Below are 451,989 nucleotides of genomic sequence, written 5' to 3' on the forward strand. Positions count from 1 at the left end.
CGGGGCCCCGCCCGCACCCGCGCCCCGGAGGCGGCGGACCAGACGCTGGGCATGGCACTGATGTCGGCGAACGTTTCCTATGGATGCAACCACGGTTACGGCTCAGGTCTCCTCGGCCTAAACTCACTGGGGGCTGGCGCGTGCGTGGTGACTTTCGACAGGGACATTCGCCGCTGCACAGCCGTGGCCAGCCTGGGACTATCGTTGATGGCATCTACGGCGCCGGAATCGATCCTGGCCTATGTCAGTGCTGATCACGGGGATGCCGTGATTGTGGAAACCCGGGACGTCGATGGCGACTATGCCGATTACGCTTTTTCAGTCCTCGTCTTCTGCGCGCAGTAGTCACATGGCGGAACCGGGCGCGGCGACGTATCCGCCGCGCCAACGAGGACTCGCCCAGACCTTTCGTCGACAAGATTACGGCCTGCCGAAGATCGGCTGACTGCCGAGGCCGCCGCGCAAGTTGTTATGCGGACCTTCCAGGCAGCTCGATGCCGCGAATAAGGACGGTTTCGCCCGACATGAGTCGGCACAGTCTGTTCTCGTCTCGGTCGCGGCCTGCTATGAGGTCGCATGGCTTCCCCCTTCGAACCGCCCTGGCCTGTCGTCGAACGCGCCGAGTGCTATACAGTCGAGAGCGCGACGGGTCAGATTCTCGTCTACATTTATTTCGAAGATGAGCCCGGCCGGCGCGGCGCCACGGGGCGGCTGACGAAGGACGAGGCGCGTCGGCTTGCCGCGAACGTCGCGAAGCTGCCGGACCTGCTCGGCGCCTCCGCACCGGACGGCCGCCTCCGCGCTCCGCTCGAGGCAGCGCTGGCCGCCGTCGACGTCACGGCGCCGGCGACGGTCGTGTACCCGCTCAAGCTGGCGCTCGATGCGCTGGACGCCGAGCCCCCCACAAATGACAAAACCGCCGCCGACGACCGGAAGTGACCCCGGCCGCCGGCGGCGGCAATCGTCCTCGCCACGGAGGCCGGCAGGGAAATCAGTAAGGGGCGCCCCTCGCGGCGCAGGTATTCCAGCAGCTTTTCGACGGCGTCCATGCGCCGGTCCTGCTCGGCGTTGCGCTGCGTGGCGAAGGCCTGGATGCCGCCGACGCAAGTGCCGGCACCAGCTACCAAGGCACGCCACGGTGCGCCGACAACGTCTCCCCGCAGATCCCTGCAGTCGATTCTACCGAGGAGTCAGCGCCAGAGCGGCCATTGATATGGAAATCGTGGCGATCCAGGCTGCAATGATTCTCACCGCAATCAGCGACCATTCATGGTCGAACCGATCCCGAAACCAGCAGATCCCTCCGACCACCGCCAGAAGTATGTAGTTTGCGCCGACAAGGCCTCCGCAGGCCGTGATGATCATGTCGCGAACCGGTCCGGGGTCAGGGGCCGAAGAGACGCCCACCAGGGCTCCTGCCAGTGCGGACAGCAGGATTTGGATTGTCTGAACGCCGGATGGGCGAAGAGCAGCCAATCCCGCCGCCACGAAGCCGATCGCCATAAGCGCCGGACTGACTCTTGCGTCCTGATAGCCCAGCAGGCCGAAGCAAATGCCGACAATCGCGACTGTCGCGAAGACGAGCCATGATCGGCCGAACCATGGTTTCGGGGCCAGCCCGCACATGACACTCAAGGCGAGAAGCGCCAGGAGCTGGTCAAATGATATCAGCGGATGCAGGAAGCCGCTGTAGAATCCCATGATGCCGGGCACGGCACCATGGGCAAGTGCAGACTGAGGAAGAAGAGCGGACGCGACAACGAGCCCGGCTACCGAGAGTCTCTCACGCAAAGCCGAACAGGAAGCCAAGGCCGAAAAGGGAGATGAGTCCGCCCGCCGTCCGTACTGCGTATTTGCCCGCTGGCCAGCGGAGTAGCAGACCGAATGCGATGCCGATCAGGTGGAGCATACCCGTCGCCAAGACAAATCCGATGATGAAGGCGAGCGGGTTGGCAGATTGCGGCAGCTCGGTCCCATGAGCGTATCCGTGAAAAATCGCAAACCCGCCGACGATAATGCAGGCGATCCAAAGGGGCAGCCGAATCGCAAGCAGAATGAGCAGGCCGAGTACAATCGCCGACGCCGCGATGCCGGTCTCGATGCCGGGAATGGGCACTCCGGCGATACCCATAACGGTGCCGATTGCCATGACGAGCGGAAAGACGATCGGCAAGAGCCAGATCGCCGGCGCACCCAGGAACGCGCCCCACATTCCCACGGCAACCATTGCGACAACATGGTCCCATCCCAAAATCGGATGCGCGAAGCCGCTGACGAAACCACCCGACATCCCGGTTCCGGTGTGCGCGTTTGCGACTTCCGGCGCCAAACTGATCGCGATTACGAAAAATGATAGCAGTAGAGTACGAACAATGCGGACCAAGAACCCCTCCCCCGACGGAGACGCCACGCCAACTGATATCACAGGCGAGTCGTGGGCCCAACATGACGTTGGTCGTGATCTTTAGGGGTGATAGGTCAATGCCGGCACGTGTGGCCGACTTCTTCCTCGATCCGAAAACGCAATGCGAACAAATATTTGCGTCTTTAATCAATTGTCCGACAAACCGTGAACAACGCCGGAACATCCGCGGGAGCCCCGATATAGGAGATGCGCCGCCCGACTTTGCAGATCGGGCAGCGCAATTTTGCTCAGACGCCTTGACCTAGGGAACGGTCACAACGAAGGCGACATCGTCCGAGAGTTCCGGCACCCCGCCGGGGAACTTGTAGGTCCGCACTTCGATGAAACGCTTGGCTTTCGGGCAATGGCCCGCGCCTGCATAGTAGAACGCGAGAAGGTCGAAACCCGACGAGGCGCCCACTCGACGGTCACGTTGGCAATCAGCCTTTGGGCATTGATGTTCTTGCCATCCAGCGTCTTGGGAATCTTGACGCAATAGACGCCGGTGCTGGGATGCGTGACCGTGTTGATGTTCTTCGCACGAACGATCCCGCCGCCGTAGTACACCGCAAATCGTGCATCGACGACATTCGAGAAGGAAGAGGCGGGCCCGGAAAGTTCAGCACCGTCGGAGCCGGCATTCGTGCCGTCCGCTTGCGCGGCGGGCACTCCAAAAACGGCGAACATGGTCGCCAGGGCAAGTGCCGCACAGAATGAACGGCGGGCGTTGCCGAAAATGGTTCTGCAGACAGATAGCATTTCGAGTCCCTCAAGGTTGAGATTGGTCCCGAGGCGAATTAGCTCGTGATTTTGTTTCAATGCCATGTCTGGGCAGTCGCTGAAGTGTTTCAATTCGGCAGTCGTCGTCTCGATGGACTGAAGGCTGGCACGGAGGCGACGGTGACGTTCCGTTCGGTCGCCACGAACAAGACTTCGGCGCAACGTCCTCACCAAAGATTCGTCTGCGGGTCGGTTCCTTGTCGCCGTTGCCATGATCTGACCCGAATCGGCTGGCGGACTGACGTCGCGCGCTTGGCCAACTGGCGTGCCGCCCCTGCGGTCGAGTGAGGCCCCTCTGGTCGGCCGCAGGGGCCGTTCCAACGGGCCTCGGCCTCGATATAGCGATGGCGGCGTTGCACGTTTCCGCACCATAGATGCTGGAAAAACAGCTGGCGATCCGATGAGACGGACCGTCATTTCTCCTGAGCGGCCCGGGCTTCAGGTTTTCACGGCCTGCCGAAGATAGGGTGGTCGCCAAGCCCACCGCGCAAGTTGATTTGCGGGCCTTCGGGGCAGCTCGACATGAATTCCGGGACGGATTGACGCGCGAAGGGCAGATTATTCCATCGGCGATCACCCGGTTTCGCCTGAACCATGTAGGCCCAATGGCTGAGGGTGTCACCCCCCTGGGTCACGTTGGTCATCTCGTTCACCATCGTCCATTCGCCGCGCTTCCTGACCATGGTGCCGATTGGATAGTTGACGACCGATCCGTCGTCGGCGTCGTACATGGTCATGAAGACGCGCCCTTCCGGCGTGACCTGGCCGAGCACGAACTGGCAGCTCGGCACAAGGGCCCGCGTGATCTTCACCACGACGGCGCCGGTCCAGTAGCCATTGAAGTAATCGGTGATATGGAACACCGTCTGGCCTTTGATCACCCCGAACGTGTTGTCATCGAGAAGATGCGCAACCGAATAGATGCCGCGCTGCGGCACGATCCAGTAGGTGTCCTTGAACCACTCCCAGCGATTGTAGGTGGATACCGCCTTGCCTGCCGCAGACGTGTCCGGCTCAGCCCGGCCGGATCCGGTCACCGCAACCGATGCGAGGCCTGCGATCCCGATCGCGGCGGCGATGCCTATCCATCGTCGTACCTGCATGGCGTTTCCTCCAAAGCGATTGCTTGAAACGAGTGGAGGCCGCAGAGCTGCGGTTCGCTCCTGACGCTACGGCATCTCTGGATAGCGGTAGTTCGACCGGAAGAGCCTGTCAACGGCGCGGGAGTCGCCGCGCCACCCACTTCGCACAACTGGTTGCCTGGCTCGAGGAGCGGGAGACGGCTCATCCATTCGTGACGATAATCGACAGTTCTATCGGGCGGCGCCATTAGATGCCGCGCATATGGAATGCGAGAAGCCCGCCATCGATTTCCCGGTGGGAAAGCGACAACGGGCTCCTGGCGGGGCAACTCCGGGACTTGGCGGGGATAAGTCCTGCGTCGTAAACGTAGCAGGCGGCGATTGGTTCCGAGCTGCGAATCGGCGCCGAGCGGGAGGCGGGGCGACTTGGCTGAACGGCTGCGAATTGCCGGGCGAACCTCAGAGCGGGCGCTGCCGCTATCGGAGATCGTCAACATCTTGTCGGGCACCTATGGCCTACGCGGAAGCAGCTGGGCGATCAACTCGCTCAGGTTGGCCAATGTATAGGGTTTGACGATCCGGGGCCGGTCGCGCCACATGCCGGGGTCGGCATCACCATCCACTCCCGTTGCAAAGCCGAAGGGTACGCCAAGGCTGTCCAGCAGTTCGCAAAGCGGGTCGGCGCGCTCCCCGTTCAAGACAAGGTTGAGCAGGGCGGCATCGGGACGGGTGTCGCGAACCAGCAACAGTGCTTCCTGAAGCGTTGCAACGGGGCCTAGCGGACGATAGCCGTGATCGGAGACGACGTCCGAAATTGCATCGGCGATCAAGAACTCGTCTTCGACGATAAGGATCGTGCCACCGGTCACATCGCGACTCCCACTACCCGGACAGACGGGAACGAATGATCGGTGAACCCGGCCGTAGGCGCCTGAAGTGGTACCTGCCCAGTCGCAAGGTAAGCCAGGGAGGGCCAGCGTCAATCAACTTCGTGCATTCCTTGCACACTCCTGCGCCGGCTACCTTCCTCCACCGTGTTTGCGTCCGCAGCCGGTCTCTTCACGCAACTGCTCGGTCGCCTCCTGAACGGCACCGCGATTAGGGGTCCCGGGCGCGCTTGACTTCGTCATCGCGTTGGCCCAACTCTTAAGCATGTTCGAGACCAAGCGCCGCCAGTTCATGGTATTCAGGGTGTGCCCCATCGCGGGCACTTGACCCCCGGCCAGGTCGCGTCGCGCCCCGGCCGCGGGGCATAGGCTGGTCCTCCGCCTGAGGCGGGACCCAAGCCGGACAGGCGACACCAACCCCAGACATCACCTGCCCCGCACGACGCCACTGATGCGTCTGCGACCGGCCAAGACAAGGAAGCTGCGAGATGGCTTCTGCCACTACGAAGAATCGCAAGCCGGCGATATCGTTGACGCGTTCCGACAGCGAACGGCTGTGGCGACTTGCCGAGTCCTGCGCGACCCGCAATCCAGACGTCGCGGAAGTCCTCTTTGCCGAACTGGAGCGGGCGCGCGTCGTCGACGACGCCAGGGTTTCCGGGGGCGTGGTGCGGATGGGCTCGACCCTGCGGTACACGAGCGATCTCGGCGAGGATCGACGTGTAACGCTCGTATTCCCGGGGGAGGCGGATATTGCCGCGGGCAAGGTCTCGATCCTGACGCCGATCGGGGCCGCGCTGATCGGACTGTCGGCAGGCCAGTCGATCGACTGGACGGGACGCGACGGACGCACCCATCGTCTCACGGTGCAATCGGTAGAGGCTCCTGCCCCGGAGGCCTCGACACCATCATCTGAAAATCTGCGGACGGCATCGTGATCGTTCCCTGGTGCCGCCTGTCGCTGTTCGGAGGTTGCCTCCTCGCAGGATCCTAGCCCCTGAGCCGTTCGCGGCCAGGGGAGATTCCAGTGCGCTTCACTGCAACCGCTCCGGACGGAGCGACGGGAGATCTGCGATGTCAAACGATACCTGCATGCTCAGCACCAAGGACTACACCATCCTCACGGTCATGCGTGACCGCTGCCGGGAGCGCGAAGCTCCGCTTGCCCGGATTCTCAGGAGGAAGGTCCAGTCCGCGGTCGTCTTGCTCCAGGAAGACCTTCCCCCCAACGTGTCCACGCTCAACAGCCGGGTAACGTTCAGCGTCGATGGTGGAAAGCGCGAAATGCGCATCCTGTCCCGCGACAGGATGGCTTCGCCGATCGGCATGATCTTGCCGATCACCACGCTTCGCGGACTGGCGCTGCTCGGGCTCGTCGAGGGCCAGGAGTTCGTCGTGACGAAATCCGACGGCAGCGAGGAACGGGTCACGCTGCACCACGTGTGCTACCAGCCGGAGACTGCACGGCGAAAGAGGAAGGCGATTGAACGGGTTGCCGCTTTGTCACAGCCGACACTGAGCCTTGTCGACAGTGTATGTCGCGACAGGCGGCCTGGCCCCACCGTCCCGGATGGGTACGACGACCCGGGGCCGTCGGCAGCATAGGGCTCCCGGCGCTGATGTGGGGCGCCGCATTGCCTGCCGGCCATGGCCGGGGTGTGCTGCTCCCCGGCCCCCGGCATCCGACGTGATGAAGCCGACGAACCGCCGGTATCGCAGGGGAACGGGGGATCCGGGCACCGGCCTCAGCGCTGGAGCAGCCGGGTTGTGGCCAGGCCCCTGCTTTACTATAGGGAACCAATTCGACGATCCCGAACTTGGTTGGGAGAAAATTTTGCCAAACCTCAATGTACATGCCAGTCGCGCCGCGGCAGTTCTCATTGCTCTGGTGTGCGTTGCCGGCCCTGCATTCGCCGATGCCCTGAAACCTGAATTCAGGGTGGACAGCTACACGACCGATGATCCGGCCGCGCGTTTGCAGGAACACCCCTCGACCGCGCCTCTCGCCGGCGGCGGCTTTGTCACGGCCTGGGGATCCTGGGGGCAGGCCTGCCCTGACGAGCCCACGACTTGCGGCTTCGATATATTTGCACAGCGGTTTGACGATCGCGGCCGAAAGGTCGGCCCGGAATTCCAGGTCAACACGGACATCGAGGACACTCAGATCCAGCCGTCTGTCGCAGGGCTTGCGGATGGCGGCTTCGTCATCCTCTGGTGGTCGCGTGGTGGAGACTGGATTCTGGGACAGCGTTACGATTCCAGAGGCAGAATGCTTGGCGGCGAGTTCGAGGTCGTTCGCGGCGTGCAACAGCGTCCTGCGGTTGCCGCGCTCACCGGCGGCGGCTTCGTGGTCGCCTGGACTGGAGAAGATCGGTCCCTCTACGGTGTTTTCGGTCAGCGCTATAACTGGCGTGGCAAGAGGGCCGGCCGGCAATTCCGCATCAATGCACACCAGACCCTGACCCAGTCTGGTCCGGCCCTGGCGGCACGAGCAGACGGCGGTTTCGTCGCGACATGGTCATCATACGGCCAGGCGGATCCTCTCGATCCGTTCAGCGCCGATGTCTATGCACGGCTCTTCGACCGGAAGGGCAAGAGAGCGTCGAGAGAACTCCGGGTCAATCGCACGATCGTCGGTCACCAGACTTCAATCGGCCTTGCCGCGATGAAGAACGACGAGATCATCGTGGCCTGGAACGCCCGTTCGGAAGACCAGACGGAAATTGTTGCATTGGCTCAGCGGCTCGACCGCCGAGGCCGGCGCGCCGGAAAGGAACGGTTGCTGAACGGACAGGGCATCGGAAGCCTTGCATCGCTCGATGGCACAGGGTTTGTCGCGGCCTGGCATCGGAATGACAAGGACGGATACCCCAAGGACGTCATGGTCCGCCGATATACGCGCAAGGGGCGGCCGGTGAGCCCCGCCGTCCGGATCAACGACTATGCTCTCAAGGGCGGGTGGAGTCTGTCGATTGCCGGGCTGGGAAAGCGCTCGTATGTGGGAATCTGGGCCTCGGAACATCCCAGGCATAAAGGCATCTTTGGCCGACGCCTGGTAAAGAGGTGAAGAGCCGGTAAGACGAACTCAGGGTGCGAAGCCGTCACGCCGGCACGGGAGGACAGAACGTGCCGAATCCTTCTCGGTCGAGAGCGCGACCGGGCAGGTGCTGACCTATGTCTGTTTCGAGGACGAGCTCGGACGTCGCAGCGCGACCGGCCGGCTAACTAAGGACCAGGCGCGGCGGCTTGCGGCGAATGATGCGGAGCTGCTCGGCGCCGATCGGTGGAGTTAGCGCTCCATTAAATCTTGTCCATGTTTGGAACATATCACGAACGCGCCATTTCAATGAGGCGATTCGCTTCTGTAAAACGTACCGATGCGGTGAGCCGGATCGCCAATAGGCAATTCGGCTCACCGTAAACCCGCCGCATGGGCTGGGCGGCTTTCGGTAGTTCGCAATCCGACATTGTGTCGGAACCCGTCGCCGGTCAAGCCCTTGCGGCCAGTCACATGAAAGGAAACATCATGACTGGACCTCGATTTTTGCCCGGGCTGTTCTCGAAATCGGAGCGGCGGCATCTCGTTTGGGAAAAGGGGGTCGTGGATCCCCGCCGAGATCGGAATATCTGGCGCCGCGATCACACAGGCGCGCTGATCATGTATAGCGAGTACGGAAATCGGGCCTCTCGATACGGCTGGGAGATCGACCACATCATCCCGGTCGCTGTCGGCGGCACTGATTATCTCTATAATCTCCGGCCGCTGAATTGCTTCAGCAATGCAAGCGCCGGCGGACTTCTGGGAACGGTACTGACCGGTCGGCGGCACTAAGCCCCCATAGAATCGACAAAGCCGCCGCCAGCGACCAGGGTTGCCCCCGGCCGCCGGCGGCGGCAATCGTCTATGGCCTTCAGGACCGCCAGGGAAATCAGTAAGGCGGGCGCCCCTCGCGGCGCAGGTACTCCAGCAGCTTCTCGACGGCGTCCATGCGCCGGTCCTGCTCGGCGTTGCGCTGCGTGGCGAAAGCCTGGATGCCGCCGACGCGCTCCTCCATCCGGTCGACCGATCCCTTGATCTCCACGGTGTCGAGCTTCACCGCGTTGAGGTCCGTCTTCACCGTGTCGATCGAGCTGGTCAGCCACCACATGAACGCCAGCATGACGGGGAACCCCAGCCCGGAGATGATCAGGGTAAGGATCTGCACCACGCCGCGCAGATAGGTGTTCTCGGTGACGGTCGAGGCGATGCGCTGTGCGTTCATGTCATTGCCCTTGCCTTCAGCCCGGTCGGTCCCAGCCGCAGCTGCGGATTCCGATTTCCTGCGTACGGGAAATCCAGCGCTGGTCGCGCGGTTCCGCGCCGCGCACTGCAAAGCCCGGATCGGTGAACAGCCGGCATTCGGCCTCGACGGTCGCCGGAGCGTTCGACACGCAGCCGGTCAGGGTCAGCGCGCTACAGATCGCAAGTGCCAGTTTCCACATTCCAGCGTCCCCCTTGGTCAAAGCAGGTGTCGACGTCGCCGATCGCACGCCGGGCGACATCCGCCGCCCGCGCGTTCTGCGCGGCCACGGCCGACATCGCGGTGTCGAAGCCGCGGCGATAGGCGCGATGGTCGAGATAGAAGCCGGCGACGGCCAGGAGCAGGATCACGCCCCCGATCCGGCCGACCGGCCCCAGCAGGATGGACACTGCGCCCATCACAGGTCTTCCGCGCGGAAGCGCCGGGCGAGGTTCGTCAGGATCCCCCAGGCAAACAGGAAGGCTGGGAACCACGGCTTATCGCCAAGGTAGGGCGCGAGGATCCCCGGATCGAAGTGCTGCACCGCTGCCAGCACGGGGGCGGCGATGATCTGCAGCCAACCGAGGCCGAGCGTCTCGCTGTCGAGCAGCCACCTGCGCAGCGGCGTGATGGTGTAAAAGGCGATCGCCGCCACCGCCAGGACGACGGCGACCGCGATCAGGACCGGCAGAGCGGCCAGAAGCGTCTGTAGCATGATGGTTCTCCTGTATGGGGATCAGGTCGGCACGCGTCGACCGGTGAACCGGCCCCGGTAGCGCCAGATCAGAAAGACGACGAGGATGAGGACGGCGACGCCGGCGCCCACCATCAGCGCCGTCCACAGCGCGTCCAGCGAGCCGGGATCGGCGGAGGTGGCGATGTCGGTGCCGCCGCCCGCCACGGCGCCGCCGCCGGCGCCCGTGGTGGTCGTGGTGCCCTGCGCCTTGCGGTCGAGCGCCCGGATCAGCGCGGCGCGCGTGGCCGGCCCGACGATGCCGTCCGGGGTCAGCCCCTCGGCCCGCTGGAAGGCGATCATCGCCGCCCGCGTCTTCGGCCCCGCCAGGCCGTCGATGCCGCCCGAGTAGTGCCCGAGCTTTGCCAGCTGCTGCTGGTACTCGCGCACCTCGACACGCCCCTGCGAGACCGAGGCGGGCACCGACGTAACGACGCCATAGTCGCCGGTCTCGATCAGCCGGGCCTCGTCGGCGCGGCGGCGCACCAGCCCGGCCAGCCTGCGGCCGTTCGCCGTCGTGCCGGTGACGCGCAGCAGCCGGGCGCATTCGGCGACGTTCCCCTGCGCCAGCGCCTTCGCCCAGCGCCAGTCCAGCGCGCCGGTGCCGCAGTTCATCGTCATCGACGACGAGCCATCGAACTGGTGCTGCAGCTCCGGCTTCACCTTGCCGGCGACCGCAGCGCCGTACTCCTCGTTGATGATCTTCTCGAGCAGCATCGCCGAGTCGGCCGCGGTGATCGTGTCGCCGAGGCGCAGGTCCCGGCCGTGCTTCCCCCGCCACCACGAGGCGAACACCTTCGATCGCATCGTGAAGCCATCACCGATGGTGATGACGCCGGCGGGGCAGCGGTAGGCGCGGAGCACCCTGCCCTCGCGCTGCGAAATGAAGGCGACGCCCCGGGGGGACGCCGTGCGGATAACGGTCATGTCGTGGCCTCCAATGAAAAAGCCGCCCCCACGGTCGTGGGCTGGCGGCTTGCGAGATGTTGGTACGTTTCGAGAACCGATCAGTCAGGAACGATGACTGACCGTCGCTGGATATATACGTAAGGTTGTATTACGCTACAGAAGCTACCTGATCGGGGAGAAAGGCCATTGACCTGCCAGGACGACACGGAAATCCTCAATGTGCTCGAACTGATGTTGGATTTCGTCGAAGCAGGACACTACGGAATTGGCGTCGGTGCTCAGGAAGAGCGCGCCGCCTCCATCCATTTGAAACTGAAGCGATATATCGAGGACAGCGTCAGGGAGGCGATCACAGCGGCCATGGCACAACCTCGCGACGCCCACGACCCGGTGGATATGACACCCGATTTGGTCGAACGTGTTTTCGGGAAGCCTGACCGACAGACCGATGGCGATATCGCCGCCCTTCAGGCGAAACCGGCCTCTTGAACTATCCGGCCTTCTTCGCTCCACCGCTCTCCAGTAGTGCAGCCCGGGCCATTTTCAGGAACCACGCAGCAAGAACTTCGCCGGTGCGGTCCGCCTCCTGCGCCAGGTATTCGATCATCGAGATCATGGCCGCCCTGCTCGTGATCTCCCGGATTTTACCTTTCGGCATTGCCCCCTCCTCACGCGCCCTTGTTGAATGCACGTGAAGATTGTACCTGATAACAGGATTCGCGGCATTCTCCTTTCGGCGAAGGCGGTCAGCAGAGCGGCCATCCGGATTGGCGGCACCCCCGCGAACCCGCCTTCAGGGTTTGGGGACCTGTCGCCGCATCAGATGTTCGGCGGCCGTCAGGTAGTGCGCGTGCAGCGCATCGAGCGCACTGAGATCGTCGGCCGGCATGGCTGCTTCGATGGCCTTGCGGACCGTCCGCATGCCGCGCTTCATCTTCGCGATCGCCGCGACCCGCTCCGGCCCGAGGATTTCCTCATCGGTCGGGGCCGGCTCAAGCCCGAGCCAGACCGGATCCGGCATGCCGAGTCTCTCGGCCGTCCAGCCCGACATCGAGCGCACGAAGGGCCGCAGTTCCGGCAGCTTCGACCGCCAGACGATTCGGTACAGTTCGGCGCGATCCGCCCCCCGGCCGGCCCAGGGTTCGACGCCGGTGTAATGCTGCATCTCCGGATCGATCGGAACACCCGCGAGCACGATCCGCTCGAAACCGAGTTCCCGCGCGACCTTGACAGCGTACAGGCCGACGGTGCCGCCGATCTCGGCCGTCGTCTTGTGGGCATAGCGGATCGGCTTGTGGACCCGCCGGAAGTGCACCCAGAGCTCCGGCGGCGTGTCGGGCTGCCGCTCCAGCCGCTGCGCGTACCAGGCCTCGATCTTGTCGGGATGCAGGGTGACGGCGTAGTCGATCGGCTCCGGCCAGTCGGCGATGATCGTGTTGCAGGCCATCACGGCGTCGAACTCGCACAGCGCCCGGGCGGCCGCGGCGTCGGCATGCACGCAGGCCGCGCCGCCGAGGATCAGGATCCGGCGGGGTTGCGCCGGCTTCTTTCGCTTGCCCATCAGTTCGGCCTGGCCGGCTTCGCCGCCTTGTCGTTCTTCGGCGGGATCACCTCGCCGTCCTTCGGCTGGAGGGACGCCCGCAGTTCGGCGAGTTCCTGCCGGTGCTGCTCGAGCTCCGCGCCGAGTTGGCCGATCGTCTCCTTGTGCTGCGCCTCCAGGCTCTTGTAGGAATCGATCAGGGCATAGGCGGAGGCCAGTTCGACCTCCTTGACGGCCATCCGCTCCGACATCTTCTTGACGATCGGATTGCTCAGCAGGTTCACGGGCTTGCTGTCGTCGCTCACAGGTTTCTCCTTTCGAGGGCGGCCTTGTAGGCGTCCAGTTTCTCAAGCCGCACCGGGGTCATCCGGGCGCGGGTGAAGGCGGGCTCCATGCCGTCGCGCGCCATCGACGCGGTAATGGTCTCGCGCCAGGCGTCGTCCAGCGTGGTCTCGTCTGTGACGACGCCGGCGCACGCCCGGCAGAGCTTGAGGTCGGGGATCGCCGTCTTGGTGCTGCGGGGCGCGAACTGGTGCCCCTTCGCCGGCACCTGCACGGCAATGGCGAATTCGGCCGCGTTGTTGCAGCCGTCGCGGTCACAGGTCATGGGGAACCTCAGCTATCCAGATACCACTTCGACACGCCGTCGCTGACCAGCAGCAGCGACGTGCCGGCGACCGTCAGGTCCTTCGATGTCGTTCCGTCCCAGAACGTATCGGCCCCAGAACACGCGGTTGCCACCTTCGCCGTCGACGTCGATGGCAGCAGGATGCGCTGGCGGAAGCCGTTGTAGACCGAAGAGCAGGCCGGCAGCGTGTGCGTTCGGTCGGTCGTGGTCAGTTCATAGGCGAAGCGCTTGTCGTGGTCGTCGATGTCGGCGGTGTAGTTGGCGGTCTTCACCTCGATCGGCCGGGCGAGATGCGCGGTCACCTCCTGCCACGCGCCGGACTTCTTGACGTAGAGCTTGTGCGGTGGGCCGGCGAGAATCGCGCCGTCTTCGTCGTCGCCGTCGCCCGATTCCGGCGCCGCCTCTGTGGCGACCAGCATGCCCTTGGCATCCATCCGGTTGACGAGCTCTAGCGTCGAGATAGCCAACGCAGCGTTGTCGAGCCAGTTCAGGCCCCGGACGATCATGTAGGCAAGGCCGGTGTCGGTCGAACCCTCCCAGGGGCGGTCCAGCGTGAAGCCGGCATTGCCTGCCGCCACCGCCAGGATCGAATAGGCCACCGCCGTCCCGTCGACCATGACGAGGCTGTCGCCGCGCTTGACGCTGGTCGTCGGCGAGGAGTCGTTGGCGACCACCTCTGCGGAGGCGGCTTCCACGTCGATCGTGCCCTCGGTGTAGATGAAGTTCGGCAGCGTGGTCATTTCTTCCAGCCTTGCACGATCATGTAGCCGCCCTCGACCGAGCTGGTCGGGCCGGCGATGCCTCCCTGATGGGAGACGCGAATGTCATAGTCCGGGGTAGCGCCCGGGCTTCCGTCGACGGCGCCAACCATGACGATCGTCCGTATCGAGCCCGTTCCGCCCGAGTAGACGTACTGCTCGAACGACGCGAGCACCGTGGTGCCCTTGCGAACCTGGATGGTCCAGATCGCGATCCCCGCACCGCTTGCGGCGGTGTGCAGGTCCACCATGCCGCGCACTTCCGCGAGCTGAGAATCGCCGTTGTGCGGCACGTCGTCGACGCTGGCCGCGACCTCGAACGTGAAGCCGGTCGGCACCGAGACAGGCGAGGAAATGGTGTCGCTGGCCCACGCCGCCGTGGCGAAGTCGGCCATGTTGCCGGCATTGAGGAGGCGAATGTTGACTTCGTCGAACCAGAACTGACCGCCCGAGTAATACATCGGCACGGTCGGGTTGTTCCCCGAGTTGTCGCGGAACTCCAGGCTCTCGGCCGTGATCAGGACGCCGCCGCCGACGCCCGTCTCCGTCGCCAGCGTGAACGCCGCTTCCTCGAAGCTGTCTCCGAGCCCGGCGCGGGAGACGAGCGAGATCGTCGAGTCCCAATCGTCCGGTCCGCTGCCGCTCACCTCGAAGGCGAGATAGGCCGACGCGAAGTTGCCGAATTCGTCCTGTATCAGGACGCCCTGCATTGCCGTCGCAAGCGCTGAAATCCCGTCCTTTGTCTGCCTCACCTGGGCGGAGTTGGTCTCCATCCACGAGGCCATAATTGCCGGCGTGTTGTTGCCCCACTGGACGGAGGCGACCTCGAAGTGGCCGTCGACATCGCTGGTCGGGCGGAGCTGGAGCCCGGTTATCGTGCTGCTGGTCCAGTCGGCGATGCCCGAGCAGTCGAACTCCAGCACGATGTACTTGCCGGTTTCGATGTCGGTCCCGCCGGGATCGACCGGGTTGGGAGCATCCACATAATGGCCCGCTTCGAAGCCGTGCCCGCCCCCGCCCCCCGTCGAGTAGAACAGCCGCCCGACGAAGGGCTGGTCGCCCGGGCTGCGGAATTGGCCGACGATGCGCACGGCGCGGTTCTGGCCGCCGTTGAACTCATGGTCTCCATCCAGCGTCCACCGGATGCCAGGGTTCGCCGACGAGCCATTGCCCTGCATGCGCAGGTTGTCATTGGTGCCGGCCGACAGGGTGGCTCCGTTGATGCCGGTCGCGAATTCACGGACCTGGTTGTAGCCTTCGAACCCTCCCTTCGAGAGGAACTGCGTGATTTCCGCGTTCAGCAGCTGGTCGAGGAAGGCGTTGACCTCGGTCTCGTTGTCGGTGTGTACGACGCTGCCGTCCAGCGCGGTGTAGAGCGTGAACAGGGCCGCCGTGTCGTGATCGAGCCCGGTGATCTGCCCCTGGATCGCCGTAACCGCCGAGCCAAGCACGCCGATCTCGTGCTGGTTGGCATAGACGGTGCCTTCGAGCGCCGACACGATCGACAGCGCCGCGCTCGCGTCGTGCTCGATGCCCGGCAGCGCCAGTTGAATGCCCTCGACCGACGAGGCCGTCAGCGCGAGATTGTCCTTGGTCTGGACGATCTCGGCCGAGTTGATCTCGAACCAGGTTGCGGTCAGCGCCGGCGTCTCGTTGCCCCAGGCGATCGACACCAGCTCGAAATCGGCGCTGACATCGGATGACGGAACGAATTCCAGCCCTGTGATCGTGCTGCTGGTCCAGTCGGCGATGCCCGACATGTCGAAGGTGAAGGTGATGTAGGTGTTCAGCGCCACCCCGCTGCCGCCCGGATCGACCGGGTTGGGAGCGAACTGCTGAAAGCTCGACGAATAGCCGTGGCCGCCGTCGACCGAATAGCGCAGCCGCCCGAGGAACGGCTGGTCCCCCTTCGTCCGGAACTGGCCGACGACCCGGACCGCCTTGTTCGTGTTGCCGGAGAACCGGTCGGCGACGGGAAGTGTCCACCGGACGCCGGGATTTCCAGATGATCCGTTGCCCTGGATGCGCAGGTTGCGGCCGGCCGCCGCGGTCGAAAGGGTGGCGCCGTTGAAGCCGGTCGCGTTGGCGCTCAGGACCGCATACTCGGTCCATGCAGCGTTCGGGATGAACTGCGACAGCGTCGCGTTGAGGATCCTCGCCATCATGGCGGAGATCTCGAGCGCGTCCTCGTTCTGGCTGACCCGCGCCTCGATAAGGTCGACGGCATCGGCCAGCGCCGATGTCCCCGTCTCCAGGTCCTCGATCTCCGCGCCGATGCTGACAAGCGCCGTGAAGATCGCGTCGATGTCGTGTTCGGTGATCTCGACCCGGCCGATCAGCGCCGCGAGCCCGCTGGTATTTGCATCGACGAGGCCTTCCAGGTCGGTGAGCGACGCGTCGACCTGCGTGATCTGGGCAGCCAGCGCCAGGTTCGCCTCGGCGATGACGACCTGCAGCGTGCTGACGCTGGCGCGGGCGCTCTTGTTCGACTTGTCGAGGTAGCCGAGGACCTTCGCTTCCGAGTTCTTGGTCAGCGCCAGCGCCTCGGCGACGGCCGCCGCGATCCGGTCCTGCACCTCGCTCAGCTGCTGGATCTTGTCGGCCAGGAACGCCTGCGCGTCCGCCTTGAGCTGCAGTTGCAGTTTCCGAAGATCGGCGTCGAGATGCTCGATGTCGATCGAGCCCGGCGGCGGCTCGACCGGCGGCACGTTCTCCGGTCCGATCGTGAAGTATGCCGGTGGACCGCGGAACTTGCCGATCGCCCGGACGCGCAGCTTCAGCGCCTGCGCCTTGACGACGGTCGAGAAGCGGTTGTCGTCGCCGCTATAGACCCGCTCCCAGGTCACCTCGCCATCGAACGAGACATGCGCCACATAGCGCTTCGCTCCCGGCGCGGGCTGCCAGCCGGCATGCAGCATGATGCTGAAATCGGTGCGTTCGAGATGCGCGGTCAGTCCCAGCACGACCGGCCGATCCGGCACCTTGGGCGGCCTCGGCTTCGGCAGGTAGGGCGGGATCGTCTCCGTGCCGTCTGCGGTATAGACCTCCGGCGCGTCGCGCACGGCCAGGACCTCGACCCGGTTCTTGCCCGCGGGACGAGCAGCGATGACGAGGCCATCGAACGGCGGTGCCCCGTCCTGAAGCAGAATCAGATGAGCAGGCTCTTCCCGATCGTCGGGGAGTTGGTCTCCAAGAGCACCGTGAACTCCCTCAGTCGCCGAGAAATCGGCTGCATCGAGTTCGATGGTGAAATCGTCGGGGATGGCGGCGACCAGGCACGGCCCCCACTCCTGGCCGGTCTTCGAGCGAAGGTAGACCGAGTCCTCAAGGCCCCAGACAATGCGGGTTCGGACCTGCTGCACGCGCACCTGTGCGCCACCGGCTCCGGCATTCACGTTGATGCCGAACCGCAGCGCTTTGGCGGCGGACTCCCACGCCGAGATACCCGTGTCCGCAGCGGCCGCGAAATAGAATTTCGAGGTGATGACGCCGTCGCTCGAGTCGTGCAGGTCAGTATAGTCTCCCGCAGTCGAACCGATCTGCCCGTAGTTGCCGTCGAGCGAGATACAGCGCGCCCGGATGCGCCCCTCCCCCGACCCGGAGACGCGCCAGCGGACCTGCAACTCGACAATTTCGCCATCCTGCGGCGCGTCGATCAGGTTCTTGAGCCGGATTGCATTGGTACCCGTGCCCGACTTGAGGAGCGCAAGGCCACCCAGTTCCGGGTCGTCTACGACCGCGCCCGAGAGGGTGCCAACCGTCCCGGCGCTGCCGGCGTTGGAAGATGTCCAGTCGATCAGGTTCTGCGTGAAGTATTGTGGGGTTGGCGACTGCACGACATCGCTATCGAGCAGAAGAACCCCCTCATCCTCCTCGACAAGCGCCGCACCGGCGACGCCCATCAAGGGGTGCGCCACGTTGACAGGATCGAGGCGAGCGAGGTCTAGTCCCTCGGCCTCCGTCATGAAGCCGATCACCTCGCGCCTATAGGCGTTCTCGGCCGCCTTGCGGATTCCCCAGCGCCAGGCATGGTCGCGGTCGGTGATCCCGAAGGCGTTCTGGTCCACAGGCGCTTGCGAGCCGTAGGACGCGATTGCCGCCTTCACCTCGTCGGGTTGCCAGGTGGCTTCATTGATGAACTGGACCCAGAGGCAGTCCGGGCTCTCATCGTCGGCGAAGATGAATTCGTGCCAGAATGTGCCCTTGACGATGTTCCGCGGCGTGAACGTGGCCCTACGCAGGTCTCGAGCCTCGTCTCGCACGAAGCCGAGCTTGCCACCCAGCCGAACGGTTTGGGCATTCCCGGTGTCGAGGATCGCATTCACCGCGTCGCCGAGGATCCAGGCGCGATCGAAGACACCGTTGAAGGTGTCCCCCCGGCCTTCCCAGAACGGGGCATAGGCGGCAAGCCAGTCGAGATCGAAGACGGTGTCGGCGAGTCCCGCGCCATAGTCTGTATTGCGCAACAGGTCGGCAGCCGCCCACGCGATCGAACGTGTCGCCGTCGGTTCCGACCAGGTCTGCGTCTCCGGGTCGTAGATCGGCAGCATCCGCGTGCCGGTCACGAAGATCTCGTTGGCCGAAAGCTGGCTGAAATCCTCGTTGGCGCGGATCTTCACCGCGATCAGGCTTACGCCGTCCGGCGTGGTGAAGTCGGCGAGATAGCCCTTCAGGCCCGACCATATCGTCTTGTTGTGGCCATTCTCGCCCGGAGGCTGGAAGGGAAAGGTGGCGTAGAGCTTGACCTCGTAGCGTCCCTTGGGGACCGCCACCTTCTCCGTGACACGCTGCGGTTCCTTGGTGGCGTTCTGATAGACCTTCCCACCATTTATGCCGTTGATCGTTTCATCGCCGATCAGGACTTTCCAAGATCCAACTGGATCCCCGTCATCGTCGATCTCACGGTATTCCGCCTTGATGGCTGCGCCGAACTGCGTGATCGAGCCGTCGTCACCCTCGAAGTACAAACCCTCCGGGAACAACAGGTCGACGGCGATCTTGTCGATGCGGTTGTCTTCGCCCGCTGCATTGACCACGAACGGCCCGAGCTCGTCGGGCGGGTCCTGGACATCCAGTCCCGAACCGATCTCCGACGCAGTCACGACGCCGGCCGGGAACAGCGTGATCTGGCCGCCCGGTTCGATGAACTCGAACTCGATCCCGTCGATGTTGCCGGTGTAGCCGTCGTCGGCATTCCAGACTTCGGTGTCGCCGAACTCGATCTTCTCGCGTTCCAGCTTGCCGCACGTCGTCAGCAACACTTGGTAGAGGAGCTGGTCGTTGCCCTCGAACTCTGCGTAGGACCTCGTCGCGAAGGGCGGGGGCAGCCGGTTTCGGCCATACCAGACGGGGATGACGCCGAGCGGCGAGATGCGATTGTTCGCCGCGGCGGCCGTATAGACCTGGAAGTCTTCGGTCGGCGGGGTTTCCGGCTTCGGGGCGAGGAGGCTCAGCAGCGCCCCGCCGCCGACGGTCAGGGCAGATGCTGCGAGGCGGCCGGCAAAGGTGAGGGTCGCGGCCGTCGTGCCCAAGGCGCTGAAGCCGAGCCCCGCGATGAGATACGGGGCGGCGATCGTGAGCGCGAGCAGGGCCACCACGCTGATGACCTGCTTGCCGGCCTGCGACTTGCTGCCGCCGCCGCGCGGCATCGCCACGAGGGCCAGCGTTTCGCCCTCGCCCACCGTGCGCGTGTGCCAGGTCGACTGCCGAACGTAGCCGATGTCGCCGTCATCCATGCAGCCGATGACGGCGGTCGGCACCCGGAACCGCTTGCCCTGCGGGAAGACCGGCAGCGGCTTTTCGGGATCCTGCTCCGTGAAGAACTGAGGATAGTCGCGCGCGACCTGCGCCAGCGCCTCATGGACCGTCATGCCCGGGCGATCGAGCACGATCTCCCGCTCCGCTTCCTCGTAGAAGCGGTCGATCACCACGGCGCGGCACATATGTTCAGTCTCTCGGGATGTAGTATTTGAAGGCCGTCCAGCACTTGGGCGGCACTTTCATGCGGAACACGTTGTCGACAACGACGCCCATCGAAGTGTCTGGCTTGTCGCCCGCCTCCCCGCCGCCGACCGTATGCAGGATCACGCCCCCGTCCTCGCGCAACCAAGTCCCCACGTGATGGCCGATGTTCTGCTTGAACATGGAGACGATCGCGCCATCGACCGGCTTGGAGACGGGGCGCCAATTGCGCCGCTCTGGGTGAACCTGCAGGAACCCGGCGATCGCCTGCAGGCCGATGTGCTCGGGCGCCTGGAACAACGGCATATCTCGGCCGAACAAGTTCCGCTGCACGTACCGGGTCAGCCCGTAGCAGTCGAACTCGTCTGGTCCCTGCCCCCCCAGCCTGTACGGCTTTCCTACCACCGACTTGATGAAGGCAGCGCGATCCGGGCGGTCGCGCATCAGAACAGCCCCGGAAAACCGTCCCGCGTGAAGATGCGCCGGGGGACTGAAGTGTTCAGGATGTCGACGAAGCGCGCCGTGGAAGTGAGCCGGAGAGTCGTGCCGCGAACCCTCTTGATGGAAAGCTGGTCAATTTTCTCGACGGGGCCGTCGGTGCTCGCCAGGGTGTAGTCTCCGGTGTCGGTATCGTGATGCAGGATATACTTGCGGCAGATGACGCTGGCGGGGCTCCGCACGGTCACCGCTCTCCGAAGTCGGTTCATGTACTGCTGGGGCACGTTGTCGATTGCAATTTCCATCTCGCCGAGCGAGCCCTCCTCCTGCGCGGGCATCGTCACGTCGAGCGCCAGCGCCTCAAAGGTCTTCGTCTGCCCCCCGAACAGCGGAGCATTGTCCTCGATGGGGAGGTCCCAATCCTGGTCGTCGAGGGCGATCCTGATCGAATCGGGGCCTCCGCCCGGCGCCTCGAATGTCGCGTGGATGAGTTCCAGCGTGATCAGTTCGTATTCGTCGACTGGCGCCGAGGCGTAAATCTCCCGCAGATCCTCGTCGGTGAACTGCGGCACGGTTCAATAATCCTCAACGTCGAGGGTCAGCGAGACGATGTGATCGAATCCGTCACGCGGGTTGTCCTGCGGATCCTCGGCGAACTTGCAGGTTCGCGTCGCGTAGGCAGCTCCGGTCCAGATGGGCATGGTGAACGGCAGGGTGCCGTCGACGAGCGTTCGCCATACGAAGGCGTCGAAAACCAGGAACTCCGCATTCGACAGCTTCAGGTCGAACTTGATCGTCGAAATGCGCTTGGTCGCGCTGCGCCGACCTCGGACGTTGCCGGCTTCCATGTCCGTCCGGTTCGGGGTTCGGAACGGCTTCGCGCGCGTCATCGAACCCGAAACCGGCCTATACGAAAGACCGTTCGGCCAGGTTTCCGTCATGCGGACCTCCGGCGGCGAATACCGCGAACCCGGCTGCCCCCGGGATAGGTGCTTTCAAGCGCCCGCCCCGCCGCGCCCCTGTTGTGGATCGACTCCGCGACCGTGTCGTCGACCATGCGCCTCATGTTGATGATGACGGATCCGTCGTCACCCTCGCTGACCTCCGCCTTGTCACCGCCCGGGGCCTCGTTGATGACGACCATCGTCCCTTTCTGCCCGCCGAACGCAGCCGCCATCTGCGCGGGCCAACCGATCACCTCGCCTTTCTTGGCGATCACCGGGACCTCGTCGCCGGCGATGCCGCCGCCGTGCATCCTGGGTGCATTCGCGAAGACCGCAGGATGGACGATCTTCGACGGCGTCGCCGACTGCCCGACGATGGCGCCTTGATGTGCGATCTTCGTCGCGAAGCCGGGTCCCGGGGTGATGTTCAACGGGGTGCCGGTGGCAGCGCTGAGTACACCGCTCGCGCTCTGGAGCAGGATGAACTGCTTGATCAGTTCGACAACGATAGGGATCAGGCGCGTCGCCGCCGCCTCCCATGTCGTCGTTCTGTCGAGCAACCCCGCCAGCGCGTCGATGCCGGCGCTTCCAAGGTTCTCGACGGCCGACTCGAGGCCCTGCTGTGCCGCCGCAGCAGCGCTGGCGGCTTCGCGCTGGTCATAGAGCCGTCCGGCCAGATCGGAGATGGACTGACCGTAAGCAGTGTTCCTCTCTACCCCGGCCTCCTTGAGGGCGTTGTAGATCTCCTGCTCGCGAGATGTACGGCCAAGCTGGTCGAGTTCGAATTGCAGCGAAGCGATAACGTCGTCGACTGCAGCCTTCGCTTTGGTCGCCGCTTCGTCCATCACCTCGAAAGGCGTGACGACGATCGGAGCCACTGAAGCAGCCGCGCTGCCGAGTAGTCCGAGCGAGGCCTCCAGATCGGCAATCCGCTGGCGCTGCAGATCGACATTCTCGCTGAACAGGGAGAGCGAAGTCCCCAACTGCTTGTCGATGATGCCCTGGGCGACCTCGGGGTCCCGAACGCGGCCGCGGATCTGGCCTTCTACGATCGCCCGCGCCTTCTCCCGCTCGGCCTCGGCGACCTCAAGCGCGATCTTCGCCTTGGCGATGTCGACGCGGATCGAGCGCTCCAGTTCGGCGCGTGCTTCGGCCGATGCGCCAGTGACGGCGGAGATGCGCTGCTGGAGCGTCGCCATGGCCGTTGCGTGGGCCTGGGCCGCTTCCTGCGCCTGCGTCTGCCGCGTGGCGAGCGTGTAGATCCCGTAGGCGGCGATCAGGGCGATCCCGACCGGCCCACCGAGGAGCGCCATCGCGCCACCGAGCGCCCGGGTAGCAACGGTCGCAGCGGTCGCGGTCGCCGTCGTGCGGGCGAGCGCGGCATCGGCCGCCGTCATGGCGGTACGTGCTGCGAGCAGTTCGCGGCTCACCGCCGCATAGCTCGCGCCCAGCGCGGCGTTCGCGCGCGCGGCGGCGAAGGCAGCCTCGGCATGGCGCAGACGGCTGGCAGCCGCTGCCTGCTCGGCAATCGCCGCCTCGCGGGCGCCCTTGGCCGCCGAGACGACGCCGGCAACGTAGGTAGCGGTGGCCCTCGAGACGGTGGCGAGCGATCGGCCGAGAAGCGCGAGCCCGCCGACCGAAGCGAGCGTCGTGATCGAATTGGCCAGAAGCGCCGTCGCCTGCTCGGCTTCGCCGAGGGTATCGCCGTAGCCGGCCCAATAGCGGACCAGGTTGGTGGCGGTCTGGATGCCAATCCGGGCGACCCCGCTTTCCGCGCGGCCGATCCCCACGAGCGCCGCCTGGACGGCGCTGCTCAGCCCGTCCAGGTCGCCTTGAAGGGTATCGAGTTGCTTGCTGGCGGTCTGCGCGGCCTGTCCAGTCGACTGGATGTCGCCTTCCATCTGGCGCAACGCGCCAGAGCCTTGCTTGAGGAGCGCCGCAAGCGCCGGTCCGGCCTCGGCGCCGAACAGACGGACGGCCGCGGCGCCGTCGATGCCGCGCTCCTCCATCTGCTCGATGATGTCGACGAGCGGCTGCAACTGACCGCTGGCGTTGTAGATCGAGACGCCGAGGTCGGAAGCCCGCTGCGGCAATTCGTTGAACAGCGCCCGAAGCCCCGTGCCGGCCCGCTCGCCGTTGCCGAACGCGGAGGTCAACAGGCCGACGGCTGCGGTCGTACCTTCGAGCGTCTGGTTGAGCGCGGCAGCGGTCGGCCCCACGTTTCGGAAGGCGACCTGGAGCCTGTTCACGTTCAGTGCCGATGCACCGATCGACGCGACGAAGACGTCGGCAACGCGCGTCGACTCGCCGGCCGACAGCCCGAACTGATTGAGCGTCGACGTCAGCAGTTCCGTGCTCTGCGCAAGGTCGGCCTGCCCCGCCTCCGCGAGGTTCAGGACGTTCGGCAGCGTGGCGATCTGCTCGTTGGCCGCCTGCCCGGACGAGGCAAGGGCGTACAGCGCCTCGGTCGTCTGGCCCGGATCGAAACGGGTCGAGGCGGCAGCGCTCAGAGCCGCATTGTCGAGCCTTCGCAGTTCCTCGGCCGTCGCGCCCGAGACGGCGCCGACGTTCTTCATCCCCTGTTCGAACGCGGCGAACTCCCGCAGCCCTCGGGTCGCGAGATCCCCGATCAGGATGCCGGTCGCCGCGCCGGCGGCGGCCGCCATCGCCCGCAGCGCCAAGGTCGTGGCGCCGAACTGGCGCTGCATGCGGCCAGTTGCGGTTTCCGCACCGACAGCGGTACGTTCGAACGACCTCAAATCGCCGGACGCAGTGCGAACCGAACGGGAGTCGACGACAATGCCGAGCCGCGCCAGATCGGTTGTCATACCGGTCGTGCTCCTGATAGCCGTCTTGGCGATTTCGGGGGAAGGAAAGGCAAACGATCTGACGCCGCAGGCGGCGGCCTGCGAGTACCTCGCCGGCAAGCTCGCCGAGCAACCGGCAACTTGCGAGCGCGTCGACGTGATCGACTTCACTGAAGTCGGAAAGCCGCGCGTGACGCTGAAGTACAGTACCGACGACATCGGCATCGGCCGATCTGGCAAGACGATGGACTGCTACTTCGCGGCCCTCGACGATCTGCGGCTCGTCCGTCTCGATCGGTTGGGCTACGAGATGCCGGAGGACGTCATCGAGGAGGCAAACGACATCCTGACGATCGGGGAGTTCATTCCCCGTCGTTGACTTGCCACTGCTTCATCCGCTCGGCATCCATCCGAAACAGGCAAACAACCTCCCAAGGCTGAATGTCCCGCTGCATCAGGTCCGACCAGGTCTTGACATCACCGAGCGACAGCGGCCCCGGCCCCTTGACCCCGAGCAACTCCCAGAACCAGACCCAGATGTGCTGCCCCGCCGGCGGAATGTCGGGCTCCAGAAGCTCGCCCGGCTTGTCGCCCGTCTGCCGCCAGTAGGAGACCAGGTGATCGCGCAGCGTGGTTCCGTCATCACGGGGTCGGTCGAGCCTGATCCGCGCCTCCAAGGCGGCGCAAAGTATCCGGATCAGGCCTTCATGAAATTTGCGCGCCGCCCGGCGAAGTGATCGACCTGCTCCCGGATGAAGGGAAAGCGCAGGTAGAGGCTCTTCGCCGCCTCGGTAGAGAAGCCGATCTTCTGCCCGTCGATCACGACGTTGCGCCAGGTGACGGTCATCCTGGCGAGCATCTCCGCGCTCTCCTCGTCAAGTTCCTTGTCCGTCATCGGCCGGTTGAGGCCGCGGTCCGACCGGCTGTCGACGACCCAGCGACGAGCCTGCTTCTGCAACTCGGAGTCCGGACCGGCCATCCGGATGTGGACGTCGAGCTTGTTGCCCGTGGCCGGGTGCCGGATCTCGATCTCCTCGCCCGCCTCCTGGTTGGACGCGAGTATGTCGAACGTTGAGAGGTCGGGCGGCGCTTTCGGCGGCGCTTTCGGCGGCGCCTCCACTGGCGCAGCCGGCTTCTTGGTCTTCTGCGTCATCAGGCAGGGGTCCTCGTGATCTTGAAGTTGGTGGATTCCGACTCGTCCCTCAGCCCCTGCCACGGCAGGGTCAGGGTCAGCGACTGCTCGGTGTCGTGGGGAATTTCGCCGCCCGTGTACTTGATGCGGGGAATGTCGAACTGGAGCTGGTTGCCCGCAGGGTCCTGCAGCGCGAAGGAAAGTTCCGACTCCGTCTCGTCCAGGAACTTGTCGAGGAGATCGAAGTTCGGGAACCGCGCCGTCACGTTGCCGGTGAGGTTGGATCGACCGGCGTCGATCGTCGGCGCCGTGGCCGAGCCGATGACGAAGTCCGGCGCCAGGTTGTTGTTCAGGTTGAGGTCGACGCCGGTGACGATCGCGCTCGGCGAGCCGCCCTCGCTGATCGCGCCGGAGATCGCGTCGAACGGCGCGTTGGTCGCGACGTCGGAAGGCGTGCCGAGCGATGCCAGCCCCTTCGCCACGTCCGCGGCGAGCACGTCGAACGACCCGGTGATCATGCCGTTGGGCCGGGCCTGCAGGCTAAAAGTGTTCACCATCACACCGGCGAAGACGAGGTACTTGTTGATGTCGGTGAAACGGCGCTCGACGGAGAACGATTTCGGCGTGGTCCCGACCTTGAGAACGTTCGTCGACCATGCGCCGAACAGCGCGCCCTCGAGCCAGTCATCGAAGGCGCCGTAGCTGAGCTCGAAGGCCATATTCCCGGCCGGTCGCTTTGCGCCGTGGCGGGCATCGACGATCTGCCGATCCTCGCGGACCTCCTGGGACACGAAGCTGTCCTTGGCCGCGTTCAGCGTCGTGCCCGTGTAGCGGAAGCGCAGCATCGAGGGCGCGGGCGACGGGCCGGGCGTCGTGCCGAACACGGACTCGGCGACATAGGAGAGCCCATGCCGGGCTCCGGTGGCGTTGGTCATGACGGGTCTCCTAGGACGGGTTTGGAATGTCCGCGAAGTAGCGGATGCGCACCGGCACCCCGTACCAAGGGGGCTGCTTGTAACCGGTGAGCACGGATGGCGGGGTGACGACGCGCACGGTCACTCCGTCAGAGGTGAAGTCCGATCCGCGCTTGAACGCGCGGGCGATCGCGCCGGCGTATTCCGTCGGCACGATGTGTCCGATTTCGAGAGGAACGAAGACATCGACCTGAAAGAGGCCGCTGTGCCGGTTCTCTCCCCCTTCCCCCAGCGTCGCCGGCGCGGTCTCGGCCGGCAGCCAGGTGGCGCGCAACCAAGTTGCTTCGCTCGGCGGATCGAAGTCGACGTTCGGCCACGCGATCGGCAGCGCTGGCGAGAACGAAACGGTCTTGAGCCAGGCGACAAGCGCCCTCAGCACCTTCGTCTCGTCGTAGGTCGCCATTACCGCCGCTCGCGCTGGGCCTCGTTTGCCGCCTTCTCGACGACCTGCTGAAACTCGACGAGCGTGACGCCGACCATACCCGCCGGCGCCTGCCGCGAGTGACCTCGCTCCAGGGCCGGGCCGTAAGGCAGGTTGTTCACGAAGAACACTTCCTCGCCGGCGCGAACACCGATAGCCTCTGCCGTCGTCCGCGAGATCGTCGCGCTGCCGGATGGATCGGTGAGATCCAGGACGCCGTCGGGTACATCACCGATGGAGATCTGCCAGTTTCCGCGGAACCGGCCGGTGTCGACCGGGCTGCGAAGGATGACGCGCGTGAACAGGTCGAGGCAGATCTTGCGGACGACGAGGTCCATCCTTGCTTCGGTCCCGTCGACCCAGCGGGAGACGTCGAGGGAAAAGGAACCGGCCATCATGCACCCTCTATCAGCGCCCGGGTGTAGCGCGCCTGCAGGATCGAGATGCCGGCAGCAAGCGGATCGCGCGTTCCAGCCACCCCCGACCAGCCTGTCGCCTTTGTTCCGTCGAGGTGGATCGCCGCATAGGCAAAACCGGTGAGGCTTCCCCGGCGGGCCTGCGCCAACAGGCGCTCCAGATCTTCGATGACGTCGGCATCCGGCTCACCGGGGACGGTGCCGCCGTGGATGGTGGAGATGTCGGCCATCCTACTTCCTGAGCCGCAGGATCCAGACGACGTTGGTGCCGGCCGGACTGATCGTCTCGGCACTCTCGACGCGCCAGGTCTCACCGGCACGATCGACCTGCTGCCCCTTCGCCGGCGCCCACGCCAGCCCGCCCGCCTTGACGAGCGCCCACATGTCGCCGGCAAGGATCACCGTGCCGTCGATGTCCTGCGATCGATAGTCGAAGACGGCCGCCGTGATGGTCTGGATCTCGGGCGTCCGGACGGGATTGTCGGACTCGCCCGATGTCACATAGCGCCGCAGGGAGAGCGGGGCGCCGAACCGGGTGATGAGTCGGTCCGCCGTAGCCCGCACCGAGGCATAGTCGAAGGCCATCGCGTTTCCTTTGATTCACATGAATCAGTCAGGCGCGCTGCAGGAAGATAGCGCCGCCTCCGGTGCCGGACGTGAGAAGCCCGGACAGCTTCTGTTCGATCCTGGTAACCACCGGCTTCGTCGGCGCCCCGCTGGAGTAGCTGCGGCTCTCCTCGATGGGCCCAACCTTGACCTCCTCCTGCGTCGCGAAGTTTTCGCGGGTAAGGGTCGGCGACAGGTCTGTGCCGGAGAGGATCAGCAGAGCAGCTTCGCACGTCGCGGCAACGACGGCGTTGGGCACCGTAGTGGAGCTGACGGAGTATCCGTCTTCGTCGACGACCCGGGCGCGCGGCCAGGCCAAGGCCTGCGCCTTCGAGCCTCGGACGCCCTTCCACCGGCCCCGATAGCGTCCGTCGAGGTATTCGGCTGCCTTTCGGAGCGCCTCCTCCTTCTCGTCTTCCGAGCCGATCCAGGCCGAATTGCCTCGGGCCGAGTGATAGGTGTCGGCGTCGGATGCGCTGACATAGCTTTCGGCGCCCGCGAGACCGGTGCCATCCTCGACCGTGAGCGCCATGACTGTCTTCCCTTACCCATCGGAACGCGGATGGTCGCGATAGTCGTTTCGGGTCGCGATCCGACCGTCGCGGCCGTGGAGATACGCGGGCACTCGCCGCCCGCGGGCTCGACGCCGGGCCTCTCGCCAGGCCTCGGCCTCAGTCAGCCCGGTCACGGTCGCCCGCGAGTTGCCGGCCCGATGGACCTTCCAGCCGTTCCGGGCCGGCAGGGCGTGGTATCCGCTCAATTCGCGCCGTCGGTCGTTGCCGAGGCCTCACGGCGAGCGAGCTCCGCCTTGATCGCCTTCTCGACGTCGTCGGCGTTGTGGATGGCGGCGGCACTCACGCTGGCGGCGAGCTTGAGGCGCTTCGGCCACGGGAGCGTTGCCCAATCGGAGGGGATCTCGATCTTGGCGCGCTCTGCCAGCTTCTCGGCTTCGGGATCTGCGCCGCCGGCGCCCGGATCGACCGCGTTGGGGTCCGTCTCGGGCGGTACGGTCTTGGCATTGCCTTCGCCCCCGGCGTCCGGCTTTCCCGACCCGCCGTGTCCAGTTCCGGCACCGCCTGCCGCTGTGCTGTCGGACTGCGGCGTGCCACTTCCACCCGACGGCTCGCTCTGCTGGACCTCGCCCTCGACACGACCGTTGGCGATCTCCGCCGCACGGTCGGCCGGACAACCCTGCGCGAGCAGGTCATAGTAGCGCTTGCGGGTCGCCGAAACGCGATCACGCGCCGCAACCTGCTCCTGAGTGATGCGAGCCATGTAGACCTCCGTTGGTGGAACTGGCTTTGGTAGGGAGAATGCGGGGCGGCGACCGCCGCCCCGCCGAGAGATCGGCTATCAGCCGAGCTTGTGGCGCATCCGCACGATGCGGATGTTCTTCGTCTGGTAGGCCCGGGTCCAGTTGCCCGCGATCTCCAGCTCGGCGTCGGTCGGGGTGAGCTTCGCCGGGTCGCCGGACTGAGGCGTCCAGCGAATGCCGCGCGGATGCAGAACGAAATGGCGGCGGCTGACGATGTAGTCCTGACCGCCACCGATCAGCGGGTCGCGACCTTCCTCGAAGGGGACCTTCGGTGCGCCGTCGTCGTAACCGATGGCGCCGGGACCGAACAGGTAGGTCTCGTAGATACCATTCGACGGGGCCAGAGCGTCGTCGACGATGACCCGCTTCTGCTGGAAGGTGTTGTAGAGCCACACCCCGTCGCTGTCGCGGACTTCGGCGATGAGGTCGTTCTTCTGCAGGTAGGCCTCGGTGGCGGAGTGCATGGCGCAAGCCACGATCCTCGACTTGGCGTCCCCCATCGTCTGGCCGGCGTCGATGAACGCCTCGCCGTCGATGTAGGCTGCCGCTCCGGAGAGTCCGGAGATGTCGAGGGTGTTGGCGGCCGGGGATTCCGCGGCCAGCGCGTTCATGGCGCCCTTGATCGTCGAGATCAGCACCATGTTGAACTCGTAGGACCAGTTCTCGCCGACGCCGTTGGCGATTGCGAGCATGGGGTCCCTGCTGTTGAGCGCGGACGACAGATCCGAAGCGCCGTAGACGAGCGCCCGAGCGTGCAGCACTGCGGTGTCCTGGCCCATCTCGATCTTCTTGATCTCGAGATCCTGGGTGTCGTCCAGGAGCTGAGCGCGCTCGCCGAGCGCCTTGAAGAAGGGCATCTCGACCAGCTTGCCGCCCTGGTCCGGGAAGGTCAGGTCATCGACCGTCTGCACCACGCCGGACTGGAAGAACGCGTTCGAGCGGGTGGTGGCTTCCTGCATCGCAGGGAGGTAGATCTCGGGAACGATGATATCCGAGACCTTGGTGGGGGTATCAACCATAGCTGTCTCTCCAAGTGACTAGCTGTTTGACGAAAACAGCCGGCCATTGGCCCGGCTGGGCTGAGACGCTCGTTGAGCGCAAAACGTTCTAGCGGGTGGGGACCAGTTCCTTACCCGCCTCGCGGGCGAGACGGTCGGCTTTCTGCCGGTCTTCCTTGATGATCCGGCCCTGCTCAGTGAGGTTCCACTGGTCGTCTTTCCAGGGGTTCTTGGCGCTGCCGCCGCCCCGGCGGTCGTTGCCATTGGCACCGCCGCCGACGGGCTTCCCGACGTAGATCTTGCCTTCATCCGAATCCCCCCACTCGGCCACATACGCGGCGAGGGGCTGCTCCGGATCGAGGTCGGTTTCGACGACCGCGAAGGGGTCTCCATCCTTGTCGATCACCTTCACCTGGTCGCGCAGGATCGCACGCACTGCCTTGCGGAACTTCGGGTCGATGTTCGCCTGCTCCATCGCCTCGTTGAGACTGGTGCTGATCGTCGAATTCCGAAGCTGCTCGCGCAGCGCGGCGTTCTCCTCGTCCTTCTGCCGGTCGGACTCCTCCCTGTCGCGTTTCGCGCGTTCGAGCTTCTGCTCGTACTTCTCGCGAACGCGGTTGACGGCCTCCTCCTTGTCCCTGTCCTTGTCCTTGCCGTCGTTGTCGTCCGCTTCGAGCTCCTCGATGCGCTGCTTGAGTTGGTCGTACTCCTGCGGATCGAAATCGTCCGGCAGCCCTTCGACCTTCCGCTCCAGGTCGGCGATCTTCGCCTTGAGATCCCGGTTCTCGGTTTTCTGGCGCTCGAACGCGTTCTGCAGAGCCGCGACCGACGGATGCTCGCGGATGTCGTTTTCGAGTTTGAGGACGAACTTGCCGTCTTTCTCCTCGTACAAGTCCTGATACTCGGCCGGGACGTCGTCGAGGTTCTCGACGATTGCCTTGAGTTTCATTGGTTACCTCTCAGTTGGCCCGGTTCGGGCGAGTTGAGCCAGGCGCGGTCCGGCTGGCCTAGCAGGCCGGCCGTCCAGCCGGACATGGAGCGTGTGTGTGCAGAGATTTCCGGCGCCCGTTCGATCCAGGCGGCCTGAAAGTGGCTCGCAGCCGACCACGGATTGTGGTCGAAGAAGTGCCCCGCCGCCGGCAGCATTGGGACGCCGGCAAGTACGATGCGCTCGAAGCCCTCGAGTATCCCGACCTTTACGGCGAACAACCCGGACGAACCGGCCCAATCGCTTGTGACGCGGTCCGGTCGTCTACCGACCCGCCCGTTCGGCCCCTGGGTGGAGTGCGCCCAGACTTGCGGCAGGGCCGACTGCATCCGCTCGCGGGCAACCATCCACCGGTGCAGATGCTCGGGATGGAGCGTCACCGCATAGTCAATCAGATCGGGCCACACCCCGATCATGTCGTTGACGGCCATCACCGCGTCGAAGTCGCAGAGCTGCATCGCCGCGGCGGCATCGCGGAACACCGTGTTCGCGCCACCGAGCACCAGGAGCCGGGGCATTAGGGCGCGGTGATCTTTCGGAAAGCCTCGCGGAGCCGGTCCTTGAGCCAGGTCATCCGATCGGCAGTTTCGAAACCGTCGGCGTCGTAGGCAACGCCAACTGTACCTGACCGCGTGATGACGATCTCCACGGTGATGTCCTGCTCCGGATCCGGATCGAGATGAGCCGCCTGGTCCCGAAGCATGCGCGCGGCACTTTCGAGATCCGTCGCCATGCCCCGTACCGCAGCCGCCGTGTCGGCCTTCGGATAGGTGGCGAACAGGAGCCTTCCCTCAGCGTCGCAGTGCAGTCCGATCTCGTAGCTGTGCGCGACGTCGGAGTAGCTTCTGGCCCGGTTGTCATTTGCCGAGGGCCGGAGACTGACGACGTTGTCGGCGTTACCCATGCCAGACACCCCTGTCGACCGCCGCCTCCACCGAGGCGGACTTGAACTCGAGGCCGCAGTGTTCCGCCACCGGCCGGAAGGCCTCTGGATCGCGGATGTAATCGGCGGGCCAGGTCTCAATCAGGTCTAGGCCGGTCGCCTTCATGCGATCGAAGCGACGTTCATGCTCGAAGACCCATCGCGCCCAGGCTCGCCTGTCGCTGCCATGCGCGGCCATGAACGGCGTTCGGACGCACGAGTCGATGATCTTCTCCGCCACCCGGCGAACGAGAACCCATTTCGCTTCCGGGTATGCGAATGCGAAGGCCTGCCAGACCAGCGCGATCTTGGCGTCCTTGTAGGCGTGCGGTTCGGGCTTTCCGGCGAACACCTCGGCAATCGCTTCCTGAAAGCCGGGCTTCAAGGGCAGAAGGTCGGTGTCGGGCAAGACGCCCTGCCCCAGCGGATCGGCTCCAACCCATCGCAGATAGGGCTTGAGGATGCCGTCACGGACGACGACGTTCTCGTAGAGCACGTTGACTTCGGCGGGCTCGCCGAGCCAGCAGCCGTGGGCTCGCAGGATCTTCGCCGTCAACGAAGTCCCCGACCGGGCGCACCCCGTGATGAAGATCATTCAGCCGCCGGCACCGCGCCGGTGATCTCGACCAGGTGCATGTGGGTAAATTTGCCCGCCTGGCTGTTGTAGAACCGCCGATCCTCCTCGGTCACCGGGCGACGGCGTTTCGCCTCATCCCATGATTTCAGAACCTGAAACGACCGATCGCCGACCGCAAGAACATGGTCCTTAGGCACTGTTCCGATTCCGGTGCAAACCGCTTGGTGGGTTGCAGGATGGTGCAAGGCGCGCGCGGAGTTGCCCATCGCCTTAACGACGATCCAGCCCGCTCGGTCACCGACGCGAATGGGGTGCCGACTCATAGCCGCTTGATCCTGAGCATGATCGATCGGTTGTGGATGCGCGGGTACTCGGTCACGATCCGGTGCTGGAGCCGGAACAGCGTTCCTTCGCCATCGAACAGTTCGCTCTCCCGGTCTGCCTCATTAACCTGAAGCACGACCACACCAACGCTGGTCTCCGCATCGCCGTACTGATCGACGATCTCCAGTCCCGCCACCTCTGCATCGGCCGGCAGGATGAACTCCTGCGACTTCATCACGTCGTCGCCCTCTGACGCCAGCACTGAGGCGTAGCTGTGCACGAACTCTTTGAGCTCATGGGGGTCCAGAGCCCATTCCCAGATCTCTGGAATCGGCATCGCTTTATTCCTGATCCGCCAGTTCGGGATCGCTGACGACGGTTCGGTTTTCGGGATCTGCCACGATCGTTCGGCCCGACGGGGTCGTCGGCGAAGTCCCGCTTCGGTCGATGTCGTTGACGAAGTCGAGATAGAGCCACTGGATCATCAGACGGCCCTCACCGGTTCAACGACCGTCTCGCCGAGCACGGCGAGCGGATTTGCCACGTCCCAGTCGATCACGATCGCCCCCGGCATCCCGGCCAATGCGGCATTCGCCTCGCGGCAGAAGATCGAGATCCGGTAACCGGCCAGGACCTCGCGCTGCTCCGGGTCCTCATCGGTCGCCGGCGACAGGACCTTATACGCTCGGACATCCGGGATGCAGTCCGGCAGCCAGTTGCCGTCTTCATCCAGCCAGTCGGGAAGCGCTCCGACGGCGTCCGCCTCGGAGTCGAAGGTCAGCAGATAGTCGATCATGTCAGGCCCCCGCCGATACGGTCAGCACGCCACTGTCCGCCCAGATCTGTCCGGCGACGCCAGGGTCCGACGTCGGGATGTCCCGGGGGATCACCGGCGCCGTCAGGTCGAGCATGTCGATCAGGCCAGCGATGCACGCGACGCCGACGGAGGACGGGTGGCTGAATGCATTGCCTCCCGTAGGTCCGTCTTCCGCGTCTTCGCCATACCACTGCGCTTCGGTCACCCCCGGCAGCGCCGCGCTGACGTCGCGCGCGACCCCCTGGTAGAACAGGTCCACGCTCATCGTCGGGGTGGACGAGAAGGTCGTTCCGACGACCTTGACGTATGGCTCGAAACTCGATGCGTACCGCGCCTTCTTGGTCTTCAGTTTCGTCTCGCCGTTGATGTCGACGCGCACGTTCTCGTTCCGGCAGGCAATCCGGAGCACCACGTCGCCCGCGGCGGGAACCACCTTGGTGCCCGTTACCCTGTCACTGCTCGTGTTGGACTGCGCGGCCGGTGTCCAGCCGCCGTCATCGCTCAGTTCGATCCGGACGTAATTGCCTTCGCCCTGAACATACCCGCCAATCAGCGCGACGATCTCGCGCGCGCCGAGCGCGTACAGGGCGCCATTCCCGGCGTCGTCGAAGGTCAGTTCCTCCATGAAGTCGCCGTCTTCGGGGGACGGCAGGAGATACGGTGCGTCGTCCGCCATCTCGATCCCGGTGGGACCGGCCGAATTCGGTCCGTAGACCTCGAGGTAGCTCTGGAGCGCCAGGTCCTTGCCGCGCGTCAGCGCGTGGAACCAGCGGCCGACGTCGATCAGGCCGATGTGCGGGATGTTGGGCCATGCCGTGAAGCCGTTGCCGTTGGACCGGCACAGCGTCCGGAGATAGGCGATCATCCCCTTGAAGTATTCGTAGGCGCTTGCGCTGGTGATCGGCGGCGCCGGCGTGACGAACACGACAGGCGACGGCTTCGGCCAGCTGCTGACCTCCGTCAGCACCGCCGTGATGTCGTCGATCTGGCTGTAGACAGGGTTCGACAGACCGAGGCCGATCACCAGCAGGTCTGGCTCGTCGGCTTCGATATAGGAAGCCCATGTGTTGCCCGCAGTGGCGAACCACGACGGCAGCGCGAACGTGCCGGCCGCGAGAATCTGCGTCCCCGTCTTCAGGAACGAATCCCAAAGCGCGCCGCCGATCGAGCGGTTGATGTGATCGAAGCCGCGACCCGGATTTGCCTCGTCGATGGCATCGCTCAACTGCGGCTGGAACATCTGGCTCGCGTCGACGCCGTTGGTGGAACTCCCCGTCCCGCTCATCTGGCTTTCGCCGACATAGACGATCTTGCGGCTGCCCGTCCCTGCCAGCGATGCCAGGTGCAGCGACGGCACCAGGTCGCGGCGCGAGAACCCGGCCAGCGGCTTGACGCCGGCCTCGACCAGTTCCGTGACAGCCGCGATTGCGGCCGCGTGGGCCTCCGTCAGAGCCAGCCATTCCGCGCCCAAGCGGGGAATGGCTCCGCCGGCCGCCGTGAACGGCAGCGCCCCGAGCTTCTGCCCGAGCAGCGTCGCATAGGCGGGATCGCTGATGTCGACCGTCGCCATCAGACGCCGCTCATCATGAGGTAGCTGTCACCAAGCTTCAGGGCGAGGTCGCCCATGGTGAGGATTCCGAGCGCCACGCCGGCCGCCAGCGACGCCCCGGACCATGCGACCAGCTCGGCGTCGGAAAGGCGCCGCGACCGGTATCCGATATTCCGCAACGAGGCGTTCAGTACGCTGAGCGTCGTGCTACTACCACCGATCCGGCACCGATCAATGCCGGTGGGGACCGCCGCGGATGTGTCCAGTATCGACAATGTGCCGTTCACAGCGGCACGCATGTTGTTTTCGGCGAAAGCCAACGCGATTCGACAGGTATCGCCAGCCGCCAACGCAGGCCCTGCCAGGAGGGAAGCCTGCCCGAGTGCTCCGTCCACCACGAAGCCCCAGCCCTGACCCGTTGCGCCCCAAATCCCCACCTGGATACGGTTGTTGGTCGTCCCATCGTTGAAGTAAACCGCGGTCAAATTCTCGCTCGGATCGCCCACCACGAACTCGGCGAAGATCGTGCCGGGCTGCCCGTCCTTGAAGAAGGCGAGATCCGACAGGGTGATGTCGTCCGCCGCCCGGGTTGCCGCCGTTCCCGTCGTGCGGATCGGGGACGAAGCCTTCGCTCCGAGCTCCTCCTGCGGCGCGGCAATCCAGAGCGTCACGTCGATCTCGACGCCAGAGGAGTAAGCCAGGACAACGCGCGGAATCGCGAACGTCGTGGACGCCGGCATAGTCCGGGTGGCGATTCTCCGCGACAGCGTCGTGTCTGGGGTAAAGACGGTTTGCGTCGATCCCGCCCCGCCCGCCTGCGAAAGTTCATGACGGACGGCCGAGATATTCGAAAGCGAGCCGCCCCCCAATTCATAGAAGGTTGCGTGCGTTCGCACCTGGCCTTCTGACGCTGCAATTGCGCTGGCGGTTTCGAACGAAATGAGCGCGAAGGTGCTGCCAGTTGTTCCCGACAACCTGATTGCGATCGCGTCGAGGCCTTTTCTGACTGCTATTTCGACAACCTCGACAGTCAGCCCCGTTCCGCCCGCAATTCCCCAATTGGTCGGCAGCGCACCGCCCGACCCGATGACACCGACCGCGGCGCCCTGCATCGAGCTGTTGCGGATCGAGTTCGTCCGCGCCGCCTCGATCAGCAGGCCGTCGTCGGTGAACGCCGGCGTGTCGATCGGGAACGACGTCCAGACGCCCGAAACCAGGCCCCGCTTCACCGAGGCGCGGGTGACGCTGAGATAGTCCGCGACGGCCATCGTTTGCCTAGATCCAGTGGGTCTCGAGCCAGGGCTCCGCTATCTGGTGCGGTTTCTCCTGGCCATGGAAGAAGACGATCCGAGCATCGCCGAGCCCGTTTGCCTTGACGTGCCCTTTGTAGGAGACGACGTGGCCGGGCCAGATTTCGTCGAGCACGACGTGCGGCTGCAGGCGCATCCAGTCCATGTCGTTTTGACCGCGCCAGTCGTCGTAGACACGGCGATGGCCGGCAGGCACGAGCGCGACTCCGTTGCAGACCGTGTCCGGCACGTACACTGCCTTGGGCAACGCGATAGCGCCGCCGACGAGGCAGTGCCCGGCCAGATGGTCGATGTTGCCGGTGATCACCGTGTCGAGCCCGACCAGGATCATCGGCACGTCCAGCCGATACGGCTCGATGCATGCGCCATAGCCGATCGGACGGGACTCGATCCGCTCCTGCTCGATAGGCGCGTGGAACCACCTGTCCCGCTCGGTGAAGCAGACGAACCTGAACGGCACCGTCAGGTTGCGCGCGAAGCCCCGGTAGAGCTTCTCGACCCAGGTTTCATCGTAGCATCGCGAGAAGCTGAGGGACGCATCGTTGGCATCCCAGAGCAGCGTCACGACGTGAAGCATCAGGCCCCGGCCAACCTCATCCGCTCGCACCGCTCTGACATCGGAATGTCGAGGAGTTCGCCGGTGCGCAGCAGCACCTTCTCATCGGGCACGTTCCTGCTCGCCACTGCGCCGGCGCCGACCAGCGCGTTGCGGCCGATCACGACACCCGGCAGCACCACGGCGTTCGCTCCGATGGATGCCCCGTCGCGCAGAACAACGGCGTAGCCGCCGGCGCGCAGCGCCTCCATGTCGAACCCGTCCTTGTCGACACGCGGCCACCGGTCATTGCACAGGACGACATTCGGCCCGATGAAGCAGTCGTTGCCGATCAGGAAGCCCGGGCCGATGTGGACGCCGGGGCAGATGATGCAGCGGTCGCCGAAGATCGGACCATCCAAGGTGGCGCAGCTCGCCACGTTGCAGTCGGCACCGAGCTCCGTTCCGCGGATGACCGTAGCAAACTGCCAGATCCGGGTGCGCTTCCCGACCGAGCACTCGGGATCGACATGAGCCTTCGAATGGACGAAGGCGCTCGGATCAATCACGCGAGCGCCTCGCCCAGCGTATCGAAGCGCCAGGCACCGAGAATGCGGCCGCTGCCGGGCGGATCCTGGATCACGCGCTCGGGCTCCGGGAACGAAAACGGGGACTCGAGCAGGTTGAGCCGCCGGAAGTCTCCCGGTCGGTCGATGTCGGTGTTCTCCCCCACCTCGTGAGAGGTGGCGATCAGCCAGGTGACGTCGTGGCTGGCGAAGTTCCTCAGCACCGCCAGGACCGTCTCCGCCGGCAGATGCTGGAGGAAATCGCGGCACAGGACGGCATCGGCCGACGGCACCGGCTCCGACACGAGATCGACGAGAGCGAACTCGTAGAGCTTCGGCGAGAACTCCTCCGGCTCGAACTCGCGATTGGCGCCGTGCTCCAGCATCTCCTCGGAGACGTCGATGCCAACGTACTCCTCGAGTCCGGACAGGTCGGTGCGCGTGATCCAGTTCAGATCTCCGCACGGCGCATCCAGCAGCCGTTTGATCTCGAGATCCTGGAGTAGCTTCGGCAGCTCCGCGCGCAGATGCTCGGTGACTTCGAGCGTGGAGCCGCGCCCGCAGCGCGTCTCCGGCAGTCCGCTGACAAAGCGCATTGGGGTCTCCGCTTGTGCGACGATCGATGAAAGTTCTGACGAATGCCGGGCGCGACCCCGGTTCTGCCGGTCGGCTCTTGCTGTCTGCCTCCGGTTACTCGGGAATTCGTTTATCCGGACCGAAGCCCGAACCCCGCCAGTGACCGCAAGCCGGTATGCCCGTGGCTAGCCTGGGGCATGTCCCTGGTGCGCGATTTCGGGCCATCGACCTGCCCCAGCCCGGTTCGCAATCTCGCGCCATTCGTCAGAGGGCAATCGACGCGGCCCGGGCGCTTCCCCGGGGAGCGGGCTGGCGTGCCGGCGTCTTCACTCACCGGCGGCTGGCCCACACGGCGGGGCGCTACTCGCTCGCCACCGCGTCGAAACTGATACGCCGGCAGCGCGGTCGGCGGCCACGCGGCGCCTGGGATGGAGGGGTAAGACCGGCGGGCTTCGCCGATCCGCGCTGCCTACACCGCGAGCGGCTGGGGGTGCTCGCGATGATTTCGAATACGTTAGCGACACGGGCTCCTTTGGCCTCGTTGTCCCGTGCCGCCGTCAGGGGCCTCCCGAATGCTCCCCGGTACTGGCCCCTGGGCCCCTTCCGGATCATCGCGCTGGTGATGGTTGCGGGGGGCGGATTGGAACCGCCGACCTCGTGGTTATGAGCCACGCGAGCTACCAGGCTGCTCTACCCCGACTGAAAGTAAATCGACGCCGAGCCCGCATCCGGACTCGAACCGGAAAGCCCCGGCGGTGGGGCAGTCGGTCCGCTCGCGATCTGCGGCGGGCGCGAGCGGATCGGCCGCGTCTGCCAATTCCGCCATGCGGGAACGACGTCGAACTGTGAAACTGGCGGAGGGTGGAGGGCTCTAACCCCGCACCTTGCGGTGCCCCCGGTTTTCAGGACCGGTTGCCGGCCTCCCCAGCAGCACCCTCCAATAATCAGACGCAGGCGCCGGTGTAGGTCGCCTGGTAGACCTGACCGGTGAGGCTCCCGTGCGTGGCTACGAAGGTCCGATCAAGGATCTCATAGCCGCCTGGGCACATGGAGTTCTGGACCAGCCATTCGTTGAGCCAGCGCTCGCGACCGATCGGAACTTCCTCGGGGCGCTTGCCGGCTGGCACCGTGAGATCGGTGGTGTAGACGAAACGCCCGTCGGGCAGCACGTCGAAATCGGTGATGTCGACACGGTCCTGGGCGTCGACTGTCGCGCACCCGGCGCACAGGCTCAGAGCGATCAACGAAGCAGCAAGTCGCATGGCGTTCCCCCATCCGCGAAGGCGCTCGCCAGCATAATGAGCGGACGAAAGAACGCGAGTCTGACTCTTGGGAGTTGCTTCGGACGCGAGAGGCCGAATCATAGCTTCCGAAGGTCTGCGATTTGCGCGAGATGCGCAAGAGCGATTTGACGGGACAGCCGCATTTGTCTGGCCATACTTGACATTTGTAAGGCTACGCTTTACATTATCCCTACCGACAACCAATTGATCTTACGGGGAATTCGGTGATTAGAAACTTCAAGCACAAGGGCCTGAAAGAGCTGCGCTCTAAGGGCCGCACCGCGAAGATCGGAGCGAAATTCCACGGCAGGGTCATAGAGATCCTCGACGCTCTCGATCAGGTCGAGGTCCTCGCGGACCTCGAAATCCCCGGTCTCGACCTCCACCGCCACAAGGGCAAGCGGTCGACGACCTGGGCAGTGTCGGTAAACGGGCCGTGGCGTATCACCTTCGAATTCGACGCATCCACGAAGGAGGTATTCGACGTCGATTTCGAGCAGTATCATTGATTGCTGGTCGGGGTGCGGTGGTGCTCCGACCATATTGACCGACGCACAGCACCAAAGGGCTCAAACCATGCACGTCAACAACATCACGCAGCAGCGGCCGCCGACGCATCCCGGCGCCCTGCTCAAGAGCACGGTTCTGCCGGCGCTCGACATGACCATCGCTGATGCCGCAAAGGCGATGAAGGTATCGCGTCAGCAGTTGAACGCGGTCATCAACGGATCTGCCGCCATGACGCCGGCGATGGCGCTTCGCGTCGGCAAGTTCTGCGGCAATGGCCCGGGGCTGTGGCTGCGCATGCAGCAGGCCCTGGACCTGTGGAAGGCCGAGCAGGCCCTCGCCACGGAGATCAACGAAATCCCGACGGTGAAGGCGGCATAAGGGCGTCGAAGCACTGAAGTTCGAAGGGCGCGGAGTCGAAGCCGCGCCCTTTTTTCATTTGGGATCCTTGAACGATTTGCTTTGAGCGCCGACAAGGCGAAAGATTACAAGTACTAGTTGCGAGAAAAGCTGCGCAACCAAATCCGATGATATCCGAGCTTTGTCAACCGGGCATGAATTCGAGGCAACGATGGACTTCCTACTGAATCCTTTGGCTGGGGTGATTTTAGCATTAGTCCTTGGCGCTATCGGCTCCAGTGGCCGGACTAGTACCGTGATCTCGCGAATTCTGTTCGCGGTAGCGTGGCTTGCGGGGTTTGTGCCCATCGCTCAGGAAAGCCTACTGGCGGCCCTGGTATTTACCCTCGCCATTGGCGGCCTCGCTCTTTGGGCAAGGCCAGAAATCGTCCCGAGGTACTTCGGAAAGATCACGCCCCGGAGGCGCCTGCTATTTTCGAGAGCGGTGCAGCCCATCATCGAAATCGGTGACTCGGGGACGAAAATAGCCTGGAATGGTCCCCAAGGAGAATCGATGATGACGCTTGTAGATCGTTCTGAATTGACGATCGAGACGATCAAGGGCCGGGTGATGGTGTCGACAGAAATATTTGACACCGATGGCAAACTCGTTGCCGAGATTGAGCGAAACGAATGGCGTGCCCCCCCACCTCGCGCATGGGATCGGAACTATTCTGTCGATGCGTTCGAAGTGAAGAACGACGAAGGACAAATCGTGCTGCAGGCTAAAGCGCTGCACGATCGCATCCAAATCCAAGGCGAGTGGTGGAATGAAGCCGGGCAGGGTGTGCGGCTTGTCAGTCGCGGACCGGGCGCCGGCGCCGAGATAGTAATGTTCCGAGTGAAAGAGACACCCCCTCAACCACCCTTCATCAGGCCAATGTTCAGGTACCCAAGTGAAACTCACCTGGGCGAATTGGCGCCGTAGCAGCGCCTCTACGCGAGTTCGACGACCTCGCCATCCGTAGCCAGGCAGATCGCGCAGGCCCAGATCTTCCTGCCGCCGACTTTCTTGCCCGCCGGGCTGCGGCGCGGGCCGAGCGTCACAGGGACGACCGCGCTCGACGCCACGCCCCTCACTTTTTCGCAGCGCGCACAGGTGATCTGCTCGGTCTCGTCTAGTGCGCGTCGGCGCCACGGCTTCGGGCCAGTTCCGTCGCCGTGGAGCAGGTTCAACGAGGCGCCCCGACGCGGAGCGTCGCTCAAGTTGCCGCGCCTGGTGTCTCGCAATATTTCTTCTCTACTGGCTCCTCGATACCTTCGAGGCGATAACCCCATACGGGACGGGCACCGCTAAGTTCCTCCCGCCCGACGTGGATAACCTCGAGCACTCGCGCGGTTCGATCCAGATGGGGCACGAATACAGATTCGCCGACGTTGAAAGCCTTCATCATTACCTCCAAGCGAAGGCAAGCCTACGCCGCGATCCCCGCTTTCGCAAAGGCATTTGCCTCCCGCCGGCGCAGTTCGTCGAGCGTGTACGCATGCCCGGTTGGGTCCACGAAACGGTCGATCGGCAGCTTGCCGTCCAGAAACAACTTGGCCTTGGTGGGACCGAGCGCCTCCTCGACGACTTCCCGGGGCTGGTTCCGCAGCCAGGCGGGATAGGTCGTCTGCTGGGCGACCTGGCCGTTCATGCTGGCGCGCGTCCCTGGCGGCACCTCGTCGATATCGATCCCCAGCTCGCGAAACGACTTCGTGACCGGGACGATGGTCGACCTGCAGTTGATGTGCGCCGGCGGCCGCGGCCCGCTGCCCAGCTTGTAGACCTTCCCGTCCCTCGCCATGCAGATCTCAGTCGTGCGGCTGTCGAGCGTCGAGACCCACTGCACGCCCTTGATCAGGTCGCTGTTCTGCTCGAACAACTCGTTGCGCGCGGCCGTCGCTGTGTGGTTGACGGCGGTCCGCACCATCGCCTCGCCGCTGCGGCGGCTGATGTCGAGCACACCGTCCCGGTACTTCGCCGCTCGCGTCCCTCGGATCCTGCGCACGATCTGATCGATCGACTCGCCCTCGGTGAAGCCGATCCGGATTGCATCGCGCAGGCGGATGTAGCGCCCGGTTTCCATCTCCGAGACCCACTCCCTCAGCAGCTTGCCCTGGAAAGGCCGCGCCGTGACGGCCGCCTTGAGCTGCTCGGCCGACGGCTGGACGATATCCCACTTGAAGCCCAGGCTCGAGCCGATCAGCCGGCCTTGGAACGCAGCCTCGTACTTCGCGAGATCGGTGAGGTCGCCGGTAAGGCGCCTCTGCAGGAGCCTGTAGGCCTCGCGGTTGGTCTCGCGAATGGCCTCGAGCATCCTCTCCAGCCGCTTCCGCGACCAGGCGCCGGAGACCTCCGTGAAGTCGTACTTCCGGATGCGATCGACCATATCGGCGTCGATGGTGTTGAGGAGCGCGATGATGTCGCGGACCGTCGCGGTACCGAGCCGCCACAGGCCGACCTGGTGCCGGATCTCCAGGTCGTAGATCGTCTCGTTGACTCTAGCCATCTCAATACCGGCTCTGCAGCTTTTCCCAGACCATGTCGACGCTGCCGGCCGCGTGAGCGTCCGGGCACTTCGTTACCTTGCCCTCGGCAATCGCCTGGTCGATCAGCGCGCGGGTTTCGGCGTCGACCTTCTTGCTTGTCGGCGCCGCGCGCCGGCGGCTTCGGGACGCTGCGAAATCCGAGTTCCCCCAGCGCGGTTTCGGCTTGGGCTCAGGCCTGATTTCCTCCGGCGGCTGAACCGGTGTCTTCGCCTTGGCGGTGCTGGGCTTCGAGGTGAGTCCCTCTGCGGGCTTCCTCGCGCGCGCGGGTGCGGGTGCGCGAGAAGGACGGGCAGCTTTCGGCTCCGGTTCGGGCTTGTCGGCCTCGCGCGGATTTTCCGGCATATTCTGCGCCTGTTTTGGCGCGGCGATCGCCTCGATCACCTGCCGGAGCTCGACCTCGGAGAACCATTTCGAGCGTTGGCGAATGAGCAGGTTGGAGTTGCTGGCATACCCCTTGCCGGAGCGAGCCGCCCCCAGACAGCGCGCCAGCACCTCGCGCCGGGCGTCCGGGAATGTGTCCTTCAACGCTTGGAACGCATAGTGGCGGGTGCGGGTCGCCGCGGCCGGGTCGCCGATGTTGAGCGGATCTTCCCCCGTAAGTCGGGAGGCCGCGACGACCGCGCGGCCAATCTGCTCGGCCGACGGAAACATCACGCCGCCTGGTCCCCGGTCTCGTCCTCCTCGCCCCCGCCGGTCGCGTCGTCGATTTCGTCGTCGTCCTCCTCGCCCCCGGGCGGCGGTACGGACAGGTCCGGGGCTTCCTGGCTGATCAGTTCCTCCTCGTCGGCGAACGTGCGTTCTTCGGGGATGATCCCGCCGGTCTGGAGGTTTTCGAACAGGGTGAGCTTGGAGTAGCCGCCGTCGAGCCAGCCCTTGACGAGCTTCGTGACGTCGTCCGGCGTGAGCTTCGCTTCGACGAAGTCGGTATTCGGTGTCACGACGGCCTGCTTGCCGTCGCCGCCGGTCATCATCTCCGCGTAGCGGAGCACCCGCTCCAGCGCCTCCCCCGATTCGACGCCACCCTGGCGGTCCGTGACGATCAGGCGCGCGCCGGCGGCGACCGCCCGCTCGAAGTCGTCATCGATCGCCTGCTTGATCGCGGCGACGCCGTTGCCGGAGAACTCCAGCATCTTCGCATCACCGCCCTGCGGCAGGTTCCAGACGACGGACGAGCCGAAGTACTTCGGGACCTTGTCCTCGTCGTCGACGCCGATGCAGACCGGAGTCGGCTGGCTGGTCAGGTACAGGGAGTGCCGACGGTCGGCATCGAGCCGGAAGATGGAGAGCTGCGCCTTGGCGACGCCCTCGAGAGGGGCTTCATCGGGGTCGATGCCGATCTCGTTGGCGCCGACGCAGACGAACGGGATCTCGGAAAGCGCCGCGCCCTTGCTGTCCGCCGGCGTGATAGGGGCATCGACGGTAATAGGTTCGCTTGCGCCCTGCGCCTGCTCGTAGATCGTCTGGGTGTAGATCCCTTCGATCAGCTCCAGCACTCGCCAGCGCCCCACGTCCTCCCATTCGCCCTTCTCCGGATTGCGCCGCTGCGCTGACTCGTCGAGGACCAGATAGTTCAGGTTGCCGTCTTCGTCCTCATCCCAGTCGATGATCGATTCCGCGGTGTAGTTGGTCAGGTAGACCTCGCCGCCATCTTTCGGGGCGTCGGCGAGGATGCCGACGCGGCCGACCTTGAAGACCTCTCGGGTAATTCGAGCGTGGAAGCCGGCTAGTGTCTGCCGATCCTTCGTTGCCTTCTCCTCGAGCCCCTTGATGCCGCTGGGCAGCTTGTACTGGCTCGGCTTGCGGTGGATGACGCCGGTCATCCCCCGAACCGCGGGCTCCATCAGCTCGGGGATCTGGGCGCGCGTCTGATAGGCCAGGTAGAACCGGTCGGGATCGGGCGCCGCCATCATCCCCGACGGCATCGGCAGATAGTCGGTCTTCTTCTCGCGAATGGCGTCGTCGCCATCGTAGCAGTCCCGCATCTTCTGCCATGTCGGCAACCACTTCACGTAGGTCGGGTGCCGGGAATCCGGTTTAAAGGTGATGGGCATCAGTAGCCGCCTCTGATTGGAGTTGTGCCCCCCGAAACGGGAGCGTCGAGCAACACCGTGAACGCGCCGGACAGCGCGTCGACCTGGTCGTCATGGGCGCCGAACGGAAAGTTGGAGATTTCGTCGAGGAAGGCCTCGATCCAGCGATCGCCTTCCTTGTCCTGGATGAGCTTGATGTTGCCGGCCTCTGCTTGCGAGGCGACCGGCTCGGCGCGCCGCACTTTCGAGCCGCTCTCGCGCAACGCCGATACGATGTAGCCGCGAAGCTGGCGGACAATGTATTTGGCCTGCCCCTTGCCCGCCTGCCCGGGATCCTGCGGCAGCCCGATGCGAACTCGCTTGCCGTCCTGGCTGGCGGTAGACTTCATCGCCTTCTCGACTTCGGGCGCTTCCTCGCGGAGCCGGCGGACGTGCTCGATGTAGTAGAAGCCGTCTTCGTCGAGCGACAGGCGGAGACCTGCGGTCCAGTCCGGGTCGGTCCCCTGCTTGTCGACGGTCCCGGCGAGATCCCAATACCTGACGCGCTTCGCCTTCGCCGGCGCTGCCGGCAGCACCTCGAACCAGTGGCGCTTGAACATGCCGCCTTCGCGCGGCGTCGGGCGCTGCTGGAGTTGGCCGGCGGTCGCGTAGGTCCCCAGGCTGAGCGACAGCTTGTCGAACTCGGCCTGGCCAAAGCGCTCCGGCCAGAGCAACTCGCCGTCCTTGCGCGGATCCTTGAAGCCGATCGACGAGATCACCGGCGTCGGGTGGTCGCTCTCGAAGCGCGCCGGCAGGCAGAGATGGTCCCAGCCGAGTTCCTTGGCGAGGATGTAACCGGTCAGGTCGCGCTCGTGGACGCGCTGCATGACGACGATGAAGACACCCGTCTTCTGGTCGTTAAGGCGGGTCGGCAGGCTCTCCGACCACCACTCTAGAACGTCCTCGCGAACGGCCTCGGAATCGGCGTCACGGACATTGATCGGGTCGTCGATGATGATGATGTCGCCGCCCTCGCCGGTCACGCCGGCCTTGGACGACGTGGCGAACCGGGCGCCGCCTTGCCGGTTCTCGTAGTAGGACTTCGTGTTCTGGTCGGCCGCGAAGGTCACCCGCTCCGGCCAGTTCTTCTTGAACCATGGCGACTCGAGCACGCGGCGGCATTTGACGTTGTCGCGGGTCGCCAGCCGGATGTCGTAGGAGGCGGACAGGAACCTGACGCCGGGCCCCATCCAGGTCCCCGGTCGAACGTTGCGGCCGTGTCCCTCGTTGAGGGGGTCGGGGTCCTGCGCCCAGATCCACGCCGGCATCATCACGTTGATGCCGATCGACTTCATGTGCCTGGGCGGGATGTTGACGATCAGGCGCAGTATCTGCCGGCGGACGACCGCCTCGAGGTGCTCGCCGATCGCGTCGACATGCCAGCCGTCGACATAGACCGCCGGGTCGACGTACTTCCAGCCCTGCCGCGTGAACTCGGACAGCTTGCGCTCAGCGAGCTCGCGGAGTCGGTGATCGCGTTGCAGTTCGATCTGGGCTCGCAGGGCGGCACGGTCGGCGGCCGCGCCACGTCCGAGACCAGGAATTGCCATCAATCAACCGCCGGTTGGTATCCGCCCCGGGAATTGCCGCACTCGAAGGGAGGCGACACAACCGAGGGTGGGCTCATGCGTCGGCGAGCGCCTCGGCGGCCCGGGTCAACTCCTCCACCTGCTTGCGCAGCTCGTCGGTGGTCGCCGAGGAGAGGTCGGGCAGGTTCGTGTGTTCGTGCTGCTGAGGTCCGCCGTCCGGACCGGTATTCTCGACGCGCTGCACGTAGCCGCGATGCTTTCCCCTCGTTTTCAGGAAGAAGATGATCGCGGTGAGGTTCTGGCTCTTGATCTCGTTGAGCAGCCCCAATTCTGCCAGATCTAACGTCTCCTCCCCGATATCCGGCAACCGTTCGGCGATCTCGGGATATCGGTGCAGGTAGTCGGTAACGGTTGATCGGCTGCACTTGAGCAGCTGTGCGGCGCCAGCCTGAATACCTCCCGACTGCCGCAAGGCCTCAACCACCTGTTCCGGGGTGAAGCGTTCCTTGCGGCCGCCACCGTTATTGCCGCGACTTCCCGCCTGGGCTTCGGCCTTTTGATTGGCCGTTCGGTTTGTTCGGCTCTGACGCGGTTTCCGCGCCTTCCGGCTCGTCCGCTTTGCGGTCGTCGCCTTCTTCGTCGTCTTGCTCATCTTCCCACTGGTCCAAGCGCTCCGAGGCGAGTTCCGCCATCACGAGGACAGAGAGCGCAGAGTTGTCGATATCGAGTTTGAGATAATTCTGGACGCGGTGACGCGTATTGGAGACGCGTCCGCCAATTTGGATTCCAGCTTGGGCAGGCTGGAGCGAATTCAACCCGCAGCCGGGACTATGCCAGCGGCGGGGCGAGATCTTCGCATCATGCTCAGCAAATATGCGCAAATCGCGCGATTCACGCAATCAGGTCATTTGGGAAAACATCCGGGTATCTCCCTAACAACCCGCGCGCGATCGCCGCAGTTTGCAGTTCTCGCCGATCGTAAACCGTCCGCTTGGAGCAATGGGAGATCCGCGCCACCGATCCGGCGGGCGTTCCGTTAGCCGACATGCACAGTATCCGCCAATCCCGGCGCCGGTACTTGCTCACGACATACGCGTTCCAGCCGAAGACTAGTTCCATGCGAGAGACAGCCTTCGGCGAAACGGGCGGTCGGCGGGGGGCCAGCGCCTCGACCGGGAGTTCCCCGATCTTCACCCGTTCGAGCATTGTTGCGTAAGCTTCGACCTTGTCTTCGTGGTCATGAGCGAACTCAGGCCACAGCGAGCGCTGGCAATACAACCATCCCGCTTCACGGTCCGGCAGGCGACGAAGCGTCTCCATCGCCTCGCGCAACGCGTACCAGACGGCATCAGAGCGGCGTACGCCGAGCATACCTTTGTCGGCCCGCGCCACTTCAGCTGCCAACTCGATCGCCTCAATCGTGCGTTCATGGTCGGCGTCAAACATAATCGGATCGGCAAAGATTGACGCTGCAGATCTCATTCGACGTCGCTCCCTTCCAGCACCGTGCATCCGACTACAATGCGCCTGCTGCCCCGGCGAATGGTGTTCTGCGTCCGCATCATCGCCGGCTCGGAAGTGTGTATTTTTTTGCGCAGCAACGATTGACGGCCTCATCCTTTGTGTGTATATTTATACACAACAACGGGACAGGGACATGCCGACGTTCGAGACCAACAAAGCCAAGATTTCCCGGAAGCTGGAGCGGGAAGGCTGGATCAACCGGGGCGGCGGCAACCATGATGTCTATACCCACCCGGACCGGCCGGGCCGCATCGTCCTCCCCCGGCACAAAACTGTGTCGGTCGGCGTCGCCCGGCAAATCGCCAAAGTCGCCGGCTGGCTCTGACCAGCCGGTGTGAACAGGAGCAAAGTGATGAGATACGTGGTCGTTGTTGACGGAGATCCGGGCAGCTTCGGCGTCTGGGTTCCGGATATGCCCGGCTGCACGAGCGGCGGCGATACTCCGGAGGAGGCGCTCGCCAACGCGCAGGAGGCGTTGCGCCTTTGGGCGGAAACCGCGGAAGCCGACGGGGAAACCGTTCCCCTGCCCCGCAGCATCGACAAGGTGCGGGCGGACCAGGAGGTGCGCGAGGCGCTGGCGGAGGGCGCTTTCCTGGCGAGCGTTCCGCTGGTCCGTTCGACCGGGCGGCCGACCCGGATCAATGTATCGCTGGACAGCGGCGTGGTCGACGCGATCGACGCGGCAGCGCGCATTGCCGGCACCACCAGGTCCGGCTATCTCGCCACCGCAGCCCGGGAGAAGATCGCGCGGGAGGGATAGGCAGATCGTCCAAACGCCCGTCACGCCGCCTGCTCCAACTTCGCCTGCAGCACGTCGTTCCAGTCGCCCGGTTGCGGCGGTATCGCCACCGATACTCTCCACCCCTTCGCCGCCAGCCGGTGCCCAAGCGCATATGCCGCTGACTGGCCCGCGTAGCTCTCGTCATTGTCCCCGAACACGATGACCTCCTTCACTTCCTCCGGCGGCTCCCATGCCATCAGCATGCCGGCGTTGATCGCGGCCCAGACCGGGATGCTCCACATCTGCGCCGCCGACAGTGCCGTCTCGATTCCCTCGGCAACGCCGAGCACGTCGCCCGCCGGCCCCAACCGGATCGCGCATCCTTTCACGATCTTGCCGGGCATCAGCCGCCGCGGCGCCTCGACGGCCGCCTTCTTGCCGTTCATGTCGAGATAGGTTCGATGGAGGGTGACCGGCTTGCCGTCCGGCGCCAGCACCTTCGCGATCATCGCCGGGTGCCAGGTCGGCGGCTCCTCCTGGTACCGGCATCTCTCCACGAAGCGCAGCGCCGGCGGAAAGCTGCTGAGGTCGAGGCCACGGCACTCGAGATAGAACGCCACGGGATCGCCACGCTCGATCGGCTTGCCGTTTGACCAGAGGCGGTTCATCGCGTCCCGCAGAGATCGCTCGTCCCGGGTTCGCCTGGTCTGCGTCGTCTCGGCCTTGCCGACGATGGCTTCGATCTCGCGGGCGCATTCCGCGAAGTCCCAGCCCTTTATGCGCATGAGCAGCGCGAAGCCGTCGCCTGCCCCACAGACCGAGCAGATCCAGCTGCCGACGCCGTCCTTGTCGTCGAACCGGAACCGGTCCCTGCCGCCCTCGCAGATCGGACAGGGCCCGTGCCGACCATTTAAGAAGCGCCGGTCAATCCCCAGCATTCCGAGAAGGGATGGCCACCGGCCCTTGGCGAGGTCGCGAAGCGCCGTCACGCCGCCCTACCCCGTGCCTTGGCGTACCGGATATCCTTCGCCCGAATCCAGCTCCGCACCACTTCGCCGACCCCTGCGGCCGGTTCCGCGTCCTTCAGGCGCCGATCGTTCGGCCAGCACCCGTAATATTCCCGGTAGGCATGGGCAACCCAGCCCGGGGACCGACCCTTGTCCTGCGCATACCGTTTGAGCTGCTGGATGAAGCTCACCTTGACCGACCAGTCATCGGTCCGGTTCCGACGCTCCGCAGCGCTCAGCTTCGAGCCGCGCTTGCCGATCTCCACCAGCTCACCGTCGCCGGTCGCGACCTCCGTTCGCCTCTCCGGCGCAAAGCCGCACGAGGGGCACGTATGGAGCCCGGGCGGCTTGAGGAACGTGCAGGACGGGCATTCCTTCGGCAACGGCACGGACCGCTCGCGCTCGCATTTGGACGATCCCTTGCGGCCTTCGTTGAGCCTGTCGTGTTGAATGTCCGTGGGCAGCCCGAGCCTCAGCGCGGTGTCCGAATGATCCAGTACGATCAGATCGGCCTTGCCTGGCGCCGTGCGAAGTCCCCTGCCGATCGCCTGGACCCACAGCATTTCGGACTTCGTCGGCCGGGCGAAGACGATGCAGCGCACGTCCCAGTCGACGCCGAAGATCATCGTCGCGATGTTCACGACAACCTGGACGTCGCCGGCGTGGAACCGCCTGCGGATCGTCTCGCGTTCCTCGCTATCGGTGAACGCATCGACGTAGGCCGTGGCCACGCCCGTTTCCGAGAACCGCTCCGCAAGGTGGCGGGCATGCGCCCTGTCCACGGCGAAGACCAGCGTCGGCCTGTCCTCCCCGAGCTTGCGCCAGGTCTCGACGATGTCCGCCGTCAAGTCCGGCTTGTCGATCGCGTCGGACAGGTCGCCTTCGTGGTAGTCTCCGGCCACGGTGCGAACACCGGTCAGATCCGGATGCGCCGGGGCGAAGACGCGGAACGGCGAGAGATACCCGGCGTCGATGAGTTTCGCGGTGGTCGCCGCCACGATCAGATCATCGAAATACCGCCCCAGACCCTTCGTCCACGGCGTCGCCGAAAGCCCGACGAACGGCACGGCAGACCACTCCGGCCGGGCCATCCAGTCGGCATAGAACTGGTACCACCGGTGCGCCTCGTCGATCACCACCACGTCGGCTTCGGGCAGTTCCCGGCGCTGAAGGGTCTGCACGCTCGCGACCTGAACAGGCCGGCTCGCGTTGGTCATCTCGTGGTTCGCCTGGATCACGCCGACGTCGCGGATTCCTTCGGCCCAGAACGACTGCACGGTCTGGTCGATCAGCGAAAGCGCCGGCACCACGAACGTAACCCGGTTCCCCTTGCGAAGCGCGCCGTCTACGATCGCCGCGGCGAGGATCGTCTTTCCGAAGCCGGTCGGCGCCTGGATCATCGGCCGACGCCTTCCCCCGACCAGGGATTGACGGAGGCGGCTCATTGCCTCGATCTGGTGAGGGCGGAGCTCGCTGTTCACGACGCCCCTCCCCGGCTGAGCGGGACGCCGGCCTGCCCTACGTCCCTCTCCCCCTCAGCAGGAGTTTCATCAACCTGGATAGGAGTTCTTGGTGTAGGTGATGGTGTAGGTGCATTCGATTGCTTTGCGCTTGCCGTGCGATTGCTACTGCGTTTGCTATAGCGAGCGGATGCGCCTGCCCTTCCGGCCGCACTGCGTTTAGCCATGGTTTCGCATGCGGTTGCCAATTCGCCTGCAATGCGCTTGTGCTGCCAATCGCATTCGAAAAGGTCAGCAAGCGTTTCCCGTATTTCGGACCATTCCTTCACCGGCATGCGGCAGATTCGAGCGAGCTTCCGGTCGTCGTCCGGCAGCCCGCCGTTCTGCCAATAGTGCATGATCAGCAGCAGGTACGCGCCGTGTTCGACGGTGCTCAGATGTCCTGTGTCGGCGAGATAGTCGGCGACGTAGAGTGGCATCCATGGAGGGGCTGACACCTAGGCACCCCCCTTCCTGTAGTGCGCCCATTCGGCCAGCTCAGCGGCCTTCTCAAGCGACCCAATGATCCTCTCCTCGGTCGGATCGGCGCGGCGGTGGCCCGCGGCAACGAGGATCTCGTAGGTGGCGCGGCGGTGCTGCATGACGCTCATCACGTCCTGCATCACGGTGAAGTAATCCGTGCGCTCGCGCGGCTGGGCTGTGGCGGTCGTGGCGGTCATTCAGCGGCTTCCGCCACGAACAGATCCGATTGCCGGTCCTCCGCATCGAGGTACCGACAGGCCTGGCGCCAGTAGGATTCCTTCAGCTCGACGCCGATGAACTTCCGGCCGAGCCTCAGCGCGACGTAGCCTTCTGATCCGATCCCCATAAAGGGAGACAGCACGACGTCGCCGGGGTTGCTCCACAGCGAGACCACCCGCTCGGTGATATCGAGCGGCATCGGACAGATGTGCTTTTCGTCGCCGGGTGCTTTGGCTGCCTTTGCGTTGAGGACGTCCGTTTCGCGGGTGTTCATCCAGACTGGCGAGGCATATTCCTGCCACTGCTGCAGCGGGAACGTCTCCGGGGTGTGGGTGATCGGACGCGGCTCGTCGCCGTCCTTCGCCCATTTGCGGAAGACGACGAAGTACTCGGGGAGACCCTGCCTGGAGAACGAACTATCCGCGCGAAGCTGCTTGTACAGAAGGCCGTGAGCCTTGGTCTTCGTCATCTCGCGGACCGGGCACCGCCAAATCGTGACCCGAGAATGGAAGTCGAAGCCGGCGGCGGTGTGCGCTCGAATGAGGTCGCCGGGAAAATCGCGCAACCCGGCGGTTCCTCGCTGAGTCTTGTAGTAGACGAGGTCCTTGCAGTGCACCGCGACCAGGCGCCCCGGGATGGTCACCCGGTAGAGCTGATCGATCAGGAACCGGTAGTGCTGGATGAACTCCCCATCATCCGCACAGTTGCCCATGTCGGCTTCAGAGTCGTTGTAGATGTAGAGGCCTGCGAAGGGCGGCGAATACACCGACAACCCGATGCTGTTGTCCGGCAGCTGCGCTACTACATCGACGCAGTCGCCGAGATATGCAGAGAAATTCGCGCCGTCGTGCGCGTTCAGGCAACGGACTTCAGCCATGCCGGCACTCCTGCGATGTGAGAGGGGTCATAGGCGACGCGGAGATTTGCGGAACGCGCCATGGATCGGCGCATTGCTTCGCGCATGGCGCGCTTCATATCCGCGTGGCCGTCGGCCTTCCGGTCGATCACGCGGCCGATGGCGTCCTCGCCTTCCGCGACGATCAGATCGACGATGAGAGTTCTCGTTTGCCCGAAGCGCCAGCACCTGCGGACAGCCTGGTACCAAGCCTCGTAGGAGTAGGAGCGACCGACGAACGCCATTCGCGCGCAATGCGACCAGTCCAGGCCGAAGCCGCACATCGACGGCTTGGCAATCAGCCATTTGATGTCGCCGGACGCGAACGCCTCGAGGATGTCTTCCTTCTGGTCGATCGACATCGATCCGCGGACCTCCTGTGCGTCCGGCAGCGCGGCCTTCAGCGCATCGGCCTCGTAGTTTGTATCGACCCAGATCAGCCGCGTTTCGTCCGGCTCGGCATGCACGATCTCGGCTGCCTTTTCGGCACGCGCGTTGCTCGTCTGGCGCTTGACGTCATGCATCGATGTCGCTGACATCGTTGGCGAACCGAACAACTCTGCGAAGTCGCGATCGATGCGGCTGTCGGCGGCGCGGTGCGATCGGACCTCGAAGGGAGGCAATTCGTACCCGGCATCGCTATCACCGAGATCGGACGGCTTTTCTGCCATGCGCGCCCAGGAGGCCATCCAGTCCCAAAAGGACCGGTAGGCGTGGCCCTTGAGCCGGTAACGGCCCATCTCGGTCTGGTCGGCCGTGAACCAACGCATCAGCATCTCGTTCGACGGCATGATGCCGAGGAACTCGCAGTACTGGCCGAGCTCCATATGGTCGTTCGGCGCCGGCGTGGCGGTCGCCGCGAGCTTGAACCGGAAGTCGCGAAATGCCTCGATAAGCGCCCGCGTCGTCTTGCCCGTGAAGCTCTTGAGAATGGAGGCTTCGTCCAGGGACACGACACCGAACGCACCCGGGTCCAGCTTCTCGAGCCGATCGTAGTTGCAGATGTTGATGCCCTGCCCTGCCTCCGATTGGTCGCGGATGACGCGGGCCTCGTAACCCCACCGATCGGCGCGCCGCTTCGTCTGTCCGGCCACGGCCAACGGCGTCAGGATGAGCGCGGATGCATTCGTGGCTTCGATCGCCCGCTGGCAGAACTCAAGCTGCACCTCGGTCTTTCCCAGTCCCGTGTCGAGGAAGCAGCCGGCGGCCCCGGCTCGAAGGTGATGCTCGACGCAGGCGCGCTGAAACGGAAACAGATGCCCAGCCAGATCGGGGATCCTGGTCAAGCCGCGCTGCGGAGCTGACACCGCCTTTCCGGCAAGGAACTCGCGATAGTTCATGCCGCCGCCCTCTCCGCTTCCAAGGCCCTGACCCTGGCGCGGTGCTCAGGCGAGATTCGGTAGCCCTCGCCCCTAATCGTTTCGATCTCAATGCCGTGGGGGCGAAGTTTCTTGCGGACCTTGCAGATGAAAACGTGAGGCAACTTCGGGTTTTCCGGGATCTTGTCCGGATATCCGTAGCAATGGTGGTTCAGCCGTTCGTGAGTGAGCTCGCCGTGATCCACCAGGAGCCGCAGAACGCCCCCCTCGGATGGTGTCAGGCCCAGGACGTGCCGCGGTGGCCAATCCCTCACCGCCGGCAGTTCCTCGTAGTACCGCAGGCACTCGCGGAGATATTCGGTCTCCGCCAGCAGGTCCTCTCGGGTGCGCGTGTCGGCCACCTGTCAGGCTCCCTTGCGCTGCAAGAGCCGGCGCCGCTCGCCGTCGTCCCAGCAGAAGGGAGGAAGGTCGACGACGAGGATCTTCCGCTTGCCCTCGGCCTCGACCGTCCATCGGACCTCCATCGGCGAGAACGGGACATCCGGGAACCGCTCGACGACCGGCATGTTGATGGAGAACGTTCCGCCGCCCTTCGACTTGCCGAGCTCCTGGAGCTCGAAGCGGCCCTGCTCGTCGGGGATGATCGCGATCTGGTGCTGCCGCGCCCCCTTGCCGAGGCGGACGTTCACGCGCCATGTCTTCATCCCAAGCTGGGAGACGACGTCGCGCAGGATCAGGACGCGACCGCGGGACCGGGCTTTGCGCATCTTCATCAGGCCGAACCGGACCGGTGCCTTCGGTGCGCCCGCCGGCTTCCGGTCCGGCTCGAGCTCGGTCCATTCGCTCATGAGCCCATCCCCGTCACGTAAAGGCAGATCGTGCCGTCCGTGGCCCCCGGCGCGGCGAAGGCATGAGAGCAGCGATGGAACTGGCTGTCCGGGCTCCGGCGCTCCTTGTGGGAGCCGTAGGGGATCACCTCACCGGTGGCGCGGACCAGCCAACCGTCGGCGGTCATCCTGATCGCGTCATCGGCGACCAGCCGGCAGTCGCGCGTCGAGCAGCAATCGGCCTCGTATGCCCAGCCCAAAGGGGCGTCGTGCGCCCGGGCCGGGCGAGTGGCAATCGCGACCATGCCGGCGATCGCCAGCAGTGCAATGAATGCTAGGCAGCCCAGGATGCGCCAGTCTTCCCGCGAGAGCATCTTCATCGCGTCACTCCGCAGCAGCTTGTGAGAAGAGCGAAGGCCCGCGCCCGGTCAGGATGCCGACCGGCAACCGGCCAGTCTGGGCAGCGAGCCAGATCGCGACGCCGAGGCTGTCGGCCGCGTCGTGGTTCGGGACGTCGAAGCCGTAGCGCAGCGCCAGGGAGGCCGCGCGCTTCTGCATTTCCCGCTTGAACCAGCGGCTGTCTTCGCCGCGCGGCGCCCTGCCGACACCGAGGACCGTCTTGCGCCAGGTCGCCGAAGCCACCGAAACCGGATGCGCGTTGAAGGCCAGCAGGATCGCGCGGGCGGCGGCGTACATGCGGTTCTGCATGACCAGCGTCGCCGGGTTGCCGTCGAGGACGCTCCGCTTCCGGCCGAACTTGTCGATGATGGTCTTCGTCGGGACAGTCTCCATCGGTCGCTCGATCGCCGAGGCTTTGACCGACCTGCCCCGCCGCCGGCAGTCCCGGAGGAACTCGGTCAGGTGCCGGGACAGCTTGTCGGCCTTCTCGTCCGCGTCGCGGCCGTCGAACGACCAGGACCCGCACTCAATCTCGGGCGGATCCTGGGTGCCATCGTGGGTGAACAGCGTCCACCCGGCGCGCGTAGCGAGGTCGAGGCCCAAGAGCGACATCGGTCAGTGCACCGCCTCATCGGCGTCCTGGCCGCGCTTGAAGCGAGGCCGCAGGTCGTTGGTGTCTTCTTCTTCGTCGAACGGATCGGTCTCGACGGCCTCTTCCTCGTCCGCCTGCATGTCGGCGGCCTTGATGAGCTTGGCCTCGTCTTGCTTCGCCTTGCGAGCGTTGTTCTTCTCGAGCGCCGCCTGCAGGTCGTCGCGCATGGTCTTTTGGCCGCGATCCCAGCCGCGCTCGTAGACCTCCGCTTCGGTCGAACCCTTCGCGTAGTCGTGGCTGTCGACGTTCCTGCCCGCGAGGCCGGCGGCCTCGCCTTCCTTTTCGATGCGGTCATGTGCATCGGAGAAGCCGGTGAACAGGTCTGCCTGGTACTGGACCGGCAGCGCGAACCACGCCGCGATCTCGGTCCGGCGCCGCAGCTCGTCGGTGACGATGGAGTCGTCCTGGATCTCGGCGCACTTGAGCATGAAGTCGACGTCGGCGAGGATCAGCCCATCCGCCTTCGCTTCCTTGCGCAGCGTCTTGTATTCCTCGCGGATCGCGTCGAGCTCGTCCTTCTTCGCTGCGATCCTGCGGTAGTGATGGAAATGGAGGCTCTTGCGCTCTTCTGCGGTCAGTTCGGTCGGCCGATTGTCGCCGGCGTCCGCGGGCGCCGCCGTCGTCTCGTCGGCCGCGGCCTTCTTCGCTTTAGCCATCATGGCCTCCTGTGGTTGCCGCGCCCCTGCGCCCCGTCGGGTCCCGCTCCGGCTCACGGCCGTATCCGTCCGTCGTCCGTCGATCGGCGCGTTCGGCACGGGCCTTCCAGCGCTTGAACAGTGTCCAGTGCCGCTCGGCGCGGTCGGCGCAGAAGTCGAACCACCATGCCCAGATCAGCCAGCGCATCCGGACAGCTCCCGTATCTCGCGTTCGATCTCCGCCTGCTTCGCCCCGAGGTCGGCGAGCCGTTCGCGGCGCACTGCGTCGTCCAGCCAGTCGGGGGCGTTCGGAAAGATCGCCTTCATCACCGAGGGCCCGTAGATCGCGACCAGCGGTCCGAAGTGGCGCAGCTGCGGCAGCGCCTTTTCCGCCAGCCACTTCTCGACCGTCGCGGGGTTCACGCCGGTCCTGCTGCACACCCAGTAGACCGTGTCGCGCGGGTGCTTGTTTCGGAGGAACGCCGAAAAACTTGCGGCGCACGGCGTAACTTTTTCCGGTCGGTCCCGGAAAAACTTCCGGTTGGTTTCAGAAGACATTCTTTCCCTCGCGTCAGATACTTCGACACGGTGGAAAGAACCGGAGAGGACTTGAACATGACTTGTCACGGCGAAACCCCGAATGCTTGGCGGCTGGCCGGGGACGTCGAGGAGAAGGGGGTGTGGACCGACCGGAAGCGGCGCACGATCGGCCCCCGTGCCACCGCAATCGCAAGCGAGGCGGCGGATCTGAAAAGGGACAAAGACGCGGACGCCGAAGCGCCCGCGCAAGTTACGCACCAGCGGAGGGAGGTCCTCCCGGCGCCGCAAACGGAAGGCGACGCCGGAAGTTCGGACCGGCAGAACGCCGGAAACAATTGAGCGGAGGGAGAAGCATCCCCCTCCGCGCTCGCAATCGGGTCAGGCTCATGGTGCCGACTGCGAGATTTGGTAGCGGGGGGCGGAATTGAACCGCCGACCTCCTGGTTATGAGCCAGGCGAGCTGCCGCTGCTCTACCCCGCAAAAATTGATGAGAGTGGCCCTGCATCGCGCCTACTCCGCCGCCTCGACGGTTGGGGCGGGCTCAGCGGAGGGCAGATAGTCATTCGGAGTGACGAGCCCGCCGGTACCCTCTCGGATGCGCAACATCAACGCGAGGGTCGGCGATCTAGTGCCATTGAGGATCCTAGTGATCGTCGACGCAGGAACACCAATCTCGGCAGCGAAAGCCGAGGGCTTCTTTTCGTGCGCAGTGAGATACTCCTGGAGCGTCATGCCGGATTGTTGCCATGTGGCAATATATTTGTCAATCGGCAATTTGCCAGCTGGCGGTGGTGAAAATTTGCCAATTGGCGAATAACACCCAAATGGCGAACCGCATCCGAGAAAGACGGAAGGCGAAAGGGATCACGCTCGAGGAATTGGCCGATCGAAGCGGCCTCTCCACGAGCTACCTCTCCCGCATCGAAACGAATAATCGCGAGCTTAGCCTTGAGTCACTAATCCGCATCGCGCGCGGGCTTGGCGAGGACCCAGAGGATCTCTCCGACGAGTTCGGAATCGACGATATTGAGTACGCGAAACGCCTGCCTGTCGGCGAGCAGCCCCAAAAGGGCGACGTCGGCAACCTGCTGATTCGGGCCGGCCTTGGGCTCGGCAGCCCGGAAGGGGTGGTGCCTAGCGACGAAGGCGCCCTGTACGCTGATCAGGTCAACGGCTACTGGTCCTTTCCCGAAGCCGTGAAGGCAGGATGGCGCAATCTCTCGCAGATCTACGCCCTGCCAGTGGTCGGCGACAGCATGGAGCCTACGCTAAAGTCCGGATCGTATGTGTTTGTCGACATGACGCACACCGTGCCGCAGCCCGAAGACATCTATGCGTGTGACTATGGCGACGGACTCTCCATCAAGCGGCTGCAACTCATTCCCCGAACAGCAAAAATCAAGGTGATCTCGGACAACGATCGCTATGAGGATCACGTTCTGCGGCGCGATGAGGTGCGCGTCTATGGCCGCGTAGTGGCATGGTTCCAGTGGCGCGGCTGAGCGTCGCTTGTGGCTCATTGATTCTGCCCTCCCCTTGGGTAAACTTGACGCGGGCATAGGTGCCGCGATGAAACCGCGAGTTGGGAGGGGTGAATGCATCGGGTGCCCGGCCACCGCTTCGGCGGAACGCACACCGACGAGAAACTTGCCATCCTCTCGAACTATATGCGGGCGTACACCACCGCTTTGAAAAACCAGGGCTTCGCTCTCGCTTACGTAGACGCCTTCGCCGGCTCCGGGGACAGGGTGGAAACGAAGCCAGCTCTCCCGCTGTTCGATGGAGATGACGAACCGAAGATAATTACCGTCCCGGGCTCGGCGCGACTGGCGCTCGCCACGCAACCCCCATTCGAAGTCCTAGTGCTGGTAGAGACCGACGCGACGCGACGCAAAGAGCTCGATCGCTTGAAAACCGAATGGCCCGACCGCAAGATCGTCGTTCATCCACAGGACGCAAACGCCACTGTCCGCCAGCTTTGCACCGGGCTTCCCTGGCGAGGGTCTTCGACGCTTCCAGGGGGGATGCGGTGCCTGATGTTCCTCGACCCCTATGGAATGGAAGTGGATTGGCCGACGGTACAAGCGATCGCCGACACAGATGCAATCGATCTTTGGTATTTCTTTCCGCTGATGGGCCTGTATCGACAAGCTTCACTCGAAATGCCTCGAATCGATGCAGTGAAGCAGCGGCGCCTGGATGCCGTATTGGGCACGAACGACTGGCGAAACCAGTGGTATGGCACTCCTTATGGGCCAACCACCTTATTTGCGGATCCGGCGACCTCGGTGAGGACGGCCGACGTCAACGCGATCGAGAAATACGTCGGCGATCGCCTCAGGAGCACCTTTAAGGGCCCTGTGTTGCCGCCGAGGCGCATTCACAATGCGCGAGGTTCGCCGCTCGCTTCGTTGTTTTTCGCCGTGGCAAACCCGAACCCGAAAGCGGGTGCCCTCGCCAAGCGGATGGCTGGTCACATCCTCAATTCCGGAAGTTCGTCCCATACTCTTTCGCGGTAGGTTCTGCCCGCGCGCTTCTTCTGCACACCACCCCACTGCTTGAAAAAGAACGCGGCTCCGCTGCGGCGGCACATCGCTTCGATTTCATCGACCCAATCCACGTGCATCGGCCGCGCCTTTGGACCACTTTCGCCGCCGACGATGGCCCAATGAACATCGGTCAGATCCGCATCACGGACACTACCAATCAGAGGCTCGAAGGAAACGAAGCGCACTACGGCCGGGACCCGGCGAATCTCGTCGATCCGACCAAGTACACGATGATCTTCGACACTCGTTCCCAACCAGACATTCGGAAGTTTCGGCAGACGCGGTAGGATCTCAAGCATCCGATCCGGCCGTTTGGTGAGTATCTGGTACGTGTGTCGCGGCGTGTCCGCCATCACCCGCCACACCTCGGCGATGAATTCTGCCGGGACGTTGGTGTGAAACAGATCCGACATCGAATTCACGAAGACACGCCGGGGCTTTGACCACGTCGCCGGAACGCCGAGCGACTTTCGATCAAGGTAGATTTTCCCCGTCCATTTCGCCCGGCCGCCCGATTTTCGTGTCAGACCCTGATACTTCTCGGTCCCCATGGACTCGAGACGCGCAGCCATTCTCATCGCGTAACAATTGGTGCACCCCGCCGTGAGGATGGTGCACCCCGCCACTGGGTTCCAGGTCGCATCCGTCCATTCGATCGTTGTGTCGGCCATTGAAAATCCTCCGTCGAGGGAAAGTGGTGCCATTTCCGGCGAAAGGAAAGTCCCCGCACCACGCGGGAGGACGGATGTAGCAGTTAATTTGCCATTTGGCATTTTTCTAGTTGTCAATTTATTTGCCATATGGCAATATCTCTCCATCAACCGACGCATCGCCGAAAGATGGAGATGGAAGTGACCCCTCACCCGAACCCCGCGCTGGAAGCGGCCTTCCGAGCGATGGAGGCCCGCGCCACCGAGATCAGCGTGGAGACGGTCAAGCGGGCTCCGGCCATGGAAGCGTGGCGGCTCGCGTACCTGATCGGCTGGTCCGATGACAGAATTGCCGCCGCCGGTCGCGCGGACCTGATCGCCCGCATTCGCACGCTCAAGGAGAGCGAGCGCAAGCGCTGCCGCGCCGGTCACTGGTCCGCCGACCTCAACCGCCTGACTGCGCTCAAGCAGGCCTACGTCCAGGTTCGCCTCGAGGCGCTTCGGGCGCGCCCCCGGAGGGCCGCGGCGTGATCGAACCGACCCCCACCCTTCGCTCCCTCGACGCGGCGCTTATGCGCGCCTGCATCCTGATCGATCTCGCCGTGATCCGGCTCAACCTCGCGTCGCTGCTTGATCAGCTGGACGCCAAGGCCGAGGAACTGAGGAGCCTTTCCCAATGATCAGCGTGACCCTCCATGACGTGACCAGCGTCGAACTGTGCCGGGAGTTCGTGACCAATCGCGGTTCGCGGACGTTGCGGATCACCTGCGCCGACGGCGCCACGTTGGAGATCCACTGCTTCGGCGAGACCGTCGACCTGACCGCCCTCCGCCGCAGCGCGGATTTCCGAGACATCGGGACGGCGCGCCACGGTGCGGACGAGGCGGCGTGATGACCGCTGCGTCGCCGATCACGGACCAGACCGAGGCCGAGACCTTCGCCGACTATCAGGTCGCCCGCGAGCGATTCCTGAAAGCGCCGACCGACGCCAACCGCACGAAGGTTCTGATCGCCCTTCGCCGGTACCTGTTCACGACGGGAATGCCAGCCACCGACGTCTCCAATGATGCATCGCGGGCCGATGCCGACATGCGCGCGTTCTTGGCCGGCGGTGATCGCCCGAGCCTCGCGATCGGTCAGAGGGTCGCGGACCTGGAGAACGAACATACCCGGACCGCCGTCGGCGCGCTCGGCGACCGTATCGCGAAGTTGGGGGACAGATCGTGAACCGCATCCTCCGCATTCTCGCGGAGATCGCGGTGCTGTTCGTGATCATGCCGGCCCTCGTCATCGCCATCAGCGCAGCAATCAACCCGTAGGAGCACGATATGGCCGACGCCTATGAATGGTGGCGCAACGCCCTCGCCGGCAAGCCCGGGCCGATCCACGACGGAGACCCTCAGCTCGGATTCTATCGCAAGCGGAAGTTCAAGGGCGGACCGTTCGTCGGGGCAGCGATATTCCCCGACCCCGAGACCGGGGAGATCATCGCCACCGTCGACGGCAAGGCAACCGATCCGGACACGCTTTGGACCTGGGTTGCGAGCAACCCGGTCACCGAGGAAGCCTATCGGGCATGGGAGAGCACCGGCCGCTGGCCGGACGCAGATCCGTCGATCGGCGACAACATGCCGCCCGCCGATGATGACATCGAGGCGCTGCGCGACCAGATCGAAAGCGCAAAGGCAGGCGCCGGCGCATATGCCGAGATCAAGGACGACGAGACGGCAAAGAAGGCTCAATCCCTTCGGTCTCGGCTGAACGAACTGGCGCGCGCGGCGGACAAGAAACGGGCCGCGCTGAAGCAACCCCACCTCGATGCCGGCAAGTCGATCGACGGCGAATGGATGCCGCTGGTCAAGGCGGCGAAGACCGCCGCCGACGTTATCGCCGGCGCCCTCAGCGCCCACGAGACACGCAAGGCCCGCGCGGCCGACGAAGCCCGTCGCAAGGCTGAAGAGGAACTGCGGAAGCGCGAGGAGGAAGCCGCCAAGGCCACGGCGGAAGGTCAGCCGGCCCCCGCACCGGCGCCCACACCGGAACCGGAGCCGGCACCGACCACGCAGATTCGTGGCGGCTACGGCAAGGCCGCATCGGTGCGGGTCGTGAAAGTGGCGACCGTGACCGACCAGGATGCCGCCTACCGCTTCCTCAAGTCCCACAAAGAACTGGTGGAGCTCATCGGCAAGCTCGCCCAGCGCGCCGTCGATGCCGGCTACGAGGTGCCCGGCGTCTCCGTGGAAGAACAGCGAAAGGTCGCCTGACATGACAGATGCATCGCCCAGGGTTGCCGCCGTCAAGTTCAAGTGGAGCGACAAGACCTACGACTACTTCGCACCCTTTCCGGTTGAAGTCGGTCAGAAGGTCATCGTCGAGACCAGACGCGGCGAGACCACCGTTGAGATCGTCGAGATCAAGAACGGGTCCGATCGCGCCGAAAAATTCCTGCTGCGCATCGCCGAACCGGAGCCGAGCGAGGAAACGTGATGGCAGCGCGCATCGTCATCCTCATCGTCGCGCCAATTGCCATTGCCTGGACGATTGTTGCTCGCGTGTGGCGCGAAGTGAAGCGCATCCCCCTCTACGTCCACTGCGACATCCTCGAGGAATTGGAACAGATCCGCCGCGCATGGCGCGCGAAGTCGATCCATCCGGAGCATTGGTAATGAACCAAGCCGCCACCATCGAGAAGCCGACCAAGTTGGAAGCCTTCCGCATGGAAGTCCTCCCGCCGGAGCGGGCGCGGGATCTCTACACGTCGCTGCCCGTGCACGTCCGGCCGGAGGTATTCGAGCGCAATCTCGTCAATGCGCTCATGGCCAATCCGGAACTGATGGACCTGGATCCGCGCCTCGTCTTTCGGGAGGTCTCCAAGGCTGCGGCGCTGGGCCTCTACCTCGATCCGCAGCTTGGCGAGGCGTACCTGATAGCGGGCTGGAACGGCAAGGCCAGGCGCAAGGAGCCGCAACTCCGTATCGGCTATCGCGGGCTGGTAAAGCTCGGCCGCCAGTCAGGCGAGATCAAGATGATCTACGCCCACGAGGTCTACGACGGCGACCGTTTCCGCTGCGTCCTCGGCGACCACAAGGCGCTGGAGCACGAGCCGGACATCTTCGGCCAGCGCGGATCGATCGTCGGCTACTACGCCGTGGTCAAGTACACGGACGGTGAAACGGACTTCGAACCGATGACGGTCGTGCAGGTGCACGGCATCCGCGACCGCTCGGACGGCTGGAAGGCGTTTCAAGCCGGAAAGATCAAGTCGACGCCATGGGGCACCGACGAGGTCGAAATGGCGAAGAAGACTGTCATTCGTCGCCTCTGCAAGCGCGTACCGCAATCGCCTGAACTGGCCGAAGCAATCCGGATCGAGGACGCGGCTGAGCACAGCGAATTGCGCGCGATCGCTACCGCGCCGACGGGCCGACTATCGCCACCGTCGCCCCCTTCCCCACCGAGCCCGCCCCCGGTGGATGCAAAGCAACAGGATCCGGCCCCGACCGGCGAGGCGGCCGGCCAGGCGGCGGAACCAGAGGACGAGGCGCCGCCCCCCAGCGCTCCCGCCACGTCCGAAAGTTCCGCCGCCGACCAACCCGACGCCGGGGATCGGGAGCCGGTCAACCCGGACCAGTTCTACGAGGATGTCGAGGCCCAATACCTGGCGCAGACCGACAGGGACGGCGTCAACGAGGTCTGGGCCTGCACGGTCGAGCCCGCGATCGAGAGCGGTGAAATCTACTTCCCGGCCGACAAGGACAGGCTGAACAAGCAATACAAAAATCACCTGCAGCGGGTAGAATAGTGACAAAAGCTGCATTCATAAAACATGGCGGCACCCTAATCCCCCGCGACGACGACGGCCGCGATATTTTGTCGGCGTTGCAGGACGGCAAACAGGTGATGGTGCACGTTCACGCCGCGCGGAACGTTCGCCATCACCGCATGCTGTTCGTCCTCTACAAGAAGCTCGCCGAGGCGGGCGTCTGGGAAGGCGACGTCGACAGCTTCCTGACCTGGGCAAAGCTCGGGACCGGCCACGTCGACCAGGTCGTCGGACCGAACGGGCGCGTCTACTACGTGCCCCGGTCGATCAACTTCGAATCCATGCCTCAGGACGCATTCGCCCGCTGGTGGGACCGCGTCATCTATCTCGTTTTCGACCGACTGATCGACGGCGACGAGTTGCAGCTGCGCAACGAGATTGCCGCGCTTGTCGACGGGGATCTCGGTCAGCGCGCGCGCGAGCATGCGGACCGCTTCGGAGCGGCGGCATGACAGAAGTCCGCGACATCAACCACGGTCACCTGTTCTGCGGCCTCGGCGGCGGGGCGAAGGGCTTCAACAAAGGCGAAGCCCGGGTCGGCTCGATGGTCGCCCGCTTCGTCTGCAAAGGCGGGATCGACAATGATTCCGCCGCCTGCCGGGATTTCGAACGCGCGGCCCGGGCGCCGGCGGCATGCCTGGACCTGTTCTCGCGTGAGCAGTACGTGGCCTTCCACGGGAAAGAGCCGCCGGCGGGCTGGCGCGAGCAGACGCCGGACGACATCCGCGCGTTCTTCGCCGATCACCTCCACATCCTGTTTCTGTCCGCGCCGTGCAAGGGCTTCTCCGGTCTCTTGCCCGAGGCGCAGTCGAGGACGTCGAAGTACGCGGCCCTGAACGGGCTCACGCTGCGCGGCATCTGGCTGGCGCTCGAAGCGTTCAAGGACGACCCGATCGAGCTCGTCATCTTCGAGAACGTCCCGCGCATCATGTCGCGCGGCCGGCACTTGCTCGACCAGATCGTCGCCCTGCTGCGCCACTACGGCTACGCGGTGGCGGAGACCAAGCACGACTGCGGCGAGATCGGCGGGCTCGGGCAGAGCCGCAAGCGGTTCCTCCTGGTCGCCCGCCACGAGGAGCGCATCCCGCCCTTCCTGCACGAGCCCGAGAAGCGCTCGATGAAGGGCGTCGGCGACGTCATCGGCAAGCTCCCGGTGCCCGGACCGGAGCCGATCCTGCCCATGCACAGGATGCCGAGCCTACAGTGGAAGACCTGGGTGCGGCTCGCCTTCGTCGAAGCCGGGTCGGACTGGCGGTCTCTCAATCGGCTCGCGGTCGAGGACGGTTTCCTGAGCGACTTCGGCATCGTGCCAGACGCATCCCCGCACAACGGCGGATATGGCGTCCGACGCTGGGAGGACGTGGCCGGCACGGTCACCAGCAACGGTTGGCCCGCTTCCGGCGCATTCTCCGTCGCCGATCCCCGCGCACCCGAAGCCTCGGGCGACCGCGGCGGGTGCGGAGTGACGGGTTGGCCGCAGACCGCGCCCACGATCACATCGCAGCGCTCGCCAGGACAGGGACGGTTCGCGGTCGCGGATCCCCGTGTCGACGGGCACGCGAAATCGGTCCAGATCGGCGTCCGGTCTTGGGACCGGCCTTCCGGCGTGGTGACGGGCAAGATGTTCGTCGGCGGCGGGCCCAATGCCGTGGCCGACCCTCGAGTCGCCGGCGCCCGCTTCAACAACCTGTTTCGGATCGTCCGGTTCGGCGAGACCTCGCCGGCGATTGCCGGGCCGGGCGGGTCCGGCGGCGGGTTGGCGGTGAGCGATCCCCGCCCGGCCCCGCGCGAAGACTACAAGCAGAACAAGTACCGCATCACCAGGTTCGACGAGCCGGCCGGAACGGTCATTGCTGCTTCGACCACCGGCAACGGCGCCTTCGCGCTCGCCGATCCGCGCACCGGCTATCCCGCCAGCGCGCACCGGAACCTTCTGGCGGTGACTGATTGGCGCCGGCACACGAAGACGGCGACCGGCGCGCGCCATGTCGCCGGCGGCGCCCTCAGCATTGCAGATCCCCGCCCCTTCGGCGCGGTAGCTGAGCGCGAGCACTACAAGACCGGTGGTCACTACGGCGTCCTGTCGTGGCAGGAGACCGCCGGCGCGGTGCCTGCCTATGCGAAGTACGATCGCGGCCGCTGGTCGGTCGCCGATCCGCGGTTCCCTGAAACCTCCGCAGAAACTCAATCTGACCCGGATGCTTGTCAGCTCCCGGCGCCGGCGGATCGCCTCCTTGCGGTCATCCGCGCGCTGGACGGGACCTGGCATCGCCCCTTCACGACGCTGGAGCTGGCCGCACTGCAAGGCCTCGTCGATGCCGACGAGACGCTGGAGCTCGAAGGCCAATCCGATTCCGCGTGGCGCGAGCGCATCGGCAACGCCGTGCCGCCGCCGGCAGCGCAGGCGATCGCCGGCGTCATGGGACGCACGCTCCTGCAGGCGTGGGCGGGCGAGACGTTCATGCTCTCCAGCACCCCGATCTGGGTTAGGGATGTCGCGGTGGCCCTGTCGGTTGATCAGGCGGGTGCGGCATGACCAGGAACAGCGCTCGCCGGCTTCGCCGCGCGGCCGAGGTCCAGGCGAACATTGCCTGCCGCCGGCACACCAAGCCGTGGGTTCATTTCCAGGTCGAGGTCTTCTTCCGATTCCGGGCGGGGATGGACACCCCGGACATCGCGCTCGAGCTCGGCGAACACGAGGCAGTCGTCGCGGCCGCGCTGGCCGATGCCCGTGAAGTCGTTCGGGCGATCGAGGGAGCTGCGGCGTGATGGCTGAAGTCTCGAGCATCGAGTGGACCGACGCGACCTGGAACCCGGTGACGGGGTGCTCGGTCGTCTCGCCGGGCTGCAAGAAGTGCTACGCGATGACGCTAGCCGGGACGCGGCTGCGGGAGCACCCGAGCCGGGCCGGCCTGACGCGCCCCTCGAAGGCGGGGCCGGTGTGGACCGGCGAGGTGCGGCTCAACGAGGAATGGCTGACGCAGCCGCTGCGCTGGCGCCGGCCGCGCATGATCTTCGTCTGCGCGCATGGCGATCTGTTCCACGAAGCCGTGCCCGACGAGTGGATCGATCGGATCTTCGCCGTCATGACCATGACGCCGCAGCATACCTACCAGGTGCTGACGAAGCGCTCGGCCAGGATGCGCTCCTACTTCACCTTTGACGATGGCTTCGGCCGCTGGGGACATATCGAGCATCGCGCAAAGCAGATGTTTGACATCCCCGCGGGAAAGACGCTGGCCAACTACGGAGGATCGAACCTCCCCAACGTCTGGCTCGGCGTGTCTGTCGAGGACCAGCAGCGGGCCGGCGAGCGGATCCCGGACCTGCTCGCCACGCCGGCAACGGTCCGCTTCGTCAGCGCCGAGCCGCTGCTCGGGCCGGTGGATCTGACGCGCTACCTAAGTCCAATCGGCGCGGCGGGGAGGTGCATCTCGATCGACGGCGATTGGTGGCACAAACCCGGGGAATGCGGGGCATGCAGGCCTAGCGTCGACTGGGTGATCGTCGGCGGCGAGTCCGGTCGCGGCGCGCGGCCGATGCATCCGGACTGGGCGCGGTCTCTGCGGGACCAGTGTGTCGCCGCACAGGTGCCGTTCTTCTTCAAGCAGTGGGGGGAGTGGTGCACCGCAAAAGGCCAGCCCGGCCATCTCCCAATAAGTCACGTCTTTGCCGACGGATACCAGATGATCCGCCTCGGCAAGAAGGCCGCCGGCGCGCTGCTGGACGGGCGGGACTGGCGGGAGATGCCGTCGTGACCCGCATCGTCCCCATCGAGCGCACCGCGCCTCAGAAGCGACCGCGGATCAAGCAGGAGCCCTATCTCGACTTCATCCGGTCCCTGCCCTCGCTCGTCCCCGGCCGGCGCCCCGTAGAGGCCGCCCACGTCCGCTATGCGGCGCTCCATCTCGGCAAGCGCGAGACGGGCATGGGCGAGAAGCCGCACGACCGTTGGACGGTCCCACTCGCTGGTGACGTCCACCAGGACCAGCACCGGCACAACGAGCGCGAATGGTGGGAGCGACGCGGCATCGACCCGCTGCTGGTCTGCCTGGCTCTGTTCGGCGCCTACCACGACGGCGACCGGGTCGCTGCCGAGTTCATCGTTCGAACCGCAGGAAGGGTATGGTGATGACCGAAGCATATCCGCTGCAATGGCCCGTAGGATGGCCGCGCACACCAGCGCATCAGCGCCAGGCGTCGCGCTTCGATCCGGGAGGCCTTGCCCGAGAGAGCAGACTCATCGTTGAGGAACTGCGCCGCCTTGGTGCCCGCCATGCGGTGGTATCGACCAACGTCGAGTTGCGCCTGGACGGCCTCCCCTACAGCAATCGCCGTGCGCCCGATGACCCTGGCGTCGCGGTGTACTTCGAACTCGAGGGTCGGCCGCAGTGCATCCCCTGCGATCGGTGGGCGAAGGTCGAGGAGAACGCGCGAGCGATTTGGAAGAGCATCGAGTCCCTTCGTGGTCTTGAACGCTGGGGCGCGAAGTCATTCGTAGACGCAGCCTTCCGCGGCTTCGAGGCGCTGCCGGCGCCGTCGGCGGACAACGCGGCGCATTGGACGACTGTTCTCGGCGTGGGACGCGCTGCTGACGCCGACGAGATCAACGCCGCCTATCGGAAAAAGGCACGCGAAGCGCATCCGGACGCTGGGGGAACGGTCGAAGCCATGTCCGCCCTCAATGCTGCCCGGACTGCCGCGCTGGCGGAGCGAGGTGCAACATGACCACGACCGAGGATGCGCGCGCCAAGATCATAGCCAACATCACGGACCTTCGCGGCAAGAACCTCGCCTGCTGGTGCCCGCTCGATCAGCCCTGCCACGCGGACGTCCTGCTGGAACTGGCGAACGAGGATCCCCGGTGACTATCGCAGCCAGACCGCCGGCCTATCTCAGCCGCTCGTCCCTGGCGAGCGAGCTGGATATGGCCGAAAGCACCGTCGACGAGATGGTTCGGCGCGGAGTTCTCCCCAGGCCGCGCAAGTTATCCAACGGTTGCGTGCGGTGGAGATGGCAGGAAGTCGATGACGCGCTTGCATCGCTCGGCGACGGGCCGAATGATGCCTCGTCAGATCCGATAATGGCGGGGGTGCGCGATGCGATCAAAGCGCAGAAGGAGCGGCGTCGTGGCGCTGCCTAGCGGCGTCCATCGGGTGGTGTCCCGCGGCCGCGAGTACTTCTACTGGCACCCCGGAAGGAACACAGCCGCCGCCGGCAAGCGGATCAGGCTGCCCAACGATCCGACCACGCCGGAGTTCTGGATCGCCCTCAGGGAAGCGCAGGGCAATGACGAGCGCGTCACGACGTTCGGCGACGTGGCCGATCTTTACGAGACTTCGCCGCACTTCATGTCGCTCCGGAAGGGCACGCGAGACCAATATCGCCGCGGCCTCCGGCTCGCGGCCGAGGTGCTCGGCAACGTTCCGGCCGACGGAATCCGGCCAGCACATGTCAGGGAGCTGATGGAGGGATTGTCCGACGTGCCCGGGACGGCTAACACCGTTTTGGGAACAGTGCGCGCGCTGTCCTCCTGGGGACGGGCGCGCGACCACTTCCTTTCCTCGATCACGGAAGGTGTGAAGCCGTATCCGAAGACTGGAGGGCACAAGCCGTGGACCGCGGCGCAGCTCACAGCGGCCGAGAAACACCTCACCGGCATGGTGCGCCGCGGGTTCTTCCTGCTGCGCTACACCGGGCAGCGCGGGTCAGACGTAGTGCGTCTCGGGGAGACGTTCATCGACGAAGGGGGATTCCGGCTCAGCCAGGAAAAGACCGGTCGGGAGATATGGTGCCCGATCGACGATGCATTGGCATCGGAAATGGCGAGTTGGGAACGGGCGCCGGGGCCGTATCTGAGGCAGGGGAGCGGGAAGCCCTACTCTCGCAAGCGGCTGGACGTGCACTTCGCAGAGCAGCGCGACGCGATACCGGAGCTGAAGGGCGCGACCTTGCACGGACTCCGGGCAACACGCGTGATCGAACTGCGCATGGCGGGGCTTACCACGGCGCAGATTCAGGACCAGATCGGAATGTCGCTGGGCATGATTGAGAGGTACTGCAGGTTCGCCGACAAGAAGGCGAGCGGCAAGGCGGCGGTCATTGCGTTGGCGGAACGCCGCAAGAACGCGAATTGAAAAACCGTTGACAAACGGGGGCGCTGGAACGCCCGGTTTTCCTCAATACGGCCGAAATCGCACATCTCGTCCTCCAGCTCCGGCAGCGTCCCGACATGGCGGACGCGGCCCTGCTCGTAGAGGGCGGCGACCGGTTCGGCGCGCAGCCATTTTCCCCGCCGCGCGTGCACCAGCTTGACCGGCACCCCGGCGTCGACCTCGCCAATCACGGCGGCCACCATGTCGCCGCCCTGGTTGGCCTCGGCGATCAGCCGGTCCGCCGCCAGCCGGTGATACAGCGCGACGGCGCGGTGCGCCCAGCCGGCAGGCTTGGCGCCGGACACGGTGGAATCCGCCAGCACGTAGAGCGTCCCCGACGCTGTCCCCGACGCTGCCCCTGGGGCAGGGCCCGTCCCCACGGCGACGATGCCGCAGGCCGCCCCGCCTCCCGAGCCCCCGGCTCTCGATCCGCCGGCTTTCGATCCCGCCGGCGGATCGACCGCCACCACGATGCGCTGAAGCTCCGGCGCCGCCGCAACACGACCGTGTTCGATCATGTCGCGGCGGAACAGCGCGTCGGGCCGGTCGGCGATCAGCTCGGCGTCCAGTTCCTGGCGGCCGAGCCTTGTGCCGCGATAGCGCCCGACGATCGCCTCCAGGAAGGACGGCGCCAGGTTGGCGCGGTTCTCCCCGGTCCGGATCCGCGTCACCACGGTGCCGGGCGTGCCCGGCGTCAGCAGCCGCTTGACCAGCGGGATCGGCCGCGGCGTCGTTGTGACCAGCTGGCGCGGCCGCTCGCCCAGCCTGAGGCCGAACTGCAGCATGTCCCAGGTCGCGTCGGGATAGCGCCACTTGGCCAGTTCGTCTGCCCAGGCGGCGGCGAACTGCGGGCCGCGCAGGCTGTCGGGGTCCTCGGCGGAGAACACCTGCGCCACCGCCCCGTTGGGCCATTCCAGCCGGCGCCGCGACGGCGACCAGTCGGGCCTGTCGATCGATTTCCTGCCGTGCCGGTGCACCGACAGGATGCCCGACACGCCCTCAACCATCACCTCGCGGGCGTCCTGGAAGGTCTCGCCGACCAGCGCGATCGGGCTGACCGGCGCGGCCGCGAACGGCGTCTCGCCGAGCGCCAGCCCGCGCACCCATTCCGCGCCCGCCCGGGTCTTGCCGGCGCCGCGGCCGCCGAGCAGCAGCCAGACCGCCCAGTCGTCGCCGCCAGGCCCCCCAGCTTCCGCCACCCCAGCTTCGGGCCCCCCAGCTTCGGCCACCCCGGCTTCGGGCCCGCCACCCCCGGATCTCGTATCGTCCGGCGGCAGCTGCGCGTCGTGCGCCCAGGCGGCGAAGTCAGCGTCCAGCGCGATCAGGTCATCCGGCGCCATCAGGTGCAGCAGCGCCTGCCGCCGCGCCGTCGTCGTCCCCGGCAATCTCGCAAAGCGCCTCAAGCCGGCGCGCAATCCGGGCACGGACCTCATCGATATCCTCCCGCGGTTCGTCGCGTGCCGCGCTCGCCGCCGCGCCGCGCTCCAGCTCCGTCAGCTTCTCGATGGTGCGGGTGACCGTCATCAGGGCGGTGGCCGACTGTCCGCCGGCGCGCGCCCGGCCCGCGCCCGGGCCAGTGTCTGCTGCCGTGTCGCCTGCCCCGCCCCCTGCCGGATCCGCGGCCGCCGCCCCCTTCAGGTCGACCACCTGCTGCGCCACCGCCCGCCACAGCGCGTCGATCAGCGCCGCGCGGCTCTGGCGCTGGGCCGGGGGCGGGCCCGAGGACGGGCCCGAGGACGGGGCCGATGGCACTCCAGACGGCGCAACCGATGGCCCAACCGGCGGCGCGATCTCCGCCGCCGCATCCGTCTGCGGCGCGTCGGCGCCGCGCCGCGCCTTCGCCCAGCGGCCCTCGCGGGCCAGCCGGTTGACCGAGCTCGCCGAGATCCCGACGGCCGCGGCGATCGCCGCGATCGTCATGTCCGCATTGCCCTCGTAGGCGTCCCGCACCAGGGCGCGCTGCAGGGACGTGATCAGCCGTCGCTCGCCCATCCGCGGCTCCGTGTGTTGGATCTAACTGTCAGTGATGGCGGTCCAGGCCGGAGGGCCTGTGGACCGGAAGCGTGTGCCTCAGGGAGGCTGTGCCGGAAAATGTCGTGGACGCGAAATCGGCATGGCCCGGAAGGCCCGGGTCCGAAGACTTGGGCCCAAAGGCCCTGCTACTGTATGCCCCGCCGCAGCCTTCCGGTCCCGCTCCGTCCGCCCGCCCTAAGACTTACCGGGCGGCACCGCCGCCCCGGCCGTCTCGGGCGCAATTGTCGAGCATGGCCAAACCATACAGGACCAGCGTCACGCTGTCAAGGACTATTTTCCTAATTGTACATGTAAGAAGGCGTGGCCGCTTCGAGACTGGGGCCGGGACTGGCCGGCGGTCATAGCGTACTGGGGTATTGGAACTTACGTTGCGCAACTTGTAGTGTTGCTACATGCCAACTGTTAGCCGTGCAGCAAGCGTTGCCGAGGTGGACGCCTTCTTTAAGGACCAGAAGCGGCTCATCGGGCCGCCTCCAATTTGGATTCCTTCCTCACGGGACGGCGAATTCCAAGCAATATGGAATATCGAGGACAGCTTGGGTATTTCCAATGCCCATCTGCGATTTCGGTTCGTGCCGAATGCTCGGGCCTACCCAAGCGTCTCGGTAATCTTCCGCAGGCAGAAGGTATGGCGCGCGGATCTGGCTCCACCAACCTTGTGCAAGAGCAATCCGTTGGGGGCCGCCAGTCTCGGATTGCCGGCCACAGTGTGCGGGTCACATGTCCATGCGTGGCCAGACAATCGGTGCCACATTCTCGCTCAGGATTTATGGGACATACCTTACCGGCGGCCGATCCAGGCACAGATACGCAGATTGCCGCAGGCTCTTGCGGCTCTGGCGGATGAAATTAATCTCTCGTTGGAGACTGATCAGCGACTGTTTGATGTACCACCGCAGGGATCGCTTTTTGAAGGTGCTGAATAATGTCGTGCGAAGACGTTCAGGCAGCATTTGGACCGGGCCACCAATGCGTGGAAACGGGCGATGGGGCTCGCGTCACGACGCATTGCTTGTATCCATCCTTTGATCCGGTGGATGTCTTTGTTGTTCGCAATGGCAACGGATTTCGTGTGCATGACGGTGGTGGCGCCGAACGTTCGGCCTGGGCCCATGGCAGGGACGAGAAAATGATTCGCCGCATGCTCAATCGGCATGCGGCTCGCCACCACATCAAGGTGGTAAACGACGTTCTCGTCGCAGATGCTCCGAGTATTGATTGGCTAAGAGCTGCTATACTGGCGGTAGCCAATGCTTCTGCGAATGCGGCGACGGCGGTTGTCGAACGCGTCGTCGCCGCGGCCGAGCACGACTTGTCGGATCGTGTTTTTCGGGTTCTTAGTCGCGCATTTATGCCTGCAACCATCGGCCGTGCCAGTATCTTCATCGGTATGAGCGGGAAGCAGCATGAGTTTGATTTTGTTGTTCGCCCCTCGAAAGACAAGACCTTACTTATCGATACTGTTGCGCCGCATCACGTGTCCATCGCATCAAAGTATGTAGCTTTCGCAGACACGCGGTTTGAAGACGGCAGTGGCATTGATCGCTTTGCGGTTTACGATCGTCCGCTTGAATCTAGCGATGTTTCGTTGCTCCAGCAGGTAGCTGACCTGGTTCCGTATACCTCGCTAGAGGCGGGGCTTAAGCGAGCGCTGATTTAGAATTCGAATACGGCCACGTAGCGGAACAGGTTCGGTTCCCCGCAGTTCAGGGGGAGGCCGCGCATGCCACGCCTTCAGGCTGAAAATACATTCTCGATGATTTTAGTGTGGACGATGCCGCGAACGTATTCGCCAGCCACCCCGTAGCCCGGATGAAGCACAGCGCAATCCGGGGCAGACCCTGCCCCCTTAAGTCCCCGCCTTGTACTCCGCGAGCCCCCGCCTCAGCCTCTCCTTCACTTCCACATCGCCGCACTCTATCGCCTCGTTGGCCTGCCGCACGGCTTCGGCCTCGCGCGCCTGGTCGGCGTCGAGCTTGCCGGTCCGGCACAGCCAGCGCGCGACGGTCGACCAGTCCCAGAGCGGGCTGTCCGAGGTGACCTTCGCCTTCGGCGGCGGAAAGCCCTTGCCGCGCTGGCCCTTCGAGAACTGGGTCATCGCCGCCCGGCTCATGCCGGTGCGCGCGGCCATGTCGGCCGGGCTGACGAGCGGGTCGGGCTCGACCCGGTCGACCGTCGCGCCAGCCGCGATGACGTTGTCGATCGCCGACGAGATTGCGTTCTCGACCGACGCCGCCTCCCTCGCGAAATCCACGATGACGTGCCCCTTCTGGAACGAGATCGTCGCGTCGTCGCAGCCGGCGTCGTAGAATCGGGTCTCGAAGTCGTCGGCGCCGGGATCGAGCCCCGAGGCGACGATGCTGAATTCAAACGTCTTCATCGCCGGATACCTCTTCGCGATGCGGACACCTGTCGACGGCCCGGACGATCTGCCGTGCATGGTTTCCGGCGTTCCGGGGCGTTTCCGAGCGTTCTGGTCACGCCGATCTGGCATCCGTCGCGGTCGGCGCGGGCGCAGAACAGGCGGCCCCAATGGCCCATCTTCCGCCAGCTCCAGCCAAGCGCCTCCGCCTACCGGACGGCCGCTTCCACATCCTTGTCGGGATGCCGCGGCCGGCTCATCGGCCAGTCCCGAAGATGGGCGCTATGTTAACATATGTCAACACGAAAGGCTCCAACCGGTTCCGATCCGACCTGCCGACCGGTCCCGAGCGAAAAAATTTTGCAGCTTTCGCGTGTGGAGTCGAGCACCCCCTACTCTGGCCCCCGGCCGGATCCCCCTTCCCCCGGCGGCATTCGCCGGTTGTCATGGCCTCCCTGCCGCGGCTAACCTGACGTCGCGTCCGGCGGGCCGATTGTCGCCGGGTACCTGAACATTCACCGTCCGGCCACTGCCGCATTTGACCGACCCGATTTCCATCCCGACGCATCCGGAGCGCCCATGACCATACGACCCGTTCTCCTCGCAGCCGCCACGATCGCCCTCATGGCCGCCGCCGCGCCGGCGCAGGCGTTTTCCATCGCCTTCGACTGGTCCGGCCTGAAGTCGTGCACCAGCGGCCGGCCCAACACCGTCGACAGCCCGCCGTTCAGGATCAGCGGCCTGCCGGCCGGCACCAAGTCGGTGGTCTTCAAGCTCGTCGACGTCAACGTGCCGACCTACAACCACGGCGGCGGCACGGTGGCGGTGAGCCAGTCGGGCCAGCTGCCGCGCGGCGCGTTCAAATACAAGAGCCCCTGCCCGCCGAACGGCCGCCACACCTACGAGTGGACGGCGACCGCCAAGGACGGGGCCCGCGGCTCCGGCAAGACGCTCGGCGTCGCCAAGGCGAGGCTTGCCTATCCGTAGGGCCCGGCGCTAGCGGTTGATCTCGACCAGCAGCACCCAGGCGTCGAGCACCGCCTTGCAGAAGGACAGGACGATCGCCGCGGCGACGAGGTAGAGGCCGGCCATGCTGCCGCCGGCCAGCACCGCGCCGCCGGCCAGGTAAGGCAGGACGGCGAGCGCATAGAGCGCGGCGTTGGCCAGGTGGCGGCGCCGCGACCGGGCGCGGCCGGCGGCGCCCGTCCCCTCGGCTGCCGGGTCGGCTGCCCGGTCGGTTGCCCGGTCGGCTGCCGGGCCCGCTTGCGTGTCCGCAGACCGGTCGAGGGCCGTCCCGCCGGCCGGACCGGACGCCGGCGCCGCGGTCCAGCCGGCGCGGATGCCGCGTTCCAGCCTGAGGCCGAGGCCGGCCAGCAACAGGCCGGCGGCCAGCGCCTCGGCGCCGATCAGCCGCAGCGGCTGGCCCGGCACCAGCATCAGCGAGGAGACGACGAGGATGCCGAGCAGCAGCGCCAGCGCCGCCAGCGCGCGCTCGGGCAGGCCGGGATACTGCAGGATGCGCGGCAGGTTGAGCGAGGCAGCGACGAACAGGAGCCCGCCCAGCGCCGCCGAGGCGCCGACCTGGCCGAGGAAGAAGTTCGCCCACTGATCCATCGCACCCGCCCCGCCGCCTGCGCCCGCGCCATTGGCGCATGCCGTGGCCCGGCGTTCAAGGCCCGGCACGTCGAGGGTCGGGAACGTACAGGGCGCCATCCGGCCATGCTCCCGGCGGCGCAACGCGGTTCTTACTTTTTTTAGTGAACCGACGTAGTTTAACGGGGCCCCCGGCAGCACCCTGCCGCATGGTCACGACGTCAAAGAAAGGAAAGGGACGGAAAATGTCCAGACTGTCTGCGATCATCGCCACCCTGTGCGTCAGCATCGCCTTCGCGGCGCCCCTGCAGGCCAAGGAAGTGTTCAAGGCCAGACTCAGCGGCGCCAGAGAGGTGCCGCCGGTGCAGACCCCGACATCGGGCCGGGCCTGGCTGCAGGTCGACAGGAAGGAGACGAAGGTCGCGATCAGGCTGCGCGTCAAACGCGGCAAGGACATCGTCGCCGCCCACGTCCATTGCGCGCCGGAGGGCATGGAGGGACCGGTCGTCGTGTTCCTCGCCGGGCCCGTCCCGACCGGGCTCGACGTCAACGGCGGCTGGATCGACAAGGCCAGCTTCGACGAAGGCGATATCGTCGATCCCGCCTGCGGCGCCACGATCGCCGACCTGGCCGACGCGATCCGCGACGGCGACGCCTACGTCAACGTCCATTCCGTCGGGAACCCCGGCGGCGTGATTCGCGGCCAGCTGAAGTAGGGCCACCCGCATGGGAGGGCGCAGCCGCTGCGTTGCCGCCCTCCGCGATCCGGATACGGAGGTGCGGGACCGGAGTCCCGCGCCCGAGCAGACGCATCGATGGGGAGTTGCGGTGAACAAGGCTGAACGACTGAGACGGATTGTGAGCGACATCGAGGACTTGCGCAGCGAAGCGGAGGAACTGGGCGAGCATCTGCTGGCCCACCTGCTCAAGACGGCCCTCGCCATCGCGAAGAGGGCAACGGGACCCTCTCTGGTCACGCGCTCCCGCCACTGTCGCTGAGTGATCGTCGGGGCACGGACTTTCGTGCCGGTCATGCGAACTGCAAGGGTCCTGCCCGGAATGGTTCGGCCCGGAAGGGTTGGGCCCGGAAGGGTTGGGCCCGGAAGGGTTGGGCCCGCCGCGCCGGTCACGCCCGGTTCGCGGGGCGCGGGTGCTCGGAGTCTCGAAGCCTGAGCCCCGCGCCTGCGCGGCGGACACCGGCACCCGGGTCAGCCGCAAGGACCGCCGCCTCAGGCGGTCCCGACCATCGCCACGATCGCGGCGTAGTGGCAGCCGGCGGCGGCCAGCACGAAGCCGTGCCAGATGGCGTTCTGGAAGCTCAGCGAGGTCCACAGGTGGAAAACGACGCCGGCGGTGTAGAGCACGCCGCCGACGGCCAGCAGCACCACCGCCGCCGGCGGCAGCGCCGCCAGGATCGCGCCGCCGGCAAGCAGGCCGATCCAGCCCATGGTCAGGTAGAGGACCAGCGACAGCGCCCGGAAGCGCCGCGGCCACACCAGCTTCAGCACGATGCCGACCAGCGCCACCAGCCAGACCAGCGCCAAGAGCCAGTGCAGCAGCGCCACGCCGAACAGCCGGCCGCCATGGCCGTCGAGGCCGATCAGCGTGAACGGCGTGTAGGTGCCGGCGATCATCAGGTAGATCGCCGCGTGGTCGAGCCGGCGCAGCACCATCGTCGCGCGCTCGCCGCCGAGGCCGTTGTCGCCGACGATGTTGTAGGCGGCCGAGAGGGAGAAGGTCGCCAGCATGCCGGCGCCGTAGATCGCGGTCGCCGCGATCAGCCGGGTCTCGCCGGTCGGCAGCGCCATCACCAGAAGCACCGCCACGGCGACCAGCGAGGCGGTGACGCCGAGCCCGTGGATCACGCCGTCGGCGACCCGCTCGGCCCGGCTGTAGCGGCGCAGTTCGAAGCGCGCCGCCCGCATCCGCTCGCGCAGGCCCCGGCCCGGCGGCGCGGTCGGCTCGGTTGAGTGTTCGTCGGCATCCATCGTCTCGTCTCCGGCGGCAAGCGCGGCAAGGCAGGGCCGCTAGGCGGCCGGGCGGCATCGTCGGTCCTGACAGCGCCCCCCTTCACAACGCAGCTAGGGGCCCCACGTTCGCTGCCAAGGGGCGGCGCCCGATGCCGGGCGCGGTCACGCTTGACGGAATCATAACCCTTGGGTTATCGATACGGCCTCTGTTCCACGGCTGATCGATATGACCCCCGAGCCGCACCACCTCCTGTTCGCCGCCCTCGCCGATCCGACCCGGCGGGCGATCTTCGAGCGGCTGTGCCGCGACGGCGACCTCACCGTCGGCTCGCTGACCGCCGGCGCCGGGGTGTCGCAGCCGGCCGTCTCCAAGCACCTCGCCGTGCTGAAGCGCGCTGGCCTGGTCGGCGACCGACCCGACGGCCGCCGCACCCATTACAGCGCCCGGGTCGAGGCGCTGGCGCCGCTCGCCGACTGGACGGAGCGGATGTCCGGCTTCTGGCGCGACCGGTTCGACGCCCTGGAGGACGTGCTGCGGAGGATGGACCAGTGAACGAAACCGACGCCGATACCCGCACCGTCGTCGTCGAGCGCGACCTGCCGCATCCCCCCGACCGGGTGTGGCGGGCGCTGACCCGGCCGGAGCTGATCGCCGACTGGCTGGGCAAGACCGATTTCGCCCCGGTCGCCGGCCACCGCTTCGCGCTCGGCTTCGACTGGGGCGCCGTCGACTGCGAGGTGGTCGCCGTCGAGACCGGCCGCAGGCTCACCTATACCTGGCGCTCCGGCGACCTCGACAGCACCGTCACCTGGACCCTGACGCCGATCGCCCCGCAGACCGACACGCCGGCCGGCGCGGCGCCGGGCGCCACCCGCCTGCGCATGGAGCAGGCCGGCTTCCCGCCCGGCCAGCCGCGCTACTACGGCGGCGCCCGCGCCGGCTGGCCTCGCTTCTTCGCGGCGCTCGAAGGCGTCCTGGCGCGCACCGCTTGACTTCCGCCCCATCGCCCCGCCGCGCCATCCACGCAACGCGTACCGAAAGGAGATTTCCCGTGACCCGGCCCGACACCTGGCCCAACACCTGGAGCACATGGATCCGCCAGATTCACCGCTGGCTGTCGATCGCCTTCACGCTGGTCGTCGCCGCCCTGTTCGCACTCCAGGGCGTCGGCCATGAACCCGCCCAGTGGGTCTACTTCGTGCCGCTGCTGCCGCTCGCGCTGCTGCTCGCGAGCGGCCTCTACCTGTTCGCACTGCCCTACGCGGCCGGGCGGCGCTCATGAGACCCGAGGATGACGGCCCGATGGCCGACGCCGCGCCTGCGGCCCTGGTCGACGCCCGCATCGCCGGCCTGGACGACTGGCGCGGCGCAACGCTTGCCGCGATGCGCGCGCTGATCCGCGAGGCCCTGCCCAGCGTCGTCGAGGCGGTGAAGTGGCGCAAGCCCTCCAACCCGTTCGGCGTCCCGGTCTGGGAGCACGACGGCATCGTCTGCACCGGCGAGACCTACCGCGACAAGGTCAAGCTGACCTTCGCACGCGGCGCCGCCCTCGACGACCCCGCCGGCCTGTTCAACGCCAGCCTCGCCGGCAACGTCCGCCGCGCCATCGACCTCGCCGAGGCCGACACCGTCGATGCGGACGCCTTCAAGACACTGGTCCGCGCCGCCGCGGAACTCAACGCCTCCGAAGCCGCCAGGCGCCGCAGCCGGCGCTAGGCCCCACCCGATCCACGACGCCGCGCCAGGCCGCGGATCAGATCCTGGTCGCAGGCGCTGTCGTGGGTGTACAGGTCCTGCCAATTCCCCTGACTACATCCCGGCCCCCGCGCCGGGATCCAGCGCAACGCCCCGGCGCAGCCGCCGCTTCCGGGCGCCCGGCGCCCGTCCAACGATCCCCGCAGCCGCCGCGCTGGGCCCCGGATCGGGGTCCGGGGCGTAAGCAACGTAGTGAGATGAGGTGGTGCCAATTGCCCCGAATACATCCCGGACTTGACGCGCAATCCGGGCCGGCGCCTGCTGTCCCCATGGGCAGCGGCTACTGGGTCTACATCCTGGCGAGCAAGCGCAACGGCACGCTGTATGTCGGCATGACCGACAATCTCGGCCGCCGGCTCTGGCAGCACCGGGAGGGGACGGCGCAAGCCTTCACCCGGCGCCACGGCGTCAAGCGGCTGGTACACGCGGAGCGCTTCGAGCAGCTTGATGATGCGCGGCTGCGCGAACGCCAACTGAAGCGCTGGCGCCGCGCCTGGAAGCTCGAACTGATCGAGGCGACGAACCCCGGTTGGGACGACCTGTCCGACCGGCTCAACGCCTGACACCGCCGCAGCCGCCGCGCTGGGCCCCGGATCGGGGTCCGGGGCGTATAACTGTCGTATGGCAAAGCCCCCACCAAAACCCGCAGCCTACATCCCGGCCCCCGCGCCGGGATCCAGCGCAAAGACCCGGCGCAGCCGCCGCTTCCGGGCGCCCGGCGCCCGTCCAACGATCCCCGCAGCCGCCGCGCTGGGCCCCGGATCGGGGTCCGGGGCGTAAGCTTCCCGTATGGCAAAGCTCCCGCCCCCAGCACAGAGTACATCCCGGCCCCCGCGCCGGGATCCAGCGCAAAGACCCGGCGCAGCCGCCGCTTTCGCGCGCCCGCGCCCGCCCCGCCCGCGGCCTCCCCCGTTGTCCCCCGCCGCAAAGCCATCTAGCCTGACCGCGTGGCGCGGACGGTCCAGGCCGCTCGCTGCGCGCCATCGGTGCAAACCCGGAACCGGAGGATTGTCATGGCCCGGCCTGCCTGCCTGCTTGCGGTGCTCACGCTGCTGCTGCCTGCCGCCGCCGCGGCCCAGACTCCGCCGGGCGACACCGGCGACGACGCGGGCTACTGGGAGGACATCACCACCATCCAGTGCTGGCTGCCGGACGCGACCGACGGCACCGCCCTGGTCCTCGACATGACCTCGTCGACGCGCCGGCCGCGGCAGCTGTTCAAGCCCGACGATCCCGACGTGGTGGAGCGGCCGGTGTTCATCTACGACGACGCCAATCTCGGCATCACCACGGAGTTGCGCGTCTACTCGATCAGCGTCGGCCGCGGCAACTCGATCGACATCGTCTGCACGGTCGGCCTGCCGCGCTGAGGGCCGCCCCCCGGCAGCCACCTCGCAATCGGGGGCCCCGCAACCAGGCGCCCCCCAACCAGGCGCCCCGACCAGAACACCCAGAGACCAGAGCACCCGGGACCGTAGCACCCGGGACGAGAGCACACCGCGACCCCCAGCGATCGGAACGATGATGGCCAATATCTTCAGGATGGAAGACGGTGTCTTCGTCGGCTCCCAGCTCACCGAAGCCGACATCGACGCCCTGCCCGCAAAGGGATTCCGCACCCTCGTCGTCAACCGCCCCGACGGCGAGGCCGACGACCAGATGTCCCACGATGCCGCCCGCGCCGCCGCGCAGCGCAACGGACTGGCGTTCCACTACCAGCCGGTCGAGAGCGTCGACGCCACCGAGGACTGGGCGGTCGCCGGGTTCCGGGACCTTCTCGACAGCGTCGAGCGGCCGGCTCTGTTCTGCTGCCGGACCGGAAACCGCTCGACGCTGATGTGGGCCCAGGCCGCCGTCTCCCGCCTGGGGGTCGACGCGGTGATCGACGCCGCCGCGAAGGCCGGCTGCGACTTCGAGCCGATCCGCGACATCTTCGAGGACCTCGCCAGGGACGGCGGGAAGTAGCAGCGCCGCGTGTCGGCGCGGCCCCGCGCACCGGTCCTGGTCGTCCGCCGACGCGCCGCCGATGGCCGGCCGAGGCCACATGCGACGGCGACCTGCGCCGGCGACCTGGGGCGGCGACCGAAGCGGTGACCGGCGACGTGGAATCCCTTAGACTGACCGCCGGTCCTCGACACCGTCGCGAGCGCTGTGACGTGAGCCCCCTCTACGATACGATCGGCCTCGACTACGCCAATCTCCGGCGGGCCGACCCGCGCATCGCGGCTGCGATCGCAAGCGCGCTGGGCGCGGCGGGAACGGTCCTGAACGTCGGTGCGGGAAGCGGATCCTACGAGCCGGCCGGCCGGCAGGTCGCAGCCGTGGAGCCGTCCGCCGAAATGATCCGCCAGCGCCCCGCCTCCGGTGCCCTGGTCGTCCGCGGCATCGCCGAATCGCTGCCCTTCGAAGACGCATCGTTCGATGCCTCGATGGCCGTCCTGACCATCCACCACTGGTCGGACCCGGCAGCCGGCGCGGCCGAGATGCGCCGCGTCACGCGCGGCCGCGTCGTCTTCCTGACGTTCGACCCGTCGTTCCGCGACTTCTGGCTGTTCGACTACTTTCCGGGACTGGTGGCCCTGGACGAGGAAAAGATGCCGCCGCTGGAGCGTTACGGGCAGTGGCTCGGCCCCGTGGAGATTTCGCCGGTGCGAATCCCGCACGACTGCACGGACGGGTTTCTGGCCGCCTACTGGCGGCGCCCCGCCGCCTATCTGGACGACCGGGTGCGCGCCGCCATGTCCTCCTTCTGGGCGCTGGGCGACGTGTCGGACGGGCTGCAACGGCTCGCAGCCGACCTCGACAGCGGCGCCTGGGCCGACCGTCACGCCCGCCTGCTCGGGCTCGACAGCTGCGATTGCGGCTACCGCCTCGTCGCGACCAGGTGACGGCGGGCGCCGGAGCGACGTGCCTCGCGGGCCGCGACATGCCCGCCCGGGCCCGCTTGACTTCCCGGTCAGCTTGACTTGCAGCCGCGCCTCGCGCATATCGCCGCCATGATCGAGTTGCGCGCCCGCTTCCAGTCCTATTACCGCCGGCTTCCATAGGCGCGGCGCGATCGATCCTGTCTTTTCGAAACACGTGCCGCCGCCGGGCGGCACTTTCGTTTCCGGGCTCTTTCCGGAACGACCTCCTCCCGCGGCGGCCCGCCGGGAGGGTACCCCATGCTGCAACGACCTGAACCTGATTCCGACACCGAAGCCTCTTCAGGGGAAGACCGCACGGCCGCTCCGCCGGCGGCGCGAAGGCCGGGCCTCGGCCTGATCGGCGCCGGCGCCTTCGGAACCTTCTGCGTTCCGCATCTGCGCGACCGCTTCGAGATCCGGCTCGCCGATCCGCGCCCGGACCTCGGCGATGTCGCCGCCCGCCTCGGCGTCGCGGCCGCCGATACCGAAGCCGCGGCCGCGCAGGACATCGTGGTGCTCGCCGTGCCGTGGCGGTCGCTGGCGCCGCTCGCCAGCCGGATCGGGCCGCTGCTGAAGCCCGGGACGCTGGTCGTCGAGGTCTGCTCGATCAAGATGAAGCCGCTTGCGGTTCTCGCCGGCTGTCTGCCCGGCAGCGTCGATATCGTCGGCACCCATCCGCTGTTCGGGCCGCAGAGCGGGCGCCACGGCATCGCCGGCCTGAACGTCGTGGTGTGCACCCCGCCGGGCCGCCCGGGTCCGCGCGCCGAGCGCGCCGCGCGGCGGGTGGCCGGCCTGCTGCGGTCGCTCGGCCTGTCGGTGATCCGCACCGGCGCCGACGAGCACGACCGGCAGATGGCGTATGTCCAGGGCCTGACCCACGCGATCGCCCGCGCCATTGCCGCCCTCGAGGTGCCGCCGTTGGACATGACCACGGCGACCTGGCGGCACCTGATGCGGATGGCCGACATGGTCGGCGGCGATTCCGACGACCTGTTCCGCACCATCACCCGGGACAATCCCCACGCGGCGGCCGTCCGCGAGCGGTTTGCCGCGGCGCTGGCCGGACGATGCGCGCCCGGCGGCGGCCTGCACGCCGCCTCCGGCCGATCCGCCGCCGCCGAGCGGCAGCCGCCGCCGGCGGCGACGGCCGGGAAGGAGACCGCGGCAGACGCGGCGGGCGGGCGTCACCCGGCGCAGTAGACCAGCAGGTTGAACAGGTAGGGAAGCTGGTTCCCGTTCTCGTCCCGGATCTGCACCAGCACACCGTTTTCCGTTCCCGCACGGGGGGCGGCGGTCGCTATATGCGTTTCGCCGAGGCTGACGGACGGGGTGACGGAATAGAAACAGTGGTGCACCGGCCGGTTGAACAGCACCTCGTAGGACGCCTCGCCGAGCGCCGGCACGTTGGCGGAGGAGACGGCGCCCGCTCCCCTTTCGAGCGGGCCGCCTGCGGAGACGGTCGCCGCCAGGATCGCCATGCCGTAGGTCTTGTCGGCGGCCTCGGGATTTGGCGCCGGGCGGGCTTTGCCGGCGGCGGCGGGGACGACGGGAGTTGCCGCGGCGACGGCGGCGGCGAGCGCAAATGCGAGCAAGTGCTTGGTGTGCACGGGTGGACTCCTCTTGGCGTGGCCGGTTTGCGAACGGCTCACATCGCACGATCTGGTTGGGTGGGTACGGCGCCGCGGCGCGGACGCCTCAAATGGCAGGACGAGGCGGAAGACGATGCCAGGATCTCTTGCCTCAGACGCAGCTTGCCAGCAGCGAGAAGCTTCGGTCCGCCTTCACGCCTGACTTGTTGAAGGTGGTGACGGCGACCTGCTTGCCGTTGTCGGCAACAGGGGCGACCGAGATCTGGCCGGCCGCGGTGCCGCGCACGGTGGCGAAGGGCGTGCAGGCCTTCACGCTGCGCATGAAGGTGACGATGTATTCGCCGGTGCCGGCACGGGTCGATTTCTTCACGCCCGAGCCGCGCGTCGTGGTGCCGTTACCGGTGACGGTGGCGGTGAAGGTGGCGAAGCCGAAGCCTTCGGCACTGGCGGGGCTGGGGCCGGTCAGGGATGCCACAGCCAGGCAGCACGCGATCGCATAGCCGGCGAGCCGGCGGGCCCGGCCACTGGATTGACTGGACAATTTAGGTCTCCGTTGGGTTGGATCAGTCGACGCGAGATCTGATGCTCCCGTTCCATTTCTGCTGCATTTCGGCCCCAAGAAACGTGTGTTTCAAAAATTATCTGACGGCTGCGCGGCCGCCCCGCCCTGTCCGGAGCGTCTTCCGGACGCGGGGGCCGCCGCGCTGGCAGGGCGATGCGCGCCGGCGGCGGTCCGGGGTTGAAGATTCTGTTGCAATGCACAAGAGCCGGTGCCACGCTTCGGCAACCGGGGGACAAACATGGCCGGACACATCCTTACACTGGCCCAGCAGAAGGGCGGTTCGGGCAAGACGACCCTCGCTGCCCATCTTGCCGTCGCGTTTCTGCAGGGACGCAAGTCGGTCGCCGTCCTCGACGTCGATCCGCAGGGCAGCCTCGGCGAGTGGTTCGAGGCGCGCGAGCAGTTTCTCGGCGAGGACGATGTCGGGCTGAGCTTCCGCACCGCGTCGGGCTGGGGCGCCCGGCGCGAGGCGCGCAGCCTCGCCCGCGACTACGATTACGTGGTCGTCGACACGCCGCCGAAGTCCGACCTCGAATCGCGGCCGGCGATCGAGAGCGCCGACCTGGTGCTGGTGCCGATCCAGCCGACCCCGGTCGACCTGTGGGCGACGGAGCCGACGCTGGAACTGGTGGCCAAGGAGAAGGCGGCGGCGATCCTCGTCGTCAACCGCGCCGTCCAGCGGGCGACCCTGACCGGCGAGATGCGCGCGGCCATCGGCCAGCTGGGCTGCCGGGTCGCCGAGTCATCGCTGGGCAGCCGCGTCGCGTTCGCCGCGGCGATGGGCCAGGGACGCACCGTCACCGAGACGGCGCCGTCCGGTCCGGCGGCCAGGGAGGTCGCCGACCTCGCCGCCGAAATCCGCAAGCACCTGAAGTCGCTCGGCGGCTAGAACCGGATCGCCGCCGGTCGGACCTCAGCGGCGCGCCACGTCCTCGGAAGGGTCGCCGGACACGGTCAGGAGGAATCCGCCGAAGAAGATCGCCAGGGCGACGAGCCCGAATACGCACAGGAACACGACACCCACGACACCACCCCAGCAACGGCGCTCGTCCGTCCCCCCGGGACCCGCCGCGGGAGCCGGTCGGACGATCCTCTCGGGGCAGGATCGCCCGATTGGGTTAACCGGCGATTACCGGCACGGCGTCGGCAGTGCGATGGCACGACGTCGGCACAGCGAAGACACACCGACGGCAGACCGGCGGCATGGCGATGCCGCGGGTCTGTCATACGGTCGTCCCTCAGCGGGCGGGCGTGTCGATATCGATGTGGTAGGAATATCCGGGATAGGCGGCGCTGCGATAGACCGCGTTGCCGGCGGCTTCGCCGACCGGTTCGATCGCCAGCTCGCCGGCCTCGTCGTCGAGGCTGCCGATCCGGAAGACCTCCGAGCGGGCATTGACCTTCCGCGCCAGCGCCGAGGGCCAGCTGTCGGCTGCGCCGGACCTGCGGTCGACCGTGATGGTATGGGTCTCGACGTCGCCGCCGCTCTTGTCGAAGACGCGGAAACTGACCGTCGACCCGGTTTCCAGCGCGTTGTGCGCGATCACGTCGCCTTCCTCGGACCAGCTGGCCGCCGCGACGGGCGACGCCCCCGATGACGCCGGCACGACCTTCACGTCGGAGCACGAATAGAAGGCCTCCCGGCTATCCGAGCGCTGCCAGATCGCATAGACGACATGCCGCCCCTGCGTCCCGCTCGGCAGCTTGAAGCGCATGGTGTAGCGGTTGTTTTTCGCCGTCTGGTTCCGCTTGGTCGCGACCCTGCGGATGTTCGACCATGACAGCCGGTCGCCCCGCTTCCAGCTGTCCCTGGTGATGTAGAACTTGAAGTACCTCGTGGCGTGCGGCGTCGAGGCGTGGAACACGAACGTGTACTTGCCCTTCGAATTCGGGGTGATGGTGCTCTTGCGCCAGTCCTTCCTGGGCAGGTCGAGCCCGACATATTTCTCCCGGCCGCCGGCGCACAGGGTGCCGTCGGGAACGATGGATTTGTGGGCCCCGTTGGCCTCGAACTGATTGACTTCCATCCAGTCGTAGAGCGGCTGGGTGCCGCCCGCATCGACCAGCGCCTGGCAGGCGTCGGTCTTCGGCGCTTCCGGCCCCTCCAGGAAGCAGCGGTAGATGCGGCTGATGGGTTTCTCCATCGAGCCGTGGGCCAGGCTTTCGGTGGCGGCAACGCCCACGCCGCAACCGACAGCCAGGCAGGCAAGCGCGAATCTTGTCGTGATGTCCACAGAGACACTCCCCTCGTTCGACACGGTTCGGCCCCGCGCAGAACGAGTCTGCGTCCCCTCGATTCGTGATCATGAGGTCAAATGGGGCGTGAAAGTGACGAAACGGAAGCAGGGACGTCTCGCCCCGGCGGAGACGTGATCGCCGGGGGTCCGTCACGGGCGACTGACCGCCGCCCCCGAAAACAGTTCGGCCCGCGCGAGGCGGGCCGAACGGACAGCTTGGTTCTGGGCGCAACCGGTGTCAGGCGGCGCGGTCGTATTCGGCGGCAACCCGGGTCGCGTCGGTGTCCCTGGCAGGCGCCTTCGCCTGCAGGACGACCACCTCACCGGCGGTTTCGTCGGCACGGGAATAGGTGCCAGCGGCAACGGCATAGATGTCGCTGCGGGAAACGCCGATATCGGCGAGGTCCCGGTCGCTCATCCGCGCAAGCTCGGAGTAGATCCGGTCGGTTTCGCGGCGACGCGCCAGCGCATCGGAGACGCGCCTGACGACGCGCGTGGCCGGTGAAACCGCACGGCCGACGAGCCGTCCGAGTTCGATGACCGAGTCGACGATCGCCTCGGCGCGGCGCATCCGTGCGTCCATCTCGAGGCGGCGGGCTTCCCCGAATACGTCGTGATTGCGGGGTTCGTAAGTCTGCATGTGTATCTCCTGCTGCTGCAATGCAGCATCTCTAATATTCAATTCGCAGGAGGTATTTAGCGATTGACGCGCCATGCACCAGTCGCCGTTGTGCAACGCAGCAATGCGCGCCTGGCAGAGCTCGCGGGGACCTGCCGAAAGGTCATTTCCGGCGCTTCAGCGTAACGGCGAAGGGCGTGGCAGCGGCGGTCCGACGGCCTCGGGAACAGGCGGCGGAGGAGTGAAATTCTCGCACACGGTGGCCGCCATGGCGGCCTCCACGCGGGGCCGCTCGCTGGGAGCCGAGACCAGGCCGCGCATCAGTGCGAAGCCGACATCCGACGGCGCCTCGATGGTCAGTATCTCCTCGTCCGGATCGGGATACTCGAGACGGAACTGACGCATCTGCCGGGCATTGCGGATCTCGATGTCGAACCGGTCCGACGTGGCCGCCTCGTCGTTCACCGCGTAAAAAATGGCGCCTCCCCGTGTGTGAAACGCGATCGACCAGTAGTCGCCGGGCATCGCCGCCACGATCGCGAACGGCGCTTCCGACAGGTCATAGGTGCACACGCCGTAGACCACCGCCGGATCGAGTCCCGGCAACACCTCATCGCCGGGCACCGCGCGCGGCAGCAGGGTGACGCCGACCGGCTGGGCGAGTTCGGTAATTCGCGACCACGCGTCGCGGGTGGCGAAATGCGGAATCGCCAGGATGGTCGCAATGTGCACGATCGCCGACAGGACGACGACGAGAACCGCAAGCAGCACCAGTCTGGCGAAACCGATATCGCCGAACAGGCGGCGCCGGCGCGTGCGCAACTCCCCGGTCAGGCTCGGCTCGGACCGGCGCAGGCCCCGAAACGGCATCCTCAGCGCGTCCCTCATCTGCAGCGCCCACGCTCGATCACCGGCATCTCGATATCCGCGACACTGCCGCCGGTCGCAATCGGCGTATCGTAGAGCCGGAAAACCAGCCGCAATTTGCCTGCGTGCTCGTCGCTCGGCAGCCAGTTGCCCGGCCGGGCCCTCGGGCTGATCACGATCTCGAAGCTGCCGTCGGGCTTGCGCAGGATCCCAGTGGAGTTGAAGCCGTTGCGCCGGCTCGGATTGGAGATCAGCGACAGATCCTCGTCACGATACAGCGTCATCGTCCACCACTGGGCCGCCGGCGTGCGGCCGCGCACCAGATAGTCGCAGTTTCCAACCAGCTCGGCGCCCAGCGAATCCGTCCTGGCCTCGAAGGTGGTGCCCTCCGCAGCCGAAATCGGTAGTTCGCCGCTGCGGGCGAAGCGCGCGCGAACATAGGGGTCCGAGCCGTCGGCAGCGGCCGTCGGCCAGGCGGTCCATGCCCCCGCACGGATCGATTCGAAACCGACCCCGTTGACGACCGCCAGCCACGCCGATCCAACGCCGAGAATGGCTGAAATCAGGATTACGGCAACGGTCTGGATGGGCGGCATGGAAAATCGCCAGCGATCGGCGGGAACATGATGGACCTACTCTACTGCGAGCTTATAGCCGGGAATGCGAGTATCCGCCAATTGGCGATCCGCAGCACAGATCCAAGTTGGGAGCTCAGGTCTCTCCCACCCCACGCAGCCGTGATTGGTCGGCATTTGCCCGCCGCCCTAGTGTTCCGGTTCCGACAACGGACCGGACGATGGACGGTCCAGCAGGGAGGCCTTCGAACATGAAACGAGTAGCGACGATATTCGGCTGCACGATTCTTGCCGCAGCGTTGGCGACCGGCGCATCCGCCCAGGACACGTCGATGAGCTTCTTCATTACAAGTACCGGCCCGGGCAACGGCGCCGACCTTGGCGGGCTCGAAGGAGCGGATGCGTACTGCCTGCAACTTGCGGAAGCGGCCGGTGCGGGCGCAAAGACCTGGCGGGCCTACCTGTCGACGAGCGATACGGACGCGCGCGACCGGATCGGATCCGGTCCGTGGTACAACGCCAAGGGCGACCTGATCGCAGAAGACGGCGCCAGTCTCCATGCCAACCCCAACATCACCAAGCAGACGGCGCTGACGGAAACGGGAGAGCCGGTGAACGGGCGCGGTGATACTCCGAACAGGCACGACATCCTGACCGGAAGCAGCGCCGACGGCACCAGGACGGAACAGACCTGCGAGAACTGGACGAGCAGCAGCGACGGCAGCGCGATCGTCGGCCATCACGACCGCATGGGGCTGCGCGACGACGCCCCGTCAAAGTCGTGGAATTCCTCGCATCCCACGCGCGGATGCAGCCAGGAAGCGCTGCAGGGCACCGGCGGAGACGGATTGTTCTACTGCTTTGCAGCAAACTGAGTGAATCCGCGCGAGATTGCGGTCAGCTTCCGAGGTCGGCGGCGCGATTTCTTCGGGCTCTGCAGCCGCGGAGATTGATTTTTGTGTCGAAATGGCCCACATGAGGGCCATTCGAGTTTTCGCTCTGCCTTGCTGCGCCACTCGTTTGGCGCCGCCCAAGCCGTCGTGACATTCGGATCGGGGTTCGCGGACAGGTGCTTTTCCGCGACAGGCAGGTATTCGAACCAACGTCGAGAGGAGAAGTCCCCTGCAAGTTCTCGTGCGCGACAACAATGTCGATCAGGCCCTGAGGGCCCTCAAGAAGAAACTCCAGCGCGAAGGCCTGTTTCGCGAGATGAAGCGCCGGCGCTCGTACGAAAAGCCGTCGGAAAAGCGCGCCCGCGAAAAAGGCGAGGCGATCCGCCGCGCCCGCAAGGCGGCCCGCAAGCTGGCCCAACGCGAAGGCCTGGCGCCGAAGCCGAAGAAGCGCGTCGCCGCCGCCGGCGCCCGCCGCTGAGGCATCGCTTCAGAAGTCCGCCTCGATACCGTAGGGCGGACTTTTCCGCCTTGGTGGTGACATCCGGTTCCAGCCCACCGGAGTGATCGATGTCCGGCAGAGGACAGAAGGCGGGACCGTTTCATCTTCGAGCCCATGGGTTCGACCGACGAACAGCACGTTCGGCGGCATTTGCGCTTGCCGCGCTCGCGGCCTGCCTTCTGCAGCCACCCTCGTCGGCCAGTGCGGCGACACTCGACGCTCGAGCCTGGATCTCCGAACATTTCCGGACTCATCCGCTCGCGGGCACGGTCTGGCGCGGTGACGGAACACGCTCCGATCTCGACACGCTCCTGACGGCCGCCCGCGCCGCCGACCACGTGCTGGTCGGCGAGACCCACCCCAATCCCGACCACCACCGCATTCAGGCGGACATCATCCGCGACCTGACCGACAGCGGGCGGAAGCCGGCCGTGGTTCTGGAAATGGTGCCTGCCTCCTATCAGGACAGGCTCGACGCCTTCTCGCGTGCTAAATCCGCCGACGCGTCCGATCTCGGCGCGATGCTGGACTGGGAGGATCGCGGCTGGCCAGCCTGGACGATCTACCAGCCGATCGCCGAATCCGCCCTCGCATCGGGATTGTCCCTCAGGGCCGGGGATCTGGACCGTGAGCAGATGATGCAGATCGGATCGTCGGGAGCGGCTGCCTTGAGCGCGGACCGCGTCCGCGCGCTCGGACTCGACCTGCCGCTGGACGACGACCTGGAGGCGGGCCTTCTCGAAGTACTGAAAGCCGCCCACTGCAACCTGCTGCCGGAAGCGGCGCTGGCGCCGATGGTGACCGTTCAGCGTGCCCGCGACGGCGCTCTGGCGGCCGCCATGTTGGAGGCGGGGACGGCGGACGGTGCCGTGCTTGTCGCCGGCGCGGGTCACGCGCGAAACGACTGGGCCGTGCCGCACGTGTTGCGGCAACTCGCGCCCGAAGCAACCGTCATGTCCGTCGGTCTGATAGAAGTAACCGATTCACTGCCGGATTTTTCCGACTATGCCGAGGGCGGCACGGCCATGCCCTATGACTTCGTCATCTTCACGCCGAAGTCGGAGATCAAGGATCACTGCGCGGAACTTGGTGAACGGTTTGCTAACCCGGCCAGGTCAGACTGACCGACAGAGCCGGGGAATCGCGGGCGCGAACAGCCGTTCACGGCACTGCCGCCGCCCCGGAAACCGACATTCGCCAAGAGGATTCGCCCCATGTCATTGTCATCCTGGAAATCGCGGACATTTCTGCCGCTTCTCGTCCTCGCCGCACCTGCGCTGTGGGCCGGATCGGTAAACGCGCAGGGATTCGCGTCCTGCGTCGCCAACCTGAAGGCCGCGGCGGTGCGGGCCGGCGTCAGCCAGGCCGTTGCGAACCAGGCGCTGAACTTCACGCAGCCCGACGAGAAGGTGCTGCGCCTGTCGCAGGTGCAGCCCGAGTTCAAGACGCCGATCTGGGACTATCTCGGCTTTCTCGTCGACGAACAGCGGGTGCGAGACGGCCAGGCGATGATGCGCAAGTATGACGGCGTGCTTCGCGCCGCCGAGCAGAAGTTTGGCGTCAATCGCTATGTCATCGCCGCCGTCTGGGGCGTGGAAACCGATTTCGGCCGGGAAACCGGCGACAGCTTCCTGCCGCACGCGCTGGCCACCCTGACCTGTCAGGGGGGCAGGCGCGAGGATTTCTGGCGGGGCGAACTGATCGCCGCACTGAAGCTCGTCACGACCGGAGATCTTCAGCTCAACGAACTCTACGGCTCCTGGGCCGGCGCCTTCGGTCAGACCCAGTTCATTCCCTCGACCTACCAGAGCCTCGCCGTGGATTTCGACGGCGACGGACGCCGCGATCTGGTCAAGTCGGTGGCAGACGCGCTCGGCTCGACGGCCAACTACCTGCGCCGCGGCGGGTGGCAGCCGGGGCAGTCCTGGATGATCGAAGTGCGCGCTCCCGCCGGCTACAACGGTCCGACGGGCCGCACGAACCGGGCGTCGCTCTCGAGTTGGGCGCAACGCGGCGTGGTGCGCGCCGACGGCACCGCCCTGTCGGGGGGCGCACAGGCCGGACTGCTGCTGCCGGCCGGGCCGAACGGACCGGGCTTCCTGGTGTTCCCGAACTTCGACGCGATCTATTCCTACAATCGGGCCGAATCCTACGCGCTGGCGATTTCCTATCTCGCCGACCGCATGGCCGGCCATCCGCCGCTGCGCACCCCGTGGCCGACCGACGATCCCGGCCTGTCGCGCGCGGAGCGGCTGCACCTGCAGAAGCTGCTGCTGGCCAACGGCTACGACATCGGCGAGGCCGACGGGAAGATCGGGCCGGTAACACGGGCAGCGATCGCGGATGCCGAAAAGCGGTTCGGGATGCCCGAGACGGGACGGGCCGGCCAAAAGATCTACCGGGCGCTGGGTGGCAGCCCTTCCGGTGCGCCAATCACGACCGGCAGCACCGGCGCCGGCGAGACGACCGGCAGCGTGCCGACGCCGCAGCAACGGCCGCTGCGATAGGCTCGGCCGCGGGCAGCAAAGGGGCAGCCGATACGGCGGCGGCAAGGCGTGTTATGCTTCTCGGAAGCCCTCCGGGCAACCCGAGACGAGGCACGCGGGAGTGGTTCGACCCTCAGCCATCGAGACCCCGGCCGCCGGCGACGCCGATGCCAGCCTCTTTCCGCTGAGCGTGGAAGAGGCGGAGCGTGACGCCGAGCGCATCGCGTCGGCGGCGCGCGGTGCCGCCGGGCTCATCATCGCGACCGGCCTCATTGCCGCGCTGGCCTTCGTCACGGACACCAATGCACAGACGGTCGTGCCGCGCGTCCTGACGGCGCTTGCGATCATGGCCGGCTTCGTCGCCCTCGCCGTCATATCGTTCGCGGCCAGCCGCGCATCGACCTTCCGGCCGCAGGTCGCATACCTGTTCGTCCTCGGCGACGCGCTGCTCATCCTGATAGCGCTGCACGAGGGCATGTATTTCTCCAGCCATCCGGGTGTGCTGGTCTTCGCCCAGCCGCCGGCGTGGCTCATACCGATCGCCATCGCCATCCAGTCGGTCCGGTTCCGCACCGGACCCCTCATACTGGCGGCGGCGCTGTACATCATCCTGCTCGCCGCGCTCGTCGCATTCGCCGGGACGCTCACCTATGCGGCCCTGCCGGCAGCCGACATGGGAACGCTCTACTCGGTGCCGGCGGACGCCATCCGCGGCCTGATGATCGCCATTACCGCGACGGTCCTCGTGGTGTCGGTGCGCAGCAAGCGCGACATCCTGATCCGGGGTCTGCAGACGGCCCGGCGCGAAGCGGAACTGAAGCTGTTCCTGCCGGAACCGGTGTCGCGCCGGGTCAGCGCGGCAGCCGGCAAGCCGCTCGCCGAGCAGATGACCCTCGCCATCCTGTTCATCGACCTGCAGGGCTTCACCCGGGAGAGCGAAAAGGTGGTGCCCGCCGAGATCGCCGGATGGCTCGCCGAATTTCGCGATCGGGTCAACGCGCTGGTGCTGGCAAGCGGCGGCTTCGTCGACAAGTTCATCGGCGACGGCATCATGGCGATCTTCGGATACGAGAGCGACCCCGACGCGGCGGCCCGTCAGGTGTTCGTGGTGCTGGACGGCCTGCCCGCCGCGATGCGCGACTGGCAGGCGGCCAATCCCGCCGCCCCCAGGTTCAACATTGCGGTCGGCGGTGCGCTGGGGCCGGTCTTCGTCGGCGTGGTGGGATCGGGCGACAGGCGCGAGTTTACGGTCATCGGCGACACAGTTAACGTCGCCGCGCGGCTCGAGGCCTTCGCCAAGGAACGCAGCACGCTGGCCGCGATCACCTTCGAGACCGCCCGGCACGCCGGCGTCGCCGACAGGTTCGAGGCGGACGCCGAACAGTTGGAAGTGCGCGGCCGCCGGGAGCCGCTCCTGGTCTGCCTCGTGCCGCGACCCTGAGGCTGCCGGCGCCTTCGCGGCGTCCCGTTCCGGGAGGAGAACCTCGACCTAACTCTTGTTGCCGCGAATGGTGATCTCGATTACCTCCTCGGGCTCGGGCTCCTGCACGGCAGCCGATACGTCGGCGGGTGCAGGCATTTCCGAGGCAGGTGCCGGAACGCTCTGCCACGCGTCCATGCCGCTTTCCCGGGCCCGCAACATGGCCGAGGGCCCCTGCGATACTGCCGGCTGCAGCGCCGGGGCCTGACGCATCAGGCGTTCGATCTCGTAGAGCAGGTTCTCGGACTGTTTGGACAGGATCAGCGATTCTGCAGGCACCGTCGCGCCCTCACCGGCGGCCCTGGCGGCTGCCTCCGCATCCGCCACCAGGACGGGCTCGTCGGGAACGCCGCCCACGCCCGGGATCGGCTTGATCTCGATTCCATTGTGAGCGTAGCTCATCAGCTTGTTCCAGGTCATCGCCGGCAGGCTGCCGCCCGTCATCCGCCGGGTCGACGTAAAGTCGTCATTCCCCACCCAGATCGCGGCGACGTAGTTCCCGGTAAAACCGCAGAACCAGCCGTCGCGATATGCGTTCGTGGTCCCTGTCTTGCCGGCGATCGGCGCGGTCGGGAACAGGGCGCGGCGACCGGTTCCATTGTTCGCGGCCTGGTAGAGCATCGCATTGAGTTCTGCGACCTTTTCCGGCGGCACGGCCATCGGGCGCGGCGGCTCGTCGGTCGAATGGCGGTAGATCACATTGCCTTCGCCGTCGCGAATGTCGACGATCCCGTAAGGTGTCATCTTGAGTCCGCCGGAGGCCAGGGTCCCGAATCCGGCAAGCTGGTCCATGACGGTGACTTCGGAGGCGCCCAGCGGCAGCGACTTGGAGATCACGAGCGGTGTGTTGACACCCATGTTCTTCGCGGTCTCGACGATCTTGTCCCGTCCGACCGCCTGCGCGAGCCGGACGGCGACGGTGTTGACGGAATACTGCAGCGCCGTCGTCAGGGTGATGTTGCCGCGGAAGCGGCGGCCGTAATTCTGCGGCGACCATCCGCCTATGGTGATCGGGGCGTCGGCGACGATCGACTGGGGCGAATAGCCGTTGGCCAGCGCCGTCATGTAGACGTAGGGCTTGAAGGACGAGCCGGGCTGCCGGAGTGCCGAGGTCGCGCGGTTGAACTGGCTTTCGCCGTAGTCGCGCCCTCCGACCATCGCGCGCACCGCGCCGTCGAGATCCGCCATCGCCATTGCCGCCTGGCTGGCGCCGTACTGCTTGCCATACTGGCGCAGGTTGGATTCCACCGCCTCTTCGGCGACCTGCTGCAGCGTCATGTCGACCGTCGTCTTCGCGGTCAGCACGAAGGCTTTGCCGCCGGTGATCCGCCGCACCTCCTCAAAGGCCCAGTCGAGGAAGTAGTCGGGTGCGGTGTGGCCGGAGCGGTCGACCGGCGTGGCAGGGCTGCGGCGGGCGGCGAAGACCTGACCTTCAGTCATGAAGCCGGCCTCGACCATGTTCTGCAACACCGTGTTGGCCCGGCCGCGGGCCGCCGGAAGGTCGATATGCGGCGCATAGCGGCCCGGCGCCTTGAACAGGCCGGCGATCATCGCCGCTTCCGCAAGGTTGATGTCCCTAACGGACTTGCCGAAGTAGAACTCCGCCGCCGCATCGACGCCGAAGGTGCCGCCGCCGAGATAGGCGCGGTCGAGATAGAGCTTGAGGATTTCGTTCTTGGTCAGATGCGTCTCGAGCCAAAGCGCCAGGAAGGCTTCCTTGATCTTTCGCTCGATCGTGCGCTCGTTGGTTAGAAACAGGTTCTTTGCGAGCTGCTGGGTGAGCGACGAGCCGCCCTGCACCACCGTCTTGTGGCGCATGTTCTCGATCAGCGCCCGGAACGTGCCCATCACGTCGATGCCGAAGTGCTCGTAGAAACGCCGGTCCTCGGTGGCCAGCGTCGCCTTGATCATGTGGTCGGGGATCTCGTCGAGCGGCACCGAGTCGTTGTGCAGGATGCCGCGCTTGCCGATCTCGTTGCCGTAGCGGTCGAGGAACACGACCGAATACTGCGCCTGGCCCCTCCAGTCGTCGTGGGTCTCGTCGAAAGCGGGGATCGCCAGGGCCAGCATCAGCACGGCGCCACCGGCACCCATGGTCAGGCCGTCGGAGAAGAGCTCCACCAGTACCCGGCGCCAGCCCTTGACGTTGAACCGTTCAAGCCGGGCGGAATAGCCTTCCAGTCCCCTCTTGACCCCGTCGAGAAGCGAATAGAAGAAGGCGTCGATGAAGGAGTCGGCTTCCAGCATCCGGCGGCGGATGCGCGTCCAGATCCCGGTCCTCGGACCACTGGCAAACGGGTCGCTCACTTGACCTCAACTCCGTGCGAACTCAACTACCACCGATGCGCTCGCGCCCCGCTTTTGTAATGACCAAGTCTGACAGGAAAATGCAAGTGGTTCGCCGCTGCTCACGCGAGCGTGAAATTGCCGGGCGGCCGGGCAGCCGCACAGGCCCGGAGGAAACGCACGCGCGCGACCGGGCATCGGGGACAGGGCGGCGAACGGACGTCAGGATCGCATCATGACCGAAACTTCCGGCGGCGCGCCGGACAGGCCCTTCTGGAGGACCAAGTCGCTCGGCGAGATGACGCCGGCCGAATGGGAATCGCTGTGCGACGGATGCGGCCGATGCTGCCTGATCAAGCTGGAAGACGAAGACACCGGCGAAATCTGGTTCACAGACGTCGCCTGCACATTGCTCGACCGTGACGCCTGCCGCTGCTCGGACTATCGGAACAGGGGCCAACGGATTCCCGACTGCGTGGCGTTGACGCCGGAGCGGATCGGCGAACTCGCATGGCTGCCGCCGACATGCGCCTACCGGCTCATCGACGAAGGTGCGGACCTCTACTGGTGGCATCCACTGGTATCAGGGGATGAGGATACGGTGCACAGCGCTGGAATATCCGTGCGCGGACGCACCGTCGCCGAAAGCGACGTGCCGCAAGACGAACTGGAAGACCGGATCATCGACTGGCCGATGGAGACGCCCTAGCTTCGTCCGGCGCCGCAGCGCACGGCTCAGGTCTCCAGCCGATAACGGCTCAGTTTTCGACAGGTCGGACAGGCCCGCCTTCGCTGGCGTAGCGCATGAGCCGGTGCGAAGGGTCCGGATCCTTCCGCTCCCGGCGCACTCCGGGAAAAATGATCACCTGGCCCATCGGTTCGCCATCGCCGGACGATCCGTCGACGCCGGACTTCCTGACGGTCCGACGCACGTCGCTCTGGAATTGCAGCACAGCTGCCATTGGTCGTCTCCTCGATCGGAGATGCGGCACGGCACCAGCCCTTGCGGCACCGTTCGGCCGAACACCAGCATTAACCATTCATCAGGGTTAACAGTCCGCTAACGCTCGATCCGATAACGAGCCTGTGATTTCCGCTTCGCAAGTCGCCTCGCCGGCCAATCCACGGCGGATTTTCCAGGCTACTCGACCACCTGCTCAAGCAGATGGCGGCCGTGCCGCTCCTCGACTTCCACGACCCACAGATCGGGATCGAATCCGAACTGGCGCGAGAGAAATTCTTCGGCCTTTTCGTCCGTGACGGGTCCGGTCCCCGTTGCCCTTATCCACTGCCGTTCTACCGGACGCTCGTCGTCGAAAGACGTCTGGGGGGCGGGCCCGTATACGTCGGACGTGCCGTCCAGCCGGTTGATGCGGATGAAGATTGCGCCCGCCTCCTCGGCCCCGCGGCGCACGATCGCCACGGGAATGCCCTCCATCGACAGACGCCGAAGATAGGCCGATATCCAGATCGCGGACTTCAGGCGCAATCTGCGCACTCCTCCTGCCGGTATAACAGATAACTTGTCAGCCGAGCGGCACGCCGCTGACGGCGGAGAGTTCTTCGAGCAGTCGCTTAGAGATCCTGCCAGTCATGGGCAGGCCGCGATCGACCTCGAAATCCTCGATTGCGCGCTTGGTGGAGGGCCCGATCTGGCCGTCGATGGAGCCCGGAGCATAACCGAGGTCCGCCAGGATGGTCTGGACCGCTTCTATCGTGGGATCGGGTGCGTCGGCCGCGGTGACCGGAACGCTCGTCGAGGGCTCCGGCGCGGTGGCCGACGGCTGAACCGGCGGAAGCGGCACGATTGCAGCGGGATCTTCGCCGGCGAGCAGGGCGGCCACCGGATCGTCGTTGTCGCTCCGCTGCGGACTGGGCGACGGCACTGGTGGCGCATTCAGTGTCGACAGCCTGACATGGGCAAGCAGTGCCTCGGTCGGCCGACCGGTCTGGGCAAGGCCGGCGGCGGCTTCGTAGGACAATATGGCCGACTCGGTCTGCGGTCCGAACTGGCCATCCAGCGGTCCATTGTAGAAGTTGCGGCGGCCGAGTTCCGACTGCAGATCGCGGGTCAGTGCCTCCTGACGCTCTGCGGCGCGTTGCTGGTCGGCATCCAGCGCTTGGGTGGGCGCGATCTCGACGCGGCGCCCGGGTTTCGGCTGGGGCTGGACGGATGGAATTCCGGAAAGTCCGTCCCGGCCGAGAAACGGCGCGGGATGGGGGCCGTCCTGCATCCACAGCGCGTTCACCGAGATCGCCCCCCAGGCGGAGAATACCACGCCGGCGGCGAGCACGCCGAGCGGGTTTCGAACGACGATACCGAGCAGTCTGCCTATCATTGTCTCGTCGCCCGTACGGTCACGCGATCAGCTTGTAGGGCATCTCGGTCACGCCCGGCCGGTCCGCCACCGTTGCGGTGGCCGCGATTTCCGGCAGCCGGATCAATATGCGCGTGCCCACGCCGAGTTCGCTGTCTATCTCCATCGTTCCGCCATGCAGCGCAACCAGCCCCTTCACGACGGAAAGGCCCAGTCCGGTGCCCTGGTGGCGCCGCTCGTAGCCGCTATCGAGCTGGCAGAAGGGTTCTCCGAGCCGCGGGACATCGCAGCGTGCAATACCGACCCCCTCGTCCGCCACATACAGGACGACAGACCGGTCTTCCCGGTAGGCGCCGACCACGATTCGCCCGCCGCGCCTGGAGAACTTCACCGCATTGGTGAGCAGGTTGAGCACGATCTGCTTGCTTGCTCGCGGATCCGCGCTGATCTTCGAAACCGAGTGCGGCAGGTCGGTCTCGATCCGTAGCCCCGCCTGCGCGACCTGATCGGCGACCATGCGGCGGCAGGTCTCGACCAGTTCGACGACGTCGAGCGACTCCGGAAAAATCTCGAAGTGGCCGCTGTCGATCTTCGACATGTCGAGGATGTCGTTGACGACCTCGAGCAGATGAACTCCGCTTTCGTGGATCAGGCTTGCATACTCCCGACGCTTTTCGTCGTCGAGCACGGGAATGGCCGGCCCAGACACTCCATCGGTGCCCCGCCCCTCGTCCGCACCGGTGCGCAGGATATCGGAGAACCCGAGAATCGCGTTCAGCGGCGTCCGCAGTTCATGGCTCATGCTGGCAAGGAACCGCCCCTTCGCCAGATTCGCACGCTCGGCCTCCTCCTGGGCCAGCCTCAGTTCGCCTTCAGCCTGCTTGCGGCTCCCGATCCTGCTGATCACCGCAACGATGTCCGGGGAGCCGCCCTCCCCGACCACCAATGGCCGGCATCGCATTTCGACCCACACGTAGTCGGCGGCGACACCGGACGGTGCCGCGTCTATCCGCAACTCGGTCGATGCAGCACCTCCCGCTGCGGCGACGTCCAACGTCGTCAGATAGCCGGGCCGATCCGCGACATGGACGCGTGCGAACAGCCCGTCACCGCACAGTGCAGCCCCGGGGACGGAGAAGATGGCCTCCGCGGCATCGGTGGCGAAGGTCACATTGCCGTTGCGACGCAACGTGAGGATCGCGTCGCTTGCGGCATTGGCTATCCGACGCAGCCGGTCGTGGCCGGCACGCTCGACGGCCGCGGCTCTGCGCGCCAGGGACCACGCGCGACCGGTCATCAGACCGACGAAGGCCAGTATCGGCAGGACGCCGATCAATCCCAGGGCCGAGGTCGCGCCGGGATCCGCCGTCGCCGCCGGGATCGCCCCCACAGCTTCGGCGGCCGTCATGCCAATCAGCGCACCTCCCGAGACTGCGATGGACAGGAGGACGATCATGCCGGACCCGGACAAGGCGGCTTCCGCAGGAACGGCGGCCAGCCAGGGCAGGAACGGCGACGCCATGCCGCCCGTCCACGTGGCCAGGACCAGGATCAGCAGCGCCATCGAGGCTGCGGACATAACGTGCGCAACCCAGAGCCTTCCGGTGCGAGACAGGTAGAAGGCCACCGCCATCGGTGCGGCAAGCCATGCAAAGCAGATTGCCGCCAGCGCGTCCGGTGCACCCCAGACCGCCAGATAGACTGGGAGGGATATCGCGGCGACAGCCACGGCGATCAGCCGCGTGGCGATGAAGGTCGCGTGCAATGCCGCCTGAAGCGGGTCGCGGCGGGCGCACGGATGCACCATCGCCTGGACGACCCTCGAAAACGGCAGGAAATACCTGGTTACGCGCACACGACACTCCGGCAATCGGTACGGGCAGCGTCCCGATTGCGTAGGATCACCTGGCCTGACCGAACAGGCAGCGATCATTCCAAACGGCCATTAAGGGAACGCTAAATCGACCTGCCTCGGCAGCTTCGGCACCGCGGCGATCTGATCAGGGTTAACAGCGGCATAACCGGCGGGAATCCTGAAAGATTGCGACCGTTCTCAACTCCTTGGGCAGGTAACTGACGGGGTGAACGGAAACGATCAAATTTTCACTTTCCGGAAAATCCGGTAGCAAGTCTTGCGAGGTATCGTTTGCCGCAAATGGACGCGAAAAGCGTTTGAGGCAGAGGGCAGAGCCATGTTTCTCATTCGAACCGCATTCTGGCTGTTCCTGGTCGTCATGCTGATCCCTACCGGGCAGTCCGGGCAAGACGGAGAACCGGCCGAGACGGACCTGTCGCCCATGGAGGCGCTGTCCGCCGCACAGCACACGGTCTCCGACCTGGCCGGTTTCTGCGACCGCAATCCGGCCACCTGCGAAACCGGCACGGCAGTCGCGAAGACGTTCGGCCAGAAGGCGCAAGCCGGTGCCAAGATGCTGTACGACTACCTCTCGAAGACGGACTTCGGCAGCGGCGCGGGCACTGCGGCGACGGCCGGCTCCGATGGGGCCGATACCCTGAGCACGACCGACCGGGACATCCCCTGGCAAGGTCCCGACGCGCAGGGTTAGGCGACCTGCGATTTGGCAGCGCGGCCCGCCAACGCTATATCCCGGGCATGACCGATAAATCGCAGACCAGTTCGATCGACACGATCGTCGATGATTTCTCCTTCCTGGACGAGTGGGAAGATCGCTACCGCTACGTGATCGAACTCGGCCGGACCCTCGAACCCCTCACCGAGGCAGAACACTGTCCCGCGAACAAGGTGGAGGGATGTGCCAGCCAGGTGTGGCTCGTCACCAGTTCCTCCGGCGGCGAGGATCCGGTGCTGACCTTTCGCGGCGACAGCGACGCCCATATCGTTCGCGGGCTGATCGCCATTCTCCTGGCGCTTTATTCCGGCCGGAAGGCGAGCGAGATCGTATCCACCGATCCCGCCGACACCTTCGATCGGCTTGGCCTGCGCGAGCACCTCACCCGGCAGCGTTCGAACGGACTCACGGCAATGGTCGAACGGGTCCGGCAGGAGGCAGCGTCGGCGAAAGGAAGCCAACCCGCCCTCAACTGACGGCATCGTCGTCGGCTGGAAGATCGCCGGCGGTGGGTCGGTAATCGTCGGCGCCCCAGTGCAATACCCGGCGCGGCCGGTCGAAGCCTTTCGCCACGTCCGAATATCCATAGTGGTCGGCGAGCCGGTCCAGCGCGATCCGCAACACCACCTTGGCCGAGCGCCGCGGCCAGCCCCGGCACCGCTCGGCATCCTCCAGTCCGGTGAGGAAGCAGCACACATCCAGAAGCAGCGAACCCAGTTCCGGACCGAGTGCGGCAAGGGCGGTCTCGACGCGCCGGCGGGCCGAGATCGTGCTGTCGAGGAGTTCGCCGACACTGCCGGCGGATGCCCGGCGGCCGCGCCCGGACGCAGGCCGGGTCCAGTCCGCGGTGACACGGGGTCCGAGACGTCCCCTCTCGAAATCTGCACGAAGCCGCTCGCCGGCCCTGTACTGCGCGTCGCTCACCAGCGGCTCTCCGTCACTCCCCTTTCTGCGCCGCAACCACGTCAGCGGACTTTCGTTGACGACGATTTCCGCCGCAGCCCTTCGACCGTCTTCTGTTTCGACGTCCGCGGCGACACGGGCGAGATGCTGCCCTCGCCAACGGTCGGTGCCAGCGCGCCGGCGGCGGAGCCACGCAAGGCCTGCCTCGGATACGACGATCTCACCGCCGCCGGCATGCCTCAGCAGATCGTGAGCCAGCATGAGTTCGACCAGGCCGGCGGATAAGACACGACCGGCGCCGCCGCCGGGGTGCTGCAGGCAAAAGGTGTCGGGGCCTGCCGCCAGGAGCCGGAAGTCCTCGACGACCATGGCTGCAACGACGCGCTCCGCCTCGAGCGCCTCGGCAGAATCGACTGGAGCCGCCATCACGCGTCTTCCAACTCGGCCAGCGAGCGTTCGAGCCGGGCAATCCTGGCGTCGAACGCGCGGTCGTCGCGACGGTCCTCGATCCGGGCACAGGCGTAAAGCACGCTGGTGCGGTGGCGACTGAACAGCGCCGCCACGTCGGCATAGGTCCGGCGGAGGACCACGTGCATGAGATACATCGCCGTGTGACGCGCCAGCGACTCCTGGGCGGAGGTTCGCGCGTCGGCGAACAACGCCGCTTCGCGAACCCGAAAGGCGCGGGCGACCCGCCGTACCAGTTGCGCCTCCGTGCTGTCGAGGTGCCGGGGTGCACCGCCACCCTTTCGGTATTGCAAATCCGGCTTCCGGGGGTCCCCGCACCTTTCCATCGCTCGACTCCACCACGCGTGAGAAATAGGAAAATTGTCTTCTTTCCTACCTCGGGATGGCGAAGCGTGAATAGATTTTCGACGTGATTGCCGTTTTATAACGTGTTTTCAATATCTTAGAATTCTGCTGAATAGGATTTTTTTCACATTTCCGGGCCAGGCAATACCATTCGAGCCTCGAGGCCCGAATGGAGGATGCCGTGCGATCATCGCGAAAGGACCGGAATCGATCAGCGGAGCGGTCGGGAAAGCGGCCGCGCGCGCGTGACCGCGGGCCGCTGACAGAAACGATACGTGCCGGTGCCGACCTCTACGACCGGCAAAGGCACCTGCCCTGGCTTGCGCGGGCGACGCCGGCGGAACTGTCCTCGGAAAATCCGGAGACGATACTGGAGATCGTCGAGCGGCTCAGCCGTGCCCTGGCTGCCGAACGCCGGCGAGGCCGCGCGAACCACTGGTCCTATGACATGAACCGCCACATCGCCTTGCTTCAGGCGCTCGCGGCGGAACGGCAACGCCTCGACCGCGGAACGCGGCCGAGGCGGCACGACTTGCGAACATGCGCTTAGGTCGAACCGCCGGCCGAAAGCCCGGAAACGGCTCGGCAGGGAACCTACTTGCGCTTGCGGCGCTGTCCCAGGCCCATCTTCTTCGCCAGCGCCGAGCGCGCGGCGGCATAGTTCGGGGCCACCATCGGATAGTCCGGCGCCAAACCCCATTTTTCGCGGTATTCCTCCGGCGACAGGTCGTAGTGGGTGCGCAGATGCCGCTTCAGCGACTTGAACTTCTTGCCATCTTCGAGGCAGACGATGTAGTCGGGAGTGACCGACCTGCGAACCGGGACGGCCGGCTTCAGTTCTTCCTTCACCGGCTCCATCGCGCCAGTTGCCGCCTTCACCAGAGCCTGGTGCACGTCGCCGATCAGTGCGGCTAGGTCACTCGTGGGGACAGTATTATTGCTGACATAGGCGGATACGATATCGGCCGCCAGATCGATAAGCTCGGTTTTTGGGGTGGATTGGTCCATAACGTTCTAAACTCTTTTCGACTGGAGTGTGTATACCGGTCGGGACTATCTGGCCCCTTGAATTTCACGCTTCGTGAAATCGACCGGCCGGGTGCCGGAACCTGTTTCGAATCGTCGCCAGGCTCACCAGACGCGCGAATACATAATATAGGCAGAATTACAATTCAACCAGATTTAAGGATAATATTCTGAAAACTCGAAACTGAACTTGCCAATAGCTGGTCGACACCGAATACCCTTATGTCACCTCATATTCCGCTACGGCAAATGCACCGAATATTCGCAACAAAGGCAGCTTGCTACTGTACGTAGTAGATCACCAGCCAGGCCGCCAGCAACAGTGTCGTCCACAATGCCATCAGCCCCGTAGGCCAGGTTCGGGCGAGGATGCCGTCAGGTCCGTGATGGCGGTAGATGCCGGTCAGGAAGGCGCTCAGCGGCTTGAACATCGCGCCGAGCGCCCACCGCCTCAGAGCAACAGCGATGTCCCAACCTGCCAGAGCCACCGTTGGCGCGGCGCGGCGATAGACCCATTCGAAATCTAGGTTCATGGACTTCAGTGACACGGGATAGAGCCCGCGGCGCAGCAGAACGGCGAAGGCAAGCGCCGAGAACATCAGAAGCTGCAGCTGGGTGACAACGTGCTCGAGCGTATAGGGAGCATAGTCGCCGGGATACGGCAGGAGTTCGTAGAACGTCATCGGCAGCACCCCGATCCCTATACACAGGACCGATGCCAGTCCCATTGCCGCCAGCATGTTGGGCGGCGCCTCCTCGCAGCGGATACCGGAATCCCGCCCGAAGAACGCGGTGTAAGGAACCTTGAGGCCGATCTGAAGGAAGGCGCCGGCGCTGGCGAACAGCAGGACCAGCCACGTCCAGAAATAGTCCTCCCCAAGCGCCGCCGAAATGATCATGGCCTTGCTGACGAACCCGCTGAACAGCGGGAAGGCCGAGATCGAGGCCGCCCCGACGATGCCGAACCCTGCCGTCAGCGGCATCGACCTGACCAGTCCTCCCAGATCCGACGCCTTGGCGGTGCCGGTGCGGTACAGCACGGCTCCCATCGACATGAACAGGAGGACTGTATAGAGGACGCTGCAAAAGGCGTGCGCCACCGCCCCGTTGAGCGCAAGCTCGGTGCCTATGCCTATGCCGACCACCATGAAGCCGAGCTGGCCCACCAGGCCGTAGGCCAGCACCCGCCTCAGGTCGTTCTCGATGACCGCGTAGAATAGCGGAAATACAGCCATGGCCGCGCCGATGGGTATCAGCAAGTCCGTCCCGGCGTAGCCGCGCGCCAACGCGTAGATGGCAAGCTTGGTTGTGAACGCCGACATGATCACCGCACCGGTGACCGTCGACGTCGGATAGGCTTCCGGCACCCAACCGTGCACGAACGGGAATGCCGCCTTGATGCCGAACGCGGCGAGTATGAGAGCGCCTGCCGTCGTGCCGAGGCCGATATGCTCGAATGCGATCGATCCGGTCGCTTGATAGTGGATCGCAGCGCCGGCGAGGAGCAGAACGCCGGATCCGACATGGATGACAAGATAGCGGATGCCGGTCTTGATGGCGTTCTCGTTTCGGCTGGCCCAGATCAGGAAGACCGAGGCCATCGCGGTCAGTTCCCAGAAGACGAACAGCGTTACCAGATCGCCGGCAAAGATCGCCGCGACCGCCGCGCCCGGGTAAAACAGCCCGGCAACGTGCTGGACGGTGTCCTTCAGGTGCAAGGCGAAGACAACGCCGAGAAATGCCGCGATCAGGAACACGTAGCCGAACATCCGGCTCAGCCCGTCCACCCGGATCGTCGTGAGATCGAGGTCGAATATCGACAGGCCGCCGTACGCCCCGTTCGGGAGCCAGAGCAGATAGAGGAAGGCCACGACCGGGAGCGCCAGCATGAAGACCGAGCGGGCGATGCCGCGCAACAGCGGCACGACGAGCGCACCGAGTATCAGGATCAGTCCGGGCGACACCTCAACGGTCATAGTAGTTCTCCGGCCGCATCAGGATGCGGCGCATCGCCTTTGCGACGAGAACGAGACCGATGCTCACCACGAACCCGTAGATGCCGTAGAAGCCGATCCAGTGCTCGATGGCGAACGGCCCGTGCTTGTGGACCAGGGGATCGATCAGGAGCAGTCCTGCGCAAACCGCGTAGAGCGCCCAGACCAGATAGCGGGCGGTCCGCGGGTCGGCGAGCCGGTCCCGCCTCTCGTCTGTGGAGCCAGGTGCAGATGTCATTGCTGCAACTCCTGCAGTTCCGCCGCACCGCCGTCCGTCTCCCCTGCCAAAGCTGCCTGGGAATCCACAATCATCTCCTCAAGCAGCGCCTGAATCGGGCCGGCCTGGAAGAACAGGAAAATGCACAGGAAAGCGGTGATGCAAAGCGGGATCAGACAGGCGAGCGGCGCTTCCTTGATGCGGGTCTCGCCGTCAGCCTCGCTGCCCCGCGGCGGCATGAAGAAGCCCCGCGCCACGATCGGCAGCAGATAGGCGATGTTGAGCAGAGAGCTGACGAACAGCACCCCGATGACGAAGAGATCGCCCGATTCCACCGCACCGAGGCTGAGATACCACTTTGTCCACGCGCCACCGAGCGGCGGCAGGCCGATGATCGACACCGCGCCTATGAGGAACGCGATCATCGTCACCGGCATGGCTCGGCCGATGCCGGCCATGTCGGAAATTTCCGTCTTGTGAGCCGCGGTGTAGATGGCGCCGGCGCAGAAGAACAGCGTGATCTTTCCGACCGCATGCATGGCGATCTGCATGCCGGCGGCGACGATGCTCGCCGGCGCGACCATGGCTGCGCCGAGGACGACGTAGGAGAGCTGGCTGACCGTCGAGTAGGCGAGCCGCGCCTTGAGATTGTCCTTGGAGAGGGCAACGACCGACGCCACCACCAGCGTGAATGAAGCGACGAAGACCAGCCATTGGCTCGCACCGGTCTCCGCGAGGAAATCGATCCCGAACACATAGACGACAACCTTCGTCACCGAAAACACGCCCGCCTTGACCACGGCCACCGCATGCAACAGCGCGCTCACCGGCGTCGGCGCGACCATGGCGGCCGGGAGCCAGTAGTGGATGGGCATCAGTGCGGCCTTGCCGATACCGAACGCGAAGAGCCCCAGCAGAACCCCCGTCAGCGCGGGCGACGCCTTGCCGGCGAGGATGCCGCCCGGCACGAAGTCGAGCGTTCCCGCCAGCGCGCCGGTCCAGATGATTGCCGGCAACAGCAGGGTCATCGAGGTGCCGATCAGCAGGAGCAGGTAGATGCGACCCGCCCGCATCGCGGCCTCGGTCCCCTTGTGGGTGACCAGGGGATAGGTCGAGAGCGTCAGGATCTCGTAAAACAGGAACAACGTGAACAGGTTGGCGGCGAAGGCGATGCCCATGGTGGCCGCCAGCGCGACCGCGAAGCAGACGTAGAACGACGTCTGGCGCGGCTCGTTGTTTCCGCGCATGTAGCCGATCGAGTAGATCGAGTTCAGGATCCACAGCGTCGAGGCGACGCAGGCGAAGATCATGCCGAGAGGCTCGACCAGGAAGCCGATCTCGAGGTTCGGCACGACCTCGAGTGTGCCGGCAGCAGGCCGTTCACCAGCCAACACAGCGCCAAGTATGAGACAGACCGTGGCGAACAATGCGCCTGCCGCGACCAGCGTGATCGCCTCGCGCAGGTTTGGCCGGCGGTGCGCCAGCGGGATCAGCAGCGCCGCCGCGAAGGGGATAGCCAGTGCCAGGAGAACGAGAGCGCCGGAGGTCATCTGAGCAGCCCCGCGAACAGGACATCGGCGGCGCGCGCGGCCAGTCCGGCGGTCATGTCGGCATCAAGTCCGAATACCACGCAGGCGGCGGCAAGAATCCAGGTGGTGACGAGCATCGCCAGCGGCGGCTCGGTCGCCTCGACGACCGCGCCGGTCGGCGTGCGGAACCAGGCAAGTTCGACGACCTTGCCGACATAGATCACCGCCAGCAGCGACGAGGCGACGATCAGGAAGGCGAGCCACCACCAGCCCTGCTCGATGGCGCCGAGCGCCAGATACCATTTCGAGATGAAGCCGACGGTGCCGGGGACGCCGATCAGCGACAGGCCGGCGACAACGAAGGCGGCCATGGTGAGCGGCATCCGCCGGCCAATACCGGCCATGTTGTCGAGCTTGCAGTTGCCGATGCGGTAGGCGACGCAGCCAAGCGCCAGAAACAGTGCCCCCTTCATCAGCGCGTGGTTGAACAGATGGACGATGCCGCCGGTCAGACCGACCGGCGTCGCCAGGGCGATGCCGAGCGTGATGTAGCCCATCTGCGCCACCGAGGAATAGGCGAGCATTCGCTTGACGTTGGTCTGGAAGATCGCGACGAACGAACCGGCAAACATCCCCGCCAGCGACATCACCATCAGGATCGGCGTCACCGGCAGGTCGTCGAAGACGAAGACGACGCCGAAGATGGAGAAATAGTAGCGCAGCAGCAGGTAGACGGCGACCTTGGTGGCGGTCGAGGCGATGAACGCCGTCGCCACCGTCGGCGCTCCCGTATAGGCATTCGGCAGCCAGACATGCAGCGGAAACAGCGCCAGCTTCAGGCACATGCCGACGGTGATGAAGGCAAGTGCGGCGAGGACCGGCCGCGTGTTCTCGACCTCGACGATCCGCTCGGCCATCTCGACGAAGTTCAAGGTGCCGGTCATCGCCAGCAGCAGGCCGACGCCGATGACGTAGAAGGTCGCGCCGATCGTGCCCAGGATCAGGTACTGGTAGGCGGCAACCAGGGCCCGGCGATCGCTGCCCAGTGCGATCAGCACGTACATCGCCAGCGAGGAGATCTCCATGAACACGAAGGCGTTGAAGGCATCGCCCGTGGCCGCCATGCCGAGCAGGCCGGCAAGGCAGAGGAGATAGACACAGTAGAACCAGGCCTGCTTGTTCTCGGGGATCTCGGCGGCGACGCTGAGCCGTGCGTAAGGCATGACGATCGCACCCATCACGGAGACGAGGACGAGCAGGAAGCCGTTCACCACGTCGATGTGATACTCGATCCCGTAGGGTGGTTCCCAGCCGCCGAAGGCGTAGGAGATCGGACCCGAGGTGAGGACCTGGATCACCATCAGCACCGCGATGACCGGCATCGCGAAGCAGACGATGGCGGCGATCGCCCAGGCGATGTGGCGCCGGTCGATCAGGGCGCAGAGCGCGGCACCGGCGAGCGGCAGCGCAACCTGCAGCGCCGGCAGGTGATCGAAGATCATCCGCGATCACCCTTCTCGAAGATCTCCTCCTCCTCGACGGTCCCGAACGCCTCGTTGATGCGGACCACAAGGCCCAGCCCGAGCGCCAGGGTGGCGACGCCGACAACGATGGCCGTCAGGATAAGGACGTGCGGAAGCGGATTGGAATAGACGGTGAAATCCTCGGACAGGATCGGGGGCGTGGCGCCGAGGATCTTCCCGGGCGAGATGTAGAGCAGGTAGACCGAGGTCTGGAACACCGACAGGCCGACCAGCTTCTTGATCATGTTGCCCCGCGCCACGACCACATAGAGGCCGGCGACCATCAGGAAGATCGTGACCCACTGGGTGTAGTGATCGATGACGGAGGTGAAATAATCGCTCATCGGCCCCGCCCCGCGAATGCGTAGAAGATCGCTATCATGGTGCCGGCGACGGTTATGAGAACGCCGAGTTCGATCAGGGTTATCCCGAGATGCTGGCCGTGCACCGGGTCGTGCTCGAGCACCGAGTAGTTGAGGAACTCGCCGCCCATGACCATGCCGGCGAAGCCGGTGCCCAGATACAGAAGCACGCCCAGCGAAATCATCTTCTCCACCGCGGTGACCGAAAGGACCCGCATGGCGTTCTCGAGGCCGAACATGATGGCGTAGAGAATGACGCAGGCGCCGATGATGACGCCGGCCTGGAATCCGCCGCCCGGGCCAAGCTCGCCGTGGAACTGGACGTAGAAGCCGAACACGATGATGAACGGCAGCAGCAGCTTCGTGACGACGCGGAGGACGACATCAAGGCGCATGTCTCACTCCTTCGCCTTGCCGCGGCGGTTGCGGCGCAAGAGCAGCAGGACACCGATGCCGGCGGTGAACACCACGACGGTCTCGCCAAGCGTGTCGTAGCCTCTGTAGCTGGCCAGCACGGCCGAGACGACGTTCGGGACGCCGGTTTCCGGGATCGACCGCTCGAGATATCCGATGCCCTCGTTTGTATTCAGCGGAGAGTCGGCGGCGCCGAACGGCGGCATGTCCATCGAGCCGTAGACCAGTGCCGCGCCGATCACGACAGCAACGAACATCGGCAGTATCGGCGAGTGGCGAGGCGCGGCTTCCTCGGTCTTGGTCAGGTACAGGGCCGCCAGCATCAGCACGGTGGAGACACCCGCGCCGACGGCGGCCTCGGTCATCGCCACGTCGACGGCGTCGAGGACGATCAGGACGCTTGCCATCAGGAACGAGTAGATGCTCGACAGGATGACGACGGCGAACAGGTTGCGCAACCGGACGATGCCGACCACGACCGCCGCCATCATCGTCAGCAAGACCATGTTGATCAGCGCTTCGATGACCGGCCTCCCTTGCCGCGGCCCGATCCGGCGCCGGTACTCGACTTCCTTGAAGTCGAACGCTTGCGGCTGGTCGACTTTTTCGCCGACGTCTTCTTCACCGGCGCCGCGGGATGGGCAGGCCTCGGCTCCCGGTCCTGGCCGACGATGAACTCACCGATCAGCCCGAGTTCCTTGCGCCTGCGGCGACCGCTGCGGTCGAACAGCATCGGTTCCAGTCCGACGGCAAGCGCACCGCGCGCCAGCGCGTGAGTCGAAATCGGCCCGGCGAAGAACAGGATGGCGAGAATGATCAGGAGCTTCACGGTAACGAGCGTGAACCCCGCCTGGACGATCATCCCGAGAACCAGCAGGCCGGCGCCGAGCGTGTCGCTCACAGAGGCGGCATGCATGCGCGTGAACACATCCGGCATGCGGATCAGCCCGACTGCGCCGATGACCAGGAAGATGCTGCCGGCGACGAGAAGTATCGCGCTGACGATGTCGGCGGCGAGTTCCAGGCTCATGGCGTCGGCTCCTCGCCGCCACGATGGCCCAGGTCCCCGAAACGGAAGTACTTCAGCACCGCCAGCGTGCCGACGATATTGAGCAGCGCGTAGAGGATGCCGAGATCGAGGAATTCGGGGCGGCCGGTCATGAAGCCGAACACCGCCAGCAAGAGGATGGCGCCGTTGCCGATGGAATTTGCCGCGACCAGACGGTCGAAGACGGTCGGGCCCGCCAGGGCGCGGGCAACCGCCAGCGCCAAGGCGATCAGTACGGCGACGGCGGCGACGAAGAACATCAGCTTTCGCCCTCACTTTCGCCCTCAAAGGCAGAGACGCGCCGATCCATCTCCCCGTCTTCCAGTGCTTCGACGCCCTCGTCGGTGAGGGCGTGCACCAGGATCTCGTACCGGCGCTCCAGCACCACCGCCGAGATCGTGCCGGGCGTCAGCGTGATGGAGTTGGCATATGTGGTGATGCCGACCGGACCCTTCTGGTGCGAGGTGACACGTACGAGGTTCGGGGATATCGGCAGCTTCGGATCCAGGATGATCTTAGATACGTCAATCGCCGACTTGAATATCTCGACGATCAGCCACGGCCAGTAGGTGATGCCCCCGACCGTGTTTGAGATGGGAAAGCTCTCCGCATCCACCACGTCCATGCGGCGCACGAAGAAAACCGCGACGGCGACGGACGCCAATCCATAGGCGATCAGCAACGCCTCGTAGTGTCCGGACAGCAAGAGCCAGAAGGCGAAAAGAACCGCCGCCAGAATAAAGAGCCGCATTGTTCGGCCTAACCCCTCCCCGGTCTGCCGTGCGCAACATCCAGCAGGCGAAAGCCACGCGCCCCCCGAAAACCCGCGAATCGCCGCCAGACGAACATACGAAGGCACCGACCTAGGTCAATCAAAACCGGCCAGATATGCCGAATTGTCACGGGCGGCCTTGGCATCTCTTGCCGACGAACGATATCTGTTGCGTCAACATCCTGGAGTGCCGGCAAAGTGAGCGCGAAAATGGCCGATCAGACATCCGAAATCAAGGTCACCAAGTCCGACGCGGAGTGGCGTGAACAACTGACGCCGGAGCAGTATCATGTCACCCGCAAGCACGGCACCGAGCGCGCCTTCACCGGTCCGTACTGGGACGACAAGTCGCCCGGTATCTACACTTGCGTCTGCTGCGGCGCGCCGTTGTTCGACGCGGAAACGAAGTATGACTCCGGCACCGGCTGGCCGAGCTTCTACGCACCGATCGACGGCGACGCGGTGAGCGAACACGATGACCGGTCCCTGTTTGCCCGCCGTACGGAAGTGCGGTGCGCGAATTGCGACGCCCATCTGGGCCATGTCTTCCCCGACGGTCCGCAGCCGACCGGCCAGCGCTACTGCATGAACGGCAATGCGCTGAACAAGGTGGCAGACGACGAAAGCAGCGCCTGATCTTGCTGCTCGGGCTCCGGCGGGCTACAGCCTCGGGGCCATCCCCCCACTGCCCGAGTATGCTCCATGCCTGCACCCATCGCCGAACGCCGTCCCGAGCGCACCACCCACCACGGGCGGGAGCGGGTTGACGAGTATGCCTGGCTGAAGGCGCCGAACTGGCAGGAGGTCATGCACGAGCCAGGCGCGCTCGATGCCGATATCCGCGCCTACCTCGACGCCGAGAACGCCTGGACCGATGAGGTCCTGGAGGACACCAGGCCGCTTCAGGAGCACCTGTTCGCCGAATTGCGCGGGCGCATCAAGGAAGACGATTCCAGCGTTCCCTCGCCGGACGGGCCTTTCGCCTATTCGATGCGCTACGAGGCCGGTGCCCAGCATCCGCAGATCATCCGCCAGCCACGCGAGGCCGCGGAACGCCCCGGCGCTGATGCCGGCGGGACCGAAACCGTCCTTCTCGACGGCGACTTCATGGCTGCGGAGAAGGCCTATTTCCGCCTCGGCGGCGCCGAACACAGCCCCAACCACGAACTGCTGTACTACGCGACCGACGAGGTGGGCTCCGAGTTCTACACGATCCACGTTCGCAACCTGTCGACCGGCGAGGATTTCGAGGATTCCATCCCGCGTACCACGGGCGGGGCCGTCTGGTCCGCCGACAGCCGCTACCTCTTCTACACCTGGCTCGACGACAACCACCGCCCCAAGAAGGTTATGCGCCACAAGGTGGGGACTGCGTCCGACGACGACGTGGAGATATACGACGAGGCGGATCCGGGGTTCTTCGTCAGCGTCGGCAAGACCCAGTCCGGCCGCTACATCACCATCAATGCGCACGACCACGAGACCTGGGAGGTCCGCCTGATCGACGCGCGCGAACCGGAATCCGACCCGGTTCTGATTGCGGCGCGGCGGCCCGGCGTCGACTACCGTGTCGAGCACCGGATTGCCGGGGCGCAGGACGACGGGCTTGTGATCCTCACCAACGACGGCGGCGCCGAGGACTTCAAGATCGTCACCGCACCCGCAGATGCACATGGCCCCGACAACTGGCGCGACCTTGTCGGCCACCGCGCCGGCCGGCTGATCCTCGACTGCGTGTGCTACCGCAATCACCTGGTGCGGCTGGAGCGGGAGGACGGCCTGCCGCGCATCGTCGTGCACCGGTTTTCCGACGGGCTCGAGTACGCGATAGCCTTTCAGGAGGAAGCCTACTCGCTCGGCCTGTCGCACGGATACGAGTTCGACACAACGTCGATCCGGTTCAACTATTCCTCGATGCGCACGCCCGCAGAGGTCTTCGACTACGACATGGAGACGCACAAGCGCGTGCTGCGCAAGGAGCAGGAGGTGCCGAGCGGCCACGACCCGGAACACTACGAGACGCGCCGCCTGCACGCGACAGGCCACGACGGAGAGACAATTCCGGTCTCTCTGCTCTACAGGAAGGGGCTGCCGCTCGACGGATCGGCACCGTGCCTGCTGTACGGCTACGGCTCGTACGGCATCTCGATCCCCGCCTCGTTCAACACCAACTGCCTGTCACTGGTCGATCGCGGCTTCGTCTACGCCATCGCGCATATCCGCGGCGGCAAGGACAAAGGCTTCCACTGGTACACGGACGGAAAGGCCCGAAGGAAGACCAACACCTTCCACGACTTCATCGCCGTCGGAGAATACCTGGCGGATGCGGGCTACACCTCCCGCGGCCGCATCGTCGGCCACGGCGGATCGGCAGGTGGCATGCTGATGGGGGCGGTCGCCAACATGGCCCCGGACCTGTTCCTGGCCATCGTCGCGGAGGTTCCGTTCGTCGACGTGCTTGCGACCATGCTGGACGACACCCTGCCGCTGACGCCGCCGGAATGGCCCGAATGGGGCAACCCGATCGCCAGCGCCGACGACTATGACGCCATCGCGGCCTACAGCCCCTATGACAATGTCCGCCGGCAGGCCTATCCGAACATTCTCGCGCTGTGCGGACTGACCGATCCGAGGGTCACCTACTGGGAGCCGGCGAAGTGGATCGCCAGGCTGCGCGCCAACACGACGGGCGATCCGACGATCCTACTGCGGACCAACATGGATGCTGGCCACGCGGGCGCCTCGGGGCGATTCGACCGGCTCAAGGAAGTGGCCCTGGTCTACGCGTTTGCGTTGAAAATGGCTGGAATTCCCCACCCTGACGAGTACACATCCTGAGAAGCAGCGACTCTTGCAACAATTGAAACGGTTTTTCAGACATTCCATTCCGCGAATGAAACAGTTGCCGGCGTAGGTTCCGGTTCTCACCTGAAGTCAACCGAGGGAGAACTCCGGAAATGTCTGCATTTGCAAACAAATTTCATTGCGGTATCCGCGCGGCGGCCGTTGTGCTTGCCGTCGCGGCAACTGCGCTTGTGGCAGCACCCGCTGCGAAGGCGGATTTCGGCTTCGCTACATTTTCCGTTTACGTGAAGGCGTCCGGCGGTGCGGCAAACGCAACGGGCGTCAAGGGCGCGAAGCGTTCGGGCACTGGAAAGTATTACGTCCAGTTCATGCGTGATGTCCGCAATTGCGTGTACGTCGCCTCTGTCCGCGGCAAGAGCGGCGGCCAGGTTTCCATCAAGCCGACGCCGGGCAATCCGAGCCGTTTGCAGTTCTTCACGTTTTCGAAGACAGGCAGCGCGAAGAACCAGCCCTTCGAGGTCATCGTCAGCTGCAACTACTGACGCCGACCGTCGAGCCCGTCACCGACCCAGTCGACTGACGGCTCGCAGCGGCCCGACCGAATAGCTTTCACGAAAAGTCATCGATCCGCCTTGAGCTCAATTGCCACGCAGCTGCGGAGCGCGCCGAGCCAAGGGCCCTCATGGAGTGAAGAATGCGCAATAAAGTACTACTTTCGCTGGCAGTTGCCGCAACGCTCGCGGCGTCGCCCGCCGCCGCCAAGATGGAAGAAGGTGAACCCGGGTACGTCGCTCCGCCGGCTCCGGAGGCCGCCGACAAAACCCTGGGGATGGCGCTGATGTCGGCGTCCGTCATTGCCGGCTGCGACCAATCCCGGGGCGCCGGGCTCGAAGGCATTGAAGATATCTCGGCCGGTGTCTGCAACGTGACGTTCAACCGTAACGTCCGCGACTGCACGATCGTCACCGGCGTGGGCGCCTTTTCCGGGACCGTTGTCGATGGACACGCCCAATTCAACTACATTTCAGGTGCCGAGAACGACAATATCATTCAGGTGGAGACGAGAAACAACGCCAACAATCCGGCCGACATCTCGTTCCACGTCATCGTGTTCTGCGCGAGATAGCAATTACCGACGCGATCAAATCCGGCGCGGCGGAGCCTCCGCCGCGCCTTTTTCTTTGCGTCATCGCAGGCGGGTCCCCGATCGGGCGGGGCGATGAAACACGCCCGAAACTACTTTAAACCTAAAATAATTCCGCTACCGTCTCGCCAAGGCTGCCGCCTTGCGCTAGATGTCCGCCCAGTCGAACAACGATGAACCGAGGGATGTCGCCCATGTCCGTCGCTGCCGCCAGCGCCAAGCCGTCCGCCACCGCCTATGCCAAGTTCGTGTGGGAGGATCCGTTCCTCTTCGAGGACCAGCTCACCGAAGACGAGCGGATGATCCGCGACACGGCGCAGGGCTATGCGCAGGACAAGCTGATGCCGCGCATCCTCGAAGCCTACCGCCATGAGCAGACGGACCGGTCGATCTTCAACGAGATGGGCGAGCTGGGCCTGCTCGGCGTGACGATTCCGGAGGAGTATGGCGGTGTCGGCGCCGGCTACGTGTCCTACGGGCTGGTCGCCCGCGAGGTCGAGCGGGTCGATTCGGGCTATCGCTCGATGATGAGCGTGCAGTCGTCGCTGGTGATGTACCCGATCTACGCGTACGGCGACGAGGCGCAGCGCAAGAAGTACCTGCCCAAGCTCGCGTCCGGCGAATGGGTCGGCTGCTTTGGCCTGACCGAGCCCGACCACGGCTCCGATCCCGGCGGCATGGTGACGCGCGCCGAGAAGACGTCGTCCGGCTACAAGCTGACCGGAGCCAAGATGTGGATCTCAAACTCGCCGATCGCCGACGTAATGGTGGTGTGGGCGAAGTCATCGGCGCATGACGACCAGATCCGCGGCTTCATCCTGGAAAAGGGCATGAAGGGCCTGTCCTGCCCGAAAATCGAGGGCAAGCTGTCCCTGCGCGCCTCGATCACGGGCGAAATCGTCATGGACGGCGTGGAGGTGCCCGAGGAGAACCTGCTGCCGAACGTATCGGGCCTGAAAGGTCCGTTCGGCTGCCTCAACCGGGCCCGCTACGGAATCTCTTGGGGCGCCATGGGCGCTGCCGAGTTCTGCTGGCACGCCGCGCGCCAGTACACGCTCGACCGCAAGCAGTTCGGCAAGCCCCTGGCCGCCACGCAACTCATCCAGAAGAAGCTCGCCGACATGCAGACGGAGATCGCGCTCGGCCTGCAGGGCTCGCTCCGGGTCGGCCGCCTGATGGACGAGGGCCGCGTCGCGCCGGAGATGATCTCGCTGGTCAAGCGCAACAATTGCGGCAAGGCGCTGGATATCGCGCGGATGGCCCGCGACATGCACGGCGGCAACGGCATCGCAGACGAATTCCACGTCATGCGGCATTCGTCCAACCTGGAAACGGTCAACACCTACGAGGGCACGCACGACGTGCACGCCCTGATCCTCGGCCGTGCCCAGACCGGCATTCAGGCGTTCTTCTGAGGTCCTTCGGGAACCTCGAACCTGTCGACGGAGATGCCCGGGTCAAGCCCTGACGGGTGCCCGCCATAGGCGGCACCTGTTCCGCATCATTGTGGGGCGTGGCCCGACAATCTCCTGTTGCGCACCGTTACCGCCGTCACCGCAATCGCCGTCTCCATCGCCAGAGCCAGCGCGGACCAGCCGGGCCGCTCGTGCGGTGCCCGGCGTGCCCTGACCTCCGCCGGCCAGGGCAGGTGCACGAAGCCCGCGATGGTTCCCTCCCTGGCAAGGCCAAGCGAAAGATACGTGGCGTAGTTGCACAAATAGCCGCCGGCATCGTGCGATAGCCTTGCCGGAATGCCCTCGGCACGGAGCGCTGCATTCAGGCGCGCCGCCGGCAACGTGGCGCGGCGATGGAGCGGGCCGTCCGGCTCGATCGCAACGCGGTCGGGATGTCGCCGCGCGGCGTCGGGGAACGGCCGCATGTAGTTGGCGCCGCGCGTCTCGACGCGCACCTGCCCTGCCCGACCGTGCAGGCCGAAGTGAATCGCTGCGTCCGGCCGCACCTGCGCCCACAGCCGCGGCAGCATCTGCGCCACAGCCGCGTACTCCGTCGGCAGCACGGTCGCCGCGAGTTCGATGTCGAGACGGGTCGCCAGACGCCGCACGTCGAGCGCCCCGACCAGCGTTTCGGTAGGATTTCTCGGTGCGCCGGGAAAGGCGGAGAAACCGGTCACCAGGATGCGGGGGCGAGTCATGATCCCGTTATAGCGCGAGTCGCTCTGCAGCGGCTCGGTCCGCCGCCGGACCTGCGGCCCCGACGCAGCCGCCGCTTTGACTGGCCGAACCGGAGCCCGATCGTCCCGAGCTCACGCGCCGAATTTCGGCGCGATCTCCTCGACCGCCGCGGTGGGCGCGAGTGTACCGGCGTGGACCTGGGCCTCGATCTCATCGATGCGGGCGGAGATTTCCGGGTCGGCACGCAGCAGCCCGAGCAGTCGCTCCTCCAGCATCGCCCACATCCATCTGACCTGCTGGTCGGCACGGCGTTCGTCGAACTCGTGCGAGGACTTCATCGCGTCGCGATGTGCGGCGATCTTCTCCCAGAGATCGTCGAGGCCGACATTATCCCTGCCGGAGACCGCCAGCACCGGCGGCGACCAGTGGCGGCTCTGCGGCGTCAGTATGTGCAACGCCGCGCGGCACTCGGCTGCTGCCCGCCTGGCACGGTCGGCGTTGTCGCCGTCGGCCTTGTTGACGGCGATGATATCGGCGATCTCCAGGACGCCCTTCTTGATGCCCTGCAGTTCGTCGCCCGCCCCTGGCAATGCAAGCACGACGAAGACATCGACCATCTCGGACACCGCCGTTTCCGACTGTCCGGTTCCCACCGTCTCGACGATCACCACGTCGAAGCCGGCCGCCTCGCAGACCAGCATGGTCTCCCGGGTTCGCGCGGCGACGCCGCCGAGCGTGCCTGAGGCGGGCGAGGGTCGGATAAAGGCGCTCGGATCGACGGCGAGCCTGGCCATGCGCGTCTTGTCGCCGAGTATCGAGCCGCCGGTGCGCTGCGACGACGGGTCGACGGCGAGCACCGCGACCCGATGGCCCCCGGCAGTCAGGTTGACGCCGAGCTGGTCGATCGTCGTCGACTTGCCGACGCCGGGAACTCCGGTGATGCCCACGCGCCAGGCTTCGCCTGTATACGGCAGGATCGCCTGCAGCAACGCCGCCGCGACACGGCGATGATCGGGCCGACGGGATTCGACCAGCGTAATGCAGCGGGCCAGCATCGCCCGATCGCCGTCGCGCAGGCGCGACACCGCCCCCTCCAGGGAGGTTCCATCGGGAAGCGTCACGGAATCGCGCGGATCGTCCGGCATCGTTGCGGAATAGCGCAGCGCGGGGTCTGCGTCACCCGTCTTCCCGCCCGCATTCGTCAACCGCAGGCCGCATCATCCGCTGCGGGTCGGTATCCAGACGATTCGCTGCAGTTCCCCCTCAGCCAGGCTCGAGGCGGGTGCCAGTTCGTTGGGAGAACCGTTCCAGCCGCCGTTGTCGAAGACCAGCCGGACGTTCGGCGCGCCGCGGGCGGTGCAAACCGCCATGCCGAGCCACGGGCCATGGCCGACCGAACAGCTGTCCCGACTGATGCCGGCCTGACGAAACGTCATTCCCAGCCGCTCGCCGTTCGGTCCGGCAACCGCCAGGCCGGAACCGTGCACCGCCTTGATGCCGCCGCCCGACCTCTCGGGAATGATCATCATCACCTGCAGACCGTCGGAGAACACCGTCAGTGCACTGACCACACCGTCCTCATCGGCGGTGGAAATCACGTCGATGCGTTCGTTGGGAAACAGCTGGCGGAAGGTGGCGGCGGAATAGCCGGTCTCCGGGGTAATGGGGCCGGCCGACTCCGCGGTGATCGTATAGGAAATCGGTATCACAGAGGTCGCCGTCGGCTGGTCGTCGCCCGCACACGCGGCAAGGACGGGCAGAACGGCGAAAAACGTTAGAAACCGTCGCAACATGGCTTGTTCACACATCTCCGCACAATCGACTGGACCCGACCGGTACACAAACGACCGGGCCGCAGCAAGCTACCGTTTGTCACATCATGGACCGCCTACTCTCAGTCGAATTCCACATAGATCGGCACACGCTCGACGGGCCCGGCCTCACCGTCGGACGGGTCGTCTTCGGAGATCACCACAATTCCCGTCTGGCCGGTTGGTTCGGCAAACTCGACCGTGCCGGAATACGCGACCATTCCCGCCGCGATGCCGCTGGTCGGCACGGCAGTGTCCCAGGTGACGTAGCCGGTGCCGAGACTGGTGCCATTCTCGTCGAGCACCTCGACACCCGCGACACCTTCGAAGAACCAGTGCGACGGCGCCTCGCCGGACAGCGCCAGCGGCGACGAGACCGCTTCGCCGTTGCGCGGGCTGGCGCTCAGCAGCAGTGCGCCGGGAAATTCCCAGTTCGTCACGGACTCGAGTCCGACCGGCTCGCCGCCGAACAGCGAGGCGTATTCGGGTGTGAGGTAGGGGGCGAATACCTCCGCGGGAATGAAAACCTCGTAGCTTCCTTCCGCGTATGCGCCGACCGCGTAAGGCGGGAAATGGACGGTGATGCCCGCGGCGCCGGCGGCATCCCTTGCCGGCGTCAGGGTGAACAGGCGGAAGGTATCCGCAGTGGGCGTCACGACATCCAGGGATTCGTCGCCTTCGCCCACCGTCTCGCCGAACCGCTCGGACTTCTGGGCGGCGAGGTCGCGCCGGGTGAACTCGGTCATCGCGGCAAGGACGGGCGCCCCGTCCGACAGGTCGCCGAACAGCTCGAACAGCCCGAACTCCCGTCCGCTGCGGACATCGAAATTGATCACGTCGAAATCGGTATTGGGGTGGGCGCCGCCGGTGTAGGTGAACTTCGATTCGAGCAGGCTGAAGACAGGCTCCCGGGCATAGCGCTCTTCGAAGACGATATCGTAGGACCACGGCCGCCACGGATAGTCCGGATCGTCGCCGAACTCGGCATATTCCGCTTCAGCGTCACGCCCGAAAGCCGCCATTTCCGACTTGGCGCGCGACAGCGTCAGCCGGAACAGCGCGGGCACGGTTTCCGAAGTGCGGGCAAGCGCGACCCGGATGTCGGCCGCTTCGCTGGAGTCCTGCAGAACCAGCGGAGGGCCGATGAGGTCAGGCCATCCGCCCGGCCCGTCCGACCCGCGCGCCGGCAGGCCGGCACACGCAGCAATCAGCCCCGTCACGATCAAAATGTATCCGGCTTTCATCATGCCTCCCCGAAACCGATTTCGTCGTCTAGAAATATCCCTTCTCTACTAATAGCCAGATGGCCATACCGCCATCCGAACTCTCAAAGAGGTTTAATTCATGACATCCCGCATTGGACTGATCGGATTGCTGACCGTTCTTTTCACCAGTTCTCCGGCGCTCGCCGAGGTGCCTTACCCGACAGTGGATTTCCAGGGCGAGTGGGTGCTCAGCGACGACAACGGCAACATCGCCCACGCCGAGATGCACTATTCGGCGGACCAGAAGAAGATGCGCATCAAAATGCAGCAGCAGGGAATGGAGATGAGCAGCGTGCGCGACATGACCTCCGGCGAGATGCTGATGTGGTCGAACCAGATGCCGGGGATGGCAATGCGCCTGCCGACCCCGGCGGGCGACGAGTTTGACGCAGAACCGACCGACGAGGTGAAGACGATCGGATCGGAAACCTGCACGATCTGGAAGATGAAGGAGGTCGAGGCCTGCCTGACCGAAGAAAACATCCCGGTGCAGACCTCCGGCATGGGCTTCGGCGCCTCGCTGGAGAACATCGAGCGCATTACGCAGGACGCTGGGCTGTTCAGCGTGCCGGAGGGCGTCACCATCCGCGACATGCCGATGACCATGCCAGGCGCCGCCGGCATAGGAAAGGGGCTGCCGTTCTGAGGGGTCAGAGCGAGGTGACGCCGGAAAGTTTGTCGAAACGGCGGTCGAACGTCACCGTTTCGGCGCAGCCGGCAGCGACATTGCGGCTGGCAATGACGAGATCGGAGAAGCCGACGGACCCCTTCCGGTAGGGATCTAGTAGCGGCCAGATCGATTCGGCGTCCTCGACACGCAACTCCGCGGTCGTCAGGAGCGCATCCAGCAATCCCGTGATCTGGCCACGCGAATAGCCGTAGGCCCGTTCCAGGACCCAGACCAGTTCGACCAGGACGACGATGCCAATGTAGCCGGGAACTTCCGGGGACAGGTTGTCCTCGATGAAGCGGGCCGCCCGCTTCGCCTGGTCGGCGTCGTCGGCGACGATGTAGCGAACCAGCACGTTGGTATCGAGACCGATCACGCCCCCGTCACGCCTTGCTCGCGCCCTCGCCGACCGCTTCCTCCATCTCCTCCAGAGATCGCGCCCGGTCGGGCTTCGGCAATGCCTCCTTCAGAGAACCGATCGGTCGATTGGCGGGCCTCATCACGACCTCGCCGTCCTGCACGACGTAGAGAATCCGGTCACCAGCCTTCAATCCGAGCCGCTGGCGGATCGCCTTCGGGATGGTCGTCTGGCCCTTAGAGGTCAGGGTCCCTGTATCCATCAAGGTCTCCTTACTTCCGATAAGATGTAAGGATAGGCAGACGAAGGCCGAAGTTCAAGGAACACCCACTTTGCGAAAGGAGGCTGTGCCTACTCCGCCGCTTCCGCCGGCTCGTGGCCGAGGCGCTTGTTTAGGTCGGCGATCAGCGATACCGCGGCATCGGCGATCACCGTGCCGGGCGGGAAGATCGCGGCGGCGCCGGCCTCCTTCAGCGCGGCGAAATCCTGCGGCGGGATGACGCCGCCGACGACGATCATGATATCGCCGCGGCCCATTTCATCGAGAGCCGCCTTCAGCTCCGGCACCAGCGTCAGGTGGCCGGCGGCGAGCGAGGAGACCCCGATGATGTGGACGTCGTTCTCGACCGCCTGTCTGGCCGCCTCGTCCGGGGTTGCGAAGAGCGGGCCGATGTCGACATCGAAGCCCAGATCGGCAAAGGCGGAGGCAATCACCTTCTGGCCTCGGTCGTGGCCGTCCTGGCCCATCTTGGCGACGAGAATTCGCGGGCGCCGCCCCTCGTTCCGCTCGAAGGCGTCGACCATGCGCTGCACGCGCCTGACGTTTTCGTCCATCTGCCCGACCTCCTGCCGGTAGACGCCCGAGATCGACTGGATCTCGGCCTGATGGCGGCCCCAGACCTTCTCGAGCGCGCCGGAAATCTCACCGACCGTGGCCTTGGCCCGGGCAGCGTCCACGGCGAGCGCCAGCAGGTTGCCCTGCCCGGCGTCGGCGCTGGCGGTCAGCGCCGCAAGCGCTGCATCCACGGCCGCCTGGTCGCGCTCGGCGCGCAGTCGCCGCAGCTTGTCGATCTGCTGGCGGCGCACCTCTGAATTGTCGACCTTGAGGATCTCGAGTTCGTCCTCCTCCGTAGGCTTCCAGCGGTTCACCCCGACGACGACCTGGCGGCCGGAATCGATGCGCGCCTGGGTGCGGGCGGCGGCTTCCTCGATCCTGAGCTTCGGCAGCCCGGCCTCGATCGCCTTGGCCATGCCGCCCATCTCCTCGACCTCCTGGATATGCCCCCAGGCTTTTTCGGCGAGATCATGGGTCAGCCGCTCGACGTAGTAGGAGCCGCCCCACGGGTCGATGACCCGGCAGGTCCCGGCCTCCTGTGCCAGCATGATCTGGGTGTTGCGGGCGATGCGGGCGGAGAAGTCGGTCGGCAGCGCCAGCGCCTCGTCGAGCGCGTTGGTATGCAGCGATTGCGTGTGGCCCTGGGTCGCGGCCATCGCCTCGATCCCCGTGCGGGTGACGTTGTTGAACACGTCCTGGGCGGTGAGGCTCCAGCCGGAGGTCTGGCAATGGGTCCTGAGCGCCAGCGACTTCTGATCCTGCGGACCGAACGGCATCACGAGGTTCGCCCACAGGAGCCGGGCGGCGCGCAGCTTGGCGATCTCCATGAAATAGTTCATGCCGATCGCGAAGAAGAAGGACAGCCGGGGGGCGAAACGGTCGACGTTCAGGCCCGCCTCGATGCCGGCGCGCATGTACTCGACGCCGTCGGCAAGCGTGTAGGCGAGTTCCAGGTCGGCCGTCGCGCCGGCCTCCTGCATGTGGTAGCCGGAGATCGAGATGGAGTTGAACTTCGGCATGAGCTGAGAGGTATAGCCGAAGATGTCGGAAACCACCCGCATCGACGCCTTGGGGGGGTAGATGTAGGTGTTGCGGACCATGAACTCCTTGAGCACGTCGTTCTGGATCGTGCCCGTCAGCTTCTCCGGCGCAACGCCCTGCTCTTCGGCCACCACGATGTACAGCGCCATGATCGGCAGCACCGCGCCGTTCATGGTCATCGACACGCTCATCTTGTCGAGCGGAATGTGGTCGAACAGGATCCGCATGTCGTAGATCGAGTCGATCGCCACGCCGGCCATGCCGACGTCCCCGGTGACGCGCGGATTGTCGGAGTCGTAGCCGCGATGAGTTGCCAGATCGAAGGCGATCGACAGGCCCTTCTGGCCGGCGGCGAGATTGCGCCGGTAGAAGGCATTGGAGTCCTCGGCCGTAGAGAATCCGGCGTACTGCCGGATCGTCCAGGGCCTCGTCGTGTACATCGTCGGATAGGGGCCGCGCAGGAAGGGCGCAATGCCCGGCCATGACTTCAGGAACTCAAGCCCGTCGCGATCGGACGCGTCGTAGGCGGGCTTCACCTCGATCCCTTCGGGCGTAACCCAGGCAGATCCGACCGGCGCAGCCGCCGCGGACTCCGGTATCGCGAAGGGAACCTGGGTGAAATCGGGAATGCCGCTCATCGCACATCCTCTCCAGCCATATTGGCAGCGTCGGTCTTGATGCCAAGGCGCCGGTAGGCTGAATCCAGAAACGACAGGATATCACATCCTGCGAAGAGATACTCGTCGACGCCGGCCTCCGCCCAGTCGCGTTCGCGCTCGCCGGGGCGGCCGGCCAGGTAGATGCCGGCCGCCTCGTTGGCCTTCAGCACCCTGGCGTAGTCGGCTGCGTGCTCTTCATAGCCGGCGTCGGTGCCGCAGATGCAGGCAATGCGGGCGCCGCTGCGGGCGAAGGCCAACGCCATCGCATCCTGGTCGGCATAGACGTCCGCGCCGAGCGCCACCAGGCCGCCCGCCTCGAAAGCATTCCTGGCGAAACCGGCGCGCACGGTGAAGTCGGCCATCGTCCCTATGGTGGCAAGGAATACAGCCGGACGCTTGCCGGACTGATCGCGCACCCGGTCGCTGGCGTCGCGCAACCGCTCGAACGGCTCGGCGAGCCGGTAGCGCGGCACGGCCATGCAGCGGATCCAGTCGAGGCCCGCCGTCGCGACGATGTCGGAGATGGAGGCGCCCCGTTCGACCGCCGCGACAAGCGCCGAATAGCGCGCGCCCCTGGCCGGCTGGGGAATGTCGATCTCTTCTCCCGACAGTTCGACATCGTCCGTCTCCGGGCGCAACGTGCGAACCGGCAACTCGGCAAGATACGGAAACTCGGAAACACCGGTAAGGGGCACCTTTCGGTGCGCCACATCGGCAATGCGCGCATCCTGAACGGCCTTGATCCGACGTTGCAGCAGGCCCGAGACGGCCGATTCGATGATGCCCCCTTCCGCCTCTATTCGCTGAAATTCCGCCCAGGCGGCTTCGCACATCCTGCCGGTCAGTGCCTCCACGTAGCCCGAGCCGGCGGCCGGATCGCCGACCCTGCCGATGGCCGCCTCCTCTATCAGGACGAGTTGCGTGTTGCGGGCAAGGCGCCGGGCAAATCCGTCGGGGAGACCGAGGGCGGTAGTGAACGGCAGGACGGTCAGGGAATCGGCTCCGCCGATCCCGGCGGCGGCGGTCGCGACCGTCGTGCGCAACAGGTTCACCCACGGATCGCGGCGCGACATCATCCGCCAGGATGTCTCCGCATGGATCCGCGCGGGCTCCGGCGTCAGCCTGCAGGCCTCCTGGACACGATCCCAGAGAATGCGGATTGCTCTGAACTTCGCGATCGTAGCGAACTGATCGGCATCGGCGGCCAGCGAGAAGGTCACGAGACGCCGCGCCGCGTCCGCCGGCAGGCCGCCCTTCTCCAGAACGCGCATGTGCTCGACGGCGACGGACAGGCAATACGCAAGTTCCTGAGCCTCCGAACCGCCACCGCCATGGACCGTGCGCCCGTCGGCGACGAACGGCGCGACGTTCCAGCCCGTTTCGACGAGATAGTAGGCAAGATCCACCGACCACGCGCTGACCCGGTCATAGGACGCAAGAAGCCGGCCCAGTCCGACGAGCCCGTTGGCGGGGTCCGACTGGCCGACGATATCCACGGAACCCGGCTCCAGGCCCCACGTGCGGGCCAGCGCGATCGCAAGGACCATGGCTGGGCGGCTCTGATAGCCGCCGTCGATCCGCAATTTGACGCCGGTCAGGTCGACGCCGTCGAGAACGGTGGTCAGGTCGGCTACGGTGTTCACGCCAACGCCGTAGCCATTGGCACCTATAGCGCCGGGGAAGACGAGTTCGAGACCGTCGGCACCGCCATCGAGGTCGGCCCGGACGAGCCGGTTGGCGGCAGCCGCATGGGGATGATCGACGCGCTGGAAGACGGTCCACCGGCCCGACCGCCCCCCGGTGGCCGGGCCACTATCCTGCTGGCCGTACAGGGGTTCGATCTCGATCGCGTCACGCGTCTTGGTGACCAGCGAGCGTCTGAAATCGCGCCCCGCCAGGACCTTCTCGACCAGGCCGAGCCACTGCTCCTCTTCGGCCGCCGGGAAAGCGGCGGCCAAGTCCAAATCACTCATTCGGTCGCCTCGCCCCGCAATCCTGTTCGCCGACCGTCAATCCGACCGTCGCTAACTGCCACACCGCGCGAGCGATCGCCACCGTCCAAAGGTGGTGACTTGGCGGCGGATCAATACTTCATCACGGGCGACAGCCCCTTGGCCTGCGCGACCCAGTCCCGGACCTTGCTCTCGCCCGGAAGCGCGCGGACCAGTTTCTTGACGTCATTTACCTCCACCATCCTGGCGTAGAGGTTCTCCGGCCTGCGGTTGCGCAATTCCTTGATGGTGTCGACACCGGCCACCTCAAGGAGCTCGGAGTATTCCTCGCCGACCCCCTTTATGCGCATCAGGTCGGACATGTTCGCCCATTTCAGGATGTAGGTCTCGTCGATCCCGGATTCGGCTGCCAGCTGTTTGCGGCCCTTGGGGTCCCTGGCGCGATCGTGCAGCTTGCCGGTGGTCCGGACGCCTGCCTTGTCCAGCATTTTCGCGTACTTCTTGCCAATACCTTCGATCTTGAGCACCGGATAGGACATGAAACGTCTCCTCTCGCCTGGACGCTTTTCCGGGGTTCCCTTCAGGCGAACTGGTTGAGACCGGGAACCGAAGCGACCACATCGTTTACCAGTTCGTCGCCCGCGTGCAGCTTGGCATAGGCGATCAGTTCCCTCGCCACGCCCTGGATCTGCCCCATGTCGAGCCCGGCGGAGGTGAGGGAATTATAGGCCGCCATCGCGCCGATCATGCCGCCCATTCCGCCGCGCGGCGTCTGCACGCTCTCGGCCCCGGGCAGCCTCTCCACGAGCTCCGCTACCTTGTCGGGCGGGCCCGCCTGCTTGAGGAAACCGAGCATGTTGGAGAGCGCCAGTTCGGCCTGCTCCCTGCTGATCCCGACCGTCGTCACGAGCCGGTCGACGAGCTCATCCATGAATGTCTCCTCATCCGCCGACAGGATCGGCGCCCCGTTTATGGGCATATTGTGCAATGGCGTCCGGACAGTGACAACCGCGCATTGCGCCCGTCCGGAGCGGTTCCTATAAGATCTGCCGGCGAGGTCCGCGCAACGCGGACGGCTTCGTCGCACACGGTTTGCAAGGGGCCGACATGTCGGACAGCGACGGCAGGATCTTCATCGGCGCCAGCGTCAAGCCGGAGCACATCCACCTGCGCTACGCCAACCGGCACGGCCTCGTCACGGGCGCCACCGGCACGGGCAAGACGGTGACCCTGCAGATTCTCGCCGAGGGGTTCGCCAGTGCCGGAGTGCCGGTGTTCTGCGCCGACGTGAAGGGCGATCTTTCCGGCATCGCGGCGCCGGGAGAGCCGAAGGACTTCCTTCTCAAGCGGGCCGAGGCGATCGGGCTTGCCGACTACGCCTTCGCCGCGACGCCGACGATCTTCTGGGACCTGTTCGGCGAGCAGGGCCATCCGGTCCGCACCACCATCACCGAGATGGGCCCGCTGATACTGTCGCGCCTTCTTGAGCTCACCGAGGCGCAGGAAGGGGCCCTGAACATCGCCTTCCGGATTGCCGACGACCAGAATCTGCTGATCCTCGACATGAAGGATCTCCGGGCGCTGCTTCAGCATCTCGGCGAGATGGGCGGCACGGTGACCACGACCTACGGCAACGTCACCAAGCAGACGATCGGCGCGATCCAGCGCCGCCTGCTGGTCCTGGAGAACCAGGGTGCCGAGCACTTCTTCGGCGAGCCGGCGCTGTCGATCGACGATCTGATGCGCGTCGACGGCGACGGACGCGGCTATGTCAACGTGCTCGCTGCCGACCGACTGATCTCCTCGCCCCGGCTTTACGCCACCTTCCTGCTCTGGCTCCTCTCCGAACTGTTCGAGGAATTGCCGGAGGTCGGCGATCCGGACAAGCCCAAGCTGGTATTCTTTTTCGACGAGGCGCACCTGCTGTTCGACGACGCGCCTGACGCGTTGATCGACAAGATCGAGCAGGTGGTGCGGCTGATCCGTTCCAAGGGCGTCGGCGTGTTTTTCGTTACGCAGAACCCCCTCGACGTACCAGACAAGGTGCTGGCGCAACTGGGCAACCGCGTGCAGCACGCACTGCGTGCCTACACCCCTCGCGAGCAGAAGGCGGTGAAAACCGCTGCCGACACGTTCCGCCCCAATCCCGACTTCGATACGGCACGCGCAATCACCGAACTTGGTGTCGGAGAGGCGCTGGTCTCGACGCTGGAAGACAAGGGGGTCCCCTCGGTCGTCCAGCGCACGCTGGTGCGGCCTCCGTGCTCGCGGATGGGCCCGATAGGCGCGGCCGAACGGACGACGCTTATGTCCGAGAGCCCGGTTGCGGGCATCTACGACACTGCGGAGGACCGGGAATCGGCTTACGAGATCCTGGCGGATCGCGCCGCCAATAAGGTGGAATCGGCTGCGAACCCTGACCGCGCTCCGAAGGCACCCCCGGACACCTTCACGGGCCTGCCGAAGGAACTCGAGGACGCCGGGATCCAGATCCTGAAGTCCTACGGACGGTCGCTTGCCTCCTCGCTTGGCCGCAACATGGGCGATGGCGGAGCAAAGATCGTTCGCGGCATCTTCGGTTCGCTGCTGCGCTGAAGTCTTCGCCGGCAGCCGGCGCAGTCGGACTTGCCGCCGGGCGCCAGTTCGACTAGCCGTTGCTTCAAAAGCCCCACGGCACCCCCATCATGAGGAGTTCTAGATGACCGCCACGGAAGACGCGACCGGACGGGCGCTCGCCGCGATCGATGCCGGCCTCGCCGGCAGCCTGGACCGCCTGTTCGAGCTGATCCGTATTCCCTCGATCTCCACCGACCCGGCCCACAACGGGGACTGCCGCAAGGCCGCGGACTGGGTGGTAGCGCAGCTTCGCGACATCGGCTTCGACTCCTCGGCACGGGAGACCGGCGGCCAGCCTATGGTGGTCGGCCATTACGGAACGCCGGGAGACGGCGTGCCTCACGTGCTGTTCTACGGCCACTACGACGTCCAGCCGGCCGACCCGATTGCCCTTTGGGAGGCGCCGCCCTTCGAGCCCCGCCTGGTCGACGGCCCGCACGGCAAGCAGATCGTCGCTCGCGGCGCGTCCGACGACAAGGGCCAGTTCATGACTTTCATTGAGGCCTGTCGCGGCTGGGTGGCCGGCACCGGCAGCCTGCCGATCGCGATCACGGTGTTGATCGAGGGCGAGGAGGAATCGGGCAGCAACAGCCTCGGGCCGTTCCTCGACAGCCACAAGGACGAGCTGACCACCGACTTCGCGCTGGTCTGCGATACCGGAATGTGGGACGCGAAGACCCCGGCGATCACGACGATGCTGCGTGGCCTGCTTTTCGAGGAATTCGTCGTCACCGCGGCCAACCGCGACCTGCACTCGGGCATGTACGGCGGAGCCGCCCGCAACCCGATCAGTGTGGTGGCGCGCATCGTTGCGGCGCTGCACGACGACAACGGCCGCATTCAGGTGCCGCACTTCTACGACGGCGTGGAAGAGATACCCGCCGACATCAAGGCGCAGTGGGACGGCCTCGGTTTCAGCGCCGAGACCTTCCTGGGCGAGGTCGGCCTGGCCCAGCCTGCCGGGGAAACCGGTCGCAGCGTGCTCGAGCAGATCTGGTCGCGCCCGACCTGCGACGTCAACGGCATCATCGGCGGCTATACCGGCGAGGGCTCGAAGACGGTGATCGCCTCGAAGGCGTCTGCCAAGGTCTCGTTCCGGCTCGTCGGCGAACAGGACCCGCTGAAGATCCGCGAGAACTTCCGCGCCTTCGTGAAGGAACGGGTGCCGGCCGACTGCAAGGTCCAGTTCATCGGCCACGCCGCCTCCCCGGCGCTGAAGGTCGACACCTCGAGCCCGCAGGTGGCCAAGGCCGCCGCCGCGCTCGAGGCGGAGTTCGAGCGTCCGACCGTGATGATGGGCTGCGGCGGCTCGATTCCGATCGTCGGCGATTTCAAGCGGACGCTCGGCCTTGATTCCGTGCTGATCGGCTTCGGCCTGGACGACGACAAGATCCATTCACCCAACGAAAAATACAACCTGTCGAGCTTCCACCACGGCGCCCGCGCCTGGGCCCGGGTGATCGGGGCGCTCGCCGAGGCCTGAGCGGCCGCTGTCGGCCGCGGGGCTGTTCGCTCGTTGTCCCGGAAGCCGCGTGAGATGTTATCCGGGATCGTCGCAACCGGCTGCGCTCCGGCCCCTGGCGATCCCGGCTCTTCGGCCGGGATGACGTCTGGTGGAAGGGGCGGAGGCTGGCAAAAGGACAAGGGAGGACGGGCCGAGTCTCGAGCGTCCACCCTGTCCACCGGCCTCGCCCTCTACGTCATCTCGGTCCACCAGCCTCCCCCTCCACGTCATCCCGGAAGCCGCAATGCGGCTATCCGGGATCGCCACGGACGCAGGCGCTGCGGCCTCAGGCGATCCCGGCTCTGCGGCCGGGATGACGTGGGGTGGAAGGGGTTGCCGCGCCGGCGGCACATGGCCGCGGGTCAGCGGGGCTGGCAGCGCGCTGAGGCGCGGACCGCACCTGTCTTACTCCTGCGTCGTCCCGGAAGCCGCAGCCCTGCGGCTCCGGGCGATCCCGGCTCTGCGGCCGGGATGACGTGAGTTGGAAGTAGAGGGAACTGACAACGGCCAGCGGGTAACGCGTCACTACTGGAGCGCTTGTCCAGTCCACCAGCCTCCCCATCCACGTCATCCCGGAAGCCGCAGTGCGGCTATCCGGGATCGCCACGAACGCAGACGCTGCGGTCTCTGGCGATCCCGGCTCTGCGGCCGGGATAACGTGGGATGGTGGACGCGAGGACCATGCGATCTTCATCCGATCGCGACAGGCCGGCCTACGTGTCGCCGGCCGGCGAGGCGCCGCGGCGGCGCAGTCTGACGATGAAGGGCGAGACCCAGATCAGGATCGTGACGGCGCCGAGTACCGCCGACAGGGGCCGCTCGAAGAAGGCGAGCATCGAACCGTTCGACTTGATCATCGAGGTCATAAAACTGTCCTCGAGCAGGCCGCCGAGGACCAGGCCCAGGATCGCCGGCGCGATCGGGAAGCCGTTCTCCTCCATCAGGTAGGCGAGCAGGCCGAGCGCCAGCATGATGCCGATGCCGAAGACGGTGTTGTTGATGGCGAATGTGCCGACGATGCAGAACATCAGGATGATCGGCATCAGGACGTTGCGCGGGACGCGCAGCAGCTGCTTCGACGACTTGATCGCCGCATAGCCGAGCGGCAGCAGCAGGATGTTGGCGACGAAAAAGGATACGAAGACCGCGTAGATCAGCTCCGGCTGGTCGAGGAACACGGTCGGACCCGGGTTCATGCCCTTCACGTAGAGCACACCGATCACGATCGCCGTGATCGAATCGCCCGGTATGCCGAAAACGAGCGCGGGCACCCAGGTGCCGCCTAGACCGGCATTGTTGGAGGCGCCGGAGTCGACGATTCCCTCGACGTGGCCGGTGCCGAACTTCTCGGGTTCCTTTGAGAACTTCTTGGCGACCGCGTAGGATATCCATGCGGCGATATCGGATCCGGCGCCGGGAAGCGCGCCGACCAGCACGCCGATGACGCTGCCGCGGAACAGGTTCTTCCTGTAGCGCAACAGCACCGGCCCCAGACCTGCAAATATGTTGCCGATCGTCGATTGCTCCACCTTTGGTGGCGGTCTCACCGCGGTCACCGTGCGCAGCACCTCGGCAAGCGCGAACATGCCGATCATCGCGGGAATGAAGTTGACGCCGCCCATCAGCTCGACGCTGCCGAAGGTGAACCGCGGCTGGCCGGACATCGGGTCGAGGCCGACGGTGGCGATCAGCAGGCCGATCAGCAGGGAGAGGCCCCCTTTCCCTGGACTGTCGCTGGAGATGAAGGCAGCGCAGGTCAGGCCGAGACAGGCAAGCCAGAAATACTCGAATGAGGAGAACTTCAGGGCGAACTTCGCCAGGAACGGGGCCGTGAAGGTCAGCACGACGGCCCCGAAAAGACCACCGATGACTGCGGCGACGAGACCGGTGCCGAGCACCAGTTCCGCCTTGCCCTTCCGCGTCATCGCAAAGGCTTCGTCGGTATAGGCGGCCGATGCCGGGGTCCCGGGGATGCGCAGGAGCGCGCCGGGCAGGTCGCCCGCGAATATCGCCATGGCGGTGGCCGTAACCACGGCGGCGAGCGCGGGCACCGGCGGCATGAAGAACGTGACGGGAACGAGCAGCGCGGTCGCCATGGTTGCCGACAGGCCGGGTATCGCGCCCATGAACAGGCCGAACATGCCCGACAGCAGGATCACCGTCAGGACGTATGGATCGAAGACCAGCGGGATCGCTTCCAGGAAGATTTCCATCAGCGCACCGTCACCAGGCGTAGGCTTCGAGCACGCCCCATGGCAGGGGCACGCGCAGGAACTGGCCGAAGAACTGCTGCAGGACGATCACCGAGACGACTGATATCGCCAGCGAGGACAGCCAGAAGCGCCGGCCCCGCAGCCAGAACAGCAGCGCGTAGAGCGTGATGAAGGCGGTGATGACGAAACCCAGTCGGTCCGACACGGCGATGTAGAAAATCAAGGCGCCGACCACGAGCAGGAAATTGGCGACAAGCCCCGGCGAGCGCATCCACTCGAACGGCTCAGCCACTGGCCCAGCCTCCCGTTCGCGGATGCCGCGGATCATGAGCAACGCACCGAGAATCGCCATGAACGTCGCGATGGTTCGCGGAAAGAACGCGGCGCCGTAGTCCTGTCCCGGCATGATGGGAAAATTGCGGGTGACATAGTAGATGGCGCCGGCGAGCAGGACGAACAGCAGCCCGGATATGGCGTCGTTGACTTTCAAGAGAGACGTCCCGATTTCCCGGACGGCTGTTTCCGGATGCACCCGAAGTCGTCTACTGCTCGCCCCAATCTCTCCGCCGTCATCCCGGAAATCGCGAATGCGATTATCCGGGATCGGAGAGCCACTGAGGCCGCGGTGGCTCTCCGATCCCGGCTCTCGCTTTCGCTCGGCCGGGATGACGACAGAGAGGAACGTAGCACCGGTCTGCTCTCCCCTGTCGGGGGCGAGCCTGCATCTGCCATCCGGATCTTGCTTCTGTGCACGCCTGCCCGCTCCCGGCACTCGACTCGCGTCTCGGGCGTTCGACCGCTCAAAACGCGACGCGTATCGTCCGCTGACGCGGACCGCGTCTCACCCCGGCGGGCCTGGCAGCCCGCCGGGGAGGAGGAACTCGTCGCCTATTTCGTCAGGCCGGCCTTCTTCATGACCTCGCCGAAATCCGTGTCGGATTTCTGCATGAAGGCCTTTGCCTCGTCGGCCGGACGCCAGACCATGCCGAAGCCGCGGCCGTCCATGAACTCCTTGTATTCGGGGCTGTTATAGGCCTTCTCGAGCGCCGGAATCAGGACCGACGTGACCTCCTCCGGCAGACCTTTCGGCCCGACCACCATCCGCCAAGCACCGACCACCCAGTCGGATCCGGTCGCTTCCTTGAGCGTCGGCACGTCGGGGAAAATCGCCAGGCGCTCCTCGCCCATGTTGGCGAGCGGCACCACCTCGCCCGCATCGATGAGCGCCCGCCCCTCGGCGAGCGACGACGTCACGAAATCGGTGCCGCCGGCGACCATGTCCTTCAGCGCGGGAGCGGAGCCCTGGCTCGGGATCCACGGCGCCACGGCCGGGTCGACGCCTTCGCTCAGCATCCAGCCGGCAAAGCCGAGATGCCAGATGCCTCCCTGTCCGGTGCCGGAGCCCTTGAAGGTGCCCTCAGGCTCCTTCTTGATGGCGGCGAGCAGATCGGCGGCGGTCTGGTAGGGGGACCCCTTGGCCACCATGAGCCCGCCCGGGTCGAGATTGACCTGGCCGAGCACGGTGTAGTCCTCATAGGTCAGTTCGGTGAGACCGGCCCAGTGCATCATGGCGATCTCGACGGTGGCGATGCCGATCGTGTAGCCGTCCGGCTTGGCGGTGGCGATCGCCGAATGGCCAACGACGCCGCTGCCGCCGGTGCGGTTTACGACGTTGACGGGCACGCCGAGTTCCTTCTCGAGGAGGCTGGCGAAGATGCGGCCGACCGCGTCCGTACCGCCACCGGCGCCCCAGGGCACGATCATCGTGATGGGGCGATCCGGATATGCCGCCTGAGCGGCGCCGGCGCCGAGCATGCCAAACGCGGCGGCCATCGCGAGGCTGGCACCCTTAAGGAAGTTTCTCCGTTTCATCGACGTTTTCTCCCAAGTGTCTATTATGGCGTTTGCCGGCGTCGCGCAGATGCACTCGGCCGCGGAACGGGCTATTGTCTTCAGCAACATGCCAGCCCGACGAGGTATACGCTACTTGTCGGATGACCTGTTTACCAGATGTCGGCGGCGGTTGTGTACCGCAAAGGCATGTTTGCAGACGCGAGGATACGTCCGCCAGCGAGAGCGCCGAAGAAACTGCTTTGCCGAAAGCTTCAATGCGACGCGCCGCAGTCCTGGAGGCATTTGCTGTCGACGCTGACTGCGGAACTTGGCTAGCGGGCGTCGGGCAGGCTCTTCAGATAGGCGGCAATCGCATCGCGGTCATCGGCGGTGAGCTGCGACGTGTTGCGGACTACGCGCGCCATGCTGCCGCCTAGCGAATCGAAGTCCGGCGTGAAGCCGCTTTCCAGGGCATATGCGATGTCGGAGGCTGACCAGTTCGCAAGACCGGCCGCGGTGATGTCGGGAACGGTGCCCTCCCCTTCCGGGTTCGGCGCGCCTTCGAGCCACCTGTCGCGCTCCAGGCCGCCCAGGACGTTGCGCGGGGTGTGGCATTCGCCGCAGTGGCCGGGTCCCGTGACGAGATAGGCGCCCCGGTTGATCTGGTCGGTGGCGTCCGGATCCGGCGTGAATGGTTCGCCGTCCAGGAACAGAAGCTGCCAAAGGCCGAGACCGCGCCGGATGTTGAACGGGAACGGCAGTTCATGTCCGGGCACGTCCGAGGCCACCGCCGGCACGGTATCGAGGAATGCCTTCAGGTCGATGATGTCTTCCACCTTAATGCGCTGGTACGACGTGTAGGGGAAGGACGGATAGAGGTGGGTGCCGCCCGGCGCGATGCCTCGGGTCATGGCGTTGACCAGGTCGATCGCCGACCAGCCGCCGATCCCGCTGTCGGGATCCGGCGAAATGTTGGGCACCCGGAAGGTTCCGAAAGGCGAGGGAAGCGCCAGGCCGCCGCCCAGCTGCAATGGATCGTCCTGGTCCGGCGTCGCGTGGCAGGACGCACAGCCGCCGGCGTAGAACATGTACTCGCCATTGGCGACGTCGGGCTCGTGATCCGGCAGATCCGTCGCCGCAAGGGGCGTCGGCATCGTCAAGAGCCAGAAGGCGCCCGCCCCGATCAGGGCGAGCACGACCAGGCCGGATATGATTCGGATCAGCATGCGGGGAGTATGCCCCGACGCGTCAGCCGTTGTTCTTCTGGCGGTAGGTTTCGTGGCAGCCCTGGCAGGTCTGCCCGATCGTGCCGAGCGCCGCCTTGACGCCGTCGAGATCGGAAATCGGGTTGGCGATTATACCGGCGGCCGCCTCGGCGAGGGCGTCGTCCTTGGCCTGGAAGCCGGCCATGTCTTCCCAGATCTTCGGACTGGCCTCCGTGTCGCCGCCGGTCTGCGTTCCCTCGGGAAACAGGCTCGTGAAGCCGGCAGAGCCGTTGTAGAGCACGCGCACCGCCAGATTCGCGGCACCGGCGTCAAACGGCATTTCGCCCTTCGCCATCTTTGCCAGCGTGCCGACCGCGGCGCCGTTGTTCTTCATCACCATCTGACGTTTGGCGATCGGGTCCATCGCCGCCCAGGCGACCGCTCCTGTGGCGAGCACCGCCACTGTGGTTCCGACGAACAGCAAGCGTTTCATACCTTCTCCTCCACGATTCATCACGTCCCTTCGGGGGTGCTCCGACCATCGGAAAACGATCGGGAGGGCACAAGTCACAGCCATGTGATGCTGTCTCCCCGGCCTCTCATGAATACCGGCGCATCCTGCGGTAATCCCCGCTATGTACCGATGACGCGAACGGTCTGTTGCGCCGATGAGGACAATGAAGCGGCGTGACTTGCGCGACGCCTCCTCGACGCCATTGTTGACGCAGCATTGACGATTGCGCACGAAGGGACTTCGATAGCGGCGCTCGAGCGGGAGGGACGGCATGGCGGGGTGGTCGAAGACATGGTCGTACATCGACGGTGATTGGGTCGATGGCAATCCCCCGCTGGTCGGTCCGCGCAGCCATGCACTCTGGCTCGGCTCATGCGTCTTCGACGGCGCTCGTGCGTTCGAGGGCGTGGCGCCCGACCTCGACATGCACTGTGTCCGCGTCAATGAATCGGCGCGCGCGCTCGGCCTGGAACCGGTGCTGCGAAGCGAGGAAATCGTCGAACTGACCCGGGACGGCCTCGCACGCTTCGACAGGGACGCCGCTCTCTACATCCGACCGATGTACTGGGCCGAAGAGGGCGGATATGTCGGCGTTCCGCCGCTGCCGGAATCAACGCGCTTCTGCCTGTCCATCTACGAGGTTCCCATGCCGGAACCGGCAGGCTTCCCGGTCTGCCTGTCGTCCTTCCGGCGGCCGTCACTGGAGCAGGCCCCCGTCAATGCCAAGGCGGCGTGCCTCTATCCGAATTCCGGAAGGGCGATCATCGAGGCGCAGAAGAAGGGTTTCGAGAACGCGGTCGTGCTGGATTCCATGGGCAACGTCGCCGAACTCGCCACTGCCAACCTGATGATGGTCAAGGACGGGGTCGTCCACACGCCCTATCCGAACGGCACCTTCCTGAACGGCGTCACCCGGCAACGGGTGATCGCCCTGCTGCGGGCGGCCGGCTACGCGGTCCACGAGCGCGTCATCAAGTACGCCGAACTGCTCGATGCCGACGAACTGTTTTCCACAGGCAACTACGCCAAGGTTCTGCCCATCAACCGGATCGATGACCGCAACCTGCAGCCGGGCCCGGTCTACCAGCGCGCGCGCGACCTCTACTGGGAGTGGGCGCACGCCTGATCGCCGAAGCCGGAACCGAAGCCGGAACCGGAACGCCGCAGGCTGTCGGGACGGGTGTGCAATGGGCTAACCTGCCGATCAGTGTTCCGGGCGCCTCGCGTCCCGGGACCGCAAGGGCAACAACGCAGCGGTGCCATCGGTATGGGGGCGGTGAAGTATCTGACTGGAACCAAGTGCGCTTCGTGGGCACTCCTGCTCGCGTTCCTTCTCGCGGGCCGTGGCCCATCCACCGCCGAACCCGGACCGTGGAGCCAGTCGAGCATCACGCTGGAGGTGCTCTGGGACGATTTTCTCAGGGTCACATCCAGCCGGCCGCCGAAGAGGAACGCGCCACCGGAAAGCCCGACCTGGGGCTGGCTGTCGGGGGACTGGCAGGCCCAGCGCATCACCGGCAACTGGAACGGTGCGCGCGACCGGCTGGAAAGCGAGGGCATCTCCTTCACGCTGGATTATCTGGGTCAGTTCGCCGCCAACCCTGTCGGCGGCGTCATCGAAGGCGGAGCAAGCTGGACGGGTGACTGGTCGCTCGGCCTGCGGATGGATCTGGACAGGCAGTTCGCACTGCCCTTCCCGGTCTACGTCACCACATCGGTCGGCATTCTCGACGGCTCGGACGCGCTGAGCGACACCCATATCGGCAACGTCATGGACGTTCAGGTCTCCGACCTCGACGGGCGATGGTTCCAGCCGAAGGTCGTGTACCTGGCGGTCGGAGCGCAGCTGTTCGATCAGACGACGGAAGTGCTTGCCGGCCGGATCGTCACGTTCGACGACTTCGCCACATTCGCGAAGGCCTGTACGTCGATGAACGGTTCGATCTGCGGCAATCCGGTCGCCGGCCAGTTCGACATCACCTTCCCAACCGATCCCGATGCGGTCTGGGGCGCGCGCGTCAAGGTGAAGCCGGGCGACCGCTGGTATGCCCAGGCCGGCGCCTACCTCGTATACCCCGGCCTGGGCGACCCGGACCACTATGGGCTCGAGTTTGGCGCGCCGGCCGGATCGGGCATTCTGGCTATCGGCGAGGCTGGACTCCATGTCGGGCACAGCGCCAACCGGCCCGGCCTGCCGGGAACATACAAGGCCGGCTACTACTATGACACCGAAGAGCTCACGAACCTTTCGACCAACACGTCGGAGCGCAATTCCTGGGGCATCTACGGGATGGCCGAGCAGATGCTCTACAGCGAGACGGACGATTATTCGCAGGGGCTGTGGGGCTGGTTCGCCCTGAGCTACGCGCCGCCGCTGAAGAGCGACGTCAAGGCCATGGCCGCGCTCGGCCTGAGCTACACCGGCCTGTTGCCCCACCGGCCCGACGACACCCTGGCCTTCGTCGCTGCGGCGAGCGTATTCTCCGAGTACCTACCCGGCCAGAGCTCGGAAATGCTGCTGGAACTGAACTACCAGGCGCAGCTTCTGCCGGCACTATCGGTCCAGCCGGGCATCCAGTACATCATGAATCCGAGCGGCTACTCGACCATCGAAGACGCCTTCGTCGTCGGGCTGAATGTGAGCGCGACCTTCTGACAGGTGAGACATGGGCCAGTCCCTGCTGATCAGGAATGCCGATATCCTGGTGACGATGGATCCGGAGCGCCGGGAGATCCGAGGAGGCGGCCTGTACGCAGAGGACGGCGTCATCAGACGGGTCGGCCCGAGCGACACCCTTCCGCACTCGGCCGAGACGATCATCGACGCAGCGGGCCACATCGTCCTGCCCGGCTTCATAAACACGCACCATCACCTGAACCAGACGCTGACCCGCAACCTTCCCGCCGCACAGGACAACAACCTGTTCCCGTGGCTTGCGGCGCACTACCGGATCTGGGCGCGGACGACCCCGGAAGCCTCGCGCGCCAGCACCTTGGTGGGCCTCGCTGAGCTCGCCCTTTCCGGCTGCACCACGGCCTTCGACCATTCCTACGTATTCAAGAGCGGCAACAAGGTCGACTACCAGATCGAGGCGGCGCGGGACCTCGGCATGCGCTTCCATGCCAGCCGCGGATCGATGTCGCTGGGAGAATCCCGTGGCGGGCTGCCGCCTGACGACTGCGTGGAAGACGAGGACTTCATCCTGGAAGATTCGATCCGAGTGATCGACCGATATCACGATGCAGGTCACGGTGCGATGACCCGCGTCGTCCTGGCGCCCTGCTCCCCATTCTCGGTATCGGAAGACCTGCTTCGGGAAAGCGCCCGGCTGGCCCGCGACAAGGGCGTAATGCTGCACACCCACCTCTGCGAAACGCTCGACGAGGAGCGTTACACCCTGGAGCGGTTCGGCAAGCGGCCGGTAGAGTGGATGGGCACGCTGGACTGGCTCGGACCGGACGTGTGGTTTGCCCACGCCGTCCACGTCGACGACGAGGAGATAGCGACTTTCGCCCAGACGCAGTGCGGCGCCGCCCACTGTCCTTGCTCCAACATGCGGCTCGCTTCGGGTATTGCACCGATCAAGAAGTACATGGCGGCCGGCATCCGCGTCGGCCTCGGAGTCGACGGCTCGGCGTCCAACGATTCCTCCAACATGCTGCTGGAGGCGCGGCAGGCGATGTTGCTGGCGCGTCTCAGGCTGGGCCTGCTGCCGCCCGAGGGGCCACGCAAGCACTTCCTGATGTCACCGTCTCATCCCATGCGGCAGGCCGAATGGATGACCGCCCGCGAAGCGCTGGAACTCGCGACGCTGGGGGGCGCGCGCGTGCTTGGCCGTGACGATATCGGCTCGCTCGAACCCGGCAAGTGTGCGGACTTCTTCACCCTAGACCTCAACACGCTGGCCTTTGCGGGCGGACTGCACGACCCGGTGGCCGCGGTGGTGTTCTGCGCCCCTCACGCGGCCCGCACGGTCGTCGTCGGCGGCCAGATCATTGTCAGCGACGGCGCGATCGCCCGCATGGACATGAGACCGGTCATCGAGGAGCACAATCGCTGGAGCATGCGACTGATCCGGGGTGACTGAGATGGACGTCGCGATACGGCAGTGGGTGCCCGCATCCCGCTTTCTCGCCTGGGGCGCCGCCGAACTGTTTTTCGTCCTCGGCGTCGTGGTGGCGATCCTATTTGCCATCCAGGCCCCGAGCGTATCCGGAGAACTAGATCTCAGCCAAAGCCAGCTTGCCACGCTGAGCGGTGCATTCTTTCTCACCTACTCGATCGGGCAGCTCGCACTCGGCGCACTGCTGGGCCGCCTCGCTCCCCGTTTGCTCCTCGCGTCGGCGGCCATAATTGCCGCGATCGGATGCATCCTGTTTGCAAGAAGCACCTCTCTGCCGCTCGCCATGATCGCGCGCGTGCTGCTGGGCTGCGGATTGTCCGTGAGCTTCGTCGGCGTCGTGTACGTCATCGGACGCGACTATCCGCAGCGCTTCTCGTTTATGGCGTCGTTGAGCCAGAGCATCGCCAACCTGGCAGGCGCCGCCGTGGCGCTGGCGGCAAGCTTCACCACCGCGCTTGCGACGTTCCGGGCGCCGTTCATGGTAGTCGGCGCGATGGCGTTGATTGCTGCAATTGGGCTTCTCATGTTCGTCGGGGACCGGTCGAAACAAGCGCTGCCCGCACGTCCTGCCGACACGGCCCCTCTGGCCAGGGTGCTCATGGTCTGCTTCACATCGCTGCAGTTCTGGATGGGGCTGATCTACTATTCCTGCCTGTTTGGCACTGTGCTGGCCTACGGAGACTTGTGGAACATCCAGTTCCAGACGAACTATTTCCACCACTCCACGCAGCTTGGCGCCGTTTTCAACGCGGCGATTCCGCTAGGGGTTACGGTCGGCAGCCTCGTTGCGGGCACGTGGGCCCAGATCCGCGGCGACTTCGTGCTACCCGCACGCGTATTCGGCCTGATCGGACTGCTGGTATTCGCGCTGATGTTCGTTCAGGACCTCGACGTACCGCTGGCGATTTGGTCGAATTTCCTGATCGGCTTCGCCCTGGCGGGCTCGATACTCGGCCTCACTGCCGTTCAAAAGCACCTGCCCGGCTTCGCGCGGTCCACGGCGACCGCGATTGTCGCCACCGCGGCATTCGTACTTGGCGGCGCGATCCAGCCGCTGGTCGGAATGATGGTCGAGGTGCCGGCCAGTTCATCCGCGCTGTTCGGCGCGGTGTTGCGGGGCAATCCGGAGATGGCGGGCAACGTCGTCCGGGACACCGATTTCGCGACCTATCAGAACGGGCTCGCGCTGCTGATCGGCTACGTGCTGGTCGGCTTCGTGGCGAGCCTCTTCTTCAAACGGCCCGGGACCGAGCAGGCTAAAGCCAGCCCTTGCGCTTGAAATAAAGGAAAGGCGCCAGCGCGGAGAGTACCATCAGGACGAGCACGGCGGGATAACCCCATTTCTCGTGCAGCTCCGGCATGAACGAGAAGTTCATGCCGTATATCGAGGCGATGAGGGTCGGCGGCATCATTGCGGCCGCGGCGACCGAGAAGATCTTGATGATGTTGGTCTGCTCGATGTTGATCAGCCCCATGGTCGCGTCGAGCAGGAAGACGGTCTTGTTGGCCAGGTAGCTGGCGTGGTCGGAGAGTTGGTTGGCGTCACGCAGCGCCGTCTTGATGTGCGTCTTGACGTCCTTCGACAGCCGGATTTCGCCGGCCCCGGATGTCAGGTAGACGAGGACCCGGGAAATCGTCACGAGGCTTTCCCGCGCTTTCGACGTCAGGTCGCCGGCAAGGCCGATGCGTCCGACGACAACCTTGAAGTCCTCGGTCGTCATCGGTTTCTTGCGGGTTTCCGACCGTTCGAAGGTTTCCACGGCGATCTGTTCGGTGTCGAGACCGGCGTGCTCGAGCACATCCGCGATGCGGTCGATGAAGGCCTCGATCAGGCCGAGCAGCACGAATTCGCCATTCCGGCACGCCGGGCCCAGTTTTGGCGCCCGTTGCAGAAAGAGCGAAAACGGCCGGGGATCGGCGTGGCGAACCGTGATCAGGTACCTGTCCTTCAGGATGAAGGTCACGTCGGTCGTGCCGGCATATTTCTGGTCGGCATTGTAGAGGGCCAGCACCGTCATGAAGAGCGCGCCGTCCTCCTCGTACAGGCGGCTGGAGATCTCGATCTCGCGCATCTCCTCACGGCTCGGCACGTCAATGCCGAGCCAGGCCTCGACCTGTGCCTCCTCTTCTGGCGAGGGGTGGTAGAGGTCAAGCCAGACGGCATTGTCGGGTAGCGATGAAAGCGATTCGGCATCCGGGATCGGGTGCAGACCTGATTCGGCGGCGGCGTGGATCGTAAGCATGACGCCTCTTTCGATTGCCCGAGTAACGGCCGGGGTATGTCCGCCGCGGCCGACCAGCCAGACGACGCAGCTCGATGGACAGGTATTTCAGATGATTTCTGCAGGCGCGTGAATGGCCGCAAACGAAAAACGGGGCACACGGCCCCGTTTTCCAATCTCGTTTCGCCCGCCGTCGCTCAGGAGGCGGCCTCGAACAGTTCCTCGACGTATTCCCAGTTGATCAGGTGATCGACCCAGGCGGCGAGGTAGTCCGGGCGCCGGTTGCGATAGTCGATGTAGTAGGAGTGCTCCCAGACGTCGCAGCCGAGGATCGGCGTGGCGCCGTGCACCAGCGGGTTCTCGCCGTTCGGCGTCTTCATCACCTCGAGCTTGCCGTCCTTGACGGCGAGCCAGCACCAGCCCGAGCCGAACTGCGTCACACCGGCGTTGACGAAGGCCTCGCGAAGCTTGTCGTAGCCGCCGATGTCCGATTCGATCGCCGCCGACAGCTTGCCGGGAAGCTTGTTGCCGCCGCCATTCGGCTTCATCCATTTCCAGAAGTGGATGTGGTTGTAGTGCTGGCCGGCATTGTTGAAGAGGCCGGCGTTCTTGCCGAAGGAGCCCTTGACGATCTCCTCGAGGCTCTGCCCCTCCCATTCGCTGCCCTTGAGCAGGTTGTTGCCGTTGTTGACGTAAGCCAGATGATGCTTGTCGTGGTGGAATTCGAGCGTCTCCGCCGACATGTACGGCGCAAGGGCGTCGTAGGCATAGGGCAGATCGGGAAGTTCAAAAGCCATGGTGTGTCCCTCCTCGTGCGGTGAACCGGATCAGGGGAATTGATACAACGAGCCTGTTCACGGCCGCCCCCTACCGCCGGCAATAGATAGGCCTTGGAGGGCGCGCGGGCAACACGGCAAGCGTTGCGCACGTCGAAGCTCCGGGACAACGCGAACAATTGGCGCTGCGTTCCATCGTGGTAGACGAGGGGGCGGGCCGTAACCGCTGGAGTTTCGACATGAGCAAGCCCGGGAGGATTTCGCGACGTAGCCTCCTCTCCGGGGCAACCGCAATGGTGGCTTGCGTTGCGGGCGCCCGCAGCGCGTGCGCCCAGGTCGATGGCATGGACGCGGCGCAATACGGTGTCCAACCAGACACTTCGACCGACCAGACCGCGGCGATACAACATGCCATCGACGAAACGCGCATCAGCGGCACGCCACTGTTTCTGCGGCCGGGGCGCTATCACGCCGCGACCCTGCATCTGAACGCAGGAGCAAGGCTCGTCGGAATACCCGGCGCCACGCGGATCGTCTCCACGGGCGGCGGGCCGCTGATCTCGGCCCGGGGGGCGGCGAGGGCCGGCCTTGCCGGTCTCGTGCTGGACGGAATGGCGCGGGACCTTGGCGATGCCCAGGCGCTGGTGGAGATGGTCGAGGTCGACGACGTCGACGTGACAGACTGCGCGGTCGAGAACAGCTGGGCGGACGGCCTCTATCTGCGCGCCTGCGGCGGTCGTGTCGCCGGCTCGCGGATCGCGGGCGCCCTGGGCGCGGCGCTATTCTCGCTGGACGGCAGAAACCTCGAAATATCCGACAATCGCGTTCGCGACTGCGGGGACAACGGCATCATGGTCTGGCAGTCGGAGGCAAGGAGCGACGGGGCGCGGATAACGGGCAATCATGTCGAACGCATCGACAACCGCTCCGGCGGCGACGGCCCCTATGGCAATGGCATCGTCGTTTTCCGCGGCGGCGGCGTGACCGTCTCCAACAACCGTGTCACCGACTGCACGTTCTCGGCCATCCGGGTCAATGCCGGCTCCGACGCCATCGTCTCGCAGAACAACTGCGCCCGGCTCGGCGAGGTGGCGATCTTCGTGGAGTTCGAGTTCAACGGAGCGGTCATCTCCAACAATATCGTCGACCGCGCCACGCACGGCATCTCCGTCACCAATTTCGACCGCGGGGGACGGTTGGCCGTCGTGTCCGGCAATCTCGTCCGCAACATCGAGATCGGGGAATTCGCCGAACCGCGCGGCAACGGCATCTTCGTCTCGGCCGATACCACCCTGACCGGCAACGTGGTGGAGAATGCCGTAAATGCCGGATATGCGCTGGGCTACGGCCCTTACCTCCGCGACGTCGCCGCAACCGGAAACATCGTGCGCAACGCCGCGGTGGGATTCGAGATATCGGTGGTCGACGGCGTCAAGAACGTGCTGGTCGCCGATAACCTGATATCGCACGTTTCAAGGGCGGCGATTCTCGGCATGGAGTGGGAAGCCGCCGTGACCGGCGACCTCGCAGTGGAGGGAGCCGAGGATTTTCCGGAGCTGACACTCAGCGGGAACCGGGTCGGATAGTCCTCCCCGGATCCCGTGTTCGCCGAAGAACCCTACTTGATCCGTTCCAGGATCGAGACGTAGTTGGCAACGGCTGCGCCGCCCATGTTGAAGATGCCGCCGAGATCTGCGCCCTCGATCTGCATGCCCTCCGGCGCAGTGCCGGTGAGTTGCATGGCGGTCAGGGCATGCATCGACACGCCGGTGGCCCCGATCGGGTGGCCCTTGGCCTTGAGGCCGCCGGAGGGGTTGACCGGCAGGCGTCCGCCGATCTCGGTCTGGCCTTCGATCGCCACGCTTGCGCCCTGCCCTTCCGGCGCAAGGCCCATCGCCTCGTATTCGATCAGTTCGGCGATGGTGAAACAGTCGTGGGTCTCGACGAAGGACAGATCGTCGATGGCGACACCGGCTTCCGCCAGCGCCCGCTTCCACGCCTCGGCACCGCCCTCGAACTTGAGGATGTCGCGCTTCGACATCGGCAGGAAATCCTGCACGTGCTGGGCGGCCCGGAATGCGACGGCCCGGTCCATCTTCAGGGCGGTCTGCGTATCGGCGAGCACGATCGCGGCGGCGCCGTCCGACACCAGCGAACAGTCGGTGCGCTTCAGGGGACCGGCGACGTAGGGGTTCTTCTCGCTCTCGGCGCGGCAGAAGTCGTAACCAAGATCCTTGCGCATCTGCGCGTAGGGATTGGCGACGCCGTTCCTGTGGTTCTTGGCGGCGATCCGGGCCAGCGCGTCGGACTGGTCGCCCCAGCGCTGGAAGTAGTTGTGAGCGATCTTGCCGAACACGCCCGCAAAACCGGCCGGCGTCTCGCCGTCCTCAGGCAGGTAGGACGCCTTGAGCAGGATGTTGCCGATTTCCGGACCGGGGGTGGAGGTCATCTTCTCCACGCCCACGACGAGGACGACCCTGGCGGCTCCGGCGCGGATCGTCTTGATACCCTGGTGGACCGCAGCGGATCCCGTCGCGCAGGCATTCTCGACGCGGGTCGCAGGCTTGAAACGCAGGTCGTCACTGGACTGCAGGACCAGCGACGCTGTGAAGTCCTGGGGCGAGAAGCCGCCGTTGAAATGACCGAGGACGATCTCATCGACCTCGTCCGGGCCGATACCCGCATGCGCAAGAGCTTCGCCGGCGACGCCGACGATCAGGTTCTCGACGGTCTCACCCTCGAGCTTGCCAAAGGGCGAATGCGCCCAACCAACGATGCAAGCGGTCATCTCGGCTCTCCAGTTGCATATACAATCATCTATATTATAGGGCAAAATCGGGCCGGTTCCAGCCCACCTTACTCAGACCGGACCTGTGCCCTCCCGCCTGGGCGGGTCTTATAGGGGAGCGCTCCCGTTGCGCCAACCGGCGCGTCACCGGACCGCGTCCGCCAGCGCATCGCTGATCCCTTCGGCAACTCGTATCTCGCCGACGCGAGCACCGATCCGGTTCAGGACGGAAGGACGGGCGAGGCCCGCGATCCTGGCGGCCGCCTCGGCTGGCAATCCGGCTCCCCTCAGTATCACCTCGGCCATCAGCACCTCCGAAGCCCGGGTCGCGCCGTCGTCGATCTTCAGCGCGATGCCAAGGCCGGTCCCGGGAAATGCGGCACAGAAGACCCCCTCCGCGCCGGTCTTGACGAATGCGGCGGATCCGGCCCGCTCCATGACCAGCGTGCAGAAGCGTCCTGTGCCCGCCACCATGAAAGGATGCGCGCCGCAGGCTGCACGGATCCGCTCGAGCGCCGTCCTGCGGTTCTCGGCGAGACGACCGCCCGTAGCGAGCAGCGCGAACGCCCTTGCCCATGCCGTGAGGGGCGCAGCCCACGTCGGCAGTGAGCAGCCGTCGATGCCGCAGAGGTCCGCTGTGAGGTCGACCCCGGCCATCTCGCTCATCGTCTGGCGCACGCGATGCTGAACCGGGTGGTCCGGCCGGGAGTAACCACGCGGGTCGACACCCATATGCCGCGCCAGCGCAAGCATCCCGGCATGCTTGCCCGAACAGTTGTTGTGTATGGGACCCGGAGACGCACCGGCCTCGGCAAGGGCGATCCGGTCCGCGTCCCTGGCCGGGTCCTGCGGGCCGCATTCGAGCCAGGATTCGTCCACGCCCGCCTTGGCGAGCATGGATCGTGCCGCCGCAACGTGTCCGGCTTCGCCGTTGTGGGACGAGCAGGTGAGCGCGATTTCAGCGTCGCTGAACCCGAAAGCGTCGGCCGCGCCGTCCTCTACCAGAGGCAGGGCCTGCAGCGCCTTGATCGCAGAGCGCGGATAGACCGGCGCCGAAACGTCTCCTGCCGAGAACACCAGGTCGTCTCCGGCGTCGAAAATGGCCAGCCTGCCGCGATGGAAGCTTTCGACCAGAGGGCCTCGCGTCACCTCCACGACGACGGGATTCGCAGCAGGATCCGGCGAAGTCCTATCGATGTCGTAGCTTGAGGACATGCGGCGCTCCGGGCACGGCCGTCGCATCAGACGTCAATTGCACGACCGCCTCCGGAGTCAGATTGGCGCAATCGCGTCCAGGACGCTCTTGGCACCGGCCTTGGCCGGTCGTGCGGTCACGATATCGCGAAGGGTGTGCTGGTCGAGCACCTCGATGAAGGCGCCGAGTGCATCGTCGAAGATCCGGTTGATCGGGGCGACCGGGCGGATCACGCATTCCGCTCCACCGCCGAAACACTCGGCCTCGATATGCGTCTCCTCCGTGACCCTCACCACGTCGCCGATGCGGATGTCAGCCGGATCGCGCGCAAGCCGGATGCCGCCGCCCCGGCCGCGGGACGTCTCCAGGAAGCCGCCTTCCACCAGGATCGGCACGATCTTGAAGACGTTATGCTCGGTTATGTGCTGAGCCTTGGCGACATCTGCAACGGTGACCGAACGGTCGCCCGCCATCGCGCAATGCAGGAGAATGCGCAGCGCATATCCGGTTTGTTTGGTCAGTCGCATTTCCTGTTTCCCGCTCGGAATGCAAGTGTAACACAACTGGCACCGGGGGACGCCTGCTATTTAAACACATTCGCCCGTCGATGGCGTGTTTTGTTTTCGCGCTGCTCCGCTCGCCAATGCAGCGGACAAAAACGCTAGGCGCCAAGGCCGGCCGCTTCGCCCTGAAGATAGTGTCTGACGCGCCATTCGGCGACTATCGCGGGCTTGCCCTCGCCCCTTATTTCGAGGACTGCGTCATAGAGCAGGTTGACGACCCCGGAGCCCTGGGCCTCGACCGCCTTCAACGTCAGAACGGTACGCACCTCCGCGCCCTCGCGCACGGGCGCCGCGAATCGAATGCGGTCAAACCCATAATTGACGGACATCTGGCCGTTTTCCAGCTTGGGCGCGATCTCGGCGGCAAGGCCTCCGAAAATCGACAGCGACAGGAATCCATGCGCGACCGTCCCGCCGAACGGAGAGGCGCGGGCGCGTACCGGATCGACATGGATGTACTGATGATCGTTTATGAGATCAGCGAAGTCGTCGATCATCGCCTGATCGATCACCCGCCAGCGCGACGGCGCCAGCGGTTGGCCGACCAATGCGTTCACGGCGTCGACCGTCAGCTTCTCGGGCGGCGTCGGGCCGGGCATCGGGGCATGTTTCCTGTCTCGCGCATGGAAGACCCTCCAATACCTGATCATGCCAGTGGAACAAACAACGCTCGTCTGGAGCATCCCCCTGAGAGCTCTGCTGGAGACGCCATTGATTCATACATGCGTTTGAAATAAGGTCCGTTCAAACACCTGTATGAATTGCTGGTACCCATTCGGACTGTGCCGGAGCGGAACGGCAAATCGGAGCGATCACGGTCGAGGAGGACGGAATGGATTTCGAGTTTTCGCCGCGCACCCGGGACCTGCGGGAGCAACTGCTGAACTTCATGGCCGAGCACGTCTATCCCAATGAGGAACGGATGTACGCGGAGATCGACCAGGGCGGCGACCGCTGGCAGACAATACCCACCCTGGAGAGGTTGAAGACCCTCGCGCGGGACCAGGGCCTGTGGAATCTGTTCCTGCCGGAATCCGAACTGGGTGCGGGACTGACCAATCTCGAATACGCGCCGCTCGCCGAGATCATGGGCCGCAGCCATTTCGCCGCCGAGATTTTCAACTGCTCGGCCCCCGACACCGGCAATATGGAGGTGTTGGTCCGCTACGGGACGCCCGAGCACAAGGAGAAGTGGCTGACACCGCTCCTGAACGGCGAGATCCGCTCCGCCTTCTCGATGACGGAGCCTGCCGTTGCATCCTCGGACGCCACGAACATCCAGACCGAGATCCGTCGCGACGGCGACGAATACGTCATCAACGGCCACAAGTGGTGGTCGTCGGGCGCAGGCGATCCGCGGTGCCGGATCCTGATCGTCATGGGCAAGTCCGACCCGGACAATCCCGACCGTCACCGGCAGCAGTCGATGGTGCTGGTTCCCCTTCCCCACCCCGGCGTCACCATCGTGCGCCATCTGCCGGTGTTCGGTTTCGACGACGCGCCGCACGGCCACATGGAGGTGCGTTTCGACAATGTCCGGGTACCGGCCTCGAACATCCTGCTCGGCGAGGGTCGTGGCTTCGAGATTGCGCAGGGACGGCTTGGACCGGGACGCATCCACCACTGCATGCGGATCATCGGGGTCGCCGAGCGCGCCCTCGAGCGCGCCTGCAGGCGTCTGGAAAGCCGCGAAGCCTTTGGCGGACCGATCGCCAACCAGTCGATATGGTCGGAGCGCATCGCGGAGTCGCGCATCGCCCTCGACCAGGCTCGCCTCCTGACCCTTCACGCGGCGTGGAAGATGGACACGGTCGGCAACAAGGAGGCGCGGATGGAAATCGCCGAGATCAAGGTCGCGGCGCCGCATGCGGCGATCAAGGTGATCGACTGGGCAATTCAGGCCTTCGGCGCCGGCGGCGTCGCCGATCACGTCATGGCCAATGCGTATGCCTACGCCCGTACCGTCAGGATTGTCGACGGTCCGGACGAGGTCCACCGCAACCAGATGGCGCGGCTGGAGCTTCGCAAGTACCGCAATGCCGACCCCGCCCGCACCGGAGGCGAAGGCAAGGTATATCTGGCGTGAGGGCTTCGGGGTAACCGGCCTCGGATCCGACGGCCCCATGACAGGAACAGCCGACCCAAGGCCGGGGTCGCCGCGCGGCGAGGAGACGCGAACGCTCATCCTCGACACCGCCGAGCGGATGTTCGTCGAGCGGGGATATTCCGGCGTCACGATGCGCGCACTGACGGCGGAGGCGGGGGTCAACCTCGCCGCCGTCAACTACCATTTCGGCACCAAGGACGCCCTGCTGCTGGAGGTGTTCCGGCGCGGCAGCCTGGCGATCAACCGGGAGCGCGCCCGCCTCCTGCGCGAGGCTGAAGCACTTGCCGCGCCCGGTACGGCGCCCGTACGCGACATCCTGCGCGCCCTGTTCGAACCGCCCTTGCGCGCGACTCTGGCAGGCGGAGAAGCCTCGGGCGGACGCTCGATCTACATGCAGTTCGTCGCCCGGGCGGCGCTCGACGGGCCGGCGGAAATGCGCACGATGCTGGAGCGGGACGTGCGGCATCTTGAACGTTTCGTCGCTGCGCTCGCGAACGCGCTGCCCGCGCTGTCGCGCCCGGAACTGCTGTGGCGGTTCCATTTTGCGATGGGCGTCCTGCACTCGATCTATCACGACTTGAAACGGCTCGACGCACTCGCGGACGGGGTCTGCGACATGTCCGACGCGGATGCGATCATCGGCCGCGTGGTGGATTTTGCAGTCGCGGGGCTCGAACAGCCCTTGCCGCTTGGCTGAACGGCGCAAATCCAGCGGACGCTGACGGGATAGACCGATTCCCGTAACCGAGGGCGGGCCGGCACTGCCGCCGTCTAAACCCGATGCTTCTCCCCGAACCCGGTCAGGAAACTGGCAAGGTTGGCGCCGAGTTCGTCACACAGATAGCCCCCCTCCTGGACGATCACCGTCGGCAAGCGCAATGCGGCAATCTTCTCGGCGATGCGGGCAAAGCCTGTGGTCGTCACGGAGAGACCGCCGAACGGATCGCCTTCGTACGCGTCGAGTCCCAGCGCAACCACAAGCGCGCCGGGGCTGTAGGCGGCAATGCGGCCGATGGCGGCATCGAGAGCCTCGAGGAATTCCGCATCGCCGGCGTGCCGCGGCAACGGCAGGTTCATGTTGTAGCCGAGACCGGGACCTTCACCGCGTTCGTCGGCATATCCCCAGAAGAACGGATAGAAGCGGGCGGGATCGCAATGCAGCGACACTGTCAGCACGTCAGGACGCCGGTAGAACATGCCCTGTGTGCCGTTGCCGTGGTGCAGGTCCACGTCGAGGATCGCGACGCGGTCGTGGTCGCCGCGCAGGCACTGCGCGGCGACCCCGGAATTGTTGAGATAGCAGAATCCCCCGGCCATGTCGGCGTAGGCGTGGTGACCAGGCGGCCGGCAAAGCGAGTAGATCGATGACTCGCCGTCGAGCACGTGCCGGGCGGCCTGCACGGCGGTGGAGGCGGACATCCGCACCGCGTCCCAGGTCTCCGCCGAGATCGGGCACGCCGTGTCGGCCATGTGGAAGCCGGCCTGGCCATCGACCGACTCCGGGTAGCCGGATGTCGACCGCACCGGGTGCACGTTCGGAATGACCTCGGCGGACGCTCCCTCACGGCGGCGCCAGCGCTCGTGGGCATGCTGCAGGAATTGCAGGTATTCCGGCGTGTGAACGGCAGAAATGCCGGCAAGCCCCTGGTCCACGGTCATCTCGTGCTCGAGCCCGATACCGACCGCAGCAGCGAACAGACGATCCGCACGCTCCGGCTGCTCCGGATTTGCGGTTATCGTTCCGCTGGCCACGAAATGCTGTGGATAATGCAGTTTCTGGGCCTCGTTGTAGACCACCTTCATTTCGCCATACCCTCTACGTTCGCCCCTTCCGCCTGGTGTCGCCGATGACCTACGACGAGTTCAACGCGTTCTGCCGCGCGCTCCCCGCCACCACCCATGTGGTGCAGTGGGGTGGCGCACAGGTGTGGAAGGTCGGCGGCAAGGTGTTTGCGATCGGCGGCTGGGCCGACGGCGCGCCGGCCTACACCTTCAAGGTGAGCCCCCTCAGCTTCGAAATCCTGAAGGAACAACCGGGTCTGCGGCCCGCACCGTATCTCGCCTCGCGCGGCATGAAATGGATCCAGCATCACGCCGCCCCCGGCCTGACCGACGAGGAATTGATGCAGTATATCGCCCAGTCGCATCGCATCGTCTCCCTCGGCCTCACCAAGAAACTGCAGCGCGAGCTTGGACTGCCGAGCAGCTAGCCGCCGCGGGCGGGGACTGGAACCAGGCAGGGCGTCTGGCGTTAACCAACCAACTCAGTGTTGGAGGGATGCCATGACAGCCCGTTCGGCTCGAATCGGAATAATGACCTTCCGATCTTGGTGCGTCGCCATCGCAGCATCGGCGGCGATAGCTGCCGCGACGACGGGTGGCGCTGCACGCACGAGCGATCCGGCGAGCCCCGCCTGCGGCGACCTGCAATACTCGCGAAGCGTGCTCGACCGGATGGTCGAGGACGGTCGAGCCGCCGTTCTCACCGATCTCGAGGGTGAAACCGCTCGCCTGTGGATTTCCATGCTCAATCAGTATCCGCCACGCACGGCCTATCCGGGAGACGCGGTGATCGCAGTTGTCTCCGACACCACGCGGGGCAACGTGATGGTGGCGATCTACAGCGAAGGCTGCGAACTTGGCGTCGGCGCGATGCCGGCCTCGGTCTACCGCACCATCAGCGAAGCCGTTGAAAAGAGGGTTCCGCAGGCCTGACACAATCGTCCGGTGCCGGGCGCCCTCGAGCCGGCACCTCTTCCTGCTTAGATTAACCATTGCCCTTGGACAGCCCGAGTTCGCCGGCCAGTGCGTCGAGGGACGCGGTCAGCTTTTCCATGATCTCCGCAACATGGTCACGGTCGGCGATCAAGGGAGGACACACCAGGAAGTGGTCGCCTGCCCGGCCGCCCCGGGTTCGCCGCGAATAGATGATCAGCCCGCGCTCGTAGGCCTGCTCGACGAGACGGACGTAGGCGTCGTATGCAACCGGCAGCGGCTCCATTGTCTCGCGGTCCGACACCAGCTCGAAGGCGAGCAGCAGCCCCTTGCCGCGCACGTCGCCGACGAACGGATACCGCGCCATCAGTCCCCGCAGCTCGGTTTTCAGCAATGCGCCGATCCGCGTCGCATTTCCCATAAGGTCGCGCTCGAGCGTCTCCTCGACGACCGCCAGCCCCGCCGCGCAGGCCAGCGGATTGCCGGCATAGGTGTAGCCGTGAATGAAGCCCCCCGCATCGAGGACCGGTTCGACAAGCCGCCGATCGGCGATCAGCGCCCCGAGCGGGGAGTATCCAGCCGCAAATCCCTTGGAAACGACGACGATGTCCGGCCGGATGCCCCAGTGCTCGGCTGCCAAGAACCTGCCCGTTCGCCCGGCTCCGCTCATGACTTCGTCGTAGATCAGCAGGATGCCGAATTCGTCGCAGATCTCCCGTATGCGGGCGTAGTATGGATCGGGCGCCACCAACGCGCCCGTCGAGGCGCCGCCGACAGGCTCCATGATGAAGCCCAGCACGGTCTCGGGCCCCTGCCTGAGGATCTCCGTCCGGAGCATCTCGGCGTAGCGCAGACCGCGTTCGTCCGGCGTCAGCTCGTCGCGGTCGAGGTAGCAGGTCGGAGCAGGAATGCGAGGCATCTCGCGCAGCATCGGCGAGAACGGCGCCGTCATCAGCGCCATTCCGGTAACCGCCAGCGCGCCCAGCGTCGAGCCGTGATAGGAGGGATAGCGCGAGATGACCTTCCAGCGACTGGCCTGGCCGGACGCCACGGCCCATTGCCGGGCGAGCTTCAGGGCGCTTTCCACGGCCTCCGAGCCGCCTGAGACGAAGAATACGCGATCGAGCCCCTTCGGCATCAGCGAGGCCACCAGGCTCGCCAGTTTCTCCGCCGGCTCGTTCTCGAAATGCAGGCGGTAGCCGAAGGTCGCCTTGTCCATCTGCTCGCGCATCGCCGCCAGCACGCGCGGGTTGGAATGGCCAATATTGGAGACCATCGCCCCTGACGAGCCGTCGAGATATCGCTTGCCGTCGCGGTCCCACAGGTAGACGCCCTCTGCCCGGTCGAGCACCGGACGGCGCGCGCGTGACTGGTAGAACAGATTGGAAGGCGGCGGGCCGGCGGGCGTATCCATGGAGGCATATTCCCGGGCCACGGACAGAAGGCAAATAGATAAAGGGAATGGCCGATATTGGCCGAACGGATGCTGGTTTCCGGATTTCGCTGGGGCTATTTGGTGCCGAACATGCGGTCCCCGGCGTCGCCCAGTCCCGGCACGATATAGCCGTGTTCGTTCAGGCGGTCGTCGATCGCCGCGGTGAAGATCGGCACGTCGGGATGACGCAGCTTGAGCGCCTCGATTCCTTCGGGCGCCGCCAGCAGGCAGAGCAGGCGCAGATTGTTGGCGCCCTTCTCCTTCAGCAGGTCTATCGCCTTGGACACGGAATTGCCGGTGGCCAGCATCGGATCGACGACGATGACCAGCCGGTCGGCGATGTCTTCGGGCGCCTTGAAATAATACTGGACCGGCTGCAGCGTATCGGGATCGCGGTAGAGACCGATATGGGCGATACGGGCGGACGGCACCAGTTCGATCAGCCCCTCGATCATGCCCTCGCCGGCGCGCAGCACCGAGGCGAAGACCATCTTCTTGCCCATCAGCGTCGGCGCGTCCATCTCGGCCAGCGGCGTCTCGATACGTTCCGTCGTCATGGGGAGGTCCCGCGTGACTTCATAGCCCAGGAACAGCGCCACCTCCTTGATCAACCGCCTGAACCCCGCGGTGGATCGGGTCTTGTCCCTGAGGCGCGACAACTTGTGCTGGACGAGCGGATGATCGACGACGGTGACGTGGGCCATTGGTCCTTCCGGGGTGAGCGGCATCGGCTGATGCCTTCTATGCCCCAAGTGGCGACGCTCTTCACCCCGCTAATCGCAGTTATGCCCGGTTTAGACAGGTGTCTCGATACATTCAACCTTGGCGATTCGCTGCGGCACGGCTTCGGCGGCTTGCGTTCGCCCGGTCCGTGAATTCGCACCCATGCGCCCGGTTGCTCCGGCGGTCTCGGCGTTCCTGTCGCCGGACCGCTGCGCGCGTGCAGGGTCCAAATGCAGCCATCATCCGGTGCGAGATCAAGAGTGGCGTGCGAGGACAACCACGGGGGCCGACGTTGAGACTCACGCGGATCGGCGGGATTGCGGGACTTGCGACCATGCTGGCGCTCGCCTGCACCGCGACGCAGGCGCAGGAGTGCTGCGACCAGGAAAGCCCGTTCCGGCCGGGCGAGGGGTGGGCGGAAACACCTGCCACCTGCGAGACGATCGGTCACTGGGCGCAGAACGCTCCGCAAACGAACGTGCGCATCAGCCTGGCGATCGACGGCAAGCTGTCCGAAGTCCATTGGGACGGCGCGCTGGCCTACCTGATCATGTGCGAACCCGAACAGGTCCAGGTGATGTGCGTGACGTATGACACCAATGGTCTGGAGCCTGGCGAGACCGTGTCCTTCGGCGGCGGATACAGTCAGATCGGACCGACCCACATCGTTCTCGATCCGTGTCTCGCGAGCCGCAGCCCGGGATGATGGCCAAACGAACGAGGGGGCCCAGGGCCCCCTCGCCGGCGTCACAGATGCGACTGAGTCACATCGATTTTGCCTTGTCGGTCACCTCGTGCGACCACGCCCCTTCGGGCTCCTTGGTGATGACCGGATCCGAACCGCCGCCGAGAAGGATCTCGACGGTGCGTTCGTAGTCGGCGGGATCGAGCGTACCGTTCGAGCCTTCGGTCAGCTTGTTGATCTCCCCCATCATCCGCTTCTGGTGCTTTTCGGTCTGCGCACCGGTGGCGTCGTTGTCGAGGACGATCTCGGCCGCCTCGTCGGGATGCTCGCGCGCATATTCCCAGCCCTTCATCGAAGCCTTGACGAAGCGCGCCATCTTGTCGACGAAGGCCGGATCATCGAGGTTCTCCTCGAGAACGTAGAGCCCGTCCTCCATCGTCGATGCACCCTGGTCCTCATACTTGAAGACCAGCAGTTCCTCCGGCTTGATGCCCGCATCGATCACCTGCCAATACTCGTTGTAGGTCATCGTGGAGATGCAGTCGGCCTGCTTCTGAAGCAACGGGTCGACGTTGAAGCCCTGCTTCAGAACGGTCACCCCGTCCGGCCCGCCCTCGGTCGGGATACCGAGATGCGACATCCAAGACAGGAACGGATATTCGTTACCGAAGAACCAGACGCCGAGCGTCCGGCCCTTGAAGTCTTCCGGCTTGGTTATGCCGGTCTCCTTGAGGCAGGTCAGCATCATGCCCGACTTCTTGAACGGCTGGGCAATGTTGACCAGCGGCACGCCCTTCTCGCGCGACGCGAGCGCGGACGGCATCCAGTCGACGATGACGTCGGCACCGCCGCCGGCGATCACCTGCGGCGGTGCGATGTCCGGGCCGCCCGGCTTGATCTCCACGTCGAGATCGACCTCGTCGTAGAAGCCCTTGTCCTTGGCAACGTAGTAGCCGGCGAACTGGGCCTGCGTCACCCATTTGAGCTGCAGCACGACCTCGTCCTTGGCGAGCGCGGGCGCGCTCGTCAGCGCCAGCGCCGTGATGGTGGCAGTCAGTAGCTTTTTCATTCCACTCCTCCGGATTGGGCTCCGACGAACCGTTTGACGTCAGCGGTACGACGGATGCCAGAACGTGAAGGTCCGCTCCACGAGCGCGACCAGGGCATAGAAGACCGAGCCGGCGAGCGCCGCGACGGCGATTTCGGCCCAGACCATGTCGATGTTCATGCGGCCGACTTCGGTCGAGATGCGGAAGCCCATGCCGACGATGGGCGTTCCGAAGAACTCCGCAACGATGGCGCCGATCAGCGCCAGCGTCGAATTGATCTTCAAGGCCGTGAAGATGAAAGGCATGGCGGCCGGCAAGCGCAGCTTGAACAGATCCTGCCAGTAGTCCGCCGCGTAGGTACGCATCAGGTCGCGCTCAAGCGCGCCTGCCGCGGCAAGCCCTGCCACCGTGTTCACGAGCATCGGGAAGAACGTCATCACCACGACGACGGCGGCCTTGGACGGCCAGTCGAAGCCGAACCACATGACCATTATCGGGGCAATGCCGACGATCGGCAGCGCCGAGACCAGATTGCCGATCGGCAGGAGGCCCTTGCGCAGGAACGGTACCCGGTCGACGAGGATCGCCACGACGAAGCCCGACCCGCAGCCGAGCACGTAGCCGATCAGAACCGCCTTCAGGAACGTCTGCCGGAAGTCCGCCCACAGCGTCGGGATGGAGGCGGCCAACCGCGCGCCGATCTGCCCGGGCGCGGGCAGCAGCACCTGCGGCACAGCGAAGCCGCGCACCACCAGTTCCCAGAGGATCAGTATCCAGATGCCGAACAGGAGCGGGACGACAACGCCGAGCAGGCGGCGCCACGCGATGTCGCGCGGCTCCAGAGCCGACAACGCGTCGACCAGCCGCCAGGCCGTCAGCCAGCCCGCGACGACAAGGCACCAGAAGCCGAGTCCCGACGACCCCGAGATGGCGGCTACCCGGGATACGAGAATCCACGCAGCGAAGTGGGCGGCGATCGCGGTGGCCGGGATGACGAAGGCCTGCCGCCACCAGCACAGCACGGCGCAGACGAGGATTGCCGCGGCCACTGCCGCCAGCTCCGGCATTTCCGCAACGCGGACCCCCTCGCCGCTCGCCGGCAGAAAGAGCGCGACGAAAGCGAGCGGCCCGGACACGGCAAGCAGCGGCGAGACGCGGCGGGCAATGTCGCTGTTCAAGAACCACCTCCCGCGCCTGGTCCCAACCTCACCGGCGTCGTCCCGCAAATTGCGAAGCAACTAACCGGGACTTGCGAGCCCCCGCGCTCTACATGGTTCTCCGATCCCGGCTCGCGCTGCGCTTGGCCGGGATGACGAAAGAGAGGTTGGCGGCGACCGGCAAGCATCATCTCGCCATCCCCATCGAGCGCAGCACCTGCCGGTTGATCAGGCCGACGATGCCGACAAGGATCGCGGCCATGATTGCCGCAGCGATCAGCGCCGACCAGATCTGCACCGTCTGGCCGTAGTAGGAGCCGGCCAGCAGCCGCGCCCCCAGCCCCGCCACTGCGCCGGTCGGCAGCTCGCCGACGATCGCACCGACCAGCGAGATGGCGATGGCGATCTTCATGGACGCGAACAGGAACGGGACCGACGACGGCCACCGCACTTTCCAGAATACCTGGGTCTTGCTGGCGTTGTAGGTGCGCATCAGGTCGAGGTGGATGGGATCCGGCGACCTCAACCCCTTCACCACGCCGACCGTGACCGGAAAGAAGCTCAGGAACGCCGAGATCAGCGCCTTTGGAAGAAGGCCGGTGATGCCGACGGCGTTCAGCACCACGATGACCATCGGCGCGACCGCCAGGATCGGGATCGTCTGCGAGGCGATGATCCATGGCATCAGCGATTTGGACATCGTCCGGCTGTGAACGATGACCACTGCCAGGACGATGCCGAGCAACGTCCCGATGGCGAAGCCGAGCAGCGTCGAGGAAAGCGTGATCCAGCCGTGGTAGATCAGGCTGCGCTTGGAAGTGGGCGGGAGCTGGAAGACCGTCTTGTTGATCTCGGCGGCAACCTGGTGCGGCGCCGGCAGAACCGGGCGCTCCTGGTTGAGCGTGGCCGAAACAAGCTGGCCGGTCGTGTAGTCCTGACCGGCCCGTCGGTAGGTGTCGCGCTGGAACGGGGCATTCAGGAAGACGGCCGCGACATACCAGACGGCGACGATCGCCAGGATGACGACCAGCACGGGCACGGCATTGCCGAGCGCAGAGTCGCCGGATGCGCGCGCCCCCTTTCCCGTCATCGTCAGCTCCGGCCCCGCATCGGAAACAGCATCAGCCCCATTGATATGACGCCAAGTGCGACGCCGGCGATCTGCACCGCGGACATGCGTTCGCCGAATATGGCGAAGGCTATGACGTTGATGAGCAGGAGCTGGACGATCGCGGACGCCGAGATGGCGAGCCCGAGGCCGCCCTCGCGCATCAGGTTGACCATCATCAGGTTGCCCGCCGTGTAGAGGGCGAGCGACAGCACCAGCACCGCCACATTGTTGCTGGTGACATAGGCGCGCGAGGCAGTGGCCGCGCTCAGGAACGCGACCATCGACGCGAGAAGCCAAAGCAGGAACACCGGTTTCATCGAGATCCAGTCCTCTTGCGAACCCTAATCCTCATAGGAGTGCCCGGCCCTGAGGCCCTCGCGGACGCGATGGGCGATCTCCAGGAATTCGGGCGTCTCTCGGATGTCGAGATCACGCCGGCGGGGCAGCGTCGACGCAATCACGTCGTGAACGCGGCCAGGCCGGGGCGACATCACCACGATGCGCGTCGACAGGAATACCGCTTCCGGGATGGAGTGGGTCACGAAGACCACGGTCTTCCGGGTCTTGTCCCACAGCTGCAGCAACTGCTCGTTCAGGTGGTCGCGGACGATCTCGTCGAGGGCGCCGAACGGCTCGTCCATCAGCAGCAGGTCGGGATCGAAGGACAGCGCCCTTGCGATCGAGGCGCGCTGCTGCATGCCGCCCGAGAGCTGCCAGGGAAACTTGCCCTCGAAACCGGTCAGGTTGACGAGTTCGAGGTTCTTGCGGATCCGCTCCTTCTGCTCGGCGCGGGGGATTCCCATGATCTCCAGCGGCAGGGCGACGTTGCGGGCGATCGAGCGCCAGGGGTAGAGCCCTGCGGCCTGGAACACGTAGCCGTAGGCGCGGCTGCGCCGGGCCTCGTCGGGGCTGACACCGTTCACCGTGATGGAGCCGCCGGTCGGCTGCTCGAGATCGGCGATGACCCGCAGCAGCGTGGTCTTGCCGCAGCCGGACGGCCCGATCAGGGAGACGAACTCGCCGCGCTCGATGTCGAGGTCGATGCCCGACAGCGCCTGGACCGGACCGTCGGCGGTCTCGAAGGTGAGGTCGAGGTTTCTGGCGGAGACGACGGTCGGTGCGCTCATCTCGCCCCCTGCGTCTCGCGCCAGGCCGCGATGACCGCCGCGGCCGTCCGGTCGCCATCTTCCAGCCGGGCGGATCCCGCCGAAACGGAGATCCGCATGATTTCGCGGCCGCGCCAGTTTCCCGCGGTCGGATAGGCGACGCCGCCGGCCTGCACGGCGGCAAGCGTGCGCCTGGTCAGGTCATCCGCCTCCGCCCCGGCCGCCTCGCCGCAGGCAACGGCAACCTGGTTCAGCACGACGTCGTTGAGCACCGCGAGGCCCGGCTCCGCGGAAAGCCTCTCGGCGATCCGGCGCGCGACCGCGCAATTGCGCTCGATCATCTCGGCGACCCCCTCGCGCCCCAGGTGCTTCAGGATCGCCCAGACCGGCAGGCCGCGCGCGCGGCGCGACAGCTCGGGAGCCAGATCGCAGGGATTGCGCCGCTCCACCTGCGGCAGATAGGCGGCCGTGCTGCCGAGCGCCCGGCGCATCGCCGCGCCGTTGCGCGAGATCGCCACGCCGCAATCGTACGGTGCCTGCAGCCACTTGTGTGCATCGGCCGCCCAGCTGTCGGCGTCGGCCATGCCCGCCGTCAGGTCCCGCAGCGACGGCGCCGCAGCCGCCCACAGGCCGAACGCGCCGTCGACATGGATCCAGGCGCCGGCCTCGCGCGCAGGACCGATCAGCTCGCCGAACGGGTCAAACGCGCCGCTGTTGACGTTGCCGGCCTGCAAGATGACGATGGTCGGACCCCCGACGCCCGCAAGCACGTCCCTCAGAGCGTCCGGTCGCATCCGGCCCTGGTCGTCGGAGGCGGCGACATGAACCCGTTGCGATCCGAAGCCCAGATAGCGCAGGGTCAGGAAGATCGATGAGTGGGCCTCGCCGCCCACGACGACGTGGACATCCGGCGCCCCGAACAGGCCCTTCGCCTCCACGTCCCATCCCGCTGCGTCGAGCACATGCGTCCGCGCGGCGGCAAGCGCCGCGAAATTCGCCATTGTCGCACCGGTCGCGAACCCGACCTGCGACCCGGCCGGCAGTGCGAGCATGTCCACGATCCAGTCGGCGGCGACCTCCTCGGCCGCACACGAGGCCGGAGCAATATCGGCGAAACTCGCGACCTGCCCCCATGCGGAAGCCAGCCAGTCCGCTGCAACGCCGACGGGATGGGAGGCCCCGATCACCCAGCCGTGGAAATTCGGACTGACCGTTCCGAGCAATCCGCCCTCGGCGCGGCGTACCAGGTCGGTGACCACCTCCGGCGCGTGCATCCCCGTTTCCGGGAACGGCTCGCGGAACTGCTCGAGGACCGCGGCATAGGTCTTCGACGCGGCGACCGGCCGATCCGGGGCGGCCCTGCGGTATTCCCCGGCGAAGCGTGCCGCGGTCTCGAGCGCGTCGGCTTCCGATTGCGATAATCCTCCCAAGACTAGACCCCGCTCGCCGGTATCCCGGCGCGCTCCACTTTGCGCGGCGCCGTGATCTCCTTCCATTGCGACAGCGCCCTGTTGACCGCCTGGAAAGGCGCGCGGGCGACGAACTCGCCGTGGCCCTCGCGGGTCTTTACCTCGCCGTCGACGATGGACACGAGGCCCCGTGTCAGAACGTAGCGCGGAAGGCCCTTCACGTGCTTGCCCTCGAAGACGTTGTAGTCGATCGCCGACTGCTGGGTCTGCGCCGTGATGGTCCTTTCCCTGGCGGGATCCCAGACGACGATATCGGCATCGGACCCGACCAGGATCGCACCTTTCCGCGGATACATGTTGAGGATCTTTGCGATGTTCGTGGACGTCACGGCGACGAACTCGTTCACGGTCAGGCGGCCGGTATTGACCCCGCAGGTCCACAGCATCGGCATCCGGTCCTCCAGCCCGCCGGTGCCGTTGGGGATCCTGGTGAAGTCGCCGACGCCGGTGCGCTTCTGCTCGGTGGTGAAGGCGCAGTGGTCGGTCGCCACCACCTGCAGGGACCCCGCCTGGAGCCCGGCCCACAGGCTGTCCTGGTGCTTCCTGTTGCGGAACGGCGGCGACATCACCCGGCGCGCGGCATGGTCCCAGTCGGGGTTGGCATACTCGCTCTCGTCCAGGGTGAGATGCTGGATCAGCGGCTCGCCGTAGCAGCGGATGCCGTTCTGGCGAGCCCGGCGGATCGCCTCGTGCGCCTGCTCGCAGCTGGTATGGACGATGTAGACGGGAACCCCCGCCATGTCGGCGATCATGATGGCGCGGTTGGTCGCCTCGCCTTCCACCTCGGCCGGCCGCGAATAGGCGTGGGCCTCCGGCCCATCGTTGCCCTCGGCCAGCAGCTTCGCCTGCAGCTGGGCGACGACGTCACCGTTCTCGGCATGGACCAGCGGCAGCGCGCCGAGCTCGGCGCAGCGCTGGAACGACGCAAACATCTCGTCGTCGTCGACCATCAGCGCGCCCTTGTAGGCCATGAAGTGCTTGAAGGTGTTGATGCCCTTATCGCGCACGACCGTCTCCATCTCGTTGAAGACCTGCTCGCCCCACCAGGTGATGGCCATGTGGTAGGAATAGTCGCAGTTCGCCCGGCCCGACTTGTTGTGCCACATGGAGAGCGCATCGAGCAGCGACTGGTTCGGCGAGGGCAGCGCGAAGTCGACCACCATGGTGGTGCCGCCGGCCAGCGCGGCGCGGGTGCCGCTCTCGAAGTCGTCGGTCGAGTAGGTGCCCATGAAGGGCATCTCCAGGTGGGTGTGCGGATCGATGCCGCCCGGCATGACGTAGCAGCCGGTGGCGTCCAGCGTCTCGCCGCCGCCGAGGTTCGGGCCGATCTCGGCGATCTTTCCGTCCTCGATCAGGATGTCGGCCTGGCAGGTCAGATCGGCCGTGACGATCGTTCCGCCCTTGATGGCTGTGGACATGGTTCACTCCCTTTCGAGACTATTCAGGGTGTCCAACTTCCCCTCCGTCATCCCGGAAACCGCGTATGCGGTTATCCGGGATCGGGGAGCCACAGAGAGTGCGGGGGCTCTCCGATCCCGGCGCTGCGCTTCGCTTGGCCGGGATGACGATGGATGGGTTTGAGTGAATTTGTTCAGAGATTCAGATCTGCGTACAGATCGCGCCACTCCGGATTGAGCTTCTCGATCAACTCGAACTTCCAAGCGCGTTTCCACCGCTTGAGCTGCTTCTCGCGGACAATGGCGTCCGGCATCGTGGCGTGCTGCTCTACATATACCAGCGTCTTCACGCCGTACTTGTCCGTGAATCCCGGCACCAATCCCTCGCGATGCTCGTAAATCCGACGCGACAAATCGCTCGTCACTCCGACGTAGAGCGTTTCGTACGGGCGGGACGCCATGATGTAGACCCACGCTGCCATGACACGCTCGCCTTTTCCCCTCCATCGTCATCCCGGAAACCGCGAATGCGGTTATCCGGGATCGGAGAGCCACCGCGCCCTCGGTGACTCTCCGATCCCGGCTCAAGGCCGGGATGACGACGGAAAGGGTTGTGCTCAACCTCACTCCACGATCTCCGCCGTCTCGACCACCGCGTGGAACAGCACGTTCGCTCCCGCCGAGGCCCACTCCCGAGAGATCTCCTCCGCCTCGTTGTGCGACAGGCCGTCGACGCAGGGGCACATGACCATGGCGGTGGGAGCGACGCGGTTGATCCAGCAGGCGTCGTGGCCGGCGCCGGAGACGATGTCGCGGTGCGAATAGCCGAGGCGTTCCGCGGCGTTGCGCACCGCCGTGACGCAGCCTTCGTCGAAGGTCACCGGATCGAAATGGCCGGCGACCTGGATGTCGACACCGAGGCCGAGTTCGTGGGCGATCTTCGGCGCCTCCGCCTCGAACCGCGCCTTCATGGCGTCGAGGATCTCCTGTTCGGGCGAGCGGAAGTCGACGGTGAAGACAACCTTGCCCGGAATGACGTTGCGCGAGTTCGGATGGAAGTCGCAATGGCCGATCGCGCCGACGGCGCTCGGCTGGTGGCTCATGGCGATCTCGTGGACGAGCTCGGTCATCCGCGCCGCGCCGAGGCCGGCGTTGCGGCGCATCGGCATCGGCGTGGAGCCGGTATGGCTGTCCTTGCCGGTCACCGTGACCTCCAGCCACCACAGGCCCTGGCCGTGGGTGACGACGCCGATGTCCTTGCCCTCCGCCTCGAGGATCGGCCCCTGCTCGATGTGGAGTTCAAAGAAGGCCTTCATCTTGTCCTTGCGCGATCCGACCGGCTCCTCGCCCAGCCAGCCGATGCGCTTCAGCTCGTCGCCGAAGGTCTTGCCCTTGGCGTCCTCGCGCGCGTAGGCCCAGTCCTGCTCGTGCATGCCGGCGAAGACCCCGGAGGCCAGCATCGCGGGGGCAAAGCGGGTGCCCTCCTCGTTCGTCCAGTTGGTGACGACGATCGGATGCTTCGTCTTCAGCCCGAGATCGTTGAGGGTGCGGGCGATCTCCAGCGCGCCGAGCACGCCGAGCACGCCGTCGTACTTGCCGCCGGTCGGCTGGGTGTCGAGGTGGCTGCCGACATAGACGGGGGCGGCGTCGGGATCGGTGCCCGGCCGCGTCATGAACATCGTGCCCATCGTGTCGACGGCCATGGTGAGGCCTGCGTCCTCGCACCAGCGCTGGAACAGCCTGCGGCCCTCGCCGTCCTCGTCGGTCAGGGTCTGGCGATTGTTGCCGCCGGCGACGCCGGGACCGATCTTCGCCATCTCCATGAGGCTGTCCCACAGCCGGTCGCCGTTGATGCGAAGGTTGTCCGCCGGTGCGCTCATGTCATGCCTTTCGTATTGCTGACGGCAATCGCGGTGCCGCAGGCCAAAAACGCTCGCCTGCGGCTCGCGCCCCCTCCCTGACCCTCCCCCGCGAGGGGGGAGGGAGCCATGCTGCATCCGTTCCCGGAGGGGCGATACGCCAGTTCCACCAGATCTATGCGGGGGGACAGGCGGCAGTTCGCGCCCCCTCCCCCCTTGTGGGGGAGGGTCGGGGTGGGGGCGCGCCGGCGAACACCGGCGCGTTGCAGCCTGTCGTCGCGATCGAGAGCCCCGGTCCGACGTTCCATCCCTCTCCCCTCAATTCATCGTCGGGAACGTGTACACGGCGCCGTCCTTGATGCCGCCGGGCCAGCGCGTGGTGACGGTCTTCAGCCGAGTGTAGAACCGTACGCCCTCCGGCCCATAGATCGAATGGTCGCCGAACAGCGAGCGCTTCCAGCCGCCGAAGGAATGGTAGGCGACCGGCACCGGGATCGGCACGTTGACGCCGACCATGCCGACCTCGATGGAGTCGGCGAAGGTGCGGGCCGCGTCGCCGTCGCGGGTGAATATCGCGGTGCCGTTGCCGTATTCGTGGGCGTTGACCAGATCGACGGCCTCGCCGAACGAGCCGGCGCGCACGACCGACAGGACCGGGCCGAAGATCTCCTCCCTGTAGATCGTCATTTCCGGCGTCACGCGGTCGAACAGCGAGCCCCCGACGAAGTAGCCGTTTTCGTAACCCTGCAGCCTGAAGCCGCGGCCGTCGACGGCGAGCTCGGCGCCCTCCGCGAGGCCGGCGTCGATGTAGCCGAGCACCTTCTTCAGGTGCTGCTCGGTGACGAGCGGGCCCATCTCGGCGTCCGGATCGGTGGACGGGCCGATCTTCAGGCCACGCACCTTCGGGATCAACGTCTCGACCAGCCTGTTTGCCGTCTCCTCGCCGACCGGAACGGCGACGGAGACCGCCATGCAGCGCTCGCCGGCCGAGCCGTATCCTGCTCCCATCAATGCGTCCGCCGCCTTGTCGATGTCGGCGTCCGGCATGACGATCATGTGGTTCTTGGCGCCACCCAGCGCCTGGACGCGCTTGCCCGCCGCCGTTCCGCGCGAGTAGACGTACTCGGCGATCGGTGTCGAGCCGACGAAACTCACCGCCTTGATGTCCGGATGATCGAGTATGGCGTCCACGGCTTCCTTGTCCCCGTGCACGATATTGAGGACGCCGTCCGGGAACCCGGCCTCTCGAAACAGGTCGTAGACGACCATCGGCGCGGACGGATCGCGCTCCGACGGCTTCAGCACGAACGTGTTGCCGCAGGCGATCGCCACCGGATACATCCACATCGGCACCATCGCCGGAAAGTTGAACGGCGTGATGCCGGCGACGACCCCGAGCGGCTGGCGATCGGAGAACGAGTCGATCTCCGGGCCGACGTTGCGGGAATACTCCCCCTTGAGAAGGTGCGGGATGCCGCAGGCGAACTCCACCACCTCGATGCCGCGGGCAACCTCGCCCATGGCGTCGTCATGGGTCTTGCCGTGCTCGCGGGAGATCGACCGGGCGATGTCGGCGGCGTGCCGGTCGAGCAGTTCCTTGAACCTGAACATCAGACGCGCCCGCTTCAGCGGCGGGGTGGCTCCCCACCCGGGGGCAGCCCGCTTCGCGGCGGCGACGGCCGCGTCGACATCGCCGGCCCCGGAAAGCGGCAGTTCGGCGATCTGCTCACCGGTGGCGGGATTGTAGACCGGCGAGACCCGTGCGCTGTGCGACGGCGCCACGGTGCCGCCTATCGCATTGGCAATCCGGTCCATATTCTCCTCCCTTCAGGTTTGGCCGGGGGACGAAAATGCACAGTGACCATGCCGACGCCGGCCGGCAATGATGCGCAGGTGGCGCATCCGCGCCGGGACCGGCGTGCATCGGCCGCAGCACCACAGTGAAAATCCGCGGCCCAAGCCGACAATGCCCCCCTGTTCCCGATCTTCCTGGACGAACCGCGACGGTTTTGTTGTCATTTCCGCCGAAATCTGCCAAAGTTGACTAGTTGGTCAAGTCAAACGCTAAGATTGCTTGACCAGATGGTCAAGACCAAAAATTAAACCGGAATTGCACTGGATGCCCAGGCAGGCGGCACAACCGAAACAGGAACCGGGAAGTATTCGGCGGGAGAACGAGACCGCGATCCTGCGGGCGGCGGAAGAGGTGTTCGCCGAATACGGCTTCAAGGGAGCGACCACGGCGATGATCGCCGAGAGGGCCGGCATTCCCAAGGCGAACCTCCACTACTACTTCCCGACGAAGCTGGCGCTCTACCGCAAGGTCGTCGACGACATCTTCAACATCTGGCTGCAGTCGGCCAACTCGTTCGACGAGAGCGACGACCCGGTCGAGGCGCTGACGCGCTACATCAACGAGAAGATGGATATTTCGCGTGCCCACCCGATGGGGTCGAAGGTGTGGGCCAACGAGATCATCCACAAGGCGCCGGTGATCCAGGACTATCTGGAGACGACGCTGCGAGACTGGACCGATACCCGGGTGGCCGTCATCCGGCGCTGGATCGACGCCGGCAAGATCGCGCCGGTCAATCCGGAATACCTGCTCTACATGATCTGGGCGACGACCCAGCACTACGCCGATTTCAGCCACCAGATCTCGACGCTGAACGACGGCAAGCCGCTGAGCGACGACCAGTTCGAGGAAGCTAAGCGCAACGTTGTCGAGATCGTGTTGCGCGGCATCGGCGCGACCGCCCAGCCGGCGAGCCGGCCGTCGATCCGCTCGCTGGCGTGACCGGCATCCGCCCGCGGGAACGTTTCATGTATAAGACAGCCGACATGAATCGGATTCGGCCGAAGCCGGATGTGCGGGAGGACGCGGCGTGACCAGGATTGCGGAGACGGGCCGGTGAGCGCGACGGCGCAGGACGCTGCCGTAACCGGAAGGCCCAGGAAACAGCGCACGAGGATACAGGCGGTCAATCGCCAGGTCATCCTGGACGCGGCGCTGGAGGTTTTCTCCAAGTACGGATATCGCGGATCGACGATCGACCAGATCGCCGGCAAGGCCGGCATGTCGAAGCCCAACCTGCTCTATTACTTCCGCCGCAAGGAAGACATCTATCGCGCCGTCCTCGAGGGGATCCTCGCCACCTGGCTCGACCCGCTGGAGAAGCTCGACGCGAGCGGCGACCCGGTCGAGGAGATCGCCGGTTACATCCGCCACAAGCTGCAGATGTCGCGCGACATGCCGGAAGCGTCGCGACTGTTCGCCAACGAGATCCTGCACGGCGCCCCGGCGATCGGCGGCTTCCTTCAGGGCCCCCTCAAGCACCTGGTCGACGCGAAGGCGACGGTGATCCGCCACTGGATCGCCGAAGGCCGCCTGGCCAAAGTCGATCCCGTCCATCTGATCTTCATGATCTGGGCGACGACGCAGCACTATGCCGACTTCGCCGTTCAGGTACGCGCCGTCCTCGGCGACAGCGGCGGAGCCGATCCTCTCGCCGGGGCCGACGCGACGATACTGACCGTATTCCTTGAGGGATTGAGGCCGCGATAGATCAGGCCGGCTTCCAGTCTGCTTCAACGGACTCGGCGCGCCTGAATGCCGGCCGGGCCGTGCAGCGGTCGATATAGCTCTCGAAGGCGGGACGCGGCTCGATCATGCCGAACATGCGGACCAGGAAGTTGAGGTCGGCGCCGATCATCACGTCGGCGGCGGAGAAGCGCTCGCCCAGCAGCCACGGCCCGTCCGCCAGCGCCTCGTCGAGAACGTCGACGACCTTCTCGTGGCTGCCCCAGCCCGCGGTCGACACCGCAACCTCTATTTTCGCCACCTTCTGGGTGACTGCCGGCTCCAGGCAGTTCCCGGCAAAGAACAGCCACTGGAAATAGCGGCCGCGCATCGGATCGTTGATGCCGGGCGCAAGGTCGGCCTCGGGATAGCGTTCGGCGAGATAGGCGCAGATGGCGCCGGATTCCGCGACGGCGGTCTCGCCGTCGACCAGCGCGGGCACCTTTTCCATCGGGTTGATGGCGTGGAAAGCCGCCGTGTTCTGCGCGCCTGCGCGGATGTCGACGAGGACGCGCTCGTATTTGGCGTTGCACTCCTCGAGCATCCACAGCGCGCGGAAGGTGCGTGACTGGGGAGCGCCGTACAGCTTCATAGAACCGCCCTTCGTTGCCGGGGAGGACGGAGCCTATAGAGTTACTGTGAACAAATCAAGAACACTATGCCGCGGCTACTCCGCCGCCTCCTTCACCGCGCCGGGATTGTTGGGATGCGTCGTCCAGTTGGCGTAGACCTCCGGGATCGGTTCGCGGGTGCGCGGATCGATGCCATGGATCTGCTTCATGGTGATGCAGTCCTCGACCGGACAGACGTTGACGCAAAGATTGCAGCCGACGCATTCCTCGTCGATCACCTCGAAATGGCGCTTGCCGTTGACCATATGGGTGATCGCCTGGTGCGAGGTGTCCTCGCAGGCGATGTGGCAGCGGCCGCACTTGATGCAGAGGTCCTGGTTGATCACCGCCTTGGTGACGTAGTTCAGGTTGAGGTACTGCCAGTCCGACATCCGCGGTACCGAGCGGCCGGCGAAGTCGTCGATCGAGGCGAACCCCTTCTCGTCCATCCAGTCCGACAGGCCGGAAATCATTTCCTGGACGACCTTGAACCCATAGGTCATCGCCGCCGTGCAGACCTGGAGGTTGGTGGCGCCGAGCGCGATGAACTCGGCGGCGTCGCGCCATGTGGTGATGCCGCCGATGGCCGAGATCGGCAGTCCCGCCGTCTCCGGATCGCGGGCGATCTCGGCGACCATGTTGAGCGCGATCGGCTTGACCGCCGGGCCGCAGTAGCCGCCATGGCTGCCCTTGCCGTCGATCTCGGGGATCGGCGCGAAGTTGTCCAGGTTGACGCCGATGATCGAGTTGAGCGTGTTGATCAGCGACACCGCATCGGCGCCGCCCTGCCTGGCGGCACGGGCGGGGTAGCGGATGTCGGTGATGTTGGGCGTCAGCTTGACGATCACCGGCATGCGGGTGTTCGCCTTGCACCAGCGCGCCACCATCTCGATGTATTCCGGCACCTGGCCGACCGCCGATCCCATCCCGCGCTCGGACATGCCGTGCGGACAGCCGAAGTTGAGCTCGACGCCGTCGGCCTCGGTGTCCTCCACGAGTTTCAGGATGTCGATCCAGTTGCGCTCCTCGCACGGCACCATCAGCGACACGACCAGGGCCCGGTCGGGCCAGTCGCGCTTGACCTTCTTGATCTCCTGAAGGTTCACGTGCAGCGGGCGGTCGGTGATCAACTCGATGTTGTTGAGCCCGAGCAGCCGCCGGTCCGGCCCGTGAACGGCGCCGTAGCGCGGTCCGTTGACGTTGACGATAGGCGGATCCTCGCCGAGCGTCTTCCAGACGACGCCACCCCATCCGGCGCGGAAGGCGCGCACGACGTTGTATTCCTTGTCGGTCGGCGGCGCGGACGCCAGCCAGAACGGATTCGGCGACTTGATGCCGAGGAATTCGCTTTGCAGGTTTGCCATCGGGTCACCCCCGGTTCGCGGATGCTTGGAAGATCATCAGGACCGGGGCGATTACGTCGGCCCGTATTCCCGCGATCATGTTGCTCATCTTGGCTCCGATCGACGGCCCCATCAGGTTGTGCAGGCCGAGCGGCGGCGGCGCGGACTCCGCCGCCTGGGCCCTGATCTTCTCGAAGAACTCAAGCGCGATCGCCTGCCGGCTCTCCTCGCTGACGAGCGTGAAGCCCGCCTCGCCGGCGAGCGCCTTGTAGACATCGGGGCCGGCGAGCGCCGAGATCTTCTGCGTATCCGCCCAGGGCACGGGAAAGGTCAGTTCGCCGTCGCCGATCCGCATCACATCGTAGACGGCGAAGACGCCGTCTGCGCGAAGGACGCGTCGGGCCTCTGCGAAGACCGCTTCCTTGTCGGGGATGTTCATTCCGACGTGCAGCATGGTGGCGAGGTCGAAGGAGGCGGCGTCGAACGGCAACGCCGTAGCGCTGGCGACCTGGAACGACGGATTTGCTCCCATGCCGCACAGTTCGGTCAGTTCGCGCGCGGTGTCGACGAAGGCCGGCGTGAGATCGATACCGGTCACCGGGCACCCGAACCTGGAGGCGATCATGCGCGCCGCCCCGCCGATGCCGGAGCCGATATCGAGCACCCGGGTTCCGGAATCGAGATCAAGCTGGCCGAGCAGGTAGTCGGTCGCCTGGGCACCGCCGATGTGGAACTCGTCGACAGGCTTTAGGACGTCGAGCGGAACCGGAGCGGAGGAGTACCCCATTTCGGCCAGTCCGGTCTTGATCCTGTCGAGGACGTCATAGGCCGAATACAGTTCGGCAACGCCACCTTCGAGCGTGCTCATCTCTGTGCTCCAAGGGTCCCGAGAGCCCGGCTTATCGATTCCGCTGCGACCTTGCCGTCTTCGACGGCCGCGACGGTGAGATCCTCGCCGCCGGCGATGCAGTCGCCGCCGGCCCAGACACCGTCGAGCGAGGTCCGTCGCTCGCCGTCGACCCGGATGCGGCCGCCCTCCAGTACGATCGCCTCGCCGGTCCCGTTCAGCGGCGCCGGCTCGAAGGTCTGGCCGATCGCCTTGAAGACCATGTCGGCGGGCAGGACATAGGTTTCGCCGGTGCCGGCGAGACTGCCGCCGTCGTCGCGGGTACGCTCGAACTCGACGGCGCGGACATGGTTGTCGTTGCCGCCGATGATCCGCACGGGTCTGGCCCAGTGGCGGATCAGCACGCTCCTTGTCTGGGCGAGCTCCTGCTCGTAGGCGCTCGCCTTCATCTGCTCCTGGCCGCGACGATAGACCAGCGTCACGTCCTCGGCGCCGAGCAGCCTGGACTGCACCGCCACGTCGATCGCCGTCATGCCGCCGCCGATCACGACGACGCTGCGGCCGACCGGCAGCGCCGCGAGGTCCTGCGCCTGGCGAAGCCGGGCGATGTAGTCGACCGCATCCACAACGCCCTCGAGGTCCTCCCCCTCGACGCCAAGGCCGTTGACGCCGCCCAGGCCCATGCCGAGAAACACCGCGTCGAAGTCTTTCCGAAGATCGGCCAACGCGAAGCCGCGCCCGAGCACCATGTCGTTCTCGATGGTGATGCCGCCGATCGACAGGACGAAATCGACCTCCCGCTGGGCGAAGCCCCCGACCGTCTTGTAGGACGCGATCCCGTACTCGTTCAGCCCTCCGGGTTTCGGACGGGCGTCGAAGATCACCACGTCATGGCCGTGCACCGCGAGGCGGTGCGCGCAGGCAAGACCGGCAGGTCCGGCGCCGACGACGGCTATGCGCTTCCCCGTCGAGGCCGCACGACGGAACGGTTGGCCAGGCTGCTCGGTCAGCCAGTGATCGGTCGCATAGCGCTGCAGTTCGCCGATCTTGACCGGCTTGCCCTCGCCCTCCATGCGCACGCAGGCTTCCTCGCAGAGCGTCTCGGTCGGACAGACCCGGGCGCACATGCCGCCGAGGATGTTCTGGGAGAAAATGGTCCTGGCGGAGCCGGTCGGGTTGCCAGTCGCGATCTCGCGGATGAAGAGCGGAATGTCTATCGAGGTCGGACATGCGACGGTGCACGGCGCGTCGTAGCAGAAGAAGCAGCGCTCGGCCTCGACGAAAGCCTCGTGCCGGGTCAGAGGCGGATGGAGATCGGAAAAGTTCCTCGTGTAGTCGTCGGCCGTCAGCCGGCCGGCGGCGACGTCGGGTGCGTCGACATGCGGGCTCGATGCCATTCGCGTCCTCCTCCTGTGCGAGCAGCCGGGAGACCTCCCACAGACCCGGACCCGGCGTGCCCGCGTTGGGGGCCGCGGCGGCACGTCTCCGGATCTTCCTGCTGCTCAATCAAAAGCTTGGCACAATTCGCCCCATCGTTCAAAATTTTTTATCAAACGGTCAAATCCTGAATGCCCTCCCCTGGGTGAGCGTGCGACCGGTTACATGCCGGCGTCGCTGGGCGCGTAATCCGCCGGATTGACGACATCCGGTCGGCCGTCCAGGGCGAGTGTGGCCACACGAGCCGGCGTCTGCGCGATCACCTTGCCGCGGCGGATCACGGCGAGGCGCGTCGCCTTCATCCGGATCGCCTCGATCGGGTCGGCCGCCTGCAACAGCACCATGTCGGCATTGCAGCCGGCTTCCAGCCCATAGCCGTCCAGATGCATCACCGACGCACCGCCCTTCGTCACGCGGTCGAAGCACCATCGCATGTCCTCGCGGCTCGTCAGTTGCGCGACGTGCAGGCCCATCGACGCGACTTCCAGCATGTCGCCGTTGCCCAGCGAGTACCAGGGGTCCATCACGCAGTCCTGCCCGAAGGCGATTTCGATTCCCTGCGCGCGCATCTCCGGCACGCGGGTCAGGCCGCGCCGCTTCGGATAGGTATCGTGCCTCCCCTGGATAACGATGTTGATGAGCGGATTTGGCGTCGCCGAGACCCCGGCCTCCGCCATCAGCGGCAACAGCTTGGAGACGTAATAGTTGTCCATCGAATGCATCGAGGTCAGATGCGATCCGTTCACCCTGCCCTGCAGGCCCAGGCGGTGGGTTTCGGAGGCCAGCGCCTCGATGTGCCGCGACATCGGATCGTCGGTCTCGTCGCAGTGCATGTCGACGAGCAGGCCACGCTTTTCCGCGATCTCGCAGAGCGCGGCGACGCTGCGCGCACCGTCGGCCATGGTGCGCTCGAAATGCGGTATGCCGCCCACCACGTCGACACCCATGTCGAGAGCGCGATCCAGGTTCGCCGCGGCGGTTGGCGACCGGTAGTAGCCGTCCTGCGGGAAGGCGACGAGTTGGAGATCGATGTAAGGTGAAACGGTCTTCTTCACGTCCAGCAGCGCCTCGACCGCCAGCAACCGGTCGTCGCAGACGTCGACATGCGTGCGGATTGCCAGCAGCCCCTGGCTGACGGCGAGGTCGCAATAGCGCAGCGCCCGCTCGATCACCGCCTCGTGGGTCAGAAGCGGCTTGAGCTCGCCCCACAGGGCGATGCCCTCCAGCAGCGTGCCGGACTGGTTGAGGCGCGGCATGCCCAGCGACAGCGTCGCATCCATGTGGAAGTGCGGGTCGACGAAGGGCGGCGACACGAGATAGCCACCGGCATCGATTTCCCGCCCGAACTCCCCGGCAATTCCCGTCTCGACGGCGACGATCTTGCCGCCCTCGCAGGCGATGTCCATGACGCTGCGCCCGTCGGGCAGGCTCGCGTTGCGGACGATCAAGTCAAAAGCCATTCCCTCACCTCTGCCCCTTGAACCACGGTACCAGGAGAGCCCTGGGATAATCCGCCTTTCGCGCCACGAGTACCAGCGCCACGATCGACAGCACATAGGGCAGCATCAGGAAGACCTGGCCCGGCAGGAAGGACCCGATCTCGGTCTGCAGGCGCACCTGAAACGCATCGAAGGCGCCGAACAGCAGCGCCCCGATCAGCGCCTTGCCCGGTCGCCAGGAGGCGAACACGGTGAGGGCGATGCAGATCCAGCCGCGGCCGTTGACCATGCCGAAGAAGAAGGCATCGAAGGCGGACATCGTCAGGAAGGCGCCACCGATCGCCATCAGCGCCGAACCGGCCACCACGGCCCCTATCCTGAGTCCGTAGACCGAGAGTCCCTGGGCGTCGACCGCGGCCGGGTTGTCGCCGACGGCCCTGAGCGCAAGGCCGAGCGGGGTGCGATAGAGCACGTAGGCCACGACGCCGACCAGAACGAAGGCGAGCCAGGTAAGGGCCGTCTGGTTGAACAGGGCCGGGCCGAGAAACGGGATATCGGAGAGGATGGGCACGTCGAGCGGCTGGAACGGCACGATGCGCGGCGGCGAGGTGACGTCCGGCAGCGCCGTGCGGTAAGTGAAGTAGGCGAGGCTGGAAGCGAGCAGCGTGACGCCGATCCCCGAGACGTGCTGGGACAGCCCGAGCGGGACGGTCAGCCCCGCGTGAAGCAGCCCGAACACGCCGCCGGTCGCCGCCGCGACGAGAACGCCGCCCCACAGCGGCAGGCCGAGCCACACCGCCATCCAGCCCGCCATCGCCCCGGCGGTGAAGATCCCCTCGATGCCGAGATTGAGCACGCCGGCCCGCTCGCAGATCAACGCGCCGAGGACGCCGAAGATCAACGGACTGGCGATGCGGACCGCCGCCGCCCAGAAGTTCGCCGTGATCAGGATCTCGAGGATTTCCATCAGGCGGCTCCGGGGGGCGCGTCGGGTTGGACGGCGTCCTCCGGTCGCCGCCGCGGAGCAAGGCGCCAATCGCGCGGCCACACTTCGGCACTGATGGAGCAGCAATCCCCTCGCAAGTGACGTTCGACGGATGGATGCGCCACCCGGCCCTCTCCCCCCTTGTGGGGGAGAGATGGAGAGGGGGGTACGCGGCCTGTCGGCTCGGCCTGTCGCTCGACCAACTTCACCATCGCTTACCCTTCTGCGCCGTGCGCATGATGCCGGCCGATCCAGCGGATGCGGTAGCGGACGACGAAGCCACCGACCAAGACGCAAAGCAGCGACAGGGCGACGACCAGATCGGCCAGATAGCTGGAGACGCCGATCGCCCGGCTCATCGAGTCGGCGCCGACGAAAACGCTGGCGACGAACAGCGCGGCGACCACCACGCCGAGCGGCGACAGCCCAGCGAGCATCGCGACGACGATGCCCGCATAGCCGAAGCCGGGCGATAGGTCAGCGGTAAGATAGCCCTTGAGGCCGGCCACCTCGCCAACGCCGGCGAGACCGGCAAGGCCGCCGGAGATCAGCGCGACGCGGACGATGGTGCCGGAGACGGGAATGCCGGCGTAGCGGGCAGCCGACGGATTCTCCCCGACCGCGCGGATCTCGTAGCCCCAGACCGCGTAGCGGATCATCACGTGCACAACGATCGCCATGACGAGACCGATCAGCAGTCCGGAATGTACCCGCATGCGTGCTATCAGCGGCGGCAGGACGGCTTCGTCGACAATCGGGGACGACTGCGGCCAGCCGAGCCCCATCGGATCCTTCAGGGGGCCTTCCAGCATCATCTGGACGAACAGCAGCATGATGAAGTTGAGCAGCAGCGTGGTCACCACCTCGTCGGCGCCGAAGCGCAGCTTCAAAAGCGCCGGGCCGAGCATCAGCAGCGCGCCGGCCGCCGCGCCGGCAGCAACCACCGTCGGGATCATCACGTAGGCCGGTCCCGAAAACGCCCCCGATCCGACTGCGACGGCGGCAAGCGCGCCGGCGTAGAGCTGACCTTCGCCGCCGATGTTCCAGAGCTTTGCCCGGAACGCAACGGCGGCGGCGAGCCCGGTCAGGATCAGCGGCGTGGTGCGCGTCAGCGTCTCGGAGAAGGCGAACAAGGAGCCGTAGGCGCCCTTCACCATCAGCCCGTAGGCCGACAGGATCGGCGCCCCGGCGAAGGCAAGCGGCACAGCCGCCAGCACCAGCGCCGCGAGCGCGGCGAGAACGGGCACGGAGACGGCGCGAAGCGGCGTGATCGCGGGCCGCGGCTCGAAGCGGATCATTGGAGATGCCTCCGGCAGAAGCCGGTCGCTCTGAACAACGCAGACCTTCTTTCGTCATCCCGGACGACCGCATGGCCGATCCGGGATCGGAGAGCCACCGGACTTCCTGTGGCACTCCGATCCCGGCTCTCCGCTCCGCTGCGGCCGGGATGACGAGCGGAGAGTTTTGCGCTGAATTCGATCATGCAGCAGCCTCGTCGTGGCCGGCCATCATCAGGCCGAGGGTGCCGCGGTCGAGCATCTCGGTCGGCAGCGCCTCGCTGAGGGCGCCGTTGTGGATCACGGCGATCCGGTCGCAGAGGATCATCAGTTCGTCGAGGTCCTCGGAAATCAGCAGGATGCCGGCGCCGCGCTGACGGGCATCGAGGAGCCTGCGGTGCACCTCGGTCTGGGCCCCGACGTCAAGGCCGCGCGTGGGCTGGTTGGCCAGCACCAGCCGAGGGTCGCGGTCGAGAACGCGAGCCAGGATCAGCTTCTGGATGTTGCCGCCCGACAGCAGGCGCGACGGCGCATCCGGACCGGGACAGCGCACGTCGTAGCTCTCGATCGCCTCCACGGCGCTGGCGCGGATCGACTCGCGCTTCAGGAAACCGGCCGTCTGGAACGCCGGCTCGCGAACCTCCTCGATGGCGATGTTCTCGGCCACGGTCATCGCGCCGACGACGCCGTCATGGTGGCGGTCTTCGGGAATGCGGGCGATGCCGGCGCGGGAAAACCGGCGCGGATCGAAACGGCCAATCTTCTCGCCGTACAGGATCATTTCGCCGGACGTCGGCGCATCCAGGCCGGCCACCACGCCGGCGAGCGCGGCCTGCCCGTTGCCGGAAACCCCGGCGATGCCGACGATCTCGCCCTCGCGGACCGTCAGGCTCACCCCGTGCAGGGACTTGCGGGCGTCGGCACCGGCAACCACCACGGCGCGCAGTTCGAGGACCGGGGCACCCGGGTCGCGCGGAGTACGGCGGCTGGCCGGGACGTCGCGGCCGACCATCAGCTCGGCGATCTTGCGGCGATCGGCCCGCGCCGTTTCCAACTCGCCGACCTTCCTGCCGCCGCGCAAAACGGCGATGCGGTCCGAAACGGCCAGCACCTCGGCAAGCTTGTGGGCGATGAAGATCACCGCGAGGCCTGCCGCCGCCAGCGACCGGATCGTCCCGAACAGGCTTTCGGCCTCCTGCGGCGTCAGCACTGCCGTCGGTTCGTCCATGACGATGATGCGGGCGTCCCGGTAGAGCGCCTTCAGTATCTCGACGCGCTGCTTCTCGCCGACGGTCAGCCTGGAGACCTGCACGTCGAGATCCACGGTCAGGCCGGATCGCTTCATCAGGTCGGCGACCTTGCGCCGCGCCGGCCCCCTGGAGAGGCCGAAATTCAGGCTGCGCTCGGTTCCCAGAACGATGTTCTCGAGACCGGTAAGATTTTCGGCCAGGGTGAAGTGCTGGTGGACCATGCCAATTCCGGCGGCGAGAGCGGCATGAGGCGAGCCCTCCTCCAGCGGCGCAAGTGTGCCGTCCTGCCCGGCGACGAGAACTTCCCCTGCGTCGGCGACGTAGTGGCCGAACAGGACGTTCATAAGGGTGGTCTTGCCGGCGCCGTTCTCGCCGAGCAGCGCAAGGATCTCCCCACGCCTCAGTTCGAGGTCGATCGCGTCGTTGGCGACGAGCGGGCCGAAGCGCTTGGTGACGCCACGCAGCGCCAGCACGACGGGCGCGCCCGGCGCGCCGGCAATCGCTGCAGTCATCGGAACGGCTCCCCCTCCTCCCGATCGGCAACCACTATCGGCCCGCTGCCGCGAGCCGCCTGTCCCCTGCCCTCCCCACGAGCGGGAGGGGAAATCGTGCAGCCCTGTGCGACCACGCCTATATGGGTCGGAACCGCGGACCACGCGGCACTCGCTCCCTCCCCCTTGTGGAGGAGGGTCGGGGTAGGGACCCGGCGCGAAGGCGCCGGGTGGGCCTCACATCGTCGACTTGGGCTCGGCGTCGTTGACGTTGACGCGGAACAGGCCATCCTTGATCTCCTGTTCCTTTTCCTTGGCTGCGGCAACCGAGTCAGCGGAGGCAAGCGACTCGTCGACAACGAACGAACCGCCGCCGTAGCCCATGTAGCTGTACTGGCCATAGTCGGCCGGCTCGAAGCTGCCATCCTGCACCGCGGCGATCGCCCTGTCGATGGTCGGCTCCATGTGCCAGAGCGCACTCGCCAGGATCGTGCCGGGATAGTCGGCGGCGGTGTCGATGACGTTGCCGATCGCCTTGACACCGCGCTCCTTGGCGGCATCCGAGACGCCGAAGCGCTCCGCGTAGAGGATGTCGGCCCCCTTGTCGATCATGGCGAAGGCGGCTTCCTTGGCCTTCGGCGGATCGTACCAGGAGTTGATGAAGGTCACGAGGAACTTGACGTCGGGATTGACGGACAGGGCGCCTTCCATGAAGGCGTTCATCAGCCGGTTGACCTCGGGGATCGCATATCCGCCGACCATGCCGATGATGTCGGATTCCGTCGCCGCTCCTGCGATCATGCCGGTCAGGTAGCTCGGCTCGTGGATGAAGTTGTCGAACACCGCAAAGTTGGGCTGCGAGGGCCCGAACGAGGATCCCATCAGGAAAGCGATGTCAGGATAGTCGGCGGCAACCTTGCGCGCCGCGCGCTCGACGCCGAAAACCTCGCCGATGACGAGGTCGCTGCCCTGCTCGGCATATTCGCGCATGACGCGCTCGTAGTCGGTGTTGGCGACGTTCTCCGAATATTCGTAGGTGATGTCGCCGCGCTCCTCGGCGGCATTGAGCGCCTTGTGGATGCGGCTGACCCACTGCTGCTCGACCGGCACGGTGTAGATGGCCGCGACCTTGATCGGATCGGCCATGGCGGATGTCCCGAACAGCGCGAAACCAGTCGCAAGCGCTGCGGCAGCCAAGACTGCGCGGCGCGTTGGATTCCAACCCGACTTCATCTGATTTTCTCCCCTCCGATTTGCAGCCCAGGAGCGGCGGCTGCCGCTCCTGGCCAAGTAAAGCCGCACACAAGAACCGTGCCAATCGAGGCGAACCGGCATTTTCTTTTATCGGCCGGTCAAAAATTTACCGGCTGCGCAATTCCTGAGCAACGGATTTCGGCCGCTGCCCAGATAGTGGCCAGCGGGCGGGCAACGAAAGGGCGTCCGTCCGTGAGCAGAGTTCTCGCGCGACGAAACGCATGGGGCTTCGGCAGGGTCTCGGAACACAAAAATGCCCCCGGGGGCGAGCCTCCCGGGGGCAGTCGGATGTGAGGAACGGGCTCGGTCTGCCCGACGCCCGTGTGCGGTTCAGCCCTTGCGGCCAACGACCTTCCAGGCGATCGGCAGGACGGCCATCGCCAGCGCGATCTTCAGCGCCTCTGCCGGCAGGAACGGCAGCAATCCGCCGGCGAGCGCCTTCTCGAAGCCGATCAGCCCCGTCAGCCACGCCAGGCCGAAGGCGAAGATGATGATGTCGCCGATCAGGAAGGCGACAAGGGCGGTGGACCAGCGCCGATCGAACCCGCGCTCGGCGAGGTGGCCGACGACGATGGCGGCAAAGAAGAAGCCGATCAGGTAGCCGCCGGTCGGTCCCATCAGGTAGGCAAGGCCCGAGCCCAGGCCAAAGACCGGGAGGCCCATTGCGCCCTGGGCAAGGTACAGCGCGACCGTCGCGCCGGCGAGGCGAGGACCGTAGGCTGCCCCGATCACCAGGACGGCGAACGTCTGCATGCTCATCTGTACCGGCCAGAACGGCACCAGCACCTTCGCCGAGATAGCCAGCAAGGCCGACCCCACCACCGCGAGCAGAACGCCGCGCGCGATGCCCATGGCCCCTTCGGCCGGCCAGAGCGCTCCCGCCAGTGTCGATCCCCGTGTCGCAGCTACACTCATGTAACAGTCTCCCGCTTCGCGTCGATGATTAACAAACCAAGTGTGTTGGTGATCCGGACCCGTCCGTCAAGGTCCATCTGCGTGGGTTGCCGCCCGTATCGCGTCCCAGACCGCCTGCGGCGTCGCCGGCATGTCGACGTGCCGCACGCCGAGATCGTTCAGGGCATTGCAGATCGCATTGATCGCCGCCGCCGGCCCGGCGATCGCGGCGGCCTCGCCGCAACCCTTGGCCCCGACCGGATTGGTCGTGCAGACGGTCTCGAAGGAATGGAATTCGATCGCCGGAACGTCGCTGGCGCGAGGCATCGCGTAGTCCGTAAACGATCCCGTCAGCAGCTGACCCGACTCCGGATCGTAGCGGCACCCCTCAAGACATGCCTGCCCGATGCCCTGCGCGGCACCGCCATGGATCTGTCCCTCGACGATCATCGGATTGACGATCCGGCCGAAGTCGTCGACGGCGAGATAGCGATCGACGCGCACCGAACCCGTATCCGGATCGATTTCGACCTCGACCATGTGGCAGCCGTACGGGAACGTGAACGCCTCCGGGTCGAAATAGGTCGTTTCCTCAAGGCCCGGTTCGAGCCGGTCGGGATACCCGGCGGGCGCATATGCCCGGCCTGCGACCTCGGCGAAGGTGAGCGTCCGGTTGCGCGGCGGCGCACTGAACACGCCGTCATGCAGTTCCACGTCTTCGGGCTCACACTCCAGCATGTGGGCCGCGATGCGTTTCATCTTGCCGACCACCTTGCGGGTGGAGCCGATCAGCGCGCTGCCGCCGACCGCAAGCGAGCGTGATCCGTACGTACCGATGCCGTAGGGCACCCTGGCCGTATCCCCGTGGACGATCTCGATGTCGGCCGGGTCGAGCCCCGTCTCCTCCGCGACGAGCTGCGCGAAGGCGGTCTCGTGGCCCTGGCCGTGCGTGTGGCTGCCCGTGAGCACGGTGATACCGCCGGTCGGACTGACCCGCACGACGGCGACCTCGTACTGGCCGCCGCCACAGCCCTGCTCGATCAGCATTTCGGAGGGCCCCATGCCGCATGCCTCCATGTAGAAGGCGACGCCGAGGCCGCGGCGCCGGCCGGCCGCCTCCGAGGACTTCCGACGCTGGGAAAAGCCTGGAAGGTCGGCAATCTCGCGCGCGGTCGACAGCGCCTTGGGCAGATCGCCGGAGTCGTATGTCCACAGGAACGGCGTGCGATACGGGATCTGCTCGGGCTGGATCAGATTCTTCGCCCGCAGCTCGAACGGATCCATGCCGAGCTTGTCGGCGGCCATGTCGACGATCCGTTCCAGGACGTAGGTCGTCTCCGGTCGCCCGGCGCCGCGATATGCATCGACCGGCGTGGTGTTGGTGAACGCCGCACGGACCCGCACGTGCACGTCCCGTAGCGCGTAGGGCCCGGGAAACGGATTGCCGTAGAAGAAGGTGGGAATCGCCGGGGCGAAGGTGGAGAGGTAGGCGCCCATGTTGGCGATGGTGTCGACCTGCAGCGCCGTGAACCTGCCATCGGCGTCGAGACCAAGGCGAACCCTGGTGGCGTGGTCGCGTGCGTAGGTATCGGCGAGGAAGGCCTCCGAACGTGTCGCGATCCAGCAGACCGGGCGACCGATGCGCCTGGCGGCGAACAGGACCAGCACTTCCTCGTTGTAGTGATAGATCTTCATTCCGAAGCCGCCGCCGACGTCCGGGGAGATGACGCGGATCCGCTCCTCCGGGATCTTCAGCGTGCTGGCCGACAGCATGACGCGGATCGGATGGGGGTTCTGGTTGGACGTAAAGAGCGTGTATTCGTCACGGCCGCGCTCGTAGAGCCCGATCGTCCCCCGGGTTTCCATGGGACTTGCATTGACCCGGTTCTGGATCAGGTCCAGCTCGACCACGTGCGCCGAACCGGCCAGCAGCGCGTCAACCTTGCCGGGATCGCCCAGCGACCAGTCGTAGCACAGGTTGGAGCCGGAGCCGGCATGGACGAGGGGCGCGTCCGCCGCGAGGCTGGTCCGGAGATCAGTCTGGCTCGCGCCGGTCTCGTAGTCGATCTCGATCAGGTCCGCTGCGGCTTCTGCATCCGCGAGGGTCTCCGCGACGACCGCGACGACCGGATCGCCGACATGGATCACACGTTCGGTCGCGAGCACCGGATGGGCAGGCGCGGCCATCGGCGTGCCGTCGCTGCTGTCGACGGGCCAGGCGCAGGGCAGCGTGCCGATGCCGGCCGCATCGAGATCGGCACCCGTGAATATGTCGAGCACGCCCGGCTGCTGGCGGGCCCGGTCGATGTCGATCGAGCGAATGGCCGCGCTTGCTTGAGGCGAGCGGACCACGTGCAGTCGGGCGGTTCCGTAGAGATGTGCAGCGACATCGGCCACATAGGTGCCGGCGCCGGTGATGAACCTCTGGTCCTCCTTGCGGCGAAGCGGCTTTCCGATCCAGTTCACAACCGAGACTCCTCACCGCGACGGAGCATCCATCGCTACAAACAGGTTACCGCTTGCGCGCACCTCTCCCCGTCCCGCGTCGAGCGGGCGAGTAGCGCCATGCTCAGGCGAGCACGTCGCGTACTTTCTGCAACGCCTCGTGCCGTTCCCGCCGGGCCGCAAGCGCAGCATCCATCTCCACGGACACGAACTTCGTTTCGGTGTGCGGCTGCATCTGGCCGATCAGATCCATGTCGGCGGAAATGACCGTCCCGAGCATGAAGTAGCCGCCCCCCGACACCGCGTCGCGGTGGAGCACGATCGGCTCGGTGCCGCCCGGCACCTGGATCGAACCGTAGGGATAGCAGGCGTCGACGATGTTGGAGGGATCAGAACCGGCACCGAAGGGCTGCTCGCGAGACACGAAGTCGAGCGGCCGACCGCCACGGAAGCGGTAGCCCATCCGGTCGCATTCCGGCGCCACCTTCCAGGTATCGTCGAAGAAGTGCTCGCCTGCTTCCTTCGTGATGCGGTGCCAGTAGAGGCCCGGCAGCATGCGCAGCTCCACCGGCCCCTTCGGCATGCGGCGCATGTCGGCGGGCACGCTGCGCCCCTCGGCCGCGCCGGCACCCGAGCCGAGCGGCAGCGTGTCGCCGGCGGCGATCGCCCTGCCCTGGTAGCCGCCGAGCGCGCCGATGGCATATGTCGATCGGCTTCCGAGCTGGACAGGAACGTCGATTCCGCCGGACACGGCGATGTAGGCGCGCGCGCCGGACTTCAGGAAATCGAAGGACAGCACCTGTCCCGACTTCACCTTGAACGAGGTCCAGGTCTCTTTGACTTCGCCGTCGACTTTCGGCGGCAGGTCCGCTCCGGTGACGGCGACGGTCGCGTCTTCCGTGAACTCGAGCTCCGGCCCCATGAACACGCATTCCAGGCAGGCCGCGCCCTCGTCGTTGCCCACCAGCAGGTTGGCGCAATGCAGCGCGAACCGGTCCATGGCGCCGCCGACCGGGATGCCGAGATGGTAGTAGCCGGGCCGTCCCAGATCCTGGATTGTCGTGGCGAGCCCCGGGTTGATGACGTTAATTCCCATAGAGGCCCTCCATCAGCTTGGCGTTGTAGCCGTCGATGTCCTTCTCGTACTCCTCGAGGTCGAAGGTGACGTCGTGGATGCGCGGGGTGAACCGGTTCGCCTCGACGTCAGCGAGCGTCGCATCGTATTCGTCACGGTCGATCGGCTTCCACTTGACGATGTCGCCAGGCCTGAAGAAGACCATGAAGTCGGAGAGGTAATTCGTCTCCTGCGTCGGATCGAATATCGTCATCGGGGTGATGCCGAACATCTGGTAGCCGCCGGCGCCGCGCACCGAATAGATGCAACCGAAGCACCCGCCGATACCAACCGTCTGCTTCGGCGTGTCGGTGCGGGGACGCAGGTACTTCGGCACCTCGATCTGCCGTTGCCGCTCGACCATCTGGTAGAGGAACGGCAAGCCCGACACGAAGCCCACCATCGAGACGAACCAGGGGGCGCCCGAATGCGCCTCGATGAAGGAGTCTACCGTGTCATAGCCGTTGATGCGGGCGGCGTATTCGATGTCGGAGGAATTCGGATCCTGATGGCGCTCCCGGAAGCGCATCAGCGTCTCGTGGGTCCAGGGATCCTGGTAGAAGACCGGAACCTCGATGATGCGCGTTTCGATGCGAGCTTCCGCCTTTTCTGCCGCTGCCTCGAGCGATTTGAGTTCGGCCATCATGTCGTCGGGCTTGATGACGTCCGGGTCGAACTTGATCTGGAAGGAGGCGTTGGCCGGGCAGATCTCGGTGACGCCCCTGATGTTCGCCTCGCGCACCGCGTTGGTGATCGACAGGGACTTGAAGAAAGCCTCGAGCGACATCTCCTCGTTCACCTCGACGAAGACGTGCTCGTCGCCGCCGAAGGAGTATCTCATGCTCATCTCGTTTGACTCCCCCTCTCGATTTCTTCTCAGGTCAGCCGGGACGCATTGTCTTCGAGCCAGCGCTCAAGCCATCGCGTGTGCACCATGCCCGACTTCACATCGGCATCCTCGGCCAGTGCCTTGAACAGCGGCGCCGTCGTCTTCACCCCGGCGATTTCGAGTTCCGCCAGCGCGCCCTTGAGCCGCTCGATCGCATGGACACGATCCTCTCCCCAGACGATCAGCTTGCCGAGCAGGGAATCGTAGAAGGGGGGGATGGCGTAGCCCGAATAGAGCATGGTGTCGAAGCGCACGCCCGGTCCGCCCGGAACGCCGAGCGTGCCGACGATGCCGGGAAAAGGCATGAAATTGTTGGCGGGATCTTCCGCGTTGAGGCGCACCTCGATCGCGTGGCCGCGAAGTGCGATGTCCTCCTGGCGGAAACGCAGCGGCTCGCCACCGGCGATTCTCAGCATCTCGCCGACAAGGTCGAGGCCGGTGACCCATTCGGTGACCGGATGCTCCACCTGGATGCGGGTGTTCATCTCGATGAAGTAGAATTCGCCCGTGGCGTCGTCGTAGAGATATTCGAGCGTGCCCGCACCGCGATAGTTGACGGATTTCGCCAGCGCCACGGCGGAAGCGCAGAGCTTGTCCCGCTCGGCCGGCCGGAGAGCGGAGGACGGCGCCTCTTCCCACACCTTCTGGCGCCGGCGCTGCAGCGAGCACTCCCGTTCGAAGCAATGCATCACATCCGAGCCGTCGCCGAGGACCTGCACCTCGATGTGCCTGGCCCGTTCGATCACCTTTTCCACGTATAGTCCGCCGTCGCCGAAGGCTGACTGCGCCTCCGTCTGCGCCATCTGGAAGAAGTGCTCGAATTCGCCTTCGTCGTGGGCGATCCGAATGCCCCGTCCGCCGCCCCCGGCGGCCGCCTTGATCATCACCGGATAGCCGATCGCCCCGGCAAGCGCCTTGGCGTCGGCGACATCGTCGATGCGCCCGTCACTGCCGGGAATCGTCGGAACGCCCGCGTTCGCCGCGGCGGTCCGCGCCTCCACCTTGTCGCCCATCATGCGGATCGTGTCGCCTCGGGGTCCGACGAAGACCATGCCGGCGGCTTCGACCGCGTCGGCGAAGCGGGAACTCTCCGCCAGGAAGCCGTAGCCGGGGTGCACCGCGTCCGCGCCGGCCGCCTTCGCGGCGTCGACGACCGCCTCGATGTTCAGGTAGGACTTGGCAGCCTGCGGCGGACCGATCTCGACGGCCTCGTCGGCGAGCCTGACGGCCAGGGACTCCGCGTCCGCCGCCGAGTGGGCCTGCACCGTGGATATGCCGAGCTCGCGCGCGGCCCGGACGATGCGCACGGCGATCTCGCCGCGATTGGCAATGAGCAGCTTTTCGATGGCCACGACGCCAGGCTCCCTGGTCTTCAGCCCTCGAGCTCGACCAGCGGCTGGCCGGCCTGGACGGGATCCTCGTTTTCGACGAGGAACTTCGCCACCTTGCCGTCGGCGTCGGCCTTCACCTCGTAGAACGTCTTCATGACCTCGACCAGCCCGACGACGTCACCGTTCGCGACGGTATCGCCCTCTTCCTTGTAGACCGGCTTGTCGGGGGAAGGCCGCCGATAGAACGTCCCGGGCAGGGGCGAAAGGATCTGCTTGCTCATGATGTGCACTCTTTTCTGATTGATCCTGTTGGCGTCGGGCGAACGTGCTGCCGTATCGTGCCCGCCTCACGCCGCGTCGAGATAGGGCTTCACGGCGTCGCGAACGGCGGTCGCGATCTCCACGGCGTTGGGCGTATCCGAGTGCACGCAGATTGAATCTGCGCGCACCGTCAGTTCCTTGCCGTTCGCGCTCGTCGTCTTGCCCTCGGTCACGGCGCGCAGGCAACGCTCGGCGGCGACTTTCGGATCGACGGCATGGTGCTCGCGGGTAATGATCGTCATGCCTTCGTCATTGTAGTCGAGGTCGGCGTAGAACTCCGAGACCAGCGTGTGGCCGCGCGCCTCGTAGACCTTCTCGTGCAGCGTCCCGACGATCCCGTAGAGCGGCACTCTGAAGACATCGGCGGCGTCGCACACGCCGTGGGCGATGTCTTCCATGCGGCCGGCCATCCCGTAGAGCGAGCCGTGCGGCTTGATGTGGTTGAGGGTCATGCCCTCGGCGTCGAGGAACCCCTTCAGCGCACCGATCTGGTAGATCAGGCAGTTGGCGAGTTCCTCGCGGGAAATCTTCATCTCGCGGCGGCCGAAGCCCTGAAGATCCGGCAGCGAGGGGTGGGCGCCGACCTTGACGCCGTTCTCCTTGGCCAGCCTCACCGTGTTGCGCATGTGGTTGAAGTCGGACGCGTGGAAGCCGCAGGCGACGTTGGCGACGTTGATCAGCGGCATCAGGCCGGCGTCGTCGCCGATCTTGTAGAGCCCGAAGCCTTCGCCCATGTCGCAGTTGATGACCGTCATCGACCTCTCCTTCCATTCGTTCCCCTGGGCGATCCGGAGATGCGCCCGAATTCTGCAGCCCTCGACCGCCGCATCACATCCGTGAGGTGCGCAGGCGATCGAGGAAGATCGCCAGGATGATCACGCAGCCCAGCACGATCATCTGGACGTAGCCATCGACCCGCGTGAGATTCATGCCGTTCGACAGCGCCGTGATGAAGAGGGCGCCGAGGATGCACGACTGAACGCCGCCCAGGCCTCCGCGCAGGCTGACGCCGCCGATCACCGCTGCGGCGATGCTCTCCAGAGTCAGGTTGCCACCGAGATTGGGCTCGCCCGATCCGGTCCGGCCGGTGAGCATCAGCGCGCCGACGACGGCAATCAGCGAGCAGAGCATGTAGGCCATCATCAGGTAGCGGCGGCTCGGCAGTCCGGCCACCGTTGCCGCGCGGGGATTGGCGCCGAGGATGTAGAGCGAGCGTCCGAAGACCGTGTAGTTGAGCAGGAAATAGATGACGACCAGCACGGCCGCAGCCAGGATGATGGGCATCTGGATGCCGAGAACCGTCCCCGAGTAGACGAGCCTGCTGAACTCGTCGGGCACGTTGAAGACCGGGCGGCCGTCCGAGGCCATGGTCGCGATCCCGAGCGCGATATTGAAGCTGCCCAGCGTCGCGACGAATGGGTTGACGCGGAGCCAGGCCACCGCGAACCCGTTGAACAGGCCGATCGCAAGCCCGACGCCGGCCCCCATCAGGACACCGAGGAAGATCGCTGTCGCGACCGACTCGCCGTTCGCCCCGGCCATGCCGGTCATCACCAGGGCGCTGGTGACGCTGACGGCCGACACGGTATTGCCGAGCGACAAGTCGAAGCCGCGCGTCAGGATCACGACCATCTGGGCGGTCGCGAAGATCACCAGATAGCTGGCCTGGATCGTGATGTTCAGCAGGTTGTCGGCCGAGATCACCCGCGGCTCGAAGATCGTGAAGCCGAGCACCATCAGGACCAGGGCGATCGGCAGCAGCGCCTGGATGAGCGTCGCTCGGGTCAGGAACGTGGTTGCTTCGGCGGGGTTGCGGGCTGCGTCAGTCACGGACCCGCCTCCGCTTGCCCAGTTCGTCCAGGGCGACGGCCGCCACAACGATGATGCCGAGCACGACGAGCTGCATCTTGCTGTCGATCCGCAACAGGTTCATCGCGTTGGTCAGGATCGACAGGAACAGGGCCCCCAGAGCGACAAGCTCCACCCGGCCGATGCCGCCGCGCAGGCTCACTCCGGCGATCACGGCCGCCGCAATCGACTGCAGCATCATGACGTTACCGCCCATCGTCGCCTGGCCCGAGCCGAGACGCGCCGTCATCAGGATGCCGGTGATCGACGCCAGCACCGAGCACATCACGTAGGTCAGGACCAGGTAGCCCGTGGCCGGGACGCCGGAGACGGTCGCCGCCTGCAGGTTGCCGCCGATGGCGTAGATGTATCGACCGAGCCTGGTCCTCTGCTGGATGAACCAGACGATGGCGATCAGGGCGACCGCCACATAGACCGTCGCCGGCAGGCCGAACCACAGCGCCCGGCCGAATTCCTTCACGAACACGTCCGGCATTCCGTAGACCGGAATGCCGTTGGTCAGGAGAAGCCCGATGCCCGTTGCGATGGACAGCGTGCCCAGCGTCACCATGAACGGTGAGATACGCAGAAACGCGACGCAGAGCCCGTTGATGAGGCCGATGAATACCCCGCATCCGAGGCCGGCAAGGACGCCCAGAATGATCACGGCAGCCGTCTGATCAGGCATCGCCGCAGACAGCAGCGCCATCGCCTTGGCCATGACGGTGCTGGTCAGCGCGATGACGGCGCCCACCGACAGGTCGAAGCCGCCGACGATCAGGACCAGCATCTGCCCGGCCGCGATGATGGCCAGAAAGGAGGTGCTGCGCAGCACGTTGAACAGGTTGTTCATGCCGAAGAACTTCTGCTCGACGACGGCCATGAACAGGACCATCAGCACGAGCAGTATCGGCAGCAGGCCGACGGTGGCCGCCACCCGGGACGCCCGTTCCAACCCCGTTTCCGGATGGGGTTGCGCTTGCAGGATGCGTACGTTCATTGCCCCCTCACGCGGATTCGACCTCTCTCTCGTCCTGGAAGAAGCTGGACAGCACGGCCTGCTCGTTGATGTCATCGCCGGTCAGCTCGGCGACCATGCGCCCGCGGTGCATCACGTAGAGACGATTCGAGAGGTTCAGGACCTCCGGCAGTTCGGATGACACGAGCACGATCGCCGCGCCAGCTTCCACGAGCTGCTTCATGAGCTCGTAGACTTCGATCTTGGCGCCGACGTCGATGCCGACCGTCGGCTCGTCGAACAGGAACAGCGTCGTCTCGCGGGTCAGGCCGCGCGCAAGCATCACCTTCTGGCGATTGCCGCCTGACAGGTTGGCAACGATGCGCTCGATGTTCGGCGGGCGCAGCCGCAGCTTGTCGACGATCTCCTGGATGGCCCGGCGCTCGCTGGCCCGTTGTAGGACGCGCAGACGGGCGAACTGGGCCAGGTCGAGCGCCGCCATCGATGCGTTCTCGCGGATCGGCCGATTGAGCGCCAGTCCCTCGACGACGCGGTCGGAAGGAAAATAGCAGATGCCCCGCTTGAGGCTGCGGGCAGGCGTGGGATGGGCATACGATGCACCGTCGATCTCGATGCGGCCGGCTTCGATGTCATCGAGCCCGTAGATCGCCCGGATCAGCTCCGACTTGCCGCAGCCGACGAGCCCGGCCACACCGGTGATCTCGCCGGCGCGGGCGTGGAAGTCGACTCCTTCGACGCTGCGATCGGCCAGCGTGAGGTCAACGACATTGAGGAGCGTCTCGCCGGGCTTGTGTTCGATGGCGGGAAACAGCACGTCGATCTTGCGGCCGGTCATCAGCTCGACCAGTTCGTTCTCGCTGACGCCGTCGGCGTCGAGCGTCTCGATCAGCCGGCCGTCGCGCAGCACGGTGATGCGGTCGGCGAGCTGCTTTATCTCCCGCATCCTGTGAGAGACGTAGATGATGCCGACATTCTCGTGCTTCAGCCGGTCGATCAGGCCGAACAGGCGCACGGTCTCGGCTTCAGTCAGCGACGCCGTCGGCTCGTCGAGAATCAGCAGGCGGACGTTGCCCATCAGCGCCTTGGCGATTTCCGTCATCTGCTGATGCGCGCGCGAGAGCTCACGGACCTTCTTCTTGGGATCGAGATGAAAGCCGAGTTCGTCGATCACTTCCCTCGCGCGCCGCATCATCGACCGCGAGTTGAGGACGCCGCCCGTGGTGATCTCCCGGCCGAGGAACAGGTTCTCCTCGATGGTCATGTCTGGGACCAGCGAGAATTCCTGGAACACCGGGCTGATGCCCATGACGCGGGCCTGATGCGGGGTCAGGCCGCGAACCTCGCGGCCCTCGAACCGGAACGCACCCGCATCGGGGGGAAATGTGCCTGCTATGACATTGATGAGCGTCGACTTTCCCGCCCCGTTCTCGCCGAACAGGACGTGCACTTCGCCGCGGCGCAGGTCGAAATCCACCGCGTCCAGGGCCTGGACTCCGGGGAACCCCTTGGAGATGCCCTGCATCTCCAGAAGCGGACTTTGGTCGCCGGACGGCGCGGCCGGGGGCCGCGCCGTCTTCGTGGCGTTCGCAACTTCGTTCATCGGCACTCCGCCGAACGCGGGATCAGGCTCACTCAGCTTCCACTGAATAAACCGGACTCCAGTCGGCCGGCGCAAGCACCAGACTCATGTCGATCTTGTCGACCGAGTCCTTGGCGATCATGTCCGGGATCGGCTTGACGAACTCCATGAGCGGCTTTTCTTCCAGCGCGCGCACGGCCATGTCGATCGCCACGCGGCCTTCGAGCACCGGATACTGCGTCGCAAATCCGAGGATGTCGCCGCGGTTGAGAGCGTCGAGCATCGCCTGGTTCTCGTAGGAAGACATGATCAGGATCTCGTCTTCGCGGCCGACTTCGGCGACGGCGGCGATCGCGGCTTCGGCGGTCGGTGCCGTTCCCCAGATCACGTTCATCTCCGGATAGGCCTGCAGGGCATCCTGGATCAGCTGCATCTGCACCGCGACACCGGAATCACCGAATTTCTCGTCGAGCAGCTCGACCTGGTCCGCGCCTTCGATGGCCCGCTTGAAGCCGTCGTTGAAGCTTTCGGCCCAGCCGGATCCTGCGGGACCGGGGAAATTCACGACCTTGGCTTCATTGTCGCCGAGGTAATCCTTGAGGTAGGTGCCGGTCTGCTCGCCCATGGTGTCGAACTCGACGAACATCTTCGCCGTGGTCTTGGCCTCGGAAACCGGATTGACGGTGCTGATGACCGGGACGCCGGCGGCGATGCCTTCTTCGAACTTCTTGGCCAGCCCGGCTTCGGAAATCGCACCGACGATGATCGCATCGGCACCGCCCGCCAGGCAGTCGTCGAACTGCGAAAGCTGCCGGGGCAGGTTCTCGTAGCCGCCCGCTTCGTAAAGCGTCATGTTGACGTTCTGCCGCTTGGCCTCCTCCACGATGCCATAAGCGACTGCCACCCAGAAGCTGTCCTACATGTGCGGGAACAGCACGCACAGATTCCAGGGCTTCGAGGCCTTTTCGACCGGCTCGTACATGGTCTCGACATTGGAGCCCGACGACGCGTCGTAAACCTTGATCGGAAACCAGTTGTCCGCCGCATTCGCGGTCGTCGCCACGCCGAGCGCCATCATGACGGCAGCTCCGGCGAGCAATGCTTTTTCGTATCTGATACCCATTTTTGTCCCACGCTCCCTGCTGGATCAGGCGCAGCACGACCGACCACGGTCGTGCCCCCCTTCTAGTCACGCATCGGGCGCCCGGCTTGTCAACGCCGAGCGCGCGCCGCGAACGATATTTGATATCACATCCGGGAAAGATTTGATATCACATCTGCATGGCGACGGCAGAGCGCCCAATGCAGACGCGGAGGATCACATGTCAGTGCAGCCGACCCACAATCTGTCCGTCGAGGAACTCGACAAGCAGAGCGTCTTCCATCCGTTCACGGCACTTGCGCAGCACATGGAAACCGGTCCCCGCATCATGGTCAGCGGAGAGGGCGTGACGCTGAAGGACCGCCAGGGCCGCGAATACATCGACGCACTCGCCGGCTTGTGGTGCGTCAACATCGGCTACGGGCGAACCGAGATCGCCGAGGCGGTGGACCGGCAGATCCGGCAGCTTCCCTATTATCACTCCTTCGCCTCGATGGGGACGGAGCCGGCCGCCTACGTTGCCGATCGCCTGAAGCGAATGCTGCCCGGCGACATGGGGCGCGTCTTCTTCGGCCTGTCGGGGTCGGACGCCAACGACACGCAGGTCAAGCTGGTCTGGTACTACAACAACCTGCGCGGCCGTCCGAACAAGAAGAAGATCATCGCCCGAAAGCGCGGCTATCACGGGGTGACCGTCGCAGCCGGCAGCCTGACCGGCTTGCCGGTCCTCCACAATGCCTTCGACCTGCCCGTCGACCGCATCCTGCATACGGCCACACCGCATTACTACTGGAATGCCGAGCCCGGGATGAGCGAGGAGGAATTCTCGCGTTCCTGTGCCGAGGAACTGGACGCGCTGATCGAACGCGAGGGGCCGGACACGGTGGCGGCCTTCATTGCCGAGCCGGTGATGGGCGCGGGCGGCGTGATCGTGCCACCGAAGGGCTATTTCGAGGAAGTGCAGAAGGTCCTCCGCAAGCACGACGTGCTGCTGATCGCCGACGAGGTGATCTGCGGTTTCGGACGGCTCGGCCGGATGTTCGGGTCTCAGGTTTTCGACATCGAGCCCGACATGGTCACCATCGCGAAGGGTATCACCAGCGGCTACGTGCCTCTTTCGGCCTCGGTGGTGTCGGAACCGATGTGGCAGGTGATCATGGAGGGGTCGAAGGAACTTGGCGTCTTCGGCCATGGATACACCTATACCGCTCATCCGGTTTCCTGCGCCGCGGCCGTCGCCAACCTCGATATCATCGAAGCCGAGAAGCTCGATCAGCGGGCGGCGGAGACGGGCCGCTACATGCAGGAACTGCTGCGCGAAACCTTCGAGGGAGAGCCGATGATCGCCGAAGTGCGCGGCGTCGGGCTGATCGCGGCGGTCGAACTCGTGCCCGATCCCGCCGTGAAGAAGCCGTTCGACCCCTCGCTGAAGGTCGCGGGCCGGATTGCCGCCAAGGCTCTAGACCACGGACTTATTACCCGCGCGCTGCCCAACGGCGATTCCCTTGCCTTCTCGCCGCCGCTCGTCATCTCCCGCGATGAAATCGCGCAGTGCGTCGAGAGACTGGCCAGGAGCATCGCCGAAATCCGGGACGAACTGACCCGCGACGGCGTCGGGCAGGCTTGATTATGGAAAGGTTGCTTTCTACTTGCGCAGCACCAGTAAGTCGCGATAAGCGCGGTCGGTGTTGCACGACAATTTCATAACAGCTGACGATGTCACGTTCGCCAGGAAGATCGACTCGGCCGTGGGCGCACGACCGTAAGGTCAACCGGCAGGTTTTACGTAGGGTGATAACAGCATGACCTTGGCCGGTACGTTGAAAGGGGTATCCCGCGACACGTTGCGCGGCAGGGTTTATACCGAATTGCGCGCCGCGATAATGAAAGGAACCTTCGAGCCGGGTCAGGCTCTGACGGTTCGTGGACTGGCCGAGGCCTTCGGCACCAGCCCGACGCCGGTTCGCGAGGCCCTGCAGCAGCTCGTTGCCGAGAACGCATTGATCGCCGAGCCGAACCGGTCCTATCGCATTCCCCGCATCACGCGGGACATCTTCCTCGACCTGCGCGACACGCGGGCCGAACTGGAGGGGCTGGCCGCCGAAAAGGCCTCGGCCAACATCACGCCGGCGGCCATACGCAAGCTCGAACAGCTGATCGACCGGATGAGCCGTGCGATCGCGCAGCAGGATCTCAAGGGATACCTGTCGACCAACGAGGCCTTTCATTTCGCAATCTACGAGGCCGCGCGCGCACCGATCCTGCTGCGGACGATCCGGATGCTGTGGGTGCAGGTGGGCCCGACGCTGAACGTTCTTTTCCACGACCTCGACCTGGTCGAGGGTCTGCAGGACAACCACCGCGCCGTCCTCGCCGCATTCTCCGTGCGGGACCCGGCGGCAGCCCGTCAGGCCATTCGCAACGACATACTCGCCGCCGGCGATTTCATCGCCCACCAGCCGTCGGTCTTCGAGTCGTAGGCGGCCGGTCAGGCCGCCTCGAGGCTCTCTGGCCTGCACCGCAGATCCAGTTCGCGCCGCAGCGCCTGCGCCTCTTCCAGCGTGACCGCCCTGAACCGGTAGACGTCGCCGGGCAGCGACTGCGCCAGCTTCCAGAACGCCGCGGTGATCACCGTGTAGGGGTTGATGAAGCCGCCGGTGCTCGGTCCGTCGTTGACCAGAATGATCGGCGTCTGGCCGGCAAGGTTGACCGACCCGAACGGATAGCCGTGATCGAGAATGTTCGAGGGATCCTGGCCGTGCTCCGGCCGCTTGTTCGTCGCCCGGTCGGTGAAGCTCCATTCGGGCCCCTCCAGCCGGAAGCCGGTGCGATTGCTCTTGGCGAGCAGCTTCCAGTCGCTCTCCAGGAACCGCCGCTGCCCCTCCGCATCGATCCAGTCGTCGTTCGGCCCGGGCACGACTTCGATGTCCCACCTGCGCGGATTGTCGATCGTCGGGCGGGCGTCTGACTTGACTCGCTTTCCGGCAGAAGCGTCCGACCCGGGCACACCGGTCTCGATCCTCTGGCCCGCCTGGATCGCGTGGCCGTCTATGCCGCCGACCCCGGCCATGTGGAAGGTGGATCGGGATCCCAGCACTTGGGGCGTGTCCAGCCCGCCGGCGACCGCGATGTAGGCACGCGCGCCGAGCAGCGCCGGCCCAAGCTCCAGCGTCTGGCCGGACGAGACGGCGACCGATTCCCACATCGGTACGGGCTCGCCATCCAGTGTTGGCTTCATGTCCGCACCGGTTACGGCAATGACGGTCGCATCGTGGAACTTCAGCGCCGGCCCGAGGAACTGGCACTCCAGTGCCGCCGCCTCGCGCGCGTTGCCGACGAGAAGATTGGCCAGGCGGAACGACCAGATGTCCATCGGGCCGGACGGCGGAAACCCCTGCTCCCAGTACCCGATGCGCCCAGGCAGCTCCTGGACCGAGGTTTCGAGACCCGGATTGATCACTTCGAACATCGCGCGCCCTCAGAACCGTTCCTGCGGATCGAGCCTACCGATCCAGTCGTGGTATGCATCGATCGAAAAGCTCTGGTAGCCGACGTCTGGATGCTTGTAGGTGCCCTCGGCGACCTTGGCCGCGATGTAGTCGTGCTCCTCGCGTCCGATCGGGACGAACCGGACCCGGTCGCCCGGCTTGAAGAGCGCGAGGCTGTCGGCGAAGGCTTCAAGCCTCTGATCGGGATCCCAGATCGGCATCGGGCTCATGCCGAATATCTGGTAGCCGCCCGGGGTCCGGTCAGGATAGATGCAGGTGATCGACCCGCCCATTCCCACGGTGCCCTTCGGCGTCCAGGTCCGCGGCGGATTGTATTTGGGCGCCGTCAGGTGGCAGCGCGGATCGAGCGGCAGGAACGAGCCAAGCCCTGGCCAGAAGCCGAGCGCCGCGACCCAGTACTCCGTGCCGGAGTGGACGCGAACGAGCTGCTGGCGGTCGGTGAGACCGTTCAGCCGCACCATCAGGTCCGCATCGCGCTCCTTGTCCCTGATCGTCCGGCAGTAGTCCTCGACGCACTCGGCCGTCCACGGATCGAAGTAGAGCACCGGGACGTAGAAGATCCGGCTCGGCAATTCGAGGCCGGTAAGGCCGCCGATGCCGCCGCGGATCGAGGCGAGTTCCCTCGTGATGTCGTCGTAGGAAATCCGGTCGGGATCGTAGCTGACCAGCAGCGAGGCCAGTTCGGGGATGAGTTCCACGAGCCCGTCGATCTCAGCGTCCCGGATCTTGCTCGCGTAGGTGTGGACCAGGAAATTGAGGTCGAAGCTCATCTCGTCGCCGAGATAGACGAGAATGTTGCGATCGCCCCCCGGTCGGAATTCCGGCTTCTCGTAGATCATCCCGTGACTGAGGCCCCCTGTTCCCAATCCTTGCCCGGATGTCGGCGTACCGGCCAGATCTACGACCGAGTGCCAGGCCGTCGTCGACGGAAGGGCTCAGGACAATGGCGATATCCCCGGCGCCGATATCGATATAGACTATCACATACCAGATGCAGCTTCGCCAGCCTGAGAGGAAGCGCAGGGACCGCTTTTCTCGGGCGCGCGGATTGTGTCGGAAATGTCGGGCGAGGCCGCCAAGCGCGTCGCCCTCGGAAAAGGGAAGATCGGGGGGACGCCTTGTCGACCGGAATGACCAATGTCGCGATGTTGTTCGTCGCCGCCCTCATCTACGGCGGTGTGTTCTCGGCAAACAAGCTGGCCGCCGAGGCGGGCTGGTCGCCGCTGACCTTCGTGTTCGCGCAATCGCTTATCGCCGGCATCGTGCTCGTCGTCGCGGGTCTGTTGCGCGGTCTCGACTTGAAGCCGACGAGAAGCCATATCGTGTCCTATCTCGTGATCGGCGCCTTCGTCGTCGGCTTGCCGATCACCCTGCTCACCCATGTCGCGCCGCACCTTCCGGCCGCCGCCACCACCCTGGTGCTGGCGCTGTCGCCCGTCTTCACCCTGATGTTTGCGATCCTGGCAAGAATCGAGGCGTTTCGCTGGCGCGCGCTTGCAGGCGTCGTCTTCGGGCTTGCCGGGGTCGCGGTGCTGGTCTCGCCGGGATCGGAACTCGGCAGCGGCGACGCGACCGGCTGGTTCCTGCTGGCCCTGCTGGCGCCGGTGTTCTTCGCCTTGTCCAACGTCGCGGCGAGCGTACTGCGCCCGCCGGCGACCGCCTCGCTCACGATGGCCGCCGGCGTGCTGCTCGGTTCGGCGGTGGTGGTGCTGCCGATCATGGCGTTCGCCGGTGCCTGGGCACTGCCCTCGGCGCCGGCGGCGCAGGCTGTCGTGCCCGTCCTGCTCGCCGGAGCGATCAATGCAGCCTTCTTCGTCCTGCTCTTCGAAATCATCCGCCGCGCCGGGCCGACGTTCTTCGCGCAGTTCAACTACCTGGCGGTCCTGTCGGGAATCGGCTGGGGCGCGATTCTGTTCGCCGAACGGCCGGGCACGGCGTTCTGGATAGCGCTCGGCCTGATGCTGGTCGGCATCTACCTGTCGACCGGGCGTCCCGCCGTCAAGGACGCGACGCCGGCCGCGGGCGGGAAAGAGCCGGTCGCCTGAGCTGGAACGCCCCCGGCCGCGGGCGGGCGCTTCATACCGCCCGGGCCAGGACGTAGGATCCGCTCTCGTGCAGGCTCGCCTGCCAGCCCGGCTCGACGACGATGGTGGTCGTCTCCTCCTCGACGACGCAGGGACCTGCAACGACGTCTCCGGCGCCGAGCTTCGCACCGTCGTAGACCGGCGCCTCGATGGTGGTCCCGTCGGCCGAGAAGATCATCGGACGGCGCATGGTCACCGCCGCATCGACGTTGCCCCCTGCGGGAATGGTGGCCAGCCTCGGCTTCTCGACGCGGCCGGAAATGGTGCTTTCGATATTGACCAGTTCCACCGTGCTCTGGCGTTCGGAATAGGTGAACAGTTCCTCGTGGCGACGGTGGAACGCGTCGATGATCGCGGGAAGGTTCTCCTTGTTGAACTCCATGTCGCCCAGTTCGACGGTGCATTCGTGCACCTGCCCGACGTAGCGCATGTCGGCGCTGCGCGAGATCACGATCTGGTCGTCCTCGAATCCGTCATCCTTCAGGTCGGCGATGCCGGTCTCCTCAATCTTCCCATAGAGATCGTGGATCCGGGCGAGCGGCTCGTCGCTGTCCAGCCGGGCCGGATGACCGGCCATGTAGTTGTACTTTACGTCCGAGATGACCTGCCCGTAGGCGCACAGCACCGAGGCGAGCTTGGGGATCACCACCTTGGCGATGCCCATCGTGTCGGCCAGCGAGCAGATGTGCGCCGATGAGGCGCCACCCCCAACGACGAGCACGAAGTCGCGCGGATCGTAGCCGCGTTCGACCGAGACGCGACGGATGCCGTTGACCATGTTGTTGTTGACGATGGTGAAGATGCCGTAGGCGGCCCGCTCCACGGAGATGCCGAGCGGATCGGCGATATGCGTCTTGATCGCCTCGAACGCCTTGTCGCGGTGGATCGGCATCCGCCCGCCGAGCAGTGCCTCCTGATTGACGTAGCCGAGCACGACGTTGGCGTCGGTCACGGTGGGCTCGGTGCCGCCGGTGCCGTAGCAGGCCGGCCCGGGATCTGCACCGGCGCTCTGCGGTCCGACCTGCAGGAGCCCGAGCGAGTCGATCCAGCCGATCGAGCCGCCGCCGGCCCCCAGCGTCTCGACCTGGATCATCGGCACGCCGAGCCGATAGCGCTGGAAGTCGATGCCCTTGGAGATATTGGTGCGGCCGTCCTTGGTCAGCGTGATGTCGAAGGAGGTGCCGCCCATGTCGACGGTTATGACGTTCTGGTCGCCCCAGGGCTCGGTCACGAACAGGCCGGCGCGCGGCGCCGAGGCGGGGCCGGAATTGATCGCGTAGACGGCCCGTCCGGATACCGCCGAGCCAAGGCCGAGGCCGCCGTTCGACTGGTAGTAGCGCACCGGATACTTCGCGCCCATGCTGCGGAAATACCGGTCGACGGAATCCACGTATGTCCGCAGGATCGGTCCCAGATAGGCGTTCAGGATGGTGGTTGACGTCCGGGTGTACTCGCGCACCTGCGGATAGATCTCGCTGCCGATCGAGACGAACATGTCGGGGGCCATCTCGCGGACGATCTCCGCGGCGCGCCGCTCGTGGCTGTTGTCGAGCACCGACCAGACGAAGGACACCGCAACGGCGACGACCCCCTCCTTCTTGAACAGCTCGACCGCGTCGCGCACGTCCTGCTCGCTGAGCGGGGTGCGAACCGTGCCGTTCGAGATGATGCGTTCGCGGATTCCCCGGCGCAGATAGCGCGGCACCAGCTGGGTGGCCGGCGGATAGTTGTGATCGTAGCGGTACCCGTCTTCCTTGTGGCCGAGCCGGATCTCCTGGGAATCCTCGTGGCCTGCGGTGCAGATCAGGCCGACCTTCACTCCCTTGTGCTGGAGCAGCGCGTTCAGCGCTACGGTCGTTCCGTTGATGCACAGGTCGCAATTGGCGACGATATCGCGGATCGGCTCGCCGAGTTCCTCCGACATCAGCGCCAGCCCGTTGGCGATCGCGGCGGTGGGATCCTGCGGCGTCGACGGCGTCTTGAACAGCCGCATCCCGCCGCCGGCGTCGGCCAGCACGAAATCCGTGAACGTGCCGCCGGCATCCACACCGAGCCTGTATTTCGACCGCATTCATTCCTCCTGATAGTCAATTGGGCCCGGAGCGGCCGCCTGTGCGGCCCGCCGCGCTGAACGGTTGGGTGAGGCCTTGGGACTCAGGCGGCCATGCTGCCGCGAAGGGCCTCGGTCGCCGCGTGATCGACCTTGAGGCTAGCTGCGTCGTCGATCACCACGCCGTAGTCCTCGCGGGCGCCCTCGATCGAGACGAGACCGTTGCGCACATCGCTCAGGACCTTCTCGACGGGACGCTCGTAAGCGTCCCCGAAGCCGCCGCCACCGGGATTGTGATTGGCGATGCTCTCGCCGGGATTGACCGTGATGATGGCGTTCTTCTTGACGGTTTCGGTATCGCCGCCCCGATAGATCTCGATGCGCCCGACCTTAGTGTCGATCATATGGCTTTCCGCGCCCTTGGCCCCCATCGCAGGGATCCGACGGCCCTCGCCGAACGCGATGAACATCATCGGCTTGTCGATCGGCTCGACGTGCCAGCACGTTCCCGAACCGCCGCGGTAGTAACCGGCACCGCCGGAATCCGTCATCAGCGAGTAGCGGTGGATGATGATCGGATAGGAGAATTCGAGCAGCTCGATGTCACCGGACTCCAGTGCGCCGAACGCGCATTGCGGGCCGCAGGCGTGCCAGCCGTCCTGATGCGGCGAGGCGCCGGCGCCGGAGATGATCGATGCCAGCACCATGGTGACGTATTCCTCGTCGTGCCGCGTGTCCCAGCCGGCGATGTTGCAGCCGTTGGCGTGCCCCCAGGATGCCGACACCCGGTCCGGCGCGGCCTTTTCGAGCGCCACCCGCACGGCATCCGCGAGCGTCTCGAGCGGCGTCGTCGAGCAGTTGACGTGCGGCGCCGGAATCTTGGCGTTGCACAGGGTTCCCTTGGGGCCCATGTCGAGCGTGAAGCAGCGGTAGAGGCCTTCGTTGTAGGGCGGCGGCACCTGCGCAAACATCATGATGCCCAGGTAGACGCCAGAGTGCGAATTGCCCTCGTAGGAGTTGATGAAGTAGGGAATCTGGGGCGGGCTGTCGATCTTTATGTCGGCGTTGTCGCCCTTGATCGTCACGGTCGCCGTGATCTTGATGTCGCCGAACCCGTGGCCGGCATCCTCCAGCATCGCCTCGCCGACATAGGTTCCGTCCGGGACGCCGCCGATCAGCGAGCGCATGTGCCGATCGGCCATCGCCATCAGTTCGTCGATGCAGGCGCGGACCTCCGCGACGCCGTACTTGTCGAGCAGCGCCAGCAGGTTGCGCTCGCCGATCTGGCAGGCGCCAAGCATCGCGTTGAAGTCGCCCTCCTGGTCGCGCCGGGCGCGCATGTTGGAGAAGATCAGGTTGAGGACATCGTCGCGACGCTTGCCGCGGTCCCAGATCTTGACCGGGGGAATGCGCAGGCCTTCCGCATAGATTTCCTTGGCATCCGGGTTGTAGCTGGCCGGCACCGGGCCGCCGCAGTCCGTCACGTGCCCCTTGCATACCGTCCAGAAGACCAGCTCGCCATCATAGAACACCGGCTTGTACATGCACACGTCGACGATGTGGCTGCCGGCATAGTCGGGGTCGTTGTGCAGGATCACGTCGCCGGGATTGATATCGTCGCCGAAGAACCCGGCAACCGCCTTCATCGCAGCGATCAGCGCGCCGAGATGGATCGGGATGTCCTGGCCCTGCAGGATCATTTCCGGAACGTGGTTGAACAGCGCATTGGAATAGTCGTGGGCGAGGTTGAATACGCTGGAACGGGCGGTCTTCTCGAGCGTCACGGTCATCTCGCGCTGAGTCGTTTCGAGAACGCCGCGCACGACGGAAAGGGTGATCGGATCGACTTTCGCGCTCATGGCAGCCTCCTTGATACCGGACAAGCGAATGCCCACAGTCGGAACGGGCAGTCACGGCGTTGTTTGTGATATGATACACAAAACGTGCCCGTATTCATCCATACCCCACTGCGATCCGCAATACCCGACGGGGACGCCATTTGATCGCGTGGGCAGTGCTGTTCCGGAGACAGAAGATGGCAAGACCGCAGGCGAGACCCACCGTTCGCATCGACGACGGGCGGGTCAAGGCGACCGAATGGGCGTTCGATCCCGGCGCCGAAACCGGCTGGCACGTACACGAGCACGACTACGTGGTGGTGCCCCTGGTCAGCGGCACGCTGAAGATCGAAATGCCCGACGGCACGTCATCGACCGCAGAGTTGACGCAAGGCATCCCCTACGCCCGGAAAGTCGGCGTCGAGCACAACGTCATCAACGACGGCCCGGGCGAGATGCGCTTCCTGGAGGTCGAGATCACGGGGTGACCGGCAAGGAGCCGGATCGGTTGGTATGGCTGGTTGTTCACAATCCGGCCGTTATCCGCCCGTGAATTCAGGTTGCCGTTGAGACCAGTTCCTGGAGATCCTACGATAAGGCCGGATGGACCACGTCCCGTTGCGCCAGCAGATACTTCTGTTTGGCTTGGGTGAATTGTCGCTGTGTCAGTTCGATATCCGGGAGGAGCCGTTGATGCTTGGAAAGCCGTACCTGTTATTGGCGGTGACTGCGCTGCTGCTCTCCCCGGCCTCCGCTTTCGCGGACAAGATCGGACCGACATTTCCGGTGAATACGACCTCCAAGGGATGGCAGGCCAGTCCAGGGATCAGTAGCGCACCCAACGGCCGGTTCCTCTCCGTGTGGCAGTTCAAAGACCGCAAGGTGTTTGCACAGCGCTTCAACAAGAAGGGAATGAAGATCGGTGGCGAGTTCCGGGTCGGCGGGAGCCGTCGCTATGCGTTCTCTCCGGCGATCGCCTACCTGGATGATGGGCGATTTGTGATCGTTTGGATCAGCAAATCAGGCCAGAACGCTGATCGGTACAGAGTGTTCGGTCAACTCTTCGACGGCAGGGGCCAGCCACTCGGATCGCAGTTCAAGATCAACGATGGCTTCAGTGACTTTGTTGAATCGCTGACTGCCGTGGCACTGCCGAATGGACGCTTCGTCGTCGGATGGATCGGGCGCGATACCGACCGGAAGGGCAATCACTGGCATACTGCTTACGGGCAACTCTTCACCAGGAGTGGATCGAAGAGGGGCGACCCGTTTCCTGCATACGGCCCGACGAAAGACCGGCACGCCTTTGATGTTGCCGCTTTCGGCCGGAGATCAAAATTTGTTTTTGTCTATACAAACGAAGAAAAATATTCGTTTGGACAGATTTATAATCGAGACGGGAGCCGTTTTGGCGGTGAATTTCCTCTTGATCTGCGATGCTACAGTTACGACATATCTGTTTCAAGCTTCGGGGCGGACAATTTTATCTTTGGATGCGGCACACGCATAAGAATATTTGATTCCGAGGGGAGCCCGATAGGTCCGGCAAGAACCGTCGATTCCATGGAACTGCCGATAGGATCTCCCGCGATCGCGCCCACACCCGACGGCGGCGCCGTTCTCACGTGGACCGAGATTGAAGAATATAGCCAGAACCGCACTTTCGTTCGTGCCGTGCGTGTTGACGACGCAGGAGAGCCTATCGGCGACTACATACCCGTCGAGGACCGAAGATCGCGCCGATCCGACGTCGTCGGGTTGTCCGACGGGCGCTACGTCATTGTCTGGGAAAACCAGAAACCAAACGAAATCCTGGGGGCCATGTTCGAGTGAGGAGACGTCGCCGCTGCGCTGGGAGACACACAGGGAAACGCTGCGGCTGGAGAGTGATAGCGACGAGGCGTCATGGCCGGTGGCGGCCGTGATCGCCGGTCATCGAGCCCGGCGACCACGATCCGTCTGTCACGCTCGCCTCACCCCCAGATCTCTTCCGAAAGCTCGACGATCTCCCGCAGCTTGGCCCACTGCTGATCCTCCGTCAGGATATTGCCCTCCTCGGTGGAGGCGAAGCCGCATTGCGGGCTCAGGCAGCACTGCTCGAGGTCGACGAACTCGGTGGCTTCCTCGATCCGCCGCTTGACGTCGTCCTTGGCTTCCAGGGTTCCCGACTTGGACGTGATCAGGCCGAGCACCACCTGCTTGTCGCCCTTCGGCATAAAGCGCAGCGGCTCGAAGCCGCCGGCCCGGTCGGTATCGTACTCCAGGAAGTATCCGTCGATATCGACCTCGTTGAACATCACCTCGGCGACCGGCTCGTAGCCGCCCTCCGATATCCAGCTCGACCGGAAATTGCCCCGACAGACATGCATGGTGATCGCCATGTCGTCGGGACGCTCGGCGATCGCATGGTTGATCATGTCCGCATAGATCTTCGGCAGCGCGTCGGGATCGTCTCCGCGTTCGCGGGCCTGCTCGCACTGTTCGGCCGAACACAGATATGCCCAGACCGTATCGTCGAGCTGCAGGTATTTGCAGCCGGCGGCGGCGAACGCGTTCACGGCCTTTCGGTAGGCCGCGGCGGTGTCGGCGAAGAACGTGTCGATGTCGGGATAGATGTCACGGCTGATCGAATTCCGCCCCAGCCGGAAGTGCAGCACCGACGGCGAGGGGATCGTCATCTTCGCCATGACGTTCGTGTTGTCCTTCACGAACTTGAAGTGATCGACGAAGGGATGGGAACTGAAACCGACCCGCCCGGAGATGTTCAGGCTGTGCGCCTTGGTCTGGATACCGTGGAACTGGATCTTCTTCTCGCCCACGACGAGATCGACACCGTCGAGCTGGGTCAGGAAGTCGAAGTGCCACCAGGAACGACGGAACTCGCCGTCGGTGGCGAGCTTCAGACCGACCTCCTCCTGCCTGGCGATGATCTTGCGGATCTCCTGATCCTCGACCGCCGTCAGGTCCTCGGCGGAGATTTCGCCGGCCTCCCGCTTCGCGCGGGCCTCCTTCAGCGGCTGGGTTCGCAGGATCGAACCGACGTGGTCGGCACGGTAGGGCGGTGTGGTTCTCTGCATTGCGTTCCTCCTGTTCGTTGGTTCGTTCTGAATTCACGTCCTGCCGCGCCGTCGCAGCAGCGCCGCGCCGGGAATGAGCTCGAAGGCAGCCTTGTTGCGCAGGGCAAATCGCAGGTTGCGGCTGGCGAGCCGGGCGTGCTCGCGCATGATCGCCTCGGCCCGCGTTCCCTCCCGCCCCTCGATGGCGTCGATGACGCAGCGATGGTGGTCCTGCGCGACGGTCAGCACGGTGCGGGCCTCCGGGAGTTCCGCCTGCACCTTGACGAAGGCGCTCGGCGAGGCGAACGGCAGCGTCGCTGCGCGTTCGACCTGTCGGGCGACGCTGGGGCTGTCGGCGAGGTCCAGCAGCAACCGGTGGAAACGGGCGTTCAACTCCACATAGGCGGGGAACGCATCGGTGCCGGCGTGCGACTGCTCGACCACGGCGTCGAGTTCGGCGAGGCAGTCACGGATCGGCAGCAGGTCGTCGGCGGGGACGCCCCGTTCCGCCGCCAGCCGCGCCGCCAGCCCTTCCAGCGCGCCGCGCACCTCGATGGCATCGAAGACGTCGCGCTCGGAGAACGACCTGACCGCAAAGCCGCCGGACGGTATCGCCTCGAGAAGCCCCTCCTCCTCTAGGCGCACCAGCGCCAGGCGGACGGGGGTGCGCGAGACGCCGAGCCGATCGACCATCGGAAGCTCGGAAATGCGGTCGCCGGGCCTGAGTTCGCCGCCGAGGATGAGGTCGCGCAGCGCCAGTTGCGCCCTGACCGTCTGGGACGGCGAGCGCTCCTCGTCGCGGTCGGCAGACGCGCTCAGTGCCACCTGGAGCTCCGTCGGGAGCGGCACCCCTCGCCTGCAAGCGTCCCCTGCCGGAATGGTCTTCGGCGGGATCCGCGCATGTTGGCGTTAATCGCGCGCAGCATCGGTTTCCTCCCGGAACGCTCTTTTTCAGGCGCTGTATACAGAATGGATACCGGCGCGGAGGCGGTTTCGCAAGCTTCGGCAGCCATTTCCCACGGAGTCCCGCACCGCCACGCCACCCTCTGCGGCGATGACGGGAGCGTGATCGGGGCGGCCGGAGATTTCGATCGGGGTGCCCCGCATTGGTCATCTTTTTTTAGGATTCTGGCGTAGTTTCATTAACCATACCTACATTCCAACGCCGGAGATGCCGTGAAACGGGCCCTTTTCACCCTGATGGGATTGGTTGTCATCGCGATCGTGGTGGTGCTGCTGGCGCCGCTGCTGATCTCCGCGCAGGACGTGCGCAACACGCTGTTCGCGCAGGTGGAGAATGCCACCGGGTACCGGCTGCGGGTGACCGGACCCCTTGATATCTCAGTGTTTCCGGCGCTGAGCCTGGTCGCCGGCGACGTCGGGGTGTCGCAGCAGACGGACGGCGCCTGGGAGGAGTTCGCGACCGCCCAGGAGGTGCGATTCGGCCTGTCGCTGCCCTCCCTTCTGAGCGGAAACGTGCGGATGAGCGAGGTTGCGCTGGTCGCGCCGGTGATCCGCGTCCCGCAGGCGAACGCCGCTGCCATCGCTGTGCCATCGGAGCGTCAGGAGCCTGCCGAGGCGGTGCCGTCGGTGCGCCAGGACGATGCCGCCACGGCGCCGGCGTCCGGCACGGCCTCGCCGGCCGCCGCGCTGCGCAATCTGTCGATCGACGAACTGACCATCATCGACGGGATTCTCGTCCTGCCGGAGTCCGATTCGAGCATCTCGGGCGTCAACCTGACGGCGGCGCTCGCAGCCTACGATGCCCCGCTCAGCCTCGACCTTTCGGCCGTCGTGGACGGCCGGCCGGTGTCGGCGAAAGGGACCGTGGAGGCGTTCGGTCCGTTCCTGGAAGGCGCGGCCCAGCCGGTGACGCTTACGTTAACGGCAGACGGCGTCCTGGCGCAGGAGCTGACCGTCTCGGGCACCGCCCTGTATACAGGCGAGCGCTTCGCCTTCGACCCGTTCACGGCGACCGCCGGCGACAGCGCCTTCGGCGGCTCGGTGTCGGGCGACCTGTCCGGCGAGGTGCCGGTCATCACCGCCAGCCTGAACGGCGAGCGGATCGACCTCGATGCCCTGCTCGCCCCGGCTGGCGGCAGGAAGGGTCGCGGCACTGGAGGCGACAAGGCGGACGGGACGGCGGCGGACGGGACGGCGGCCGACGCGTCGGCCGGCGTCCAGGCGCCGACCTCGGCCGGCGATCCGATCGACGTCTCGGCACTGTCGAGCGTCCGGGCGAGGGTCGACGTGTCGCTGTCGAACCTGATCGCCTCGGGCATCGCGGTGTCGCCGCTGGTCGCGAACCTCTCGGTCGGCGACGGCAAGGCCGACGTGGTCGCCGACCTGATCGGCATCGGCGGCGCCTCGGGGGCGGGCTCGGTCTCGCTCGACGCGACGCAGGACAGCCCCTACCTCTCCGGCAAGCTGCGCATTTCCGACGTCGACTTGGCCCGCGCCGCGGCGCTGGCCGGCAAGGACCTTCCGGTCACCGGCATCGCCACGGCCGACGTCGCCTTCGCCACGGCGGGCAAGACGGTGGAGGAGATGCAGGCGCGCCTCAACGCCACCGGCTCGGCCTCGCTGGCGGACGGCTCGGTGGTGGTGCCGGAACTCGCCGCGGCGCTCGGCGGCGACGCCGGCCCCGACGGGACGATCTCCGGCATCAACGTCACCGCCGCCTTCGAGGACCTGGTCAAGCCGGTCTCGATCGACGGCAGCGCGGTGTGGCGCGGCGAACGCTTCGACCTCGACGCGACCGGCGACGTGCGCGGCATCCTGGCCGGGCAGACCTCGGCCATCAACGTCACTGCCGCCTCGCCGCGCGTCTCGGCCGGCTTCACCGGCAACGTCAACGCGGCCGGCCGCGGCGACGGCCGCATCTCCCTGGAAACCGCCTCGCTGACCGGGCTGATGCGCTGGCTCGGCCAGCAGCCGGCCTGGCAGTCGGGCTTCGAGACCTTCGCCATCAACGGCCGGCTGGCGGTCTCCGAGACCGCCGTCTCGTTCGAGGACACCAACGTCATCCTCGACGAATCGCGCGGCACCGGCGCCGGCCGGATCACGCTCGGCGCCAAGCCGACCGTGGAGGCGCGGCTCAACCTGGAGATCCTCGACATCAACCCCTATCTCGGCGCCGCCGCGAATTCCGGCCAGGCGGCCGGGCAGGCGTCGCCCGCGCCGGCCCCTGGCGGCGCCCCGCAGGCCGGCTGGGATACCGCGCCCATCGACTTCTCGGCGCTGAACGCGCTCAACGCCGACCTGGCGCTCGACGTCGGCCGGCTCGTCTACAAGGACATCGAGGCCGGCCCGGTCGCCATCACCGCGACGATCGACGGCGGCAGGCTGAACGCGGAACTGGCCAACCTGGCGCTCTACGAGGGCGCCGGCGCCGGATCGCTGACCGTCGATGCCGGCGGCAAGACGCCGAGCCAGGCCTTCAAATTCACGCTGCAGGACCTGAACGCCTATCCGTTCCTGTCGGACGCCGCGGGCTTCACCCGCATCGAGGGCACCGGCGCCATCGCCGTCGACCTGACCGCAAGCGGCGCCAGCCAGGCGGCGATCGTCTCGGCGCTGAACGGCACCGCCTCGTTCCGGTTCACCGACGGCGCGATCCGCGGCATCAACGTCGCCAAGATGGTCCGCAACCTCGCCTCCGGCACCCTGTCGGGCTGGCAGCAGGGCGAGGCCGAGAAGACCGACTTCGCCGCGCTCGGCGCGAGCTTCAGGGTGACGAACGGCCAGGCGGTGACCGACGACCTGCACCTGGTCGGTCCGCTGGTGCGCGTCGCGGGCTCGGGCAGCGTCGACATGCCGGCGCAGGCGATCAACTTCAAGGTCGACCCGAAGGTGGTGGCGAGCCTCGAGGGCCAGGGCTCGGAGAAGGACCTGGAGGGCCTCGGCGTGCCGGTCATCGTCTCGGGCCCGTGGTCGTCGCCGCGCATCTATCCCGACATCGCCGGCATCCTGCAGGACCCGCAGGCCGCCTACGACCAGCTGCGCAAGATCGGCGGCGGCCTGTTCAACCTGCCGGGCGGCGGAACGGGCGGCAGCGGGGGCGGCGATCTGGTGTCCGGCATCGACCAGCAGCTGAAAGAGAAGACCGGCCTGTCGATCGACGACATCCTGAAGGACGGCAAGGTCGACCAGGACGCCCTGCAGCAGGGCGTCGTGACGGGGCTGCAGCAGCTTCTGCAGAGCCAGCAGGGCGGCCAGCCCCAGGGCGGCCAGCCGGGCTCCGGTCAGCCACAAGGTGGTCAGCCGCAAGGGGGCCTGCAGGGGACGCTGCAGCAGTTCCTGCAAAGTGGCCAGATTCCGGGAGGCCAGCCGCAAGGTGGCCAGCCCCAGGGAGGCCAGCCTCAGGCCGCGCTGAGCCCGGATCAGCTACAGGGCGCTCCTCAGGGCGGGCAGGCCACCAGCGACGTGACCGGCGCGATCCCCCTGCCCCGGCCCGACCCGAGGACCCAGCCCAAGGCGGCGAAGGGGGACGGGCAGACGGCGGCCCCGAAGCAGAATGCCAGGCAGCAGCCGGAGGGCGGGCAGACGGGCGATGGGCAGAGGGGCGATGGGCCGAAGACCGGTACCGGCGCCGATGCGGCCGATGGCACCGAGGGCGGCGGCCAGGGCGGCAGGAAGAGCAGGAAGGCCGATGGCGGGGCGCCGCAGGGGGAGCAGAGCGGCGGGCAGCAGGCGGGGGATCAGCAGGCGGCACCGGAGGAGTTGGATGCGGAAGATGTGGCGAAGCAGCTGTTGCAGGGATTGTTTGGAAATCAATAGCATTTCAATACACTCTGGACTATTCTTAATAAATTCTCGCGTGCTGAGATCCTAACTCAAGTCATGAGAGACCGCAATGAAACGACTTATTTTTGGGACAGCATTATTATCCGCGCTATATACTGGCGCTTATGCGCAAGACGAATTTGTAGTAGGAATACCCTCCCCGCCAGATCAAACCACAACGGTTTTCATAGATAGCCTTACCAAATCTCCCCATTTATCTGAGATCGGTATTTCCATAAAGACCGCTAGCATACAAAATTATTCCATTCCAGATAATTACAAAGACGCCCTAATTTCTGGGGAGTTTGATTTTGCCTTTTATTCTACAGAGATAATCAGTGCTTTTTCTGAGCTCGAACTTCCTTACGCCAAATTTTTGGACCTGCCACTAATTGCGTCAGATACCGCCGAGATGGCGTCCATACAGAACTCTCAATATGGCGACGTTGTAGTGGCAGAGATCGGACAGACCGGCGTACTTCCACTCGCGTTCTGGTACCGTCCGACAACGCAACTCATTTCAACTTCCCAGATCGATTCCGCAAAACAATTTGCTGGAATGAAAGTCATCGCAAAGGACGCGCTCGCTTCAGACTTGATTGAGGAATTCGGTGCATCCGCAAGTACGCTACCCCAAAGTGAGTCAATACTTGCATTGCAGAGAGGGGCGTTTGAAGCTGCAGAATGGTCCCCATATGGCTCGACTGACAGCAAATATTGGGGTTCTGTCGCAAAATCCGCGATCGTCGATTTCCGAATGCCTTCTGGCTTTTTTGTTGTACATCAAGATCTTTGGGTTTCACTAACGGAGCAACAGCGAGTTGCGTTTAGGGCAGCCATCTCCGAAGCCGAACTCGCTGCACAGGAATCTCGAGATGAGTTATCTTTGGAGACAGTTGCCGATCTACGGACAAATGGCATAAAAGTTCTGGAGTTTTCTGATCCTCATTTCTCGAATAGAAATGATATCTGGAACGCAGTGGTTCAGACGTGGCTTAAACAAGGCTTGAAAGATGGCCCGGCGGCGTTAGAGTTATATTATTCTACAATTCGCTCTATTCCTGAGAATATTGAAAAGCGGGGAGATATAATCCCTAATATCGATGAATCTTCCCCTATATATTTCGCTTCTGATCGCAAGAGGGAAAATGCTCGCGACTTGGAAAGAGGATATGGGCTACGGACAGGAGGAGTACCACCGTTTTCCTGTGGAAAAGTATCTTATGTGGAAAAACCTACCAGGTCCCTGGGCAGGGTTTACGCGGATCTAATAGAACTAGATGGGTCCCTGCTTGAAGATTATGCTTCATGCGTTAACGCAATAAGTAGATCTGCAAATACATTTGACGGTGAAGTGAATATATATATATTCATGGATATTGGAATACTATGCCCTCAGCAATAAAACGCGGATTATCCATTAAAGCTGATTTAGGTATTAGGTCTCCATTGGTTGTTTGGTGCTGGCCGTCAATGGGGGACAACCCCGGCTATAATTATGATAGCGAGAGCGTGGAATGGACACGATATAACTTTTTGGCATTTATAGATTCATTGTTGAGTTCTAATTTAATTAAATCCGTTAACGTAATATCCCATAGTATGGGAGGTCGATTAGGAATCGCCTCATACGAATCCTTTCGAAATTCCCCGGAGAAATTGCGTAATATTGTATTCGTGGCGCCTGATGTGCCTCAATCCACTTTTTCGCAGAGATCTCAATTTTATGCAAATATTGGGCGACTAAAGACCCTTTATGCTGGAAAAATGGACAAAGCGCTTCTCGTTTCACAGGCAATTAACGGTGAAACACGGGCAGGAATTGGGGGCCGATCCCTACTCATAATGCCGGACTTTGAAAGCATAGATATCACGGTTTATCGATCTTGTACAAATAAATCATACTCATGCGTTTGAACTACCCGAGGCGATCGATGACCTTAAGAAACTGCTTGCGACTGGTCAGTCTGCACGAGCCCGGGGTCTTGAAGAACAAGAGCGGGCCGGAATGGCCTTTTGGTTATTAAGTCCCTATGATTGAAAAATTGTTTTTAGATTTTCTTTCTATTTCATCGACCTTTCCGCTGGGGATCTGACAACCTCCGAGGACGGGCCAACGGCTTATTTTACTGACCTCACCTCTAATGAGGCAGCATATTCGGGCGCCAGGAGCGAACGGCAGTGAGCGGACGGTGAGCCGGAGTCCAGCGTGACGATTCGCCGAAAGCACAAATTTTTGGCAGTGGGTGATGGTGCGGCTCGCCCTCGTGGTTCGAGACGCGGGCTTTGCCCGCTCCTCACCATGAGGGCTATTTCTGTGCTTGAGGAGGCGCAGCGACGCGGCGGCTTCGCCGGGTCTTGGCGCCGGGTCCCGGAGCAGGTCCGGGACTTAGTTGGTGCTGTGGGCAGGCGTTTCACCATACGACGGGCCTACGCCCCGGCCTTGAGCCGGGGTCCAGCGTGAAGACGGGCCGAAGGCGCCGTTTTTGTGCGGTGAGTGATGGTTCGGGACGCCCTCGTGGGTCGGGACGCGGGCTTTGCCCGCCCTCACCATGAGGGCTATTTCTGTGGTTGGGGAGGCGCAGGGACAGCGGCGGCTTCGCCTGGGTGTTGCGCTGGGTCCCGGATCAAGTCCGGGACGTAGTCGGTGCCGGGGGCAGGCGTTTTGCCATCCGACGAATGTACGCCCCGGCCTTGAGCCGGGGTCCAGCGTGACGAGCGGCCGGAGGCGCCGCTTTCTGGCGGCGGGGGATGCTGTGCGGGGCGCCGTCGTGGGTCGGGATGCGGGCTGCGGCCGTCCTCACCGTGAGGGCTTTTCTTGTGGTTGGAGATGCGCTGGGACAGCGGCGGCTTCGCCGGGGCTTTGCGCTGGGTCCCGGATCAGGTCCGGGACTTAGTTGGTGCCGGGGGCAGGCGTTTTGTCAGACGACGGGCATACGCCCCGGCCTTGAGCCGGGGTCCAGCGTGAAGACGGGCCGAAGGCGCCGTTTATTTGGCTGCGGGGGATGCTGTGCGGGGCGCCGTCGTGGGTCGAGACGCGGGCTTTGCCCGCCCTCACCATGAGGGCTATTTCTGTGCTTGGGGAGGCGCGAGTGTCCGGACCGGCGGGGGAGAGGCTCCCGCGCGGTCCGGGGTGGCGCCGGCGACGGGCGTCGGCGCCAGGGTGTGTCGTCCGGCCGCGTCAGCGGTAGACGTGGACGATCTGACGCGTCTGCGGGTCGATCAGCACGGGCTGGCCATTCACGTAGACGTACTCGTACTGGTAGTCCGGCACCTGGTAGAGGGCGACGTCCTGCGGCACCTGGGCGCCGACCACGACCTCGCCGTCGAGGTAGACCGGGTCGACCCGGTTCTGCGTCACGTAGGTGCGCACCTGGTCGGGCGGGGTGGCCGCCGCGCCCAAGCCCGCGCCGACGACGCCGCCGACCGCCGCGCCGACCGGGCCGCCGATCAGGGCGCCGGTGATGGCGCCGCCGGCCGCGCCGACCGTGGCGTTGGTGGCCTGGTCGTCATAGCTGACGGTCGGCACGCTGGCCGAGGCCGGCAGCTGGGCGACCGGGCTGGCGTTGCCGCTCATGTTGGTCATCAGGTAGTCGGAATAGGCCCAGCCGGTGGTGCCGTTGTAGGCGACCTGGCACCATTTGGAGCCCTGCATGCAGCCGTTCACGGTCGCCGCAGAGTTGTTGTCGATGACGCCGACGACGGGATACTGCGGGCCGGGGCCGGAGCGGATGTTGAGATCCGTGGTGGCCGTGGCGTTGAAGCTGGCGAGGGCGGCCGAGCTCATCATCAGGCCGGCGCCGAGCGCCAGCGCGGTGGTGCGAAGACGCTTCTTCGCGGGCATGGTGTTGGTGCGGGTATGGTTCATGACCATCTCCTTTCGGTTACAGGGCTACTGAGTGTCCCCGGCCGGCGTCCTGCGCCGGACCTCGGCAGACAAACAGATGCCGGCGGCACCGGTTCCGGCCCAATATGTGACGATGTCGCGGCATTCGTGCGGAGCCTGTAACCGGCGGGGAAACCGCCGGGGGGAACCGCCGGGGGAAGCGCCAGGGGAACCGATCGCGCGCAATGCCGTTGTATCGGCCAACGGAGGCGCACTGGGCCCGCATGTGAGGGCCTCGCCGAGCGGACCGCGCAGGCGCCGCCTCCAAGCGTTTCACCTCGAGCGGGCCGCACGCCGGCCGGCGCAGACGAAGGAGAGTATCGATATGGTCCACAGGCCCGAAGAGGAGCGCCCCGCCGTCGTCGAACGCCGCTCGCGCGGCGGCGCCGGATGGTTCATCGCCGGCGCCCTGCTGATCGTCATCGTCGGCGCCATATGGCTCTACAACGAGGGAATCCTGTCGGGCGGCGACGTCGACGTCGACGTGACCGCGCCGACCGTCAACAACGGCGCGCCAGCCGATACGACGCCGCCCGCCGCGGACGCGACGCCGCCGGCGACCGAGCCGGCGCCCGCGACGGAGACGCCGCCCGCGCAGTAATTGCGGATGGACTTGATCCCCGGATTTCGCTTCGCTGCATCCGGGCTACGGGCAATGCCGTGTAGCCTGGATGGAGCGGAGCGCAGTCCGGGACCGGCCTATTTCCCCATGAGGGGGGTTGTGCCGTCCCAGTCGGGCGGCGGCGGCGCCTTCACAAAGGCCCGGCAGCGCTCGATCAGCAGCCGCGACGGCGGATCACCGCCGGGGCGCCCCTCTCCGCCGGAACGTGCCGCGTCGGCCTTGCGGAAGAAGCCGATGGCGGTCTCAAAGTCGCCCCAGGAATAGCAGGCGAGCCCCTCCTCGTAGAGCGCGGCCCACTGGGGCATGTCGGCTCCCTCCTCCGCCATTCCCAAGAGCTCGTAGATCGCGGTGCCGCCGGCGCGGCCGTAGACGGCGACCTTGTCGAGCCGGCGCGCCACGATCGCCTCGCCGGCCAGCTCGCGGGTGCGCTCGCCGATCAGGATCGCGGTGCCGTAGAGCTTGGAGGCGCCCTCCAGGCGGCTGGCGACGTTGACGGGGTCGCCGATCACCGTGTAGTTGAGCCGCCGCTCCGAGCCGATGTTGCCGACCAGCACGGTTCCCGTGTTGATGCCGATGCGCATGGCAAGCGGCCGGCCGCGGTCGTCGGCGATGCCGTTCTCGCGCACCGCCCGGTAGGCGTTCAGCGCCGCCCGGCAGGCATCGCGGGCGTGCCCGGCATTGTCGTGCGGGGCGCCCCAGAACGCCATCACCGCATCGCCGATGAACTTGTCGACGGTGCCGCGCTGGGCCTGGATCTCGTTCGACATGGCGTCGAGATAGCGCCCCAGCACCGGCACCACCTCCTCGCCGAGGCGCTCCGACAGGCCGGTGAAGCCCTCGATGTCGGCGAACAGGATGGTCAGCTCGCGCCGCGCGCCGCCGGGCCTGGCCTCGATGCCGTCGTGGACGAGGATGCGCACCAGGTCGGCCGGCAGGTACTTGCGGAACGCCGACAGCCCGCCGGCCATGCGGTGGATGGCGCCCGACAGCTCGTCGAGCTCGGCGAGCCGCGAGCGGTGGTAGCGGACGTTCTCCAGCTCGAAGCGCTCGATGTGGTTAAGCTCGCCGGCGACCGTGCCGAGGGGGCCGGCGATCCAGCGGCGGCCGAGCCAGGCGGCGAGCCCGGCCGCCGCCACCACCAGCGCCAGCATGCCGACCACCAGCCGCCGCATGGTGCGCTCGATCGGCCCGAGGAACTCGCGCTCCGGGATGACGGTCGCCAGCGTCCAGCCGGCATAGGCGAGCGGCGTCAGCGTGACACCGTAGGCCTCGCCGTCGTCGCCGGTGACGCGCATCTCGCGCTGGTTCTTCATGCGCGTCGCCCCGGCCGGCATCGGCGCCATCGCGTCGGCGATCGCCCGCCTGGCCACCGCCAGCAGCCCCGGCGTCAGGTCGAAGCGGGTGCCCATCAGCTCGTCTGCCTTCGGGTCCGGCACCGCGATCGGATCGCCGCGCGGCGTCAGGATGAAGGCCGCCCCGCTCTGGCCGACCTCGAGCCCGGCCAGGAAGCGCGACAGCCGGTCGTGCTCGATCATCACCGCCAGCACCGCCTCGGTGCGGGTGAACACCTGGACGGGGCCGGCGAAGACCAGCGCCGGGCGCGGCCCGGTCGGGTGGTCGACGACGTCGACCCAGTGCGGCCCGTCGCGCCCGATCGTGGTCAGGAACCAGGGCTGGTCGGTCGACAGGAAATCCGACGGCTCGAAGACCCGCTCGCGGAACTCGATGTCGTTGGGATAGACCTGGTAGCGGTCGACGCGGCGGGTGCGCGCGCCGTCCACACTATCGATCTCCATCATCTCCAGCTGCTCGTCGCCGAGCTTGTGGGCGGCGAAGAAGTCGCCGTCCGGCCAGCCGAGCGCGATCCACGAGATCGACGGCTGCGCCTGCAATTGCGACAGGAACACGAACTCGCGCTTGTCGGCCTCGCGCGTGCCGAGCACGGAGTTGTAGAACAGCGTGCGGATCGCCCAGTAGGCCGAGCGGCCCTGGGTGGCGATGTCCTGGATCTCGTCCTCGACGGCGGAGACGATCTGGGCGTTGATGGTGGCGGCGAGCTGCCGCGAACTGGTCTGCGCGGCCCGCCACCACAGCGCGTTGACGATCACCGCGGTGACGGCGATCGACACCACCACGAAGGCCGTCAGGGCCAGACGCACGCCGATGCGCATGAAGGCGGTGCTCCGCGAGGGGCTTCAAGTCGGGGCGGTCAGTGTCGGGGAATTCGGGGGGGAATGCGAGGGGGTGGGGGTAAGACCGCTGTGTAGATAGGCCGGATAGCGACCTTGAACGAATGGCCGTAGTTGGGCCGAAAGGGGAATGGCGGCTTCGGAGAGGCAAAACGCGATAGCAGACCTTCAGCTGAGTTTGGCGTGGCAGCCGTGCGCTCAGCGGGTCGTCGGATCGATCTTGTGTGCCGATGATATTTAGCCGTACCTCTAATACCACTATGCCTTCACCACTGTGTGGTCTCTTCAGCCCAGCGCCACCTTCATAGCATATGGGAATTCGAACCCCTGATCCGAGGCTATCGTTCAAGGACGCATGGATTGGTGCTCAAGCCCCAGGTAGTCGCGTAGTGCGCAGATCAAACGTATGACCTCGATCATGTCCTCAACGAGTGTCTCCTCTGCGACATACCTCTGTAACCATCCCTTACCTTCCCTAGTGAACTCGCGGTGCACGCGGCCCGCCATTTTTTGCTCGCGGATGAGCGCGCCGGGATTTGCATTGCAGAACCCCCGGATCAGATCCTCGGGCAGGAAATCCTCGATTTCCCAATCCAGCCCTGCGCAACTGCCGTTCTGCGCTTCTGCCCGACGCTGCAGCTCAGGACCCAGGACTCCATTCGAAGCCGGCATGATCGGATGCAGGAGGAACACGTCCCGGTAGTGCTTCACCCGGAAATCCATGTCGCAAAGCATGCGGGCGTGCTTGCGGCCCGCGTGGTCGTTGTCAAACAACCCCACAAACTTTCGTTCCGTCATCAGGCTTGCTCTGTCTTGGAAAGCCATCTGACGCAGCGCCTGCAACTCTCGCACTACACCTTGGACGCCGCCATCATCCTTCAGCCCCGCCTCGAAGACGGCAAATCCGGAGTCGAAGAGATCATGATTGCTTTCGCGTTGCCATAGGTCTCGGGCGAGGCGCAGGTAGCGGACATCACTCGTCCCTTCGACAAGGACGTTGGCCGTGCCGACGTTCCAGCCCTTTCCATTGGCGTATCTTTCGACGAGTCCGATCAACGCTCAACCTGCCGTCAGCGGCCGCAACAGAGGACCGTTGTGGCCGAAAGAAATGAGGCCGCTAATATTCGTGCCAGGCCGTAGTTGGGTGCCATCAAATTCGGCTATACGAAAAGGGACCCTGTCGTTCTGGAGTTCTTGGACTCTGGCATGAAGTCGTGCTCCGTCTCCGCCCGAGGCGATGCGGGCGCGGACCTGTCGTCTCTGCCCCGTGCTCTCGTCGAGTAACCAGCGGAGACGGTCGGGAACTTCTACGTAATGTTCCCCTCGTGCCCAGAGCTGGCGCAGTTTTTGGAACCGCTGCGATGCCTGGTGATGGCGGTTTCTCTGATGCATGAGAATCGTCAATTCCAGATCCAGCTGCGGCGATAGGATCGCCCGGTTGCCATCGAGGGTTTCGAGCAGCTCCAGTTGAAGGGCGAAGTCCTTCGGGTGATCCATACAGGCCAAGATGTAGCGAAGCCGCACCGCCTGTGCGTTGGATCGCAGCAATGGATGCCCCAGCCGGGCGGCCGCGTCGATCCGGTTCGTGCGCGGGAAGTCGTCCAGCGACATGCCCTCACGCTGGGTCATCCCGTCGCCCAAAGCCGACAGTGCCTGCTGGATTGCCTCGCCTTCGGTTGAAGGCTCGGTGTCATCCACCGTCCCGGCTGACCGAAGCAGCAAGTCGAACGCCTTGTCGGCGAGGCGCGACAGCGCGTTTCGCCGCAACTCCGCGGTCTCTCGCTGCATGGCCCCGTAGACGATTCCCAGAACCTCCAGCGCGACGCTCGCCGCGCCGTCGGGATCCTCGCTAGCCCCTATGAGCCGGTCGCGCGCATAGACTTCCAGAACGTAGGAATTGTCGGGGTTCAGCCGGTAGGCGCTATAGGTCGCTTTGTTTGCCTTGGAGCGCAGGGCTGCCACCTGTTCGGCTGGCGTTCCGCGACGCGCCTCCACCTCGGCGAGGTCGTGATAAGCATGAGCGAGGGAATTATAGAGATTCAGGTCGGGCTCGCCCCCGGCGTCGTGTTCGAGTGCCAGCGCAGCTTCGATATCCCCGGTGGAGCGCCGTAGCAAATCGGCGCGCTTGTCATCATTGATTGGGAACATGAGGTCGTCCTTCGCGATGCGCCGTCGCGATATCGAGCTGTGGTGAAGAAACGTCCGGCTGGCCATTCGAAATGTTTTTGGCATCGCGTCCAGAGCCTCCAGCGCTTCGCACCAGTAGAGGGCGAACTCACTGCGGCCTTGTCCGGGGTCGATCTTGAAGATGCTGGTGGCGAAGGTTTCGGCCAGTTCCACCAAGTCCGGGTGCGCAATCATTGGGTTGGAGGCGATCCGCGCGAGAACCATCAGCCGCAGGTGATCGGGATTCTGCGCCGCCGCCAGCCCGGCCGACTCGCGGGCGGGGGCGTCGTGAAACAGCCCGGTCAGAAGGAACCGTCCCAACTGGTCGTGGATCATCGCCCAGTGGCTTACCGTGCCAAAGCGCTGGCGCACGACGCCCAAGGCCCCGACAGTCGATTGCAGATCAGAAAGCTTGTCACGGGTCGGAAAGTCTTCGGACCGTGGCAGCAGTGTTTCGGGCAAAAGCTGGCGCACCGTGCTCATGGCAGCGATGTCGACTATCGCGTGCCGCACCACCGGATCGGTGACCTTCTGCCGGAACTGGTCGTAAAGCCAGCCCTGTACTGTTTCGGTAAGATCGATCTGCCGTTGCAACCAGAATGCCAGCGCGATCCAGAAGACTGAGCGGCCCGCCGCGGGGCCGACGAGTGAGTGGTTAACAAATGCCTGCCATTCGTGGGCTTCGCGCGCCGTGCCTAGTGGTCGAAGAAACCGGTTCAGGTGCTGGCCTAAAGCCATCGCCGCTTCCTGTGAGATCTCGTGGGACAGATCGGACAGGTTTTCCAGACGCTTCTCCGCGTAAATGGCGACCGGAAGCAGCGCATCGGTGACGAACACGATGCAGATTCGGCGCCCAGCCTCTGTTATCTGCCTGGCAAAAGTGGCGATATCCCCTTCGCGTCCCTCCCACTGCGACCGATCGAACGCGATCAGCCAAGGGGCCTCGTACTGGCGCAAACCCTTCCCGATGTCGGCTGCAGTAATACCGTTCAAGCAGGAGTTGATGAAATTCGCTACGCTGCGCCCGCTGGGTGTAAAGGGGGCTTGGTTGGCTATTAGCGTCGGGTACCCGTCCATGGCGGCCCCGAACGCGAGGTCGCGGATGAACGTGGTCGCCCCTGCTCCGGATTCCGCCCGGATGTAGAAAATCCGGCTGGCCTCCGGCCCATTGCGGTCGAGATCCCGCAGCGCCTTTGTCAATGTGTTCCGGGCGCGGTCGTCCCGAGGCCACGGCATTTGCGCGGCATAGGGTCGCCACGAGGCTGACGAATCGCGGAAGAACCCGTTGATTTCCTCTGAACTCAGCCCCTCCGGCGTCACGTATTCCAGATGAGCCTCAGAGAGCAGTTCGTAATTTCCCAGCAGCGGATGCTCGGGATCATCGCGCCCCGACAGATCGACCCGGTGCCGGGTCCCTTGGGCATCCCGGACGCGGATAATGAGCCGGTCGTCGGCGCGCTCCGTATAGCGCCTATGCAGAGCTTCCGACAGCAGCGCCGCAGGGGCCGGCAGCAGTGTTACCCGTCGCGCCCCCGCGCCGGCCTGCCATTCGGTGATTTTCTGCCGAGCCTCGGGATCATCGCTGACGATCGTCAGGCCGCACTGGAATCCGTCCTGCCAGAGTTGTTCCAATTCAGCGGGCAGCATCAGATCGGGTCCGCCGAGCACCACAAGACTCCGGACACCGCGCTGCTGCAACTCCCTGATCATCTCCATCCGGCGCGCCCGAGCGGCGAACCCTGCGTTGTCGGCCTCGGTGCGACCGTTGAGCAGAAAGATCGGAAGGCTACGGGGCGGTAGGACGGTGTTTGAGGGAGGGACATCGATGACATGCACCAGCCCCCTCCGGCGCACGAGCGGAGTCTCGATCGCACTGTCCAAAGCATCAACAGCCTTGAGCAGGTCCTCCGATGCGGTCTCACTCAGGACGAACTCCCAGGGCAGGCTCAACACCCCCGCGGTCGCTTCTGGCCCAGCCGCTTCGGCAAAGGAAGGCATTAGCCAGAGGCTGGCATCACGGGAATCGAGTTCCGAGAGGATCGGAAGGGCGTCAGGAGCCAGAATTTGCAGCCGGTCAACAATCTCGCTCATTTGTCGTTCATCCGTTCAAATCGCCCATTGCACCCCGGATACTTAGGTAGGAAAAGTCGGAAATATCAGCCATATTCGAGTTGGTGCATTATCTCCCGTAAAACGGCTGTGTGTAAATCTAGCCCTCTACATCGCAGTGTCGGCCGTCCGCGCTATCCAAGGCATAGGAACGGCGTTCCTCGGAACTTGAATTGGGTAATGCTATGACGGTGCGCCGTGCTGTCTCAATCCTTAGGCCTTGGCTTAATTGCTTTCAATGATCTCTGCGAGAGTGAAATTTATGCTGCTCAACGCTGAGCTATAGAGATAGCGGGACTCCGGCAAGGTCCGATAGGTACGGCAGGTTTTGGGCGTTCGAAAGCGTAGCCCGGATGACTGGAATGGGCGCGAAGCCGCAGTCGTCTCTCCTGCTAGGGAGCACGCCGCTGTCGGCACGCGGCGTGCTGCGTGGAACCATTCCGGGTGAGGCGGATTTAACTGCCTTCGGTCTGGTGTGTCGATGGCGGTGCGTGAGGCCGTGGGGCCTTGTGGATTGGCGTGACGCTCGCCGCGGATCTACGGGCGGAGGCGAAGACGGCGGCAGGTCGGGTCGGACCGATCGTTGACGCATGGACCGAACCGCGCCCAGTCCGTCTCCGGCCGAGCCATCCGGAACACACCAGCAGAGAGGATCGAACCATGACCGTCGTGCTTGCCACCGTGTGCCAGGACGGGGTCGTGCTCGGCTCGGACTCGCAGATCACCGACAAGGGGCGCGGCATGACCTATCCGGCCGAGAAGCTGCACCCGCTGGGCGAGTTGGCGGCCTGGGGCGGCAGCGGGGCGCGGTCGGTGCTGTTCGACGTCGGGCGCTGCTTCAACGAGAACAGCGCCGCCATCCTGGAGGCGCCCGATATCGGGCGCGCGCTGCAGGAACAGGTCCTGCCGATCCTGCGCCACCACTACGACACGTTCATCCCCGACGTGCCGGAGAACGAAGGCGGCGGGACGCCGTCGGCCTACGTGATGGCCGCGGGATGGCGGGACGGCGAGCCATGGATCGTCGAGATCACGCCGTCCGGCATGATCGGGCACTACGCCGATATCGGCTTCCATGCGATCGGCAGCGGCGCGGCGATGGCGCAGCAGGCCGGCTCGCTGCTGTCGCACTTCCACCTGACCGAGCGGCCGCTGCGCTTCGGCTGCGCGGCGGTGCTGCGCGTCCTGCAGGCGCTCGACCTGACCTCCGCCAGCGTCGGCGAACCGTTCAGCCTGTGCCGCATCGACAAGGACGGCGCCCACCACCTCAGCGACAAGGACATCGCCCAGGTCGGCAAGGACGTGCGCCGCTGGGAGGAGGCCGAACAGGCCGCGATCGCCAAGGTATTCGACTGAGCGGCCTGTCCGGGCCGGGCGCGGCCGGCGCGCCGCCGCTGCCTCCGGCCCCGTCGCTCTTCCCCCTGCCCCGCAGCACCGTCGCGGCGGTCGCACACGCGAACCGACGCCACCGCCCCACCGCCGGGCCGTGGGAACAATTCCCGCTTGACACCGCGCCGCATTCGTAACATATAAAGTTACATGAAACGCGACTCGAGATTGTCCGGCATCCTGCACGTGCTGCTGCACATGGCGGAGCGGGACGGGCCGGTCACCTCGGAGGAGCTGGCGGGCATCATGCGGACCAATCCGGTGGTGATCCGCCGGGTGATGGCGGGGCTGCGGGCGCAGGGCTACGTGCGCTCGGAGAAGGGGCATGGCGGCGGCTGGACGCTGGCGCGCGACCTGTCGACCGTCACGCTGCGCGACGTCTACGAAGGCATCGGGTCGCCATCGCTGTTTGCCATCGGCAACCGCAGCGAGGCGCCGGGCTGCGCGGTCGAGCAGGCGGTCAACGCCGCGCTCGATTCCAGCCTGCGCGAGGCCGAGACGCTGCTGCTGGCCTCGTTCGGCGAGGTGACGCTTCAGCGCCTCAGCGCGGATTTCCATCGCCGCCTGGAAGAGCGACGCGCGGCCAGACCTTGCGGAGAGGTTCATGAACACTGAACACAGGCATACTGACAACCAGCATACCGGGCACCAGCCGGGCGAGCGGACGTTCCTGAGGAGCTTCGAGGATCCGGCGGCGGTGGCGCACTACGCCGAGGGGCCGCGCCGCTTCGTGCCGGGGCTGGAGGCGCTGCACCGGATGACGGGGCTGCTGCTGGCCGAACGAGCGCCGCGGACGGTGCTGGTGCTCGGCGCCGGCGGCGGCGGCGAGATCAAGGCGCTGGCCGAGGCGCAGCCGGACTGGAGCTTCGTCGGCGTCGACCCGGCCGGCGAGATGCTGCGGCTGGCCGAACGGGTGCTCGGGCCGCTGATGGCGCGGACCGAGCTGGTGCAGGGCTACATCGACGATGCGCCCGAGGGCCCGTTCGACGCGGCCACCTGCCTCCTGACGCTGCATTTCCTGGAAGCCGCCGAGCGGCGGCGGACGGCGTCGGAGATCCATCGGCGGCTGCGCCCCGGCGCGCCGTTCGTCGCAGCCCATGCGAGCTTCCCGCAGGGGCCAGGCGAGCGCGACGCCTGGCTCGACCGCTACGCCGCCTATCCGGCCGCGATGGGCGCCGACCCGGCGATGGTAACGAAGGCGCGCGCCGCGGTGGCCGCCAGCCTGAACGCCTTTACCCCGGACGAGGACGAACGGATCCTGCGCGAAGCCGGGTTCTCCGACCCCGCCCTGTTCTACGCCGCCTTCACCTGGCGCGGCTGGGTGGCGCACGCCTGAGGGGGCGGGAGCCCCGCCTTAGGCCGGCAGGATCACCACGTTGGTGTCGACCGGGGCGCGGGCATAGAGGTGCAGCATGTCCTGGGTGAGCAGGCCGACGCAGCCGCTGGAGACGCCCTGGCCGATCGTCTGCGGATAGACGGTGCTGTAGATGGTGCAGAGCGTGTAGCGGCCGTCCTGGTAGAGATAGAGGACGCGGGCGCCGAGCGGGTTCTCCAGGCCCGGCGGCATGCCGCCGGCGTATTTCTTGAGCTCGGGATCGCGCCCGATCTGGTCGCGGGTCGGCGTCCAGATCGGCCATTCGGCCTTGCGCCCGACATAGGCCGTCCCGTCCCACAGGAACTCGGGCTTGGGAACGTTGGCGCCGTAGCGGGTGGCTGTGCCGTCACCCTCGACGAAGTAGACGTAGTAGCTGGACGGATCGATGATGATGGTGCCGGGCGCCTCGCTGGTCTCGTAGGGCACCGTGCGGCGGTAGAACTTAGGATCGACCTTGTCGAGGTCGACCGCGGGGACGGGATAGGGCTCGTCGGGCAGCGCCGCGTAGGCGAGCGCCGCCTGGGCCCGGGTCATGCCGCCCGACGACGCGCAGCCGCCGAGCCCGACCGCGCCGAGACCGAGCACGCCGAGGCCGGCTGCGGATCCGGACAGGAAAGACCGGCGGCTGAGACGGCCGGAGTCCATCCCGCGCCCATGCCCGCGCCCGAACCCGGTCGGGGCGGCTTCATCACTGAATCTTGCTGACATCGGTAAACCCGCCTTCCGCGGCCACGACCGTCGCGGCCGCATGTCCCTCGGCCCGGCGCGCGGACGTTCCGGCGCGCGGAGCCGGCTGAGGATTATTACGTCCCGCGGCGGCGATCAAGCCCCGCCCACGTCGCGCCCTGATTGAAGATCGCCGGACCGCATCCGGCGCACGCCCGCCGACGTCGCGGCCGGCGGACCTATCTCGTCAGCGTCCAGCTCGACACCGTCGCCTTGACGCCGTCGGAATAGCGGATCTTGCCGCTGCCGGAGGCATCGAGCGTGAACGGGGCGAGCGGCGTGCCGTTCTTGCTGTACACCGCGCCGTGGAAGACCTTCTTGCCCTTCTTGCGGTAGTCGAGGGCGAACTCGCTCCGGCGCGGCCCGTCGACGATCGTCCACCCGCTCGGCTGGGAGGGATACACGACGAGGTCGTTTATCTGGCCGGAGAGGTCGTTGGTGCTCCAGGGCTTGGCCTTGCCGGCGACCTTGACCTTGCCCTTCTTCGTCACCTTGACCGACAGCGACCCCGGCGCACCGATCATGGTCTCGCCGGGCTCGGTCTGCAGGAACCCGATCCGGCCGGACTTCTTGCGCTTCAGGATGATCTCGGTGCGCGCCGCCAGCGACTTGCCGATATCGTCGAACCTCTGGGCGGAGACACCGACGCAGTCGAACCGGTTCCTGGCGGCGGTGCCGTCGATCGACACCGGCTGCGCCTTCGGCGCCTCGAGCCCGGCGAAGAACGAGGTGTCGGGCAGCTCGCAGTTCAGGCCGAGATACACGACGGGACCGTTGCCGTGCGCCTTGAACCTGGCGGCGCCGTAGATCACCGAGGTCTTCTTGACGGTGGTCAGCGTATTCTTCTTGAGGGTGTACGTGCCGACCGGATTGCCCGCCCTGGAGTGAACCTCGACATCCGCATCGAAGGTGAACGTCTCGCCGATCGGCGTCGCCTCCAGGTGCTCGTCCAAGTGAAGGGCCGAGCAGGACTTGTCGAAATAGATCTGCACGTGCGAGACGACGGTGCCGTCGACCGCCTCGGCGGAGATCACCTTCATGGAGCCGCGCTCGACGAGCGGGACGCACTCGCCGGCCTGCAGAAACACCGAGCCGATGACGGCGTTGACCTGGCTGGTCAGCGTGAGCAGCCCGAGACCGATCGACAGGCCCTGCATTGCGATGGCGCGCTGCTGGATGAGCGTGGCGGGCACCTTGGCTTCGGCCGACGGGGGGCCGCAGAGCAGGCCCGTCGCGGCGACCGCGCCAAGCAGCGCGACGCGCGCGAACCGGGACATGAAGGGAACGTGCTTCGACTGGTTCATGAAATCCCCTTTCGCGTCCCCGCCGCTTCGCCGCGCGGGGCGCCGCAATCTGCGCCAAGCTGAAAAACGCCAGTATCAGCACATTTCTAGACAGGCGGGCCGATGCCCGTCAAGAAAAGGATTCCGCTGCGGAAGGACCGTCGGACCGGCCGGCCGGCACCCTGCCCCGGCGGCGGGCGCAGCCGTCGCGACAGGGGTGTCGCGACAGGGGTCAGGCCGCCATCTGCGGCACCACGCGGCCCTCCTTCAGCCAGCCCTCCACGAGCGGCCGCACGACGCCGGCGTGGGTGACCGGGCTCATGTGGCCGGCGTCGGCGATCTCGACCGCCTCGGCGCGCGGCAGCAGCCCGGCGACGATCGCGGTGGTCCGCCGGGCCGCCGCCGTCGAGCGGCCGCCCGAGACGAGGAGCGTCGGGATCGCCAGGTCGCGCAGTTCCGCAAGCGGCATCTCGTCGGTGTCGGCGGCGTCGAAGTTTCCCATCACCGAGACGGCCTGTCCGGCGAAGCGGTCCTTCAGGTCGTCGGCAAGGGCGCGCCAGGCGCCGGGGCCGTTCCAGTATTCGACGAAGCGGCACATCGCCGCCGCCGGCTCGCCGAGACGCACGCCCTGGCGGACCGCGTCGGCGACCGCCGCGATCTCGGCGCGCTCGGCACCGGCGCCCTCGCCCAGCACGGGATCGGACAGGACGCGAAAGCAGGTCGGCTCGATCAGCATCAGGCTGCGCACCCGGTCGAAATTCTCCCAGGCAAAGCGCAGCGCGACCAGTCCGCCATAGGAATGGGCGACGATGTCGATCGGCTCGCAGAGGCCCTCCACGCGGCCGGCGAGCCCGGCGACCTCGTCGGCGAGACGGAAGCGCCGGTCGGGCGGCCATGCAGGGTTGCGGCCGTGGCCGACGAGATCGGGGGCCCGTGTCGAAAACTGCGGCTCCACCGCGCCGGCATAGGACTTCCACATGCCGCCGGAGGCGAGCGACCCGTGCACGAAGACGACGGCGCGGCCGCCGGACGCGCCGCTCGCCCGGCGGTCGGGACCGACGTCCGCAACCGCCGGGCGCCGGAACAGGCGGTCAGCGAAATTCATGGCCCACGCCGCCGATCCCGAGGCCGTCGCGGGCCGAGGCGTAGAGGCTCGAGCGGCTGAGGCCGATGTCCTTCAGCATCCGGTCGTCGAGGCGGCCCAGTTCGCCGACGGCGCGGCGCAGCTTGCGCCAGCGCGACAGCCGGCGGCAGACGCCGGCGCCGGCGTCGGCGACCAGAGCGACGATTCCGGCGACCCCGCCGGCCGCGAGCGCGTCGCCGAGCGGCCGGTGCAGCCCCGGCCTGGCAGCTCCGAAATATTCGGCGGACGTCATGATCATCTCCTTTTCAGATCCGGTGCAAGAGGACGCCAGGCGGATATGCCCGAGGGTCCGATCGCACGCCGGGACTTCTAGGAGACGCCGGTTTCGGCACGACGTCCGAAACGGAAGAAAGGGTTTCGGTTGTTCGGGGAGTGTTTCAGCTTTGTGTGCGCAGGAACGTGCGCGCAGGGAGATCGCGAGGGCGGTTCTCAGGCGTCGTCCGGACCGGCACCTTTTACGGAATTCCCCGACAGCGCGGCGACCTCCGCGCGGAGGGCGCGGATCTCGGTGAGGATCTGGGCCTGCTCGTCCTGCAGGGAGGCGCGTTCGGCGGTGGCGGCGGCGTCGTGCTCGGCCTGCATGGCCGAGACGATGATGCCGATGAACAGGTTGAGCACGGTGAAGGTCGTGCAGATGATGAACGGCACGAAGAACAGCCAGGCCATCGGATAGATTTCCATGACCGGGCGGACGATGCCCATCGACCAGCTTTCCAGCGTCATGATCTGGAACAGCGAATAGGCCGACAGCGGGATCGTGCCGAACCAGTCTGGGAACGAGCCGCCGTAGAGCTTGGTGGCGATCACCGAGAAGACGTAGAAGATCAGGGCCAGCAGCACCATGATCGACCCCATGCCGGGCAGCGCGTTGATCAGCCCGCCGACGACGCGGCGCAGCGAGGGCACCACCACGATCAGGCGCAGCACGCGCAGGATCCGGAAGGCACGGAACACCGACAGGTTGCCGGTGGCGGGCACCAGCGACAGTCCGATGATCACCAGGTCGAAGATGCGCCAGGGATCCCGGAAGAATGCCGTCCGGTAGGCTACGAAGCGGGCCAGAAGCTCGACGACGAACACCGCAAGGACGGCACGATCGAGGAAGACGAGGAGATCGCCGGCCCGGGCCATGGCCGCGGGCATCGTCTCGAGCCCGATCGTCACCGCGTTGAGCACGATCAGGACGGTGATGAAGACCTCGAAGCGGCGGGATTCAAGGAAGCTCTGGAGGGCGGGCATTCGGACTGTCCGGCGGCTGTCGTCGGGAGGGAACAGGAACGGGCAACGCGGTCGGGCCGGCTGGCGGCAGGCATGCCACCATTTGGGGATGGACCGTCCGGATTCCAGACGTGCGCTTCACACCTTGCGAAGATTTTCCCGGCATACGCTGATGGTGCCATACCGGGCAACCGGAACCGAAGTCGCGCAGCGGCATTCTTCCTGAAGCAATCATGCATGTGCGACTGGAGACGACAATGGGCATCTTCGACTGGCTGTTCGGCCGCAGACGCGCCGACGACATTCCGGAAGACGACAGGAAGATCAGCGATCCCGAACTCTCGCCCGGCAAACCGATGGCGGGCGTCGGGGCGGAGGTTGCCGCCGACGACCGGGACAGCGAATCGAAAAAGGCGCTGGACGACGCCGTGCTGCGCGACCAGGCGCGCTGGTAGCCGGTCCGCATGGCCTACCGGTTCAAGTTGTCCGACGCGTCTGTCGAAGCGGGCGTGCGCCGGATCGCACTCGACCAGATCGACAAGGCAATCGCCGAGATCGACGATGCGGAGGCGGACCAGCACGAAACGGTTCACCAGTTCCGCAAGCGCTGCAAGAAGCTGCGCGGCCTGATCCGCCTCGTGCGCCCGGCTTTCCCGGCCTATGCGGACGAGAACGCGGCGTTTCGCGATGCCGCCCGCACGCTGTCGCCGGTCCGCGATTCGGAGGCGCTCATCGAAACCTATGATGCGCTGATGGACAGGTTCGACGATCAGGTCGAGCGAAGGGCGTTCGCATCGATCCGCCGCAGGATGACCTGGCGCCAGCGCGACACGGTCCGCAAGCGCGACATCTCCGAGAAGATCGAGGCGGCGCGCGACATGCTGGTCGCGGCGCGCAGCCGCGCGGGCGACTGGCGCATCAAGGACGGCGACTTCGGCGACACGATCGGGGCAGGTCTCGCCAAGACCTACAGGCGGGCCCGCAAGGCGATGCGGTCGGCCGTGAGATCCGGCGATCCGGCCGAGTTCCACGAATGGCGGAAGCGGGTGAAATACCACCGCTACCACACCCGCCTGCTGACGCCGATGTGGGACGGGCCGCTCGAGGCGCACCGCCAGGCGGCGGAGACGCTCAGCGACATTCTAGGCGACCATCACGACCTGGCCGTGCTTCAGGACGTCCTCAGCCACGATCCCGAAGCCTACGGCAATCCGGCCGACGTGGAGGCGATGATCGGCCTGGCGCAGCGCCGGCAAGAGACGCTGGCGGCAGAGGCCGGGCCGCTCGGCGCCAAGCTGCTCGCGGAGCCGCCGGACAAGCTCGCCCGACGGTGGCAGGCGTACTGGACGGCGTGGACGCGCCAACGGCGCGAGCAACGCTCCCTCGCCGCGTAGTCCCTACCAGCGGGACGGAGAAAAGCCGTGCCGCTCGCGGGCCCGTGCATAGAGGGTCGAGCGCGACAGCCCGACGTCGTCGAGCAGGCGGTCGTCGAGTTCGCTCAATTCCGCAATCGCCCGGCGCATCCGCCGCCAGCGGCAAACGACGTCCCAGCCGCGAGCCAGTCGGTCGACAAGCGACATCCGGCGCTGCCGGATGCGCGCCCCAGCGGGAGCGAAATGGGGAACGGTGGTCATGGCAATCTCCTGGTGTCCCGCCGGTGGGCGGCAGCGCATCCGGCGCCGCCGGCGCACCTTAGTCAGGCAGCCTTCTAGACCGACCGCGTTTCCGCACGGCGTCCGGAGAGGGCGAATTTGTTTCCGTCGTGTTGCGGGACGCAGGCCGCAGCGGGGATCCTAGAGCGGCTCGGCCTCGACGGATTCGTCGGGCAAACGGAGCGTGACGGTGCAGCGGAAACCCTCCTGGGCGTAGTCGGGATTCCAGTCGCCGGAAAACTGCATCCGGACGAGGCCGGAGATCAGTTGCGAGCCGAGCCCCTTGCGCTGCGGCGGCACCACCGGCGGGCCGTCGAACTCGCGCCAGTCAAGAGCGATCACTCCTGCCACGCGCCGCTGCAAGCGCACCTCGATCCGGCCCCTTTCCGTCGACAGGCTGCCGTACTTGGCGGCGTTGTTGGCCAGTTCGTGGATGATCATCGCGAAGGGCAGCGAGTTGCCGGGCGCCATCAGGACGTCGTCGCCGGAGATGCGCAGTCGCCCGGACCGCGATTCCAGGTAAGGGGACAGCTCGCCGACGATGATGTCGTGCGAGGAGGTCGCTCCGTCCGGGGCGTGCTGCAGCCGGTCGGTGGACCGTACGAGGCTGGCGATCCTCAGCTCCATGCACTTCACCAGGTCGGCGGGAGTCGCCGACGTGCGCTCGCACAGCGTCAGCAGGGCCCGCATGTTGGCGAAGACGTTGCGGATGCGGTGGCCGGATTCGCGCAGGCGGATTTCCATCTCGCCCTCGCGCCTGCGGCGCTCGCTGATCTCGCGAAACACCACGACACAGCCTCGCGAGCCGCCCAGGTCGTCCAGGATCGGCGAGGCGCTTTCGTCGATCGGCCATAGCTCGCCCGTTCGCGACTGCAGAAGCTTCGCCCCGGCAGGTCCCGCAGCGGGCGCCTCCTCGAGCGCGCGCGTGGCGGGATTCGGCAGGGGCTCCCCCGTCTGTTCGCTCCTGATGTCGAAGACGGCATCGAGAGGTTGGCCGACGGCCTCCCCGGCGGTCCAGCCGGTGAGCGTCTCGGCAACCGGATTCATGAACCTGACGCTGCCCGAGCGGTTCACCGCGATGACGCCGTCGCCGATGCTGGCGAGCGTCCGGGCGAGCCAGGTCGCGTCGGCCAGGGCCCGCTCCTCGACCTCGGCCACCCGCACGGTGGTCCGGAGATGGGCCAGCAGCAGGCCGGCCGACGCCCAGATCGCGGCAAGGGTAATGGCGCCATTCACGGCGTCGGCCCAGGCCGCCGCCGCGGCGACCGCGGTCCAGGTCGCGGCGATCACCGTCTGGAGGCTGGTCAGACACGCCACGCCCAGCGTCATGTTGCGCGACGGGTGCCCGGCCGTGGCGAGAACGCACAGCACGTAGATCGCGCCGGTGGCGATCGACCGCGGCAGCGACAGGTCGGCGACGAACACCGCCACCGACAGACCCGCGCCGAGCCAGGGCAACGCCTTCCTCAGCGCCGCCAGGCGTTGGCGCACGTCCAGACGGTCCCATCCGACCCAGGTCGTCTGACTCATTCCGCCGATCTCCGGATGCCACCCCCAAGCCCAGGATTGTTAAGCGATCAGCATCACCCGGTCTGTCGGGTATGCAACATAGGAATGGGGAACTTCCAAGGCGGCCGGCCGTTGGCCAGTTCATGGCATCATCATCCAGCAACCAGTACGCCAACCGCCTGCTGCGCAACATGTCGGCCAACGCCCTGGCCCTGATCGGGCCCGGGCTCGAAGCGACCCGCCTCAACCTGCACCAGAGCCTGCGCGAGCCGGGGGAGAAGATCGACTACGTGTACTTCCCGGAAAGCGGCGTCATTTCGCTCGTTTCGCCGATGCTCAACGGCCATGCCCCGGAACTGGCAAGCGTGGGACGCGAGGGTCTCGTCGGCTGCGTCGCCGCCGTCGGCAGCCACGAGGCATACAGCCGCTGGCTGGTGCAGGTTCCCGGCACCGCCCTGCGCTGCCCCGCCAAGCGGCTCGAGCGGGCGTTCGACGAGAACGCCGGCCTGCGGCAATACGTCGTCTGCTACCTGGAAGCCTTCCTGACCCAGACGATGCAGTCGGTGGCCTGCAACGCCATACATCCGGTGGAGGCGCGATGCGCGCGCTGGATCCTGATGATGCGGGACCGCAGCGACCAGGACGAACTGCCGCTCACCCAGGAATTCCTCGCCGAAATGCTCTCGGTGCACCGATCGAGCGTCGTGCTCGCCAACCGCTCGCTTCAGAACGCGGGGTTCATACGACAGCGCCGCGGGACGATCGCCGTAATCGACCGGGAGGGGCTCGAGGAAGCCTCCTGCGAGTGCTACCGGATGGTGCGCAACCGGTTCGAGGCGCTGCTGCCGGGGACCTTCCGGTAGGCCGGCCCAGTAGCCGAGGCCACGGGCGCGGGCCTACAAGCCAGTCGCGGAACGTTCCCCGCGCTTCGGCGTTGTCGCTGCACCTGACATGTCGTCGAGAGGATCTCCAGATGGGCGTACTGACCTGGATATTCGGCCTCAAGCTGCCCGAGCGCGAGCCGGTGGCGCCGAAGCCCGAGCTTCAACCCCTTCGCCTCGTCGTGCGCAATGACGATCCCCGCACGCAGTCCTCCGCACGGCCGGGCACGCGCCGCTTCGACGACTGAGGCCGGCCGGCGCGCAGCTCACGTGCAGCCGGTGCCGGAAACGTGGCGCAAGAGACCGATCGCAGCCGCGGCCGGTCGCGGTCCGACTGTTCGCCGTGTCTTCCTCCTGACATCTCTATGGCGCGCCGCCTGGTCCAGCCAGTTGGCGTAGAGGCGCCTTGCCGAGGTGCGCCACGCGCAGGTCCCGCCGGGGTCCGGCTCGAGGCTGCAGTTCTCCGGCGGCGCCTGCGATCTGCCGGCGGCGAGGTCGCGGACATATTCGGCGGCAAGCGTGATCGGGTCGTATTCGGGATGATTGAACAGGTAGGCGGCATGCCGGCCGGAGTCCTCGACCAGCCCGATCCCCGCCTCTGCTGACGCAGCCGACACACGCAGGCCGGCGTCGGACGGCAGATCCGCGCACCGCGTCTCGGTGTGCCGCGACACCGGCATCAGCATCTCATAACCGAGGCCCGCCGTCAGGCCGGTGCCGCCATACAGGGCATGCCGGTAGACTCCGAACCGCTTGCACGGCAGGTCACGCTTCGGCACGCCGTAGCGGTGGTAGAGGGCTGCCTGGGCCGCCCAGCAGACGAACATCGACGGCAGGACGGAGCGGTCCGCCCAGTCCAGGATGTCGCGGATGTCGGGCCAGTAGTCGACCGCCTCGAAGGCGAGCGTCTCGACGGGGGCTCCGGTGACGACCAGCGCGTCGGGGCCGCCGTCGAGCGCGTCCCGCAACGGCACGTAGAAGCGCCCGATGTGACCCGCGTCGGTGTGGCGCCATTCATGCCGGTCCGGCACCGAAAGCGTCAGCTCGACCGGATGCCGCGAGCCGCCGAGCAGACGGGCGAACTGCGTTTCGGTGACCGGCTTGTCCGGCATCAGGTTGATCAGCAGCACCCGAAGCGGTTCGGCGCCGAGGGGTGCCGACTGGGAGTGCCGAACGGCAACGCCCTCCGCACGCAGCTTGCGGGCGGCCGGCAGACCCGGGGGCAGGATGATGGTCATCGCAAGGCTTCCGATCGGTGCGCCGGGGAACGGCGGCCGGACTGACCGGCCGCCGGCTCTTGTCAGGCGGCCCGCGTCGTCACGGACGCGGCGGCGCCGAGGGCCTGCTCGAGATCGGCCAGGATGTCGTCGATGTGCTCGATGCCGACCGACAGGCGCACGTATCCGGGCGTCACCCCCGCCGCCATCTGCTCCTCGGGCGACAGTTGCTGGTGGGTGGACGTGGCCGGATGGATGGCCAGCGTCCGCGTGTCGCCGATATTGGCGACGTGGTAGACGAGCTTCAGCGCGTCGATGAAGCGGAGCCCGGCCTCGCGGCCGCCGGCGAGTTCGAAGCCGACCAGCCCGCCGTAGCTGCCGTCGAACACGGCATCGGCGCGCCGGCGCGCCTCGCCCGACATGCGGCCGGGGAAGATCACCCTGGTGACGGCGGGATGGTTGGCCAGGAAGTCGGCGACCTCGACGGCGTTGCGGCCGTGCTCGCGCATCCTCAGCGGCAGCGTCTCCAGGCCCTGGATGAACTGGAAGGCGTTCATCGGGCTCATCGCAGCGCCGAGATCGCGCAGCAGCGTGACGCGGGCCTTGAGGATGTAGGCGATCGGGCCGAGCGGCTTGACGGCCTCGGTCCAGACGGCGCCGTGGTAGCTCGGGTCGGGCTGGTTCAGCATCGGGAAGCGCTCGGCGTGCCATTCCCAGTCGAACCGGCCGGAATCGATGATCATGCCGCCGATCGAGGTGCCGTGGCCGCCGATGTACTTGGTGGTCGAGTAGACGACGATGTGGGCGCCGTGGTCGAACGGCCGGCAGAATACCGGCGCCGCCGTGTTGTCCATGATCAGCGGCACGCCGAGCTCGTTGCCGATCGCGGCGACTTCCCTGATCGGGAAGGCGATCAGCTTCGGGTTCGGCAGGGTCTCGGCATAGTAGGCGCGGGTCCTGTCGTCGGTCGCCCGCCGGAACGCCTCCGGGTCGGCCGGATCGACGAAGCGCACCTCGATCCCCATCGTCTTCAGCGTGTTGGCGAACAGGTTCCAGGTGCCGCCGTAGAGGTCGGTGGAGGAGACCACGTTGTCGCCGGCCTGGGCGATGTTCTGAATCGCCATTGCCGAGGCCGACTGGCCGGAGGCGGTGGCGAGAGCGGCGACGCCGCCCTCGAGCGCGGCCATGCGCTGTTCGAACACGTCGGTCGTCGGATTCATGACGCGCGTGTAGATGTTGCCGAGTTCCTCCAGCGCGAACAGCTTGCAGGCGTGCTCGGTGGAATTGAACTGGTAGGAGGTGGTCTGGTAGATCGGCACGGCCACCGCATTGGTGGCGGGGTCGGACCGGTACCCGGCGTGAATCGCCAAGGTTTCGGGCTTCATGTCGGTCATCGCTTTTCCCTTCGGTGGTGCCGGGATCTCTCAGGGTCCCGGCCCGGTCTCGTTGCGGGCGAAGGGGCGACCTGTCGAAGGGCGCCCCGGCATCAGCCGCGGCGGTTTTCGACGGTCGAGGTTTCGGGGGAATGTCCGGAAAGAAGCGTTTTGTTTCCGGACGGTAACATCAACTTCGGCAACGACGCCCGACAGGGGCGTTGGACGAGGCTGATGCTTGTTTCCCGGGGAAAAGCTCCTGAAGGTGCACAATAAATCCGCTTGACACGAAAACAGAGCGGGAAGACATTCTGCGAATTCTTCTCTCTTCGGCATCAGCAGAACGTTGCACCGCGGGCCAGAGGCACGACCATGCGCGTCATCCGGGCGATTGCTGCAGTTCTCGTCGCGCTTGCAACGCCGGTTGCGGCCTCGCTCGCAGCCGCTCCCGTGCCCCCAAACGTCCTGATCTCCGGCACGACCATGGCCTCCGACGCGACGGCGTCGGCCCTCTGGTGCTCCATCGACCGCGGCGCGACGACGTTTCAGCGTGACGGGGCCGCAAAGGGTCTCATGTCCTTCCAGGACATCACCCTGTTCGATGCCGGCTACTACCGGCTGGCAGGCCTTGCGCAGCTGAAGTTCGATTCCCCGACTAGCGGCGTCGCGATTTTCGACATGGTCGACGGGTATCCGGCGTCGATCCGCAGGCCCGTTTTCACCGGCTATACCCAGACCTACAGGAAGGCCCGCGGAGAACTCAAGGTCTCGTTCGACCTGCATCTCGGCGGCTGCACCCTCCCCGTCACCGCAATCTATCGGCACTGAGGCGATGTCCATGGCAGATCGAGCGCGCAGGGACGAAGACGTGGCAGGCCGCAGGGTCGGCGGTACGGCAGGTATCGAAACGGGCAGCGCCGCGAGGACGACATGAAAGCCCGCTCGTACGCCGTCGCGGCGATGGCGCTCGCGATGAGTTGCGCGCCCGCCCGTTCGGAGCCGTATCTCGGCGAAATACAGACCTTCGCCTCCAATTTCTGCCCGAGGGGGTATCTGGCCGCGAACGGGCAGATCCTCCCGATCGCCCAGAACACGGCGCTGTTCTCGCTGCTGGGAAACGCCTACGGAGGCAACGGCGTGTCCACCTTCGCCCTGCCGACCCTCAAGCCGATATTCACAACGACCGGCGCTCCGCTCCAGCAATGCATCGCGATCACGGGGCTCTATCCACCGAGGGACTGAGGACGCAGTCGGGGCCGGGCTTGGGCGGAGACCGCGGTTGTCGAAGGAACGTTCCCGCGACAGTATCGTCAGGTCCGAAACACCTGCGCGGCCGCTGCCTCACTCGTTCGGCTGCTTGAACCTGCCTGGAACACGATGATGTTCGACTATTCCACCATGCACTGGGCGGCGTTCTTCGGCGCCGCGGTCCTGCTCAACCTTTCGCCCGGACCGGACATCGCATTCATCCTCGGACAGACCGTACGCGGCGGCCGGGCCGCCGGGTTCTCGGCCATGCTCGGGATCTGGACGGGCGCGTTCATCCACGTGGCATTTGCCGCGATCGGCCTGACCGCCATCCTGGCTGCCTCCGCAACGGCGTTCTCGGTGGTCAAGTGGGTCGGGGCCGCCTATCTGGTCTGGCTCGGCATCGAGGCGTTGCGGTCGAAGGGGGGACGGCTCGTCGGCGGCGGCGGGCCGGCCCTGCCGACAGGGTGGCGCATCTGGCGGCAGGGCGTGCTGGTGGCGGTGCTCAATCCGAAGGTCGCGGTCTTCTTCCTGGCGTTCCTGCCGCAGTTCGTCGTGCCCGGCGCCGGCCCGGTGGCGGCGCAACTGGTGCTCCACGGCACGCTGATCATCGTCGTGGCGGCCTTCGTGGAGCCGCCGCTGGTGGTGACGGGCGACTGGCTCGCGCGCCGGATCAGGGACAACCCCCGCATCGCCGTCTGGCTCGACAGGACACTCGGGGCGATCCTTGTGGGACTCGGAGTCCGCCTGGCGCTGAGCGAGCGGTGACCCGCGCGCCGGAATTCGGTTGCGGACGGCGACTCGACTTCCGCGCCCGGATCGCCGATGACGCCTCCCCGCGGCACCTTCCAGACCAGGAGACAAGAGCCATGAAGTTCATAAATTCGCCCGCAGCAAAGGCGCTCGGACGGCCGTTCAGCCAGGCGGTCAGGGTCGGCGACGTGCTCTACCTGTCGGGCGTGCTCGGCACGAAGCCCGGGACACTGGAACTGGTGAGCGGCGGCATCGAGGCGGAGACGCGCCAGACCATGGAGAACATCGGAACGGTCCTGGAGGAAAACGGGCTCGGCTACGAGCACGTCTTCAAGTGCCTGGTCATGCTGTCCGACATGGCGCTGTGGCCGGCCTTCAACGAGGTCTACCTTACCTATTTCGACGCCGACCGTCTCCCGGCCCGCTCGGCATTCGGCACCAACGGGCTGGCGCGCGGCGCGCTGGTGGAGGTCGAATGCATGGCGTTTGCCGGCACCTCGTAGGTGCGGCATCCGCAACCGGTTCCGCTATTCGTCGATGTCAATGTCGACCTTTACCTCATCGACGGTCGCCAGGCAGGCTTCGGTGCCTTCATCGGTCTGCTGCTGCAGCGCGGTGTTGAGCGTATCGACGAACGCGGTCTTCTCGCTGTCGCTGAGCTTGGCGGACGCGCGCACGTGCTCCAGGAGCGCATTGACCTGAGTCTCACAGCTGTCCTCAGCAAGGGCCGGCAGCGATAGCCCGGCGACGAGACCCGCGGCGAGACCCGTAACGATCAGGAGTCTTTGCATGATATTCCCTTTCTGTTTCGTACGGACGCTTCAGCCGCGCCGGCGCACCGCACATTCCATACCGAATGGCCCGAACTGACGCCACATGGGATACTTGCGGGCCGACCGTGGGATTGGGCCGCCTCCCCACATCGGGCAGCAATTCGAAGAAACGACATCGCCACTGGTTCGTTGACTGCCTACAGACATACGAACGAGTGGAGACGTCATGAACAGGGACCTTCTAGCGGAACTGTCACAGTCGCACGGCTTTCCGAGGCTCAGCATCTACATACCCACGCACCGGACGTTTCCGGATGCCGAGCAGGATCCGATTCGTCTGGCCAACGCGCTGCGGCACGCCGAGCGGCAACTCGACGAGGCCGGCGTCCGCCACCGCGAAGACCTGCTGTCCAAGGCGCAGGCCCGTACCGAAGATCACGAATACTGGCGCTACCAGGATCATGGCCTGGCCGTGTTCATCGAAGAGGACGCAACGCGCTTCGTGAAGCTTCCCGCCGAGGTGCCGGAACTCACTCTCGTAGCGGAGCGCTATCACCTCCTTCCCCTGATCGACATCTTCGCGGACCGCGGCCGGTTCCACCTTCTCGCAGCGACACGGGACAACATTCGCTTCTTCGATGGCACCGAACGGGACCTGGACGAAGTGAAGCTCGAAGACCTGCCAAAGGACCTGGAGCAGGTGATGCGCAAGACCGACTTCGAGGACAATGTCGGATATCACTCCCGCGGCGGCGGCAGCGGGGGATCCGGCGCGGCGGTGCCGAAATACCACGCGCTCGGGGAAAGTCCCGATGACTACGAGGAGGTGGAACTGGAGCACTTCGCACACGCCATCGCCACTGCGGTGGACCGGCGTCTGGCCGACAGTGTGGCGCCACTGGTGCTGGCTGCCGGACCGCGCCTGCTCGGACGGCTGCGGCACGAGTTGCACTACCGCGGGGTCGTGGAAGAGCACGTCCAGCAGGACCCCGCCTCGCTGAGCGAGACGCAACTCCACGACAAGGCATGGGCAATCGCCGGTCCGCTGCTGCGCCGCAACCGGGACGAAACCCGCGAGCGCCTCAACGCCCGCCTCGGAGGCGCCGACGTGCCGGGTTCGGAGGACCTGCAGACATTGCTGCGCGCGTCCGAGGAAGGACGGATCGAGGCGGTACTGCTGAGCCGCGGCGACACGGTCTGGGGCCGGTATGACGAGAGCAACCGCACGATGGACGTCGAGGACGACCAGGCTCCAGACAACGAGGACCTGCTCAACCTGCTCGCCATGAAGACGCTGGCGCAAGGCGGCGAGGTGCTCGCCCTGCCGGAACCGCTGGTCGAGCGGGTTGGTCCGGCAGCGGGCCTGTTCAGGTTCTGACAGCTCGCGGGCGCTAGTCCCAGCACGGGCCGGAATGCCTTATCCCGGCCCTGTGCGTCTGCAGCGCCCGATCGGACGGAACGTCAGCCGGCTCGCCCCATGGCGAACATGTAGCCGGCGCCGCGGACGGTGCGGATCACCTGCGGCTTGGCCGGATCGGGCTCGACCTTGCGGCGGAGCCGGGCGATGCGGATATCGATCGACCGGTCGAACGGTTCCCAGCCGCGATTGTGCGCGAGATCCAGCAACTGGTCGCGACTGAGGACGCGGTTGGGATGCTCGGCGAAGGCCTTGAGCAGGTCGAATTCCATCGACGTGATCGGAATGTCCATGCCCTCCGCGTCCTGCAGCCGGTGCGCCTCGATGTCGAGCCGGCAATCGCCGAACCGCACCATGCGCGGGCCGTTGTCGTTGGCCGGCCCGGTGTTGGAGCGCGTGCCGCGGCGCAGGACGGCCTTGATGCGGGCCAGAAGCTCGCGCAGATCGACCGGCTTGGGCAGGTAGTCGTCGGCGCCCATCTCCAGTCCGATGATGCGGTCGACGACGTCGCCCGCCGCGGTCAGCATGACGATGGCGGAATCGTGGTTGGCATTCAGGTACCGGGCGATCGACAGCCCGTCCTCCTCCGGCATCGCGATATCGAGCAGGACGAGGTCGGCGGGATCCTCGGCGATCAGCCTGCGAAGAGCGGCGCCGCCCTCGACGCAGTCGACACGGAAACCCTTGAGGGACAGGTATTCGCGAAGCATTTCCCGGATTTCCGACTCGTCGTCGACGACGACGACATGCGGAGTGCGTTCGGCCGCCCCGGCCGGCCTCACTCCCGGCTCAGCGGCCAGTTCCGTTCCAGCAATCATTGCTCCAGTTCCTCGCTTGCAATCTTCGTCTCGCGCAGCATCTGGTTGACCAGGTCCCGCACGTCCTGCGGCGTGATGGGCTTCTCGATGTAGGGCCGCTCGGAATTCTGCAGGAACGTCCGGATGCGGGCACTCATCGTGTCGCCGGTTATGAAGGCGATCCGCGAGACGAGGTCGGGACGGGATTCGCGGATCGCGTCGAACATCGCCGGGCCATCCAGGTCGGGCATGCGCAGGTCCGACAGCACCAGGTCGAACGGCCGCAGCGCGATGACGTCGAGCGCCTGGCTGCCCGAATGGGCGATCTCGACGCGGTGGCCCTCGTCCTCCAGAATGTCGGCCATCATCTCGGCGACCGCCACCTCGTCGTCGACCACCAGGATCCGCGCTTCCGAGGCTGCCTCGGTGCCCTGGGGAAGGGTCTCGGCCGCAGCGGAACTCATCCGGGTGACGGGCAGCCTGATGATGAAGTTGGCACCGCCGTCGATACCCGAGTCCACCTCGATCGTGCCGCCGTGGGTGGTGATGATGCGATGGCAGAAGGCCAGCCCGATGCCTGTCCCCGAGCCGACCTGCCGGGTGGTAAAGAACGGCTCGAAGATGCGCGAGCGGATCTCGTCGGGAATGCCGGGACCGTTGTCCTTGATCTTGATGACGATCTCGCGGTTGCGATCGCGATAGCTGGTGATGATCTTGACGCGGCGCGGCGACTTGCTCTCCTCGAGCGCCTTCTGGGCGTTGAGGATGAGATTGGTCAGGACCTGGTTGAGCTGGTCGGCGTCGCCCCAGACCGGGGGCATGTCGGAATCCAGCGACAGGCGGATGTCGATGTCGGCGGCGCGCAAGGAATAGGCGGTGACCTCCATCGCCAGCTCGACGACGCGGTTGAGATCGACCGGCCGGCGCTCCATCGGCTGCTGCCGGGCCATCGCCAGGAAGGTACGCACGATCCGCGAGCAGCGGTCGGCGGCGCTGCCGATCTTCTCGGCGCGCAGGGCGATCGACTTGTCGGTCGCCGTCTCCTTGAGCAGCAGCGCCTGGCCGACGACGACGGACAGCGGGTTGTTCAGCTCATGGGCGACGGAGGCCAGCAGTTCGCCGAGGGCTGCGAGCTTCTCGCTCTGGTGAAGGGCCTCGCGCTGGCGAGTCATCTCGGCTTCGACGGCGCGGCGCTCGGTGAGGTCGTAGACCGATGTCACGATCGACTTGCGGCCGAGGAAGTCGACCAGCCGCGCCGAAATCGAGGCCCAGAACTCCTCGCCGTCGGCCCGCTGCATCAGCACTTCCATGCCGTCGACGCCGTCTTCGATCAGCGTCTTCAGGAAACGCTGCCGGTCGGTCTCGTGGACGAAATAGCCGGTCGTGTAGGCCGGGCCGTCGTCGGGCAGGCGGCCGAACAGCTGCTGCGCGGCGGGGCTTTCGTAGATGATCAGGCCGTCGCGCGCGCGAACCAGGCCGAGCGGCACCGGGCAGGCCTCGACCGCCATCCGTATCGTCATCTCCGAATCGCGCAGCGCCCTCTCGGCGAGCTTCAGCCGGGTGATGTCGGTGCGGATGGAGACGGTGCCGCCATCGGAGGTCGGAAAGGCCGACACAAGCCGCCACTCGCCGTCGTCGAGCTCGACTTCGGACGGGCCCGCGGAGGGGTGGCCGAGGCGGGTGGCGACCGCCGCCATGTAGGCGGCCTTGTCGCCGACGTCGATGCCGTTGAAGCTGCGGATGCGGGGGTGCAGCCGCTCGACGAGTTCGTCGCGCGACTTGCCGATCAGTTCGTCCGGCGTCGCCCCATAGGGTTCGGCGAAGGCGCGATTGCACAGCACGACCTTCTCGTCGGAATCGGAGATCGAGAACCCGACCGGAAGGCTTTCCACGGCATCGTGCAGAAGCCGCATGACGCGGCGATGCGCCGCCTCGGCTTCGGCGCGTTCGGACAGGTCGCGGATCTCGGTGACGATGAAGCTCTCGCCGCCGGCCTCGACGCGCCGCATCCGGACTTCGGAGGGAAACCGCGAGCCGTCGCGCCGGCACATCACCGTCTCGAAGCGGTCGTTGATGGTCCGGTCGGCCACGCCGTTGCGGTACTTCTCGAAACTCCTCTTGCTCTCCTCGCGGACGTCCTCCGGCATGGTCAGGTCGCACAGGAGGACCCCCTCGGCCTCCTGTGCGGAATAGCCCAGCATGGACTCGGCGGCGGCGTTGAAATCGATGACGAGGCCGTCGCGGTCGGTGACGATGACGGCGTCCATCGCCGCGTCGACGATGGCCCGGTTGATCGCATTGGCGCGGTTCAGTTCCAGCTCGGACCGCTTCTCGGCGGTCACGTCGACGATGCAGCCGACATACTCGCCGCGCGGATCGCCCGGCGTCGTCAGCCGCTGCTGATCGCGCATCCAGCGATAGGACCCGTCGGGGGTCTCGAGCCGGTATTCCTGCGTGTTCGAGCCGCTCCGCCGAACCCGCTCGACGGCCTCGTCATAACTCCGCAGATCGTCGGGATGGACGCGGTCGCGCCAGATCGTTGCGGGCCCCACCATGTCGGCGGGCCGCCAGCCGATCACCGCCTCGGCATTGGAGCTGACGAAGCGGACGGTGTCGGAACCGGTGAACGCGCCGATGTACAAGACGGCCGGGGACTGCGAAACGGCGAAATCCAGCAACATGCGATTCTCGTCCGCGCCCACGGCCGACTGCAGATCGCCGCCGGGTTCCGAATCGGTTCGGAACCCGGCGGCGAAGCCAGGTGCATTCGGTGATATGAGCCGTTCCCCCAATGGTGGAACTCCTTGCTTTCGGACCAATCGTGTCCGGCATACGTCGCTGGCTCCGCCAGAACTCCGTCCCCACAGCGACGACAATCCATCTCGCCGTCTAGGAGAAGAGTCTTTCAAGTTTGCTTCGCGCATCGCGGGAATTGTTTCAATTATTTCAAGTTGCAATTTTGTCCTATCGCTCATGACGCGCGAATTTCGCCAATCCGGTAGACATCCATTTGGCCCTTGCCCTTCAGGGCAACGCCGTCCATGCGCTCTGCGGTGGCGCGGGCAGCGACCCTGCTCCAGGCGTCCGGACACAGGAAAACCGCGGATTCCGAGCCCAGTCCGGACAGCCGAGCGGCGACGTTCACGGTGTCGCCCCAGGCATCGAAACTGAACTTGCTGCGGCCGACGACTCCGCCGATCACCGATCCGAAACTGATCCCGATGCGCATCCGCCAACCGGCGGGGTTTTCAACAGCCGCGGCGATCATCGCCTGGCCGGCCCGCACCGCCGCCATCACCGGATCGCGGTGGCGCTGCGACAGGTTGCCGGTGGCGACGACGCCGTCGCCGATGGTCTTGATCTTCTCCAGGCCCTCCTGGGCAAGCGCCCATTCGCAGGCGACGATCAGCCGGTCCAGATTGGCGACGACCTCCTCGGCGGGATGGGTCTCGGTGTAGCGCGTGAAATCGACGATGTCGGCGAACAGCACGGCGACGTTCTCGTAGCGCCGCGGCGCGATCGCCCCGGTCATCTTCAGTTCGCGCAACGCCGCGGTCGGCAGGACGACGTCGAGCAGCGCGTCGGCGCGGGCCCGCTCGCGCTCGATCTCGGCGAGCTGCCGCTCCATGCGGGCCAGATACATGGCTTCCTGGTCGCGCCAGCGCTTCTTCTGCATGCTCGAGGAAATCCGCGCCTTCAGCAGGACGGGATCGAACGGCTTGGGCAGGTAGTCGTCGGCGCCGAGCTCGATGCAGCGGACCACGTTGACGAGGTCCGACAGCGCCGAGATCATCACGACCGGCAGCATCCGGCGGGTCGGATCGGCACGCAGCGACCGCAGCACCTCGAACCCGTCCATCCCTGGCATCATGACGTCGAGCAGCACGACGTCGATGTCGGAGCGACCGAGTTCGGCGAGCGCCTCCTCGCCGTTCGCCACGGCAATGCCGCGGCAACCGATGAACTCCAGCTCATCGAGCAGCAGCGAGCGGTTGTCCTCGTCGTCATCGACGACCAGGACACGCGGCTCGTCTTCATCGTCAATCCGCAGCGCGTGCATGAGTGGTCTCCAGGGACACATCCGAAGCCGGAAAGCGGGTCGGCCCGGGCTAAAACCGGGCGCGATGCCGCGGCGGCACCCCTCTGCCCGTCGGGAATGTCAGAACAATGTTCGGAATGTTTCCGTCACGTTTCAGCCGGAAGATCCGCGCGCAAGCCATGGTCAGGGGCGAGCGGATGTGTGGTACATGCAGCCGCATGCACGCGCGCCGCTACTCGCTCCTCGTCCTCGGCACCGTGACCGCCCTGGTCATGGCGGTCGGGTCGTTCAACCTGTCGGTCGATCCCTACCTGCTGTGGCGCAGCGGCGGCCACGTCGGCTACGCCGGCGACGAACTCGGCAGGCTGACCAAGGCGCACTGGATCGAGGGGTTCGGCGCCGACCTGGTGATCCTGGGCAACTCGCACGCCGCCGGCGGCTTCTCGGAGGAGTCGTTCCGCAGCCACGGCCTCGCCGAGCGGCCGTTCAACGGCGCCTTTCCGGCCGCCCAGATCTACGAGATGCGGCGATATTTCCAGCACTACGCCGAACAGTCCGACCTGCACACCGCGCTGCTGGTGGTCGATATCCTGAATTTCATGAACTACATCCCCGTCGGCGAGGCCTTCGACGAGGACCGGCTGTCGGTCTCCGCCGACGGCGCGGCCAACCCGCGCTGGTGGCTGGACGACGTGGTCTACACGAACTTCACCGGCGCCGGACTGCAGGCGAGCATGGAAGCGCTGATCAGGCGGCGGCGCCCGGACGGACGGGACAACGGCTTCCGACCCTGCACGCCGCAGCCGACGAAGACCGACCCGTCGCGGGCGCTGACGCTGATGGGGGCAAGCTACGTCCGGTTCCTGGACCAGGCGTTCCTCGACGAAGGCACCAACTTCGACTGGCGCGGCGAACTGAAGGCGATATTCGCCGAGGCGGAGCGGCGAGACATCAAACTGTATGTCGTCATCCCGCCCGCCCACGTCACCTACTACATGGAACTGGAGGCGGCGGGTTACTGGCCGGCCTACCTGGACATGGTGCGCGACATCGCAACACTGGCCGACGGCGCGGGCGGCGACATCGAGGTCTTCGACTTCACCGGGTTCACGCGGCTGCAGACCGAGCCGGTGGAGGCCGAGCGCGGCCTGATCTTCTGGCGCGACACCAACCACTTCAGCTGCCGCACGGGCGAACTGATGGTGGCGCGGCTGTCCGGCGACCCCGTCAGCGTCAGGGATTTCGGCGAGAAGCTGACGGCGGACAACGTCGCGGCCTACCTGGCGCGCCTGGAGGCGGACAAGCAGGCCTGGAAACGCGACGGCGGCGAATACTGCCGCTACCTCAAGATGATGCCGGAGGGATTCCCGACGGATGACGGCGCCTGCTGAGCGCGGCTCGTCATCGAGCAAAAAATACTCCCGTTCGGGACGTTCCCCTGCCCACTCCCCGCTCATACCCGCGACAGCAGGCATACAGGACGGCGGCTGCGCCGGATTCTTGCGCTGGGTCCCTACTTTCGTGGGGACGAGCGGCGTAAAGGGCGCGCCGGGCGCGTCAGCTCGACATCGTGGTTCAGCGTCCCCGGAACGCCGGCTTGCGCTTCTCGTGGAACGCCTCGACGCCCTCACGGAAATCGTCCGACATCCGCAGCCGCGAGTAGCAGTGGCCTTCCAGCTCTATGGCCGTGGTGAGCAGCGCGTCCTCGGTATCGTTGAGCAGCTTCTTGGCGGTGCGCTGGGCAAGCGGCGCAAAGCCGACCAGTTCCTCGACAAGCGCCTGCGTGGCGGCCTCGAGTTCGGCATCGGCCACGATCTCCGTGGCGATCCCCCAGTCGTACGCCTGCCGTGCCGGTATCCGCCGCGAGCGCATGACGATGTCCTTGGTGCGCGTGATGCCGACGATCTTCTGCAGGCGCGCCGAACCGCCGGACCCGGGTATCTGGCCGAGCCGCTGTTCGGGCAACGCGTATTCCGTCGTCTCCGAGGCGATGCGGAAATCACAGGCCAGCGAGATCTCGAAGCCGACGCCGAAGCAGTAACCCCGGTTGGCGGCGATCACCGGCTTCGAGCAGCGTGCCGGCGCCGCGATGTTCCAGGCGAGCCTCGACACCGTTTCGGGCGACGATTCCAGAAACCCCTTGATGTAACCGCCGGAAGAGAAGTGCTCCCCCTCGCCGCGCAGCACGATCACCCGCACGCCGTCGTGCTCGTCGAGCGCCTCGAAGGCGGCGCGGAGCTGGTCGCGCTGCGGCATGGTGACGACGTTGAAGGGCGGCCGGTCGAGCACGACGTCGGCGCGCTGCCTGTCGGCATCGACCTCGACCCGGAAGCCGTCGAGGCCGGCAAGGCGGGGATCGGTTTCGGTCATTCGGTACTTCCTTTCTTTCCTTGCGAAGTCTTCCTTGCGCAGCCGGGGCCGGCAGATCTTCGGCTCCTAGCCCCCGGCAGGCGGGGCCGTCTCGGACGTGTACTCGCCCGCCACCAGCAGGCGCCGCAGCAGCTTGCCGACCGGCGACTTGGGGATGGCGTCGACGAAGACGTAGGCGCGCGGGCGCTTGTAGTTGGCAAGACCTGAGTCGCGGCAGAACGCGTCGAGCGTCTCGTGATCTACGGCGACGCCGCGCTTGACGAAGGCCGTCACCACCTTGCCCCAGCGCTCGTCCGGCAGGCCGACCACGGCCACCTCGAGCACGGCGGGGTGCAGCGACAGGCAGCTCTCGATCTCGACGGGGGAGACGTTCTCGCCGCCGGTGATGATCATGTCGTCGACGCGGCCGGTGACGAACAGGTCGCCGTCGGCGTCGAAGAAGCCGGTGTCGCCGGTGAAGTACCAGCCGCCGCGCAGCGCCCTGGCGTCGGCGTCGGGCCGCTTCCAGTAGCCCTCGAAAGCCTCGTCGCCGCGCATGAGGGCGATGATCTCGCCTTCCTCGCCGGTGGCCGCCAGGTCGTTAGGGCCTGCCGCGCCGAGCCTGACGACGCGGATGATCTGGTTCAGGCCGGCGCGGCCGGCCGAGCCGGGCTTGGCCGGCGCGTCGTCCTCGATGGTGAAGGTGTAGATCTCCGAGGAGCCGTAGTGGTTGACGAACAGCTCCGGCCGGAAGGCTTCGGCGAGCTTCCTCAGGAGCCCGTCGGTCATCGAGGCGCCGGCGAAGCCGAGCTTGCGCACCGAGGAGGTGTCGGTCACCTCGAAGGCGGGGTGATGGACGACGTCGTGGTAGAGCGTCGGCACCAGGTAGAGGTTTGTCACCTTCTCGCGCGCTATCAGCGCCAGCGCCCTTTCGACGTCGAAGCGCGGCAGACAGACGAAAGCGCCGCCGATCAGCGACATCGCCAGCAGCGAGCGCACCCCCATCGTGTGGTAGAGCGGCATGACGCCGAGCGTCACCTCGCCGTGGGCGTAGCGGTTCTGGGCGACATGGGCGAGCGCGGCGGCCCGCTCGGCCCGGTGGCGGCGCGGCACGCCCTTCGGCTTGGAGGTGGTGCCGGAGGTGTAGAGCATCAGCGACCACGCTTCGGCGTCGGCGCGCGGCACGGCGTCGGGCGCCGCCGAGTCGATCATTCCGGCGAACACCTCGCCGTCGACCGCGATCCGGGGCAGGCTTGCGGCGAGCGCCGCGTCGGCCACCGCATCCGCTGTAGCCGCCTCGCAGAACACCGCCTTCGCCTCGGCGTTCTCGATGACGTAGTCCACCTCGTCGCCCTTGGCGCGCCAGTTGAGCGGCGTGACGACCAGCCCGGCGAACTGGCAGGCCCAGTGCAGGGTGGCGTTCTCGAAGCGGTTCTGCAGGAGCGTGAGGACATGGTCGCCGGGGGCGAGGCCGAGCTGCTCGAGCCCGGTGGCGAGGCCGGAGATCTTCGCGTACCACTGCGCATAGGTGAGCCGGAGGTCGCCGTCGACGATGGCGATGCGGCCGGGATCGCGGGCGACGCTGGCGAGGAAACTGGTGCCGAGGTCAAACATCGTTCGGAGCCTCTCCTGGGCGCGCTATCGCCGCGTCGATCGACCGGCACAGCATGTGGTCCCGAACTCGCGCCGGCTTTTCCGCAAGTGCAGGTGCGATGGAAGGAGTTGCGCCTTCGGCGTGTCGTGACGCTGGGTCCCGGCTCGCCCGCCGCTCGCCTGCGCTCGCTATGGGCGTCCGGGACGTGCGGCTGCGGGGGAGGCACTCCCTCTCCCGCGTCATCCCGGCCGCATCGTGCGCCAGCGGGCGCTGTGCCGGGAGCGCCAGAGGCGCAGACGGTCCGGCCATGGGCGCCCGGGGCGTGCGGCTGCGGGGGAGGCACACCCTCTCCCGCGTCATCCCGGCCGGAGCGAGCGTCAGCGAGGGAAGAGCCGGGATCGCCGGGAGCGCAGGCCTTGCGGCTCCGGGCGACCGGGACGTGCGGCGGCTGCGGGGGACGCACACCCTCTCCCACGTCATCCCGGCCGCAGTGAGCCCCAGCGAGCGCAGAGCCGGGATCGGAGAGCCAGCGCGCTCTCTGTGGCTCTCCGATCCCGGAGTGCCGCGTTGCGGCTTCCGGGGTGACGACGGATGGGGTGGTCGCGACCGGTCAACTCTCACGAGCCCCTCCCCTCGCTTTCTCGAACGCCGCCACCGCCGCCCTCACGATCGACGCGTAGCCGGTGCAGCGGCACAGGTGGCCGGACAGGCAGTCGCGTATCTCCGCCTCCGAGGCGTCGGGGCGGACCCGCATCAGTGCGTCGAGCGACATCAGGATGCCGGGCGTGCAGAAGCCGCACTGCAGGCCGTGATGGGCGCGGAAGCTGTCCTGCAGCGGGTCCAGCGATCCGTCCGGGCCGGCGAGCGCCTCGACCGTGCGGATGTCGCAGCCGTCGGCCTGGACGGCGAGCGTCAGGCAGCTGCGCGCCGGGGCGCCGTCGATCTGTACGGTGCAGGCGCCGCAGACGCCGTGCTCGCAGCCGACATGGGTGCCGGTGAGGCCGACGACCTGGCGCAGGAAGTCCGACAGCAGCATGCGCGGCTCGGCGGCCCCCGATACATCGGTGCCGTTCAGCGTGAAGGTGACGGCGTGACGACCGGCGGCGCTCAGTCGCGGCATCGTGCGGCCTCCTCGAGCACCTGCCGGCCGATCGCGCGCACCAGATCGCGGCGGTAGCGGGCAGTCGCGTGGACGTCATCGCGAGCGTCGAGGTCCCAGGCGAACTCGTTCAGCGCGTCGTCTAGGCCCGCCTCGTCCGGCATCGGCATGGCGCGCACCACCGGCCGGTCGGCGACGCCGCCGACGGCGAGCCGGGCCACCGTGCCGTCGACGACGGCGGCGCAGGCGACGATGGCGAAGTCGCCGTGCCGGCGGGCAACCTCGCGGAAGGCGTGGCCGGTGCCGGGCCGGGCGGCCGGAAAGCTCACCGCCTCGATCATCTCGTCGTCGGCCATGTCGGTCGCCATCATGCCGGCGAAGAAGTCGCCGGCGGCGACGCGGCGCCTTGCCCGTTGCGAACGCAGGTGCACCGCGCCGCCAAGCGCGACGAGCGCCAGCGGCAGTTCGGCGCTCGGGTCGGCGTGGGCGATCGAGCCGCAGACCGTGCCGCGGCTGCGCGTCTGGACGTGACCGAGCAGCGGCAGCATGGCGGCGACCAGCGGCAGCGTGTCGGCGAGCCGCGGCCAGGCCTCCAGTTCGGCCTGGCGGACGCCGGCGCCGATCACGATCTCGCCGCCGCGCTCCTCGATGCGGCGGAGGTTGGCAAGGCGCATGATGTCGACCAGCACGCCGGGCCGCGCCAGCCGCATGTTGAGCATCGGCAGCAGCGACTGGCCGCCGGCGACGATGCGGGCGTCCGCCCCTGCCCCGGCAAGCGCCTCCAGCGCCTCCTCGAGGCTGCCGGCGCGGACGTAGTCGAACGGCGCGGGCTTCATCCGCGCCTCCCGAGCATCCGGCGAAGGCGCGCCCACAGGCCTGCCGCACGCGCTTCCTGGCGGTCCGCACCGGCATGGCGGGCGAGGCTTGCGAAGAACTGGCCGATGACAACGCGGGCGGCGCCGTCGAGCAGCCGGCCGCCGACCGAGGCGACCTTGCCGCCGATTGCCGCCTCGTAGCGGTAGGCGACGAGCGTGCCGCCGTCGTCCGTCTGCGTCAGGGTCACCCTGCCCTCGCCGCGGCCGGTGCCGAGCCCGCCCTCGGCGCTGCCCGACAGCGTCAGGGCGTTCGGCGCGTCGAGGTCGGACAGGGCGATCTCCGCGCGGTAGCGGCCCCTGACCGGACCGACGCCGAGCGTCACCTCGGCGCGGAAGCGGGTCGGGCTGACCTGCTCGATCGAATGGGCGCCGGGCACCACCGCGCGCAGGGTCTGCGGGTCGAGCAGCATGTCCCAGACCGCCTGCCGCGGCGCCGACACCCGCGCCTCGTCTTCCCCGTGCAGCGCCCGCTCGCCGGAGGCCGCCGCGAACGACGCCTGCTTCGGCCTCTTCGGCGGCGGCTCCTCGCCGGCGAGCCGGCCGGCGAGCTTCGCCGGCGTCAGCGGCAGGACGAGGTCGTCGACCCCGGTCGCGTCGGCAACCGCGTTGGCGATGCAGACCGGCGTCGACATGCAGTTGCCCTCGCCGACGCCCTTGGCGCCGAGCGGGGTGAAGGGCGAGACCGACTGGTGGTGCAGGACGACCGGCTCGGGCACCTCCATCGCGGTCGGCACCAGGTAGTCGGCGAAGGTGCCGGACAGGAAGCTGCCATCCGGCCCGTAGACGTATTCCTCGTAGAGGGCGGCGCCGAGCGCATGGGCGAAGCCGCCGGCGACCTGGCCGGCGACCATGCCGGGATGCAGGATCGTCCCGCAATCGTGCATGGTGACGTATCTGTCGATGCGGACCGCGCCGGTCAGCCTGTCGACCTCGACGCCGCAGAAATCGAAGATGAAGCCGTGGCAGAGCGAGGAGTTGACCGCGTCCGCCTCGTCCGGCGCAGTGAGTTGCTCCGGCGTCCACCAGACCGTCTCGCTGATCGGGTCGCCGGCACCCTCCGGGACGGTGCCCGGCGCCCAGTGGCCGGTCGCGGCGAGCCGGTTGAAGGGCACCGAGTTGTCGGGGTTGTCGCGGGCGGCGACCCTGCCGCCTGCGAAGACGACGTCGTCGGCCGATACGTTGAGCTGGCCGGCCGCGATGCGCGCCAGCGTGTCGCGCAGCTTCGTCGCCGCCAGATGGGTGGTGCCGGCGACCGCCGGGGCGAAGCGGCTCGCGTAGTTGCCCGAGGCGATCGACCAGTCGTCGCGCGCGGTGTCGACGTCGGCGGTGACGCGGACGTTGCCCGGCTCAAGGCCGAACACGTCGGCGACGACCTGGGCGAGCACGGTGCGGTGGCCCTGGCCCTGCGGCACCGAGGCGACCTTCACCGACACCGCGCCGAGCGGATCGAGGCTGACGGTCGCGACCGACTGGGCGCCGTTCTTCGGCCCGGCCCGGCGCCGCTCCTCCGGCGTCAGCACGGCGGTGATGTAGCCCATGTTGGAGACGCTCGGCTCGACGCAGGCGGCATAGCCGATGCCGTAGAGGCGGCCCTCGGCGCGGGCGGCGTCGCGGCGCTTCAGGAGGTCGGCAAGGCCGCCCTCCTCCACCGCCGCGCCGAGGGCTGCGCCATAGTCGCCCGAATCGAGCAGCGCGCCGCTTGCCGTGCGGTAGGGCATCGCGTCGGCGGGGACGAGGTTGCGGCGGATGACCTCGAGGGGATCGAGGGACAGCCGCCCGGCGACCTCGTGGACGAGGCGCTCCAGCGCGAAATAGACCTGCGGGCCGCCGAAGCCGCGGTTGAGGCCGGTCGGCGTCTTGTTGGTCAGGACGACGCGGTTGCGGATCGACAGGTTCCGGATGTCGTAGGCGCCGGTCATGTTGCCGTGCATCCGGTAGAGCGTCGCCGGCTCCGGGGCGCGCAGGTGGGCGCCACAATCCTCGACCTGGTCCCAGGACAGCGCGGTGATGCGCCCGTCCGCCTCGACGGCGGCTTCGAGCCGGGTCGCCCGGTTGGTGGCCGAGACGGAGGCGGTCAGGTGCTCGAGCCGGTCCTCGATCCACTTCACGGGCCGGCCCGTCGCCCGCGCCGCCGCCCCCATCAGCACCATGTAGGGGAAGACGCCCTGCTTGACGCCGAACGAGCCGCCGGAGTCGCGGGGCGTGCGCAGCCGCAGCCGGTTGCCGGGCACCTTCAGCGCCAGCGCGGTGACCGCATGGATCGAGAACGGGCCCTGGAAGTTCGCCAGGATGTCGTAGGCGCCCTCGCCGGGATCGTATTCGGCGACGACGCCGTAGGTCTCGATCGGAGTGCAGGAGTTGCGCGGATAAGCGACGTCGACTCCGATCCGGTGCGGCGCAGCGGCGAAGGCGCCGTCCGGATCGCCGTAGCAGAACGACCGCTCGGAGATGACGTTGCCGCCGAGCCCCTCGTGCAGCACCGGCGCATCGGCCGCAAGCGCCTTCAGCGGATCGACGACGGCGGCAAGCGGCGCGTAGGAGACCTCGATCAGGTCGACGGCGTCCTCGGCGAGGTAGCGGTCCTCGGCCAGTACCACGGCGACCGGCTCGCCGGCGTAGCGGACTTTGCCGACGGCGATCGGCCAGCACTCGACCGGCGCCTTGACGCCGACCACCATCGAGCGGGTCAGCGCCTGGATGTCGGCCCCGGTCAGCACGGTGGCGACACCCGTCGCGGCGCGCGCCCTTTCGGTGTCGATCGCCTCGATCAACGCGTGCGGGTGCGGCGATCGCAGGAGCGCGGCGTGCAGCGTGCGCGGCGGCGTGCCGAGATCGTCGATGAAGCGGCCGCGACCGCTCAGCAGCGCGGCGTCCTCGACACGCGGCACGGAGCGGCCGACCCACCTGTCCGTCACAGTTTCCAAACGCAGCGTCTCTCCCCATCGCCGTGACCGCCCCCGGCGGGCCGTTTCCGGCACTCGGGGCCGAGCTTATCCGCTACAGGCGCGGCAAGGCGAGGTCGACGGATGTCCGGGCTTGTCCACGAGTCTCAATTTTCCGCGGCGTTCCCGGGCGACTCAGGCCGGAACGGGCCGGTCGCGGGCCCGGTCGAAAACGCAAAGGCGAACGGTGCGACCCCATCGCAGAATCGCGGGTTGCGGGGACACGACGGTGCGGCTATATAGCGGCCCACCAGCGGCCGGAGTGTAGCGCAGCCTGGTAGCGCACCTCGTTCGGGACGAGGGGGTCGCAGGTTCAAATCCTGCCACTCCGACCAATTATTTCAATATGTTGCACACAATGGCGTCGTCGCTTCGGCGAGGCCGCCGCCGGCGCCCACGCAGGGATTGCGGACCGTCGGATCGACCTGGCGGGGAAATGCTCCGCTCTGCGGGTTGGCGTTTGCGGTCCGGCCGCAAACACCGCATGCGCAGTCACGTGCAGTGTGCGGACGTTTGTGCGATAATCGCGCGAACAGCGATCGACTTGACCGGCTGCGCTTGCGACCGCAACGGGGCGGACCGGGAGCGCCGAGCAGATGACCCTGGATCTATCCACCCTGACAGCAGCTGGCGCTCTGGTCGCGCTCGTGACCGGGCTTCTGCTCGCCCTGGCATGGCTCCAGTTCAGGGGCGGCCGCGCGGCGCTCCTTCTCGGAGCGTCCCACCTGCTCACGGCCGGGGCGGTGCTTCTGCTGGCGTTCGGGGCACAGCAGCCATTCCTGACGTTCCTGGCGCAGCCGGCGTTCGTGCTCGCGGCTTTCCTGGCACTGTCCGCGGTGATGGCCTTCGAGCATCGGGAGAGCCGGCTTGCCGTATCGCTTTGCGCGGCCTCCGGCGTTGCCGTGTTGTTCGCCTTGCGGGCCGGCGGAGCAGAGCTCGCGCTCATTCGGGTCATCCAGCTCGCTATCGTGGCCGGAGCCTTCTTCGCTGCCGCGGGGTACATGTGGCGCGGGCGGGGCGAATACCTGATCGCGCGTATTCCCATGACAGCCGTTCTGCTGCTCCACGCGTTGATGATCACCGTGGGGCTTACGGAGGATCTGCTGGACGCCGCGCTGCCTTCCGGTATCCCCTCGTTCTCGAAATGGTATGGGCTGATCTACATCGAATCCATGATCTACCTCATCGGATCGGCGCTGTTCATGGTCGCCCTGCTCAAGGAACGGGGCGAGGCACGGCACCGCCTCGAGGCGATGACGGACCCGCTTACCGGTTTGCCGAACCGACGTGCGTTCCTTGCCTCGTGCACCAGAACACTCGCGCATCAAACGCGCGATTCCCTGCCCTGCAGCCTGATTGCCATCGATCTGGACCGGTTCAAGGCGGTCAACGACACGTTCGGCCACGGCGTCGGCGATGCGGTCTTGCAGGTGTTCGCAGACGCGGCCCAGCAAACGCTGAGACCTCTCGACATCATCGGCCGGATCGGCGGGGAGGAATTCGCGGTGCTGCTTCCCGGCACCCACGGCCGGCAGGCGCTGGTTATCGCCGAAAGGATACGGAGCGAATTCTCCAGCTCGGCTCGCCGCGTGAACGGTTTCGAGGTCAAGGCCACCCTGAGTGCGGGCGTTGCCGTCGTCGTCAGGAGGAGGCCGCTGGCAGAGGCGATGGAGATGGCAGACGCCGCTCTCTATCGAGCCAAGCTGAACGGCCGCGATTGCGTGGTCCTGGACGACACCGAACAGCGGCCCCAGCTCCTGGGCGCGGCCTCATAGCAACCAGCGGACCGGCGTCGCCGATACCGCACGAGGCACCCCGATCGGGGCCTCGTCTCCCGATCGCGGCTGCCGAACCTGTCCTCTTCGCGTTTTCCCCACCGAGCCCCGGGCTCCCGCTCGTCCATGACTGCGCCCCCTTCTTCAGAGGAAGCCGAGAAATCGCGCGTCACGAGGAACAGCGAGGCCGTCGCTGCGTTGAATCCACTCGATTACGTCCGCTCCATTGGACGGCTACTAGAGAAGGATACACCATGGCCAAGGAAAAGACGCTGGAAGACCTCTTCCACGACACACTCAAGGACATCTACTACGCGGAACGCAAGATCCTGAAGGCGCTCCCGAAGATGAAGCGCGCCGCCCAGTCGGACAAGCTCAAGGCTGCGTTCGACAAGCATGCGCAGGAAACCGAAGGTCACGTCGAACGGTTGCAGCAGGTGTTCGAGACCATGGGCAAGCGCGCCCAGGGCAAGACCTGCGACGCGATCGAAGGCATCATCTCCGAAGGCGAGGAGATAATGGACGAGTTCAAGGGTACCGCCGCCCTCGACGCCGGCCTGATCTCGGCTGCCCAAGCAGTCGAGCACTACGAGATCACCCGCTACGGAACCTTGAAGCGCTGGGCGAAGGAACTCGGGATGACCGAGGCTGCCGACCTGCTCGACGCAACCCTGCAGGAAGAGTCGAAGACCGACAGCGACCTCACCAAGCTCGCCGATGCTTCGGCGAACGAGCGGGCAAAGGCGAAAAAGGCCGCCTGATTGCGGTCAATCCGGGAAGCGATTCCCGGATCGTCTCTTTCTCGAATATCTGGCCGAAACCCGCGCCCGCCATGCGCCGTCTAGAACGCCGTGGCGGGAAGCGGGGCTCGCGACCAACGTCCGCATCGCAATGCAAACAGGAGAGTCCGAGATGACCAGTGTCGACGAGACATTGATGGATTGGCTGCGTGATGCCCATGCCGCCGAGCAGCAGGCCGAGACGATGTTGAAGGGAATGACCAGCCGGCTCGAACACTATCCGGACCTGAGGGCACGGATCGAGCAGCACATCGGGGAAACGCAGAATCAGGCCGACCGCATACGCGGATGCATCGAGAAACGCGGCGGATCCACTTCGACGGTGAAGGACGCCGGCGGCAAGCTGCTGGCGATGGGCCAGGCGCTGAGCGGCCTCTTCGTCAGCGACGAGGTGATGAAGGGCGCCATTGCCGGCTACGCCTTCGAGAACATGGAGATCGCCTCCTACGAAATCCTGATCGCGGCGGCCGAAGAAGCCGGGGACCATGATACCAAGCAGGTCTGCGAGGAGATCCTCGAAGAAGAGCGGGCGATGGCAGACTGGCTCGAGGACCACCTGCCGGACCTGACCAGCCAGTATCTGCTCCGGGAGCAGTCGCCGGAGGTCGCAGCGAAACGTTGACAGGTGCTGCCGCCTTGAAGATGCCCTACGCCACTCGGATCTCGTTCGGGCGGCGTAGTGAACATCTCCCAATCACGGGGCGCGGTTTGACCTGCGGGTTGGGCAAACGCCGATCTAGTCCTGCTTCGTGCGCACGGGGATGACGCTGATACTCCCGCTCGCTTCTAGAACCGCGAAATCTATTTCATCCAGGCGTCGGAGACCGTGCTTCTCCCGCGCCACGTTCATGACATCGGTCAGGCTGACGCGAGCCCGCTTGAATGCACGGGGATCGGGCGAACCCTCGCAGATCAGGACCGTCGGGCTCCCGTCCAGGAACGTGGCGGCCGCGACCGAATACTGCTTGACGTAGGAGAGAAGGATATCGGTCACGAACAGGGTGAGGATGAGAACGGCGCTGTTGGTGATGGAGAAGTCGTCTCCGAGAAGCGCCTGCTGCGTCGTCTCCGCGATGATGAGCAGCAGCACGAAGTCGAATGCGGTCATTTCGCCGATCGAGCGGCGGCCGGACAGACGCGTCACCACCAGAAGGACCGCATAAACCGCTAGACCGCGAATGACGGCGTCCATGTTACCTCCTAGGGAAGAATAGTCGCTCCCGCGCGGCCTGAAATTCCGTCCACGGCGATGTCGAAACTGGCCGTGCCGGGGCGGGTGGGACGAAGCCCGAAGGCGATGAAGTGCGCCCCGGGACCCTCGGCAGCGAACTCGAACTCAATCGCGCCGTCCGCCACCGAACTGCGCCTCGGCTCGGGCACGATCTGCTCGATGGCGAAATGCTCCGCAAAGGAATTGCTGACACGCAGCACATGCCGCTTTTCGGTTCCCGGGATCGTCAGCGTCATCGTCTCCGCCGTCTGCCAACGGCTGATCCGCGGCAGGTCGACCTGCGCGTCACCGAGTTCCAGGACCTGTCGCGACAGATAGCCCCCGGCGCCCGTGAGACCGGCGACAGCGGCGAGCACGGCCAGCAGAAACAGGATCCAGGACACCCTCTCGACGCGCCAGAACACCTTCTGCAGCCGCGGACGCTCGTCGATCTGGAGGCCGTCGGGCCGGATCGGCGGCGTCGCCAGTTCGTCGCGAGCGTTGAAGAAGAACATGCCTCTGAACGTCGGCAGGGGTTGGATGGTTCCCCGCGCGTAGAGGGTCGGCGTGCGTCCGGATCGGAGGGAATCGAGGCATTTGGGGGTGGAGGCGACGGGGTCGACGGTACCTCCCGTCTTGTCCGCCGGCGTCCTACGGTCGATCAGGCGCAGCCGGGGATTGCCGCCGGCGGCCGGCCGCAAAACCCGGCCGTCGGTGGCTGATGCCGGCTACTCCGCCGGCCGCGTGGGCAGGTCCACCTTCTCGCGGAGCGTCCCGAACACCAGGGTCACGGACGCCTTCGACACGTCGTTCCGGTCGATGCGCGCCATCACGGTCCTGCGAAGCTCCCGCGCGGCGCCCGCCACTGAAGGGGACTTACCTGCGCTTGGCGTTGACCCTGAACTTGACGCTGCAGTCGGGCAGGTAGCTGAAGCCCTGAATGTCGCCCCTGAGTTTCACCCGCTTGCTCTTCGGCTTGACCTTGGACGGCGCGTGCTGGGTAAAGCGGACTTCCGGCTGATATCCGTAGTCGCTGTAGTTGGTGCTGAAGCCCTGGCCGATGACCGGGACGAAACTGTCGCCGATATCGCCGTCCATCTTGATGAAGCCGGTTGCCCAGTAGCTGAAGTGGAATGCGAATCGGGTTGCCGGCCCGTTGTCCCCGACATTCGGCGGCCGATAGCGAAAATTCGCCTTCTCCGTGCTCTTGTATCCATCTTCCAGGCACGCCTGGGAAAACTTGTACAGCTTGGCGACGCCGCGATACTCCACCGTTTCCGCACTGGCCATCGACGCCGATGCCGCAATCATCGCCAGGCCACCAATCGCTGCCGAAAGCCCGAAGCGGGCGCTCCCGATAAAATTCATTTTTGGTCTCCTTGGGAATTTTGAGTGGGAAATCGCGAACGTGCCTGTGGAAGGGCTCGTCCGGTCACTCCGACCCGACTATGCCCCCTGCCATTCTGCCGTTCAAGCTGACCCCTATCTGCTCGAGAGCAGCCCAATGCTCTCAAGGCACCGTGCGCCGCGCGCGCGTACGGCATCGGCGCTGCCGTGCCCAGCCTCAAAGGGGGATGAAGCGATAGCCGTTCCCGGATGTCGCGACGCGGCCGACGCCGGGGAAATCCAGGTGCGCGCCGGCGACAAAGGTTCCGTTCTCCGTTGCGCGCCGGAGAAGGGTCTCGCGCGAGGCGCGGGCCTGTGCCTGATCGGCATCCAGTTCCCAGGTGAGTTCCGGCTGCGCGAACTGGATAGAGGGGACATGGACGATGTCGCCCCAGACCAGCAGCGTTTCGCCGGCGTCGCTGACCTCGAAGGCCGAGTGCCCGACCTCGTGGCCGTGCGCAGCGATCGCCGTAACGTTGTCGCTCAGGGCAAAGCCGCCGTCGAAGCCTTCGGCGCGCTCCCGGAACCGCGCCAGCCGCTCCTTTCGGTGAAACAGCGGCAGTTCGTTCAAAGGCACATAAAGGTGCTCGAGGTTGGGGAACATGTCGGTCCCCTCGGCAGCCACGAGCCCGCTCACGTGGTCGAGATGCGTGTGCGTGAAGGCGACGGTGTCGATGTCCGCGGGCGCGACACCCGCTTCGGCAAGCGCTGCAGGAAGCCTGCCCATGGACGGGTCCCAGGCGTTCGCGGCACCGGTATCGATCAGGATGTGGCGGCCATTTCCGGCGATCAGGAAGGCATTGACGGAAAGCCGCAACTGTCCCTCGACCAGAGCGGCCTTCACCGGCTCCGGGAGGTCCGGCCCGAACGGCCGGTCATCGTCCCGGCGAAGCCGGCTCGGGGCCATGTCGACATATCCGTCGCGGAGCGCCACGACGGTGAGCCGGCCAAGCCGGTAGGCGGCGAAGTCGGACCCGTTCCGCAGGAGTTTCATTCAACGCCCCATATCGGCTTCAACATTGCACCTAATATCATAGGACGCGGTCGCTCCAAGTCGATCGGATATCGTCTCTCGGGGCGATGGCTCCTATCACTTCCCGGTCACCGGAGCCCCCGGTATCATTTTCCTGAGAGGAATAAAAATTTATCTTCATTGACCACCCGACCGCATTGATCTACGTCTGGGCGAAAGTGCGCCAAGGGAGATCACCATGTGTGGAATCGTCGGACTGTTTCTGAAGGATCCTGCGTTGCAGCCGGAGCTCGGCGCCATGACGACGGCGATGCTCGCGACGATGTGCGACCGCGGTCCCGACAGCGCCGGCTTCGCCGTCTACGGCGCCGGGTCGCCGGGCCATGTCAAGCTTACCCTGCGCGGCACCTCGGGCACGGATTTTCATGCGCTCGCCGGTCGGCTGGGCGCCGTGGCGACAGGCGACGTCAGGGTCGAGGTGCGCGACACGCACGCCGTGCTGAGCGTCCCGGAAGGTGATCTCGATGCGGTTCGCACCGCGTTGGCGCAGACCCACCCCGAGGTCCACGTCGTCTCCTATGGAAAGCGGGTGGAGATCTACAAGGAGGTCGGCCGGCCGGACCGCGTCGCGGAGCGGTTCGGGCTTTCCTCCATGTCAGGCACCCACGCCATCGGCCACACCCGCATGGCGACGGAATCGGCGGTCACCACCGACGGCGCCCATCCCTTCTCGACCGGCGCCGACCAGTGCCTCGTGCACAACGGCTCGCTGTCGAACCACAACCTGCTGCGCCGGTCGCTGCAGCGGGAGGGGATCGCGTTCGAGACGGAGAACGACACCGAGGTCGCCGCCGGCTACCTGACCCTGCGGCTGCGCAAGGGCGCGCGGCTCGGCGAGGCGCTGGAGGGCGCGCTCGCCGACCTCGACGGGTTCTATACCTTCGTGGTCGGCACCGAAGGCGGCTTCGGCGTGCTGCGCGACCCGATCGCCTGCAAGCCCGCCGTCATGGCGGAGACGGACAGCTACGTGGCGTTCGGCTCCGAGTTCCGCGTCCTGGCGACCCTCCCCGGCATCGCGGCGGCGCGCGTCTGGGAGCCCGAGCCCGCCCGTCCGTATTTCTGGGAGCATGCCTGATGCCGACCGTCGATCTCGCCAGCGCCACCATCCGCGACCTCAACCAGGCGCTGCACGATCTGGCCGGCGACACCAACGAGACCGCCTGGACGGTTCTCAATCCGCGCGGCGGCCACGCCATCGCCGCGGGTCTCGAGGTGCCCGTCACCGTCTCGATCGAAGGCCATGTCGGCTACTACTGCGCCGGCATGAACAAGACCGCGACAGTCGTGGTCAACGGCAATGCCGGCGTGGGTCTTGCCGAGAACATGATGTCCGGCGAGGTCCGCGTCACCGGCGACGCCAGCCAGGCGGCCGGCGCGACCGGCCACGGCGGCCTGCTCGTCATCGAGGGCAACGCGGCGGCGCGCTGCGGCATCTCGATGAAGGGCATCGACATCGTGGTAAAGGGGTCGGTCGGCCACATGTCGGCGTTCATGGCCCAGGCGGGATCTCTGGTCGTGCTCGGCGACGCCGGCGAATCGCTCGGCGATTCGATCTACGAGGCCCGGCTCTACGTGCGCGGGACACCGAAGAGCCTCGGCGCCGACTGCGTCGAGAAAAAGATGACCGACCACCACAAGGCCAAGCTGCGGGCCCGGCTGGATGCAGCCGGCATCGGCGGCGAGGTCGACGTCTCGGACTTCCGCCGCTACGGCTCGGCCCGCACGCTCTACAATTTCCACGTCGACAACGTGGATGCCTATTGAGGATCCGATGGACACAGGCCCAGACAACATCCGCACCGTGCCGCGCAAGTCGGCGAGCTTCGACGACTACGCGATCTCGGAGATCCGCCGGGCGGCGGCGACCGGGCTCTACGACATCCGAGGCGGCGGCGCCAAGCGGAAGGTCCCGAGCTTCGACGACCTGCTGTTCCTGGGCGCGTCGGTGAGCCGGTATCCGCTCGAGGGCTACCGAGAGCGCTGCGGCACCGACGTGGTGCTCGGCTCGCGCTTCGCCAAGAAGCCGATCGAGCTGAAGATCCCGATCACCATCGCCGGAATGAGCTTCGGCTCGCTGTCGGCGCAGGCCAAGGAGGCGCTCGGACGCGGCGCCTCGACGGCGGGCACTTCGACGACGACCGGCGACGGCGGCATGACGCCGGAGGAGCGCGGGCATTCCGACATCCTGGTCTACCAGCTGCTGCCCTCGCGCTACGGCATGAACCCGGACGACCTGCGCAAGGCCGACGCCATCGAGATCGTCGTCGGCCAGGGCGCCAAGCCCGGCGGCGGCGGCATGCTGCTCGGCCAGAAGATCTCCGAGCGCGTCGCCGAGATGCGCACCCTGCCGCAGGGCATCGACCAGCGCTCGGCCTGCCGGCACCCCGACTGGACCGGGCCGGACGACATGGAGATCAAGATCCAGGAGCTGCGCGAGATCACCGACTGGCAGAAGCCGATCTACGTGAAGGTCGGTGCCTCGCGGCCCTATTACGATACGGCGCTGGCCGTGAAGTCCGGCGCCGACGTGGTGGTGCTCGACGGCATGCAGGGAGGCACCGCGGCAACCCAGGAGGTTTTCATCGAGAACGTCGGCATCCCGACCCTTGCCGCGATCCCGCCAGCCGTGAAGGCGCTGCAGGATCTCGGCCTGCACCGCAAGGTGCAGCTGATCGTCTCCGGCGGCATCCGCACCGGCGCCGACGTCGCCAAGGCGCTGGCGCTCGGCGCCGACGCGGTGTCGATCGGCACCTCCGCGCTGATCGCACTCGGCGACAACTCGCCTGAGCTGGAGGAGGAGTACCGCAAGCTCGGCACCACGGCCGGCGCCTACGACGACTGGCACGAGGGCCGCGATCCGGCCGGCATCACCACGCAGGACCCGGAGCTCGCCAGGCGCCTCGATCCGGTTCGGGCGGGACGCAGGCTTGCCAACTACCTGGCCGTGCTGACGCTCGAATGCCAGACGATCGCGCGCGCCTGCGGCAAGAGCCACGTCCACAACCTGGAGCCGGAAGACCTCTGCGCCCTGACGGTGGAGGCGGCCGCCATGGCCCGTCTCCCGCTGGCGGGAACCGACTGGATACCGGGCGTGACGCGGTACTGACCGCAAGGCGGCCGACGAGGCCCCGACGCGCGGGCATTGGCGGCGTTCACACCATCGTAATGACTGCCGGCCGATATTGGCGTTGCGGCAGCCGCATGTCGGCCTGATTGGCTGCGTGCGCCGCTGCGCGGACGGCACCGCCATGCGGGGTCCGGCCGCGCAGCCGCCACGGCAATTTCACTTGATCCGGTCGGGACCGGTTGTTATAGCGAGGCTCAATAGCCGGCTGCTTTTTCCAGTGTGCAGCGCGCCAATGCCTCCCCAATACTATTTGAGACGGCAGTGACCCAGAGTACCGACAAGCTTATTATTTGGCAGTATTGGGAGAATGCCGAGAACCGGACGATGCCGCCCTACTTGCGGATCTGTTCGGAAATATTGCGCCACAATTGCCCCTCCTGCGAAATCCGTCTGGTCACGCCCGAAACGCTCGACCAATACGTTCCGGACGCTCCGGCGCTCGACTATATCCGCTTGCGCGATCCCTCGCGCACGCCCATCGCGCTGAAGGCGGACTACCTGCGCGTGCGGCTGCTGCACGAGTACGGCGGACTGTGGGTCGACGTCGATTGCATCGCGCTCAAGGACCTCGGGCCGATCATCCAGCCGCTGATCTCGCAGCACGACTTCGTGGCGCTGCGCAAGGATCGCGGCGACCGCTCCTTCATCGCCAACAATTTCATGGCGAGCCGGCCCGGCGGCAGGGTCATCGGTGAGTATCTGGAGACGATCGAGGCCCATCTGGCCGAGAAGAGCAGGACCGACGAGATCTTCGACTGGACCGAGATCGGCGCGCAGATGCTGACGCCGATCGTCGACAGCCATGCCGACGAGGTGCATTTCCTGCCCGAGGAGGATCTGCATCCGATCGACTTCACCGAAGCGGAGCTGTTCGAGTCGACCAACCTGCGCAACGACCACCTGGACCGCATCGGGCCGCACTGCATGACGGTGATGCTGTATCACAGCCTCTTCTCGCAGCGAATCAAGTCGCTGCCGGAGAAGTTCGTGCTGCAGAGCCCGACGTTCCTTGGCGAACTGCTGCGGATGAACCTGGTCGACCACCCGGAGTTCGCGCCGCGCTTCATGGCGCCGAACGGCGACAGGTCGGCCGAGGCGCGGGATTTCACCCTCTCGGACATCGTCATCATATTCACGACCGTCGCCCGGCCCGACAGCTGCGAGGCATTCCTTGCTTCGATCCGGGAAAAGTGGGGGCCGGAGATCCGGATATGCTTTGCCGTCCAGGGAGAGGAAGAGCCGGACTGCAGGTACCGGAAGATGGCGCAGACCCACGACGCGCGGGTCATCTACGTCGACGCGGATGCCGGCCTCTCGCGCAGCCGCAACATTCTGGTTGCCGAGACCGAGGAACCGGTGATCTTTCTGTGTGACGACGATTTTCTGGCCACCGACTTCACCAGACTGGACGTGGCGCTGGGCATCTTCAACGACAACCCCGACATCTCCATCCTCGGCGGAATGTTCTACAATTTCTACTATTCCGACGAAGGAGAGGTGCTGTCAGAGAACTACACCGCATTCAATCACGTGTTCGCGGACTTTCCCGCGCTGGGCCCGGCGACCACGGTTCTGATGCCGCTCGAGTACCTCAATTCCGACCGACAATTCGTCAGCCCCAAGTACTATTTCCAGTACACCGACACGGTGAACAACTTCTGCCTGATCGACCGGTCCGTGTTCGCGGTCGCCGGCATACGGTGGGACGACGACATCAAGATCATGGGCGAGCACGAAGACTTCTACATGTCGATCCGGGCCGGCGACAACGGCATCAAAGTCGCCTATACCAATGCGATCTGCATCGACCACCACCGCAAGAGCACTCCGGAATTCCTGCCGCACCGGCAGCGGACCGAGGGCCAGGTCAAGTTCATGCGGAACTGGGATCTCGAAAGGCTAATCGTACCCGGCAAGCGCGCAGACGCGATAGACTTCGACGGGAACCTGGACAGGCAGACCTTTCCACGCTGGCGGCCGCGACTGTCGCGCTGAGAGCATACTGATTTCGGCTGACCAAACGGCAAATGGTTGCGTAATGAACATCAATGAACGCCTGCTCGTCATGGAGAGCCGCAACCACTGGAAACTGCTCGTCGCCAACGAACTGCTGTGGCTGAAGGAGTACAATGCCTTCTACGGGGCCTGCTCCAAGAACGCCTGCACCAAGACGAAGAGCATCCTGGCCAGCCTCGCCTCGACGACCGGCACGTTCGACGGCAACCCGCACTTCCGGCGCCAGAGCGGTCTGCTCGGCCCCTACGACCTGTCGCCGGCCGACCGCCGGAAGGTCCTGCTCGAACCGGGCACCTTCCGGTTCGCGTTCGTCCGCGACCCCTACGCCCGCATAGTCTCGTGCTTTCGCAACCGCGTCGACCAGCTCGGCCTGGAGCCGTTCGACAACGAGGCCGGCCTGAAGAACGCGCACCTCGGACGCCGCCGCAAGATACTGGCGTGGAAGACCGGGATGGAACCGGGAAGCGTGGATCCGAACCATGCGATCAGCTTCCGCGACTTCATCGAATTCGTGTGCGACGAGGACCCCTACGAGATGGACCGGCACTGGTACTACCAGAGCCGTTCGATCCAGTCCGACCTGATCGACTACGACTTCATCGGGCGGGTGGAGAACTACAACGCGGACCTCGCCACGATCCTGTCCACGATCGGCGCACCGGCGGACTTCGCCTGGGAGGGCGACAAGGTCAACGCCTCCGGGACCTCGTCGTCGCTCGACTCCTACTTCGATGCAGAGACGGCCGCACTGTTCGCGCGGACCTTCGAAGAGGATTTCGACAACTTCCAGTATCCGACGGCGATCCCGTCGCTGAAGTCGTCCGTGGTGGCGGGCAACGCCGCCTTCGAACAGCGGCCGGAGCCGCAGCCTGCCGTCAGGATTCCGGACCGCAAGGCGGCCGTGCACGAGATCGGCATCGTCATCCCCACGATCATGCGGTTCGACAGCCTGCGCCGGCTCGTCCTTTCCATCCGCAAGCACTACGGGAACGACATCGAGATCCAGGTCGGGGTACAGGGGACCGAGGACAGGTCGCTGCGGGAGTTCGGCCGCCGCTATCGGCTGAACCTGCATTTCCTGCCGGAGGATTTCGGAGTTGCCGCCACCCGCAACTTCCTGGTCCGCCAGGTCAGCCGTCCGTTCGTGCTGCTGTGCGACGACGACTTCGCCTTTCACGAGCTGACCAATATCGAAGGGGCATGGTCGCTGCTGCAGGCACGGCCGGACATTTCGATCGTCGGCGGGCTCCTGGACGACGTCACGCAGAACGACCGCGGCCGCGCCGAAAGGCAGAACTGGATCAACTACGCCAACTTCATCAGCTACGACAGGACGCAGCGGCGGGTCACGTTCCTGCCGTGCGAATACGTCGAGTGCGAATGCTATCCCTGGGACAAGGGCAGCTTCCACTTCTGCGACACCGTTCAGAACTTCTTCCTGGCGCGGAAGAGCCTGTTCGATGACGAGTCTCTGCACTGGGACGAGCGCATCAAGTTCCAGGGGGAGCGCGAGGACTTCTTCCTGACCCTCTTCGAGAAGGGCCACAAGGGGATCGTCTTCTACTCCGGAATGGTGGCGGAGCATCACCACGCGACGAACGCCGCCTACAAGAGCCTGGCCGGGCGCACCGACTGGGCCTCCCACTGGATGGCGAAGCGCGGCATCGAGCAGTTCCTGGTGTTCGGCAAGTGGAGCGACTACTACGACAGCAAGACGGGGGAATATGCCCGCACCCCGTTCAAGTATCTCGACGCCAACGAGACGCCGATCCTGTCGGAGAACATGAACATCCCCTACCGGGACGCCGAATACATGCACGTCTCCATGCCGCGTTCCTTCGCTGCCGCGGAGGCACAGATCGTCAGCATGGAGAAGGCGCTGCGGGCCGCGCGGAACCGGGCCGAGTCGCTCTCCGCGAAGCTCAACTCCAAGGACAACCACCTGAAGACGCTGGAGCGGCGAATGCGGACGCTTCGCGCGGGCGCAAAGCAGGACGGCAACCAGGACGACACGCGGGTCCGTTTCGAAAGCGAGTACGCCGCTGCATTGAATTCGTACTCGCTCGGCAAGTTCGCCGAGGCGGCAAAGCGGTTCATGTCCGCCTGGGAACACAACAAGTCGTCGGCCAAGGCGCTCAGGGCAGCGGCCGAGGCATATGTCCGCGACGGCAACATGAGCGAGGCCGAGGACCTTCTCCGCAAGGTCTGCGAGATGCGGCCCGAGCTGCCCGGGCCAAGAAACCGGCTCGCGGAGATCTCCGCGGCGCGGCAGAGCGGCGTCCTGCCCGACCAGAGCCAGCACGAATTCGATCCCGGCGCCGCGGCCCCGATAGCTTCGGCGACCATTCAGTAGCCCTGCGCCGTCCGGTCAGGTCGGTTCGGGACTTGCGGCGGGAATGTCCGACAGTTGCCAGGGTTCAGGCCCTCCCTCGGGGAGCAGTTCCGGCCTGCTGTCCCCGGGCAGCGGAATGCGATGGGCGTTCAACGTCATCGCAACCATGGTGTAGTAGCCGACCAGTGCGGTCAGTTCGACGACACCGGTCTCTCCCCACCGGGACAGGATTGCAGCATAGCTGTCGTCCGCTACCCGGCCGTGCAGTTGAAGCTCGCGGGCAAAGGCGTAGACGTCGGCCTGCTCCGCATCGGCAAAATCCGGCGGCTCGCCGCGACGTATGGCTTCGATCACGCCCTCGGACAATCCGTAGTCGCGCGCGGCCCGGGCATGGATGGTCCATTCCAGTTCCGCATTCCAGCGCCTCGCGGTGACGAGGATGGCGAGTTCCTTCAATGCGTGCGGGAGGGAAATGTCGAAGCGCAGAAACTCGCCGAGCCGCTGCCAGCGGTCCGCCAGGTCCGGGCTGTGTATCACCGCCCGCAAGGGCCCGGAGACCCGGCCGCGGGGTCCGCGCACGACGTCTTCGTAGACACGCCGCTGGGCTGCGTTCAGGTCATCGAAATCGGGTAGCGAAATGCGTGGGCCGGTCATGTCGTGTTCCGCGGTGGCGCAGAGGGGAAAGATCTGAAATCGATCGGCGAGGTCTCGTCGAAACCGCGCGGGACGGGAACCAGGGAAGGGTCGTCGCGCGGCATGGTGGCGACGATGCTGTCCCGGCGGCCGACGCGCCCGAACCATTCCGCAAGCGCGGGAAAGGCCTCGCGCCAGTGACTGTCGCGAAATCGGAAGTCGAGTTGGCCGACCGCACAGACAATCGCGATGTGGCCGATACCGAACGGCGCGGCGCCGAGTTCCGGCGCTTCGGCGTCGAGACGCTCCATACAGACGCGCACCTTGCGTGCGAAGGCCGACGTGAGCACGTCGTAGGCGCCGGCGGGCCGCAGCAACTCGTTGCGCCAGAGCAGCAGGATTTCCGTCAGCCCATCGCCGAGCGCCATCCAGCGCAGCTGCCGCACGCGCTCGCCGGGATCCGCCGGAAACAGTGCGGAGGAACCTTCCAGACCGTCCAGGTACTCGCAGATGACACGGGAATCGAAGAGGGTCCGACCGTCGTCCAGCACGAGCGCCGGTATCTTTCCCAGGGGATTGTCCCGCAGGACGTCCTCGTTCGGCGCAGCCATGAAAGCCACGACGGACCGGACGCACTCGACGCGGTCTATCAGTGCGGTTTCGTGCAGCACGATCATCACCTTGCGGACGAAGGGCGAACGCGGCGACCAATGCAGCTTCACGTGGGCCCCGCCCTTCCCTGCAGTGTTCCCGGTTGCCGGCGAGCGTGGACGCCTGCGGCTACCGGGCCGCTGTCGACCATCCATGCCACACACACGTCCCGGCCCCGTTTCGGTATCATTGCACAGGCCGCTGCATCGGCGCGATCCCGTCGGCTGCACGCACCCGCCTATGCCTCCTCTTCATCCGATCGGGGAAACGTCACCACTTCGATCTTGTTGCCGTCCGGATCACGGATGAATGCGCCGAAATACGGAGTGCGGGCACCCTGGCGATCGCCCGGCGCTCCGGCGTCGGATCCGCCGCGCGCCAATGCTGCCTCGTGAAAGGCGACGACGGCCTGTCGCGACCGGCATCTCAGACAGATATGCGCGCCGCCATCCGGCGGCACCGGCGACATGCCCGGTCGCGCGTTCAGCCAGAATTCCGGATAGGACTTGCCGAACCCGGCGGTGTGGGGCCGAGCCACGAGCTGGCTCAGCCCGATGGTCGCCAGGACGGCGCGGTAGAAGCGGGTGGCCGCTTCCAGATCGGCAACGGCGATGGACACGTGATCGACGGTCAAGACATCACCTCCACACCATAGCGAACCTCAGCGGCGCGACTCCGCCAGAATCATCTCCGCTGCCTTTTCCGCGATCATCAGCGTCGGGGAGTTGGTGTTGCCGGAGGTGATGCGTGGCATGGCCGAGGCGTCGACGACGCGAAGGTGATCAATCCCCCGCACCTTGAGCCGCCCGTCGAGCACCGCCATCGGATCGTCGTCGATCCCCATCTTGGCGGTTCCGACCGGATGGAAGATCGTGGTGCCGAGATCGCCGGCCGCGACGACCAGTTCCTCGTCACTGGAAATGTGGCTGCCAGGCTTGAACTCCTGCGGATTGTAAGGCTGCAGCGCCGGTTGCGAGACGATCTTGCGCGCCATCCGGATGCCGTCGACGGCGACGCGCTTGTCTTCATCGGTGGTCAGGTATCCCGGCCGGATGTCGGGCATGGCGCCACTCTCCGTGCTGGCGAGATGGACGCTGCCGCGACTGCTGGGGCGCAGGTTGCAGACGCTTGCGGTGAAGGCGGGGAAAGGATGCAGACCCTCGCCCCAGGCATCCAGCGACAGCGGCTGGAAGTGAAATTCTATGTTTGCCGTGGCGTAGTCCGGCGAGGACCGGGTGAACGCACCGAGCTGCGACGGCGCCATCGTCAGCGGCCCGCGGCGGCGGAATGCGTAGTCCGCAGCCATCAGGCCACGCCGGAACAGGTTGCCATAGATGTCGTTGAGCGTCCGGATGCCCTCGACCTTGTAGATCGGGCGTATCTGAAGGTGGTCCTGCAGGTTCTCGCCGACGCCGGGCAGGTCGTGGACGACGTCGATGCCGAGCCCTCTCAGGCGCGCGGAACTGCCGACGCCGGAGGCCTCGAGGATCACAGGCGTCGCGATCGAGCCGGCCGACAGGATGACCTCGCCGGCCGCCTCGGCGGAGAAGCGCTGGCCGTCACGGGAAAACTCTATGCCTGTCGCGCGGCGCCCCTCGAACAGCACCCGTTCGACCCGGACCCCGGTCTCCAGCTGCAGATTGCGGCGCTTCAGGGCAGGTTTCAGGAATCCCCGGGCGGCGCTCCAGCGCCGGCCGTTCTTCTGGTTGACCTGGAAGTAGGCGTTCCCGGCATTGTCGCCTGAATTGAAGTCGTCGATCTTCTCGATGCCGGCCTGCTCGGCGGCATCGCGTATCCTGTCGAGTATCTCCCAGCGCACGCGGGGATTCTCGACGCGCCATTCGCCGCCCGACCGGTGCAGTTCGTTCGGCGGCTCGGCATGGTCCTCGTGCTTGAGAAAATATGGAAGGACGTCGTCCCACCCCCAGCCGGTCAGGCCCAGCTGCCGCCAGCCGTCGTAGTCGGCGGCCTGGCCGCGCATGTAGATCATGGCGTTGATCGCAGAGCAGCCGCCGATCACCTTGCCGCGCGGATAGGCGAGCGAGCGGCCGTTGAGCCCGGGCTCGGGCGCGGTCTTGAACATCCAGTCGGAGCGCGGATTGCCGATTGCGAACAGATAGCCGACGGGAATGTGGAACCAGATCCAGTTGTCCCTGCCGCCGCCCTCCAGGACCAGCACCCGCTTGGAGGGATCCGCGGACAGCCGGTTGGCGAGCACGCAGCCCGCGGAACCGGCGCCGGCGACGATATAGTCGAAGGTGCCGATTGAAGGGCTGCCAGTTACCTCGTTTGCCACGTTCGAAGCCTCCCGGATCTTGTTGCGGCCCGGCGGCCGCGCATCGTTCCCACCATATTGCCCCAAAGCTTGCCACGAAGCGCTGTTCCAAAGCGCCTACCTCGGTTAAAGGTGCCTTGCACCGCGCAAGAAAGCCGACCGACGCAACGGATCCCCATGCCGCTTCCCGCTTCCTTCGAGGGCCGCCTGGCGCTGCCCGCCATCGCAGCGCCGATGTTCCTGTGCTCCGGACCCGACCTGGTCGTCGAAACCTGCCGGTCCGGCGTCGTCGGAACCTTTCCGGCGCTCAACCAGCGCACCACGGACGGGTATGCCGACTGGCTTTCGGAGATCGGCGAGCGGCTGGCGTCGGCGGACTCGGGCGACCGGCCGGAGGCGGCGCCCTATGGCGTCAACCTCATCGTCCACCGCAGCAACGCCCGTGTCGCCGCCGATCTGGAGGCAACCGTCGCACACCGGGTCCCGCTCGTCATCACGTCGCTGGGTGCGGTGCGCGAAGTGGTGGACGCCGTCCACGGCTATGGCGGGCTGGTGTTCCACGACGTCATAAACCTGCGCCACGCAGAGAAGGCCGCCGAAGCCGGCGTCGACGGCATCATCGCGGTCTGCGCGGGAGCCGGCGGTCACGCGGGCACGCTGAGCCCCTTCGCCCTCGTGCCGGAGATCAGGCGGATGTTCGACGGCACGGTGGTGCTTGCCGGGGCCCTGTCGACCGGACGGCACGCCGCGGCAGCACGCATGATCGGCGCGGATCTCGCCTATTTCGGCACCCGGTTCATCGCGACGAAGGAAAGCCTCGCGGACGCGGCCTACAAGCAGATGATCCTGGAGGGACGGGCAACGGACGTCGTCTATACGCCGTCGGTCAGCGGCGTCGCCGGCAGCTTCCTGCGCCGGAGCATAGAGGCCGCGGGCCTCGATCCCGACAACATGCCGCCGCCCGGCGAGCTCGAGGTCGGGCAACGCGAACAGCGTGCCTGGAAGAACATCTGGTCGGCAGGCCAAGGGCTCGGATCGATATCCGATGTGCCGTCCGCCGCGGAACTCTGCAGGCGGCTCGCTGCGGAATATCGGCAGGCACTGTCCGAATACTCCGATTGACTACCGTAACGGCGCTTCCTTACCACCCTCCCCGATCACTCGCGTCAGGTCATTGGCATTGAATCACATCCGGTCTGTGATATCGTAACTATTGATTGGTTGCCTAACTTTAGGCCAAGCCGTTCATTTTCTTCATCTAGCGCGACGGCCAGGATAGGCGGGTGATATCCGGATTTCGTACCCGACTGATGGCGCTGCTGCTTCTGGCGGTGGCGCCGGTATTCGGCGTCCAGTTTTGGGAGATCTGGCAGCAGCGGGAAAACGCTCTCGCCGAAGCCAAGGAGCGCGCCGTGTTTCTGGCGCGGCAGGCGGCAATCCGCCAAGCCGATCTCATCGGCGACACCCGCGCCCTGCTCAACATCGTCAAGAGCATTCCCGCAATTCGCGATTTCGAGGGGCCCGACTGCGAGACGTACCTGAGGGGAATCGCAGATGCGCGGCCCTGGATCCAGAACATGGGCATCGCCGACGCCGACGGCATCATACGCTGTTCAGTGACGCCCGACGGCGTGGGAATCAGCATTGCCGACCGGACCTATTATCGCCGGGCCGTGTCCCGCCACACCTTTGTAGTGAGCGACGTGCTTATCGGGCGCGTGTCCCGCCGCCCGACAGTGGTGGCCGCCCTTCCAAGCCAGGAAAGCGGCAGAACGGTGATGTATCTGGCGACGCTGAAGCTGTCCTGGATAGAAGATCTGGCGGTTCGGGTCGCCGCAGACCTGAACGGCGACATTTTCGTCGTCGACCTGACCGGCCAGATGCTCGCAAGCCATATTCGCTTCGGCGTCAACGCGTCGATCAGGGAAACGGGCAACATCCTCAACGAACTCGCCTCCGACCGCGAGGGACTTGCCATATTCGCCCCGGATCAGGGCAACGCCATCCTGTTCGGATATGCGACGATTCCCGATACCACGGCCCGAATCTTCGTCGGTATTCCGTACGCGACCATCCTCAATTCGGTCCACCTCCAGACCCGCAACGGCCTGCGCGACCTGGCAATCGCGTTCGTGGTGATCCTCGTGCTGGCCTGGGTCGGAGGGGAAATTCTGCTCATCGGGCCGATCCGCAGTCTCGACGTCACCACGCGAAAGATTGCCGGAGGCGACTACGGGACCCGCGCGGACGAGAGCCGCGGGCCGGCAGAATTCCGACGCCTGGGCCAGACCTTCAACCGCATGGTGAGCCGGTTGGAGACGCTGGCGGATGCAGATCCCCTGACCGGACTTGCAAACCGGCGGCAACTCGATCGGCGACTGGGCCAGCTCTGGAAGCAGAAGCCGAACACGCCGGTCGCGATTGCCATGATCGACGTGGACCACTTCAAGCATTTCAACGACCACTATGGCCACCTGCGCGGCGACGAATGCCTCCGCACGCTGGCCGCGGTCATCAGAAGCCGGGCGCGACGCGCCGACGATCTGGCCGCCCGGTACGGCGGTGAAGAATTCACCCTGGTCGTCCCGGGCATGAGCGGCGAGGAAATGTCCAGGCACTGCGAGAACCTTCGCGCCACCATCGAAGGCCTCGCCATCCAGCGTCCGGAGGGCGCGGGTCCGGTAACCGTCAGTATCGGCATCGTTTCGACAACCCCCTCCGAGACACCCGACATCAATCGGGCGATCAGGAAGGCCGACGAGGCACTGTACGCCGCGAAAGGCGCCGGGCGGAACCGGGTCTACACACACGAGGAGAGAGAGCCGGAACACGCGCAGCTCTCCCACTGGCCCCCCACTCCGAGGCTGCAGGCTCTCGATTGACGCACCGATCGAGGCAAGGCCGATTGTCCGCGAGGTGGGCCTAGCCGCCCAATGCGGCGATCACCTCGTCGGCGTTCGTCACCGTGGCGACGTTCTGCATCGCGAAGTTGATGGACGCGTTGTGCCACTCGGCATTCATGGTCGAGCAGCAATCCTCGGGCACGATCACGTAGTAGCCCTTGTCGGCGCCGGTGCGGGCGGTGTGCTCGATCGACATGTTGGTCCACGCGCCGGTGTCGATGATCGTGTCGCGGCCGGTGGCCTTCAGGACGGTCTCCAGAGCCGATCCTTCCCAGGCGCTCATCCGCCGCTTCTCGACGATGTGGTCACCGGGCTTCGGCGCCAGTTCCTTTACCGAAGCCGCACCCCAGGTGCCCCGCTCCATGGCGCGGGCATCGCGAAGTCCCTCGAACAGCGGGGCGTTGAAGGTCATGCCCGGGGCGCCCGGCTCGACGACGAACCAGACATGAATCACCGGAATACCGCGGGTGCGGCAGACGTCGGCGAGGCGGCGGATGTTCTCCACCACGTTCTGGTCCCTGGCGTGTTGGGGAGAGCCCGACTCGGCGAATGCGCCGCCGTCCATCATCACGTCGTTCTGCATGTCCTGGATGATCAGGGCGCAACGGGCGGGATCCAGCTTCAGTCCGGGGGAAGAGGCTGCGGGTGCCGAGGCGCGCCCGGACGCTGCGCTGGTCGGGGACGACGTCTGTCCCGACGCCGCCGCAGTGCGCGGCGCGCTGGTCCGCATGTACGGTTCGACGCGCGGCCCGACCCTGGTGGGGATCACGTACAGCGACGTCGACGCCGTGATGAACAGCGTACGCCAGTCGCTCCCGCCCCAGGTCAGATTGGCCGCAAGCTCCGGAACGGCGAGCTTGCCGATCAGTTCGCCGGCCGGATTGTAGATCCAGAGGCCGTAAGGCGCGGTCAGCCAGATATTGCCGCGCGCGTCGCACTTCATGCCGTCGGGAACGCCGTCATGGTCTTCCGAGACGATACGATCGGCAAACACACGGCCGTTCGACAGATGCCCGTCGGGCTGCACGTCGTAGACGCGAATGCAGAAGCGCCGCGTATCGTTGATGTAGAGCAGCTTCTCGTCGGGGGAGAAGCAGAGGCCGTTCGGCATGTCGAAGTCGTCGCGGCCGACGACGAGCTGCGGCTCCCGTCCGCCGCCCCCCGGGGGGACCCGGAAGACGCCCTGCCAGTGAAGCTGGCGCGGCCGCTCGACCCCGAAGACCGGCATCCGGCCGTACCACGGGTCGGTGAAGTAGATCGAACCGTCCGAGCGCACACAGGTGTCGTTGGGGCTGTTCAGCTCGCGTCCCTCGTAGTGCGACGCCAGCACCTCGCGCCCGCCGCCCGGACGCTCCCGCACCAAGGAGGACGTGGCGTGCTCGCACACGATCAGGTTCAGGTCCGCGTCGTAGGTCATGCCGTTGCCCTTGTTGGACGGACGCTTGACCTCCGCTATGCCCTCGGCCCCAAACCGCCGGCGCACATCGCCGGGCATGTCGGAAAACAGCAGATAGCGGTCGACAGGATGCCAGATCGGCCCTTCGGTGAACTGATAGCCGGTGCCGACACGTTCGAGCGTGGCCGACTGATCGACGAGTTCCCAGAATTCCGGCTTGATCGCCTTTAAGCTCATGGCATTGCCTCCCGCGCCCTCACTCGCCGCCGGCATCGTTGTCCCGTGCACGGCTGGCGGCCGTCATGATACGTCGTTCGTGACGGTCGGGCATCACAAGTCGTCTGAATAGGCTGGCGCCGACGGGACGCTGCAACCCGTCCTTCTGCCGGACGTGCTGCCGGCAGGCCGCCGGCTATCCTGCTGCGCCGGAAGGATCCGTGTTCGCCTCCGACACCATCCAGTCGCGGAAGGCGCGCATGCGCTGGTCGGCGAGGCGCTCTTCGAGATAGACGAGGTAGTAGGACTTGGGGACCGGCGTGGTGAGTTCGAACGGCCGCACCAAGTCGCCGGCGGCGAGTTCCGCGTCGTGGAACCCGGAATAGCCGAGCACCAGCCCCTGTCCGTGCACGGCGGCGGCAAGCCCCATCGAGAAATCCGGGAACCGGTATTCCCTGAGGGGACGGGCGTGCGGAACGCCGGCGGCCGTGAACCAGGCGTCCCAGTCGTCGTTGGTCAGACGCAAGAGCGCCGACCTCGAAATGGCTTCCGCCACGGACAGGCCCCGCAGGGACCTGGCGACCGACGGCGCGCACAGTGGCGTCACCGACATGGTCAGCACCGGCTCGGCGCACAGTCCCTGCCAGTTTCCGGTGCCGTAGCGCAGGGCGAAGTCGGCCTCCCCTCCAGGAAGATCTGCGAGGCGGGCGGTGCTGACGAGCGCTATCTCGACATCCGGGTGTCGCGCGCGGAACCGGGGAAAGCGCGGCATCAGCCAGCGCACTCCAATCGAGGACGTGAGCGAGACCGTCAGCGGCCGTGAAGGATCCGGACCCTTCAGTTCCTCGGTTGCCCGTGCGAGCAGGGCAAAGGCGTCCTCCACCGAGGTCCGATAACGGCGGCCCTGCTCGGTCAGTACGAGGCCTTTGGGATCGCGACGCAGGAGGCGCACGCGCAGTTCGCTTTCCAGCCCGCGAAGACGATGGCTCACGGCGCTGGGCGTTACGCCGATGTCGGCGGCGGCGGCAGCGAGATTGCCAGTCCGTGCAATCGCGTCGAATGCCTGCAAGCCGCGCAGCGATGGGATCCTCCGCCCGGACATTATTGAACTTTTCTCAACTCCTCATGAGATGTTCGCGTTTGAATCTGCTATACTGTTCGCTGACATTGTAGATATGCGTAGAGAATATCTCAATGGCAGCGCCCGTCACGTTCATCGGTCCGACCTCGCACGCGAAATGACGCGGCTACTGATCCCCGGCCCGCCCGGGGCCGCCGATCTCGGCATGTCGACACTGGTCCTGCAGCGCGCGGAAGCCCGCAAAACGCGGCAAGGCCGCAGATGGCGCGCGAAAGTCGCAGGCCGATCCGTAGCGGTCATGAGTCGATTTCTGCGCGCGTGTCGCGGGCTGCTTCGGTCTCCGCGCCATGCGTCCAGCCCGCGAGGATGAACTACCGGCGGCCGATCGGCGGCCTGCTCCCGAAGCGCACAGTCGCCGCGACGGCGCGATGGTCGGACGGCCAGGGCGTCACCACGATGTCGGCCTCGGGCGCCTTCTCGCCGACGATTGCAGCCGACTTCACCTTCAGGCCTGCGCCGCGGACGAAGACGAAGTCGATGCGGTCGTGGTGGTCGTCGGGGTCGTCGGGCGAGGTGGTCGGCGTCCAGGTGAAGGCGGGCTTGGCGATCTCGTCCGGCCAGACCGCGCGGTAGGCGTCGATGAAGCCCTTCCTTTCGATCGCCCGGGTGGTCGGATAGCGCACCCGGATCGGGTGACGGCCGATATCGGCGGCGGCCTGGGTCCAGTCGCGATGGGACGGTTCGTTGAAATCGCCGAAGACGAAGGCGGCCGCCGCGCCGCGCGCGGACGTCAGGTCCTGCTTCCACAGCTTCACCGCCTCGCCGCGCGCCAGCCGGGCGTAATGGATCGCCTCCCTCTCCGTCGTGATGAACGGCCACTTGCCGTAGCGGATGCGGAGCAGCTGGTAGGGCTGGTACGGCGAGTCGTCGAGATGCAGATTGAAGGCGTAGACCGTCCGCCCGTAGACGTTGATGGCGACGCCGAGATCGTTCGGCGTGGCGCCGACGATCGGGAAGCGGCTGATGACCGCGTTCGCCCAGAGCGCCGAGTTCTCGGCGGTCTGCTCGTAGTAATGGTAGCGGAGCGCGGCGGCGATCGCCTGCGTGACGCTGGGCCCTCCCGCCGGGCAGACGTCCGCCGTGCACGGGTGCCCTTCGAGGCGGGTCTCCTGGACGGCGATGATGTCGGCGCCGACCGCCCTGATCGCCGCGACCGTCTCGTCGACCGGCTTACCCTCGTTGGCGCCGCCACCGTAGATGTTGAAGCTCATCACGGTGAGCCGGGTTCCGGCGGCATCCGCCGCCGACATCCCCGCGGCGAACAGTGCCGGCAGCGCAATCACGCCGAGCAGACCAGGTCGCAGCAGTCGCATTGCATCCCCCCAATCAAGCGGCCCGTTCTCGCCGTCCAGAATTTGTAGGTTGCTTTTCCTGACCGGGAAATGACGATTCTTCCGCAGCGTCCGTTTTCGGCCGCCGGATGGCGGCGTCCCCCGTGCAGAATCCGACTGACGGTCACGCCCCGCCCCCCTGTTCGGGATAGTCTGTTTCGCCGGGAAAGCTGCCGCAGCGCCGCTCCAGGGAGGATCCATTGGCCTACGACGTCACCGTAGAGATTCCCTACGAGTCCCTCGACCCGCTTACCATCGGCTCGTGCGACGACCCCTCGATGGTCTATCGCGACACGATCTCGGTCCGGATCCCGCAGAAGAACCTCTGGGCCTATATCAAGCCGAACGAGCCGATGCCGATCCGAGACGTGACGGCGGCCGCGGCGAGTGCGCTCGAGCGCCCGTTTTCGGGTCCGAAGTTCTCGCAGCTGATCGGCCCGGACAAGTCGCTCGCCATCATCATCGACAACCAGTTCCGCCCGACGCCCGCCTCCAAGCTGCTGCCGGCGATCCTTGATGCGGTCGAGAAGCACGGGGTGAAGAAGGCCTGCGTCATCTGCGCCAACGGCAAGGTGTTCCCGATGTCCGAGAAGGACACCGAGATGAAGGTGGGGCGCGAGAACCTGGAGCGGATGCAGCGGATGGGGATCCCGTTCTACCAGAACGACGACCCGCGCAATCCCGACAAGTACGTCTTCATCGGCAAGTCCAGCCGCGGCACGCCGGTCTGGCTCAACAGGCACGTCGCCGAAGCCGACGTGACGCTGTCCTGCGGCCAGGCGCAGGCCAACCACTGGGGCTATGGCGGCGGCGGCAAGCTGATCCTGCCCGGCGTCGTCTCCGACGAGACGATCGAATCGAACCACGGCGCCTTCGTGCTGTCGCCTGAGACCACCTACGGCTCGATGGCCGGGCCGATGCGCTCCGACATCGACGAGGTCGCCACCATGTGCGGGCTGACCTGCACGCTCAATTCGGTGCTCGACACCAAGGGCGCCCCCGCATTCATCAATTTCGGCACCCATCCCGAGGCGCATCGCGAGGCGATCAACGTCTTCAACCGCGTCTACGCCTACCGCCGGCCGATGGGCGGGCCCGCCGACATCGCCATCTGCGGCGTCTTCGCCCCGACCGACCACCTGTTCTTCCACACCGGTTGGGGCTGCATGTCGGCCGACATGGTGCTGAAGGACGGCGGCGACATGATCTACTGCTCGCCCTCGCCCGGCGTGAAGACGCATCTCGGCGACTTCCCGGGCCTTGCCCTGTTCGACCTGATGAAGCCCTACATGCCGCCGTCCCAGGCCAACATCGAGCGGCTGCACCGCGACATCTACAATCGCCAGGTCCAGATGTGGGCGGGTTGCATCTGGGCGCCGATCTACGAGGTCATGTCGCGCAAGAACCTCACCATCGTGACGCTCGAGGAGAACCTGGGCATGGCGAAGGACATCGGCATGACCGCCGTCACCGAGTTGCAGCCGGCCTTCGACGCGGCCCTGGCGAAGCACGGGCCGGACGCCAAGGTCGTGATCCTGCCGTTCGCCCGCTACCAGATGCCGACGGACGCGATCCGCATGCCGGCCGCCAAGCCGTTCTCGCTGGCCGCGGAGTAAGATCGGCGGAGGCGTTGCGGCGGGGGTTCAGTCGCGGCAAGGGCGGAGCGTCCCGACGCGAGGCCGTGCAAGGGGTGAAGGCTCTGCACGTACCCCCCTCTCCATCTCTCCCCCACAAGGGGGGAGAGGGCTCCCTGCGGCTGCCACTTTCCCCAACGCGCAGATCGGAGCTTGCAGCTGATCCTCTAACAGGATCGCTTCTCGATGAAAGTGCCGATTGCGCCCCTCTCCCCCCTTGTGGGGGAGAGATGGAGAGGGGGGTCCGCCGCGCAGCGGCGGCGAAAGCCTTGGCTTTCGCAAACCCGAACGCCCGAAGCGGTTCGCCAATGAACCCGCAGCGGAATTCCGCTATCCTCCTTCCATGACCGGCAGGCGCATCAGCGGTTCGACGACGATCCTGGAACTCCTCGAGATGTTCCCGGACGGGTCCGCCGCACGGCTGATGGGACGGCTTTGCTGGCCCTGTGCGCACTGCGGGGGACGCGTCAGCGAGCCGCTGTCGCTGGCGGCGAAACGGCACGGGAATCCGGTCCGACCCTCGATAGAGTGTTTCCGGAAGCTGGCCGAGGGCGGACCGTCGCAGGAGGAGATCGCCGCGGCCCAGGTGCGCCCGCGCGCCGCCCGCGATCCGCTCGAGGCGTGGCGGAATTCGGCGGCGCGGGCGGCCGGGTAGGACTACTCGGCCGCCTTCGCGACCGCCTGCCGTTCGACGATCATCTGCATCGCCTTCAGCGCCCGGATCGCCGCGCAGGCGGCACCGTAGCCGTTGTCGATGTTGGTGACGGTGATCCCCGGCGCGCAGGAGACGAGGCAGGCGTTGAGTGCGGTCTCGCCGTCGCGGGCCATGCCGTAGCCCGTGGACGTCGGTACGGCGATCACGGCGCCGGGCACCAGGCCGCCCAGGACGCTCGGCAGGGCGGCATCCATGCCGGCGACAGCGATCACCACCGGATGCCGGGCGATCTCGTCGACCCGCTCCATCAGGCGCCAGATACCGGCGACGCCGACGTCGAAGATCGGGGTGGTGGCGATTTGGTTGAATTCGAGCGTGCGGAGCGCCTCGTGCGCCGGACCGGCATCCGACGTTCCCGCGGTGACGACGGCGACATCAGGCGTGCCGCGGGCTGCGGAGGCGAAACCGAGGAAGCCCGTTCGCGACTGCGGGTGATAGTCGAGACGCTCGCGCCAGGCGGCCGACAGACGCTCGTGCTTCTCCGGGTCGAGCCGGGTCAGCAGGAATGGGACCCGGGCATCGTCGGCTTGGCGAAGGATCTCCTCGATCTGCGGCACCGTCTTCTGCGCGCAGAGGGCCGCCTCGCCGAAGCCCAGGCGGGAGTCGCGTTCGAAATCGAGCCGGATCTCCTTGCGCGTCATCCGTTGACCACCTGCTTGTCGCCGACGAAGGCGCTGCCCCGCCGGTAGGCTTCGACGGCAAAGGCGCGGCCGGCGAGTTCGGGGAAACGACTGCGGGCACCGCGGATCAGCCGAACCCGACCTTCCGACCCGAGAGCCTGCAGGGTTGCGGCGTCCAGTTCGACGAAGAAGCCCTGCGGCCGGAGGCGACACCGCACCGTCTCCGGCTCCAGTCTGTCGCGCAGCCAGGTCTCGATGTCGTCGATGAGCTGCAGCGTGTCTGCCTCGATGCGGATGCCGGTCTCGACGCGACTCGACAGGCAGGGCGAAGCCGGCAAGGCGGCCAGATCCGGCAGGCCGAGCCGGCGGGCCAGCGCGCGGACATCGGACTTGGCGAACCCGGCCTCGACGAAGGGATGGCGCACACCCAGTTCCTCGGCAGCCGCAAGGCCGGGACGGTAGTCGCCCAGGTCGTCGGTATTGGTGCCCGACAGCACCAGACCGTCCGACAGCCTCGACAGCGCCGAATAGAGGTTGGACTTGCAGAAGAAGCAGCGGTCGACCGGATTTGCGCGGTAGCGTTCATCCGCGAACTCGCCTGCGTCGACGAGGCGCAGGGACCAGCCCTCGTGGATTGCCTGGCGCCTGACGCGATCCGTCGCGGCCGTCGGGACCGCCGGGGAGACTGCGTGGACCATGCGGATCCGGTCCGATCCCAACGTCCGGTGGGCGAAACTCGACAGGGACATAGAATCGACGCCGCCCGAGACGGCGATGACGGCGCTACCGCAATCCCGCAGCACGGCGGCGAGCCTGCCGTCGGAGCCGGGTGGCGCTTCAGTCATGATCGACATCACCCGCGAGCACGGCTGCTTCCGCCGCCTCCCGCCTTTGCCGCCGTTCGCGATGCCCGTCGACGCCGGCGATGTCGTCGGCTTCCGCCTTGGCGGTCGTTCCTGCCGGCCGGTTGGCAACCTTCACGTGGATGTTGCCGCTCATGCGGCTCTCCCGGGCGACGATCGCGCGACGCTCGCGCCGCCGGCGTATGCCCAGGCTCGTCGTCTCATCCAGGCACATCGCGGCGACACGGTCGGCCGCATCGGGGCGCACGAGCACCTGCAGCGCAATTCCGACCCGCCCCTTCTTTCCCATCACCGGCCACTGGCAGACGTCGAGAACGCCATCGGCGCCGCGGATATGATCCAGAGCGATTGCAAGGTCCTCACCCGTCTGGTCGTCGATCTCGCAACGCAGCACGTCCACCTCATCGGTGCGGAGCCCTCGTGCCCCGCGGACCTCGGCAGGCGCCGCATAAAGCGTCGCACGGAGGACATTGCTGCGAGAAGCAAACGTCCGCCTGCCGAAACCGAAGCCCGAACCGGAGAGCGGGCGCGGCACCGGATCGGGCTCCTGCGTCGCCCCGAGGAATTTGAGAATCGCGGCGCCGGTCGGCGTGATCCGCTCGCCCGTCTCGCCGTCATCGACAAGCGAATAGCCCGCGAGCAGGCGCACGACGGCCGGCGCGGGAACCGGCAGCATTCCGTGGGCGGTCTTCACGAGTCCGCTCCCGCGCGGCAGCGACCCGACGGACCACCGGCACGGGCCGATCGTCGCGATCACCGCGGCAGCGGCGAGGATATCGGCGATCGAATCCCATGCACCGACCTCGTGGAATGCGACGTCGTCCACGTCGACACCGTGCACGGCGGCCTCCGCCTCGGCGAGCGCAGCAAAGATTCCCAATGCGGCCCGGCGCGTCTCGGCGCCGAGCGGGGCACTTTCGATCCGCCCTCGAATGTCCCGCCAATGGGTGTGGTGGTGATGCCCCGAGTGCGCGGACACCGGCTCCTCGACGGTGAACCGCATGCCGTTGAGGACGCCGTCGGAGTGATCCTCCAGCCTGTAGGCCAGCCCTGCCGGCGGTTCCATCGCCGCGACCGCCTCCTCGACCGGACACCACAGGTCCGGCCGGGCATCCAGCATCGCAGCGACGAACATGTCGCCGGCGATACCGCCGACTGCGTCCAGATGGACGGCGGAGACCGTCTCCCCGTCCGACCGTTCGGCGACGTCGCGCAACTCCGCCATAAAATCCACCTCAGTCCGCGAGCCTGTAGATCCGGGTCGCGGTGTTCCAGAAAATGTCGTCCTGGGCGCCTGCGTCCAGCCTGCGCGCCGCATCCAGGTGCGCCCGCAGCAGCGAGCCGTAGTCGGTCCACAGCTTCTCGATGGGGAAGTTCGAACCGAACATGCACCGCCGCGAGCCGAACATCGCGACCGTCTCCCGCATGATGTCGGATATCAGCTTCGGATCGTTGCGGTGCACGAAGGTGCCGAACGCGGACAGCTTGGAGACGACGTTGGGCCGGGCGGCCAGCATCTTCATGCCGGTCCGCCACTCTTCCCAGCCGCGATCGGACAGGTCTTCCAGCATTCCCGCGTGCTGCAGGATGAACGTGACGTCCGGAATGTCGGCGGCCAGATCCGCCGCGTCCGACATCTGGGGCCCGAAGACCTGCAGGTCGAACGACCACCCGTAGTCGGCGAGCCGCGCGATGTTGCGACGCAGGGCGGGGTCGCGGCAGATATCGGGACGCTCCGCAAACCGGTACATTTCGTTCTCGTGCCAGTGAAGCTGCATCCGCACCCCGCGCATGCGCTCGTATTTGGCCAGACGGTCGAGCTGGGGACGCACGTCCTCGACCATGAAATCCGCATAGCCGACGATCGCGTGCGGCCAGCCCGTCTTGTCGCCGTTGGCGGAGACCCAGGCAACCTCGTCCTCGAAGCGGTCTCTGGCCCAGTTGGCCTGCACGTAGACCGATTTCTCGACGCCGAGGCCGACGATGTCGTCCAGGTACTCGTCGATGGTGTAGTCGCGGCGAATCGGCTCGTAGGGGCCGAAGATGCGCGGCTGCATGGGCCCGAGCAGCCAGGGCAGGTCCTTCTGCAGCCAGATGTGGTGATGCGCGTCTATGATCCGTCTCGTCATCCGGCGGCCCTTTCCCTTGCGTTCCCTCCAGATCCTTCGTCACGACTCGCCGACAGGATGACATCGCAGATCGCCGCGACGGAACCTCCGTCGCCGAGTTCGTCGATGAGCGGAAGGATCGCCTTCAATCCGGCCGTCTCCGGCCGGAAGCGAGGATCGGCAGCGAGGGGCGTCAGCCATGCCATCTTCCAGGCGCGTCGTGCCAGGCGGCGCACCGCGTCGACCATCTCGTCGTGACCGCCGCGCTCCAGCCCGTCAGACAGGACGATGACGAGACTGCCCCGGGCATAGCCGGCGAATCGCGGGATGGCCAGAAAGGCATTCAGCGCCTCGCCGATGCGCGTCCCCCCGTCCCAGTCCTCGACCACCCGCGAGGCCTCGAACAGGGCGCGCTCGCGGTCCTTCAACCGCATTGCCCGGCTGATTCGAGTGAGTCTGGTGCCGAATGTGAATGTCTCGACACGGTCGGCAGCGCGCGTCACCGCATGGGCGAGCCGCAGGTAATCCTCCGTGTGCGTCTTCATCGACCCCGAAACGTCGATCAGGATCAGGATGTTGCGCTGGCGCCGCTTGTGGCGCGCCCGGGCGAAGGCGGCCACATCGCCCTCGTTGCGGACGGCGGCGCGCATCGTGCGACGCATGTCGATCCAGCGGCCCGACGTCGAGGCCTGCCGGCGGAACGACCGGCGGCGCGGCAGGGCACGGGGTGCCTCGCGCCGGAAACGCCGCAGATGCAGGTCGTCGGGCGCCTCGAAGGATCGCGACGCCAGGACCTCGTCCCGCGTCGACGCCTCGCCGGATTCGTTGAGCTCGCTCGCCTCGGGCGGCTGGAAGCGGTCGCCGCGATCGTCCTTCGCGACCGTCTCCTCGCCTGCGTCGTCCCCCGCCGGCATCGCTTCGACCTCGCCGTGGAACCAGGCCCGGAACAGCGCATCGAACTCGTCGATCCGCTCAGGCGGCGGCGCCAGTACGGCATGGCCTGCGCGGCGGATGTCGTCCATCGAGCGCGGTCCGAGCAGCGTTGTCGCCGCCAGGAAGGTCGCGATCTGGTCCGCGGAGACTGCGAAGCCGAAGTTCCGCAGAAAGGCGCAGAAGCCGGCCAGCGGCCGCGCGGCGCGGGGAAGCGGGGTCATGCCTTCGCTCCCCTGCCGGACGCGACGGTGCCCTCGCACCGCACCGCCGTCATTGTCGGGCCTGTCCCGGCAATCCATGAGCATCTGCCGCCGGCGACCGTGGATGCCCGGAACCAGGCCGGGCATGACAGCTGAGGGTGCGGGGTCGCCAGGCCAAACACCTCCACGTCATCTCGGACGGATCGCGAAGCGGGCCGATCCGGGATCGCCAGGGGCCGCAGCGCCGCGGTTCGTGGCGATCCCGGCTCTCCACTGCGTTGCGGCCGGGATGACGTGTTTAGATGTTTACCGCCACTCCCGGCGATGGTGTCCAAGAATACCCCGAACCGGTCAGCGCATGACGGCTGAGGGTGCGAAGGAGCCAAGTCAAACACATGAGCGTCATCCCGGACGGATCGCGAAGCGAGCCGATCCGGGATCGCCGAAAGCCGCAGCGCTGCGGTTCGTGGCGATCCCGGCTCTCCACAGCGTTGCCACCGGGATGGCGTGCAGATGGATTTTCGGCCGCCGCTCATGCGCAGGCCCTGTCGAGGATGTCGCCGATCTTGTCGTCGAGATAGTCGAGATCCTCCTCGTCCTTGACGACGACGCCGATGGCGCGGCGGAACGCTTCCGGCCAGCGGGCACCGCCGGTGCCCTCGATCAGGCTCGCCGCGTTCGCCCATTCCACCGCCTCGGAGATGCCGGGGGGCTTCGACAGCGGCAGCGCGCGAAGATCGCTGACGGCGGCGGCGACGGCGCGGGCCGTGGCTTCGGCCACATCGCCGGCACGCAGCATGATGATCTCGGCTTCCTTGGCCGGTTCGGGGTAGGCGATCCAGTGATAGACGCAGCGGCGGCGCAGCGCCTCGTGGAGCTCGCGGGTGCGGTTGGAGGTCAGGATGACAACCGGCGGGACGCTGGCGCGGCGCGTGCCGGTCTCGGGGATCGAGATCTGGAAGTCCGAGAGGAACTCCAGCAGGAAGGCTTCGAACTCGTGGTCGGACCGGTCGATCTCGTCGATCAGCAGGACGGTATGCTCCGGTTCCTTGAGCGCAGCGAGCAGCGGCCGCTCGATCAGGAACTCGTCGGTGTAGAGATCCGTCGCCTCGTCGCCGTGCTGGCGGAGGGAGAGGAGTTGGCGGGGATAGTTCCATTCATACAGGGCGTGGCCGGCGTCGATGCCCTCGTAGCATTGCAGTCGGATCATCCGGCGGCCCAGGATCGCCGCAACCGCCTTCGCCGCCTCGGTCTTGCCGACCCCCGGCGCTCCCTCCAGCAGCAGCGGCTTGCCGAGCCGGAGCGCCAGAAAGATGGCCGTCGCCAGTCCCTCGTCGGCAACGTACTGCGACTCCCGCAAGGCGGCGGCGAGCGCCTCCGGATCGGCGAAGTCGGTTGGCGTAATCATGGGCGTGACGCCGGTCGATGGGCACCACTGCTCCCCTCCCTCTTGTGGGGAGGGGTCGGGGGTGGGGTTACAGCGCAGCCGGCCTCGATGGCCGGGTACGACATGCTCCGGCACGCAGCCGCCGCCTGGCCGACCCATCGAGGGTCGCCCGTTCGGGAGCCCCCCCTCCCCGACCCTCCCCCACAAGGGGGGAGGGAGAGCTTGGGCAATCGTGGGAGACAAATGTGCATTGCCCTAATGCGCCGCGTCGCGCAGCGCCCTGATGCCTCTGAGGACCTTCTCCGGGGTGATCGGCATTTCGTCGACCCGGACCCCGACGGCATCGAATATGGCGTTCGCAATCGCCGGTATGGGGGGCGTGGCGCACATCTCGCCGATGCCCTTGCCGCCATAGGGGCCGTCGGGCGCCGGGCGCTCCAGAATGACCAGTTCATGCTCCGCGAGATCCCCCGGGCCCGGCATCAGGTACTCGACGAAGTCGGTCGGCCCATGCGAGCGGTCCGGATAATAGGGTTCGGTCGTCTCGTAAAGCGCATGGGATATGCCCATCCACGCGCCGCCGACGAGTTGCTGCTCGACCATTGCGGGGTTGAGACCGCGGCCGATCTCGAAGGCGCTCTTGACCGACAGCACGGTCACTTCGCCGGTCTCGTCGTCGACGTCGACCTCGGCGATCGTGCAGGCGTGCGCATAGCAGGTCGCCGGGTCCATGGCGCCGGTATACGGATCCGGATAGGACCGCGGCACCAGGAAGATGCCGCGCCCGGAAATGGTCCGGCCCTGCTCGAACTGGCCGGCCGCTGCGGCGTCCTGCACGGTGATCGACTTGCCCGGCGCCCCGCGCACGTGGATGTTGCCCTTGCCGTCGGTCTCGAGGTCCGAGGCGTTCACCTCGAGCTTTTCGGCGGCGGCCTCCAGCAGGACGGCACGGGCCTCCTTCGCCGCCATGATCACCGCGTTGCCGACACGGTGGGTGCCGCGCGAGGCGAAGCTGCCCATGCACTGCGGACCTGTATCGGAATCCGCGGTATCGACGACCACGTCCTCGGTCGGCACGCCGAGCGTCTCGGCGGCGATCTGACGGGCGATGGTCTTCATGCCCTGGCCGAGGTCGATGCTCGACAGCGACACCATGAACTTGCCGCCCGGATTGGCGTGCACGAGCGCCTGGCTCGGGTCGCCGCCGAGATTCATTCCGGTGGGGTAGTTGACCGACGCCATGCCGCGTCCGCGCTTCTTGGCCATGATCAGTTCCTCCCGCCGAAGATGCTTGCGTAGCGGCTGGATACCGCCGGCCGAGCCGGCTGTCCCGCGCTTGGTTGCTGCGGCGGGGGCGCTGGCGGGTCGGAGGGCGACCAGCCGCCGCCCTGACGCGACGACATCGCCTTGTACTTTTCGCCGATCGGCCAGTTCGCCATTTCCGAGGCTGCCTGAACGCATTCGATCAGCGCTGCGCCGGAGGTCCGCTTGCCGTGCGCCTTCATGTCGCCGTCGCGATAGGCGTTGAGGATACGGAACTCCATCGGGTCCATACCGACCAGCCGGGCGAGCTTGTCCATCTGGATCTCCAGGGCGAAATCCGACGCGGTGACGCCGAAACCGCGCATCGCGGTGCCAGGCGTGCGGTTGGTGTAGACGCAGCGCGCTTCGCACAGCACGTTCGGAATGGTGTAGGGGCCCGGACAATGCGCCGCCGCCTTCACCGCGCCGTAGGGCGTCAGCCGCGAGTATGCGCCGGCATCGACGTAGATGCGCATCTTGCGGGCGACGATGCGCCCGTCGTTCATGACGCCGTCCTTGATGTAGATGCGCTCGGCGCCGCGCGGCGGGCCGGCCTGCATCTCCTCCTCGCGCGTCAGCAGATAGCGCACCGGCTTTCCCGTCAGCATCGCGCCGAGGATCGACAACGGCTCGACCAGCGAGTCGACCTTGCCGCCGAAGCCGCCGCCGACGGTGCCGCCGATGAAGTGCAGCTTGTTCGAGGGTACCTGCAGTATGAGGGCGGTCACGTCCAGCGAGAAGAACAGCCCCTGGGTGTTCGTGTAGACCGTGATGCGGCCGTCGGTGTCGGGCACCGCGATGGAGCCTTGCGTCTCCGTGGGCGCATGCTCGATGGGCGACATCTGGTAGCGCTCCTCGATGACGTGGTCGGCGTCCGCAAAGCCGCGCTCGACGTCACCCATGCGCACCGGCTGATGGTCCTTGCCGTCGTAACTGTACCAGTTGTTTCCGTGATACTCGTTGATCAGCGGCGCGCCGGGCGCCATCGCCTCCTCGACATCGAAGACCGCCGGCAGCGGATCGTAGTCGATCCTGACCTTCGAGGCGGCAATCGTGGCGGTTTCCATAGTGTCGGCGATCACCGCAACGATCGGCTCGCCCTTGTAGCGCACCTTGTCGAACGCAAGCGCCGGCTCGTCGGCGGGGCCGATGCCGATCAGTTCCAGGACTGTGTAGATGTTGCGCGGCACGTCGCCGGCCCGCAGGATGCGGACCACCCCCGGCATCCGCTCCGCTTCCGTCGTGTCGATCGACCGGATGCGGGCATGGTGATGGGGGCTGCGAACCGGCCGCAGGTGGAGCATGCCCGGGACCTTGTGGTCGTCGTAGAACGTCGTGCGGCCGGTCACATGGCCCTGTGCGTCGGAGCGCTGCCGCGTGACGCCGACCTCCTTGAGATCGTCGTTTCGCTCATCGGCGAAGGCGTCCTTCTTGAAGCGGATCATGGAGGTCTCCTCAGGCTGAACGGGACGACGACCGGCCGGGGCCACGATTGCCCGCCGCCGCCAGGATGGCGTTGATGATGGGCTCGTAGCCGGTGCAGCGGCAGATGTTGCCGCAGATCGCATCGATCACGTCTTCCCGCGTGGGATTGGGATTCTTGTCGAGCAGGGCTTTCGCCGACATCAGCATCCCCGAGGTGCAGAACCCGCATTGGGCCGCGTAGTTCTCCATGAAGGCGCGCTGCAGGGCGTGGAACTCGGTGCCCTTCGGCAAGCCCTCCACGGTTTCGATAGATTTGCCTTCGCACGTCTCCGCCAGCGTCAGGCAGGCGACCTGCGGCTCGCCGTCGACCAGCACGGTGCAGGCGCCGCAGGCGCCCTGGTAGCAGCCGATCTTGGGCGACGTGATGCCGATCTTCTCGCGCAGCATGGCGATCAGCGTCGTGCCGCTCGGCACGAACTCCGCCTTCTCCTCGCCGTTGAGCCGGAATTGTACGGGGGTCAGGGTCATGTCGGTCTCCCGGTCCTCTACTGTCAGCTCAACAGGAGCCGCTTCAGGTAGACGGGCAGCACCTCCCGGCGATACCAGTCGCTGGCGAACGGGTCGGTCTGCGGATGGCAGCCTTCGGTGGCGACCGCGAGCGCCTGGGCGATGCCGGCCTCGTCGAGGGTCTTGCCGTTCAAGGCCGCCTCGACCGCCTTCGCCCGGATCGCCGTCGGCGCCATCGCCCCGTAGGCGACGCGCGGCGAGGACAGCCGCCCGCCGCTTGCCGGCAGGTGGGCGGCGATCGAAACGACCGACGCCCCCTTAGGATGGGTCCGGCTCATCTTCACATAGCGGAAGGCCCGGTCGGACTCGGGGCGGCGGAAGGTGATCGCGGCGACCACCGCCCGGTTGCCGCGATCCGCCGACAGAAGGAATTCGTCCAGCGCCGTGTCGCGCGGGCTGTAGCCGCTCTGGACCGACACCGTCGCCTCCAGGGCCAGCATCGCCACGGCGAAATCGCCGTACGGATAGGGCGCGAACAGGTTGCCGCCGACAGTCGCCATGTTGCGGATCGCCGGACCGCCGATGGTCCTGGCGACCGGCGCGAGGAATTTCAGGTCCGGATGCGCTGCGATCTGCGCCATGGTGACGCCCGCCCCGACGGTGATCCGTCCTCCCGCCGGCCGGATCTCGGTCATAGAGCGTTCCGTCGAGCGGATCATGCTGGAGGCCTGGACCGATCCCTCGATCAGGTTTCGCACCAGCAGCGTTCCGCCCCCGAGGTAGCGCGACCCAGTCTCCGACCCGAGTGCGGCGACGGCGTCGCGCAGCCGGTCGTAGGTTTTCAATGCAACGGGCATTCGAACGGTCCTCTTGAGTTCACGATTCGGCAGGCGCCACGACGCTCCCCTACCCCGTGTGGGGCGGGGGTGGGGTTACGGCCGGGCCGGCCTCGATGGCCGGGCCTGGCGTGCTTCGGCAAGGCCGCTGCGCCCGATCGACCCATCGAGGGTCGCTCGTTCGCTGCCCCCCACCCCGACCCTCCTTCACAAGGGGGGAGGGAGAGCAGGCGTGCACCGCATCTGGAAAGTGGCGCCATATCGATCACCCTTCCACGATCCGCTTCACGGCCTTGAAGCCGCCGCGGTAGATGTTTTCCTCGACCGTCTTCTTCAGTTCCTGCTCGCGGCCCTCCGGCGTGGTGAAACTCGACCACCAGCGCCAGAACGTCCGGTCTCCGTCCGTAATCGGCCTGAGCTGAACGTGGGCGACATAGTTCAGAAGCGGGATCGGGGTATCCAGCAGGCAGTAGCTGAAGCTGTGTTTGCGGTCCGACAGCGTCAGAAGCTGCTCGCGGAGCTGGGAGCCATCCTCCAGCTTGAAGTCGCGCACGCAGCCGATCGCGTCCGACGGCAGGCCTTCCTCGATCGCGCTCTCGGCGACGGCGGGGTGCCACTGGTCGTGACCGTTGAAATCGCGCAGCACCGCCCAGACCCGCCGGATCGGGGCATTCACGACCGTGCTGACATCGATCCTTACCATCACGCTATCCCGAGAAGCGCGTCTTCAGGGCCTCGAAGCCGCCCTGGAAAACGCCGTCGCCGATGATTTCGACCAGTTCGCCCGAGCGCTCCGGCGCGCAATCGAACTCCGCCTCCCATTCGATGAAGGTCTTGTTGCCGTCGGTGACCGGTATCAGGCGGAAGGTCGCGACATAGTTGTCGACGCCCATCGGCGATTCCAGGATCGAGTAGGTGCAGGAAAGATCGTAGTCGGACAGCGCCAGCAGTTGCTCCCGGATGCCGCCGCCATCCTTGAGCTTGAAGTTGCGCACGCAGCCGACCTTGTCGGCGGGCTGGCTCTGCTCGATGCGGCTCTCGGCGATGCCGGGATGCCAACTCGGCAGTCCGTTGAAGTCGCGGATCGTACCCCAGACCCGGTCCGCCGAGGCATTGAGCACGGTCGATCTGTAGACCTTGGGCATGGCCGATGTTCCTCCTCAGTCCTTGCCGCCGCCGTCCCCGGCGTCGCGCTTCTTCTGGTCGGCTTCGGCGGTCTTGGCGATGCCCTGCATGTCACGGGCCGACCGGATGATGTCGCCCATCCGGCTGACGCTGCCCGGCTCGATGCCGACCTCGCGCAGCAGGTTGTCGACCATCGGCGCCTGGACCCGGTAGCGCAGCGCCGAATCCATGACCTCGTCGGTCATGTTCCGGTAGCCGCCGTTTCCACCATGCCCGTTGAGGCCGTCGAAATGCATGATGTTGATGCCTTCGATCTTCTCCATCGGCCGGACGCTCTCGCGGACGATGCCCTCGACCTTGTCGAGCAGCTTGCGGCGGTAGAGCGACTCGCGGGCCTCCAGCGTGAGCAGGTTTTCCGCCTCGTTGACCAGGCGCTGGGCCTCGGCCGCGACTGCGGCGCGGATCTTCTCGGCCTCGGCCTCGATCTTCTTCGCCTCGGCATCCTTCTCCGCCATCATGATGTCGATGGCGCGCAGGCGCTTGGCCGCCTCGGATTCGCGTGCGGTCGCCACGTGCTCCTCGGCTTCCACCGCCTTGGCGCGCTCCGTCTCCGCGTCGATCTGCGCCGCGGAGCGCTCCTTCGACTTTTCGAACAGCGATATCGCCTTCTCCATCTCGGCGAGTTCGATGATCCTTTCCCGCTCGACCTCCAGCTTGCGCAGGTCGCGGTCGCGGCCGATGCGGGCCTCGTCGATGCCGCGGTCAGAGGCGATGCGGGCGCGCTCGACCTCCTCGCGGGCTGCGATCTCCGATTCCTGATAGGCCTGCTGCTTGGCGATCTGGAGTTGCTCGATGGCGCGAGCGCGTTCCAGCCGGGCCTCCTCGACGATCCGGTCGTAGGAGACGTTCGCCCGCTCGATCTCCGTTTGCGCGGCAATGTCGGCCTTGCGGACCTCCCGGTTCGCTTCGGTACGCTCGATCTCGCGGCTGGAGATTTCGATCTCGCGGGCCTTCTCCGCCAGTTCGACCTCCTTGCGGTGGTCGACCTCGAGCACTTCGCGGGTCCTGGACGAGGCGATGCGCTCCTTCTCCACGGCAAGCTCGGCGGCAATGCGGGCACGGTCGAGTTTGTCGTTCTTCTTGATTTCCGCGTCCTCGAGATTGAGCGCCAGTGCGATCTCGAGATTGCGGGTTTCCTGGTCGCTGGCGATCCGTTCCGCCGCGATCCGCTTCACCTGAGCGATGCGGGCCGCCTCGGTCGCCTCGCGCGCGGCGATCTCGGCTTCTTCGATCAGGCGGCCGCGCTCGATCTCGAGCCCCTGCGTCTCCTGTTCGCTGGCGATGCGGACGGCGGCGACCTTCTTTTCCTGCGCAATACGCGCGGCTTCGGTTGCCTCTCTCGCGGCGATATCGGCCTCCTCGAGCGCCCGCGAGCGGGCGATCTCGAGCTTGCGGGTCTCCTCGTCGCTGGCGATACGTTCGGCGGCCAGCGTCTTCTCCTGCTTGATGCGGGCTGCTTCGATCGCCTCGCGGGCCGCGATCTCGGCGGCGTCGACGGCCTTGGACCGCTCGATTTCGCGGCGCTGGGTCTCCTCCTCGTTGGCGATCCGCGCCTCGGTGACGGCCAGTTCCTGGGCGAGACGGGCCTTCTCCGTCTCCTCGCGCGCGGCGATTTCCGCGGCCTCGATGGCCTTCGCCCGGTCGATCTCGCGGCGCTGCGTCTCTTCCTCGTTGGCAATCCGCGCTTCGGTGACCGCACGCTCCTGCAGGATCCGCGCCTTCTCGATCTCCTCGTAGGCGGCGATCTCGGCGGCCTGGATGATCCTGCCGCGCTCGATCTCGCGCTGCTGGGTTTCCTCTTCGTTGGCAATCCGCGCTTCGGTGACCGCACGCTCCTGGGCGATGCGGGCCTTCTCGGTTTCCTCCCGGGCGGCGATTTCGGCCGCCTCGATGGCGCGGGTGCGCTCGATCTCGCGGCGGCTGGTTTCCTCCTCGTTGGCGATACGCGCCTGGGTAACCGCCCGCTCCTGGGCGATGCGCGCGGTCTCGGTCTGCTCGCGGGCGGCGATCTCGGCCGCCTCGATGGCGCGTGTGCGCTCGATCTCGCGGCGCTGGGTCTCCTCCTCGGAGGAAATCCGCGCCTCGGCGATCGCCTTCTCCTGAGCCAGACGTGCCTTCTCGGTGAGCTCGCGCGCTGCGATCTCGGCCTGCTCGGCCTGGGTCTCGCGCTCGGCGCGCTCGCGGGTCAGTTCCATGCGCTGGTTGGCGCGACGGATCTCGATCTCGCGCTCCTGCTCCAGCCGGGCCGTCTCGCTGTCGCGCTCGATGTCGAGGGACTGCTTCTCGGCCTCCAGATTCCGCGTACGGATCTGGATCATCGTGTCCTGCTCGATGTCGTTGCGCAGCTTGCGGCGGGTCTCGATCTCCTCGATCAGGCGGGTCAGGCCTTCGGCGTCGAACCGGTTGGAGGGGTTGAAGTATTCGAGATCGGTCTGGTCGAGTTCGGTGATCGCGACGGTTTCGAGTTCCAGACCGTTCTGGGCGAGCGCCTCGGAGGCCGCCGTCTTGACGCGGCTGACGTAGTCGCCGCGCTGCTCGTGCATGTCCTCCATGCTCATCTCGGCGGCGCAGGACCGGAGGGCGCCGACGAACTTGCCGCCGAGCAGCTGGTGCAGCCGTTCCTGCTCCATGGTCCGGCGGCCGAGCGTTGCGGCGGCGGCGGCGACCGCGTCACGGTTGGGGGCGACGCGGACGTAGAATTCCGCGATGATGTCGACCCGCATGCGGTCCTTGGTGATCAGCGCATGCTCCTGCTCGCGCACGACCTCCATCTGCAGGACGTTCATGTTGACGGGCGTGATCTCGTGGATGATCGGCAGCACGAAGGCGCCGCCGTTGATCACCACCTTCTGTCCCCCGAGACCCGTCCTGACGAAGGATACTTCCTTGGTCGAGCGGTGATAGAGCCAGTTCAGCAGGTAGACCACCACCACGATGACGATGATGGCGATGATCAGCCACAGGATCAGGGCTCCGATCATTTGACCCGTCATTGACGTTCCCTCCAACTCCTTCTCCGGCAGGTCCCCGCCCGCCGGCCGTATCGCCGCGTTGTCAGGCGCGGCCGATTTGCTTGAACTTCTTCGTCTGTTCCGTCAGCGCCACTTCCGTGGGCAGCCTCTCCATCGAGGACGCCCCGTAGAAGCCGTGGCAGTTGTCCGTGTTGTTCAGGATGAACTCCGCGTCCTCGGGCTGGGCCACCGGCCCGCCGTGGACGAGCACGATGGCATCGCGGTTGACCCGCAGCGCCGCATCCGCCCAGGCGTTCACAAGCGCCGGACAGTCCTCCAGCCTGCGGCCGGACTCCGCGCCGATCGACCCGCCCGTGGTCAGTCCGAGATGGCAAACGACGATATCGGCGCCGGCCTTCGCCATCGCGGCGGCGTCGTCCTCGTTGAAGACGTACGGCGTCGTCAGCATGTCCCTTTCTCGAGCAGCCGCAATCAGGTCGACCTCCATCCCGTAGGACATCCCCGTTTCCTCCAGATTCGCCCGGAACAGCCCGTCGATGATGCCCACCGTCGGGAAGTTCTGGACGCCCGCGAAGCCGAGGGACTTCAGGTGGTCGAGAAAGCTGTCGAATATGCAGAAGGGGTCGGTGCCGTTGACCCCGGCAAGGACCGGCGTCCGGCGCACCACCGGCAGCACTTCGCTCGCCATCTCGACGACGATGTCGTTGGCGTTGCCGTAGGCGAGCAGGCCGGCGAGCGAGCCGCGGCCGGCCATGCGGTAGCGGCCGGAATTGTAGATGACGATCAGATCGATGCCGCCGGCTTCCTCGCACTTGGCCGACAGCCCCGTGCCGGCGCCGCCGCCGATGATCGGCTCGCCGCGATCGATCATGCCGCGGAACCTCTCGATGATGGCGCGTCGCTCAAACCGCGGCATTGCGAGCCTTCCTCGTTCTTCTCCGGTCGACGCGACGGCCCAGCAGCGTGAGGAACACCGAGACGATCGCTTCGCAGTATTCGGGGTCGTTGATGTTGTTGGGCAGGCGGATCAGCTGCCGTTTCGAGCTCTGCCGGACCGTCTGTTCCAGCGCCGAGAACAGCGCCCTGTCCGCTTCGGGATCGTGGAAGGGCTGGCCCGGCGCATCGAGCGCCGACACCCCGCCTTCCGGCAGGAAGAAGCGGACCGGCCCCTCCATCTGGTTCAGACGCTCGCCGATCCAGCGACCCATGCGGTCGTTCTCCTCCGCGGTCGTGCGCATCAGGGTGACCTGCGGGTTGTGCTGGTAGAACTTGCGGCCGCGATAGCGCTCCGGAACGGTGTCGAGCGGTCCGAAGTTGACCATGTCCAGCGCCCCGCAGGAGCCGACATAGGGCAGGCGCGTGCGGATGATGGCGCCGAAGCGATCCTCCGTCGCCGGGAAGACTCCGCCGAACATCATGTCGCAGACTTCGGTCGTCGTCACGTCGATGACCCCGGCCAGCATGCCGGAGTCGACGAGATTTTCCATCGAGCGTCCGCCGACGCCGGTCGCATGGAAGACGAGGCAGTCGAACTGGTCCTCCAGACCGGCTGCGATCTGCTGCACTGCCCTGGTCGTCACCCCGAACATCGTCAGGCCGACGGCTGGGAGGTCGTCGGTCGGCTCGCCTGCCCGGCCGCTGTCCCGGCGCGACCGGACCATGCCTATGACGGCGCTTGCGCCGTTCGAAAGCACTTCGCGCGAGATCCGGTTCAGCCCCTGCACGTCGGTGACCGAATACATCATCATGATGTCGGAGGGACCGACGTACTGGCCGACATTGCCGGACGCCACCGTGGAGATCATCACCTTCGGAATGCCGATCGGCAGCCGGCGCATCCCGGGTGTCACCAGCGCCGTTCCGCCGCTGCCGCCGGCCGATATGATGCCGGCGATGCCGGGCTGCTGGCGGATCCAGGCTTCGAACGCGACCGCCATCTCGCGGATCGATTCGCCGCGATCGCCGCTGAACACGCCGCCGGGCCCGCGCCTGTGGTATGCGGCAACCTGGTTGGGCGGCACGTCCGCACCGGACGGCTTGCCGCTGGTCGACAGGTCGACGAGGCGTGTCCGCAGTCCGGCCCGGGAGATCTGGTCGCGGATAAACCTGAGTTCGGGTCCCTTGGTGTCGAGCGTGCCCACCACCAGTATTTCGCCGCCGGAGATCTGGGTGATGGCGCTGGCCGAGGCGCGCAGACCCTCCGGCACCTCGTCCGCCCCGGCATCGGCCGATATGCCGCTGGCGAGCATTATCTCCGCCAGGCTTGCAGGCATCGACCAGCGTGTCGGCGTCTGGAGATTGGACTTGTAGACCTTCGGTCCGGCCGAGACACGGCGCCGCCGGCGGCTCGCCCGGCGCGGCCGCTCCTCGGTCTCCTCGAACTCCTCGTCATCTTCCTCGGGCAAGGGCACGTCTTCGTGGCCATGCCGGCCGACGCCGAGCAAGCGCTGCTGCAGCTCACGGTCGGCGGCAAGCTGGATCGCGTCCATGACGCGGTTGATCCGGCCGTTGACCATGATCGCGACCTTTTCGGAGATCGCGGTAGCGACACCGATATTCTGCTCGATGACGAGAACCGCGATGTCCTCCTCTTCGCCGAGGGTCAGCAGCATCTCCTCGACCTGTGCGACGATCACCGGGGCGAGACCTTCGGTCGGCTCGTCCATGATCAGCAGGTGTGGATTGCCCAGGAGTGCCCGGCCGATCGCCAGCATCTGCTGCTCGCCGCCCGATAGCTGCCCGCCACCGTTGTTGCGCCGCTCAGCCAGGCGGGGAAAGGAGTCGTAGATGCGCTCGATGCTCCAGGCGGCGCGCTTTCCGCCGCGTTCGCACAGGCGCAGGTGCTCGTGCACCGTCAGCGAGGGCCACAGGCGGCGGCCCTGCGGCACGTAGCCGACGCCCAGATTGGCAACCTGGCTCGGCGTCAGCCCGCGCAACTCGTCCTTGTTGAACCGGATCGACCCCCGGGCGGAATGAACGAGGCCCATGATTGCCTTGCAAAGCGTCGTCTTGCCCATCCCGTTGCGGCCGACGACCGACAGGACACCTTGCTCGAGCGTCAGGTTGACCCCCTGAACGGCATGGGACTGGCCGTAGTAGACATGCAGGTCGCGCACCCTGAGGATGGCGTCCGGCTCGCGCGTGCGGCGGCGGGCGGGCGGATCGGATCGAGGCGTCCACCGCTCAGCCATGACCGTCTCCCAGGTAGAGTTCCTGGACCTGCGCGTCGTTCTCGATTTCCTCCGGCGTGCCTTCCTTGAAGATCCGGCCGTTATGCATGACGGTCACGGATTCCACGACGCGCAGGGCCACGTCCATGTCGTGCTCGATGATGATGAAGCCGACATGGGAAGGCAGCGACTGCAGGATCTCGATGAGTTCCCCGCGCTCGGTCGGCGAGAGGCCGGCGGCAGGCTCGTCGAACAGGATGAAGCGCGGGGCGCCGGCGAGCGCCATCGCGACTTCAAGCTGGCGCTGCTGGCCGTAGCTGAGCTCGGCGACCGGGCGGTCGCGGATATCTGTCAGGTGGACGGCGTCGACCAGTTCCTCCGCCGACTGCATCAGCGCTTCGTTGCGCCGCGGCCTGACGAAGGAGAACCGCCCGCGCGAAACACCGCGACAGGCCAGATAGATGTTGTCCAGGACCGTCAGGCCCTTGAACAGCAGCGAGATCTGGTAGGTGCGGCGCAGACCGCGGCGGATGCGTTCGTGCGCCGGCAGTCGGGTGATGTCCTCGCCGAAGAACCTGATACGTCCGCTCGTCGGGAGAAAATCGCCTGTGACGCAGTTGAACAGCGTCGTCTTGCCCGCGCCGTTGGAACCGAGCACCGCACGCTTCTCGCCCGGCCGGACCTCCAGATTGATGTCCGACAGCGCGGCCAGCGCCCCGAACATCCGGTCGACGCCTCTCAGTTCGAGGGCGTGGCTCGTGCCCGCCGCGGACAGCTTCTGGGCGACCGTCGCCATCACTCGACGTCCCTTCCGCGCCCGCCACCCGTGACCCGGGCAAGTCCGGCCCCGGATCGGGACGAGCGCCACCGCGACCACAGGCCGAGAATGCCGTCGGGCGAGAAGAACACGATGGCCAGGAAGCCGAGCCCCACCAGCATGTTGAAGCGGGACGGGTCGAGACCGATGTTGTGAAGGATGTCGATGGCGAAGGTGCGCAGGACCACATAGACGATCGCGCCGATGAAGGCCCCGATCGGATGGCCGATACCACCGATGACGGCGATCACCAGGATGTCGATCACCGGGCCGATGCCTGCGGTAAAGGGCGATATCTGCCCGTTCTGCCAGGTCAGCAGGATGCCCGCTACCGCCGCAATGAACGCCGCGAACGCATAGGCCGCGATGCGGTGCGCCGTCACGTTGAAGCCGATCGCCGCCATCCGCCGCGGGTTGTCGCGAATGCCTTGCAATGCCAGGCCGAACGGCGAGCGCGACACGTAGAGCACCGCGAAATAGCTCAGCGTCGCAAGCGACAGCGACAGGTAGTAGAACGGCGTCGCGTCGTGGAGATCGACGCCGAACAGGACCGGGGCGTGAACGCTGTTGAAGCCCTGGTGACCGTTCAGGATCGAATAGTTCTGCTCGCCGAAATAGTAGAATGCCGCGGCGATGGCGAGCGTGATCATGATGGTGTAGATGCCGGTGGTGCGCACCGCCAGTGCGCCGGTGATCGTTCCGAAGATCACCGCGATGACGATCGCCACGGGGACGGCGACCCACCAGGGCCAGAACAGGCTGATCGATTCGACCGCGCTCGCGCCGAAAATCGCCGTCATGTAGCCGGCCACGCAGGCCACGGTCATCTGGACGAGCGACACCATGCCGCCATAGCCGGCGAGGAACATCAGGCTCAGCGCGATCATGCCGAGCAGGAAGGCCCAACCGAAGATCTGAAACTGGATGAAGCTGTTCGTGAAGGCCGGCACGAACAGCAGGAACAGGGCGAGCAGCCAGACCACCGGATGGATGCGGCGCAGCCACGCCGGCAGTTCGGCGCGGGAGGCCTCGCGAGCGCCCGATCCGGCGCCGGGACGATCCTGGTCGAGCACCGCCATTGCCGCCTATCCCTTGCCGAGCAGCCCCTGCGGGCGGAATGCCAGCACGAGCACCATGATCAGGAAGGTGGTCACCACGGCGTAGGTCGGCACGTATACCGACCCGAGCTGTTCCGAGAGGCCGATCAGCACCGCGCCGAGCGCGGCGCCGGGAATGGAACCCATCCCGCCGACAATGACGACGACGAGGGAGGCGAGAAGGAAGCGCGTGTCGACCCCCGGCGCGAGCGCCTGGAAGGTGCCGCCGACCACACCGGCCACGCCGGCCAGCCCGGCACCGAGCGCGAACACCGCGACGAAGACGAGTTGGATCCGAACGCCCGTTGCCGACAGCATTTCGCGGTCGTCGACGCCGGCCCGGATCATCATGCCGATCCTGGTCCGGTTGAGCGCCAGCCACATCAGAATGCCGACGATGATGGATGCGACCAGAATGAATATCCGGACCGCGGGGTATTTCATGTAGACGGCGGTGCCGTCGCTCTTGAAGCCGGTGATGATCGGCAGGTCGATTGCCCCGTACAGCCAGTCCGGCGTTTCGACCTGATAGAAGTCGCCGCCCCAGATCCACAGCATGACGTCGGCCAGCACGATCGAGATGCCGATCGTCACGAGAGTCTGGCGAAGCTCCTCGCCTTCCATCCGGCGAAACACACCGATCTGCAGCACGATTCCGAGCGCCGCCATGGCGATGAACGCGACGAGGAAGGCGAGGTACCAGTTCCCCGTGTAGTCGGAGACCGTGTAGCCGAGATAGCCGCCGAACAGATAGAGCGAGCCGTGGGCCAGATTGACGTTGCGCATCAGGCCGAAGATCAGCGTGAAGCCGCTGGCGACGAGGAAGTACAGAGCGCCAAGGGTGACGCCGTTGAAGACCGCGTTGATGAAGACCTTCTTGCGGTCGATCGTTTCCTCGAGCCATGCCGGCCAGGGAGACACGATCAGCCACAGCAGCAGGATTGCGCCCAGCAGGATGATGACCGACCAGACCGGATGTCGCTGGACGAACCGGTTCATTGCCCGTTCCCGACGCCAGCCGCACTCCGCGCACCGGGTCTCGCGCGACCCGGAGCGCGAGCAGCCGGGGGCAACAACCGGTCGATCCGAGCCGCCGTACGCTCACTCATGTCAGCGCCCCTCCCTACCCTTCCGGGCTGCCCGATATTGGGCCGCGCGTATGCCGCGCTCTTCTTGGATTCGAACCTAGATCACGCCGCCCCGGACGCGCATGTCATCCAGTCTTTTTTCGCGCGACCCGCCGCCGTCCGGCGCGCGAATTGCGGTCGGATCCGCTATCCGGGCGACCCCGTCGCGACCGGGTCAGGAGTGCAGCACGTGGGCGACCCGGCGATAGTCCGTTGGGGCCAGCCCGGTATTCAGCGCGAAGAACCGGGAGAAACTGGACTGCGAGGAAAACCCCAGATCAAGGCTGATGTCCGTGATCGACTTTGGCGATTCCGCCAGTTCGGTCAGCGCCCGCTCCATGCGGATGGTGTTCCAGAACAGCTTCGGCGTCACGCCCGTCTGGTTGCGGAACAACTTGAAGAAGTGCGGTCGGGACAGGCCTGACTCGGTGGCGACGTCGTCGAGCCCCATGATCTGCCCGACATTCTCGGTCATCAGACGGATCGACTTGCGCACGCGGAAGTCGTTGATGCGCGCGTTGTCGTTGCTCTCGGCGGTTCCGGGGATCCAGGTGTGGGTCTGCTCGAAGCAGGCCGAGGTCAGTTCGTAGAGGTATCCGTCCAGCAGGTCCGTCGTCCGGGCCATCGTCAGCAGGCGCACGACGTGGGCGACCAGCCGGGTAATCGTCGGCGTCATGTCGATTTCCGGACGCCCGAACTTCAGCACCCCGAGTGACGATCGGCTGAAGTTCATGAACCACTCCGGCTTGATGTAGAGCACGAGGCAATACTGGCCGGTGTCGTTGTCGTGAGGATCGTAGGAGTGCAGTTCCCACGGATTGATCGCAGCCGCCCGTTCCGGCGACAGCACGCAAGGCAGATCCTTGATGGTGATCGTCGACAGACCACCCTGTACCCAGAACGTCAGGTGCCCTTCGCGGTGGGCATGCTTGATCATCGATCTATTCAGCGAATAGAGCGACGCACGGCCGAAGTGGCCGTGATACACTGAAATAGCAGTGCTCAACGGCTCCTCCCTATAATTAGTTTTTTTCCAGTATGGTCCAGCTTTCGTCCGGTGGCTACGGATTTCGCAACATCGAAATCGCGCAAATGGGCGATCGGTACGGAGTAACTCGGAGATTCATCTCCGATTTCCGGGGGAGGCAGTCCCTATTGCATGCGGAGTGACATCCGTTCGCCGGGCATGCCTCGCCGGACCGCAGCGCGCGACCGTAACCGTTCCTCGGGATTGCCGAACGGGAGACGAGCGCGCCCTGCGCCGCGAACCCGCGGCGCAGGGCGCGTCAGGGGAATTGCGCGGCTCTCGCCGAGAGCCGCGTCAAATCCTTACATGTACTTCTTGCACTCCGGCACGTCGCGGCTCGGCAGACCGATCTTCGCGAACTCGTCGGCGGGAAGGCCGAGCGTCTGATTGACGTTCGGAACCACCTTGACGACCTGGCTGACCAGATTGCCGTCCTTGTCCTCGACCACCTCGGTGACGAAGTTGGTGCCGATCGCCTGGCGGTTCTCGTCCAGCCTGATCTCACCGTTGGGGGCATCGAGCACCATGTTCTGCAGGGCGTCGCGGAACTTCGCGTGCCCGTCGCTCAGGTCGCCGTCGACCTGATTGAGCCCCTCGAACACCGCCTTTGCGGCGTTGTAGTAGTTGGTGGCCAGCAGCGAAGGGCCGGCGAAGCGCTTGTCCGGCGGGAAGGCGTCCTGATAGGCCTTCACGAAGGCCTGCCACTTCGGATTGTCCCAGGTGTCGGCCTGTCCGGAAGCCGCGGGCGTGCCCGCAAGCAGTTCCTTGGCCCTGCCCTTCGAGGACAGCACGGTCTGGTCGACCATGATCGAGCCGCCGAGGAAATTGGCCTCGCCGCCGGCCTGGGCATACTGGTTCAGGAAGTTGACCGCGTCGCCGCCGCCGAGGCCGAGATAGATGGCGTCGACGTCGTCCGGCAGGGCGGCGATGATGGAGGAGAAGTCCTTGGTGCCGAGGGGAACCCAGAGGCGCTCGGAAACTTCGCCGCCGGCGCTGCAGTAGTCGACCAGGAGCCCCAGCACCTGCGTGTAGACGAAGGAGTAGTCCTCGCCGACGGTAGCGATCTTCTTCCAGCCCTTCTCGTTGAAGATGTAGTCGCCCAGACCGACCTGCCACTGGGCGCCGTCCATGTTGAAGCGGAAGAAGTTCTCCGCCGGATCGACGAACGTGGTCTCCTGCGCGCCCGAGCCGCCATTGACGAAGGTCATCTGCGGCTGGGTCTTGGCGTAGTTCTTGACGGCGATGCCCTCGTCACCGGACAGCGGCCCGATCACCAGGTCGACCTTGTCCTGCTCGACCAGCTTGCGCACCGCGCGCACCGCCGAGTCCGGGCTTGCGTCCGTGGAGGCGACGATGACCTCGATCGGCCGGCCGCCGGCCGTCTTGTTGTACTCCTGCAGCGCGACCTCGAAGCCCCGCATGCCGTCTTCGCCCAGGACCGTATAGGTGCCCTCGAGCGTCGCGGTGACGCCGATCTTCAAGGGTTCCTTGTCCTGCGCCATGCCCGGAGCCGCGGACAGGGCGACGAGCGCCGCACCTGAAAGGGCTGCCCCTAAATATTTCCTCATGATGGTTTCCTTCCTCCCATTTGGAGATCCGCCCCTCTTGTGTTCCAGCGAACCGGGGGTGCAAGCAAAGCCGGCATCCGATGCACCGACCTCGCTCCGGTAGCTCCGGAAGGCAGCTGGCGCACAAAATCCCGGTTTCCCGTGTCGGCAGGGGCCGGTACGACCGTCTACGCGCGGCCGTTCGGCGACCTCCCGCTAGGGGATAGGAAATTTAAACCATCAACCCCGGAATCCCGCCATTACATTCAGTATCCTTTTTTGGATACGTTATTTTCGTCCAGCATTCGGGTCGGGCGGCCGGACGTCCCGGGTGCGAGGCGGCGTCCGCTACGCGACGGCGGCAAGTCCGGCGCTGATCGCGGCCGCGATCTTCGCGACATCGCCAGCGGTGATCACCAGCGGCGGCGACAGGATGATGTTGGGGCCGGAGACGCGCAGCATCACGCCCTCGGCGTAGGCGACCTCGAACACGGTGCCGATCGTCTTCTTGTCTACCGGCGTCTTCCTGTCGCGGTCGGAGACCAGTTCGAGCGCGACCATCAGGCCCTTGCCGCGAACGTCGCCAATGAGGCTGTGCTCCGCCTTGAGGCCCTCGCAGGCCGCCAGCAGTTCGGCGCCGCGCGCGGCGGCGTTCGACGCGACATCGGCCTTGTGCGTCTCCGGCAGGCAGGCGAGCGCGGCTGCGCAGCCGACCGGGTGGGCGGAGTAGGTATAGCCATGCCCTATGCTGCCGAAGGAATCGGCATTCGTCTCGAACGCCTCCGCCACCGTCTCGCCGATCATGACGGCGCCAAACGGGAAATAGCCGTTGGTGATCGCCTTTGCGATCGTCATCAGGTCCGGCCGGACGCCCCACAGGCGCGAGCCGGTCCAGGCGCCGGTGCGCCCGAACGCGGTGATCACCTCGTCGGCAATCAGCAGGACGCCGTGACGATCGCAGATCTCGCGCACCATCGGCATGAAGCTTTCGTGCGGCGGGATGACGCCTCCGGCACCCAGCACCGGCTCCATGATGAACGCGGCGACGGTGTCCGGCCCCTGAAACACGATCTCGTCTTCCAGGGCCTGCGCACAGAACTGCGCCAGCCGTGCCGGGTCGGTCTCGTTGAACGGGTTGCGGTAGGTGTAGGGGGCGGGGATGTGGAAGCATCCCGGCAGCAGCGGCTCGTAGTTGCGCCGGAAATTCGCGTTGCCACTCACCGAGGCGCCGCCGAAATGGGTGCCGTGATAGCCCTTCTTGAGGCTGATGAACTTGGTCCGGTCGCGGTCGCCGCGGATCTTGTGATACTGCCGGGCGAGGCGAAGTCCCGTCTCCACACTGTCGGAGCCGCCGGAGGTGAAGAACGAACGCACCATGCCGTCGGGAGCGAACCATTTCCGCAGCATGTAGGACAGTTCGACCGCGGGCCCGGTCGAGGTGCCGCGAAACGCGGAATAGTAGGGAAGCTGTTCGAGTTGCTCGGCGATCGCCTTCTTCACCGGATCGCAGGAATAGCCGAGATTGACGTTCCACAGCCCGCCGACCGCGTCGAGGGTCTTGTGCCCGTCCACATCTGTCAGCATGACTCCCTCCGCGGCCATGACGACCTTGGGCGGGGTCGCCTGCATCTCGGCGGGGTGCGCCATCGGGTGCCACAGGTGGCGCGCGTTGTTTTCCTTCAGGAAATTGCTGTCATGCAGGTTCAAGACGAGACCTCCGAACGTTTGTCGATACCGAGGAGATCCAGCGCGCGGGCGTAGCTGCCAGCCGGATCGCGGACGTTGAAATGGACGGTCTGCATGCCGACGGCGTCGCCGCCGCGGACATTCTTGAGCTGGTCGTCGACGAAGACACAGTCCTCGGCCGCCTCCCCCAGACCGTCGGTCACGAAGGCATAGGCGCGCGGGTCGGGCTTGAGGATATTCGTGTAGGTCGCATCGACGATCAGGTCGAAGGCGGCGAGGAAAGGGAGCTTGTCCCTGAAATCGGCACCGTAGAAGAGATCCAGTTCGTTCGACAGCACCGCCAGCTTCTTTCCCGCCGCCCTGGCGCGGTCGATTGCCGCCAGTGCCTCGGGCCGGATGCAGCCCATCAGGTCGCCGCCACGCGCACGGCGCAGGAACTGGTCCATCCGGTCCCATCTCTCGCCAAGCAGTTCGCCGGTCTCGCGGGTACGGGCCATCCAGTAGTCGCGCTCTGTGATCCCGCCGGCCTGCATGGACTGCCAAAGCGGGTCGTTGTCGGGATCAAACGGCCCTCGCCAGGTCAAGGCGCCCGGAGACAGACCGAGCGCGGATTCGGTCGCGGCATGGGTTTCGAACAGGGTCCTGCTGATGACGCCGCCGAAATCCAGGACAAGCGCCCGAGCCGGGGCGCTCATGCCGCCCGCCTTTCGCCGTGGGCGCGCACGAACGCCTCGGCAGGGATACCGCCGATGCCGGCCGTTGCCGCCAGCGCCGCCTTGTGGAGATTGGCAAGGATGAGAACTCTCAACTCATCCGACATGCGCGAGGCCGGCGTCGCCACCGCGATCGCGCCGGTGGCCGTGCCGGAACTGTCGAAGAACGGCATCGCGATGCCGACCACCTCGTCCTCGAAGCCCTGGTTGCTGATCGCATAGCCTGCCCGCCGCACCTCCGCGACGGCACCGCGCAGCGCCGCGGCGTCCGTGATCGTGTGGGCGGTATAGGCGCGCAGGCCCTGGTCGACGGCGGCTTCGAGAGGAGCCGCCGGGCCGAAGGCGAGGAAGGCGAGGCCGGACGCGGTCGCGTGCAGCGGCAGGATTTCGGACGGGTCCAAGTGGACCCGGTTGGCGCGGCTCGATTCGCGGATGCCGATCGCGATCAGCGCCCCGGCGGAATAGTGGGAGGCGTGGGCGGTTTCGCCGGTTTCCGCGGAAAGGGCGTCGAGAAGGGGGGTCACCACCGTGGCGAGCGGCAGCGTCGCCTCGCGCACCTGGGCGAAATGCAGGAAGGCGGCGCCGAGGCGGTACTTCCTGCTGGCCGGATTCTGCTCGATGAAGGCGTGTCCCATCAGGGCCACCAGGAACCGGCGCGTCGCCGCCTTGTCGTAGCCGGCCAGCCGGGCCAGGTCGCTGAGCCCGATCTCGGGCTGATCGGTCCTGAAGAACTCTAGCAGTTTCAGCGCCTTGTCGACAGTCTGCACGCGCGCCTCGCTGGGCCCGGACCCTCGACGGGATCGCCCCGATCCCGCCTGATCATTGCAATCGAGACGAATTCGTTGACAGAAGCAGGCTGCAAACGCAACATATATTTGATCAGTCGGTGACAATAATGAACCGATCATAACCGGGGGAGCGGGTTGCGGATGGTGGATCAGGCCCAGATCGACGCGTTGCGCAGCGTCCCGGTTCCGCCCCAGGACCTGTTCATTGACGGTGCCAGGACGGCGTCAGGACGATGCCAGAACCGTTCCATCGTCACGCCAATCGACGGCACGATCCTGACCACCATCACCGAGGCGGATGCCGGCGACGTCGACCGGGCGGTGAAGGCAGCCCGCAGGGCGTTCGACTCGGGGATCTGGTCCCGCGCGGCGCCGGCCGAGCGCAAGAAGGTGCTGCACCGGATCGCCGACCTGATCGAAGCACATCAGCTCGAACTCGCCGTGCTCGGGGTGCGCGACAACGGCACCGAGATCGGGATGGCGCTGCGGGCCGAGCCGGGCAGCGCGGCGGGGACGTTCCGCTACTATGCCGAGGCGATCGACAAGGTCTACGGCGAGATCGCACCGACGGCCGAGAACGTGCTCGGCCTGGTGCACCGCGAGCCGGTCGGCGTGGTGGCGGCGATCGTGCCGTGGAACTTCCCGCTGATGATCGGCGCCTGGAAGATCGCCCCGGCGCTGGCCGCCGGCAACTCGGTGGTGCTGAAGCCGGCCGAGATCGCATCCCTGTCGCTGCTGCGGCTTGCCGAACTGTGCACCGAGGCGGGCCTGCCCGACGGGGTGCTCAACGTCGTCACCGGCGAGGGCGCGGTCGCCGGCGAGGCGCTGGCCATGCACATGGACGTCGACGTGCTGGCCTTCACCGGCTCGGGCGCCGTCGGACGCAAGCTGCTCGAGTATTCGGCGCGCTCGAACCTGAAGCGGGTCTACCTGGAGCTCGGCGGCAAATCGCCGAACATCGTCTTCGCCGATGCCGCGGATCTCGACCAGGCGGCGAAGGTTTCGGCCTTCGGCATCTTCCGCAACTCCGGCCAGGTCTGCGTCGCAGGCTCGCGGCTTCTGGTGCAGAGATCCGTCCACGACGTACTGGTCGAGAAGATCGCCGAAATCGCGGCGGGCATGATCGTCGGCGACCCGCTGTCGCTGACCACCCAGGCCGGCGCGATCTCCAGCGCCGCGCAGCTGGAGAAGACCCTCGGATACGCCGCGCAAGCCGCCGACCAGGGCGCGCGGCTGGTCACCGGCGGGTCACGGATACTGGAGGAAACCGGCGGCTTCTACATGCAGCCAACCATCTTCGACGGCGTGACCCCCGACATGACGCTTGCCCGCGAGGAGGTGTTCGGTCCGGTCCTCGGCGTGATGACCTTCGAGGACGAGGACGAGGCGGTCCGGCTCGCCAATTCGACCGTCTACGGCCTCGCTTCGGCGATCTGGACCTCGAACCTCTCCACCGCCCACCGGATGATCCGGGCGGTGCGCGCCGGGGTGGTGCATGTCAACACCTATGGCGGTCCGGACATCACCGTTCCGCTGGGCGGGGTGAAGCAGTCCGGCAACGGCCACGACAAGTCGCTGCACGCGCTCGACAAGTACACCGACCTCAAGACCGCCTGGATCCAGCTTTGAGGCCGCAGCGCCGCGTGGCGGCGGAGAGATAGACGGGGAAGCCGACGCCATGACCGACAAGACGATCCTCGTCATCGGCACCTTCGACACCAAGTCCGACGAGCTTCGCTATCTCGCCGGCCGCATCGCCGCCCAGGGCGGCGGCACATTGACGATGGACGTCAGCGTGCTCGGCGACCCGCCCTCGCCCACCGACGTCTCCAAGCACGAGGTCGCCGAGGCGGCCGGATCCTCGATCGAGGCGGCGATCGCGTCGGGCGACGAGAACACCGCGATGCAGATCATGGCGGCCGGGGCGGCAAGGCTGACCCGGGCGCTGCATGAGGAGGGCCGCATCGACGGCATGATCGCCATGGGCGGCACGATGGGGACCGACCTGGCGCTGGACTGCGCGGCGGCGCTGCCGATGGGTGTGCCGAAATACATCGTCTCGACGGTGTCGTTCTCGCCGCTGATCCCGGCGGAACGGCTGAGCCCCGATATCCAGATGATCCTGTGGGCGGGCGGCCTCTACGGCCTCAACTCGGTGTGCCGGTCGTCGCTCAGCCAGGCCGCCGGCGCGGTGCTGGGCGCTGCCCGGGCGGTGGAGCCGCCGCGCAGCGACCGGCCGCTGGTCGGCATCACCAGCCTGGGGTCCTCCTGCCTGTCCTACATGAAGACGCTGAAGCCCGAGCTGGAGCGGCGCGGCTTCGAGGTGGCGATCTTCCATTCGACGGGCATGGGCGGGCGCGCCTACGAGGGACTGGCGGCGCAGGGCGCCTTCGCCTGCGTGATGGACTTCTGCATGCAGGAGTTCACCAACGGGGTGCATGGCTCCCCGGTCAATTCCGGCGCCGACCGGCTGTTCAGTGCCGGCCGCGCCGGCATTCCGCAGATCGTCGCGCCGGGCGCCTCCGACCTCGTCGACCTGCCCGGCTGGGCGGCGGTGCCGGAGAAATGGGCGGACCGGCCCTATCACGCCCACAACCGGCTGATCGCCTCCGTCGCCGTCACCGCCGAGGAACGCCGCCGGACCGCGCGCGCGATGGCGGAGGCGCTGGCGGGCGCGACGGCGCCCGTGCACGTGATCCTGCCGAACCAGGGGATCGAGGAATGGGACAAGGCGGGCGAGCCTGCCCACGACCCGGAGGGTCTTGCCGCCTTCCTCGACGAGATGCGGACCTGCGTGACGCCGCCGGTGGACCTCACCGAGATCGACGCGCACATCAACGACCGCGAGTTCACCGATACCGCGCTCTCGGTCTTCGACGCCTGGGTCGCCGACGGGACGGTGAAGACGACGGCACCGGCACCGACACCGGCGCCGGCGTCGCGAGCCCGCCAAGGGTAAGGCGCCCTGCCGCGTGGCGCTGGGTCCCGGATCAAGTCCGGGACGTACGCTGTGCGCGGAGAATGGCATTTGCCCCTCCCGCAGCCTACGCCCCGGACCTGATCCAAGGCCTGGTGCGGCGGCTGCGCCGGGTTGTTGCGTTGGGGCCTGGGTCAAGCCCGGGACGTGCGCTGTGCAATTGGCACTGCCTCACATGACGCGAAAGCCTATGCCCCGGACTTGATCCGGGGCCCAGCGCGGCGGGGCTGCCTGTGGATGCAGACGCCAATTCCGTTGCGAAGGCTGCCGCCCGTCGCCGGGGTCAAAGTGGAGCCGGCGCAACGAGCCGGCACAGCCGCCTACTCGCCGATCTCTCCGAACGTGGCGCCGGGTGCGGCGGGCTGCATGCGGATGAGGCGGGAATCGGCGACCGCGGCCTGGCGGTGGCGGACGGCCTTGCGGTAGTCGGGATCGCGCAGCATGGCGACGAAGGCGTCGACGCTCGGGTATTCGGCGATGAAGGCCAGATCCCAGCGCTCGTCGGCCGGGCCGATCAGAATCAGTTCGGGCTTGCCGACCCACACCTGGCGGCCGCCGAGGCGCGTGAAGATCGGGCCGCTTTCCCGCGCATAGCTCCGATAGGCCTCGGCGCCCGTCGCCTCGGTTCCATCGTCGTAGGCGGCGGTCTCGCGGAAGCGCAGCAGGTTCAGCATGTGCACGGGGCCCTGGCGCTGCATCTCGCGGAAGCGGGAAAAGCTCTCCCTGCTCGGATCGATGTAGGCGGTCACTTCGAGACCTCCTCGTTCGCCGCCGCGGCGAAGGCGGCCAGCGCGGCGATCTCGCCTGCCTCCGCCGGGGAATCCTCCGCGAGCCGGGCGTACAGTTCGGCGAAGCCGCGATAGACCTGCGCGGCGGCCGGGTCGGCGCCGGCGAAGGCGGCGATCTCCTCCATCTCCGGGGCCCAGCGATGGGCCTTGGAGAACATGTCCGGCAGCGCGGTCGAGAACTTGGCGAGGAGGTTCGGCTGGCTGCGGGCGAGTTCCTCCAGAAGCGTATCGGCCGCACCGGCGCGGCCTGCGGCCAGGATCATGGCGCTGCCGATGGCGATCAGGCCCTTGTTGATGCCCGCATAGCACATCTTCAGGGCCGACGCCGCGCCGACAGGTCCGTCCATGACGCCGACCCGGACGCCGTAGTCGCCGAGCACGGCAGCGCGCGCGGCGTCGGGGCCCGACAGGTAGAGCGTCGGGGAGTAGCCCTGCCGCGGCGGCCCGCCGACGATGCCGCCGTCGACGAAGACGCAGCCGGTCGGTGCGATGAGAGCGGCGACCTGCCGGGCGGTGTCGGGGCTGACGGCGTTGGCCTCGACGAAGACCGGCTTTCTCCGCGAGGCGGTCAGGACGGGGGCCATGCGCTCGGCAAGCGCGGTCACCTGGCTCGGCGGCACGACCGACAGGAAGATGTCGGCCTCGGCGAGGCCGGCGTCGTCGGTCACCGTGAGGCCGGCCGTGCGGGCGCGCTCTGCCGAGCCCTCGGTGCGGCCGGCAAGCGAGGTGCGGACCTCGAGACCGTTGTCGACCAGGCGGCCGCCGATCGCCGCGCCCATGTTGCCGGGGGCGAGGATGGCGACGAGAGGTTTCTGCGATGGCATGCCGGTCTCCTTCTGAGTGGGGCTCCCGCCGTACGGGGCCGCAATCGCCAATGCGCGGCGATTGCCGGGGCGCGAAGCCATGTGATAGAGCACCTTCCGCGCAAACCGAAGGCATCGGGCCCTTTGCCGGGGCGAAATTCGCTCCCGCGCACGGAGACCGGCCGCACACCCCGCAAACCCCGACCAGGCATGAGCAAACTCCCCGATCCGGACTTCTGGCGCGACCGCCGGGTGCTGCTGACCGGCCATACCGGGTTTAAGGGAAGCTGGACGGCGCTTTGGCTGCAGCGGCTCGGCGCCGACGTCACCGGACTGGCGCTCGCCCCCGACACCGATCCGAGCCTGTTCGGTCTCGCGCGCGTCGCCGAGGGGATGCGCTCGCACGTCGCCGACATCCGCGACCGGGAGGCAGTGACCCGGATCGTCGGCAAGGCGGCGCCGGACATCGTCCTGCACCTGGCCGCCCAGCCGCTGGTACGGCGCAGCCTGCGCGAGCCGGTCGAGACGGTGGCGACCAACGTGCTCGGCACCGCGCACCTGCTCGACGCGCTGCGGGGACGCGCCGGACTGTCGGCCGTGCTCGTGGTGACCTCCGACAAGGTCTATCTCAACACCAACAGCGGCGATCCGTTCGGCGAGACCGATCCGCTCGGCGGCAAGGACCCCTACTCGGCTTCCAAGGCGGCGGCCGAGATCGTCACCGGGTCGTTTGCAAAGAGCTTCTTCGATGCGAAGGGCGTGCCGGTCGCGACCGCTCGGGCCGGCAACGTCGTCGGCGGCGGCGATTTCTCCGAGGACCGGATCGTGCCGGACCTCGTCACCGCCCTGCGGCGCGGCGAGCAGCTCGTGCTGCGCCATCCCGAGGCCGTGCGGCCGTGGCAGCACGTGCTCGACTGCATCGCCGGATATCTTCTGTACGCCGAGGCGCTGGCGACCGGCGCCGATGTGCCGGCGGCGCTGAACTTCGGGCCGGAGCCGTCGCAGCCCGTCAAGGTCGCCGAATTCGCCACGGCATTGCAGGAGGCGATGGAGGCGACCTCGGGCTGGCGCCACGAGCCGGTGCCGGGATCGGTCGAGGCGCAGTTGCTGACGCTCGATTCCTCCGCTGCCCGCCGGCTGCTCGACTGGCGCGACCGGTTGCCGGGCCGCGCCAGCGTCGATGCGGTCGCCGCCTGGTACCGCGCCTGGCTGCACGGCGCCGACATGGCGGCGTTCACGATGGAGCAGATTGCGAGCTACGGAAAGGGGTAGATCGTCGGCTTCGCCGGGTTATTGCGCTGGATCCCCGTTTGCACGGGGATGAGCGGAAAGGGAATGCGGTGCAACCAACCCACACGACGCCTTCCCAGCCGACGCACCCTCCCCGCGTCATCCCGGCCCTCTCCCTTCCACGTCATCCCGGCCGAAGAGCCGGGATCGCCAGAGGCCGCAGCGCTGCGGCTTGGGGCGATCCCGGATAGCCGCAAGCGGCTTCCGGGATGACGTGGACAGGTGAGCGGCCGCGCGCTGCCGCTCGGGTGGGGTCTCACGATGTTACGTAACCGCGTCGGGTCTCACGTAATCACGTCCGGGCCGTCGCGGCCGGTGCGGGTGCGGATGTCGGCGAGGGCTTCCGCGGCGGCGATGACGTCGGCGAGGGCCTGCTGCGGATCCTCGCCGAATCTGGCGGGGTCGGGCTCGTAGCGCTCGAGATAGACGCGCAGCGTCGCGCCGACGGTGCCGGTGCCCGACAGGCGGAAGACGACGCGGGCGTCCTCGGCGAACAGGATGCGGACGCCCTGGCGGGTCGCCGTGGAGCCGTCGACCGGATCGGTGTAGGCGAAGTCGTCGGCGGACGTGACGGTGAGGCCGGCGACGGTGGTGCCCGGCAGGTCGGCGAGGCGATCGCGCAGGGCCGCCATCAGGGCCTCGGCGGCGTCCTTGTCGACGTCGGAATAATCGTGGCGCGAGTAATAGTCGCGGCCGTATTCGGCCCAGTGCGCCTGCATGATGTCGGCGACCGACACGCGGCGCGTGGCGAGGATGTTGAGCCACAGCAGCACCGCCCAGAGGCCATCCTTTTCGCGCACGTGGCTGGAGCCGGTCCCGGCGCTTTCCTCGCCGCACAGCGTTGCCAGGTCGGCATCGAGCAGCGTGCCGAAGAACTTCCAGCCGGTCGGCGTCTCGTGGCAGCCGATGCCGAGCTTTCCCGCCACCCGGTCGGCGGCGCGGCTGGTCGGCATCGAGCGGGCGATGCCGGCAAGCCCGTTCGCGTAGCCCGGGGCGAGGTGGGCGTTGGCGGCGAGCACGGCGAGGCTGTCGGACGGGGTCACGTAGACGCCGCGGCCGAGGATCATGTTGCGGTCGCCGTCGCCGTCGGAGGCGGCGCCGAAATCCGGCGCGTCGGGGCCCATCATCATGTCGACCAGCGGCTTCGCATAGGTCGGGTTCGGGTCGGGATGGCCGCCGCCGAAATCGGGCAGCGGGGTTCCGTTCATGACGGCCTCCGGCGGCGCGCCGAGGGTCTCGACCAGGATCCTTGTGGCGTACGGCCCGGTCGCCGCGTGCATGGCATCGAAGCGCATGGTGAAGCCGGAGCCGAACAGGTCGCGGATCGCGTCGAAGTCGAACAGCGAGGCCATCAGGTCGGCGTAGATCGCGACCGGGTCGATCACCTCGATGCGCATGGCGCCGAGGGTCGTCTCGCCGAGCGCCGACAGGTCGACGTCGGGGGCGTCGATGATCCGGTATTCGGAGATCTCTTTGGTGCGGGCATAGATCGCCTCGGTCACCGATTCGGGCGCCGGACCGCCGGCGGGAATGTTGTACTTGATGCCGAAGTCGCCGTCGGCGCCGCCGGGGTTGTGGCTCGCCGACAGGATGATGCCGCCGTCGGTCCTGCGCGCCCGGATCACGGCGGCGGCGGCCGGCGTCGACAGGATGCCGCCCTGCCCGACCAGCACGCCCGCCGCGCCGTTGGCAGCGGCCATCTTCAGGATCGTCTGGATGGCGCGCTCGTTGAAGTAGCGTCCGTCGCCGCCGAGCGTCAGGGTCTTGCCGCCGACCCCGCCGATTGCCTCGAACAGCGACTGCACGAAGTTTTCCAGGTAGCCCGGCCGCATGAAGACGGCGGTCCTGGCGCGCAGCCCCGAGGTGCCGGGCTTCTGGCCTTCGACGGGCGTGGTGGCGACGGTTCTGACTTCCATGGCGGGACCTTCGGACAGGCCGGGATTGGCGTGCCGGAAGGACTAAAGCCAACGGCGGCAGAGTCAATCCGCCGCCGGGGATGGTGGCCGGATCAGACCCGCGCGCCGGTGATGTCGATGGTGATGCCGCTGACGTAGCCGGCAAGCCGCGGCGAGGCGAGGTAGAGGAAGGCGCCGATGCAGTCCTCGGTGGTGCCGAGCCGGCCGAGCGGCACCAGGCCGGAGATCCTGTCGAGCGTCTCCTGGCTGGTGATGCCGTCGTGCAGCGGCGTCAGGATGATGCTCGGCGCCACGGCGTTGACGCGGATGCCGCGCGGCCCGAGCTCCTTGGCGAGACCGATGGTGAACGAATAGAGCGCGCCCTTGGTGGCCGCGTAGAGCGAGGTGCCCTGCGCGCCGCCGGTGTGGACGGCGAACGAGGTGGTGGTGATGATCGAGGCGGCATCGCTGTCGCTGAGCGCCGGCAGCAGCTTGCCGGTCAGGCCGACGACCGAGCGGACGTTGAGGTCGAACAGGCCCGAGTAGAAGGCGTCGTCCATGTCGGCGAAGGCGCGCCGCTCGATGATCTCGCCGGCATTGTTGATCAGTATGTCGAGGCCGCCGAGCGCGCCGAGCGCCTCGTCGGCCAGGCGCCCGTGCTGGTCGGGCTTCGTCAGGTCGGCCTGGAAGACATGCGCCTTGCCGCCGTCGGCCTCGATCTCGGCTGCGACGGACCGGGCGCCGGCCTCGTTGGAGAAGTAGTGGATGCCGACCTCGGCGCCGCAGGCGCCGAACGCGGCGGCGACCGCCGCCCCGATGCCGGAACTCGCCCCGGTCACGAGGACCTTCCTGCCCCGGAGATCGTCGAAATTAGCCTGCCACGCCATGGTCCGCTCCCTCGCGCTGTCGATCAGGTCCATCGTCACCTGGTCCGATCATCGGCCCTGGAAGGCGCATTTCTAGTCGTTTCTTGCAGCGGTCGCGGCGGCAGAATTGATACCGAGACGATATCAATACCCCTGGGTGATTGTATTGGACGCTATGACGCGGCGCTGCTGTAGTTCCGGCAAACACCCCTCGCGATCGCGCGACGGGGACCTCGAGACGAAACGCCAGGGAGAGTGCCGAATGTCGGAATTGAAGCACAAGGGCAGTGCCGGATTTCTGCCGAACAGCCGGATCGGCCCGCAGCCGAAGCGGCTCGCGCCGGAGATCCTCGACCGGTTCCGCCGGCTGAACGACCTGACCGGCACGCTCTCCGACATTCTCGACTCCAAGGGCATCAGCGCGACGATCGGGTCCTCGCGCCTGAAGCCGACGCTGACCAATGCGCGGATCGTCGGCCAGGCGATCACGGTGCGCAACACGCCGCAGCCCAGCGATCCCTATGCGGCGGTATCGGAGAACGACAACCGGATGAGCGAGGTGGAGGGCATCCACCAGTGCGAGTCCGGCGACGTGCTGGTCATCCAGGGCCTGCCGGACCTGTCCAACATGGGCGGCATCATGGCGACCATCGCCAAGCGCCAGGGCCTGTCCGGGGCCGTCGTCGACGGCGGCATCCGCGACGTCGGCCATTCGCGCGGCCTCGACTTCCCGATCTGGTCGAAGGACATCTCGCCGGTCACAGGCAAGTGGCGCTGCGTCACGCAGGAGATCAACGGCACCGTCAACGTTATGGGCGTCTCGGTCAGCCCCGGCGACCTGGTCGTCGCCGACGAGACCGGCGTCTGCTTCCTGCCGTTCGACCTTGCCGAGGAGGCCCTGGTTCACTGCGAGGCCGCCCACAACAAGGAAGAGGACTGGGTGAAGCGGCTCGACAGCGGCATGAGCATCCCGGACCTCGTCAAGCAGATCTACCAGAAGTTTCCCTACGCCGACTGAGCGGCGGGGGCGAGACCGGCGCCGCCGCAACGACGGCGGGCGCCCACTGCAAGACAAGAACAAGAACCGACTGAAGGACGGTAAAACCCAAGGGAGGATTCCATGAAGGTCATCAGACTGATCGGCTCCGCGGCCGCGCTCGCGGCGGTCGCGCTTGCCCTGCCGGCAGCGACGCCGGCCGCTGCCCAGGACTACCCGAACCGGGCCGTGCAGCTCATCATCCCCTACCCGCCCGGCGGCTCCGACGCGCTCGGCCGCAAGATCGCGGCGACGATGGCGCAGAACACGGGCGCCGACATCGTGGTGGCCAACGTGCCGGGCGCCTCGACGCAGGTCGCCAGCCGGATGGTCGCCCAGGCGGCGCCGGACGGCTACACGATCTACGTGTCGAGCCCGCCGGAATTCGTCGCCGGGCCGGCCTTCTATTCGAACCTGCCCTTCGATCCGCGCAAGGACTTCACGCTGATCTCCTACCATGCGCAGGTGCCCTACCTGCTGCTGGCGAACACCAGCCTGCCGGTCAAGACCTACGAAGAATTCATCGCCTATCTGAAGGAGCATCCCGACGAGGTCCGCTTCGGCTCCTACGGGGCGCTGTCCCAGTCCGACGTGCTGGCGCGCCGGTTCCGCAAGGAAACGGGAATCGACTTCGAGATCATTCCCTACAGCGGCGGCTCGCCGGCGTTCAACGCGCTGCTGGCCGGCGAAATCCACGCCCTGTTCGGCACGCCGATCCCGACGCGCGCCCACATCGCCGACGGCAACATGCTGCCGCTGGCGGTGACGACCACCGAGCGGCTGAAGCTGTATCCGGATGCGCCGACGCTGCAGGAGGTCGGCATCGACATCGACGACGCGGCCTCCTACGGCCTCGCCGGCCCCGCCGGCCTGCCCGACGAGGTCGTGGAATTCTGGAACACAGAATGGACCAAGGCGATGAACGATCCCGAGACGAAGGACTTCATCGAATCCATGGGCGTCCAGATCGTCGGCTCGAGCCCCGAATACTACCGGGAGTGGCTGGAGAAGAACACGGCGCTGTGGGCGCAGCTCGCCGAAGACCTGCAGATCGAAAAGAAGTAGGCGCGCAGGCTCCATACCGAAACCCGGGGTCCTCCCGGAGCGGGCGGCGGCAGGCCGTTGGAGGTCGCCGTCGTCTGCTTCCTTTCGATGGCGCGGCGCCGGCGACTCGTGCGGTGCTCCGCCGACCGGAGCGATACGGTGGTTCACATCCGAAATCCAAAGGACGTGCTGGCCGGCGGACTGTTCGTCATCTTCGCCGCCGTCCTGGCCTACAACGCCCTGCAGCTGCCGCTTGGCACCGCCAGCCGGATGGGACCCGGCTACTTCCCGCTGGCGCTGGCACTCATCCTCGCCGTGCTGGGAGCGCTGACGCTGTTCAACGGACTGAGGGTCGACGGCGACGCCCTGCCCCGGTTCGACTGGCGCGGCGTGGCGCTGGTGATCCTCTCGGTCGTCGCCTTCGCAGCCACCATCCAGTGGCTCGGATTCGTCCCCGCCGTCGTCATCTCGGTGGGCGTGAGCATGATCGCCAGCGACCGGTTCCGGCCCCTGTCGGCCGCCGGCCTCATCGCCTTCCTGCTGGCGTTCTGCTGGCTCGTGTTCATCTGGGGCCTGGGCATGCCCGTGCGGCTGTTCGGCTAGCGGGGGGCACGTCATGGTGCTGGAGAACCTCGCCCTCGGTTTCACGGTCGCGCTGACCTTCGAGAACCTGACATACTGCCTGCTGGGAACGCTGCTCGGCACCTTCATCGGCATGTTGCCCGGCCTCGGCCCGGCGGCCACGGTGGCGCTGCTGATCCCGCTCACCATCACGCTGCCGCCGGTGTCGAGCTTCATCATGCTGGCCGGCATCTACTACGGCGCCCAGTACGGCTGCTCGACCACGGCAATCCTGCTTCGCCTGCCGGGCGAGACATCCTCGGTCGTGACGGCGATCGACGGCCACGAGATGGCCAAGAAGGGCCTGGCGGGCAAGGCGCTGGCGACGGCGGCGCTCGGATCGTTCTTCGCGGGCACCGTCTCGGTGCTGCTGCTGGTCTTCTTCTCGCTGCCGCTGGCCCGGTTCGCCCTGAACTTCGGCGCGCCGGAGTTCTTCTCTGTGATGGTGCTCGGCCTCGTCGCCGCCGTCACGCTGGCTTCCGGATCGGTGATCAAGGCGCTGGCGATGGTGGTGCTTGGCCTGTCGCTGGGGCTGGCCGGCCAGGACATCTTCTACGGCGAGTTCCGTCTGACCTTCGGCTTCATGGAACTGGCCGACGGGTTCAGCTTCATCGCCGTGACAATGGGCATGTTCGGCATCGCCGAAGTGATCCGCAACCTGGAAGACCAGTCGGGACGATCGATCGTCACTCGGCGGCTGAAGGGACTGTGGCTGACGCTCCGGGACTTCAGGGCGATCGCAATGCCCGTGCTGCGCGGCACGGTGATCGGGTCTGCCCTCGGCATACTGCCGGGCGGCGGCGCGGCGGTCGCCTCGTTTGCCTCCTACTCGATCGAAAAGGGAGTCGCGAAGGATCCTTCCCGCTTCGGCAAGGGAGCGATCGAGGCGGTCGCGGGACCGGAGAGCGCCAACAACGCCGGGGCGCAGACGTCCTTCATTCCGATGCTGACGCTGGGTATTCCCGCCAACCCGGTGATGGCGCTGCTGATCGCGGTGCTGATCATCCAGGGGATCACGCCGGGGCCCCAGGTGATGCTCACCCAGTCGACGCTGGTCTGGGGCCTGATCACGTCGATGTGGATCGGCAACGTCATGCTGGTGATCCTCAACCTGCCGCTGATCGGCCTGTGGACGCGGCTCCTGACGATGCCCTACCACTTCCTCTATCCGGCCATCATCATCTTCTGCGCGATCGGCGCCTACAACGTCGGCAACTCCTCGTTCGACGTGTACATCCTGGCGATCTTCGGGGCGCTCGGATACGTGTTCGCCAAGCTCGACTGCGAGCCGGCGCCGTTCCTGCTCGGTTTCGTACTCGGCCCGATGCTCGAGGACCATTTCCGCCGGGCGATGCTGATCTCCCGCGGCGACCTGTCGATATTCGTCACCCACCCGATCGCCGCCGCATTGCTGGCGACCGCGGCAGTCGCCCTGGTCGCGACGATGGTGCCGATGGTGCGCAAGGCGCGAACGGAGGCGTTCAAGGAATAGGATGCCGCCCGCACCGCGCAGCGCGGCTGCCACGACCAGCCGGCACGACGGCGCTTGCGGCATGGAGGCGCCCGGGTCCAAAGTTCGGGACGAGTCAAATGAAGCAGGCGGTTCGCACGAACGGACCCGGAGAGTTACCGATGGCCTCCCGGCTGGGCACCGACAAGGATATCGACCGCGTCGCCTTCGGTGCCCATCAGCTCAACCTGACCCGGCTGAGATATTTCGTCGCCGTCGCGCAGGAACTCCACTTCGGCCGCGCCGCCTCCCGCCTCGGCATCTCGCAGCCGCCGCTCAGCCTGCACATCAAGGCGCTCGAGGAGCAGGTCGGCGCGAAACTGCTGACCCGCACCAACCGGCATGTCGCGCTGACGGTGTCCGGGCGCATCCTGCTCGACCAGGCGACGCAGCTTCTCGACCATGCCGAGCGCGTCAGTCACGTGATGCAGGGCGTCGGCGCGGGCGAAATCGGCGAGCTGTTCGTCGGCTGCGTGCCCTCGGCGCTTTACGACGTGCTGCCGAAGGCGGCGACGCACTTCCGCAAGGCATATCCGAACATCCATCTCGTCATCGAGGAGGCACACACCGCCGACGTGATGAAGGCCGTGGCGGACGGGCGACACGACGTCGGGCTGGTGTGGAAGAACCTCGCCGAGCCGCCGCTCGAGTCCGAGGTGGTGCTGGAGGAGCAGTTCGTGGCGGTGGTGCCGGCCGACCACCCGCTGGCGGCCCGGGAGGTGCTGTCGCTGGAGGAGCTGGCGCCGGAACCGCTGATCCTGCCGCCGCGCAAGATCTCGCCCTACCACTACGACCACATCCTCGCCTCGTTCGTGAACAAGGGGCTGAGGCCGAGGATCGAATACGAGGTGCCGACGATCCTGTCGCAGATCGGCTTCGCGGCATCGGGCTGCGGCATCGCGATCTCCCCGGGATTTGCCCGCACCTTCGCCACCGAGCGGGTGGTGGTGGCGGACATCGAGGAGAAGATGGCGCCGGTGCTGCTGTCGCTGGTCTGGAACAAGGCCCGCATGTCGCCGCCGGTCTCGCAGTTCCGCGACGTGGTCGGCGAGGTGTTCCGCGATGCGCGCGACCGCGTCGGCGAGCGGGAACCGAAGCTTCCCTGAAGACGGCAGCGGCTGCGTGGCACCGCTGCAAGGATGAACAAGACGGTCACCCGTCCCGCCGCTATCGCACAAATCCGACACCGATCCGGAGTGACACATGCTGCCCTGCATCCCGCCCAGAGACGAAACCAAGGCGCCGAAGGCCAAGGCGCCGGCGCTTTCCTGCGACTGCCACATGCACATCTTCGGTCCGGAAGCCGACTATCCCTACTCGCAGCAACGCGGCTTCACGCCGCCCGACGCGTCGCCGCAGGCATACTGGCGGATGGCCGACACGCTCGGCTTCCAGCGCGCCGTGATCGTGCAGGCCAGCGTCTACGGCTGGGACAACCGCCGCACCGTGCAGGCGGTCGAGGAATTCGGGCGCGAACGGGCGCGCGGCATCGTCATGGTCAATGCCGACGTCGATCGCCAGACGCTGAGCGACCTCAACGACCGGGGCATTCGGGGCACGCGGTTCATCACCACCATCAGCGGCGGGCCGACCATCGACAACCTGCCCGGCGTGGCGGCGAAGATCGCCGAGTTCGGCTGGCATATCGAGATGTACGTGCCGCGCAACCTGTGGCCGGAGCTGCTGCCGGTCGTCGCCGACCTGCCGGTGCCGGTGGTGTTCGACCATCTCGGCGGCCTCAGCGCCGAAACCGACGAAAACGACCCCGACCTTCTGGGCATTCTCCGGCTGCTGGAGTCCGGAAAGTGCTGGGTCAAGCTGTGCGGCTATCGGGCCTCGCTGACCGGACATCCCTACGACGACGTGACGCCGCTGGTGACGCGCTACATTTCGACGGCGCCGGAGCGCTGCGTCTGGGGCACCGACTGGCCGCACACGACGCTGGCCGACTACATGCCGGACGACGGAGACCTGTTCGACCAGTTCTGCGGCTGGACGTCCGACGAGGCGGTCCGCACGCGCATCCTCGTCGACAATCCGGCCGAGCTGTACCATTTCCCGCCGGCTTGACCCCAGGAGACGACGATGCAGCGTTCCTCGTCCGACGTGCTGCTGGTGGTTCCGGCGAACAACACCACGATGGAACCCGAGTTGACGGCGCTCTGCCCCGTCATTTCGGGGCTGGCCGTGGCGCGCGTCTCGCTGCCGCCGGAAGGGGTGACGCCGGATACGCTCGACGACTACACTCGAACGACGCTGGCCGCGATCGAGCCGTTCGCGGGCGGCCGGCCGCGGCTGGTCGTCTACGGCTGCACCGCCGCCGGGTTCCTGGCCGGCCCCGAGGCGAACGCCAGGCTGACCGGAGAGATGCAGCGGCGCACCGGCGCGCCGGTGGTGGCGACCGCGTCGGCGATGATCGACGTCCTGAGACACGAAGGGGTCACCGAGACTGCCGTGGTGACACCCTATCTGGAACCGGTCAACGACGGCCTGCGCGCCTATCTCGCCGCGGAGGATATCGCCGTCGAGGTACTGGGCGGCTGCGAATGCCGGACGACCGAGGAGCTGGGCCGGGTCACGCAGGACGACGTCCTGGAGATGGCGCTGGCCACGGTGACGCCGCGCAGCAAGGCGCTGTTCATCGCCTGCTCGCAGCTGCCGACGATGGGCATCCTGGACGAGCTGCGCGAGCGGCTCGGCGTTCCGGTGTGGTCGTCGATCTCGGCAACCGCCTGGGCAAGCGCGCGGAGGCTGGGCGAACCGGAGGAGGCGGTCAGCCCGCCAGGCTGACGCCGCCGAAGCGCTCGCGCCAGCGCGGGATCACCTCCTTGTTGAAGACGTTGTCGGGCACCCGCCCGGCAAGCACCTCGATGACCGCGTCGGTGCCCATCTCGATGCCGGCGCGCAGTTCGCCGCCGTCATTGGTGGCGGCCGCGTGCGGCAGCATCAGCACCCTGTCGCCGAGCGCGCGCAGCGGCGAGTCCATCGCCAGCGGCTCCTCCTCGAAGGCGTCGATGCCCACCCCCTCCAGCCGCCCCTCGGCGATCGCCCGGGCGACGGCGGCCTCGTCGATGACCTTGCCGCGCGCGGTGTTGAGGACGACAGCGTTCGGCTTCATCAGCGCGATCTGCGGGTCGGAGAGCATGTAGCGCGTCTCCTCGTTGAGGACGACGTGAAAGGACACCACGTCGGATTCCCGCAACAGCGTCTCGTAGTCGACCCGCTCGACGCCGTGCAGCAGGAAATCCATCGGCTGAACGTAGGGATCGCAGGCGAGGATGCGGATGTTCCACGGCCGCATCAGGTCGGCGAAGCGCGCGCCGATGCGGCCGAGCCCGACGATGCCGAGCGTGATGCCGGGATGGCCGTCCGAGCTCCGCCGGCCGAGGTAGCGGGAGGTGGCGTTCGGCTCGCGCCAGCGACCCTCGCGGATGGCGGTGTCGCGCTCGCGCAGCTTCTTGAGCATCGCCAGCATCATCGCCACTGTCATCTCGGCGACGCCGAAGCAGTTCGCCTCGGTCGGCGAATGGCAGACCAGGATGCCGAGATCGGTCGCCGCGGCGACGTCGACGTCGTCGACGCCGACCGTGTACTTGGAGACGACCCGCAGGCGCTGCGAGCCTTCCATGATGCGCCGGCTGATCGGGGTGTGGCGGATCGAGGTGCCGAGCAGCGCCACGGCATCGCGGGCGGCCTCCGCGAAGGCGTCCTCATGGCGGCCGCGCGGCAGCTGCCATTCGGGATCGCCGAAGACGAGATCGCAGCCCGTCTCGCGCAGCCGCCGGATCGTCTCCGGCGGCTCCTCCCTGGGGGCGTAGATCAGGACCTTCGGGGTGTCCGGCATTCCCTGCTGACAGGCTCCGTCAGAACGCGCGGGTGGTCGGCGTCGCGCCGATCACGACGTTGACGTTCTTGATCTGCGTGCAGGCGAGAAGTTCGTCGATCGATTCCTCGCGCCCCACGCCCGACTGCTTGTAGCCACCGAACGGCACGCCGACATAGTGGGTCGCCGCGTCGTTGATCCATATGTAGCCCGACTGCATACGCGAGGCGAGACGGTGGGCGCGGTCGAGGTCGTGCGTCCAGATCGAGCCGGTCAGGCCGTATTCCAGCGCGTTGACGCGGCGCATCAGGTCGTCCTCGTCCGACCACTTCAAGACGCTGACGACGGGGCCGAAGATTTCCTCCGAGGCGATCCGCATGTCGTCGGTGACGTCGGCGAACACCGTCGGCTCGATGAAGAAGCCGTTGGCGAGCGCGGGATCTTCGCACCGCCTGCCGCCGCAGACGAGGCGGGCGCCGTCGGCCTTGCCGATCTCGATGTAGGACAGCACCTTGTCGAACTGCGGCTGGCTCGACAGGCAGCCGACCTCGGTCTCGGGATCGTTCGGCAGGCCGACCTTCAGAGCCTTCACCGCCTTCTCCAGTTCGACCAGCACCGCGTCGTAGACGTCCTCGTGCAGGTAGACGCGGCTGGTCGAGTTGCAGGACTGGCCGGTGACATAGCGGAAGTTCATGCCGCGGACGATGCCGGCCGCCGCCGTCGCCGGGTCGACGTCGGCGCAGGCGATCAGCGCGTTCTTGCCGCCGAGCTCGAGCGTCAGCGCCTTCAGCGTGCCGCTGGCGCTCTGCATCACGGAACGGCCGGCGGGAACGCTGCCGATGAAGCCGATCTTGGCGACCTTCGGGTGCTCGGCAAGCGCCACGCCGGCCTCGCGGCCGCCCGTCACCAGGTTGAAGACGCCGGACGGGAACACGTCGCCCCACAGTTCGGCGAGGCGCAGCGAGGACAGCGGCGTCTGGTCGGCGGGCTTCAGCACGATGGTGTTGCCGGCGACCAGCGGCGCGCCGACCTTGGCGGTGGCGAACAGCAGCGGGTGGTTGAAGGCGCTGATCTTGCCGATCACCCCGAGCGGCTCGCGCACCGTGTAGTTCAGGACGCCCGGCCCGATCGGGATGGTGCTGCCCTTGATCTCGGTGACGAGGCCGGCGAAGTAGTCCATGTAGTCGGCGCCGACCTGGGCGTCGAAATACATCGCCTGGTAGGGATTACCGCCGTCGATGGCATCCAGGTGCGCGAGTTCCTCGGCATGGTCGCGCAGGATCTGCGCCGCTCTGCGCACCAGTGCGGCACGCTCCTGGGCCGGGGTGTCGCGCCAGGCCGGGAAGGCGTCGGCGGCAGCCTGGACGGCACGGTCGATGTCGTCCGCGCCACCTTCCGCCGCGACGCCGAGGTCCTCGCCGGTCGCCGGGCTGGAGATCGGCACGGACCTGCCGGAGGCGACCTCCCGCCATTTGCCGCCATAGAAGACGCCGCGGTTCTTCGGCAGCGCGCGATGCGCCGGAGTATCTGTCGTAGCCATGTCGTGTGCCGTCATTTCGTCGTCGCCATTTCCCGAACCACCGCCGAAGACGTCGAGCGCGCGTATTCCGGCGCGACCCGGACGTCGATGACCGCCACCGCGCCGCCGCGCACCTTCTCGATGGCCGCGGCGATGGCGTCGGACAGCTCCTCCGACGACCCGACGGGTCCGAAGCCGACCGCGCCCTGCCCTTCCGCCATGGTCGCCAGGTTCATGCCCGGCTCGCTCATCCGCATGCCGATCCAGCGGTTCTCGACCGGCCGGCCGCGGACCCGGGCAACGCGTTCCTGGTGGAGTTCGTCGTTGAAGAAGGACTGGTTGTTGACGACGATGACGAGCAGCGGGATCTCGTACTTGACCGCCGTCCACAGCGCGGTGACGCCCATCAGGTAGTCGCCGTCGCCGAGCACCGCGACAGGCAGCCGGTCGCCGCCGCTGTCGCGCAGGGCCAACGCCCCGCCGACCGCCATGCCGGGCCCGGAGCCGATGCCGCCGCCGCCGTCGTAGCCGACATAGTCGAGCGGGTGGTCGAAGCGGGAGTACTCGCCGGGCCAGCCGATCGGCAGCCGGATGTAGCACGGGTTCTCGCCGTCGAACCCGTCGACGACGGCCTGTGCCAGGGCGTTTATCGAGATCATGCCCTCGGTCTCGTCCTCGTCGGCGGCAGGCGCGGCGGGCTTCGCCGGCTGCCTGGCAGGCGATCCGGCCGGCTTCTGATCGATGCGGTCGACGAGCAGGTCGACCAGACGGTCGGCCGGTGCGAGGATCGAGATGTCGGCAGGCGGCAGCGCCTGGTAGTCCATGCTCCAGCCGTTGTGGACGTACTCGTCGAGCGAGCAGCTGATGACGGTGGCCGACGGCCACTTGCCGCCGCAGGCCTGGCGCAACGAGCCGCCGAGGTCGACCCAGTCGAGGCTGAGGATGACGTCGGCCTCACGGAGGGGTCCCGCCGCCGCGTCGGTCACGAAAAGTCCGGCCGGATAGGGATGCAGCGGGTGCCGGGTTGGAAAGGTTGCCCCGGTCTTCATGTCGGTCAGCACGGTGGCGTTGAGCTTCTCGGCAAAGGCGACGCGCCGGTCCCAGTCCGCCGGGTCGCGCGAGACGCGCCCCATCATGATCACCGGATTGCGCGCCCCGTTGAGCGCCGCCGCCACCTTGTCGAGCGTCTCGGCGGGAGGATCCCCGGGTGTGCCGGCGCGGAAACGCTGCAGGTCGGGAAGGTCGAGCGGCCCGTCCAGCGCCTTCTCCTGCCAGCCGGCGTCGAGGCAGACATAGGTCGGCCCGCGCGGTTCGGTGACCGCGATGCGATAGGCGCGCAGCACCGACTCGACGGCGGCGGTGACGGAACCCGGCTGGTCGTCCCACTTGGTATAGCCGCGGATCAGCGCGCCGAGGTCCGACGAGGTGTGGATCCAGTCGACCCAGGGGCGGCGGTTGACCGCGTCGACCGGGCCGACCGCGCCCAGCATGAGGATCGGGATCCGGTCGCACCAGGCATTGAAGATCGCCATCGTGGCGTGCATCAGGCCGACATTGCTGTGCAGCGCGACGGCGAGCGGCCGGCCGGTGACCCGGGTATAGCCGTGCGCGAGGGCGACGGCGTGTTCCTCGTGCACGCACAGCAGCATCTCCGGGCGGGTATTGCCCAGATGATTGACGAGGCTGTCGTGCAGACCGCGGAAGCTGGCGCCGGGGGTCAGCGCGATGTAGTCGAACTCCAGCGCCCGCAGCACTTCGGCGATCGGATCGCTGCCGAACAGCCGCGCGTTGGAATTGCGAGGCTCGTGTCCGGTCTCGGCACCGACACCCAGATTCTTTTCATCCATCGTTTTCATCCCGTTCATGTGCCGGCGTAGGCATTCCATTTCGCAAGGGCGACCGCGTCATCCAGAAACGGCCGGGTGCTGTCGACAAAGTCAGGTCGTTCGATCGGCGTAGTGCCGTCCCCGTGCGCCCGCAGCGCCACCAGGCCGTCCTGCATGGCGGCGACCGCGCGCGAGATCACGAAGGCGGGAAAGGACACCTGGCTGTACCCCATGTCCCGGAGTTCGGAGACGGTGAGCCAGGGGGTCGCGGCGCCGCCGAACATGGCGGCGGAGAGGAAGGCCCCGTCGAGGGCGCGGCCGACTTCCTCGTACTCGGACTCAGCCGTCAGGCCGGCGACGAAGACGCCGTCGACGCCAAGCTCCAGATAGCGTCCAGCGCGCCTGATCGCCGCCGAGAGGCCGAGCGGGCCGTAGGCGTCGGTACGCCCGACGATGAAGGTTTCCTTGTCGGAGCGGGCAGCCATCGCGGTGCGCAGCTTGCCCTCGATCACCGCGTCGTCGCAGACGTGCTTCGCCCTGTCGGCGCGCTGCTGCTTGCTGTCGCGGTTCTGATCCTCGATCAGGATCGCGCCGACGCCGGCGGCTTCGTAGGCCTCGATCATGCGGGCGACGTTGCGGTTGCCGCCGTAGCCGTCATCCCCGTCGGCAAAGAACGGCAGCGCCGAGGCCGAGGCGATGTCGCGAATGCCCGCAACCATGTCGGAAAGCCCGATCAATCCGATGTCGGGCAGCGCGTAGCGCGCCGCCAGCATCGCCGAGCCGCCGATCGCGAAGGCCTTGAAGCCGGCCTTCTCGATCATGCTGGCGGACAGTGCATCGTGCGCCAGCGGACACACCAGAGGGTGCTCCTGCGCCAGCGCTGCCCTGATCGTGGTTCTCGGCACTCGAATCCTCCGGCTTCGCCCCCACGGGCTTCCCGAAGATCCGGAACCGCCCAGAAGAACGCCCCGCCGCGTCGCGGTCTTCACCGGACCGGGCGATTGTCGCCGTGTGGCGGGACTTTTCCGGAGACGTACAGGTCAGCGCGAGCCGCGCTATAGGAGAATATTGCGAGCCGGCCCCGGCATCACAGGTATGGGTCCGCCTTCCGCGTCTCGCCGGCCTCGTCGATCACCCACTCCCGGAATGCCTTGACGCGGCGCAGGCGTTCCTTGTGGGGCGGGAAGACGAGATAGTACCCGGTCTTGCCGTGAAGCCGGATATCGAGCGGCGTGATCAACCGGTCGGACGGCAGTTCGTCCAGGACGAAGGCAAGCTGCGCGAGGGCGACGCCGACGCCGTCTATCGCCCCCTGATAGGTGAGCGCCGAGTTCTCGAAGACGATTTCCTTCTCCACGACGAGGTCGCCGGCGCCGGCGGCCTCGAGCCAGCGGCGCCAGTCGGACGGCCGCCGGATCGAGTGGAGCAGAACCTGCCGGGCAATGTCGGCGGGACCCGTGAACGGACCAGCCTGCTGCACAAGCGCGGGGCTGCAGACGGGAACCATCACCTCACTGAACAGCCGCTCCGCGATCAGCCTGCCATGTCTCGGCACGCCGTACTGCAGGGCGACGTCGACATCCTCGTCGTCGAAATTCACCGGAACGTGCGAGGTCATCAACTGCACCTGGATGTCCGGAAACCGCGCATGGAACCGGCCGAGCCGCGGCACCAGCCACCAGATGGCGTTGCTCGGCGGCGTCTTGATGCGCAGGGTGTTCTGGTCCACCGCCGACGTCAGGTTCGACGTGGCGTAGGAAATCCGGATGAAGGCGTCCTGCACCTCGCGCAGATAGGCGGCCCCCTCGCTGGTCAGCTCGACCTGCCGGTGCTTGCGCACGAACAGCGGCGTGCCGACGTGCTCCTCGAGCTTGGCGATATGGCGACTGACGGCGCCCTGGGTGACGCACAGTTCATCGGCGGCCAGCGTGAAACTGAGGTGGCGGGCGGCTACCTCGAAGGCCCGAAGCGAATTGAGCGGCGGAAGACGTACCATTGACCGTCCCGTGGGCCCGGCGCGCCCCGCCCACTGGCCGGGGGGACAGCGACCTGGTCGGCTGTTGCCCGGAGTGTAGCCGAAAGACTCTTGCTTGAAAAATCCGCATATGAGCCTGTTGCCGACGGCGCGCCGGCGATCGTGCCTCGCCACGACGGGAATTCGCCGAAGCCGGACCCCTCCCGCACCCGCATCTGCCCGGCACGAAGCCGGCATTATTGCAGTGCAGCACTGCATTTTCCCACCGAATCCCGCCGATGTCGCGCAACGTTGACGGGAGGACCTGGGTACTGGTTGTCGCGCACGGCGACCGTTGCATGACAAAATCGGGATCGGCGCGCGTCGCATGATCTCAAGTAATGCCAGGCGGAATTAATATGCTTTGATGAACCGCCGCCTCGTCCCGACAATGCCGGCAACTCCGAGCCACACAAGAACAGCCGGTAGATCAAGGGATGGAAGCGACGATGGAACGTGCACCCGCCGGTGGTCCCGCCGCGTCTGCGGCGGCCCGGTCACGTGACGGCCGGGAAACGGTATTGAAGCTGCGCCGGATCCTGGAACAGCGCTACGAGGAACGGATCACCCTGCACGATCTCAGCGACGCGCTGGATCTCAGTCCGTTCCAGACCCTGCGTGTCTTCCAGCGCCACTGCGGCATCACCCCGCACCAGTATCTCGTGCGCTACCGGGTGGAGCAGGCGACGCGGCTGCTGCGCGACGGGGAGCCGATCGCCGAGGTCGCCGCGCAGGTCGGCTTCACCGACCAGAGCCACATGACGAAGCACTTCAAGAAACTGCTCGGCATGACGCCAAGCCGGTACCGGACCAGCGCCAACTGGCAGTTCGGCTGAAGCCCAAGCCGCTGCCGGGCGGAGTGCGCAAGATCGTACAATTGCGATCCGGCGATGTGGCTACACTGTCGGCCAAATCGTGAGCCGCTCGAAACAGGTTCACGGAACAGGGAGGACTTAATCATGATGCAGTTCAGGAACATCGTTCGCGGCGGTGCGCTTGCCGCGCTTGCCATCGGGCTTGCGGCAGCGAGCCCGGCATCGGCGGAAGAGATCGAAATCTCCAACTACGGCGTCGGCACCAACGGCATGCCGTATGCGGTGGCGCTCGGCGCCGGCTACTTCGATGAGGTGGGCCTCGACATCACCGGTATCCGGACGTCGCCCGGCGGCGCCCCGACGATCCGCAACCTGCTCGCCGGGGACCTGGCGTACGGCGAAGCCGGATTGACCGCAGCGCTTGCGGCGATCCGCGGCGGCGCAGACATCAAGATCATCGGCACGACCGCCAACACGGTCGCCGAGATCGGCTGGGTGGTGATGCCCGATTCCCCGATCAAGACCATCGAGGACATGAAGGGCGCCAAGCTCGGCTATACCAATCCGAATTCCACGACCCAGGCTCTCGCGCTGATGCTGATCAAGGCCGCCGGCCTGACGCCCGAGGAAGTGGAGACCATTTCCACCGGCGGGTTCGGGCCCGGTCTCGCCGCTCTGGAACACGGACAGCTCGACGTGGCGCCGATCGTCGAGCCGATCTTTTCCAACAATCCCGGAAAGTATCGGCTGCTGACCTGGGCGCCGGACGCGCTGCCGCCGCTGGTCGACGTGCTGGCGATCACGACCGACCGCGCCATCGCGCAGCGTCCCGACTTCCTGAAGAAGATGATGCTGGCCCGCCAGAAGGCCGTGCAGCTGATGACCGAAAACCCCGCGGAAGCGGCAAAGCACGTCGCCGGTCCCTACAAGATGAGCCCGGAAGTCGCCGAGAAGGTGATCAGCCAGCTGCAGCGTCCGACCGGACCCGACAACGTCCGCTACTGGGGCGAAGGCGCACTGTACCTGCCCAGCATGAAGAACCTGGCCGACGCGCAGATCCTGCTCGGTGTCGACTACAGCGACATCAACTGGGACGAGATCGTCGACGACTCCTTCATGCCGGAGGACCAGAAGGGCCTCTACGACAAGTAGGCGCCTTCAGGTCCGGGTTCGGCCGCACCGCGCGTGTTGCGTCGACATAAAAAGACCAGAGGAACTGTCGGGGACATACGCGGATGAGCGCATATTGCGAACTGCGCAACGTCACCAGGGTCTATCCAGGCAATGCGGGGCAACCCGCATTGCACGCCCTGGGGCCAATCAATCTCGAACTCGAGGCCGGGAAATTCTACTCGGTGGTCGGCCCCTCGGGCTGCGGCAAGTCGACGTTGCTCGAGGTCATCGCCGGCCTGGCGCCGGCGAGCGACGGCGAGGTGATCATCAACGGCCGGCCGATCCACGGCGAGGTCGCCGACGGCGTCGGCGTGGTGTTCCAGGACGACGCGAGCTTTCCGTGGCTGACGGTCCGCGACAACATCGCCTTCGGCCTGCGCCGCCAGGGCGTCGACGAGACGACCATCGCCCGCAAGGTCGATGACGCCATCAGGCTGATGGGCCTGAACGGCTTCGACAATGCCTATCCCGCGCAACTGTCCGGCGGCATGCGCCAGCGCGTCTGCATCGCCAGGACGCTGATGCTCGAGCCGCAGCTGATCCTGCTCGACGAACCGTTCGGCGCGCTCGACCAGCAGACGCGCCTGCTGATGGGCGACGAGCTCCTCAACCTGTGGCGCGAGACCAACGCCACGGTCCTGCTGATCACCCACGCCCTGGACGAGGCGACGATGCTGTCCGACAAGGTGTGCGTGATGTCGGCGCGGCCCGGCATCCTGCTCGACACCGTCGAGACCGGCTGGCCGCGCGACCGCGACAGCCGGATCGTCTCGAAACCGGAATTCGGCGAGCTGACGAGCAGGCTGTGGGCGCTGCTGCGCGAGGAGTCGCTCAAGGCGATGGACATCAAGCAGCGGACCGGCTGACGATGAAGCGCGCTACCAAGGTCCGGATCGTCGTCCTCGTCGGCGCCGTCGTGTTCGTGGAACTGCTGTGCCGCGTCGGCATCATTCCGCGCTTCACGATGATACCGCCCTCGGAAATGGCGATCGGCCTCTATCATCTGCTGGCGTCGGGCAAGATGAACAGCGACCTGGTAACGACGCTGTCGTCGGTGGCGATCTCGCTGTGCGCGTCGGTGGTCGTCGGCACCACCGCGGGCGCGCTGATCCACGCCTGGCCGCGCGTCCGGCGGACCATCGACCCGCTCCTGGCCACCTACTATTCGGTGCCGGTCTTCGTGTTCTATCCGATGTTCATCGTGCTGTTCGGGCTGAACGACATCCCGAAGATCGTGATCGGCTTCCTCTACGCGGTCGCCGCCGTGGTGATCAACACGCTGAACGGGCTGGACCGGATACCGCCGGTGCTGCTCAAGACGGGCAAGGTCTTCGGGATGAGCCCGGCCAGCACGGCGGTGCGCATCGTGCTGCCGTTCGCGGCTCCCTACCTGTTCACCGGGGTGAAGCTGGCGATCGCCTATTCGTTCATCGGGGTGATCGGGTCGGAGTTCATCCTGTCCAGCGACGGGATCGGGCACAGCATCTCGTACGCCTACTACAACTTCGACAACGTCACGATGTACTCGCTGATCCTGTTCGTGCTGGTCGTGGTGCTGACCATCAACATGTCGCTGCACTCCTGGGAGAAGGTGCTGATGCAACGCAGGGGCTTCAAATGACGGCAACAGCCAGGGTGCCGCTGCGCGAGCGGGTCGTCGACGTCACGGTACTGCTGATCGTCATCGTGGTGGTCTGGCAGTGCGCCTACCTGTGGGGCGGCGAGGTCGCGATGACGACGCCCTGGGGCACGGTCGATTTCGCCGTGCGGATGCTGGGCACCGCCGAGTTCTGGGACAATGCCGAGGCGACCATGTCGGCCTTCGCCATCGCGATGGTGATCGCCGCGGTCGGCGGCATCCTGATCGGCGCCATCCTCGGCTACAACCGGCTGGCCGGCGAGGTCGCCGAGCCGGTTCTCGTCGGCATCTACTCGATCCCGAAAGTCACGCTCTATCCGATCATCCTGCTGTTCTTCGGCATCGGCGTGGCCGCGGAAGTCGCCTTCGGGGCGCTGCACGGCATCATCCCGATTTCGCTGTTCACGATGAACGCGGTGCGAAACATCAAGCCGGTCTACCTCAAGACCGCCCGGGTGCTGCGGCTGCAGCCGCGCCAGCTGCTGATGTCGGTGCTGCTGCCGGCCTCGGCGCCGGAGGTGTTCACCGGCCTGCGCGTCGGCTTCTCGCTGACGCTGATCGGCACGCTGCTCAGCGAGATGTTCGGCTCGCGGCGCGGCCTGGGCTTCATGCTGATGAACGCCATCGGCCTGCACAACATGGACATCATCATGTCCGTCACGCTGGTGATCGCGGTGTTCGCGGGCGTGGTGAACGCCGGTCTGCTGTGGGTCGACCGGCGCCTGCACCGGGCCCCGGTGAAGCAGTCGATGATGGGCGGCTAGCCCCGGGGCAGCGGCCCCGGGCGGATCGGGCTACATGCCGAGATCGAACTTCCTGTCCATGACGACGATGCGGTTGTCGAACAGCCAGCGTCCGTCGAGACGGGTGAGATCGCAGAAGTATTCGCCCGGCGACAGCAACTCCGTCTTTCCCGCTTCGGTATAGAAATCGAGAAGGTAGCAGGTCGCCTGCGCCCGGTCGCCGTCGACGCTCGCCGTCAGGTTGGTCACCACGTGGCGGAACCGGGCCTGGCGCTCGCGCAGCACGGTCGCGGTGCGTTCGGCGAACCGGCGGATCCCCTCCCTGCCCTCGAACCGGCCGAGAACCGGGCTCTCGATGAAAGCGTCGTCGCGGAAGCAGCTCACGCAGCCCTCCACGTCGCCGTGGTCGAGTGTCGTGGCGTAACGGATGAAGAGCGCGTTGATCTCGAACCAGTCGTGAAGGGAAGCGGGCTGCATGTCGGCCTCTCCGGCGGCTGGCGCAACGATTGCGGCGCCGGCACCGGACATCCGGCGCCGGCGATATTGCGCGGTGTCAGGCCTGGCCCGGGCCCAGTGCCTTGACGCACTGCTCAAGCCATTCCTTGCCGATCGAATCCTCGAACTGCTTGTAGACGGGCTGCGTCGCCTCGAGGAAAAGCTTCTTGTTGTCCGGCGTGATCGGATTGACGTTGACGAGCTTTTCCAGTTCCCCGCGGGCCCGGGCGATGTCCTTGGGCTGGGCGTCCCACTGCCAGTCCATGGCCGTCTTCATCGCCTGGCTGACCATCTGCTGCTCTTCGGAGGAGAACCCTGCCCAGGTCTTCGGACTGGTGGTGTTCAGGAAGAAGTCGGTGGTGTGCTCGTCGAGCGAGATGTACTCGGCGACCTCGTAGAGCTTCTGGTCGAGGATGTCCGGCAGCGGATACTCGAACCCGTCGACGATGCCCTGCTGCAGGGCGAGGTAGAGTTCGGAGGGATCCATCGCGATCGGATTTGCTCCGAGCGCGCGGAAGGTCGCCATGTAGACCTCGCTGTTGATCACCCGGAGCTTGAGGTCCTTGCAGTCGGCGGGCGTCTCGACGGGACGCAGGCGGTTGACGATGCTGCGCTGGCCGAGGAGCCAGTATCCGATGATCTGGAACCCGACCTCGGTCCCCATCTCCTCGATATGCGCCCCGATGTCGCCCTCGAGCGCCGCTTTCAGTCGCTCGGGCGACGAGACGATGTAGGGCAGCGTGAAGACGTCCATCGGCTTCATGAAGTTCGAGTACCAGGCGGGAACCGCCATCGAGAACTCGAGGGCGCCCGCCTGCACCGACTGGAGCATCTCCGAGATCGGGCCGAGCTGCGAGCTCGGGAAGATCTGCAGCTTGAGCTTGCCGTCGGACAGTTTGGACAGCTCGTCCCCGAACATCTGGATCGCCTGGTGATAGACGGTCTTCGTCGGCACCATGTGACCGAACTTCAGCGTACGGCTCGACTGACCGATGGCCGGAGCGGCCAGGCCGAAAGAGCCCGCGGCGCCGGCGACACCGGCCGCCGAGATCAGCTTCAAGGCATCGCGCCGGTGCATCGCGCCGGCTGGCTTTCTGGTGGACCTGTTTCTCATCCCTAGTCTCCTTCTTGGTGTTTCGTGCAGCGGCCAGCCCCGCACGGGCCGGACTGCACACGTTCGCCGACCGCCGTGGCGGCCTGCATCCTCAGAACCCGAGCATCGCGGGAAGCCACGTCGTCAGCGGCGGCACGAGCACGACCAGCAGCACGACGATGATCATCCAGACGACGAAGGGGGCGATCGCCCAGGACAGGCGCTCCACGGCGACGCCCGACAGGCTGGACGTCATGAACAGCACGATCCCGACCGGTGGCGTCACCAGACCGATCAGGCAGGTAATGACGAACAGGAGGCCGAACTGGATGTCCGGGATGGCGTATTGCTGGGCGACCGGCGCCAGCAGCGGCGCAAGTGCGATCATCAGGGGAACGGCATCCATCATCATGCCTAGAACCAGCAGGGCCAGCATCACGATGATCATGAAAACGGTCGGGCTGGTGGTGATGGAGATCAGGAAATCGGCCAGTTGCTGGGTGACGCCGTTGAACGTCAGCAGCCACGACATGATGCCGCCCGTCGCCAGCAGCATTCCGGCCACCGAACTGATGACGGCGCTGAAGATGATCGCGTCGTAGATGTCCTTGAGGCGAAGCCGGGGTTTCGACAGAAAGCCGACGATGACGGTGTAGACGACGCCGATCGCCGCCGATTCCGTCACCGTGAAGACGCCGAATATGATCCCGCCGACGATGATGACCGGCAGGAACAGCAATGGAATGACCAGCACGGTCTGCCGGACCAGTTCGGAGAACCGGGGCCTCTCGAGCAGCACGCCGTAGCCGCGGCGCCGGGTGGTCCACCATGCCAGCACCAGGAATCCGAGACCGAACAGCAGGCCCGGCACCGCACCACCGACGAACAGGCCGCCGACCGACACGTTGCCCACCGCAAGCGCGTAGATGATCATCGCGACGCTCGGCGGAATGATCGGCCCGATGATCGCGGTGGCCGAGGTGATCGCGGCGCTATATTCGACCGGATAGCCCGCCCGCGTCATCAACTGGATCTGGACGCGGCCGAGGCTGGCGATGTCGGAGACCGAGGTGCCGCTGATGCCGGCGAACAGCATGCTCGCCCCGACATTGACGTAGGCCATCCCGCCGCGCGTTCGGCCGAGCAGCATCTGCAGCCAGACGACGAGGCGCGGCAGCATGCGGGCGCGGTCGGCCAGGAAGCCGAGCATCGTGAACAGCGGGATCGCCAGGAGCGGGAAGGAACTGAGCGCGAAATAGATTCGCCGCGCCAGCACGGTCGGCTCCATGCCCTGGAAGAACAGCAGCCAGCTCGCGCTGGCCAGTCCCATCCCGAAGGCGACCGGCAGGCCGATCAGAATCGTGCCGAACAGCACGATGCCGAGAAACGCCAGCATCATATCGGATGCTCCTCGGCACCGGTCGGCTGCAGGCCGGTCACCATCAGCACGACGACATGGTAGATCAGCAGGACGAAGCCGACGGGGACGGCGAGGAAGGCCCAGACCAGGCTGACATTGAGGGCGGAGTCCATCTGCATGGCAGCCGGGCCCAGCGCCAGCACGCCGCCCCAGACCATCTCCGCGAAGAACACCAGTGCCAAGACGTTGATGACGGTCTGCAGGATCCGCCGGCGGCGCGGCCCGAGCGCACGCAACAGCAACTCGAAGCCGACATGGGCGCCGACCCGCAAAGCCAGTCCCGCGCCCAGCATGAAGAACCAGAGCAGCAGGAAGCGCGCCGCGGCGCTGACGAAGAACGTCGAAAAGCCGAAGGCGTATCTGGACACCACTTCCAGTGAGATCATGAGCGTGAACAGCGAGCCGACGACGAACAGCACGATCCGCGTGGTCTTGAGGAGGCCCCGGTCGAGCGATGACCATCCACGCGGCAAGGCGTCGGACTGCAGGTCGAGTTGTCGCCCCCAGCCGTCAGACACCGGCCGCGTCCCTTGCCGCGCCTGGGAGGTCGATGGGTCGATGTCCGGAGTGACGCCCGAGGGCGGCGCCGGTCAGCCCAACGCATCGAGGCTGCCGGCATGGTGCCGAAACGTGCTGGATCAAACTGCCCCTCCCTTGACCGCCGCTTCGGCCCTCGCCGTGCAGCGGATTTCGTTGTCAGCTGATATTAGCCGATCGGGCGCTTATCTCAACCGCTTTTTAGAGGTCTATAATTATATTATTTATTCTCCTATAATTGGATTCATGATCGTTTTCAAAGTGATGCAATGCCAGTTCCCGCCAAAATTGGCTGGCTTTCTCTGCGGTGAACGTTAAAGATTTCGCGCCCGATCGCGGCAAAGTGCGGTGCGGCGATCGGCACGGCGGGGCGCTGACGGACCCGTACCCCGGGGACGATCGCGGCTCGGGAATGTCCGGGGCGTACCGCCGCCGTCAGCCGCGGTCGGGACGGATCTCCCGGCCGGCCTCGGCCATTGCCTCCAGCGCGCCGATCGCGCCGCCGAGAAACCAATCGACCTTACGTTCGATCAGCCTGTCGATGTCGGCGCGCAGCGGCGGCGTATACACCCACCGGCGGAACCCGACATGATAGATCGTGCCGTGCAGGGACTGCACCAGTTCCATTTCCTCCGGACCTATGTCCGGCGGGAAGGTCAGGCCCGTGGTCGCGGTCACCTCGTGGCGGAGCGCGCGCGCAATCCGCATAAAGATGCGTTGCGACAGTTCGCTGTAGTAGCGGGTGTTGTAGTCGAACTTGCTGAGACCGCTGAACAGGAACAGGCGGACGTGCTCGTAGGTGAGCACCGAATTGGCATAGTCCTTGTAGAATCCTGACAGCCGATTCCGCAACGGCACCGTCGTATCGTCGATCAGCTCCTCCCACGCCGGCGCCAGGCCGCTGGGGAACAGGTTCTCGTAGACACGCTCGATAAGCGCCTGCTTGGTCGGAAAATAGCGGTAGAGCAGCGGCTGGGTTATCCCGATTCGGCGCGCGAGCTCGGTGGTGCCGCCGCCCAGACCGTGCTCGGCGAAGTAGCGCGTCGCTTCCTCGACAATGAGCCTTTCCCGGTCCTGCGGAGCCATGCGACGGCGTTTCGCCGGTTCGCCCCGGGTCGCGACGGCGGCCTCGCCGCGGATCTTGTTCGTCCTGGGAGGAGACGTCTTCATGCAGTCACACCCGCGCCGCCGGCATTTCGTTCGCAACCCACGGGTTATCCCCGTGCGCATGGCCGGGTCAACTGCCGCACGATTCCGGGGCGGAGAACCGGGCTTGCAATTCTTATTTATTGATCTAAAAATAACCCGCAATCAACAAGGTCGTTTCGGGCTACGAAGCGGCAAGCCAGCAAACCACAGGGAGTGATGTTCGTGCTCCGACGGCCCTGCTTCGTCGGTGCGCGGCGCGCCACAGTGCGGCTCCGCCATACAGGGAGAATCGATGCCCAAGCTGCAGATCGGCGGCAGCCGAATTCATTACGAGGAATACGGATCCGGCTATCCGGTTTTCCTGCTGGCACCGGGCTTCCTGAGTTCCCGGATCGAACGCTGGAGCGTCAATCCGGCCAATCCCGGACAGCCGCAGGCATTCCTAAGCCCGATCGACGGCCTTTCCGATCGATTCCGGCTGCTCGCGCTGGACATTCGCAATGCCGGTGAATCGCGCGGCCCGGTCGGGCCGACGGATTCGTGGGACACCTATGTCGAAGACTTCCTGGGCGTCATCGATCATCTGGGTATCGAGCGCCTCCATGTCATGGGCGCGTGCATCGGCGTGACGTTCGCCTTCGCGCTCGCGGAAGCGCGCCCGGGCCTCGTCAGCGCGCTCGTCCTGCAGAATCCGATCGGACTGCACGGCAACCGGCAGAACATCGACGACGAATTCGCGGCCTGGGCCGAGGCGGCAAAGGACTATCCCGAGGTCGACGCGGCCAACCTGCCGGGCTTCCACCAGCGGCTGTTCGGCAACGATTTCCTGTTCGGCGTCAGCCGGGAGTTCGTCGCCTCCTGCGACCTTCCGATCCTGCTGATGCCGGGCAGCGACACGATGCACCCGCAGGCGATCTCGGAGGAGATCGCCGCCCTCGCGCCGCAGACCGAGATCGTCGACCCGTGGAAGGGCGACGACCACAAGCACGAGGCAATGGACAAGGTCCGCGACTTCCTGGTCCGGCACCAGCCGTAGACGATCGCCGCAGTCCCCGTCCGGAGGAGGAACTCACAATGGCCGCACATGACGTCGACAGCCAGGCAAGCCGCGAGGCCCTTCTCGCCGCCGAACGCCGGCTCTACCAGGCGATGATCGACAACGACCTCGCCGCCCTCGGAGACATCCTTTCGGACGACGTGACCTACGTGCACTCGACCGCCGTCGCCGAAGGCAAGGCGCTGTACCTCGAACGCGTCGCCGCCGGACACTACGACTACAAGTCGATCGAGAGCCGCGACGTCACGCTTCGTATCCGACAGGACCTGGCGGTCATCAGCGGAACGCTGGACATGGCAGTGGCGACCGGCGGGGGCCCGACCCTGATGATGCACCTGCTGTTCGTGCTGGTGTGGACCAGACAGAACGGCGAATGGAAGCTGTCGCTGCGCCAGGCGACCAACATCCCGGGCTAGCAGGAAGAGCTGCCGGCAACGACGGCGGCGGGGACGCAACGGACAGGGAGGACAAGGTGAAAAAGCTCATCAACGAGCCCGGCAACTACGTCGACGAGATGCTCGAGGGACTGGTGCTGGCCAATCCCGAACTCGCGCTGTCGGGCCAAGGCAAACGGGTCGTGCAGAGGTCCGCGCCGGCCGGAAACGGCAAGGTCGGCATCGCCACCGGCGGCGGCTCCGGCCACCTGCCGCTGTTCTGCGGATATGTCGGCGAGGGCCTGCTCGATTCGTGCGCGGTCGGCAACGTGTTCGAGGGGCCGAACATGCAGTCCTGCCTCGAGGCGATATCTGCCGCGAATGCCGGCGCGGGCGTGCTCTGCCTCTACGGCAACTACGGCGGCGACCGGATGAATTTCGACATGGCCTCGGAAATGGCGGAAGCCGAGGGCATCACGGTGCGCACCGTGCTGGGGATCGACGACATCGCCAGCGCCGCACCCGAGGAAGCCGACAAGCGGCGCGGCGTCGCCGGCATCGTGTTTGCCTACAAGGCGGCCGGCGCCAAGGCCGCGGCCGGCGGCTCGCTCGACGAGGTGGTCGAGATCACCGAGCGGACGATTGCGCGTACCAGGACGATCGGCATCGGGCTGTCGCCCTGCCTCATCCCGGGCGCCGCGGCGCCGAGCTTCGAGATCGGCGAGACCGAGGTCGAGATGGGGATCGGCATCCACGGCGAGGCCGGCATCTGGCGGGCCGCCCATCGCAGCGCCGACGAACTCGTCGACGAGATGCTGGACCGCACCCTGGCGGAGGTTCCCGACGGGGCGGACGGCCGCGTTGCAGTCCTGGTGAACGGGCTGGGAGCAACCCCGCTGGACGAACTGTTCATCCTGTACCGGCGGGTCTCCCAGCGCCTGACGACGCGGCAGATCCACATCGCGGTGCCGCTGGTCGGGCCGTTCGTTACCTCGATGGAGATGGCCGGCGCCTCGATCAGCCTGTGCTTCGTCGACGACGAGATTCTGTCGCTGCTGCGGGCGCCGGCGACGTGTCCGTTCTGGCGGGTCGGCTGACCATGGCGATCACCGTCGCCGGGATCGAGGTTGCGGTGCGCCGGGTCGCCGCGCGGATGCCGTCGATCGAGGCCGAACTGAACGCCGCCGACGCCAAGCTCGGCGATGGCGACACCGGCGGCATGCTGGCGCGCATGGCCGCCGCCCTGGCGGACGCCGACCTGTCGACGGCGGGCGACGTCGGTGCCGCCTTCATGGCGCTGGCGCGGGCCGGCGCCGCATCGACCGGATCGAGCCTCGGCACCCTGATCGTGGCGTCCATGATGACCCTCGGCCGGGAGACGCGGGACGCCGAGCAGGTCGAATGGAGCGAGCTCGGCACGCTCGTCGCCGCCGTGCAGGCGGCGATCATGCAGCGCGGCAAGGCGCAACTCGGCGACAAGACCGTCGTCGACGGCCTCGACTACCTGGCGCAGGGCCTGGAGGGGGCGAACGACGCCGACAGCGTCCGCGCTTGGGCGACCGCCGCCGTGGACCAGGCGCTCGCCGACTTCCGGGAGCGACGCTCGAAGATGGGCCGGGCGCGGACGTTCGCCGACCGGTCCGTGGGACTCGACGATCCCGGCATGCTGGCCCTGAAGGAAGTCGTGCACGCCATCGCGGCGGTCTGACCGGGCGCGGCGGCGCATGACGGGGGCTTGTCGGCTAACTGACAGCACGGTGCGCGTTCACCCCCTAGAGTGCCTTTCAGGAAGCCCGCACCGCCTCCCTCGCGATTGAAGAGGCAGTCGACGTTGGCGCCATTCGGGAGAGATACGTGAGCGAGAGGGGACCGATACGGGTCGCAGGCGTGGGATTCGTCTTCGATCCCGTCGCAGAGGCCGTGATCCGCGGCGTCGCGCCCGCCGGCCTCGAGCTCGCCTTCGCCGAGCGGATGCAGGACATGAACGAGGCGGTGCTCTACGGCAGCGACGTCTGGCTGGCGGTCGCGCCGGTGACGGCGGACATGCTCGCCCGCGCCGAGCGGCTGCGCTTCATCCAGAAGTGGGGCACCGGCTACGACAGGATCGACGTCGAGGCGGCGGCGCGGCGCGGCGTCGGCGTCGCCATCACCGCCGGGGCGAACTCGACGACGATCGCCGAGCATACGCTTGCCCTGATGCTGACCGTGCTGCGCCATGTCGCCGGGGCGGACCGGGCCGTGCGGGCCGGCCGCTGGGATCCCGCGGCGCTGCGGCCGCTCATGCACGGCCTGTCGGGAAAGACCGTCGGCATCGTCGGGTTCGGCAACATCGGCAAGGCGCTGACCCGCATGCTGCAGGGCTTCGGCGTGACGGTGCTCTACAACAGGCGCAGCGGCCGCGATCCCGAAGGTGATGCGCTCAACGCCCGTTTCGCGGAGATGCCGCAACTGCTGGCCGAGAGCGACGTCGTCACCCTTCACTGCCCCGGCGACGCTGCGAACCGGCACATGTTCGCCGCGCCGCAGTTCGACGCGATGAAGCCCGGCGCCGTCTTCATCAACACCGCCCGCGGCAGCCTCGTGGTCGAAGACGATCTGGTGGACGCGCTGCGAAGCGGGAGGCTGCTCGGCGCCGGCCTCGACGTGTTTGCCGAGGAGCCGCTTTCCTCCGGATCGCCGCTTGTCGACCTGGACAACGTGGTGATGACCCCGCACGTGGCGGGCGGCATCATGGACAACATCGCGCCGATGGCGCGGCACGCCTTCGGAAACATCCTGCGCTTCTTCAACGGCGAACCGCTCGATCCGGCCGACGTGATCGTGCCGGCCGGCACTGCAGACAAGACAGACTGAGCAAGCGAGGCGAGCGATGAGGATCACCGACGTGCTGGCCCATCCGATGGAGGCCGAACGGGAGCGCCCAGCCTGGACCGCGCACGAGTCCTTTCACCTCGACCGGCTGATCCTGGTCGAGGTGCGGACCGACGAGGGCATCGTCGGGACCGGGGAAATCGCCATCGGGCCGCAGGCCTCCGTCTGCGAGATGGTCGATCTGATCGCCACGGTGATCAAGGGACAGGATCCGCTCGGCCACGCCGCGCTCTGGCAGCGGATGCTGTCGGTCACCAACCCGCGGCCGGGCGGCATCGGCGGCTGGGACGGGCTGCCGCCTCCCCTGCCCCGCCACCTGCGCCAGTTCTACATGGCGGCGATGGCCGGCATCGACATCGCGATCTGGGACATCAAGGGCAAGGCGGCGGGGCTTCCCGTGTTCCGCCTGCTCGGCGGCACCCGGACCGAGGTGTTCACCTACGGCGTCGGCGGCTTCTACGTCGAGGGCGGGCCGCTGCTGGCGGTCGCCGACGAGTTCGCGGGCTATGTCGAGAACGGCTTCAGGGCGGTGAAGCTGAAGGCCGGGGCGCTGTCGCTGGACGACGAGATCGCCCGCGTCCGCGCCGTGCGCGAGGCGATCGGTCCCGACGTCCTGTTCATGCTCGACGTGAACGCCCCGTTCGACCTCGAAGCGGCCATCGCGTACTCGCACGCCGTCGAGCCGTTCGACATCTTCTGGTTCGAGGAACCGCTGCACTGGTACCTGCAGCCGGCCGACTTCGTGAACCTGGCGAAGGCGACGAACATTCCGCTGGCACACGGCGAACGCGAGATGCACCGGTTGACGACGCGCGATTTCATCGATTCCGGCGCGATCCGCTACATCATGTACGATTCCACCCGGTACGGCGGTTTCACCGAGGCACTGCGCGTCTCGCACTACGCGGAACAGAAGGGCGTTTCCAACTCGCCTCATTCGGCCCCGCACATCCACGCGCACCTGGTCTCGGCATTCGCCGAATCATCCTTCGCGGCGGAGTGCGTCGGCGACAAGCGCCTGCACCCGATCCACGAGCGCATCTACGGCGGCGGCGCCCGCTACCGCGACGGCCACGTCCACCTGACCGAGGCGCCCGGCTTCGGACTCGACATCGACTGGGACGCCGTGAGGGCGCTCCGCAGCCAGTAACGACTCAAACCAACGGAGACGCTCACATGATACTCGACGACCTGAAGGGGAAACGTGTCCTGGTCACCGGCTCGAGCTCGGGCATCGGCGCGGCGGCGGCGACCGCGTTCGGCGAGCACGGCTCGTTCGTCGTCGTCCACTATTTCAAGAACGAGGCCGGCGCCAGGGAGGTGGCCGCGAAGATCGAGCAGGACGGCGGCAAGGTCGCCCTCGTCTCCGGCGACCTGCGCAATCCGGAAACCGCGGCGTCGGTGGTTCGCGCAGCAGCGGAAGCGGCCGGCGGGCTCGACATTCTGGTCAACAATGCCGGCGGCCTCGCCGGCCAGTCGAAGCTCGACAGTCACGACAACGCGCTGCTCGACGAGACGCTCGACCTGAACGTGCGCTCGCTGCTGGCGGTCACCGCCGCCGCGCATCCCTACCTGAAGCAGGCCGGCGGCGGCAGCATCATCAATGTCGGCTCGATCGCCGCGCGCAACGGCGGCCGGCCGGGCTCGGCCTTCTACGCGGCGGCGAAGGCCTTCGTGCATTCGCTGACCCGCAGCATGGCGACCGAGTTCGCCGCCGACAACATCCGCGTCAACACGATCGCGCCCGGCGTCATCCTGACGCCGTTCCACGACGGCACGCCGAAGGAGCGCCTCGAGGCGGTGCGCTCAAGCGTGCCGCTCGGGCGCCTGGGCGAAGCCGAGGAATGCGCCGGCGCGATCCTCTACCTGGCGTCGAATGCGATGAGCGGCTACGCCACCGGCGACACGATCGACGTCAACGGCGGCCGGCTGATGGCCTGAACGGATCCCCCGGCGTGTCAAGCAGCGGGTCAGGCGGTGGTGCCGGCGGGCACCTTCTCGAACTTCTCGATGCTGCGCAGCACCTTCGGCAGCGGCTTGTCGGGGAACAGCGACGGCCACGCCGTGACCGCGACCTGCCCGACGTAGAGATCGCCGTGCGAATCGACCGCCAGCCCATGCGGCGACAAGAGCTTGCCCGGCTCGTTGCCCGCCATCGGATCCCGGCCGAGGCGGGCGAGGATGGTGCCGTCGTTGGAGACGACGGAGATGCGCGGCCCGAGATTCGGGGCGCCCCGGTTGAACTCGAAATAGGGGCCGATCTCGCCGACATAGCAGATCGGGCATTTGCCGCCCGGCATGTACATGCCGTTGGGGCGGTGGAGATTGTGCCACTCGGTCTCGTACCTGCCGTTGCCGTCGAAGACCTGAATGCGATGGTTCTCCCGGTCGGCGACGTAGACCCAGCCGTCCTCGTCGCAGGTGACATTGTGCGGCAGGTTGAACTCGCCCGGGCCAATGCCGGAGGTGCCCCACGACATCAGCAGCTTGCCGTCGGGGCTGTACTTGTGGACGCAGGCGTTGCTGTAGCCGTCGGTCACGTAGATGTCGCCGCGCGGCGACAGGGCCGTATGGGTGCAGCGGTTGAACGGCTTGCCGCTCATGAACGGCGACGGTTCGTGCGGGATCCCGATCTCCAGCAGCACCTTGCCGTCGAGGGTGCACTTTCGGACGGTGTGGTCGAAGTCGTCGGTGCAGTAGATGGTGTCGTCGGGCCCCATGTGGACGCCGTGCGCGTGCGTGAAGGTATCCTCGCCCCACGATGTGACGAAGCTGCCGTCGCGCTCGAAGACGATCATCGGGTGTTCGGACCGGTTGAAGACATAGACGCGGTCGCGGGCGTCGATGCCGACGGCCGCCACGTCCCCGAAGGCCCAGCCGGCGGGAAGCTGCGCCCAGTCCTCGCAGACCCTGTAGGTGAATTCGCCCGTACCCAGGATGACGCCCATCTCGATTTCCTCGCCAGTGACCGTGTCGCCCCCTGCATAGCAGCCGGCTCCCGCTGCGGCTGTCGGGCGCACGACAACCCGGTCGGAAAGACTGCGGAAATCGCCTCGCCCCGTACGCCGTTGAACCGGCGAATCCGCTGCGCTAACGTCGCTTTTCCGGTCATGTCCGAGGCCCGGAGCATCCGGCGTCCGGCAGTTTGGATTGAAGCTCTTGAACTACTCGGCGACCCCCGTTTCGCAGCTTCTCCCAACCGGTGCCGCAGCGCCGCCCCGCCGGTATCCGCGGCTCCTGGAGATGCTGCCGCCGCAGGACCGCGAGTTCCTGCTGGACCGCGCCATCGAAAGGACGCTGGCGAAGGGCCAGGTGCCCTACCACCAGGGCGACGAGTCCCGGAACCTGTTCGTCCTGAAGTCGGGCATCGTGAAGGTGCACTACACCCACGACAGCGGCACGTCGCTGACAGCCTCGCACTACCGGGAGGGAATGCTGATCGGCGCGCACGGCTGCTCGGAGTGGGCCGGACCGCACGTCTGGTCGGCACAGGCGCTCGTGGAGAGCCGCGCCATCTGGATGCGCCGCGCCGACCTGCTCGAACTGGTCGATCGCTCGCCGGCCGCGTTGCGATGCATCCTGGCGATCACCGAGTTCAAGTCCGTCCAGCTCCGGAAGGTGATCCGCATCCTGGCGACGCCGCTGCTGGAGAGCCGCATCACCATGGCGCTCGAACACCTCGGCTCGCTCTACGGCATCGAGCGCGATGGCGAAGTGGAAATCGACGGCCGGTTCACCCATCAGGAACTGGCCGAAATGGTAGGCTGCTCCCGCCAGAGCGTGACGACCGCCCTGCAATCGCTGGAGCGCGCCGGTCGGCTCCGGCGCGACGGCCGGCAGTTCTTCATTCGCCGAGCATCTTCCCCGGACACACAGCCGCAGCCCCTTCGCGTTCCGGCAGAATAGCTGCAGCCGGATCGGCAATCCTATCACACGGCGCGGTCAGCCGGCCCCGGCGGCCGTGACCCCCGCGCGTGCGCAGTCTTCACAGTCAAGAGGCAAGGAAACATGGAAACGAACAACGCTTTGAAACGCGCCATCGCGCAGGGCACCAAGGTGCGCGGCGCGCACATGACCTTCGCGATGCCGTCCGTCATCGAGGTGCTTGCGCTGCTCGAGCACGACTTCGTCTACCTGGACGGAGAGCACGGGTGCTTCGAATGGCGCGACATCGAAGCCTGCTGCATCGCGGCGGAGCGGCACGCCATGACGCCCGTCGCCCGTGTGCCGGACGCAGACGTCTCGACCATCACCCGCTTCCTCGACCGCGGCGTGAAGGGCATCATCGTGCCGCACGCCGACACCGTCGAACAGGTGAAGGCCGTCATAGACGCCGCCTATTTCGCGCCGCTGGGCAACCGGTCCTTCGGCGGCAGCCGGCCGCGCTTCGTCTACGGCATCGCCGACAAGCCGGAACATCTCGCGCAGTCGAACGCGGACGTCTGTGTGTCCATCATGATCGAAACCGTAGAGGCACTCGAAGCCGCCGGCGAGATCGCCGCCCTCGACGGGGTCGACTACATGAGCTTCGGACTGATGGATCTGTCCCAGTCGCTGGGCCATCCGGGCAATCCGGAGCATCCCGAGGTGAAGGCGGCGGTCGCCGAGGCCGGCGACCGCATCCGCGCGGCAGGCAAGCCGATCCGGGAGGATTTCATCCGGTTCGCCTGGATCAACGACATAATCATTGCCGGCGCGAAGACACTGCTCGATGAATGAAGAAGTACGACAACGAGGCGAATCCCATGAATGACTACGATAGCGACGCGGCCGTGACCCTGTTCGTGGAGGCCCGACGCACCGGGCGCAAGCTCGACGCGCTGCCGCCCGGCGCCGCGCCGGCAAGCGCGGCGGAGGCCCACCGCATCCAGGAAGCGACCGTCGCAGCGCTCGGCGAGACGATCGCCGGGTGGAAGACGTCGAAGGGAACGGACGGATCGATCCTGCGGGGTGCGATCCTGCGCAGCCGTGTGTTCGGCAGTCCCGCGCAGGTGCCGGTGTCGCTCTGCCCGCTGATGGGGGTCGAGCCCGAGATCGCCTACCGGTTCGACGTGGCGCTGCCGCCGCGCGAAGACGCCTACAGCCGTGAGGAGGTCGCCGCAGCGGTCTCGGCGTTTCCGGCCATCGAACTCGTGGACAGCCGCTTTCTGGGCTACCCCGACGTTCCCGAACACCACAAGACCGCCGATTTCGTCTCCAACGGCGGTTTCGTCGCCGGACCGATGATCGAGAACTGGCAGGACCGCGATCTCGTCAACCTGTCGGTCCGGATGACGGCCGGAGACGAGGTGCTCGCCGATGTGGTCGGTGGCCATCCGCGCGAGGACCCGCTGCTGCCGGCGGTGGATCTGGCAAACGACCTGCGCTCGGGAGACGGCATTGCCGCCGGCCGGTTCGTGACCACGGGCTCGTATTGCGGGCTGCTGATCGGCCGCCCGGGCGTGCCGATCGTCGCCAGCTTCGGCGGTATCGGCGACGTGGAGATGCGGTTTACGGAGTGACGGGCGTCAGCCGGCCGCAGCGCTGCTGGCGGCCGGCTGGTGGGTCCGGATCGGCTTGCCGTCGAGGAACGCCAGCGTGTTCTCGACGGTCTGGCGATAGAATGTCTCCATCACGTCGCTTGTGCCGTAGCCGATGTGCGGCGTCAGGACCGTATTCGGTGCGTGCCGGAGCGGATCGTTCAGCGGCAGCGGCTCCTTGCCGTAGACGTCGAGAGCTGCCGTGATGCGGCCCGACTGGACCGCTTCGAGAAGGGCGGCCTGGTCGATCAGCGGGGCCCGCGAGGTGTTCACCAGGATCGCCCCCGGTTTCATGCGGCCGATGTCGTCCTTCGTCACCAGCCCCTCGGTTTCGGGCGACAGGTAGACATGGATGGAGACGACGTCGGCGCTGGCGAACACGTCCTCCCGGGACACGGCCGTCGCGCCCGCCGCCTCGGCGCGTTCGGGCGTCAGATTGCGGCTCCAGGCGACCACGTTCATTCCCAGTGCATTGGCGTATCCGGCCATCAGCTTGCCGATCCGGCCGAGCCCGACAAGGCCGATCGTCCGTCCCGCCAGTCCGAGCCCTGGACGAATGCCGTGCTGGAAACGCCCCTGCCGGATGTTGGCGTCGCCGGCCGGCACCTGACGCGCAGCCGCCATCATCAGCGCCAGCGTCAGCTCGGCGGTGTCGGTACCCGACTCTCCGCCCTGCGTGTAGGAGACCGTGATCCCGCGCTCGAGCATGCCGGCGATATCGATCGCCTTGGCGCGCGATCCGGTCATGCCGAACATCTTCAGGTTGGGCAGGCTGTCGACGAGGCTGGAGGGAAACGGCGTGCGCTCGCGCATGGTCAGGATGATATCGAACTCGCGCAGCGCGGAGGCAGCGTCGTCCTCGCCGGCGAACGGTTCGTGGAAGAAGACGATTTCGGCCCGGTCGCGAAGCTGCGACCAGTCGGCGTATTCCTCGGCAATGTGCTGCCAGTCGTCGAGCACGGCTATACGCATGCTGGGTTCCCTGAATTGCCTCCGTCTGCCGGCATAGGTCGCACCGGCGACCCGTCGCTGCGGGTCATACGACGAGGCCTGTCTTCGTATCGATGAGGTGCATGTGGTTGAGATCGGCGGCCATCTGCACGGTTTCGCCATCCTGGATGCCGGCATCGAACTTGGTGCGCCCGCACAGTTCGATGTCGCCGATGCCGAAGTAGACGAGCGTCTCCGATCCCATCGGCTCCGTCACGGCGACCTTCGTCTCGAAGCGGCCGAAATGCGGGGGCATGTCGGACCTGGCCTCGGTGATATATTCGGGCCGAAGGCCGATCTCTATGTCGTCGCGGCCGACGAGGCCCGCGTAGCGGTCGCGTCTTTCCTCCGGCAGTTCGAATTTGATGGTGCCGCCGTCGAGGACGGCGTTCAGGCGATCGCCGTCGCTCTCGATGCGGGCCGGCAGCAGGTTCATCGCCGGGGATCCGATGAAGGCGGCGACGAAGCGCGTCTTCGGCGCGTGATAGAGTTCGTGCGGCGTGCCGACCTGGTCGATCCTGCCGCCGTTCATCACCACCACGCGATCGGCCAGGGTCAGCGCCTCGACCTGGTCGTGGGTCACGTAGACCGTGGTCGTGCGCACCTTCTGGCGCAGCTTCTTGATCTCGGTGCGCATCTGGACGCGCAGCTGGGCGTCGAGGTTGGACAGCGGCTCGTCGAACAGGAAGACCTTGGGATCGCGGACTATCGCCCGCCCCATGGCGACGCGCTGGCGCTGGCCGCCGGAGAGCTGCCGGGGCTTGCGGTCGAGCAGATCGGAAATGTTGAGGATGCGCCCGGCCTCCCGCACCCGGCGTCCGATCTCGTCCTTCGGGATTTTCCGCTGGCGCAGCCCGAAGGCCATGTTGTCGAGCACCGTCATGTGCGGATAGAGCGCGTAGTTCTGAAACACCATCGCGATGTCGCGATCCTTGGGCAGCATGTCGTTGACGACCTTGCCGCCGATCAGGATATCTCCGTCGTTGATATCCTCGAGCCCGGCGATCATCCGCAGCGTCGTCGACTTGCCGCAGCCCGACGGTCCCACGAAGACGACGAACTCCTCGTCGGCTATGTCGAGATTGATGCCCCGGACGGCCGGCACGTCATCGTAGAACTTGACCAGGTTGCGAAGGTTCACTTCAGACATCGGTAGACCCGTAGTCCCTAGAAATTCTCGGCATTTTCGCGATCACCACGCGGTTCTCGACGCCATGCCCGACGGGGTGGCGGCGGGCCGGAGAGTTCCGCCCGCCGCCGGAGGCTATCGTCAGGCCTCGCCGCGCAGCAGGCGGGCGCCGATCTCGTTGAATTCCTTCGGCGTGATCTGCTCACCGAGGGTCTCCTGCCAGTACGGTGCGATCTTGTCCTGGAAGTTCGTCCAGTTCGCATCGTAGTAGGGCGGCGTCCACCAGGTCTTCTGCTCGTCCAGCGACATCTTGATGAAGCGGTTGTCCTGGAACGGCGCCGCGCTCGCCAGCGACTTGCGGACCGGCGGCACGGCCCGGTTGGCGGTGTAGAGCATCGCCGCATCACCGGTGGTGATGAACTTGATGAACTCCCAGGCCGCCTCCTTTTCGGGGCAGGACGACACGATCATCGGACCTTCGGGATTGGCGAGCATGTAGCGCTCGTCGCCGACCCGCGGATTGGGTCCGCCCTGGATCGCGTCGCCGAGGGCCGCCATGAGCGCCGGGCTCGCATGCGGCCCGTAGAGCCACATGCCGCAGATGCCCTTTTCCATCAGGGCATAGAGTTCCCGGTAGCCGTCGTTGATGGCGGTCGGCTGGCAGGAGTGGTCCTTGGTCAGCATGCCGACCCACTTTTCGGTGACGTCGACCGCGGCGGGCGAATCGAAGTCCACCGTGCCGTCCGGATTGACGAAGTTCACGCCGGCGCTCTGCCAGATCGGCAGGATGACCTGGATGGCCGAGTACTTCTGGCCGCGCAGCGCATAGCCGTAGCGCTCCGGTGCCTTGGTGATCGCCTTGGCGGTGGCGATGAACTGGTCGTAGGTGTCGGGCATCTCCAGGCCGGCTTCCTGGAGCCAGTCCTGCCGGTAGAACAGGAAATACGGGATGCTGGTCTGCGGCATCATCAGGATCGGCTGGTCGGGCTTCGAGCGGACCTGCTCCATCACGTTCGGGAAGAAGTCTTCCTTGTCCTCCCAGGCGTTGAACTCGTCCTCGAGCGGGTACAGGATGCCGTTGTCATAGTAGTCCTGCAGCCAGTACTGGACCGTCATGATGACGTCCGGCGCGGCGCCGGCCGCATAGGAGACCACCAGCTTCTTGCGGGACTCCATGACCGCCATGTTGGCGTCGACCTCGACTTCGATGAAGTCCTGGGATCCGTTGAACATCTCCACGGAATCGGTGGAGATCTTCATGTGGTTCGGGTTGTCGGCCCAGTTCCAGTAGGTCAACTTGACCTTCTTGCGCACCGCCGGCATCGCCAGCTGGGTGCTTGCCATCAACGCACCGGCACCCGCGCCCATCACGCCGAGGGCGCGACGCCGCGTCAAACCGCTCTTTGCGGCCTTCTTGGTCGTGGCAGGAGTCCCGTTCTTCACCTTGGCCATTTGCGTTTCCTCCGTTTTGATCCTTGTTGTGGCGGCGTCCGACCGACGCCTGGTCTTCGGCAGTTTCCTCAGCCCTTCACCGCGCCGGCCGCCAGGCCGCTCATCAGCATCCGCTGGAACAAGAGGAAGATCAGCGCGACCGGCAGCGTGCTCAGAAGCGCGCCGGCGGCGCTGACGCCCCAGACGGCCGGCTCGCCGAGTGCGAACTGGCGCATGATCACCGGCAGCGTCTTCACCTGTGTCGTCGAGGTCAGCAGGAAGGCGAACAGGAAGTTGTTCCAGGACATGATGAAGGCGAGCAGCCCGCCGGCCACCAGCCCCGGCAGCGACAGCGGAATGACGATGCGCCACAGCGTCTTGATGCGCCCCGCGCCGTCGACCTGGGCGGCCTCCTCGAGTTCCTTCGGCAGCGTCGAGAAGTAGTTGATCATCAACAGCAGCACGAACGGCGCGGCGTGCGTGGCCTCGGCGAGGATCATGCCGAGATGCGTGTTGTTCAGCCCGACGTTTCGGAAGATCACCAGGAGCGGCACCAGCAGCACGACGCTCGGGATCGTGTAGGCGACCAGCATGGCGACCAGGAAGGAGCTGCGTCCGGCGAAGCGGAAGCGGACGAAGCCGTAGGCGCCGAGGCTGGCGACGATCAGGGTCAGAACCATGTTGCCGGTCGCGATGATGGCGCTGTTGCGGAAGTAGAGCTCGAACGGGACGTTCTGGAACAGCGCGTAGTAGTTCGCGAAGGAGGGATCGGTAGGCAGGTAGGTAACGGTCCGGTCGCTGAGATACGGCGTGTCGAAGTCCGCGGTCGCCTCGGGCGTGATCGAGGCGATGAACAGCCAGATGAACGGCCCTATGGAGTAGACGAGGATCGCGGTCGCCCCGATCGCGACCAGGACGTTGCGCGTCCCCCAGCCATTGCGGCGCTTCGGCGTGCTCATGACGAACTCCCCGCCAGCACGTTCTTGGCGAGATGGCGCACGTAGAAGGCAGAGCAGGTCATCAGGATGATGGCGAGCACGACGGCCACCGCGGAGGCGTAGCCGATCTCGAACTCGTTGGTGAGCTGGAAGCTGTAGACGGCCTCGGTGTAGTTGGAGAAGCCCGGTCCGCCCGTCGTCATGACGAAGATCATGTCGATGTGGTTCGACATCCAGATCGTCCGCAGCAGCACAAGGAACAGGATCGTCGGGATGATGTGCGGCAGCGTGATGTGCCAGAACTGCGAGAGCTTCCCGGCCCCGTCGACGGCGGCCGCCTCGTAGAGCTCGCCGGGGATCGTCTGCAGGCTGGCCAGCAGGATCAGCGCCATCAGCGGCTGGCCGTACCAGACCATCGCCGTCACCACGACCCAGAAGCTCGCGGTCGGGTCGCTCAGCCAGGCGACGTAGCTGTCGAGTATGCCGAGCCGCACCAGGATGTCGTTCACGACGCCGTAGTTGCCGTCGAACATGAAGCAGAACACCAGCCCGACCACGGCCGGCGGCGTGATGTAGGGAACCATCACGGCAGCGCGCACGAAGCCGCGATAGCGGAACGTCATGTTCAGGAACAGCGCGATCGGCAGCGCGATGAGCAGTTCGATCCCGACCACGGCGACGTCCCAGCGCAGCGTCCGCCACAGTCCGTCGAGGAAGATCGGGTCGGCCGTCATCCGGACGAAGTTCCGGAGCCCGATGAACTGCGCCTTGGCCAGCCGCAGCAGCGAGGCGTTGGTCATCGACAGGTAGACCGCCTCAATCGCCGGATAGACGGTGATCGCCAGCAGCAGCAGGCCGATCGGCGAGATCAGCACGTAGGGCAGATAGTCGACGCGCTTGCGGCGCTTCGGCCGCGCCGGCGTCATGGTGGCTGCCTGCACGCTCATGGCCTGCTTCGCCTCCCCGCCGGAGAGAGGTCGATCCGGTTGCCGCAAGCCTCGCCGTTCGTCAATTTCAGGTACCCTGCGCGTCTTCCCCGGCGACCGGTCGGCTCCGAATGCAGGCGACGGGCAAGACGGCCGGAACCGTGTTTCCCAACGCTGAAGCATGCGGCGAATTGCTGACCCGGCGCCCGTCCCCGATGTCGTTTGCGGTCACCGTTCGGACCGCATATTGTCGTTGCGAAACATGTTCACAGAACCGCTCGCGGAAGGTCCATTTCTTGTTGACCATGCTGCGTTCGCGAATCGCGAATGTTCCGCAGATGACGAGGCGCCAGTTGCCCGCAGCGACGATCACGACGGCATTCCGGCGGACCGGCCATTGCGGCGCCGCGGGCGTGTGCCTGCCGCGCGCCTGACCGCCGCGGGACGGAGATGCGCCTCGATCTTCAGACGCTGAAGCTGTTCGTTGCCGTCTACGAGGAGCAGAACCTCGCCAAGGCCGCCGAGCGCGAGCATCTCGCAGCGTCCGCCGTCAGCAAGCGGCTGGCGAACCTGGAGCAGGATCTCAAGGTCCGGATCTTCGAGCGCAAGCGGACGGGCATGTATCCCACGCCGGCCGGAGAGGCCCTGATATCCCATGCCCGCGCCATCCTCGGCCGCGTCAGTCAGCTGGAAACCGAGATCTCCGACTTCTCGACGGGCCTTCGCGGCAATCTCAGGGTCTTTGCGAACACCTCCGCGATGGTCCAGTACCTGCCCGGCGACCTGCGCTCGTTTCTCGCCCGCCATCCGCGGGTCAATGTCGAGATCGAGGAGACGACGAGCCCGCTCACGGTCCGTGCCGTGGCGGACAACGAGGCCGAGATCGGCATCTTCGGCGACGTCGTGCAGGCGCCGGGGCTGCACTCGATGGTCTATCGGCACGACCGGCTGTGCCTGCTCGTGCCCGAGCGCCATCCGCTCGGCAATGCCGAATCCCTCCGCTTCGCCCAGGCCCTGGAGCACGAGTTCATCGGGACTCCGCGCGGAAGCTCGATCGACACGGCGATCATGCAGGCGGCCTCCGACCTGAACCTCGCCGTCAAGATGCGGATGCGGGTCGCCGGCTTCGAGGCGATCGGCAGGATGGTCGAAGCCGAGCTGGGTGTCGCGCTGGTGCCGGAAGCGGTGGCGCGCAGCTACGTGGACATACGGCGGGTGCGGGCCATTCCCCTGAACGAATCGTGGGTGGCGCGCCGGCTGATGCTGTGCGTGCGCAGGCTCGATACGCTGTCCCCGCCCGCCAAGGCCTTCATAGATCATCTGGTTGGACGGAAGAGCTGAAGGGCTGCCCCGTCCCGTTGACAATCCGGTGCCGTTCGTCATCGTCCCCCTACGCCCGGGTTCAGCCGAAGGCCACATGCTGATGAGTCCATTGCGATGCCAGTCGACGTGACCTGCGGACGAGAGGCGGAACGCGCGCGGCCGGAGCCGCAGGGGTGAGCGGTTCCGCCAGCATCGTGCTGTGCGCCGGCCAGCGGATCGATCACGGCAATACGGCCGGATACTTTCCCGCCGCGCTCGAACCGGCACTTCGCGTGGCGGTTCGTGACAGGATCACCGAACTCGGCGCGATGATCGGCTACTCGTCGGCCGCGGCCGGAGGCGACATCGTCTTCGGCGAGGAACTGCTCGCGCTCGGCGGCGAACTCAACGTGGTCCTGCCGTGCGAGCGCGGCGATTTCGTCAGCCAGTATCTTTCACCGGCCGGCGAGGACTGGGTGGCGCGGTTCGACCGGCTGTGCACGGCGGCGGCAAGCGTGACGGTGAGTTGCGAGGAGCGTCTGCTCGGCGACGAGACGCTGGTGCGGTTCAACAACCAGATGCTTCAGGGCGCCGCGCGCCTGCGCGGGGAAGCGCTCGGCATCGCGCCGCATCTGCTGCTGCTCTGGAGCCCGGCTGCGCCCTTCGAGCCCGGCAGTCCGGCCGACTTCATGGACCAGTGGTCCGAAGTCTCGCAGCTGTCGATCATCGACCTCGACGAGCTGCGCGCGGCGGCCGGCATCCCCGACGTCGTGTCCGAGGACCCGGACTTCGACGACATGTTCGACCTCGAGTTCGGCGTGAGCCCGCGTGCCATCCGCGCGATCCTGTTCGCCGACATCGCCACCTTCACGCAGTTCGACGACCGGGAGATCCCGCTGCTGTTCGACTTTCTCGCCGAGGTCCAGCAACAGGTCGAGGCGCGCGCCAAGCCGCCGGTGCTGATCAACACGTGGGGCGACGCGGTCCACGCCGCCGCCGAGACTGCCCACGACCTGGCCGACTACGCCGCCGCCCTGACGGAATCGGCGAGCACCATCGATCCGGCGAGCTTCGGCCTGCGTCACCGGCCGCGCTTCCGCGTCGCGCTGCACGCGGGGCCGGTCTTCGTCGGACTGCATCCGCTGACCGGCCGCAGCATGATCTTCGGGCACCACGTCAACCGGGCCGCCCGCATCGAACCGCTGGCGATCCCGGGCGGCATCTGCACCTCGCGCCCGTTCGTGGCGCTGCTCAAGGCGGAAATGGCCGAACGCGCCGACGAGGCTGCGCAAACCGGTCGGAGCTATTCGCCGCGATACGAGGTAACCTACCTGGGCAAGAAGGTGCTGCCGAAACAGTTCGGCACGGAAGACGTTTATTTCCTGGAGGACCGCGACGCTGCGGTCTGGGTCGAGCGGCCGGAGGAATTGGTGTCAGCGATACAGGATCCGCCGCCGTCGCACATGCGCCTCGAGGTTCCATGCGACACCGCGGAGATCGCCCGCGTTGCGGCGCGCATCGAATCCTTCGGCGCGCTCCACGACATCGGCGACAAGGTCGTACATTCGGTCAATCTGGCGCTTGACGAACTGCTCGCCAACATCATCAGCTACGGCGCGGACGGGGAGACCCTGCCGGAAATCGAAGTGACCGTCGGACTGGCCGACGAGATCCTGACGGTCGAGATCAGCGACACAGGCAGGCCCTTCGACCCCACGGAAATGCCGGAGCCGGATCTCGACGCGGACCTGGACGACCGGCCCATCGGCGGACTGGGCATCCATTTCGTACGAAAAATGATGGATTCCGTGAGTTATCGGCACAAAGACGGACGCAATGTGGTTACGCTGTCAAAGCGAGTCGGGTCCGCCGAAGTCGCGCCGAAATAGGAGAGGGACTTGGACATTCGCGAAGAGCAACTGGACGGCGTGTCGATCGTCGTCCCGGTCGGCCGCATCGACATCAATACCGCGCCGGAGGCCGAAGCCGCGATCATGCCGAAATTCGACGAGGCGCGCGGCGTGGTGGTCGATTTCGCCGAGCTGACCTACATCTCCAGCGCGGGCCTTCGGATCCTGCTGAAAGCGGCGAAGCGGAGCAAGGCAAGCGGCGTGCCGCTGGCATTCTCGAACATGGCGCCACCGGTGCTCGAGGTCTTCGAGGTCAGCGGCTTCGCCAGGCTGTTCAGCATATACGGCGATCGCGCCGCCGCAGTGGCATCGATTCCCGCTGCCTGAGCGCACTCCGGGCGCAGCGGTTCGAACCTATCGCGCCGCGCCGTCGTCGGGCGCGCCGTCCAGATAGCGTCGCCGGCATCCCGACCCGATCTGGGTGAGCAGCAGGTTCGGCGCACAATCGAGTTCCGAGGCCACCGCGTCGACAGTCTGGCGAGGCCCGAGCACTTCGACGACCCTTCCGGGGACGACGTCCGGATCGGAAACGTCGGTGACGTCGACCATACTCAGGTTCATCGATATCCCGCCGACGAACGGCGCCGGCACGTCGTTCAGGTAGACGCGCGCCTGCTTCGCGAAGTCACGGGGGAGACCGTTGCTGTAGCCAAGCGCCAGCGTCGCGATCCGGGACGTCCGCTCCAGCTCCGACGCGCCGCGATATCCCACACGGCTGCCGGCCGGGAACGTCGCCACCCGCAGCACAGGCGCAGTCAGCCGGTAACAGGGTTGAAGGCCTTCCTGCCAGCGCGTCGAGGTCTGGACGCCGAACAGAGCGCTGCCGATGCGGGCGATGTCGAAATGCCAGTCGGACCCCATGAAGATCCCCGACGACGAGGCGAGGCTTATCGGCGCCTTCGGCAGAAGGGAGGTCCAGTCCAGGAGCATCTGCCGCTGCAGGCGGTTCATCGGATCGTCGGGCAGGTCGAAGGCCGCCAGGTGCGACACCCAGCAACTCAGTTCGAACGGAGCGAGCAGTTCGCCCTGCTCGCTCAGCAGGGCGACATCGGCCCGGTTGAGGCCAAGGCGACCGAGCCCCGTATCGAGTTGCACGGCAACGCGCATCCGTCGACTGCTCCGCGCCGCCGCGCGGCTGCATTGCACGAGTTCGTCCAGGCTCGCGAGCACCGGGATCACGCCGGTCTCGACGAAGTCCTCCGGGTCGTGCAGTCCCAGGCCGAACAGGGCGTACACCGTCGGGTCGGGGACCACGGAGCGCAGCCGCGCCGCCTCTTCGAGATCGTTCACCCAGAACGTGGTGCAGCCCGCCGCCCCCAGGCTGCGGGCGATCGGCTCGAGGCCGAGGCCGTAGGAGTCGGATTTGAGAACCGCCGACAGGTCGCGGCCACCGTACCGCACCCGCATCGAGCTATAGTTGGCCCTGATCGCCGAAAGGTCGATATCGAGCAGCGGCCCCCTCTGCACGGCGGAGGCCGGTCGCGAAGCGCTGTGCAGGGTTGCCGATGACTTGTTCAAACCGGACCCCGATAAAAGATCTGATGGCTGCCGTCCCCGGACCTCCGCCATGCGGATCCGACAAAGCCGCCGTCAAGATAGCGCTGCTGTGCGTGAATTGCATCTGCGCCGCACCACTCGCCTGCGTCTTCGGCGGCGGGAGCGGGCGCCTCGAGGTCCCCGTACTCCAGGTCGCGGTAGAGGATATATCGCAGCGCGCCGCCATACTGTTCGATCAGCGCGCGCACGTGGAACCCCTGATTGAGAAGATTTGTCCAGCTGCGCCAGTTGCCCGGCGCCGACGTGGCGTAGAGGTGGGTCAGTCCGTCCGCGGCGGCAAGGCGCATCCGCTCCGCGATCACGGATTCCTGCAGACCCCGTCCCCAGGCGCCGGGGCGCACCGCCGCACCGGCCAGCTTGGCGAACGGGGCATCCGCGGGAAGGTCGAACAGTGGCCTCAGGTTCTCTACCGGCGGCAGATCCCACTGCAATACACCATAGGCCAACAGCCCCTCCGCGTCCGAGACGCCGAGGATGCGGCCACCGCCCGCCAGGATGCTCTCGAAGAAGCCATGCGACTCCGGCCGGATCAGATCCGGCCGGCCCACCCTTCCGACGGCGGCGACATGGAGGTCGTAGACGGCGTCGACGTCGCTGCCGTCAAGGACCTTCCACGCCACGGACGATGTCGGTTCGGTCTGCCGGGCAATCGCCAATCGACCTGTCTCCGTGAACTTCAGCCGGTGAGCACTTCGGCGTAGTTCAACATCTCGATCGGCGGATAGAGTTCGAGCTCCTTGGCGACCTCCATGTTGATGATCAGCGAGAAGCGGCTCAACGTCTCGATCGGAATCTGCTCCGGCGGAACACCCTGGGTGAGGATCTTGATTGCCTTGGAGGCGGCGAGCTGGCCGACGGAATAGTAGCGGCTGACCAGCGCCACCAATGCGCCACCCTCGCGGACGGCGAGTTCCGCGGCGCCGAACGTCGGCAGCTTTTCGGCAAGGGCGGCCGGCACGACCCTGTCGTAGACCGTCCCGAGGAATGTGTCGGGCAGCAGATAGAGCCATTCGGCGCCGCCCTGCTTGATTTCGGCGATCAGGTCTTCGACGCCGTCGGCGGTCGGCTTGCCGTCGACGATACGGAATTCGCGGGGCACGAGCTCGAAGCCGAGCGTCTCCTGCAGGCGTCCGAGTTCCTCGACGATCGCCACCGAATTCGGCTCCGTCGGCGTGTAGAGCACGCCGAGCTTCGTGAACGGTCGATACGACGCCATCGCGCGCAGCTGTGTCTCCGTCGGCACGACGTGCACGGCGCCGGTGACGTTGCGGCCGGGCTCTTCAAGACTCGGGACGAGCCCGGCCTTGACCGGCGCCGACACCAGCGCGAACACGATCGGGATATCCGTTATGTAGTCGGATCCGTCCTCGGCATCGTACTTCCCGGCCGCCCCGAGCGTCACGCCGGTGCCCCATGTGTAGACGAGATCCGGCTTGAGCTGCCGGATCTCCTCGACGAAGCCGGGCATCTTCGAGGTATCGCGATCCGCGTCGCGCTCGATGAACTCGACCGATACGCCGTTGGCGGCGAGATAGTTGTCAAAGCCGTCCTCGACCGGCGTGCGGCCGCGATAGGTGATCCGGTAGATGCGATAGGGATCGTCGGGGGTTCCCTTCGCAAACGCCCGGCCTGCCATCAGCGCCACCGCGCCGCCGGCACCGAGCCAGAGGAATTCCCGGCGTTTCATGCGATATTGCCCTCCGCGGCGGTGTCTGCCGTGTCGTCCGCATTGTGCTCCGGACCGCTGCGCAACCCGACGGTCAGTCCGAAGACGACCGCGCCGAGCGCCACGCAGATGCCGATGAGCACGACGGTCGTGGAAAAGCCGTACAACCCCAGCAATGCGCCGGCAATCATCGGGCCCAGCGCATTGCCCACGCGTTCGACAAGCCGGAATATACCATACAGCGAGCTTTCGCTGACCCGGCCGTTCAGGTGCGCGCCGAATTCGCCGACGAGGGCGGATTGCGGCGTGATGCTCAGCGCCTGCCCGACGCCCAGAACGAGCAGCATCACCGCGATCACGTAGATGTTGTCGGCGCCGAACAGCATCAGCAGCCCGCCCGCCCCGGCAAGCAGGCCGCCGCCGGTGACAAGCGCGGTGCGGCGTTCGACCTTGCCGGCGAACGAGGCGAACATCGGCACCAGCACGACCATCGCCAGAGGATAGATCATCAGCATCCGGCCGATCGTCGCCTGATCGTTGCCGAGCGCCTCGACATGCAGGGGGACCAGGAAAAAGCAGACGGCAACCAGGATCACCTTGGCCGGCAGCGCGCACAGGAAGAACAGCGCCGACAGCCGAACGGAGCCGAGCGTCAGCGCGAAATCGCGCCAATGGATCGACGGCACGTGCTTGCGCACCTTGGCGGCGCGCGGCAGCGACAGGGCGGCCAGCACCAGGCTGGCGGCCGCGAACAGGCCGGCCAGCACGAAGGTCGCCGGCATGCCGATCCGGTCGGCCAGAATGCCGCCGATGGGCGGTCCGCACATGCCGGCGACCAGGATCGCGCCGACGAACACCGCCATGCCGCGCGCCCGCTGGCGGGTATCGGTCGAATCGATCACGAACCCCTGGGCGGCGACGAAGACGAAGGCGAAGCCGACGGCGGTGACGGCGCGGGCGAGGGTCAGGCCGATCAGGTCGTAGGCGAACGCCGTGGCGACGTAGCCGGCCGCGCCCAGCGCCGCGCCGGTCATCAGCGACCGGCGGCGCCCTGCCCGTTCCGTCACCGTGCCGAGGATCGGCTGGGCCATGGCGACGATGGCCAGGAACACGACCATCGGCAGGCTGATCACCACTTCCGGCGACAGCCCGGCGATCGGCGAGGCCAGCCGCTGGATGTAGATCGGCAGGAACGGACGCGTCAGCTCCTCGGCGAGCATGAACACGAACAGCGGCGCGCGAATCGCCACCACCGTGACGGCCGAGGCCCCGAACACCTCGCCCAGGTGGTAGCGGTCCTTCAGCCTCGCCAGCGCCGCTTCCAGCGCCGCGTCCCCCCGCGTCCTCGCCGTCTCGAGCAGCGACCGGAACCGGGCCGTCACCATCGCGAGGCGCTCGTCGAAGCGGCGGGCCAGCTCGCCGAAGACGCTGCCCGTCTCCACCGGCGTGTGCTCGCTCAGGTCGCCGCGCCGCAACGACTGCAGCCTCAGCTCCATGCCTTCGATGGCGCCGTACACCCCGACGCCGAAGCTGATGTAGACGAGTTCCAGCGCCACCAGCGCGGTGACCACCATGACGATCGCCAGGTCGATCCACAGCTTGTAGACGATATTGCTGGCATAGGCCGGATCGAGGTCGATATCGACATAGGCCCCCTCCCCCGCAGGCGACGCCAGCGGCACCCGGGCGCCGGCGAGCGAGGTCGCCTCACCGGCCGAATAGAGCACCGAGTCGGTGGCGCCGCGGATCGCCACGTAGGACAGGCCGGCATTGTGCTCGACGACGTTCTCCAGATACGCCTCGATGCCGACGAGCCGGTCGAGGGGAATGCCGACGTCCAGCGCCCGGTCGACGAGGCTGGCGACCGACCTGCCCGCCGTCTCGGCCTTCTGGCCGATCTCCGGCACGATCAATCCCTCGGCCCTGTCGGCCGTGCGGAACGAGACGAACGCCAGCACGGCGACGAGCACCAGCACCAGCGCGAAGGACAGATGGATGCGGATGCTGTTCATGAGGCCCGTTCCGGCGCGACGCCCTCGCCGAGCTTTTCGACTTCGCGGTTGGCGATGTCGATCGTGTCGACGATGCCGTGATTGACCGTCCGGGCGGCTCGGCCGTGCAGACGGCGCAGGATGAGGAGCGCCGCGAGGCTTCCCGCGAGGGCAGCGAGCAGGCCGGCCGGAATCGCATCGGCGAGCACCGCCGTCGCGAAGGCGTCGATCTTCTCGGTCGGGGCCTGCCGGTCGTAGCGCACGTGCAGGTCCACCACGGGCGCGCCGAAATCGTTGGTGACCGTACGGCCGACCTCGAAACTGTCCGCATCCGGCGTCGCGGTGCGGTCGGCTTCGCTGCCGCTTCCGAACAGGACCTCGCCGTCGGGTGCGACGACGGAGATGGACCGGATCAGCGGGTCCGCCTCTACCAGGCGCGTCAGCAGGGCCGGCAGCGTCGTCTGTTCCGCCGGCGGTATCCCGACCGACACGGCGGACTCGACGTTGGCCGCGACGTCGTCGAGAACCATGTGCATGCGCGACGCGATCAGGTCGAGATAGGCGCTGCGCACGCCGGAGTAGTTCATGTACGCCCCGAGCGCCATGGCGAAGCCGACGATGACGGCAAACAGCGGAAGTGTTCTTAGGGCGAGTTTCAGCATGGGCAGATCACGGGGGACATCATATCGATATGCGTTCCGCTACGATACGCCTGATCAGTTGCGGGAAAGAGCTGAAAATTCCGTCAATGTCCACGCCTGTCGCGGGGCGTTCCGCCTGCCCGCATCTGCAGCCGGAACCGGCCTGCGGCAGGACGGGGGCCAAGTGACAGGTGCCTCTCCCTCCGATAGGTTCTCTGCCATCGTTCGCGCAAACGCAATCGACCACGCCCGATGTCACCCGCCGTACGGACCATTTTTGCCTTGTCAGTCCTGACACTGGTCGGGATCACGCTGTCCGTGCTGCTGATAAACGAGGCGCTCGACAGGCTCCGCGTGCGCGCCGTCGAATCGAACATCGACTTCATCCTCACCGAATTGCGCGATTCGGTTGAGGCCAGCGTAAGTCTGGGGCTGCTGCTGCCGGAGATCCATGTCGCGCAGGACCTCATCGAACGGGCGCGGCTCGGCAATCAGGAGATCCTCGCCGTCGAGATCTTCGATCCATCCGGGGTGTCGGTCTACAACACCGATCGGGGAAGCATCGGCGAGCGCGTCACCGACGATTGGCTGGAAGCGATCCGGCTGCGCGACGACAGCAGGCGCTGGCGGCTCGAACAGCTCGATACCGTCGTCGTCGGTGAAGAGATCCGCAACGACTTCGGAGAGCCGGTCGGCCATCTGGCCGTCACGCTGGCGGGTGCCGCGCATGGCGACGGGCTGGTCGGCGCCGTGGCCACCCGGTTCGCGGTCGTCGCGGCGGCCGGCGTGCTGATCGTCGCATTGCTGTCCGCCCTCATGTTCCACATCGCCACGCGGGACCTGAGGATGGTGGCGCGGCAGCTCTATGGGCAGGAACCGCTTGGCGGACCGTCCGCCGAACCCGGTACGCTGGCCGCGGCTGCCGTGGCGATGTGCGCCGCGATCGACGAAACGATCGTCGAGGTGGACCTGGCCGCCGAGAAGGTGCGGGCGCTGGATCAGGACGAGGAGATCGCGGCAGAGGACGTTCATGAGCCTGCCTGACGCCCGGCGCGACCTGATCATTGCTGCGATCGTCGGGCTGATCCTCGCGATCAGCGTCGGCGCCGGAGGCGCTCTGATGTTGTCCAGCGCCGAACGCGAGGCCCTGCCGGAACTTTCGGCAAAGGTCCGGGAGGGCAGCGACACGGTCGGCCAGGCGGTCGCCGACCAGATCCGGATGGCGCTCGACTATGGCATCCCGCTGGAGGGCCTCTACGGGGTGGACACCTACTTTGCCAATGTCGTCAGCGGCGTGCCGACCATCGACGCCCTGGCCCTCGTCGATCCGGACGGCGACGTGCTGACTTCCACGGCGGAAAACGTCACAGGACTGGCGTTCCCGGTCATCACCGGGGGCAAGCTGATGGCCAACGTCATCCTTGCGCCGGCCCCTCCCCTGTTCGGCCACACCGTCGGCAAGTTGCGGCTGGCCCTGGCTGCGACCGCGGTGGTGCTGGGTCTGGTGGCGGCCTGTATAACGCTGCTCGTCCTCAGACGGAACGTCTCCGCAGGACGTGCCCGGTTGCGTCATCTGATGCTGGGCGTCTCGCGAGGCGTGTTTCCGGCGCGCACGCTACCGAGCGGCCGGGGCGCGACGGTGGTGGCCCTCAGCGGCTTCGACTATCGCTTGGCGCCACTGGAGGCATCGGTACGTTGCCTCGAGGACGAGGTGGCGACGGTGCGCGCGATCGACTTCGACGGAAGCCTGTCGGAGAAGCTCGACCCGATCCTCGAACCCGTCGCCGCAGCACGAGGCGTGGTCGAGACCGCAGGCGCGTCCGTCGACCGGCCGGGGCACAGGTCGTTCGCCGGTTGGCTCGCCGTTGCCGCGCTGTCGGTCTACGCCATGTCCATTCCATTCGTGTCCAATTTCGCGATCGACCGCCAGTGGGAATACGTGCCGGTCGACTGGTGGCCGAGCCTGCCGTGGATCGCCGAAGGCATTGCGGCCATTATGGCCTCCACGCTCGCGAGAACCCTTCCGCAACAGGCGCGGCCGATGGCGGCGTTCTTCGGTCTCCTCGCCGCCGGACTGTCCTTTGCAGCCGCCTACGCCCTGCGCGACTACGGCCTCTTCCTCGCCTCCCGTGCTGTCGCCGGCGCCGGACTTGGCGTGACGGTGTCCGCGCTTTTCTCGGGGCGCAGCGCCGACAGCCGCGAACCTCTGCTCCCTGTCATGATGCTTCTTTCGTTGCTGGTGGCAGGACCGGTGCTCGGCGGCCTTCTGGGGGAGGCGATCGGCCGGCGGATGGCATTCCTCAGTGCCGGCATTCTTCTGATCGCGCTGGGATTCACATCGCTCACGGTGCGCTGGAACACGATCGGGGGGCATGCCGGCGCGACGGCACATGGATGGAATGGCGCGATGGCAGCTGCCGGGGCGGCATTCGGCGCCGTGTCGCTCGTGCTCGTCCCTTCGGGGCCCGGCTACGAGAACTACCTCGCAGCCGGGCTGCTGGTTGCCGCCGGCGGCGCCGCGGCGACCCTCGCACTCCCGTTGCACCCGCGCTGGCCGGTCTCACTGGCAGCGGCGCTGGCGGGCATGGCGCTCCTGTCCTGGTCCGGCCTGTCGATGTCTGAACCGATGCCGGGCGCAGCGACCGCTCTCGGCATGGCCGTGCTCGGCTGGGGAGCCGGGGGCCTGGTCCGGCCGCACCGGGCGACAATGACGACGCTGTTCCTGTCGACCGGGGCGGGAATCGCCGCCGGGGCCGGCTCCGTCAGCATTGCAGGCGCGTTTGCCCTGCCGCCGCTGGCGATTGCGGCATGTCTGGTTCTGGTGCTCACGCTGGCCGGCCAGGTGGCCGTGCGGCGAACGACCGCCGTGGCTGCCTGAGGCCGCGACAGATGCTTCTCCGCACCCGGATCATCATCCTCGTTTCGGCCGCCTTCATCGTCACGTTCGGCGCCCTCGTTCTTGCAGGCCTGCAGCGGGAGCGTCTCGCCGAGCGACCCTATGCGGAAATCGCCATCAAGGGCACGGAGGCGCTGTGGCGCGAGATTCTGCAAAGCGCGACCGACACGCTCGCCGAACTGACGGACGGGGCTGCCAACGACCGGCTCCTCGCCGATGCCGTGCGGGATGACGACTCCACCCGCATACGAACGCTCGCGGTGGGCTGGACGACGCCGCTGATCGCCGCGGGCGAGCTGAGCGACCTGCAGATTCTGGACCGGGACGGCCGCGTCCTCTTCGCAAGTTCCCATGTCGCCGAACCGACACGCCTTCTGGATCTCGGAACCATAAGGACGGTTGCGGAAGGAGCCGAACTCAGCGGCATCCGCCAGGTTTCGTCCGACCGGTTCCGGATCATCGTCGCGCGTCCGTACCGGGTGTCGCCGGCGGCGTCGGCGCTGGTGCTGGCGGTAGCGGCCCCCGTCGACAGTCTGCTCGCACGGTTCTCCCGGTCGCTTGGAGCGACCGCGCTGCTTCTCAATACGCGTGGCCGCTTCATCGAGGGCGCCGACAACGCTCTCTGGTCGGCGCTGGACCTGACACTGCCCCAGCACATCGCAGCGGTCACGGAAGCCAAGCAAGGCGACCGGATCTACGCCGTGACGTCGGTCCCGCTGGCGGATCTTGCCGCCGGTTCCGCCGGGCTCCTGGTAACGGTTCAAGATGCCACCGAAAGCCTGGCGGCTCTCGACAGACTGACCGTGCTGACGGTCGCCGGCACGCTATCGGCGCTGCTCCTGGTCCTGGTCGGGCTCTATCTCTACCTGCGTGTGGTGTTTCGCCCTCTCGACCGGGCCGTCGCCGTTCTTGGCGCGCTGTCGCGTGGCGACACCTCGGCCGGCCTGACGAAGGAATCCGATGACGAAATCGGCATGATCGCCGAAGCAGTGGCGGGACTCCGTAAGAGCCTGACCGCCTTCAGCGACACCCGCCGTCAGCGCGAACTGCAGCGGCGGCGGCAGGAACGGTTCATCCGCCGCCAGATGGAGGCTCTCGCGGAAACCCTGGAAGCCGGCGCCCGCGAGGAGCTGCTTTCCGACCTTCGGCGCATCGTCGCGGCGGCTTCGGGCCGGTCTGAGGACGGTGACGAAAGCAAGTCCCTCGACCGCCTGATACGCGAGGACGATCAGCTCGGACCGCTCGCCGCCGTGCTGCAGCAGATGTCCGGTCGCGTCGTCGAGCAGCACCGCCGCCTGTCGGAACTCATCGCCCGGCTGCGCGAGGCGCTGGTCCGCGAAACCGAACTTGCGAGCCTCCAGCAGGAACTCTCCATCGCCCGCGACCTCCAGCGCTCGGTCCTGCCCGTCGAGTTTCCCGATCGCGACAGCTATTCGATCTTCGGGATGATGGAGTCGGCCCGCGAGGTCGGCGGAGACTTCTACGACTTCTTCGAACGCGGCGACGGTCACATTGCGGTGGTCATCGCCGACGTCTCGGGAAAGGGGGTGCCGGCGGCATTCTTCATGGCGATCTGCCGTACCCTGCTGAAAACCATCGCCCTCTTCGAAACCGATCCTGCCGTCTGCGTGCGTCAGCTCAACGATCTGTTGAGCGCCGACAATGACCAGATGATGTTCGTGACGCTCTTCTTCGGGATATTCGATCCCGAAACCGGGCGCTTGCAGTACGTCAACGCCGGCCACAACCCGCCCTTCATGGTCTTTGCGGACGGCCGGGTCGCGCCATTGGACCGGAGCCTGGACATAGCGGTCGCCGTGGTGGAAGACACCGACTTCACCAACCAGGAGCTGACATTCGGTCCCGGCGACCGGCTCGTCATGTACACCGACGGCGTGACGGAGGCGTTCGACCCGGCCGGCGAACAGTTCGGCGAGGATCGGTTCATGGCTGTGCTGGCGGACACGGCGAGCCTGCCGCCGCCCGATGCCGCCCGCTCGGCCGTGGAAACGATCCACGTCTTCGAGGCAGGCGGCGACCAGTCGGACGACATCACGCTGCTGATCGTCGAGCGAAAGGCCTGACCGGAGGTGTCGTCCTGCCGTTCGTTCCGACGCGGACGGATGGAAAGCGCCGCTTCCTTGCGGTCAGCTCTCCTGGTGACGGCCCGACTCAAACAGGAACCACACCCGCCGTTCCGCCTCGTCGATCCAGTTCTCCAGCAGGCTGGCCGTCCCGACGTCGCCATGCTCGTCACAGAGGTCATGGGTCTCGCGCAGGAAGGTGAGCAACTGCATGTTGTCGTCCCGCAGTTCGGCCAGCATGTCCGGCGCCGTCACGAACTCGGCATCGTTGTCTGCCAGTCGCTGCAGGCGCGCGATATGGCCGATGGAGCGCAGCGTCGTGCCGCCAAGCTTGCGCGCACGCTCCGCCATGTCGTCCGTCATTGCGAATATCTGTTCCGCCTGCTCGTCGAGCAGCAGGTGATAGTCGCGAAAATGCGGCCCGGACATATGCCAGTGGAAGTTCTTCGTCTTCATGTACAAGGCGAATACGTCGGCGAGCAGGGCTGACAGTGCCGCCGAGATGTCGTTTGCGGCATTGTCGCCGAGGCGGTTCGGAGTCGCCAGGGCAGCTTTCTGCCGCGATTTGACCTTGGACGTGTTCATCGTCGATTTCCCTTCGTTGGCGAGATCCGTGAGGTGTCCGGAAGTGGATCGCGCGCCCATGTTATATGGTCGCCGGCGCCGCGGGGATCAATTCCCGGGCCGGCGCGGCCCGGCCGGCCGGTCCGCCAGTTGACGTTGGTCGCAGCCTATTCAGTCGGAGGCGGGACCAGCACGATCGGTTCCCCCTCCTCCTTGGTCGAGTCGGCTTCCGCCGGCTTCGCGGTCGAACTCCCGTAGGCCGAACTGCGGTTCGAACCGGAGGGATCCGGGATCCGCGGGTAGCCCGGCTTTATGGTCGTCTCCGCCGGCGGCGCGGTGGTGACGCGCGGCGTCGCAGGGACGCTCGGGGCACGCTCCACCGCCACCGGCGCCGCCGCCGGCACGACGGATCTTGTGTATTCCCAGTTCGACGGAGAGATCGGGTAGCCCGCCCTGCCGACGTTGGGATCGGCCGGCGGCGGCTTGCCGAACGGGTTCCAGCCGAACGCGCCGACGGTGCCGACGACGACGAGCCCGTACATGAGGTTCAGCAGTTCGTCCTCGCTCGCCGTCGGATCGCAGACGCGCAGCCGCAGATCCACCGCGCCGCGCGTCGGCGCCAGGATCGGCCGCGGCTCGTTCGGGGTGATCTTCTGCCACCCGTAGATGCAAAGGGCGCCGGACGCCGCACGCCCGACCGCGTAGCCGAACGGTCCGTAGGAATTCTGCGCGAAGTACGGCGAGACCTGCATCCTCACGCCCGGCAGGAATTCCCGCATCTCGTTGTGGATCCGATTCATCGTCGGCAGGTTTGGCGTGAACCGTTCGGTTGGATCGTAGGGGCCGCCGACCGGTCCGAAGACCTTGGCGTGGATGGCGTTCTGGCCCTCGTTCGTGGTGGTCGTGCGAAGCGCGATCTCCTGCGCCACGGCGTTGGAATAGAGGGTCTCGAGGACCGCAACCACCGCCGGGCCGCCGGGCGGCGGAACGATGAAGGCCTGGCCCGGATCGACCTGCCGGGTCGCGCTGGTGTTGAGGGCGGGCTGGTTGACCCGGGAACTGCAGGATGCCACGGCCAAGGCCAGCAGCAGAACTACTCCCTTAACCATATATTGATCCATTCGCCGAACACTGCCAACACGGTACGAACCGGTGCGCCTGGAGGCTTCTCGGATCCCCGTCCTGGAGCGTCGACAATGGGCTATCATACGCGTGGTGCTTGGCGAATCATCGTGATCCTGAATTGGTAGTAGGTGAATCAACCCTGGACGCCGAGGTCAAGCCCGACATCTTTTGCCGAAGCAGATGCTGGCACTTTTACTGGCAATCAAGAGCGTCCGGTTTTTCTCGATCACATGTACCGATAACACACAATACTCACGTAGAGGAGCGCCGCAGTTAGGGGACTGGGCAGAATCAAGCTTCTGTAGGGAACATGAAATTCTTCTCAGCCGTCTTCTGGATACTGTCCGCTGCTTGCGTTCTGTTTTTCGTGACGCAACCGGTGAGCTTGCAGGCCCACCTGACCGCGGGCCTGCTGGTCATGGTCGCGATCATACTCCTGAAGTTGCTGAGGCCCACCGGGATGTGGCGCCACATCGCGCTGGCCCTGGGGACGGCGATCGTCCTGCGCTACATCTTCTGGCGCACCACCAGCACGCTGCCGCCGGTGTCGCAGCTGGAGAACTTCATCCCGGCGCTGCTGCTGTATGTTGCGGAGCTTTACTGCGTAGGCATGTTCGCCATCAGCCTGTTTACCGTGTCGGATCCGCTGGCGCCGCGGCCGGCGCGCGAGAATCCGAAGAACGGATACTTCCCCACCGTCGACGTCTTCGTGCCCAGCTACAATGAGGACTACGATCTCCTCGGCATAACCCTGGCCGCCGCGAAGGCGATGGACTACCCGAGCGACAGGTTCACGGTCTGGCTCCTGGACGATGGCGGGACCGACCAGAAATGCGAAGCCGACGACGCGTCGGTCGCGATCGTCGCGCAGCAGCGCCGCGCCAATCTGCAGAAGCTGTGCGAAAGCCTCGACGTGCGCTATCTGACGCGGGCCCGCAACGAGCACGCCAAGGCCGGCAACCTGAACAACGGCCTCGCCCACTCGAAGGCGGAGCTGGTCGCCGTGCTCGACGCCGATCATGCGCCGACGCGGGACTTCCTGACGCAGACGGTCGGATACTTCGCCGAGGATCCGAAGCTCTTTCTGGTGCAGTCGCCGCACTTCTTCCTGAATCCCGACCCGCTGGAGCGCAATCTCGACACCTTCGGCACGATGCCGTCGGAAAACGAGATGTTCTACGGCGTGATCCAGCGCGGTCTGGACAAGTGGAACGCCTCGTTTTTCTGCGGATCTGCAGCCGTGCTGCGCCGCGCCGCGCTGGAGGAAGGCTCCGGGTTCAGCGGCGTGAGCATCACCGAAGACTGCGAAACGGCAATCGACCTGCACGCGCGCGGATGGAACAGCGTCTACGTCGACCGCCCCCTCATCGCCGGGCTGCAGCCCCTGACGTTCTCCGCCTTCATCGGCCAGCGCTCGCGCTGGGCGCAGGGCATGATCCAGATCATGCTGCTCAAGCGTCCCGTCCTGAAGCGCGGCCTGACCTTCTCGCAGAGGCTGTGCTACGCCTCCAGCACTTTGTACTGGCTGTTCCCGTTCGCCCGGCTGATATTCCTAATCTCGCCGCTGTTCTACCTGTTCTTTTCTCTGAAAATATTCAACGCGTCCGGCGAGGAGTTTCTCGCCTATATCGCGATCTACATGATAATAAACGTTATCATGCAGAACTACATGTATGGGCGATACAGATGGCCGTGGATATCTGAACTGTACGAGTATATACAGTCGGTCCACCTCGTCCGCGCTGCGATTTCCGCGATTCTTCACCCCACCAAGCCGACGTTCAAGGTGACGGCGAAGGACGAGTCGCTCGAGGAGAGCCGCATCTCCGAACTCGCCGCGCCGTTCTACATGATCTTTGCAATCCTGCTGTTCGGGGTCGGGGTCACGGTCTGGCGGGTGCTGGAACAACCCTACGACGCCGACATCACGCTGGTGGTCGGCGGCTGGAACCTGTTCAACCTGATCATCGTCGGCTGCGCCCTCGGGGTTGTGTCCGAACGACGGGACCTGCGGCGGAACATCCGCGTCGCGTTGGCTCGCCGTGCCGAGGCGACGTTCGGCGGCCAAAGCCACGCGGCAACTGTGCTCGACGCTTCCACCGGCGGCGTCCGCCTGTCGATACCGGGCGTGGAATCCGGCCGGATCGAGGAAGGCAGCACGCTGTTGCTGCGCCTTGTGCGACCGCGCTCCGAAGCGGCCAATCAGCCGATCGAACTGACGGTGCAACGGGCGACCCACAACGGCGAAGGCGTTGTTCTGGGCTGCCGCGTCGCCTCACCGACTGCGGACGACTTCCGCGTCATCGCAGACATGATCTATGCGGACTCGAGCAAGTGGTCGGAATTCCAGAACAGGCGGCGCGTGAACATCGGCGTGCTCTGGGGCACCATCCAGTTCCTGTTCATGGCGATTTTCCAGACAGGTCGCGGCCTCACCTATCTGTTCGCCCGGCGCGGCACTCCCGCCCGGCGGGCGGCCCCTTGAGGGTGGGAAAGGGATGACCGTGCCGGCCCGCTGGCTGATCGGAGTGCGTCTGGCAACCGCCGCAGGCCTTGTTCTCATGGCCCTGTCGGCACAGGCGCAGCAGACCGAGCGTCCGTTCCAGATGGAGCCCCGGACCGGCGACACCGTCGACGAGCGGCCCGAAGCCCCTGCGGAATCTCAGCCCGCGGCGCCCGGAGTGTCGCGTCCGTTTTCAATGGATCCGAGCGGCAATGCCCCCGAGCCCGTGAACCGCGCGGGGCAGGCACCCGTGCGCACGATGCCGGCCCAGGGCACCGCCCTTGTTGACCGTCCGGTTCTTCCGGCAGAGACTTTCATGTTCACGGGTGAGATTGATTCGTATGCGTGGACAGTCTTCCTGACCAGCAAGCAGGCGGAAGGCCCGGCAAGATTCAGCGTCCGTTTCACGAATTCCGTCGTCGTCGTACCGGAAGAATCGTGGCTGCGCGTGACAATGAACGACCAGATCGTACTGGAAACTCGGATAGACGCGTCGGACAGCGCTCGGACCGTTCAGGTCGACGTAGCCGCGGGCGTGCTCGCACCCGGTGACAACAAGGTGCGGTTCCAGGTGCGGCAATCGCATCGCGTCGACTGTACGGAACAGGCGACCTACGAATTGTGGACGCGCGTGTTCAGCGAGGGAACCGGGTTTCGGTTCTCGAACCCTCAGAGCGCGCAGATCACGTCGCTTGCCGAACTGCCCGCGATCGGAGTCGGCGAGAACGGGCGCACCACGATCCACCTGATTCAGGGCGGCAACCCGTCACCGGGCGTCATGGAGGCCGCGTTGCAGGCCATTCAGGAAGTCGTGCTGATCGGCCAGTTCGCTCACCCCGTCGTACGGTTTGCCGACGACCTGCCCGCCGATGCCGGCTTCGGCGAGTTCGCATTGATAGTGGCAACCGCCGATACGGTCGCGTCCCGGCTCGGCCTGCGGCCCGACGATGCCGACCAGCAAGGGATATTCCGGGTGATCCCTGCCGACATCGCAGGCATAACGACCGTGGTGATCAGCGGCCCGACGCCCGAAAGCATCCGCAACACCCTGGAACGCTCGGCACAGCAGTTGCAGCAGGCCTATCCGCCCACCGACGTGATCGAGACGAGCAGCTGGTGGTCGCCGAACGTCGCGGTGCTGTCCGGATCGCGGGGGATCAGCCTGGCGGATCTCGGCGTCTCCTCCATCGAGTTCGCCGGCCGCCGCTTCCAGACGCGGTTCATGGTGGGTCTGGCTCCCGACTTCTACGCAGCCGCCTACGGCGAAGCCACGCTGTTTCTCGATGCTGCCTTCGCCAGCGACGCACTGCCGGAGAGCAGGGTCGACGTGTACGTCAACAACCAGATCGCCTCCACGCTCCAGATCCGGACACGCGGAGGCACGCTGTTCTCGCGGCAACCGATCAATATTCCGCTGAAGAATTTCACGCCTGGCCTCAACGAGATAAGGCTCGAGGCGATCGTCAAGACGAGTGCCGACGCGGCCTGCCTGCCGGGCGCCACCACGCCCACGCAACCGCGCTTCGCGCTGTTCGACAGCTCCGAACTGCGGTTCCCTGAATACGCGCGCATAGCCCGCAGGCCGGATCTTGCCCCGTTCGCGGCGGGCGCCTACCCCTACGCCGAGGAGGGCGTGACCACGATCCTCATCAGCGACACCGATCCGCAGTCGCTGTCGGCGGCCGGTACGCTGAGCGCGCGGCTTGCGACACTGCGCAGCAGGCTGATCCCGTTGCAGGTTGCCGCCACGGATGCCGAACTGGCCAATGCCGCGGCCCTGATCGTCGGTCCTGTAGCCAGCCTGCCGCCGGGCATCCTGCCCCAGGTCGGAGTCAGCACCAACGTCCGCCAGACGTGGCAGCCATCGCCCAGCCCCGGCTCCGAGGGTTCCGGACCCGACATTACAACACTCCCGCGCGGCGAAGGTGCGCCCGACGGGCCCATGACGATGCGGACCCCACCCGGCGCGACGGACAATCTGCAAGCCGAGTGGCGCGAACGGGTGACGACGAGCACCTGGCGCAATGCTCTCGTGCGCCTCGAGAACTGGCTCCAGGAGACGTTCGACATCACCATATCGTCGTTCCCGGTGGAATTGGGCGAATCTGCAATGATGACCCCTCCGGCAGGAGCCGACCTGCTGATCGCGCAGGGACCAAGTTTCGATCGGCAACATGTCTGGACGCTGCTCACCGCGCCCGATGCCGAGGATCTGGCAAATGTCACGGCACAGCTCACCGCACCGACGCTGTGGCGCCAGATATCCGGTCGCGCGGCGACGTTCGACACTGCCTCGCAGAGCCTGAGCACCACGCCGGTTTCCACATTCGAGTTCGTCGTCACCAGTCCGCTGACGCCACGAAACGTCCGGCTGATTGCGGCGAATTGGTTGTCGGAGAACATCGCCACATATGCATTGCTGATCGCATTCTCATGCGTGTTGCTGGGCATTTCGACCGCCATGCTGCTGCGCCGCATCGGGAGGACCGAATGAGCGGCGGAGCCAACAACGGACCGGTCGCCGGATGTGCCGCAGCCATCCGTAGGCTGATCGTCGCATGCTGCGCAGCGACGGCGCTGGTGGCGGTTGGCTCGCCCCTGTCGGCCGAACCAATCACGGTGAATCCTGCGCACTGGGAGGTCTACAAGCAGAAGTTCGTGCAGGCCGATGGCCGCGTCATCGACACGGCGAACGGCGACATCACGCACAGCGAGGGCCAGGGCTATGGAATGCTGCTGGCTTTCGGCGCGGACGACCCGGCAACCTTCGAACGAATCTGGACCTTCACCCGCAACGAGCTGCTGATCCGGGACGACGGGCTGGCCGCATGGAAGTGGGATCCGGCGGCCACACCCCACATCAGCGACATCAACAACGCAACCGATGGCGACATCCTCATCGCCTACGCGTTGTCGCTTGCCGGTGAGCGGTGGGCGAGCCCGGAGTACATTGCCATCGCCACCCGGGTCGCCAAGGCCGTCGGCGAGCACATGTTGATCCCGCTAAACGGCGAAACGATCGTCCTCCCGGGAGCCGAAGGCTTCAGGGACGCCGGCACGACCGACGAAGTCGTTATCAACCTGTCCTACTGGGTCTATCCCGCGCTGTTGAAGCTGCAGGAACTGGCCGCCGATGCCCCGTACCGCGCGGCAGTGGAATCGGGGACCAGGCTGCTTGCGCGCGCCGGCCTCGGGCCGCTCGACCTGCCCAGCGACTGGATGCAGTTCGGGCAGCGGGGACTCTCTCCGGCACCCGACCGGGCGCCGCTGTTCGGCTACGAGGGCCTGAGAATTCCGCTTTACCTGATGATGGCGGGCCTGGACACCCGGGAGCTTCTCGCACCTTTCTTCGCGGACTGGATTACCCGCAATGACGGCGTTCCCGCGGTGGTCAACCTCGAGACAGGTTCGGTAACCGAGAGGCTCGAGGAGCCCGGCTACCGATTTCTCGCAGCGCTGGTCGCCTGCGCTTCTGCGGGCACCCCGATTCCGGACGACCTGAAAACGTTCGCGCCAACACTGTATTACCCGTCGACGCTTCATCTCCTCGGCCTCTCCGTTGCGGCGGAGCGCTATCCGCGATGCTGAGTCGCTGGCTCGTCCCTCTCATCGTCCTGGGTATCGTCGCCACCCCCATTGTCTACGCCGTATATTCCAACGAGCGTACCGCCCTTCGTGCCGCCACCCAGGTGAGCGAGAGGGCGCAAGTCCGGCCCTATGAAATCGCCGATACGATCCAGACCGGCACGCTCTACGCCCAGGCTCCGACGACAACACAGGACACCGCCCCTGCCGCCGCCGCTCCGTCACAACCGCCTGCGGACCCGCCCCGGGCCGCCGCCGGTGTCGATGAAAGCGCCTTGCGGTATTTCGCAGCCCAGGGCGACATAAAGCGCATGGAGGCGGAGATTGCCCGCCTCAAGCGGCTGCATCCCGAATGGGTGCCGCCCCGCAATGTGGATGAGCTTCTGTCCGGATCCGACCCACAGACGCAGTTCCTGTGGGACTTGCTCTCCGACGGAAACTACGCGGCCGCGCGCGAAGAAATCGCAAAACGCCAGGAGTCCGATCCGGGCTGGCAGCCGCCCGACTCCCTGCTCAATGCTCTGGACATGGCCGAAGCCAGGCAGCGGATCGCCAATGCGGCAACGTCCCAGCAGTGGCGAACCGTTCTCGCGACGGCGCAGGCCTATCCCGATTTGCTCGTCTGCGCGGAGATGTCCACACTGTGGAATATCGGGGAAGCCTACGCGCAAACCGACCAGGAGAACCGCGCGGTCGACCTCTATTCCTACATCCTCACCAATTGCAACGATCCCGCCGAGCGTCTGTCGACCATCCAGAAGGCGAGCGCCCTCCTGCCCCCCGACGACGTCAGCCGCCTGCTTGATTTCGAGCGTCCCGGCCCGGGCGGGGAAGGAGAGTTCGAGGCCGTGCGGATGGACCTGTTGCGCGACCGCGTGGGCGCTGCGGCGGAGAACGGCGAACCCGACATTTCGAGAGAAGAACTAGAACTGCTCGCATCGGTGGCGCGGTCGGAGGAGAGCGCAACCGACGCCACACTGCTCGGCTTCTACTACTATTCCCGGAACGACGCCGAAGCGGCCGTTCCCTGGTTCAGCGATGCGATGGACTGGGGCGGCGACGCCAAGGCCGCGGAAGGCTACGTGCTGGCGCTCGCGGATACAGGCGACAGGCAGCAGGCCGCCGTCGTCGCCGAAGAGTGGCGTGATGCCTCCGAGGCCAACGCCAAGGCGTATATCGACGTGCTGACCAGTCTGTTGACGGACGATCCCCCGCCTCGCCTCGAAGCGGACATGGTCGCCGATTTCGCCGCATTCGTCAGCCGTGCACGAAATGCCACGGGAGCGCAGGGCCTGGGCTTCTACGCCCTGAATACCGATCAGACGGCGACCGCCGAGCGATGGTTCGACGCCGCACTCGAATGGGACCCCGACGAGGACCGGGCCGCCTTCGGCCTTGCCATCGTCTATCAGCGCAACAAGGACAGCAAGGCGCTGGCCGCCCTCATCGAAGAGTGGGCGCCCAGGTCGGATGCGATTGCGGCCCTTGCCACGTCCGACCGCGTCGCGCGCACGTCCAGCGCCTCGACCGCCCGTGGGGGCGGCAGCGGCGGCGCGGTCTATTCGGGTCCCGTCAACTGCGCGCGAGCGGCTCCCGATCCGCGGTCGCTCGCGGCGGGAACCGCGCTGGCCTTTGCCTGGTGCCTGATGGAACTCGATCGTCCCATCGTTGCGGTGCCCTATTTCGAACGTGCCATCGCCGCCGGAGACGCGAAAACCGCTTCGGATGCCTCATACGGCAAGTCCCTTGCATTCCTGCGCAAGGGGATGACCGGCGAGGCCGCGGCGGCCTCGACGCAGGCCGCCCAGACACCGGCGCGGGCTGTCGAGCTGCAGACCGAGATAATCACCCAACGCGCGCTTGCCGCCTACGATCGCGGCCAGTACGCGCTGACGCTGACCCTGCTCGATCAGCGCCGCCAGATCGCCCCGGAAGTGGTGGATCTCCTGGTCATTCGAGGCTGGTGCTATTACCGGCTGGGGCAGTACGACTCGGCCAAGCGTATGTTCCGGGCGGCCGTGGATTCAGGGCGCGTCGGTCCCGGCACCGAAGGGCTCAACGCCATCGACGAAAGACTCGGCGTCATCATCCCGGGCGGGTAAACCCTCCGGACCGCCCCTGCCCCATCGCGAACGCACGGTACGACCGGTCACTCAGCACCGAACCGATAGATCACTCCCGATTGTCCATTCGCTTGTGGAACGGGTGAACCGAGACCTGCTCCCACAAATCCGCCCGATGAAACGGGTCGTTCCGATTGAACTCGATGGCCGCTTCGAGGCTGTCGGCTTCTATCAGGAAGCAGCTTCCAATCATGGTCTCGTGGTCGTCCGCGAGCAGCGGCCCCGATATTAAAATGGAGATGGGAGCCTTGGCCAGATAGGCCTTGTGAGCCTCATAGTGGGAAAGTCGCTTTTCCACGGACTCTGCACGGTCCAGGCAGTGGATAATGTAGTGCAAGGTCTCTCCTCGTCGCCTCAACGGCCGATCCGGCCAATGTTGCCAAGCCAGGTCTGCGACATTAATCGGGTATCCAACGCGTCGACAGCTTACATCCATGTTACTGTGTTCGTCGGCAGAGCGTTGCGGGATTGCAACCTCGGCGGCCAGCGTCGGCCATCGGCCGCAAGCTTGGGGGCGATCATGATCGACAGGACTGACAGGCCCCGACGCAGGTTCGGCGGCAGGCGCCGAACCCCTTGCACAGCTGATTGATCGGCTCGGATCCGACATGCTCGAAAGACGAGACGACCCCCGGTTCGTGGCCATTGCCAAGCCGTGCGAGCACGCCCTGGCGCTGTTGCGACAGGTAAAGGATAGGACGTCCGCCCCGAAGGTTGCAGAGGTCGGAATCGGCATCGGGGCGACGTCCGTCGAGTTGTGCCGGATACTCGACGGGGACGGCGAGATTTCGTTCTTCGATTTTGCGGAGAAGGTCGACGACCTTGCCGCCGATCTGACGGCCCACGGATTCGAAAATTTTCGCACCTACGGCAACACCCGGCGGACGTTCGACAGCTACTGCTGGGCCCTTGCCAAGGTCCTGCAGGACATGCGCCGCGCGGGCGAGGACGGCGTATTCGACTTCATCTATCTCGACGGCTGTCACATGTTCCATCACGATGCGCCGGCCACCGTGATCTGCAAGGAACTGGTCAAACCGGACGGCATCCTGCTGATGGACGACTACAACTGGTCCATCGCCATTTCGCCGACGACGCGCCCTTCGGCAAATCCTCGCATCACCAGGCACTTTACCGACGAACAGATCGAGGTTCCGCACGTGGCGCTTATCTGCGAGCTGTTTCTCGATCACGATCCCGCCTTCGAAAGGCTGGACATCGGCTATGCCGAGACTCCGCACGAGCATCGGCGGGCCTTTCGCAAAAAACCCGGCGCATGATGTCCGCCGGCCCGCCCGATCCGGTCCTCGTGGACCGATGCGAAGCATTGCTGAGGGCGGTTCACACCGCAGCGCCCGGAGCCACGATCCTCGTTGCCCCGGAAATCATCGACATCGATACGTCCCTGACCGTTTCGGTCCCGCTCAAGCTTGCATCCTCGTCGCAGGAAAGGCCCCTGCTCCGGTTCCTCACCGCGGATACGCGCCTGGTCATCGAAGCGGGGGCGAGCGGAGGCTCCGTCGCGGGGATCGACATCGCCGGTCGGGGCCACCGCGAGGGCTCCCTCCTGGAGATCGAAGGGGTCGACGACTTTACGGTCACGTCGACCGGTATCGGCCGATGCGAGGGCCTCGGATTCGCCATGCGGGAGAGTTCGAACGTCCGCATGGAACAGGTCTTTGTCTCCGATGTCGGACTGGGAGGCGGTGAGATCGTCCATTGCCGGAACGTGGACCTCGACATCGTCATGACGATGATCGGACGCCGGGCACGAGCCGATGCCCTGACGCTGGCGGGAGTGTCAGGCAAGGTCGCGCTGGCGGCCAGGGACGTGTCGGGCAATGCAATCAACGTCCGCCATTCTCCCGAAGGCGCTCCCTCGGCATCCGCCCCCCTGCGGCTGCACGTACACGCCGTCGAGTGCTTCCGCGCGCTCGGAATCCTCGGAAACTCGGACACCCCGCTTGAGGCGATCTCGGCGGACGTCGTTGCGGAAGATGTCGAGGACTGGGCCGTGCTCCTGAACAACTGCGATGGCCTGGAGGTGGCGATGCAGACACGGCGCAGCGAGCCGCTCCGGCTCGACGGCCGTGCCGGAGCGCGCAACTGTACCATTGCAATCGCCACCGACCGGCCTGATCGCATCGTCACAGCCGGCGGCAGCAAGGAGAACACGATATCCGAGGTTGCGATGGCCAACTGGCCGCCGCCACCCCGCGCGCCCTCCGCGACATCCTTCAAGCCGCGATTTTCACCCCACGAGGTCGAGGACACCTGCACCGTTTGCGGTTGGCATGGAGTATTCCGGCGCACGCAGGACAAGATCAGGGAGACCTTTGCCTGCGGGGCCTGTCGTGCCTCGCTGCGGTACCGGGCACAAGCCCAGGCGCTGCTCTCCGTCGTTGAAGGGGGCAGGTATGCAACGCTTCGCGCCCTTGCCGCGGAGGGCGGGCTCGCAGACAAGTCGGTCTTCGAGCCCGGCCAGGCCGGTCCGTTTCGTCCCTATCTGCGGCAAGCCCCGGTCTACAAGTCGTCGCTCTTCGACCCGAGGATGCGCAGCGGCGACCTGGTGAACGGTATCGAGTGCCAGGACCTCACGGCGACGAGCTTCGGGCCGGAGACATTCGACCTTGTCGTCACCTCCGACATCATGGAGCACGTCCGCAGACCCGACGCAGCGTGGACGGAGTTACACCGCATCCTGAAGCCCGGCGGCTATCACGTCTTTTCCATCCCGGTTACCGCGAAAATGGCGGAAAAGTGCGTGTCGCGGGTCGATACCAGCGGCGACGAGGACCGCTTGCTGATGCCGGCGGTCTATCACGGCGACGGCAGCGGCGGGCTTTCGCTGGTCTATACGGACTTCGGCGCCGACCTGCTGGACATCCTGGATGGATACGGGCTTCCGACGATTGCCGTGCCATACGCGACCGATGACGACATGTGCGGCAGGGTTCTGAGTTTCGTGTCTCGGCGCCGCAGATGACAGCTCCTGCGTCGCCCAGATCGCTCGCGCCCGACCTCGTCGCACAGATTGCGGGGCATGCGACCCGCAGGAGCGACCAGGTCGCCCTTCGCTTTCTTCGCCGTGGTGAGGAGGTTGAGGACGAGGTCACCTACGCCGGGCTCCACAGGTCGGCGCAAGTCGTTGCATGCAACCTGAAGGCGGCGGGGCTGGTGGGCCGTCCCGTCCTTGTCGCGCTGCCGCAGGGCCTCGATTTCGTGCGCTGTTTTCTCGGCTGCCTGTATGCCGGCGCGATCGCGGTGCCGACCCCGGCCCTCGGGGACCCGCGCGGCGCCGAGCGCATTCTCCGCATTGTCGAGCACGCGCAGCCCGCCGCACTGATCGCTCCCGGGGACCGGTACAATCCGGATGCCTGGGCGACGCTGCGGACGCTGTCGCCGGCGCTCGACTTCGTCGCGGCGCACGATCTGGTGTCGGGCGAGCCCGGCGAAACGCCGCCGCAACGGCCGGCCGACGATATCGCCTTCCTGCAGTACACGTCCGGCTCCACCACCAACCCCAAAGGCGTGGTGGTGACGGGGGGGAACGTTTCGGCAAATCTCGCGATGATACAGTCCGCATTCGCGCAGGACGCCACCAACAGCACGGTCAGCTGGCTGCCGCTTCACCACGACATGGGCCTTCTGGGCTGCGTCCTCGAGCCGCTCAGCATCGGCGCGACCGCGATCCTGATGTCGCCGCTGTCGTTCCTGCAGAAGCCCGTCAGGTGGCTGCGGGCGATGGACCGCTTCGAGGCAACGACGGCCGGGGCGCCGAATTTCGCCTACGACCTCTGTGTGCGGGCGATCGACCGGGACCAGGCGCGGACCCTGGACCTGAGCCGATGGAGCCTCGCCTTCTGCGGCTCCGAGCCGGTGCGCGCCGGCACGCTCACGCGGTTTGCCGACCGTTTCGCGGCAAGCGGCTTCCCGGCGGGGGCCTTCTACCCCTGCTACGGCCTGGCGGAAGCGACGCTGTTCGTCACAGGAGGCGATCGCGGCAGCGGCGTCCAAACCGCCTCGCTGCCACGCCAGGGCGGCGGAGCGATTACTGCAGTCTGCTGCGGCTATCCGCGCAACGGCACCGCAATTTCGGTGGTGGAGCCGGAGGGCACGAGGCGCCTGCCCGCGGATGCCATCGGGGAGATCTGCGTCGCCGGCGAACAGGTCAGCCCCGGCTTCTGGCAGGCCGACGGCAGCGTCCGGCCGGATCCCGGGCGCGAGCTGGAGATCGACGGCCGCCGGTACCTGCGGACCGGCGATCTCGGTACCGTGCGGGACGGATCGCTCTACGTCGTGGGGCGATGCAAGAACATGATCATCGTCCGCGGCATGAACATCTACGCCGAGGATGTCGAGCAGACCGTGCTGAGACAACCCGGCGCCGCATCGTGGGGTGCGGTCGCAGCGCTGGGCGTTCTCGATGGTCGCGGCACCGAAGAGGGCGACGAGGGACTGATCATCGTGTGCGAACTGGCGCGCGGCGGCGAACTTCCGGCTCCCGACCCGCTGCCCGCACTTGCCGAAGCGATCTCGGAAACGCACGGTATCCTGCCGCTGGATATCTTCGTGGTGCCGCACGGCGCGATCACACGAACCGTGAGCGGCAAGCTGCAGCGCGATGCCACCCGCCTGCGATTGAAGAACCGGGACCTCTCCGTCCTGCGGCACTTCCAGCCGATCCGAATCGGGAGAACTCCGATACACCGTCTCCCGTCCGACAACCCGCACACACGAGGCACTTCCTGAAATGACTCTGTCTATCGAAAGCAGAGACGTTCCTTTCGCCTGCCCGCCCCCCGAGGCACTCAGTGGCAAGTCGCTGCAGCAGCTCTCCTACCGGATGCGGGTTTTCGAACTCGTTCTGAAGGAACTCGGGGATGCGGCGGGACGCAGCTTCGTCGATCTCGGCGCCGGCCCGCTGATGTTTGCCCAGCGCGCCAGGGACAACGGCTACACCGTGACGGCGGTCGACGCACGCCCACCGTGGACCGGTTCGGACCCGGAGGGAATCGTCCATATCCTTGCCGACATCCGGACCTTCCCGCTGCACGGCTTCGACGTCATCGGCATCATCGGTCTTCTCTACCACCTCCGCCTGGAAGAGCAGATCGATCTCCTGCGGCGCTGCGAAGGCCGTCCGACCATCGTCGATACCGAGGTCTGGTGCCCCGACCTCGTCAAGGAGATGGGCCTGGAATCGCCTCGCATACGACCTTGCAGCGAACTCGGCTATTCCGGTGCGATGCTGCAGGAGACTGGCAACGTTTGGTCCTCGTTCGGCAACGAGGAATCCTTCTGGCTCGACGAGCCGGGCCTCCTGCACGCCGTCGAGGAAGCCGGCTGGAACTCGGTCACCCTGATGGAGCCCCCCTACTTCTCGCGCTTCGGAAGGCGGCGCTGGTATCTGCTGCAATGACCGATCCGGACACCTCCGCCCGCCGCGCCCTTCAGTTCGGGACCTTCGATGTCGCGAATTACGGCGATCTGCTGTTCCCGATCGTCGCAGCCCATCGTCTGGCGCCGCACGGCTGGCAGGTGGTGCCGGTCTCGCCGACCAAGCAGCGGACGGTGTTCGGGGATGCTCCGGCGGTGGAGTCACTCGGCAACCTGCCGGCGGGGCTTACCGGAGACGCGGTTCTTATCGGCGGCGGGGAAATCATCCATTCCTGGCCTGCAGGTTTCCTGCAGGAGTACCGCGTCGGCGACCTGCCGGCCTGGGCCTATCCGTCGCTGTGGTTCGGGGCCACGCTTGCCGGCGCGCTCTCCGACATTCCGGTCGTCTGGAACGCGCCGGGAGTCCCCTCGCCGTTTCCCGAGCAACTCCGGCGCACTGCCGTGGAACCGGCCCTCGCCGCAGCCGACTATGTCGCCGTGCGCGACGCGCCGGGCATGCGGTTTCTGGGATCCGGCCACCAGACGGATGTCGGCGTGGTGCCGGATACCATTCTCGATCTGGCGCGGGTGTGGCCGCTGGATTCCCTGCGACCGGCTTTCGAGGCTCTCGCGGCGCGCAAGGACATACCGGCCGAAGCGGCGCTGATGGCCGTTCACGTGCGCACTGCCGGACTGGGGCCGCTGGAACTGGCCGATCTCGCCGCGATGGTGGATGCATTCTCCGCCGAACGCGGCCTCACACCGGTGCTGGTCGCCATCGGCCCGAGCCTCGGCGACGCGGCCGCGGCGCGCGCCATGAGCGATGCGATGTCGCGGCCTCACATCTGTCTCGACGACCCCAGCGGCCTTCGCGAGATCGCCGCGGCGATTGCCTACTCGCGTGTCTATGTCGGCAATTCGATGCACGGCTACGTCACGGCGCACTGCTATGATCGACCGGGTGTGATCGTCGCCCGCCCGGCCTTCCGCAAGTTCTCCGGGCTCGCAGACCATCTCGGCCGCCCCGACGACGTGGTGTCCGACTGGCCTGACGGTCTGGCCCGGGCGGCGGAAACCCTGGGAACGTCCGTCCGGGTCCCTCAGTCCGTCTTCGCCGCACTGGATGGACACTGGGAGCGCGTCGTCGCCGCCATCGCAGATCCGGGCGCCGGCCGCCTCCGACGGGCGGAGTTCCTGCGACGCTACGTTTCGAACGGGCTGGCGACGAGCGGGATGGGCTGGCTGCTGCAGCCGGTTGCGGGCCGGTCCGCCGGGAGGGCGCCGTGAACGACCGCCCGTCCGATCGGGCCGCGAGATCGGCCGCCGTGCGTGAGGACCTGGCCGCCAACCGTATCGAAACCGCCGTCGAGCAGGCCAGGTCCCTGCTTGCCGACTACCGCGACGACCTGCGCTGCCATCTGCTGTGGAGCGAAATCCTCGCGGTGCAGGGCAGGCATGCCGAGGCCGTAACCTATTGCGAGGCGCTCCTCGACCAATGGCCCGACAACCCATGGCTGCTCGCCCGGCTCGTGAGCGCCCACATGGCCAATGGCGACCCGGGTGCCGCGATCGCACTCTATCGAACCAGGGTAGAGGACAGTTCGCTCCCGAACGAAGACAAGAACAGAATCGCCAGAAACCTGGCGGCCGCCAACCGACGCAGCCCGGAAGCCCGGGACATCCTGGAGCGCCGCCTGTCGGCCGCGCCCGACGACCCCGCCCTGCTGCGCGACATCGCCAGTGCGCGGCTCGCGCTGGGTCACGTCGAAGAGGCTCTGGAGGCGTTCTCGCGATCGGCGACCCTGTCACCGCTGCCGGGCTGGGCGGCGATGCTCCATCTCAACGCGCTGATCCAGCATCGGCGCTTCTCCAACCTGGTTCCGGTGGCCGACCCGGAAGTCCTGGCAATCCTCAAGGACGCCCTGACCCGATTTCCCGGCGATGCGGTGTTCGTTCGCGTCTTCAGCCAGTTGCCTATGGCGCGGACGGAGTGGGCCGAGCTGTATCGCCTGATCCGCGCCAACTTCGATTCCCCGGATCCCAACGCCATGCTGCGGTTCGAGGTGGCAAAGGCCTGCCTTCAGGCGTCGGATTTCGCGGACGCAAGGCGTATCCTCGAAGCGCTCGATCCGGAGTCGCACTGGGGCAAGGTGTCCCGCCCGCTGCTGACCGTCCTGACGACCATACCCGACGCGACGTGGAAGCGGACGCGGCTGAGCGACGATCCGGCCGCGGAGGTGCAGGTGGTCAGGACACCGGGCGCAAGCATGACGGTCCTGGTATTCGCGACGCTGACAGGCAACTTCATGATGTTGCCGATCGCCTGCATCGACGCCCTCCTCGCCGACCTGCCGGTCCACGTCATTTACCTCCGCGACACGGTTTTCGGCTCCGCGCTCACCGGACTGCGCTCGCTGGGTCCCGACATAACCGCGACGCTGACGGGCCTGCGACGGATCATCGCGGACCTCGACGGCGGCGAACTGGTGACCGTCGGCGCGTCCGTGAGCGGGCTGGCCGCGATACGCTACGGCGCCAGGCTCGGCGCAGGCCGCGTCGTCACGTTCGGGGCCCTCACCACGGTCGATCCCGAGTTCCAGGGAACGCCCGCCCGCCTGCAGCGTACGCTGCGGTGGATGCAGCAGCAGCCGGGAGCGCGGGAGGCGGAACGTTTCGGCGACGTCGTCACCGAGCTGGCCCAGGCTCCCGCAATGCGCGTCGATCTGCATGTCGGCGGCGCGTGCGAGCTCGACCTGCAGCAGGCGCATCGCCTGGCAGGCAATCCGCAGATCCGGGTGCACCGCGAAGCTGGTGTGGATCACCACTACGTGGCATTGTCGACCATTGCCAGGGGCAGCTTTTCGGCCGCCGTTGCAGGTGGGGTCGCGTAACCGATGGGGGTTCCAATCAGCATCGAAGAAGCCAAACGAGTGCCGACGCGAACCGAGGCATCCGAATGGATGACCGGCTACATCGTCTCGGCGCTGGACATGCAGCGCGCAGACTTCTCCCCCGATGCGCGGTTCGATTCCTACGGCCTGGATTCGGCCGAGCTGGTCATCATGGCCGGAATCCTCGAAGAGCAGTTCGAAATCGAGATCGATCCCGAAGTGCTGTTCGAGACGCCGACGCTGAATGGGGTCCTCGACAATCTCGTTGCCGGCGGCGTGCTGCAACCGCATTAGAGCGAGTTCGGCATGAGGCATGAGATCAGCCTGGTGCTGGTGAGCTATGACATGACCCCGCAACTGCGGCGGACGCTTCGCTCGCTGGCGCCCGATTATCAGCGCAACTGCCGGCCCGGCCGCTGCGAAGTGATCGTGGTCGACAACGGCTCGCCTGTGCCGCCGACGGCCGAGGAAATTGCTACACCCGGGCTGGACATCACCCTGCATGCCTGGCGCGACGCGCCGGGTTCGCCGGTGCCGGCACTGAACTTCGGCCTCTCGCAGGCGACAGCGCCGATCGTGGCCGTCTGGATCGATGCCGCCCGCCTCGCCTCGCCCGGCCTTATCGACGCCTGCCTGCGCGCCTGCGCGCTCCACCCCAAGCCGGTGGTGGCCAGCTACAACTACCATCTCGGCTCCAAGCCCCAGTACCACAGCGTCCGGGAGGGGTATGACGAGGCCACGGAGGCCGCCCTGCTGGCATCGATCGACTGGCCGAACGACGGCTATCGACTGTTCGACATCTCGGTCTTCGAGGTCGGCGAGGGCTGGCCCGGCCAGATGCTCGAGACCAATTCCATCTGCATGCCGCGCGCCCTCTGGGATGAACTCGGCGGCTACGAGAAGCGCTTCACCAGCGCCGGCGGCGGCGCCGCGAACCCCGACATCTTCTCGCGCGCCTGCGCCCTTCCCGGCACCCAGCTCATCAAACTGGCCAACGAGGGAACCTTCCATCAGTTTCACGGAGGGGTGGCGACGAATGCCGAAGACCATGCCATCTTTCGCAAGCTCGCGCTCGAGTACATGAAGATCCGCAAGAAGCCGCTGGCGCCCGTTCGCGCGCCCGGCTGGCTCTTCGATGCCCAGACAGGTACGGTGACGCGGCCATGAGCGACCTTGAAGCCGATATCCGTGCGCGGTTCGGCCTTGCCGATATCGCCCAATCCGGTCCGCCGGCCGGGGCACGGCCCCTGGCCGACTGGCGCATCACCCGCTACGCGGACTGCCAGGAGGCGCTCCGCCACCAGTCCGTCACGACGATCGACATGGCCCAGGAGATGTGGGTGCTCCAGCGCTCGCGCTCCGTCGACCTGCCCAGCCTGGCCTCCTTCATGAGCGGGGTCCTGATCGCCCGGACGTCGCCGTTCCACCCCAAGGGACGCGAATTCCTGCGCATCCTGCAGAAGTCGGCGCCGGCGTCGCCCGAGGCCATCGCCGATCACGCCAACACCCTGCTGTCGGGCGTTGCCACCGGCGAGCCCTGCGACATGGTTCCCATCTGCAACGCGCTGCCGCTGGTCGTGGTGGCCGACTATGCTGGGCTGGACCGCGACACCATCAGCCACCTCGACCATGCCAATCGAAAGATCATGATCCAGTGGGCCGCGGGCCCCAACACGGCGCCGCTGCCCTACCTCGACCAAGAAGCCGGCAAGGTGACGAAATGCGTGCTCGACGCCATCGCCGCAGCCCGCCGCGCCGGCGCCGGGCGCCTGCACGACGCCGTCGAGCTCGGCAGCCGCAGGTTCGAGCTGGACGACGAGGAGATCTGCGGTCTCCTCCTGTTCCTGATCGTGGCGGCGGTGGAGACGTCGGCGGGCTTCCTCGCCAATCTTGTCCTGCTGATGCAGCGACATCCCCAGTTCGCGGAGGCCGCCATGCAGACGAAGGCGCCCCGCAATCGGCTGGTGGAAGAAGCCATGCGCTTCCTGGGGCCCGTCCGCCGGGGAAGCCGCAGGCGCGCCACGGCGGCCGTCGAAATCGGCGGCCAGCAGATTTCCGCCGGCAGTTCGCTATTCATCGACTTCGAGGCAGCCCACCATGATCCGCTCGCATTTCCGGACCCCTGGCTGTTCGATCCGGAGCGCAAGGGTCCGGTAACCCTCGGCTTCGGCGCAGGCGCGCATACCTGCGTCGGGTCCCGGCCGGGCCGGCAGATGGCGGCGCTGTTTCTCGACGCGATGACTGCATACAGGATCGAGCCGGCCGACGACGGCCCTCCCGATTGGATCCCGCATCCGGGGTTTCGCATGCCGGGCAGCCTCCCGAGCGTGCTGACGCCCCGGTAGACATGGACGCGCGGCACGTCCCGCCCCTGACAGACTGTCCGCTTGGCCAGGCCTGGGCCGGATCGAGCGTCAACGCCTCGGCGTTCCGGTGCGAGGGCATACTGACCGTCGGCGAGGCGCAGATCGGTGCTTACTACGGCCCGCAGGGACAGGTGGTCGTCTTTCGGCGCAGCCTGACCGGCGACGCCGTGCAGAGGACGGAGATTTCCCCGCAAAGCCCCGACGACCTGCCCTGGGACGCGCACCGGTCGATCAGCATCGGCATCGACCGCGACAGGTGCATCCATCTCGGCTATGGCGCGCACGCCAGCACGGTGAAGCTGCTCAAGGGACCGCCGGGCCTGGATATCTCCGAGTTCTCGCCGTCGCGGCCGGATCTCGCCCGTGTCACCGACTCGGTCACCTATCCGAGCTTCCTCACCGTCGGCGATCCGCCGCGGCTGGTGATGCTGTACCGCGAAGGGCTGCCCAACAGCGGCGCCCTGCGCCTGCGTCTGTTCGACGAGGCGAGCGGACGCTGGGTCGACCCTCCGGAGCCGCTGCTGGACGGCCGCGGCCACCGCAACTGCGCCGGCCCCTACCTGAATCGGCCGGTGGTGCTGGACGACGGCACGGTGTGCGCGTTTCTGGTCTGGCGGCTCCGGCTGCCGCCGGAGGCCGGAGCCGACGTGGTCAATTCCGGCCTCGACCTCGTCGCGTTCCGCGGCGACGACCTGGGTGCGGTCGAAACGCTCTCCGGGATGGCGCTGCCGCGACCGGCCGGGCCGATGCACACCGAACGTGTCGCCGCGGTGCCGTTTCGCAGCGATCTCATGAACCAGGCCGGCGCCGCCGTCGATCCGCACGGCCAGCCCGCCGCCGTGACGTGGTGGCGCGATCCGGCCGACGAGGTGCCGCAGGTCCGGCTGGTGCGGCGCCGGTCGGGAAGCTGGCGGGCGACGAGGGTCAGCGACTTCGCGACCGATTTCGCCCTGTCGGGCCGGGGCACGCTGCCGCTGCCGCACAGCCGGCCCTACCTGCTGTTCGCCCCGGACGGCCGCGGCCTCGTGGTGTTCCGCAGCGCCGAGTACGGCGGCCGGCTGATGGCCGTCATTGTGCCGCAGGACGCGGAAGCGGGCGACACGGCGGAGACGGTGGTGCTGTGGCCGTCGGACCTCGGCTATTACGAGCCGATCGTCGATCCAGAGGCCTGGCAGAGCCGCGGCCGCCTGTCGATGTTCGTGCAGCCCTGCGCGCAGCAGCGCGGCGACGGCGCCGGCGACGACCTCACCTCCGCCGACTGCCGGATCGTGGAATGGGCCCGGGCGGCGATCTTCGGCCGCTGATGCCGCACCTACGTCGGTCGGCACCGGGAACGCCACCGCTACCGCACGACGCCGCTTGCAGGCACCTGGTAGGGTTCCTATAAGTTCTGTCCGACAGTTTGGCAATCGGACAGAAGGATCACGCGCAGTGACGAAGCTGGAGAGCAGGCCCGCCCCCAACGAGGCCGAGGCGACCGTGGCTGGTCCGACCGGGGCCGATGCCACTGGGCCCGCGGCGGCGGGGATGGAAACCACGTCGATCCGGACGGGCCACGGCTTCGACCTCGGCCGCCTTCAGGCCTATCTCTCCGACAAGCTGCCGGACCCGGCGTCGGCCTTCGACGTGAGCCAGTTCCGCGGTGGCCAGTCCAATCCGACGTTCCTGCTCGATGCAGGGTCGCGGCGCTACGTGCTGCGCAAGAAGCCGCCCGGCGACCTGCTGCCCTCGGCGCACTTGATCGAGCGGGAATACGCGGTCTTCGAGAAGCTCGCGGCGACGGCGCTGCCGGTGCCGACGGTCCGGCACCTGTGCGAGGATCCCGAGGTGATCGGCACGCCGTTCTACGTGATGGACTACCTCGACGGCCGGGTCTTCCGCGATCCGGCCCTGCACGGCTGCACGGCGGAGGAACGGGCGGCGATCTACGATTCCATGAACGAGACGATGGCCACCCTGCACGCGATCGACTACGCCGCGGCGGGGCTCGAGACGTTCGGCCGGCCGTCGAACTACGTGGCGCGGCAGATCGCGTTGTGGACGAAGCAGTACAGAGCCGCCGAAACCGAGACGATCGAGCCGATCGAAGCGCTGATCTCGTGGCTGCCGGAGCACATTCCCGACGGCGAGGAGCACGCCATCGCCCACGGCGACTTCCGGCTCGAGAATCTCGTCTTCGCGCGCGACAGCGCGAAGGTGCTCGCGGTACTCGACTGGGAACTGGCGACGCTCGGCCATCCGCTCTGCGACGTCGCCTACAACTGCATGGTCTACGATCTGCCCAGCACGACACCGAACCTCGGCGGCCTCAGCGATCTCGACCTGCCCTCCCTCGGCATCCCGCTCCAGGCCGACTATGTCGCGGCCTATTGCCGGCGAACGGGCCGCGAGGAGATCGCCGAGTTCGACTTCTACAAGGCGTTCGCGCTGTTCCGCTTCGCGTCGATCGCCCAGGGCATCTATGCGCGGGCCCTGGAAGGCAGCGCCAGCGCGCCGAACGCGCTTGAGGTCGGGCGCCTCGCGCGGCCGCTGGCCGACCTGGGATGGGCGCAGGTCTCCTGGCGCGCCTGAAATCACCGAACGACCTCCCGAAAAACAACGGGCCGGCATCCAGAGGGTGCCGGCCCGTTTTCGTCGTGTGCCGCCTGCCTGCTACATCTTGCAGGTGACCGGCGGAGCGACCTGATCCGGCGTCGCGGTCATCGTAATGACCGGGCGCAGCGCGCCGTCCTGCTCCTCGACCACGCCGAAATAGTTCGGCGTCAGGAGCTGGTGATCCTCGGCACGCATCGTCAGCTTGCCCATGATCGTATCGAACTCGCCGCCGGACAGGGCCTTCTGAAGGGCCTCCGGATCGGTGCTGCCGGCCTTCTCGACCGCCTGAAACAGCACCTGCATGCCGAGATAGGTCTCGCCCTCGAAGTTGGTGGGATCGTCGTCGTACATCTTGCGCCAGTCCTCGACGAACTTCTTGTTCTCGGGTGTGTCGAGGGTGGAGCTGTAGTTGATGATGCCGTAGATGCCCTTAGCGACGTCGCCCAGCGACTTCACGGTGTTGTCGGTGGTGAAGCTCTGACCGGCCACAGTGATCGCATCGATCAGGCCGAACTGCTTTGCCTGCTGGGCGAAGTTGATCGCGTCGCGCCCGGCGAGCACGACCCAGATACCCTCGGCGCCCGAATCCTTGACCTGCTGGATGTAGGGGGCGAAGTCGTTCGTGTTCGGCGGAATGAAGAACTGGCCGACCATCTCCTTGCCGGCGGACTCTGCCGTTTCGGCAAACGCTGCGCTGGACCCCTGGCCCCAGGCGATGTCGACGGCCACGACCGCCCACTTCTTCTCCTTGCGCTCGTTCAGCCACGGCTTGATCGTCAGCGCATCCATGGCGCTCTGCGTGTTCACGCGGAACACGCGCGGCTGGCACTGGTCGCCGGTCAGGGCATCGGCCTTGTTGATGGTGGAGATGTACAGGCCGCCCCAGCGCTCCATCATCGGCGCAATGGCGAGGCCCTCACCCGAGGCGATCAGGCCCAGGATGATCGGATAGCCCTCGCGAACCAGCTTCTCCGACTGCTTGCGGGCATTCTCCGGATTCGCCTCGGTATCGAGCGACTTGTACTCGACGTCCATTCCGCCGGACTTCGCCTCGGCGACGGCGAACTCGACCGCGCGAATGACCTGGTTGCCGAGGTCGGCATAGGTGCCCGACAGATCGGTCGGAACGCCGATCTTCAGCGTTTCGGCCGCCGACGCCGCCTGGCCGCCGAGGGCTATGGCGGCGGCGGTGGCGAGTGCCGCTCCGGTGCGTAGGTGCTCTTTGATCGTCATTTCCGTTTTCCTTCCCTTCACCTTGTTGGTTCGGCGGGAGCCCTGCTGCCCCCGACCGCGAAACGGAAGACCGTTCCGCTGCGGACCCTCAGATCGTGATGTGGTCCTGCAACTGTTGTGTCGTCATGCCGGCGAGATCGCCGGATTCGGTGACCGACCCCTTGGAGAGCACGTAGTAGCGGGCGGCCACCCGCTGGATCAGGTTGATGTTCTGCTCGATGAGCATGATGGCCGTTCCCTCGTCAGCCACGTGGCGGAACAGCTCGGCCAGCTCGTCGATGATGACCGGGGCGAGCCCCTCGCTCGGCTCGTCGAGGACGAGGAGTTCGGGATTGGCCATGAGGGCGCGGCCGATCGCCAGCATCTGCTGCTGGCCGCCGCTCAGGCCCAGGCCCGGATTGCGCCGGCGCTCGCCAAGGATGGGGAACAGTTCGTAAACGGTGTCGAGGTTCCAGCGGCCGGGACGGTCGACCGCCCCGCCAAGCATCAGGTTTTCCTCGATCGTGAGATTGGGAATGATCCCGCGCCCCTGCAGGACGATTGCGATCCCGGACCGGGCCGCCAGGTAGTGTGGAACGTCGGTGTAGCGCTTGCCGCCCAGTTTGATCGCGCCGGCGTGGATATCGGCGATGCCGCAGAGCGTGTTCACGACCGTCGTCTTGCCGACCCCGTTGCGACCGAGGATCGCGACCCGCTCGCCGGCGCCGACCTCGAAGGACACGCCGTTCAGGATTCGTGCCTGGCTGTAATATGCGTCGACCTGGTCGAATGCGAGAAGAACGCTCACGCCTGAGATCCCAGATAGGCGGAGACGACCGCGGGATCGCGCCGAACCTGGTCCGGACCGCCTTCCGCCAGCGTCTTGCCGAGATTGAGAACGGTGATCCGGTCGCAGATCGAGAAGATCACCTCCATGTCGTGCTCGACGATGAGGACCGTGGTTCCCCACCGGCGCACGAGATCACGCAGTATCCCTGCCAGCGTGAGAGATTCCTCGACGGTCAGCCCTGCAGCGGGCTCGTCCAGGAGCAGCACCCGGGGACGTCCGACAAGTGCCAGTGCCAGATCGAGACGCCGCTGGTCGCCGTAGCTGACTTTCGCCGCCTGATGGTCGAGCAGCGGGCCGAGATTCAGCGCCTCGACCACTTCGGCCAGGCCGGAATCGCCTAATGCCCGAGAGGCGACCGTGAGCTGCATGCCGATGCTCACCGTCGGAAAGATGTTCGTGCGCTGGAACGACCTGGCCAGACCGCGGTGGCGCCTGTCTTGGATCTTCAGGTGGGTGATCTCTTCGCCATCGAGGAAGATCTGACCCGACCAGTTCTGCGCGCGGCCCGACAGCACGTCGATCAGCGTCGACTTGCCCGCGCCGTTGGGCCCGATCAGGCCGCGGATCTGCCCGGATTCAACCGAGATATCGACCCCGTCGAGCGCCCGGAAGCCGCCGAAGGCGCGACTGAGACCACGTCCTTCCAGAGCAACCGTCATGACCGCCCCCTGTCCGCCCGGCCGGTGGCGCGGGCGAGAAGCTTGAGGATCAGACCGGCGAAGCCCTCCGGCAGCAGCAGCGTGACCACGATCAGCGTGCCGCCCACCAGGGCCGGCCAGTATTCCGTGGCGTCCCCGGCGATGTCCTTGAAGAAGAAGAGGATGAAGGCGCCGAGCGCGGGTCCCCACAGGATCTTGGGACCGCCGACGATCGCCATGATCAGGGCCATGCCGGAGGCGCTCCAGTGCAGCATCTGCGGTGAGATGTAGCCGTCGTAGAGCGTCTGGAGGATGCCCGCCATCGCGGCGATAAAGGCGGAGACGCCGTAGATGATCGCCCGGGGCAGCGTCGTCCCGTAGCCAATGAACCGCGCCCGCTCGTCGTTCTCCCGGATGACCTCGGTCAGCTGGCCGAACGGACTGCGGGCCATCAGCGCGAGCCCGAAGAGGGTCAGGACGAGCAGCGACCAGCAGAACACCAGCATCGTTGCCGGCGACTGGAAGAAATCGCTGTCGATCCCGAAAATCGTGTCGGGCAGCGGCACGCTCATGCCGTCATCGCCGTTGGCGAGTGCGCGCCACTTGAACGCGATCTCGTAGAGCGCCTGACCCACGGCAAGCGTCAGCATGGCATGCGCCACGCCCGGGATGCGGGCAATCACCAGTCCGAGCAGGAAGGCGATGAGCGTCGGCACCACGAGGGCTGCGACAAGCGCCAGCTCGGCCGAGCCGAACTCCCGGACGGTAATGACGCCGAACGTGTAGGCGCCGAGGCCGAAGAAGGCGGCCTGGCCGAAGCTGATGCGGCCGTTCTGCCGGTACAGGATGCCGACGCTGGTGGCGAGCGTCATGTCCACGACGGCCTGCGTCAGCAGTGACATCCAGAGCAGCGACGGGATCAGGTGCGGGGCCAGGAAGCCGAGCGCCAGCGCGATGCAGGCGATGGCAACCAGCCGGCCGTTGCGCTGCCGCGCCACGCGAAAGCCGGGACCGTCGATGCGGGTGTCGGCGGTCGTCATGTGCGCTTGCCCGCAAGCCCGGACGGCCGCCAGATCAGCACCCCGACCATGAGAAGGAACGGCAGCATGGTCGACGCCCAGGGCAGATAGATCGCCCCGAAATTGTGGATCTGCCCGATCAGAAGTGCGGCGACCAGCGCACCGGAGAAGCTGCCGAGACCGCCCACCACGACGACGATGAAGCTCTCGATCAGGATGAAGTTGCCCATCGTCGGCGACAGCGCCATCAGCGGCGCCGCGACCACGCCCGACAGTCCCGCAAGGCCGGTACCGAGGCCCACGACGATCAGGCTCAGCCGGTCCGTGTCGACGCCGAGGATGGCCGTCGTCGTCGGATCGACGCTCGACGCGCGGACATACAGGCCGATGCGCGAGAACCGGAGCCAGGCGGTCAGCGCAGCGGCGACGCACAGGCTCACGGCGATCACGAACAGCCGGTAGACGGGGAATGGCTGGCCTGCGATGTCGACCGTCCCGGAGAAGATCGCAGGCGGCGTCATGGAGCGGTAGGACTTGCCCCATACCGCCGTCGCGAATGCCTCGAGGACGAGAAGAATGCCGAAGGTGACGAGCACCGTGACCATGTGGTCGTGCTTGCGGAGCGGCCTCAGAACCGCCGCATCAAGGCAGATGCCGATCGCCGTCATCGCCACCAGCGACCCAAGGAGGCCGAGCCAGAAGTCGTAGCTCGCCGCAATCGAGAAGCCGATGTAGGAGCCGAGCATGAACAGCGCGCCGTGGGCGAAGTTGACGATCTCGCGCAGGCCGAAGATCAGCACCAGGCCGACGGCCAGGAGATAGAGGAGACCGCCATAGACGACGCCGTTGAGGACCTGGATCAGCATGCCGTCAGCCCGCCGTGTAGCCGCCGTCGACGAAGATCGTCTGGCCGGTGATGAAGGAGCCGGCATCGGAGGCGAGCAGCAGCAGCGCGCCGGCCAGATCCTCCGGTTCGCCGAGGCGTCCCATCGCCGTACGGCGGACGACGCCTTCGTACAGTTCGGGCTGGGTGCGCACCGCCTCGCGATTGAGGTCGGTGACGATGACGGTCGGCGCCAGCGTGTTCACGGTGATGCCGTGCGGCCCGAATTCGAAGGCCAGAGCCGAGGCCATGTTGGCGACCGCCGCCTTGGTGGCGCTGTAGGCGACCCTGTTCGCCATGCCGCGCGCCGACAGGATCGACCCCATGTTGATGATCCGGCCGCCACCGCCGCGGATCATCGAGGGCGCGAACGCGCGGATGGTCAGGTACGTGCCGGTGACGTTGACGTCCAACAGCCTCTGCCAGTCGGCGACCTCGGTTTCAAGCAGTGTCCTGGTCGAGGTGATGCCGGCGTTGTTGAACAGGATGTCGACGCGCCCCGCCGCCGCCTCCAGGGTTTCGACCGCCGCCGCCATCGAAGCCGCATCGGTTACGTCCGCCTGGATGACATGAGCCGCGCGGCCGCAATCGCGCACGACTCCGGCGGTCTCCTCCAGCTTCCCGACATTGCGGCCGACAAGGGCGACATCGGCGCCGGCCGACGCAAAGGCCTGCGCCGCGAGCGAGCCTAGGCCGCCGCCACCGCCGGTGACGACCGCCACCCTGTCATCGAGCCTGAATCTTTCGAGCATTCCGGGCAGTTCCTCTCCGATCGCCGCCGGCTTTCTTCGGCCGGTGCTGCGACGTTCATTTCATCGTTCACATCGCCATCTGGCCGCCATCGACCGGCAACGCCACGCCCGTCAGCATCCGAGCCTCGTCGGAAGCGAGGAACAGGAGTGCGTTGGCCGTATCGACGGGCTCCGGCATCCGGCCGAGCGGGATCGTCGCCCGGAACCGGTTCATCGCCTCGTCCTTCTCGGCCGCCATGCCGGGCAGGAAATGGGCGAGCATCGGCGTCTCGGTGACGGTCGGGCAGACCGCGTTGACGCGAATGTTGCTCGGCGCCAGTTCCAGCGCGAGGCTCCTGACGAGGCCGATCAGACCGTGCTTTGCGACGGTATAGAGGCTGAAATTCGGCTTCGCCTTCAGGCCCTGCAGCGACGACGTGACGAGGATCGAGGCGCCGGACGGGGTCGCCCGGGCCTGACGCTCCAGCGCCGGTATGGCGGCGCGCACCATCTTCAGGCTGCCCATCAGGTTGACATCGATGACGCGCTCCAGCGTCGCGTCGTCGACGTCCTGGAACGGGCCCGTGAACGGGCCGCCCGCATTGGCGTGCAGGATGTCCAGCTTGCCGAAGGTTTCCAGCGCCAGCGCGATCGCCGCCTCGCATTGTCCGGTGTCGGTATGGTCGGCGCCGATCGCGACCGCCGCGTCGCCGAGCCGGGCGGCCAGCTCCCTCGCCCCGGCCTCGTTGACGTCGGCGACGACGATGCTGGCGCCCTCGTCCGCGAAGCGCTCGACGACGGCGCGGCCGAGCCCGGACGCGCCGCCGGTGACCACCGCCACCTTTCCCTGCAACCGGCCGCTCACTGCTGCCCTCCCTCGTCCTGCGACAGATCGGCGCCGGCGATCGAGGCCAGCGCGGCGATCCGGCCTTTCAGGAACTCGGCCTGACCGCGCATCAGCGGGTCGGCCGACCCGCACAATTCGTCCGCGAGGCGCTGCATGTCGCGAAGGATGCGCACGCTGTCCCCGGCCGCTGTGTCCGTCATAGCCGGTACCCCTGCTGGCGCTCGTCGCTCCAGCGGCGCGCCTTGTAGGTGAATTCCGGCAGCTCGCTGCGGTCGACCACCACCACGCTCATGGAGACGTTGGTGCGGGCCTTGACGGCGCTGCCGATCGCCCCGGTGAGCTTCTGCGCGTCGCAGCGGTTCCTGAAGGCGACCCGCAGCTCGCATTCGGTCCTTCCGCCCTCGCCGGTGAACACCCGGCCGACATATTCGGCCACCTCAGGGAACGAGAAGACCGACGCGTCGACGGCGTCCGGCCAGACGTTGTTGCCGCGGATCTTCATCATGTCGTCGAAGCGGCCGACGCCGCCGCATTCGATCCCGCCGAAGGCGGTCCCCCGGTCCGCGGCGGCGAAGAACCGGACACGGTCGCCGGTGCGGAACCGGATCACCGGCGAGGCCTCGACGGTCAGGTTGGTGACGACGAGTTCGCCCTCCTCGCCCGAGCCGACATGCGCGCCGGTCTCCGGGTCGATCACCTCGCACAGCGTCATCGTCTCGAAGAAGTCCATGACGCCGCGCCCGCCATCCGGCCCGACGGCGCCGGCCGTGCCGGTGGCGGCGGCGAAGCCGACGCACTGCGTGCTGCCGTAGCCTTCGTGGAGCGTGCAGCCCCACAGATCCTGGACGCGTTCGGCCCAGGCGGTCGGATAGCCTTCGGCGGCGATGAAGACTCCGGCGAGATCGGGAAAGGCCTCGCGCGGCGTGTGGCCCAGTTCGACCAGCACTTCCGTCAGCCGGTGCATGAAATTGGTCGAGGCGTAGATGAAATGGATCGGCCGGAAGCGCAGCATCAGCTCGACCTTGGCTTCCGTCGACAGCGCCGCCGGCGGCGTCAGCCCCATCGCCCCGGCGATGCGGATGCCTTCCGACGGGCCCCAGCCGCCCGTCGTCATGCCGCCGGTGGGAACGCAGTTCAGCATCGTGTGGCCGGGCCGCAGGCCGACGCGGACCCAGGGCAGCGCATGCAGGTAGCCGAGCGTGTGGACGTCGGCCTGGGTGCGGCCATAGGCCTCCTGGCCCTGGCCGGAGGTGCCGCCGGTCAGGTTTATCAGTGCGACCTTCTCGCGGGGCACGCTCAGTCTTGCGCCGAAGGGCGGATGCGCCTCCTGGTCGGCGAGGAAGTCCTGCTTGGTGGAGAACGGGAAGCGCTCGCGGAAGACGTCGAGGCTGGTGACGTCGGCCGGGCGCAGATTGGCGGCGTCCATCAGGCCGCGGTAGTAGCTGCTGTCGCGGTAGACCCTCTCGACCAGGCGGCGGATGCGCCGCAGCTGCACGCGCCCGAGTTCGGCGCGGTCCAGGTCTTCGGGCACCAACGGCGGCAGCGACATATCCGTCAGTCCCCGATCGGCTCGAATTCCGGCAGGGTGATCTCGTCGGTGACGTTCTCGAAGGTCACCTTCACCGGGAGGTCGGCTGCAACCGCGTCGGGATCGATGCCGACGAGATTGCCGACCATCCGGACGCCCTCGTCCAGGGCGACGATGGCGACGACGTAGGGCACGTCGCCGGCATAGATCTCCCGGGGCACCGGGTGCCTGACGACGATCCAGCTGAACACCCGGCCGCGGCCGCTGGCCTCCACCCACTCCGTCTCGTCGGACTGGCAATGCGGACAGAACGAGGTCGGCGGGAAGCGATGCGTCCCGCACGATCCGCAGCGCTGGATCAGGAGCCTGTGGTCACGGCACCCGTTCCAGAATTCCTCGGTCTCGGGATCGGGAGCGGGAAGCGGCTTTTCGTAGCCCATGCGGGAATTCCTCAGTTGTGCAGGACCATCGCGCTGCCGCAGGTCATCGCGCCCGCGGTGGTCAGCGCGACCTCGGCGCCTTCGATCTGCCTCGGCCCGGACTGGCCGCGCAGCTGCTCGACCGCCTCGACGACATGATTGAAGCCGTGGATGTAGGCCTCCGACAGCAGGCCGCCGTGCGGGTTGACCGGCAGGTCGCCGTCGCGGGCGATCTTGCCGCTGGCCGCGAACGGGCCGCCCTCGCCTTCCTCGCAGAAGCCGAAGCCTTCGAGCTGCATGACGATGCTGTAGGTGAAGCAGTCGTAGATCAGCGCCAGGTCGACGTCTTGCGGTCCGACACCGGCGCTCGCCCACAGGTCCTTCGAGATGTACTTCGAATAGTTGTGCGAATGGTCCGGCCAGCGGATCGCGTCGAACAGGTCCTCGCCCTGCTGCGGGCCGCCGCCATAGGCGCCGCCGCCGATGTAGACCGGCTTGTGCTTCATGTCCTTCGCCCGCTCCGCCGAGGTCACGACAATGGCGCAGGCGCCGTCCGATTCGAGGCAGATGTCGAGCATCCGGAAAGGATCGACGATCTTCCGTGAGTCGAAATAGTCGTCGAGGGTGATCGGCGTTCGCTGCATGGCGCGTTCGTTGAGCGATGCGTTGTCGCGCATCGTCACGGCGATCGCGCCGAGCTGCTCGTTGGTGGTGCCGTACTCGATCATGTGCCGCCGGCACCACATCGCCATCGCCTGCGGATAGGTGATCCAGCCGAAGGGCGCGGTGAACTGGGTGATGCCGTGCGCCGCCATCTGGCGCCCGCCGCCGAGGCGGAAGCCGGAGCGGCCGTTCATCGCCCGGTAGCAGACGACGGTCCTGGCGAGGCCGGCGCGAATGGCAGCGACCGCATTCAGCACGATCAGGTTCGCCGCGTTGCCGCCCGCCAGGAAGTCGACGGCGAAGCCGGCCTCCGGCACCCCGAGTTCGGTGGCAACGGCGATCGCCGGAACGGAATCGTTGAAGTTGAAGCTGACGAAGCCGTCGACGTCGGAGACATCGAGGCCCGCGTCGTGGATGGCCTTCAGGCAGGCCTCGCTGGCAAGGCTGCGGACGGTGCGGCCGGAAGCCTTGCTGTAGTCCGTATAACCGACGCCGGTTATGGCGCAGTAGTCGCGTGCGCTGAACACTCTCAACCTCTTTCCTGGTCGGACATGCGGAAGTTCGGACGGCGCTTCTCGGCGAACGCCACGAGGCCTTCCGTCGCATCGGGCTCGGTCGTCGCATAGCGGTGGACGAAGGCCTTCTCGAAATCGAGACCGGCCTCGAGCGACCCCTTCAGCCCTTCGTTGATCAGGTACTTCGCGCCGCGAAGCCCGACGGGACTGCAGGCGAGATAGCGGTCGATCAGGTCGCGGGTCGTCTCGGCCAGCTTGTCGGCGGGTACCGCCATCGTCGCAAGCCCGATTGCCTCGGCCTGTGCCCCGGTTATGGTGCGGCCGCTGTAGATCAGGCTCTTGGCGCGCAGCGGCCCCACGACCCGGGGCAGACGTTGCGAACTGCCGGCGCCCGGCAGCTGGCCGAAGTTGACATGGCAGTCGCCGATCCTGGCGTCCTCGGCGGCAACCACGACATCGCAGGCGAGAATGAGCTCGAGCCCGCCGGCGACGCAGATGCCGTTGACTTCGGCGATGTAGATCTTGCCCGAATCCTCGATCTGTCCGTTGAGAGCCTGAAAATCGTCGAGAAACCGCTGGAAGGCGGTCGGATCCCGGTAGAGCCCGAGATAGCCCTCTAGGTCCCCTCCCGCGGAGAACGCCTTGCCGCTGCCGGCAATGACGACGACGCGGACGGTCTCGTCGTCTTCCAGCCGCTCGACGATGGCGCGGAGTTCGGAGACGGTCTTCCGGTCGAGCGGATTGAGCTTTTCGGGACGATTCAGCGTGATCCGCGCGACCCCGTCCGACACATCGAACAGCACGCGATTGTCACCCTCACCACCACTGTTCGTGGCGCCTTCGATCATGTCGCAAGCCTAGTTGGCGTTTCCGAAATTCGACCAACTGTCGTTCTGTCGGACAGTTTGACAGAACGTAATTGGTGGCTTTAGGAAGATCAAGGTGGAAAATTCGGGGGCAGGATGGTTCCGGCCGCCAGCAGCGGCGATCCATCGGCACCGGACAGACCCGACGGGAGGATGTCCCGGCAAGGCAGGGACACGCTATAAATGACCGAACCGCAGTTCAGCACCATCGAACGCCAGCCGACCTACCGGCTGGTCTATACCGCCATCCAGAACGAGATCACCTGCGGCCGCCTGAAGGTCGGAGACCGGCTTCCCTCCGAGACCTCGCTGGCCGAGCAGTTCGGCGTCAACCGGTCGACGGTCCGCGAGGGTATCAGGCTGCTGGAGGAGAGCGGACTTGTGACCCGAACGGGCGGCGGCAGGCCCAGGGTCACGCTGCCGCACTACCTCGACCTGGCGTCCAGGGCGAGCCGCGCGCTGGTGCTGCACTCGGTCAGTTTCCGGGAACTGTGGGAGGCCGCCGTCGTCATCGAGCCGGCCGCCGCCGAGTACGCCGCCTCCCGGATCGACGACGTGCACCTCGATCGCCTGGCCGACAGCATCGTGCGGATGGAGGACATGGTCCGGGCTGTCGAGGAGGGCAGGAGGGTGGATACCGACGCCTTCGTGTCGCTGGACCGGGAATTTCACGAGATCATTTCGGACAGCACGGGAAACCGGGTCCTGGCGCTGTCGCGCGAACCGGTGGCGCGGCTGTTCATCCCCGCCGGGCGGGTGATCCTGCCTCGCCTGAAGACGCACCGCCGCGTTCTGGACGCGCACATCCGGATCCTGGCCGCGCTGCGCGAGCACGACACCGCGCTGGTTCGCGACTGGATGAAGCGCCACATGGAAGACTTCAAGCGCGGCTACGAAGCCACCGGCATGTCGATCGACACGCCCCTGGACGCCGTCGCGATCGGACCGGACGCGATGGGAACCGGCTAACCCCGCCGGCCGGACCGGAAGGCCGGTTTGCCGCCTCGCAGGAGGCGTCACGGCTCCGTCAAACCATTGATTACATGGGCTGGCTGTGCACTTTTTTCTTGACGAAACCGTCTCTGCTGACGTCAGGAAAGGAACGCAACTTCGCTAGGGCTGTGTATCCGTACACCGCTGAAAATCCGCGACTATTCAATGATATAAGCTAATTCAGTCCGATCAACTGCAGTCGGTGTCCGGACGGCTTGGCGCCGGGCTGGGCAAGCGAAACGCCCGAACCACGGTGTCAACTCGTGCCGTTTACCGGGACGGAGTTGCCGTTATGCGGGATTGGATTGTCGCTTCGTGGGAAGGGTTTGCCGTTACGCGGGATGGAATTGCAATCGAACGGTGCCGCGTGTCGTTGCGCAGGATCGCGTGGCGACTGGATGGGCTGCAGTCGGGTCGCGTTGTCGTTCGCGGAGCGTGAATTGCGATTTCGCGGGCGAGCTCAGTCGCGCCATGTGTGGATTGCCGTTAGCCGGGAGTGTCCCACCCGAGCGACGGCCTCCAGTCCCGACCAGCAGCTCGATGTCGCGATACCTCGTCGTTTTGCCAATGGCGATCCTGCAATCCGCGGTTCATTGCCAAGCGCTTCAATGAGCCAGTTTGGGCTCTGAAGGTGCAGGACCCTCATACGGCGCCATTCCAATTCGAGGCCGAGTTCGGCGTCGAAATAGAATATCGTTCTACAAATCTGCGCGTTTCGGCGGCCGTTTTCGCGATCTGTTTTCGAAGGGTCCTCGAAGGCCCCTAACAGGGCTTTCGAAGGGGTCTAAAAGGCCACCCTTGGAGACGTGAAACAGTTTTGCTTTCTGCATGGCCCCCGTTGCAGGGGATGTCTCCGTTCCTCTAATGTTCTGTTCGTCTGGTACTCGGCCGGACACCCCAGACAAGACCTTTTCCGCCCTTGCGCGGACCAATGGAGAATGCCGATGCATCCGCCAAACGACGAGTCATGTCCGATCGACCGGCTCGTGCCGTATGCCAACAACGCGCGCACGCACTCCCGGAAACAGGTGAAGCAAATCGCCGACAGCATCCGGCGCTTCGGATTCACCAATCCGGTGTTGGTTGCCGATGACGGTACGATCATTGCCGGTCATGGGCGGGTCGAGGCGGCCAAGCTGATCGGCATGAGCGACGTTCCGGTCCGTCGGCTGTCGCATCTCTCACGTGACGAGGTGCGAGCCTACATCCTGGCGGACAACAAGCTCGCGGAAAATGCCGGCTGGGACAGGGAGTTGCTGGCCATCGAGATGCAGGGCCTGATCGAGCTCGACTTCGATATTGAGGCGCTGGGGTTCAGCATGGCCGAGATCGACCTGACAATCGATAGTTTGGGCGACGGTACGGGCGACCGCGCGAACGGGCCGGATCCGGTGCTCGATGCCGTTGAGCCGGTTGCGCAAGGACCGGCTGTGACACGACGGGGCGATCTCTGGCGTTTGGGACCGCATCGACTGCTCTGCGGGGATGCGCGCTCGAAGGGCGATGTCGCCCGCCTGTGCGATGGGAAACCGGCGACCTTGTTGTTCACCGACCCGCCCTACAACGTGCCGATCGATGGCCATGTCACCGGGTTGGGTCGCGTAAAGCACCGCGACTTCGCGCTCGCCTCCGGCGAAATGGACTCGGCGACCTTCGCCAGTTTCCTAAGAGAATCTCTGGAAGCAGCAGCTTCGCAACTCAAGGACGGCGCCATCGCCTATGTCTGTATGGACTGGCGGCATATGCGCGAGCTGCTGGATGCCGGTCATGCGGTCTTCGAGGAATTGAAGAACCTTTGCGTCTGGAACAAGAGCAATGGCGGCATGGGCTCATTCTACCGCTCCAAGCATGAGCTCGTCTTCGTCTTCAAGAAGGGCAAGGCGGCTCATATCAACAACTTCGGATTAGGCGAGACCGGACGCCCCCGGACCAATGTCTGGGACTATCCCGGGATCAGTTCGCTGGGGCCGCAGCGGGACGAGGAGCTTGCCATGCATCCGACGGTCAAGCCGGTGGCTTTGGTCGCCGACGCGATCAGAGACTGTTCCAAGCGCGGCGACATTGTCCTCGACGTGTTCGGCGGGTCCGGCTCGACCCTGATAGCCGCAGACCAATGCGGCCGCCACGCCAGGCTCATCGAGATCGATCCTCTCTACTGCGACACGATCATCCGCCGCTTCGAGCGCATCTCTGGAGAGCCGGCGCAGCTGGCCGCAACAGAAGCGACGTTTGCGCAGACGGCGACGGACCGCATGGGCGCAAACGAACGCGATGACGGCATGGGTCCGTCGAATGATCAGGCTTCTTTGCGGGGCGAGTCTTCACCGCAGGACTTCGCTGGTGACGCCATGGCCAACGCCACCGAAGGAGGTTCGTGATGGCACGGAAAACAGGCGATCGATCCGGCGACTCGAGGAAGCAAGACCTTCGGGAACTGACCATGTTCCAGAAGACCCTGATCGAGGAGGCCAATTGGAAGATCATGCTGCGAACCGACGGCCAGGCCCAGGAAGCGACGCTCGCGGAAGTCGTCATCCGCAAACTGTTCCAGGTCGCCGCCAACGGCTCGCCGCATGCGCTCGGCCATGTCCTGCGCACCATCATCGACGCGCAATCCCTCAATCAGGCCCTGATCCGCGACGAGGTGGAACAGGGCCGGCAGATCAAGGAACGTCTGCAGAAACGCCTCGACCAGGCAGTTCATGAAGGCGCCGATCCGGTCTGGGTCGTTCCGCACCCGGACGACATCGTCGTCATCGAGGACGAAGGCTGGTCGGTGAAGGGTCCGGTGGACGAAGAAGGGCTCAAGCCTATCCGACAAACCGTCGCCATGCGGGACGTATTCCTGCTCCAGAGCACGCTGGACGAGCGGCTCGCGCTGGCATCGCAACGCGACGACCCGGCGCTACCCTTCGCAGAAACCGCCGGCAGCGCGTCACTGGTCTTCGCAGGCATGCTCAACGACAGTCTGCCGGAGCGGTTCCGCAAACCCGAAACCGAAATGATGGGCGACCTGATGAAATACCGCCGACTGACCAAGCGCGAACTGCTCAAGCTGACCCGTGGCGCCTGGAGCGTCATCAAGCAGCCCAAACCGCGCGGAACTACCATTCCGCCATGGAGAGACGTCAGTCCGCGGATGGAACGGCTCATCGGTATCATCAATGAGGTTCTGGATCGGATTAGGGATGGCACGCTCAAAGACGATCGCGCGGTTGCGGAGAAGCTGTGCGAGATGATCGAGAGGACAACCCGAAGAACGTGTTCTGGCTGAGACCATGGCTCCGGCACGCCTCGGCAATAGGTCTGCCGTCTTCTGCCTGCTTGATGATGAACGCCATCTGTGTGTTCGTGAAATTGCTCGCCTTCATGGCTCTCCATTCCTCTCCCAGCCAGGGAATCAACGCGGAAAACTCTAATCAAAAGAGAGGGCGTTTCCGGGGATCTGGAGTTGGAGTTCCCCCGGTTTCGTGGACGGATACACGTTAGCAGATTCTAGCCGTTCTAGCCTGTCTCCTTTCGTAGGCTATGGGCGACTGGTATCTGAGCGCCGAGTGGCGCCGGGCGGGATTGTACCATCCTTCGATGAACCCGAAGATCGCCATGCGCGCCTCCGCCTTGGTCTGGAACTTGCGCCGATCGAGCAGTTCGCTTTCCAGCGTGGCAAAGAAGCTTTCGCACATCGCATTGTCATAGGCATCGCCGATCGAACCCATGGACGGCCGAACGCCGGCTTCCTTGCATCGGAGGCCGAAGGCTACCGATGTGTATTGCGATCCCTGATCGCTGTGATGGATGACGTTCCTCGGCTTGCGTTGCCCGACCGCCATATTCATCGCGTCGATGACGAGTTGGGCTCTGAGGTTGTGACCCATGGCCCATCCGACGATCCTGCGGCTGAAGGCATCAAGGACGACCGCAAGATACAGGAAGCCAGCCCAGGTTGGCACATAGGTAATGTCGGCGACCCAGAGCATGTTCGGTTCACGGGCATAGAAGTTCCGGTCGACCAGATCGCTGGCTGGCCGCAATCGTTCGTCGCGGATCCTGGTTCGCGTTCCCCCGCGGCGGCTGACGCCCTTCAAGCCTGCGGCTTTCATCAATCGCTCAACACACTTGCGACCGACATGGACGCCGGCATCAGCCAGTTCGGCATGGATGCGTGGGGCTCCATAGGTTTTTTTCGAAGCGGCATGGATCTTCCCGATCCGCTGGATCAGATCGCCATCGGCCATTGAACGGGCCGATGGTGATCGGCTGCTCTACGCATAGAAGCCGCTGCGTGACACGCCCAGCGTCTTCGCCATCGTCTCGACAGGATACACGGCCTGGTTCGCGGTCATGAACTGGAAGACCGGGACGACGTCACGTCGTTCGCTGCAAACCAGGCCGCGGCCTTTGAGAGGATGTCGCGCTTCGTTCGAAGCTGACGGTTCTCCTTGCGCAGGCGCCGAAGCTCTTCCCGCTCGGCGCTGGTCAGGCCGTCATCGCGGGTCCCACCGTCGATCTCCGCCTGCTTGACCCAGCCATGGATCGTGGCGACACACGGTTCGAACTCCCAGGCAAGGCTCTCGATACTACGTCCCGCCTTAGCCAGCTCGACAATTTTCTCCTTAAATTCCGCAGGGTACGGGTTCCTGGTGCTCGGCATGAAAAAACGCTCCTTCACAATCGAAAAAGTGTCCATCAAACCGGGGGAACTCCAACTCCATTCAGACAACATAGGGCCACACCTCCTGTGCGCCCTGATAAGTCATGCTCAACGCAACATAGAGGATGATCAGAAGCCCGATATAGGCAATCCACCGATTGCGGTCGAGAAGTCCGGCAACGAACGAAGCGGCAGCACCCATTAACGCGACAGACAGAATCAGACCAAACACTAGAATAGTAGGATGTTCGTGAGCGGCTCCGGCGACCGCCAGCACATTGTCGAGCGACATGGAGATATCGGCAACGACTATCTGAACGGCCGCTTGACCGAACGTCTTAGTCGGCGTGCGAACACCGACGACTCCGTCAGCATCGAGGTCGGAGTCGGTGATCGTCTCCTGAACAATCAGGTCATCGTCGGCCGTGGATCGCATCTCGCGCCACATCTTCCAGCAAACCCAAAGCAGCAGGATGCCACCGGCCAGCAATAGGCCGACGATCGCAAGCAACTGAGTGGCGACGCTGGCAAACAGGATCCGGAGGATGGTGGCGGCGACAATGCCGACGAAGATCGCCCTGCCGCGCTGCTTTCGCGGCAGACCGGCCGCGGCCATACCGATCACGACAGCATTGTCGCCGGCCAGCACGAGGTCAATGACGACCACCTGAACGAACGCGATCAACGTCGGCGCCTCTAACAGATCTATCATGGCGGAACCTATGGGCCTGGAACTGCAAAGCTACGCTATGCGGCCGCTCGAAAAGCCGGATGAATTGAGCGCAGGGGCTAGACCGATGCTTCTGGATTGTTCGCGATGCCGGAAGCAGTCGCACCGACCGGGGCGATTGCCCGCAATAGGCGGGCAATGGCGGGCAAGCGAATGCCGGTTCCGCGAAGAAACCGGCATCCGCGACCCAGTACCGGATCGGACTACTGGGTGAGGCCCAGTTTGTCGGCCAGCGGGCGCATCCAGCCCTCCGCCGATTCGATCGCTTCACGAGCCTGGTCCCCGGTCAGATAGTTCGGGGTGAGCTCCAGCTGGATCAGGCTCTCGTCGAGTTCGTCGCCGTACTTGTCGTAGGCCTGCTTGTGGGCCTCGATCAGTTTGGTCTTCACGTCCTCGGGCAGTCCGTCGGGACCGACCAGTATGCTGTGATATTTTAGCGAGGCGTCGTAGCCGAGTTCCTTCAGCGTCGGCACGTCGGGTGCCTTGATCGCCCGCTCGTCGCCCGTGTTCGCCAAGAGCCTGATCTCCCCGCTGTCACCCAGACTTCCGAGAGAGGGCGGGATGCCGAGGTCAAGATGGCCGCCGATCAGCGCCGCGTTTTCTTCCGCGCTCGACTTGAACGGGATGTGGGCGACTTCCACGCCGGCCTCGCGCCACAGGATCTCGCCGATGAAGTGGCTGAGCGATCCGACACCGTGGGTCCCGTAGGTCAGCTCTCCGGGGCGCTGCCTGGCCTCCTCGATGAACTCATCCAGACTGGCCCAGCGCGCGTCCTTCTTGACCGCGAAATAGACCGAACCCTTTGCATAGGCATAGAGGAGATCGAAATCGTCGAGTTCGTAGTCGACCTGGCTCTGCAGTATACGCACGACGAGCAGCGGCGATTCGGAACCGAGCATCAGCGTATAGCCGTCCGGCTCGGCCTCCGAGACCAGCTTCGCCCCCAGCGCCGACCCGGCTCCGGGCTTGTTGACGACATAGACCGGCTGCCCCAGGAACTCCGACCATTTGTCGGCGAGGTATCTGGCCGACAGGTCGGACGTACCGCCCGGAGAGAACGGCACGACGACTTCGATCGGCCGCGACGGATACTCGTCAGATCGCGCTTCGTTGCCTGTCATGGTGATCGTCGACATCGCCATCAGGACGCACCCCGTCGCGAACCTGATCAACTTGTTTATGGCCATTTTCGGTAACTCCCTTTCCATTCCCCTCGAAGGCAGGTCAACCGCGGCCCCACAGGTCGCGACATCCGCCGGACGTCATTTCGGTGGATACATGGTCATTCGCGGCAGGCCGGCGCACGCGGCCCGGATGGAAGCGACGATTTCGTTGCGCCGCTTCGTGTTCACTCGCTGGCTGATTGCAGTCACGCTGATCGCGGCGGCAATCTGGTCATGCTCGAGCAGGACCACCGCGACGCCGCTCACGCCGCGTGTCATCTGGCCGTCCTGGTACCCGAATCCGAGCGTCCGCGACCGCGCCACGGCCTTGCGAACTGTCTCGGGATCGAGCCCGATCTCCTCGTAGGCGGCCTCGCACCTCTCCAGCACCCGATCACACTCGTCGGTCGGCAGATAGGCCAGCATCGCCAGTCCAGCGGCGCCGGCACCGAGCGGCAGGCGGGTGCCCACCTCCAGCACCAGCGCAGGGATCTCGTAGGTACCCAGTTCGCGTGCGATGCAGATCGTTTCGTCGCCCGACCGGATCTGGAGGAAAACGGTGTCTCCGGTCTCGGCGGCGATCCTGGTCATCGCCGGCCGGAAGAGATCGCGAACGGCGAATTGCGCATGCGCCGTAGCAGCAAGCGATATGAGCTCCGGTCCAAGCTGATAGGTCTTCTGGTCCGGTCGCTGCATGACCAGATTGGAATAGGCCAGCGTGCCGAGCACGCGATGGGCGGTGGCCACGTTCAGGCCCAGTTCGGTCGCGACGTCGGTCAGGCGCTTGCCGTTTTCGCCGCCGGCTGCAATCGAGCGCAGAACATCGATAGCGCGCAGTATCGCCTGGGTTCCGGCAGGCGGCTTCGATTGAGAAGGCTCGTTCTTTTTCTTGCGCACCGCATGACACCTTTCTTCGAAGTTGAACACGCGGCAAACCAGCCTCGAAGGCACAACCGGTGTCAACGCCCAAGACCAATCGCTGCACCCGGCCGAGATGTGCATGGCGCTGTCCTTAGTCCGCCGTCGCAAGCGGCGAGCGCGATCGCATCGCGCCCAGATCACGGTCGAACCAGGTCGCCTTGCGCGAATAGGAGGCGGCATCCTCGAGATGGCCGCTGGCCTCTTCCTCGGAAAGGGCACGCATCGGTCGCGCCGGCACTCCCGCCCAGAGCTCGTGCCGCCTGATGCGCTTTCCAGGAGACAGCAGTGCACCGGCCGCCAGCATTCCGCCACCTTCGACTACACAGCCGTTCAGGACGGTCGCGCCCATGCCCACGAAAGCGCCATCTTCCAGGGTGCAGCCGTGCAGGATGCAGCCATGGCCGACCGTCACGTCATCGCCGACCACGGTTCTCATTTCGCCGGGGTCGACATGGACGATCGTTCCGTCCTGGATATTGCTTCGCTCGCCAATTCGGATCGTATTTGTGTCGCCGCGAAGCACACAGTTGAACCAGACGCTCGAACCCGCGCCGATCCACACCTTGCCGATGACAGCAGCGGTTGGCGCGACCCAGGCGTCCGGATGTATAATCGGCTCCTCATCGCCGAGACTGAAAATACTTTTGCCCATCATGATCCAGAACTTCTTCTCAATTACGCACGAATATCAATTCTGCATTCTATAAATAGTAAGACTTGTGAATTATCTTCCAGCGACCGTCGATCTTCGCGAGATTGAACAGATCCTGCCCCTCCATCGCCCGGTCGCCCATGACGAACCGGAAAGGGACACGCGCCGTGGCAATATGGTCGGCGAGCAACACGTCGATCTCGAGCGCCTGCTCTTCGGCATTGTCGAACTTCTCGTGCAGCGATCCGATCGACTCGACGAATTCGTCGAGCGTGCTGACCCGCATCGCATCGCCCTTGACGTAGTAGTGCATGATGTTGGCATCGGGATGGAACGTCGATCTGAAGAGATCCGCGTTCCAGGTGCGGACCGCTTCCAGGTAGTCGTTGATGGCCGCCCGGACCTCTTCCTTCCGCTCGTCGACGCTTGCCGTATCACCTGCCATGCTGGCACCTTTCCGTTCTGCTGTTGTTTCGTGAGTGAAGGCTCACCGCACCGCCCCGCTTCGGCGGAGCCGCCGGCGCTCATCGGGTTCGATACCGACCCGTTCGAGGATGTCGTCCGTGTGTTCTCCGACTGCCGGGCAACGGCCACGCGGATCGCCGCTCGACAGCGGGACGCATCCGGGCACGTTGACGGTCGGAGCGATTGTCCCCTCGAAGACTTCCGCGTGCGGGAGTATGCCCGAGGACTTCACGTGGGGATCGGCGAGGAAATCCAAGTAGGTATTGACGGCGGAGTTCATGACCCCGGCCGCGCTCAGCCGCCCGGACCAGTGTGCAGTTGTCTGCTTCCTGAACTCGGCCGCGAGCATAGGCATGAGAACCTCCTTATGCTCGCGCCGGGCGTCGCGCGTCGCGAAACGCGGGTCGGTCGCCATGTCCGGCCGTCCGAGCTGCTCGCACAAGGCTGCGTAGTGCGCATCGCGCATCGCCGAGATGGCGATGTACCCATCGCTGGTCGGCATCACACCGACCGGCACGTAGGACACCTGCGGCCGCCCGTCCTCCATGTATGCCTCGATGATCTTGGCCGACTGGAACGCCGCCGCCGCCTGCATCATCGAGCAATCAATGTGAGCGCCGTTGCCGTTCCGCAGCCGCTCTATGAAAGCGCTGGCGATCGCCTGGTAGGCGTACAGACCGGTGAGGACGTCGATTGCCGTGATGTCGCTTCGCATCGGCGTTCCGTCGCCGTCCCGGTGAAGGGTCATCCAGCCCGAGAACGCCTGGATCACCGCATCGGTGACGCGCAAGTCGCGATACTCGCCTTTTTGGCCGAAGCCGCTGATTGAAAGATAGATGATGTCGGCCCGAAGCGTGCGCAGGTCGTCATAGCCGAAGCCCAGTCGCGCAGCGACACCCGGCCGAAAGCTCTCGATGAATATGTCCGCGCGTTCGGCAAGCCTCTTCGCGACCGTCTGTCCGCCCTCAGATTTCAGGTTCAGGGCGATGGACTGCTTGCCACGATTGAACGAAACCGCCTGTGCGCAGAACTCGCCGTAGCGCTTTCCGAGCGTCCGCCCCCAATCACCATCCATCGGTTCCAGCTTGATCACTTCCGCGCCGTTCTGCGCGAGAAGCATGCCCGCATGTGGACCGGCCACACCCTGCGAGACGTCAAGAACCTTGATGCCCGAAAACGGAAAGCCGCTCATTCCACCTATTCCCAAACAACGCACGGACCATTCAAAGGGCCGCGGATAGATTTGTCAATATATAAATATTCATTTCATAATATGAAATACCTGAGATTTACACTGCGCCCGGCGCGAACCGTCATTCCGGCGCCGGGACGGTCTGTTGAACGGGGAGAAAGCGTCCGGTCCGCGGGCGAAAGAGCCCCGCACACGAGCACGGCGGGGCGCGCCAGGGCGGCAATCGTTGGCGCCGCCAGCCAGCTCCACCGGCCCGGAAGCTTCCCTGCAAAGGCTGCCGTCAGGCAGGTTCGTCCGGCGCCCAGGCCGGCAGCGTCACCTGATCGTTGACCGGCCGGAAGACCATGCGCATGCGCTGACCGATTGCGACGGTTGGAACGGGCGGCGGCCCTTCCGCCGACGGTGGCGGCACCACCTTTGCCGCAATCCGGATTTCGGCATCGGGCCGATCGGCCTGCACGTCCAGCTGTACGATCGCGACCACGTACGGGTCCTCTCCCTTCGGCGTGTGCCGGACGGTCGTATAGGAGTAGACATCGCCAACGGCCTCGACCGACACCCATACGGAACCGGTCGCTCCGCAATACGGACACCCCCCCATCGGCGGATACCGGATCAGCCGACAACCCTCGCAGCGCTGGAGCCGAAGCTGCCCCCTCCTGCAATGGTCGAGAAACGCGATGTTGTCAGGATCGAGGTCATCGACCACGAGGCGCGCCCTGCCGAGATCCGCTTCGATCGCCACTTGCTAGTCCCTAGCCAGTACCATTGCCGATCCGGTCGCGATCGTGCCCCAGCCAAGATTGGCAGCAACCCGGGCGTCCCGCACTTGGCGGCACATTCCCGCCGGCCCGTGGTCATAGGTGTGCATGCGCCTGCCCGAAGCGCCTACCGGACAGCCATCGTCGGCGTCATGCCGCAGCTGCCGCACGTTCTCGATCACGAGGTTCATCCCGTTGGAATAGCCCTCGCAAAGAAGGCCGCCGCCGGTGTTGTTGGGGCGCTGTCCGCCCAGTCTCATGGTCCCGTCGGAAACGTAGGCCCCGCCCTCGCCCTTGGAACAGAATCCGTAGTCTTCCAGAAGCAGAAGCGAAGTGAAGGTGAACGCGTCATAGGCCGCCGTGACATCCACATGCTCAGGACCGATGCCCGCATTCCGCCACAGGCGGTCCGCGGCCAGCCGGCCGGCCGTCGTGGTGATGTCGCCTGAGAGAAAATAGATATCGCTGCGCGGCTTGCTCACCCGGCCGACGACCGACTGCACGAAGACCGGCACGTGGCGGCAATCCATCGCCCGCTCGCGGCTGGTAACGATAATGCAGGTGGCGGAGTCCGTTTCCACGCAGCATTCGAGCAGATGGATCGGCTCGGCGATAATACGGCTTTCCAGTACCTGGTCGACGGTTACCTGCTTCGGATAGAGCGCCTTGGGATTGCGCGCCGCATGCTCGCTGTGGATCACCTTGACCATCGCGACCTGCTGCGGCGTTGTGCCGTAGACGTGCATGTGCCGCATGAATGCCGGCGCGAAGCTCTGCGCCGGCGAGGACAGGCCCTGCCCCCGGGTATGCAGCTCCGCACCGGACATGATCCTCGTCTTTCCGGGCGCGCCGATGCGGACGCCGCTGTAGCCGTTCATGGAGCGGTACACGGCCACCGTCTCGCACATGCCTGCCTCGATCACGCCGATGGCGACGCCGACGAGGGCCTCCACCGAGGCTCCGCCGCCGATGCTGTCGAGGTGAAAGTTCAGGCGAATACCCAAGTCTGCGGCAACGAACTGAGACACCGTGGAGTCGGCCATGGAATGCGACAGCATCCCGTCGATGTCGGATAGACGCAGCCCGGCATCCGACACCGCGTTCCGGATCGCCTGACCGGCCATCGCCCGGGTGCTCAGTCCCGACCCGCGCGTGTACGCCGTTTCGCCGAGACCGACCAGCGCGTAGCGGCCACGTAAGGCGGAAGCGGTTGCGCCGTCCGTTTCAGCGTGCCGGCTGGCCGCGGTCGTCCCCATCGCGCGCCGTCACTCGTACCGCGGCAGCGCGAGCCGCTCGGCGTACTCCGGTCCGCGATCGAAGCGATGGTCCGCGACCGGCCGCTGCCTGGAAAGCCGGTCGCGCAGTTCCCTGCTGGCATCTTCCGCAACGGCGCCGTCGACGATCACCACCCCGTAGTCCGAGGCCGCCTTCTCCGCCGAGACCCGGCCGCTTCGAACGTCGGCTAGAACAGCATCGAAAGGCCTTTGCAGCGGGTCGCCATAGCCGCCGCCGCCGGTCGTGAAAATCTCGATCCGGTCGCCGGCGGCAATGCCGGTCACGAACTTCGAGGGAACGTCCTCGCTGTCGCCGTTCCCCCGATGCAGGATCGTGCGGCAGCACGGCGCTGCCGTCCCGCCATCAAGTCCCCACGGCGCGAAGTCGTGCCGGTCGCGACGATGGGTCATCACCGCGTCGCCGCGCAGCAGCTCGATCTCCGAGTGATAGCCGAGGCCGCCGCGGTAGCGGCCCGGACCACCGGAGTCCTGCCACAATCGCAAGTACTTGACGCGGAACGGCGTATCGGCCTCAAAGGCCTCGACGGGGTACCGCACGATGTTGGAGGCATCCGACGATATGACGTCCACGCCATCCTTGCCGGGACGGCCACCCATACCGCCGGACGTCGGCACGCCCAGCATGGATACGTATTTGCGCGACACCTTCGGATCGGATCCGCCGACGTAGATGTAGTTCGACTGTCCGTCGCAGGCGGCCGGAACCCGCCCCGGGAACGCCTGCGCAAGCGCCCCCATCATCACGCTGACGATACGGCGGACGGTGATCGTGCGGGCTGCCACCGGCGCGGGAAACGAGGCGTTGACGATCGTCCCTTCCGGAAAAATTGTGCGGATCGCCCGGTGAACGCCCTCGCATTTCGGCGCCTGGGGGACGCATACGGCACGGATTGCGAAATAAACCGCGGCCAGCGTCGTGGAGGGGACGCAATTCAGCGCGCCGCGCGCCTGCGGATCGGTGCCGGTGAAGTCGGCGATCACCGTCCCGTCCTCGAAGCTCAGCTTGACGGCGATCTTCACAGGTGTGTGCGGGTCGATGCCGTTGTCGTCGAGATAGTCGGAAAACTCGAACGGTCCGGGCGGTGCCTTTGCCAGGGCTTCGCGCGTCAGCCGTTCGGCGTGGTCCTGCAAATGGTCGAAGCCGAGGACCAGGCGATCGTGACCGACCTCGTCGACGAGCTCGAGGATGCGCCGGCGCCCCATCAGGCAGCAGGCGACCTGGGCTTCGATATCGCCGACGACGCCTTCCGGCACGCGCACGTTGCTGGCGATCATCTCGAAGAGGTCTTCGTTGCGTTCGCCCGCCTTGAACAGCTTCATAGGGGGGATGATCAGCCCTTCGGCAAACAGCTCGGTGGAATCCGGCGGCGTGCTGCCGGGGACCCTGCCGCCGATGTCCTGCTTGTGCGCGATGCTGGCGCTGTAGGCGATCGGCACGCCGTCATGGAAGACAGGGCAGATGACGTTGATGTCGGGCAGATGCGTGCCGCCCTTGTAAGGGTCGTTGAGGCAGAAGATGTCGCCTTCGACCATGTTGCCTTCGAACAGCTCTATTACCTTTCGCACGGCCGGAATCAGGCTGCCGAGATGGACGGGGATCGCCGAGGCCTGGGCGATCGTGTTGCCGCCGGCATCGAAGATGGCCGTCGATCCGTCGAGGGCTTCCTTCATGATCGCCGAGAACGAACTTCTCAGCAGGATCGATTCCATTTCGTCCGCGACGACGTTGAGTCTGTTGCGGATAACCTCGAGTGTGACGGGATCGATTTCGATCGATGCGACTTCTTTTTCTGCAACCAGCATGACTTTGCCTTGTCTCTTACCCGACCGAGGGTTCGATGATGAGATTGCCGACCGCGTCGACGACCAGATGCTGTCCCGGAAACAGGATCGTCGTGGTGTCGCGCTGTTCGAGGATGGCCGGTCCGGCGATGCGCGCGGCAACCGGCAGTTTCTGGCGGTCGTAGACGTCCGTGGAACGGTACCCTTCGTTCAGATCGAACAGCGCCATCCTCGAGGACTTGCGAGCCTCGTCCACGGACCGCGCCTCTCCTGAGTATGCGAACACGGGATTGGACACCGGATGCGACAGGACCACGCCCAACGCGACGATGGTCGTTTCCTGATTGCTGCGCGAATACCCGTACAGCCGCTCGTGCTCGATGTTGAAGTCGCCGACGATTCGTTCGACGGTTGTCGCCCCGACCGGCTCCGTCCCATCCAGGGCGATCTCGAGGTCGTAGGACTGATTGGAATACCTGATGTAGGCGAACCGGTTCACCCGCGCCGCATCGGGATCCACGCCGTCTCCTGCCATGCGCTGTCTGCACACAGCGGTGAGCTCGGTGAACTCGCGTTCCATCTCTTGAAGATCGATGTGCTCGGTCTTCCTCAGGAAGGTTCTCGACTGCTCGTGCTCGATCTGGGCTGCAAGCAGTCCGTTCGCGCACAGCACGCCCGGCAGGGGGGGAATGATTGCCTTCCGGCAGCCCAGCGAAGCGGCCAGCGCAGCGGCATGGACCGGCCCGCCACCGCCCAGCCCCATCAGCGCGAATTTGCGGGGATCGTATCCCCGGTCGACCGAAGCGAGCTTGATCGCATCCGCCATCATCGCGTTGATGATCCGGTGCATCCCCAGCGCGAGGGTCGGCACATCCATTCCGATCTTGTCCCCGAGACGGCCAAGCGCCTCGCGGGCGCGCTCAGGCTCCGCCTTAACCTCGCCCCAGCCGAACTCCTCCGCGTCCAGGTACCCGAGCACCAGGCTGGCATCGGTTATCGTCGGCTCGGTGCCGCCGCGACCGTAGCAGGCCGGTCCCGGCGACGCGCCGGCGCTCTGCGGACCGACCTTGAGCGCGCCGCCCTGATCCACCCAGGCGATACTGCCGCCCCCTGCCCCGATGCAGCTGACGTCGACCATCTGCTGGCGCAGAGGGTAGCGGTCGAGCTTTCCCTCGCCGGTGACAAGGGGCTTGCCGCCGGTAATCAGCGCGATATCGCAGCTCGTTCCGCCGATATCGACGCTGATCAGATTGGTGGCGCCAGCTCCCCGGCCGCAGTATCCCGCCCCGATCACGCCCGCCGCCGGGCCCGACAACGCCGTCGTAATCGGCCTTTCCGCGGCCTGACGCCATCCGACGATGCCGCCGCGGCTCTGCATGATCTGCAGCGTCACGGCGCTGGACTCGCTCGTCAGGTTGTCGGCGAGATTGCGCAGATAGGTTTCCGCGACCGGCTTCAGGTAGGCGTCGAACGCAGTCATCACCAGCCGCTCGTACTCGCGCATGTGCGGATCGACCTCCGAGGAAATGGAGATCTTCACATCCGGGTATTGGCGGCCGATCAGGTCGCGCGCCCTGCGCTCATGGTCGGGAGCGAGATAGGAGAACAGGAAACAGATCGCGATCGAGGTGACGCCGCAATCGACCAGTCGGCGGGCGGCGTCGACAACGGCTTCCTCGTTCAGATCGACAACCACATCGCCGCTGGAATCCAGCCGTTCGGGAATCCCGTACATCCGTTCGCGCGGGCACAGGAACTGCGGCGTCTCGGGATCGAGGAACAGATCGTACATGTCCGTACGCTTCTGCCTGCCGATCACGAGTATGTCCTCGAATCCCTCGGTGCAGAGGATTCCAAGCTTCGCGCCCTTGCGCTCGAGTATCGCGTTCAGCGAAACCGTGGAGCTGTGCGCGACCCTTTCGAGATCGCTCCTGTCCTTGCCGACCATGCCGAGGATCTTGTCCACGCCGGCAACCACCGCCGCGCCGGGATCGTGGGGGGTCGACGCAACCTTCGCAAAGGCCGCGACATTGCCCTCGGTGTCCAGGGAAACGACGTCGGTGAAGGTACCGCCGATATCAATCCCGATCGTAATGCTCACAAGTACTCCTCCAAGAGAGACTCCTCCTCAATGCACGCTCGACGACATGCCGGCATGGGATGCAGGAGGGATGCGTTAGGTTGAACTCTTGCCGACCACTCGCTTCATCAGCGGAAAGCACAGCACGATCGCCGCCAGGGCAATCAACGCGGCACTGATCGGCCGCTCCACGAAAATCTGCGGAGATCCGCGCGACATCAGCAGCGACTGGCGGAAGGCGTTCTCCATCAGCGGGCTGAGCACCAGTCCGAAGATGAACGGAGCGATGTCGTAGCTGAGCTGCCGCATGATGTACGCGAACACGCCCAGCACTCCGATGATCAGAATGTCGAACTCGTTCTGGGAGACCGTGTAGGCGCCGACAACGCAACCGACGATGATGATCGGAAACAGCAGGGTGTAGGAAATCCGCAGCAACTGGACCCAGAGGCCGATGAGCGGGAGATTGAGAACCATCAGGAATACGTTCCCGATATACATGCTCGCGATCACCGACCAGAACAGGTGGGGATGCATCTCGATCATTGCCGGTCCCGGCTGGACCCCGTGGATCTGCAGGGCTCCCAACAGCAGCGCCATGACGACGTTGGACGGCAGACCGAATGTCAGCAGCGGAATGAAGGCGCCGGCGGTCGCCGCATTGTTGGCGGTCTCCGGACCGGAGAGGCCCTCCACGGCGCCGCGGCCGAATTCCTCCTTGTGATCGGAGAGGCGTTTCTCGAGGGCATAGGAGGTCAGCGAGGCCATCACCGCGCCGCCGCCGGGCAGGATGCCCATGAAGAAGCCCAGGACCGTTCCCCGCGCCATCGGCTTCGCCGACCGCCGCCACTCCTCGCGATTCGGGAACAGGCTGCGGATACTGGTCTTGACGACATGGGGCTGGGCGGTGCGGTCGAGAAGGTTCGACAACACCTCGCCGATGCCGAACAGTCCGATCGCGGCGACCGAGATCGAGATGCCGTCGGTGAGAGTGAGCGTCCCCATCGTGAACCGGTTCTCGCCGGAGATGAGATCGATGCCCACCGCGCCGGCGAACAGGCCGAGCACGGCCATCGTGGCCGCCTTGACGAAGGGATCGGTACTCAGATTGGTAACGAGCAGGACGCCGAGCAGGATCAGCGCGAAGTACTCCGGCGGACCAAAGGCCAGCGCCACCTTCGAAAACAGTGGCGCCGCGAAGACGATCCCTGCAATCCCGATCGTGCCGCCGAAGAACGAGCCGAACGCGGCCAGTCCCAGTGCGGCGCCCGCCCGGCCCTTCCGAGCCATCATGTAGCCGTCGATGCAGGTGACGACGGATGCCGCCTCGCCGGGAATTCGCATGAGGATGGCGGTGGTCGAACCGCCGTACTGGGATCCGTAATAGATGCCCGCCAGCATGATGATCGCATTGGCCGGCCCCATGCCGAACGTGATCGGCAGCAACAGCGACATGGCGGCGGCGGGCCCCACCCCGGGCAGCACGCCGACCAAGGTCCCGGTCAGCACGCCAATGAAGCAGTACATTAGCCCCGAAAGGGTGAAGGCTTCCGCCATGTATTCCCAGATCATGGCTCACCCGATCCCGAGATTCTGGAATATGCCCATCGGCAGTCGCAGGCCGAGTAATTCGTTGAATACGATGTCGGACAAGACGGACAGGACGACCGCATACAATAGGCTTGTCACGATGTTCGCCCGCTGAATGAAGATAAGGATGACCGAAAGGGCAACTGTATTCACGACGATAAAGCCGAGTTCGTAGAATGTGAATGTATAAAAGAGAAAGACGCCCAGTATGACCGCGATTAATACAGACTTCTTCCTAAGCAAAAGAAAAAGCGCGTCCCAGGAAAAGCCCAGTCTGGTCTGTTGAGCGAACAGGACCGTACCCAGGAGTGTGAGGATCGCGCTGAGAAGCAGCGGGAAGGCCCCGGGTCCCGGCACGGCGAACGATCCGAGGCGAAGCGTGCACGACCAAGCCATCAGACCGACCCCGGCCGCGAGTACCAGCACGCCGCTGCACCTGTCGGGAGCCAGTCCGGATTCCGAGCCGAGCTCGGAATCCGGCAGTTCCGGGTCGAGCGGGACGGTCACTTCGCGGCACTCATCTGCGGGGCCAGATCCTTGAACCACTGCTCGCGCTCAGCCATCAGTTCGGCGACCTCGTCGCCTTCGATGAGGACGGGCGTCTGCTCCAGATTGAGCAGGCCTGAGTCGATTTCGTCCTTGTACTTTTCGTATGCCTGCTTGTGCGCATCGACCAACTTCTTCTTCACGTCGTCGGGAATACCGGCCGGTCCCACGATGATGTTGAGATAGCTGAGGCTCGTCTCGAAGCCGAAGTCCTTCATCGTCGGAATATCAGGTGCATAGGGCATCGTATCGCCCGCCGAGGAAACGAGGATGTTGACGTCATCGTTGTCGGCAAATGCACCGACGCGCGAGGAAACGGAAAGATCCACGTGACCTCCAAGCATCGCCGAATTGGCTTCCGGACTTGACTTGTAGGGGATGTGGGTGACGTCGACGCCGGCCTCGCGCCACAGCAGTTCGGCGGCGAAGTTGCCCATCGTGCCGATGCCGTATGACGCGTAGGTCATCTCGCCAGGACTGGCCTTGGCCGCCTCGATGAATTCGGGAAGCGTCTTCCATGCCGCGTCCGCCTGGGTGGAGAACACGATCGCACCGGCGCCATAGGCGAACAGATAGGTAAAGTCGTTGCGGTCGTAGCCGGCGTCCGGCTGCATCGTGGGGACGCTCAGAAGGCTGGTCTCGGAAGCGACCAACAGCGTGTAGCCGTCCGGCTTGGCATTGGCGACGAAGCTCGCGCCGACGGCCGAGGCGGCGCCGGGCTTGTTCACGACGATAACCGGCTGCCCCAGGAATTCGGACCAACGGTCGGCGAGGAATCGCGCCGTAAGGTCTGATGTTCCGCCTGGCGGGAAGGGAACAATCACCTCGATTGGACGTGTCGGAAATTCTTCCGCGACAGCCTGCGCCGGGCTGAGCAGCGGCATCGCGGCGGCGACGCCCAGGGCCATCGCGAGAAATCTGGTGCGTATCGGGTTCACTGCATTCTCCTCTGTCGAAGGGATCGAAGGTCCGCCTTCTGCGTACGGTCGCCGACAGACGACCATCACCACACTATTTTGTCAATATGTAATATTAACTTCCACAATATGATATTTATGAGATTGCTTCTCGCAGCGCGCCGTCCTGTCGCCGAAGGCATACAAGTCCAGATCCGCTCGAGGACAACCGGAGAACCAAGCTTTTAAGAATCGGAATGGGTCACCGGCATGCACAAAACGCCCGGTCAGCTGAGCGGTGGCGCAATGCCTATGGTGCGACAGACCGTGCTTTATCCCGCGCCGAGCTTTATCCCGCGCCGATCTCGACCGGAATTTGCAGCATCGCGAAGGACAGGGTCTTGCCGTGGCCGTCGAGCCCGAGACTGCCGTTCACGCCGCCTTCGAGCGCATTCTCCAGAACGAAGTTGAACGCGCCGAGTTCCGGCAAGTCATACCTGGTCACCCGTGTGGGCTTGCGGAAGCTGAAGGCTTCCGCGACCCGTTCGGCTGTCAGCTGCCGTGCGACGGTCTCGTACATCTCCGCCCTGTACAGAATGACCGAGATGTTGAGCGTGTTGCCCTTGTCGCCGGCACGGGAATGGGCGAGTTCGTGAAGCGGCACCCTCGTCCGGCTCATCGCAGTCCTCTCCTCCCTGAACGGCCTTTTCCCCGCCATGCGGGCGCGGCCGATCCGACGCCGCCTCGCGTGTCAGTCAACAAAGTACGCGCGCGGCGCAACGAGGCCGCGCTCAATCAGACAGGACGCGCTCTTGTAGCGCCTCGCCAGACGCCGCCTGACTCCGCCGCCGCCTGCCGGCCCCGCGCAATACAGCGCCTCCACCTCGTCAAGCAGCAATCCGGCGGTGGCGGCGTCAGGCGCTTCCGTGGCGAAGCGGAGCCGGATGTCCCCGCAGTCACCGGCCGGGCCGGGCGGAGAAGGATCGAAGGATATCCCGGAAAAAACGCTCTGCACGCCGATCATGTCGATACGGACCGGCAGTCCGGGGGCGCGGTCCCGCATCCTCCGGCTGACGACATCTGCCGCCAGGCGGGCGCGGGCGCGGGCATTGGGGCCGGCGTAGGAGATCTCGGCTTCGCCGAGCACGCCTCCCTCGAAGCACACGGTCGCCTTCAGTGTTTCCGGTCTCGGCCGGCCCTTTGCGCCGACCACGCTGACACGGTCATCGCCGAGTTCGGCGATCCGGACAGCGCGGATGTCGAGGGTCACGTCGGGCGTAAGATAGGCGGCCGGGTCGTGAATTTCGTAGAGCAATTGCTCGAGGACCGTCTGCCGGTCGACCCTGCCGCCGGTCCCGGCGGGCTTGGATACGATTATCGAGCCGTCCTCGTGGAATTCGGCGATCGGATAACCGACATCCTCGAGCCCCGGCACGTCCTTGTATCCGGGATCGGCGAAGTAGCCGCCCGTCACCTGTGCGCCGCATTCCAGAAGATGCCCTGCCAGCGTGCCGGCGGCGAGCAGATCCCAATCGTTCTCGCGCCAGCGCGCGCAGTGAACAAGCGGCCCGAGCACCAGCGCCGGATCGGATACGCGGCCGGTGATGACGATATCGGCACCGAGATCGAGTGCCTCGGCGACGGGCCGCGCGCCGAGATAGGCATTGGCGGAGACGATTGCCGGTGAATCGCTCAACAACGTATCGCCGACTTCCCGTTCGGCGAGCTGTCGCGCGGTCAGAACGCCGGTCAGGTCGTCGCCCTCGACGGCGGCGACCTTGGCATCGGGCCGGCCGAACGACGCGGCGATCTCCTTGAGTTTCTTTGCGCCGGCGCCGGGATCGGCGGCACCGAAATTGCCGACGATCCGGATTCCCGAGTCCAGGCATTTCCGGAGAACGGGCCGGACCAGTCGTTCCAGCGACGGGCTGTACCCCTCGCCGCCTTGCTCTCGTGCGCCTTGCAGCGCTAGGGCCAGGGTGCGCTCCGCCAGGGTTTCGAAGATCAAGAACCGCTCACCCGGGCGTCCGACAAGCTCGTCCACCACCGGACCAGCGACATCCGACCGATCCCCCGCGAACCCCGCGCCGCACCCGATATGGACAGGAAGCATTGGATATCCCCGCGCTGACAGCGAGGAACCCTATTGACCGATATTCATAGAGTCAAATAGGATAATTCGCCGTTTATATAGGATGTATCTATGAAATTGACATTGCGGCAACTCGAAGCCGTAGTCTCTGTTGCCGACACCGGATCCTTCACGGCCGCCGCGTCCCGGTTGTTGATTTCGCAGCCGTCGCTGAGCGAAGCCATTCACCGAACGGAGACCGAACTGGGCGTCAGGATTTTTGAGCGCACGACCCGGTCGCTGAAGCTCACAAGCCACGGACGCCGGATCGTGGACGTTGCGCGGGAAGCGGTCGAGAAACACCGTGCAGCCATAGCGGAGATCGGCGATCTGGCGCAGGGGCGTCACGGCCGCATTACGATCGCGGCGCTTCCGTCCCTGGCGCACGCAACCCTGCCGAACGCGCTGCTCGCGTTCCGCCGCGACTATCCGGACCTCCAGGTGTCTGTGCTGGACGCCCACCACGACACTGCATTGGAAGCCGTCCAGAGCGGTATCGCGGATGTCGGCCTGACCATGCGGCCGACCATCGCAACAGACCTCTGTTTCGAGGATGTCGGCGATGATCCGTTCACTCTTGTCGCCGGGCGGAAACACGCCTTACTCGACAAGGCAGATGTCGCCTGGCGGGAACTTCTCGGCACGCCGTTCATCGCCCTCGCGCGGGGATCTTCCGTGCGGCGACTGACCGACAGGGCATTGGAAACGGCCGGGATAGCGCTTGTTCCGGCAATCGAAACCGCATCGGTCTCGTCCGCTACTGCGATGGCTTGTGCCGGTCTCGGCGTGACCGCACTGCCGAGACTGGCGTTGACGCTGGTAGAGGAGAGCTCCGTTGGAATACGCCCCCTAGTGGACGCGCCGCTGAAACGCAAACTCGGTGTCCTACGGCAGACCAAGACGTTTCCAAGCTCGTTTGTCGCTGCAATGGTCGCATGCCTAACCGAGGCGATCGGCACGGCGCTGGCACGCACGGAATAGCGCTCAATACTGCGCTCAGGACTTTGTTACGATATCACCACCGGGTCACAGCATACCATTCCGGGGTCCCATGCTATACAACGGCGCATACCCGTGGCCTGCTGCCGGCTTCGTGGACACCGAGTCAAAGTGTTTCAGGGAACCGGCAGCAGGCCAAATCCGGGTTTTCGAGCAAGGCGCTGACAGGGATCGTCAGACTTGGCTCCAGGCTACTACGCAAGAAGCGGCTGCCAGGGGTCAGATTGCTGAAACTGTTCCCTGGCTTTGATCCGCAGCTGCTGTACGCGGCCGCGGAAATCTACCTAGATGGAATGGTGCTCGAGCTCTACGGGTCGGGGAATGGGCCCGCCGCAAACGACGAGTTTACAGCAACGCTGCGACATCTCTCGCAGAACGGCTCGCCCATGGTCGGAATCTCGCAGTGCCTTTACGGACTGCTCGAACCGGGTGCGTACGTATCGGGTGGCCGCCTCTTGGCCAATGGACTTATCGCCGGACTGGATCTCACGCCCGAAGCCGCTCTGACCAAACTTCTTTTTCCTCGTTTGTTTTCGACGCCCGGAGCCGAACTCGCTGACGCCATGCAGACGCCCGTTACCAGAGAGATGACTTCAAGAAATGCTTGGTCAAGTCCACTTACCTAGTAGTCTCAACGAGCGGTTCTCATGGTGCAGGCGACGAACCTCGTGGCATTCCTCGTTGGTCAGGCGATCGCAGAGACAACCACTATCGCGATCCATCTGCTTGAAGTGGGTAGGATCGTCACCGCACGCGGCTTGAACGCGCAGGACAAGCCTTAACACTTCACCCAGTTTGAGCCAGCGCAGCTATCCGCTCCCGGAACTCAGGTGGCCGTGGGTTCCTCGCGCCCGGCGTCGTGACGCATTCCTCTTCCAAGCCGAATTGTATCCATCAAACCGGGAGAACTCCGCATCGAAGAGTTTATGCTTTTTCCGCTGGACATTGTGAGCTCCGCAAGCATGCATGGGCACGTCGCTGATGAGCAAAAGTCGATCTTGGCGATTGCCCGGTTGAACTCCGGGCTTTGGGTGGTGGAAGCGCTGGTTTGGGATCAGCGCGATGGAAAGGAGCCACCCAATGGCAACGAAAACCAAATCCAAACCTCTCTCCGAAACGCAACTCGTCCTCCTGACCGGCGCCGCTGGCCGCACTGACGGTACTGTCCTGCCCCCGCCGACTTCACTGAAGGCGAGAGGCGCAGCGTTGAAGAGGGTGGTCGCGGCATTGCTGAAGTCGGGCCTGATCTCAGAACGGCGCGCCAAGCGTGATGACGAAGTCTGGCGGTCCGACGACAACGACACCCGACTGACGCTCGAGATCACGCAAGCCGGGCTTTCGGCGATTGGCCTGGAAAAGCGTGAGGACGACGTCGCACCTGCCGGCAACGCTGGACTCGAAAACAGCAAGACCAGCCCGGCGAAGAAGCGCGGCGATTCTAGCCGGAAGATTGATCGATCCCCGAGCAAATCACGGCGGTCGACAAATGCCGCGCAACAGGAGCGGCCTGCGACCAAGACGGCAACCATCACAGCCCTCCTGCAATCGACTGGCGGAGCGACCATCGACGACCTGATGGAGGCCACGGGATGGCAAGCCCACTCGGTCCGCGGCTTCCTGTCCGGCACGATCAGGAAGAAGCTAGGCCATACGGTCATCAGCGAGCGTCAGGACGGCGTGCGTCGTTATCGGATCCCGGCATGAAGCCGGCCCCGATGAAACCCGATACACCACACATTGCAGGTATCGAGATCGGCGACCTCGCCGGTCTCGACCTGCAGTCCCTTCGCCAGCACTGGCGAACCCTGTACCAGTGCGAACCGCCTGTCCGCATGAGCCGGGAACTGCTCATGCAAGCCATCGCATACAGACTGCAGGAGCAGAAATACGGCGGTCTCTCCCGTACGATGAAACGGAAGCTGGCCGAAGCAGCAAAGCAAGGGGCCGGCAGCAAGAACGGTGGCCGGTCGAAGGCGTCCGTTCACCGGACGTTCAAACCGGGCACGCGCTTCCTGCGCGAGTGGCAAGGCAGGACACATGAGGTCACTGCCACGGCCGACGGCTGCTTCGTCTATCGCGGCACCACCTACAAGTCGCTGAGTGCGATAGCACGAGAGATCACCGGTACACGCTGGTCCGGACCAGGCTTCTTCGGACTCTCCAGGCAGAGCAGAGCCAATGGCAAATCACCGCAGAGATAGCACTGGCAGCTTCGGCGACGGCTCGAAGACGCGGCGCAAACTGCGCTGCGCCGTCTATACCCGCAAATCCAGCGACGAGGGTCTGGAACAGAGCTTCAATTCGCTGCACGCCCAGCGCGATGCCTGCGAAGCCTATGTCGCAAGCCAGAAACACGAGGGCTGGGTATTGCTGCCTGAGGCCTATGATGATGGTGCCTACTCAGGTGGGTCGATGGACCGCCCTGCCCTGCAGCGGCTCCTCAACGACATTCGTTCCGACCGCGTCGACATCGTGGTGGTCTACAAGGTCGACCGCCTGACACGATCGCTCGCCGACTTCGCCAAGCTGACCGAACTGTTCGATACACATGGCACGAGCTTCGTGTCGGTCACCCAGGCTTTCAACACCTCGACATCCATGGGGCGACTGACCCTCAATGTGCTTCTGTCCTTCGCCCAGTTCGAACGGGAAGTCGCAGGCGAGCGTATCCGCGACAAGATCGCCCTGTCGAAGCGGCGGGGCATGTGGATGGGCGGTCTGCCGCCGCTCGGTTATGACGGTATCGACAAGAAGCTGATCGTCAACGAGTCGGAAGCCGAGACCGTCCGACTGATCTTCCGCCGTTATCTTGAGCTCGGCTCCATCGCGACCCTCAAGCAGAAGCTCGATGAAACCGGCATCGTCTCCAAGCGACGGCGGTTCAGCGATGGCCGGGACGTAGGCGGCGTTCCGCTCAGCCGCGGCGCGCTCTACCAGATCCTCCGCAATCGACTCTATCGCGGAGAGATCGCCTATCGGGACGAGGTCCACCAAGGCAACCACGAAGCCATCATCGACGAAGGCCTGTGGTCGCAGGTGCAGGACTTGCTGGTCTTACAGAGCCAGCGCAGGCGCCGGGCAACTGGACGCGCCGGCGACAGCGCCGCCGGCCTACGATCCACGGAGCCAGCCCTGCTTGCCGGTCTCGCTTTCGATGAGCACGGCAATCGGCTGACCCCGACCTATGCAACCAGGCGCGGTCGTCGCTATCGCTACTACGTCTCGGCTCCACTGACGCGCGGCGAACGCGCCAGCAATGGCATTCGGGTCCCCGCACCGGATCTGGAAGCCCTCGTCGCTGAAACGATCGAGCGGCACCTGTCCGATGGCTCATGGATCTGCGATCACTTCGGCTCCGGTCTGGACGCGGCACAGATGGAACAGCTGATCGCTACGTCCCAACTACTGGCGACCCGGGCAACCTCATCGGCAGCAGGGACGGATGACGATGCAATCAACGGTCCCGACGACGGCGTTCGATCGCTGATCGCACGCATTACTGTTGGCAAGAAACAGCTGACCGTCGACGTCGATGGGCCGAGAGTTTGTGAGGCGCTGACGGAAATCGACAGCGGTCTGAATCGGTTGGGCGTCCGAGAGGAAACAATCCTGATCAAGGTCGAAGCCCACACACTTCGCTGCGGCAAGCAGGTCCGTCTCGTCGTCGGCGAAGTAATGGCTGAGCGCCGCGCACCGGACCCGAAACTGGTCAAACTGATTACCGATGCGCATCGGTGGTTCGATGATCTCAGAACCGGTCGCCGGGCGACCATCGCGGAGATTGCTGCCGAGGAGCACTGCCAGGTCTCGCACCTCAGCCGGACCATCGGGCTCGCCTTCCTCGCCCCGGATATCGTCGAGATGATCCTGACAGGCAACCAGCCGATCACCCTCACGCCGGAGAGGCTCAAGCCGCGCAGGCCGCTGCCACTGGGTTGGGATGAGCAGCGAGGAATTCTGCTTCGGTAGGACCGAACGTCAGCGCATAGCCAACATTTTCCACCCCCAACCGGCTTTCGTTTTTGACTGGATTGATGACCGCCTTGCGCCCCATCGCCGCCGTTCAGTTGAGAAAGGCCATTTCCTACAGGCTGCAATGCCGCTGGGCACACCAACACAAGATGCAAGTCTTCTTCCACGCTCGCACGATGTTTGCAGGTCTCTTCCTCTTGGATGTTGTAGCGTCAGCAAGGCTGTCTCTTCAGGCCTGAGCACGAAACACCATAGTGGAGTCCCACATGAAAGGTTCGGGATTGCAAATCGTGCGGCCGTCGCTGTCTTTCGACAACTCAACGGTAATGAGCTTATCACCCGGCGACGCGGGGCTTAGTTCGAGGGAAAGATACTCAAAGAGCGGGCGTTCATGGACAGCAATGATGACCTGGCGTCCCCGTTGCTTAGAGAGTGTGCGGAGAAGCGCTGCGAACTGCGCAATGTGAATCTCATCCATGCTTTGGACCGGATCGTCAATCACCAGCCAGGGCAACAGCGGCTTCACGGATAGGTGCAGCGAAAGAAATAGGGTCAGCGCAGCAGTGTTGAGATTCCCCGCGCTCAGCATCGCCTTGGGGTTCCCCCCGCGGTCATCACCACGATAGCGGGTAATGAGCTTGGCTTCGACCGGTCCCTTGCCTCTATCCGGTAATTCGAAAGCCGGCAAAAACGGCTCTTCGGGCGCTAGACGGACAAAAAGGTTGCTCCATACTTTGTTGAGGGACTCATTGAAGACGTCCCGCACTACAGTGGTCCGCGCCTCGACCGCACGGTCCGACAGCTTACGGATTTCAGCACGGGCATCATCCGCCGACTTGATCGCGTCTTTCACGCGTTTCTGGTCAGCTCGCGCCGACTTGAGGTCGCTCTCCAGATCTTCCAACCGCGTGAGAGAAATGGAATGCTGTTCCAACGCCTCCTCGGCCTTCCTGCGGTCCTGTTCCCGGCGGGTGGCTGTCTCCAGTGACCGATCGGCCGCTGCAAGGTACTGTTCCAAGAGAACGCCGAGGTCATCACTTTCGGCGGGTGGACTTAGGCGAAGCTGCTCGGCGAACCCGGCAACAGATCTCCGCACACCGATCAAGGATTCCTCATCACTGCGCAGCGTGGCAAGATGTTCGGAAGCTGCGACAACCGCGACGGCGAGAGCGTCACCTTCACTCGCCGCAGCTTCCGTGTCATTGAGTTGGCGAACGGCGTCGCTGAGGGATGCCCGCCGGTTCCGCAGCGACGTCACCTCTTCATCCTCCAGCACGGTGTCTTGCAAGCGCGTGAGCGATTGTTCGTGCTTGGCGATCTCATTTCGCACTGTCTGGCGTTCGTCGGCGACTGAGCGCAGCCTGCTGGCGGACTGCGATAATGACGCAATATGTGTAGCCAGATGCGTTCGCAGCGGTGTGGGTCCGGTTTCGGAAAAATCCCTCTGGCACACGGGGCAGATCTCGCTATCCACCAGTGGTGCCAGCTCAGATAGCGCCTGAGCGAGGTCTCCGCTGTTTGCAGCCAAAGCGCCAAGGCTCTCATCCAGCCGCGCCTCGCGGGCTCTCGCCTTTGTCAAGGTTTCGCGGAGCTCAGCAATCTCCTTACGTGCATTCTCATCACGTACGAGGCGCGCTTCCGTCTTGGACAGCAATTCAGACAGTTCGCGAACCGCTTCTGCATGCGAAGCATTCCAGCCTACCGACCGGGCTGGAGACAGATCCGCGTAGAGCGAAGCGGCGGCCGCAAGTGCTGCCTCCAGGGCAGCGCGCTTGCTCGTTGCCCACGCATCCAGTTCGGCTTGATGATTACGGAGTTCAGATTCGGCTGCCGACCGGGCCGCTGCCCCCGGTTGCTGTTCAAGCCGCCGCCACAACGACAGAGCTGCCTCTATTTCACGCCTCAACGCGTTAATCTCAACTGAGCGACGGCGCTCCGCCTCTGCATCACCGAGGCCCGAACGATCTTCGCCGACTTGATCCATCAACTTGAGGCCGAACGGCTTAAGCGCCTGCTCAAGCGCTCGCTGGCTTTCTGTCAGACGCTCTTTCGCAGTCGTCACGGCCTCTTCGAGTCGGTTCACCCTCTCGTCGAAATCGGCAAGTTCATCGCTGACCTCGCCATAAAGCGGCAAGCTCTTCACCAGGCGGCGCTTGTCCCCGGATGCGTGCAGGCCGTCCACAAGAGCATCGAGTTGATCGAGCCCCAAGAGGTCGTTCACAAATCGCGTGAGGGGGCTTGTCGATTTACGGGCATCGCTTTCTTCGTAGATTTCCAACAACCGACCTAACGTTGCCTGGGCAAGTAGGGATCGTTCAGTAAAGAATCGGCTTTGCAGCTCGGATAAGAGCGGCATCCCGCGAATGTTTCCGTTCTCGACGACAAGTTCACTTGGCTTCGCCGGAATCTCATCGTGTTCAGCACTAACGATTACCGATGCTTTCCCCAATTGGGCGTCCAGATGGACGAGGTTTTCAGCATAGGCCGCGTCGTACCGCTGCAAAGACGAGACCGCCCCTGTAAGGCCGAGCTCGATGGCGGAGAGAAGGCTGGTCTTGCCGCTTCCGTTGGGGCCGTGAACCAACACCACAGGCGCATCGAGGGGCACGGTAATCCTGCCTCGGATGCTGCGAAAATCCGAGATTTGTACCTGAGTAAGGCGGGCGTTCATGCCTCATCCTCCCAGGCGGCGGTCAGATGTTCTGAAAGCAACTCGTTGACGGCTGCCTCGACGGCTTCCGCACCGTTTGGCATGTGGTCACACAGCGCTTTCACCTCTGGACTCAAATCATCAATCAGCGTCTCCAGCGCTGACATGGGATCGGCGACCACGCCGTCTGTGTCGATTTGGTCGAGCGGCGTGAGGACCGCGAGCCAAATGGAAAGATGAGTTCTTGTCTCGTCTGGAACAACGGGAACGGTGCCCACAGAGAGAGCGCGACAAACCTGCATTGCCTTGCTGAGGTGATCGGGATGCAACCGCGGACCTACTAGAACCGCGGTCAACGGATTGCGCGACCGCGCAATATCCAGAGCTCGTGCGACACCATGTATTCGACGAACGATTTCGGCGTCCTTCGCATCTACTGTGTCGGAAACAAGAACGATTTCGCTCGCATTCCCAGGTCCCATCATAACAGCAGGAAATTCGAAGGTTGTCTGACTGATGACCAAAGGGGTTGGGAGGAGCCGGAAATTTGCATCCTTCAAGAAGGCAACCACCCGCTCGACTGGAGCACTCATGTTCATAGGCTCGCCTCCAGCTTAAATCGATCCATCAGTTCGTCTGGAGTGCCGCCTATTGCAATCAGACTTGCCATGCTTAGGCGTCGGGGGCCAGGAGACCTTACCGTGCGCCCGGGCGCACGGTTCGGTGAACGGGGCAGTCTCTCATGGATCTGTCGCGCGTGGATAAGAATTACGTCTTCGTCCTCTTCAAGAACCGCCCCGCTGTCCGATAGTGCAAGCTCGGCCTCAGGCCTGCCAAGCACGAATACCCGGTCGGTACGAGTGCCTTTGGTGACCTCGACAGTACCGTTCGTGGTGTCGGGCGCCTGAGGTAATCTTAGCGACCAGTCTCCCGCTTCCGCACCTTGGGCCAGAGTCGCAATAATCAAGGCTCCTTCTGGCGAACCGTTCGTCTCCGACTCAAGGTCCTGGTTCATCTGGTTTAGGGGGACGGGCGTCAGAGGCTCATATCGAGTGGCATCGATCTCGTTTTTCCCGGAGAGGAATATGCGCTTGCTGCGAGACAGACCGAAAACGAGCGACAGCACAAATCCAAGATGGTCGCCGTCGTCTGTCGCGGCTATTCGGTCGCGGAACGACTTGATGCCGTTGTCGACCCAGGTCGCCATCTCATCGGAAAGATCGAATGAGCCAAGTCGAGCGAGGCGCCGAAGTTTCGCTGCGAAGGCCCACAAAAGCAGTGCGGGCAAGAGAGGATTGGCGAACGCTCGGAGATGTGCACTGCTCTTAATCGCCGCTCTATCGGCTCCTGCAAACTGATCACGATAGACGTTTCCAAGAAGCGCGGTCTGCGCTTCGCCGATAGAATCTTCGGCCATCACATAGGCCGGCAGTTCGCCCGGCCATGCCCAGTTCTGTGTGGCCGCCGCGAGGCCAAAAACTTTGCGGATGTTGGCGTCTTGAGCGGAGAAACCGAGCATCAACGTGGGCTTGGTAATCGCCACGCTTATGAGGTACTGAGCCAAGCCCTGGGTCCTCGGATTGGTTTCCCAGCCGTCGATCTGCCGTTGGGCGCCCACGAGATAAGGGCGGTAGTTGGCTTCATCTTCGCTCGCTCTTATGGCGCAGCCATGGAACTTGATGAGAGTTGCCTTCTGGTCGGGCGCCTGCAGATCCTCGGACCTCACACACACCTTCAGCCCGTTGGGCTCTCCTGACAGCTCCCCAATCGCTTTTTCGATAAGACCGTCCCAATTTGCCGAAGGAAGCTCCGTGACCAGCCCCTCCCTTACGAGAGCGGCAATTGCGTAGTGCTCAGCATCGGGCGACACGGTCGGATCAGCATAGGTCGCGGCTACGTCGACCGCTTCCCAAACCATAAGATCGAGCGGTTCGCCGTCGATATCAATATTGAGGAAAGCAGCGTACTGACCGCTGAGCCGGTCTCGTAGAAGGTCCACAACCGGCCAGTCTTCGACTGGAACAGAAAGATCGATGGAGGCGCGCTCACCGGCAGTCAAATTGGCGATGCCAAAGGCCCGCTCAAGCCCGGCGTAAAAGGGGCAGGAGTCGGGAACTGGGCCTACCCGCGTTCGAAGAAACTCGAGCGCTTTCACCACGATCTGCTTTAAGCCCGGAAAGCGAGAAAAGGAAATGCCGGACCCCAGCCAGAAGGCATAGCGAGCGTTTACCACCCCGCTTGCAAAGGCGGCGAAATCCCCGTCAAGGAGCGCAAGAGTTTCTGTAAGAGAGATCGTTGCAGCTCTTGGCGCGGTGCTCACTTTTCCCCCCGATATTCACGCGCCAGTGGTCTAGTTGCCAATCTTCCCGCGTTCTTCTGACTCTCACAGAGAGCATACTTGTTGGGATGTCACCTGCCAATGGAAGATCTTCAGGCAAGCTCACAATACGACGTTCAACGGTCATCAGGCACTCATTTGCGGCGGTTTAGTAAGTCTGTCGCCCGAAAAGCTGCCAGTCCGAATCCGGTCCAACTTTGGTCAAATGCTCGACTGGAGATGATAGTTTGCTTCCTAACCCAATCCGGACTTCGATGCTCCTCCCGCCAGTGCATCCGGTTCAGACGCGCAAATCTTCGCGAACGGTATCGACCTTGCATGTCACGGAAATGGTCCAACAGAGAAATTGCCTGGGCGTTCCCGCAAAACCGCCACTCTCTGCCTTGAGAGAACGGCACGGTTTCCGCAAGAAGGCGCGTAACTCTCGGAAATGTCGGGACTATTCGAACCAGCCCTTTTCCAGTCCGCAATCCGGCAGACTGGCTGGCTGGGGCGGCAGGATTCGAACCTGCGAATGACGGGATCAAAACCCGTTGCCTTACCACTTGGCGACGCCCCAATCGCCGATCCACGCGCGGTTCCGCAAATCAGCGCGGACACCTATATCGTCGCTGCGCATGCGGCTGCAAGCCGCCTCTGCCGGTCGCTGCCGCAATCGGTCCGGTCCGCGATCTGGAGCGGGCACCCTTGTCAGGGCGGAGCCGATAATCTAGGTGGCTCGCGGAGGCGCCGCGAAAGCACGCCTGCCACGCACCGGGATGACAACTGCAACCGCATGAGCTCAGAGCTGCCGTTCGACCGCCATTTCGACCCGACGCCGGGCATTGCCGAGGATGTCGCGCCAGGCGTGCGCCGCGTGCTGGCGCCCAATCCGTCGGCCTTCACCTTCCGCGGCACCAACAGCTACATCGTCGGGCGCGGCGAAGTCGCGGTGATCGATCCGGGGCCGGACGATCCAGATCACCTCGCCGCACTCGAGCGCGCCCTCCAGGGCGAGACGGTGAAGGCCGTCGTCGTCACCCACACCCACCGCGACCACTCGCCGCTGGCTGCCGCCCTGTCGCGGCGTCACGGTGCGCCGACCTACGGATTCGGGCCGCACGCTCCCGCCCGCCCGCCGCAGCCGGGTGAGCACGAGAGGCTCGACGCCAGCAACGACACCGATTTCCTGCCCGACGTCGCCCTGCCCGACGGTGGCCGCGTCGACGGCCCGGACTGGTCGCTCACCGCGGTGCACACGCCGGGACACACGTCCAACCATATCTGCCTTGCCCTCGACGGCACCGGTACGCTGCTCTGCGGAGATCACGTCATGGTCTGGTCGACGACCGTGGTCGCGCCGCCCGACGGCGACATGGCCGCGTTCATGGCATCTCTCGACAAGCTCGCGGAGCGCGACGACAGGCTCTACCTGCCCGGCCACGGCGGTCCGCTGAGAGAGCCGCAGAGGTTCGTTCGCCTGCTCAGCCTGCATCGCCGCCAGCGGGAAGCCTCGATCCTCAAGCGGCTGGAGGCCGGGGAGCGCTCGATACAGGCCGTGGTTGCCCAGATCTACAAGGGCCTCGACCCCAAGCTGAGGGGCGCCGCCGGGCTGTCGGTGCTGGCGCATCTGGAGGAGCTCGTGGCCAACGGGAAGGTGGTCCGCGAGGGTGAGCCCGGCCTGCGCGGCGAGTACCGCCCCGCCTGAGGCGTCTATCCCAGCGGCTGCCCGGACCCCGACTCCGTGTCCGGCAGGACCGGCTGGTCCAGCCGGCGCGTCAGGTCCGTCAGGAAATTGTAGATCCGGGCGGCGTTCTCGCCGAAATCGTGCCGCCCCACGCGCGATGCGGACCGCATGTCGACCCGCGTCTCCTCGGGTCCCTGGCGTTCGATGACTATGACGACATCGTCCCTGAAGCCGAAGACCAGCGTCCTTGCGACCGCTTCGATCCGCCCCTCGCCCTCGAAGCCGGGGGCGATCGCCTCGACTTCCTGCCAGCCGTTGTCGGCGACGAGCTCGCGGGCGGCGAAGTACACCTCGTTGGCGGAATGGCGGAGAAACAGCGGCACGATCTCGGGATAGGCGGCACCCTGCCGGATGGCGAAGTCCTGTCCCGGATAATCGGTCGACAGGTCGTCGGGTCCGCGCAGCCGGGGGGCTTCGTGAAACTGCGGCGGATTGAACCAGTCGGTGGTGACGTCGTTGATCGCCGGCAGGTAGACGAGATGGGCGGCACGCCAGGTCGGCCAGGCAAGCACCAGCAGCGCGCAGACGATGCCGGCCAGGGCCTGCGGCATGCCCTTGAAGCCGCGCTGCCAGATCACCGCGAAGGCACCGATCCCCAGGACGAGGGCGACGAGGGCGATCGCGATGGTGAGGCCCAGCAAAGCCAGCCCGGCAACGGTATCCAGATTGCCGAAGCGGTGCAGCAGCGTCGTGATGACCGCGAGCGGGACCGCGAACAGGCCGAGCCGACGGCTCCAGCGTGCCTGCAGGGACCGTCGTTCGGGATACCTTGCTACCAATACAGCATTCCTGTCCCGACCCGCCGGTCCCCTGCGCCCTACTCGGCGGCGTCGGACGTCGGCAGGCGATAGTCCTTGAACCGGTCGCGCAGTTCCATCTTCTGGATCTTGCCCGTCGCCGTGTGCGGAATCTCGTCGACGAAGACAACGTCGTCGGGCATCCACCACCTGGCGATCTTGCCCTCCATGTAGGAGATGATGTCCTCCTTGGAGGGGCTGCAGTCCGGCCGGCGGACCACGACCAGCAGCGGCCGCTCGTCCCACTTGGGATGCTGGATACCGATGACGGCCGCCTCGGCGACCTCGGGATGGCCGACGGCGATGTTCTCCAGGTCGATCGAGGAGATCCATTCGCCACCCGACTTGATGACGTCCTTCGAGCGGTCGGTGATGCGCATGTAGCCGTACTGGTCGATGGTGGCGACGTCGCCGGTGTCGAAGAAGCCCTCCTCGTCGAGGATCTCGCCGCCCTCTCCCTTGAAGTAGGACCGCGCAACGCTCGGGCCGCGCACCTGCAGCCGTCCGAAGGTCTTGCCGTCCCAGGCCACGCGCGCGCCGCTGTCGTCGGAGATCTTCATGTCGACCGTGAACGGCGCGAAGCCCTGCATCTCCTGGATGTCGAGCCTGGCGTCGCCGTCCAGGTGGGCGTATTCCGGCTTGATGGCGCAGGTCGAGCCGATCGGGCTCATCTCGGTCATGCCCCAGGCGTGCATGACGTGGACGCCGTAGTCGTTCTCGAACTTCTCGATGATCGTGCGCGGACAGGCAGAGCCACCGATCGCCACGCGCTTGAGGTGCGGCAGCTTGTTGCCGCTCTTTTCGAGATGCTGCAGCAGCATCAGCCAGATCGTCGGCACGGCGGCGGTGAAGGTGACCCGCTCGGAATCGAGCAGCTCGTAGATCGATTCGCCATCCATCTTGGCGCCGGGCATGATCAGGCGGGCACCGGCCATCGGCGCCGAGAAGGCGAGCGACCAGCTGTTGGCGTGGAAGAGCGGCACGACCGGCAGGATGGTGTCGGAAGTGTGCAGGTTCAGGACGTTGGGAGTCGACACCGCCATGGAGTGCAGCACGTTCGAGCGGTGCGAATAGACGACGCCCTTGGGGTGGCCCGTCGTGCCGGAGGTGTAGCACATCCCGGCCGCGGTGTTCTCGTCGAACTCCTTCCAGGCGAAGTCGTCATCGACACCGGCGATCCAGTCCTCGTAGGCAATCGCGCCGCGCAGCGTGGTCTCGGGCATGTTCGCGCCGTCGGTCAGCACGATGTAGCGCTCGACCGTCTTGAGCTGCTCCTGCAGCTTCTCCAGCAGCGGCACGAAGGTGAGATCCGTCATCATCACCCGGTCTTCGGCGTGATTGATGATGTAGACGAGCTGATCGGCGAACAGGCGCGGGTTGACGGTGTGGTAGATGGCGCCGACCCCCATGATGCCGTACCAGGCCTCGAGGTGGCGCCAGGTGTTCCAGGCAAGCGTGCCGACGCGGTCGCCGAGCTTGATGCCGTCACGCTCAAGGGCCTTGGCGACCCTGAGGGCCCGGCTGCGGACCTCGGCATAGTCGGTGCGGTGGATCGGTCCTTCGACGGAGCGCGACACCACCTCGCGATTGCCGTGCTGCTCGGCGGCATAGTCGATGATCCTGTGGCAAAGCAGCGGCCAGTCCTGCATCAGCCCTAGCATGAAGTCCTCCCCGGGAACGCTTGTCGCGGATTTGTCGTGCTGTTTTAGCGTTCCCGATCCGATCCGCCAACGGTCGCATGCGCGATGTCGCTAGAATCGCCGCGGAATGATATCGTTTCACGGCATTGCGACGCTGCGGCAACCGATTCTCGAGGAAGTGGACATGAATCAAGATCCCGTCGACGACGTTACCGGCGCCCTGACCGGGCGCGAGCCCGCAAAGAGCGCGGTCCTGATCTACATCCTCTATCTGGTGGGCATCATCGTGCCGATCGTGCCGATCATCGCGGTCGTGCTGGCCTACATGTACCGCAGGGACATGACCGGCTGGCTGGAAAGCCACAACACCTACCAGATCCGCACCTTCTGGATCGGGCTCGTCTACGGCATCGTCTCGATCGTCCTGATGCTGCTGCTGATCGGCTGGCTGATCTACATCGCGATCGTCATCTGGCTGGTCGTGCGCTGCGTGAAGGGGCTGCAGGCCATCCAGCGGCGCGAGCCGATCCCAGATCCGCAGACCTGGCTGGTCTGACCGATCGCCCGCCCGGCGGCAGACGCCCCCGCCGGGACAGGAGCCGGTCAAGGGGCTGATCCAAGGCCTGGGACAGGTGAACGGCGCGGCACGGGTCGCGCCGTCGACCGGCTCCCGGGCCGTCCTACCGGCTGTCGAAAAATCGCCGCTTTCTGCCCCTCACATCGCGGCCATGCTTATGACCCGCAATAACACCGACCGGGGGGCGGTGGACCGGATTTCAGACAGCATTCGGCAAGCGATTGCAGCCGATGCGTCTTCCGACATCCGTCACATCATCGAAAGCGCCCGCCAGGCGCTGGTCGAGGCCGAGGCCGTCAGCCTGTTCGGCCTGGAGACGCCGCACCCCGACTTCGGTTCGGTACACTGGATCGTCGGCCGGACGGACCCCGCCGACGACGGCGAGTACGTGGTACTGGGCATCGCCGAGCACTCCTCGCCGGACAGCGCGCCCGGCGAGGACCGGCCGCTGTTCGCCGCCGGCGCCGAGGATCTCGGCGAGGCCTTCAGGCAGTTGCCGCCGGGCTTCGTCGATGCTTCCGAACCAGCCGATTGGCGCGAACCGGAACTGCTGAGCGCCTGAGCCGTCAGTTGCCCGGCCGCGGATCGATCGGCACGATCGGTTCCTGCCAGAGGATCGATTCCAGGACCTTCGCCCCGGCAAGCAGCCGCGCCTCGCCACGGGTGGGCGCGGCGATCTGCAGCCCCACCGGCAGGTTCTCCGAGGTAAACCCGGCTGGAATCGAGATTGCCGGGCTGGCGATCATGGTCATCGCATAGGCGATCGCCAGCCACTCGACATAGTTCGAGAAGCGGTGGCCATTCAGTTCCTCCAGGTAGCGCTGCTCGACCGGGAAGGCCGAGACGATCGTCGCCGGCGTCAGCAGCAGGTCGTAGTCGCCGAAGAAGGCGCGCGCCCGGGCGAACAGCTCGGCGCGCAGGTGCTGGGCGTGCGCGATCTCGCCCGCCGTCAGCTTCAGGCCGGCCTCGATGTTCCAGACCACCTCCGGCTTCAGCTTGTCCTTGTGCTCCTCGTAGAGCCTCTTGTGGGCGGCGACGTAGGTCGCGGCCCGCAGCACGTCGAAGCACTCGTGCACGCCGGTGAAGTCGGGATGGGCCTCGACCACCTCGACGCCGGCCTCCGCAAACCGCATCGCGGCGCGTTCGCAGATGTCGGCAACCTCGCTATCGACCGGGGTGATGCCAAGGTCGCGCGAGAAGGCGACGCGCAGGGGCTTCCAGCCCGACCGGGCGGCGTCCAGGAAGGACTGGCCGCCGTGGTGCAGGGAGATCGGGTCGCGCGGATCCTCGCCGGTCAGCGCATCGAACATCAGGGCGAGATCCTCGACGTTGCGGGCCATCGGGCCCTCGACGCCAAGCGTCTGGTCGATCGGCGGCGTCGGCGTTGCCGGAACCCGGCCCGGCGAGGGACGCATACCGACGATTCCGCAAAAACTCGCCGGATTGCGGAGCGACCCGCCGAGATCGGACCCGTGCGCGAGCCAGGCGGTTCCCGTCGCCAGCGACACCGCCGCGCCCCCGGAGGAGCCGGCCGCGGAACGGGACGTGTTCCAGGGATTGAGCGTGCGTCCGAAGACCTCGTTGAAGGTGTTGGCGCCGGCGCCGAATTCCGGCGTGTTGGACTTGGCGTAGACGACGCCGCCTTCCGCCTCGAGCCGCTCGACCATGATGTCGGACACCTCGGGAACGTGCTCGGCGAAGATCGGCGACCCCTTGGTGTTGAGCACGCCGCCGACGTCGACCAGATCCTTGATCGGCACCGGCATCCCCGCCAGCATGCCGCGCTCCTCCACCGGCTTGTCCATGAGCCGGCGTGCGTGATCGCGGGCCCTGTCGAAGCACAGCGTCGGAAGTGCGTTCACCGCGCCGTCGACTTCGGCGATGCGGGCCTCGAGCGCATCGAGCAGATCCAGCGGCGTCACCTCCTCCTTCAGCAGGAGGTCGCGGACGGCGACGGCGGACATGCGGATCAGGTCGTCATTGGTATCCATTGAGCTTCATCCTTCGGGCGTTCCCCGGCCTGTTGTTGGTCGTGTGCAGACGTTTCGGCGAAATCGGCGCGCGTGTCATCCCGGAGCCGCGGATTCGGCCGATGGCGGCAGCCGGTCACCTCGGCGTCGCGACGCCGGCGAGCGCGTCCCACTCCCGCAGCAGGCCGTCCCGCGTTCGCAATCCGGGCGATCCGGGTGTCTGTACCTCGTCCTGCGCCAGCCGGGCGAACACGAGGCTGTCGCTCCCGCGGCTCGCCCAGCCAACGTACCAGCCCCAGCCGTGCGCCCTGTCGAAGGAGCCGTCGGGGCGACGCGGATATGCGCCGCCGGTCTTGCCCGATACCGCCCAGCCGCCGGGCAGCACATTCGTCTCGACGATCGCCCGGGTCATCTCCACGGCGTGAGAGGATACCGGCAGCTGACGGCCGACCAGCTTGCGGAGGAATTCGATCTGTTCCCGCGGGGAGATGTGCAGCGACGAGCTGATCCAGGCACGCTCGAGACCGTTGTCCTTGCCCGGGTCTCCGGAGAAATCGGCGTTGCCGTAGCCGAAGGCCTGGGCATAGTCGTGCAGCCGGTCCGCACCCAGTTGCGGGGTCAGTTGCTGCGAGTACCAGACCACCGAATAACGCATCCACCTGGCAGGATCGGTCGGCTGGGTCCACGCTTCCCCGCCCCAATCCGGATAGCCTTGGCGGAACGGCAGCACCGGATCATGCGCGTCCTTCAGCAGGCCGGCATCGAAGCCCATGAGGCTCAGGGCGATCTTGAAGGTCGATGCCGGCGTGACGCGACGGTCGCAATCGCCCTCCTCCAGCAGAACCTGGCCGCTCCTCGCGTTCGCGACGATGGTGCAGATCGTCCCGGCGTGAGCGACGGGCAAGACCGGCAGGCAGGCCGCAAGCAGCGCCGCCATTCCCGTCGCCATGAGCAGTCTCGCAACCCGCCTCATTGGTCCCGACACCTCGGTTTCGCGGCTTCCCGCCCCGACGGGCGCGCATCGCAGCCACGCGCCGGGCCAGCTTTACATTGCCCCGAATATCGGCTTGTGATGCCGCAGTTCTCTCCAGCCAGACGGAGCCCGTCCATGTCGCCGCTTTCCAATCTCGCCGTCCGAGACATCGAGACGGTGCTTCATCCCTATACCAATCTCGCCACGCATCGCGACACCGGACCGATGGTTCTGGAGCGCGGCCAGGGAATCTATGTCTATGATTCGAGCGGCAAGGAATATATCGAGGGCATGGCCGGGTTGTGGTGCACGGCACTCGGCTACGGCAACGAGGAACTCGTCGAGGCGGCCGCGTCCCAGATGCGCCGGCTGTCGTTCAGTCACCTGTTTGCGGGCAAGAGCCATGATCCGGGCATCGAACTCGCCGAGAAGCTGAAGGCGATCGCGCCGAACGAGGCGTCGAAAGTGTTCTTCGTGAACTCCGGCTCCGAGGCCAACGACACCCAGATCAAGCTCGTCTGGTACTACAACAACGCCCTCGGCCGGCCGAACAAGAAGAAGATCATCGCCCGGACCCGCGGCTATCACGGCGTAACGGTGGCGGCGGCGAGCCTCACCGGCCTGCCGGCCAACCACACCGACTTCGACCTGCCGATCGCCAACATCCTGCACACCGATTGCCCGCACCCCTATCGCGGAATGGAGGCAGGCGAGTCGGAGGAGGATTTCGCAAGCCGCATGGCCGCGAGCCTCGACGAGTTGATCCAGCGCGAGGGTCCCGACACGGTCGCCGCCTTCATCGCCGAGCCGGTGATGGGCGCCGGCGGCGTGATCATCCCGCCGAAGACCTACTACGAGAAGATCAAGGCGGTATTGGACAAGCACGACGTGCTGTTCATCGACGACGAGGTGATCTGCGGCTTCGGCCGGCTCGGCACCATGTTCGGCGCCGAGGCGATGGGGATGAAGCCGCATACCGTGTCGGTGGCGAAGGCCCTGTCGTCGGCCTACCTGCCGATCGGCGCGGTGATCATCGATGATCCCATGTACCAGGCCACCGTCGACGAGAGTCGGAAGATCGGCACGTTCGGCCATGGCTACACCTATTCCGGCCACCCGGTTGCGGCTGCCGTCGCGGTCAAGACGCTGGAAATCTACGAGCGCGACGACATCGTCGGCCAGGTGAATTCGGTCTCGCCGACCTTCAAGAAGCGCCTCGACGCGATCGGCGAGCACCCGCTGACGGGCCAGGCGCGAGGTCTCGGCCTGATCGGCGCCCTGGAACTCGTTGCCGACAAGGCTACCAAGCGGCCCTTCGATTCCAAGAAGGGCGTCGGCGCTAGGGTCGCCGCGTTCGCGGAAGAAGAAGGCCTTATCCTGCGGGCGATGGCCGGCGACATCGTGGCTCTCTGTCCGCCGCTCGTGATCTCCGAATCGGAGGTAGATGAAATGTTCGATCGCCTCGGCCGGGCCCTCGACCGTGCCGAAGCCTGGGTCGGCAGCGAGAACCTGCGGGCAGCCTGAACGGACCTCCAGGTCCTGTGCATCCGCCACACATCCGCCCCAAGGGAAGGGTTCATGTCTGCGGCGGCCGGCTGTCAGCCGGCCGCGAATATGTTAATGAGCCGCATTCCACGGGGCGTCAGGCAGTGAGGTGAACGGATGCGGGTGACCCGCAGGGGTTTCCTGACCGGTGTGGCGGCGACTGCGGCCAGCGGCGTGTCTCTGGGCGGCTACGCCTTCGCGATCGAGCCGAGGTTCCGGCTCGTCGTCGCACGCCACGCGGTGGAAAGCCCGGCCTGGCCCAGGCGTTATCCGGCTCTGCGCATCGCCGTATTGTCCGACCTGCATGCCTGCGATCCCTGGATGCCGGTCGGGCGTATCGACGAGATCGTCGACCGTGCGCTGAAGCTCGAACCGGACGTCGTCGTCGTGCTTGGCGACTTTGCCGCGGGACTGCGGCGGTTCCGCACCCGCGAAGTGGAGCCCGAAGACTGGGCAAAGCCGTTGTCGCGCCTGTCGGCGCCGCTTGGCGTTCATGCCGTGCTCGGCAATCACGACTGGTGGACGGATGTAGACGCCGTGCGCTTCGGACTGAAGCGCGCCGGCATTCCGGTCTACGAAAACGACGCCATGCGGCTGAACCACCGGGGCCGGAAATTCTGGATCGCCGGGCTCGGCGACCAGATCGCCATGCAGAACAACCAGGGTGGCTTCCGCGGCGTCGACGACCTTCCCGGGACGCTGGAGGCAGCCGGTGACGGTTTTCCCGTCGTCCTCATGGCGCACGAACCGGACATTTTCGTCGACGTCCCGGGGGAGCAGGTCGCGGTGACGCTTGCCGGCCATACGCACGGCGGCCAGATTCGCCTGCCCGGCCTCGGCCGGCCGGTCATCCCATCCCAGTACGGGGACCGCTTCGCATACGGCCACATCGTCGAGAACGATCGGCACCTGGTGGTGTCGGCCGGGCTCGGCTGCTCGATCCTGCCGGTCCGGTTCGGGGTACCCCCGGAGATCACGCTCGTCACGCTGCGCTCCCGGTCGGCCTGACCTGCTGCCCGTCCGGTGAACCGCGCCTGAACGCCCGGTTCTAATCCCGTTCAGCACCCCTCTGCTTTGCTCCCAGCCATCCTCCGATGGCCCGTCCCCGGGCCCGACCTGGAAAGGAAGCAGAGATGTCGCTCACGACCGCCAAAGCGAGAACCGATGGCCGGGCCCTGACCGGCCGTTACGGTGCCGTCGGCATATCGGCGGTATCCGCCGCCCTGATGTTCACCGGCAGAGCCGCTGCCGAGCCGGAGAGAACAGGGTCGCCGGGTTCCGTCGCCTGTCCCTCCCGTTGCCGACAAAGCTCGCCGACAGGGACTTGGTTTGCCAGCTGAAATAATTCGTCCGGAACATTGATCTTATCGCCCCGTTAACTTTGTGCCGGTCCAATAGTCAGGTGACCGGCGTGGCGGACGGCTGAATGTCACGAAAACGCAACAGACGGCACGGACGAACGGAAAAGCGGATTTGCCGGTTGCGGTCGCCGTAGATACGCCACAGTCTCACACACTATGCCGCGCGATTGTTCAACGCGGTGCATAAAGAGTGATCGATATGACTAGAAGTTCAGCACAGGCAGCCACGGGAGACCGGACCGACCCGAGCACAGAGGTGCGGTGGTCGCGGATCGGCATCAACGCCGTGGCCGCCGCGTCGATTTGCAAGCCGAACGGCAAGGGCGCCTGCAAGGACGAAACGTCCTCGAAGAGGGCGTTCCCGTTTGCCGAGACCGATTTCGCGACCGACTGAGGCGCCGCGGGCAGCCGGTCGGGTTCGTTCAGCGGAAATCCGCCAGCGACACAGAGGCCCGACCGCCTCCGGCAAGGCCGGCGGAGATCCTCTCGCCCGCAACCGCGAGGTTGCCGACGACCGGACCCGGCAGCGGTGCTCGACCGATGATCCTGAGCCGGCCGCCGGACAAGCCGACGGCAACCAGCACGGTCCTGCCGGCATCCGGCAGCACCAGGTCGACGACCCCGTCCCGGTCGACATCGACGAGCGCCGACAGGCCGAGCTGACGCGAGCCGATGACGTGGTTTGAGAAGCCGCCGGCTGCGGCGATCCGCGACAGCGAACCGGCGCCAAACCGCCAGAATTCAAGCGTTCCGCCGACATGCGGCGTCTTGACGATGGCGATTTCCGGCCGGCCGTCGCCGTTGAAATCGGCAATCCCGGCAGGGTTCAGCCACCGCGCGGGCCGGCCGATCGGCGCGGTTTCGGCGAGCCGAACCAGTTCCCCGTTGCGCATTCCGAACACCGCGAGCGCGGAGCCGCGGGTCAGGTAGCTGCGTACCGCGACCACTTCCGCGGCACCGTCGCCATCGAGGTCGGCGAGGCGCGGTGTGAGGTCCTCGAAGACCGAATCGTCGGGAAGCGTTAAGACGTGCTGCCGGCCGGTCGAGTCGCGCACGGCGAGGCCGCCGGCCTCGACCGGATCGCCGAGGATCCCGTGGCGGTAGCGGGTGGTCGGCTGGACGTACCAGGCCTGCACCACTCCCGATCCGCCGGCCCGCGCGGTTCTGCCGTCGCTCAGCCGTGCCTGTGCCAGGACGGTGCCGTCCGTGTGCCACCACAGTGCCAGGACCGCGCCAAGACCGGCCAGCAGGCGCACCAGCCGCGAATGCCCTCCGAAACCTCCCGACACCCCCTCGCCCGACCGGTCCGTGACCACCATCCGGCGCCTATACGTGCTGGCCGCCGTTGATGTGGATCTCCGCGCCGTTCACGTAGGACGATGTCTCGGTGCACAGCACGTAGATGATCTTGGCGACCTCCTCAGGCGTGCCGAGGCGGCGCATCGGGATCTGCTCGACGATCTTCTCGGTCCCCGGCGACAGGATCGAGGTGTCGATCTCGCCCGGCGCGATGGCGTTGACGCGCACCCCGAGCGGGCCAAAGTCGTTGGCCATCTCGCGGGTCAGCGCGGCGAGCGCCGCCTTCGATGTGGCATAGGCGGCGCCGGCGAAGGGATGGACGCGGCTGCCGGCGATCGAGGTGACGTTGAGGACTGCCCCGCGCACCGAGGCGAGTTCGTCGAGGAGGCCGCGGGCGAGCATGATCGGCGCGAAGAAATTGACGTTGAAGACCGTCTTCCAGTCGTCGACGGTGGTGTCGATCGCGCCCATCCGCGCGCCGTCCTCGAGTTTCGGCGAGATGGCGGCGTTGTTGACGAGTGCGTTGAGGCGCGATCCGTCCGCCTTCAGCCGCTCCTTCATCTCGGCGATCGCGGCGAAGGTGTTGCCTTCATCGGCGAGGTCGACCTGGATGTGGTCCTCCGGACCGGCTTCCCAGGGGCAATCCTCGGGAAAGGGATGGCGCGAGCAGGTGATCACCCGCCAGCCGGCGCTGGAGAAGCGCTTGACGGTGGCGTGGCCGATGCCGCGGCTCGCGCCGGTCAGGATCAGCGTCTTCCGGATCTCGTTGGACAGCGGCATGCGGGTCTCCTGTCGGCGCCAGCGGCGCGGACCTCAAGGATACAGGCGTTGCTTCGACCACGCACCGTCCGGAGTGTCGCGGCAAAAGACGAGACGGTCGTGCAGGCGGAACATGCCGTCGCGCCAGAATTCGATCTCTACGGGCCTGATGCGGAAGCCCGACCAGTAGTCCGGCCGGGGGATCTCGCCGACGGCGAATTTCGCCGTGTAGCGCGCCACCGCCTTCTCCAGCGCATGACGGCTTTCCAGCGGCCGCGACTGCTTGGAGGCCCAGGCGCCGATCCGGCTGCCGCGCGGGCGGGTCTGGAAATACTCGTCGGCCTCTTCCGCGCTCACCGGCTCGACCGGACCGCGAATGCGCACCTGGCGGCGCAGGCTCTTCCAGTGAAAGCCCATCGCGGCCTTTCCGGCGGCGAGGATCTCGCGACCCTTGGCGCTCTCGTAATTGGTGAAGAACACGAAGCCGCGCGGGTCGTGGCCGCGCATCAGCACCATCCGCACGTTGGGCATGCCGTCCGGATCGACGGTTGCCAGCGCGACGGCCGTCGGATCGTTGATCTCGCTCCGGGTGGCCTCGGCCAGCCAGTCGCCGAACAGGTCGAAGGGCTCGGCCGCCTCCATAAAATCACCGGAAATTAACCCTTCCGCGGTGGAATCGGTCACGTGAAGCTCCATTGGATGCGTGGCGGGGCGACAGCCGGCCACGCGCAGCGATACCTGGTTCGATGCCGGACGCCCTGATATATCGGAGGAACCTCCGTTTGACGAGATCGCGGCATGCGGTACGGATCGCGGTCGCCGCGGCCGGCGCCATGCTGACGGCCGCCTGCTCGCTGCCGGTGACGATCCCGCTGGGACCGATGAACGGCGAGCCGGAGCTCATCACCGGCTCCATCGACATTCCCGAGGAGACGGTCGAGGAACAGGGCATCGCCGATCGCGTCGGGACCCAGGCCTGGGCGGCGCTGCGCGGCGCGCTGGTGTCGGCCGCCGAGCGCGGCGAGGACGGCCAGGCCTTCTCCTGGAAGACCGACAATGCCGGGGTCGAGGGCACCGTGACCACGGTCGACGCCTTCTTCGACGCGGACGGCGCGGTCTGCCGGCGCCTCGCCATCACCGCCGTCGCCTATGCCCGCGCCGACAGCTTCGTGGCCGACGCCTGCCGCCGCGACGGGGGCGGATGGAACGTCAAGCCGAGCGAGCAGACGCGGCGGTAGACGCAGCCGTCGCCGAGGCATGCGTGGCTCGGTGAGCATGCGGGCCAGCCTCTTTCCAATCGAGCAATGGCTACCTAAAAGAGGACGGCAGCAATGAAGGACCGATTATGCGCATCTGCGTGTGCATTACCGGGCAGGTAAGAGGCAATCTCGACAATCTCCGGCGCCTGGTAGCCAGCCTGACGGCGCATGACGTCACCTATATCGTGCAGGTGTGGGACAGGCGCGGGACTGCACTCCCGAAGAACATCGTCCGCCGCCGCACCAGCATGGCCGATGAAATCGGGTTGCTGGCCGGTCCCCACGCCGTCGCATCGGGCGCGATCGAAGACATCTATGCCTTTCTGGAAGACAGGCATGCGCAATCAGGCGCCGACGACCGCGTCAGCCTCGCCGATTTCGCCTTTCTTCCCGCCGACAGAAGCCATGTCGACATCAGGACGCAGGCTGAACTGAACGCCAGCCTGCCTCCCCTGCCGGTAGCGGTCGAAGACTCCGACAACAATATCAGGATGTGGTACCTGGTCGACCAGGCTGACCAGCAACGTCGGCAACTGGAAGACGACGGCGGCAAAGCCTTCGACATCGTCATCCGCATGCGACCGGATACCTTGTTCGCCCGCAACCTGGACACCGTGCTCGAGCGCATCGCGGACGACGTGGCGAACGGCATCGTATTCGTCGATGGACTGGCGCAGGAGATGTACGCGGGAAAGCGCGTGACCATGGTCGGTGACCAGGTGTTCGTCGCACGGCCCGATATCATGGATATCTGCACCAGCTACTATCGCCAGTCGCGGCTGCCAAGATACCAGGCCATGGAACCCTGCGACGCGCACTATTGCCTGTGGCTGTTCCTGCATGGTGAGAAGAACCTGGACATCAGGTTGCTGCCGGTTGTTGGACACGTGACCGCCGCGAGCTGCCGCATCTCCTCCGTCAGCCTGGCGCCCCATCTCGACCTCGACTTTGCTCGAGAGCAGCTTGCCGCTTTCCCGGCCGGGCCAGGATCACCGATCGGGGAACTGGCCACCCTGCTCGACCTCAATGCGCGGGTCGACGATGCCGAGGACCGGCGGGAACTCGAGGCGCTGCTGGACCGTCTGGCGCCACACCCCTTCCACGCCGACAGCCGGTTCGGGGCAAACTGGCTGCGCGCGCGGATCCTCCGCAAACTGGCCATGCCGGAGCGGGCCTTCGGGCTGTACTGCTCGGAGCTGAACGACGTCTTCGACCGGGCCGGCGAAAAGGTGTTTCAGGACATCCTGCTGAGAGAGGGGAGCTTCACGCTCAAGGAAATGGGCAAGCCCGGCGCGGAACAGGTGCGCACGTCGCTGTCCGACGACCTTCGGTTCCCGGCAGCGTGCATCCTGCTCTCGGCCAATCGCGCCGACGTGGCGAACGCCATGCTCCTGACCTGTCTGGAGCGTGGCGAACCCACCGAACGCCTCTACGAGAAACTGATCTTCAGCTTCCTGCGCCTGTCCAAATGGGACGAAGCGCTCGAACATGCCCGCAATTGCGCGAACCAGGGGATCGCCACGCCCGCCATCGGCAGGTTTGCGGCACAGGCCTGCGATGCGCTCGGGCTCCCCCGGAAACAGATGCCATCCAGCGACCAGACGCCGCCGCCACTCGTCGCCCGGGCCTGAAATCGCAGGGTGCCGCTTGGAAGCATGTTCGCGCGGTGCCCGCTGTCCGTGGATGCCCGGCACAGGGCCGGGCATGACGGCGGAGGTGGATTGCATCGCTCACCGGCGACGTCAGCGGTCCTGTCCCGGCGGGGCCGGCGGGGCGGCTGCCGCACCTGCTCGGGGTGACCGATGTAATGCCCGTAGCCTGGATGAAGCGCACGCGTAATCCGGGAACGGCGGTACGGCTCGCCGCCCCGGCCCGACCGTGCCGCCGGCGCGGCTCCCGGATTACGCTGCCGCTCCATCCGGGCTACGGATCGGGCTCGCTACGGATCGGGCTCGCTGTAGCCGAATGCAACTCCGGCGTCATGGCCGGGCCTGTCCCGGCGGGGCGGCTGCCGCACCTGCTCCGGCTGACCGATGGAATGCCCGTAGCCTGGATGAAGCGCACGCGTAATCCGGGAACGGCGACGCGGCCCCCTCACCGGCCCGACCGTGCCGCCGGCGCGGCTCCCGGATTACGCTGCCGCTCCATCCGGGCTACGGATCGGGCTCGCTGTAGCCGAATGCAACTCTGACGTCATGGCCTGCAGAATTTCATCCGCCGGTCGTCATGGCCGGGCCTGTCCCGGCCATCCACGTCTTCTCTGCAGTGACCGCTGTCCGTGGATGCCCGGCACATGGCCGGGCATGACGGCGGAGGTGGATCGCATCGCTCACCGGCGACGTCACCGGTCCTGTCCCGGCGGGGCCGGCGGGGCGGCTGCCGCACCTGCTCGGGGTGACCGATGGAATGCCCGTAGCCTGGATGAAGCGCACGCGTAATCCGGGAACGGCGATGCGGCCCCCTCACCGGCCCGATCGTGCCGCCGGCGCGGCTCCCGGATTACGCTGCCGCTCCATCCGGGCTACGGATCGGGCTCGCTGCAGCCGAATGCAACTCCGACGTCATGGCCTGCAGAATTTCATCCGCCGGTCGTCATGGCCGGGCCTGTCCCGGCCATCCACGTCTTCTCTGCAGTGACCGCTGTCCGTGGATGCCCGGCACAAGGCCGGGCATGACGGCGGAGGTGGGTTGCATCTCTTACCGGCGACGTCACCGGTCCTGTCCCGGCGGGGCCGGCGGGGCGGCTGCCGCACCTGCTCCGGCTGACCGATGGAATGCCCGTAGCCTGGATGAAGCGCACGCGTAATCCGGGAACGGCGGTACGGCTCCCCGCCCCGGCCTGGCCGTGCCGCCGGCGCGGCTCCCGGATTACGCTGCCGCTCCATCCGGGCTCCGGATCGGGCTCGCTTGCCCCCGGGAGCGTGAGCCCGGCCTAGCCTCAAGCATCGCAATCCCGCCAGTCGCTACGCAGCAGCGCCGTTACGTGTTCGACCGTCTGCCTGCCGTCGGCCATGCAACGGCTGCCGACTTCGGCCACGCGCCGATATCCCAGAGAGCGCTGCATCGCCCAGGACCTGTCGTTTCCCTCGAAGTAGCCGTTGACCAGTTTGGTCAGCCCCAGATCGCGGAAGGCGAACCGGATCTTCGCCGAGAAGGCCTCGCGCCCATAACCGTGTCCCTGCCAGGCCCTGGCGATCCAGATGCCTCCGCCACCCGTGCCGGCCTCCCGGTCGATCCGGTTGAGACTGACGCCCCCGATCACCGCGCGGTCAGATTCCAGTTCGACCGCGAATTCGTAAGCGGCGGGCCGAATGTCATCGCGCGAAATCTCCCGGCATCTCGTGATCCAGCTTTCGGCGTCTTTCCGGGTGTAAGGGTGCGGGACGAAGGCCATCCACCTCGCGACCTCGAGGTCGTTGAGGCCCAGCGTGAGCTGTTCGGCGTCTTTCTCGTCCCACGCCCGGAGCACAAGCCGCGGGGTTGCGATGCGAATGTCCACGACGTTGCCTCCCTCGCCCGAAAATCAGCAGCATGAAACGTTCAGATGCGCAGAAACCGGGGCCAGAATCGTCTATACCGCCATCATGACAGATCGAAAAATCCGCGTCGGGATCCTGTTCGGCGGCAAATCGGCCGAGCATGAGGTGTCGCTCCAGTCGGCCAAGAACGTCGCCGAGGCAATCGACCGGGACAAGTATGACGTGTCCCTCATCGGCATCGACAAGACGGGCCGCTGGCTGTTGCCGGATCAGGCGCGATACCTGCTGGACGCCACCGATCCGAAGCTGATCAGGCTCAACAGGGAGAACGAGCGGAGCGTCGCGCTGGTGCCGCAGAGTGGCGGAGCCCTGAGCGGCCTGCCGGCCGACGCCTCGGGAGCGGCCGTCGACGTGGTGTTTCCCGTCCTGCACGGACCGTTCGGCGAGGACGGCACCGTGCAGGGCCTGCTGAAGCTCGCAGGCGTGCCGTTCGTCGGCGCCGGCGTGCTGGGCTCGGCCGTGGGGATGGACAAGGACGTCGCCAAGCGGCTGCTGCGCGACGCAGGACTGCCGATCGCGCGATTCATGGTGCTCAAGGCCGCCGGCAAGGCGGACTTCGACGCCATCGCGGCGGAGCTCGGTCTGCCCTTCTTCGTGAAACCCGCCAACCTCGGCTCGTCCGTGGGGGTTCACAAGGTGAGCGACCGGTCGGGCTTTCTGGCCGCAATCGAGGACGCCTTCCTCTACGACAGCAAGGTGATCGCCGAGGAATTCGTCGAGGGGCGGGAGGTCGAGTGCTCGGTGCTGGGCAACGCCGATCCGATCGCCTCGGTCGTCGGCGAGATCGTCTCGAACCACGAGTTCTACTCCTACGAGGCGAAGTACATCGACGAGAGCGGCGCGGCGCTCATCGTGCCCGCCGAGATCCCGCCGGCGACCAGTGACCTGATCCGGGACCTCGCGATCGAGGCCTTCGAGGTGCTGGCCTGCGAGGGAATGGCGCGCGTCGACTTCTTCCTGAAGGCGGACGGGTCGGTGGTGATCAACGAGATCAACACCATTCCCGGCTTCACCAGGATCAGCATGTATCCGCGCCTGTGGCAGGCGAGCGGCGTTTCCTACCCCGACCTCATCGACCGGCTGATCGGGCTTGCGATCGAACGGTTCACCCGCGAGCAGAGGCTGAAGAACGCCTACTGACGGCCGCGCCACCGCGTCCGAGCCGGCATCCGGGACGGCCGCAGTCCGGGCGGCTCCCTGCCCGCCACGGCAATACGTATCGTGAGCTGGACCGCGCGTCTGCCTGATTGATCAAACCGGTGCGTTGGCGTTCAATACGCTCGCAATCGGGAGGGGTTTCAGCTTTTCGGGGATCGCGCAATGACGCGGAATCAATTGGCCGGGGCTCCCAGCGCGGGTGCCCTGCGCACAGAACACGAACGCCTGCTGGCGGCATTGAAGGCGGCACGCGCCGGAACCTGGGCCTGGAAAATCGCAGAGGATATCGTCGAATGGGATGACGCCCTGTGCGGCGTCTACGGGATCGCCCGCGAACGGGCGCCGCGGACATCGAGCGAGTTCCTGGCGCTGATCCATCCAGACGACAGGCGGCGCGCCTGGCAGAAGATCGACGCCTGCATCGAAACCGGCGTCGACGCCGACTACCGCTTCCGGGCGATCGTCGACGGCGAGATCCGCTGGATCTACGACCGCAGCTCGCTGGTGAAAAATCCCGACGGCAGTCCGGCCTACATGGTGGGCGCTTGCCTGGACGTCACCGACCGGCAGCGCATCGAAGCGGAGCGCAACGCCGCGCTCGAGAAACAGACGCTGCTGCTCAACGAACTCGGCCACCGGGTCAAGAACCACCTGGCGATGATCGTCAGCATGCTGCGCCTGAAAGGCAGTCGCCAGACCGATCCCGCGGCCAGGCTCGATTTCGAGCGGGCAATCGAGCGGGTCAACACCATCGCCTACCTGCACGGCCAGCTCTACCGGTCGGGTCAGGTGCAGACAGTCGATGCGCAGGCCTATCTCGGCGAGATCTGCCGCAATCTGGAGCACTCGGTGCTGTCGGAATCGGACATAGCGATCGTTTGCCAGCTGCAGCCCTGCGCGCTGCATGTCGACCAGGCCGTTCCGATCGGACTGATCCTCAACGAGTTCGTCACGAACGCGGCGAAATATGCGTTCGCGCCCGGGCGGAGCGGCCGCATCCTGGTGCGCTTCCGGGTGCGCAACGGGCGCGGCACGCTGACCGTTTCCGACAATGGCCGCGGCTTTGCGCCGGGCACGCAACCCGGTGTCGGCAGCCGGCTGATGCGGGGCCTCGCCCGGCAGGTCGGCGGCAGGCTGCGGATCGTCAGCGCCAACGGCCTGACGTGCTCGCTGAGCTTCGCGGTGACGCCGGGAGAGGCGGGCACCTCCGCGGGGACGGAGGCGTGAGCACGCGTCTCACCTGCAAAGTGGCCGACGGTCCTGAAACGTAGCGCGGCGTTACTTGCTGGTGCGGTGCAACAGAAGCTCGTGGGTGAACTTCAACTGCAGCACCTCGCCGTCCGCTCTCAGCACGTATTTTCGCGTGAACGGCACCGGGTCCTCGGTGGTGGCGTCGTCGTTCACGCAGATGCGTTCGAGATCGACCTTCATCACCCGCTTCTTCACCAGCGAGCCGGTGCCGATGAAAATGCCGCGGCCCTGCGTATTGGTGGTGCCGTTGTAGCAGATCGTGAAGAATCCCTCGCGCTGGAAGACCTCGATCACGCCGTCGTTGTCGACGTCGCTGATCGACGACTGCACGATCGAGCCATCGAGAGCATCGACGCCCTCCCAGAAGCCGAGAAACGCCTGGCGATGCCGGAGTGACGCTTCCGACGCGGCAGCGTCCGGAACGAACGCCCCTGAGAAGGTGACCGCAGCCGCCAGCATGACGGTGGACGCAGAAAAGGCTGTATTGAAATTCACCATAGTCAGACACCCCCTCCAAACCGACCATTTCCGGTATAGTTCCTGGTCTTTGTCCGAATATATCCGAGATCCGGGCTTGATGCCAGATTCACCCGGCCGGCAATATCGAACCAAATTAGACGAAATCTTCCCGCACCCAGCCAGCTCATGGGAGATTTACTGACGGTGAATTTGCCGGGGAGGCGCATTGCGGGCGGTGCCCGCCAGGATTTCGCGATCGTTGCAATGCGGTGTGATGTGCCGGCCGCCACCGGTGCAGGCCGGGTCGGCCCAAGGCATCCGGCGGACTCGGATACCGCAGCGATTTCGGCTATACACACGGGGCAGCTGAACTGCCCCCTCCCGAGACGCGAGCGACGGCGATCCGGCCTCTTGCGATCCGACGGGGAATCCCCACATCGGGTTGGGAATATTTTCTTCTCACCCTGAATTCCGGTTTCTGTACATGGCGCGTGATCCCTACGATGTTCTTGGCGTGTCCCGCACGGCTGGCGCCGGCGAGATCAAGAAGGCGTACCGCAAGCTCGCCAAGAAGTACCATCCCGACACCAACGCGGACGATCCCAAAGCCAAGGAGCGCTTCTCCGAGGCGACGGCGGCCTATGACCTGCTGAACGACAAGGACAAGCGGGCGAAGTTCGACGCCGGGGAGATCGACGCGGACGGC

455 protein-coding genes, 4 tRNA genes and 3 pseudogenes (1 of these 462 only partly in view) are annotated in these 451,989 nt (G+C 66.0%); 175 read left to right on the forward strand and 287 right to left on the reverse strand.

The window, feature by feature from the left end; translation table 11 throughout:
* Both V3328_RS06910 and V3328_RS06915 read left to right on the forward strand, forming a co-directional pair.
* The coding region (locus V3328_RS06910; RefSeq protein WP_340328901.1) for a hypothetical protein at positions 1–345 on the forward strand (345 nt) is incomplete at its 5' end.
* A gap of 231 nt (positions 346–576) precedes the next feature.
* Complete coding sequence (locus V3328_RS06915; RefSeq protein WP_340328902.1) at positions 577–939, forward strand: hypothetical protein; 363 nt, start codon at positions 577–579, stop codon at positions 937–939.
* Positions 940–1,179: 240 nt separating this feature from the next.
* On the opposite strand, the gene V3328_RS06920 is transcribed toward V3328_RS06915, so the two are convergent.
* The 5 genes from V3328_RS06920 to V3328_RS06940 all read right to left on the reverse strand — a co-directional run bounded on the left by V3328_RS06920 (position 1,180) and on the right by V3328_RS06940 (position 5,135).
* Positions 1,180–1,809 (reverse strand): HupE/UreJ family protein, encoded by a 630-nt coding sequence (locus V3328_RS06920; protein WP_340328903.1) that lies wholly within the window; start codon positions 1,807–1,809, stop codon positions 1,180–1,182.
* Entirely contained in the window at positions 1,784–2,383 is a 600-nt protein-coding gene (locus V3328_RS06925; RefSeq protein WP_378758932.1) for a HupE/UreJ family protein, read from the reverse strand. Before V3328_RS06925 ends, V3328_RS06920 begins: the two co-directional genes overlap by 26 nt.
* A gap of 294 nt (positions 2,384–2,677) precedes the next feature.
* Positions 2,678–3,256: a hypothetical protein gene (locus V3328_RS06930; RefSeq protein WP_340328904.1), complete on the reverse strand. Its 579-nt coding sequence runs from the start codon at positions 3,254–3,256 to the stop codon at positions 2,678–2,680.
* A 374-nt stretch (positions 3,257–3,630) separates the two neighbouring features.
* The gene (locus tag V3328_RS06935; RefSeq protein ID WP_340328905.1) at positions 3,631–4,287 is read right to left on the reverse strand and encodes a hypothetical protein; all 657 of its coding nucleotides are present in this window, start codon (positions 4,285–4,287) and stop codon (positions 3,631–3,633) included.
* Positions 4,288–4,775: 488 nt separating this feature from the next.
* The gene (locus V3328_RS06940; RefSeq protein ID WP_340328906.1) at positions 4,776–5,135 is read right to left on the reverse strand and encodes a response regulator; all 360 of its coding nucleotides are present in this window, start codon (positions 5,133–5,135) and stop codon (positions 4,776–4,778) included.
* Positions 5,136–5,641: 506 nt separating this feature from the next.
* On the opposite strand from V3328_RS06940, the gene rnk reads away from it, so the two are divergent.
* From rnk to V3328_RS06960, 4 genes are all read left to right on the forward strand, one after another.
* Positions 5,642–6,091, forward strand: coding sequence for a nucleoside diphosphate kinase regulator (gene rnk / locus V3328_RS06945; protein WP_340328907.1), 450 nt, complete (start codon positions 5,642–5,644; stop codon positions 6,089–6,091).
* Positions 6,092–6,227: 136 nt separating this feature from the next.
* Entirely contained in the window at positions 6,228–6,758 is a 531-nt protein-coding gene (locus V3328_RS06950) for a GreA/GreB family elongation factor (RefSeq protein WP_340328908.1), read from the forward strand.
* 85 nt (positions 6,759–6,843) lie between these two features.
* The gene (locus V3328_RS06955) at positions 6,844–8,220 is read left to right on the forward strand and encodes a hypothetical protein (protein ID WP_340328909.1); all 1,377 of its coding nucleotides are present in this window, start codon (positions 6,844–6,846) and stop codon (positions 8,218–8,220) included.
* A gap of 444 nt (positions 8,221–8,664) precedes the next feature.
* A complete protein-coding gene (locus V3328_RS06960; protein ID WP_340328910.1) occupies positions 8,665–8,985 on the forward strand; it encodes an HNH endonuclease in 321 nt (106 codons plus the stop codon).
* Positions 8,986–9,082: 97 nt separating this feature from the next.
* On the opposite strand, the gene V3328_RS06965 is transcribed toward V3328_RS06960, so the two are convergent.
* From V3328_RS06965 to V3328_RS06985, 5 genes are read right to left on the reverse strand one after another with little or no spacing between them, the layout of a single operon-like run.
* Positions 9,083–9,415, reverse strand: a complete 333-nt coding sequence (locus V3328_RS06965; RefSeq protein ID WP_340328911.1) for a hypothetical protein — start codon at positions 9,413–9,415, stop codon at positions 9,083–9,085.
* 16 nt (positions 9,416–9,431) lie between these two features.
* On the reverse strand, positions 9,432–9,635 hold the full coding sequence (locus tag V3328_RS06970) for a hypothetical protein (protein ID WP_340328912.1): 204 nt from the start codon (positions 9,633–9,635) through the stop codon (positions 9,432–9,434).
* Positions 9,607–9,852, reverse strand: a complete 246-nt coding sequence (locus tag V3328_RS06975) for a hypothetical protein (RefSeq protein ID WP_340328913.1) — start codon at positions 9,850–9,852, stop codon at positions 9,607–9,609. The genes V3328_RS06970 and V3328_RS06975 overlap by 29 nt, the downstream gene beginning before the upstream one ends.
* On the reverse strand, positions 9,852–10,148 hold the full coding sequence (locus V3328_RS06980; RefSeq protein WP_340328914.1) for a hypothetical protein: 297 nt from the start codon (positions 10,146–10,148) through the stop codon (positions 9,852–9,854). Before V3328_RS06980 ends, V3328_RS06975 begins: the two co-directional genes overlap by 1 nt.
* 21 nt (positions 10,149–10,169) lie before the next feature.
* Positions 10,170–11,093 carry a peptidoglycan-binding protein gene (locus V3328_RS06985; protein WP_340328915.1) on the reverse strand — a complete coding sequence of 308 codons (924 nt, stop codon included), beginning with the start codon at positions 11,091–11,093 and terminating at the stop codon, positions 10,170–10,172.
* 168 nt (positions 11,094–11,261) lie between these two features.
* Here V3328_RS06985 and V3328_RS06990 point away from each other — a divergent pair, with 168 nt between their 5' ends.
* Positions 11,262–11,564 (forward strand): hypothetical protein, encoded by a 303-nt coding sequence (locus V3328_RS06990; protein WP_340328916.1) that lies wholly within the window; start codon positions 11,262–11,264, stop codon positions 11,562–11,564.
* 1 nt (position 11,565) lies between these two features.
* On the opposite strand, the gene V3328_RS06995 is transcribed toward V3328_RS06990, so the two are convergent.
* The 10 genes from V3328_RS06995 to V3328_RS07040 all read right to left on the reverse strand — a co-directional run bounded on the left by V3328_RS06995 (position 11,566) and on the right by V3328_RS07040 (position 24,010).
* Positions 11,566–11,733, reverse strand: a complete 168-nt coding sequence (locus tag V3328_RS06995; protein ID WP_340328917.1) for a hypothetical protein — start codon at positions 11,731–11,733, stop codon at positions 11,566–11,568.
* A gap of 135 nt (positions 11,734–11,868) precedes the next feature.
* Positions 11,869–12,636, reverse strand: a complete 768-nt coding sequence (locus V3328_RS07000; RefSeq protein WP_340328918.1) for a hypothetical protein — start codon at positions 12,634–12,636, stop codon at positions 11,869–11,871.
* Positions 12,636–12,920, reverse strand: a complete 285-nt coding sequence (locus V3328_RS07005) for a hypothetical protein (protein ID WP_340328919.1) — start codon at positions 12,918–12,920, stop codon at positions 12,636–12,638. Before V3328_RS07005 ends, V3328_RS07000 begins: the two co-directional genes overlap by 1 nt.
* Positions 12,917–13,222, reverse strand: coding sequence for a hypothetical protein (locus V3328_RS07010; RefSeq protein ID WP_340328920.1), 306 nt, complete (start codon positions 13,220–13,222; stop codon positions 12,917–12,919). The genes V3328_RS07005 and V3328_RS07010 overlap by 4 nt, the downstream gene beginning before the upstream one ends.
* A gap of 8 nt (positions 13,223–13,230) precedes the next feature.
* Positions 13,231–13,983 (reverse strand): hypothetical protein, encoded by a 753-nt coding sequence (locus V3328_RS07015; protein WP_340328921.1) that lies wholly within the window; start codon positions 13,981–13,983, stop codon positions 13,231–13,233.
* Positions 13,980–19,943: a host specificity factor TipJ family phage tail protein gene (locus V3328_RS07020; RefSeq protein ID WP_340328922.1), complete on the reverse strand. Its 5,964-nt coding sequence runs from the start codon at positions 19,941–19,943 to the stop codon at positions 13,980–13,982. The genes V3328_RS07015 and V3328_RS07020 overlap by 4 nt, the downstream gene beginning before the upstream one ends.
* A 4-nt stretch (positions 19,944–19,947) precedes the next feature.
* Complete coding sequence (locus V3328_RS07025; RefSeq protein ID WP_340328923.1) at positions 19,948–20,406, reverse strand: NlpC/P60 family protein; 459 nt, start codon at positions 20,404–20,406, stop codon at positions 19,948–19,950.
* Positions 20,406–20,972, reverse strand: a complete 567-nt coding sequence (locus V3328_RS07030; protein ID WP_340328924.1) for a DUF1833 family protein — start codon at positions 20,970–20,972, stop codon at positions 20,406–20,408. Before V3328_RS07030 ends, V3328_RS07025 begins: the two co-directional genes overlap by 1 nt.
* A 3-nt stretch (positions 20,973–20,975) precedes the next feature.
* Positions 20,976–21,341 (reverse strand): hypothetical protein, encoded by a 366-nt coding sequence (locus V3328_RS07035; RefSeq protein ID WP_340328925.1) that lies wholly within the window; start codon positions 21,339–21,341, stop codon positions 20,976–20,978.
* Complete coding sequence (locus tag V3328_RS07040) at positions 21,338–24,010, reverse strand: phage tail tape measure protein (RefSeq protein WP_340328926.1); 2,673 nt, start codon at positions 24,008–24,010, stop codon at positions 21,338–21,340. Before V3328_RS07040 ends, V3328_RS07035 begins: the two co-directional genes overlap by 4 nt.
* 133 nt (positions 24,011–24,143) lie before the next feature.
* On the opposite strand from V3328_RS07040, the gene V3328_RS07045 reads away from it, so the two are divergent.
* Complete coding sequence (locus V3328_RS07045) at positions 24,144–24,530, forward strand: hypothetical protein (RefSeq protein ID WP_340328927.1); 387 nt, start codon at positions 24,144–24,146, stop codon at positions 24,528–24,530.
* Here V3328_RS07045 and V3328_RS07050 read toward each other — a convergent pair.
* From V3328_RS07050 to V3328_RS07170, 26 genes are all read right to left on the reverse strand, one after another.
* Positions 24,514–24,828, reverse strand: a complete 315-nt coding sequence (locus V3328_RS07050) for a phage tail assembly chaperone (RefSeq protein WP_340328928.1) — start codon at positions 24,826–24,828, stop codon at positions 24,514–24,516. The genes V3328_RS07045 and V3328_RS07050 overlap by 17 nt on opposite strands.
* A 20-nt stretch (positions 24,829–24,848) precedes the next feature.
* Positions 24,849–25,304, reverse strand: a complete 456-nt coding sequence (locus V3328_RS07055; RefSeq protein ID WP_340328929.1) for a hypothetical protein — start codon at positions 25,302–25,304, stop codon at positions 24,849–24,851.
* Positions 25,304–26,218, reverse strand: coding sequence for a phage tail tube protein (locus V3328_RS07060; protein ID WP_340328930.1), 915 nt, complete (start codon positions 26,216–26,218; stop codon positions 25,304–25,306). The genes V3328_RS07055 and V3328_RS07060 overlap by 1 nt, the downstream gene beginning before the upstream one ends.
* 10 nt (positions 26,219–26,228) lie before the next feature.
* Positions 26,229–26,660 carry a DUF4128 domain-containing protein gene (locus tag V3328_RS07065; protein WP_340328931.1) on the reverse strand — a complete coding sequence of 144 codons (432 nt, stop codon included), beginning with the start codon at positions 26,658–26,660 and terminating at the stop codon, positions 26,229–26,231.
* A complete protein-coding gene (locus tag V3328_RS07070; protein WP_340328932.1) occupies positions 26,660–27,073 on the reverse strand; it encodes an HK97 gp10 family phage protein in 414 nt (137 codons plus the stop codon). The genes V3328_RS07065 and V3328_RS07070 overlap by 1 nt, the downstream gene beginning before the upstream one ends.
* Entirely contained in the window at positions 27,073–27,324 is a 252-nt protein-coding gene (locus V3328_RS07075) for a hypothetical protein (RefSeq protein ID WP_340328933.1), read from the reverse strand. Before V3328_RS07075 ends, V3328_RS07070 begins: the two co-directional genes overlap by 1 nt.
* 1 nt (position 27,325) lies before the next feature.
* Positions 27,326–27,679 (reverse strand): hypothetical protein, encoded by a 354-nt coding sequence (locus tag V3328_RS07080; protein ID WP_340328934.1) that lies wholly within the window; start codon positions 27,677–27,679, stop codon positions 27,326–27,328.
* A 28-nt stretch (positions 27,680–27,707) separates the two neighbouring features.
* Positions 27,708–28,232, reverse strand: a complete 525-nt coding sequence (locus V3328_RS07085; RefSeq protein ID WP_340328935.1) for a DnaT-like ssDNA-binding protein — start codon at positions 28,230–28,232, stop codon at positions 27,708–27,710.
* 12 nt (positions 28,233–28,244) lie between these two features.
* A complete protein-coding gene (locus V3328_RS26565) occupies positions 28,245–28,460 on the reverse strand; it encodes a DUF2188 domain-containing protein (RefSeq protein ID WP_378758930.1) in 216 nt (71 codons plus the stop codon).
* Positions 28,457–28,975: a hypothetical protein gene (locus V3328_RS07090; protein WP_340328936.1), complete on the reverse strand. Its 519-nt coding sequence runs from the start codon at positions 28,973–28,975 to the stop codon at positions 28,457–28,459. Before V3328_RS07090 ends, V3328_RS26565 begins: the two co-directional genes overlap by 4 nt.
* Positions 28,976–29,053: 78 nt before the next feature.
* The gene (locus V3328_RS07095) at positions 29,054–30,034 is read right to left on the reverse strand and encodes a major capsid protein (protein WP_340328937.1); all 981 of its coding nucleotides are present in this window, start codon (positions 30,032–30,034) and stop codon (positions 29,054–29,056) included.
* A gap of 88 nt (positions 30,035–30,122) precedes the next feature.
* Positions 30,123–30,962 carry an MICOS complex subunit MIC60 gene (locus V3328_RS07100; protein ID WP_340328938.1) on the reverse strand — a complete coding sequence of 280 codons (840 nt, stop codon included), beginning with the start codon at positions 30,960–30,962 and terminating at the stop codon, positions 30,123–30,125.
* Positions 30,959–31,519, reverse strand: a complete 561-nt coding sequence (locus V3328_RS07105; RefSeq protein WP_340328939.1) for a hypothetical protein — start codon at positions 31,517–31,519, stop codon at positions 30,959–30,961. The genes V3328_RS07100 and V3328_RS07105 overlap by 4 nt, the downstream gene beginning before the upstream one ends.
* Positions 31,519–31,905, reverse strand: coding sequence for a hypothetical protein (locus V3328_RS07110; RefSeq protein ID WP_340328940.1), 387 nt, complete (start codon positions 31,903–31,905; stop codon positions 31,519–31,521). The genes V3328_RS07105 and V3328_RS07110 overlap by 1 nt, the downstream gene beginning before the upstream one ends.
* The gene (locus V3328_RS07115; protein ID WP_340328941.1) at positions 31,898–32,518 is read right to left on the reverse strand and encodes a sulfotransferase; all 621 of its coding nucleotides are present in this window, start codon (positions 32,516–32,518) and stop codon (positions 31,898–31,900) included. Before V3328_RS07115 ends, V3328_RS07110 begins: the two co-directional genes overlap by 8 nt.
* A complete protein-coding gene (locus tag V3328_RS07120) occupies positions 32,515–32,823 on the reverse strand; it encodes a hypothetical protein (protein WP_340328942.1) in 309 nt (102 codons plus the stop codon). Before V3328_RS07120 ends, V3328_RS07115 begins: the two co-directional genes overlap by 4 nt.
* Positions 32,820–33,161, reverse strand: coding sequence for a hypothetical protein (locus V3328_RS07125; protein ID WP_340328943.1), 342 nt, complete (start codon positions 33,159–33,161; stop codon positions 32,820–32,822). The genes V3328_RS07120 and V3328_RS07125 overlap by 4 nt, the downstream gene beginning before the upstream one ends.
* Before the next feature lie 4 nt (positions 33,162–33,165).
* Positions 33,166–33,309: a hypothetical protein gene (locus tag V3328_RS07130; protein ID WP_340328944.1), complete on the reverse strand. Its 144-nt coding sequence runs from the start codon at positions 33,307–33,309 to the stop codon at positions 33,166–33,168.
* Complete coding sequence (locus V3328_RS07135; protein WP_340328945.1) at positions 33,309–33,620, reverse strand: hypothetical protein; 312 nt, start codon at positions 33,618–33,620, stop codon at positions 33,309–33,311. The genes V3328_RS07130 and V3328_RS07135 overlap by 1 nt, the downstream gene beginning before the upstream one ends.
* A 1-nt stretch (position 33,621) precedes the next feature.
* On the reverse strand, positions 33,622–35,211 hold the full coding sequence (locus tag V3328_RS07140; protein WP_340328946.1) for a hypothetical protein: 1,590 nt from the start codon (positions 35,209–35,211) through the stop codon (positions 33,622–33,624).
* Positions 35,211–36,458, reverse strand: a complete 1,248-nt coding sequence (locus tag V3328_RS07145) for a phage head spike fiber domain-containing protein (protein WP_340328947.1) — start codon at positions 36,456–36,458, stop codon at positions 35,211–35,213. Before V3328_RS07145 ends, V3328_RS07140 begins: the two co-directional genes overlap by 1 nt.
* 7 nt (positions 36,459–36,465) lie before the next feature.
* The gene (locus tag V3328_RS07150) at positions 36,466–37,077 is read right to left on the reverse strand and encodes a hypothetical protein (protein WP_340328948.1); all 612 of its coding nucleotides are present in this window, start codon (positions 37,075–37,077) and stop codon (positions 36,466–36,468) included.
* Positions 37,077–37,604: a DapH/DapD/GlmU-related protein gene (locus V3328_RS07155; RefSeq protein ID WP_340328949.1), complete on the reverse strand. Its 528-nt coding sequence runs from the start codon at positions 37,602–37,604 to the stop codon at positions 37,077–37,079. Before V3328_RS07155 ends, V3328_RS07150 begins: the two co-directional genes overlap by 1 nt.
* Positions 37,601–38,197: a class I SAM-dependent methyltransferase gene (locus V3328_RS07160; RefSeq protein ID WP_340328950.1), complete on the reverse strand. Its 597-nt coding sequence runs from the start codon at positions 38,195–38,197 to the stop codon at positions 37,601–37,603. Before V3328_RS07160 ends, V3328_RS07155 begins: the two co-directional genes overlap by 4 nt.
* Positions 38,198–39,029: 832 nt before the next feature.
* Positions 39,030–39,116 (reverse strand) — tRNA-OTHER (locus V3328_RS07165).
* Positions 39,117–39,121: 5 nt separating this feature from the next.
* The gene (locus V3328_RS07170; RefSeq protein WP_340328951.1) at positions 39,122–39,439 is read right to left on the reverse strand and encodes a hypothetical protein; all 318 of its coding nucleotides are present in this window, start codon (positions 39,437–39,439) and stop codon (positions 39,122–39,124) included.
* A 245-nt stretch (positions 39,440–39,684) separates the two neighbouring features.
* Between V3328_RS07170 and V3328_RS07175 the strand changes: the two genes are divergently transcribed.
* From V3328_RS07175 to V3328_RS07185, 3 genes are all read left to right on the forward strand, one after another.
* The gene (locus V3328_RS07175) at positions 39,685–39,969 is read left to right on the forward strand and encodes a type II toxin-antitoxin system RelE/ParE family toxin (protein WP_340328952.1); all 285 of its coding nucleotides are present in this window, start codon (positions 39,685–39,687) and stop codon (positions 39,967–39,969) included.
* Between the two features lie 67 nt (positions 39,970–40,036).
* The gene (locus tag V3328_RS07180; protein ID WP_340328953.1) at positions 40,037–40,348 is read left to right on the forward strand and encodes a HigA family addiction module antitoxin; all 312 of its coding nucleotides are present in this window, start codon (positions 40,037–40,039) and stop codon (positions 40,346–40,348) included.
* A 190-nt stretch (positions 40,349–40,538) separates the two neighbouring features.
* Complete coding sequence (locus V3328_RS07185) at positions 40,539–41,294, forward strand: hypothetical protein (RefSeq protein ID WP_340328954.1); 756 nt, start codon at positions 40,539–40,541, stop codon at positions 41,292–41,294.
* 8 nt (positions 41,295–41,302) lie between these two features.
* Here V3328_RS07185 and V3328_RS07190 read toward each other — a convergent pair whose 3' ends face one another.
* The 8 genes from V3328_RS07190 to V3328_RS07225 all read right to left on the reverse strand — a co-directional run bounded on the left by V3328_RS07190 (position 41,303) and on the right by V3328_RS07225 (position 47,978).
* Positions 41,303–41,542: a hypothetical protein gene (locus V3328_RS07190; RefSeq protein ID WP_340328955.1), complete on the reverse strand. Its 240-nt coding sequence runs from the start codon at positions 41,540–41,542 to the stop codon at positions 41,303–41,305.
* 26 nt (positions 41,543–41,568) lie between these two features.
* A complete protein-coding gene (locus V3328_RS07195) occupies positions 41,569–41,757 on the reverse strand; it encodes a hypothetical protein (protein ID WP_340328956.1) in 189 nt (62 codons plus the stop codon).
* Between the two features lie 24 nt (positions 41,758–41,781).
* Complete coding sequence (locus V3328_RS07200; protein ID WP_340328957.1) at positions 41,782–42,858, reverse strand: minor capsid protein; 1,077 nt, start codon at positions 42,856–42,858, stop codon at positions 41,782–41,784.
* A gap of 1 nt (position 42,859) precedes the next feature.
* Positions 42,860–43,549, reverse strand: a complete 690-nt coding sequence (locus V3328_RS07205) for a hypothetical protein (RefSeq protein WP_340328958.1) — start codon at positions 43,547–43,549, stop codon at positions 42,860–42,862.
* Positions 43,549–44,949, reverse strand: a complete 1,401-nt coding sequence (locus V3328_RS07210; RefSeq protein ID WP_340328959.1) for a DUF4055 domain-containing protein — start codon at positions 44,947–44,949, stop codon at positions 43,549–43,551. Before V3328_RS07210 ends, V3328_RS07205 begins: the two co-directional genes overlap by 1 nt.
* Complete coding sequence (gene terL / locus V3328_RS07215; protein WP_340328960.1) at positions 44,949–46,517, reverse strand: phage terminase large subunit; 1,569 nt, start codon at positions 46,515–46,517, stop codon at positions 44,949–44,951. Before terL ends, V3328_RS07210 begins: the two co-directional genes overlap by 1 nt.
* Before the next feature lie 73 nt (positions 46,518–46,590).
* A complete protein-coding gene (locus V3328_RS07220) occupies positions 46,591–47,148 on the reverse strand; it encodes a hypothetical protein (RefSeq protein WP_340328961.1) in 558 nt (185 codons plus the stop codon).
* Positions 47,149–47,387: 239 nt separating this feature from the next.
* Complete coding sequence (locus V3328_RS07225) at positions 47,388–47,978, reverse strand: hypothetical protein (RefSeq protein ID WP_340328962.1); 591 nt, start codon at positions 47,976–47,978, stop codon at positions 47,388–47,390.
* 175 nt (positions 47,979–48,153) lie between these two features.
* Here V3328_RS07225 and V3328_RS07230 point away from each other — a divergent pair, with 175 nt between their 5' ends.
* Both V3328_RS07230 and V3328_RS07235 read left to right on the forward strand, forming a co-directional pair.
* Positions 48,154–48,345, forward strand: coding sequence for a type II toxin-antitoxin system HicA family toxin (locus V3328_RS07230; protein ID WP_340328963.1), 192 nt, complete (start codon positions 48,154–48,156; stop codon positions 48,343–48,345).
* A gap of 27 nt (positions 48,346–48,372) precedes the next feature.
* A complete protein-coding gene (locus V3328_RS07235) occupies positions 48,373–48,780 on the forward strand; it encodes a type II toxin-antitoxin system HicB family antitoxin (RefSeq protein ID WP_340328964.1) in 408 nt (135 codons plus the stop codon).
* Positions 48,781–48,800: 20 nt separating this feature from the next.
* Here V3328_RS07235 and V3328_RS07240 read toward each other — a convergent pair whose 3' ends face one another.
* The 15 genes from V3328_RS07240 to V3328_RS26570 all read right to left on the reverse strand — a co-directional run bounded on the left by V3328_RS07240 (position 48,801) and on the right by V3328_RS26570 (position 57,949).
* Positions 48,801–49,730: a DUF7146 domain-containing protein gene (locus V3328_RS07240; protein WP_340328965.1), complete on the reverse strand. Its 930-nt coding sequence runs from the start codon at positions 49,728–49,730 to the stop codon at positions 48,801–48,803.
* Entirely contained in the window at positions 49,727–51,229 is a 1,503-nt protein-coding gene (locus V3328_RS07245; protein WP_340328966.1) for a DEAD/DEAH box helicase, read from the reverse strand. Before V3328_RS07245 ends, V3328_RS07240 begins: the two co-directional genes overlap by 4 nt.
* Positions 51,226–51,687, reverse strand: a complete 462-nt coding sequence (locus tag V3328_RS07250; RefSeq protein ID WP_340328967.1) for a YdaU family protein — start codon at positions 51,685–51,687, stop codon at positions 51,226–51,228. Before V3328_RS07250 ends, V3328_RS07245 begins: the two co-directional genes overlap by 4 nt.
* 18 nt (positions 51,688–51,705) lie before the next feature.
* Entirely contained in the window at positions 51,706–51,927 is a 222-nt protein-coding gene (locus V3328_RS07255; protein ID WP_340328968.1) for a hypothetical protein, read from the reverse strand.
* Positions 51,924–52,826, reverse strand: a complete 903-nt coding sequence (locus V3328_RS07260; RefSeq protein ID WP_340328969.1) for a DNA-methyltransferase — start codon at positions 52,824–52,826, stop codon at positions 51,924–51,926. The genes V3328_RS07255 and V3328_RS07260 overlap by 4 nt, the downstream gene beginning before the upstream one ends.
* Positions 52,805–54,184 carry a DEAD/DEAH box helicase gene (locus tag V3328_RS07265; RefSeq protein WP_340328970.1) on the reverse strand — a complete coding sequence of 460 codons (1,380 nt, stop codon included), beginning with the start codon at positions 54,182–54,184 and terminating at the stop codon, positions 52,805–52,807. The genes V3328_RS07260 and V3328_RS07265 overlap by 22 nt, the downstream gene beginning before the upstream one ends.
* A complete protein-coding gene (locus tag V3328_RS07270) occupies positions 54,181–54,564 on the reverse strand; it encodes a helix-turn-helix domain-containing protein (protein WP_340328971.1) in 384 nt (127 codons plus the stop codon). The genes V3328_RS07265 and V3328_RS07270 overlap by 4 nt, the downstream gene beginning before the upstream one ends.
* A 3-nt stretch (positions 54,565–54,567) precedes the next feature.
* Positions 54,568–55,011, reverse strand: coding sequence for a hypothetical protein (locus tag V3328_RS07275; protein ID WP_340328972.1), 444 nt, complete (start codon positions 55,009–55,011; stop codon positions 54,568–54,570).
* On the reverse strand, positions 55,008–55,370 hold the full coding sequence (locus tag V3328_RS07280) for a hypothetical protein (RefSeq protein WP_340328973.1): 363 nt from the start codon (positions 55,368–55,370) through the stop codon (positions 55,008–55,010). The genes V3328_RS07275 and V3328_RS07280 overlap by 4 nt, the downstream gene beginning before the upstream one ends.
* Before the next feature lie 4 nt (positions 55,371–55,374).
* The gene (locus V3328_RS07285) at positions 55,375–56,001 is read right to left on the reverse strand and encodes a hypothetical protein (protein WP_340328974.1); all 627 of its coding nucleotides are present in this window, start codon (positions 55,999–56,001) and stop codon (positions 55,375–55,377) included.
* A 3-nt stretch (positions 56,002–56,004) separates the two neighbouring features.
* On the reverse strand, positions 56,005–56,697 hold the full coding sequence (locus V3328_RS07290) for a hypothetical protein (RefSeq protein ID WP_340328975.1): 693 nt from the start codon (positions 56,695–56,697) through the stop codon (positions 56,005–56,007).
* The gene (locus V3328_RS07295) at positions 56,690–56,884 is read right to left on the reverse strand and encodes a hypothetical protein (protein ID WP_340328976.1); all 195 of its coding nucleotides are present in this window, start codon (positions 56,882–56,884) and stop codon (positions 56,690–56,692) included. The genes V3328_RS07290 and V3328_RS07295 overlap by 8 nt, the downstream gene beginning before the upstream one ends.
* The gene (locus V3328_RS07300) at positions 56,872–57,099 is read right to left on the reverse strand and encodes a hypothetical protein (protein ID WP_340328977.1); all 228 of its coding nucleotides are present in this window, start codon (positions 57,097–57,099) and stop codon (positions 56,872–56,874) included. Before V3328_RS07300 ends, V3328_RS07295 begins: the two co-directional genes overlap by 13 nt.
* Positions 57,100–57,622: 523 nt before the next feature.
* Positions 57,623–57,697 (reverse strand) — tRNA-Met (locus V3328_RS07305).
* A gap of 30 nt (positions 57,698–57,727) precedes the next feature.
* Complete coding sequence (locus V3328_RS26570; RefSeq protein ID WP_378758928.1) at positions 57,728–57,949, reverse strand: helix-turn-helix domain-containing protein; 222 nt, start codon at positions 57,947–57,949, stop codon at positions 57,728–57,730.
* 14 nt (positions 57,950–57,963) lie between these two features.
* Here V3328_RS26570 and V3328_RS07310 point away from each other — a divergent pair, with 14 nt between their 5' ends.
* Both V3328_RS07310 and V3328_RS07315 read left to right on the forward strand, forming a co-directional pair.
* Entirely contained in the window at positions 57,964–58,719 is a 756-nt protein-coding gene (locus V3328_RS07310) for an XRE family transcriptional regulator (protein ID WP_340328978.1), read from the forward strand.
* A 93-nt stretch (positions 58,720–58,812) separates the two neighbouring features.
* Positions 58,813–59,736: a three-Cys-motif partner protein TcmP gene (locus tag V3328_RS07315; RefSeq protein ID WP_340328979.1), complete on the forward strand. Its 924-nt coding sequence runs from the start codon at positions 58,813–58,815 to the stop codon at positions 59,734–59,736.
* On the opposite strand, the gene V3328_RS07320 is transcribed toward V3328_RS07315, so the two are convergent.
* Positions 59,691–60,437, reverse strand: coding sequence for a DUF5131 family protein (locus tag V3328_RS07320; protein WP_340328980.1), 747 nt, complete (start codon positions 60,435–60,437; stop codon positions 59,691–59,693). The two genes, V3328_RS07315 and V3328_RS07320, sit on opposite strands and share 46 nt — an antisense overlap.
* 174 nt (positions 60,438–60,611) lie before the next feature.
* On the opposite strand from V3328_RS07320, the gene V3328_RS07325 reads away from it, so the two are divergent.
* The 15 genes and pseudogenes from V3328_RS07325 to V3328_RS07395 all read left to right on the forward strand — a co-directional run.
* Positions 60,612–60,947, forward strand: coding sequence for a hypothetical protein (locus V3328_RS07325; protein ID WP_340328981.1), 336 nt, complete (start codon positions 60,612–60,614; stop codon positions 60,945–60,947).
* Positions 60,944–61,096, forward strand: a complete 153-nt coding sequence (locus V3328_RS07330) for a hypothetical protein (RefSeq protein ID WP_340328982.1) — start codon at positions 60,944–60,946, stop codon at positions 61,094–61,096. The genes V3328_RS07325 and V3328_RS07330 overlap by 4 nt, the downstream gene beginning before the upstream one ends.
* Entirely contained in the window at positions 61,093–61,308 is a 216-nt protein-coding gene (locus tag V3328_RS07335; RefSeq protein ID WP_340328983.1) for a hypothetical protein, read from the forward strand. The genes V3328_RS07330 and V3328_RS07335 overlap by 4 nt, the downstream gene beginning before the upstream one ends.
* Complete coding sequence (locus tag V3328_RS07340; RefSeq protein WP_340328984.1) at positions 61,308–61,643, forward strand: hypothetical protein; 336 nt, start codon at positions 61,308–61,310, stop codon at positions 61,641–61,643. The genes V3328_RS07335 and V3328_RS07340 overlap by 1 nt, the downstream gene beginning before the upstream one ends.
* Positions 61,644–61,744: 101 nt before the next feature.
* A complete protein-coding gene (locus V3328_RS07345; RefSeq protein WP_340328985.1) occupies positions 61,745–62,680 on the forward strand; it encodes a hypothetical protein in 936 nt (311 codons plus the stop codon).
* 1 nt (position 62,681) lies between these two features.
* The gene (locus V3328_RS07350) at positions 62,682–62,903 is read left to right on the forward strand and encodes a hypothetical protein (protein WP_340328986.1); all 222 of its coding nucleotides are present in this window, start codon (positions 62,682–62,684) and stop codon (positions 62,901–62,903) included.
* Positions 62,903–63,082 carry a hypothetical protein gene (locus tag V3328_RS07355; protein ID WP_340328987.1) on the forward strand — a complete coding sequence of 60 codons (180 nt, stop codon included), beginning with the start codon at positions 62,903–62,905 and terminating at the stop codon, positions 63,080–63,082. The genes V3328_RS07350 and V3328_RS07355 overlap by 1 nt, the downstream gene beginning before the upstream one ends.
* Complete coding sequence (locus tag V3328_RS07360) at positions 63,082–64,218, forward strand: recombinase RecT (RefSeq protein WP_340328988.1); 1,137 nt, start codon at positions 63,082–63,084, stop codon at positions 64,216–64,218. Before V3328_RS07355 ends, V3328_RS07360 begins: the two co-directional genes overlap by 1 nt.
* Before the next feature lie 98 nt (positions 64,219–64,316).
* Positions 64,317–64,691, forward strand: a complete 375-nt coding sequence (locus V3328_RS07365; protein WP_340328989.1) for a DUF1367 family protein — start codon at positions 64,317–64,319, stop codon at positions 64,689–64,691.
* A complete protein-coding gene (locus tag V3328_RS07370; protein WP_340328990.1) occupies positions 64,688–66,775 on the forward strand; it encodes a DNA cytosine methyltransferase in 2,088 nt (695 codons plus the stop codon). The genes V3328_RS07365 and V3328_RS07370 overlap by 4 nt, the downstream gene beginning before the upstream one ends.
* The gene (locus V3328_RS07375; RefSeq protein ID WP_340328991.1) at positions 66,772–67,008 is read left to right on the forward strand and encodes a hypothetical protein; all 237 of its coding nucleotides are present in this window, start codon (positions 66,772–66,774) and stop codon (positions 67,006–67,008) included. Before V3328_RS07370 ends, V3328_RS07375 begins: the two co-directional genes overlap by 4 nt.
* Positions 67,008–67,997 carry a phage Gp37/Gp68 family protein gene (locus tag V3328_RS07380; RefSeq protein ID WP_340328992.1) on the forward strand — a complete coding sequence of 330 codons (990 nt, stop codon included), beginning with the start codon at positions 67,008–67,010 and terminating at the stop codon, positions 67,995–67,997. The genes V3328_RS07375 and V3328_RS07380 overlap by 1 nt, the downstream gene beginning before the upstream one ends.
* The gene (locus V3328_RS07385) at positions 67,994–68,371 is read left to right on the forward strand and encodes a DUF968 domain-containing protein (protein WP_340328993.1); all 378 of its coding nucleotides are present in this window, start codon (positions 67,994–67,996) and stop codon (positions 68,369–68,371) included. Before V3328_RS07380 ends, V3328_RS07385 begins: the two co-directional genes overlap by 4 nt.
* Positions 68,371–68,967 carry a DnaJ domain-containing protein gene (locus V3328_RS07390; protein WP_340328994.1) on the forward strand — a complete coding sequence of 199 codons (597 nt, stop codon included), beginning with the start codon at positions 68,371–68,373 and terminating at the stop codon, positions 68,965–68,967. The genes V3328_RS07385 and V3328_RS07390 overlap by 1 nt, the downstream gene beginning before the upstream one ends.
* A 14-nt stretch (positions 68,968–68,981) precedes the next feature.
* Positions 68,982–69,107 (forward strand): annotated as a pseudogene (locus tag V3328_RS07395) (DUF4326 domain-containing protein); the annotation flags it as partial.
* Between the two features lie 1,148 nt (positions 69,108–70,255).
* Here V3328_RS07395 and V3328_RS07400 read toward each other — a convergent pair.
* Together V3328_RS07400 and V3328_RS07405 are read right to left on the reverse strand one after the other, a co-directional pair.
* On the reverse strand, positions 70,256–71,734 hold the full coding sequence (locus tag V3328_RS07400) for a DNA-packaging protein (RefSeq protein ID WP_378758937.1): 1,479 nt from the start codon (positions 71,732–71,734) through the stop codon (positions 70,256–70,258).
* A complete protein-coding gene (locus V3328_RS07405; protein ID WP_340328996.1) occupies positions 71,721–72,386 on the reverse strand; it encodes a hypothetical protein in 666 nt (221 codons plus the stop codon). The genes V3328_RS07400 and V3328_RS07405 overlap by 14 nt, the downstream gene beginning before the upstream one ends.
* Before the next feature lie 967 nt (positions 72,387–73,353).
* Here V3328_RS07405 and V3328_RS07410 point away from each other — a divergent pair.
* The gene (locus V3328_RS07410; RefSeq protein WP_340328997.1) at positions 73,354–74,088 is read left to right on the forward strand and encodes a hypothetical protein; all 735 of its coding nucleotides are present in this window, start codon (positions 73,354–73,356) and stop codon (positions 74,086–74,088) included.
* Positions 74,089–74,277: 189 nt separating this feature from the next.
* Here the strand turns inward: V3328_RS07410 and V3328_RS07415 are convergent, their stop codons facing one another.
* On the reverse strand, positions 74,278–74,808 hold the full coding sequence (locus V3328_RS07415) for a helix-turn-helix transcriptional regulator (RefSeq protein WP_340328998.1): 531 nt from the start codon (positions 74,806–74,808) through the stop codon (positions 74,278–74,280).
* A 561-nt stretch (positions 74,809–75,369) separates the two neighbouring features.
* Here V3328_RS07415 and V3328_RS07420 point away from each other — a divergent pair.
* A complete protein-coding gene (locus V3328_RS07420; protein ID WP_340328999.1) occupies positions 75,370–75,777 on the forward strand; it encodes a YbhB/YbcL family Raf kinase inhibitor-like protein in 408 nt (135 codons plus the stop codon).
* 9 nt (positions 75,778–75,786) lie between these two features.
* On the opposite strand, the gene V3328_RS07425 is transcribed toward V3328_RS07420, so the two are convergent.
* Complete coding sequence (locus V3328_RS07425; RefSeq protein WP_340329000.1) at positions 75,787–76,503, reverse strand: hypothetical protein; 717 nt, start codon at positions 76,501–76,503, stop codon at positions 75,787–75,789.
* Between the two features lie 125 nt (positions 76,504–76,628).
* Between V3328_RS07425 and V3328_RS07430 the strand changes: the two genes are divergently transcribed.
* Both V3328_RS07430 and V3328_RS07435 read left to right on the forward strand, forming a co-directional pair.
* Positions 76,629–77,099 (forward strand): CHRD domain-containing protein, encoded by a 471-nt coding sequence (locus V3328_RS07430; protein ID WP_340329001.1) that lies wholly within the window; start codon positions 76,629–76,631, stop codon positions 77,097–77,099.
* Positions 77,100–77,241: 142 nt separating this feature from the next.
* The gene (locus tag V3328_RS07435) at positions 77,242–77,382 is read left to right on the forward strand and encodes a hypothetical protein (protein ID WP_340329002.1); all 141 of its coding nucleotides are present in this window, start codon (positions 77,242–77,244) and stop codon (positions 77,380–77,382) included.
* Between the two features lie 230 nt (positions 77,383–77,612).
* On the opposite strand, the gene trhA is transcribed toward V3328_RS07435, so the two are convergent.
* Positions 77,613–78,371, reverse strand: coding sequence for a PAQR family membrane homeostasis protein TrhA (gene trhA / locus V3328_RS07440; RefSeq protein ID WP_340329003.1), 759 nt, complete (start codon positions 78,369–78,371; stop codon positions 77,613–77,615).
* Positions 78,372–78,579: 208 nt separating this feature from the next.
* Between trhA and V3328_RS07445 the strand changes: the two genes are divergently transcribed.
* From V3328_RS07445 to V3328_RS07485, 9 genes are all read left to right on the forward strand, one after another.
* A complete protein-coding gene (locus V3328_RS07445; RefSeq protein ID WP_340329004.1) occupies positions 78,580–78,906 on the forward strand; it encodes an ArsR/SmtB family transcription factor in 327 nt (108 codons plus the stop codon).
* The gene (locus V3328_RS07450; RefSeq protein WP_340329005.1) at positions 78,903–79,346 is read left to right on the forward strand and encodes an SRPBCC family protein; all 444 of its coding nucleotides are present in this window, start codon (positions 78,903–78,905) and stop codon (positions 79,344–79,346) included. Before V3328_RS07445 ends, V3328_RS07450 begins: the two co-directional genes overlap by 4 nt.
* 59 nt (positions 79,347–79,405) lie before the next feature.
* On the forward strand, positions 79,406–79,636 hold the full coding sequence (locus tag V3328_RS07455; RefSeq protein WP_340329006.1) for a hypothetical protein: 231 nt from the start codon (positions 79,406–79,408) through the stop codon (positions 79,634–79,636).
* The gene (locus V3328_RS07460; protein WP_340329007.1) at positions 79,633–80,070 is read left to right on the forward strand and encodes a DUF1801 domain-containing protein; all 438 of its coding nucleotides are present in this window, start codon (positions 79,633–79,635) and stop codon (positions 80,068–80,070) included. The genes V3328_RS07455 and V3328_RS07460 overlap by 4 nt, the downstream gene beginning before the upstream one ends.
* 308 nt (positions 80,071–80,378) lie before the next feature.
* On the forward strand, positions 80,379–80,672 hold the full coding sequence (locus V3328_RS07465) for a GIY-YIG nuclease family protein (RefSeq protein ID WP_340329008.1): 294 nt from the start codon (positions 80,379–80,381) through the stop codon (positions 80,670–80,672).
* A gap of 450 nt (positions 80,673–81,122) precedes the next feature.
* Positions 81,123–81,479 carry a hypothetical protein gene (locus tag V3328_RS07470; RefSeq protein ID WP_340329009.1) on the forward strand — a complete coding sequence of 119 codons (357 nt, stop codon included), beginning with the start codon at positions 81,123–81,125 and terminating at the stop codon, positions 81,477–81,479.
* A gap of 154 nt (positions 81,480–81,633) precedes the next feature.
* The gene (locus V3328_RS07475) at positions 81,634–82,074 is read left to right on the forward strand and encodes a protein tyrosine phosphatase family protein (protein ID WP_340329010.1); all 441 of its coding nucleotides are present in this window, start codon (positions 81,634–81,636) and stop codon (positions 82,072–82,074) included.
* A 191-nt stretch (positions 82,075–82,265) separates the two neighbouring features.
* Positions 82,266–82,997, forward strand: coding sequence for a class I SAM-dependent methyltransferase (locus tag V3328_RS07480; protein WP_340329011.1), 732 nt, complete (start codon positions 82,266–82,268; stop codon positions 82,995–82,997).
* 276 nt (positions 82,998–83,273) lie between these two features.
* Positions 83,274–84,215: a prephenate dehydrogenase/arogenate dehydrogenase family protein gene (locus V3328_RS07485; protein WP_340329012.1), complete on the forward strand. Its 942-nt coding sequence runs from the start codon at positions 83,274–83,276 to the stop codon at positions 84,213–84,215.
* Here the strand turns inward: V3328_RS07485 and V3328_RS07490 are convergent.
* Both V3328_RS07490 and V3328_RS07495 read right to left on the reverse strand, forming a co-directional pair.
* A complete protein-coding gene (locus tag V3328_RS07490; protein WP_340329013.1) occupies positions 84,200–84,622 on the reverse strand; it encodes a hypothetical protein in 423 nt (140 codons plus the stop codon). The two genes, V3328_RS07485 and V3328_RS07490, sit on opposite strands and share 16 nt — an antisense overlap.
* Before the next feature lie 133 nt (positions 84,623–84,755).
* Entirely contained in the window at positions 84,756–85,145 is a 390-nt protein-coding gene (locus tag V3328_RS07495; protein ID WP_340329014.1) for a hypothetical protein, read from the reverse strand.
* A gap of 259 nt (positions 85,146–85,404) precedes the next feature.
* On the opposite strand from V3328_RS07495, the gene parA reads away from it, so the two are divergent.
* Positions 85,405–86,055 (forward strand): ParA family partition ATPase, encoded by a 651-nt coding sequence (gene parA / locus V3328_RS07500; protein ID WP_340329015.1) that lies wholly within the window; start codon positions 85,405–85,407, stop codon positions 86,053–86,055.
* 349 nt (positions 86,056–86,404) lie between these two features.
* On the opposite strand, the gene V3328_RS07505 is transcribed toward parA, so the two are convergent.
* The 4 genes from V3328_RS07505 to V3328_RS07520 form a co-directional block, all read right to left on the reverse strand.
* Positions 86,405–87,400, reverse strand: coding sequence for a lytic polysaccharide monooxygenase auxiliary activity family 9 protein (locus tag V3328_RS07505; protein WP_340329016.1), 996 nt, complete (start codon positions 87,398–87,400; stop codon positions 86,405–86,407).
* 241 nt (positions 87,401–87,641) lie between these two features.
* Positions 87,642–88,043: a DUF1127 domain-containing protein gene (locus V3328_RS07510; RefSeq protein WP_378758924.1), complete on the reverse strand. Its 402-nt coding sequence runs from the start codon at positions 88,041–88,043 to the stop codon at positions 87,642–87,644.
* A 156-nt stretch (positions 88,044–88,199) separates the two neighbouring features.
* Entirely contained in the window at positions 88,200–88,910 is a 711-nt protein-coding gene (locus V3328_RS07515) for a DUF1254 domain-containing protein (protein ID WP_340329017.1), read from the reverse strand.
* Entirely contained in the window at positions 88,907–89,485 is a 579-nt protein-coding gene (locus V3328_RS07520; RefSeq protein WP_340329018.1) for a DUF1214 domain-containing protein, read from the reverse strand. The genes V3328_RS07515 and V3328_RS07520 overlap by 4 nt, the downstream gene beginning before the upstream one ends.
* Positions 89,486–89,715: 230 nt before the next feature.
* On the opposite strand from V3328_RS07520, the gene V3328_RS07525 reads away from it, so the two are divergent.
* The 5 genes from V3328_RS07525 to V3328_RS07545 all read left to right on the forward strand — a co-directional run bounded on the left by V3328_RS07525 (position 89,716) and on the right by V3328_RS07545 (position 94,783).
* Complete coding sequence (locus tag V3328_RS07525) at positions 89,716–90,339, forward strand: hypothetical protein (RefSeq protein WP_340329019.1); 624 nt, start codon at positions 89,716–89,718, stop codon at positions 90,337–90,339.
* Positions 90,340–90,586: 247 nt separating this feature from the next.
* Entirely contained in the window at positions 90,587–90,835 is a 249-nt protein-coding gene (gene rpsU / locus V3328_RS07530) for a 30S ribosomal protein S21 (protein ID WP_340329500.1), read from the forward strand.
* Between the two features lie 89 nt (positions 90,836–90,924).
* Entirely contained in the window at positions 90,925–91,980 is a 1,056-nt protein-coding gene (locus tag V3328_RS07535; RefSeq protein ID WP_340329020.1) for a ChaN family lipoprotein, read from the forward strand.
* 90 nt (positions 91,981–92,070) lie between these two features.
* Complete coding sequence (locus tag V3328_RS07540; protein WP_340329021.1) at positions 92,071–93,363, forward strand: lytic murein transglycosylase; 1,293 nt, start codon at positions 92,071–92,073, stop codon at positions 93,361–93,363.
* A 100-nt stretch (positions 93,364–93,463) separates the two neighbouring features.
* Entirely contained in the window at positions 93,464–94,783 is a 1,320-nt protein-coding gene (locus V3328_RS07545) for an adenylate/guanylate cyclase domain-containing protein (protein ID WP_340329022.1), read from the forward strand.
* 48 nt (positions 94,784–94,831) lie between these two features.
* Here the strand turns inward: V3328_RS07545 and V3328_RS07550 are convergent, their stop codons facing one another.
* Positions 94,832–97,069: a transglycosylase domain-containing protein gene (locus V3328_RS07550; protein WP_452303822.1), complete on the reverse strand. Its 2,238-nt coding sequence runs from the start codon at positions 97,067–97,069 to the stop codon at positions 94,832–94,834.
* A 274-nt stretch (positions 97,070–97,343) separates the two neighbouring features.
* On the opposite strand from V3328_RS07550, the gene V3328_RS07555 reads away from it, so the two are divergent.
* Positions 97,344–97,817, forward strand: coding sequence for a YcgN family cysteine cluster protein (locus tag V3328_RS07555; RefSeq protein WP_340329024.1), 474 nt, complete (start codon positions 97,344–97,346; stop codon positions 97,815–97,817).
* Positions 97,818–97,866: 49 nt separating this feature from the next.
* Here the strand turns inward: V3328_RS07555 and V3328_RS07560 are convergent, their stop codons facing one another.
* The 4 genes from V3328_RS07560 to V3328_RS07575 all read right to left on the reverse strand — a co-directional run bounded on the left by V3328_RS07560 (position 97,867) and on the right by V3328_RS07575 (position 101,281).
* Complete coding sequence (locus V3328_RS07560) at positions 97,867–98,070, reverse strand: hypothetical protein (RefSeq protein WP_340329025.1); 204 nt, start codon at positions 98,068–98,070, stop codon at positions 97,867–97,869.
* 179 nt (positions 98,071–98,249) lie between these two features.
* Positions 98,250–98,597, reverse strand: coding sequence for a DUF1491 family protein (locus tag V3328_RS07565; RefSeq protein WP_340329026.1), 348 nt, complete (start codon positions 98,595–98,597; stop codon positions 98,250–98,252).
* Between the two features lie 37 nt (positions 98,598–98,634).
* Positions 98,635–99,447, reverse strand: a complete 813-nt coding sequence (locus V3328_RS07570; protein WP_340329027.1) for a peptidoglycan-binding domain-containing protein — start codon at positions 99,445–99,447, stop codon at positions 98,635–98,637.
* A gap of 19 nt (positions 99,448–99,466) precedes the next feature.
* Positions 99,467–101,281 (reverse strand): sensor histidine kinase, encoded by a 1,815-nt coding sequence (locus V3328_RS07575; RefSeq protein WP_340329028.1) that lies wholly within the window; start codon positions 101,279–101,281, stop codon positions 99,467–99,469.
* A 337-nt stretch (positions 101,282–101,618) separates the two neighbouring features.
* Here V3328_RS07575 and V3328_RS07580 point away from each other — a divergent pair, with 337 nt between their 5' ends.
* Both V3328_RS07580 and V3328_RS07585 read left to right on the forward strand, forming a co-directional pair.
* Positions 101,619–101,993: a DUF5330 domain-containing protein gene (locus V3328_RS07580; RefSeq protein ID WP_340329029.1), complete on the forward strand. Its 375-nt coding sequence runs from the start codon at positions 101,619–101,621 to the stop codon at positions 101,991–101,993.
* A 47-nt stretch (positions 101,994–102,040) separates the two neighbouring features.
* The gene (locus tag V3328_RS07585; RefSeq protein WP_340329030.1) at positions 102,041–102,493 is read left to right on the forward strand and encodes a SufE family protein; all 453 of its coding nucleotides are present in this window, start codon (positions 102,041–102,043) and stop codon (positions 102,491–102,493) included.
* On the opposite strand, the gene V3328_RS07590 is transcribed toward V3328_RS07585, so the two are convergent.
* On the reverse strand, positions 102,486–103,346 hold the full coding sequence (locus tag V3328_RS07590) for a DUF6456 domain-containing protein (protein WP_340329031.1): 861 nt from the start codon (positions 103,344–103,346) through the stop codon (positions 102,486–102,488). The genes V3328_RS07585 and V3328_RS07590 overlap by 8 nt on opposite strands.
* The gene (locus tag V3328_RS07595) at positions 103,346–103,681 is read right to left on the reverse strand and encodes a helix-turn-helix domain-containing protein (RefSeq protein ID WP_340329032.1); all 336 of its coding nucleotides are present in this window, start codon (positions 103,679–103,681) and stop codon (positions 103,346–103,348) included. Before V3328_RS07595 ends, V3328_RS07590 begins: the two co-directional genes overlap by 1 nt.
* Positions 103,682–103,902: 221 nt before the next feature.
* On the opposite strand from V3328_RS07595, the gene V3328_RS07600 reads away from it, so the two are divergent.
* Complete coding sequence (locus V3328_RS07600) at positions 103,903–104,283, forward strand: DUF6477 family protein (protein ID WP_340329033.1); 381 nt, start codon at positions 103,903–103,905, stop codon at positions 104,281–104,283.
* A 44-nt stretch (positions 104,284–104,327) separates the two neighbouring features.
* On the opposite strand, the gene V3328_RS07605 is transcribed toward V3328_RS07600, so the two are convergent.
* The 11 genes from V3328_RS07605 to V3328_RS07655 all read right to left on the reverse strand — a co-directional run bounded on the left by V3328_RS07605 (position 104,328) and on the right by V3328_RS07655 (position 112,597).
* A complete protein-coding gene (locus tag V3328_RS07605; RefSeq protein ID WP_340329034.1) occupies positions 104,328–104,741 on the reverse strand; it encodes a Ros/MucR family transcriptional regulator in 414 nt (137 codons plus the stop codon).
* 299 nt (positions 104,742–105,040) lie between these two features.
* The gene (locus V3328_RS07610) at positions 105,041–106,735 is read right to left on the reverse strand and encodes a Na(+)/H(+) antiporter subunit D (protein WP_340329035.1); all 1,695 of its coding nucleotides are present in this window, start codon (positions 106,733–106,735) and stop codon (positions 105,041–105,043) included.
* Positions 106,725–106,991 (reverse strand): hypothetical protein, encoded by a 267-nt coding sequence (locus V3328_RS07615; RefSeq protein WP_340329036.1) that lies wholly within the window; start codon positions 106,989–106,991, stop codon positions 106,725–106,727. The genes V3328_RS07610 and V3328_RS07615 overlap by 11 nt, the downstream gene beginning before the upstream one ends.
* Entirely contained in the window at positions 106,988–108,520 is a 1,533-nt protein-coding gene (locus V3328_RS07620) for a monovalent cation/H+ antiporter subunit D family protein (protein ID WP_340329037.1), read from the reverse strand. Before V3328_RS07620 ends, V3328_RS07615 begins: the two co-directional genes overlap by 4 nt.
* Positions 108,517–110,001 carry a monovalent cation/H+ antiporter subunit D family protein gene (locus V3328_RS07625; RefSeq protein WP_340329038.1) on the reverse strand — a complete coding sequence of 495 codons (1,485 nt, stop codon included), beginning with the start codon at positions 109,999–110,001 and terminating at the stop codon, positions 108,517–108,519. The genes V3328_RS07620 and V3328_RS07625 overlap by 4 nt, the downstream gene beginning before the upstream one ends.
* Positions 109,998–110,366 carry a cation:proton antiporter subunit C gene (locus V3328_RS07630; RefSeq protein WP_340329039.1) on the reverse strand — a complete coding sequence of 123 codons (369 nt, stop codon included), beginning with the start codon at positions 110,364–110,366 and terminating at the stop codon, positions 109,998–110,000. The genes V3328_RS07625 and V3328_RS07630 overlap by 4 nt, the downstream gene beginning before the upstream one ends.
* A complete protein-coding gene (locus V3328_RS07635; protein ID WP_340329040.1) occupies positions 110,363–110,779 on the reverse strand; it encodes a Na(+)/H(+) antiporter subunit B in 417 nt (138 codons plus the stop codon). Before V3328_RS07635 ends, V3328_RS07630 begins: the two co-directional genes overlap by 4 nt.
* A gap of 3 nt (positions 110,780–110,782) precedes the next feature.
* The gene (locus V3328_RS07640; RefSeq protein ID WP_340329041.1) at positions 110,783–111,304 is read right to left on the reverse strand and encodes a DUF4040 domain-containing protein; all 522 of its coding nucleotides are present in this window, start codon (positions 111,302–111,304) and stop codon (positions 110,783–110,785) included.
* 5 nt (positions 111,305–111,309) lie between these two features.
* The gene (mnhG, locus tag V3328_RS07645) at positions 111,310–111,828 is read right to left on the reverse strand and encodes a monovalent cation/H(+) antiporter subunit G (RefSeq protein ID WP_340329042.1); all 519 of its coding nucleotides are present in this window, start codon (positions 111,826–111,828) and stop codon (positions 111,310–111,312) included.
* On the reverse strand, positions 111,825–112,106 hold the full coding sequence (locus tag V3328_RS07650) for an MrpF/PhaF family protein (RefSeq protein WP_340329043.1): 282 nt from the start codon (positions 112,104–112,106) through the stop codon (positions 111,825–111,827). The genes mnhG and V3328_RS07650 overlap by 4 nt, the downstream gene beginning before the upstream one ends.
* Complete coding sequence (locus V3328_RS07655) at positions 112,106–112,597, reverse strand: Na+/H+ antiporter subunit E (RefSeq protein WP_340329044.1); 492 nt, start codon at positions 112,595–112,597, stop codon at positions 112,106–112,108. Before V3328_RS07655 ends, V3328_RS07650 begins: the two co-directional genes overlap by 1 nt.
* Positions 112,598–112,828: 231 nt before the next feature.
* On the opposite strand from V3328_RS07655, the gene msrB reads away from it, so the two are divergent.
* The 5 genes from msrB to V3328_RS07680 all read left to right on the forward strand — a co-directional run bounded on the left by msrB (position 112,829) and on the right by V3328_RS07680 (position 117,982).
* Entirely contained in the window at positions 112,829–113,254 is a 426-nt protein-coding gene (msrB, locus tag V3328_RS07660; RefSeq protein ID WP_340329045.1) for a peptide-methionine (R)-S-oxide reductase MsrB, read from the forward strand.
* A gap of 66 nt (positions 113,255–113,320) precedes the next feature.
* A complete protein-coding gene (locus V3328_RS07665) occupies positions 113,321–115,456 on the forward strand; it encodes a S9 family peptidase (protein WP_340329046.1) in 2,136 nt (711 codons plus the stop codon).
* Between the two features lie 119 nt (positions 115,457–115,575).
* Positions 115,576–115,965 (forward strand): hypothetical protein, encoded by a 390-nt coding sequence (locus V3328_RS07670; RefSeq protein WP_340329047.1) that lies wholly within the window; start codon positions 115,576–115,578, stop codon positions 115,963–115,965.
* Between the two features lie 152 nt (positions 115,966–116,117).
* Positions 116,118–116,549 (forward strand): hypothetical protein, encoded by a 432-nt coding sequence (locus tag V3328_RS07675; RefSeq protein ID WP_340329048.1) that lies wholly within the window; start codon positions 116,118–116,120, stop codon positions 116,547–116,549.
* A gap of 212 nt (positions 116,550–116,761) precedes the next feature.
* A complete protein-coding gene (locus V3328_RS07680) occupies positions 116,762–117,982 on the forward strand; it encodes an acyl-CoA dehydrogenase (protein WP_340329049.1) in 1,221 nt (406 codons plus the stop codon).
* Positions 117,983–118,068: 86 nt separating this feature from the next.
* Here V3328_RS07680 and V3328_RS07685 read toward each other — a convergent pair whose 3' ends face one another.
* The 4 genes from V3328_RS07685 to V3328_RS07700 form a co-directional block, all read right to left on the reverse strand.
* Positions 118,069–118,719 carry a pyroglutamyl-peptidase I gene (locus V3328_RS07685; protein ID WP_340329050.1) on the reverse strand — a complete coding sequence of 217 codons (651 nt, stop codon included), beginning with the start codon at positions 118,717–118,719 and terminating at the stop codon, positions 118,069–118,071.
* Between the two features lie 111 nt (positions 118,720–118,830).
* Entirely contained in the window at positions 118,831–119,844 is a 1,014-nt protein-coding gene (gene meaB, locus V3328_RS07690) for a methylmalonyl Co-A mutase-associated GTPase MeaB (RefSeq protein WP_340329051.1), read from the reverse strand.
* A 72-nt stretch (positions 119,845–119,916) separates the two neighbouring features.
* On the reverse strand, positions 119,917–120,408 hold the full coding sequence (locus V3328_RS07695; protein ID WP_340329052.1) for a DUF1131 family protein: 492 nt from the start codon (positions 120,406–120,408) through the stop codon (positions 119,917–119,919).
* Between the two features lie 185 nt (positions 120,409–120,593).
* Positions 120,594–121,754, reverse strand: a complete 1,161-nt coding sequence (locus V3328_RS07700; protein WP_340329053.1) for a Gmad2 immunoglobulin-like domain-containing protein — start codon at positions 121,752–121,754, stop codon at positions 120,594–120,596.
* A 100-nt stretch (positions 121,755–121,854) separates the two neighbouring features.
* Between V3328_RS07700 and V3328_RS07705 the strand changes: the two genes are divergently transcribed.
* Positions 121,855–122,421, forward strand: coding sequence for a hypothetical protein (locus V3328_RS07705; RefSeq protein WP_340329054.1), 567 nt, complete (start codon positions 121,855–121,857; stop codon positions 122,419–122,421).
* Positions 122,422–122,425: 4 nt separating this feature from the next.
* Here the strand turns inward: V3328_RS07705 and V3328_RS07710 are convergent, their stop codons facing one another.
* From V3328_RS07710 to V3328_RS07735, 6 genes are all read right to left on the reverse strand, one after another.
* The gene (locus V3328_RS07710) at positions 122,426–122,821 is read right to left on the reverse strand and encodes a PIN domain-containing protein (RefSeq protein ID WP_340329055.1); all 396 of its coding nucleotides are present in this window, start codon (positions 122,819–122,821) and stop codon (positions 122,426–122,428) included.
* 7 nt (positions 122,822–122,828) lie between these two features.
* A complete protein-coding gene (locus V3328_RS07715; RefSeq protein ID WP_340329056.1) occupies positions 122,829–123,065 on the reverse strand; it encodes an AbrB/MazE/SpoVT family DNA-binding domain-containing protein in 237 nt (78 codons plus the stop codon).
* A gap of 89 nt (positions 123,066–123,154) precedes the next feature.
* Entirely contained in the window at positions 123,155–125,317 is a 2,163-nt protein-coding gene (scpA, locus tag V3328_RS07720) for a methylmalonyl-CoA mutase (RefSeq protein ID WP_340329057.1), read from the reverse strand.
* The gene (locus tag V3328_RS07725) at positions 125,314–127,311 is read right to left on the reverse strand and encodes a methylmalonyl-CoA mutase family protein (RefSeq protein WP_340329058.1); all 1,998 of its coding nucleotides are present in this window, start codon (positions 127,309–127,311) and stop codon (positions 125,314–125,316) included. Before V3328_RS07725 ends, scpA begins: the two co-directional genes overlap by 4 nt.
* A gap of 110 nt (positions 127,312–127,421) precedes the next feature.
* Positions 127,422–127,829 (reverse strand): DUF4332 domain-containing protein, encoded by a 408-nt coding sequence (locus V3328_RS07730; RefSeq protein WP_340329059.1) that lies wholly within the window; start codon positions 127,827–127,829, stop codon positions 127,422–127,424.
* 41 nt (positions 127,830–127,870) lie between these two features.
* Positions 127,871–128,221 carry a DUF2267 domain-containing protein gene (locus tag V3328_RS07735; RefSeq protein ID WP_340329060.1) on the reverse strand — a complete coding sequence of 117 codons (351 nt, stop codon included), beginning with the start codon at positions 128,219–128,221 and terminating at the stop codon, positions 127,871–127,873.
* Positions 128,222–128,397: 176 nt separating this feature from the next.
* Here V3328_RS07735 and V3328_RS07740 point away from each other — a divergent pair, with 176 nt between their 5' ends.
* Positions 128,398–129,885, forward strand: a complete 1,488-nt coding sequence (locus tag V3328_RS07740) for a helicase HerA-like C-terminal domain-containing protein (RefSeq protein ID WP_340329061.1) — start codon at positions 128,398–128,400, stop codon at positions 129,883–129,885.
* A gap of 103 nt (positions 129,886–129,988) precedes the next feature.
* Entirely contained in the window at positions 129,989–131,389 is a 1,401-nt protein-coding gene (locus tag V3328_RS07745) for a M20/M25/M40 family metallo-hydrolase (protein ID WP_340329062.1), read from the forward strand.
* A 734-nt stretch (positions 131,390–132,123) separates the two neighbouring features.
* On the opposite strand, the gene V3328_RS07750 is transcribed toward V3328_RS07745, so the two are convergent.
* The 5 genes from V3328_RS07750 to V3328_RS07770 form a co-directional block, all read right to left on the reverse strand.
* Positions 132,124–133,623: a tripartite tricarboxylate transporter permease gene (locus V3328_RS07750; protein WP_340329063.1), complete on the reverse strand. Its 1,500-nt coding sequence runs from the start codon at positions 133,621–133,623 to the stop codon at positions 132,124–132,126.
* A gap of 10 nt (positions 133,624–133,633) precedes the next feature.
* Positions 133,634–134,113 carry a tripartite tricarboxylate transporter TctB family protein gene (locus V3328_RS07755; RefSeq protein WP_340329064.1) on the reverse strand — a complete coding sequence of 160 codons (480 nt, stop codon included), beginning with the start codon at positions 134,111–134,113 and terminating at the stop codon, positions 133,634–133,636.
* A 398-nt stretch (positions 134,114–134,511) separates the two neighbouring features.
* The gene (locus tag V3328_RS07760; RefSeq protein ID WP_340329065.1) at positions 134,512–135,495 is read right to left on the reverse strand and encodes a Bug family tripartite tricarboxylate transporter substrate binding protein; all 984 of its coding nucleotides are present in this window, start codon (positions 135,493–135,495) and stop codon (positions 134,512–134,514) included.
* Positions 135,496–135,788: 293 nt separating this feature from the next.
* Positions 135,789–136,682, reverse strand: a complete 894-nt coding sequence (locus V3328_RS07765) for a c-type cytochrome (protein ID WP_340329066.1) — start codon at positions 136,680–136,682, stop codon at positions 135,789–135,791.
* A gap of 22 nt (positions 136,683–136,704) precedes the next feature.
* A complete protein-coding gene (locus tag V3328_RS07770; RefSeq protein ID WP_340329067.1) occupies positions 136,705–137,154 on the reverse strand; it encodes a c-type cytochrome in 450 nt (149 codons plus the stop codon).
* Positions 137,155–137,446: 292 nt separating this feature from the next.
* On the opposite strand from V3328_RS07770, the gene V3328_RS07775 reads away from it, so the two are divergent.
* The 4 genes from V3328_RS07775 to V3328_RS07790 all read left to right on the forward strand — a co-directional run bounded on the left by V3328_RS07775 (position 137,447) and on the right by V3328_RS07790 (position 142,578).
* Positions 137,447–138,301, forward strand: coding sequence for a branched-chain amino acid aminotransferase (locus V3328_RS07775; RefSeq protein ID WP_340329068.1), 855 nt, complete (start codon positions 137,447–137,449; stop codon positions 138,299–138,301).
* Positions 138,302–138,451: 150 nt separating this feature from the next.
* Complete coding sequence (locus V3328_RS07780) at positions 138,452–139,831, forward strand: carbohydrate porin (RefSeq protein WP_340329069.1); 1,380 nt, start codon at positions 138,452–138,454, stop codon at positions 139,829–139,831.
* A gap of 10 nt (positions 139,832–139,841) precedes the next feature.
* Positions 139,842–141,263, forward strand: coding sequence for an 8-oxoguanine deaminase (locus V3328_RS07785; RefSeq protein ID WP_340329070.1), 1,422 nt, complete (start codon positions 139,842–139,844; stop codon positions 141,261–141,263).
* A 1-nt stretch (position 141,264) separates the two neighbouring features.
* On the forward strand, positions 141,265–142,578 hold the full coding sequence (locus V3328_RS07790) for an MFS transporter (protein ID WP_340329071.1): 1,314 nt from the start codon (positions 141,265–141,267) through the stop codon (positions 142,576–142,578).
* Here the strand turns inward: V3328_RS07790 and corA are convergent.
* Both corA and V3328_RS07800 read right to left on the reverse strand, forming a co-directional pair.
* A complete protein-coding gene (corA, locus tag V3328_RS07795) occupies positions 142,556–143,542 on the reverse strand; it encodes a magnesium/cobalt transporter CorA (RefSeq protein WP_340329072.1) in 987 nt (328 codons plus the stop codon). The genes V3328_RS07790 and corA overlap by 23 nt on opposite strands.
* Before the next feature lie 176 nt (positions 143,543–143,718).
* Positions 143,719–144,318 carry a superoxide dismutase gene (locus V3328_RS07800; protein ID WP_340329073.1) on the reverse strand — a complete coding sequence of 200 codons (600 nt, stop codon included), beginning with the start codon at positions 144,316–144,318 and terminating at the stop codon, positions 143,719–143,721.
* Positions 144,319–144,536: 218 nt separating this feature from the next.
* Between V3328_RS07800 and V3328_RS07805 the strand changes: the two genes are divergently transcribed.
* Positions 144,537–145,883, forward strand: coding sequence for a TIGR03808 family TAT-translocated repetitive protein (locus V3328_RS07805; RefSeq protein ID WP_340329074.1), 1,347 nt, complete (start codon positions 144,537–144,539; stop codon positions 145,881–145,883).
* Positions 145,884–145,915: 32 nt separating this feature from the next.
* Here V3328_RS07805 and V3328_RS07810 read toward each other — a convergent pair whose 3' ends face one another.
* From V3328_RS07810 to V3328_RS07825, 4 genes are all read right to left on the reverse strand, one after another.
* Positions 145,916–147,085 (reverse strand): acetyl-CoA acetyltransferase, encoded by a 1,170-nt coding sequence (locus V3328_RS07810; protein ID WP_340329075.1) that lies wholly within the window; start codon positions 147,083–147,085, stop codon positions 145,916–145,918.
* 144 nt (positions 147,086–147,229) lie between these two features.
* Positions 147,230–148,300 carry an asparaginase gene (locus V3328_RS07815; RefSeq protein ID WP_340329076.1) on the reverse strand — a complete coding sequence of 357 codons (1,071 nt, stop codon included), beginning with the start codon at positions 148,298–148,300 and terminating at the stop codon, positions 147,230–147,232.
* Positions 148,301–148,357: 57 nt separating this feature from the next.
* Positions 148,358–148,807 carry an RrF2 family transcriptional regulator gene (locus V3328_RS07820; RefSeq protein ID WP_340329077.1) on the reverse strand — a complete coding sequence of 150 codons (450 nt, stop codon included), beginning with the start codon at positions 148,805–148,807 and terminating at the stop codon, positions 148,358–148,360.
* A 134-nt stretch (positions 148,808–148,941) separates the two neighbouring features.
* Positions 148,942–149,526, reverse strand: coding sequence for a MaoC family dehydratase (locus V3328_RS07825; protein WP_340329078.1), 585 nt, complete (start codon positions 149,524–149,526; stop codon positions 148,942–148,944).
* 149 nt (positions 149,527–149,675) lie between these two features.
* Here V3328_RS07825 and V3328_RS07830 point away from each other — a divergent pair, with 149 nt between their 5' ends.
* Positions 149,676–150,929: an acyl-CoA dehydrogenase family protein gene (locus tag V3328_RS07830; protein ID WP_340329079.1), complete on the forward strand. Its 1,254-nt coding sequence runs from the start codon at positions 149,676–149,678 to the stop codon at positions 150,927–150,929.
* A gap of 37 nt (positions 150,930–150,966) precedes the next feature.
* Positions 150,967–151,647 (forward strand): TetR/AcrR family transcriptional regulator, encoded by a 681-nt coding sequence (locus V3328_RS07835; protein ID WP_340329080.1) that lies wholly within the window; start codon positions 150,967–150,969, stop codon positions 151,645–151,647.
* Between the two features lie 74 nt (positions 151,648–151,721).
* On the opposite strand, the gene V3328_RS07840 is transcribed toward V3328_RS07835, so the two are convergent.
* Entirely contained in the window at positions 151,722–152,753 is a 1,032-nt protein-coding gene (locus V3328_RS07840) for a histone deacetylase family protein (RefSeq protein WP_340329081.1), read from the reverse strand.
* A 44-nt stretch (positions 152,754–152,797) separates the two neighbouring features.
* Here V3328_RS07840 and V3328_RS07845 point away from each other — a divergent pair, with 44 nt between their 5' ends.
* Both V3328_RS07845 and V3328_RS07850 read left to right on the forward strand, forming a co-directional pair.
* Positions 152,798–153,160, forward strand: coding sequence for an MmcQ/YjbR family DNA-binding protein (locus V3328_RS07845; RefSeq protein ID WP_340329082.1), 363 nt, complete (start codon positions 152,798–152,800; stop codon positions 153,158–153,160).
* A gap of 103 nt (positions 153,161–153,263) precedes the next feature.
* Positions 153,264–153,665: a hypothetical protein gene (locus V3328_RS07850; RefSeq protein ID WP_340329083.1), complete on the forward strand. Its 402-nt coding sequence runs from the start codon at positions 153,264–153,266 to the stop codon at positions 153,663–153,665.
* 52 nt (positions 153,666–153,717) lie between these two features.
* Here the strand turns inward: V3328_RS07850 and V3328_RS07855 are convergent, their stop codons facing one another.
* Together V3328_RS07855 and upp are read right to left on the reverse strand one after the other, a co-directional pair.
* A complete protein-coding gene (locus tag V3328_RS07855; RefSeq protein ID WP_340329084.1) occupies positions 153,718–155,079 on the reverse strand; it encodes an aminotransferase family protein in 1,362 nt (453 codons plus the stop codon).
* A 95-nt stretch (positions 155,080–155,174) separates the two neighbouring features.
* The gene (gene upp / locus V3328_RS07860; protein ID WP_340329085.1) at positions 155,175–155,804 is read right to left on the reverse strand and encodes a uracil phosphoribosyltransferase; all 630 of its coding nucleotides are present in this window, start codon (positions 155,802–155,804) and stop codon (positions 155,175–155,177) included.
* A gap of 311 nt (positions 155,805–156,115) precedes the next feature.
* Here upp and V3328_RS07865 point away from each other — a divergent pair, with 311 nt between their 5' ends.
* The gene (locus tag V3328_RS07865) at positions 156,116–156,529 is read left to right on the forward strand and encodes a hypothetical protein (protein ID WP_340329086.1); all 414 of its coding nucleotides are present in this window, start codon (positions 156,116–156,118) and stop codon (positions 156,527–156,529) included.
* A 58-nt stretch (positions 156,530–156,587) separates the two neighbouring features.
* Here the strand turns inward: V3328_RS07865 and V3328_RS07870 are convergent, their stop codons facing one another.
* The 10 genes from V3328_RS07870 to V3328_RS07915 form a co-directional block, all read right to left on the reverse strand.
* Positions 156,588–157,577, reverse strand: coding sequence for an ABC transporter substrate-binding protein (locus tag V3328_RS07870; protein WP_340329087.1), 990 nt, complete (start codon positions 157,575–157,577; stop codon positions 156,588–156,590).
* A 39-nt stretch (positions 157,578–157,616) separates the two neighbouring features.
* Entirely contained in the window at positions 157,617–158,702 is a 1,086-nt protein-coding gene (locus V3328_RS07875) for an ABC transporter permease (protein ID WP_378758936.1), read from the reverse strand.
* A gap of 199 nt (positions 158,703–158,901) precedes the next feature.
* Positions 158,902–159,804, reverse strand: a complete 903-nt coding sequence (locus tag V3328_RS07880; RefSeq protein ID WP_340329089.1) for an ABC transporter permease — start codon at positions 159,802–159,804, stop codon at positions 158,902–158,904.
* Positions 159,805–159,806: 2 nt separating this feature from the next.
* Positions 159,807–160,142 (reverse strand): hypothetical protein, encoded by a 336-nt coding sequence (locus tag V3328_RS07885; RefSeq protein WP_340329090.1) that lies wholly within the window; start codon positions 160,140–160,142, stop codon positions 159,807–159,809.
* 24 nt (positions 160,143–160,166) lie between these two features.
* Positions 160,167–160,952: an ABC transporter ATP-binding protein gene (locus tag V3328_RS07890; protein ID WP_340329091.1), complete on the reverse strand. Its 786-nt coding sequence runs from the start codon at positions 160,950–160,952 to the stop codon at positions 160,167–160,169.
* Entirely contained in the window at positions 160,949–162,361 is a 1,413-nt protein-coding gene (locus V3328_RS07895) for a pyridoxal phosphate-dependent decarboxylase family protein (RefSeq protein WP_340329092.1), read from the reverse strand. The genes V3328_RS07890 and V3328_RS07895 overlap by 4 nt, the downstream gene beginning before the upstream one ends.
* 2 nt (positions 162,362–162,363) lie before the next feature.
* On the reverse strand, positions 162,364–163,818 hold the full coding sequence (hydA, locus tag V3328_RS07900; protein WP_340329093.1) for a dihydropyrimidinase: 1,455 nt from the start codon (positions 163,816–163,818) through the stop codon (positions 162,364–162,366).
* A gap of 173 nt (positions 163,819–163,991) precedes the next feature.
* Entirely contained in the window at positions 163,992–164,279 is a 288-nt protein-coding gene (locus V3328_RS07905) for a GIY-YIG nuclease family protein (protein ID WP_340329094.1), read from the reverse strand.
* A 141-nt stretch (positions 164,280–164,420) separates the two neighbouring features.
* A complete protein-coding gene (locus V3328_RS07910; protein ID WP_340329095.1) occupies positions 164,421–165,677 on the reverse strand; it encodes a Zn-dependent hydrolase in 1,257 nt (418 codons plus the stop codon).
* Positions 165,678–165,974: 297 nt separating this feature from the next.
* On the reverse strand, positions 165,975–167,471 hold the full coding sequence (locus tag V3328_RS07915) for a CoA-acylating methylmalonate-semialdehyde dehydrogenase (protein WP_340329096.1): 1,497 nt from the start codon (positions 167,469–167,471) through the stop codon (positions 165,975–165,977).
* Positions 167,472–167,775: 304 nt separating this feature from the next.
* Between V3328_RS07915 and V3328_RS07920 the strand changes: the two genes are divergently transcribed.
* Together V3328_RS07920 and V3328_RS07925 are read left to right on the forward strand one after the other, a co-directional pair.
* On the forward strand, positions 167,776–168,453 hold the full coding sequence (locus V3328_RS07920; RefSeq protein WP_340329097.1) for a TetR/AcrR family transcriptional regulator: 678 nt from the start codon (positions 167,776–167,778) through the stop codon (positions 168,451–168,453).
* A gap of 114 nt (positions 168,454–168,567) precedes the next feature.
* The gene (locus tag V3328_RS07925; protein WP_340329098.1) at positions 168,568–169,221 is read left to right on the forward strand and encodes a TetR family transcriptional regulator C-terminal domain-containing protein; all 654 of its coding nucleotides are present in this window, start codon (positions 168,568–168,570) and stop codon (positions 169,219–169,221) included.
* A gap of 1 nt (position 169,222) precedes the next feature.
* On the opposite strand, the gene V3328_RS07930 is transcribed toward V3328_RS07925, so the two are convergent.
* The 21 genes from V3328_RS07930 to V3328_RS08030 all read right to left on the reverse strand — a co-directional run bounded on the left by V3328_RS07930 (position 169,223) and on the right by V3328_RS08030 (position 192,693).
* Positions 169,223–169,828, reverse strand: a complete 606-nt coding sequence (locus V3328_RS07930) for a glutathione S-transferase family protein (protein ID WP_340329099.1) — start codon at positions 169,826–169,828, stop codon at positions 169,223–169,225.
* A gap of 75 nt (positions 169,829–169,903) precedes the next feature.
* The gene (preA, locus tag V3328_RS07935; protein WP_340329100.1) at positions 169,904–171,211 is read right to left on the reverse strand and encodes an NAD-dependent dihydropyrimidine dehydrogenase subunit PreA; all 1,308 of its coding nucleotides are present in this window, start codon (positions 171,209–171,211) and stop codon (positions 169,904–169,906) included.
* A gap of 4 nt (positions 171,212–171,215) precedes the next feature.
* Positions 171,216–172,058: a class I SAM-dependent methyltransferase gene (locus V3328_RS07940; RefSeq protein WP_340329101.1), complete on the reverse strand. Its 843-nt coding sequence runs from the start codon at positions 172,056–172,058 to the stop codon at positions 171,216–171,218.
* Positions 172,055–173,434, reverse strand: coding sequence for an NAD(P)-dependent oxidoreductase (locus V3328_RS07945; RefSeq protein ID WP_340329102.1), 1,380 nt, complete (start codon positions 173,432–173,434; stop codon positions 172,055–172,057). Before V3328_RS07945 ends, V3328_RS07940 begins: the two co-directional genes overlap by 4 nt.
* A gap of 201 nt (positions 173,435–173,635) precedes the next feature.
* The gene (locus tag V3328_RS07950) at positions 173,636–174,934 is read right to left on the reverse strand and encodes an amidohydrolase family protein (protein WP_340329103.1); all 1,299 of its coding nucleotides are present in this window, start codon (positions 174,932–174,934) and stop codon (positions 173,636–173,638) included.
* A 4-nt stretch (positions 174,935–174,938) separates the two neighbouring features.
* Positions 174,939–175,880, reverse strand: coding sequence for an ABC transporter permease (locus V3328_RS07955; RefSeq protein ID WP_340329104.1), 942 nt, complete (start codon positions 175,878–175,880; stop codon positions 174,939–174,941).
* A 233-nt stretch (positions 175,881–176,113) separates the two neighbouring features.
* Complete coding sequence (locus V3328_RS07960; protein ID WP_340329105.1) at positions 176,114–177,196, reverse strand: ABC transporter permease; 1,083 nt, start codon at positions 177,194–177,196, stop codon at positions 176,114–176,116.
* 181 nt (positions 177,197–177,377) lie between these two features.
* Entirely contained in the window at positions 177,378–178,937 is a 1,560-nt protein-coding gene (locus V3328_RS07965) for an ABC transporter ATP-binding protein (RefSeq protein WP_340329106.1), read from the reverse strand.
* A gap of 216 nt (positions 178,938–179,153) precedes the next feature.
* Complete coding sequence (locus tag V3328_RS07970) at positions 179,154–180,149, reverse strand: BMP family protein (RefSeq protein WP_378758922.1); 996 nt, start codon at positions 180,147–180,149, stop codon at positions 179,154–179,156.
* 351 nt (positions 180,150–180,500) lie between these two features.
* Positions 180,501–181,085, reverse strand: a complete 585-nt coding sequence (locus tag V3328_RS07975) for a biotin transporter BioY (RefSeq protein ID WP_340329108.1) — start codon at positions 181,083–181,085, stop codon at positions 180,501–180,503.
* 66 nt (positions 181,086–181,151) lie between these two features.
* Positions 181,152–183,530 carry a xanthine dehydrogenase family protein molybdopterin-binding subunit gene (locus V3328_RS07980; RefSeq protein ID WP_340329109.1) on the reverse strand — a complete coding sequence of 793 codons (2,379 nt, stop codon included), beginning with the start codon at positions 183,528–183,530 and terminating at the stop codon, positions 181,152–181,154.
* 103 nt (positions 183,531–183,633) lie between these two features.
* Positions 183,634–184,605, reverse strand: a complete 972-nt coding sequence (locus V3328_RS07985) for a 5-oxoprolinase subunit C family protein (RefSeq protein WP_340329110.1) — start codon at positions 184,603–184,605, stop codon at positions 183,634–183,636.
* Positions 184,595–185,470 (reverse strand): 5-oxoprolinase subunit B family protein, encoded by an 876-nt coding sequence (locus V3328_RS07990; protein ID WP_340329111.1) that lies wholly within the window; start codon positions 185,468–185,470, stop codon positions 184,595–184,597. Before V3328_RS07990 ends, V3328_RS07985 begins: the two co-directional genes overlap by 11 nt.
* A 29-nt stretch (positions 185,471–185,499) precedes the next feature.
* Positions 185,500–186,864 carry an acetyl-CoA carboxylase biotin carboxylase subunit gene (locus V3328_RS07995; RefSeq protein WP_340329112.1) on the reverse strand — a complete coding sequence of 455 codons (1,365 nt, stop codon included), beginning with the start codon at positions 186,862–186,864 and terminating at the stop codon, positions 185,500–185,502.
* Positions 186,865–186,884: 20 nt separating this feature from the next.
* Entirely contained in the window at positions 186,885–187,124 is a 240-nt protein-coding gene (locus V3328_RS08000) for an acetyl-CoA carboxylase (RefSeq protein ID WP_340329113.1), read from the reverse strand.
* A 66-nt stretch (positions 187,125–187,190) separates the two neighbouring features.
* Positions 187,191–187,919, reverse strand: coding sequence for a LamB/YcsF family protein (locus V3328_RS08005; protein WP_340329114.1), 729 nt, complete (start codon positions 187,917–187,919; stop codon positions 187,191–187,193).
* A 73-nt stretch (positions 187,920–187,992) separates the two neighbouring features.
* Positions 187,993–188,994 (reverse strand): ABC transporter permease, encoded by a 1,002-nt coding sequence (locus V3328_RS08010; RefSeq protein ID WP_340329115.1) that lies wholly within the window; start codon positions 188,992–188,994, stop codon positions 187,993–187,995.
* A complete protein-coding gene (locus V3328_RS08015; RefSeq protein ID WP_340329116.1) occupies positions 188,987–190,012 on the reverse strand; it encodes an ABC transporter permease in 1,026 nt (341 codons plus the stop codon). The genes V3328_RS08010 and V3328_RS08015 overlap by 8 nt, the downstream gene beginning before the upstream one ends.
* Positions 190,013–190,019: 7 nt before the next feature.
* Positions 190,020–191,591, reverse strand: coding sequence for a sugar ABC transporter ATP-binding protein (locus tag V3328_RS08020; RefSeq protein WP_340329117.1), 1,572 nt, complete (start codon positions 191,589–191,591; stop codon positions 190,020–190,022).
* 28 nt (positions 191,592–191,619) lie between these two features.
* Complete coding sequence (gene torT, locus V3328_RS08025; RefSeq protein WP_340329118.1) at positions 191,620–192,474, reverse strand: TMAO reductase system periplasmic protein TorT; 855 nt, start codon at positions 192,472–192,474, stop codon at positions 191,620–191,622.
* A gap of 12 nt (positions 192,475–192,486) precedes the next feature.
* On the reverse strand, positions 192,487–192,693 hold the full coding sequence (locus V3328_RS08030) for a hypothetical protein (protein ID WP_340329119.1): 207 nt from the start codon (positions 192,691–192,693) through the stop codon (positions 192,487–192,489).
* 199 nt (positions 192,694–192,892) lie between these two features.
* On the opposite strand from V3328_RS08030, the gene V3328_RS08035 reads away from it, so the two are divergent.
* The gene (locus V3328_RS08035; protein ID WP_340329120.1) at positions 192,893–194,299 is read left to right on the forward strand and encodes an aminotransferase; all 1,407 of its coding nucleotides are present in this window, start codon (positions 192,893–192,895) and stop codon (positions 194,297–194,299) included.
* A gap of 175 nt (positions 194,300–194,474) precedes the next feature.
* Positions 194,475–195,152, forward strand: coding sequence for a GntR family transcriptional regulator (locus V3328_RS08040; RefSeq protein WP_340329121.1), 678 nt, complete (start codon positions 194,475–194,477; stop codon positions 195,150–195,152).
* An 8-nt stretch (positions 195,153–195,160) separates the two neighbouring features.
* Here the strand turns inward: V3328_RS08040 and V3328_RS08045 are convergent, their stop codons facing one another.
* Positions 195,161–196,141: a 5-oxoprolinase subunit C family protein gene (locus V3328_RS08045; protein ID WP_340329122.1), complete on the reverse strand. Its 981-nt coding sequence runs from the start codon at positions 196,139–196,141 to the stop codon at positions 195,161–195,163.
* A 9-nt stretch (positions 196,142–196,150) separates the two neighbouring features.
* Positions 196,151–197,020 carry a 5-oxoprolinase subunit B family protein gene (locus V3328_RS08050; protein ID WP_340329123.1) on the reverse strand — a complete coding sequence of 290 codons (870 nt, stop codon included), beginning with the start codon at positions 197,018–197,020 and terminating at the stop codon, positions 196,151–196,153.
* A 279-nt stretch (positions 197,021–197,299) separates the two neighbouring features.
* On the opposite strand from V3328_RS08050, the gene V3328_RS08055 reads away from it, so the two are divergent.
* Positions 197,300–198,226, forward strand: a complete 927-nt coding sequence (locus V3328_RS08055) for a DMT family transporter (protein ID WP_340329124.1) — start codon at positions 197,300–197,302, stop codon at positions 198,224–198,226.
* A gap of 31 nt (positions 198,227–198,257) precedes the next feature.
* On the opposite strand, the gene capA is transcribed toward V3328_RS08055, so the two are convergent.
* Positions 198,258–200,336, reverse strand: a complete 2,079-nt coding sequence (capA, locus tag V3328_RS08060; protein ID WP_340329125.1) for a caprolactamase subunit alpha — start codon at positions 200,334–200,336, stop codon at positions 198,258–198,260.
* 83 nt (positions 200,337–200,419) lie between these two features.
* Complete coding sequence (capB, locus tag V3328_RS08065; RefSeq protein WP_340329126.1) at positions 200,420–202,174, reverse strand: caprolactamase subunit beta; 1,755 nt, start codon at positions 202,172–202,174, stop codon at positions 200,420–200,422.
* A gap of 176 nt (positions 202,175–202,350) precedes the next feature.
* Between capB and V3328_RS08070 the strand changes: the two genes are divergently transcribed.
* Positions 202,351–202,641 carry a cupin domain-containing protein gene (locus tag V3328_RS08070; protein ID WP_340329127.1) on the forward strand — a complete coding sequence of 97 codons (291 nt, stop codon included), beginning with the start codon at positions 202,351–202,353 and terminating at the stop codon, positions 202,639–202,641.
* Positions 202,642–202,756: 115 nt separating this feature from the next.
* Entirely contained in the window at positions 202,757–203,986 is a 1,230-nt protein-coding gene (locus V3328_RS08075) for a hypothetical protein (RefSeq protein ID WP_340329128.1), read from the forward strand.
* A 140-nt stretch (positions 203,987–204,126) separates the two neighbouring features.
* Here V3328_RS08075 and V3328_RS08080 read toward each other — a convergent pair whose 3' ends face one another.
* Together V3328_RS08080 and V3328_RS08085 are read right to left on the reverse strand one after the other, a co-directional pair.
* Positions 204,127–205,230: a 5-methyltetrahydropteroyltriglutamate--homocysteine S-methyltransferase gene (locus tag V3328_RS08080; RefSeq protein ID WP_340329129.1), complete on the reverse strand. Its 1,104-nt coding sequence runs from the start codon at positions 205,228–205,230 to the stop codon at positions 204,127–204,129.
* A gap of 33 nt (positions 205,231–205,263) precedes the next feature.
* The gene (locus V3328_RS08085) at positions 205,264–206,028 is read right to left on the reverse strand and encodes a GntR family transcriptional regulator (RefSeq protein WP_340329501.1); all 765 of its coding nucleotides are present in this window, start codon (positions 206,026–206,028) and stop codon (positions 205,264–205,266) included.
* Positions 206,029–206,385: 357 nt separating this feature from the next.
* Between V3328_RS08085 and V3328_RS08090 the strand changes: the two genes are divergently transcribed.
* The 3 genes from V3328_RS08090 (at position 206,386) to V3328_RS26575 (ending at position 211,911) form a co-directional block, all read left to right on the forward strand.
* Positions 206,386–209,988, forward strand: a complete 3,603-nt coding sequence (locus V3328_RS08090; protein WP_340329130.1) for an AsmA family protein — start codon at positions 206,386–206,388, stop codon at positions 209,986–209,988.
* A 76-nt stretch (positions 209,989–210,064) separates the two neighbouring features.
* Positions 210,065–211,399 (forward strand): TRAP transporter substrate-binding protein, encoded by a 1,335-nt coding sequence (locus V3328_RS08095; RefSeq protein WP_340329131.1) that lies wholly within the window; start codon positions 210,065–210,067, stop codon positions 211,397–211,399.
* Complete coding sequence (locus tag V3328_RS26575) at positions 211,384–211,911, forward strand: alpha/beta fold hydrolase (protein WP_378758920.1); 528 nt, start codon at positions 211,384–211,386, stop codon at positions 211,909–211,911. Before V3328_RS08095 ends, V3328_RS26575 begins: the two co-directional genes overlap by 16 nt.
* A gap of 1,264 nt (positions 211,912–213,175) precedes the next feature.
* Here V3328_RS26575 and V3328_RS08100 read toward each other — a convergent pair.
* Positions 213,176–213,862: a DUF1236 domain-containing protein gene (locus tag V3328_RS08100; RefSeq protein ID WP_340329132.1), complete on the reverse strand. Its 687-nt coding sequence runs from the start codon at positions 213,860–213,862 to the stop codon at positions 213,176–213,178.
* A gap of 343 nt (positions 213,863–214,205) precedes the next feature.
* Between V3328_RS08100 and V3328_RS08105 the strand changes: the two genes are divergently transcribed.
* Positions 214,206–214,481, forward strand: a complete 276-nt coding sequence (locus tag V3328_RS08105; RefSeq protein ID WP_340329133.1) for a hypothetical protein — start codon at positions 214,206–214,208, stop codon at positions 214,479–214,481.
* A 98-nt stretch (positions 214,482–214,579) separates the two neighbouring features.
* Here the strand turns inward: V3328_RS08105 and V3328_RS08110 are convergent, their stop codons facing one another.
* The 3 genes from V3328_RS08110 to V3328_RS08120 form a co-directional block, all read right to left on the reverse strand.
* Positions 214,580–216,673: an adenylate/guanylate cyclase domain-containing protein gene (locus tag V3328_RS08110; protein WP_340329134.1), complete on the reverse strand. Its 2,094-nt coding sequence runs from the start codon at positions 216,671–216,673 to the stop codon at positions 214,580–214,582.
* A gap of 363 nt (positions 216,674–217,036) precedes the next feature.
* Complete coding sequence (locus tag V3328_RS08115; RefSeq protein ID WP_340329135.1) at positions 217,037–217,747, reverse strand: hypothetical protein; 711 nt, start codon at positions 217,745–217,747, stop codon at positions 217,037–217,039.
* Positions 217,748–217,750: 3 nt separating this feature from the next.
* On the reverse strand, positions 217,751–220,948 hold the full coding sequence (locus V3328_RS08120) for a hypothetical protein (RefSeq protein WP_340329136.1): 3,198 nt from the start codon (positions 220,946–220,948) through the stop codon (positions 217,751–217,753).
* A 678-nt stretch (positions 220,949–221,626) separates the two neighbouring features.
* Between V3328_RS08120 and V3328_RS08125 the strand changes: the two genes are divergently transcribed.
* From V3328_RS08125 to V3328_RS08135, 3 genes are all read left to right on the forward strand, one after another.
* A complete protein-coding gene (locus V3328_RS08125; protein ID WP_340329137.1) occupies positions 221,627–222,322 on the forward strand; it encodes a proteasome protein in 696 nt (231 codons plus the stop codon).
* Positions 222,323–222,505: 183 nt separating this feature from the next.
* Positions 222,506–222,970 carry an Rrf2 family transcriptional regulator gene (locus V3328_RS08130; RefSeq protein ID WP_340329138.1) on the forward strand — a complete coding sequence of 155 codons (465 nt, stop codon included), beginning with the start codon at positions 222,506–222,508 and terminating at the stop codon, positions 222,968–222,970.
* Positions 222,960–223,691 carry a methyltransferase domain-containing protein gene (locus tag V3328_RS08135; protein ID WP_340329139.1) on the forward strand — a complete coding sequence of 244 codons (732 nt, stop codon included), beginning with the start codon at positions 222,960–222,962 and terminating at the stop codon, positions 223,689–223,691. The genes V3328_RS08130 and V3328_RS08135 overlap by 11 nt, the downstream gene beginning before the upstream one ends.
* A gap of 18 nt (positions 223,692–223,709) precedes the next feature.
* On the opposite strand, the gene V3328_RS08140 is transcribed toward V3328_RS08135, so the two are convergent.
* The 5 genes from V3328_RS08140 to V3328_RS08160 form a co-directional block, all read right to left on the reverse strand.
* The gene (locus V3328_RS08140; RefSeq protein ID WP_340329140.1) at positions 223,710–224,375 is read right to left on the reverse strand and encodes a L,D-transpeptidase; all 666 of its coding nucleotides are present in this window, start codon (positions 224,373–224,375) and stop codon (positions 223,710–223,712) included.
* A gap of 260 nt (positions 224,376–224,635) precedes the next feature.
* Positions 224,636–225,760 (reverse strand): hypothetical protein, encoded by a 1,125-nt coding sequence (locus tag V3328_RS08145; protein WP_340329141.1) that lies wholly within the window; start codon positions 225,758–225,760, stop codon positions 224,636–224,638.
* 211 nt (positions 225,761–225,971) lie between these two features.
* Complete coding sequence (locus V3328_RS08150; RefSeq protein ID WP_340329142.1) at positions 225,972–226,844, reverse strand: alpha/beta fold hydrolase; 873 nt, start codon at positions 226,842–226,844, stop codon at positions 225,972–225,974.
* Positions 226,831–227,115, reverse strand: a complete 285-nt coding sequence (locus tag V3328_RS08155) for a DUF1127 domain-containing protein (RefSeq protein WP_340329143.1) — start codon at positions 227,113–227,115, stop codon at positions 226,831–226,833. The genes V3328_RS08150 and V3328_RS08155 overlap by 14 nt, the downstream gene beginning before the upstream one ends.
* A gap of 197 nt (positions 227,116–227,312) precedes the next feature.
* A complete protein-coding gene (locus V3328_RS08160) occupies positions 227,313–228,122 on the reverse strand; it encodes an ion transporter (RefSeq protein ID WP_340329144.1) in 810 nt (269 codons plus the stop codon).
* Between the two features lie 212 nt (positions 228,123–228,334).
* On the opposite strand from V3328_RS08160, the gene V3328_RS08165 reads away from it, so the two are divergent.
* Both V3328_RS08165 and V3328_RS08170 read left to right on the forward strand, forming a co-directional pair.
* A complete protein-coding gene (locus V3328_RS08165) occupies positions 228,335–228,556 on the forward strand; it encodes a hypothetical protein (RefSeq protein ID WP_340329145.1) in 222 nt (73 codons plus the stop codon).
* A gap of 9 nt (positions 228,557–228,565) precedes the next feature.
* Positions 228,566–229,495 carry a CHAD domain-containing protein gene (locus tag V3328_RS08170; protein WP_340329146.1) on the forward strand — a complete coding sequence of 310 codons (930 nt, stop codon included), beginning with the start codon at positions 228,566–228,568 and terminating at the stop codon, positions 229,493–229,495.
* Between the two features lie 3 nt (positions 229,496–229,498).
* On the opposite strand, the gene V3328_RS08175 is transcribed toward V3328_RS08170, so the two are convergent.
* Both V3328_RS08175 and V3328_RS08180 read right to left on the reverse strand, forming a co-directional pair.
* A complete protein-coding gene (locus tag V3328_RS08175; RefSeq protein WP_340329147.1) occupies positions 229,499–229,735 on the reverse strand; it encodes a DUF1127 domain-containing protein in 237 nt (78 codons plus the stop codon).
* Positions 229,736–229,894: 159 nt separating this feature from the next.
* Positions 229,895–231,283 (reverse strand): sensor histidine kinase, encoded by a 1,389-nt coding sequence (locus V3328_RS08180; RefSeq protein WP_340329148.1) that lies wholly within the window; start codon positions 231,281–231,283, stop codon positions 229,895–229,897.
* A gap of 122 nt (positions 231,284–231,405) precedes the next feature.
* Here V3328_RS08180 and V3328_RS08185 point away from each other — a divergent pair, with 122 nt between their 5' ends.
* The gene (locus V3328_RS08185; RefSeq protein ID WP_340329149.1) at positions 231,406–232,125 is read left to right on the forward strand and encodes a Crp/Fnr family transcriptional regulator; all 720 of its coding nucleotides are present in this window, start codon (positions 231,406–231,408) and stop codon (positions 232,123–232,125) included.
* A 110-nt stretch (positions 232,126–232,235) separates the two neighbouring features.
* Positions 232,236–232,391 carry a hypothetical protein gene (locus V3328_RS08190; RefSeq protein WP_340329150.1) on the forward strand — a complete coding sequence of 52 codons (156 nt, stop codon included), beginning with the start codon at positions 232,236–232,238 and terminating at the stop codon, positions 232,389–232,391.
* An 18-nt stretch (positions 232,392–232,409) separates the two neighbouring features.
* Here the strand turns inward: V3328_RS08190 and V3328_RS08195 are convergent, their stop codons facing one another.
* Positions 232,410–233,381, reverse strand: a complete 972-nt coding sequence (locus tag V3328_RS08195; RefSeq protein ID WP_340329151.1) for a homoserine O-acetyltransferase/O-succinyltransferase family protein — start codon at positions 233,379–233,381, stop codon at positions 232,410–232,412.
* A 62-nt stretch (positions 233,382–233,443) separates the two neighbouring features.
* The gene (locus V3328_RS08200) at positions 233,444–234,754 is read right to left on the reverse strand and encodes an O-acetylhomoserine aminocarboxypropyltransferase/cysteine synthase family protein (protein ID WP_340329152.1); all 1,311 of its coding nucleotides are present in this window, start codon (positions 234,752–234,754) and stop codon (positions 233,444–233,446) included.
* 351 nt (positions 234,755–235,105) lie between these two features.
* Between V3328_RS08200 and V3328_RS08205 the strand changes: the two genes are divergently transcribed.
* The 4 genes from V3328_RS08205 (at position 235,106) to V3328_RS08220 (ending at position 237,237) form a co-directional block, all read left to right on the forward strand.
* Positions 235,106–235,561, forward strand: a complete 456-nt coding sequence (locus V3328_RS08205; protein ID WP_340329153.1) for a hypothetical protein — start codon at positions 235,106–235,108, stop codon at positions 235,559–235,561.
* Between the two features lie 102 nt (positions 235,562–235,663).
* Entirely contained in the window at positions 235,664–235,975 is a 312-nt protein-coding gene (locus V3328_RS08210) for a phage tail protein (RefSeq protein WP_340329154.1), read from the forward strand.
* Between the two features lie 138 nt (positions 235,976–236,113).
* Positions 236,114–236,749, forward strand: coding sequence for a LysE family translocator (locus V3328_RS08215; protein WP_340329155.1), 636 nt, complete (start codon positions 236,114–236,116; stop codon positions 236,747–236,749).
* 101 nt (positions 236,750–236,850) lie between these two features.
* Positions 236,851–237,237 (forward strand): RidA family protein, encoded by a 387-nt coding sequence (locus tag V3328_RS08220; RefSeq protein ID WP_340329156.1) that lies wholly within the window; start codon positions 236,851–236,853, stop codon positions 237,235–237,237.
* 24 nt (positions 237,238–237,261) lie between these two features.
* Here V3328_RS08220 and V3328_RS08225 read toward each other — a convergent pair whose 3' ends face one another.
* Entirely contained in the window at positions 237,262–237,525 is a 264-nt protein-coding gene (locus V3328_RS08225) for a hypothetical protein (protein ID WP_340329157.1), read from the reverse strand.
* A 208-nt stretch (positions 237,526–237,733) separates the two neighbouring features.
* On the opposite strand from V3328_RS08225, the gene V3328_RS08230 reads away from it, so the two are divergent.
* The gene (locus tag V3328_RS08230; protein ID WP_340329158.1) at positions 237,734–238,885 is read left to right on the forward strand and encodes a baeRF3 domain-containing protein; all 1,152 of its coding nucleotides are present in this window, start codon (positions 237,734–237,736) and stop codon (positions 238,883–238,885) included.
* Positions 238,886–238,968: 83 nt separating this feature from the next.
* Here V3328_RS08230 and V3328_RS08235 read toward each other — a convergent pair whose 3' ends face one another.
* The 3 genes from V3328_RS08235 to V3328_RS08245 form a co-directional block, all read right to left on the reverse strand.
* Positions 238,969–239,742, reverse strand: a complete 774-nt coding sequence (locus V3328_RS08235; RefSeq protein ID WP_340329159.1) for a response regulator — start codon at positions 239,740–239,742, stop codon at positions 238,969–238,971.
* Positions 239,739–242,402: a PAS domain S-box protein gene (locus V3328_RS08240; protein WP_340329160.1), complete on the reverse strand. Its 2,664-nt coding sequence runs from the start codon at positions 242,400–242,402 to the stop codon at positions 239,739–239,741. The genes V3328_RS08235 and V3328_RS08240 overlap by 4 nt, the downstream gene beginning before the upstream one ends.
* A gap of 290 nt (positions 242,403–242,692) precedes the next feature.
* Positions 242,693–243,781 carry an adenylate/guanylate cyclase domain-containing protein gene (locus V3328_RS08245; RefSeq protein ID WP_340329161.1) on the reverse strand — a complete coding sequence of 363 codons (1,089 nt, stop codon included), beginning with the start codon at positions 243,779–243,781 and terminating at the stop codon, positions 242,693–242,695.
* A gap of 176 nt (positions 243,782–243,957) precedes the next feature.
* Between V3328_RS08245 and V3328_RS08250 the strand changes: the two genes are divergently transcribed.
* Positions 243,958–245,151: a hypothetical protein gene (locus V3328_RS08250; RefSeq protein WP_340329162.1), complete on the forward strand. Its 1,194-nt coding sequence runs from the start codon at positions 243,958–243,960 to the stop codon at positions 245,149–245,151.
* A 184-nt stretch (positions 245,152–245,335) separates the two neighbouring features.
* Here V3328_RS08250 and V3328_RS08255 read toward each other — a convergent pair whose 3' ends face one another.
* The 5 genes from V3328_RS08255 to V3328_RS08275 form a co-directional block, all read right to left on the reverse strand.
* Positions 245,336–246,130 carry an enoyl-CoA hydratase/isomerase family protein gene (locus V3328_RS08255; protein WP_340329163.1) on the reverse strand — a complete coding sequence of 265 codons (795 nt, stop codon included), beginning with the start codon at positions 246,128–246,130 and terminating at the stop codon, positions 245,336–245,338.
* Positions 246,131–246,196: 66 nt separating this feature from the next.
* Entirely contained in the window at positions 246,197–247,723 is a 1,527-nt protein-coding gene (locus V3328_RS08260; protein ID WP_340329164.1) for an AMP-binding protein, read from the reverse strand.
* 590 nt (positions 247,724–248,313) lie between these two features.
* Positions 248,314–248,823, reverse strand: a complete 510-nt coding sequence (locus V3328_RS08265; protein ID WP_340329165.1) for a (2Fe-2S)-binding protein — start codon at positions 248,821–248,823, stop codon at positions 248,314–248,316.
* Entirely contained in the window at positions 248,811–249,638 is an 828-nt protein-coding gene (locus V3328_RS08270; RefSeq protein WP_340329166.1) for an FAD binding domain-containing protein, read from the reverse strand. The genes V3328_RS08265 and V3328_RS08270 overlap by 13 nt, the downstream gene beginning before the upstream one ends.
* Positions 249,635–252,601: a xanthine dehydrogenase family protein molybdopterin-binding subunit gene (locus V3328_RS08275; RefSeq protein ID WP_340329167.1), complete on the reverse strand. Its 2,967-nt coding sequence runs from the start codon at positions 252,599–252,601 to the stop codon at positions 249,635–249,637. Before V3328_RS08275 ends, V3328_RS08270 begins: the two co-directional genes overlap by 4 nt.
* 276 nt (positions 252,602–252,877) lie before the next feature.
* Between V3328_RS08275 and V3328_RS08280 the strand changes: the two genes are divergently transcribed.
* The 4 genes from V3328_RS08280 (at position 252,878) to V3328_RS08295 (ending at position 255,816) form a co-directional block, all read left to right on the forward strand.
* Positions 252,878–252,954: transfer RNA gene (locus tag V3328_RS08280), tRNA-Pro, on the forward strand.
* Between the two features lie 261 nt (positions 252,955–253,215).
* Positions 253,216–254,394 (forward strand): GGDEF domain-containing protein, encoded by a 1,179-nt coding sequence (locus tag V3328_RS08285; RefSeq protein WP_340329168.1) that lies wholly within the window; start codon positions 253,216–253,218, stop codon positions 254,392–254,394.
* Between the two features lie 254 nt (positions 254,395–254,648).
* Positions 254,649–255,155: a YciE/YciF ferroxidase family protein gene (locus tag V3328_RS08290; protein ID WP_340329169.1), complete on the forward strand. Its 507-nt coding sequence runs from the start codon at positions 254,649–254,651 to the stop codon at positions 255,153–255,155.
* A 151-nt stretch (positions 255,156–255,306) separates the two neighbouring features.
* Positions 255,307–255,816, forward strand: a complete 510-nt coding sequence (locus V3328_RS08295) for a ferritin-like domain-containing protein (protein WP_340329170.1) — start codon at positions 255,307–255,309, stop codon at positions 255,814–255,816.
* A gap of 114 nt (positions 255,817–255,930) precedes the next feature.
* Here the strand turns inward: V3328_RS08295 and V3328_RS08300 are convergent, their stop codons facing one another.
* The 4 genes from V3328_RS08300 to V3328_RS08315 form a co-directional block, all read right to left on the reverse strand.
* The gene (locus V3328_RS08300; RefSeq protein ID WP_340329171.1) at positions 255,931–256,386 is read right to left on the reverse strand and encodes a DUF421 domain-containing protein; all 456 of its coding nucleotides are present in this window, start codon (positions 256,384–256,386) and stop codon (positions 255,931–255,933) included.
* 8 nt (positions 256,387–256,394) lie between these two features.
* Complete coding sequence (locus tag V3328_RS08305) at positions 256,395–256,919, reverse strand: hypothetical protein (RefSeq protein ID WP_340329172.1); 525 nt, start codon at positions 256,917–256,919, stop codon at positions 256,395–256,397.
* A 361-nt stretch (positions 256,920–257,280) separates the two neighbouring features.
* On the reverse strand, positions 257,281–257,772 hold the full coding sequence (locus V3328_RS08310) for a hypothetical protein (RefSeq protein WP_340329173.1): 492 nt from the start codon (positions 257,770–257,772) through the stop codon (positions 257,281–257,283).
* A gap of 196 nt (positions 257,773–257,968) precedes the next feature.
* Complete coding sequence (locus tag V3328_RS08315; protein ID WP_340329174.1) at positions 257,969–258,784, reverse strand: MBL fold metallo-hydrolase; 816 nt, start codon at positions 258,782–258,784, stop codon at positions 257,969–257,971.
* Between the two features lie 217 nt (positions 258,785–259,001).
* Between V3328_RS08315 and V3328_RS08320 the strand changes: the two genes are divergently transcribed.
* The 5 genes from V3328_RS08320 to V3328_RS08340 all read left to right on the forward strand — a co-directional run bounded on the left by V3328_RS08320 (position 259,002) and on the right by V3328_RS08340 (position 266,319).
* Positions 259,002–259,898 (forward strand): class II glutamine amidotransferase, encoded by an 897-nt coding sequence (locus tag V3328_RS08320; protein WP_340329175.1) that lies wholly within the window; start codon positions 259,002–259,004, stop codon positions 259,896–259,898.
* Complete coding sequence (locus tag V3328_RS08325) at positions 259,898–260,587, forward strand: protein glxC (protein ID WP_340329176.1); 690 nt, start codon at positions 259,898–259,900, stop codon at positions 260,585–260,587. The genes V3328_RS08320 and V3328_RS08325 overlap by 1 nt, the downstream gene beginning before the upstream one ends.
* Positions 260,588–260,594: 7 nt before the next feature.
* Positions 260,595–261,929, forward strand: coding sequence for an FMN-binding glutamate synthase family protein (locus V3328_RS08330; RefSeq protein ID WP_340329177.1), 1,335 nt, complete (start codon positions 260,595–260,597; stop codon positions 261,927–261,929).
* A 282-nt stretch (positions 261,930–262,211) separates the two neighbouring features.
* Positions 262,212–263,945, forward strand: coding sequence for a capsular polysaccharide synthesis protein (locus V3328_RS08335; protein WP_340329178.1), 1,734 nt, complete (start codon positions 262,212–262,214; stop codon positions 263,943–263,945).
* A 43-nt stretch (positions 263,946–263,988) separates the two neighbouring features.
* The gene (locus V3328_RS08340; protein WP_340329179.1) at positions 263,989–266,319 is read left to right on the forward strand and encodes a sulfotransferase family 2 domain-containing protein; all 2,331 of its coding nucleotides are present in this window, start codon (positions 263,989–263,991) and stop codon (positions 266,317–266,319) included.
* 15 nt (positions 266,320–266,334) lie between these two features.
* Here the strand turns inward: V3328_RS08340 and V3328_RS08345 are convergent, their stop codons facing one another.
* The 4 genes from V3328_RS08345 to V3328_RS08360 all read right to left on the reverse strand — a co-directional run bounded on the left by V3328_RS08345 (position 266,335) and on the right by V3328_RS08360 (position 269,848).
* Entirely contained in the window at positions 266,335–266,952 is a 618-nt protein-coding gene (locus tag V3328_RS08345) for a carboxymuconolactone decarboxylase family protein (RefSeq protein WP_340329180.1), read from the reverse strand.
* Positions 266,949–267,653, reverse strand: coding sequence for a glutathione S-transferase family protein (locus tag V3328_RS08350; RefSeq protein ID WP_340329181.1), 705 nt, complete (start codon positions 267,651–267,653; stop codon positions 266,949–266,951). Before V3328_RS08350 ends, V3328_RS08345 begins: the two co-directional genes overlap by 4 nt.
* 167 nt (positions 267,654–267,820) lie before the next feature.
* Positions 267,821–268,216, reverse strand: a complete 396-nt coding sequence (locus tag V3328_RS08355; protein ID WP_340329182.1) for a VOC family protein — start codon at positions 268,214–268,216, stop codon at positions 267,821–267,823.
* Between the two features lie 27 nt (positions 268,217–268,243).
* Positions 268,244–269,848: a GMC family oxidoreductase gene (locus tag V3328_RS08360; RefSeq protein WP_452303820.1), complete on the reverse strand. Its 1,605-nt coding sequence runs from the start codon at positions 269,846–269,848 to the stop codon at positions 268,244–268,246.
* A gap of 186 nt (positions 269,849–270,034) precedes the next feature.
* On the opposite strand from V3328_RS08360, the gene V3328_RS08365 reads away from it, so the two are divergent.
* Together V3328_RS08365 and V3328_RS08370 are read left to right on the forward strand one after the other, a co-directional pair.
* On the forward strand, positions 270,035–270,979 hold the full coding sequence (locus tag V3328_RS08365; protein ID WP_340329184.1) for an NAD(P)H-dependent flavin oxidoreductase: 945 nt from the start codon (positions 270,035–270,037) through the stop codon (positions 270,977–270,979).
* 161 nt (positions 270,980–271,140) lie between these two features.
* Positions 271,141–272,739, forward strand: a complete 1,599-nt coding sequence (locus tag V3328_RS08370) for a sensor domain-containing diguanylate cyclase (protein ID WP_340329185.1) — start codon at positions 271,141–271,143, stop codon at positions 272,737–272,739.
* 40 nt (positions 272,740–272,779) lie between these two features.
* Here V3328_RS08370 and V3328_RS08375 read toward each other — a convergent pair whose 3' ends face one another.
* The 3 genes from V3328_RS08375 to V3328_RS08385 form a co-directional block, all read right to left on the reverse strand.
* Entirely contained in the window at positions 272,780–274,393 is a 1,614-nt protein-coding gene (locus V3328_RS08375) for an isochorismatase family protein (protein WP_340329186.1), read from the reverse strand.
* 175 nt (positions 274,394–274,568) lie between these two features.
* Positions 274,569–275,474 (reverse strand): LysR substrate-binding domain-containing protein, encoded by a 906-nt coding sequence (locus V3328_RS08380; protein WP_340329187.1) that lies wholly within the window; start codon positions 275,472–275,474, stop codon positions 274,569–274,571.
* A gap of 350 nt (positions 275,475–275,824) precedes the next feature.
* Positions 275,825–276,826: an endonuclease/exonuclease/phosphatase family protein gene (locus V3328_RS08385; protein WP_340329188.1), complete on the reverse strand. Its 1,002-nt coding sequence runs from the start codon at positions 276,824–276,826 to the stop codon at positions 275,825–275,827.
* Between the two features lie 218 nt (positions 276,827–277,044).
* Between V3328_RS08385 and V3328_RS08390 the strand changes: the two genes are divergently transcribed.
* Positions 277,045–278,460 (forward strand): lactate racemase domain-containing protein, encoded by a 1,416-nt coding sequence (locus V3328_RS08390; protein ID WP_340329189.1) that lies wholly within the window; start codon positions 277,045–277,047, stop codon positions 278,458–278,460.
* Positions 278,461–278,821: 361 nt separating this feature from the next.
* On the forward strand, positions 278,822–279,133 hold the full coding sequence (locus tag V3328_RS08395) for a hypothetical protein (RefSeq protein ID WP_340329190.1): 312 nt from the start codon (positions 278,822–278,824) through the stop codon (positions 279,131–279,133).
* Positions 279,134–279,135: 2 nt separating this feature from the next.
* Here the strand turns inward: V3328_RS08395 and larB are convergent, their stop codons facing one another.
* From larB to V3328_RS08510, 23 genes are all read right to left on the reverse strand, one after another.
* Complete coding sequence (gene larB / locus V3328_RS08400) at positions 279,136–279,834, reverse strand: nickel pincer cofactor biosynthesis protein LarB (protein WP_340329191.1); 699 nt, start codon at positions 279,832–279,834, stop codon at positions 279,136–279,138.
* Complete coding sequence (gene larE / locus V3328_RS08405) at positions 279,831–280,658, reverse strand: ATP-dependent sacrificial sulfur transferase LarE (RefSeq protein WP_340329192.1); 828 nt, start codon at positions 280,656–280,658, stop codon at positions 279,831–279,833. The genes larB and larE overlap by 4 nt, the downstream gene beginning before the upstream one ends.
* Positions 280,651–281,901, reverse strand: a complete 1,251-nt coding sequence (gene larC, locus V3328_RS08410) for a nickel pincer cofactor biosynthesis protein LarC (RefSeq protein ID WP_340329193.1) — start codon at positions 281,899–281,901, stop codon at positions 280,651–280,653. The genes larE and larC overlap by 8 nt, the downstream gene beginning before the upstream one ends.
* Before the next feature lie 10 nt (positions 281,902–281,911).
* The gene (locus tag V3328_RS08415) at positions 281,912–282,805 is read right to left on the reverse strand and encodes an amidohydrolase family protein (RefSeq protein WP_340329194.1); all 894 of its coding nucleotides are present in this window, start codon (positions 282,803–282,805) and stop codon (positions 281,912–281,914) included.
* Complete coding sequence (locus V3328_RS08420; protein ID WP_340329195.1) at positions 282,802–283,938, reverse strand: vWA domain-containing protein; 1,137 nt, start codon at positions 283,936–283,938, stop codon at positions 282,802–282,804. Before V3328_RS08420 ends, V3328_RS08415 begins: the two co-directional genes overlap by 4 nt.
* A 511-nt stretch (positions 283,939–284,449) precedes the next feature.
* Positions 284,450–285,325 carry an AAA family ATPase gene (locus V3328_RS08425; RefSeq protein ID WP_340329196.1) on the reverse strand — a complete coding sequence of 292 codons (876 nt, stop codon included), beginning with the start codon at positions 285,323–285,325 and terminating at the stop codon, positions 284,450–284,452.
* 234 nt (positions 285,326–285,559) lie between these two features.
* Positions 285,560–286,570, reverse strand: a complete 1,011-nt coding sequence (locus V3328_RS08430) for a xanthine dehydrogenase family protein molybdopterin-binding subunit (protein WP_340329197.1) — start codon at positions 286,568–286,570, stop codon at positions 285,560–285,562.
* Positions 286,571–286,572: 2 nt separating this feature from the next.
* Complete coding sequence (locus V3328_RS08435) at positions 286,573–288,051, reverse strand: xanthine dehydrogenase family protein molybdopterin-binding subunit (protein WP_340329198.1); 1,479 nt, start codon at positions 288,049–288,051, stop codon at positions 286,573–286,575.
* A 10-nt stretch (positions 288,052–288,061) separates the two neighbouring features.
* Positions 288,062–288,559, reverse strand: a complete 498-nt coding sequence (locus V3328_RS08440) for a (2Fe-2S)-binding protein (protein ID WP_340329199.1) — start codon at positions 288,557–288,559, stop codon at positions 288,062–288,064.
* Positions 288,560–288,582: 23 nt separating this feature from the next.
* On the reverse strand, positions 288,583–289,395 hold the full coding sequence (locus V3328_RS08445) for an FAD binding domain-containing protein (protein WP_340329200.1): 813 nt from the start codon (positions 289,393–289,395) through the stop codon (positions 288,583–288,585).
* A gap of 244 nt (positions 289,396–289,639) precedes the next feature.
* Complete coding sequence (locus V3328_RS08450; RefSeq protein WP_340329201.1) at positions 289,640–290,077, reverse strand: SRPBCC family protein; 438 nt, start codon at positions 290,075–290,077, stop codon at positions 289,640–289,642.
* Positions 290,078–290,081: 4 nt separating this feature from the next.
* Positions 290,082–290,519 carry an SRPBCC family protein gene (locus tag V3328_RS08455; RefSeq protein WP_340329202.1) on the reverse strand — a complete coding sequence of 146 codons (438 nt, stop codon included), beginning with the start codon at positions 290,517–290,519 and terminating at the stop codon, positions 290,082–290,084.
* Between the two features lie 15 nt (positions 290,520–290,534).
* A complete protein-coding gene (locus V3328_RS08460; RefSeq protein ID WP_340329203.1) occupies positions 290,535–293,552 on the reverse strand; it encodes a flotillin family protein in 3,018 nt (1,005 codons plus the stop codon).
* Positions 293,553–293,613: 61 nt separating this feature from the next.
* Positions 293,614–294,447: a phosphoenolpyruvate hydrolase family protein gene (locus V3328_RS08465; protein WP_340329204.1), complete on the reverse strand. Its 834-nt coding sequence runs from the start codon at positions 294,445–294,447 to the stop codon at positions 293,614–293,616.
* Positions 294,434–296,722, reverse strand: a complete 2,289-nt coding sequence (locus V3328_RS08470; RefSeq protein ID WP_340329205.1) for an ABC transporter permease — start codon at positions 296,720–296,722, stop codon at positions 294,434–294,436. The genes V3328_RS08465 and V3328_RS08470 overlap by 14 nt, the downstream gene beginning before the upstream one ends.
* Positions 296,715–297,497 carry an ABC transporter ATP-binding protein gene (locus V3328_RS08475; protein WP_340329206.1) on the reverse strand — a complete coding sequence of 261 codons (783 nt, stop codon included), beginning with the start codon at positions 297,495–297,497 and terminating at the stop codon, positions 296,715–296,717. Before V3328_RS08475 ends, V3328_RS08470 begins: the two co-directional genes overlap by 8 nt.
* Positions 297,497–298,597, reverse strand: coding sequence for a branched-chain amino acid ABC transporter permease (locus V3328_RS08480; protein WP_340329207.1), 1,101 nt, complete (start codon positions 298,595–298,597; stop codon positions 297,497–297,499). The genes V3328_RS08475 and V3328_RS08480 overlap by 1 nt, the downstream gene beginning before the upstream one ends.
* 6 nt (positions 298,598–298,603) lie before the next feature.
* Positions 298,604–299,614 carry a branched-chain amino acid ABC transporter permease gene (locus V3328_RS08485; protein ID WP_340329208.1) on the reverse strand — a complete coding sequence of 337 codons (1,011 nt, stop codon included), beginning with the start codon at positions 299,612–299,614 and terminating at the stop codon, positions 298,604–298,606.
* Positions 299,615–299,917: 303 nt separating this feature from the next.
* A complete protein-coding gene (locus V3328_RS08490) occupies positions 299,918–300,748 on the reverse strand; it encodes a helix-turn-helix domain-containing protein (RefSeq protein WP_340329209.1) in 831 nt (276 codons plus the stop codon).
* Between the two features lie 323 nt (positions 300,749–301,071).
* A complete protein-coding gene (locus tag V3328_RS08495; protein WP_378758918.1) occupies positions 301,072–302,337 on the reverse strand; it encodes an ABC transporter substrate-binding protein in 1,266 nt (421 codons plus the stop codon).
* Between the two features lie 327 nt (positions 302,338–302,664).
* Positions 302,665–304,017 (reverse strand): aspartate aminotransferase family protein, encoded by a 1,353-nt coding sequence (locus V3328_RS08500; RefSeq protein WP_340329503.1) that lies wholly within the window; start codon positions 304,015–304,017, stop codon positions 302,665–302,667.
* A gap of 2 nt (positions 304,018–304,019) precedes the next feature.
* Positions 304,020–304,697 carry an HAD family hydrolase gene (locus tag V3328_RS08505; RefSeq protein ID WP_340329210.1) on the reverse strand — a complete coding sequence of 226 codons (678 nt, stop codon included), beginning with the start codon at positions 304,695–304,697 and terminating at the stop codon, positions 304,020–304,022.
* Complete coding sequence (locus V3328_RS08510; protein ID WP_340329211.1) at positions 304,694–305,482, reverse strand: IclR family transcriptional regulator; 789 nt, start codon at positions 305,480–305,482, stop codon at positions 304,694–304,696. The genes V3328_RS08505 and V3328_RS08510 overlap by 4 nt, the downstream gene beginning before the upstream one ends.
* Positions 305,483–305,644: 162 nt before the next feature.
* On the opposite strand from V3328_RS08510, the gene V3328_RS08515 reads away from it, so the two are divergent.
* The gene (locus V3328_RS08515; RefSeq protein ID WP_340329212.1) at positions 305,645–307,132 is read left to right on the forward strand and encodes an aldehyde dehydrogenase; all 1,488 of its coding nucleotides are present in this window, start codon (positions 305,645–305,647) and stop codon (positions 307,130–307,132) included.
* Positions 307,133–307,181: 49 nt separating this feature from the next.
* The gene (locus V3328_RS08520) at positions 307,182–308,462 is read left to right on the forward strand and encodes a Tm-1-like ATP-binding domain-containing protein (protein WP_340329213.1); all 1,281 of its coding nucleotides are present in this window, start codon (positions 307,182–307,184) and stop codon (positions 308,460–308,462) included.
* 338 nt (positions 308,463–308,800) lie between these two features.
* Here the strand turns inward: V3328_RS08520 and V3328_RS08525 are convergent, their stop codons facing one another.
* Together V3328_RS08525 and V3328_RS08530 are read right to left on the reverse strand one after the other, a co-directional pair.
* Positions 308,801–309,229: a DUF1330 domain-containing protein gene (locus V3328_RS08525; protein ID WP_340329214.1), complete on the reverse strand. Its 429-nt coding sequence runs from the start codon at positions 309,227–309,229 to the stop codon at positions 308,801–308,803.
* On the reverse strand, positions 309,226–310,092 hold the full coding sequence (locus V3328_RS08530; RefSeq protein WP_340329215.1) for an NAD(P)-dependent oxidoreductase: 867 nt from the start codon (positions 310,090–310,092) through the stop codon (positions 309,226–309,228). Before V3328_RS08530 ends, V3328_RS08525 begins: the two co-directional genes overlap by 4 nt.
* A 189-nt stretch (positions 310,093–310,281) precedes the next feature.
* Here V3328_RS08530 and rfbG point away from each other — a divergent pair, with 189 nt between their 5' ends.
* On the forward strand, positions 310,282–311,343 hold the full coding sequence (gene rfbG / locus V3328_RS08535) for a CDP-glucose 4,6-dehydratase (RefSeq protein WP_340329216.1): 1,062 nt from the start codon (positions 310,282–310,284) through the stop codon (positions 311,341–311,343).
* Positions 311,344–311,645: 302 nt separating this feature from the next.
* Here the strand turns inward: rfbG and V3328_RS08540 are convergent, their stop codons facing one another.
* Positions 311,646–313,277: an alpha-D-glucose phosphate-specific phosphoglucomutase gene (locus V3328_RS08540; RefSeq protein WP_340329217.1), complete on the reverse strand. Its 1,632-nt coding sequence runs from the start codon at positions 313,275–313,277 to the stop codon at positions 311,646–311,648.
* A gap of 92 nt (positions 313,278–313,369) precedes the next feature.
* On the reverse strand, positions 313,370–314,143 hold the full coding sequence (locus tag V3328_RS08545) for an SDR family NAD(P)-dependent oxidoreductase (protein WP_340329218.1): 774 nt from the start codon (positions 314,141–314,143) through the stop codon (positions 313,370–313,372).
* Positions 314,144–314,384: 241 nt separating this feature from the next.
* Between V3328_RS08545 and V3328_RS08550 the strand changes: the two genes are divergently transcribed.
* The 7 genes from V3328_RS08550 to V3328_RS08580 all read left to right on the forward strand — a co-directional run bounded on the left by V3328_RS08550 (position 314,385) and on the right by V3328_RS08580 (position 321,123).
* Entirely contained in the window at positions 314,385–315,140 is a 756-nt protein-coding gene (locus V3328_RS08550; protein ID WP_340329219.1) for an RraA family protein, read from the forward strand.
* Positions 315,141–315,242: 102 nt separating this feature from the next.
* Positions 315,243–316,223: a Bug family tripartite tricarboxylate transporter substrate binding protein gene (locus V3328_RS08555; RefSeq protein ID WP_340329220.1), complete on the forward strand. Its 981-nt coding sequence runs from the start codon at positions 315,243–315,245 to the stop codon at positions 316,221–316,223.
* 138 nt (positions 316,224–316,361) lie between these two features.
* Positions 316,362–316,805: a tripartite tricarboxylate transporter TctB family protein gene (locus V3328_RS08560; RefSeq protein ID WP_340329221.1), complete on the forward strand. Its 444-nt coding sequence runs from the start codon at positions 316,362–316,364 to the stop codon at positions 316,803–316,805.
* A 13-nt stretch (positions 316,806–316,818) separates the two neighbouring features.
* Positions 316,819–318,315: a tripartite tricarboxylate transporter permease gene (locus V3328_RS08565; protein WP_340329222.1), complete on the forward strand. Its 1,497-nt coding sequence runs from the start codon at positions 316,819–316,821 to the stop codon at positions 318,313–318,315.
* Positions 318,316–318,455: 140 nt separating this feature from the next.
* Complete coding sequence (locus tag V3328_RS08570; protein WP_340329223.1) at positions 318,456–319,439, forward strand: LysR family transcriptional regulator; 984 nt, start codon at positions 318,456–318,458, stop codon at positions 319,437–319,439.
* 97 nt (positions 319,440–319,536) lie between these two features.
* Positions 319,537–320,403 (forward strand): amidohydrolase family protein, encoded by an 867-nt coding sequence (locus tag V3328_RS08575; RefSeq protein WP_340329224.1) that lies wholly within the window; start codon positions 319,537–319,539, stop codon positions 320,401–320,403.
* 15 nt (positions 320,404–320,418) lie between these two features.
* Positions 320,419–321,123, forward strand: a complete 705-nt coding sequence (locus tag V3328_RS08580; protein WP_340329225.1) for a maleate cis-trans isomerase family protein — start codon at positions 320,419–320,421, stop codon at positions 321,121–321,123.
* Here the strand turns inward: V3328_RS08580 and V3328_RS08585 are convergent.
* The 5 genes from V3328_RS08585 to gcvA all read right to left on the reverse strand — a co-directional run bounded on the left by V3328_RS08585 (position 321,107) and on the right by gcvA (position 327,497).
* Complete coding sequence (locus V3328_RS08585; RefSeq protein WP_340329226.1) at positions 321,107–322,177, reverse strand: NAD(P)-dependent oxidoreductase; 1,071 nt, start codon at positions 322,175–322,177, stop codon at positions 321,107–321,109. The genes V3328_RS08580 and V3328_RS08585 overlap by 17 nt on opposite strands.
* Positions 322,178–322,196: 19 nt before the next feature.
* Positions 322,197–323,696: an aldehyde dehydrogenase family protein gene (locus V3328_RS08590; RefSeq protein WP_340329227.1), complete on the reverse strand. Its 1,500-nt coding sequence runs from the start codon at positions 323,694–323,696 to the stop codon at positions 322,197–322,199.
* 11 nt (positions 323,697–323,707) lie between these two features.
* Positions 323,708–325,522 carry a thiamine pyrophosphate-binding protein gene (locus V3328_RS08595; protein ID WP_340329228.1) on the reverse strand — a complete coding sequence of 605 codons (1,815 nt, stop codon included), beginning with the start codon at positions 325,520–325,522 and terminating at the stop codon, positions 323,708–323,710.
* Between the two features lie 14 nt (positions 325,523–325,536).
* Positions 325,537–326,406 (reverse strand): isocitrate lyase/PEP mutase family protein, encoded by an 870-nt coding sequence (locus tag V3328_RS08600; RefSeq protein WP_340329229.1) that lies wholly within the window; start codon positions 326,404–326,406, stop codon positions 325,537–325,539.
* Positions 326,407–326,588: 182 nt separating this feature from the next.
* On the reverse strand, positions 326,589–327,497 hold the full coding sequence (gene gcvA, locus V3328_RS08605) for a transcriptional regulator GcvA (protein WP_340329230.1): 909 nt from the start codon (positions 327,495–327,497) through the stop codon (positions 326,589–326,591).
* 467 nt (positions 327,498–327,964) lie between these two features.
* Between gcvA and V3328_RS08610 the strand changes: the two genes are divergently transcribed.
* The 5 genes from V3328_RS08610 to V3328_RS08630 all read left to right on the forward strand — a co-directional run bounded on the left by V3328_RS08610 (position 327,965) and on the right by V3328_RS08630 (position 331,906).
* Complete coding sequence (locus V3328_RS08610) at positions 327,965–328,351, forward strand: helix-turn-helix domain-containing protein (protein ID WP_340329231.1); 387 nt, start codon at positions 327,965–327,967, stop codon at positions 328,349–328,351.
* Positions 328,352–328,474: 123 nt separating this feature from the next.
* The gene (locus V3328_RS08615; RefSeq protein WP_340329232.1) at positions 328,475–329,482 is read left to right on the forward strand and encodes an ABC transporter substrate-binding protein; all 1,008 of its coding nucleotides are present in this window, start codon (positions 328,475–328,477) and stop codon (positions 329,480–329,482) included.
* Between the two features lie 83 nt (positions 329,483–329,565).
* Positions 329,566–330,369: an ABC transporter ATP-binding protein gene (locus V3328_RS08620; RefSeq protein WP_340329233.1), complete on the forward strand. Its 804-nt coding sequence runs from the start codon at positions 329,566–329,568 to the stop codon at positions 330,367–330,369.
* 2 nt (positions 330,370–330,371) lie between these two features.
* A complete protein-coding gene (locus V3328_RS08625) occupies positions 330,372–331,124 on the forward strand; it encodes an ABC transporter permease (protein ID WP_340329234.1) in 753 nt (250 codons plus the stop codon).
* Positions 331,121–331,906 (forward strand): ABC transporter permease, encoded by a 786-nt coding sequence (locus V3328_RS08630; RefSeq protein ID WP_340329235.1) that lies wholly within the window; start codon positions 331,121–331,123, stop codon positions 331,904–331,906. The genes V3328_RS08625 and V3328_RS08630 overlap by 4 nt, the downstream gene beginning before the upstream one ends.
* 30 nt (positions 331,907–331,936) lie before the next feature.
* Here V3328_RS08630 and V3328_RS08635 read toward each other — a convergent pair whose 3' ends face one another.
* The 4 genes from V3328_RS08635 to V3328_RS08650 form a co-directional block, all read right to left on the reverse strand.
* A complete protein-coding gene (locus V3328_RS08635; RefSeq protein ID WP_340329236.1) occupies positions 331,937–332,362 on the reverse strand; it encodes a nuclear transport factor 2 family protein in 426 nt (141 codons plus the stop codon).
* 76 nt (positions 332,363–332,438) lie between these two features.
* Entirely contained in the window at positions 332,439–333,494 is a 1,056-nt protein-coding gene (locus V3328_RS08640) for a TRAP transporter substrate-binding protein (RefSeq protein ID WP_340329237.1), read from the reverse strand.
* A 91-nt stretch (positions 333,495–333,585) separates the two neighbouring features.
* Positions 333,586–334,872: a TRAP transporter large permease gene (locus V3328_RS08645; protein WP_340329238.1), complete on the reverse strand. Its 1,287-nt coding sequence runs from the start codon at positions 334,870–334,872 to the stop codon at positions 333,586–333,588.
* Positions 334,869–335,411 carry a TRAP transporter small permease gene (locus V3328_RS08650; RefSeq protein ID WP_340329239.1) on the reverse strand — a complete coding sequence of 181 codons (543 nt, stop codon included), beginning with the start codon at positions 335,409–335,411 and terminating at the stop codon, positions 334,869–334,871. The genes V3328_RS08645 and V3328_RS08650 overlap by 4 nt, the downstream gene beginning before the upstream one ends.
* A 40-nt stretch (positions 335,412–335,451) precedes the next feature.
* On the opposite strand from V3328_RS08650, the gene V3328_RS08655 reads away from it, so the two are divergent.
* Positions 335,452–335,748: a hypothetical protein gene (locus V3328_RS08655; RefSeq protein WP_340329240.1), complete on the forward strand. Its 297-nt coding sequence runs from the start codon at positions 335,452–335,454 to the stop codon at positions 335,746–335,748.
* A 117-nt stretch (positions 335,749–335,865) separates the two neighbouring features.
* Here the strand turns inward: V3328_RS08655 and V3328_RS08660 are convergent, their stop codons facing one another.
* Positions 335,866–336,600: a TetR/AcrR family transcriptional regulator gene (locus tag V3328_RS08660; protein WP_340329241.1), complete on the reverse strand. Its 735-nt coding sequence runs from the start codon at positions 336,598–336,600 to the stop codon at positions 335,866–335,868.
* A 271-nt stretch (positions 336,601–336,871) separates the two neighbouring features.
* Between V3328_RS08660 and V3328_RS08665 the strand changes: the two genes are divergently transcribed.
* The 7 genes from V3328_RS08665 (at position 336,872) to V3328_RS08695 (ending at position 342,822) form a co-directional block, all read left to right on the forward strand.
* The gene (locus tag V3328_RS08665; protein ID WP_340329242.1) at positions 336,872–337,615 is read left to right on the forward strand and encodes an alpha/beta fold hydrolase; all 744 of its coding nucleotides are present in this window, start codon (positions 336,872–336,874) and stop codon (positions 337,613–337,615) included.
* A gap of 38 nt (positions 337,616–337,653) precedes the next feature.
* Positions 337,654–338,052, forward strand: a complete 399-nt coding sequence (locus tag V3328_RS08670) for a nuclear transport factor 2 family protein (RefSeq protein ID WP_340329243.1) — start codon at positions 337,654–337,656, stop codon at positions 338,050–338,052.
* Between the two features lie 56 nt (positions 338,053–338,108).
* A complete protein-coding gene (locus tag V3328_RS08675; RefSeq protein WP_340329244.1) occupies positions 338,109–339,107 on the forward strand; it encodes a dihydroxyacetone kinase subunit DhaK in 999 nt (332 codons plus the stop codon).
* The gene (locus V3328_RS08680; RefSeq protein ID WP_340329245.1) at positions 339,083–339,718 is read left to right on the forward strand and encodes a DAK2 domain-containing protein; all 636 of its coding nucleotides are present in this window, start codon (positions 339,083–339,085) and stop codon (positions 339,716–339,718) included. The genes V3328_RS08675 and V3328_RS08680 overlap by 25 nt, the downstream gene beginning before the upstream one ends.
* A gap of 146 nt (positions 339,719–339,864) precedes the next feature.
* A complete protein-coding gene (locus V3328_RS08685; protein WP_340329246.1) occupies positions 339,865–340,863 on the forward strand; it encodes a 2-hydroxyacid dehydrogenase in 999 nt (332 codons plus the stop codon).
* A 16-nt stretch (positions 340,864–340,879) separates the two neighbouring features.
* A complete protein-coding gene (locus V3328_RS08690; protein WP_340329247.1) occupies positions 340,880–342,031 on the forward strand; it encodes a mandelate racemase/muconate lactonizing enzyme family protein in 1,152 nt (383 codons plus the stop codon).
* 26 nt (positions 342,032–342,057) lie between these two features.
* Positions 342,058–342,822, forward strand: coding sequence for an SDR family NAD(P)-dependent oxidoreductase (locus tag V3328_RS08695; RefSeq protein WP_340329248.1), 765 nt, complete (start codon positions 342,058–342,060; stop codon positions 342,820–342,822).
* A 29-nt stretch (positions 342,823–342,851) separates the two neighbouring features.
* Here V3328_RS08695 and V3328_RS08700 read toward each other — a convergent pair whose 3' ends face one another.
* Positions 342,852–343,829 (reverse strand): peptidyl-alpha-hydroxyglycine alpha-amidating lyase family protein, encoded by a 978-nt coding sequence (locus tag V3328_RS08700; RefSeq protein ID WP_340329249.1) that lies wholly within the window; start codon positions 343,827–343,829, stop codon positions 342,852–342,854.
* Between the two features lie 202 nt (positions 343,830–344,031).
* Between V3328_RS08700 and V3328_RS08705 the strand changes: the two genes are divergently transcribed.
* The 3 genes from V3328_RS08705 (at position 344,032) to V3328_RS08715 (ending at position 346,382) form a co-directional block, all read left to right on the forward strand.
* Positions 344,032–344,787: a Crp/Fnr family transcriptional regulator gene (locus tag V3328_RS08705; protein ID WP_340329250.1), complete on the forward strand. Its 756-nt coding sequence runs from the start codon at positions 344,032–344,034 to the stop codon at positions 344,785–344,787.
* 102 nt (positions 344,788–344,889) lie between these two features.
* A complete protein-coding gene (locus tag V3328_RS08710; protein WP_340329251.1) occupies positions 344,890–345,600 on the forward strand; it encodes an HpcH/HpaI aldolase family protein in 711 nt (236 codons plus the stop codon).
* 26 nt (positions 345,601–345,626) lie between these two features.
* Positions 345,627–346,382: a 2-keto-4-pentenoate hydratase gene (locus tag V3328_RS08715; protein WP_340329252.1), complete on the forward strand. Its 756-nt coding sequence runs from the start codon at positions 345,627–345,629 to the stop codon at positions 346,380–346,382.
* A gap of 6 nt (positions 346,383–346,388) precedes the next feature.
* Here V3328_RS08715 and V3328_RS08720 read toward each other — a convergent pair whose 3' ends face one another.
* The 6 genes from V3328_RS08720 to V3328_RS08745 form a co-directional block, all read right to left on the reverse strand.
* A complete protein-coding gene (locus V3328_RS08720; protein WP_340329253.1) occupies positions 346,389–347,372 on the reverse strand; it encodes a D-2-hydroxyacid dehydrogenase family protein in 984 nt (327 codons plus the stop codon).
* Positions 347,373–347,436: 64 nt separating this feature from the next.
* Positions 347,437–348,540, reverse strand: coding sequence for an ABC transporter ATP-binding protein (locus V3328_RS08725; RefSeq protein ID WP_340329254.1), 1,104 nt, complete (start codon positions 348,538–348,540; stop codon positions 347,437–347,439).
* A 120-nt stretch (positions 348,541–348,660) separates the two neighbouring features.
* Positions 348,661–349,971, reverse strand: a complete 1,311-nt coding sequence (locus V3328_RS08730) for an ABC transporter substrate-binding protein (RefSeq protein ID WP_340329255.1) — start codon at positions 349,969–349,971, stop codon at positions 348,661–348,663.
* A gap of 68 nt (positions 349,972–350,039) precedes the next feature.
* The gene (locus tag V3328_RS08735; RefSeq protein WP_340329256.1) at positions 350,040–350,909 is read right to left on the reverse strand and encodes a carbohydrate ABC transporter permease; all 870 of its coding nucleotides are present in this window, start codon (positions 350,907–350,909) and stop codon (positions 350,040–350,042) included.
* Entirely contained in the window at positions 350,906–351,835 is a 930-nt protein-coding gene (locus V3328_RS08740) for a carbohydrate ABC transporter permease (protein ID WP_340329257.1), read from the reverse strand. Before V3328_RS08740 ends, V3328_RS08735 begins: the two co-directional genes overlap by 4 nt.
* A 67-nt stretch (positions 351,836–351,902) precedes the next feature.
* The gene (locus V3328_RS08745) at positions 351,903–352,187 is read right to left on the reverse strand and encodes a hypothetical protein (RefSeq protein WP_340329258.1); all 285 of its coding nucleotides are present in this window, start codon (positions 352,185–352,187) and stop codon (positions 351,903–351,905) included.
* Positions 352,188–352,264: 77 nt separating this feature from the next.
* Between V3328_RS08745 and V3328_RS08750 the strand changes: the two genes are divergently transcribed.
* The 3 genes from V3328_RS08750 (at position 352,265) to V3328_RS08760 (ending at position 355,353) form a co-directional block, all read left to right on the forward strand.
* Complete coding sequence (locus tag V3328_RS08750; protein ID WP_340329259.1) at positions 352,265–353,155, forward strand: LysR family transcriptional regulator; 891 nt, start codon at positions 352,265–352,267, stop codon at positions 353,153–353,155.
* Positions 353,156–353,310: 155 nt separating this feature from the next.
* Positions 353,311–355,005, forward strand: a complete 1,695-nt coding sequence (locus V3328_RS08755; protein ID WP_340329260.1) for an ATP-binding protein — start codon at positions 353,311–353,313, stop codon at positions 355,003–355,005.
* A 9-nt stretch (positions 355,006–355,014) separates the two neighbouring features.
* Positions 355,015–355,353, forward strand: coding sequence for an STAS domain-containing protein (locus V3328_RS08760; RefSeq protein ID WP_340329261.1), 339 nt, complete (start codon positions 355,015–355,017; stop codon positions 355,351–355,353).
* 27 nt (positions 355,354–355,380) lie between these two features.
* On the opposite strand, the gene alr is transcribed toward V3328_RS08760, so the two are convergent.
* The 5 genes from alr to V3328_RS08785 are packed head-to-tail and all read right to left on the reverse strand — an operon-like array spanning position 355,381 to position 360,902.
* Entirely contained in the window at positions 355,381–356,544 is a 1,164-nt protein-coding gene (gene alr, locus V3328_RS08765; RefSeq protein ID WP_340329262.1) for an alanine racemase, read from the reverse strand.
* Entirely contained in the window at positions 356,541–357,239 is a 699-nt protein-coding gene (locus V3328_RS08770; RefSeq protein ID WP_340329263.1) for an N-acetyltransferase, read from the reverse strand. Before V3328_RS08770 ends, alr begins: the two co-directional genes overlap by 4 nt.
* 20 nt (positions 357,240–357,259) lie before the next feature.
* On the reverse strand, positions 357,260–358,270 hold the full coding sequence (locus V3328_RS08775; RefSeq protein ID WP_340329264.1) for an ABC transporter substrate-binding protein: 1,011 nt from the start codon (positions 358,268–358,270) through the stop codon (positions 357,260–357,262).
* Entirely contained in the window at positions 358,267–360,261 is a 1,995-nt protein-coding gene (locus tag V3328_RS08780) for an MFS transporter (RefSeq protein ID WP_340329265.1), read from the reverse strand. Before V3328_RS08780 ends, V3328_RS08775 begins: the two co-directional genes overlap by 4 nt.
* The gene (locus V3328_RS08785) at positions 360,258–360,902 is read right to left on the reverse strand and encodes a hypothetical protein (RefSeq protein WP_340329266.1); all 645 of its coding nucleotides are present in this window, start codon (positions 360,900–360,902) and stop codon (positions 360,258–360,260) included. Before V3328_RS08785 ends, V3328_RS08780 begins: the two co-directional genes overlap by 4 nt.
* A 261-nt stretch (positions 360,903–361,163) precedes the next feature.
* Here V3328_RS08785 and V3328_RS08790 point away from each other — a divergent pair, with 261 nt between their 5' ends.
* From V3328_RS08790 to V3328_RS08800, 3 genes are read left to right on the forward strand one after another with little or no spacing between them, the layout of a single operon-like run.
* The gene (locus V3328_RS08790; RefSeq protein WP_340329267.1) at positions 361,164–361,925 is read left to right on the forward strand and encodes a hypothetical protein; all 762 of its coding nucleotides are present in this window, start codon (positions 361,164–361,166) and stop codon (positions 361,923–361,925) included.
* Positions 361,912–363,759: an MFS transporter gene (locus V3328_RS08795; RefSeq protein ID WP_340329268.1), complete on the forward strand. Its 1,848-nt coding sequence runs from the start codon at positions 361,912–361,914 to the stop codon at positions 363,757–363,759. The genes V3328_RS08790 and V3328_RS08795 overlap by 14 nt, the downstream gene beginning before the upstream one ends.
* A gap of 11 nt (positions 363,760–363,770) precedes the next feature.
* Positions 363,771–365,861 (forward strand): SpoIIE family protein phosphatase, encoded by a 2,091-nt coding sequence (locus V3328_RS08800; protein ID WP_340329269.1) that lies wholly within the window; start codon positions 363,771–363,773, stop codon positions 365,859–365,861.
* Positions 365,862–365,924: 63 nt separating this feature from the next.
* On the opposite strand, the gene V3328_RS08805 is transcribed toward V3328_RS08800, so the two are convergent.
* Complete coding sequence (locus tag V3328_RS08805; protein WP_340329270.1) at positions 365,925–366,446, reverse strand: Dps family protein; 522 nt, start codon at positions 366,444–366,446, stop codon at positions 365,925–365,927.
* Positions 366,447–366,592: 146 nt separating this feature from the next.
* A complete protein-coding gene (gene bcsN, locus V3328_RS08810) occupies positions 366,593–367,534 on the reverse strand; it encodes a cellulose biosynthesis protein BcsN (protein WP_340329271.1) in 942 nt (313 codons plus the stop codon).
* A 326-nt stretch (positions 367,535–367,860) separates the two neighbouring features.
* Here bcsN and bcsA point away from each other — a divergent pair, with 326 nt between their 5' ends.
* From bcsA to V3328_RS08830, 4 genes are read left to right on the forward strand one after another with little or no spacing between them, the layout of a single operon-like run.
* A complete protein-coding gene (gene bcsA, locus V3328_RS08815) occupies positions 367,861–370,035 on the forward strand; it encodes a UDP-forming cellulose synthase catalytic subunit (protein ID WP_340329272.1) in 2,175 nt (724 codons plus the stop codon).
* 13 nt (positions 370,036–370,048) lie between these two features.
* A complete protein-coding gene (locus tag V3328_RS08820; RefSeq protein ID WP_340329273.1) occupies positions 370,049–372,547 on the forward strand; it encodes a cellulose biosynthesis cyclic di-GMP-binding regulatory protein BcsB in 2,499 nt (832 codons plus the stop codon).
* Positions 372,544–373,641, forward strand: coding sequence for a family 8 glycosyl hydrolase (locus V3328_RS08825; protein ID WP_340329274.1), 1,098 nt, complete (start codon positions 372,544–372,546; stop codon positions 373,639–373,641). The genes V3328_RS08820 and V3328_RS08825 overlap by 4 nt, the downstream gene beginning before the upstream one ends.
* Positions 373,635–375,740: a hypothetical protein gene (locus V3328_RS08830; protein WP_340329275.1), complete on the forward strand. Its 2,106-nt coding sequence runs from the start codon at positions 373,635–373,637 to the stop codon at positions 375,738–375,740. Before V3328_RS08825 ends, V3328_RS08830 begins: the two co-directional genes overlap by 7 nt.
* Positions 375,741–375,810: 70 nt before the next feature.
* Here V3328_RS08830 and V3328_RS08835 read toward each other — a convergent pair whose 3' ends face one another.
* The gene (locus V3328_RS08835) at positions 375,811–376,098 is read right to left on the reverse strand and encodes a YciI family protein (protein ID WP_340329276.1); all 288 of its coding nucleotides are present in this window, start codon (positions 376,096–376,098) and stop codon (positions 375,811–375,813) included.
* 271 nt (positions 376,099–376,369) lie between these two features.
* On the opposite strand from V3328_RS08835, the gene V3328_RS08840 reads away from it, so the two are divergent.
* The 11 genes from V3328_RS08840 to V3328_RS08890 all read left to right on the forward strand — a co-directional run bounded on the left by V3328_RS08840 (position 376,370) and on the right by V3328_RS08890 (position 388,968).
* Positions 376,370–377,041: a class I SAM-dependent methyltransferase gene (locus tag V3328_RS08840; protein ID WP_340329277.1), complete on the forward strand. Its 672-nt coding sequence runs from the start codon at positions 376,370–376,372 to the stop codon at positions 377,039–377,041.
* Between the two features lie 47 nt (positions 377,042–377,088).
* Entirely contained in the window at positions 377,089–378,747 is a 1,659-nt protein-coding gene (locus V3328_RS08845; RefSeq protein WP_340329278.1) for a class I SAM-dependent methyltransferase, read from the forward strand.
* Positions 378,744–380,513: a fatty acyl-AMP ligase gene (locus V3328_RS08850; RefSeq protein WP_340329279.1), complete on the forward strand. Its 1,770-nt coding sequence runs from the start codon at positions 378,744–378,746 to the stop codon at positions 380,511–380,513. The genes V3328_RS08845 and V3328_RS08850 overlap by 4 nt, the downstream gene beginning before the upstream one ends.
* A 1-nt stretch (position 380,514) precedes the next feature.
* Positions 380,515–381,183, forward strand: a complete 669-nt coding sequence (locus tag V3328_RS08855) for a class I SAM-dependent methyltransferase (protein WP_340329280.1) — start codon at positions 380,515–380,517, stop codon at positions 381,181–381,183.
* Positions 381,180–382,427, forward strand: a complete 1,248-nt coding sequence (locus V3328_RS08860; RefSeq protein WP_340329281.1) for a polysaccharide pyruvyl transferase family protein — start codon at positions 381,180–381,182, stop codon at positions 382,425–382,427. Before V3328_RS08855 ends, V3328_RS08860 begins: the two co-directional genes overlap by 4 nt.
* Positions 382,424–384,031, forward strand: coding sequence for a tetratricopeptide repeat protein (locus tag V3328_RS08865; protein WP_340329282.1), 1,608 nt, complete (start codon positions 382,424–382,426; stop codon positions 384,029–384,031). Before V3328_RS08860 ends, V3328_RS08865 begins: the two co-directional genes overlap by 4 nt.
* Before the next feature lie 39 nt (positions 384,032–384,070).
* Positions 384,071–384,325: an acyl carrier protein gene (locus V3328_RS08870; protein ID WP_340329283.1), complete on the forward strand. Its 255-nt coding sequence runs from the start codon at positions 384,071–384,073 to the stop codon at positions 384,323–384,325.
* A gap of 12 nt (positions 384,326–384,337) precedes the next feature.
* Positions 384,338–385,198: a glycosyltransferase family 2 protein gene (locus tag V3328_RS08875; protein WP_340329284.1), complete on the forward strand. Its 861-nt coding sequence runs from the start codon at positions 384,338–384,340 to the stop codon at positions 385,196–385,198.
* Positions 385,195–386,376, forward strand: a complete 1,182-nt coding sequence (locus V3328_RS08880; protein WP_340329285.1) for a cytochrome P450 — start codon at positions 385,195–385,197, stop codon at positions 386,374–386,376. The genes V3328_RS08875 and V3328_RS08880 overlap by 4 nt, the downstream gene beginning before the upstream one ends.
* 2 nt (positions 386,377–386,378) lie before the next feature.
* On the forward strand, positions 386,379–387,701 hold the full coding sequence (locus tag V3328_RS08885; RefSeq protein WP_340329286.1) for a BNR-4 repeat-containing protein: 1,323 nt from the start codon (positions 386,379–386,381) through the stop codon (positions 387,699–387,701).
* A 127-nt stretch (positions 387,702–387,828) separates the two neighbouring features.
* The gene (locus tag V3328_RS08890) at positions 387,829–388,968 is read left to right on the forward strand and encodes a phosphotransferase (protein WP_340329287.1); all 1,140 of its coding nucleotides are present in this window, start codon (positions 387,829–387,831) and stop codon (positions 388,966–388,968) included.
* Between the two features lie 81 nt (positions 388,969–389,049).
* On the opposite strand, the gene V3328_RS08895 is transcribed toward V3328_RS08890, so the two are convergent.
* The 12 genes from V3328_RS08895 to V3328_RS08950 form a co-directional block, all read right to left on the reverse strand.
* The gene (locus V3328_RS08895; protein ID WP_340329288.1) at positions 389,050–390,225 is read right to left on the reverse strand and encodes an ABC transporter substrate-binding protein; all 1,176 of its coding nucleotides are present in this window, start codon (positions 390,223–390,225) and stop codon (positions 389,050–389,052) included.
* Between the two features lie 88 nt (positions 390,226–390,313).
* Positions 390,314–391,012 (reverse strand): ABC transporter ATP-binding protein, encoded by a 699-nt coding sequence (locus V3328_RS08900; protein ID WP_340329289.1) that lies wholly within the window; start codon positions 391,010–391,012, stop codon positions 390,314–390,316.
* Positions 391,009–391,713, reverse strand: coding sequence for an ABC transporter ATP-binding protein (locus tag V3328_RS08905; RefSeq protein ID WP_340329290.1), 705 nt, complete (start codon positions 391,711–391,713; stop codon positions 391,009–391,011). Before V3328_RS08905 ends, V3328_RS08900 begins: the two co-directional genes overlap by 4 nt.
* Entirely contained in the window at positions 391,710–392,732 is a 1,023-nt protein-coding gene (locus V3328_RS08910; protein ID WP_340329291.1) for a branched-chain amino acid ABC transporter permease, read from the reverse strand. Before V3328_RS08910 ends, V3328_RS08905 begins: the two co-directional genes overlap by 4 nt.
* Positions 392,729–393,577 carry a branched-chain amino acid ABC transporter permease gene (locus V3328_RS08915; protein WP_340329292.1) on the reverse strand — a complete coding sequence of 283 codons (849 nt, stop codon included), beginning with the start codon at positions 393,575–393,577 and terminating at the stop codon, positions 392,729–392,731. Before V3328_RS08915 ends, V3328_RS08910 begins: the two co-directional genes overlap by 4 nt.
* Before the next feature lie 4 nt (positions 393,578–393,581).
* Positions 393,582–394,346, reverse strand: coding sequence for an SDR family NAD(P)-dependent oxidoreductase (locus V3328_RS08920; protein WP_340329293.1), 765 nt, complete (start codon positions 394,344–394,346; stop codon positions 393,582–393,584).
* 67 nt (positions 394,347–394,413) lie between these two features.
* Entirely contained in the window at positions 394,414–395,190 is a 777-nt protein-coding gene (locus V3328_RS08925) for an SDR family NAD(P)-dependent oxidoreductase (RefSeq protein WP_340329294.1), read from the reverse strand.
* Positions 395,187–395,372 (reverse strand): hypothetical protein, encoded by a 186-nt coding sequence (locus V3328_RS08930; protein ID WP_340329295.1) that lies wholly within the window; start codon positions 395,370–395,372, stop codon positions 395,187–395,189. Before V3328_RS08930 ends, V3328_RS08925 begins: the two co-directional genes overlap by 4 nt.
* Positions 395,369–396,721, reverse strand: coding sequence for a phenylacetate--CoA ligase family protein (locus V3328_RS08935; protein WP_340329296.1), 1,353 nt, complete (start codon positions 396,719–396,721; stop codon positions 395,369–395,371). The genes V3328_RS08930 and V3328_RS08935 overlap by 4 nt, the downstream gene beginning before the upstream one ends.
* Before the next feature lie 5 nt (positions 396,722–396,726).
* Positions 396,727–397,140 (reverse strand): Zn-ribbon domain-containing OB-fold protein, encoded by a 414-nt coding sequence (locus tag V3328_RS08940; RefSeq protein ID WP_340329297.1) that lies wholly within the window; start codon positions 397,138–397,140, stop codon positions 396,727–396,729.
* Positions 397,141–397,151: 11 nt separating this feature from the next.
* A complete protein-coding gene (locus tag V3328_RS08945; RefSeq protein ID WP_340329298.1) occupies positions 397,152–398,309 on the reverse strand; it encodes a thiolase C-terminal domain-containing protein in 1,158 nt (385 codons plus the stop codon).
* A gap of 2 nt (positions 398,310–398,311) precedes the next feature.
* A complete protein-coding gene (locus V3328_RS08950; protein WP_340329299.1) occupies positions 398,312–399,145 on the reverse strand; it encodes an enoyl-CoA hydratase/isomerase family protein in 834 nt (277 codons plus the stop codon).
* 201 nt (positions 399,146–399,346) lie between these two features.
* Between V3328_RS08950 and V3328_RS08955 the strand changes: the two genes are divergently transcribed.
* The 3 genes from V3328_RS08955 to V3328_RS08965 all read left to right on the forward strand — a co-directional run bounded on the left by V3328_RS08955 (position 399,347) and on the right by V3328_RS08965 (position 403,430).
* The gene (locus tag V3328_RS08955; protein WP_340329300.1) at positions 399,347–400,132 is read left to right on the forward strand and encodes a FadR/GntR family transcriptional regulator; all 786 of its coding nucleotides are present in this window, start codon (positions 399,347–399,349) and stop codon (positions 400,130–400,132) included.
* 968 nt (positions 400,133–401,100) lie between these two features.
* Positions 401,101–402,534 (forward strand): site-specific DNA-methyltransferase, encoded by a 1,434-nt coding sequence (locus V3328_RS08960; RefSeq protein WP_340329504.1) that lies wholly within the window; start codon positions 401,101–401,103, stop codon positions 402,532–402,534.
* A gap of 62 nt (positions 402,535–402,596) precedes the next feature.
* On the forward strand, positions 402,597–403,430 hold the full coding sequence (locus tag V3328_RS08965) for a hypothetical protein (RefSeq protein WP_340329301.1): 834 nt from the start codon (positions 402,597–402,599) through the stop codon (positions 403,428–403,430).
* On the opposite strand, the pseudogene V3328_RS08970 reads toward V3328_RS08965, so the two are convergent.
* The 17 genes and pseudogenes from V3328_RS08970 to V3328_RS09050 all read right to left on the reverse strand — a co-directional run.
* Positions 403,411–403,527, reverse strand: a pseudogene (locus tag V3328_RS08970) (transposase); the annotation flags it as partial. The gene V3328_RS08965 and the pseudogene V3328_RS08970 overlap by 20 nt on opposite strands.
* A 114-nt stretch (positions 403,528–403,641) precedes the next feature.
* Positions 403,642–404,807: pseudogene (locus V3328_RS08975) on the reverse strand (IS3 family transposase).
* Between the two features lie 61 nt (positions 404,808–404,868).
* Entirely contained in the window at positions 404,869–405,519 is a 651-nt protein-coding gene (locus tag V3328_RS08980) for a TerC family protein (protein ID WP_340329302.1), read from the reverse strand.
* Between the two features lie 221 nt (positions 405,520–405,740).
* Positions 405,741–406,724, reverse strand: a complete 984-nt coding sequence (locus V3328_RS08985) for a tripartite tricarboxylate transporter substrate binding protein (protein WP_340329303.1) — start codon at positions 406,722–406,724, stop codon at positions 405,741–405,743.
* A gap of 75 nt (positions 406,725–406,799) precedes the next feature.
* Positions 406,800–407,702 carry an IclR family transcriptional regulator gene (locus V3328_RS08990; protein WP_340329304.1) on the reverse strand — a complete coding sequence of 301 codons (903 nt, stop codon included), beginning with the start codon at positions 407,700–407,702 and terminating at the stop codon, positions 406,800–406,802.
* A gap of 10 nt (positions 407,703–407,712) precedes the next feature.
* A complete protein-coding gene (locus tag V3328_RS08995) occupies positions 407,713–408,276 on the reverse strand; it encodes a gamma carbonic anhydrase family protein (RefSeq protein WP_340329305.1) in 564 nt (187 codons plus the stop codon).
* Positions 408,277–408,322: 46 nt separating this feature from the next.
* Positions 408,323–408,718: a nuclear transport factor 2 family protein gene (locus V3328_RS09000; RefSeq protein ID WP_340329306.1), complete on the reverse strand. Its 396-nt coding sequence runs from the start codon at positions 408,716–408,718 to the stop codon at positions 408,323–408,325.
* 42 nt (positions 408,719–408,760) lie between these two features.
* Entirely contained in the window at positions 408,761–409,930 is a 1,170-nt protein-coding gene (locus tag V3328_RS09005) for a CaiB/BaiF CoA transferase family protein (RefSeq protein WP_340329307.1), read from the reverse strand.
* A gap of 280 nt (positions 409,931–410,210) precedes the next feature.
* Positions 410,211–410,675, reverse strand: a complete 465-nt coding sequence (locus V3328_RS09010; RefSeq protein WP_340329308.1) for a Zn-ribbon domain-containing OB-fold protein — start codon at positions 410,673–410,675, stop codon at positions 410,211–410,213.
* Between the two features lie 3 nt (positions 410,676–410,678).
* A complete protein-coding gene (locus V3328_RS09015; protein WP_340329309.1) occupies positions 410,679–411,947 on the reverse strand; it encodes a thiolase C-terminal domain-containing protein in 1,269 nt (422 codons plus the stop codon).
* A 9-nt stretch (positions 411,948–411,956) separates the two neighbouring features.
* Entirely contained in the window at positions 411,957–413,789 is a 1,833-nt protein-coding gene (locus V3328_RS09020; protein WP_340329310.1) for a hydantoinase B/oxoprolinase family protein, read from the reverse strand.
* A gap of 16 nt (positions 413,790–413,805) precedes the next feature.
* Positions 413,806–415,869: a hydantoinase/oxoprolinase family protein gene (locus V3328_RS09025; protein WP_340329311.1), complete on the reverse strand. Its 2,064-nt coding sequence runs from the start codon at positions 415,867–415,869 to the stop codon at positions 413,806–413,808.
* 75 nt (positions 415,870–415,944) lie between these two features.
* Complete coding sequence (locus V3328_RS09030) at positions 415,945–417,420, reverse strand: tripartite tricarboxylate transporter permease (RefSeq protein ID WP_340329312.1); 1,476 nt, start codon at positions 417,418–417,420, stop codon at positions 415,945–415,947.
* A 3-nt stretch (positions 417,421–417,423) separates the two neighbouring features.
* Positions 417,424–417,945 carry a tripartite tricarboxylate transporter TctB family protein gene (locus V3328_RS09035; RefSeq protein ID WP_340329313.1) on the reverse strand — a complete coding sequence of 174 codons (522 nt, stop codon included), beginning with the start codon at positions 417,943–417,945 and terminating at the stop codon, positions 417,424–417,426.
* On the reverse strand, positions 417,942–418,988 hold the full coding sequence (locus V3328_RS09040; protein ID WP_340329505.1) for a Bug family tripartite tricarboxylate transporter substrate binding protein: 1,047 nt from the start codon (positions 418,986–418,988) through the stop codon (positions 417,942–417,944). Before V3328_RS09040 ends, V3328_RS09035 begins: the two co-directional genes overlap by 4 nt.
* Positions 418,989–419,229: 241 nt before the next feature.
* On the reverse strand, positions 419,230–419,559 hold the full coding sequence (locus V3328_RS09045; protein WP_340329314.1) for an AtuA-related protein: 330 nt from the start codon (positions 419,557–419,559) through the stop codon (positions 419,230–419,232).
* A gap of 72 nt (positions 419,560–419,631) precedes the next feature.
* On the reverse strand, positions 419,632–420,993 hold the full coding sequence (locus tag V3328_RS09050; protein WP_340329315.1) for an acyclic terpene utilization AtuA family protein: 1,362 nt from the start codon (positions 420,991–420,993) through the stop codon (positions 419,632–419,634).
* Positions 420,994–421,083: 90 nt separating this feature from the next.
* On the opposite strand from V3328_RS09050, the gene V3328_RS09055 reads away from it, so the two are divergent.
* The 6 genes from V3328_RS09055 (at position 421,084) to V3328_RS09080 (ending at position 425,979) form a co-directional block, all read left to right on the forward strand.
* On the forward strand, positions 421,084–421,992 hold the full coding sequence (locus tag V3328_RS09055) for a LysR family transcriptional regulator (protein WP_340329316.1): 909 nt from the start codon (positions 421,084–421,086) through the stop codon (positions 421,990–421,992).
* Between the two features lie 242 nt (positions 421,993–422,234).
* Positions 422,235–422,636 (forward strand): hypothetical protein, encoded by a 402-nt coding sequence (locus V3328_RS09060; RefSeq protein WP_340329317.1) that lies wholly within the window; start codon positions 422,235–422,237, stop codon positions 422,634–422,636.
* A 21-nt stretch (positions 422,637–422,657) separates the two neighbouring features.
* On the forward strand, positions 422,658–422,792 hold the full coding sequence (locus tag V3328_RS09065) for a hypothetical protein (RefSeq protein ID WP_340329318.1): 135 nt from the start codon (positions 422,658–422,660) through the stop codon (positions 422,790–422,792).
* Positions 422,793–423,090: 298 nt separating this feature from the next.
* A complete protein-coding gene (locus tag V3328_RS09070) occupies positions 423,091–423,714 on the forward strand; it encodes a DUF3489 domain-containing protein (RefSeq protein WP_340329319.1) in 624 nt (207 codons plus the stop codon).
* Positions 423,711–424,211, forward strand: a complete 501-nt coding sequence (locus V3328_RS09075; RefSeq protein WP_340329320.1) for a DUF2924 domain-containing protein — start codon at positions 423,711–423,713, stop codon at positions 424,209–424,211. Before V3328_RS09070 ends, V3328_RS09075 begins: the two co-directional genes overlap by 4 nt.
* Entirely contained in the window at positions 424,189–425,979 is a 1,791-nt protein-coding gene (locus V3328_RS09080) for a recombinase family protein (protein WP_340329321.1), read from the forward strand. Before V3328_RS09075 ends, V3328_RS09080 begins: the two co-directional genes overlap by 23 nt.
* 232 nt (positions 425,980–426,211) lie before the next feature.
* Here V3328_RS09080 and V3328_RS09085 read toward each other — a convergent pair whose 3' ends face one another.
* The 4 genes from V3328_RS09085 to V3328_RS09100 all read right to left on the reverse strand — a co-directional run bounded on the left by V3328_RS09085 (position 426,212) and on the right by V3328_RS09100 (position 431,529).
* Complete coding sequence (locus V3328_RS09085) at positions 426,212–428,653, reverse strand: AAA family ATPase (protein WP_340329322.1); 2,442 nt, start codon at positions 428,651–428,653, stop codon at positions 426,212–426,214.
* A complete protein-coding gene (locus V3328_RS09090; RefSeq protein ID WP_340329323.1) occupies positions 428,650–429,231 on the reverse strand; it encodes a hypothetical protein in 582 nt (193 codons plus the stop codon). The genes V3328_RS09085 and V3328_RS09090 overlap by 4 nt, the downstream gene beginning before the upstream one ends.
* A complete protein-coding gene (locus tag V3328_RS09095; protein WP_340329324.1) occupies positions 429,228–430,952 on the reverse strand; it encodes an SIR2 family protein in 1,725 nt (574 codons plus the stop codon). Before V3328_RS09095 ends, V3328_RS09090 begins: the two co-directional genes overlap by 4 nt.
* Positions 430,953–431,454: 502 nt before the next feature.
* Positions 431,455–431,529: transfer RNA gene (locus tag V3328_RS09100), tRNA-Gln, on the reverse strand.
* 216 nt (positions 431,530–431,745) lie between these two features.
* On the opposite strand from V3328_RS09100, the gene V3328_RS09105 reads away from it, so the two are divergent.
* The gene (locus tag V3328_RS09105; RefSeq protein WP_340329325.1) at positions 431,746–432,657 is read left to right on the forward strand and encodes an MBL fold metallo-hydrolase; all 912 of its coding nucleotides are present in this window, start codon (positions 431,746–431,748) and stop codon (positions 432,655–432,657) included.
* 5 nt (positions 432,658–432,662) lie between these two features.
* Here the strand turns inward: V3328_RS09105 and V3328_RS09110 are convergent, their stop codons facing one another.
* Positions 432,663–433,475 carry a DUF1499 domain-containing protein gene (locus tag V3328_RS09110; RefSeq protein ID WP_340329326.1) on the reverse strand — a complete coding sequence of 271 codons (813 nt, stop codon included), beginning with the start codon at positions 433,473–433,475 and terminating at the stop codon, positions 432,663–432,665.
* A gap of 38 nt (positions 433,476–433,513) precedes the next feature.
* Entirely contained in the window at positions 433,514–435,154 is a 1,641-nt protein-coding gene (locus V3328_RS09115) for a fatty-acid--CoA ligase (protein WP_340329327.1), read from the reverse strand.
* 163 nt (positions 435,155–435,317) lie between these two features.
* Here V3328_RS09115 and V3328_RS09120 point away from each other — a divergent pair, with 163 nt between their 5' ends.
* Positions 435,318–435,689, forward strand: a complete 372-nt coding sequence (locus tag V3328_RS09120) for a DUF4870 family protein (protein ID WP_340329328.1) — start codon at positions 435,318–435,320, stop codon at positions 435,687–435,689.
* Positions 435,690–435,867: 178 nt separating this feature from the next.
* On the forward strand, positions 435,868–436,272 hold the full coding sequence (locus tag V3328_RS09125; protein ID WP_340329329.1) for a hypothetical protein: 405 nt from the start codon (positions 435,868–435,870) through the stop codon (positions 436,270–436,272).
* A gap of 4 nt (positions 436,273–436,276) precedes the next feature.
* Here V3328_RS09125 and V3328_RS09130 read toward each other — a convergent pair whose 3' ends face one another.
* Together V3328_RS09130 and blaOXA are read right to left on the reverse strand one after the other, a co-directional pair.
* Positions 436,277–437,701 carry an amidase gene (locus V3328_RS09130; RefSeq protein WP_340329330.1) on the reverse strand — a complete coding sequence of 475 codons (1,425 nt, stop codon included), beginning with the start codon at positions 437,699–437,701 and terminating at the stop codon, positions 436,277–436,279.
* Positions 437,702–437,816: 115 nt separating this feature from the next.
* Positions 437,817–438,653 (reverse strand): class D beta-lactamase, encoded by an 837-nt coding sequence (blaOXA, locus tag V3328_RS09135; RefSeq protein ID WP_378758914.1) that lies wholly within the window; start codon positions 438,651–438,653, stop codon positions 437,817–437,819.
* Positions 438,654–438,788: 135 nt separating this feature from the next.
* On the opposite strand from blaOXA, the gene V3328_RS09140 reads away from it, so the two are divergent.
* From V3328_RS09140 to V3328_RS09150, 3 genes are all read left to right on the forward strand, one after another.
* Positions 438,789–440,177: an aspartate aminotransferase family protein gene (locus tag V3328_RS09140; protein ID WP_340329332.1), complete on the forward strand. Its 1,389-nt coding sequence runs from the start codon at positions 438,789–438,791 to the stop codon at positions 440,175–440,177.
* A 138-nt stretch (positions 440,178–440,315) separates the two neighbouring features.
* Complete coding sequence (locus V3328_RS09145; protein ID WP_340329333.1) at positions 440,316–441,206, forward strand: metallophosphoesterase; 891 nt, start codon at positions 440,316–440,318, stop codon at positions 441,204–441,206.
* Positions 441,207–441,758: 552 nt separating this feature from the next.
* A complete protein-coding gene (locus V3328_RS09150; protein WP_340329334.1) occupies positions 441,759–441,953 on the forward strand; it encodes a hypothetical protein in 195 nt (64 codons plus the stop codon).
* Positions 441,954–441,981: 28 nt separating this feature from the next.
* Here the strand turns inward: V3328_RS09150 and V3328_RS09155 are convergent, their stop codons facing one another.
* The 3 genes from V3328_RS09155 to pdxH are packed head-to-tail and all read right to left on the reverse strand — an operon-like array spanning position 441,982 to position 444,259.
* Positions 441,982–442,878 carry an FG-GAP repeat domain-containing protein gene (locus tag V3328_RS09155; RefSeq protein WP_340329335.1) on the reverse strand — a complete coding sequence of 299 codons (897 nt, stop codon included), beginning with the start codon at positions 442,876–442,878 and terminating at the stop codon, positions 441,982–441,984.
* Positions 442,879–442,885: 7 nt separating this feature from the next.
* Positions 442,886–443,638 carry an SDR family NAD(P)-dependent oxidoreductase gene (locus V3328_RS09160; protein WP_340329336.1) on the reverse strand — a complete coding sequence of 251 codons (753 nt, stop codon included), beginning with the start codon at positions 443,636–443,638 and terminating at the stop codon, positions 442,886–442,888.
* A gap of 33 nt (positions 443,639–443,671) precedes the next feature.
* Positions 443,672–444,259 carry a pyridoxamine 5'-phosphate oxidase gene (gene pdxH, locus V3328_RS09165; protein WP_378758935.1) on the reverse strand — a complete coding sequence of 196 codons (588 nt, stop codon included), beginning with the start codon at positions 444,257–444,259 and terminating at the stop codon, positions 443,672–443,674.
* 140 nt (positions 444,260–444,399) lie between these two features.
* Between pdxH and V3328_RS09170 the strand changes: the two genes are divergently transcribed.
* Together V3328_RS09170 and V3328_RS09175 are read left to right on the forward strand one after the other, a co-directional pair.
* The gene (locus tag V3328_RS09170; RefSeq protein ID WP_340329338.1) at positions 444,400–444,855 is read left to right on the forward strand and encodes an RT0821/Lpp0805 family surface protein; all 456 of its coding nucleotides are present in this window, start codon (positions 444,400–444,402) and stop codon (positions 444,853–444,855) included.
* Between the two features lie 107 nt (positions 444,856–444,962).
* Entirely contained in the window at positions 444,963–446,507 is a 1,545-nt protein-coding gene (locus V3328_RS09175) for a hypothetical protein (RefSeq protein WP_340329339.1), read from the forward strand.
* 1,307 nt (positions 446,508–447,814) lie between these two features.
* Here the strand turns inward: V3328_RS09175 and V3328_RS09180 are convergent.
* Positions 447,815–448,375 (reverse strand): GNAT family N-acetyltransferase, encoded by a 561-nt coding sequence (locus V3328_RS09180; RefSeq protein WP_340329340.1) that lies wholly within the window; start codon positions 448,373–448,375, stop codon positions 447,815–447,817.
* 85 nt (positions 448,376–448,460) lie between these two features.
* Here V3328_RS09180 and ddlA point away from each other — a divergent pair, with 85 nt between their 5' ends.
* Together ddlA and V3328_RS09190 are read left to right on the forward strand one after the other, a co-directional pair.
* Positions 448,461–449,555, forward strand: coding sequence for a D-alanine--D-alanine ligase (ddlA, locus tag V3328_RS09185; protein WP_340329341.1), 1,095 nt, complete (start codon positions 448,461–448,463; stop codon positions 449,553–449,555).
* A gap of 180 nt (positions 449,556–449,735) precedes the next feature.
* Positions 449,736–450,800, forward strand: a complete 1,065-nt coding sequence (locus V3328_RS09190) for a sensor histidine kinase (protein WP_340329342.1) — start codon at positions 449,736–449,738, stop codon at positions 450,798–450,800.
* Between the two features lie 51 nt (positions 450,801–450,851).
* Here the strand turns inward: V3328_RS09190 and V3328_RS09195 are convergent, their stop codons facing one another.
* Positions 450,852–451,322: a hypothetical protein gene (locus V3328_RS09195; RefSeq protein ID WP_340329343.1), complete on the reverse strand. Its 471-nt coding sequence runs from the start codon at positions 451,320–451,322 to the stop codon at positions 450,852–450,854.
* A 445-nt stretch (positions 451,323–451,767) separates the two neighbouring features.
* Here V3328_RS09195 and V3328_RS09200 point away from each other — a divergent pair, with 445 nt between their 5' ends.
* Positions 451,768–451,989 carry the 5' portion of a DnaJ C-terminal domain-containing protein gene (locus V3328_RS09200; RefSeq protein WP_340329344.1) on the forward strand. The gene runs 783 nt beyond the window's last position, so only the first 222 of its 1,005 coding nucleotides appear in the window; its start codon is at positions 451,768–451,770; the stop codon falls past the right edge of the window.

Origin of the sequence: Microbaculum marinum (assembly GCF_037855135.1) — a bacterium.
Taxonomy (GTDB): Bacteria; Pseudomonadota; Alphaproteobacteria; order Rhizobiales; family Tepidamorphaceae; genus Microbaculum; species Microbaculum marinum.

Excerpts from the sequence above, each read along its gene's own strand:
- V3328_RS08440 (WP_340329199.1), bottom strand. The coding sequence starts at position 288,559 with ATGACCCTGACCCCCGTACAATTCCGGCTCAACGGCGAGGAGAAGGCG.
- V3328_RS07110 (WP_340328940.1), bottom strand. The coding sequence starts at position 31,905 with ATGGGTAACGCCGACAACGTCGTCAGTCTCCGGCCCTCGGCAAATGAC.
- V3328_RS07085 (WP_340328935.1), bottom strand. The coding sequence starts at position 28,232 with ATGGCGCTCACGGTCGAGGATGGCACCGGTCTCGCGGGCGCCGAAAGC.
- V3328_RS07265 (WP_340328970.1), bottom strand. The coding sequence starts at position 54,184 with ATGAACTATCGCGAGTTCCTTGCCGGAAAGGCGGTGTCAGCTCCGCAG.
- V3328_RS08345 (WP_340329180.1), bottom strand. The coding sequence starts at position 266,952 with ATGACCGGCCCACGCATTTCGCTACCCGATTTCGATGACCTGAACGCA.
- V3328_RS07350 (WP_340328986.1), top strand. The coding sequence starts at position 62,682 with ATGACAGATGCATCGCCCAGGGTTGCCGCCGTCAAGTTCAAGTGGAGC.
- V3328_RS08805 (WP_340329270.1), bottom strand. The coding sequence starts at position 366,446 with ATGAACACGTCCAAGGTCAAATCGCGGCAGAAAGCTGCCCTGGCGACT.
- V3328_RS07475 (WP_340329010.1), top strand. The coding sequence starts at position 81,634 with ATGGCCAATATCTTCAGGATGGAAGACGGTGTCTTCGTCGGCTCCCAG.
- V3328_RS08555 (WP_340329220.1), top strand. The coding sequence starts at position 315,243 with ATGAAGGTCATCAGACTGATCGGCTCCGCGGCCGCGCTCGCGGCGGTC.
- V3328_RS08380 (WP_340329187.1), bottom strand. The coding sequence starts at position 275,474 with ATGTCCGGGCGGAGGATCCCATCGCTGCGCGGCTTGCAGGCATTCGAC.
- V3328_RS08375 (WP_340329186.1), bottom strand. The coding sequence starts at position 274,393 with ATGAGCTTAAAGGCGATCAAGCCGGAATTCTGGGAACTCGTCGATCAG.
- V3328_RS07185 (WP_340328954.1), top strand. The coding sequence starts at position 40,539 with ATGGACTTCCTACTGAATCCTTTGGCTGGGGTGATTTTAGCATTAGTC.
- V3328_RS07880 (WP_340329089.1), bottom strand. The coding sequence starts at position 159,804 with ATGACGGGAAAGGGGGCGCGCGCATCCGGCGACTCTGCGCTCGGCAAT.
- V3328_RS08160 (WP_340329144.1), bottom strand. The coding sequence starts at position 228,122 with ATGCCCGCCCTCCAGAGCTTCCTTGAATCCCGCCGCTTCGAGGTCTTC.
- V3328_RS07730 (WP_340329059.1), bottom strand. The coding sequence starts at position 127,829 with ATGTCCTATCCGGTGCTCAAGATCGAAGGTATTGGCAAGAAGTACGCG.
- V3328_RS08980 (WP_340329302.1), bottom strand. The coding sequence starts at position 405,519 with ATGATAGATCTGTTAGAGGCGCCGACGTTGATCGCGTTCGTTCAGGTG.
- V3328_RS08220 (WP_340329156.1), top strand. The coding sequence starts at position 236,851 with ATGAAGTTCATAAATTCGCCCGCAGCAAAGGCGCTCGGACGGCCGTTC.
- V3328_RS08880 (WP_340329285.1), top strand. The coding sequence starts at position 385,195 with ATGAGCGACCTTGAAGCCGATATCCGTGCGCGGTTCGGCCTTGCCGAT.
- V3328_RS08415 (WP_340329194.1), bottom strand. The coding sequence starts at position 282,805 with ATGACGAGACGGATCATAGACGCGCATCACCACATCTGGCTGCAGAAG.
- V3328_RS07285 (WP_340328974.1), bottom strand. The coding sequence starts at position 56,001 with ATGTCGCTCTTGGGCCTCGACCTCGCTACGCGCGCCGGGTGGACGCTG.
- V3328_RS08430 (WP_340329197.1), bottom strand. The coding sequence starts at position 286,570 with ATGGCCAAGAAGCGCGGACGCGGCATGGCGTCGGTCAACTACCCCACC.
- V3328_RS09175 (WP_340329339.1), top strand. The coding sequence starts at position 444,963 with ATGCGCATCTGCGTGTGCATTACCGGGCAGGTAAGAGGCAATCTCGAC.
- V3328_RS08715 (WP_340329252.1), top strand. The coding sequence starts at position 345,627 with ATGAATGACTACGATAGCGACGCGGCCGTGACCCTGTTCGTGGAGGCC.
- V3328_RS07960 (WP_340329105.1), bottom strand. The coding sequence starts at position 177,196 with ATGATCCGCTTCGAGCCGCGGCCCGCGATCACGCCGCTTCGCGCCGTC.
- V3328_RS09085 (WP_340329322.1), bottom strand. The coding sequence starts at position 428,653 with ATGAACGCCCGCCTTACTCAGGTACAAATCTCGGATTTTCGCAGCATC.
- V3328_RS07105 (WP_340328939.1), bottom strand. The coding sequence starts at position 31,519 with ATGCCCCGGCTCCTGGTGCTCGGTGGCGCGAACACGGTGTTCCGCGAT.
- V3328_RS07090 (WP_340328936.1), bottom strand. The coding sequence starts at position 28,975 with ATGGCTCGCATCACTCAGGAGCAGGTTGCGGCGCGTGATCGCGTTTCG.
- V3328_RS08665 (WP_340329242.1), top strand. The coding sequence starts at position 336,872 with ATGCCCAAGCTGCAGATCGGCGGCAGCCGAATTCATTACGAGGAATAC.
- V3328_RS09015 (WP_340329309.1), bottom strand. The coding sequence starts at position 411,947 with ATGGGGACGACCGCGGCCAGCCGGCACGCTGAAACGGACGGCGCAACC.
- V3328_RS07365 (WP_340328989.1), top strand. The coding sequence starts at position 64,317 with ATGGTGCACGTTCACGCCGCGCGGAACGTTCGCCATCACCGCATGCTG.
- V3328_RS07890 (WP_340329091.1), bottom strand. The coding sequence starts at position 160,952 with ATGAGCGCACCGACCGTCGTCTCCGCCAGAAACCTCGACCTCACCTTC.
- V3328_RS08030 (WP_340329119.1), bottom strand. The coding sequence starts at position 192,693 with ATGGGTATCAGATACGAAAAAGCATTGCTCGCCGGAGCTGCCGTCATG.
- V3328_RS07205 (WP_340328958.1), bottom strand. The coding sequence starts at position 43,549 with ATGTTTCCGTCGGCCGAGCAGATTGGCCGCGCGGTCGTCGCGGCCTCC.
- V3328_RS09020 (WP_340329310.1), bottom strand. The coding sequence starts at position 413,789 with ATGCTGGTTGCAGAAAAAGAAGTCGCATCGATCGAAATCGATCCCGTC.
- V3328_RS08185 (WP_340329149.1), top strand. The coding sequence starts at position 231,406 with ATGGCATCATCATCCAGCAACCAGTACGCCAACCGCCTGCTGCGCAAC.
- V3328_RS07225 (WP_340328962.1), bottom strand. The coding sequence starts at position 47,978 with ATGAGATCTGCAGCGTCAATCTTTGCCGATCCGATTATGTTTGACGCC.
- V3328_RS07400 (WP_378758937.1), bottom strand. The coding sequence starts at position 71,734 with ATGGCGCCGGATGACCTGATCGCGCTGGACGCTGACTTCGCCGCCTGG.
- V3328_RS07230 (WP_340328963.1), top strand. The coding sequence starts at position 48,154 with ATGCCGACGTTCGAGACCAACAAAGCCAAGATTTCCCGGAAGCTGGAG.
- V3328_RS08210 (WP_340329154.1), top strand. The coding sequence starts at position 235,664 with ATGAAAGCCCGCTCGTACGCCGTCGCGGCGATGGCGCTCGCGATGAGT.
- V3328_RS08180 (WP_340329148.1), bottom strand. The coding sequence starts at position 231,283 with ATGAGTCAGACGACCTGGGTCGGATGGGACCGTCTGGACGTGCGCCAA.
- V3328_RS07940 (WP_340329101.1), bottom strand. The coding sequence starts at position 172,058 with ATGAGCACGCTCGAAGGTGGCGTTGCCGAACTGTATTCGGCCTATGAC.
- V3328_RS08780 (WP_340329265.1), bottom strand. The coding sequence starts at position 360,261 with ATGAACAGCATCCGCATCCATCTGTCCTTCGCGCTGGTGCTGGTGCTC.
- V3328_RS08015 (WP_340329116.1), bottom strand. The coding sequence starts at position 190,012 with ATGAACGTACGCATCCTGCAAGCGCAACCCCATCCGGAAACGGGGTTG.
- V3328_RS07915 (WP_340329096.1), bottom strand. The coding sequence starts at position 167,471 with ATGGACCGGATTGCCAATGCGATAGGCGGCACCGTGGCGCCGTCGCAC.
- V3328_RS08330 (WP_340329177.1), top strand. The coding sequence starts at position 260,595 with ATGGACACAGGCCCAGACAACATCCGCACCGTGCCGCGCAAGTCGGCG.
- rnk (WP_340328907.1), top strand. The coding sequence starts at position 5,642 with ATGGCTTCTGCCACTACGAAGAATCGCAAGCCGGCGATATCGTTGACG.
- V3328_RS08565 (WP_340329222.1), top strand. The coding sequence starts at position 316,819 with ATGGTGCTGGAGAACCTCGCCCTCGGTTTCACGGTCGCGCTGACCTTC.
- V3328_RS08255 (WP_340329163.1), bottom strand. The coding sequence starts at position 246,130 with ATGACCGAAACCGATCCCCGCCTTGCCGGCCTCGACGGCTTCCGGGTC.
- V3328_RS08475 (WP_340329206.1), bottom strand. The coding sequence starts at position 297,497 with ATGGCGACGGTCGCCCAGAAGCTGTCCGCGGCGGGCACGAGCCACGCC.
- V3328_RS07715 (WP_340329056.1), bottom strand. The coding sequence starts at position 123,065 with ATGGATACAGGGACCCTGACCTCTAAGGGCCAGACGACCATCCCGAAG.
- V3328_RS08785 (WP_340329266.1), bottom strand. The coding sequence starts at position 360,902 with ATGCTGAAACTCGCCCTAAGAACACTTCCGCTGTTTGCCGTCATCGTC.
- V3328_RS07570 (WP_340329027.1), bottom strand. The coding sequence starts at position 99,447 with ATGATAGGCAGACTGCTCGGTATCGTCGTTCGAAACCCGCTCGGCGTG.
- V3328_RS08470 (WP_340329205.1), bottom strand. The coding sequence starts at position 296,722 with ATGGCTGAGCGGTGGACGCCTCGATCCGATCCGCCCGCCCGCCGCCGC.
- V3328_RS08615 (WP_340329232.1), top strand. The coding sequence starts at position 328,475 with ATGATGCAGTTCAGGAACATCGTTCGCGGCGGTGCGCTTGCCGCGCTT.
- V3328_RS07200 (WP_340328957.1), bottom strand. The coding sequence starts at position 42,858 with ATGGCTAGAGTCAACGAGACGATCTACGACCTGGAGATCCGGCACCAG.
- scpA (WP_340329057.1), bottom strand. The coding sequence starts at position 125,317 with ATGAGCGGCATTCCCGATTTCACCCAGGTTCCCTTCGCGATACCGGAG.
- V3328_RS07125 (WP_340328943.1), bottom strand. The coding sequence starts at position 33,161 with ATGCCGATTCCAGAGATCTGGGAATGGGCTCTGGACCCCCATGAGCTC.
- V3328_RS07040 (WP_340328926.1), bottom strand. The coding sequence starts at position 24,010 with ATGGCGGCCGCCGCCGGCGCGGCGACCGGCATCCTGATCGGGGATCTC.
- V3328_RS07255 (WP_340328968.1), bottom strand. The coding sequence starts at position 51,927 with ATGACCGCCACGACCGCCACAGCCCAGCCGCGCGAGCGCACGGATTAC.
- V3328_RS07275 (WP_340328972.1), bottom strand. The coding sequence starts at position 55,011 with ATGAGCGAATGGACCGAGCTCGAGCCGGACCGGAAGCCGGCGGGCGCA.
- V3328_RS07260 (WP_340328969.1), bottom strand. The coding sequence starts at position 52,826 with ATGGCTGAAGTCCGTTGCCTGAACGCGCACGACGGCGCGAATTTCTCT.
- V3328_RS08175 (WP_340329147.1), bottom strand. The coding sequence starts at position 229,735 with ATGACCACCGTTCCCCATTTCGCTCCCGCTGGGGCGCGCATCCGGCAG.
- V3328_RS08720 (WP_340329253.1), bottom strand. The coding sequence starts at position 347,372 with ATGCGTATAGCCGTGCTCGACGACTGGCAGCACATTGCCGAGGAATAC.
- V3328_RS07590 (WP_340329031.1), bottom strand. The coding sequence starts at position 103,346 with ATGGCGGCTCCAGTCGATTCTGCCGAGGCGCTCGAGGCGGAGCGCGTC.
- V3328_RS07295 (WP_340328976.1), bottom strand. The coding sequence starts at position 56,884 with ATGCGCTGGCTGATCTGGGCATGGTGGTTCGACTTCTGCGCCGACCGC.
- V3328_RS08285 (WP_340329168.1), top strand. The coding sequence starts at position 253,216 with ATGACCCTGGATCTATCCACCCTGACAGCAGCTGGCGCTCTGGTCGCG.
- V3328_RS08265 (WP_340329165.1), bottom strand. The coding sequence starts at position 248,823 with ATGCCGCGACTGAGCGCCGCCGGTCGTCACGCCGTCACCTTCACGCTG.
- preA (WP_340329100.1), bottom strand. The coding sequence starts at position 171,211 with ATGGCAAACCTGCAAAGCGAATTCCTCGGCATCAAGTCGCCGAATCCG.
- V3328_RS08540 (WP_340329217.1), bottom strand. The coding sequence starts at position 313,277 with ATGGAAGTCAGAACCGTCGCCACCACGCCCGTCGAAGGCCAGAAGCCC.
- V3328_RS08110 (WP_340329134.1), bottom strand. The coding sequence starts at position 216,673 with ATGCGCATCGGCGTGCGTCTGGCCCTGACGGCCTTCGTGGTGGTGTCG.
- V3328_RS07610 (WP_340329035.1), bottom strand. The coding sequence starts at position 106,735 with ATGACCGTTGAGGTGTCGCCCGGACTGATCCTGATACTCGGTGCGCTC.
- V3328_RS07120 (WP_340328942.1), bottom strand. The coding sequence starts at position 32,823 with ATGAGTCGGCACCCCATTCGCGTCGGTGACCGAGCGGGCTGGATCGTC.
- V3328_RS06970 (WP_340328912.1), bottom strand. The coding sequence starts at position 9,635 with ATGTGGAAACTGGCACTTGCGATCTGTAGCGCGCTGACCCTGACCGGC.
- V3328_RS08940 (WP_340329297.1), bottom strand. The coding sequence starts at position 397,140 with ATGGGCTACGAAAAGCCGCTTCCCGCTCCCGATCCCGAGACCGAGGAA.
- V3328_RS06975 (WP_340328913.1), bottom strand. The coding sequence starts at position 9,852 with ATGGGCGCAGTGTCCATCCTGCTGGGGCCGGTCGGCCGGATCGGGGGC.
- V3328_RS09120 (WP_340329328.1), top strand. The coding sequence starts at position 435,318 with ATGAATCAAGATCCCGTCGACGACGTTACCGGCGCCCTGACCGGGCGC.
- V3328_RS07525 (WP_340329019.1), top strand. The coding sequence starts at position 89,716 with ATGAAACGAGTAGCGACGATATTCGGCTGCACGATTCTTGCCGCAGCG.
- V3328_RS07950 (WP_340329103.1), bottom strand. The coding sequence starts at position 174,934 with ATGGCTTTTGACTTGATCGTCCGCAACGCGAGCCTGCCCGACGGGCGC.
- V3328_RS07760 (WP_340329065.1), bottom strand. The coding sequence starts at position 135,495 with ATGAAACGGAGAAACTTCCTTAAGGGTGCCAGCCTCGCGATGGCCGCC.
- V3328_RS08290 (WP_340329169.1), top strand. The coding sequence starts at position 254,649 with ATGGCCAAGGAAAAGACGCTGGAAGACCTCTTCCACGACACACTCAAG.
- V3328_RS07035 (WP_340328925.1), bottom strand. The coding sequence starts at position 21,341 with ATGACGGAAACCTGGCCGAACGGTCTTTCGTATAGGCCGGTTTCGGGT.
- V3328_RS07600 (WP_340329033.1), top strand. The coding sequence starts at position 103,903 with ATGGAGGATGCCGTGCGATCATCGCGAAAGGACCGGAATCGATCAGCG.
- V3328_RS06915 (WP_340328902.1), top strand. The coding sequence starts at position 577 with ATGGCTTCCCCCTTCGAACCGCCCTGGCCTGTCGTCGAACGCGCCGAG.
- V3328_RS08730 (WP_340329255.1), bottom strand. The coding sequence starts at position 349,971 with ATGGCCAAGGTGAAGAACGGGACTCCTGCCACGACCAAGAAGGCCGCA.
- V3328_RS08655 (WP_340329240.1), top strand. The coding sequence starts at position 335,452 with ATGTCCGGAGTGACGCCCGAGGGCGGCGCCGGTCAGCCCAACGCATCG.
- V3328_RS08625 (WP_340329234.1), top strand. The coding sequence starts at position 330,372 with ATGAAGCGCGCTACCAAGGTCCGGATCGTCGTCCTCGTCGGCGCCGTC.
- V3328_RS08875 (WP_340329284.1), top strand. The coding sequence starts at position 384,338 with ATGAGGCATGAGATCAGCCTGGTGCTGGTGAGCTATGACATGACCCCG.
- V3328_RS07115 (WP_340328941.1), bottom strand. The coding sequence starts at position 32,518 with ATGATCTTCATCACGGGGTGCGCCCGGTCGGGGACTTCGTTGACGGCG.
- V3328_RS07550 (WP_452303822.1), bottom strand. The coding sequence starts at position 97,069 with ATGCTGGAAGCCGACTCCTTCATCGACGCCTTCTTCTATTCGCTTCTC.
- V3328_RS09040 (WP_340329505.1), bottom strand. The coding sequence starts at position 418,988 with ATGGTCGTCTGTCGGCGACCGTACGCAGAAGGCGGACCTTCGATCCCT.
- V3328_RS07080 (WP_340328934.1), bottom strand. The coding sequence starts at position 27,679 with ATGGCCTTCGACTATGCCTCGGTGCGGGCTACGGCGGACCGACTCATC.
- V3328_RS08885 (WP_340329286.1), top strand. The coding sequence starts at position 386,379 with ATGGACGCGCGGCACGTCCCGCCCCTGACAGACTGTCCGCTTGGCCAG.
- V3328_RS09140 (WP_340329332.1), top strand. The coding sequence starts at position 438,789 with ATGTCGCCGCTTTCCAATCTCGCCGTCCGAGACATCGAGACGGTGCTT.
- V3328_RS07325 (WP_340328981.1), top strand. The coding sequence starts at position 60,612 with ATGGAAGTGACCCCTCACCCGAACCCCGCGCTGGAAGCGGCCTTCCGA.
- V3328_RS09190 (WP_340329342.1), top strand. The coding sequence starts at position 449,736 with ATGACGCGGAATCAATTGGCCGGGGCTCCCAGCGCGGGTGCCCTGCGC.
- V3328_RS08985 (WP_340329303.1), bottom strand. The coding sequence starts at position 406,724 with ATGGCCATAAACAAGTTGATCAGGTTCGCGACGGGGTGCGTCCTGATG.
- V3328_RS09080 (WP_340329321.1), top strand. The coding sequence starts at position 424,189 with ATGGCAAATCACCGCAGAGATAGCACTGGCAGCTTCGGCGACGGCTCG.
- V3328_RS07345 (WP_340328985.1), top strand. The coding sequence starts at position 61,745 with ATGGCCGACGCCTATGAATGGTGGCGCAACGCCCTCGCCGGCAAGCCC.
- V3328_RS08170 (WP_340329146.1), top strand. The coding sequence starts at position 228,566 with ATGGCCTACCGGTTCAAGTTGTCCGACGCGTCTGTCGAAGCGGGCGTG.
- V3328_RS08215 (WP_340329155.1), top strand. The coding sequence starts at position 236,114 with ATGTTCGACTATTCCACCATGCACTGGGCGGCGTTCTTCGGCGCCGCG.
- V3328_RS08260 (WP_340329164.1), bottom strand. The coding sequence starts at position 247,723 with ATGTTTGACCTCGGCACCAGTTTCCTCGCCAGCGTCGCCCGCGATCCC.
- V3328_RS07975 (WP_340329108.1), bottom strand. The coding sequence starts at position 181,085 with ATGAGTGTAGCTGCGACACGGGGATCGACACTGGCGGGAGCGCTCTGG.
- V3328_RS08395 (WP_340329190.1), top strand. The coding sequence starts at position 278,822 with ATGACCGGCAGGCGCATCAGCGGTTCGACGACGATCCTGGAACTCCTC.
- V3328_RS07470 (WP_340329009.1), top strand. The coding sequence starts at position 81,123 with ATGGCCCGGCCTGCCTGCCTGCTTGCGGTGCTCACGCTGCTGCTGCCT.
- V3328_RS08070 (WP_340329127.1), top strand. The coding sequence starts at position 202,351 with ATGGCAAGACCGCAGGCGAGACCCACCGTTCGCATCGACGACGGGCGG.
- V3328_RS07840 (WP_340329081.1), bottom strand. The coding sequence starts at position 152,753 with ATGAAGGTGGTCTACAACGAGGCCCAGAAACTGCATTATCCACAGCAT.
- V3328_RS09130 (WP_340329330.1), bottom strand. The coding sequence starts at position 437,701 with ATGGATACCAATGACGACCTGATCCGCATGTCCGCCGTCGCCGTCCGC.
- V3328_RS08485 (WP_340329208.1), bottom strand. The coding sequence starts at position 299,614 with ATGAACCGGTTCGTCCAGCGACATCCGGTCTGGTCGGTCATCATCCTG.
- V3328_RS07095 (WP_340328937.1), bottom strand. The coding sequence starts at position 30,034 with ATGGTTGATACCCCCACCAAGGTCTCGGATATCATCGTTCCCGAGATC.
- V3328_RS06965 (WP_340328911.1), bottom strand. The coding sequence starts at position 9,415 with ATGAACGCACAGCGCATCGCCTCGACCGTCACCGAGAACACCTATCTG.
- V3328_RS08225 (WP_340329157.1), bottom strand. The coding sequence starts at position 237,525 with ATGCAAAGACTCCTGATCGTTACGGGTCTCGCCGCGGGTCTCGTCGCC.
- V3328_RS09105 (WP_340329325.1), top strand. The coding sequence starts at position 431,746 with ATGAGCTCAGAGCTGCCGTTCGACCGCCATTTCGACCCGACGCCGGGC.
- V3328_RS07945 (WP_340329102.1), bottom strand. The coding sequence starts at position 173,434 with ATGGCATCGAGCCCGCATGTCGACGCACCCGACGTCGCCGCCGGCCGG.
- V3328_RS07750 (WP_340329063.1), bottom strand. The coding sequence starts at position 133,623 with ATGGAAATCTTCCTGGAAGCGATCCCGCTGGTCTTCGATCCATACGTC.
- V3328_RS08425 (WP_340329196.1), bottom strand. The coding sequence starts at position 285,325 with ATGATTACGCCAACCGACTTCGCCGATCCGGAGGCGCTCGCCGCCGCC.
- V3328_RS07070 (WP_340328932.1), bottom strand. The coding sequence starts at position 27,073 with ATGGCCGGTTCCTTTTCCCTCGACGTCTCCCGCTGGGTCGACGGGACC.
- V3328_RS08035 (WP_340329120.1), top strand. The coding sequence starts at position 192,893 with ATGTCAGTGCAGCCGACCCACAATCTGTCCGTCGAGGAACTCGACAAG.
- V3328_RS08125 (WP_340329137.1), top strand. The coding sequence starts at position 221,627 with ATGACCGTCGTGCTTGCCACCGTGTGCCAGGACGGGGTCGTGCTCGGC.
- V3328_RS09160 (WP_340329336.1), bottom strand. The coding sequence starts at position 443,638 with ATGCCGCTGTCCAACGAGATCCGGAAGACGCTGATCCTGACCGGCGCG.
- larC (WP_340329193.1), bottom strand. The coding sequence starts at position 281,901 with ATGGCGGAGTTGCGCGACGTCGCCGAACGGTCGGACGGGGAGACGGTC.
- V3328_RS08550 (WP_340329219.1), top strand. The coding sequence starts at position 314,385 with ATGTCGGAATTGAAGCACAAGGGCAGTGCCGGATTTCTGCCGAACAGC.
- V3328_RS07055 (WP_340328929.1), bottom strand. The coding sequence starts at position 25,304 with ATGACGCAGAAGACCAAGAAGCCGGCTGCGCCAGTGGAGGCGCCGCCG.
- V3328_RS08230 (WP_340329158.1), top strand. The coding sequence starts at position 237,734 with ATGAACAGGGACCTTCTAGCGGAACTGTCACAGTCGCACGGCTTTCCG.
- V3328_RS08580 (WP_340329225.1), top strand. The coding sequence starts at position 320,419 with ATGCAGCGTTCCTCGTCCGACGTGCTGCTGGTGGTTCCGGCGAACAAC.
- trhA (WP_340329003.1), bottom strand. The coding sequence starts at position 78,371 with ATGGATGCCGACGAACACTCAACCGAGCCGACCGCGCCGCCGGGCCGG.
- V3328_RS08450 (WP_340329201.1), bottom strand. The coding sequence starts at position 290,077 with ATGGTAAGGATCGATGTCAGCACGGTCGTGAATGCCCCGATCCGGCGG.
- V3328_RS09195 (WP_340329343.1), bottom strand. The coding sequence starts at position 451,322 with ATGGTGAATTTCAATACAGCCTTTTCTGCGTCCACCGTCATGCTGGCG.
- V3328_RS09000 (WP_340329306.1), bottom strand. The coding sequence starts at position 408,718 with ATGGCAGGTGATACGGCAAGCGTCGACGAGCGGAAGGAAGAGGTCCGG.
- V3328_RS07020 (WP_340328922.1), bottom strand. The coding sequence starts at position 19,943 with ATGTGCCGCGCCGTGGTGATCGACCGCTTCTACGAGGAAGCGGAGCGG.
- V3328_RS07415 (WP_340328998.1), bottom strand. The coding sequence starts at position 74,808 with ATGAAGACGTTTGAATTCAGCATCGTCGCCTCGGGGCTCGATCCCGGC.
- V3328_RS07725 (WP_340329058.1), bottom strand. The coding sequence starts at position 127,311 with ATGAGTGATTTGGACTTGGCCGCCGCTTTCCCGGCGGCCGAAGAGGAG.
- V3328_RS07705 (WP_340329054.1), top strand. The coding sequence starts at position 121,855 with ATGACATCCCGCATTGGACTGATCGGATTGCTGACCGTTCTTTTCACC.
- V3328_RS08545 (WP_340329218.1), bottom strand. The coding sequence starts at position 314,143 with ATGGCGTGGCAGGCTAATTTCGACGATCTCCGGGGCAGGAAGGTCCTC.
- V3328_RS08165 (WP_340329145.1), top strand. The coding sequence starts at position 228,335 with ATGCATGTGCGACTGGAGACGACAATGGGCATCTTCGACTGGCTGTTC.
- V3328_RS08915 (WP_340329292.1), bottom strand. The coding sequence starts at position 393,577 with ATGCTGATCCAGGTCCTCAACGGCGTCGTCTATGGCGGTCTCCTCTAT.
- V3328_RS07580 (WP_340329029.1), top strand. The coding sequence starts at position 101,619 with ATGTTTCTCATTCGAACCGCATTCTGGCTGTTCCTGGTCGTCATGCTG.
- V3328_RS07425 (WP_340329000.1), bottom strand. The coding sequence starts at position 76,503 with ATGGCGCCCTGTACGTTCCCGACCCTCGACGTGCCGGGCCTTGAACGC.
- V3328_RS08080 (WP_340329129.1), bottom strand. The coding sequence starts at position 205,230 with ATGCAGAGAACCACACCGCCCTACCGTGCCGACCACGTCGGTTCGATC.
- V3328_RS08920 (WP_340329293.1), bottom strand. The coding sequence starts at position 394,346 with ATGCTCGAAAGATTCAGGCTCGATGACAGGGTGGCGGTCGTCACCGGC.
- V3328_RS08320 (WP_340329175.1), top strand. The coding sequence starts at position 259,002 with ATGTGTGGAATCGTCGGACTGTTTCTGAAGGATCCTGCGTTGCAGCCG.
- V3328_RS08905 (WP_340329290.1), bottom strand. The coding sequence starts at position 391,713 with ATGACGGTTGCTCTGGAAGGACGTGGTCTCAGTCGCGCCTTCGGCGGC.
- V3328_RS08235 (WP_340329159.1), bottom strand. The coding sequence starts at position 239,742 with ATGATTGCTGGAACGGAACTGGCCGCTGAGCCGGGAGTGAGGCCGGCC.
- larB (WP_340329191.1), bottom strand. The coding sequence starts at position 279,834 with ATGACGCGCAAGGAGATCCGGCTCGATTTCGAACGCGACTCCCGCCTG.
- V3328_RS07605 (WP_340329034.1), bottom strand. The coding sequence starts at position 104,741 with ATGGACCAATCCACCCCAAAAACCGAGCTTATCGATCTGGCGGCCGAT.
- V3328_RS09145 (WP_340329333.1), top strand. The coding sequence starts at position 440,316 with ATGCGGGTGACCCGCAGGGGTTTCCTGACCGGTGTGGCGGCGACTGCG.
- V3328_RS07510 (WP_378758924.1), bottom strand. The coding sequence starts at position 88,043 with ATGCAGACTTACGAACCCCGCAATCACGACGTATTCGGGGAAGCCCGC.
- V3328_RS07785 (WP_340329070.1), top strand. The coding sequence starts at position 139,842 with ATGGGCCAGTCCCTGCTGATCAGGAATGCCGATATCCTGGTGACGATG.
- terL (WP_340328960.1), bottom strand. The coding sequence starts at position 46,517 with ATGGCAATTCCTGGTCTCGGACGTGGCGCGGCCGCCGACCGTGCCGCC.
- V3328_RS08075 (WP_340329128.1), top strand. The coding sequence starts at position 202,757 with ATGGACCACGTCCCGTTGCGCCAGCAGATACTTCTGTTTGGCTTGGGT.
- V3328_RS07060 (WP_340328930.1), bottom strand. The coding sequence starts at position 26,218 with ATGACCAACGCCACCGGAGCCCGGCATGGGCTCTCCTATGTCGCCGAG.
- V3328_RS08155 (WP_340329143.1), bottom strand. The coding sequence starts at position 227,115 with ATGACGTCCGCCGAATATTTCGGAGCTGCCAGGCCGGGGCTGCACCGG.
- V3328_RS07855 (WP_340329084.1), bottom strand. The coding sequence starts at position 155,079 with ATGGATACGCCCGCCGGCCCGCCGCCTTCCAATCTGTTCTACCAGTCA.
- capB (WP_340329126.1), bottom strand. The coding sequence starts at position 202,174 with ATGAGCGCGAAAGTCGATCCGATCACCCTTTCCGTCGTGCGCGGCGTT.
- upp (WP_340329085.1), bottom strand. The coding sequence starts at position 155,804 with ATGGCCCACGTCACCGTCGTCGATCATCCGCTCGTCCAGCACAAGTTG.
- V3328_RS07640 (WP_340329041.1), bottom strand. The coding sequence starts at position 111,304 with ATGGTCTTGCTGACGATGATGGCGGCGGTCGTGGTCGGCATCGTCCGG.
- V3328_RS08610 (WP_340329231.1), top strand. The coding sequence starts at position 327,965 with ATGGAACGTGCACCCGCCGGTGGTCCCGCCGCGTCTGCGGCGGCCCGG.
- V3328_RS08960 (WP_340329504.1), top strand. The coding sequence starts at position 401,101 with ATGCATCCGCCAAACGACGAGTCATGTCCGATCGACCGGCTCGTGCCG.
- V3328_RS08820 (WP_340329273.1), top strand. The coding sequence starts at position 370,049 with ATGACCGTGCCGGCCCGCTGGCTGATCGGAGTGCGTCTGGCAACCGCC.
- V3328_RS06985 (WP_340328915.1), bottom strand. The coding sequence starts at position 11,093 with ATGACCGTTATCCGCACGGCGTCCCCCCGGGGCGTCGCCTTCATTTCG.
- V3328_RS08670 (WP_340329243.1), top strand. The coding sequence starts at position 337,654 with ATGGCCGCACATGACGTCGACAGCCAGGCAAGCCGCGAGGCCCTTCTC.
- V3328_RS07515 (WP_340329017.1), bottom strand. The coding sequence starts at position 88,910 with ATGAGGGACGCGCTGAGGATGCCGTTTCGGGGCCTGCGCCGGTCCGAG.
- V3328_RS08050 (WP_340329123.1), bottom strand. The coding sequence starts at position 197,020 with ATGATCTACGAGAAGCCGGAATTCCGACCGGGGGGCGATCGCAACATT.
- V3328_RS07360 (WP_340328988.1), top strand. The coding sequence starts at position 63,082 with ATGAACCAAGCCGCCACCATCGAGAAGCCGACCAAGTTGGAAGCCTTC.
- V3328_RS09070 (WP_340329319.1), top strand. The coding sequence starts at position 423,091 with ATGGCAACGAAAACCAAATCCAAACCTCTCTCCGAAACGCAACTCGTC.
- V3328_RS08895 (WP_340329288.1), bottom strand. The coding sequence starts at position 390,225 with ATGACGATCAAAGAGCACCTACGCACCGGAGCGGCACTCGCCACCGCC.
- V3328_RS08950 (WP_340329299.1), bottom strand. The coding sequence starts at position 399,145 with ATGATCGAAGGCGCCACGAACAGTGGTGGTGAGGGTGACAATCGCGTG.
- V3328_RS07370 (WP_340328990.1), top strand. The coding sequence starts at position 64,688 with ATGACAGAAGTCCGCGACATCAACCACGGTCACCTGTTCTGCGGCCTC.
- V3328_RS07800 (WP_340329073.1), bottom strand. The coding sequence starts at position 144,318 with ATGGCTTTTGAACTTCCCGATCTGCCCTATGCCTACGACGCCCTTGCG.
- V3328_RS08995 (WP_340329305.1), bottom strand. The coding sequence starts at position 408,276 with ATGATGGGCAAAAGTATTTTCAGTCTCGGCGATGAGGAGCCGATTATA.
- V3328_RS08850 (WP_340329279.1), top strand. The coding sequence starts at position 378,744 with ATGACAGCTCCTGCGTCGCCCAGATCGCTCGCGCCCGACCTCGTCGCA.
- V3328_RS08800 (WP_340329269.1), top strand. The coding sequence starts at position 363,771 with ATGCTTCTCCGCACCCGGATCATCATCCTCGTTTCGGCCGCCTTCATC.
- V3328_RS07335 (WP_340328983.1), top strand. The coding sequence starts at position 61,093 with ATGATCAGCGTGACCCTCCATGACGTGACCAGCGTCGAACTGTGCCGG.
- V3328_RS07985 (WP_340329110.1), bottom strand. The coding sequence starts at position 184,605 with ATGGGAATTAACGTCATCAACCCGGGGCTCGCCACGACAATCCAGGAT.
- V3328_RS07445 (WP_340329004.1), top strand. The coding sequence starts at position 78,580 with ATGACCCCCGAGCCGCACCACCTCCTGTTCGCCGCCCTCGCCGATCCG.
- V3328_RS26575 (WP_378758920.1), top strand. The coding sequence starts at position 211,384 with ATGCCCTCAGCAATAAAACGCGGATTATCCATTAAAGCTGATTTAGGT.
- V3328_RS06995 (WP_340328917.1), bottom strand. The coding sequence starts at position 11,733 with ATGCCGAAAGGTAAAATCCGGGAGATCACGAGCAGGGCGGCCATGATC.
- V3328_RS08465 (WP_340329204.1), bottom strand. The coding sequence starts at position 294,447 with ATGCCGCGGTTTGAGCGACGCGCCATCATCGAGAGGTTCCGCGGCATG.
- V3328_RS07210 (WP_340328959.1), bottom strand. The coding sequence starts at position 44,949 with ATGCCCATCACCTTTAAACCGGATTCCCGGCACCCGACCTACGTGAAG.
- V3328_RS07555 (WP_340329024.1), top strand. The coding sequence starts at position 97,344 with ATGACCGAAACTTCCGGCGGCGCGCCGGACAGGCCCTTCTGGAGGACC.
- V3328_RS07625 (WP_340329038.1), bottom strand. The coding sequence starts at position 110,001 with ATGATCTTCGATCACCTGCCGGCGCTGCAGGTTGCGCTGCCGCTCGCC.
- V3328_RS07665 (WP_340329046.1), top strand. The coding sequence starts at position 113,321 with ATGCCTGCACCCATCGCCGAACGCCGTCCCGAGCGCACCACCCACCAC.
- V3328_RS08005 (WP_340329114.1), bottom strand. The coding sequence starts at position 187,919 with ATGACGGTCATCAACTGCGACATGGGCGAAGGCTTCGGGCTCTACAAG.
- V3328_RS07355 (WP_340328987.1), top strand. The coding sequence starts at position 62,903 with ATGGCAGCGCGCATCGTCATCCTCATCGTCGCGCCAATTGCCATTGCC.
- V3328_RS07745 (WP_340329062.1), top strand. The coding sequence starts at position 129,989 with ATGACCGCCACGGAAGACGCGACCGGACGGGCGCTCGCCGCGATCGAT.
- V3328_RS06950 (WP_340328908.1), top strand. The coding sequence starts at position 6,228 with ATGTCAAACGATACCTGCATGCTCAGCACCAAGGACTACACCATCCTC.
- V3328_RS08955 (WP_340329300.1), top strand. The coding sequence starts at position 399,347 with ATGACCGAACCGCAGTTCAGCACCATCGAACGCCAGCCGACCTACCGG.
- V3328_RS08775 (WP_340329264.1), bottom strand. The coding sequence starts at position 358,270 with ATGAAACGCCGGGAATTCCTCTGGCTCGGTGCCGGCGGCGCGGTGGCG.
- V3328_RS07850 (WP_340329083.1), top strand. The coding sequence starts at position 153,264 with ATGACCTTCCGATCTTGGTGCGTCGCCATCGCAGCATCGGCGGCGATA.
- V3328_RS07825 (WP_340329078.1), bottom strand. The coding sequence starts at position 149,526 with ATGCTCCAGACGAGCGTTGTTTGTTCCACTGGCATGATCAGGTATTGG.
- V3328_RS08515 (WP_340329212.1), top strand. The coding sequence starts at position 305,645 with ATGGTGGATCAGGCCCAGATCGACGCGTTGCGCAGCGTCCCGGTTCCG.
- V3328_RS07965 (WP_340329106.1), bottom strand. The coding sequence starts at position 178,937 with ATGACTGCAGCGATTGCCGGCGCGCCGGGCGCGCCCGTCGTGCTGGCG.
- V3328_RS08135 (WP_340329139.1), top strand. The coding sequence starts at position 222,960 with ATGAACACTGAACACAGGCATACTGACAACCAGCATACCGGGCACCAG.
- V3328_RS08040 (WP_340329121.1), top strand. The coding sequence starts at position 194,475 with ATGACCTTGGCCGGTACGTTGAAAGGGGTATCCCGCGACACGTTGCGC.
- V3328_RS08150 (WP_340329142.1), bottom strand. The coding sequence starts at position 226,844 with ATGAATTTCGCTGACCGCCTGTTCCGGCGCCCGGCGGTTGCGGACGTC.
- V3328_RS08000 (WP_340329113.1), bottom strand. The coding sequence starts at position 187,124 with ATGAGCAAGCAGATCCTTTCGCCCCTGCCCGGGACGTTCTATCGGCGG.
- V3328_RS06960 (WP_340328910.1), top strand. The coding sequence starts at position 8,665 with ATGAAAGGAAACATCATGACTGGACCTCGATTTTTGCCCGGGCTGTTC.
- V3328_RS07485 (WP_340329012.1), top strand. The coding sequence starts at position 83,274 with ATGCTGCAACGACCTGAACCTGATTCCGACACCGAAGCCTCTTCAGGG.
- V3328_RS08310 (WP_340329173.1), bottom strand. The coding sequence starts at position 257,772 with ATGAATTTTATCGGGAGCGCCCGCTTCGGGCTTTCGGCAGCGATTGGT.
- V3328_RS08445 (WP_340329200.1), bottom strand. The coding sequence starts at position 289,395 with ATGCCCGTTGCATTGAAAACCTACGACCGGCTGCGCGACGCCGTCGCC.
- V3328_RS08825 (WP_340329274.1), top strand. The coding sequence starts at position 372,544 with ATGAGCGGCGGAGCCAACAACGGACCGGTCGCCGGATGTGCCGCAGCC.
- V3328_RS08455 (WP_340329202.1), bottom strand. The coding sequence starts at position 290,519 with ATGCCCAAGGTCTACAGATCGACCGTGCTCAATGCCTCGGCGGACCGG.
- V3328_RS06955 (WP_340328909.1), top strand. The coding sequence starts at position 6,844 with ATGAAGCCGACGAACCGCCGGTATCGCAGGGGAACGGGGGATCCGGGC.
- V3328_RS07390 (WP_340328994.1), top strand. The coding sequence starts at position 68,371 with ATGACCGAAGCATATCCGCTGCAATGGCCCGTAGGATGGCCGCGCACA.
- V3328_RS08120 (WP_340329136.1), bottom strand. The coding sequence starts at position 220,948 with ATGAGCGAGATTGTTGACCGGCTGCAAATTCTGGCTCCTGACGCCCTT.
- V3328_RS08300 (WP_340329171.1), bottom strand. The coding sequence starts at position 256,386 with ATGGACGCCGTCATTCGCGGTCTAGCGGTTTATGCGGTCCTTCTGGTG.
- rfbG (WP_340329216.1), top strand. The coding sequence starts at position 310,282 with ATGAGCAAACTCCCCGATCCGGACTTCTGGCGCGACCGCCGGGTGCTG.
- V3328_RS07015 (WP_340328921.1), bottom strand. The coding sequence starts at position 13,983 with ATGACCACGCTGCCGAACTTCATCTACACCGAGGGCACGATCGACGTG.
- V3328_RS07830 (WP_340329079.1), top strand. The coding sequence starts at position 149,676 with ATGGATTTCGAGTTTTCGCCGCGCACCCGGGACCTGCGGGAGCAACTG.
- V3328_RS07410 (WP_340328997.1), top strand. The coding sequence starts at position 73,354 with ATGTCGTGCGAAGACGTTCAGGCAGCATTTGGACCGGGCCACCAATGC.
- V3328_RS08595 (WP_340329228.1), bottom strand. The coding sequence starts at position 325,522 with ATGGATGAAAAGAATCTGGGTGTCGGTGCCGAGACCGGACACGAGCCT.
- V3328_RS07180 (WP_340328953.1), top strand. The coding sequence starts at position 40,037 with ATGCACGTCAACAACATCACGCAGCAGCGGCCGCCGACGCATCCCGGC.
- V3328_RS09045 (WP_340329314.1), bottom strand. The coding sequence starts at position 419,559 with ATGAGCCGGACGAGGGTGCCGCTTCACGAACTCGCCCATTCCCGTGCC.
- V3328_RS26570 (WP_378758928.1), bottom strand. The coding sequence starts at position 57,949 with ATGACGCTCCAGGAGTATCTCACTGCGCACGAAAAGAAGCCCTCGGCT.
- V3328_RS08520 (WP_340329213.1), top strand. The coding sequence starts at position 307,182 with ATGACCGACAAGACGATCCTCGTCATCGGCACCTTCGACACCAAGTCC.
- V3328_RS07140 (WP_340328946.1), bottom strand. The coding sequence starts at position 35,211 with ATGGCGACGGTCGACATCAGCGATCCCGCCTATGCGACGCTGCTCGGG.
- V3328_RS07620 (WP_340329037.1), bottom strand. The coding sequence starts at position 108,520 with ATGACCTCCGGCGCTCTCGTTCTCCTGGCACTGGCTATCCCCTTCGCG.
- V3328_RS07635 (WP_340329040.1), bottom strand. The coding sequence starts at position 110,779 with ATGCGCCTTGATGTCGTCCTCCGCGTCGTCACGAAGCTGCTGCTGCCG.
- capA (WP_340329125.1), bottom strand. The coding sequence starts at position 200,336 with ATGCGGTCGAAATACAGGCTCGGTGTGGATGCCGGCGGCACGTTCACG.
- V3328_RS08795 (WP_340329268.1), top strand. The coding sequence starts at position 361,912 with ATGAGCCTGCCTGACGCCCGGCGCGACCTGATCATTGCTGCGATCGTC.
- mnhG (WP_340329042.1), bottom strand. The coding sequence starts at position 111,828 with ATGAGCCTGGAACTCGCCGCCGACATCGTCAGCGCGATACTTCTCGTC.
- V3328_RS07540 (WP_340329021.1), top strand. The coding sequence starts at position 92,071 with ATGTCATTGTCATCCTGGAAATCGCGGACATTTCTGCCGCTTCTCGTC.
- V3328_RS07560 (WP_340329025.1), bottom strand. The coding sequence starts at position 98,070 with ATGGCAGCTGTGCTGCAATTCCAGAGCGACGTGCGTCGGACCGTCAGG.
- V3328_RS07220 (WP_340328961.1), bottom strand. The coding sequence starts at position 47,148 with ATGAGCAAGACGACGAAGAAGGCGACGACCGCAAAGCGGACGAGCCGG.
- V3328_RS08435 (WP_340329198.1), bottom strand. The coding sequence starts at position 288,051 with ATGATCCGCTTCAAGAAGGACGCCTTCGCCGATGAGCGAAACGACGAT.
- V3328_RS08935 (WP_340329296.1), bottom strand. The coding sequence starts at position 396,721 with ATGTCGCTGCCGCCGTTGGTGCCCGAAGACCTGGACCGCGCCGAACTC.
- V3328_RS08145 (WP_340329141.1), bottom strand. The coding sequence starts at position 225,760 with ATGAACCAGTCGAAGCACGTTCCCTTCATGTCCCGGTTCGCGCGCGTC.
- V3328_RS07955 (WP_340329104.1), bottom strand. The coding sequence starts at position 175,880 with ATGGAAATCCTCGAGATCCTGATCACGGCGAACTTCTGGGCGGCGGCG.
- V3328_RS06935 (WP_340328905.1), bottom strand. The coding sequence starts at position 4,287 with ATGCAGGTACGACGATGGATAGGCATCGCCGCCGCGATCGGGATCGCA.
- V3328_RS07290 (WP_340328975.1), bottom strand. The coding sequence starts at position 56,697 with ATGGCTAAAGCGAAGAAGGCCGCGGCCGACGAGACGACGGCGGCGCCC.
- V3328_RS08840 (WP_340329277.1), top strand. The coding sequence starts at position 376,370 with ATGCTCGAAAGACGAGACGACCCCCGGTTCGTGGCCATTGCCAAGCCG.
- blaOXA (WP_378758914.1), bottom strand. The coding sequence starts at position 438,653 with ATGAGGCGGGTTGCGAGACTGCTCATGGCGACGGGAATGGCGGCGCTG.
- V3328_RS07280 (WP_340328973.1), bottom strand. The coding sequence starts at position 55,370 with ATGAAGATGCTCTCGCGGGAAGACTGGCGCATCCTGGGCTGCCTAGCA.
- corA (WP_340329072.1), bottom strand. The coding sequence starts at position 143,542 with ATGCTTACGATCCACGCCGCCGCCGAATCAGGTCTGCACCCGATCCCG.
- V3328_RS08305 (WP_340329172.1), bottom strand. The coding sequence starts at position 256,919 with ATGTTCTTCTTCAACGCTCGCGACGAACTGGCGACGCCGCCGATCCGG.
- V3328_RS07535 (WP_340329020.1), top strand. The coding sequence starts at position 90,925 with ATGTCCGGCAGAGGACAGAAGGCGGGACCGTTTCATCTTCGAGCCCAT.
- V3328_RS08190 (WP_340329150.1), top strand. The coding sequence starts at position 232,236 with ATGGGCGTACTGACCTGGATATTCGGCCTCAAGCTGCCCGAGCGCGAG.
- V3328_RS08095 (WP_340329131.1), top strand. The coding sequence starts at position 210,065 with ATGAAACGACTTATTTTTGGGACAGCATTATTATCCGCGCTATATACT.
- V3328_RS08620 (WP_340329233.1), top strand. The coding sequence starts at position 329,566 with ATGAGCGCATATTGCGAACTGCGCAACGTCACCAGGGTCTATCCAGGC.
- V3328_RS08735 (WP_340329256.1), bottom strand. The coding sequence starts at position 350,909 with ATGAGCACGCCGAAGCGCCGCAATGGCTGGGGGACGCGCAACGTCCTG.
- V3328_RS08930 (WP_340329295.1), bottom strand. The coding sequence starts at position 395,372 with ATGACGGACACAGCGGCCGGGGACAGCGTGCGCATCCTTCGCGACATG.
- V3328_RS08910 (WP_340329291.1), bottom strand. The coding sequence starts at position 392,732 with ATGACGACCGCCGACACCCGCATCGACGGTCCCGGCTTTCGCGTGGCG.
- V3328_RS09075 (WP_340329320.1), top strand. The coding sequence starts at position 423,711 with ATGAAGCCGGCCCCGATGAAACCCGATACACCACACATTGCAGGTATC.
- V3328_RS09155 (WP_340329335.1), bottom strand. The coding sequence starts at position 442,878 with ATGGTGGTCACGGACCGGTCGGGCGAGGGGGTGTCGGGAGGTTTCGGA.
- V3328_RS07905 (WP_340329094.1), bottom strand. The coding sequence starts at position 164,279 with ATGGCAGCGTGGGTCTACATCATGGCGTCCCGCCCGTACGAAACGCTC.
- V3328_RS07815 (WP_340329076.1), bottom strand. The coding sequence starts at position 148,300 with ATGTCCTCAAGCTACGACATCGATAGGACTTCGCCGGATCCTGCTGCG.
- V3328_RS08295 (WP_340329170.1), top strand. The coding sequence starts at position 255,307 with ATGACCAGTGTCGACGAGACATTGATGGATTGGCTGCGTGATGCCCAT.
- V3328_RS07810 (WP_340329075.1), bottom strand. The coding sequence starts at position 147,085 with ATGACCGCTTGCATCGTTGGTTGGGCGCATTCGCCCTTTGGCAAGCTC.
- V3328_RS08325 (WP_340329176.1), top strand. The coding sequence starts at position 259,898 with ATGCCGACCGTCGATCTCGCCAGCGCCACCATCCGCGACCTCAACCAG.
- V3328_RS09005 (WP_340329307.1), bottom strand. The coding sequence starts at position 409,930 with ATGAGCGGCTTTCCGTTTTCGGGCATCAAGGTTCTTGACGTCTCGCAG.
- V3328_RS07310 (WP_340328978.1), top strand. The coding sequence starts at position 57,964 with ATGTGGCAATATATTTGTCAATCGGCAATTTGCCAGCTGGCGGTGGTG.
- V3328_RS08710 (WP_340329251.1), top strand. The coding sequence starts at position 344,890 with ATGGAAACGAACAACGCTTTGAAACGCGCCATCGCGCAGGGCACCAAG.
- V3328_RS07630 (WP_340329039.1), bottom strand. The coding sequence starts at position 110,366 with ATGAGCGATTATTTCACCTCCGTCATCGATCACTACACCCAGTGGGTC.
- V3328_RS08750 (WP_340329259.1), top strand. The coding sequence starts at position 352,265 with ATGCGCCTCGATCTTCAGACGCTGAAGCTGTTCGTTGCCGTCTACGAG.
- bcsA (WP_340329272.1), top strand. The coding sequence starts at position 367,861 with ATGAAATTCTTCTCAGCCGTCTTCTGGATACTGTCCGCTGCTTGCGTT.
- V3328_RS08695 (WP_340329248.1), top strand. The coding sequence starts at position 342,058 with ATGATACTCGACGACCTGAAGGGGAAACGTGTCCTGGTCACCGGCTCG.
- V3328_RS07765 (WP_340329066.1), bottom strand. The coding sequence starts at position 136,682 with ATGCTGATCCGAATCATATCCGGCCTGGTCGTGCTCGCCCTGATCGGG.
- V3328_RS08140 (WP_340329140.1), bottom strand. The coding sequence starts at position 224,375 with ATGGACTCCGGCCGTCTCAGCCGCCGGTCTTTCCTGTCCGGATCCGCA.
- V3328_RS08250 (WP_340329162.1), top strand. The coding sequence starts at position 243,958 with ATGTGTGGTACATGCAGCCGCATGCACGCGCGCCGCTACTCGCTCCTC.
- V3328_RS08315 (WP_340329174.1), bottom strand. The coding sequence starts at position 258,784 with ATGAAACTCCTGCGGAACGGGTCCGACTTCGCCGCCTACCGGCTTGGC.
- V3328_RS07150 (WP_340328948.1), bottom strand. The coding sequence starts at position 37,077 with ATGCTTCACGTCGTGACGCTGCTCTGGGATGCCAACGATGCGTCCCTC.
- V3328_RS08480 (WP_340329207.1), bottom strand. The coding sequence starts at position 298,597 with ATGGCGGTGCTCGACCAGGATCGTCCCGGCGCCGGATCGGGCGCTCGC.
- V3328_RS07775 (WP_340329068.1), top strand. The coding sequence starts at position 137,447 with ATGGCGGGGTGGTCGAAGACATGGTCGTACATCGACGGTGATTGGGTC.
- V3328_RS08420 (WP_340329195.1), bottom strand. The coding sequence starts at position 283,938 with ATGACCCCGCTTCCCCGCGCCGCGCGGCCGCTGGCCGGCTTCTGCGCC.
- bcsN (WP_340329271.1), bottom strand. The coding sequence starts at position 367,534 with ATGGTTAAGGGAGTAGTTCTGCTGCTGGCCTTGGCCGTGGCATCCTGC.
- V3328_RS08740 (WP_340329257.1), bottom strand. The coding sequence starts at position 351,835 with ATGAGCGTGCAGGCAGCCACCATGACGCCGGCGCGGCCGAAGCGCCGC.
- V3328_RS07460 (WP_340329007.1), top strand. The coding sequence starts at position 79,633 with ATGAGACCCGAGGATGACGGCCCGATGGCCGACGCCGCGCCTGCGGCC.
- V3328_RS08105 (WP_340329133.1), top strand. The coding sequence starts at position 214,206 with ATGGTCCACAGGCCCGAAGAGGAGCGCCCCGCCGTCGTCGAACGCCGC.
- V3328_RS07845 (WP_340329082.1), top strand. The coding sequence starts at position 152,798 with ATGACCTACGACGAGTTCAACGCGTTCTGCCGCGCGCTCCCCGCCACC.
- V3328_RS07655 (WP_340329044.1), bottom strand. The coding sequence starts at position 112,597 with ATGCGGCTCTTTATTCTGGCGGCGGTTCTTTTCGCCTTCTGGCTCTTG.
- V3328_RS08690 (WP_340329247.1), top strand. The coding sequence starts at position 340,880 with ATGAGGATCACCGACGTGCTGGCCCATCCGATGGAGGCCGAACGGGAG.
- meaB (WP_340329051.1), bottom strand. The coding sequence starts at position 119,844 with ATGCCGGACGATCCGCGCGATTCCGTGACGCTTCCCGATGGAACCTCC.
- V3328_RS07520 (WP_340329018.1), bottom strand. The coding sequence starts at position 89,485 with ATGCCGCCCATCCAGACCGTTGCCGTAATCCTGATTTCAGCCATTCTC.
- V3328_RS08245 (WP_340329161.1), bottom strand. The coding sequence starts at position 243,781 with ATGCACGCGCTGCGGATTGACGATGAAGACGAGCCGCGTGTCCTGGTC.
- V3328_RS08240 (WP_340329160.1), bottom strand. The coding sequence starts at position 242,402 with ATGTTGCTGGATTTCGCCGTTTCGCAGTCCCCGGCCGTCTTGTACATC.
- V3328_RS08340 (WP_340329179.1), top strand. The coding sequence starts at position 263,989 with ATGAACATCAATGAACGCCTGCTCGTCATGGAGAGCCGCAACCACTGG.
- V3328_RS07315 (WP_340328979.1), top strand. The coding sequence starts at position 58,813 with ATGCATCGGGTGCCCGGCCACCGCTTCGGCGGAACGCACACCGACGAG.
- V3328_RS08575 (WP_340329224.1), top strand. The coding sequence starts at position 319,537 with ATGCTGCCCTGCATCCCGCCCAGAGACGAAACCAAGGCGCCGAAGGCC.
- V3328_RS07160 (WP_340328950.1), bottom strand. The coding sequence starts at position 38,197 with ATGCGCTTTGTCAGCGGACTGCCGGAGACGCGCTGCGGGCGCGGCTCC.
- ddlA (WP_340329341.1), top strand. The coding sequence starts at position 448,461 with ATGACAGATCGAAAAATCCGCGTCGGGATCCTGTTCGGCGGCAAATCG.
- V3328_RS08725 (WP_340329254.1), bottom strand. The coding sequence starts at position 348,540 with ATGTCTGAAGTGAACCTTCGCAACCTGGTCAAGTTCTACGATGACGTG.
- V3328_RS07075 (WP_340328933.1), bottom strand. The coding sequence starts at position 27,324 with ATGGCCGACATCTCCACCATCCACGGCGGCACCGTCCCCGGTGAGCCG.
- V3328_RS07870 (WP_340329087.1), bottom strand. The coding sequence starts at position 157,577 with ATGAAAAAGCTACTGACTGCCACCATCACGGCGCTGGCGCTGACGAGC.
- V3328_RS07615 (WP_340329036.1), bottom strand. The coding sequence starts at position 106,991 with ATGACATCTGCACCTGGCTCCACAGACGAGAGGCGGGACCGGCTCGCC.
- V3328_RS07025 (WP_340328923.1), bottom strand. The coding sequence starts at position 20,406 with ATGCGCGACCGCCCGGATCGCGCTGCCTTCATCAAGTCGGTGGTAGGA.
- V3328_RS07790 (WP_340329071.1), top strand. The coding sequence starts at position 141,265 with ATGGACGTCGCGATACGGCAGTGGGTGCCCGCATCCCGCTTTCTCGCC.
- V3328_RS08365 (WP_340329184.1), top strand. The coding sequence starts at position 270,035 with ATGCCGCTTCCCGCTTCCTTCGAGGGCCGCCTGGCGCTGCCCGCCATC.
- V3328_RS07885 (WP_340329090.1), bottom strand. The coding sequence starts at position 160,142 with ATGAAACCGGTGTTCCTGCTTTGGCTTCTCGCGTCGATGGTCGCGTTC.
- V3328_RS07340 (WP_340328984.1), top strand. The coding sequence starts at position 61,308 with ATGACCGCTGCGTCGCCGATCACGGACCAGACCGAGGCCGAGACCTTC.
- V3328_RS07700 (WP_340329053.1), bottom strand. The coding sequence starts at position 121,754 with ATGAAAGCCGGATACATTTTGATCGTGACGGGGCTGATTGCTGCGTGT.
- V3328_RS08195 (WP_340329151.1), bottom strand. The coding sequence starts at position 233,381 with ATGACCATCATCCTGCCCCCGGGTCTGCCGGCCGCCCGCAAGCTGCGT.
- msrB (WP_340329045.1), top strand. The coding sequence starts at position 112,829 with ATGGCCGATCAGACATCCGAAATCAAGGTCACCAAGTCCGACGCGGAG.
- V3328_RS07970 (WP_378758922.1), bottom strand. The coding sequence starts at position 180,149 with ATGAAGTCGGGTTGGAATCCAACGCGCCGCGCAGTCTTGGCTGCCGCA.
- V3328_RS08205 (WP_340329153.1), top strand. The coding sequence starts at position 235,106 with ATGCGCGTCATCCGGGCGATTGCTGCAGTTCTCGTCGCGCTTGCAACG.
- V3328_RS09030 (WP_340329312.1), bottom strand. The coding sequence starts at position 417,420 with ATGATCTGGGAATACATGGCGGAAGCCTTCACCCTTTCGGGGCTAATG.
- V3328_RS07045 (WP_340328927.1), top strand. The coding sequence starts at position 24,144 with ATGCCGAGCCGCGCCAGATCGGTTGTCATACCGGTCGTGCTCCTGATA.
- V3328_RS08130 (WP_340329138.1), top strand. The coding sequence starts at position 222,506 with ATGAAACGCGACTCGAGATTGTCCGGCATCCTGCACGTGCTGCTGCAC.
- V3328_RS07465 (WP_340329008.1), top strand. The coding sequence starts at position 80,379 with ATGGGCAGCGGCTACTGGGTCTACATCCTGGCGAGCAAGCGCAACGGC.
- V3328_RS07930 (WP_340329099.1), bottom strand. The coding sequence starts at position 169,828 with ATGAAGCTGTACGGCGCTCCCCAGTCACGCACCTTCCGCGCGCTGTGG.
- V3328_RS09065 (WP_340329318.1), top strand. The coding sequence starts at position 422,658 with ATGGTGCAGGCGACGAACCTCGTGGCATTCCTCGTTGGTCAGGCGATC.
- V3328_RS08855 (WP_340329280.1), top strand. The coding sequence starts at position 380,515 with ATGACTCTGTCTATCGAAAGCAGAGACGTTCCTTTCGCCTGCCCGCCC.
- V3328_RS08200 (WP_340329152.1), bottom strand. The coding sequence starts at position 234,754 with ATGACCGACATGAAGCCCGAAACCTTGGCGATTCACGCCGGGTACCGG.
- V3328_RS07000 (WP_340328918.1), bottom strand. The coding sequence starts at position 12,636 with ATGGGCAAGCGAAAGAAGCCGGCGCAACCCCGCCGGATCCTGATCCTC.
- V3328_RS07405 (WP_340328996.1), bottom strand. The coding sequence starts at position 72,386 with ATGGGCGAGCGACGGCTGATCACGTCCCTGCAGCGCGCCCTGGTGCGG.
- V3328_RS08700 (WP_340329249.1), bottom strand. The coding sequence starts at position 343,829 with ATGGGCGTCATCCTGGGTACGGGCGAATTCACCTACAGGGTCTGCGAG.
- V3328_RS08965 (WP_340329301.1), top strand. The coding sequence starts at position 402,597 with ATGTTCCAGAAGACCCTGATCGAGGAGGCCAATTGGAAGATCATGCTG.
- V3328_RS08830 (WP_340329275.1), top strand. The coding sequence starts at position 373,635 with ATGCTGAGTCGCTGGCTCGTCCCTCTCATCGTCCTGGGTATCGTCGCC.
- V3328_RS07910 (WP_340329095.1), bottom strand. The coding sequence starts at position 165,677 with ATGAGCGCACCGGCGGACAACCTTCGCATCAACGGCGACCGGCTGTGG.
- V3328_RS07420 (WP_340328999.1), top strand. The coding sequence starts at position 75,370 with ATGACCATACGACCCGTTCTCCTCGCAGCCGCCACGATCGCCCTCATG.
- V3328_RS09090 (WP_340329323.1), bottom strand. The coding sequence starts at position 429,231 with ATGAACATGAGTGCTCCAGTCGAGCGGGTGGTTGCCTTCTTGAAGGAT.
- V3328_RS08530 (WP_340329215.1), bottom strand. The coding sequence starts at position 310,092 with ATGCCATCGCAGAAACCTCTCGTCGCCATCCTCGCCCCCGGCAACATG.
- V3328_RS07675 (WP_340329048.1), top strand. The coding sequence starts at position 116,118 with ATGCGCAATAAAGTACTACTTTCGCTGGCAGTTGCCGCAACGCTCGCG.
- V3328_RS08645 (WP_340329238.1), bottom strand. The coding sequence starts at position 334,872 with ATGATGCTGGCGTTTCTCGGCATCGTGCTGTTCGGCACGATTCTGATC.
- V3328_RS07770 (WP_340329067.1), bottom strand. The coding sequence starts at position 137,154 with ATGAAACGCTTGCTGTTCGTCGGAACCACAGTGGCGGTGCTCGCCACA.
- V3328_RS07130 (WP_340328944.1), bottom strand. The coding sequence starts at position 33,309 with ATGATCCAGTGGCTCTATCTCGACTTCGTCAACGACATCGACCGAAGC.
- V3328_RS08385 (WP_340329188.1), bottom strand. The coding sequence starts at position 276,826 with ATGCGACTGCTGCGACCTGGTCTGCTCGGCGTGATTGCGCTGCCGGCA.
- V3328_RS08100 (WP_340329132.1), bottom strand. The coding sequence starts at position 213,862 with ATGAACCATACCCGCACCAACACCATGCCCGCGAAGAAGCGTCTTCGC.
- V3328_RS07990 (WP_340329111.1), bottom strand. The coding sequence starts at position 185,470 with ATGAGCATGAGATACTCCTTCGGCGGCGACGAGCACGTCTTCGTCGAG.
- V3328_RS08505 (WP_340329210.1), bottom strand. The coding sequence starts at position 304,697 with ATGAGCGCCCCGGCTCGGGCGCTTGTCCTGGATTTCGGCGGCGTCATC.
- pdxH (WP_378758935.1), bottom strand. The coding sequence starts at position 444,259 with ATGGAGGCGGCCGAGCCCTTCGACCTGTTCGGCGACTGGCTGGCCGAG.
- V3328_RS07650 (WP_340329043.1), bottom strand. The coding sequence starts at position 112,106 with ATGTTCTTCGTCGCCGCCGTCGCCGTACTGATCGCCTTGGCGCTGGCG.
- V3328_RS07820 (WP_340329077.1), bottom strand. The coding sequence starts at position 148,807 with ATGCGACTGACCAAACAAACCGGATATGCGCTGCGCATTCTCCTGCAT.
- V3328_RS07585 (WP_340329030.1), top strand. The coding sequence starts at position 102,041 with ATGACCGATAAATCGCAGACCAGTTCGATCGACACGATCGTCGATGAT.
- V3328_RS07100 (WP_340328938.1), bottom strand. The coding sequence starts at position 30,962 with ATGAAACTCAAGGCAATCGTCGAGAACCTCGACGACGTCCCGGCCGAG.
- V3328_RS07670 (WP_340329047.1), top strand. The coding sequence starts at position 115,576 with ATGTCTGCATTTGCAAACAAATTTCATTGCGGTATCCGCGCGGCGGCC.
- V3328_RS08460 (WP_340329203.1), bottom strand. The coding sequence starts at position 293,552 with ATGACGGGTCAAATGATCGGAGCCCTGATCCTGTGGCTGATCATCGCC.
- V3328_RS09150 (WP_340329334.1), top strand. The coding sequence starts at position 441,759 with ATGACTAGAAGTTCAGCACAGGCAGCCACGGGAGACCGGACCGACCCG.
- V3328_RS07010 (WP_340328920.1), bottom strand. The coding sequence starts at position 13,222 with ATGACCTGTGACCGCGACGGCTGCAACAACGCGGCCGAATTCGCCATT.
- hydA (WP_340329093.1), bottom strand. The coding sequence starts at position 163,818 with ATGTCCACAGCCATCAAGGGCGGAACGATCGTCACGGCCGATCTGACC.
- V3328_RS07735 (WP_340329060.1), bottom strand. The coding sequence starts at position 128,221 with ATGGATGAGCTCGTCGACCGGCTCGTGACGACGGTCGGGATCAGCAGG.
- V3328_RS08590 (WP_340329227.1), bottom strand. The coding sequence starts at position 323,696 with ATGGCTACGACAGATACTCCGGCGCATCGCGCGCTGCCGAAGAACCGC.
- V3328_RS07145 (WP_340328947.1), bottom strand. The coding sequence starts at position 36,458 with ATGGCCGTCGCGGACTATCTCAGCGTCACCCGCGCCTCGGTGAAGCGG.
- V3328_RS09055 (WP_340329316.1), top strand. The coding sequence starts at position 421,084 with ATGAAATTGACATTGCGGCAACTCGAAGCCGTAGTCTCTGTTGCCGAC.
- V3328_RS07805 (WP_340329074.1), top strand. The coding sequence starts at position 144,537 with ATGAGCAAGCCCGGGAGGATTTCGCGACGTAGCCTCCTCTCCGGGGCA.
- V3328_RS08860 (WP_340329281.1), top strand. The coding sequence starts at position 381,180 with ATGACCGATCCGGACACCTCCGCCCGCCGCGCCCTTCAGTTCGGGACC.
- V3328_RS07320 (WP_340328980.1), bottom strand. The coding sequence starts at position 60,437 with ATGGCCGACACAACGATCGAATGGACGGATGCGACCTGGAACCCAGTG.
- gcvA (WP_340329230.1), bottom strand. The coding sequence starts at position 327,497 with ATGGTACGTCTTCCGCCGCTCAATTCGCTTCGGGCCTTCGAGGTAGCC.
- V3328_RS08630 (WP_340329235.1), top strand. The coding sequence starts at position 331,121 with ATGACGGCAACAGCCAGGGTGCCGCTGCGCGAGCGGGTCGTCGACGTC.
- V3328_RS07065 (WP_340328931.1), bottom strand. The coding sequence starts at position 26,660 with ATGGCGACCTACGACGAGACGAAGGTGCTGAGGGCGCTTGTCGCCTGG.
- V3328_RS09125 (WP_340329329.1), top strand. The coding sequence starts at position 435,868 with ATGACCCGCAATAACACCGACCGGGGGGCGGTGGACCGGATTTCAGAC.
- V3328_RS08990 (WP_340329304.1), bottom strand. The coding sequence starts at position 407,702 with ATGCACATCTCGGCCGGGTGCAGCGATTGGTCTTGGGCGTTGACACCG.
- V3328_RS08270 (WP_340329166.1), bottom strand. The coding sequence starts at position 249,638 with ATGAAGCCCGCGCCGTTCGACTACGTCCGCGCCGGCAGCCTCGAGGAG.
- V3328_RS07430 (WP_340329001.1), top strand. The coding sequence starts at position 76,629 with ATGTCCAGACTGTCTGCGATCATCGCCACCCTGTGCGTCAGCATCGCC.
- V3328_RS07680 (WP_340329049.1), top strand. The coding sequence starts at position 116,762 with ATGTCCGTCGCTGCCGCCAGCGCCAAGCCGTCCGCCACCGCCTATGCC.
- V3328_RS08660 (WP_340329241.1), bottom strand. The coding sequence starts at position 336,600 with ATGAAGACGTCTCCTCCCAGGACGAACAAGATCCGCGGCGAGGCCGCC.
- V3328_RS07380 (WP_340328992.1), top strand. The coding sequence starts at position 67,008 with ATGGCTGAAGTCTCGAGCATCGAGTGGACCGACGCGACCTGGAACCCG.
- V3328_RS07740 (WP_340329061.1), top strand. The coding sequence starts at position 128,398 with ATGTCGGACAGCGACGGCAGGATCTTCATCGGCGCCAGCGTCAAGCCG.
- V3328_RS08045 (WP_340329122.1), bottom strand. The coding sequence starts at position 196,141 with ATGTTCGAAGTGATCAATCCGGGTCTCGAAACCTCGGTCCAGGAGCTG.
- V3328_RS08570 (WP_340329223.1), top strand. The coding sequence starts at position 318,456 with ATGGCCTCCCGGCTGGGCACCGACAAGGATATCGACCGCGTCGCCTTC.
- V3328_RS07170 (WP_340328951.1), bottom strand. The coding sequence starts at position 39,439 with ATGCGACTTGCTGCTTCGTTGATCGCTCTGAGCCTGTGCGCCGGGTGC.
- V3328_RS07135 (WP_340328945.1), bottom strand. The coding sequence starts at position 33,620 with ATGATCGACTATCTGCTGACCTTCGACTCCGAGGCGGACGCCGTCGGA.
- V3328_RS07195 (WP_340328956.1), bottom strand. The coding sequence starts at position 41,757 with ATGAAGGCTTTCAACGTCGGCGAATCTGTATTCGTGCCCCATCTGGAT.
- V3328_RS07685 (WP_340329050.1), bottom strand. The coding sequence starts at position 118,719 with ATGACTCGCCCCCGCATCCTGGTGACCGGTTTCTCCGCCTTTCCCGGC.
- larE (WP_340329192.1), bottom strand. The coding sequence starts at position 280,658 with ATGACTGAAGCGCCACCCGGCTCCGACGGCAGGCTCGCCGCCGTGCTG.
- V3328_RS07235 (WP_340328964.1), top strand. The coding sequence starts at position 48,373 with ATGAGATACGTGGTCGTTGTTGACGGAGATCCGGGCAGCTTCGGCGTC.
- V3328_RS08640 (WP_340329237.1), bottom strand. The coding sequence starts at position 333,494 with ATGAGAAACAGGTCCACCAGAAAGCCAGCCGGCGCGATGCACCGGCGC.
- V3328_RS06980 (WP_340328914.1), bottom strand. The coding sequence starts at position 10,148 with ATGCTACAGACGCTTCTGGCCGCTCTGCCGGTCCTGATCGCGGTCGCC.
- V3328_RS07375 (WP_340328991.1), top strand. The coding sequence starts at position 66,772 with ATGACCAGGAACAGCGCTCGCCGGCTTCGCCGCGCGGCCGAGGTCCAG.
- V3328_RS08495 (WP_378758918.1), bottom strand. The coding sequence starts at position 302,337 with ATGAGGAAATATTTAGGGGCAGCCCTTTCAGGTGCGGCGCTCGTCGCC.
- V3328_RS08020 (WP_340329117.1), bottom strand. The coding sequence starts at position 191,591 with ATGAACGAAGTTGCGAACGCCACGAAGACGGCGCGGCCCCCGGCCGCG.
- V3328_RS09050 (WP_340329315.1), bottom strand. The coding sequence starts at position 420,993 with ATGCTTCCTGTCCATATCGGGTGCGGCGCGGGGTTCGCGGGGGATCGG.
- parA (WP_340329015.1), top strand. The coding sequence starts at position 85,405 with ATGGCCGGACACATCCTTACACTGGCCCAGCAGAAGGGCGGTTCGGGC.
- V3328_RS08585 (WP_340329226.1), bottom strand. The coding sequence starts at position 322,177 with ATGCCGGACACCCCGAAGGTCCTGATCTACGCCCCCAGGGAGGAGCCG.
- V3328_RS07835 (WP_340329080.1), top strand. The coding sequence starts at position 150,967 with ATGACAGGAACAGCCGACCCAAGGCCGGGGTCGCCGCGCGGCGAGGAG.
- V3328_RS07250 (WP_340328967.1), bottom strand. The coding sequence starts at position 51,687 with ATGCCACTCTACGTCGCCGACTATCTCGCCGACACAGGACATCTGAGC.
- V3328_RS08635 (WP_340329236.1), bottom strand. The coding sequence starts at position 332,362 with ATGCAGCCCGCTTCCCTTCACGACTGGTTCGAGATCAACGCGCTCTTC.
- V3328_RS07920 (WP_340329097.1), top strand. The coding sequence starts at position 167,776 with ATGCCCAGGCAGGCGGCACAACCGAAACAGGAACCGGGAAGTATTCGG.
- V3328_RS09115 (WP_340329327.1), bottom strand. The coding sequence starts at position 435,154 with ATGCTAGGGCTGATGCAGGACTGGCCGCTGCTTTGCCACAGGATCATC.